This is a genomic window from Pseudomonas sp. KNUC1026 (assembly GCF_021650705.1).
Classification (GTDB): domain Bacteria; phylum Pseudomonadota; class Gammaproteobacteria; order Pseudomonadales; family Pseudomonadaceae; genus Aquipseudomonas.
Window position 1 is genome coordinate 2,400,740 of sequence record NZ_CP087138.1, and the last position, 461,373, is coordinate 2,862,112.

364 protein-coding genes, 4 tRNA genes and 92 pseudogenes (2 of these 460 only partly in view) are annotated in these 461,373 nt (G+C 64.7%); 189 read left to right on the forward strand and 271 right to left on the reverse strand.

All coding sequences use genetic code 11. The annotated features are described in order from the left end of the window. The 3 genes in view from hepT to LN139_RS11055 are tightly spaced (at most 60 nt apart) and all read right to left on the reverse strand, a layout consistent with a single transcriptional unit that may run on beyond the window. A protein-coding gene (gene hepT, locus LN139_RS11045) for a type VII toxin-antitoxin system HepT family RNase toxin (protein WP_236359909.1) crosses the window boundary here: on the reverse strand, positions 1-160 show its 5' portion. 257 nt of this gene lie to the left of the window's left edge; the window shows 160 of its 417 coding nt (coding positions 1-160); its start codon is at positions 158-160; its stop codon lies beyond the left edge, outside the window. Continuing rightward, entirely contained in the window at positions 153-548 is a 396-nt protein-coding gene (gene mntA, locus LN139_RS11050) for a type VII toxin-antitoxin system MntA family adenylyltransferase antitoxin (RefSeq protein WP_236359910.1), read from the reverse strand. The genes hepT and mntA overlap by 8 nt, the downstream gene beginning before the upstream one ends. A 60-nt stretch (positions 549-608) precedes the next feature. Continuing rightward, the gene (locus tag LN139_RS11055) at positions 609-1,355 is read right to left on the reverse strand and encodes an IclR family transcriptional regulator (protein WP_236359911.1); all 747 of its coding nucleotides are present in this window, start codon (positions 1,353-1,355) and stop codon (positions 609-611) included. A gap of 70 nt (positions 1,356-1,425) precedes the next feature. On the opposite strand from LN139_RS11055, the pseudogene LN139_RS25655 reads away from it, so the two are divergent. From LN139_RS25655 to LN139_RS11080, 5 genes and pseudogenes are all read left to right on the forward strand, one after another. Beyond that, positions 1,426-2,939: pseudogene (locus LN139_RS25655) on the forward strand (MFS transporter). A gap of 87 nt (positions 2,940-3,026) precedes the next feature. Further along, positions 3,027-3,965 carry an HlyD family secretion protein gene (locus LN139_RS11065; protein ID WP_236359912.1) on the forward strand — a complete coding sequence of 313 codons (939 nt, stop codon included), beginning with the start codon at positions 3,027-3,029 and terminating at the stop codon, positions 3,963-3,965. Between the two features lie 3 nt (positions 3,966-3,968). Next, positions 3,969-5,372, forward strand: coding sequence for an efflux transporter outer membrane subunit (locus LN139_RS11070; protein ID WP_236359913.1), 1,404 nt, complete (start codon positions 3,969-3,971; stop codon positions 5,370-5,372). A gap of 76 nt (positions 5,373-5,448) precedes the next feature. Continuing rightward, positions 5,449-5,751, forward strand: coding sequence for a hypothetical protein (locus LN139_RS11075; protein WP_236359914.1), 303 nt, complete (start codon positions 5,449-5,451; stop codon positions 5,749-5,751). A gap of 187 nt (positions 5,752-5,938) precedes the next feature. Further along, positions 5,939-6,802: a LysR family transcriptional regulator gene (locus tag LN139_RS11080; protein WP_236359915.1), complete on the forward strand. Its 864-nt coding sequence runs from the start codon at positions 5,939-5,941 to the stop codon at positions 6,800-6,802. A 7-nt stretch (positions 6,803-6,809) separates the two neighbouring features. Here the strand turns inward: LN139_RS11080 and LN139_RS11085 are convergent, their stop codons facing one another. Together LN139_RS11085 and LN139_RS11095 are read right to left on the reverse strand one after the other, a co-directional pair. Beyond that, complete coding sequence (locus tag LN139_RS11085; protein ID WP_236359916.1) at positions 6,810-7,040, reverse strand: hypothetical protein; 231 nt, start codon at positions 7,038-7,040, stop codon at positions 6,810-6,812. Between the two features lie 105 nt (positions 7,041-7,145). After that, positions 7,146-8,174, reverse strand: coding sequence for an antibiotic biosynthesis monooxygenase (locus LN139_RS11095; RefSeq protein ID WP_329611037.1), 1,029 nt, complete (start codon positions 8,172-8,174; stop codon positions 7,146-7,148). An 84-nt stretch (positions 8,175-8,258) separates the two neighbouring features. On the opposite strand from LN139_RS11095, the gene LN139_RS11100 reads away from it, so the two are divergent. Next, on the forward strand, positions 8,259-9,125 hold the full coding sequence (locus LN139_RS11100) for a LysR family transcriptional regulator (protein ID WP_236359917.1): 867 nt from the start codon (positions 8,259-8,261) through the stop codon (positions 9,123-9,125). Here the strand turns inward: LN139_RS11100 and LN139_RS11105 are convergent. Continuing rightward, complete coding sequence (locus LN139_RS11105; RefSeq protein WP_236359918.1) at positions 9,119-9,742, reverse strand: nucleoside/nucleotide kinase family protein; 624 nt, start codon at positions 9,740-9,742, stop codon at positions 9,119-9,121. The two genes, LN139_RS11100 and LN139_RS11105, sit on opposite strands and share 7 nt — an antisense overlap. Positions 9,743-9,868: 126 nt before the next feature. On the opposite strand from LN139_RS11105, the gene LN139_RS11110 reads away from it, so the two are divergent. After that, positions 9,869-11,278, forward strand: a complete 1,410-nt coding sequence (locus LN139_RS11110) for a sugar porter family MFS transporter (protein WP_236359919.1) — start codon at positions 9,869-9,871, stop codon at positions 11,276-11,278. Here the strand turns inward: LN139_RS11110 and LN139_RS11115 are convergent. Then, positions 11,272-11,547, reverse strand: a complete 276-nt coding sequence (locus tag LN139_RS11115; protein ID WP_236359920.1) for a hypothetical protein — start codon at positions 11,545-11,547, stop codon at positions 11,272-11,274. The two genes, LN139_RS11110 and LN139_RS11115, sit on opposite strands and share 7 nt — an antisense overlap. A 240-nt stretch (positions 11,548-11,787) precedes the next feature. On the opposite strand from LN139_RS11115, the gene LN139_RS11120 reads away from it, so the two are divergent. After that, positions 11,788-13,164: an MFS transporter gene (locus tag LN139_RS11120; protein WP_236359921.1), complete on the forward strand. Its 1,377-nt coding sequence runs from the start codon at positions 11,788-11,790 to the stop codon at positions 13,162-13,164. A 147-nt stretch (positions 13,165-13,311) separates the two neighbouring features. Here the strand turns inward: LN139_RS11120 and LN139_RS11125 are convergent, their stop codons facing one another. The 5 genes and pseudogenes from LN139_RS11125 to LN139_RS11145 form a co-directional block, all read right to left on the reverse strand. Beyond that, on the reverse strand, positions 13,312-14,058 hold the full coding sequence (locus LN139_RS11125) for an SDR family oxidoreductase (RefSeq protein WP_236359922.1): 747 nt from the start codon (positions 14,056-14,058) through the stop codon (positions 13,312-13,314). A 112-nt stretch (positions 14,059-14,170) separates the two neighbouring features. Next, complete coding sequence (locus tag LN139_RS11130) at positions 14,171-14,485, reverse strand: hypothetical protein (protein WP_236359923.1); 315 nt, start codon at positions 14,483-14,485, stop codon at positions 14,171-14,173. A 58-nt stretch (positions 14,486-14,543) separates the two neighbouring features. Continuing rightward, positions 14,544-16,924, reverse strand: a pseudogene (locus LN139_RS11135) (response regulator). A 30-nt stretch (positions 16,925-16,954) separates the two neighbouring features. After that, positions 16,955-17,416 carry a response regulator gene (locus LN139_RS11140; RefSeq protein ID WP_236359924.1) on the reverse strand — a complete coding sequence of 154 codons (462 nt, stop codon included), beginning with the start codon at positions 17,414-17,416 and terminating at the stop codon, positions 16,955-16,957. Positions 17,417-17,449: 33 nt separating this feature from the next. After that, positions 17,450-19,690, reverse strand: coding sequence for an ATP-binding protein (locus LN139_RS11145; RefSeq protein WP_236359925.1), 2,241 nt, complete (start codon positions 19,688-19,690; stop codon positions 17,450-17,452). Positions 19,691-19,907: 217 nt separating this feature from the next. Here LN139_RS11145 and LN139_RS11150 point away from each other — a divergent pair, with 217 nt between their 5' ends. The 7 genes from LN139_RS11150 (at position 19,908) to LN139_RS11180 (ending at position 25,351) form a co-directional block, all read left to right on the forward strand. Beyond that, the gene (locus LN139_RS11150) at positions 19,908-20,141 is read left to right on the forward strand and encodes a DUF6555 family protein (protein WP_329611038.1); all 234 of its coding nucleotides are present in this window, start codon (positions 19,908-19,910) and stop codon (positions 20,139-20,141) included. 100 nt (positions 20,142-20,241) lie between these two features. After that, entirely contained in the window at positions 20,242-20,475 is a 234-nt protein-coding gene (locus LN139_RS11155) for a hypothetical protein (RefSeq protein ID WP_236359927.1), read from the forward strand. A 153-nt stretch (positions 20,476-20,628) separates the two neighbouring features. Next, a complete protein-coding gene (locus tag LN139_RS11160) occupies positions 20,629-20,805 on the forward strand; it encodes a general stress protein (RefSeq protein WP_236359928.1) in 177 nt (58 codons plus the stop codon). Positions 20,806-20,950: 145 nt separating this feature from the next. Beyond that, positions 20,951-21,208 carry a hypothetical protein gene (locus LN139_RS11165; RefSeq protein ID WP_236359929.1) on the forward strand — a complete coding sequence of 86 codons (258 nt, stop codon included), beginning with the start codon at positions 20,951-20,953 and terminating at the stop codon, positions 21,206-21,208. A gap of 101 nt (positions 21,209-21,309) precedes the next feature. Further along, on the forward strand, positions 21,310-22,524 hold the full coding sequence (locus tag LN139_RS11170) for an HD-GYP domain-containing protein (RefSeq protein ID WP_236359930.1): 1,215 nt from the start codon (positions 21,310-21,312) through the stop codon (positions 22,522-22,524). 320 nt (positions 22,525-22,844) lie between these two features. Next, positions 22,845-24,902 carry a transketolase gene (gene tkt / locus LN139_RS11175; protein ID WP_236359931.1) on the forward strand — a complete coding sequence of 686 codons (2,058 nt, stop codon included), beginning with the start codon at positions 22,845-22,847 and terminating at the stop codon, positions 24,900-24,902. A 152-nt stretch (positions 24,903-25,054) separates the two neighbouring features. After that, entirely contained in the window at positions 25,055-25,351 is a 297-nt protein-coding gene (locus tag LN139_RS11180) for a VOC family protein (RefSeq protein ID WP_329611039.1), read from the forward strand. A gap of 98 nt (positions 25,352-25,449) precedes the next feature. Here LN139_RS11180 and LN139_RS11185 read toward each other — a convergent pair. From LN139_RS11185 to LN139_RS11195, 3 genes and pseudogenes are all read right to left on the reverse strand, one after another. Next, positions 25,450-26,029: pseudogene (locus LN139_RS11185) on the reverse strand (class I SAM-dependent methyltransferase). Further along, complete coding sequence (locus tag LN139_RS11190) at positions 26,026-26,775, reverse strand: PIG-L deacetylase family protein (RefSeq protein ID WP_236359932.1); 750 nt, start codon at positions 26,773-26,775, stop codon at positions 26,026-26,028. The pseudogene LN139_RS11185 and the gene LN139_RS11190 overlap by 4 nt, the downstream one beginning before the upstream one ends. Positions 26,776-26,792: 17 nt before the next feature. Further along, positions 26,793-27,820 (reverse strand): annotated as a pseudogene (locus LN139_RS11195) (acyl-CoA dehydrogenase). A gap of 172 nt (positions 27,821-27,992) precedes the next feature. Between LN139_RS11195 and LN139_RS11200 the strand changes: the two are divergent. Next, a complete protein-coding gene (locus LN139_RS11200) occupies positions 27,993-29,273 on the forward strand; it encodes a sensor histidine kinase (RefSeq protein ID WP_236359933.1) in 1,281 nt (426 codons plus the stop codon). 213 nt (positions 29,274-29,486) lie between these two features. Here the strand turns inward: LN139_RS11200 and LN139_RS11205 are convergent, their stop codons facing one another. Next, positions 29,487-30,395, reverse strand: coding sequence for a LysR family transcriptional regulator (locus LN139_RS11205; protein WP_236359934.1), 909 nt, complete (start codon positions 30,393-30,395; stop codon positions 29,487-29,489). 115 nt (positions 30,396-30,510) lie between these two features. Between LN139_RS11205 and LN139_RS11210 the strand changes: the two genes are divergently transcribed. Both LN139_RS11210 and LN139_RS11215 read left to right on the forward strand, forming a co-directional pair. Beyond that, positions 30,511-31,506 (forward strand): aldo/keto reductase, encoded by a 996-nt coding sequence (locus LN139_RS11210; RefSeq protein ID WP_236359935.1) that lies wholly within the window; start codon positions 30,511-30,513, stop codon positions 31,504-31,506. Positions 31,507-31,577: 71 nt separating this feature from the next. Continuing rightward, positions 31,578-31,877: a hypothetical protein gene (locus LN139_RS11215; protein WP_236359936.1), complete on the forward strand. Its 300-nt coding sequence runs from the start codon at positions 31,578-31,580 to the stop codon at positions 31,875-31,877. 53 nt (positions 31,878-31,930) lie between these two features. Here the strand turns inward: LN139_RS11215 and LN139_RS11220 are convergent. Further along, a tRNA-Val gene (locus tag LN139_RS11220) sits at positions 31,931-32,007 on the reverse strand. A gap of 184 nt (positions 32,008-32,191) precedes the next feature. Between LN139_RS11220 and LN139_RS11225 the strand changes: the two are divergent. Next, a pseudogene (locus LN139_RS11225) lies at positions 32,192-33,476 on the forward strand (NAD(P)/FAD-dependent oxidoreductase). On the opposite strand, the gene LN139_RS11230 reads toward LN139_RS11225, so the two are convergent. After that, positions 33,473-34,165 carry a peptidase C39 family protein gene (locus tag LN139_RS11230; RefSeq protein WP_236359937.1) on the reverse strand — a complete coding sequence of 231 codons (693 nt, stop codon included), beginning with the start codon at positions 34,163-34,165 and terminating at the stop codon, positions 33,473-33,475. The pseudogene LN139_RS11225 and the gene LN139_RS11230 sit on opposite strands and share 4 nt — an antisense overlap. A 344-nt stretch (positions 34,166-34,509) precedes the next feature. Continuing rightward, a complete protein-coding gene (locus LN139_RS11235; protein WP_236359938.1) occupies positions 34,510-35,259 on the reverse strand; it encodes a TerC family protein in 750 nt (249 codons plus the stop codon). A gap of 110 nt (positions 35,260-35,369) precedes the next feature. Here LN139_RS11235 and nhaR point away from each other — a divergent pair, with 110 nt between their 5' ends. The 9 genes and pseudogenes from nhaR (at position 35,370) to LN139_RS11280 (ending at position 44,253) form a co-directional block, all read left to right on the forward strand. Then, the gene (nhaR, locus tag LN139_RS11240; protein ID WP_236359939.1) at positions 35,370-36,275 is read left to right on the forward strand and encodes a transcriptional activator NhaR; all 906 of its coding nucleotides are present in this window, start codon (positions 35,370-35,372) and stop codon (positions 36,273-36,275) included. A 66-nt stretch (positions 36,276-36,341) separates the two neighbouring features. Then, on the forward strand, positions 36,342-36,962 hold the full coding sequence (locus LN139_RS11245; protein ID WP_236359940.1) for a YceH family protein: 621 nt from the start codon (positions 36,342-36,344) through the stop codon (positions 36,960-36,962). Positions 36,963-37,106: 144 nt separating this feature from the next. Beyond that, positions 37,107-37,640 carry a retropepsin-like aspartic peptidase RloA gene (gene rloA, locus LN139_RS11250; RefSeq protein ID WP_236359941.1) on the forward strand — a complete coding sequence of 178 codons (534 nt, stop codon included), beginning with the start codon at positions 37,107-37,109 and terminating at the stop codon, positions 37,638-37,640. Positions 37,641-37,643: 3 nt separating this feature from the next. After that, positions 37,644-39,185: an osmotic stress tolerance membrane protein RloB gene (rloB, locus tag LN139_RS11255; protein WP_236359942.1), complete on the forward strand. Its 1,542-nt coding sequence runs from the start codon at positions 37,644-37,646 to the stop codon at positions 39,183-39,185. Then, positions 39,185-40,161 (forward strand): annotated as a pseudogene (locus LN139_RS11260) (alpha-L-glutamate ligase-like protein). The gene rloB and the pseudogene LN139_RS11260 overlap by 1 nt, the downstream one beginning before the upstream one ends. 8 nt (positions 40,162-40,169) lie before the next feature. Continuing rightward, positions 40,170-41,501 carry an aminodeoxychorismate synthase component I gene (pabB, locus tag LN139_RS11265; RefSeq protein ID WP_236359943.1) on the forward strand — a complete coding sequence of 444 codons (1,332 nt, stop codon included), beginning with the start codon at positions 40,170-40,172 and terminating at the stop codon, positions 41,499-41,501. A 64-nt stretch (positions 41,502-41,565) separates the two neighbouring features. Further along, positions 41,566-42,300: a phosphoadenylyl-sulfate reductase gene (locus LN139_RS11270; protein ID WP_236359945.1), complete on the forward strand. Its 735-nt coding sequence runs from the start codon at positions 41,566-41,568 to the stop codon at positions 42,298-42,300. A 122-nt stretch (positions 42,301-42,422) separates the two neighbouring features. Next, positions 42,423-43,175, forward strand: coding sequence for a response regulator (locus LN139_RS11275; RefSeq protein WP_236359947.1), 753 nt, complete (start codon positions 42,423-42,425; stop codon positions 43,173-43,175). Then, positions 43,175-44,253 (forward strand): annotated as a pseudogene (locus tag LN139_RS11280) (ATP-binding protein). The gene LN139_RS11275 and the pseudogene LN139_RS11280 overlap by 1 nt, the downstream one beginning before the upstream one ends. Positions 44,254-44,259: 6 nt before the next feature. On the opposite strand, the gene LN139_RS11285 reads toward LN139_RS11280, so the two are convergent. The 8 genes and pseudogenes from LN139_RS11285 to LN139_RS11320 all read right to left on the reverse strand — a co-directional run bounded on the left by LN139_RS11285 (position 44,260) and on the right by LN139_RS11320 (position 50,228). Further along, positions 44,260-45,309 (reverse strand): AI-2E family transporter, encoded by a 1,050-nt coding sequence (locus LN139_RS11285; protein WP_236359949.1) that lies wholly within the window; start codon positions 45,307-45,309, stop codon positions 44,260-44,262. A 10-nt stretch (positions 45,310-45,319) separates the two neighbouring features. Further along, on the reverse strand, positions 45,320-46,144 hold the full coding sequence (locus tag LN139_RS11290; RefSeq protein ID WP_236359951.1) for a DUF4892 domain-containing protein: 825 nt from the start codon (positions 46,142-46,144) through the stop codon (positions 45,320-45,322). 51 nt (positions 46,145-46,195) lie between these two features. Beyond that, the gene (locus tag LN139_RS11295; protein ID WP_236359953.1) at positions 46,196-47,047 is read right to left on the reverse strand and encodes an alpha/beta fold hydrolase; all 852 of its coding nucleotides are present in this window, start codon (positions 47,045-47,047) and stop codon (positions 46,196-46,198) included. Then, entirely contained in the window at positions 47,044-47,838 is a 795-nt protein-coding gene (locus tag LN139_RS11300; protein WP_236360368.1) for an alpha/beta fold hydrolase, read from the reverse strand. The genes LN139_RS11295 and LN139_RS11300 overlap by 4 nt, the downstream gene beginning before the upstream one ends. A gap of 103 nt (positions 47,839-47,941) precedes the next feature. Continuing rightward, positions 47,942-48,385 carry a hotdog fold thioesterase gene (locus LN139_RS11305; RefSeq protein WP_236359955.1) on the reverse strand — a complete coding sequence of 148 codons (444 nt, stop codon included), beginning with the start codon at positions 48,383-48,385 and terminating at the stop codon, positions 47,942-47,944. Between the two features lie 17 nt (positions 48,386-48,402). Next, a pseudogene (gene sixA / locus LN139_RS11310) lies at positions 48,403-48,868 on the reverse strand (phosphohistidine phosphatase SixA). Next, positions 48,865-49,191, reverse strand: coding sequence for a DUF4389 domain-containing protein (locus tag LN139_RS11315; RefSeq protein ID WP_236359958.1), 327 nt, complete (start codon positions 49,189-49,191; stop codon positions 48,865-48,867). Before LN139_RS11315 ends, sixA begins: the two are co-directional and overlap by 4 nt. A gap of 11 nt (positions 49,192-49,202) precedes the next feature. Further along, positions 49,203-50,228 carry an NAD(P)H-dependent glycerol-3-phosphate dehydrogenase gene (locus LN139_RS11320; protein ID WP_236359960.1) on the reverse strand — a complete coding sequence of 342 codons (1,026 nt, stop codon included), beginning with the start codon at positions 50,226-50,228 and terminating at the stop codon, positions 49,203-49,205. Positions 50,229-50,403: 175 nt separating this feature from the next. Between LN139_RS11320 and LN139_RS11325 the strand changes: the two are divergent. The 3 genes and pseudogenes from LN139_RS11325 to fabB all read left to right on the forward strand — a co-directional run bounded on the left by LN139_RS11325 (position 50,404) and on the right by fabB (position 54,288). Further along, positions 50,404-52,310: pseudogene (locus LN139_RS11325) on the forward strand (response regulator). Between the two features lie 231 nt (positions 52,311-52,541). Further along, a complete protein-coding gene (fabA, locus tag LN139_RS11330; protein WP_236359962.1) occupies positions 52,542-53,057 on the forward strand; it encodes a 3-hydroxyacyl-[acyl-carrier-protein] dehydratase FabA in 516 nt (171 codons plus the stop codon). Positions 53,058-53,068: 11 nt separating this feature from the next. Continuing rightward, positions 53,069-54,288 (forward strand): annotated as a pseudogene (gene fabB / locus LN139_RS11335) (beta-ketoacyl-ACP synthase I). 62 nt (positions 54,289-54,350) lie between these two features. On the opposite strand, the gene LN139_RS11340 reads toward fabB, so the two are convergent. Next, positions 54,351-55,085, reverse strand: a complete 735-nt coding sequence (locus LN139_RS11340) for a dienelactone hydrolase family protein (protein WP_236359964.1) — start codon at positions 55,083-55,085, stop codon at positions 54,351-54,353. A 76-nt stretch (positions 55,086-55,161) separates the two neighbouring features. After that, positions 55,162-57,073: pseudogene (gene htpG / locus LN139_RS11345) on the reverse strand (molecular chaperone HtpG). A gap of 199 nt (positions 57,074-57,272) precedes the next feature. Between htpG and LN139_RS11350 the strand changes: the two are divergent. After that, a complete protein-coding gene (locus tag LN139_RS11350) occupies positions 57,273-57,554 on the forward strand; it encodes a hypothetical protein (protein WP_236359966.1) in 282 nt (93 codons plus the stop codon). A 37-nt stretch (positions 57,555-57,591) separates the two neighbouring features. Here the strand turns inward: LN139_RS11350 and brnQ are convergent, their stop codons facing one another. Further along, a complete protein-coding gene (gene brnQ / locus LN139_RS11355) occupies positions 57,592-58,902 on the reverse strand; it encodes a branched-chain amino acid transport system II carrier protein (RefSeq protein WP_236359968.1) in 1,311 nt (436 codons plus the stop codon). Between the two features lie 332 nt (positions 58,903-59,234). Between brnQ and LN139_RS11360 the strand changes: the two genes are divergently transcribed. After that, positions 59,235-59,453 carry a hypothetical protein gene (locus tag LN139_RS11360; RefSeq protein ID WP_236359971.1) on the forward strand — a complete coding sequence of 73 codons (219 nt, stop codon included), beginning with the start codon at positions 59,235-59,237 and terminating at the stop codon, positions 59,451-59,453. A gap of 63 nt (positions 59,454-59,516) precedes the next feature. Continuing rightward, positions 59,517-60,410: a LysR family transcriptional regulator gene (locus tag LN139_RS11365; protein ID WP_236359973.1), complete on the forward strand. Its 894-nt coding sequence runs from the start codon at positions 59,517-59,519 to the stop codon at positions 60,408-60,410. 4 nt (positions 60,411-60,414) lie between these two features. On the opposite strand, the gene LN139_RS11370 is transcribed toward LN139_RS11365, so the two are convergent. The 7 genes from LN139_RS11370 to LN139_RS11400 are packed head-to-tail and all read right to left on the reverse strand — an operon-like array spanning position 60,415 to position 68,219. Beyond that, on the reverse strand, positions 60,415-60,963 hold the full coding sequence (locus LN139_RS11370) for a GNAT family N-acetyltransferase (protein ID WP_236359975.1): 549 nt from the start codon (positions 60,961-60,963) through the stop codon (positions 60,415-60,417). Further along, complete coding sequence (gene dnaQ, locus LN139_RS11375; protein ID WP_236359977.1) at positions 60,960-61,718, reverse strand: DNA polymerase III subunit epsilon; 759 nt, start codon at positions 61,716-61,718, stop codon at positions 60,960-60,962. Before dnaQ ends, LN139_RS11370 begins: the two co-directional genes overlap by 4 nt. A 52-nt stretch (positions 61,719-61,770) precedes the next feature. Beyond that, positions 61,771-62,715: a hydroxymethylglutaryl-CoA lyase gene (locus tag LN139_RS11380; RefSeq protein WP_236359980.1), complete on the reverse strand. Its 945-nt coding sequence runs from the start codon at positions 62,713-62,715 to the stop codon at positions 61,771-61,773. Further along, a complete protein-coding gene (locus LN139_RS11385; RefSeq protein ID WP_236359982.1) occupies positions 62,712-64,637 on the reverse strand; it encodes an acetyl/propionyl/methylcrotonyl-CoA carboxylase subunit alpha in 1,926 nt (641 codons plus the stop codon). Before LN139_RS11385 ends, LN139_RS11380 begins: the two co-directional genes overlap by 4 nt. Further along, a complete protein-coding gene (locus LN139_RS11390; RefSeq protein ID WP_236359985.1) occupies positions 64,634-65,434 on the reverse strand; it encodes an enoyl-CoA hydratase-related protein in 801 nt (266 codons plus the stop codon). Before LN139_RS11390 ends, LN139_RS11385 begins: the two co-directional genes overlap by 4 nt. Positions 65,435-65,436: 2 nt before the next feature. Then, positions 65,437-67,044: a carboxyl transferase domain-containing protein gene (locus LN139_RS11395; RefSeq protein WP_236359987.1), complete on the reverse strand. Its 1,608-nt coding sequence runs from the start codon at positions 67,042-67,044 to the stop codon at positions 65,437-65,439. An 11-nt stretch (positions 67,045-67,055) separates the two neighbouring features. Beyond that, a complete protein-coding gene (locus tag LN139_RS11400; protein ID WP_236359989.1) occupies positions 67,056-68,219 on the reverse strand; it encodes an isovaleryl-CoA dehydrogenase in 1,164 nt (387 codons plus the stop codon). Between the two features lie 157 nt (positions 68,220-68,376). On the opposite strand from LN139_RS11400, the gene LN139_RS11405 reads away from it, so the two are divergent. From LN139_RS11405 to LN139_RS11415, 3 genes and pseudogenes are all read left to right on the forward strand, one after another. After that, positions 68,377-68,817, forward strand: coding sequence for a DUF2946 domain-containing protein (locus tag LN139_RS11405; protein ID WP_236359991.1), 441 nt, complete (start codon positions 68,377-68,379; stop codon positions 68,815-68,817). Between the two features lie 136 nt (positions 68,818-68,953). Continuing rightward, positions 68,954-71,015, forward strand: a pseudogene (locus tag LN139_RS11410) (TonB-dependent copper receptor); the annotation flags it as partial. A 134-nt stretch (positions 71,016-71,149) separates the two neighbouring features. After that, positions 71,150-73,124 (forward strand): annotated as a pseudogene (locus LN139_RS11415) (TonB-dependent receptor). Between the two features lie 165 nt (positions 73,125-73,289). On the opposite strand, the gene LN139_RS11420 reads toward LN139_RS11415, so the two are convergent. Then, entirely contained in the window at positions 73,290-74,222 is a 933-nt protein-coding gene (locus LN139_RS11420; protein WP_236359993.1) for a LysR family transcriptional regulator, read from the reverse strand. 100 nt (positions 74,223-74,322) lie between these two features. Between LN139_RS11420 and LN139_RS11425 the strand changes: the two are divergent. Continuing rightward, a pseudogene (locus LN139_RS11425) lies at positions 74,323-74,738 on the forward strand (RidA family protein). Between the two features lie 201 nt (positions 74,739-74,939). Here LN139_RS11425 and LN139_RS11430 read toward each other — a convergent pair. Genes LN139_RS11430 through LN139_RS11440 form a run of 3 tightly spaced genes read right to left on the reverse strand, consistent with a single transcriptional unit; the run spans position 74,940 to position 78,119 of the window. Further along, positions 74,940-75,746, reverse strand: a complete 807-nt coding sequence (locus LN139_RS11430; protein WP_236359995.1) for a formylglycine-generating enzyme family protein — start codon at positions 75,744-75,746, stop codon at positions 74,940-74,942. Between the two features lie 7 nt (positions 75,747-75,753). Next, entirely contained in the window at positions 75,754-77,631 is a 1,878-nt protein-coding gene (locus LN139_RS11435; RefSeq protein ID WP_236359997.1) for a hypothetical protein, read from the reverse strand. Then, positions 77,514-78,119: a hypothetical protein gene (locus tag LN139_RS11440; protein ID WP_236359999.1), complete on the reverse strand. Its 606-nt coding sequence runs from the start codon at positions 78,117-78,119 to the stop codon at positions 77,514-77,516. The genes LN139_RS11435 and LN139_RS11440 overlap by 118 nt, the downstream gene beginning before the upstream one ends. 161 nt (positions 78,120-78,280) lie before the next feature. Here LN139_RS11440 and LN139_RS11445 point away from each other — a divergent pair, with 161 nt between their 5' ends. The 16 genes and pseudogenes from LN139_RS11445 to LN139_RS11525 all read left to right on the forward strand — a co-directional run bounded on the left by LN139_RS11445 (position 78,281) and on the right by LN139_RS11525 (position 95,940). Beyond that, entirely contained in the window at positions 78,281-79,852 is a 1,572-nt protein-coding gene (locus LN139_RS11445; RefSeq protein WP_236360001.1) for a sensor domain-containing diguanylate cyclase, read from the forward strand. 159 nt (positions 79,853-80,011) lie between these two features. Continuing rightward, positions 80,012-80,164, forward strand: coding sequence for a BapA/Bap/LapF family prefix-like domain-containing protein (locus LN139_RS11450; protein WP_236360004.1), 153 nt, complete (start codon positions 80,012-80,014; stop codon positions 80,162-80,164). Further along, the gene (locus tag LN139_RS11455) at positions 80,158-80,541 is read left to right on the forward strand and encodes a BapA/Bap/LapF family prefix-like domain-containing protein (protein ID WP_236360006.1); all 384 of its coding nucleotides are present in this window, start codon (positions 80,158-80,160) and stop codon (positions 80,539-80,541) included. Before LN139_RS11450 ends, LN139_RS11455 begins: the two co-directional genes overlap by 7 nt. Positions 80,542-80,543: 2 nt before the next feature. Further along, a pseudogene (locus LN139_RS11460) lies at positions 80,544-82,958 on the forward strand (Ig-like domain-containing protein); the annotation flags it as partial. A 106-nt stretch (positions 82,959-83,064) separates the two neighbouring features. Beyond that, positions 83,065-84,159 (forward strand): Ig-like domain-containing protein, encoded by a 1,095-nt coding sequence (locus LN139_RS11465; RefSeq protein WP_236360008.1) that lies wholly within the window; start codon positions 83,065-83,067, stop codon positions 84,157-84,159. Next, on the forward strand, positions 84,096-85,202 hold the full coding sequence (locus LN139_RS11470; RefSeq protein ID WP_236360010.1) for an Ig-like domain-containing protein: 1,107 nt from the start codon (positions 84,096-84,098) through the stop codon (positions 85,200-85,202). Before LN139_RS11465 ends, LN139_RS11470 begins: the two co-directional genes overlap by 64 nt. Next, on the forward strand, positions 85,114-85,617 hold the full coding sequence (locus LN139_RS11475; RefSeq protein ID WP_236360370.1) for an Ig-like domain-containing protein: 504 nt from the start codon (positions 85,114-85,116) through the stop codon (positions 85,615-85,617). Before LN139_RS11470 ends, LN139_RS11475 begins: the two co-directional genes overlap by 89 nt. An 11-nt stretch (positions 85,618-85,628) precedes the next feature. Beyond that, positions 85,629-86,923, forward strand: a pseudogene (locus tag LN139_RS11480) (Ig-like domain-containing protein); the annotation flags it as partial. Positions 86,924-87,005: 82 nt separating this feature from the next. Then, on the forward strand, positions 87,006-87,494 hold the full coding sequence (locus LN139_RS11490; RefSeq protein WP_268944856.1) for an Ig-like domain-containing protein: 489 nt from the start codon (positions 87,006-87,008) through the stop codon (positions 87,492-87,494). Next, positions 87,473-88,435 carry an Ig-like domain-containing protein gene (locus LN139_RS11495; protein ID WP_236360012.1) on the forward strand — a complete coding sequence of 321 codons (963 nt, stop codon included), beginning with the start codon at positions 87,473-87,475 and terminating at the stop codon, positions 88,433-88,435. The genes LN139_RS11490 and LN139_RS11495 overlap by 22 nt, the downstream gene beginning before the upstream one ends. Beyond that, complete coding sequence (locus LN139_RS11500; RefSeq protein WP_236360015.1) at positions 88,405-88,851, forward strand: Ig-like domain-containing protein; 447 nt, start codon at positions 88,405-88,407, stop codon at positions 88,849-88,851. Before LN139_RS11495 ends, LN139_RS11500 begins: the two co-directional genes overlap by 31 nt. Beyond that, the gene (locus LN139_RS11505) at positions 88,739-90,148 is read left to right on the forward strand and encodes a BapA/Bap/LapF family large adhesin (RefSeq protein WP_236360017.1); all 1,410 of its coding nucleotides are present in this window, start codon (positions 88,739-88,741) and stop codon (positions 90,146-90,148) included. The genes LN139_RS11500 and LN139_RS11505 overlap by 113 nt, the downstream gene beginning before the upstream one ends. Continuing rightward, entirely contained in the window at positions 90,102-90,974 is an 873-nt protein-coding gene (locus tag LN139_RS11510; RefSeq protein ID WP_236360019.1) for a calcium-binding protein, read from the forward strand. The genes LN139_RS11505 and LN139_RS11510 overlap by 47 nt, the downstream gene beginning before the upstream one ends. A gap of 202 nt (positions 90,975-91,176) precedes the next feature. Beyond that, the gene (locus LN139_RS11515; protein WP_442964430.1) at positions 91,177-92,580 is read left to right on the forward strand and encodes a TolC family outer membrane protein; all 1,404 of its coding nucleotides are present in this window, start codon (positions 91,177-91,179) and stop codon (positions 92,578-92,580) included. After that, positions 92,577-94,709: pseudogene (locus LN139_RS11520) on the forward strand (type I secretion system permease/ATPase); the annotation flags it as partial. The gene LN139_RS11515 and the pseudogene LN139_RS11520, both read left to right, overlap by 4 nt. Positions 94,710-94,722: 13 nt before the next feature. After that, positions 94,723-95,940 (forward strand): annotated as a pseudogene (locus tag LN139_RS11525) (HlyD family type I secretion periplasmic adaptor subunit). Here LN139_RS11525 and LN139_RS11530 read toward each other — a convergent pair. The 5 genes and pseudogenes from LN139_RS11530 to LN139_RS11545 form a co-directional block, all read right to left on the reverse strand. After that, positions 95,941-96,538, reverse strand: a pseudogene (locus LN139_RS11530) (serine protease). It abuts the pseudogene before it with no gap. Between the two features lie 296 nt (positions 96,539-96,834). Then, positions 96,835-97,851 carry a hypothetical protein gene (locus LN139_RS11535; RefSeq protein WP_236360026.1) on the reverse strand — a complete coding sequence of 339 codons (1,017 nt, stop codon included), beginning with the start codon at positions 97,849-97,851 and terminating at the stop codon, positions 96,835-96,837. Positions 97,852-98,011: 160 nt separating this feature from the next. Continuing rightward, positions 98,012-98,174 (reverse strand): annotated as a pseudogene (locus tag LN139_RS25185) (DnaJ domain-containing protein); the annotation flags it as partial. A 5-nt stretch (positions 98,175-98,179) separates the two neighbouring features. After that, positions 98,180-99,871 (reverse strand): annotated as a pseudogene (locus LN139_RS11540) (Hsp70 family protein). Between the two features lie 108 nt (positions 99,872-99,979). Next, positions 99,980-100,279: a DUF2288 domain-containing protein gene (locus tag LN139_RS11545; RefSeq protein ID WP_236360029.1), complete on the reverse strand. Its 300-nt coding sequence runs from the start codon at positions 100,277-100,279 to the stop codon at positions 99,980-99,982. A 326-nt stretch (positions 100,280-100,605) separates the two neighbouring features. Here LN139_RS11545 and LN139_RS11550 point away from each other — a divergent pair. The 5 genes and pseudogenes from LN139_RS11550 to LN139_RS11570 all read left to right on the forward strand — a co-directional run bounded on the left by LN139_RS11550 (position 100,606) and on the right by LN139_RS11570 (position 105,572). Continuing rightward, positions 100,606-101,725: pseudogene (locus LN139_RS11550) on the forward strand (branched-chain amino acid ABC transporter substrate-binding protein). Between the two features lie 204 nt (positions 101,726-101,929). Beyond that, positions 101,930-102,866: pseudogene (gene livH / locus LN139_RS11555) on the forward strand (high-affinity branched-chain amino acid ABC transporter permease LivH). Next, a pseudogene (locus LN139_RS11560) lies at positions 102,850-104,102 on the forward strand (high-affinity branched-chain amino acid ABC transporter permease LivM). The pseudogenes livH and LN139_RS11560 overlap by 17 nt, the downstream one beginning before the upstream one ends. Continuing rightward, a complete protein-coding gene (gene livG / locus LN139_RS11565) occupies positions 104,099-104,869 on the forward strand; it encodes a high-affinity branched-chain amino acid ABC transporter ATP-binding protein LivG (RefSeq protein WP_236360031.1) in 771 nt (256 codons plus the stop codon). Before LN139_RS11560 ends, livG begins: the two are co-directional and overlap by 4 nt. A 1-nt stretch (position 104,870) precedes the next feature. Then, positions 104,871-105,572: an ABC transporter ATP-binding protein gene (locus LN139_RS11570; RefSeq protein ID WP_236360033.1), complete on the forward strand. Its 702-nt coding sequence runs from the start codon at positions 104,871-104,873 to the stop codon at positions 105,570-105,572. A gap of 211 nt (positions 105,573-105,783) precedes the next feature. Here LN139_RS11570 and LN139_RS11575 read toward each other — a convergent pair whose 3' ends face one another. From LN139_RS11575 to ppsA, 8 genes and pseudogenes are all read right to left on the reverse strand, one after another. Next, positions 105,784-106,839 carry an OmpA family protein gene (locus tag LN139_RS11575; RefSeq protein WP_236360035.1) on the reverse strand — a complete coding sequence of 352 codons (1,056 nt, stop codon included), beginning with the start codon at positions 106,837-106,839 and terminating at the stop codon, positions 105,784-105,786. Between the two features lie 114 nt (positions 106,840-106,953). Beyond that, complete coding sequence (gene sigX, locus LN139_RS11580) at positions 106,954-107,520, reverse strand: RNA polymerase sigma factor SigX (RefSeq protein WP_097085265.1); 567 nt, start codon at positions 107,518-107,520, stop codon at positions 106,954-106,956. Between the two features lie 111 nt (positions 107,521-107,631). Next, positions 107,632-108,456, reverse strand: a complete 825-nt coding sequence (locus tag LN139_RS11585) for a mechanosensitive ion channel family protein (protein WP_236360037.1) — start codon at positions 108,454-108,456, stop codon at positions 107,632-107,634. Positions 108,457-108,458: 2 nt separating this feature from the next. Next, positions 108,459-108,704, reverse strand: a complete 246-nt coding sequence (locus tag LN139_RS11590) for a CrfX protein (RefSeq protein WP_236360039.1) — start codon at positions 108,702-108,704, stop codon at positions 108,459-108,461. A gap of 77 nt (positions 108,705-108,781) precedes the next feature. Further along, complete coding sequence (locus LN139_RS11595) at positions 108,782-109,777, reverse strand: zinc transporter ZntB (RefSeq protein ID WP_236360041.1); 996 nt, start codon at positions 109,775-109,777, stop codon at positions 108,782-108,784. A 16-nt stretch (positions 109,778-109,793) separates the two neighbouring features. After that, positions 109,794-110,282, reverse strand: a complete 489-nt coding sequence (rraA, locus tag LN139_RS11600; protein ID WP_236360044.1) for a ribonuclease E activity regulator RraA — start codon at positions 110,280-110,282, stop codon at positions 109,794-109,796. A gap of 60 nt (positions 110,283-110,342) precedes the next feature. Next, positions 110,343-111,332, reverse strand: coding sequence for an alpha/beta fold hydrolase (locus LN139_RS11605; RefSeq protein ID WP_236360047.1), 990 nt, complete (start codon positions 111,330-111,332; stop codon positions 110,343-110,345). A gap of 73 nt (positions 111,333-111,405) precedes the next feature. Continuing rightward, positions 111,406-113,775, reverse strand: a pseudogene (gene ppsA / locus LN139_RS11610) (phosphoenolpyruvate synthase). Here ppsA and LN139_RS11615 point away from each other — a divergent pair. Both LN139_RS11615 and ppsR read left to right on the forward strand, forming a co-directional pair. Further along, positions 113,722-113,937, forward strand: coding sequence for a hypothetical protein (locus LN139_RS11615; protein WP_236360049.1), 216 nt, complete (start codon positions 113,722-113,724; stop codon positions 113,935-113,937). The pseudogene ppsA and the gene LN139_RS11615 overlap by 54 nt on opposite strands. A gap of 4 nt (positions 113,938-113,941) precedes the next feature. After that, positions 113,942-114,760 carry a posphoenolpyruvate synthetase regulatory kinase/phosphorylase PpsR gene (ppsR, locus tag LN139_RS11620; RefSeq protein WP_236360051.1) on the forward strand — a complete coding sequence of 273 codons (819 nt, stop codon included), beginning with the start codon at positions 113,942-113,944 and terminating at the stop codon, positions 114,758-114,760. A gap of 105 nt (positions 114,761-114,865) precedes the next feature. Here ppsR and LN139_RS11625 read toward each other — a convergent pair whose 3' ends face one another. From LN139_RS11625 to LN139_RS11630, 3 genes and pseudogenes are all read right to left on the reverse strand, one after another. Then, positions 114,866-115,831, reverse strand: a complete 966-nt coding sequence (locus tag LN139_RS11625; RefSeq protein ID WP_329611040.1) for a 2-hydroxycarboxylate transporter family protein — start codon at positions 115,829-115,831, stop codon at positions 114,866-114,868. Between the two features lie 70 nt (positions 115,832-115,901). After that, a pseudogene (locus LN139_RS25660) lies at positions 115,902-116,219 on the reverse strand (2-hydroxycarboxylate transporter family protein); the annotation flags it as partial. A gap of 27 nt (positions 116,220-116,246) precedes the next feature. After that, entirely contained in the window at positions 116,247-117,092 is an 846-nt protein-coding gene (locus LN139_RS11630; RefSeq protein WP_236360054.1) for an HpcH/HpaI aldolase/citrate lyase family protein, read from the reverse strand. A 99-nt stretch (positions 117,093-117,191) separates the two neighbouring features. On the opposite strand from LN139_RS11630, the gene LN139_RS11635 reads away from it, so the two are divergent. The 4 genes and pseudogenes from LN139_RS11635 (at position 117,192) to LN139_RS11650 (ending at position 121,587) form a co-directional block, all read left to right on the forward strand. Beyond that, the gene (locus tag LN139_RS11635; protein WP_236360056.1) at positions 117,192-118,085 is read left to right on the forward strand and encodes a LysR family transcriptional regulator; all 894 of its coding nucleotides are present in this window, start codon (positions 117,192-117,194) and stop codon (positions 118,083-118,085) included. Between the two features lie 96 nt (positions 118,086-118,181). After that, a pseudogene (locus tag LN139_RS11640) lies at positions 118,182-119,365 on the forward strand (CaiB/BaiF CoA transferase family protein). 47 nt (positions 119,366-119,412) lie between these two features. Next, positions 119,413-120,777 (forward strand): TIGR00366 family protein, encoded by a 1,365-nt coding sequence (locus LN139_RS11645; protein ID WP_236360058.1) that lies wholly within the window; start codon positions 119,413-119,415, stop codon positions 120,775-120,777. 1 nt (position 120,778) lies between these two features. Further along, positions 120,779-121,587: pseudogene (locus LN139_RS11650) on the forward strand (amidohydrolase family protein). On the opposite strand, the gene LN139_RS11655 reads toward LN139_RS11650, so the two are convergent. Further along, on the reverse strand, positions 121,569-121,943 hold the full coding sequence (locus LN139_RS11655) for a winged helix-turn-helix transcriptional regulator (protein ID WP_236360061.1): 375 nt from the start codon (positions 121,941-121,943) through the stop codon (positions 121,569-121,571). The pseudogene LN139_RS11650 and the gene LN139_RS11655 sit on opposite strands and share 19 nt — an antisense overlap. A 147-nt stretch (positions 121,944-122,090) precedes the next feature. Between LN139_RS11655 and LN139_RS11660 the strand changes: the two genes are divergently transcribed. Further along, entirely contained in the window at positions 122,091-122,699 is a 609-nt protein-coding gene (locus LN139_RS11660) for an NAD(P)-dependent oxidoreductase (protein WP_236360063.1), read from the forward strand. On the opposite strand, the pseudogene LN139_RS11665 reads toward LN139_RS11660, so the two are convergent. Both LN139_RS11665 and LN139_RS11670 read right to left on the reverse strand, forming a co-directional pair. Then, positions 122,693-124,760, reverse strand: a pseudogene (locus tag LN139_RS11665) (PAS domain-containing protein). The gene LN139_RS11660 and the pseudogene LN139_RS11665 overlap by 7 nt on opposite strands. A gap of 59 nt (positions 124,761-124,819) precedes the next feature. Beyond that, a complete protein-coding gene (locus LN139_RS11670; RefSeq protein ID WP_329611041.1) occupies positions 124,820-126,559 on the reverse strand; it encodes a PAS domain-containing hybrid sensor histidine kinase/response regulator in 1,740 nt (579 codons plus the stop codon). Between the two features lie 413 nt (positions 126,560-126,972). Between LN139_RS11670 and folE2 the strand changes: the two genes are divergently transcribed. The 4 genes and pseudogenes from folE2 (at position 126,973) to yghX (ending at position 129,898) form a co-directional block, all read left to right on the forward strand. Further along, a complete protein-coding gene (folE2, locus tag LN139_RS11675) occupies positions 126,973-127,947 on the forward strand; it encodes a GTP cyclohydrolase FolE2 (protein WP_236360066.1) in 975 nt (324 codons plus the stop codon). Continuing rightward, positions 127,868-128,464, forward strand: a complete 597-nt coding sequence (locus tag LN139_RS11680; protein ID WP_236360068.1) for a DUF1826 domain-containing protein — start codon at positions 127,868-127,870, stop codon at positions 128,462-128,464. The genes folE2 and LN139_RS11680 overlap by 80 nt, the downstream gene beginning before the upstream one ends. A 57-nt stretch (positions 128,465-128,521) precedes the next feature. After that, entirely contained in the window at positions 128,522-128,992 is a 471-nt protein-coding gene (locus tag LN139_RS11685; RefSeq protein WP_236360070.1) for a nuclear transport factor 2 family protein, read from the forward strand. A 16-nt stretch (positions 128,993-129,008) separates the two neighbouring features. After that, positions 129,009-129,898: pseudogene (gene yghX / locus LN139_RS11690) on the forward strand (YghX family hydrolase). A gap of 57 nt (positions 129,899-129,955) precedes the next feature. Here the strand turns inward: yghX and LN139_RS11695 are convergent. The 5 genes and pseudogenes from LN139_RS11695 to LN139_RS11715 all read right to left on the reverse strand — a co-directional run bounded on the left by LN139_RS11695 (position 129,956) and on the right by LN139_RS11715 (position 140,337). Next, complete coding sequence (locus tag LN139_RS11695; RefSeq protein WP_236360072.1) at positions 129,956-130,180, reverse strand: hypothetical protein; 225 nt, start codon at positions 130,178-130,180, stop codon at positions 129,956-129,958. A 96-nt stretch (positions 130,181-130,276) separates the two neighbouring features. Continuing rightward, positions 130,277-134,443 (reverse strand): RHS repeat-associated core domain-containing protein, encoded by a 4,167-nt coding sequence (locus LN139_RS11700; RefSeq protein WP_236360074.1) that lies wholly within the window; start codon positions 134,441-134,443, stop codon positions 130,277-130,279. A gap of 7 nt (positions 134,444-134,450) precedes the next feature. Next, complete coding sequence (locus LN139_RS11705) at positions 134,451-138,185, reverse strand: hypothetical protein (protein ID WP_236360076.1); 3,735 nt, start codon at positions 138,183-138,185, stop codon at positions 134,451-134,453. A gap of 129 nt (positions 138,186-138,314) precedes the next feature. Then, positions 138,315-139,663: pseudogene (locus tag LN139_RS11710) on the reverse strand (ATP-binding protein). Further along, positions 139,660-140,337 (reverse strand): response regulator, encoded by a 678-nt coding sequence (locus LN139_RS11715; RefSeq protein WP_236360078.1) that lies wholly within the window; start codon positions 140,335-140,337, stop codon positions 139,660-139,662. The pseudogene LN139_RS11710 and the gene LN139_RS11715 overlap by 4 nt, the downstream one beginning before the upstream one ends. Positions 140,338-140,475: 138 nt before the next feature. Between LN139_RS11715 and LN139_RS11720 the strand changes: the two genes are divergently transcribed. After that, positions 140,476-141,288 (forward strand): TlpA family protein disulfide reductase, encoded by an 813-nt coding sequence (locus tag LN139_RS11720; RefSeq protein WP_236360080.1) that lies wholly within the window; start codon positions 140,476-140,478, stop codon positions 141,286-141,288. Here the strand turns inward: LN139_RS11720 and LN139_RS11725 are convergent. From LN139_RS11725 to LN139_RS11750, 6 genes and pseudogenes are all read right to left on the reverse strand, one after another. Continuing rightward, the gene (locus tag LN139_RS11725) at positions 141,277-142,806 is read right to left on the reverse strand and encodes a DHA2 family efflux MFS transporter permease subunit (RefSeq protein ID WP_236360083.1); all 1,530 of its coding nucleotides are present in this window, start codon (positions 142,804-142,806) and stop codon (positions 141,277-141,279) included. The genes LN139_RS11720 and LN139_RS11725 overlap by 12 nt on opposite strands. A 43-nt stretch (positions 142,807-142,849) precedes the next feature. Then, positions 142,850-144,034, reverse strand: a complete 1,185-nt coding sequence (locus tag LN139_RS11730) for an efflux RND transporter periplasmic adaptor subunit (protein ID WP_236360085.1) — start codon at positions 144,032-144,034, stop codon at positions 142,850-142,852. Position 144,035: 1 nt separating this feature from the next. After that, positions 144,036-145,492: pseudogene (locus LN139_RS11735) on the reverse strand (efflux transporter outer membrane subunit). Next, positions 145,489-145,968: a MarR family winged helix-turn-helix transcriptional regulator gene (locus LN139_RS11740; RefSeq protein ID WP_236360087.1), complete on the reverse strand. Its 480-nt coding sequence runs from the start codon at positions 145,966-145,968 to the stop codon at positions 145,489-145,491. The pseudogene LN139_RS11735 and the gene LN139_RS11740 overlap by 4 nt, the downstream one beginning before the upstream one ends. Before the next feature lie 96 nt (positions 145,969-146,064). Continuing rightward, a pseudogene (locus tag LN139_RS11745) lies at positions 146,065-147,440 on the reverse strand (HAMP domain-containing sensor histidine kinase). Then, positions 147,437-148,197 (reverse strand): annotated as a pseudogene (locus LN139_RS11750) (response regulator transcription factor). The pseudogenes LN139_RS11745 and LN139_RS11750 overlap by 4 nt, the downstream one beginning before the upstream one ends. A gap of 135 nt (positions 148,198-148,332) precedes the next feature. Here LN139_RS11750 and LN139_RS11755 point away from each other — a divergent pair. Continuing rightward, positions 148,333-150,557 (forward strand): annotated as a pseudogene (locus LN139_RS11755) (TonB-dependent siderophore receptor). 630 nt (positions 150,558-151,187) lie between these two features. Here the strand turns inward: LN139_RS11755 and LN139_RS11760 are convergent. The 10 genes and pseudogenes from LN139_RS11760 to ccmA all read right to left on the reverse strand — a co-directional run bounded on the left by LN139_RS11760 (position 151,188) and on the right by ccmA (position 158,393). Next, positions 151,188-151,619, reverse strand: coding sequence for a hypothetical protein (locus LN139_RS11760; protein ID WP_236360089.1), 432 nt, complete (start codon positions 151,617-151,619; stop codon positions 151,188-151,190). Continuing rightward, positions 151,616-152,774, reverse strand: a pseudogene (ccmI, locus tag LN139_RS11765) (c-type cytochrome biogenesis protein CcmI). The gene LN139_RS11760 and the pseudogene ccmI overlap by 4 nt, the downstream one beginning before the upstream one ends. Further along, positions 152,771-153,239, reverse strand: a pseudogene (locus LN139_RS11770) (cytochrome c-type biogenesis protein). Before LN139_RS11770 ends, ccmI begins: the two co-directional pseudogenes overlap by 4 nt. Continuing rightward, on the reverse strand, positions 153,236-153,769 hold the full coding sequence (locus LN139_RS11775) for a DsbE family thiol:disulfide interchange protein (protein WP_236360091.1): 534 nt from the start codon (positions 153,767-153,769) through the stop codon (positions 153,236-153,238). The pseudogene LN139_RS11770 and the gene LN139_RS11775 overlap by 4 nt, the downstream one beginning before the upstream one ends. Further along, positions 153,766-155,733: a heme lyase CcmF/NrfE family subunit gene (locus LN139_RS11780; protein WP_236360094.1), complete on the reverse strand. Its 1,968-nt coding sequence runs from the start codon at positions 155,731-155,733 to the stop codon at positions 153,766-153,768. The genes LN139_RS11775 and LN139_RS11780 overlap by 4 nt, the downstream gene beginning before the upstream one ends. Then, positions 155,730-156,173, reverse strand: coding sequence for a cytochrome c maturation protein CcmE (gene ccmE / locus LN139_RS11785; protein ID WP_236360096.1), 444 nt, complete (start codon positions 156,171-156,173; stop codon positions 155,730-155,732). The genes LN139_RS11780 and ccmE overlap by 4 nt, the downstream gene beginning before the upstream one ends. Next, positions 156,170-156,346, reverse strand: coding sequence for a heme exporter protein CcmD (ccmD, locus tag LN139_RS11790; RefSeq protein ID WP_236360098.1), 177 nt, complete (start codon positions 156,344-156,346; stop codon positions 156,170-156,172). The genes ccmE and ccmD overlap by 4 nt, the downstream gene beginning before the upstream one ends. Then, entirely contained in the window at positions 156,343-157,113 is a 771-nt protein-coding gene (locus LN139_RS11795) for a heme ABC transporter permease (protein WP_236360100.1), read from the reverse strand. Before LN139_RS11795 ends, ccmD begins: the two co-directional genes overlap by 4 nt. 24 nt (positions 157,114-157,137) lie before the next feature. After that, positions 157,138-157,806, reverse strand: coding sequence for a heme exporter protein CcmB (gene ccmB, locus LN139_RS11800; RefSeq protein ID WP_236360102.1), 669 nt, complete (start codon positions 157,804-157,806; stop codon positions 157,138-157,140). Then, positions 157,803-158,393 carry a cytochrome c biogenesis heme-transporting ATPase CcmA gene (gene ccmA / locus LN139_RS11805; RefSeq protein ID WP_236360104.1) on the reverse strand — a complete coding sequence of 197 codons (591 nt, stop codon included), beginning with the start codon at positions 158,391-158,393 and terminating at the stop codon, positions 157,803-157,805. Before ccmA ends, ccmB begins: the two co-directional genes overlap by 4 nt. Before the next feature lie 133 nt (positions 158,394-158,526). Here ccmA and fliK point away from each other — a divergent pair. The 3 genes and pseudogenes from fliK to LN139_RS11820 all read left to right on the forward strand — a co-directional run bounded on the left by fliK (position 158,527) and on the right by LN139_RS11820 (position 161,061). After that, a pseudogene (fliK, locus tag LN139_RS11810) lies at positions 158,527-160,112 on the forward strand (flagellar hook-length control protein FliK). After that, a complete protein-coding gene (locus tag LN139_RS11815; RefSeq protein WP_236360107.1) occupies positions 160,109-160,453 on the forward strand; it encodes an EscU/YscU/HrcU family type III secretion system export apparatus switch protein in 345 nt (114 codons plus the stop codon). The pseudogene fliK and the gene LN139_RS11815 overlap by 4 nt, the downstream one beginning before the upstream one ends. A 47-nt stretch (positions 160,454-160,500) precedes the next feature. Then, positions 160,501-161,061 carry a GNAT family N-acetyltransferase gene (locus LN139_RS11820; protein ID WP_236360109.1) on the forward strand — a complete coding sequence of 187 codons (561 nt, stop codon included), beginning with the start codon at positions 160,501-160,503 and terminating at the stop codon, positions 161,059-161,061. Positions 161,062-161,064: 3 nt separating this feature from the next. Here the strand turns inward: LN139_RS11820 and LN139_RS11825 are convergent, their stop codons facing one another. After that, positions 161,065-161,949: a DMT family transporter gene (locus LN139_RS11825; RefSeq protein WP_236360374.1), complete on the reverse strand. Its 885-nt coding sequence runs from the start codon at positions 161,947-161,949 to the stop codon at positions 161,065-161,067. A gap of 197 nt (positions 161,950-162,146) precedes the next feature. On the opposite strand from LN139_RS11825, the pseudogene LN139_RS11830 reads away from it, so the two are divergent. After that, positions 162,147-164,124 (forward strand): annotated as a pseudogene (locus LN139_RS11830) (DNA topoisomerase III). Positions 164,125-164,133: 9 nt separating this feature from the next. Here LN139_RS11830 and pepN read toward each other — a convergent pair. The 5 genes and pseudogenes from pepN to LN139_RS11855 all read right to left on the reverse strand — a co-directional run. Next, positions 164,134-166,791: an aminopeptidase N gene (pepN, locus tag LN139_RS11835; protein ID WP_236360112.1), complete on the reverse strand. Its 2,658-nt coding sequence runs from the start codon at positions 166,789-166,791 to the stop codon at positions 164,134-164,136. A gap of 10 nt (positions 166,792-166,801) precedes the next feature. Further along, complete coding sequence (locus LN139_RS11840; RefSeq protein ID WP_236360115.1) at positions 166,802-167,632, reverse strand: DUF2797 domain-containing protein; 831 nt, start codon at positions 167,630-167,632, stop codon at positions 166,802-166,804. Beyond that, positions 167,629-167,889: a YeaC family protein gene (locus LN139_RS11845; RefSeq protein WP_236360117.1), complete on the reverse strand. Its 261-nt coding sequence runs from the start codon at positions 167,887-167,889 to the stop codon at positions 167,629-167,631. Before LN139_RS11845 ends, LN139_RS11840 begins: the two co-directional genes overlap by 4 nt. Before the next feature lie 95 nt (positions 167,890-167,984). After that, a pseudogene (locus LN139_RS11850) lies at positions 167,985-168,955 on the reverse strand (metallophosphoesterase). A gap of 7 nt (positions 168,956-168,962) precedes the next feature. Beyond that, positions 168,963-169,846, reverse strand: a pseudogene (locus LN139_RS11855) (NAD(+) kinase); the annotation flags it as partial. 95 nt (positions 169,847-169,941) lie between these two features. Here LN139_RS11855 and LN139_RS11860 point away from each other — a divergent pair. Continuing rightward, complete coding sequence (locus LN139_RS11860) at positions 169,942-170,874, forward strand: DUF1853 family protein (RefSeq protein ID WP_236360119.1); 933 nt, start codon at positions 169,942-169,944, stop codon at positions 170,872-170,874. 151 nt (positions 170,875-171,025) lie between these two features. Here LN139_RS11860 and LN139_RS11865 read toward each other — a convergent pair whose 3' ends face one another. Both LN139_RS11865 and LN139_RS11870 read right to left on the reverse strand, forming a co-directional pair. Beyond that, on the reverse strand, positions 171,026-171,184 hold the full coding sequence (locus LN139_RS11865; RefSeq protein WP_236360121.1) for a hypothetical protein: 159 nt from the start codon (positions 171,182-171,184) through the stop codon (positions 171,026-171,028). Between the two features lie 59 nt (positions 171,185-171,243). Continuing rightward, positions 171,244-171,542, reverse strand: a pseudogene (locus LN139_RS11870) (aspartate-semialdehyde dehydrogenase). Between the two features lie 163 nt (positions 171,543-171,705). On the opposite strand from LN139_RS11870, the pseudogene rapA reads away from it, so the two are divergent. After that, positions 171,706-174,525, forward strand: a pseudogene (gene rapA / locus LN139_RS11875) (RNA polymerase-associated protein RapA); the annotation flags it as partial. Positions 174,526-174,812: 287 nt separating this feature from the next. Here the strand turns inward: rapA and LN139_RS11880 are convergent. Both LN139_RS11880 and LN139_RS11885 read right to left on the reverse strand, forming a co-directional pair. Beyond that, positions 174,813-175,499 (reverse strand): dihydrofolate reductase family protein, encoded by a 687-nt coding sequence (locus tag LN139_RS11880; protein ID WP_236360124.1) that lies wholly within the window; start codon positions 175,497-175,499, stop codon positions 174,813-174,815. A gap of 28 nt (positions 175,500-175,527) precedes the next feature. Next, a complete protein-coding gene (locus LN139_RS11885; protein ID WP_236360126.1) occupies positions 175,528-175,695 on the reverse strand; it encodes a DUF2256 domain-containing protein in 168 nt (55 codons plus the stop codon). Between the two features lie 67 nt (positions 175,696-175,762). Here LN139_RS11885 and LN139_RS11890 point away from each other — a divergent pair. After that, positions 175,763-177,029 (forward strand): annotated as a pseudogene (locus tag LN139_RS11890) (leucine-rich repeat-containing protein kinase family protein). Here LN139_RS11890 and LN139_RS11895 read toward each other — a convergent pair. Genes LN139_RS11895 through LN139_RS11910 form a run of 4 tightly spaced genes read right to left on the reverse strand, consistent with a single transcriptional unit; the run spans position 177,014 to position 179,069 of the window. Then, positions 177,014-178,000 (reverse strand): hypothetical protein, encoded by a 987-nt coding sequence (locus LN139_RS11895; protein ID WP_236360128.1) that lies wholly within the window; start codon positions 177,998-178,000, stop codon positions 177,014-177,016. The pseudogene LN139_RS11890 and the gene LN139_RS11895 sit on opposite strands and share 16 nt — an antisense overlap. 35 nt (positions 178,001-178,035) lie before the next feature. Next, positions 178,036-178,443 carry a glycosyltransferase gene (locus LN139_RS11900; RefSeq protein WP_236360130.1) on the reverse strand — a complete coding sequence of 136 codons (408 nt, stop codon included), beginning with the start codon at positions 178,441-178,443 and terminating at the stop codon, positions 178,036-178,038. Next, a complete protein-coding gene (locus tag LN139_RS11905; protein WP_236360632.1) occupies positions 178,391-178,723 on the reverse strand; it encodes a hypothetical protein in 333 nt (110 codons plus the stop codon). Before LN139_RS11905 ends, LN139_RS11900 begins: the two co-directional genes overlap by 53 nt. Further along, positions 178,626-179,069 carry a glycosyltransferase gene (locus tag LN139_RS11910; protein WP_236360133.1) on the reverse strand — a complete coding sequence of 148 codons (444 nt, stop codon included), beginning with the start codon at positions 179,067-179,069 and terminating at the stop codon, positions 178,626-178,628. Before LN139_RS11910 ends, LN139_RS11905 begins: the two co-directional genes overlap by 98 nt. A gap of 231 nt (positions 179,070-179,300) precedes the next feature. On the opposite strand from LN139_RS11910, the gene LN139_RS11915 reads away from it, so the two are divergent. The 7 genes and pseudogenes from LN139_RS11915 (at position 179,301) to LN139_RS11935 (ending at position 185,148) form a co-directional block, all read left to right on the forward strand. Further along, positions 179,301-179,582, forward strand: a complete 282-nt coding sequence (locus LN139_RS11915) for a peptidylprolyl isomerase (RefSeq protein ID WP_236360135.1) — start codon at positions 179,301-179,303, stop codon at positions 179,580-179,582. A gap of 58 nt (positions 179,583-179,640) precedes the next feature. Beyond that, complete coding sequence (locus LN139_RS24840) at positions 179,641-180,756, forward strand: extracellular solute-binding protein (protein ID WP_268944860.1); 1,116 nt, start codon at positions 179,641-179,643, stop codon at positions 180,754-180,756. Between the two features lie 38 nt (positions 180,757-180,794). Further along, on the forward strand, positions 180,795-181,130 hold the full coding sequence (locus tag LN139_RS24845) for an ABC transporter substrate-binding protein (RefSeq protein WP_268944861.1): 336 nt from the start codon (positions 180,795-180,797) through the stop codon (positions 181,128-181,130). After that, positions 181,069-181,476 (forward strand): hypothetical protein, encoded by a 408-nt coding sequence (locus LN139_RS24850; protein WP_268944862.1) that lies wholly within the window; start codon positions 181,069-181,071, stop codon positions 181,474-181,476. The genes LN139_RS24845 and LN139_RS24850 overlap by 62 nt, the downstream gene beginning before the upstream one ends. After that, a complete protein-coding gene (locus LN139_RS11925; protein ID WP_236360137.1) occupies positions 181,476-182,540 on the forward strand; it encodes an ABC transporter permease subunit in 1,065 nt (354 codons plus the stop codon). Before LN139_RS24850 ends, LN139_RS11925 begins: the two co-directional genes overlap by 1 nt. Further along, positions 182,537-183,560: pseudogene (locus LN139_RS11930) on the forward strand (ABC transporter permease). Before LN139_RS11925 ends, LN139_RS11930 begins: the two are co-directional and overlap by 4 nt. Before the next feature lie 12 nt (positions 183,561-183,572). Continuing rightward, positions 183,573-185,148, forward strand: a pseudogene (locus LN139_RS11935) (ABC transporter ATP-binding protein). 38 nt (positions 185,149-185,186) lie between these two features. Here LN139_RS11935 and LN139_RS11940 read toward each other — a convergent pair. Continuing rightward, positions 185,187-185,624, reverse strand: coding sequence for an Lrp/AsnC family transcriptional regulator (locus LN139_RS11940; RefSeq protein ID WP_236360139.1), 438 nt, complete (start codon positions 185,622-185,624; stop codon positions 185,187-185,189). 204 nt (positions 185,625-185,828) lie between these two features. Between LN139_RS11940 and LN139_RS24855 the strand changes: the two are divergent. The 4 genes and pseudogenes from LN139_RS24855 to LN139_RS11955 form a co-directional block, all read left to right on the forward strand. Continuing rightward, positions 185,829-186,095 (forward strand): annotated as a pseudogene (locus LN139_RS24855) (arginase family protein); the annotation flags it as partial. 110 nt (positions 186,096-186,205) lie between these two features. Next, positions 186,206-186,715 (forward strand): arginase family protein, encoded by a 510-nt coding sequence (locus tag LN139_RS24860; protein ID WP_268944863.1) that lies wholly within the window; start codon positions 186,206-186,208, stop codon positions 186,713-186,715. Positions 186,716-186,816: 101 nt separating this feature from the next. Beyond that, positions 186,817-188,280 (forward strand): annotated as a pseudogene (locus LN139_RS11950) (amino acid permease). A gap of 68 nt (positions 188,281-188,348) precedes the next feature. After that, positions 188,349-189,395: an ornithine cyclodeaminase gene (locus tag LN139_RS11955; protein ID WP_236360142.1), complete on the forward strand. Its 1,047-nt coding sequence runs from the start codon at positions 188,349-188,351 to the stop codon at positions 189,393-189,395. Positions 189,396-189,812: 417 nt separating this feature from the next. Here LN139_RS11955 and LN139_RS11960 read toward each other — a convergent pair. Then, a pseudogene (locus LN139_RS11960) lies at positions 189,813-190,453 on the reverse strand (CoA transferase subunit B); the annotation flags it as partial. Positions 190,454-190,463: 10 nt separating this feature from the next. Continuing rightward, complete coding sequence (locus LN139_RS11965; protein WP_236360144.1) at positions 190,464-191,162, reverse strand: CoA transferase subunit A; 699 nt, start codon at positions 191,160-191,162, stop codon at positions 190,464-190,466. Between the two features lie 110 nt (positions 191,163-191,272). On the opposite strand from LN139_RS11965, the gene LN139_RS11970 reads away from it, so the two are divergent. The 3 genes and pseudogenes from LN139_RS11970 to LN139_RS11980 all read left to right on the forward strand — a co-directional run bounded on the left by LN139_RS11970 (position 191,273) and on the right by LN139_RS11980 (position 193,802). Then, the gene (locus LN139_RS11970; protein WP_236360146.1) at positions 191,273-192,199 is read left to right on the forward strand and encodes a LysR family transcriptional regulator; all 927 of its coding nucleotides are present in this window, start codon (positions 191,273-191,275) and stop codon (positions 192,197-192,199) included. Continuing rightward, positions 192,186-193,004 carry an aldo/keto reductase gene (locus LN139_RS11975; RefSeq protein ID WP_236360149.1) on the forward strand — a complete coding sequence of 273 codons (819 nt, stop codon included), beginning with the start codon at positions 192,186-192,188 and terminating at the stop codon, positions 193,002-193,004. Before LN139_RS11970 ends, LN139_RS11975 begins: the two co-directional genes overlap by 14 nt. Positions 193,005-193,032: 28 nt before the next feature. Beyond that, a pseudogene (locus LN139_RS11980) lies at positions 193,033-193,802 on the forward strand (3-hydroxybutyrate dehydrogenase). Between the two features lie 27 nt (positions 193,803-193,829). On the opposite strand, the pseudogene LN139_RS11985 reads toward LN139_RS11980, so the two are convergent. Then, positions 193,830-194,970: pseudogene (locus tag LN139_RS11985) on the reverse strand (PilT/PilU family type 4a pilus ATPase); the annotation flags it as partial. 134 nt (positions 194,971-195,104) lie between these two features. On the opposite strand from LN139_RS11985, the pseudogene LN139_RS11990 reads away from it, so the two are divergent. The 4 genes and pseudogenes from LN139_RS11990 to LN139_RS25665 form a co-directional block, all read left to right on the forward strand. After that, a pseudogene (locus LN139_RS11990) lies at positions 195,105-196,724 on the forward strand (ATP-binding protein); the annotation flags it as partial. A 447-nt stretch (positions 196,725-197,171) separates the two neighbouring features. Continuing rightward, positions 197,172-198,431 (forward strand): IS256 family transposase, encoded by a 1,260-nt coding sequence (locus LN139_RS11995; protein WP_236360151.1) that lies wholly within the window; start codon positions 197,172-197,174, stop codon positions 198,429-198,431. 418 nt (positions 198,432-198,849) lie between these two features. Continuing rightward, complete coding sequence (locus tag LN139_RS12000; RefSeq protein ID WP_236360154.1) at positions 198,850-200,094, forward strand: AAA family ATPase; 1,245 nt, start codon at positions 198,850-198,852, stop codon at positions 200,092-200,094. Between the two features lie 104 nt (positions 200,095-200,198). Continuing rightward, positions 200,199-200,345 (forward strand): HNH endonuclease, encoded by a 147-nt coding sequence (locus tag LN139_RS25665; protein ID WP_442964403.1) that lies wholly within the window; start codon positions 200,199-200,201, stop codon positions 200,343-200,345. Between the two features lie 597 nt (positions 200,346-200,942). Here LN139_RS25665 and LN139_RS12005 read toward each other — a convergent pair. From LN139_RS12005 to LN139_RS12035, 7 genes and pseudogenes are all read right to left on the reverse strand, one after another. Further along, entirely contained in the window at positions 200,943-203,372 is a 2,430-nt protein-coding gene (locus LN139_RS12005) for a TonB-dependent siderophore receptor (RefSeq protein ID WP_236360157.1), read from the reverse strand. Between the two features lie 112 nt (positions 203,373-203,484). Further along, the gene (locus tag LN139_RS12010) at positions 203,485-204,423 is read right to left on the reverse strand and encodes a FecR domain-containing protein (protein ID WP_236360159.1); all 939 of its coding nucleotides are present in this window, start codon (positions 204,421-204,423) and stop codon (positions 203,485-203,487) included. A 3-nt stretch (positions 204,424-204,426) separates the two neighbouring features. Beyond that, on the reverse strand, positions 204,427-204,936 hold the full coding sequence (locus LN139_RS12015) for a sigma-70 family RNA polymerase sigma factor (RefSeq protein WP_236360162.1): 510 nt from the start codon (positions 204,934-204,936) through the stop codon (positions 204,427-204,429). Between the two features lie 144 nt (positions 204,937-205,080). Then, positions 205,081-205,841 (reverse strand): annotated as a pseudogene (gene phnE, locus LN139_RS12020) (phosphonate ABC transporter, permease protein PhnE). Continuing rightward, entirely contained in the window at positions 205,838-206,662 is an 825-nt protein-coding gene (phnE, locus tag LN139_RS12025) for a phosphonate ABC transporter, permease protein PhnE (RefSeq protein ID WP_236360164.1), read from the reverse strand. The pseudogene phnE (LN139_RS12020) and the gene phnE (LN139_RS12025) overlap by 4 nt, the downstream one beginning before the upstream one ends. Next, on the reverse strand, positions 206,656-207,453 hold the full coding sequence (locus tag LN139_RS12030; RefSeq protein WP_236360166.1) for a phosphonate ABC transporter ATP-binding protein: 798 nt from the start codon (positions 207,451-207,453) through the stop codon (positions 206,656-206,658). The genes phnE (LN139_RS12025) and LN139_RS12030 overlap by 7 nt, the downstream gene beginning before the upstream one ends. Next, the gene (locus tag LN139_RS12035) at positions 207,450-208,301 is read right to left on the reverse strand and encodes a putative selenate ABC transporter substrate-binding protein (protein ID WP_236360169.1); all 852 of its coding nucleotides are present in this window, start codon (positions 208,299-208,301) and stop codon (positions 207,450-207,452) included. The genes LN139_RS12030 and LN139_RS12035 overlap by 4 nt, the downstream gene beginning before the upstream one ends. 147 nt (positions 208,302-208,448) lie before the next feature. On the opposite strand from LN139_RS12035, the gene selD reads away from it, so the two are divergent. From selD to LN139_RS12070, 8 genes are all read left to right on the forward strand, one after another. Further along, positions 208,449-209,483, forward strand: coding sequence for a selenide, water dikinase SelD (selD, locus tag LN139_RS12040; RefSeq protein WP_236360171.1), 1,035 nt, complete (start codon positions 208,449-208,451; stop codon positions 209,481-209,483). Next, positions 209,483-210,388 carry a tRNA 2-selenouridine(34) synthase MnmH gene (mnmH, locus tag LN139_RS12045; protein WP_236360173.1) on the forward strand — a complete coding sequence of 302 codons (906 nt, stop codon included), beginning with the start codon at positions 209,483-209,485 and terminating at the stop codon, positions 210,386-210,388. The genes selD and mnmH overlap by 1 nt, the downstream gene beginning before the upstream one ends. Beyond that, positions 210,388-210,576 (forward strand): hypothetical protein, encoded by a 189-nt coding sequence (locus LN139_RS12050; protein WP_236353440.1) that lies wholly within the window; start codon positions 210,388-210,390, stop codon positions 210,574-210,576. The genes mnmH and LN139_RS12050 overlap by 1 nt, the downstream gene beginning before the upstream one ends. Positions 210,577-211,124: 548 nt before the next feature. Then, positions 211,125-212,090: a tetratricopeptide repeat protein gene (locus LN139_RS12055; RefSeq protein ID WP_236353454.1), complete on the forward strand. Its 966-nt coding sequence runs from the start codon at positions 211,125-211,127 to the stop codon at positions 212,088-212,090. Between the two features lie 180 nt (positions 212,091-212,270). Beyond that, positions 212,271-212,402: a hypothetical protein gene (locus LN139_RS24865; protein ID WP_268944729.1), complete on the forward strand. Its 132-nt coding sequence runs from the start codon at positions 212,271-212,273 to the stop codon at positions 212,400-212,402. A gap of 251 nt (positions 212,403-212,653) precedes the next feature. After that, positions 212,654-213,157, forward strand: a complete 504-nt coding sequence (locus tag LN139_RS12060; RefSeq protein ID WP_236353456.1) for a DinB family protein — start codon at positions 212,654-212,656, stop codon at positions 213,155-213,157. 218 nt (positions 213,158-213,375) lie between these two features. Beyond that, positions 213,376-215,790 carry a glycosyl hydrolase family 28-related protein gene (locus LN139_RS12065; RefSeq protein ID WP_236353458.1) on the forward strand — a complete coding sequence of 805 codons (2,415 nt, stop codon included), beginning with the start codon at positions 213,376-213,378 and terminating at the stop codon, positions 215,788-215,790. A 52-nt stretch (positions 215,791-215,842) separates the two neighbouring features. Continuing rightward, a complete protein-coding gene (locus LN139_RS12070) occupies positions 215,843-216,073 on the forward strand; it encodes a hypothetical protein (RefSeq protein ID WP_236353477.1) in 231 nt (76 codons plus the stop codon). Between the two features lie 55 nt (positions 216,074-216,128). On the opposite strand, the gene LN139_RS12075 is transcribed toward LN139_RS12070, so the two are convergent. The 5 genes from LN139_RS12075 to LN139_RS12095 all read right to left on the reverse strand — a co-directional run bounded on the left by LN139_RS12075 (position 216,129) and on the right by LN139_RS12095 (position 221,098). Continuing rightward, on the reverse strand, positions 216,129-216,599 hold the full coding sequence (locus LN139_RS12075; RefSeq protein WP_236353479.1) for a hypothetical protein: 471 nt from the start codon (positions 216,597-216,599) through the stop codon (positions 216,129-216,131). A gap of 217 nt (positions 216,600-216,816) precedes the next feature. Next, positions 216,817-217,368: a hypothetical protein gene (locus tag LN139_RS12080; RefSeq protein WP_236353481.1), complete on the reverse strand. Its 552-nt coding sequence runs from the start codon at positions 217,366-217,368 to the stop codon at positions 216,817-216,819. Further along, positions 217,287-218,708 (reverse strand): hybrid sensor histidine kinase/response regulator, encoded by a 1,422-nt coding sequence (locus LN139_RS12085; protein ID WP_236353502.1) that lies wholly within the window; start codon positions 218,706-218,708, stop codon positions 217,287-217,289. Before LN139_RS12085 ends, LN139_RS12080 begins: the two co-directional genes overlap by 82 nt. After that, positions 218,608-220,485, reverse strand: coding sequence for a transporter substrate-binding domain-containing protein (locus LN139_RS12090; RefSeq protein WP_236353509.1), 1,878 nt, complete (start codon positions 220,483-220,485; stop codon positions 218,608-218,610). Before LN139_RS12090 ends, LN139_RS12085 begins: the two co-directional genes overlap by 101 nt. Next, positions 220,472-221,098 carry a response regulator transcription factor gene (locus LN139_RS12095; RefSeq protein WP_236353511.1) on the reverse strand — a complete coding sequence of 209 codons (627 nt, stop codon included), beginning with the start codon at positions 221,096-221,098 and terminating at the stop codon, positions 220,472-220,474. Before LN139_RS12095 ends, LN139_RS12090 begins: the two co-directional genes overlap by 14 nt. A 205-nt stretch (positions 221,099-221,303) precedes the next feature. Here LN139_RS12095 and LN139_RS12100 point away from each other — a divergent pair. Continuing rightward, positions 221,304-222,328: pseudogene (locus LN139_RS12100) on the forward strand (DNA topoisomerase IB). Here the strand turns inward: LN139_RS12100 and LN139_RS12105 are convergent. Continuing rightward, the gene (locus tag LN139_RS12105) at positions 222,319-222,456 is read right to left on the reverse strand and encodes a hypothetical protein (RefSeq protein WP_236353514.1); all 138 of its coding nucleotides are present in this window, start codon (positions 222,454-222,456) and stop codon (positions 222,319-222,321) included. The pseudogene LN139_RS12100 and the gene LN139_RS12105 overlap by 10 nt on opposite strands. 123 nt (positions 222,457-222,579) lie before the next feature. Here LN139_RS12105 and LN139_RS12110 point away from each other — a divergent pair. From LN139_RS12110 to LN139_RS12125, 4 genes and pseudogenes are all read left to right on the forward strand, one after another. Continuing rightward, a pseudogene (locus tag LN139_RS12110) lies at positions 222,580-223,381 on the forward strand (SDR family oxidoreductase). Then, the gene (locus tag LN139_RS12115; RefSeq protein ID WP_236353517.1) at positions 223,374-225,182 is read left to right on the forward strand and encodes a glycoside hydrolase family 15 protein; all 1,809 of its coding nucleotides are present in this window, start codon (positions 223,374-223,376) and stop codon (positions 225,180-225,182) included. Before LN139_RS12110 ends, LN139_RS12115 begins: the two are co-directional and overlap by 8 nt. A 215-nt stretch (positions 225,183-225,397) precedes the next feature. After that, positions 225,398-225,586 carry a carbon storage regulator CsrA gene (gene csrA / locus LN139_RS12120; RefSeq protein WP_097085035.1) on the forward strand — a complete coding sequence of 63 codons (189 nt, stop codon included), beginning with the start codon at positions 225,398-225,400 and terminating at the stop codon, positions 225,584-225,586. Between the two features lie 90 nt (positions 225,587-225,676). Then, positions 225,677-226,156, forward strand: a complete 480-nt coding sequence (locus LN139_RS12125) for an FAD/FMN-containing dehydrogenase (RefSeq protein WP_236353520.1) — start codon at positions 225,677-225,679, stop codon at positions 226,154-226,156. Positions 226,157-226,188: 32 nt separating this feature from the next. On the opposite strand, the gene LN139_RS12130 is transcribed toward LN139_RS12125, so the two are convergent. The 3 genes and pseudogenes from LN139_RS12130 to rlmKL all read right to left on the reverse strand — a co-directional run bounded on the left by LN139_RS12130 (position 226,189) and on the right by rlmKL (position 233,534). After that, positions 226,189-228,678, reverse strand: coding sequence for an excinuclease ABC subunit A (locus LN139_RS12130; RefSeq protein ID WP_442964306.1), 2,490 nt, complete (start codon positions 228,676-228,678; stop codon positions 226,189-226,191). Positions 228,679-228,880: 202 nt separating this feature from the next. Continuing rightward, a pseudogene (locus LN139_RS12135) lies at positions 228,881-231,269 on the reverse strand (sensor domain-containing diguanylate cyclase). Between the two features lie 82 nt (positions 231,270-231,351). Beyond that, positions 231,352-233,534, reverse strand: a pseudogene (gene rlmKL / locus LN139_RS12140) (bifunctional 23S rRNA (guanine(2069)-N(7))-methyltransferase RlmK/23S rRNA (guanine(2445)-N(2))-methyltransferase RlmL). Positions 233,535-234,011: 477 nt separating this feature from the next. On the opposite strand from rlmKL, the gene rmf reads away from it, so the two are divergent. After that, complete coding sequence (rmf, locus tag LN139_RS12145; RefSeq protein WP_097085030.1) at positions 234,012-234,227, forward strand: ribosome modulation factor; 216 nt, start codon at positions 234,012-234,014, stop codon at positions 234,225-234,227. Between the two features lie 126 nt (positions 234,228-234,353). Here rmf and LN139_RS12150 read toward each other — a convergent pair. From LN139_RS12150 to LN139_RS12410, 53 genes and pseudogenes are all read right to left on the reverse strand, one after another. Beyond that, positions 234,354-235,373 (reverse strand): annotated as a pseudogene (locus LN139_RS12150) (quinone-dependent dihydroorotate dehydrogenase). Positions 235,374-235,443: 70 nt separating this feature from the next. Next, positions 235,444-236,136 carry a response regulator gene (locus LN139_RS12155; protein ID WP_236353533.1) on the reverse strand — a complete coding sequence of 231 codons (693 nt, stop codon included), beginning with the start codon at positions 236,134-236,136 and terminating at the stop codon, positions 235,444-235,446. 117 nt (positions 236,137-236,253) lie between these two features. Then, entirely contained in the window at positions 236,254-236,544 is a 291-nt protein-coding gene (locus LN139_RS12160; protein ID WP_236353536.1) for a DUF2845 domain-containing protein, read from the reverse strand. Positions 236,545-236,572: 28 nt separating this feature from the next. After that, the gene (locus LN139_RS12165; protein WP_236353539.1) at positions 236,573-238,006 is read right to left on the reverse strand and encodes a flagellar hook-length control protein FliK; all 1,434 of its coding nucleotides are present in this window, start codon (positions 238,004-238,006) and stop codon (positions 236,573-236,575) included. A 66-nt stretch (positions 238,007-238,072) separates the two neighbouring features. After that, positions 238,073-238,366, reverse strand: a complete 294-nt coding sequence (locus tag LN139_RS12170) for an Hpt domain-containing protein (protein ID WP_442964431.1) — start codon at positions 238,364-238,366, stop codon at positions 238,073-238,075. A 75-nt stretch (positions 238,367-238,441) separates the two neighbouring features. Continuing rightward, positions 238,442-240,139 (reverse strand): ATP-binding SpoIIE family protein phosphatase, encoded by a 1,698-nt coding sequence (locus LN139_RS12175; protein WP_236353558.1) that lies wholly within the window; start codon positions 240,137-240,139, stop codon positions 238,442-238,444. After that, positions 240,139-240,450 (reverse strand): STAS domain-containing protein, encoded by a 312-nt coding sequence (locus tag LN139_RS12180; RefSeq protein WP_236353570.1) that lies wholly within the window; start codon positions 240,448-240,450, stop codon positions 240,139-240,141. Before LN139_RS12180 ends, LN139_RS12175 begins: the two co-directional genes overlap by 1 nt. Positions 240,451-240,539: 89 nt before the next feature. Further along, the gene (gene fliJ / locus LN139_RS12185) at positions 240,540-240,989 is read right to left on the reverse strand and encodes a flagellar export protein FliJ (RefSeq protein ID WP_236353572.1); all 450 of its coding nucleotides are present in this window, start codon (positions 240,987-240,989) and stop codon (positions 240,540-240,542) included. 6 nt (positions 240,990-240,995) lie between these two features. After that, positions 240,996-242,357 carry a flagellar protein export ATPase FliI gene (fliI, locus tag LN139_RS12190; RefSeq protein ID WP_236353574.1) on the reverse strand — a complete coding sequence of 454 codons (1,362 nt, stop codon included), beginning with the start codon at positions 242,355-242,357 and terminating at the stop codon, positions 240,996-240,998. Beyond that, positions 242,347-243,108: a flagellar assembly protein FliH gene (gene fliH, locus LN139_RS12195; RefSeq protein ID WP_236353586.1), complete on the reverse strand. Its 762-nt coding sequence runs from the start codon at positions 243,106-243,108 to the stop codon at positions 242,347-242,349. The genes fliI and fliH overlap by 11 nt, the downstream gene beginning before the upstream one ends. Before the next feature lie 81 nt (positions 243,109-243,189). Further along, positions 243,190-244,212 carry a flagellar motor switch protein FliG gene (fliG, locus tag LN139_RS12200; protein WP_236353590.1) on the reverse strand — a complete coding sequence of 341 codons (1,023 nt, stop codon included), beginning with the start codon at positions 244,210-244,212 and terminating at the stop codon, positions 243,190-243,192. Next, a complete protein-coding gene (gene fliF, locus LN139_RS12205) occupies positions 244,205-246,025 on the reverse strand; it encodes a flagellar basal-body MS-ring/collar protein FliF (protein WP_236353594.1) in 1,821 nt (606 codons plus the stop codon). Before fliF ends, fliG begins: the two co-directional genes overlap by 8 nt. Positions 246,026-246,039: 14 nt before the next feature. Further along, the gene (gene fliE, locus LN139_RS12210) at positions 246,040-246,375 is read right to left on the reverse strand and encodes a flagellar hook-basal body complex protein FliE (RefSeq protein WP_236353605.1); all 336 of its coding nucleotides are present in this window, start codon (positions 246,373-246,375) and stop codon (positions 246,040-246,042) included. A 102-nt stretch (positions 246,376-246,477) separates the two neighbouring features. After that, entirely contained in the window at positions 246,478-247,887 is a 1,410-nt protein-coding gene (locus LN139_RS12215) for a sigma-54-dependent transcriptional regulator (protein WP_236353609.1), read from the reverse strand. Between the two features lie 2 nt (positions 247,888-247,889). Beyond that, positions 247,890-249,070: pseudogene (locus tag LN139_RS12220) on the reverse strand (sensor histidine kinase). Between the two features lie 167 nt (positions 249,071-249,237). After that, a pseudogene (locus LN139_RS12225) lies at positions 249,238-250,717 on the reverse strand (sigma-54 dependent transcriptional regulator). 166 nt (positions 250,718-250,883) lie between these two features. After that, positions 250,884-251,210 carry a flagellar protein FliT gene (gene fliT / locus LN139_RS12230; protein WP_236353623.1) on the reverse strand — a complete coding sequence of 109 codons (327 nt, stop codon included), beginning with the start codon at positions 251,208-251,210 and terminating at the stop codon, positions 250,884-250,886. A 10-nt stretch (positions 251,211-251,220) separates the two neighbouring features. Continuing rightward, complete coding sequence (gene fliS, locus LN139_RS12235; RefSeq protein ID WP_236353642.1) at positions 251,221-251,625, reverse strand: flagellar export chaperone FliS; 405 nt, start codon at positions 251,623-251,625, stop codon at positions 251,221-251,223. 130 nt (positions 251,626-251,755) lie between these two features. After that, a complete protein-coding gene (gene fliD / locus LN139_RS12240; protein ID WP_236353666.1) occupies positions 251,756-253,189 on the reverse strand; it encodes a flagellar filament capping protein FliD in 1,434 nt (477 codons plus the stop codon). 83 nt (positions 253,190-253,272) lie between these two features. Beyond that, on the reverse strand, positions 253,273-253,572 hold the full coding sequence (locus LN139_RS12245; protein ID WP_236353673.1) for a flagellar protein FlaG: 300 nt from the start codon (positions 253,570-253,572) through the stop codon (positions 253,273-253,275). Positions 253,573-253,702: 130 nt separating this feature from the next. Then, positions 253,703-254,554 carry a flagellin domain-containing protein gene (locus LN139_RS12250; RefSeq protein ID WP_236353676.1) on the reverse strand — a complete coding sequence of 284 codons (852 nt, stop codon included), beginning with the start codon at positions 254,552-254,554 and terminating at the stop codon, positions 253,703-253,705. Positions 254,555-254,845: 291 nt separating this feature from the next. After that, complete coding sequence (locus LN139_RS12255; RefSeq protein WP_236353679.1) at positions 254,846-255,106, reverse strand: hypothetical protein; 261 nt, start codon at positions 255,104-255,106, stop codon at positions 254,846-254,848. Continuing rightward, a complete protein-coding gene (locus LN139_RS12260) occupies positions 255,099-256,388 on the reverse strand; it encodes a motility associated factor glycosyltransferase family protein (RefSeq protein WP_236353682.1) in 1,290 nt (429 codons plus the stop codon). Before LN139_RS12260 ends, LN139_RS12255 begins: the two co-directional genes overlap by 8 nt. 18 nt (positions 256,389-256,406) lie before the next feature. Then, entirely contained in the window at positions 256,407-257,336 is a 930-nt protein-coding gene (locus LN139_RS12265) for a ketoacyl-ACP synthase III (protein WP_236353700.1), read from the reverse strand. Positions 257,337-257,481: 145 nt separating this feature from the next. Then, a complete protein-coding gene (gene pseI / locus LN139_RS12270; protein ID WP_236353707.1) occupies positions 257,482-258,543 on the reverse strand; it encodes a pseudaminic acid synthase in 1,062 nt (353 codons plus the stop codon). Continuing rightward, positions 258,540-259,565: a UDP-2,4-diacetamido-2,4,6-trideoxy-beta-L-altropyranose hydrolase gene (gene pseG, locus LN139_RS12275; protein WP_236353714.1), complete on the reverse strand. Its 1,026-nt coding sequence runs from the start codon at positions 259,563-259,565 to the stop codon at positions 258,540-258,542. The genes pseI and pseG overlap by 4 nt, the downstream gene beginning before the upstream one ends. Next, on the reverse strand, positions 259,562-260,260 hold the full coding sequence (gene pseF / locus LN139_RS12280; RefSeq protein WP_236353731.1) for a pseudaminic acid cytidylyltransferase: 699 nt from the start codon (positions 260,258-260,260) through the stop codon (positions 259,562-259,564). The genes pseG and pseF overlap by 4 nt, the downstream gene beginning before the upstream one ends. Further along, positions 260,257-261,411 carry a UDP-4-amino-4,6-dideoxy-N-acetyl-beta-L-altrosamine transaminase gene (gene pseC, locus LN139_RS12285; RefSeq protein ID WP_236353739.1) on the reverse strand — a complete coding sequence of 385 codons (1,155 nt, stop codon included), beginning with the start codon at positions 261,409-261,411 and terminating at the stop codon, positions 260,257-260,259. The genes pseF and pseC overlap by 4 nt, the downstream gene beginning before the upstream one ends. After that, entirely contained in the window at positions 261,408-262,406 is a 999-nt protein-coding gene (pseB, locus tag LN139_RS12290; RefSeq protein WP_236353752.1) for a UDP-N-acetylglucosamine 4,6-dehydratase (inverting), read from the reverse strand. The genes pseC and pseB overlap by 4 nt, the downstream gene beginning before the upstream one ends. Before the next feature lie 82 nt (positions 262,407-262,488). Continuing rightward, a complete protein-coding gene (locus LN139_RS12295; RefSeq protein ID WP_236353754.1) occupies positions 262,489-265,377 on the reverse strand; it encodes a glycosyltransferase family 2 protein in 2,889 nt (962 codons plus the stop codon). 44 nt (positions 265,378-265,421) lie between these two features. Further along, entirely contained in the window at positions 265,422-266,156 is a 735-nt protein-coding gene (locus LN139_RS12300) for a cephalosporin hydroxylase family protein (RefSeq protein WP_236353757.1), read from the reverse strand. A 7-nt stretch (positions 266,157-266,163) separates the two neighbouring features. Then, positions 266,164-267,234 carry a class I SAM-dependent methyltransferase gene (locus LN139_RS12305; RefSeq protein ID WP_236353759.1) on the reverse strand — a complete coding sequence of 357 codons (1,071 nt, stop codon included), beginning with the start codon at positions 267,232-267,234 and terminating at the stop codon, positions 266,164-266,166. Beyond that, positions 267,227-268,084, reverse strand: a complete 858-nt coding sequence (locus LN139_RS12310; RefSeq protein WP_236353760.1) for an NAD-dependent epimerase/dehydratase family protein — start codon at positions 268,082-268,084, stop codon at positions 267,227-267,229. The genes LN139_RS12305 and LN139_RS12310 overlap by 8 nt, the downstream gene beginning before the upstream one ends. Beyond that, positions 268,081-268,641 (reverse strand): dTDP-4-dehydrorhamnose 3,5-epimerase family protein, encoded by a 561-nt coding sequence (locus LN139_RS12315; protein ID WP_236353763.1) that lies wholly within the window; start codon positions 268,639-268,641, stop codon positions 268,081-268,083. Before LN139_RS12315 ends, LN139_RS12310 begins: the two co-directional genes overlap by 4 nt. Continuing rightward, positions 268,638-269,722: pseudogene (rfbG, locus tag LN139_RS12320) on the reverse strand (CDP-glucose 4,6-dehydratase). The gene LN139_RS12315 and the pseudogene rfbG overlap by 4 nt, the downstream one beginning before the upstream one ends. Further along, positions 269,704-270,476 (reverse strand): annotated as a pseudogene (rfbF, locus tag LN139_RS12325) (glucose-1-phosphate cytidylyltransferase). Before rfbF ends, rfbG begins: the two co-directional pseudogenes overlap by 19 nt. A gap of 78 nt (positions 270,477-270,554) precedes the next feature. Beyond that, a pseudogene (locus LN139_RS25670) lies at positions 270,555-274,103 on the reverse strand (glycosyltransferase). Positions 274,104-274,207: 104 nt separating this feature from the next. Then, positions 274,208-275,762: pseudogene (locus tag LN139_RS12335) on the reverse strand (flagellar hook-associated protein 3). Positions 275,763-275,778: 16 nt separating this feature from the next. Further along, positions 275,779-277,823: pseudogene (gene flgK / locus LN139_RS12340) on the reverse strand (flagellar hook-associated protein FlgK). 14 nt (positions 277,824-277,837) lie between these two features. Then, positions 277,838-279,148 carry a flagellar assembly peptidoglycan hydrolase FlgJ gene (gene flgJ / locus LN139_RS12345; RefSeq protein ID WP_236353770.1) on the reverse strand — a complete coding sequence of 437 codons (1,311 nt, stop codon included), beginning with the start codon at positions 279,146-279,148 and terminating at the stop codon, positions 277,838-277,840. 11 nt (positions 279,149-279,159) lie between these two features. Beyond that, complete coding sequence (locus LN139_RS12350) at positions 279,160-280,272, reverse strand: flagellar basal body P-ring protein FlgI (RefSeq protein ID WP_236353772.1); 1,113 nt, start codon at positions 280,270-280,272, stop codon at positions 279,160-279,162. Between the two features lie 12 nt (positions 280,273-280,284). Then, positions 280,285-280,980, reverse strand: a complete 696-nt coding sequence (flgH, locus tag LN139_RS12355; protein WP_236353773.1) for a flagellar basal body L-ring protein FlgH — start codon at positions 280,978-280,980, stop codon at positions 280,285-280,287. Positions 280,981-281,032: 52 nt separating this feature from the next. After that, positions 281,033-281,818 carry a flagellar basal-body rod protein FlgG gene (gene flgG, locus LN139_RS12360; protein WP_236353782.1) on the reverse strand — a complete coding sequence of 262 codons (786 nt, stop codon included), beginning with the start codon at positions 281,816-281,818 and terminating at the stop codon, positions 281,033-281,035. 55 nt (positions 281,819-281,873) lie between these two features. Beyond that, the gene (locus LN139_RS12365; protein ID WP_236353783.1) at positions 281,874-282,614 is read right to left on the reverse strand and encodes a flagellar basal body rod protein FlgF; all 741 of its coding nucleotides are present in this window, start codon (positions 282,612-282,614) and stop codon (positions 281,874-281,876) included. 281 nt (positions 282,615-282,895) lie between these two features. Continuing rightward, complete coding sequence (locus LN139_RS12370; RefSeq protein ID WP_236353784.1) at positions 282,896-283,075, reverse strand: hypothetical protein; 180 nt, start codon at positions 283,073-283,075, stop codon at positions 282,896-282,898. Positions 283,076-283,135: 60 nt separating this feature from the next. Next, positions 283,136-284,452 carry a flagellar hook protein FlgE gene (gene flgE / locus LN139_RS12375; protein WP_236353785.1) on the reverse strand — a complete coding sequence of 439 codons (1,317 nt, stop codon included), beginning with the start codon at positions 284,450-284,452 and terminating at the stop codon, positions 283,136-283,138. 28 nt (positions 284,453-284,480) lie between these two features. Further along, positions 284,481-285,197, reverse strand: a complete 717-nt coding sequence (locus LN139_RS12380; protein WP_236353786.1) for a flagellar hook assembly protein FlgD — start codon at positions 285,195-285,197, stop codon at positions 284,481-284,483. Positions 285,198-285,212: 15 nt separating this feature from the next. Beyond that, positions 285,213-285,659: a flagellar basal body rod protein FlgC gene (gene flgC, locus LN139_RS12385; RefSeq protein WP_236353787.1), complete on the reverse strand. Its 447-nt coding sequence runs from the start codon at positions 285,657-285,659 to the stop codon at positions 285,213-285,215. A gap of 3 nt (positions 285,660-285,662) precedes the next feature. Next, positions 285,663-286,073, reverse strand: a complete 411-nt coding sequence (gene flgB / locus LN139_RS12390; RefSeq protein ID WP_236353789.1) for a flagellar basal body rod protein FlgB — start codon at positions 286,071-286,073, stop codon at positions 285,663-285,665. A 264-nt stretch (positions 286,074-286,337) separates the two neighbouring features. Beyond that, positions 286,338-287,264 carry an AEC family transporter gene (locus tag LN139_RS12395; protein ID WP_236353791.1) on the reverse strand — a complete coding sequence of 309 codons (927 nt, stop codon included), beginning with the start codon at positions 287,262-287,264 and terminating at the stop codon, positions 286,338-286,340. Between the two features lie 57 nt (positions 287,265-287,321). Next, positions 287,322-288,148: pseudogene (gene cheR / locus LN139_RS12400) on the reverse strand (protein-glutamate O-methyltransferase CheR). A 62-nt stretch (positions 288,149-288,210) separates the two neighbouring features. Beyond that, positions 288,211-289,136 (reverse strand): annotated as a pseudogene (locus LN139_RS12405) (chemotaxis protein CheV). Between the two features lie 114 nt (positions 289,137-289,250). Further along, entirely contained in the window at positions 289,251-289,415 is a 165-nt protein-coding gene (locus LN139_RS12410) for a hypothetical protein (protein ID WP_236360605.1), read from the reverse strand. On the opposite strand from LN139_RS12410, the gene flgA reads away from it, so the two are divergent. From flgA to LN139_RS12430, 4 genes are all read left to right on the forward strand, one after another. Beyond that, positions 289,341-289,982: a flagellar basal body P-ring formation chaperone FlgA gene (gene flgA, locus LN139_RS12415; RefSeq protein WP_236360377.1), complete on the forward strand. Its 642-nt coding sequence runs from the start codon at positions 289,341-289,343 to the stop codon at positions 289,980-289,982. The genes LN139_RS12410 and flgA overlap by 75 nt on opposite strands. A gap of 149 nt (positions 289,983-290,131) precedes the next feature. After that, complete coding sequence (flgM, locus tag LN139_RS12420; RefSeq protein ID WP_236353806.1) at positions 290,132-290,443, forward strand: flagellar biosynthesis anti-sigma factor FlgM; 312 nt, start codon at positions 290,132-290,134, stop codon at positions 290,441-290,443. A gap of 45 nt (positions 290,444-290,488) precedes the next feature. Then, on the forward strand, positions 290,489-290,956 hold the full coding sequence (locus LN139_RS12425; RefSeq protein ID WP_236353812.1) for a flagella synthesis protein FlgN: 468 nt from the start codon (positions 290,489-290,491) through the stop codon (positions 290,954-290,956). Between the two features lie 75 nt (positions 290,957-291,031). Further along, complete coding sequence (locus tag LN139_RS12430) at positions 291,032-291,775, forward strand: flagellar brake protein (RefSeq protein WP_236353827.1); 744 nt, start codon at positions 291,032-291,034, stop codon at positions 291,773-291,775. A gap of 50 nt (positions 291,776-291,825) precedes the next feature. On the opposite strand, the gene LN139_RS12435 is transcribed toward LN139_RS12430, so the two are convergent. The 3 genes from LN139_RS12435 to LN139_RS12445 form a co-directional block, all read right to left on the reverse strand. Beyond that, positions 291,826-293,109, reverse strand: a complete 1,284-nt coding sequence (locus LN139_RS12435; RefSeq protein ID WP_442964307.1) for an MFS transporter — start codon at positions 293,107-293,109, stop codon at positions 291,826-291,828. Positions 293,110-293,314: 205 nt separating this feature from the next. Then, on the reverse strand, positions 293,315-294,310 hold the full coding sequence (locus tag LN139_RS12440; protein ID WP_236353829.1) for a sensor domain-containing diguanylate cyclase: 996 nt from the start codon (positions 294,308-294,310) through the stop codon (positions 293,315-293,317). Between the two features lie 176 nt (positions 294,311-294,486). After that, positions 294,487-294,561, reverse strand: a tRNA-Arg gene (locus LN139_RS12445). 329 nt (positions 294,562-294,890) lie between these two features. Here LN139_RS12445 and LN139_RS12450 point away from each other — a divergent pair. Both LN139_RS12450 and LN139_RS12455 read left to right on the forward strand, forming a co-directional pair. Further along, the gene (locus LN139_RS12450) at positions 294,891-295,151 is read left to right on the forward strand and encodes a hypothetical protein (protein WP_236353830.1); all 261 of its coding nucleotides are present in this window, start codon (positions 294,891-294,893) and stop codon (positions 295,149-295,151) included. A 14-nt stretch (positions 295,152-295,165) separates the two neighbouring features. Further along, positions 295,166-295,351, forward strand: coding sequence for a PA3371 family protein (locus tag LN139_RS12455; RefSeq protein WP_236353832.1), 186 nt, complete (start codon positions 295,166-295,168; stop codon positions 295,349-295,351). Here the strand turns inward: LN139_RS12455 and phnN are convergent. Beyond that, a complete protein-coding gene (phnN, locus tag LN139_RS12460; RefSeq protein WP_268944731.1) occupies positions 295,339-295,917 on the reverse strand; it encodes a phosphonate metabolism protein/1,5-bisphosphokinase (PRPP-forming) PhnN in 579 nt (192 codons plus the stop codon). The two genes, LN139_RS12455 and phnN, sit on opposite strands and share 13 nt — an antisense overlap. Positions 295,918-296,302: 385 nt before the next feature. On the opposite strand from phnN, the gene LN139_RS12465 reads away from it, so the two are divergent. Then, positions 296,303-296,626 (forward strand): Arc family DNA-binding protein, encoded by a 324-nt coding sequence (locus tag LN139_RS12465; RefSeq protein WP_236353842.1) that lies wholly within the window; start codon positions 296,303-296,305, stop codon positions 296,624-296,626. 72 nt (positions 296,627-296,698) lie between these two features. Here LN139_RS12465 and mgtE read toward each other — a convergent pair whose 3' ends face one another. Continuing rightward, a complete protein-coding gene (gene mgtE / locus LN139_RS12470; RefSeq protein WP_236353849.1) occupies positions 296,699-298,141 on the reverse strand; it encodes a magnesium transporter in 1,443 nt (480 codons plus the stop codon). A 324-nt stretch (positions 298,142-298,465) separates the two neighbouring features. Between mgtE and LN139_RS12475 the strand changes: the two genes are divergently transcribed. Next, entirely contained in the window at positions 298,466-298,798 is a 333-nt protein-coding gene (locus LN139_RS12475) for a hypothetical protein (protein ID WP_236353851.1), read from the forward strand. On the opposite strand, the gene LN139_RS12480 is transcribed toward LN139_RS12475, so the two are convergent. From LN139_RS12480 to LN139_RS12490, 3 genes are all read right to left on the reverse strand, one after another. Beyond that, entirely contained in the window at positions 298,792-299,718 is a 927-nt protein-coding gene (locus LN139_RS12480; RefSeq protein ID WP_236353853.1) for a YihY/virulence factor BrkB family protein, read from the reverse strand. The two genes, LN139_RS12475 and LN139_RS12480, sit on opposite strands and share 7 nt — an antisense overlap. 92 nt (positions 299,719-299,810) lie before the next feature. Continuing rightward, entirely contained in the window at positions 299,811-299,993 is a 183-nt protein-coding gene (locus LN139_RS12485) for a CsbD family protein (protein ID WP_236353855.1), read from the reverse strand. A gap of 121 nt (positions 299,994-300,114) precedes the next feature. Continuing rightward, positions 300,115-300,951: a CvfB family protein gene (locus LN139_RS12490; RefSeq protein WP_236353874.1), complete on the reverse strand. Its 837-nt coding sequence runs from the start codon at positions 300,949-300,951 to the stop codon at positions 300,115-300,117. 217 nt (positions 300,952-301,168) lie between these two features. On the opposite strand from LN139_RS12490, the gene LN139_RS12495 reads away from it, so the two are divergent. From LN139_RS12495 to LN139_RS12510, 5 genes and pseudogenes are all read left to right on the forward strand, one after another. After that, a complete protein-coding gene (locus tag LN139_RS12495) occupies positions 301,169-301,897 on the forward strand; it encodes a TorF family putative porin (RefSeq protein WP_236353880.1) in 729 nt (242 codons plus the stop codon). A 62-nt stretch (positions 301,898-301,959) separates the two neighbouring features. Further along, positions 301,960-302,838 (forward strand): DUF6279 family lipoprotein, encoded by an 879-nt coding sequence (locus LN139_RS12500; RefSeq protein WP_236353881.1) that lies wholly within the window; start codon positions 301,960-301,962, stop codon positions 302,836-302,838. A 133-nt stretch (positions 302,839-302,971) separates the two neighbouring features. After that, positions 302,972-303,727: pseudogene (locus LN139_RS25675) on the forward strand (MCP four helix bundle domain-containing protein); the annotation flags it as partial. A 78-nt stretch (positions 303,728-303,805) separates the two neighbouring features. Continuing rightward, complete coding sequence (locus LN139_RS25680; protein ID WP_442964432.1) at positions 303,806-304,582, forward strand: methyl-accepting chemotaxis protein; 777 nt, start codon at positions 303,806-303,808, stop codon at positions 304,580-304,582. A gap of 76 nt (positions 304,583-304,658) precedes the next feature. Next, the gene (locus tag LN139_RS12510; protein WP_236353886.1) at positions 304,659-305,780 is read left to right on the forward strand and encodes a nitrate- and nitrite sensing domain-containing protein; all 1,122 of its coding nucleotides are present in this window, start codon (positions 304,659-304,661) and stop codon (positions 305,778-305,780) included. A 7-nt stretch (positions 305,781-305,787) separates the two neighbouring features. Here the strand turns inward: LN139_RS12510 and LN139_RS12515 are convergent, their stop codons facing one another. After that, positions 305,788-306,291: a GNAT family N-acetyltransferase gene (locus tag LN139_RS12515; RefSeq protein WP_236353888.1), complete on the reverse strand. Its 504-nt coding sequence runs from the start codon at positions 306,289-306,291 to the stop codon at positions 305,788-305,790. A 293-nt stretch (positions 306,292-306,584) separates the two neighbouring features. Between LN139_RS12515 and glcD the strand changes: the two genes are divergently transcribed. The 5 genes and pseudogenes from glcD to LN139_RS12540 all read left to right on the forward strand — a co-directional run bounded on the left by glcD (position 306,585) and on the right by LN139_RS12540 (position 312,714). After that, a complete protein-coding gene (gene glcD / locus LN139_RS12520; RefSeq protein WP_236353890.1) occupies positions 306,585-308,084 on the forward strand; it encodes a glycolate oxidase subunit GlcD in 1,500 nt (499 codons plus the stop codon). Continuing rightward, positions 308,084-309,138 (forward strand): annotated as a pseudogene (gene glcE, locus LN139_RS12525) (glycolate oxidase subunit GlcE). The gene glcD and the pseudogene glcE overlap by 1 nt, the downstream one beginning before the upstream one ends. Positions 309,139-309,140: 2 nt before the next feature. Then, positions 309,141-310,379 carry a glycolate oxidase subunit GlcF gene (gene glcF, locus LN139_RS12530; RefSeq protein ID WP_236353892.1) on the forward strand — a complete coding sequence of 413 codons (1,239 nt, stop codon included), beginning with the start codon at positions 309,141-309,143 and terminating at the stop codon, positions 310,377-310,379. After that, complete coding sequence (locus LN139_RS12535; RefSeq protein ID WP_236353894.1) at positions 310,380-310,781, forward strand: heme-binding protein; 402 nt, start codon at positions 310,380-310,382, stop codon at positions 310,779-310,781. It abuts the gene before it with no gap. 111 nt (positions 310,782-310,892) lie between these two features. Further along, positions 310,893-312,714, forward strand: a pseudogene (locus LN139_RS12540) (putative bifunctional diguanylate cyclase/phosphodiesterase). On the opposite strand, the gene LN139_RS12545 reads toward LN139_RS12540, so the two are convergent. Beyond that, on the reverse strand, positions 312,699-313,088 hold the full coding sequence (locus tag LN139_RS12545) for a response regulator (RefSeq protein ID WP_236353897.1): 390 nt from the start codon (positions 313,086-313,088) through the stop codon (positions 312,699-312,701). The pseudogene LN139_RS12540 and the gene LN139_RS12545 overlap by 16 nt on opposite strands. Positions 313,089-313,275: 187 nt before the next feature. On the opposite strand from LN139_RS12545, the gene LN139_RS12550 reads away from it, so the two are divergent. After that, positions 313,276-313,545 carry a DUF6555 family protein gene (locus LN139_RS12550; protein WP_236353899.1) on the forward strand — a complete coding sequence of 90 codons (270 nt, stop codon included), beginning with the start codon at positions 313,276-313,278 and terminating at the stop codon, positions 313,543-313,545. 75 nt (positions 313,546-313,620) lie between these two features. After that, the gene (gene fabV, locus LN139_RS12555) at positions 313,621-314,862 is read left to right on the forward strand and encodes an enoyl-ACP reductase FabV (RefSeq protein WP_329610945.1); all 1,242 of its coding nucleotides are present in this window, start codon (positions 313,621-313,623) and stop codon (positions 314,860-314,862) included. 66 nt (positions 314,863-314,928) lie between these two features. Here fabV and LN139_RS12560 read toward each other — a convergent pair whose 3' ends face one another. Further along, entirely contained in the window at positions 314,929-315,378 is a 450-nt protein-coding gene (locus LN139_RS12560) for a PACE efflux transporter (RefSeq protein ID WP_236353907.1), read from the reverse strand. 96 nt (positions 315,379-315,474) lie between these two features. On the opposite strand from LN139_RS12560, the gene LN139_RS12565 reads away from it, so the two are divergent. After that, positions 315,475-316,383 carry a LysR family transcriptional regulator gene (locus LN139_RS12565; RefSeq protein WP_236353909.1) on the forward strand — a complete coding sequence of 303 codons (909 nt, stop codon included), beginning with the start codon at positions 315,475-315,477 and terminating at the stop codon, positions 316,381-316,383. Here LN139_RS12565 and LN139_RS12570 read toward each other — a convergent pair. Both LN139_RS12570 and LN139_RS24870 read right to left on the reverse strand, forming a co-directional pair. After that, a complete protein-coding gene (locus LN139_RS12570; RefSeq protein WP_236353911.1) occupies positions 316,354-317,079 on the reverse strand; it encodes a hypothetical protein in 726 nt (241 codons plus the stop codon). The two genes, LN139_RS12565 and LN139_RS12570, sit on opposite strands and share 30 nt — an antisense overlap. A 101-nt stretch (positions 317,080-317,180) precedes the next feature. Continuing rightward, positions 317,181-317,309 (reverse strand): PA1414 family protein, encoded by a 129-nt coding sequence (locus tag LN139_RS24870; RefSeq protein ID WP_268944732.1) that lies wholly within the window; start codon positions 317,307-317,309, stop codon positions 317,181-317,183. 338 nt (positions 317,310-317,647) lie between these two features. Between LN139_RS24870 and hemN the strand changes: the two are divergent. From hemN to LN139_RS12585, 3 genes and pseudogenes are all read left to right on the forward strand, one after another. Continuing rightward, a pseudogene (gene hemN / locus LN139_RS12575) lies at positions 317,648-319,029 on the forward strand (oxygen-independent coproporphyrinogen III oxidase). 86 nt (positions 319,030-319,115) lie between these two features. Continuing rightward, a complete protein-coding gene (gene fnr / locus LN139_RS12580; protein WP_236353919.1) occupies positions 319,116-319,847 on the forward strand; it encodes a fumarate/nitrate reduction transcriptional regulator Fnr in 732 nt (243 codons plus the stop codon). Between the two features lie 41 nt (positions 319,848-319,888). Then, positions 319,889-320,437, forward strand: coding sequence for an adenine phosphoribosyltransferase (locus LN139_RS12585; protein WP_236353920.1), 549 nt, complete (start codon positions 319,889-319,891; stop codon positions 320,435-320,437). Here the strand turns inward: LN139_RS12585 and LN139_RS12590 are convergent, their stop codons facing one another. After that, a complete protein-coding gene (locus LN139_RS12590; RefSeq protein WP_236353926.1) occupies positions 320,438-320,794 on the reverse strand; it encodes a hypothetical protein in 357 nt (118 codons plus the stop codon). Next, a complete protein-coding gene (ttcA, locus tag LN139_RS12595; protein ID WP_236353930.1) occupies positions 320,791-321,615 on the reverse strand; it encodes a tRNA 2-thiocytidine(32) synthetase TtcA in 825 nt (274 codons plus the stop codon). The genes LN139_RS12590 and ttcA overlap by 4 nt, the downstream gene beginning before the upstream one ends. Positions 321,616-321,763: 148 nt before the next feature. Between ttcA and LN139_RS12600 the strand changes: the two genes are divergently transcribed. Beyond that, positions 321,764-322,258 (forward strand): SprT family zinc-dependent metalloprotease, encoded by a 495-nt coding sequence (locus tag LN139_RS12600; protein ID WP_236353937.1) that lies wholly within the window; start codon positions 321,764-321,766, stop codon positions 322,256-322,258. A gap of 14 nt (positions 322,259-322,272) precedes the next feature. Here the strand turns inward: LN139_RS12600 and LN139_RS12605 are convergent, their stop codons facing one another. Together LN139_RS12605 and LN139_RS12610 are read right to left on the reverse strand one after the other, a co-directional pair. Beyond that, positions 322,273-322,971, reverse strand: coding sequence for an SRPBCC family protein (locus tag LN139_RS12605; RefSeq protein WP_236353942.1), 699 nt, complete (start codon positions 322,969-322,971; stop codon positions 322,273-322,275). 81 nt (positions 322,972-323,052) lie between these two features. Further along, positions 323,053-323,826, reverse strand: a complete 774-nt coding sequence (locus LN139_RS12610; protein ID WP_236353953.1) for an ABC transporter ATP-binding protein — start codon at positions 323,824-323,826, stop codon at positions 323,053-323,055. Between the two features lie 226 nt (positions 323,827-324,052). On the opposite strand from LN139_RS12610, the gene LN139_RS12615 reads away from it, so the two are divergent. From LN139_RS12615 to LN139_RS12625, 3 genes are all read left to right on the forward strand, one after another. Beyond that, complete coding sequence (locus tag LN139_RS12615; protein WP_236353954.1) at positions 324,053-324,274, forward strand: CbtB domain-containing protein; 222 nt, start codon at positions 324,053-324,055, stop codon at positions 324,272-324,274. Positions 324,275-324,289: 15 nt separating this feature from the next. Next, the gene (locus tag LN139_RS12620; protein ID WP_268944733.1) at positions 324,290-325,012 is read left to right on the forward strand and encodes a CbtA family protein; all 723 of its coding nucleotides are present in this window, start codon (positions 324,290-324,292) and stop codon (positions 325,010-325,012) included. A 70-nt stretch (positions 325,013-325,082) separates the two neighbouring features. Further along, a complete protein-coding gene (locus tag LN139_RS12625; protein WP_236353955.1) occupies positions 325,083-325,748 on the forward strand; it encodes an RHS repeat-associated core domain-containing protein in 666 nt (221 codons plus the stop codon). 67 nt (positions 325,749-325,815) lie between these two features. Here LN139_RS12625 and LN139_RS12630 read toward each other — a convergent pair whose 3' ends face one another. The 16 genes and pseudogenes from LN139_RS12630 to LN139_RS12705 all read right to left on the reverse strand — a co-directional run bounded on the left by LN139_RS12630 (position 325,816) and on the right by LN139_RS12705 (position 340,700). Then, the gene (locus tag LN139_RS12630) at positions 325,816-326,208 is read right to left on the reverse strand and encodes a DUF2802 domain-containing protein (protein WP_236353957.1); all 393 of its coding nucleotides are present in this window, start codon (positions 326,206-326,208) and stop codon (positions 325,816-325,818) included. 1 nt (position 326,209) lies between these two features. Further along, the gene (locus LN139_RS12635) at positions 326,210-326,689 is read right to left on the reverse strand and encodes a chemotaxis protein CheW (protein ID WP_097084943.1); all 480 of its coding nucleotides are present in this window, start codon (positions 326,687-326,689) and stop codon (positions 326,210-326,212) included. A 66-nt stretch (positions 326,690-326,755) separates the two neighbouring features. Next, a complete protein-coding gene (locus LN139_RS12640; protein WP_236353961.1) occupies positions 326,756-327,784 on the reverse strand; it encodes a CheW domain-containing protein in 1,029 nt (342 codons plus the stop codon). 1 nt (position 327,785) lies between these two features. Continuing rightward, positions 327,786-328,574, reverse strand: a complete 789-nt coding sequence (locus tag LN139_RS12645; protein ID WP_236353962.1) for a ParA family protein — start codon at positions 328,572-328,574, stop codon at positions 327,786-327,788. Positions 328,575-328,589: 15 nt separating this feature from the next. After that, positions 328,590-329,477 carry a flagellar motor protein MotD gene (gene motD, locus LN139_RS12650; RefSeq protein ID WP_236360383.1) on the reverse strand — a complete coding sequence of 296 codons (888 nt, stop codon included), beginning with the start codon at positions 329,475-329,477 and terminating at the stop codon, positions 328,590-328,592. A 1-nt stretch (position 329,478) separates the two neighbouring features. Then, entirely contained in the window at positions 329,479-330,219 is a 741-nt protein-coding gene (locus LN139_RS12655; protein ID WP_236353964.1) for a flagellar motor protein, read from the reverse strand. Then, positions 330,219-331,352, reverse strand: a complete 1,134-nt coding sequence (locus tag LN139_RS12660; RefSeq protein WP_236353966.1) for a protein-glutamate methylesterase/protein-glutamine glutaminase — start codon at positions 331,350-331,352, stop codon at positions 330,219-330,221. The genes LN139_RS12655 and LN139_RS12660 overlap by 1 nt, the downstream gene beginning before the upstream one ends. Positions 331,353-331,399: 47 nt before the next feature. After that, positions 331,400-333,662: pseudogene (locus LN139_RS12665) on the reverse strand (chemotaxis protein CheA). A gap of 88 nt (positions 333,663-333,750) precedes the next feature. Then, positions 333,751-334,537: pseudogene (locus LN139_RS12670) on the reverse strand (protein phosphatase CheZ). 19 nt (positions 334,538-334,556) lie between these two features. Further along, entirely contained in the window at positions 334,557-334,931 is a 375-nt protein-coding gene (locus tag LN139_RS12675; protein ID WP_236353967.1) for a chemotaxis response regulator CheY, read from the reverse strand. A 165-nt stretch (positions 334,932-335,096) separates the two neighbouring features. Next, the gene (fliA, locus tag LN139_RS12680; RefSeq protein ID WP_236360385.1) at positions 335,097-335,840 is read right to left on the reverse strand and encodes an RNA polymerase sigma factor FliA; all 744 of its coding nucleotides are present in this window, start codon (positions 335,838-335,840) and stop codon (positions 335,097-335,099) included. Next, a pseudogene (fleN, locus tag LN139_RS12685) lies at positions 335,834-336,666 on the reverse strand (flagellar synthesis regulator FleN). Before fleN ends, fliA begins: the two are co-directional and overlap by 7 nt. 92 nt (positions 336,667-336,758) lie before the next feature. Further along, positions 336,759-338,102 (reverse strand): flagellar biosynthesis protein FlhF, encoded by a 1,344-nt coding sequence (gene flhF, locus LN139_RS12690; RefSeq protein ID WP_236353968.1) that lies wholly within the window; start codon positions 338,100-338,102, stop codon positions 336,759-336,761. 11 nt (positions 338,103-338,113) lie between these two features. Continuing rightward, a pseudogene (flhA, locus tag LN139_RS12695) lies at positions 338,114-340,229 on the reverse strand (flagellar biosynthesis protein FlhA). 297 nt (positions 340,230-340,526) lie between these two features. Next, positions 340,527-340,603, reverse strand: a tRNA-Asp gene (locus tag LN139_RS12700). Between the two features lie 21 nt (positions 340,604-340,624). Beyond that, a tRNA-Val gene (locus tag LN139_RS12705) sits at positions 340,625-340,700 on the reverse strand. Between the two features lie 162 nt (positions 340,701-340,862). Here LN139_RS12705 and rdgC point away from each other — a divergent pair. The 4 genes from rdgC to LN139_RS12725 all read left to right on the forward strand — a co-directional run bounded on the left by rdgC (position 340,863) and on the right by LN139_RS12725 (position 345,485). After that, positions 340,863-341,783 (forward strand): recombination-associated protein RdgC, encoded by a 921-nt coding sequence (gene rdgC, locus LN139_RS12710; RefSeq protein WP_236353971.1) that lies wholly within the window; start codon positions 340,863-340,865, stop codon positions 341,781-341,783. Positions 341,784-341,814: 31 nt separating this feature from the next. Continuing rightward, positions 341,815-342,738: a bile acid:sodium symporter family protein gene (locus tag LN139_RS12715; protein ID WP_236353973.1), complete on the forward strand. Its 924-nt coding sequence runs from the start codon at positions 341,815-341,817 to the stop codon at positions 342,736-342,738. A gap of 220 nt (positions 342,739-342,958) precedes the next feature. Further along, complete coding sequence (locus tag LN139_RS12720) at positions 342,959-344,308, forward strand: MFS transporter (protein WP_236353974.1); 1,350 nt, start codon at positions 342,959-342,961, stop codon at positions 344,306-344,308. Positions 344,309-344,333: 25 nt separating this feature from the next. Next, positions 344,334-345,485, forward strand: coding sequence for an L-talarate/galactarate dehydratase (locus tag LN139_RS12725; protein ID WP_236353976.1), 1,152 nt, complete (start codon positions 344,334-344,336; stop codon positions 345,483-345,485). Positions 345,486-345,501: 16 nt separating this feature from the next. On the opposite strand, the pseudogene LN139_RS12730 reads toward LN139_RS12725, so the two are convergent. After that, positions 345,502-346,055 (reverse strand): annotated as a pseudogene (locus LN139_RS12730) (SPOR domain-containing protein). A gap of 106 nt (positions 346,056-346,161) precedes the next feature. Between LN139_RS12730 and LN139_RS12735 the strand changes: the two are divergent. Further along, positions 346,162-346,452 carry a DUF6388 family protein gene (locus tag LN139_RS12735; RefSeq protein WP_236353978.1) on the forward strand — a complete coding sequence of 97 codons (291 nt, stop codon included), beginning with the start codon at positions 346,162-346,164 and terminating at the stop codon, positions 346,450-346,452. Between the two features lie 199 nt (positions 346,453-346,651). Here the strand turns inward: LN139_RS12735 and LN139_RS12740 are convergent, their stop codons facing one another. Then, positions 346,652-347,473, reverse strand: a complete 822-nt coding sequence (locus tag LN139_RS12740; RefSeq protein ID WP_236353982.1) for a shikimate 5-dehydrogenase — start codon at positions 347,471-347,473, stop codon at positions 346,652-346,654. Between the two features lie 158 nt (positions 347,474-347,631). On the opposite strand from LN139_RS12740, the gene LN139_RS12745 reads away from it, so the two are divergent. Further along, on the forward strand, positions 347,632-347,949 hold the full coding sequence (locus LN139_RS12745; protein ID WP_236353984.1) for a hypothetical protein: 318 nt from the start codon (positions 347,632-347,634) through the stop codon (positions 347,947-347,949). Between the two features lie 195 nt (positions 347,950-348,144). Continuing rightward, on the forward strand, positions 348,145-349,050 hold the full coding sequence (gene pbpG, locus LN139_RS12750; protein WP_236353986.1) for a D-alanyl-D-alanine endopeptidase: 906 nt from the start codon (positions 348,145-348,147) through the stop codon (positions 349,048-349,050). A 7-nt stretch (positions 349,051-349,057) separates the two neighbouring features. Here pbpG and LN139_RS12755 read toward each other — a convergent pair whose 3' ends face one another. Both LN139_RS12755 and LN139_RS12760 read right to left on the reverse strand, forming a co-directional pair. Continuing rightward, positions 349,058-350,017, reverse strand: coding sequence for a GGDEF domain-containing protein (locus LN139_RS12755; RefSeq protein ID WP_236353988.1), 960 nt, complete (start codon positions 350,015-350,017; stop codon positions 349,058-349,060). 95 nt (positions 350,018-350,112) lie between these two features. Next, complete coding sequence (locus LN139_RS12760) at positions 350,113-350,547, reverse strand: hypothetical protein (protein WP_236353990.1); 435 nt, start codon at positions 350,545-350,547, stop codon at positions 350,113-350,115. A 219-nt stretch (positions 350,548-350,766) separates the two neighbouring features. On the opposite strand from LN139_RS12760, the gene LN139_RS12765 reads away from it, so the two are divergent. The 5 genes from LN139_RS12765 to LN139_RS12785 all read left to right on the forward strand — a co-directional run bounded on the left by LN139_RS12765 (position 350,767) and on the right by LN139_RS12785 (position 354,583). Beyond that, positions 350,767-351,450: a response regulator transcription factor gene (locus LN139_RS12765; protein WP_236353992.1), complete on the forward strand. Its 684-nt coding sequence runs from the start codon at positions 350,767-350,769 to the stop codon at positions 351,448-351,450. Then, complete coding sequence (locus tag LN139_RS12770) at positions 351,428-352,825, forward strand: sensor histidine kinase (protein WP_236354004.1); 1,398 nt, start codon at positions 351,428-351,430, stop codon at positions 352,823-352,825. Before LN139_RS12765 ends, LN139_RS12770 begins: the two co-directional genes overlap by 23 nt. Further along, entirely contained in the window at positions 352,822-353,481 is a 660-nt protein-coding gene (locus LN139_RS12775) for a response regulator transcription factor (RefSeq protein ID WP_236354006.1), read from the forward strand. The genes LN139_RS12770 and LN139_RS12775 overlap by 4 nt, the downstream gene beginning before the upstream one ends. Before the next feature lie 150 nt (positions 353,482-353,631). After that, on the forward strand, positions 353,632-353,865 hold the full coding sequence (locus LN139_RS12780) for a DUF1654 domain-containing protein (RefSeq protein ID WP_097084916.1): 234 nt from the start codon (positions 353,632-353,634) through the stop codon (positions 353,863-353,865). Positions 353,866-353,920: 55 nt separating this feature from the next. Then, entirely contained in the window at positions 353,921-354,583 is a 663-nt protein-coding gene (locus LN139_RS12785; RefSeq protein ID WP_236360387.1) for an endonuclease, read from the forward strand. A gap of 22 nt (positions 354,584-354,605) precedes the next feature. On the opposite strand, the gene LN139_RS12790 is transcribed toward LN139_RS12785, so the two are convergent. The 3 genes from LN139_RS12790 to LN139_RS12800 are packed head-to-tail and all read right to left on the reverse strand — an operon-like array spanning position 354,606 to position 356,405. Next, positions 354,606-355,127: a DUF2937 family protein gene (locus LN139_RS12790; protein ID WP_236354008.1), complete on the reverse strand. Its 522-nt coding sequence runs from the start codon at positions 355,125-355,127 to the stop codon at positions 354,606-354,608. A gap of 9 nt (positions 355,128-355,136) precedes the next feature. Beyond that, the gene (locus LN139_RS12795; protein ID WP_236354009.1) at positions 355,137-355,913 is read right to left on the reverse strand and encodes a class II glutamine amidotransferase; all 777 of its coding nucleotides are present in this window, start codon (positions 355,911-355,913) and stop codon (positions 355,137-355,139) included. Positions 355,914-355,922: 9 nt separating this feature from the next. Beyond that, a complete protein-coding gene (locus tag LN139_RS12800; RefSeq protein ID WP_236354011.1) occupies positions 355,923-356,405 on the reverse strand; it encodes an MFS transporter in 483 nt (160 codons plus the stop codon). Between LN139_RS12800 and LN139_RS12805 the strand changes: the two are divergent. The 5 genes and pseudogenes from LN139_RS12805 (at position 356,404) to LN139_RS12825 (ending at position 361,543) form a co-directional block, all read left to right on the forward strand. Next, positions 356,404-358,506: pseudogene (locus LN139_RS12805) on the forward strand (S9 family peptidase). The gene LN139_RS12800 and the pseudogene LN139_RS12805 overlap by 2 nt on opposite strands. A gap of 6 nt (positions 358,507-358,512) precedes the next feature. Next, the gene (locus tag LN139_RS12810; protein WP_268944736.1) at positions 358,513-359,832 is read left to right on the forward strand and encodes a hypothetical protein; all 1,320 of its coding nucleotides are present in this window, start codon (positions 358,513-358,515) and stop codon (positions 359,830-359,832) included. Further along, positions 359,781-360,644 carry a prolyl oligopeptidase family serine peptidase gene (locus tag LN139_RS12815; protein ID WP_236354014.1) on the forward strand — a complete coding sequence of 288 codons (864 nt, stop codon included), beginning with the start codon at positions 359,781-359,783 and terminating at the stop codon, positions 360,642-360,644. The genes LN139_RS12810 and LN139_RS12815 overlap by 52 nt, the downstream gene beginning before the upstream one ends. A gap of 8 nt (positions 360,645-360,652) precedes the next feature. Beyond that, positions 360,653-361,116 (forward strand): annotated as a pseudogene (locus tag LN139_RS12820) (Crp/Fnr family transcriptional regulator). A 67-nt stretch (positions 361,117-361,183) separates the two neighbouring features. Continuing rightward, positions 361,184-361,543 (forward strand): YgaP family membrane protein, encoded by a 360-nt coding sequence (locus LN139_RS12825; RefSeq protein WP_236354016.1) that lies wholly within the window; start codon positions 361,184-361,186, stop codon positions 361,541-361,543. On the opposite strand, the gene LN139_RS12830 is transcribed toward LN139_RS12825, so the two are convergent. Further along, the gene (locus tag LN139_RS12830) at positions 361,544-361,993 is read right to left on the reverse strand and encodes a YcgN family cysteine cluster protein (protein ID WP_236354018.1); all 450 of its coding nucleotides are present in this window, start codon (positions 361,991-361,993) and stop codon (positions 361,544-361,546) included. It lies immediately after the preceding gene. Between the two features lie 109 nt (positions 361,994-362,102). On the opposite strand from LN139_RS12830, the gene LN139_RS12835 reads away from it, so the two are divergent. Then, complete coding sequence (locus LN139_RS12835) at positions 362,103-362,696, forward strand: nitroreductase family protein (protein ID WP_236354019.1); 594 nt, start codon at positions 362,103-362,105, stop codon at positions 362,694-362,696. A 37-nt stretch (positions 362,697-362,733) separates the two neighbouring features. On the opposite strand, the gene LN139_RS12840 is transcribed toward LN139_RS12835, so the two are convergent. Next, complete coding sequence (locus LN139_RS12840; RefSeq protein ID WP_236354023.1) at positions 362,734-363,075, reverse strand: I78 family peptidase inhibitor; 342 nt, start codon at positions 363,073-363,075, stop codon at positions 362,734-362,736. 216 nt (positions 363,076-363,291) lie between these two features. Here LN139_RS12840 and LN139_RS12845 point away from each other — a divergent pair, with 216 nt between their 5' ends. Beyond that, on the forward strand, positions 363,292-363,543 hold the full coding sequence (locus LN139_RS12845; protein WP_236354025.1) for a hypothetical protein: 252 nt from the start codon (positions 363,292-363,294) through the stop codon (positions 363,541-363,543). Between the two features lie 52 nt (positions 363,544-363,595). Here the strand turns inward: LN139_RS12845 and LN139_RS12850 are convergent, their stop codons facing one another. The 6 genes and pseudogenes from LN139_RS12850 to LN139_RS12870 form a co-directional block, all read right to left on the reverse strand. After that, positions 363,596-368,416 (reverse strand): dermonecrotic toxin domain-containing protein, encoded by a 4,821-nt coding sequence (locus LN139_RS12850; protein ID WP_236354027.1) that lies wholly within the window; start codon positions 368,414-368,416, stop codon positions 363,596-363,598. Between the two features lie 259 nt (positions 368,417-368,675). Then, a pseudogene (locus tag LN139_RS25685) lies at positions 368,676-368,989 on the reverse strand (lactonase family protein). Next, a complete protein-coding gene (locus LN139_RS12855; protein ID WP_442964308.1) occupies positions 368,973-369,854 on the reverse strand; it encodes a lactonase family protein in 882 nt (293 codons plus the stop codon). Before LN139_RS12855 ends, LN139_RS25685 begins: the two are co-directional and overlap by 17 nt. 49 nt (positions 369,855-369,903) lie before the next feature. Next, positions 369,904-370,170, reverse strand: a complete 267-nt coding sequence (locus LN139_RS12860) for a DUF5629 family protein (RefSeq protein WP_236354028.1) — start codon at positions 370,168-370,170, stop codon at positions 369,904-369,906. An 8-nt stretch (positions 370,171-370,178) separates the two neighbouring features. Next, positions 370,179-371,153, reverse strand: coding sequence for an HTH-type transcriptional regulator CysB (cysB, locus tag LN139_RS12865; protein ID WP_236354029.1), 975 nt, complete (start codon positions 371,151-371,153; stop codon positions 370,179-370,181). 124 nt (positions 371,154-371,277) lie between these two features. After that, positions 371,278-371,772 carry a universal stress protein gene (locus LN139_RS12870; RefSeq protein WP_236354031.1) on the reverse strand — a complete coding sequence of 165 codons (495 nt, stop codon included), beginning with the start codon at positions 371,770-371,772 and terminating at the stop codon, positions 371,278-371,280. Positions 371,773-372,043: 271 nt separating this feature from the next. Between LN139_RS12870 and LN139_RS12875 the strand changes: the two genes are divergently transcribed. Beyond that, positions 372,044-373,120, forward strand: coding sequence for a 3-deoxy-7-phosphoheptulonate synthase (locus LN139_RS12875; protein ID WP_236354035.1), 1,077 nt, complete (start codon positions 372,044-372,046; stop codon positions 373,118-373,120). 48 nt (positions 373,121-373,168) lie between these two features. Here the strand turns inward: LN139_RS12875 and LN139_RS12880 are convergent, their stop codons facing one another. Then, entirely contained in the window at positions 373,169-373,453 is a 285-nt protein-coding gene (locus LN139_RS12880; protein ID WP_236354037.1) for a GNAT family N-acetyltransferase, read from the reverse strand. Positions 373,454-373,825: 372 nt separating this feature from the next. Here LN139_RS12880 and oprI point away from each other — a divergent pair, with 372 nt between their 5' ends. After that, positions 373,826-374,077 carry an outer membrane lipoprotei OprI gene (oprI, locus tag LN139_RS12885; RefSeq protein WP_097084901.1) on the forward strand — a complete coding sequence of 84 codons (252 nt, stop codon included), beginning with the start codon at positions 373,826-373,828 and terminating at the stop codon, positions 374,075-374,077. Positions 374,078-374,169: 92 nt separating this feature from the next. Here oprI and LN139_RS12890 read toward each other — a convergent pair. From LN139_RS12890 to LN139_RS12900, 3 genes and pseudogenes are all read right to left on the reverse strand, one after another. Further along, positions 374,170-375,124, reverse strand: a pseudogene (locus tag LN139_RS12890) (L,D-transpeptidase family protein). 99 nt (positions 375,125-375,223) lie between these two features. Continuing rightward, positions 375,224-375,514, reverse strand: a complete 291-nt coding sequence (locus LN139_RS12895) for a hypothetical protein (RefSeq protein WP_236354039.1) — start codon at positions 375,512-375,514, stop codon at positions 375,224-375,226. Between the two features lie 55 nt (positions 375,515-375,569). Beyond that, the gene (locus tag LN139_RS12900) at positions 375,570-376,175 is read right to left on the reverse strand and encodes an arylesterase (protein WP_236354042.1); all 606 of its coding nucleotides are present in this window, start codon (positions 376,173-376,175) and stop codon (positions 375,570-375,572) included. 10 nt (positions 376,176-376,185) lie between these two features. On the opposite strand from LN139_RS12900, the gene LN139_RS12905 reads away from it, so the two are divergent. Both LN139_RS12905 and LN139_RS12910 read left to right on the forward strand, forming a co-directional pair. Continuing rightward, positions 376,186-376,869, forward strand: a complete 684-nt coding sequence (locus LN139_RS12905) for an ABC transporter ATP-binding protein (RefSeq protein ID WP_236354043.1) — start codon at positions 376,186-376,188, stop codon at positions 376,867-376,869. Beyond that, positions 376,869-379,373, forward strand: coding sequence for an ABC transporter permease (locus tag LN139_RS12910; RefSeq protein WP_236354044.1), 2,505 nt, complete (start codon positions 376,869-376,871; stop codon positions 379,371-379,373). The genes LN139_RS12905 and LN139_RS12910 overlap by 1 nt, the downstream gene beginning before the upstream one ends. Before the next feature lie 5 nt (positions 379,374-379,378). Here the strand turns inward: LN139_RS12910 and LN139_RS12915 are convergent, their stop codons facing one another. Then, entirely contained in the window at positions 379,379-380,194 is an 816-nt protein-coding gene (locus LN139_RS12915) for a substrate-binding periplasmic protein (RefSeq protein ID WP_442964309.1), read from the reverse strand. A 177-nt stretch (positions 380,195-380,371) separates the two neighbouring features. Between LN139_RS12915 and LN139_RS12920 the strand changes: the two are divergent. Both LN139_RS12920 and ppnP read left to right on the forward strand, forming a co-directional pair. Further along, a pseudogene (locus LN139_RS12920) lies at positions 380,372-380,928 on the forward strand (exonuclease domain-containing protein). Positions 380,929-380,991: 63 nt separating this feature from the next. Then, positions 380,992-381,273, forward strand: a complete 282-nt coding sequence (gene ppnP / locus LN139_RS12925) for a pyrimidine/purine nucleoside phosphorylase (protein WP_236354045.1) — start codon at positions 380,992-380,994, stop codon at positions 381,271-381,273. On the opposite strand, the pseudogene LN139_RS12930 reads toward ppnP, so the two are convergent. Beyond that, positions 381,270-383,023 (reverse strand): annotated as a pseudogene (locus LN139_RS12930) (ABC transporter transmembrane domain-containing protein). The gene ppnP and the pseudogene LN139_RS12930 sit on opposite strands and share 4 nt — an antisense overlap. Before the next feature lie 92 nt (positions 383,024-383,115). Here LN139_RS12930 and LN139_RS12935 point away from each other — a divergent pair. From LN139_RS12935 to LN139_RS12955, 6 genes and pseudogenes are all read left to right on the forward strand, one after another. Then, positions 383,116-383,658: a dermonecrotic toxin domain-containing protein gene (locus LN139_RS12935; protein WP_236354047.1), complete on the forward strand. Its 543-nt coding sequence runs from the start codon at positions 383,116-383,118 to the stop codon at positions 383,656-383,658. Beyond that, positions 383,601-383,942, forward strand: a pseudogene (locus LN139_RS25690) (dermonecrotic toxin domain-containing protein); the annotation flags it as partial. The gene LN139_RS12935 and the pseudogene LN139_RS25690, both read left to right, overlap by 58 nt. A 66-nt stretch (positions 383,943-384,008) precedes the next feature. Continuing rightward, complete coding sequence (locus LN139_RS12940; RefSeq protein WP_236354049.1) at positions 384,009-385,397, forward strand: glycosyltransferase; 1,389 nt, start codon at positions 384,009-384,011, stop codon at positions 385,395-385,397. Continuing rightward, entirely contained in the window at positions 385,358-385,840 is a 483-nt protein-coding gene (locus LN139_RS12945; RefSeq protein ID WP_236354052.1) for a hypothetical protein, read from the forward strand. Before LN139_RS12940 ends, LN139_RS12945 begins: the two co-directional genes overlap by 40 nt. A 162-nt stretch (positions 385,841-386,002) precedes the next feature. After that, a complete protein-coding gene (locus tag LN139_RS12950; RefSeq protein WP_236354055.1) occupies positions 386,003-387,151 on the forward strand; it encodes a DUF4153 domain-containing protein in 1,149 nt (382 codons plus the stop codon). 41 nt (positions 387,152-387,192) lie between these two features. Continuing rightward, on the forward strand, positions 387,193-387,570 hold the full coding sequence (locus LN139_RS12955; protein ID WP_236354059.1) for a hypothetical protein: 378 nt from the start codon (positions 387,193-387,195) through the stop codon (positions 387,568-387,570). Here the strand turns inward: LN139_RS12955 and LN139_RS12960 are convergent, their stop codons facing one another. The 4 genes and pseudogenes from LN139_RS12960 to LN139_RS12975 all read right to left on the reverse strand — a co-directional run bounded on the left by LN139_RS12960 (position 387,571) and on the right by LN139_RS12975 (position 391,409). Continuing rightward, the gene (locus LN139_RS12960; RefSeq protein WP_236354063.1) at positions 387,571-388,347 is read right to left on the reverse strand and encodes an enoyl-CoA hydratase; all 777 of its coding nucleotides are present in this window, start codon (positions 388,345-388,347) and stop codon (positions 387,571-387,573) included. It lies immediately after the preceding gene. A gap of 13 nt (positions 388,348-388,360) precedes the next feature. Next, positions 388,361-389,557, reverse strand: coding sequence for an acetyl-CoA C-acyltransferase (locus LN139_RS12965; RefSeq protein WP_236354064.1), 1,197 nt, complete (start codon positions 389,555-389,557; stop codon positions 388,361-388,363). Between the two features lie 16 nt (positions 389,558-389,573). Continuing rightward, positions 389,574-390,322: pseudogene (locus tag LN139_RS12970) on the reverse strand (SDR family NAD(P)-dependent oxidoreductase). Between the two features lie 73 nt (positions 390,323-390,395). Next, a complete protein-coding gene (locus tag LN139_RS12975; protein WP_236354067.1) occupies positions 390,396-391,409 on the reverse strand; it encodes an AraC family transcriptional regulator in 1,014 nt (337 codons plus the stop codon). A 110-nt stretch (positions 391,410-391,519) separates the two neighbouring features. Between LN139_RS12975 and LN139_RS12980 the strand changes: the two genes are divergently transcribed. Further along, on the forward strand, positions 391,520-392,527 hold the full coding sequence (locus LN139_RS12980; RefSeq protein WP_236354068.1) for an alpha/beta fold hydrolase: 1,008 nt from the start codon (positions 391,520-391,522) through the stop codon (positions 392,525-392,527). Between the two features lie 19 nt (positions 392,528-392,546). Further along, entirely contained in the window at positions 392,547-393,500 is a 954-nt protein-coding gene (locus tag LN139_RS12985) for a D-2-hydroxyacid dehydrogenase family protein (protein WP_236354069.1), read from the forward strand. Between the two features lie 51 nt (positions 393,501-393,551). On the opposite strand, the pseudogene metC reads toward LN139_RS12985, so the two are convergent. From metC to LN139_RS13035, 10 genes and pseudogenes are all read right to left on the reverse strand, one after another. Next, positions 393,552-396,220 (reverse strand): annotated as a pseudogene (gene metC / locus LN139_RS12990) (cystathionine beta-lyase). A 2-nt stretch (positions 396,221-396,222) separates the two neighbouring features. Beyond that, positions 396,223-396,855: a glutathione S-transferase family protein gene (locus tag LN139_RS12995; protein WP_236354072.1), complete on the reverse strand. Its 633-nt coding sequence runs from the start codon at positions 396,853-396,855 to the stop codon at positions 396,223-396,225. Then, on the reverse strand, positions 396,852-397,448 hold the full coding sequence (locus LN139_RS13000) for a cysteine dioxygenase family protein (RefSeq protein ID WP_236354077.1): 597 nt from the start codon (positions 397,446-397,448) through the stop codon (positions 396,852-396,854). Before LN139_RS13000 ends, LN139_RS12995 begins: the two co-directional genes overlap by 4 nt. 13 nt (positions 397,449-397,461) lie before the next feature. Further along, positions 397,462-398,278 (reverse strand): annotated as a pseudogene (locus LN139_RS13005) (amino acid ABC transporter ATP-binding protein). Further along, positions 398,265-398,939: an amino acid ABC transporter permease gene (locus LN139_RS13010; RefSeq protein ID WP_236354078.1), complete on the reverse strand. Its 675-nt coding sequence runs from the start codon at positions 398,937-398,939 to the stop codon at positions 398,265-398,267. Before LN139_RS13010 ends, LN139_RS13005 begins: the two are co-directional and overlap by 14 nt. Further along, complete coding sequence (locus LN139_RS13015; RefSeq protein WP_236354081.1) at positions 398,929-399,660, reverse strand: amino acid ABC transporter permease; 732 nt, start codon at positions 399,658-399,660, stop codon at positions 398,929-398,931. The genes LN139_RS13010 and LN139_RS13015 overlap by 11 nt, the downstream gene beginning before the upstream one ends. Beyond that, the gene (locus LN139_RS13020) at positions 399,657-400,871 is read right to left on the reverse strand and encodes an aminotransferase class I/II-fold pyridoxal phosphate-dependent enzyme (RefSeq protein WP_236354084.1); all 1,215 of its coding nucleotides are present in this window, start codon (positions 400,869-400,871) and stop codon (positions 399,657-399,659) included. The genes LN139_RS13015 and LN139_RS13020 overlap by 4 nt, the downstream gene beginning before the upstream one ends. Then, positions 400,868-402,294, reverse strand: a pseudogene (locus LN139_RS13025) (FAD-binding oxidoreductase). The gene LN139_RS13020 and the pseudogene LN139_RS13025 overlap by 4 nt, the downstream one beginning before the upstream one ends. Next, a complete protein-coding gene (locus tag LN139_RS13030; protein ID WP_236354087.1) occupies positions 402,291-403,118 on the reverse strand; it encodes a transporter substrate-binding domain-containing protein in 828 nt (275 codons plus the stop codon). The pseudogene LN139_RS13025 and the gene LN139_RS13030 overlap by 4 nt, the downstream one beginning before the upstream one ends. A gap of 11 nt (positions 403,119-403,129) precedes the next feature. Next, the gene (locus LN139_RS13035; protein ID WP_236354091.1) at positions 403,130-403,927 is read right to left on the reverse strand and encodes a transporter substrate-binding domain-containing protein; all 798 of its coding nucleotides are present in this window, start codon (positions 403,925-403,927) and stop codon (positions 403,130-403,132) included. A 198-nt stretch (positions 403,928-404,125) separates the two neighbouring features. On the opposite strand from LN139_RS13035, the gene LN139_RS13040 reads away from it, so the two are divergent. The 4 genes from LN139_RS13040 to LN139_RS13055 all read left to right on the forward strand — a co-directional run bounded on the left by LN139_RS13040 (position 404,126) and on the right by LN139_RS13055 (position 408,607). Beyond that, a complete protein-coding gene (locus LN139_RS13040; protein WP_236354094.1) occupies positions 404,126-404,983 on the forward strand; it encodes a LysR substrate-binding domain-containing protein in 858 nt (285 codons plus the stop codon). 291 nt (positions 404,984-405,274) lie between these two features. Next, positions 405,275-406,573: an AAA family ATPase gene (locus LN139_RS13045; RefSeq protein ID WP_236354096.1), complete on the forward strand. Its 1,299-nt coding sequence runs from the start codon at positions 405,275-405,277 to the stop codon at positions 406,571-406,573. Next, on the forward strand, positions 406,570-407,412 hold the full coding sequence (locus LN139_RS13050) for a retron system putative HNH endonuclease (protein WP_236354103.1): 843 nt from the start codon (positions 406,570-406,572) through the stop codon (positions 407,410-407,412). Before LN139_RS13045 ends, LN139_RS13050 begins: the two co-directional genes overlap by 4 nt. A 157-nt stretch (positions 407,413-407,569) precedes the next feature. Then, on the forward strand, positions 407,570-408,607 hold the full coding sequence (locus LN139_RS13055) for a LacI family DNA-binding transcriptional regulator (protein WP_236354106.1): 1,038 nt from the start codon (positions 407,570-407,572) through the stop codon (positions 408,605-408,607). Here the strand turns inward: LN139_RS13055 and LN139_RS13060 are convergent. Together LN139_RS13060 and LN139_RS13065 are read right to left on the reverse strand one after the other, a co-directional pair. Continuing rightward, positions 408,604-410,472 carry an MFS transporter gene (locus LN139_RS13060; protein WP_236354108.1) on the reverse strand — a complete coding sequence of 623 codons (1,869 nt, stop codon included), beginning with the start codon at positions 410,470-410,472 and terminating at the stop codon, positions 408,604-408,606. The two genes, LN139_RS13055 and LN139_RS13060, sit on opposite strands and share 4 nt — an antisense overlap. An 11-nt stretch (positions 410,473-410,483) precedes the next feature. Continuing rightward, complete coding sequence (locus LN139_RS13065) at positions 410,484-411,638, reverse strand: MFS transporter (protein ID WP_236360391.1); 1,155 nt, start codon at positions 411,636-411,638, stop codon at positions 410,484-410,486. Positions 411,639-411,745: 107 nt separating this feature from the next. Between LN139_RS13065 and LN139_RS13070 the strand changes: the two genes are divergently transcribed. Beyond that, positions 411,746-412,294: a TetR/AcrR family transcriptional regulator gene (locus tag LN139_RS13070; RefSeq protein ID WP_236354110.1), complete on the forward strand. Its 549-nt coding sequence runs from the start codon at positions 411,746-411,748 to the stop codon at positions 412,292-412,294. A 94-nt stretch (positions 412,295-412,388) separates the two neighbouring features. Here LN139_RS13070 and LN139_RS13075 read toward each other — a convergent pair whose 3' ends face one another. Beyond that, a complete protein-coding gene (locus LN139_RS13075; protein WP_236354111.1) occupies positions 412,389-413,249 on the reverse strand; it encodes a glycine betaine ABC transporter substrate-binding protein in 861 nt (286 codons plus the stop codon). A gap of 434 nt (positions 413,250-413,683) precedes the next feature. On the opposite strand from LN139_RS13075, the gene LN139_RS13080 reads away from it, so the two are divergent. From LN139_RS13080 to LN139_RS13090, 3 genes are all read left to right on the forward strand, one after another. Beyond that, entirely contained in the window at positions 413,684-414,982 is a 1,299-nt protein-coding gene (locus LN139_RS13080) for a serine/threonine protein kinase (RefSeq protein ID WP_236354116.1), read from the forward strand. After that, positions 414,975-415,763, forward strand: coding sequence for an MlaA family lipoprotein (locus tag LN139_RS13085; protein WP_236354120.1), 789 nt, complete (start codon positions 414,975-414,977; stop codon positions 415,761-415,763). The genes LN139_RS13080 and LN139_RS13085 overlap by 8 nt, the downstream gene beginning before the upstream one ends. A 107-nt stretch (positions 415,764-415,870) precedes the next feature. Next, positions 415,871-416,722 carry a pirin family protein gene (locus LN139_RS13090; protein WP_236354122.1) on the forward strand — a complete coding sequence of 284 codons (852 nt, stop codon included), beginning with the start codon at positions 415,871-415,873 and terminating at the stop codon, positions 416,720-416,722. A 170-nt stretch (positions 416,723-416,892) separates the two neighbouring features. On the opposite strand, the pseudogene flhB reads toward LN139_RS13090, so the two are convergent. From flhB to LN139_RS13175, 17 genes and pseudogenes are all read right to left on the reverse strand, one after another. Then, positions 416,893-418,054: pseudogene (flhB, locus tag LN139_RS13095) on the reverse strand (flagellar biosynthesis protein FlhB). 4 nt (positions 418,055-418,058) lie between these two features. Beyond that, positions 418,059-418,835: a flagellar biosynthetic protein FliR gene (fliR, locus tag LN139_RS13100; protein WP_268944743.1), complete on the reverse strand. Its 777-nt coding sequence runs from the start codon at positions 418,833-418,835 to the stop codon at positions 418,059-418,061. Between the two features lies 1 nt (position 418,836). Beyond that, complete coding sequence (fliQ, locus tag LN139_RS13105; RefSeq protein WP_236354123.1) at positions 418,837-419,106, reverse strand: flagellar biosynthesis protein FliQ; 270 nt, start codon at positions 419,104-419,106, stop codon at positions 418,837-418,839. Between the two features lie 12 nt (positions 419,107-419,118). Next, positions 419,119-419,871 carry a flagellar type III secretion system pore protein FliP gene (fliP, locus tag LN139_RS13110; protein WP_236354126.1) on the reverse strand — a complete coding sequence of 251 codons (753 nt, stop codon included), beginning with the start codon at positions 419,869-419,871 and terminating at the stop codon, positions 419,119-419,121. Then, positions 419,871-420,320, reverse strand: a complete 450-nt coding sequence (gene fliO / locus LN139_RS13115) for a flagellar biosynthetic protein FliO (RefSeq protein ID WP_236354128.1) — start codon at positions 420,318-420,320, stop codon at positions 419,871-419,873. Before fliO ends, fliP begins: the two co-directional genes overlap by 1 nt. After that, positions 420,320-420,778 (reverse strand): flagellar motor switch protein FliN, encoded by a 459-nt coding sequence (fliN, locus tag LN139_RS13120; RefSeq protein WP_236354129.1) that lies wholly within the window; start codon positions 420,776-420,778, stop codon positions 420,320-420,322. The genes fliO and fliN overlap by 1 nt, the downstream gene beginning before the upstream one ends. A gap of 42 nt (positions 420,779-420,820) precedes the next feature. Further along, complete coding sequence (gene fliM / locus LN139_RS13125; protein ID WP_236354130.1) at positions 420,821-421,789, reverse strand: flagellar motor switch protein FliM; 969 nt, start codon at positions 421,787-421,789, stop codon at positions 420,821-420,823. Between the two features lie 9 nt (positions 421,790-421,798). Continuing rightward, a complete protein-coding gene (gene fliL, locus LN139_RS13130; protein WP_236354131.1) occupies positions 421,799-422,317 on the reverse strand; it encodes a flagellar basal body-associated protein FliL in 519 nt (172 codons plus the stop codon). A 125-nt stretch (positions 422,318-422,442) separates the two neighbouring features. Continuing rightward, complete coding sequence (locus LN139_RS13135) at positions 422,443-422,745, reverse strand: ComEA family DNA-binding protein (RefSeq protein ID WP_236354135.1); 303 nt, start codon at positions 422,743-422,745, stop codon at positions 422,443-422,445. A gap of 101 nt (positions 422,746-422,846) precedes the next feature. Continuing rightward, on the reverse strand, positions 422,847-423,782 hold the full coding sequence (locus tag LN139_RS13140) for a diguanylate cyclase domain-containing protein (protein ID WP_236354138.1): 936 nt from the start codon (positions 423,780-423,782) through the stop codon (positions 422,847-422,849). Beyond that, positions 423,779-427,885: a CHASE domain-containing hybrid sensor histidine kinase/response regulator gene (locus tag LN139_RS13145; protein ID WP_236354140.1), complete on the reverse strand. Its 4,107-nt coding sequence runs from the start codon at positions 427,883-427,885 to the stop codon at positions 423,779-423,781. Before LN139_RS13145 ends, LN139_RS13140 begins: the two co-directional genes overlap by 4 nt. Before the next feature lie 81 nt (positions 427,886-427,966). Then, positions 427,967-428,185 carry a hypothetical protein gene (locus LN139_RS13150; RefSeq protein ID WP_236354141.1) on the reverse strand — a complete coding sequence of 73 codons (219 nt, stop codon included), beginning with the start codon at positions 428,183-428,185 and terminating at the stop codon, positions 427,967-427,969. Positions 428,186-428,251: 66 nt separating this feature from the next. Then, positions 428,252-429,375: pseudogene (locus LN139_RS13155) on the reverse strand (lactonase family protein). 44 nt (positions 429,376-429,419) lie between these two features. Beyond that, positions 429,420-430,475, reverse strand: coding sequence for an NAD(P)H-dependent flavin oxidoreductase (locus LN139_RS13160; RefSeq protein WP_236354144.1), 1,056 nt, complete (start codon positions 430,473-430,475; stop codon positions 429,420-429,422). Continuing rightward, positions 430,465-431,625 (reverse strand): YbfB/YjiJ family MFS transporter, encoded by a 1,161-nt coding sequence (locus LN139_RS13165; RefSeq protein WP_236354145.1) that lies wholly within the window; start codon positions 431,623-431,625, stop codon positions 430,465-430,467. The genes LN139_RS13160 and LN139_RS13165 overlap by 11 nt, the downstream gene beginning before the upstream one ends. Next, positions 431,622-432,476: a LysR substrate-binding domain-containing protein gene (locus tag LN139_RS13170; RefSeq protein WP_236354146.1), complete on the reverse strand. Its 855-nt coding sequence runs from the start codon at positions 432,474-432,476 to the stop codon at positions 431,622-431,624. Before LN139_RS13170 ends, LN139_RS13165 begins: the two co-directional genes overlap by 4 nt. Positions 432,477-432,534: 58 nt before the next feature. After that, entirely contained in the window at positions 432,535-432,774 is a 240-nt protein-coding gene (locus LN139_RS13175; protein WP_236354147.1) for a DUF2798 domain-containing protein, read from the reverse strand. 114 nt (positions 432,775-432,888) lie between these two features. Between LN139_RS13175 and LN139_RS13180 the strand changes: the two genes are divergently transcribed. Further along, entirely contained in the window at positions 432,889-433,791 is a 903-nt protein-coding gene (locus LN139_RS13180; RefSeq protein WP_236354148.1) for a LysR family transcriptional regulator, read from the forward strand. Positions 433,792-433,814: 23 nt separating this feature from the next. Here LN139_RS13180 and LN139_RS13185 read toward each other — a convergent pair whose 3' ends face one another. From LN139_RS13185 to LN139_RS13195, 3 genes are all read right to left on the reverse strand, one after another. Next, on the reverse strand, positions 433,815-435,095 hold the full coding sequence (locus LN139_RS13185) for an ABC transporter ATP-binding protein (RefSeq protein ID WP_236354149.1): 1,281 nt from the start codon (positions 435,093-435,095) through the stop codon (positions 433,815-433,817). An 11-nt stretch (positions 435,096-435,106) separates the two neighbouring features. After that, positions 435,107-436,828, reverse strand: a complete 1,722-nt coding sequence (locus LN139_RS13190) for an ABC transporter permease (RefSeq protein ID WP_236354151.1) — start codon at positions 436,826-436,828, stop codon at positions 435,107-435,109. A 287-nt stretch (positions 436,829-437,115) separates the two neighbouring features. Next, positions 437,116-437,961, reverse strand: a complete 846-nt coding sequence (locus LN139_RS13195; protein WP_236354152.1) for a LysR substrate-binding domain-containing protein — start codon at positions 437,959-437,961, stop codon at positions 437,116-437,118. A gap of 96 nt (positions 437,962-438,057) precedes the next feature. Between LN139_RS13195 and LN139_RS13200 the strand changes: the two are divergent. Further along, positions 438,058-439,016 (forward strand): annotated as a pseudogene (locus tag LN139_RS13200) (DMT family transporter). On the opposite strand, the gene LN139_RS13205 reads toward LN139_RS13200, so the two are convergent. Continuing rightward, positions 438,916-439,311, reverse strand: a complete 396-nt coding sequence (locus LN139_RS13205) for an ester cyclase (protein WP_236354156.1) — start codon at positions 439,309-439,311, stop codon at positions 438,916-438,918. The pseudogene LN139_RS13200 and the gene LN139_RS13205 sit on opposite strands and share 101 nt — an antisense overlap. 152 nt (positions 439,312-439,463) lie before the next feature. Here LN139_RS13205 and LN139_RS13210 point away from each other — a divergent pair, with 152 nt between their 5' ends. Further along, a complete protein-coding gene (locus LN139_RS13210; protein ID WP_236354160.1) occupies positions 439,464-441,659 on the forward strand; it encodes an OsmC domain/YcaO domain-containing protein in 2,196 nt (731 codons plus the stop codon). 121 nt (positions 441,660-441,780) lie between these two features. On the opposite strand, the gene LN139_RS13215 is transcribed toward LN139_RS13210, so the two are convergent. Continuing rightward, positions 441,781-442,656: a LysR substrate-binding domain-containing protein gene (locus LN139_RS13215; RefSeq protein WP_236354162.1), complete on the reverse strand. Its 876-nt coding sequence runs from the start codon at positions 442,654-442,656 to the stop codon at positions 441,781-441,783. Positions 442,657-442,760: 104 nt separating this feature from the next. Between LN139_RS13215 and LN139_RS13220 the strand changes: the two genes are divergently transcribed. Further along, the gene (locus tag LN139_RS13220) at positions 442,761-443,378 is read left to right on the forward strand and encodes a LysE family translocator (RefSeq protein ID WP_236354164.1); all 618 of its coding nucleotides are present in this window, start codon (positions 442,761-442,763) and stop codon (positions 443,376-443,378) included. A gap of 28 nt (positions 443,379-443,406) precedes the next feature. Here LN139_RS13220 and LN139_RS13225 read toward each other — a convergent pair whose 3' ends face one another. From LN139_RS13225 to kdpF, 6 genes and pseudogenes are all read right to left on the reverse strand, one after another. After that, positions 443,407-444,639: an MFS transporter gene (locus LN139_RS13225; protein ID WP_236354167.1), complete on the reverse strand. Its 1,233-nt coding sequence runs from the start codon at positions 444,637-444,639 to the stop codon at positions 443,407-443,409. A gap of 155 nt (positions 444,640-444,794) precedes the next feature. Then, positions 444,795-447,413: a sensor histidine kinase gene (locus LN139_RS13230; protein ID WP_236354171.1), complete on the reverse strand. Its 2,619-nt coding sequence runs from the start codon at positions 447,411-447,413 to the stop codon at positions 444,795-444,797. A gap of 23 nt (positions 447,414-447,436) precedes the next feature. After that, the gene (kdpC, locus tag LN139_RS13235) at positions 447,437-447,994 is read right to left on the reverse strand and encodes a potassium-transporting ATPase subunit KdpC (RefSeq protein WP_236354173.1); all 558 of its coding nucleotides are present in this window, start codon (positions 447,992-447,994) and stop codon (positions 447,437-447,439) included. 10 nt (positions 447,995-448,004) lie between these two features. Beyond that, a pseudogene (gene kdpB / locus LN139_RS13240) lies at positions 448,005-450,063 on the reverse strand (potassium-transporting ATPase subunit KdpB). A 9-nt stretch (positions 450,064-450,072) separates the two neighbouring features. Then, positions 450,073-451,764, reverse strand: a complete 1,692-nt coding sequence (gene kdpA, locus LN139_RS13245; RefSeq protein WP_236354177.1) for a potassium-transporting ATPase subunit KdpA — start codon at positions 451,762-451,764, stop codon at positions 450,073-450,075. An 8-nt stretch (positions 451,765-451,772) separates the two neighbouring features. Next, on the reverse strand, positions 451,773-451,862 hold the full coding sequence (kdpF, locus tag LN139_RS13250; RefSeq protein WP_097083548.1) for a K(+)-transporting ATPase subunit F: 90 nt from the start codon (positions 451,860-451,862) through the stop codon (positions 451,773-451,775). Between the two features lie 561 nt (positions 451,863-452,423). Between kdpF and LN139_RS13255 the strand changes: the two genes are divergently transcribed. The 4 genes and pseudogenes from LN139_RS13255 (at position 452,424) to LN139_RS13270 (ending at position 457,288) form a co-directional block, all read left to right on the forward strand. Then, positions 452,424-453,266, forward strand: coding sequence for a hypothetical protein (locus tag LN139_RS13255; protein WP_236354178.1), 843 nt, complete (start codon positions 452,424-452,426; stop codon positions 453,264-453,266). Between the two features lie 21 nt (positions 453,267-453,287). Beyond that, on the forward strand, positions 453,288-454,100 hold the full coding sequence (locus LN139_RS13260; RefSeq protein WP_236354179.1) for a TSUP family transporter: 813 nt from the start codon (positions 453,288-453,290) through the stop codon (positions 454,098-454,100). A 116-nt stretch (positions 454,101-454,216) separates the two neighbouring features. Further along, positions 454,217-456,507: pseudogene (gene metE / locus LN139_RS13265) on the forward strand (5-methyltetrahydropteroyltriglutamate--homocysteine S-methyltransferase). Positions 456,508-456,580: 73 nt separating this feature from the next. Continuing rightward, entirely contained in the window at positions 456,581-457,288 is a 708-nt protein-coding gene (locus tag LN139_RS13270) for an IclR family transcriptional regulator (protein ID WP_236354180.1), read from the forward strand. Here the strand turns inward: LN139_RS13270 and LN139_RS24885 are convergent. The 4 genes from LN139_RS24885 to LN139_RS13285 form a co-directional block, all read right to left on the reverse strand. Further along, the gene (locus LN139_RS24885; protein ID WP_268944744.1) at positions 457,276-457,467 is read right to left on the reverse strand and encodes an amidohydrolase family protein; all 192 of its coding nucleotides are present in this window, start codon (positions 457,465-457,467) and stop codon (positions 457,276-457,278) included. The genes LN139_RS13270 and LN139_RS24885 overlap by 13 nt on opposite strands. Further along, positions 457,449-458,105, reverse strand: coding sequence for an amidohydrolase family protein (locus tag LN139_RS13275; RefSeq protein ID WP_268944745.1), 657 nt, complete (start codon positions 458,103-458,105; stop codon positions 457,449-457,451). Before LN139_RS13275 ends, LN139_RS24885 begins: the two co-directional genes overlap by 19 nt. 160 nt (positions 458,106-458,265) lie before the next feature. After that, on the reverse strand, positions 458,266-459,591 hold the full coding sequence (locus LN139_RS13280) for an MFS transporter (protein WP_236354181.1): 1,326 nt from the start codon (positions 459,589-459,591) through the stop codon (positions 458,266-458,268). A gap of 72 nt (positions 459,592-459,663) precedes the next feature. Next, positions 459,664-460,641, reverse strand: a complete 978-nt coding sequence (locus tag LN139_RS13285; protein WP_236354183.1) for a hydroxyacid dehydrogenase — start codon at positions 460,639-460,641, stop codon at positions 459,664-459,666. Positions 460,642-460,856: 215 nt separating this feature from the next. Here LN139_RS13285 and LN139_RS13290 point away from each other — a divergent pair, with 215 nt between their 5' ends. Next, on the forward strand, positions 460,857-461,373 hold the 5' portion of the coding sequence (locus LN139_RS13290; RefSeq protein WP_236354186.1) for an RraA family protein. 161 nt of this gene lie beyond the right edge of the window; 517 of the gene's 678 nt are visible here — the first part of the coding sequence; it begins with the start codon at positions 460,857-460,859; its stop codon lies beyond the right edge, outside the window.

Sequence of the window (461,373 nt, forward strand, 5' to 3'; positions counted from 1 at the left end):
CCAATGACGCTTGGCACGCTCGCTGCAGGTTGAGAATGGCTGCATCCTGGCGAGTGAAGTCAGTGGCGAATGTATCGGGGTTCTTTGCGTATTCTTCTCGAGCGCGGGCGACGCAGCGTTCCACCGTCGCAGCTTTGTTGATCAGTACATCGTCATCCATAAACACTCCCATTTTCCCGGATATCTTTTAATTGCCTGGCTCGCAGGGCATCCAGTTCAAACTTTTGCTGAACCACCTTCGCTTCGAAATCTCCCGTGAGTGGCTGACGGGCCTTCAGGCGTTCGCCGTGCACCACAATTTGCCACTGCAGTACTGTGGAGGCTGACTTGAGGTCGATCAAATCAACATCACAGCGAGCAACTTCTGCCACTATCTGGGCGATTTCCCACATTCGGACCGGATCAAGAGGAGGACCATCACAAAGCACAGCAAGATCCAGGTCGCTGTCGGGCCGATCTGTTCCATGAGCATGGCTACCGAACAGATAAAAAGCCTGCCAATTTGGCAAATGTCGTTCGAGAGTTCCAAGAATCAGCGGCAGGTCCATGTCGAGGCCTTCTTAGGTGAGGCGGCTATCATAGGCGCAACTTGGCGACCGCAAAAGCGGTCAGTTGCCTGTAATTCCACCCCCAATCTTGCGCACACACCCCTCCAACAACGCCCGCAACCGCACTCGCCCGCCGTCGATCCGCCCCGCAGGCCCGACGATGCTCAGCGCATACGTCCCCTGCGCGGTGTCCAGCCCCACCGACATGGCGCCGACGCCGGGCAGGTGCTCTTCCATGTCGCACGAGAAATTTTCCGAACGAATGCCCGCCAGCTCCGGCAGCAGTTGCTCCAGCGTGCGGGTGTTGGCGGTCAGGCGCTGCATCTTGCCTTCCAGTAGCGTGGTCACCGCTGCATCGCTCATGCGCGAGAGCAGCACCTTGCCCGCCGAGGTGGCGTAGATCGACAGGTAGCTGCCATCGCCCGGTGCCACGCGCAGCGTCTGGCGCGACACCACCGATTGCAGGATGAGGATTTCCAGGCCTGCTGCTTGCACCAGCACCACGGTTTCACCGCTGTCCTGGGCCAGCGCCTCCAGATGTGGGCGGGTGAGGCTGAGGATATCGACGTGGCTGTGGCTGGCCAGCCGCATCAACGCCGGCCCCAGCCGCACGCCAGCGGCGCCCTGCACGTCCAGCAGTTGCTCGAGCGCAAGGGCATCGACCAGCCGTTGCACGGTCGAGCGCGGCAGGTCGATGCGCTTGGCGATCGCCCCCAGGCTCAGGCCATCAGGTTCATCCTGCAGGCTGCGCAGAATCGCGGCAGCGCGGGAAATGACCTGAATGCCGCCCTTTTCTTGTTCTGTCATGGACTTGCTCACCTGTATCATCTGGCAATACACTGTACCGAATAGTAGTTTTTGTTGCTAAGCATTTCAAATGAAACCAACCCCTCCCCCCGCCCCTGCTCCATTCACCCCGCGCTTGATGCTGGGCCTGGTGGGCGTGCTGATTGCCGCACTGGCTTCTGGCATCAACGACCGTGTGACCGACATCGCGCTGGCCGACCTGCTGGGCAATTTCGGCCTGGGGCGTGACGAAGGCAGCTGGATCAGCTCTGCCTACGCGGCCGCCGAGGTCTCGGCGATGCTCATCGCGCCGTGGCTGGCGGTGACCTTTTCGCTGCGCCGCTTCGCCCTGGTGGCCACTTTCGCGTTCGCGCTGTTCGGCGTGCTCAGCCCGCTGGCGCCGAACTATGCCAGCCTCTTGCTGCTGCGGGTACTCCAGGGCCTGGCCGGTGGTTTTTTGCCGCCGCTGCTGATGACCGTAGCGCTGCGCTTTCTGCCCTGGCATTACAAGCTCTATGGGCTCTCCGCCTACGCCATGACAGCCACCTTCGGCCCGAACCTGGCGCTGCCGCTGGCAGCGGTGTGGAGCGAGGGTGGCGATTGGCGGCTGCTGTTCTGGCAGGTGGTGCCGGCCTGCGGGCTGGGCGGCGCATTGATCGCCTACGGCTTGCCGCAGGACCCATTGCGCCTGGAGCGCTTCGCCCAGCTGGACTGGCGCGGCGCCTTGCTGGGTGTCGGAGGGCTGGCATTGCTGGTGGTGGGCCTGACCCAAGGTGAACGGCTGGACTGGCTGGCCTCACCGCTGGTGGTGCTGTGCCTGCTCGGTGCTGCGGTGTGCCTGCCGCTGTTCCTGCTCAACGAATGGTTTCACCCGCTGCCGCTTTTCGCGTGCAGCTGCTGGCGCGGCGCAACTTCAGCTACGGCATCCTGCAATTGATGCTGTTCGTATTCATCGCCCTGGCCGGCAGCGCCCTGCCGGCAGCGTACCTGGGCCATGTGCAGGGCTATCGCCCGATCCAGACCATGCCGCTGGCGCTGACCATGGCCCTGCCGCAGCTGTTGATCGCGCCGCTGGTGGCCTGGGTGGTCAACCGCAACAGCGTGGATGCGCGCTACGTGATCGCGCTCGGCCTGGGGCTGATCGCCATCGCCTGCCTGGGCAACGCGCAGCTCACCAGTGGCTGGGTGCGCGACGACTTCTACCTGTGGCAGGTATTGCAGATGGTGGGCCAGCCGATGGTGGTGGTGCCGCTGCTGATGGCTGCCACCGGCGTGATTGCGCCGCAGGAAGGGCCATTCGCCTCGGCGATGGTCAACAGCCTGCGCGGCCTGGGTGCCACCCTGGCGGGTGTGGCGCTGGAAAACTTCACCACCTGGCGCGAGCACCTGCACAGCAACCACCTGCTCGACCAAGCGATGAACAGCCGCGTCGCGCTGCCCGCCGAGGCCAGCCTGAACCTTGCGGCCCGCGTGCGCGAGCAGGCGTTCGTGCTCACCTACGCCGACGCCTACCTGGCGTTGCTGGCGGTCATCGGCCTGGCCCTGCTGGTGCTGCTGACCGTGCCCACACGCCCCTATCCACCGCAACCCCCGGTGCCCTCATGAAACACAGAAGCGCAATTTCCCTGCTGTGCCTGGCCCTGGTGGCCTGCGCCGGCTATACCGGCTGGCGCCTGCTGGCCAGCGACGGCCATGAAAGCACCGACGATGCCTACATCCGCGCCGACTCGGTGCTGGTCGCGCCCGCGCGTGGCCGGCCAGATCGCCGAAGTCGCCGTCGACGACAACCAGCGCGTGCGCCGTGGCGACGTGCTGGCGCGGCTGGACGACGCAGACTTTCAGGCAGCACTGGCCGCAGCCAAGGCCAATGTGGCCGGCGCACAGGCCGAGCTTGCCAACCTGCAGGCCAGCATCGGCCGCCAGGGTGCGCTGATCCGCCAGGCCGGCGCGACCGTGCGCGCCACCGAAGCCAACCTCACCTTCGCCCAGGCCAATGCCCAGCGCTACCGCAACCTCTCCAACACCGGCGCCGGCACCCAGCAAGACCGCCAGCGTTCGGAAGCCGAGCTGCTGGCCGCCCAGGCGGCGCGCGAGCGCGACGCTGCCGCGCAAGTGGCTGCCGACCGCGCACTGGACGTGCTCAACGCCCAGCGCCAGGTGGCACAGGCTACGCTTGCCCGCTACCAGGCCGCCGAGCACCAGGCCGAGCTGAACCTGAGCTACACGCGCATTACCGCCCCTTTCGACGGCATGATCGGCCAGCGCGGCGCCCGCGTCGGGGCCTGGGTGCAGCCGGGCGCGCCGCTGATGGCAGTGGTACCGCTGGATGATCTGTATGTGATCGCCAACTTCCGTGAAACCCAACTGGCCCACATGCAGGCCCGCCAAAGCGTAGAACTGCGCGTGGACAGCCACCCGGACCAGGTTTTCCACGGCCACCTTGAAAGCCTGGCACCGGCCACGGGCTTGAGCTTTTCAGCTATCGGGGCCGACAACGCCACCGGCAACTTCACCAAGATCGTTCAGCGCATTCCGGTCAAGGTCCGCTTCGACGACGCAGCCGACGCCCTCAGGGCGTTGCGGGTAGGCATGTCGGTGGTGGTGGATGTGAACGTGGCACAGGAGCACTGAGTGATGCGCAAGCTTGCAATGCTCCTGGCGACTTCGTCCCTGGCCATCGCCGGCTGCAGCGTCGGCCCGGATTTCAGGCCGCCGGCGGCCGAGCTACCGAACCGATGGGCTGCCGAGACGACGCAGCACCCGCTGGACAGCCACTGGTGGCAGAGCCTGGGCGACGAACAATTGAGCGCGCTGGTGGAGCGCACGGTGCAGGCCAACCTGGACATGGCCAGCGCCAGCAACCGCCTGGAGCAGAGCCGAAGCCTGCTGCGCGTGAGCGGCTCGCAGCGTTTGCCGGGGCTGGCCAGCCATGGCGGCTACCAACGCCAGCGCAACAGCGGCGAAGGCCTGAACGACCCTTCTGGCGAGAACGGCCAGGCGCCGTTCGAGTTATGGACCGCCAGCCTGGACGCCAGCTGGGAGCTGGACCTCTGGGGCCGCGTGCGCCGCTCGCTGGAGGCCTCGCAGGCCCAGGTGCAGATCAGCCAGGCCGACCGCGACGCCCTGGCGCTGTCGTTGGCCGCGCAGGCGGCAGCCGATTACCTGCGCCTGCGCGGGGTTCAGGCGCAGCTGGAGGTGAACTGGCAGAACCTGAGCATCGCCCAGCAAAGCCTGGCACTGACGCGCACCCGCTTCGACAACGGCGTGACCACCCACCTGGACGTGGCCAACGCTGCCGCGCAAGTCGCCACGGTCGAGGCGCGAGTGGCGCCACTGGAGGCCGAGCAGAGTCGGCTGATCAACGCCCTGAGTTATCTGCAAGGCCAGCCACCGGGCGCCTTGCAGCCGGCGCTGGGTATGCCGAAACCTCTGATAGCCCCGGCTGCAGAAGTACCTCTTGGGCTGCCCTCACAACTGGCGCGCCGGCGCCCCGACATCCGCCGCGCTGAAGCCGCGCTGCATCAGGCTATCGCGCAGGTGGGCATGGCCAAGGCCGACTTCTATCCGCGAGTCACGCTTGGCGCCAGCTTCGGTGGGCAAAGCCTGGAAGGCTCGAACCTGAGCGACTGGGCGGCACGTGACTGGAGCTACGGCCCAGCCCTTTACCTGCCGCTGTTTCAAGGCGGGCGGCTGACCGGCACCCTGGCGCTGCGTGAACAGCAGGCCCAGGCGGCGGCGATCGACTACCGGCGCACCGTGCTTGCGGCCTGGCATGAAGTGGCCGATGCGTTGAGCGACTACCAGGCCGAACAACGCCATTATCAGGCACTCGACGAAGCGGTGGTGCAGAACCGCGAGGCATTGGAGGCTGCCAACCAGCGCTACCGCGAAGGGGCTATCGACTTTTTGAATGTGCTCAACGTGCAGCGCGCGCTGCTCGACACCCAAAGTGCGCAGGTCGCCAGCAAGACCGCCGTGGCCCTGGACCGCGTCCGCCTCTACAAGGCCCTGGCCGGTGGCTGGCCCGGGCAGGCATGACCGTTCGTCGCCATCAGGGCACCAAGCCGCCCTGATGGCGCCCAAGCGATAACTATCCCTGCCAAGGAAAAGACCGATGAAAAAGCCACTTGCCAGCCTCGCCCTTGCCGCGCTGTTCTCTGCGGCTTCGCTCACCGCTCTGGCGGCGCAACCCCAGGCCGGCGCCTCCAATGAGCCGATGCACAACACCGGCAACCCCAGCACCCAGGCCAACCCCAGCTCCGCCACCGATGGCGGCAATGGTGGCGCGTCCATTCCAGACCCGCAGCGCACTCCGCAAGGCCACAGCAAGCAGAGCCATGACACTCATGGCACGCAAAAGGGCAGCGGCGCAGTGGGTGGCAAAAGCCAGCCCAAAGGCGAAACCAAGCAGCAGTAAGCCGCTGGTTGCCTGGCGCAACGCCGCCAGGTTTGCCGCATGAGCGGGCAGTTTCTGCCCGCTTTCCTGTTTTTGCGCTACGCGCTCGGCCACTGCGAATTTGGTAATGGCTTGTCGCACCGCCTCCCCGCCCGCTCACTTCTCGCCGTAGAATGGCCCGCTCATGCCACTCAAGGAAGAAGCCCCCATGATGAACCTGCACCACTGGCGCCTGCTGCTGGCCGTGGCCGACACCGGCAGCTTCAGCCAGGCTGCGCGCCAATGCGGCGTTACCACCTCCGCCGCCAGCCAGGCGGTCAGCCAGTTGGAGCAGGCGCTGGGGTCGACTCTGTTGAATCGAGACCCACGTCCGGCACATGCCACCGCCTTTGGTGAGGATGTGATTGCCGGCGCCAGGCGCATGCTCGAAGCCTTCGACGGCATCCGCGAACAGGTTGCCCAGCGCCTGGGCAATCACCACGGCGTCGTGCACCTGGCGTGCGTGCCCTGTGCCAGTGCCCAGACATTGGCCGAGCCCTTGCAGGCATTCATCACCGCGCATCCGCAGGTAGAGGTGGTGCAATCGTCGGGCACCACGGTCGAGGTCGAGCGCTGGCTGGAACAGGGCGCCGCCGACATCGCTCTGTTGCCGGACGCGGCGCTGCAGCGACAGGCGCTTGCGTTGGGCAAGGAAGAATGGCTGGCCTGGGTGCCCGCCAGCCACGCCTTTGCCCGCCGCGATCGTGGCACGCGCCTGAGCCTGGGCGACCTGGCGGGGCAGCCGTTCGTGCTTGCGCATGGCGAGCAGGTGAACCCGCTGTTCGAGCGTGCGGGGCTCAGGCTTGCGGATGTGCGCGCTACAGCAGAGAGCTGGGGCGCTGCCGCTGCTCAGGTGCAGCGGGGCGAAGGGGTCACGCTGTTGCCGGCCAGCGAAGCGCCAGCCGGCGCGGCCGGGGTGCTGCAGTTCGGCCTGGCGCCGGCCTTGCAGCGGCGCGCGGCACTGGTGGTGCGTGAGGGTGCGCATTCGGCGGTGGAAACGCTGGTTGCATTCTTGCGAACGCGCCAGGCCTAGGCCTGGCTTACAGCTCCCGAAGAATCCACGCCAGCGCCCGCCACGGGTACTGATCGCCCAGCCCGGCGCCACGGCAGCCGGGATCATGGACGAACGAGCGGTCGGCGTGGGTGGCGGTTTGAACACTGTGGCAGAACGGGCAGCGAATCATGTCGGTTTCCAGCGTCCACTGCCGACCCCACTCTGCCATCTGTTCGCCCATCTTGACGCGTCGCGCGCGGCTGTCGTCGTGTTTCACTGAGCGCGCCTCCTGCGTCGGCACAGCACATGGCTAAAGAGCGCGAGCCTACAGCAAGGCCACACTTTTACCTAGTACGAGACGGCGAGCGGCAGGTGAATCCGATCACAGTGGGGTTGCGGGCCCGTATTCGCGCTCGGCGCGCAGGACCCGAACCCGGTAATCGCTGTACCAGCACGCTTTGCCAAGCCGCTGCGCATCGAGATGTTCAGCCTGCCGCTGCCAGGCAGCCGCGGCGGCAGCGTCTTGCCAGTAAGAGACGGTCAGGCCCAGCCCATCCTCCCCTCGCGCGCTTTCCACGCCGATAAAACCGGGCTGGTCGCGCGCCAGAGCGAGCATCTGCTCGGCACAGGCGCTGTAACCCGCCTCACACGGTGCGCGCCGCGAGCTGAACACCACAGCGGTATAAGGAGGGGACGGTGTTACGGCCAGGTGTATCCCGCGTGCCTGACGATGGACATGCGCAGCTGCCAGCAACGCCAATACCGCCGCAGGCACCTGCCCTTTCAGGGCCGCGCGCTCCGGCTGGAATAACGTCAGGCAGAAAAACGGGTGGCCCGCCAGCTCAAGGCCCAGCACCTGGCCATCTTCGGCCCAGGCAACCGGGCGCAGGTCGCTGGCCTGCAAGGCTTCGGTGAGTTCAGGTGCCAGGCCATAGCTGCAGTGAAACCCGGCCTGCAAACGCAGGCTGGCATAGGCCTGGGCAAGCCGGGACCCGGGCTGCAACCGTACCTGCTGGCTTATTTCTACCCACGCGCACGCCAACGGGGCGATTACCACACGGCCCTGTTGGCCTGGCCACTCGGCATGCACTGCGTCAGCCATGCCCAAGGCGTGCCTGGCGAATTCCAGCACCGCGTGCTGAAACCCTGCACACGTCCCGAGCAATGGCAGGCCGGTTCGCCTGGCGTGCTCGATAGCCGACACCACCGCCTCGCCATCGCGGTAAGGGCCGGCCGGCACCACCCACACGCCGTCGTAATCGGCCCAATCGACCTGCGCCAGGCTGTCGCTGGCCAGCCAGTGCGTGGTGATCGAGTGGCCCAGTACTTCGGCCGCGCAGCTCAACGCTTTGGGGATCGCCTGGTGAGCCAGGACTTGAGGGTTGTAGTCGCCTATCAGGCCAATGTTCATGAGGCTGTTCCTGCCGCTGGTTGAGTGTCCGGGGATCAGCGTAAGCTTGCGTAGCCGCAATGAACATCAGCAGAGTGGAAAACAATGATTGCGTCAGCGCACTATCGATTGGAGCATGCCGACCTGCAACTGGTGCTGGCACTGATGCGAGGCGGCAGCCTGGCGCGGGCAGCCGGCTTGCTGGGCCAGGACGTCTCGACCGTGTTCCGCGCCATTCACCGGCTGGAAAAGGCCATGGGCGCTCAACTGTTCGAAAAACCACGCAGCGGTTACCGCCCCACTCCCCTGGCCGAACGCCTGGCGCGCCAGGCAGAGATGACCGAGCAGGCTCTCGAACAAGCGCGCAACGAAGCCCTGGATGGTAAGGAAACCATCAGCGGGACGGTGCGCCTGACCTGCAGTGAAGCGGTTCTACAGGCGCTGGTGGCACCGGCATTGGGCCGCTTCATGGGCCAATGGCCCGGCATCGAGCTGTTGCTCGACAGCACCCGGCACTTTGCCAACCTCAGCCGCCATGAGGCAGACCTCGCCATTCGGATCACCGACCAACCACCGGCGCATTTGATCGGCCAGCGCTTGGCCAGCGTTCGCTATCAGCTATGTGGCCACCCTCGCCTGCTCGCCCAGGGGGCGCTTGAGACGTTGCCATGGCTGGCGCTGCGCGACGAAGGCGGCGAACACGCCACCACTACCTGGCGGCGGGCGCGGTATCCGGGTGCACGCCCGGCCTGCCAGGCGCACGGGCTGCATGCGCTGGCGCAACTGGCCGAGGCGGGGTTGGGGCTGGCGCTGCTACCGCACTGGCTGGTGGGCGAGCATTTGCACGCCGTGGAGGCCGACACGCGCGCCTGCGACAGCGCGCTGTGGCTGTTGATGCGGCCCGACTGCCGAACGCTGCCTTCAGTCAGCCGCGTGTTCGATGCGTTGCGCCAGCATTGGCCGGCTCACTGATCCCAGGGTACCTGCAATGCGGCCCGCTGCCGGTGGGCCTCGATGCGTAACGCATTGGGTTCATCGGTGTCGCGCACCCAGGCCTGGGCCTGCTCCAGGGTGCGGCCGTATCGGCAATGTCGCTCCACCAGGCGCTGGCGGCGCAACTCCCCGGGGACTGCGACATACCAGCATTCATCGAACAGCTCAGCGACCGGCGCCCAGCCCTCCTCGGGCAGCAGCAGGTAATTGCCTTCGCTGATCACGAGTTGGGTACTTGCAGGCACTGCGATAGCGCCAGCGATGCCCTCCTCCAGCGCACGGTCGAAAAACGGTGCGTAGATCACCTCCCCCTCCTGCGGCGTACGTAACCGCTCCAGCAGGGCGCGATAGCCTGCGGCATCGAAAGTGTCGGGCGCCCCCTTGCGTTCGGCACGGCCGAGCCTTGCCAGTTCCTGATTGGCGAGATGGAAGCCATCCATGGGCACGATGACCGCGCTGGGGCCGATGGCCTCGGCCAGCAACTGAGCGACGGTGGATTTGCCTGCGCCGGGGGCACCAGCGATGCCAAGCAGCACGCGGGGTGAACGCGCCATCAGCGCACGCGCGCGCTCGATGAGTGAGGCAGGAAGCTGCATTGCGGATTTTCCTATGGCTGAATCGTTTCGAATAGACAAATTTTCTAACAAGTTTGCGGCACCAAACTTCAATTAAGGCGTCAGTACCCCAAGCGCCCAGGCCGGGCGCCGTACAAGGAGACGTGCATGACACTTAACAACAATACACAGGCCAACCCGCGGCTGGTCATCCTGATCGCCGTCATTGCCGCCCTGGGCGGGCTGCTGTTCGGCTACGACACCGGCGTGATCGGCGTTGCCCTGCTGGGGCTGGGCCGGGAATTCGCGCTCGACGACACTCTCAAGCAACTGGTCACCGGCGGGATCATCTTCGGTGCGCTGTTCGGCTGCCTGGGCACAGGCCCGGTGTCGGACCGCTTTGGCCGGCGCCGGGCGATCATGCTGGTAGGTGTGGTGTTCGCCATCGGCTCGCTGCTGTCGGCGATGGCGGGCAATGTGACCCTGCTGATCCTGTCGCGGATTCTGCTGGGCCTGTCTGCCGGCAGCTCGACGCAGATCATCCCGGTGTACATCGCCGAGGTAGCGCCGCCGGAGCATCGCGGCAAACTGGTGGTGCTGTTTCAGTTCATGGTGGTGTTCGGCATCAGCGTGGCCTATTTCACCGGCTTTGCCCTGGGTGAGCATTGGCGCTGGATGTTCGGCCTGGGCGTGGTGCCGGCGCTGATTCTGCTGGCCGGCATGGCCGTGCTGCCGGAGAGCCCGCGCTGGTTGCTGATGAAAGAACGTGAGGCAGAAGCCGAGCAGGTCCTCAATCGCGTCCGTGGTAACGCCGCGCAAGCGCGCGCCGAGATCGAAGAGATTCGCGAGGTCGCTTTCAAGCAGCCTGAGGGCACGTGGCGCGACCTGTTCAACCCGTGGGTACGCCCGGCCTTGATCGTGGGCGCGAGCATCTCGATGTTTTCGCAGATCACCGGCAACAACGCGCTGATCTACTACGCACCCACCATCCTCACCAAGGCCGGTTTCAGCGATGAGATGGCGGTGCTCGCGACTGGCGCCAGTACCTTGCTGGTGGTCGTGATGACGGTGATTGGCAGCTGGCTGGTGGACAAGGTAGGCCGCAGGCGCTACCTGCTGTGGATGATCCCGGGTTCGATCGTTGCCCTTGCACTGATGGGTTACCTGTTCCAGGGTGCCGGCCCCTCGACCGACGCACAGCGATACCTGGCGGTAGCCTGCCTGGCTGCCTACCTGATGCTCAACTGTGGTGGGTTCGGTGTGTGCATCTGGCTGATCAATGCCGAGGTCTACCCGCTGTTCGTACGCGGCAAGGGCGCCAGCGTCGGTGCGTTCAGCCATTGGTTCTTCGACCTGCTGGTGACCTTGAGCACACTGAGCCTGGTGACCTGGCTAGGGATTGCCCACACCTTCTGGCTCTACACCGGTATTTCTATCATCTCGCTGGTGTTCATCTACCGCTGCGTGCCGGAGACCCGTGGCCGCAGCCTGGAATCGATCGAGCACGCGCTGCGTGAATCGCGCTTCTATCCGTATCAGGAAAAGCACCCTGCCGAGCACAAGCCGGTCGCTCAATAACGGCCGCGCATGAGGGCGCGCACATCGATGCGTGCGCCCTCTCGCAATGCGCCTTGCAACGGTGGCGCCTCCCAGGCATCTGCCGCTTCGGTGATCTCGGCGTGCAGTTGCTCCCACTCGGCAAAGCCTTCGAGCAAACCCTGGTAATACAGCGCGTTCAACCACCCCAGCGCGATGCCGGTGCTCAACACCAGGGCATGTTCATCATCGGAGTAGGCCAGCTCAGAGACCAGCTCCCGAAACTTGCTTATCAGTTGTGTTTTGTCCACGGGCGCCGCTCCATCACAGGCTTATTGGCATCTCGACCCAGGCGCTGGAGCATTTGTTTCTTTTTATGTTTAAAGTATGCGACTGTCCGTTAATCGAACGCTATCAGATGGCCAGCCAGGCCGAACATTGACACCTATCAAGCTCGACGGTATCTATGTACCACCCAGTTAGTTTCGCCTCCTCCAGGCGGCGTAATACCAACGGTCATTTGCTCGATAATAAAAACAACGGAGATCGCCATGGCTAGCCATGACACCCACGGTTCCAATCAAGCTAAAAAAGCGACCGCCAGCGGATGGGTAGGCTCGGCCCTCGAGTACTACGACTTCTTCATCTATGCCCAGGCGGCAGCGCTGATCTTCCCGCAAATCTTCTTCCCTGCCACTGACCCCAAGATCGCGATCGTCGCATCGCTTGCCACCTACGGCGTGGGTTACGTCGCACGCCCCATCGGCGCGTTCGTGCTCGGCCACCTGGGTGATACCCGCGGGCGCAAGAATGTGCTGCTGCTGTGCATGTTCCTGATGGGCCTGGCTACCATGGCCGTTGGCTTGCTGCCGACGTACCACCAGGTAGGCATGCTGGCGCCCACGCTGCTGGTCATCCTGCGCCTGATCCAGGGCTTTGCCGTGGCCGGCGAGATTTCCGGGGCAAGCTCCATGATTCTCGAACACGCGCCGTTCGGGCGCAGGGGCTATTACGCAAGCTACACCTTGCAGGGTGTGCAGGCAGGGCAGATTTTCGCAGCAGCGATCTTCCTGCCGCTGGCCTACTTCATGCCGGACGATGCGTTCAATAGCTGGGGCTGGCGGATTCCGTTCCTGCTCAGCGCTATCGTGCTGATCGCAGGCCTGGTCATCCGTAAGGAAGTTCACGAAACCCCCGTGTTCACCCAGGAAGATGCAGCTTCCAAAACCCCGAAATCGCCCATCACCGAGGCCTTCCGCTACAACTGGAAGAACATGGGCCTGGTGATGTGCATGGCGCTGATGAACGTGATTCCGGTGGTAGCGACCATCTTCGGTGCTGCCTACGCGGTGCAGCCGGCCTATGGCATCGGTTTCGAGAAGAGCGTTTACCTGTGGATCCCGGTGGTGGGCAATATCGTTGCGGTGCTGGTGATCCCGTTCGTGGGCAACTGGTCCGACAAGGTCGGCCGCCGCCCGATGATCATCGGTGGCGCACTGGGCTCGGGCCTGCTCTCGTTCGCCTACCTGTACGCGATCAGCATCCACAACGTGCCGCTGGCCTTCGGCATGTCGCTGCTGATGTGGGGCGTGGTGTACCAGGGCTACAACGCCGTGTTCCCAAGCTTCTACCCTGAGTTGTTCCAGGCGCGCTACCGCGTGACGGCCATGGCCATTTCGCAGAACGTCGGCACCATGTTCACTGCCCTGCTCCCGGCTCTGTTCGCGGCATTGGCTCCGCCCGGCTCGCAGAACGTACCGGCCACCGTCGGTGCAGTCGCCTTCGGCATCACCGTGATCTGCGCCCTGGCGGCCTGGAAAGCGCGTGAAACCTACCGCATCCCGATGCAGGAACTGGGGATGCCGGACGCCAAGCCACTGGACAAGAACCAGTACGACGCGCAACGGATGGCAGCGGCGCAAAGCTGAGGAGTTCCAAGCTCCAAGCTCCAAGCTCCAAGCTCCAAGCTCCAAGTATGAGCCTGAAATGCAAAAGCCCTCGGTCGATGACCGGGGGCTTTTTGTTGACGTGCTATAGCTGCCGGGCCGTGGTGTACGGGCTACATCGGGTTGTGGTTATCTGCCGCCGCCCAGGTCGATGAAGGTGCCCGTGACGTAGCTGGCAAGGTCGGAGGCTAGCCACAGGATGGCCTCGGCTACTTCTTCGGGCTGGCCGCCGCGGCCCACCGGTAAGGTACCTTCCAGTTTCGTCACGCGTTGCGGGTCGCCGGACAGTGCGTGGAACTCAGTATGGATATAGCCGGGCCGCACGGCATTCACGCGAATCTTTTCGCCTGCCAGTTCTTTGGAAAGGCCCAACGTGAAGGTGTCGATGGCACCTTTGCTGCTGGCGTAATCCACATACTCGTTGGGCGACCCGAGCCTTGCAGCCACCGACGACACGTTGACGATGCTGCCGCCCACACCGCCATGGTGCGCAGACATGCGCGCGATGGCGTGCTTGGCGCAGAGCATCGGGCCGACGACGTTGGTCTTCATGAGCTTGAGCAGGCGAAACTCGGACATCTCTTCCAGCCGGCTCTGCGGGGCGATGGTCGCGGCATTGTTGACCAACACCGACACAGGGCCGAGTTCGTTATCGACCCTGTTGAACATCTGGATCACTTCGTCTTCGTTGCTGGCATCGCCCTTGAATGCGATGGCTCGAGCACCGAGCGCGGTAAGCTGCTCCAGCGTTTGCCGGGCCTGCAGATCATCTGTCTGGTAGCCAATGCAGATTCGGTAGCCCTCGCGCGCGGCGAGGCGCGCAGTGGCAGCACCGATGCCGCGGCTGCCGCCAGTGATGACCATGACCTTTGCCATTGAATGAGCCGCTCCTTGGGTGGACCGCGAGTGGGTGCCAAGGCTACCCCAAGGGACTGGCTTCCTGCCAGCACCCGCCTGCGGGTGAGCATTACTCACCGCAGGCCAAACATCAGTCAGATGGGTGTTTCTGGTCGTGATCATTCATCGGTGCGCCGCGGTGCCCCCCGGCATGGCGCTTGGCCTGATCGATGCCCCACTTGAGCAGCTCGGCCGTCGGGCCCGGGTCGTCTTCCTTCTTGGAGACCTGCTCATGAAGCAGGTTGCCATTGGCGTCATTAACGCGCATTTCGACCCGGTACTGCTGATCACCGACCTGGCGGGCGGTAACGTGAATGTGGGCGCCATTGCCCAGCGTTTCTTCGTGGACCTTGGTCAGGTGGTCATTGCCCACCCAGTCCTCGTGGCCGTGTCCGTGCTCTGTCATGCTCAGTCCTCTTGTGCGGTGGTCCTTACAATGACAGACCGGCCGCCAGGCCCAAGGTTCAGGCCTGCGAAAGGGGCTGCGCCATCGCCTTGTTCAGGGCGGTAGCCAGGTCCTCTTCGCGATAGGGCTTTTGCACGATCACTTGCTGGGCCGGGTCCAGGCCGCCGACCTCGGCATAGCCGGTAATGAACACCACCGGCAAGCCAGGTTGGCGCTTCAGCGCCTCTTCGGCCAGTTCGGCACCGTTCATGCCGGGCATCGCGTAGTCAGTGACCAGCACGTCGACGCTTTCGTGCAAACGCAACAGTGCCTGGTCGGCGCCGTCCGCTTCCAGCACGGTGTAACCAAGGCTTTCGAGCAACAGTGCAGTGACCCCCCTGACATCCGGGTCGTCATCGACCAGCAGAATCCTGTGCTGCTGCTCGGGTGCTTCGGCGATCACCCGATCAGCCGGCTCTTCACGCATCTGCGGCCCCGGCACACCTGGCAGGAACACCTTGACCGTGGTGCCCTCGCCCACAGCTGTGGTAATAGCCACCCCACCGCCAGACTGCTTGGCAAAGCCGAACACCTGCGCAAGCCCCAGCCCCGAGCCCTTGCCCACCTCTTTGGTGGTGAAGAACGGCTCGAACGCCTTGGCCACGACGGCTTCGCTCATGCCACAGCCCGAGTCCTGGATCGCCAGCACCACATAGTCACCGGGCTCAGGGTCCTCGGACCGCCTGGCGGGGCGCTGCACGGTTTCGTTGTAGGTGCTCACTCGCAAGGCACCGCCACCGGGCATGGCATCGCGGGCATTGATCGCCAGGTTGAGGATGATCATTTCTGTCTGGGTGGCATCGACCAACGCGTTCCACAGCTCGGGCGCTGTGTCGGTCTCGATCCAGATGCTGCCGCCGAGGGTGCGTTGCAGCAGATCGAGCATGCCGCGCACGGTGTCATTGAGGTTTACCGCTGCAGGTTGCAGGCGCTGCCGGCGCGAGAAGGCCAGCAACTGCCCGGTCAGGCGCGCGCCGCGCTCACCGGCTTCGAGAATGTTCTGCAAGCGGCTGGCGAACCGCTCGGTCTGGCCGCGGCCCAGGTCGCGGATGAGAAAGTGCGTGCTGCCGAGGATAACCGTGAGCAGGTTATTGAAGTCGTGGGCCACGCCCGCCGTGAGCTGGCCAACGGCTTCCAGGCGCTGCATCTGCTGCAGCGCCGCCTCTACCCGCTCACGTTCGTCGATCTGTTCGCGCAGGCGTTCGTTGGTTGCGGCCAGGGTGTCGAGCACCTGGCGTTCGCTGGTGATGTCACGCACTGCTGCGTAAAGCATTTCGCCGTCCGGCACGATGGTCCAGGACATCCAGCGGTAGTCACCGTTGGCGTGGCGCAAGCGGTTGACGAAACGGCTGGAGACATTACCCAGCGCCAGGCGGCCCAGCTCGCGCGAAGTGGCAGCCTGGTCGGCGGGGTGTGTGAGGTCGGCCAGGCGCATGCCCGCCAGTTGCGTGCGGGTCAGCCCCAGGGTCGCTTCCCACGCCGGGTTCAGCGCCTCCGGAGTGGTGTCGGCGCGCATCACCGCCAGCAACTCACGAGACAGCTCCCAGGTGCGGTCACGTTCGCGCGTGCGCTTCTGCACGCGGTCGCTAAGCAGGTCGTTGAGCCGCTCCAGCGCTTCGGTAGCCTGTTTCTGGTCGGTGATGTCCTGCACCACGCCGGTAAACCGCACACACTGGCCGTTTTCGAACGTGGAACGGCCGCTGGTCTTGAACCAGCGCTCTGAGCCACTGGGCAGGCGCACGCGATAGTCGACCTGGTAGGTCCTGGCACTGGCCAGGGATTCTTCCACGCCTTTTCAGCCCGCTCGCGGTCGTGCGGGTGCAGCCGCTCGAAGAACAGCGCCATGCTCACCGGGGCCTGCTCGTCGAGCTCGTACATTTCGCGGCAACGTGCATCCCAGATCAGCACGGAGGTTCTCGGGTCGAAGTCCCAGGTACCCATGCGTGCGGCTTCGATGGCGATGCGTGCGCGCGACTCGGCATCATGCAGGTTGCGCTCGGCGCGCTGGCGCTGGCGGCGTTCGTCGACTTCGGCCAGGGCGCGCTTCACCGCACTGGGCAGCAAGGGCAGGCTCTGCTTGAGCACGTAGTCGGTGGCACCGGCGCGCATCATCTTGACCGCATGCTCTTCGCCGAACACACCGGAAATCACGATGAAGGGCGTCAAGGGCGCCAGCTCACAAGCGACGGTAAGCGCCTGCTCTCCCGATGAGCCGGGCAGCAATATATCGCTGAGGATCAGGTCGAAAGGCTGGGCCCGCAACGCTTCGGCTGCTGCCTCGTGGTGATATACGGTGGTGGCCTGTATGTCGAGGCCTGCCCTCTCCAATGTGAACAATGTCAATTCCGCATCGCGGACGCTGTCTTCGATCAGCAACAGTTGCAAAGGAGGCGCGGGCATGTTCACCAGGGGGTCGGCACAGAAAGGGAGTCAGGGTTGTACGCGGCGCTGCAGGCGCAGAGAGCCGGGTGGCGGCTCGTTCAACACCGCCCAGAAGATGCCCAGGTCGGAGATGGCTGAAACGAACTCCTTGAATTCGACCGGCTTGACCACGTAAGCGTTCACACCCAGTTCATAGGCGCGTTGCAGATCGGGTTCTTCTTTGGAAGAGGTCAGCATCACGATGGGAATGCTGCGCAGCTCTTCGGCACTGCGCACGGCCTTGAGCACTTCCAGGCCATCGACCTTGGGCAGCTTCAGATCCAGCAGCATGACTGCAGGGTTGCCTTCGTCGCGTGTGGCGTGCTCGCCACGGCGGTACAGGTAATCGAGCGCCTCGGCGCCATCGCGCATCACGATCACCTCGTTGGCCAACTGGCTGCGCTCGAGCGCCACCAGTGTCAATTCCAGGTCGCGCGGGTTGTCTTCGACCAGCAGAATGGGTTTGAGCATGTTTGCCTCGTGAAAAGACCGGCGCGCGTCGCCTCAGGCGCGGCGCGGCAATGCAAAATAGAAAGTGGCACCCTGCCCCGGTTGGCCATCGGCCCACACCCGGCCCTCATGGCGTTCGATGATTCGCCGCACGCTGGCGAGCCCGATCCCCGTACCCTCGAATTCTTCCATGCGGTGCAAGCGCTGGAACACCCCGAACAATTTGCCAGCATAGGCCATATCGAAGCCCACACCATTGTCACGCACATGCACAACGATCTCATCGCCCTCCTCGGCGGCACCGACCTCGATTACCGCAGGGTCGCGGCCGCGAGTGTACTTGATGGCATTGGACAGCAGGTTGCGCAGTGCCAGGTGGATGAACGCCGCATCGGCGATCACCTTGGGCAACGGCTGTATCTGCCATTGCACGTTACGGCCTTGCAGGTCGGGTTCCATTTCGCGGCGTGTGGCCTCTACCAGCGCACTCAGGTCGACGTCCGAGAGCCTGAGCGCAGAGCGGCCCATCTGGGAAAAACTCAGCAGGTTGTCGACCAGCGTGCCGGCGAACCGCGCCGACTCGCCGATGTGTTCCAGAAAGCGCAGGCCACGCTCGGACAGCTTGCTGCCCTCGAAGTCGCTCAGCAATTCGGCGTAGCCCGCGATGTGCCGCAGCGGCGCGCGCAGGTCATGGGAAACGCTGTAGGAAAACGCTTCGAGTTCCTTGTTGGACTTCTTCAGCTCGCCTGCAAGCTGTGCGAGTTCTTCGGCCTTGCGCAACACGATGCCGAGCACTGCGGTGCGCAGCTCCACGACACCTTCGACGACCATGGCGTCCCAACCCCGGCTATGGCCTTTGACCGTCTCTTCCCACTGCTCGAAACTCGCCCGCGGGTTGAGGCGGCCGTTGCCGTCGATGGGTTTTTCCGGGCGCCCGGCCCAGTTCACGGTGCGCCGCTGCTCCGGCTGGAACCAGATCAGGTAGTGGTTGTGCAACTCGGAGATCGCGACCGCCAGCACACCGGCGGCATGCTCGGCGAGCTCGGCCAGTTGCGGCACGTCGCGGCCGAGGTTGTCGGTAACGAACACCTCGCCGGCCAGCTCACGCTGGCTCAGCCATTTCACCAGGGCATCGACCTGCTGCTGCGGCGGCGTCTGGCCGAACAGGTCGCAGTGGCTGTCGGAGATCACTGCCGCACCCTGGGCGCCGGCGAAATCGAGAAAGGTCTCAGGCTGCGCCAGCAGCCCTTCACGAACGCTGTCGCGGTCGGCCATCGACGCCAGCAGGCTCACGATGCGCTGGCGCAGGCCGAGCAGGTGCTCGGTATCGGCCTGGGCTTCGCGCGCCTCGATCTGCAGAGACAGCACGCTGCCGAGCAACTCGCAGGCCATGCGAACCTGGAAACCCACTGGCCGCGGGTTGCTGTCGTGGCAAGAGACCAGCCCCCAGAGGCGCCCGCGCACCACGATGGAAATCGACATGGATGCCTGGGTGCCCATGTTGCGCATGTAGCGAAGGTGGACGGGCGAAACGCTGCGCAGCGCCGCATGGCTCATGTCCAGTGCGGCCCCGGTGCGCGGGTTGTTCGCCGGCACCAGCGGCGAAGCGTCGTAGTCGGCGTCTTCGATCACACGAATGCGGCTGGCGACGTACAGCGCACGGGCCTGGCTCGGAATATCGGACGCCGGAAAGCACAGCCCCAGGTAGCTGGGATAGCCGTCATCGGCGACCTCGGCCAGCACCAGGCCATTACCTTGTTCATCGAAGCGGTAGGCCTTGACCCTGCCAAAGCCGGTGATGCGTTTGAGCTCGTAGGCCACCAGCCGGCACAGCGCGTGGATGTCCTGGACTTCCTGCATCTGCCCGACGAAGGCGCGCACCAGCGGGTAAAGATGGCCATAGGCTGCGGCCACATCGCGGGCAGGCTCGAATTCGGCGATCAGCACCTGGTCCCAGGCGTGGGCAAGCATGGCGAAGCGCGACTGGGCGCGCCCCTTGAACATCAGGTCGCCCAGATGCACCGGGTGATGCTCGTCACGCGGCAGCGCGCCGAGCTTTCGCACCACGTCCTCACCAAGCTCCAGGCACTGCTCCAGCGATTGGCCCAGCAACTGCGCAGGCTCCAGCCCCAGCCAGTCGCGCACGTTATCGCTAGCCTGCAATACCTCGAACGTCAGCGGGTCGAGCACCAGCATGAAACCCTGAGGCTGGATGCTGCCTGGCACGTGGATCGGCTCCCGCGCGCACTGCTCGATAGCAACAGCCTGGGCGGCGGCCGAATCGGTCGAGTTCAAGGTAAAACTCCTTAAATAGGAATGCCCGGGCGAGCTCGGCCGGCCAAATGCGTACACCTTACCAGAGGTGTCCTTACAGAGTGAGAGCATTTCCCTGTACGGCAGCTATCGAGCGCGCCACTCGTCCTGGCACGCTGGTCGCATGAAAAGGAATGGTCTTGGAACCAATCAAAGTGCCATCAGTCAAATCCCCCGTTCAGGGAAGGATCACAAGACGATGGCAAGGCTCAGGCATTTCCTCATTCAATACCGTTACAAGGGCGAATCCAGAAGCTTTGCGCAAAAGGACAGCCGCATGTCGGCGACCGATGCGTGGTACTACGCCTCGCTGCATTCCGGCGCCAACCGGCTGTACGGCATCTCGCTCAACCAGCACTCGCCCCAGGCGATGCGCATGCAGGCGCAGCAGTGCGGCGTCACCGAAGTAGGCTTTCACGAATTGCCCAGCTGAAAACCTTGCTGTCACAGGCAGCCGAACGGCGCAATTCGCTTCATGGGTGCAACCCGTTTGTAATAGAGTCTGGGCGGTGATCTTCTAAAGGATGCCGACGATGGTTGCCCATCTGCGTGTTGTACCCAACGACCGGACGCTCGATAGCTGGAAGTTGCACTGGATTCACGATGAAACCGCCATTCACTGCCGTCGCTGCCTGGCGGGGCAGTCGGTGTTCGATGCGAGCAAGCCGTTCGTGCATAACCCCGGTTGCGGCCGCGGCGATGAATTCGCTCACTACCCTTGGCAAGACCTCGCGGCCATTCTCAAAGCCCAGCTGCAGCAGGCCTGAGTTTCGTAACAGCGGCGCTGGCCGGCTCGTTAGCGCCCCGGTAGCCACGACCACCTATCGCACCGGCCCCAAGCCCGCAAAACTTCCTCCCGCACAGCCTCTCACACTCAGTATCCGCCCGAGCGGATCCACCAGTGACAGGAGGAAGTGAACATGTCCACGACATCCAGCAAAAACCCTGGCAACTTCGCAAACGACCGTGCTCGCGCATCCGCCGCGGGCAAGAAAGGCGGCCACAACTCCGGCGGCAACTTTGCCCGTGACACCGCGCGCGCCTCCGAAGCCGGGCGCAAAGGTGGCATGAACAGCCGCAATCGCGACAAGTCCTGAAGCCTCGGGCCAGGCGCGCAGCTCCGACCGCTGCACCTGGCCTGCCCTCCCCACATTCGCGCTAAACAACCCCGCCCCCTTGCCGATATCTCCAGTTAGCGAGCACGCCCATGCGCGGTGCCCGTATCGAATGCTGGAGAGCGCCGTGGAAGATATCTTTTTGTTGGTCGAGCACAGCCGTGACCGCGGCGAAGTGCATGTACTGGGCTGGTTCTCAACCGAAACCGAGGCCCGTGAAGCGGCGCAGGCGCTGGAATGGCAAGCCTATCGCACTGCCCTGAAGATAAAGGGCGTAAGCCATGGCGCCGTGCCGCCGGGCGAAGCCACCTATCGCCGCTACTGGGTCAAGGGCATCTCGCGCTATCACGCCAACACGCTGACCGCCTCTGGCACGCTTCATTGAACGATCGTACCCGGAATATCCCTGGCAGTAATATCACTTTGATGGTATCGCTATAGCCTGTAGTTCGAACGCAGCCGACAGGGCGCTCGAGGAGAATCATCGTGCTGAGGCACATCCGTATCGATCAGCTCCAGGTGGGGATGTTCATTCACGAGCTGGATGGCAACTGGCTTGATCATCCGTTCTGGAAAACACGCTTTCTGCTGACGCGTTCCCAGGATCTGGACAAACTGCTCGCCGCAGGCATCCAGACGCTGCGCATCGACGTGAGCAAGGGCCTGGACGTCCCATCGGCAAGCGAACCGGCAGAGTGCGTGCCCATCGCCGAGCCCGCGCCTGCCGACCCCGTACCCCGGCCCGAACGCCTGGAGTTGCGCGCCGAACTGCCCCAGGCCTTGCGCCTGCTGGCAGGTTCCAAAGCTGCGGTGACAGCGATGTTCAACGATGCCCGCCTGGGCAAGGCAGTCGACGCCGCGCGGGTCAATGAAGTGGTCTCGCAGATTTCCGCCTCGGTGTTGCGCAACCCCAGCGCAATGATCAGCCTGGCCCGCCTGAAGCGGGCCGATGACTACACCTACATGCACTCGGTCGCCGTCTGCGCGCTGATGATCGCATTGGGCCGCTCGCTGAAGCTGCCCGAGGACCAGGTCACCCAGGCCGGCACCGCCGGGCTGCTGCACGATATCGGCAAACTTGCGATCCCCGACGAAATCCTCAACAAGCCTGGGCGCCTCACCGACGAAGAGTTCCGCACCATCAAGCAGCACCCGCAGGAGGGCTGCCGCATCCTTCAGCAAACCTGCGATGTAGGCAGCGTGGCCCTGGATGTGTGCATGCACCACCACGAAAAAGTGGATGGCAGCGGTTACCCCTATGGCCTTGCCGGCGAGCAGATCAGCCTGTTCGCGCGCATGGGCGCGGTGTGCGATGTGTATGACGCCATTACCTCACAGCGCTCCTATAAATCCAGCTGGGACCCGGCCGTGTCGATCAGCCGTATGGCCGAATGGCGCGGGCATTTCGACAACGATGTGCTGCATGCCTTCGTGCGCTGCGTGGGCATCTACCCGGTCGGTGCGCTCGTGCGCCTGCAAAGCGGGCGCCTGGGTGTGGTGGTGGAGCAGCACGAGCAGTCTCTGCTGACACCCAAGGTGAATGTGTTCTTTTCCACGCGCTCCAACCTGCCACTGCCTCGGCAGGTCATCGACCTCAGCCAGCCCGGCTGCAACGACCGTATCGTTGGCCGCGAGAACTCGGAAAACTGGGGCTTCCGCCAACTGGACGACCTGTGGGCAGGCCCCTATCTGCCGGCTTGAGGCTGCCCGCGCTATCAAGAGCGGCCAATTTAAATCGCAATCCGACACAACCTTCATTCGGCTTTCACGCCTTCTTCACACCCACTGAGCGATCCTGAGCTCCCCATGTGTGATTCAAAGCGTTTATTGCCCGCTTCGGCGGGCTTTCTTTTGCCCGCAATTTGAGTTCCCCCTCTCCCGGCGTTCTTCTCAAAGCTCCCTTGGCCAAACCGCTGAGTCGATCCAGGCAACTTCGGCATCCACGGCAAGGTCCCCTGAGCATTCCCCAAGGCTGTGGCGCCCTGCCACAGGCCGTACGATTGTTCACAGGAGCAGCTTCGATGCCTGATACCTCCCACTCCGACCTGGATCGCCTGTGCACCGACACCATCCGTACCTTGAGCATGGACGCGGTGCAAAAGGCCAACTCCGGCCACCCGGGCACGCCCATGGCGCTGGCGCCGGTGGGCTATACCCTCTGGAAAGGCTTCTTGCGCTATCACCCCGACCAACCCGACTGGCCGAACCGCGACCGTTTCGTGCTGTCCGCCGGGCACGCCTCGATGCTGCTGTATTCGCTGTTGCACCTGGCTGGCGTGGTGGAAGTGGATACCGAAGGCAAACGCACCGGCTCGCCGGCAGTGAGCCTCGATGATATCCGCCAGTTCCGCCAGATGAGCTCGAAAACCCCCGGCCACCCCGAATACCGCATGACCACCGGCGTTGAGACCACCACGGGCCCGCTTGGCCAGGGTTGCGCCAACAGCGTGGGCATGGCCATGGCCTCGCATTGGCTGGGTGAGCACTTCAACCAGCCGCAGGCGACGTTGTTCGATTACGACACCTATGTGATCTGCGGCGATGGCGACATGATGGAAGGTATCAGCGGTGAGGCAGCCTCGCTTGCCGGGCACCTGAAGCTTGCGAACCTGTGCTGGATCTACGACAACAACACCATCAGCATCGAAGGCCACACCGAGCTTGCCTTCAGCGAGAACGTCATCACCCGTTTCGCCGGCTACGGCTGGAACACCCTGCACGTCAAGGACGCCAACGACACCGAGGCGCTGGCGCAGGCCTTGCACACCTTCAAGGCGCACACCGATGCCCCGACGCTGATCGTGGTCGACAGCGTCATCGGCTATGGCTCTCCCAACAAGCACAACACCGCTGCGGCGCATGGCGAGGCTCTGGGTGAAGAAGAAGTGCGCCTGACCAAGCAGGCCTACGGCTGGAAGCACGACGAGCCCTTCTATGTACCGGATGCTGCGCGCATCCACCTGCGCGATGCGCTGCGCGAGCGCAACCAGGAAGCCTACGACGACTGGAAACAAGCGCGCGACCACTTGCAACAGGCGCAGCCCGCGCTGGCCGAGCAACTGCAGCGGTTGCTGGCAGGCCAGCTGCCCAAAGGCTGGGACAGTGCGCCGCTCGCCTTCGACACAGACGAAAAAGGCATCGCCAGCCGACAGGCCGGCGGCCAGGTGCTCAATGCCTTTGCTGAACGTATCGACTGGTTGCTCGGCGGCTCGGCTGACCTCTCGCCCTCGACCAAGACCAACCTCACTTTCGACGGTGCCGGTAGCTTCCAGGCTGGCCATTACGATGGCCGCAACCTGCATTTCGGCGTGCGCGAGCACTCGATGGGCGCCATCGCCAACGGCCTTGCACTGAGTTACCTGCGCCCCTACACCTCGACCTTCCTGGTGTTCAGCGACTACATGAAGCCGCCGATCCGCCTGGCAGCGATCATGGAGCTGCCGGTGGTGTTCGTCTTCACCCACGACTCCATCGGGGTGGGCGAGGACGGCCCCACGCACCAGCCCATCGAGCAAATGGCGCAACTGCGGGCCACTCCTGGCTTGCTGACCCTGCGCCCAGGCGACGCCAACGAGGTAACACAGGTCTGGAAGCTGGCCCTGGCGCAAACCCATCGCCCCAGCGCCATCGTGCTGTCGCGCCAGCCCCTTCCGACTCTGGACCGCAACCTCTATGCCAGCGCCGATGGCGTTAGCGAAGGCGCCTACGTGCTGGCCGAGGCCGAAGGCGGCGACGCTCAGGTGATTCTGTTGGCGACCGGCAGCGAGCTGTCGTTGGCCGTGCAGGCGCGTACTCAACTGCAGGCCGATGGGGTCCGCACGCGGGTGGTGTCGATGCCCAGCTGGGAGCTGTTCGAGGAACAGCCCCAGGCGTACAAGGATCAGGTGCTGCCACCGGCAATCACCGCGCGCGTGGCGGTCGAACAGGCAGGCCCGATCGGCTGGGACCGTTATGTGGGCCACCAGGGTGAAAAGGTGGTGATGAACAGCTTCGGCGCCTCGGCGCCAATCGCCAAGCTCCAGGCCCAGTTCGGCTTCACCGTGGAGAACCTGGTCAAGGTGGCCAAGCAAGTGTTGTGACCAAGCGGCGGCAGTGCCGGGGATCGCACAACTGCAATGCGCCCTCGCTACACTGCCGTCGCTACCGCAGCCATCGTGCAAGGAGCCATACATGTACAGCCATATCATTCTGGGCGCGCGACCTGCACGCACTCATCGATTTCTACACTCCAGTGCTGCATGCCCTGGGCCTGGTGCGGCTTGACGATGAGAACGACAGCGGCCCGCAGGGCGCGGGCTGGCACCTGCCGGGCCAGCCCTGGCCACAGTTCTACCTGCAAAAACCGTGGAACGGCCAACCTGCCGGTGCTGGCAACGGCACTCAGGTGAGCTTTCGTGCGCGCAGCCGTGCGCAGGTGGACGCGGCCTGGGCGGCCGCGACACTCGGCGGCGGCCAGGACGAAGGCCCGCCAGGGCTGCGCCCGCACTATGGCCCTGATTATTCACGGGGCCTATTGCCGGGACCCTGAAGGGCACAAGTTGTGTTTCGTTTATGTAGAGGCGTTCGCCTAGGGGCGGTGCGGGCTGTATCAGGGCGAAGCGTGCCCAGGTGCAGGCCGTTGGCCGGTCAATCCAGGCCCTGCGCCGCGCCCCACACTTCCAGCCAGAAATCCTGCTCGCGGTGGCTGGCCAGCTTCTCCAGGCCCAGCCCCTGCTCCAGCGCCCAATGCACCTGCTCACCCTGCTGCGGTGCCCCCTCGATCAGGGTGCAGCCAGTGACAGGCCAGCACATGCCCGCCCTCAGCCAGGCTGGCCGCAGCGCGCTCGACGACCTGAACCCAGGCCTGAGGGTCCAGGTAGTAACCCATCTCGCTCAATACGATCAGGTCGAAATGGCCAGCTGGCCATGCCTGCGGCAGGCCGCCCTGGCAGACTTCGACGTGCTCGAAAGGCGCCAGCCGCGCCGTCGCAAGTTCAACTGCGCGCGGCGTGAGGTCCATGGCCAGCAAGCTGTCGCAACGCTGCGCCAAGGCCTGGCTGAGCACCCCGTTGGCGCACCCGGGCTCGAAGGCTCGGGCGTAGTACTGGCGTGGCAGGCAGGCCAGGGTCAGGTCACGCTTGCGCTGTTCGTACCAGCGGCGGTCGAAGGCCCAAGGGTCATCGCTGTGTTCGAACAGTTCGCGGAAATAGTCGGCAGGCGTGCTCATAGGAATACCAGCTCAAAGGGTTGGAGCAGGCGCTCCAGCGTTGTTGAGTTCAACACCGGAGGGGCGCCGGTGCTGGTGTCGCCTGCCAGTTGCGTGGCGTGTTCGCCAATCGCCCAGTGTTTGCGTTCAAGGGCCTGGGTACCAAGCCACAACTTGCGGGCACGGCTCCAGGGCAGGCGCGGGTCTTCGGGATGCGCCCAGTGCCAGGCCCAGACCGGCGCTTCGACCAACACCGCGCCACGCACTTGCGCAACCTCGGCAGCCACCTCGCCGAGCGCCTCGTGGTCGCAATGCCCATCACCGCGCCAAGTGGCCAGCAGCCGGTCACCCTCGCGCACTTCATGCAGCAAGTGCTCGCGCAACGCCTGAGCGTGGTCGCGCACTTTACCGTCGGGCAATGCCAGGTGCCGCCAGGCCAACCGGCGAGTATCGAAGCCCAGCCGCGTCAACGCGCGGGTGCTCTCGCGCCGGCGCTCGTCGCGCAAACGTGCCGGCGGCCATTGTGCCGAGCCTGGGTGGCTGCCATCGCCATCAGTGACTGATATTAATGTGATATCTGCCACGCGCGATGCGAGGCTCGCCAGCAGCCCGCCACAGGCAAGCACCTCATCGTCCGGGTGCGGCGCTGCCACCACCAGGCGCGCACCTGCCGGCAACAATTGCTCGACGCTGATGCCGGGGACCTGGCTCAGCGCATGGCTGCCCTGCCAGGCTTTCAATGACGTGCCCGGGACCCCGAAGGGCATATCCGTAGCCGCTGCGGTCACAGCGCCCACCGCAGGGATGGCAGGTCGGTGATGCTCGCGCCCAGTGCGGCGAGGTCGCGTTCAGCGTGGCTCTGGCGCATGAACACGGGCAGGTCGGCGAACAGCCGTGCGAACCGCGCATCACGGCAAAAAGGGCTGGCGCCCACCGCGCGGCCTACATGCTCGAGCACGGCCTCAGCAGCCTCTTCAACCACCGCACGGGCACGCCGAGTGACACGCTCGGCATCCGCCGCCGGGTGCGCGTCGATCCAGGCGGCCGTTTCACGCAGCACCGCTGCCGCTGCGCTCGAATGAGCGTCCACGGCGCCCAGATGCGCCAGCCGATGCGGCTCCTCGCTGCGCTGAGCGTACTCGCGCAAGTAATCGCCTGCGCACACCGCAGCGCCATACCAGCAGGCGGCGATACCGGCCCCTCCCTGCCAGAAGCCCGGGCGCGAGAGGTACTCCCCGGGCCTCCAACGGCTTGCGCATGCGCGCCTTCCATGTCCACTTCGATACTGGCGCTGGCGGCCATACCCATCGCTTGCCACCCTTGTTCGGTGGGGCGAATTGCAGGGTCGGCCATGCTGATGGCCACCAGCTGCGGCCGGCCTTGTTCATCCCAGGCGGTGGCAAGCGCATGGTCCACCTGCAACGCACCCGAGCACCACGCCTTGCGCCCTGCCAGCCTCAGGCGGCTGCCCTGGCGTTCGGCAATCTGCAAGCGTGCCCCGGGCGCCTCGGCCGCCCAGACAGCCCACAAGCCGCCGTTGTCCAGATGCGTTGCGCCGAGTTCGGCGAGGATGGCCCGGGCATCGGTGTGGCCTTCGAACAGCTTTACCAATGCAAGGTCGAAGCCGGCGACCTGCGCCAGCGCCTGCCAGCGCGCCAGGGTACGGCCACTGCCGGGTAGCGGCAGTTCGTCCAGTTGTGCCTGCTGGCACTGGCGCAGCACCTGCGCAAGCCGCTCTTCTACCCGCAGCGGGTTCGCCCGTTCGGCGAAGGTCTGCAACAGCAGGGCGTAAGGGTGATGAGGCGCGGCCATCCAAGGCACTCCAAGTGAGCCATTTCAGGTTTGAATGCTCAGGCCACCCAAGGGTTCCACCCGCTTACACGCCTGAATGCTTTTCACACTTTTTTCACATTCTCATCACCGGCGCCTCACGCCCAGAGCGCCACGCTTCGCGGCTTTTAAGCAGCCCCCAGCCCGCGTGCCAATGGACTTCAAATACACCCTCAGCAAACGCATCGTTATTGCCTTCGCCGCCATGAGCGCATTCGTTGCCGGCACCTTTGCGGTGGGGATCGTGGCCAGCGAGCGCGTGATGGAGGGCCGGCTCACGGAGCTGAGCCTGGCCGGCAACCTGCGAAGGTTGTTGATGCAGGAAAGCCAGGAAATGTGGATGCACCGCCCGGAGAAAGACGAGCTCTTCTACATCCAGGGCGGCCGTGACGACTTCGCCTTGCCAGCCAACCTGGAAGCGTTGTCGCGTGGCTTCCACGAAATCGGCGAAGGAGACGACGCCTATTACGCTGCGGTAGAGATCGTCCAGGGGCGCAAGTACGTGCTGCTGCGCAACCAGCAAAGCCTCATGCAGCGCCAACGCATCCTTTACTCCGTGGCCGTGGCCGGCTTCAGCCTTAGCGTCGCCTTGGCGGTGCTGCTGGGCTGGCTGATCGCACGGCGGGTGATCGCGCCAGTGACGCGCCTGGCCACCCAAGTGCGTGGCACCAGTGCCCTGCCAGTGGGCATGGTACCGGCCAACACCACCACCTGGGCGGAGGACGAAGTCGGCGAATTGGCCGCCTCCTACAACCAGACCCAAGGGCGCCTGGCCGACGCACTGCGCCGCGAGCAGCAATTCACCAGCGATGTGAGCCACGAGCTGCAGCTGCCTATCCATATTCTCGACGACGCCTGCCAGTCGCTGGCACAGGCCAACGAAGGCGAGCCGCGAATGCAACGCCAGGTATTGCGCATCGGCCGGGCAATCGAACAGATGGAGGGGCTGGTGAGCACCTTCCTGCTGCTGGCCCGTGATTACGACGACCCCTCGTTGCGCGCCGAAGTCACGACCCTCGCTGCGGCGGCAGACCAGTCGATCGACACCTGGGCGCAATCGATTCGCGAAAAGGGCCTGGCCTTCGAACACGTGCTGGAGGGCGACCTCAGCGAAACCTGGAATTCCACTTTGCTGCTCTCGGTGATGGGCAACCTGCTGCGCAACGCCTGGCACTACACCGAGGAAGGTTTCATCCGCCTGACGGTGCGCCCCGGGGAATTCAAGGTCGAAGACAGTGGCATCGGCATCCCTGAAGAAAAACGCCACGCAATGTTCCAGCCTTTCGTACGCGGCGATGAAAAGCGCGGTGAAGGTTTGGGGTTGGGGTTGTCCCTGGTGCAGCGGATCTGCCAGGACCAGAGCTGGACTGTAAAACTCACCGGGCGGGAACCCCAAGGCTGCTGCTTCACCGTGACACTGCGGCCACAGCGATAAAGCGCGAGCCAACGGGCGCTGGCATCTGCTGAAAGTCACTTGTTGCCGTCAATAGGGTGTGTCTACCTTGACATCACGGCCGCTTCGAAATGACCGCACCGCTTCGATGACCCAGGTTGGCGACAATGGCAAGGCCAGCGTGAAGCAGCAATGAGAGTTGTATCGGCAGGCGTTGCTGCTGCAGGCACTGAATGAGCCCTGTGGGTTCGAGCGCTAGAGCGCAATCAACAACCCTGTATCCGCCGCCTGCTCACGCAGGCACTGCGTGGCCCAATCGATGAACGCACGCAGCCGGGGCGACCCCTGCCGGTGAGGCGGGTACACCAGCGCCAGCGGCCAGTCCGGCGCCGGGTATCGCTCCAGCACTGGCACCAGGCTCCCATCGGCCAGCGCCGCACCTGCGTTGTAACGCGGCACCTGAATCAGCCCGAAGCCCGCCTGCGCGGCTTTTACGTAGGCATCGGCGCTGTCGACGCTGAGCAGGCCCGGCAGCCTGACCGGCTGCTCGACACCCTCGAACTCCAAGGGGAAATCACGCCCGTCGCTCGCGGCGAAACGCACCATCTGGTGGCCGCCATTCAAGTCAGCCGGCGAGCCGGGCACTCCATGGCGCGCAAGGTAGGCCGGGCTGGCACAGGTGACCTGGCGCACTTTTACAAGCGGCTTGGCCGCCAGCATCGGGTCCTTCACCTCTCCGGCGCGCAATGCGCAGTCGACACCGTCGCGCTGCAGGTGCACCTGGCGGTCGTTGAAGCCCAGCTCAAGGCGCAAGTGCGGGTAGCGCCGGTAGAAATCGGGCAGCTTCGGGATGATCCAGTAGCAGCCGAAGGCGCTGGGCATGTCTACTCGTAATGTACCCCGCGGGCCGCTGCCCAGGCGGTTTTCCAGGTCGTCGAGGTCGGCCAGCAGTTGCCGGCAGCGCTGATAATACTGCGCGCCGTCTTCGGTCACCCTCACCCGCCGGGTGGTGCGCTGCAACAGCTGAACCTTCAGGTGCGCCTCGAGTTGCTGAATAGCCAGGCTGACGCTGGCGCGAGGCAGTTGCAGGTCGTCGGCGGCCTTGCCGAAGCCGCCGCATTCGACAATGCGGCAGAACACCTGCATCGCATGCAGCCGGTCCATATCTAGCCCCTCATTATTCAGAAAAGGCGAACAGTTAAACCATAAAGGCCAGGTTTATCCAGCAGCGCATCAAGATCAGACTGAACTCACTTCCACTCTCTCTGAGGATCTTTGAATGCACACTCGCACACTCGGCCATAACGGCCCCCGCGTTTCCGCATTGGGCCTGGGCTGCATGGGCATGTCGGACTTCTACAGCCGTAGCGGTGACGACAACAGCGCCGTGGCCACCCTGGACCGCGCACTGGAGCTGGGCGTCACCTTGTTCGACACCGCCGACATGTACGGCCCCTACAGCAACGAGCAATTGCTCGGCCGCTGGCTCAAGGGCCGCCGCGAGCAGGTGTTCATCGCCAGCAAGTTCGGCATCGTACGCACCGAAGACCCGCACGCCCGCGGTGTGAACGGGCGCCCCGACTACGTGCGGCAGTCGCTCGAAGGCAGCTTGCAACGCCTGGGCGTGGAACGCATCGACCTGTATTACCAGCACCGCGTAGACCCCAACGTCCCGGTCGAGGAAACCTTCGGCGCGCTGGCCGAGCTGGTGCGTGAAGGCAAGCTGGGCCACCTGGGCATCTGCGAAGCGCGCGCCAGCACGATCGAGCGCGCTCACGCCACGCATCCGCTGGCAGCGGTGCAAAGCGAGTACTCGCTGTGGTCGCGCGAGCCTGAGCAGGATGGCGTGCTGGCCACGTGCAGACGCTTGGGTATCGCCTTCGTGCCCTACAGCCCATTGGGCCGAGGCTTTTTGAGCGGGCGCTTCCACAGCCCCGAGGACTTCGCGGCCGACGACTACCGCCGCCACAGCCCGCGCTTCCAGGGCGAGAACTTCACGCGCAACCTGGCGCTGGTGGAGCAAGTGGAGGCATTGGCCGCTGCGCGCGGTGTGAGTGCTGCACAACTGGCGCTGGCCTGGGTGCTGGGCCAGGGCGACGACATCGTCCCGATCCCCGGCACCACTCGTGTGGAAAACCTCGAAGCGAACCTCGGCGCGCTGGCGATCCAGTTGAGTGCTGCCGAGCGCGGCCAGCTGGATGCGATCTTCCCGGTAACCGGCGCCGCCGCAGGCGAACGCTACGGCGTCGAGGCCATGCGTACCCTCGACCGTTAGTCAGCGCCTGCGCACTGCGCAGTCAAGGCAAGGCCTAAACCTCAAGCAACCCAGCCCAAGAGGTGTAAGCCATGACCATGACGTTGATTGCCACTGCCCGTGGCGCGGCGCTGGCCACCTTGCTGCTGTTGCCGGCCAGCCCCGCGCTGGCCGACACCGCGCCGGTGAGCCCGGAGCCCCCAGCGCTGCCCAGCGAGCCGGCCTTGCCGGGTAGCGGCAGCGAGCCCGCGACAACCCCACCCAGGGCCCAGGAGCGGCCCGGCGACGCAGGTGGTGCGCTTGACCTCAAACCGCTGGAACAGGGCACGGAGCCCAGGCCGCCCGCACCCCCGCCGGCTGCGCCGGACGATACCCGCCCGGCCAAACCCTGAATGCTGCGCAAACGAAAAAGGCGACCCTTGCGGATCGCCTCTTTCGTCGTGTCTGGTAGGCACAATTGGACTCGAACCAACGACCCCCACCATGTCAAGGTGGTGCTCTAACCAACTGAGCTATGTGCCTGCTGTGGGTCGGCATTCTACGGATCGGCGCTGCAGTGTCAACGTTTTTTTCCCTAAGTAACTGAAATGGCGGTTTATTTGCACCGCTTCTGGCCTGGCGCGCCACGCTGGCGGGGGCTGGCAGTGTTTCAGAAACTCAGGTAGGATCCGCGCAATCGTCAATAATATTAAACAGAGGTCGCAGGATGGCGAACATCGCTTACCCACCTTCGTATTACGCCGCGTCCGCCAACCCCGCGCCGGCACGCCCTGCGCTGCGTGAGGATATCCAGGCCGATGTATGTGTGATCGGCGCAGGCTATACCGGCCTTTCCAGCGCGCTGTTCCTGCTCGAACAAGGCTTTTCGGTGGTGGTGCTGGAAGCTGCCCGGGTGGGCTTCGGCGCCTCGGGCCGCAACGGCGGCCAGATCGTCAACAGCTACAGCCGCGACATCGACGTGATAGAACGCAGCGTCGGCCAGCGTGAGGCCCGCCTGTTCGGCGAAATGGCCTTTGAAGGCGGCCGCATCATCCGCGAGCGCGTCGAGCGCTACAACATTGCCTGCGATCTCAAGGATGGTGGCGTGTTCGCCGCGCTGAGTGCCAAGCAGATGGGCCACCTGGAGGCGCAAAAACGCTTGTGGGAACGCTACGGCAACCAGCAGCTGGAACTGCTCGACCAGCGCCGTATCCGCGAAGTGGCCGGCACCGACCAGTACGTAGGCGGGCTGCTCGACATGAGCGGCGGCCACATCCACCCGCTGAACCTGGCGCTGGGCGAGGCTGCTGCGGTCGAATCCCTGGGCGGGCGCATATTCGAACAAAGCGGGGCCACGCGTATCGACCGTGGTGCCAACCCAGTGGTGCACACCGCCGAGGGCAAGGTGAGGGCCAAGTTCGTGATCGTGGCGGGCAATGCCTATCTGGGCAATCCTGATACCGGAGCTTGCCGCCAAGTCGATGCCTTGCGGCACCCAGGTGATCGCTACCGAACCGCTGAGCGATGAGCTCGCCGCCAGCCTGCTACCGCAAGACTACTGCGTCGAGGACTGCAATTACCTGCTCGACTACTACCGGCTTTCCGCCGACAAGCGGCTGATCTTCGGTGGCGGCGTGGTCTACGGCGCACGTGACCCGGCCAACATCGAATCGATCATCCGCCCCAAGCTGCTCAAGGTATTTCCGCAGCTCAAACAGGTGAAGATCGACTACGCCTGGACCGGCAACTTCCTGCTAACGCTGTCGCGCCTGCCGCAGGTCGGCCGCCTGGGCGATACGGTGTATTACTCCCAGGGCTGCAGCGGCCACGGCGTCACCTACACCCACCTTGCGGGCAAGATCATCGCCGAAGCCCTGCGCGGCCAGGCTGAGCGCTTCGACGCCTTCGCCAACCTCCCCCACTACCCGTTCCCGGGCGGCCGTGCGCTGGGCGCCCCGCTTACCGCACTGGGCGCCTGGTATTACAGCCTGCGCGACAAGCTCGGCGTTTAACGCTGTTTCAATGCCTCAAGGGCCTTGGCCGCGGCTTGTTCCTGCCCGGCCTGGCCCAGTTGCGCGGCGGCATCACGCCAGCGCTGTACATCTACTCTGGCCGGCAACTGGGAAGGTTTCTGCAGCAACACCGCCCAGTTTCCCTCGCGGCCCCAGGCCGAGTTGAAGTCGCTCATGTCCAGGCGTAGCCGCCGTTGCTGCCCTGCCCGCAACACCACTTCCTTGTGAAAACGGTCGAAGCCGACCAGCAGCGCATAGCGCGCCTCGCCCATAAGCATCGGGCCTGGCCGATAGGCCACCAGCACCGGGTAGCCGGCGGCCACCTGAAACATCAGCGCCTCGAGCCTGGGCTCGAGCGGATAGACCAGCAGCCCGTACTGGCGCGCAGCGTTGGCCATGGCGTCGTTCATCCGTGCCGGGCTGGCTGGGTGGCCCAGCGCAGGCTCGACCATGCCTGGGGTCACGGCGATGTTCTGCTGGCGCAGGGCAGCGGCGAGCGCTTCCTCGGCGCCCGGCGGTTGCACACTGCGAAAGAACGGCACCCCGCCCAGCTCGACCTTGTCTGGCAGGCCCGCAATGGGCGCCGGCGGTATCAGGCGTGGGGGCTTGCTGCTGCAGGCAGTCAGCGAAAGCGCCAGGCCCAGGGCCAGGCAGGTGCGGGGGAAGCGGCGAACGAGGTTCAACGGCATTACGGATCTCGTGTGCTGGGCGGGCATCAGTGCCCGTGTCGCCGACGATGATAGGCAGGCCAGGCGCCGAAATACAGGCCGCGTGAAACGCACCGCCCGTCAAGCGCGTGAAACAATTGGAGGGCTATGCTGTTCAGTATCACAAACGCCTGCGTTTGTTGAGGAGGTTAGAGATGAACCTTACAGTGGCGATTGCTTTGATGGTTGGCGGCTGGTTCCTGGTTGCGGCGGCCATGTTGTGGGGCGTGCTGCGCATCGCCCGACGCCACCACCGCCCTGCGGCACCGCGCGTTGCGGCGGCGCACAAGGCGAGAGCCCCGGCCAGGGCGGCCGGGGCACATTGATCAGCCTGCTTTCGCCTCACGCTTGAGGCGCGCCTTGCGGGACCAGATGTTGAGGCACTCGATCGCGGCCGAGAATGCCATGGCCGTGTAGATGTAGCCCTTGGGCACATGAGCACCGAAGCCTTCGGCGATCAGTGTCATGCCGATCATGATCAGAAAACCCAGCGCGAGCATTACGACCGTCGGGTTATCGTTGATGAACCTGGCCAGCGGCTCGGAGGCCAGCAGCATCACCAGCACGGCAACGATGACCGCAATGATCATGATCGGCAGGTGCTGTGTCATGCCAACCGCCGTGACGATACTGTCGATCGAGAACACCAGGTCAAGCAGCAGGATCTGGCCTATAGCCGCAGCGAAACCGATGGCCACTTTGTTGCTGACGCTCTGCTCTTCCTTTTCGGCCGGGTCGACGCTGTGGTGAATCTCGGTGGTGGCCTTCCACACCAGGAAGAGGCCACCGGCGATCAGGATCATGTCTTTCCAGGAGAACGCCTGCCCCATCACCTCGAACACCGGCTCAGTGAGCGTCACGATGAACGCGACCGTGCTCAACAAGCCAAGGCGCAGGATCAACGCCATGCTGATGCCGATACGGCGCGCCTTGGTGCGGAACTGCACCGGCAGCTTGTTGGTGAGGATCGAGATGAAGATCAGGTTATCGATGCCCAGCACTACTTCCATTGCGATGAGCGTGGCCAACGCAGCCCAGGCGGCGGGGCTGGCAGCGAGTTCCAACAGGTATTCCATGGTGTGACCCTGATATTGAGGTGATGGCAAGGGATTCTAGGCAAGCTTATACTTCTCGAAAATTCGTATTTTCATGCTGAACACTTCGTTAATCCCGAACAATCGACATCATGCTCAATTACCGCCAACTGCACTATTTCTGGAGCGTGGCCCGCACTGGCAGCATCGCCCGCGCGAGCGAACAGCTCAACCTCACTCCACAGACCATCAGCGGGCAATTGAGTTTGCTGGAGGCACACCTGGGCGTAGCACTTTTTCGCAAGGCCGGCCGGCAACTGGAGCTGACTGAAGCCGGACGGCGGGCCCTGCCCTACGCGGAGCGGATTTTCCAGACTGGGGCAGAGCTTGAAGCCCTGCTGCGCCATCAGCCGGCGGAGCAACCGGTGCTATTTCGGGTCGGAGTGGCCGATGTGGTGCCCAAGTCCATCGTCTACCGCCTCCTCGAGCCCACCATGGCGCTGGCCGAGCCGCTGCGCATCACCTGCCGCGAAGACAAGCTCGAACGCCTGCTGGCGGACCTGGCGATCCAGCGCCTGGACCTGGTGATTTCCGACAGCCCCATGCCGTCGCACCTCGACATCAAAGGCATCAGCCACAAGCTTGGAGAGTGCGGCATCGGCTTTTTCGCAGCGCCCGCATTGGCGGCAGCCCTGGAGGGGCCGTTTCCGGCCTGCCTGACAGGCCAGCCCGTGCTGATTCCCGGCGCTGACAGCGTGGTGCACAAGCGCTTGCTGCGCTGGTTCGACGAACAGCAGGTACAGCCACGCGTCGTCGGCGAATTCGACGACAGCGCCTTGATGCAGGCTTTCGGCCAATCGGGTGCGGGCGTGTTCGTTGCGCCCAGCGCCATCGCCGAGGAGGTGAGCCGGCAATATGGCGTGCAATGCATTGGCCAGACGGATGCGGTCAGCGAGTCGTTCCATGCCATTTCAGTGGAGCGGCGTACCCACCACCCGGCGATTGTCGCGCTGAGCGAAGGCGCCCGGCGCGACCTGTTCCATCACACCGCACCGTGAGCGCGCTTCCCAGTCGGCAGCGGGCCGCCTAAGCTATCGCCACCTCGACCTGCCGGTAGCCCGCCCATGACCGAAACCGCCCCCCGCCTGAGCACCACCGAACTGCGCGTGCTCGGCTCGCTGATCGAAAAACAGGCCACCAGCGCCGAAACCTACCCACTGACGCTCAACGCGCTGGTGCTGGCGTGCAATCAGAAGACCAGCCGCGAGCCTGTCACCCAACTGTCCCCGGGAGAAGTCGGCCACAGCCTGCGCCAGCTGGAACACCAAGGCATGGCGCACCTGGTGATGGGCAGCCGCGCGGACCGCTGGGAGCACCGGCTGGATAAAGCCCTGGAGCTGACACCCCCGCAGTTGACGCTGCTGGGCCTGTTGTTCCTGCGAGGCCCGCAAACGCCGAACGAACTGCTTACCCGCAGCCTGCGCCTGCACCCGTTCGATGACAGCGAGCAGGTGGTCCATCAACTGGAGCGCCTGATCGGGCGCGAATTGGCCGTCTTGATCGAGCGCCGCCCTGGCCAGCGCGAAGATCGCTACACCCATGCGCTGGGCGACCTGGCCGACGCTGAAGCGATCATGGCCGCACGCGGCAGCGAACGCCCCGCTGGCGCCGATGGCGACCGGCTGGAAGCACTGGAAGCCCGCGTGGCGGCGCTCGAAGCAAGGCTCGCGGCGCTCGAGGGCTGATACCCCAAGTGGGGCGCCTGGTTTGCTTGCTTTGATACATCCGGAAACCGCCCTCACGGGCGGTTCACTGGCGCCCCGAGACCTTCGTGCTAGAATCCCGCGCCATTGGGGCCACTGCCCACGCCACTGCCAAGTCAAGGATTCATGACACACGCCAAGCTTTGCGCCGTACTCGGCCTGCTCCTGCTGCCGCAACTGGCCAGCGCCGAGGGCAAGACGGTCTACGGCCTCAACGAATACGCCCGCCTCGACATCGACCTCGAAGTCGCCGCCAAACTCGACACCGGCGCCGTCACCGCCTCACTCAGTGCCCGTGACATCAAGCGCTTCAAGCGTGATGGCCAGCCCTGGGTTCGCTTCTACCTGGCGATCGATAACGCCCACGATCACCCCATCGAACGCCCGCTCGCACGGGTCAGCCGCATCAAGCGCCGCGCCGGCGACTACGACGCCGGTGCAGGCGATGCCTACACCGCGCGCCCGGTGGTCGAGCTGAATGTGTGCCTGGGCACCACCTTGCGCACCCTGGAAGTGAACCTCACCGACCGCAGCGCATTCCAATACCCTCTGTTGATCGGCTCCGAGGCGCTGAAACGCTTCAACGCCGTGGTCGACCCCAGCCTGAAATACAGCGCCGGCAAGCCTGCCTGCGCCAACCTGCCTGCCCGAGCCGAGTGACCCATGCGTTCGTCGAACCTGCATTTGAAGATCCTGATCACGCTGCTGGTGCTGCTGGGCGCGGGCATCACCGGCTATCAGATCTTCGGCCTGGGCATCCCGGTCACCGAAGATGAAACCGACGATCTGTGGAACATCGACGCCAAGGTCGAGTTCGTCGCCAGCCCGAAAACCCCGGTGAAGGTGCAGATGTTCGTGCCGCCCCTGACCCGCGACTACGTGAGTCTCAACGAGAGCTTCATCTCCAACAACTACGGGGTGAACGTCAACCGGGTAGACGGCAACCGCAAGGTCACCTGGTCGTCGCGGCGCGCCTCGGGCAACCAGACGCTTTACTACCGCCTGGTGCTGACCAAGCGCTACAGCAGCGACAAGGCCACGGTCAAAGGCCCGATCTTCCGTGACAGCGCACCGCTCGAAGGCCCCGAGAAGATCGCCGCCGACGCGCTGCTCGCACCGATCCGGCAGCATTCGGCCGATGTCGAGACGTTCATCAGCGAGACCATCAAGCGCGTCAACAACCTCAAGGACGACAACGTCAAGCTGCTGCTGGCCGGTGATACTTCGCCGGTGCACAAGGCACGTGTGATCGACCTGCTGCTGTCGGTGGCGCACGTGCCGGTCGAGCGGGTGCACACCCTGCGCCTGGTGGCCGATACCCCGCAGATGCCCGAACTGTGGCTGCGCAGTTTCAATGGCAGCGACTGGCTGTACTTCAACCCCGAAACCGGCGAACAGGGCCTGCCCAGCGACCGGCTGATCTGGTGGAGCGGCGACGACAACCTGATCACCGTCGACGGCGGCAAGAAGCTTCAGGTGACCTTCACCCTCAACAACAGCGAAATGAACGCGATTCGGCTGGCCAAGCTCACCGACGAAAACACCGACGCTGACTTCCTCGAGTACTCGCTCTACAGCCTGCCGCTGCAAACGCAGCAAACCTTCATGATCATGGTGATGATCCCCATCGGTGTGCTGGTGATCCTCATCCTGCGCAACCTGATCGGGCTGCAAACCCTCGGCACCTTCACGCCGGTGCTGATCGCCCTTGCCTTTCGCGAAACCCAGCTGGGGTACGGCATCGTGCTGTTCAGCCTGATCACGGCACTGGGCCTGTCGCTGCGTTCCTACCTCGAACACCTGAAGCTGCAGATGCTCCCGCGCCTGTCGGTGGTACTGACCTTCGTGGTGGTGATGATCGCTGCCATCAGCCTGCTCAGCCACAAGCTGGGCCTGGACCGGGGCCTGTCGGTGGCCTTGTTCCCCATGGTGATCCTGACCATGACCATCGAGCGCCTGTCCATCACCTGGGAAGAGCGCGGCGGCGGGCATGCGATGAAGGTGGCCGTGGGCACGCTGTTCGCCGCGTCGCTGGCGCACATCCTGATGAACATCCAGCAGATGATCTACTTCGTCTTCACCTTCCCTGCCGTGCTGCTGATCCTGGTCGGCTTCATGCTGGCGATGGGGCGCTACCGTGGCTATCGCCTCAGCGAGCTGATCCGCTTCAAGGCTTTCCTGGCGCGCCGTGAGGATGGGCTCTGATGCTCGGCTTCCTGAAAACCTGGAAGGCCCTCAAGGCGCGCGGGATCATGGGCATCAACCAGCGCAACGCGGATTATGTGCTCAAGTACAACCCGCGCCGGCTCTACCCGCTGGTGGACGACAAGATCCTCACCAAGCAACGCGCGCTGGCTGCCGGCATTCATGTGCCCGACCTCTACGGCATCATCAGCACCGAGCGCCAGATCCGTGACCTGGACGAGATCATCGGCGGCCACGACGATTTCGTCATCAAGCCTGCGCAAGGCGCAGGTGGCGACGGCATCCTGGTGATCGCCGACCGTTTCGAAGGCCAGTACCGCACCGTGTCCGGCAGGCTGATCAGCCGCGCCGACATCGAGCACCAGATCTCCAGCATTCTCACCGGCCTCTACTCGCTGGGCGGGCACCGCGACCGCGCGCTGATCGAGTATCGGGTCAAGCCCGACCCGATCTTTCGCAGCATCAGCTACGAGGGCGTGCCGGACATCCGCATCATCGTGCTCAAGGGGTATCCGGTGATGGCCATGCTGCGCCTGCCCACGCGCCAGTCCGGCGGCAAGGCCAACCTGCACCAGGGGGCCATCGGGGTGGGGTAGACCTCGCCACCGGCGTCACCCTGCAAGGCACGTGGCTGAACAACATCATCCACAAGCACCCCGACACCACCCATGCGGTGGACAACGTCCAGCTGCCCTATTGGGATGGTTTCATGCACCTGGCAGCGCGCTGCTATGAATTGTGCGAGCTGGGCTACATCGGCGTGGACATGGTGCTTGACCAGGACAAAGGCCCGCTGATCCTGGAGCTTAACGCCCGGCCCGGGCTGAACATCCAGATTGCCAACGACTGCGGGTTGAGCCACCGCACCGAGGCCATCGAGCGGCACCTGGCGCAAATGGAGGCAAACGGCCAAAGCGAAAGCCCCGAAGAACGGGTAGCATTCGTCCAGTCCCTGTTTGGCCACGTCGACACATAAAGCTCATCATGCCCGCCTGCTCTGTTTACGCCCTGCCCTACCAGGCCGACCCGGCCAGCTATTTCGCACGCATCCGCCATGCCCCTGGCGCGGTGTTGCTCGACAGCGCCCACCCGCTGGCCAGCCGAGGCCGCTTCGACCTGCTCAGTGCCTGGCCCGATGCCTGCCTGCAACCCCTGGAAGGCGAGCCGGGCCTGAGTTTCCTGGCACGCTTGCGCACGGCACTGCAGGCGTTGGGGCCAGCCGATCTCGAGGGTGAGTGGCCCTTCGCTGGCGGCCTGATCGGCTACCTGGCCTACGATTTCGGCCGGCGCCTGGAACGCTTGCCTGAGCCCAACCTCGACGACCTCGGCCTGCCCGATGCCAGCCTGGGCCTGTACGCCTGGGCCTTGGCCAGCGATCACCAGTTACGCCAGAGCACGTTGATCTTTCACCCCAGCCTGCCCATGAACGAGCGGGCGCGGCTGATCGCGCTGTTCGAAGCCGCTGCGCCGCAAAGCGCCGAAGCATTCAGCCTAAGCGCGCCGTTCGAAAGCGACATCAGTGCCGAGCAGTACCGCCAGGCATTCGAGGCCGTGCAGGCCTATATCCACGCCGGCGACTGCTACCAGGTGAACCTCACCCGCCGCTTCAGTGCGCGCTGCCAGGGCGATGCCTGGGCGGCTTACCTGCGCCTGCGCTCGGCCTGCCCGGTGCCGTTTTCCGCTTTCATGCAACTGCCCGGCGGTTTCAGCCTGCTCAGCCACTCGCCGGAGCGCTTCATCGAGCTGCACGAAGGCGAGGTGGAAACCCGCCCGATCAAGGGCACTCGTCCGCGCGGCACCACGCCCGAGCAGGATGCTGCACACGCCGCCGAGCTGCTGGCGAGCCCCAAGGACCGAGCGGAAAACCTGATGATCGTCGACCTGCTGCGCAACGATCTGGGCCGCAGCTGCGAGATCGGCACCGTGTGCGTGCCGGAGCTGTTCGAGCTGGAAACCTACCCCAACGTGCACCACATGGTCAGTTGCATCACTGGCACCCTGGCGGCCGGCCGCGATGCGCTCGACCTGCTGGCGGGCAGCTTTCCGGGGGGGTCGATAACAGGCGCCCCGAAAATCCGTGCGATGCAGGTGATCGACGAGGTCGAGCCCACCCACCGCAGCCTTTATTGCGGCTCGCTGTTGTACCTGGATGTACGCGGCGAGATGGACAGCTCCATCGCCATTCGCAGCCTGCTGATCAAAGGTGAGGCGATTCATTGCTGGGGCGGTGGCGCAGTGGTGGCCGACTCAGCCTGGGAGGCGGAATACGAGGAGTCGTACTACAAGGTGCGGGTGCTGCTGGAGGCCCTGGGGTGAGGCTTTTTTGTTACCATCGGTTGCATTCGAGCGCCAAAGCGCCAAGCAGACAGGAAACCGCCTGATGAGCCACCCTTTCGACGTCGCTGAAACCGCAGCGGCCTACGCCAGCAAATCCCCGCAGGACATCCTCAAGCTCGCTTTCGAGCATTTCGGCGATGAACTGTGGCTCTCCTTCAGCGGCGCCGAGGATGTGGTGCTGGTGGACATGGCCTTGAAACTGAACAAACAGGTCAAGGTGTTCAGCCTCGACACCGGCCGCCTGCACCCGGAAACCTACCGTTTCATCGAGCAGGTGCGCGAGCATTACGGCATCGCCATCGAGGTGTTGTCACCGGAGCCCGAGCCTCTGCAGGCGATGGTCAGGGAAAAGGGCCTGTTCAGCTTCTACAAGGACGGCCATGGCGAATGCTGCGGCATCCGCAAGATCGCCCCGCTGCGCAAAAAGCTCGCAACTGTGCGTGCCTGGGCTACCGGCCAGCGTCGTGACCAGAGCCCCGGCACCCGCAGCCACGTGGCAGCAGTGGAAATCGACGGCGCCTTCTCCACGCCCGAGCGCCCCTTGTACAAATTCAACCCGCTGGCGCAGATGAGCAGCGAAGAGGTGTGGATGTACATCCGCATGCTCGAACTGCCCTACAACGCGCTGCACGAACGCGGCTTCATCAGCATCGGCTGCGAACCCTGCACTCGCCCGGTGCTGCCACGCCAGCACGAGCGCGAGGGCCGTTGGTGGTGGGAAGAGGCCACGCAGAAGGAATGCGGGCTGCACGCGGGCAATGTCATCGCCAAAGCCTGAAACTGCGGCCCAGTTTGTATCGTGGCCGATACAGTGTCGAAATCGCCCCAACACGTCGGTTCTCTAGCCTATGCTTTTTCCATCCGCCTGCAGCGCCCGCTGCGGGCCCGAGAACCGATTGCATGCTCATGACCGCGCCGTTCGACACGCCTAACGCTCCCGATGAAGACAAACGCTGGAACACCCGTGCACTGATCGTGGACGACGACGTACCGATCCGCGAGCTGCTGATCGACTATCTCGCCCGCTTCGGCATTCACGGCCAGGGCGTCAGCGATGGCAGCGGCATGCGCGAAGCCATGCAGCAGGCCACTTTCGATGTGGTGATTCTGGACCTGATGCTGCCCGGCGAAGATGGCCTGGCCCTGTGCCGCCAACTGCGTGCGGAGTCCGACATTCCAATCCTGATGCTGACCGCTCGCTGCGAGCCCACCGACCGTATCATCGGCCTGGAGCTCGGCGCGGACGACTACATGGCCAAGCCGTTCGAACCCCGCGAGCTGGTGGCGCGCATTCAGACAATCCTGCGCCGAGTGCGTGATGACCGAAGCGAAACCCGTGGCAACCTGCGTTTCGACAACTGGCGGCTGAACAGCGTGCTGCGCCAATTGGTATCGGCCGAGGGCCTGGTGGTGCCCTTGTCGAACGCAGAGTTTCGCCTGCTGTGGGTATTCCTCGAACGGCCGCGCCGGGTACTGAGCCGTGAGCAGTTGCTCGATGCCGCCCGCGGGCGGTCGATCGAGGCCTTCGACCGCAGCATCGACCTGCTGGTCTCGCGCCTGCGGCAGAAGCTCGGCGACGACCCCAAATCTCCTGCCCTCATCAAAACCGTGCGCGGCGAAGGCTACCTGTTCGACGCACGGGACATCGGCTGATGCGTGCCGCCGACACCCTCTTCGCTCGGCTGTTCGGGGTGTCCCTGGCGGCGATCGTGCTGGCCCATGTGCTGGCCTTCTTCTGGTTCCAGCACTACGGCTTCGGGCCTCCGCCGCCGCCACCTCCCCTGCAGCACAATGGCGTCGATCAGGCTCCTCCTCCGGGGTTCGGCCCACCGCTGGATGCTGAAGGCAGGCCGATGCCGCCGTCAGGTCGCGAGCCCCATTCGCCGCTGCGTGGGCCGCTGGTACCGTTTTTGTTCCAGCTGGTGACGCTGGTGATCGCTGCCTGGTATGGCGCACGTTTCCTGTCGCGGCCCATCCAGCGTTTCAGCGACGCCGCCGAGCGGCTTTCGGAAAACCTCGACAGCGCGCCGATGGAAGAACACCTCGGCCCACGCGAAGCCCGCCGGGCAGCGCAGACGTTCAACCGCATGCAACAGCGCATTCGCCAGCAAGTACAACAGCGCGCGCGAATGCTCGGAGCGGTCTCCCATGACCTGCGCACACCGTTGTCGCGCCTGAAGCTGCGCCTGGAACAGATGCCCGATGGCAAGCTGCAACACCAGATGCGCCAGGACCTGGACGACATGATCGGCATGCTCGACGCAACCCTGACCTACCTGCACGAGCAGCGCACCCAGGAAGCCCAGCAACGGTATGACGTTCAGGCGTTGGTGGAGTCGTTATGCGAAAACGCTCAGGACAACGGCAGCCCGGCTCAGGCCCAAGGGCATTGCGCCCCGCTCTACACGCAGCCCATGGCATTGCGGTCGTGTATCTCTAACCTGCTGGACAATGCCCTGCGTTACGGCGGCGCTACCACCATCACCCTGAGCGACAGCAGCGAGCACCTGACAATCCGGGTCATCGATCATGGCCCCGGCATCCGCGCAGACCTGCGCGAGACCGTTTTGAGCCGTTCTATCGACTGGAGGGCTCGCGCAACCGTAATTCCGGCGGGGTCGGCCTGGGCATGACCATCGCCCGCGAAGCTGCCCAGCGCCTGGGCGGCAGCCTGGTGTTGGAGGAGACGCCCGGCGGCGGCCTCACCGCCGTGGTGCATTTGCCACGCTGAAGCGGTTCAAGGCACCTTGCGGGCGGCATTTCCTCTGGCCCAGTCAGTCAGCAGGTTGTAGGCAATCGCCAGCAGTGTCGGGCCGATGAACAGCCCGATGAAACCGAATGCCAGCAGGCCACCGAATACGCCAAGCAGCACGATCACCAGCGGCAGGTCACCGCCACGGCTGATCAGGTAAGGCTTGAGGATGTTGTCGACGCCGCTGATCACGAAGGTGCCCCAGATCGCCAGGAATATGCCCATGCCCCAGTGGCCCTGCCAGAACAGCCAGCCTGTGGCGGGAATCCACGCCAACGGTGGCCCCATTGGGATCAGGCTGAGCAGGAAGGTAAAGATGCCCAATACCAGCGCGCCAGGCACCCCTGCGATCAGAAAGCCGATCAGCGCCAATACGGCCTGGGCCGCAGCAGTGCCGATCACACCATTGACCACCCGCTGAACGGTGCCCGCAACCAGCGCAAGATAGTGCTGGGCGCGGTCGCCGATCAATCTTTGCAGCAGGCTCAGCACGAAGGCTTCGACACGCGGGCCATCGCGGTAGAAGAAGAACACGAACACAAGGCTCAGCGTCAGCTCCAGCAGGCCGCTGCCCAGCTGGGCACTGCGCGCCAGCAACCAGTTGCCCACCTGGCCCATGTAGGGCTTGAGTGATTGCAGCATTGCCGCGCCTTGCTGGTCGAGGGTGTTCCAGCCGGTGACCAGGCGCTCGCCCACCCAGGGCACCTGGCCCAACCATGCCGGCGCGTCCGGCAAGCCCTCGACCTGCACATCCCGCACGAACACCGTGGCGTCCCGAACATGGTCGACGACATTCAAGCCCAACCACACCAGCGGCAGCAGCACCAGCAGCAGCCAGCCGGTGGTGAGCACTCCGGCGGCCAGCGTGGCGCGGCCACCCAGCAAGCGCGTGAGCAGCCGCATCAGCGGCCAGCTGGCGTAGGCCAGGATCGCGCCCCAGAGCAGCGCCGACGTGAAGGGCAACAACACCCACACACACGCACCCAGCAACACCAGCAGCAGCAACTGCACCAACAGGCGGTCATTGTTGATCATTCACGAGCCCTTAGCGTAACCGTTCAAGCGACAGCGCCTGGCCCTGATCACAGAGGCTCAGCCGGCCCTGGCGCACACCTTGCGAATATAACGCCTGTTGCCAGGCCTGGGCATGCGTGCCGCAGACTCCGACACGCAGGGTGCTGTCCAGGTTCAGGCCACGCGCAATCAACGCGACCCATTCGGGCTGCGGCGCATCGATCAGGTCTGCGAACTCCAGGCGGCCGCTGCTGCGCAATTCCCTGAGCAGGGTCGAAGGCGTCGGCAACAACACACCCAAGGGCTTGTCGGCCACCAACCGTTCCACGTGCAAGGCGACCCGGCGATTGCCGCGTGTCACACCGTAAAGCGCCACCAGGGTTCGAGCATCCTGGCGTTGCAACATGAACGCCTGCTGATCGTCGGCACCGAACAGGCGCGCATTGCCGAACACTTCGTTGGCCCATAGGCTGCTTTCGCCGCAGTCGCGCCCCTGGCACCAGAACACCACCTGGCTGCCAGGCTCATGCAGCGCGCCACGCGCTTGCTCGAACAGCGCAACCAGGGTTCGCTCGGCCGGGTATTCCTGAGTCAGGGACTCCAGCTCGCCGTGTGCGTCAAGCCGCCCTTCCATACGCAGTTGCCCGCTGATCTTGCGCAGCGGGGCCAGGGGATAGAAGCGGTCCTGTGGCTGGGCCGGGCGCTGGTCGACCACACGGGCATCGGTATCGGGAAGCCAGGAAGCCATATCGCCCGCCTGCGCAGCCGCCGCGTTCAGGCCCAGCGCGAGCGCGAACCACGGGGCCGGTGACTTCAGTACACGTACCGCATGGTGGGCCAGGGTAACGACAGGCATGGCTTTCTCCTTGAAAACGGCCGCCAAGCCTCAGCAGTTCGCCCCAGCAAGTCAAGAATCCTTGAAAAAGCGATTGATACAACCTGCTACAAGAATGGCGCCCGCTTCGTCATCCAGGTGCAGATGATGCCCGCCGGGCAAAATGGCCTGCTCGAAGGGTAGCTCAGCGATCAGCGGCCGTTGCGCCTCGAGCAGGCCGCCTTCGGCGAGAATGAGCAATGCCGGGCAGCTCACTGCACGGGCATAGGCCAGTGCCTGTTCCGGCTGCAGCCGCTGCGCCGAGGCGAGCATCAACCGAGGGTCGGTGCGCCAGGTAAAGCCGCCCGGGACCGCCATCAGCCCACGTTCGGCCAGCAGCCGCGCCCCCTCTTCGCTCAGCGGCAAGCGCCCACGCTGGCGGGCCAGCAACGCGCGCTCGGCCTCTGCATACACCGGCTTGCGCTTACTCCCCAACGCCAGCCGCTCGGCCAGGGCCTGGCCAAGCCGCGCCGGGCCCTCGGAAGCCGCCTCGGTCGGTGGCAACAGGCCGTCGATCAATGCCAGCCGCTCGATACGCTCCGGGCAGGCAGCGGCCAGCTGCACCGATACGATCGCGCCCAGGCTGTGGCCGATCAGGCTGAAACGCTGCCAGCCCAGCGCCGCAGCAACATGCAACACGTCTTCGGCATAGGCCCACAACGGATAATCGGCACCTGCAGCGCGATGGCCGGACAACCCATGCCCGGCCATGTCCAGCGCCAGCAGCCGCAAGCTGGCAAGTCTGGGCGTGAGCCGGGCAAAGCTGCCGGCGTTGTCGAGCCAGCCATGCAAGGCGATGCAAGGCATGCCATCGGCGGGGCCGCTGAGTTGCCCTGCCAGCTCGACATGCGGCAACGTGAAATTGACCTGTTGCTGAGCCGTCATCGCCCATTGCCCTCCCATCGTTTGAGAATGCTGCTCACCAGCTCGGCCGTTGCCAGGGGATGCTCGAAAGGAAACATATGCCCTCCCGGCATACGATGAAATTCACCCAAGGCCAGGCTGCGGGCGTGCCAACGATGGTGCGGCAACACCACACGGCTGAGCTTGCCCTGAACCAGCGCGAGCGGTACACGCAGGCTGGCCATCGGCGCCGGCAGGCGGTGTGGCACGCTACGGTAGATGGCGATTTCGGTGGCAGCGTCGAAGCGCAGCCGCAGGCCGCCGCCCTCCTCGCGCAAACCGTGGAGGAGGTAGGCCTCCAGGCAATCGAGGTCGAATCGGCTGAACAGCGCCTTGCCGGAAAAGTACGCGCGCGCCGCCGGCAGGTCTTCGAAACACTCACGCCGCCCCAGCGTACGGCCAGCCGGGGTGATGCGGTCGATCAACCCAAGGCGCTTGGCTACACCTACCAACCAGCGATCCAGGGTGGTCAACAACGGCGAGTCGAGCAGCACCAGGCCACGGTACAGCTCGGGATGGCGCAGCGCTGCGTGCAAGTGCAAGCCACCGCCCAGCGAGTGCCCAACCCCCCACACCGGCCCCGGCTGGCGGCGCAGGTGTTCGATCAGCTCATCGACCAGCGCTGGCCAGTTATCGCTTACCGGATAGCGGAGATCGTGGCCGTGCATGCCCAGGTGCGCGACGTGGTAAGCAGGCGCCCAGGCATCGAACAATTTGCCATAGACCTCGCTGGGAAAGCCGTTGGCGTGGGCAAAGAACAACGGCTCGGCCATGGTGACGATGCTCGGGGTGCAGGATCGCGCCATTCTCGACAAGCCGCCTGGCGGCGACAACCTGCGGATCAGCCTAAACAGCGGCCGATCGAGCCGCGCCCCATCAACGCCCAGCCGGGGTTTCGCCCAGTGGGACCACCGCAACGGTCAGGCGGCAGATACACGAAGCCCGGCCGTTTTCGTCGGCCAGGCGAATGTCCCAGACGTGGGTGCTGCGCCCGATGTGCACGGCACGGGCGGTGGCACTGACGCGCCCGCTGCGAACCGCGCGCAGGTGGTTGGCATTCACCTCCAGCCCTACGCAATAGAACTTGGCGGTGTCGATGCACTGGTAGCTGGCGCTGGAACCAACGGTTTCGGCCAACACCACGGAGGCCCCGCCATGCAGAATGCCCTGAGGTTGGTGGGTTCGCGCGTCCACTGCCATGCTCGCGGTGAGGGACTGATCGTCAAAGGATTCGAAGCGGATATCCAGCGCTTCGCCGATGGTATTGCGTTGCCGGGCGTTGAGCTGGTCCAGATCAGGTAGAGTCTTCCATAAGGCCATCGCGGCGGCTCCTGCAGTCATTGTGGTGAGGGATGCAACGCGCGCAACGTCATCAGGCCGGCCCAGGCGCCATCGCCTTCGAGCTCGGCCAACGCCGCGGTGCCCATGGGCCAGGGGCTGGCCAGCTCCCCGCGCTCCAGCAGGCCCAATAGCGTGCCGACCAACGGTTGATGGCTCACCAGTAACCAGTCGCCCTGGCAGTGATGGCGGTCAAGCTCTGCCAACGCATGCTCGGCCTCGCTGTCGGGCGTCAACCAGGGCAACGTGTGCAACGCAGGCGTACCACCGAGCGCCTGCTGCACCAGTTGAGCAGTTTGCTGGGCGCGCAGGTCAGGGGCTGGCGAGAATACCGGCCAAAGGCCGGCCCAACAGGTGCGCGGCGTTATGCAGCACTTGTCGGCGGCCATGGTCGGTCAAGGGGCGCAGGGCATCGGTGGCAGCCTGGGCCGCCGCCTCACCGTGGCGCATCACCCACAGCTTCATGGGCGAGGCTCCTGGCCCGGCGCCGGCTGCTGAGGCTGGCCCTCTGCCGGGCGGGGTGCAGGCCAGTCGGCGAAGGGCCAGGGTTTCTGCTCAGTGTGAAAGCTGCCGAAACGGCCGATCTGCGCCATGAACTGGCTCAGGCTGTCGCCGAAGTTCATCAGCCCCAGCTGGGGCGCGCCGTAGACCAGCCGATACACCAGCTGAACCAGCACCAGCAGGCCCAGCACGAACTGGCCGACCTGCCAGCCGAGCAGGTAGAGCAGCATCCATAGCACACGCAGCAGCAGTGACTCGTGTTCCGATTGCAGGGGAGAGTGAGCCATGGGGCGTCCTTTCAGGTGAAATCTTCAGTGGAGATGAAGTCGATGTCGGTCTTGGGTTCTGCGCGCATCAGTGCCTCGATGACCTGATCGAGCGTACGCCCCTCGAACAGGATCGCGTGCAGCCCCGCGACCAGAGGCATGTAGACGCCGAGCTGATCGGCGCGGGCCTTGAGCGCACGCAGCGTGTTGACGCCTTCGGCAACCTCGCCCAGGCGCTCAACGGCATCTTCGAGGCTCAGGCCCTGGCCCAGCGCCTGGCCGATCTGGTAGTTGCGGCTTTTGGGCGAGGAACAGGTAACGATAAGGTCGCCTACCCCGGCAAGCCCGAGGAAGGTCATGGGCTTGGCGCCCTGGCTGACTGCGAAACGAGTCATTTCAGCGAGCGCGCGGGTGATCAGCATGCTCTTGGTGTTCTCACCCATGCCCAGGGCGGCGGTGAGGCCTGCGATGATGGCATAGACGTTCTTCAGTGCGCCGCCCAGCTCGACACCGAACCGGTCGGCGCTGGCATAAACGCGGAAAGTTCGGCCGTGCAACGCGGCCTGGACCCGCCGGCACAGCTCCTCGTCTTCACTGGCCACCACCGTGGCGGTGAGCGCATGTTCGGCAATCTCGCGGGCAAGGTTTGGCCCGGAAAGCACTCCCAAGCGCGCTTCGGGCGCGATTTCGGCGAGGATCTCGCTCATCAGCATGAAGGTATCGGCTTCTATGCCCTTGGTCAGGCTTACCAGCATGCGCCCTGCCAGCGTCGCGGCATGCGGTGCGAGCACGGCGCGCAAAGCGCTGGAGGGCAACGCCACGAAAATCAGCGAGGCGCACTGCAGCGTGGCGGCCAGATCGGTGGTGGGCTCCACCGCCGGGTGCAGGGCGATGCCCTTGAGATAACGGGGGTTTTCACGGTTCTCGCGCATGGCCTGGGCCTGCACCGGGTCGCGCATCCATTGGCGAACGGCATGGCCGTTCTCGCCCAACAGGTTGGCTACGGCGGTGCCGAAGCTACCGCCACCCAGTACTGCGATAGGTTGTCGCTCAGTCATAATCAATCCAGAAGAACGCTCCAACGAAGCGACGCGGCCATTATACGACCCCAGACCGGCACGGCCAGCCCAGCTGCGCAGCCCTGCCCGTCCGCCGGCATTGGCCGCGCCGCGGCCAGCCGGGTAAGATAGCGCCCCGCCCTGCTCTCGACCGCGCCTTCGGAGAATCGTTTCCATGAGTTTCAGGTGGCGCGGCGACATTCACGCCCGCACTCATATCATCAGCCTGGGCCCGGCCCTGCTGCTGACACTGCTGCTTATCTTCTTCTTTACCTTCGTGCGTATTCAGGACCTGCGCCAGGAAATGAACCATACCGGCCAGCTCATCGCCACTCAGTTGGCGCCGGCGGCAGAATACGGCGTGGTCACTGCCAGCCAGCCAGTGCTCGACAGCCTGCTGCTGGGCACCCTGAACATCGCGCACGTGCGTTTTCTGGAAGTCCAGGACCCCGCCGGCAAGGTATTGGCGCACGTCGAACAGCCGGGTGAGGCGCCGCCTGCGCCCAGAATGGAGGTGTTTCAGGCGCCCATTCGCGTTCAGCGCTTTGTACAGGCCGATGCCGACCCGGAGCGCGCAGGTTCCCAGCCTCTGCATGCCGACGATTATCTGGGCCGGGTGCTGGTAGGCATGTCCGATGACGCGTTCAATCAGCGCCAGCAGGAAATCCTGCTCAAGGCCGGGGTGCTGGCTCTGTTTACCCTGCTGATGACCTTTCTGCTGGCCCGCCGCCTGGCGCGCAGCCTTTCACAGCCGATCAGTGACATGAGCGAGGCCGTCACGGCGATTCGCCGCGGCGAGTTCCGCACCACTCTGCCCGAGGAGCGCGACAGCGAGCTGGGCGAACTGGCCCGGCACATCAACGATCTGGCCCTGGGGCTGGAGCAGGCCAGCCGCGAGCAGCGCGAGGCCATGGCGCAGTTGATACAGACCCGTGAGGAAGCCGAGCGAGCCAACAATGCCAAAAGCGAGTTCCTGGCCATGATGAGCCATGAATTGCGCACGCCGATGAACGGCGTGCTGGGCATGCTGCAGTTGCTGGAGACCACGCCTCTGACCGAAGAACAGGGTGAGTACGCAACGCTCGCGACCCAGTCCACCGAACACCTGCTCAAGGTCATCAACGACATCCTCGACTTCTCCCGCATCGAGCGCGCCAATCTGGAGCTGGAGCACATTCCGTTCAACCTGGCCGAGCTGATTCGGGGCAGCGTCGGCGCCTTCGCTCATACCGCTCAGCAGCAGGGGCTGGCACTGCAGCTTGAGCTGGGCGAAGCCAGCCAGGGCTGGGAGGTCAATGGCGACCCCACACGCATCCGCCAGGTGTTGGTCAACCTGATCGGCAATGCGCTCAAATTCACCGAGCACGGCGCCGTGCGCGTCCAGGCAAGCTGCCAGCGTCTGGATGACCAGTTGGCCTGGCTGACCTGCTCGGTGAGCGACACCGGCATCGGTATCGGCGCGCCGGTGCTCGAAAGCATGTTCGTTGCCTTTCGACAGGCCGACAGCTCGATCTCGCGCCGCTACGGCGGCACCGGGCTGGGCCTGCCGATCGCGCGAACACTGGCCGAACGCATGGGCGGCACCTTGCGCGCGCGCAGCGAGGAAGGCCACGGGTCGGTATTCACCCTGGAAATTCCGTTGGCACTGCATGCAGCCCCCGTAACACCGTCGCCCCCTGAGGAGCCGGCAGCGTTTTGCGAGCCGCCCCGGCCCCTGCCACCGCGCGGATCCTGCTGGTCGAAGACAACCCGGTCAACCAGACCGTCATCGAAGCGATGCTGCGCAGCCTGGGGCATAGCGTCACAGTGGTTGGCGACGGTGCCACCGCCCTCGAGCAGGTCAGGCAGCACCATTGGGATGCCGTGCTGATGGACTGCCGCCTGCCGGTGCTCGACGGCTACGAAAGCACCCGGCGCATCCGCAGGCTGCAGGGCCGCCAGCAACTGCCAGTGATTGCACTGACCGCCAACGCGCTGCTTGGCGACCGCGAAGCGTGCCTGGCTGCTGGCATGAACGATTACCTGGCCAAGCCCTTCAAGCGCGCCGACCTCCAGCAATTGCTCGGCCGCTGGCTGGGTTGAGCAACACACGCCGTTCGCCATGGTCGAAACCTGCGCGCAACGATGATAAAGTGCCGCGTGCCATTTGCCGGGTGCAGGTTTTCAGTGAACAGTTGTTCATTCTGTTTCCGCCCGGCTGTGACTTTACTTTCAACGCAATAGTCTATGACTGTGCAAACCGGCCGGGTTCATGACACCGGAGGGCCGGCCGGGAAGATCGCCCTGCCCAGCAGGGACTATTGAGGAGCTCGCATGACCACACAACACGCCTTTACTCGGGAAGAGCTGCTGCGCTGCAGTCGCGGTGAGCTGTTCGGCCCAGGTAACGCGCAATTGCCCGCCCCCAACATGCTGATGGTCGATCGCATCACCGACATCCGCACTGAAGGCGGCAAGTACGGCAAGGGTGAACTGGTCGCCGAGCTCGATATCAGCCCCGACCTGTGGTTCTTCGGCTGCCACTTCGAAGGCGACCCGGTAATGCCCGGCTGCCTCGGCCTGGACGCCATGTGGCAGCTGGTAGGCTTTTTCCTCGGCTGGCAAGGCCTGCCGGGCCGTGGCCGCGCACTGGGCTCGGGCGAAGTGAAATTCTTCGGCCAGGTACTGCCCACCGCCAAAAAGGTCACCTACAACATCCACATCAAGCGCGTGCTCAAAGGCAAGCTGAACATGGCCATCGCCGATGGCTCGGTCAGTGTCGACGGCCGCGAGATCTACACCGCCGAAGGCCTGCGCGTCGGCGTGTTCACGTCCACTGAAAATTTCTAAGGGTTATTCGCATGCGTCGCGTCGTAATCACCGGTCTTGGCATCGTATCGTGCCTGGGCAATGACAAAGAGACCGTCTCCGAAAACCTGCGTAAAAGCCGCCCAGGCATCCGCTACAACCCTGAATACAAGAAATGGGCCTGCGCAGCCAGGTCTCAGGCTCCATCGACCTGAACCTCGAGGAACTGATCGACCGCAAGGTCTATCGTTTCGTCGGCCACGCCGCTGCCTACGCCTACCTGGCAATGGACCAGGCGATCAAGGACTCCGGGCTGTCGGAAGACCAGGTGTCCAACCCGCGTACCGGCCTGATCGCAGGTTCCGGCGGCGCTTCCACCCTCAACCAGATGGAAGCCCTCGACATCCTGCGCGAGAAAGGCGTCAAGCGCGTCGGCCCGTACCGCGTTACCCGCACCATGAGCAGCACCGTTTCGGCCTGCCTGGCCACCCCTTTCAAGATCAAGGGCCTGAACTACTCCATCGCCTCGGCCTGCGCCACCAGCGCGCACTGCATCGGCACTGCCATGGAGCAGATCCAGCTGGGCAAACAGGATGTCGTGTTCGCCGGCGGCGGTGAAGAAGAACGCTGGAGCCAGTCGTTCCTGTTCGACGCCATGGGTGCGCTTTCCACCCAGTACAACGAAACCCCGGAAAAGGCCTCGCGCGCCTACGATTCCAAGCGTGACGGTTTCGTCATCGCGGGCGGTGGCGGCATGGTGGTGGTCGAGGAACTCGAACACGCGCTGGCACGCGGTGCCAAGATCTACGCCGAAATCGTCGGCTATGGCGCCACCTCCGATGGCTACGACATGGTAGCCCCGAGCGGTGAAGGCGCAGTTCGCTGCATGCAGCAAGCGCTGGCCACCGTCGACACCCCGATCGACTACCTCAACACCCACGGCACCTCCACGCCGGTGGGCGATGTGGCCGAGATCGAGGGTGTGCGTGAAGTGTTCGGTGACAAGGCACCAGCGATCAGCTCCACCAAAAGCCTGTCGGGCCACTCTCTGGGCGCTGCCGGTGTGCACGAAGCCATCTACTGCATGCTGATGATGGAAGGCAACTTCATCGCAGGTTCGGCCAACATCGATGAGTTGGATGAGGCTGTCGCCGACCTGCCGATCCAGCGTGAAACACGCGAGAACGTGCAGCTCAACACCGTGATGAGCAATAGCTTCGGTTTTGGTGGCACCAACGCCACCCTGGTGCTCAAGCGCTGGGAAGGCAAGTGATCACTGCGTGATCACCTATGAAAACGGCGCCCTCGGGCGCCGTTTTTCGTTGTAGGCCGGTGTCAGTGCTGAGGCTGGAACACTTCGGCGAACAAGTTGTACATGGCCTGGAACGCGCGATCCGAGACCTTCTTGTTGTACTCCTGCTTGCCCGGGTTATTGGCTTCAGGATCTGTGAAAGAGTGGTAGGCGCCGCCATAACTCACCAGCTGCCAATCCACCCCCGCCCCGTTCATTTCATCGATGAACGCAGGCAGTTGCTCATTAGGCACCAGCGGGTCGGCATCCCCGTGCAGCACCAGCACTGCACCGCTGATGTTCTTGGCATCGGCCGGGTTCGGTGCATCCAGCGTGCCGTGGAACGACACGGTGGCCTTGAGCGGCGCGCCCGTGCGGGCCAGGTCCAGCGCGCAAGCACCACCCAGGCAAAAGCCGAATGCGCCCAGGTTGGCTTTGTCGACAGTGGCCAGGCCTTGCCCGGACAATTGCTCCAGGGCTGCGTTCATGCGCTTGCGCAACAGGCCACGGTCGTTCTTGAGCGGCATCATCGCTGCCAACGCCTCATCGGCATTGGTCGGGCGCACACTCTGGCCGTACAGGTCCGCCAGCAGGACCACAAACCCCTGGGACGCAACGGCTGTGGCGATACGTTCAGCACCTTCGGAGATGCCCATCCAGTTCGGCGCCATCACCAGGCCCGGGCGCGGAGATTTGATATCGCTGTCGAACACCAGGCGGCTTTCGAAGGTGGTGCCATCGACCTGGTACACCAGCGATTCATGGGTAATCGTGCTCATGGAAGGCTCCTTGGATAACCCCGATACAAACAAAATGAAAAAAGCCCGCCATTGGCGGGCTTTCTGGCAAACGACCTTACGCTGACAACTCAACCAGCAGCTTGTTCAGCCGCCGCACGTAGTCGGCCGGGTCTTTGAGGCTGTCGCCCGCGGCCAGCGCGGCCTGATCGAACAGAATGTGCGTCAGGTCCTTGAAGCGATCTTCATCAGGCTCGGCGTCGAGTTTTTCGATCAACGGGTCGAGCCGGGTTGAATTCGAAAATCGGCTTGGAGTCCGGCACCTTCTGCCCACTGGCTTCGAGGATCTGGCGCATCTGCAGGCCCAGGTCCTGCTCGCCGATGGCCAGGATAGCCGGGGAATCGGTCAGGCGGTGCGACACGCGAACCTCGCTGACGGCATCGGCCAGCGCACCTTTCAAGCGCTCGACCAGGCCTTCCTTGCTCTTGGCGACTTCTTCCTGGGCCTTCTTGTCTTCCTCGCTGTCGAGGTTGCCGAGGTCGAGGTCGCCACGGGCCACGTCGACGAAACCTTTGCCATCGAAGTCGGTGAGGTAGCTCATCAGCCACTCATCGATGCGGTCGGTCAGCAGCAGCACTTCAATGCCTTTCTTGCGGAAGACTTCGAGGTGCGGGCTGTTCTTGACCTGCGCGTAGGATTCGCCGGTCAGATAGTAGATCTTGTCCTGGCCTTCCTTCGCGCGCTCCAGGTAGGCCTTCAGGCCCACGTCCTGCTCGGCGCTGTCTTCATGGGTGGAAGCGAAGCGCAGCAGACCTGCGATCTTTTCCTTGTTGGCGAAATCTTCGGCGGGGCCTTCCTTGAGTACCTGGCCGAAGTTTTCCAGAACCCCTTGTACTGGTCAGGCTCGTTCTGCGCCAGCTTCTCCAGCATATCCAGCACACGCTTGGTCAGCGCGCCTTTCATCGAATCGATGATCGGGTCTTTCTGCAGGATCTCGCGGGAAACGTTCAGCGACAGGTCATTGGAATCGACCACACCCTTGATGAAGCGCAGGTACAGCGGCAGGAACGACTCGGCCTGGTCCATGATGAACACGCGCTGCACGTACAGCTTCAGGCCCTTGGGCGCTTCGCGGTGGTACAGGTCGAACGGTGCGCGGGCCGGTACGTAAAGCAGCGAGTTGTATTCAAGCTTGCCCTCGACCTTGTTGTGGCTCCAGCTCAGCGGGTTCTCGTAGTCGTGGCCGATGTGCTTGTAGAACTCCTGGTATTCCTCGTCCTTGATTTCAGCTCGGGGGCGGGTCCACAGGGCGCTGGCACGGTTGATGGTTTCCCATTCCTGCTCGGCGGGAGCTTCTTCGCCTTCGGCGGCCGGGGCTTGTTCCTTTTCCAGCTCGATCGGCAGGGCGATGTGATCGGAGTACTTCTTGATGACGTTGCGCAGGCGCCAGCCATCGGCGAATTCGGCTTCGTCTGCCTTCAGGTGCAGCACGATGCGGGTGCCGCGGTCGGGCTTGTCGATGGTTGCGACCTGGAACTCACCCTCGCCCTTGGACGACCAGTGCACGCCTTCGGGCAGCTGGCAAGCCGGCGCGGCGGCTGTACACGTCAACCTGGTCGGCGACGATGAACGCCGAATAGAAGCCCACGCCGAACTGGCCGATCAGGTGCGAGTCTTTCTTCTGATCGCCGGTGAGGTTCTTCATGAAGTCGGCAGTGCCGGACTTGGCGATGGTACCCAGATGCGCGATCACATCCTCACGGCTCATGCCGATACCGTTGTCGTCGAGGGTGACGGTGCGGGCGTCCTTGTCGAAGGTAACGCGAATGCGCAGCGCGGCGCCGTCTTCGAGCAGCTCAGGCTTGGCCAGGCCTTCGAAGCGCAGCTTGTCGGCGGCGTCAGAGGCGTTGGAAATCAATTCCCGCAGGAAGATTTCCTTGTTCGAGTACAGCGAATGAATCATCAGGTGCAGCAGTTGCTTGACTTCGGTTTGAAAGCCCAGGGTCTGCGCTTGAGTGTCCGCGCTCATGTCTTGTCACTCCGTTTTGATTGCCAAGGCCGGGGCGTGCCGGCCGATGACAAGCAAATGGGGCCGGCTCAATCGATTTCAAGCCTGCATCCCCAACGAAAATTTCCTTACGGATCCACGCTTTATATTGATCAATGAACGGAACCTCCCGAAGCGGGCAAGTTCGAACACTGCACAAACCAAAAGGAGTGACTCCCACATGAAAACTACTTTCGCTACTGCCCTGATCCTCGCCGCCTCGCTGGGCCTGGCTGCCTGTGACAACGCCTCCGACAAAGCCAAGGATGCCCAGGAGCACAAGGAAGCCGCCCAACAGCAGATGGATAAAGCGCAAGAGCACGTGAACGAGGCGGCGAAGGAAAACGCCCAAGGCAACAAGGACGCTGCAGAAGCGCAGCAGAAAGCCCAGCAGGAAAGCACGCCGAGCGGTGCGGCCCCTGCACCGGCAGACGCCACTACCCCGGCGCCAAGCAAGAACTGATTCGAAGGGTGCCGGTGATCCCGGCACCCTTGTTCCATCAGGCGCGCTGAAGACGCGGCAGCAGGAAACGGTCGGCGATCACGGCCAGCAACAGTGTTGCCACAGAAGGCAGCAACCACGCCATCCCCTGCTCTGCCAATGGCAGATGCGCCAGCACCGAAGGCATCGAGCCTTCCAGCCCCGCGCCCTTGAGCGCATCGATGATCCCGAACACCAATGCCACCAGCATCACCGGCGCCACTACGGCCGCTGGCGAACGCCACAGGCTGTGCGCGAAGCTCAAGGCCACCAGCACGATGCACGGCGGGTAGATGGCCGTGAGTACCGGGATAGAGAACTGGATCAACTGGGTCAGGCCCAGGTTCGACACCAGCAGCGAAAACCCTGCCAGCACCACCACCAGCACCTTGTACGGGTAACCCAGCAACTTGCCGAAGAATTCGGCGCAGGCGCAGGTCAGGCCGACGGCTGTGACCATACAGGCCAGCGCGATCAGAACTGCCAGGAAACCGCTGCCCAGCGAGCCGAAAGTCGCCTGAACGTAAGCGTGCAGCACCTGCGCGCCATTGGTGGCATTTGCGGCAATGGTGTGGCTGCCCGCACCGAGGCGGAACAGGCTGACATACACCAGCACCAGGCCCAGCCCGGCGATCAGGCCGGCGATGATCGCGTAGCGGGTGATCAGCTGCGCATCTTCCACACCGCGCGAACGGATGGCGTTGACGATGACGATGCCGAACACCAGCGCACCCAGGGTATCCATGGTCAGGTAACCATTGACGAACCCTTGGGAGAACGGCGCAGCTACGTATGCGGGGGTGGCCTCCCCCACGCTGCCGGCCGGCGCCATGAAGGCGGCGGCTCCAAGCACCACCAGCGCCACGATCTTCAACGGCGCCAGAAAACGCCCTACCGTGTCGAGCAAGCGCCCCGGGTACAACGACACCAGCAGCACGAGCGCGAAATACACAGCGCTATAGATCAGCAGCGGCAACGGCCCCTCGCCGGTCAACGGCGCCACGCCCACTTCGAACGACACCGTGGCCGTGCGTGGGGTGGCGAACAGCGGCCCCACCGACAGGTAGCACACCACCGCCAGCAGCGTCCCGGCACTGCGGCCGATCGGCGTGCTCAACGCGTCCATCGCGCCGCCGACCTTGGCCAGCGCGATCACGGTGATCACCGGCAGGCCGACGGCCGTGATGAGAAAGCCCAGCGCTGCGACCCACACCGAAGGCCCGGCCTGCAAGCCCACGATGGGCGGGAAGATGATATTGCCCGCACCCACGAACAGGGCGAAGGTCATGAAACCCAATGCCAGGACATCCTGGCCTTTCAACACTTTCATTGCTTGAGAACCACACTGAGGAAGGTACGACGGAGAGGAGGCTTACCTTTTGGGTGATCGACAGGAGCGCCTGGATCAGGCGCACCGTTCACCGCCCTTTGTGAGGGTGGCGAACGCGGCGCGAAGGTTACCGGAAAAGCCCTCGAGGCGCACCTTGATGGCGCGCTGAATCGACTAACGCGCTACATTGGCTCGCTTTTAGGATAAATCCTGCAAAACTGCCTGAAGGCACTGGCAACGGTTTTTTTCGCCTGCTGTAAAACTTGTCCTAAAAACAAGGGTCTACCGCTGCATCGGCAGGCCTGCCGAGTGGCTTTCGAGGTTGGAGCATCATGACAGCAGTATTGGTTGGGCAATTCCATGCACGCGACGCCGAAGGGCGCATCTACCCAGTGCATGAATACCATGAAGCCGTCGACTCGCCCGATGGCGCAACGGGCAGTGCACCGCTGACCACCTACCGCCTGGCCATCGGTGACCGTGTGGCCCACCTGGGTGATGACCGCTTCCAACTGGTGCAGAGTGGCGTGGAGATTGTCCGCGTTCCCTGAGCCCGCAGACGCCAGGCATAGCCTTGTGCCAGAATCGGCGCACTTAGCCAGGATGCTTCCCTGATGCACTTGCGCCATCTCGAAGTGATCGATGCCCTGCTGCGCACCGGCAGCTTCAATGCCGCAGGTGATTGGCTGGGCCTGCCCGCCTCTGCTGTCGAATCCTTGCTCGATGAATGCGAACGCGAAAACCGCCTGTTGCTGTTCTCGCGTGTGCGTGGCCGGTTGCAGGCCACCGCTGAGGCCACGCAACTGCAGGGCGCTGGCCAGCGGCTGTTCGAGGAGCTGGAACAACTTCGGCGGCTTACCGGCGAATTGCGCGACCATCACGCCCCGCCGTTGCGGCTGATGGCCTGCGAAGCCTTGATTGGCCACGTGCTGCCACACAGTGTGGCCGCCCTGCGCCGGCGCTTCCCCGACACACCCTGCCAACTGGCCTGCGCCAACCTCGCTCAGATGCAGCTGGCCCTGCTGATGCGCCAGTGCGACCTGGCGTTGAGCCTGGAACCTGCCACCCACCCGGACTTGCAAAGCACCGTGCTGCACAGCGGCAAAGTACACCTGATCGCACCGCGCGGCTGGCTTGGCAGCCGGCAGCGTCATGCCAACCTCACACTGCTTGCCGGCGAAGGGGTGGTCGCGCTGGAGCAGCCCGACCAGTTGGGCCTGGCGCTGGAGCAACGGCTGCGCAAGCTGGCACCGCCGCCCAGGCTGCACTTGCGCGTTCAAAGCCTGGCGCTGTTGCGGGCGATGATCGAGGCCGGCGAAGGCGTGGCATTGGTCGACCCCTTCACCGCTCACAGCGCGCGCCTGGCCGGGCTCGACCAATGCCCGGTGTCGCCTGCGATCGAGGTCAAGCTCTACGCGCTGCAGCGTACAGGTGCCGAGCCGGGGGCAGCGCTGCGCGCCCTGGGTGAGATCGTCAGTGAAAAGGCCAATGAGGCACTGGCTGGCTGAACGCTCAGCCCAGCCAATACCAGAACAGCGCAATCTCCCGGGCCTGCGGGTCCAGGCCGCGATAACGCAGGCTGTCGATCCCGCCCAGCACGAAGCCTGCACGCTCGTAGAGCCGGCACGCCGGCAGGTTATCGTTCTGGGCTTCCAGCATCACCCCCGGCAATGACCCGGCGCGCGCCCATGCCTGGGCCACCCTGAGCAACGCCTCGGCCACTCCTTTGCGACGGGCGGGTGCGTCGACGGCCAGCTCGTCGACATAGGCCAGGTTGTTCCAGTTGCGGCTGACCACGCAATGGCCAACGGGGCGCTCGCCGAGCCAGGCGACGAACACTTCACTGCCGGGCTGGCCGGCGTAATGTACGTACTCTTCGGGGTCGATGTCGTGATGCTTGCGGTAAGGCACCACCTGCTCCGCCGGCCAGAGGGCCACGGGCTGGCCCAACTGCGGCTGCAGGTAGGCTTGGACGATGAAACTGAAATCGGCGCCCAGCACATAGGCGGCGTAGCCGCTGCCGGCGACTTCGACCCGTACCTGCTCAGGCGCAGCGGTCAACTGGCTGCGGGCTCTGCCAACTGGGCCCAGAGCGAAGGGCCGCCCGCAGCCTTGGCGATGACTTCGAGCCGCGCTGCATGCTCGGCCAGCTCCGCTTCGCTGGCGCGCAGTACCGCCGCCCGCGGGCGGCTGGCGGGCAGGCGGCGAATGGGGCTGCCCTGCTGCTCGCCGCCCTCGCCGTCTGCGCCCTGGCCGGCCAGCGACAGGCTGGTCTGGCCGCCGGTCATGGTCAGGTACACATCGGCCAGCAACTCGGAGTCGAGCAAGGCGCCGTGCAACGTCCGCTCGGAGAGGTCGACGCCGTAACGTTTGCACAACGCATCCAGGCTGTTGCGCTGGCCCGGGTGGCGGGCGCGGGCGACGGCCAGCGAGTCGATGATGGTGCAGTACTGGCTGATGTCGGAGCGGTCGGCCTGGCCGAGCAAGGCGAATTCGTTGTTGAGGAAGCCGATGTCGAACGTGGCGTTGTGAATGATCAGCGTGGCGCCGCGAATGTATTCGTAGAACTCGTCGGCGATGTCGGCGAAGCGCGGCTTGCCCTTGAGGAACTCGCTGGTGATGCCGTGCACGCCGATCGCGCCTTCGTCGCTTTCGCGGTCGGCTTGCAGGTAGACGTGGAAGTTGCGCTGGGTCAGGCGCCGGCGCACCACCTCCACGCAGCCGATCTCAAGCACCCGGTGGCCGTCGGTGACGGGCATGCCGGTGGTTTCGGTGTCGAGAACGATCCAGCGATCGCCAGAGGTTTGCTGTGCCATGGGGGTGCTCCTGATTGCTGGCGCGGAGGATAGCATGGGCGAGCGGCGGACATCACTGGCCCAGCCCGTCGGCCGAAGGTGCCTGCAATGCACCCGGTGCACTGGCCAGCGCCTGCCCCACCTTCGACCCGTTCTGCCGGCCCAGCACACTGCTGATCCACGCTCCCGCCTGCGCCACACGCTCCAGCGACACGCCGGTGTCGATACCCAGCCCCTGAAGCAGGTACAGCAAGTCCTCGGTCGCCAGATTTCCTGTCGCACCCTGAGCATAAGGGCAGCCGCCCAGCCCTGCGACAGAACTGTCGAACACGCAGATACCTTCAAGCAGGCTGGCATAGACGTTGGCCAGGGCTTGCCCGTAAGTGTCATGAAAGTGCCCGGCCAGTCGCTCACGCGGCACGCGCTGGCCGACCACTTCCCACAACTGGCGCGTTCGGCCCGGCGTGCCACGCCCGATGGTGTCGCCCAGCGAGATCTCGTAGCAGCCCATGGCAAGCAACTCGGCGGCGACCACCGCGACCTGCTCCGGGGCGACCTCGCCCTGATAAGGGCAGCCCAGCACGCACGACACGTAGCCGCGCACTTGCACCCCATGCAAGCGTGCAGCCTCCAGCACCGGGGCAAAGCGCTCCAGGCTCTGGGCGATGGAACAGTTGATGTTCTTCTGCGAAAACGCCTCCGACGCCGCAGCGAACACCGCCACCTCTTCGGCCCCTGCCGCGCTGGCAGCCTCGAACCCGGCCATATTGGGCACCAGCACCGGGTAGCGCGTGCCGGCGCTGCGCCGGATACCGCCAAGCACTTCGGCGGTGCCGGCCATCTGCGGCACCCATTTGGGAGAGACGAAACTACCGGCCTCGATGGCCGGCAACCGGGCATCGCTCAAGGCATCGCACAAGGCGATGCGCTGCGCCACGCTGACCGCCGCCTTCTCGTTCTGCAGCCCATCGCGAGGGCCGACCTCTACCACCCGCACCCGCGCCGGCAGGCCGCTCATGGTGAAGGCTCCAGGCTGACCAACACGTGGCCTTCGGCAACCAGGTCACCTTCGCGGCAATGGACTTGCGACACGGTGCCGGCGTGGGGCGCGCGGATCGGGTGCTCCATCTTCATCGCCTCCAGCACCAGCAGGGTCGCACCGGCTTGCACAGCGTCCCCGGCGCTTGCCAGCACGGCAGCGACACTGGCGTTCATGGGTGCCGCCAGGCCGCCGGCGGCCGCCTGATGACCGCCCTCCTCCGGCGGCGCCTGGCGCAGCTCATGAAAATCCCCATTCCACTCCAGAAACAATGACGCGCCACGCACAAACACTCGGCACGGCTGGCGGGCCTCATCCTTGCGCCAGCACATACGCTCGCCTTGCAGCACCGCCCGTGGCGGCCCGCTCAGGCGCACTTGCCGAGTATGTTCGCCACTGCGCAACGCCAGGGTGCGCTGGGCAGGGCCGTTGAGGCGCCAACCGTTGTGCTCGGCCCACGGATTACAGGTGGCCGCCACCATCGCCTGGCTGAACCAGGCCTCAGCTGCCAGCGCCCAGAAGTCGTCGGGCAGGGCCTGGCCGCCTGCCAGCAACTGCGGCTCGTGCCGGGCAATGAAGCCGGTATCCACTTGCGCGGCAGCGAAGGCAGGGTGCGCGAGTACGCGGCGCAAAAAACCCAGGTTGCTGGCGAAGCCGCCCACGGCCATCTCGCCCAGCATGGCCAACAGGCGCAAGCGCGCTTGTTCGCGGTCCTCGCCCCAGGCGATGACCTTGGCCAGCATCGGGTCATAGAACGGCGACACCTCATCGCCCTCGCGCACGCCGCTGTCCACCCGGCGCCCGTCGCCGGCTACGGGCTCGCGGTACAGCCGCAGTGTGCCGGACGCCGGCAGAAAGCCGCGCTCGGTATCCTCGGCGTACAGCCGCACCTCGATGGCATGGCCGTTCAAGGGCACTTCAGCCTGGGTGATGGGCAGCGGCTCGCCCTGGGCGACTCGCAGTTGCCAGGCCACCAGGTCGAGCCCGGTGATGGCCTCGGTGACCGGGTGCTCGACCTGCAAGCGGGTGTTCATTTCCATGAAGAAGAATTCGCCGCGCTCATCGAGCAGAAATTCCACCGTACCCGCACCTGCGTAGCCGATCGCCTGCGCCGCTTTCACTGCGGCCTCACCCATGGCCTGGCGCAGGCCAGGCGAAAGCCCTGGCGCGGGTGCCTCCTCCACGACCTTCTGATGGCGACGCTGGATCGAACAGTCGCGCTCATGCAGGTAGAGGCAGTGGCCGTGCTGGTCGGCGAAGACCTGAATCTCCACGTGCCGCGGCCCCAGCAGATATTTCTCCACCAGCATGCGCGCGTCACCGAAGGCGGCCTGTGCCTCGCGCTGCGCCGACGCCAGCGCCTCGGCCAACTGGCCCGAGTGCTCCACCACCTTCATGCCTTTGCCACCGCCACCGGCAGCGGCTTTGAGCAGCACTGGGTAGCCGATGCGTTCGGCAGCCTCGGCGAACGCCTCCAGTCGCTGATCCTCGCCGTGATAGCCCGGCACTAGAGGCACCTGGGCTTTTTCCATCAGCGCCTTGGCCGCCGACTTGCTGCCCATCGCATCGATGGCGCTGGCCGGCGGGCCTATGAACAACAGGCCGGCAGCCTCCACTGCGCGGGCGAACGCCGCGTTCTCGGAAAGAAACCCGTAACCGGGGTGCACCGCCTGGGCGCCGCTGGCGTGAGCGGCGGCCAACACCTTGTCGGCTGAGAGATAACTGCCCTCAGGCCGCGAGCCACCGAGGCTGATGGCACGGTCAGCGAGCTCTACGTGCAAGGCATCGGCGTCGATGTCGCTGTACACCGCCACGCTGTCGATGCCCATCGCGCGGGCGCTGCGGATGATGCGGCAGGCGATCTCGCCGCGGTTGGCCACCAGCAAGGTCTGGATCTTCATGGGTTAGGCTCCTGCCAGGCGGGCCGGCGTTTTTCCAGAAAGGCACGCAGGCCCTCCTGGCCTTCGTCGCTCACGCGGATGCGGGCAATGGCGGTTTCGGTGTATTGGCGCACTTGTTCGCCCGAGCGCTCGCTCACAACGGTGGCCAGCAACTGCTTGCAGGCCCGCAGCGCTTGCGGGCTGCCGAGCAGCAAGTGGTTTACCCAACGGGCCAACACTGCCTCCAGCTCGGCCAGCGGCGCAGCTTCATGGAGCAGCCCTAGCCGGGCGGCCTGTTCACCGCTGAAAGGCTCGGCGGTGAGCATGTAGCGCCGCGCCTGGCGCTCGCCCATGGCCTTGACCACGAACGGGCTGATCACCGCAGGGATGAGGCCGATGCGCACCTCCGACAGGCAAAAGCGCGCATCGGCTGCACCGATGGCCAGGTCGCAGGCACTCACCAGCCCCAAAGCGCCGCCGTAGGCCGCACCGTGCACCAGCGCCAGAGTGGGCATCGGCAAGTTATGCAAAGCGTGCATCAGGGCTGCCAGCGCCTGCGCATCGGCCAGGTTCGCCGCCAAATCCAGCGCGGCGCTTGCCTGCATCCAGGCAAGGTCTGCGCCGGCGCTGAAATGCTTGCCGCGCCCGCGCAGCACCAGCAGGCGAATGCGCGGGTTTTCGCGCACCTGCTCAAGCGCCCCGGTCAGCTCGGTGATCATCTGCGCATCGAAGGCGTTGTGTTTGTCCGGGCGGTTCAGCCAGAGGGTGGCCAGGCCCTGGTGGTCGATGCAGAGTTCAAGGGTTTGGTAGTCAGCCATGGTCACATCCTCAACACGCCGAAGGTGGTCGGCTGCGCCGGGGCGTTCTGGCTGGCGGCCAGGGCCAGGGCCAGCACCTCGCGGGTCTGGGCCGGGTCGATGACGCCGTCGTCCCAGAGCCGGGCGCTGGAATAGAAGGCATGGGCCTGCTGCTCGTACTGGGCCACGATCGGCTGCTTGATGCGCTCGGCCTGGGCGTCGTCGAACGGCTGCCCGGCGCGGGCGGCCTGCTCGCGCTTGACCTGCACCAGCACGCCCGCTGCCTGCTCGGCGCCCATCACGCCGATCCGCGCATTGGGCCACATCCACAGGAACCGCGGGTCGTAGGCCCGCCCGCACATGCCGTAGTTGCCGGCCCCGTAGCTGCCGCCGATGATCACGGTGAATTTCGGCACCCGCGCGCAGGCCACTGCCGCTACGAGCTTGGCACCGTGCTTGGCGATGCCGCCCTCTTCGTACTTCTTGCCGACCATGAAGCCTGTGATGTTCTGCAGGAACAGCAACGGGATGCCACGCTGGCAGGCCAGCTCGATGAAGTGCGCACCCTTTTGCGCAGCTTCCGCGAAGAGAATCCCGTTGTTGGCCAGGATGCCCACCGGGTGGCCGTGCAGGTGGGCAAAGCCGCACACCAGCGTGGTGCCGAACAACGCCTTGAATTCGTCCAGCTCGCTGCCATCGACCAACCGTGCGATCACCTCGCGCACCTCGAAGGCCTGGCGCGGGTCACTGGGCACGATGCCGTGCAGCTCGCTGGCCGGGTACAAAGGCAGGCGTGGCGGCTTGAGCACCAGGCTGCCCAGCGGGCGGAAGTTGAGGTTGGCGATGCAGCGCCGCGCCAATGCCAAAGCGTGAGCGTCGTCCTCGGCGTAATGATCGGCCACGCCCGAAATACGGCAATGCACGTCCGCGCCACCGAGGGCCTCGGCCGTCACCTCCTCGCCGGTGGCAGCCTTGACCAAGGGCGGGCCTGCGAGAAAGATCGTCGCCTGCTCGCGCACCATGATGGTTTCGTCGCTCATGGCCGGCACATAGGCACCGCCCGCAGTGCAGGAGCCCATCACCACGGCGATCTGGGCGATGCCTTGGGCACTCAGGTTGGCCTGGTTGAAGAAGATCCGCCCGAAATGCTCACGGTCAGGGAACACCTCTTCCTGGCGTGGCAGGTTGGCGCCGCCGGAGTCCACCAGATAAATGCAGGGCAAGCGGTTCTGCTCGGCGATGGCTTGCGCGCGCAGGTGTTTTTTCACGGTCAGCGGGTAATAGGTGCCGCCTTTGACCGTAGCGTCGTTGGCCAGGATCATGCACTGCACTCCCTCCACCTGGCCGATGCCGGCGATGAGGCCGGCGGCGGGCACGGCCTCGTCGTACACCTCCCAGGCGGCCAGCGCGCCGATCTCGAGAAAAGACGAACCAGGATCGAGCAAGCGGTCGATGCGCTCGCGCGGCAGCAGCTTGCCCTTGCCCTGGTGGCGTGCCTGGGCGGCTTCGCCACCGCCCATTGCAATCGCGCGGGTGAGTTCGCCGAGCTGCGCCAGGTGCTCGGCCATGGCCTGGGCATTGCGCGCGAACGCGTCGCCCCGGGTGTCCAGTTGGGTCGTCAAGGTTGCCATGGGCGCGCTCCTCAGCGGGTTTCGTTGAACAGCTCGCGGCCGATGAGCATGCGGCGGATTTCGCTGGTGCCCGCGCCGATCTCGTAGAGCTTGGCGTCGCGCAGCAGGCGCCCGGTGGGGAATTCGTTGATGTAGCCGTTGCCGCCGAGGATCTGGATCGCCTCCAGGGCCATCTGCGTGGCGCGTTCGGCGGTGTAGAGAATCACCCCGGCGGCGTCCTTGCGCGTCGCCTCGCCACGGTCACAGGCCTGGGCCACGGCGTAGAGGTAGGCCCGGCTGGCATTGAGCTGGGTGTAGAGGTCGGCCACCTTGCCCTGGATGAACTGGAACTCGCCGATCGGCTGGCCGAACTGCTGGCGCTGGTGGACGTAGGGCAGCACCACGTCCAGGCAGGCTTGCATGATCCCCACCGGGCCGCCGGAGAGCACCACCCGTTCGTAGTCCAGGCCGCTCATCAGCACCTTCACCCCGCCGTGCTCGGCGCCCAGGATGTTCTCCTCAGGCACCTCGACGTCGTCGAAAAACAGCTCGCAGGTGTTGGAACCGCGCATGCCGAGCTTGTCGAACTTGCTGCCCTGGCTGAAGCCCTTGAAGCCCCGCTCGACGATGAACGCCGTAATGCCGTGGGCGCCGCGCGCCGGGTCGGTCTTGGCGTAGATCACATAGGTGTTGGCGTCGGGGCCGTTGGTGATCCAGGTCTTGCTGCCGTTGAGCACGAAGCGGTCGCCCTTGCGTTCGGCGCGCAGGCGCATCGACACCACGTCGGAGCCCGCATTGGGCTCGCTCATGGCCAGCGCGCCGACGTGCTCGCCGCTCACCAGCGGCGGCAGATAGCGGGCCTTCTGCGCCGCAGTGCCATTGCGGTGGATCTGGTTCACGCAGAGGTTGGAGTGGGCGCCATAGGACAACGCCACCGAGGCAGAGCCGCGGCTGATTTCTTCCATGGCCACCACGTGGGCCAGGTAGCCCAGCGAGGCGCCGCCATATTCCTCGGCCGCGGTGATGCCCAGCAGGCCCATTTCGCCCAGCTTGAGCCAGAGGTCGGCAGGGAAGGCATTGCTCTGGTCGATGTCGGCGGCGCGCGGGGCGATGTGGGTGGCGACGAAGGTTTGCAGGTGTTCGCGAAGCATGTCGAGGGTTTCGCCGAGGGCGAAATTCAAACCGTGGCAGGTCATGGGGCACCTATGGTCAGCCAATTCTTATTGTCGTGGCCCGGCAGCGGAGTTGCCGGCATGCCCTTGAGCATAGAAGGCAATCGTTGCCACGAAGGCGCCAAACGCGCCAATTTGTCGCACTGGCCCGCACCTTGGCGCAGTGGTAAATTCCGCGCCCATGAACGCGACCCGCTCTCATCTTTCATCCTGGGCCTGTGCCTTGCTGCTGCTCGTGCTGCTCAACGGGCTGGCGTGCGGCATCGGCCACGGGCAGATGATGAGTGCGATGTTCATGCCGTTGCCGGCCACCCAAAGCGAACACGCCGGCATGTCCATGGACATGAACATGAACATGAACATGCACGCCGGCAGCAACGCCAAGATGCCCATGGCTGGCCACGGCCAGCCCTCGAACAGCGACCACAGCGCACCGATGCCGGGCATGCACTCGCTGTTCAGCGACTGTTTTTTCGCAGGCTCCCTGCCCCTGGCACTGCTGCTGTTCACCGTGCTCGGCTGGCTGCTGCGCCACCGCAGCCGCCGCTTGCCCCTGCCGTTGCAGCTTTGCCTGCCCTGCCCCCGCTTCGCCCTGCCGGGCCTGAACCCGCGCGCGCCCTGACTCGTTCCCGCTCCTGCCCACACTGCCCACGCCCGTGACCCGCGGCGCGCGCCCTTGCGCGTGCCGGCGTCACTGCGTGCGGCCGCCCCTAGAGCGTCTGGCCGCCTGCGCGGCCCTCGAACAGATAACGGACATCATGCGCATCTACTGCAACCCCTATCGCCTGGCCCCACTGGCCATCGCCCTCGCCGCCACCACTTGCGTTCAGGCTGAGGAAAACCCCAATGACAGCCTGCTGCTGTCGCCCACCGTGATCACCGCAGTGCAGCAACAGTCGCCACTGACCATCGTCACCAACCCCAAGGACGCCCGCCAGCCGGTGCCGGCCAGCGACGGCACCGACTACCTCAAGACCATCCCCGGCTTTGCCGCCATCCGCAACGGCGGCACCAACGGCGATGCGGTGCTGCGCGGGATGTTCGGCTCGCGGCTGAACCTGCGCACCAACGGCGGCCTGATGCTCGGCGCCTGCCCCTATCGCATGGACAACCCCAGCTCGTACATCGCCCCGGAGACCTTCGACAAACTCACCGTGATCAAAGGCCCGCAGACCGTGCAATGGGGCCCGGGCGCCTCGGCCGGTACGGTGCTGTTCGAGCGCGAGCCGGAGCACTTCGAGCAGCTTGGCGGGCGCCTGAATGCCAGCGCACTGGCCGGCTCCAACGGCCGTTTCGACCGCGTGCTGGACGGTGCCATCGGCGGGCCGCAGGGCTACCTGCGGCTGGTGGGCAACAGCAGCCAGGCCGACGACTACCAGGACGGCGGCGGCCACACCGTGCCCTCGCGCTGGAACAAGTGGAACGGCGACCTGGCCGTGGGCTGGACGCCCGATGCCGACACCCTGCTCGAACTCAGCGCCGGCACCGGCAACGGCGAGGCCCGCTACGGCGGGCGCAGCATGGACGGCTCGCAGTTCGAGCGGCAAAGCCTTGGCCTGCGTTTCGAAAAGCGCAACCTGGGCGGCGCGCTGGAAAAGCTCGAAGCCAACCTCTACTACAACTATGCCGACCACATCATGGACAACTTCCGCCTGCGCGCACCCGACCCGAGCGGCATGATGCCGATGCCCATGGCCTCGCAGGTCGACCGCCGCACCCTGGGCGGGCGCCTGGCCGCGAGCTGGCGCCTGGGTGACTGGGAACTGGTCAGCGGCGTGGACGCCCTGCGCAGTGAGCACCGCGCGCGCAACTCCCGCTACGACATGATGACCCAGGCCTACACCGACACCGACGCCTTCCCCTGGCAAAAGGACGCGGTGATGCACAACTACGGCGCTTTCGGCGAGGCCACCTGGCACGCCAGCGAGCAGAGCCGTGTGGTCACCGGCGCGCGGCTGGACCGCAGCGACGCCGTCGACAGCCGCGCCACCTTGAGCAGCATGGGCATGAGCCGGCCCAACCCCAGCGCTGGCGAGCGCCGCGCCGAGACGTTACCCAGCGGCTTCGCCCGCTATGAGCACGACCTGGCCGATTCCCCCACCACGCTCTATGCCGGCATAGGCCACGTTCAGCGCTTCCCGGACTACTGGGAGCTGTTCTCCGCCGGCAACGGCCCAGCGGGCTCAGCCAACGCCTTCGAAGGCATCACGCCTGAGAAAACCACCCAGCTCGACTTCGGTGCGCAATACAACGGCGACCGCCTGCAAGCCTGGGCCTCGGGCTACGCGGGGTGGTGCGCGATTTCATCCTGTTCGACTACAGCACCCGCATGGGCATGAGCCGTTCGCAGGCGCGCAATGTCGATGCGCGCATCGCCGGCGGCGAGCTGGGCGCCAGCTACCGCCTCAGCGACCAGTGGAAAACAGACGCGACCCTGGCCTACGCCTGGGGCGAAACACCAGCGACCACCGGGCGTTGGCGCAGATGCCGCCGCTGGAGGCGCGCCTGGGCCTGACCTGGGCACGGCAGAACTACAGTGCCGGCGCGCTCTGGCGCGTGGTTGCGGCGCAGAACCGCGTGGCGGTGGGCAACGGCAACGTGGTCGGCCAGGATTTCGGCAGCACGCCGGGTTTCGGTGTGTTCTCGCTCAATGGGGCCTACCGGCTGAACGCGCATTTCAAGCTCAGCGCGGGTGTCGACAACCTGCTGGGTAAAACCTACACCGAGCACCTGAACCTGGCCGGCGATGCGGGCTTCGGCTTCCCTGGCGACCGCGCATTGCCCGAGCCTGGCCGCACCTTCTGGACCAAGGTGGACGTCGAGCTACTGAGCCACGTGCGCTGCATCGCTTATTTGCACCGCCAGCGCAGCGCCGCTGGCGGCCTATCGCCCTGCCCGGATTTTTTCAGATGCGCACTACATTGCCTTTTACCTGCCTGCCGCTGTGCCTGTTGATGGCCCACGCCCAGGCCGGCGACCAGAACTCGGTATTCACCCTGGGAACGGTCGACATTCAGGCCGCCCAGAGCGGCCCGCTCGATGCCCGCGACGTGTACAGCTCGGTGGACGTGATCGGTGCCGACCTGCTGGAGCGCCAACCCGCTGCCTACAGCTGGGAACTGTTCAACCGCGCCCCTGGCGTGCTGCTGACCGAGTTCAACCAAGGCACCACCTCCGGCAAGATTTCCTTTCGCGGCTTCAACGGCGAAGGTGAAGTCAACGCCGTGAAGCTGTTGATCGACGGCATCCCCAGCAACAGCAACGACGGCAACATGCCGTTCATGGACATGGTGTTCCCGCTGGAGCTCGAGCGCCTGGAGGTGGTGCGCGGCACCAGCGACCCACGCTATGGGCTGAACAACATCGCCGGCAACGTCAACATGGTCACCCGCAACGGCGGCAACTACAGCACCGCGCGGGTGCGCTACGGCAGCTTCGGCACCCGTGAAACCCAGTACGTACAAGGCGTCGAAACGGCCAACTGGACGCAGAACTACCTGCTGGCCTGGCAGAACAGCGACGGCTACCGCAGCCACGCCCAGGCCGACCGTTATTCGCTGGCCGGCAAGTGGTTCTACAGCCCGGACAACGGCGCCTGGAAAGCCGGCCTGATCGCTCGCCATTACGAGGCGCAGGCCGACGAGCCCGGCTACCTCGCCCGAGCCACCGCCGACGCCCACCCCGCAGGCACCAACCCCTGGAACGACAGCGACCAGGGCACCCGGCGCATGAACCAGCTCAGCCTGCACCTGAACGCCAACCTCGCCGATGAGCTGTCGTGGGCCTCGAAGGCCTACATCAACACCTTCGACGACCAGCGCTGGACGCGTTACTGGGTCGCCAGCACGCAACAGGAACGCGACGCTGCCGAGCGCCAGAGCGGCGCGGTGAGCAGCCTGACCTGGCGGCCCGAGGTGCAGCCGCTGCACAGCTTCGCCCTGGAAGGCGGCGCCGACTACCAACACCAGGCCAACCACAGCGACCGCTATCGCACGGTTGAACGCCAGCGCCTGGCGCAAACCCGCGGCCAGCAGTTCAGCTTCGACACCTATGGCGCCTATGTGCAGGCGGTGATCGAGCCGGTCGAATCGCTCAAGCTGGTGCCGGCCTACCGGGTCGACCGCATCGGCGGCGATTTCACCAATCAGCTCACCGGTACAAGAGCCGATATCAACGACTACGGCACAATCCGCCAGCCCAAGTTCAGCGTGGTCTACAGCCCCTGGCGCCAGGCGAGCCTTTACGCAAACTGGGGCCGCACCTTTCAGGTGGGCACCGGCGCGGCAGCGTACAAGGTGCCGCCGCGCTCGGCCGACCTTGCGCCCTCGATCAACGAAGGTTGGGAAACCGGGTGAAGTTCACCCCGCCCGCTGGCTCGACGGCCGCGTCGCAATGTGGCGCCAGGACGCCAGCGGCGAGGTGAGCCGGCGCCTGAACGACCCCAGCGGGGATTCGGACAACGTCGGGCAGACCCGCCGCTGGGGCTACGACCTGCAACTCAACGCACACCCCGATGAGCGCTGGGACCTGTGGCTGGCCTACACCTGGCAGTATTCGAAGATCCTCGAACCCAGCAACACGCTGCCGGCCAGCAAGGGCCAGGAGATCGACCATGTGCCGCACCACCTGTACAACGCAGGCGCCGGTTACCAGCTCACCCCGAGCCTGGCGCTCAATGGCTGGCTCAACGGGCAGACAGCCTATTACCTGGAGCGCGAAAACACCCAGGGGCAATACGGAGGCTATGTGCTGTTGAACATGAGTGCGGTGTGGCAGGCCAGCAAAGCGCTCAGCCTGGACCTTACACTGAAGAACCTCGCCAACCGTCAATACGCCTACGTGTGGTTCGATCCGGACGGGGCACGGGCGCCGCTGTTTTCACCGGGTGATGGGCGGGCGGTGTACCTGGGGGCGACGCTGGAGCTGTGAAGTCGCGCGGCAAGCCGCCCTCCCACCGTGTGATCGCCGCTGCTGGAACCCGGTGGGAGGCCGGCTAGCCGAGCGACCTGGGGGTGACCTTGGAGCTGTGAAGTCGCGCGGCAAGCCGCCCTCCCACCGGGTGATCGCCGCTGCTGGGACCCGGTGGGAGGCCGGCTAGCCGGGCGACGCGCTGTCCTGCGAGGCAGGCTGAATAGCCTGGATTACCTGCTCTACCCACTCGATGAACACCCGCAATCGCGCACTCGGGTGCCGATTCGGGCGCCAGGCCATGTGCAGGGGCATCGGCGTGATGCTCCAACCTTCGAACAGGGGCACAAGTGTCCCCTGTTCGACGGCCTCGCGCACCATGTAGCACGGCAGCACGATCACCCCGGCCCCCGCCAACCCGGCCGCCAGGCACGCAGTGCCGTCGTCGAGCGTGAGCCGAACCCGCCCTTGCCAGCTCACGCTGTGCTCGCCCTGATGCAGCGTCACCGGCAGCGCGCGGCCCTGGCGTGCTCCGCGAAACCCCACCCGCCAATGCGGCGGCTGATCGAGCTCCGAGGGATGCTGCGGATGCCCATAGCGGTCCAGATAGCCAGGCGCCGCCCATACGCCCATGGCAAGTGCAGGCAACGGCCGCGCCACCAGCCCAAGGTCGCTCAAAACGCCCCCGCGGATCACGCAATCGACACTTTCATCGATCAGGTCCACATGCCGGTCGCTGACGCCCATGTCCAGCTCAATGCCAGGGTAACGTGCCAGAAACGCCGGCAGCGCCGGCAACAGCACCTGCCGCGCCAGCGGGCCGGGCACGTCCACCCGCAGCCGCCCGGCCGGCCGCTGTGCATCACTGGACAGATCAGCCTCGACCGCCTGCAGGTCGCCGAGCAGGCGCACCACCTGCTCGTAATAGCGCGCGCCCTCGGCGGTGAGGTTCACCTTGCGCGTGGTGCGGTTGAGCAGGCGCACCCGCAACCGCGCCTCCAGCTGCTGCACTAGCTGAGTGACGGTGGTTTTGCTCAGGTGAAGAGTGTTGGCAGCCTGGGTGAAGCTGCCGGTTTCCACCACACGGGCGAAGGCCTGCATTGCGTCGAAACGGTCCATGATCGTTTGGCTCTGGCAAACAGTGCTGGCCAGTGTTTCCCATTTATCGGCGAAACGCAGCCCCCTAGAGTGGTGCTACCGCCATCAGAGGAGTTGAACCATGCCCGCACGTGATGTGGTGTTTCCCGCCGGCCGCCAGGCCCTGTACGAACGTAATCGCTATTCACCTGCCGTGCGCAGCGGTGGCCTGCTGTTCGTCTCCGGCCAGGTCGGCAGCCGCGAAGACGGCTGGCCGGAGCCGGAGCTCGAGGCCCAGGTGCACCGCGCCTTCGAGAACCTCAACGCGGTGTTGGCCGCAGCGGGCTGCACGTTCGATGACGTACTGGATGTGACCGTGTTCATCGTCGATCCCGAGCGGCACTTCGAACGTATCTGGGCGCTGGTGCCGCAGTATTGGGGCAGGCGCCTTATCCCACGCTGACGGGCGTGGGGGTTACGTGGCTGTATGGGTTTGTGTTCGAGATCAAGGTGATTGCGCGGGTGCCGGAGGGGCCAGCCCAGAGACAGGAGGAATGAAGATCTGTTTGTGCTTTTTCAGGCAGAGGGATCGACATTGAGTACGCAGCGGGCCGTCTTGCCCGTTACAAGTTTCAATTTTCCCCTGCGATCTCCAAGGGCAACGTCGTACTTGGGGGCGCATAACTGCGGTAGACCGTCCAGGCTTTGAGGATCGGGTACTGAGGTATGTAAAGACCTCGGTGGACTTTCGCGTACTCGTCATTGGTGTCTGGGCTTTTGTAAACAGGGCCGGCCGGCCCGGTGGGGTTGGCCACCGGGGAGTACTCGGTAATAGTCCGGGTCGTACCAATCGTTGACCCATTCAGTGCCACCATCGGTCATATCGTAGAGGCCCAAAGGGTTGGGAGGGAAAGAGGCCACGGGCATACCTGCCTCAGCGTTGGGAATGCCCGCCTCGCGTGTGAACTCAAGCCTGTTTCTGTAGAACGCCACATTGAGCCCTATGACGTCATCGTGGAGGTCTCCACCATTTTCGAACCTCCAACTGCCATTATCCGTGGCGACGGGAACAGGGCCACCCAGGTTTCTGGCTGCATATTCCCATTGCGCTTCCGTCGGCAATCCATAAGGTTGCCCGGACACATTGGCCAGCCAGGCGCAAAAATCGTGAGCTTGATACCAGTCCAGATAGGCCGGCATTTGTGCAAGACGCCCCTGATTGGCGGGCAACCCCTCGGATTCACTCGACTCTCTGTTAGATAGAAAGAAGTCGAACTCTGCCATCGTCACTTTATGAGGTGACATCCAGAATCCATCCAGCGCTACCTTGTGAACAGGAAGGTTTACGTTTCTTCCGTGTTTATGCCAGAGACTGCCGTTGAACTCCCCATCGTAATCCCCCATTGAAAAACTGCCGGCGGGAATGGCGACAAGCTGCTGTTTGAACCGGCCAGCGAATTCGGCTATAGGGTCTCTACCCTCGTGACGTTCTGCAAACCCTTTCATACCAAACAGCAACCCTACCAAACTCATCAAGCAAAAAAGAATCTTCTGATATCGGCTCATGACAAGATCACTCCCCGCCATCAAATTCTTCGAATGTTGATATCGCAGGGTAAGCGCTATTTACGCCCTGGCAGATTTTGTAGTAATAAGTATCATTGAAACATATAGCAAACCCCGGGCTTTCTCTTTTCTTCAACCGACTTTCAAACGCCATCATTTCTTCATTGGCCTTCTGTTTGGCTCGTTCAACAACCTCCTCTCCATGCTTGCTCACAAGCTCACTTTCAAGCTCATGGATATGCTGGTGCTGATCGAGACCGATTTTCAGAAACGCCACCAGCGTGCCCCTGTTTTCTTGTACAACCGACTCTCGCACTGCGGCAGGAGCAGCACCAGATGGGCCAAATCGGTAAAGAATGCATTTCCACTCCGCAAGCGTCTGCACGCTTCTGAGCACTTCGAGCACTGCTTTTTTACGTATAGCGTATTTGTCGAAGACTTTGCCTTTGACCACATCCATCGCATGTCCGAATCGATCCCAGGCTGTATTTCGAGTCAAGAGATAGAGCAATATTGATTTTGCCTCAGGGGTCATGCACAGCAATTGCTCGCTTCTCGATATCGTGTTGGCAGCAAGCTCATTTCTTTCTCGGACCGACTGAACATTTCCCTTAACCGTATCAACCAACTGAGTTATTTTTTGCGAGAAAAACTCACTCACCGCTCCCTTGTTGCCGGCCTCGAGCGAAAACACATTCAGTGCTGGCTCCGGCCCAATCAGAATGTGCAGCAGGCTGTACTTCGTAAAAAAATCAAACGTACCATCATCCAAAAAACTCAACCGCCGATAGTTCACCAAGTACAACTGATACACCAACCAGACCGCAAACTCCCCCATATTCTTCGCACTCACTTCCGCCTCGAACGCCCCCTTCGCCCCCACCCCGCCACACACACTCGCCGACACGTGAAAACAGAACTTCCCGTTCACGAACTTGCAGAAGAACTTCGCCCCGGCGCCCTTTCCCAGCAACCCGCTGATCTGCTGGCTGATCGAGCAGAAGTCCACGTACTCGGCCGCCTTGTCCGTGGCCAGGTCCTGCGCCGGCCGGCGGTCGTGCGGGCCGATGGGTTTGAGCCATTGCACGCTGCCCTTGATTCCCAGCTGCGCGCGCACGCCAGCGAACACTTCGGCCGACACGCTCAGGCCTTCATCCTCGTCGTTCATCTGCTGGTGAAATGCCCTGCCCGTGCTGCGCTGCTCGCGAAAGCGCGGCAGCCGGCCGCCGGGCTGGCCGGTGATCGCCTGGCCGTCCCGATTGGGGGTGGTGATGACCTGCAACTGCGCCTCCAGTTGCAGGGATGCGCCTACAAAACCGCTGGCCTGGCACTCAAGAACAATGCGCAACAGCCCCAGGTCGACGATGCCATCGGCGAGCTTGAACGCCACGTGCGCGCCAAGGCGATTGGGCAGGTAGCGGGTGACCGAGGCGTGCCCCGAAGCGACGACCAGGCTGGCCGCTGCCTCAGCCTTGAGGGCAACGTTGCCTTTGCCGGGGTCGTATTCGGCGCTGGCCCCGACATTGCTGGCGTAGCGCATGAATTGCGCGGCAGCGCTGGTATCGATGTCGTTGTCGTGTTCCTTGTGGTGGACCAGGCTTTCGTTCCAGCTCTTGGCCCAGCCAAACAGCGTTTCACCAAAAATATCTGCCAGGTCACCGTTCTGATTGAGCGTTTCAAGCACCGGCGCCATGCCGGGAATGTCCTTGAGATCAGCCTTGATCACCGGGGCCCTGGCCTTGAGTTGCCTGCCCAGCCTGTCGAGGTCTACACGGCGCCTGCCGCGGTTGTCGGCCCGGTAAATGCTGTCATCACCCGTTCGGGTATCGGCGGCTCTGAGCGATACCGTGCGCAGGCGCCTGCCTTCACTGAACGCGTCATACACCCCCTTTTCGCGTAGATCAGGCGCCTGCCCAAGGCACCGGCACCGTTACGTCGCTCGCCAGCAGGCGGCCCTCGCACCACCGGCAACAGCTCGACCACATCGTCATAGCGCATGCCCTGGGTAGAGAACTCGCCCAGCTTCTCTTGCAAGCGCTTGCGCTGCGCCTCCATGGTTTGCTCGGCTACGTCGATATCGGCGCGGCCGGCCTCCAGGCGCTGGGGCAAGGTGCCCGGGGTGGTGTACTGCTGGCCATAACGCTGCAGCGCCGAGGAGTAATCGGCCTGCGCCTGATGCAGCGTGTTCATGTCGCGCAGCATGCCCTGCCAATGCACCTCGAACGCACCGGCGGCATTGGCGTCGAGGAACACCAGCTCTTCAGTATCGGGCCGGAAATACAGCTGCCCGGAGGTGTGCCTGGCCTGCACCAGGGCGCCCTCCTGAGTGGGGATCAGCGTTGCCAGGGGCGCAGGGTCGGCGGCAGGTTTCATCACATCATTCCGAACGGGTAAAGGGCGGCCGGCAGCTTCAGGCCAGCGCCACCCCGGCACAATCGGACGGCTCCGAAACTCGCCCCCGGTGCCCACGCCTCAAGGCCTGCAGGCCGCTGCCGATAGCCTTATCGCCCCTCTTCTCGCATAGGCCCCGCACCGTGCCGCTGTTTCGCACCCGAGCCACCGCCCGGCCCATCGCCGGCATCGACAGTGCGCACCGCCCGGACACCCTGCGCCTGGCGCTGGCGTTCGTGCTGCTGGTGGTGGCGGTGATCCTGTCGCTGGAGGGCTGGCGGCTGTGGCGCGACTACCACCGCACCTACGAGCTGGCACAGGTTACGGTCAGCAACCTCACCCGTGCCACCAGCCAGCACGCCGAAGACGCCATCCGCGAGGTCGACGGCCTGACCGCCGGGATCTCCGAGCGGTTGCTGGGCGACGGCCTGGCCAACATGAACGTGCCGCGCTTGCAGGCATTGCTCAAACAGCAGGTCGGCATCATGCCGCAGTTGTCGGGGCTGTTCGTGTTCGGTGCCGATGGGCGCTTGCTGGTGAGCAGCCTGGACCACCCCCGCGCGGACGCCAATAACGCCGACCGCGAGTATTTCATCTACCACCGTGACCACCCGGGCCTGAACTTGCATGTCGGCCCGGTAATCACCGGCCGCCAGAGCGGCCAGTTGGTGATTCCGATCTCGCGGCGCATGAACAACCCGGATGGCTCTTTTGCCGGGGTGTTTCTCGGCACCTTGAGCGTGAGCTACTTCCTCAACTACTACGACGGCTTCAAGGTCGATGAGCACAGCGTGTTCGCCCTGGCCCTGAGCGACGGCACGTTGCTGGCGCGGCGCCCCTTCGACATGAGCCTGGTGGGCAAGAGCCTGGCCGGCAGCGCTCTGTTTCGCCAGTACCTGCCGCTGGCGCCGGAAGGGCTGGCCGAAGCGCGCTCGGTGATCGACGGCACCGAGCGGCTCTACAGCTACCGGACCCTCACCGGCTACCCGCTGGTGGTCGACGCCGGCCTTGCCCGCGATAGCGTTTTGCGGCCCTGGTACCGTGACCTGGCGCGCACGTTGATCGTGCTCGGCGGCCTGTTACTGGGGCTGGCGCTGTTGGCGCGGGTGCTGTTGCGCCAGTTGCGAGCGCGCCAGTTGATTGAAGACCAGTTGCGCGACGCCCATCACGCGTTGCAGGAAATGGCCCTGCAAGACAGCCTCACCGGCCTGGGCAACCGCCGCCGGCTCGATCAGCGGCTGCCGGAAGAAATTGCCCGTGCCCAACGCACGGGCGAGGCCCTGGCGCTGGTGATGCTCGACATCGACCACTTCAAGCGCTTCAACGACTGCTATGGCCACCCGGCCGGCGACGCTTGCCTGCGCCAGGTGGCCGAAGCCATCAAAGGCGTGCTCAAGCGCCCAAGCGACCTCGCCGTGCGCTACGGCGGCGAGGAAATCACCGTGTTGCTGCCCGGCACCGACGCCGCCGGCGCCTGCCAGATGGCTGAAGACATTCTCCAGGCCATCCGCGACCTGCGCATCGAGCACCGCGAGCACCCGGAGGGCTACGTGACCGCGAGCGCTGGCGTACATGCCTGCGTACCTGCCCAGGCACCCTGCAGTGCCGCCTCACTGCTCAAAGCGGCTGACGCCGCACTCTACCTGGCCAAGCACAGCGGGCGTGACCGCTGGCGCATGGCCGGGATCGACGGGCTGTTCAGCCCCGCCCGCTAAGCCGCGACACCAGCGCTTAGCACGCAAACCGTTTGTTTTCTGAGCAACTGGTCAAGTTGCGGCACTTTGCTATACCTGCCTATGGATCCACATTTCTCGCAGGAAGCGGCCGAAACTCTATCAGGCGCACTTCTGCGGGCAGGTCAGGCAGGAGTCGTAATGGATAACATCGTCGTCGCCGACAAGGCCAGTGAACAGATCAGCGAAAGCGCGTGGGGCAATGTCAACCTCAACACCCCTGGCGTAGTCAAGGTTCCCGCATCCCGCAACAGGTTGCCAGTGTCAGCCGCAGCGGGCAGAACCTGGTGGTGACCCTCAAGAGCGGTGAGCAGACCACCCTCGGCAATTTCTTCGCCACCAACCCTCAGGGCGTGGGCAGCGACATCGTTTTCGAAGGCGAAGACGGTGCGCTCTGGCAAGGCGCCTACGACGCCGAAGCGTTCAATGGCCTGACCTTCACGCAAATCAGTTCCATCGACGAGTTGATCGCCGGGGCCGGCGTGGTGGGAGTGCCACCCCCACCTGGGCCATCGCCGGGCTCGGCGCACTGGGTGCCGGCGGCACGGCGGCGGCGGCCAGCGGCCTTGCCAGCGGCGGTGGTGGCAACAATGCTGCCGGCGTCGGCGTTGGGGGGGACCAGCAGGCACCGGCAGCCCCCACTGACCTGGCCCTCTCGGGAGACGGGTTGACCTTGAGCGGCCGCGGCGAGATCGGCGCCACGGTCAATGTGCGCGACGCGTTCGGCAACCTGCTCGGCACTGCGGTGGTGGGCAGCGACGGCCGCTTCCAGGTCACGTTGAGCACGCCCCAGTTCGGCGGCCAGGCCTTGCAGGTCGACCTCACCGACAGCGCCGGCAACGTCTCTGCAGGGGTGCAGATCACAGCGCCCGGCAGCGGTGGCAACCTGGTCGAAGCAGCGACCGACCTCGCTATCAGCAACGACGGCGGCCTGCTCAGCGGCCATGGCCAGGCCGGCGCACGAGTGCGGGTATACGCGGCCAATGGCCTGCTGGTGGGTGAAGGCGTGGTGGGGGCCGACGGCCTGTTCACGCTGCGCCTGCAGCCGCCGCAGCTCGACGGCCTGGCCTTGCAGGTCACCCTGGCCGATGCCAATGGCAACCTGTCGGCCAATGCGCAGATCAATGCACCGGACCTCACCACCCCGGCCAGCCCCGGCGGCCTGGCCCTGAGTGCCGACGGCCTGCACGTGACCGGCACCAGCTTCCCCGGCTTTCGCATCCTGATCCGCAATGTGGCCGGGCGTGTGATCGGCCAAGGCCGTGCAGGCACCGATGGGCGCTTCGACGTCACCCTGGACAGCCCGCAGCTCAATGGTGAATACCTCAGCATCAGCGTCAGCAACGAGGCCGGGAACAGCTCGGCGCCCATCACCCTGCAAGCGGCCGACAGCACCAGCCCCGGGCCGGTCAGCGACCTGGTGATCGCCCCCGATGGCGGCAGCGTCTCCGGCCAGGGCGAGGCTGGCGCCACGGTGACCATCACCGATGGCAGCGGCAACGTGATCGGCACCGGCACGGTGCAGCCCAATGGCACCTTCAATGTGCCGGTGACGACACCGGTGAGCCCCGGCCAGGCGGTCAATGTCAGCCAGCAAGACCCCAGCGGCAATGCCTCCGGCACAGTGACCTCACCACCGGCCTCCGTGACCACCCCGGCGGCGCCCACCGACGTTGCCAGCAGCGCCGACGGCACGCGGGTCACCGGCAGCGCGCCGGCGGGCGCCACGGTGCAGGTGATCGACGCGGCCGGCAATGTGATCGGCACCGGCACCGCCGGCAGCGATGGCCGCTTCGACATCCAGCTGACCACTGCGCAAACCGCCGGCAATACGGTCGACGTAGTGGTGGTCGGCAGCGGTAACCAGACCTCACCTTCGGTGCCCATCGCCACCCCCGACCTCACTGCACCCGACGCACCCGCCGATGTGCTGGTGAGCGCCAACGGCGCGCTGGTGACCGGCCATGGTGAAGTGGGCGCGACGGTAACCGTGAGCGATGCCAACGGTGCCGTGCTCGGCACCGCAGCGGTAGACCTGGCAGGCGGCTTTGCCGTCACGCTGAACCCTGCACAGACCAACGGCCAGGCCTTGACCGTGACGCAGGCCGATGTGGCCGGCAACACCTCGCTGCCCGCCGCTGCCACGGCGCCAGACCTCAATGGCACGCTGACCCTGGCAGACCTGGCGCTCGATGCCGCCGGGCTGGCGCTGACCGGCGTGACCCAGCCCGGCGCCCAGGTGCAAGTGACCGCCAGCGACGGCACCGTGCTGGGCACCGCCACGGCAGCGGCCGACGGGCGCTTCAGCGTCACCCTCAGCAGCGCCCAGCTCAACGGCCAGCTGTTGCAGGTCAGCGCCAGCGACATCACCGGTGCCAGCGTGCAGGGCAGCCTCGTCGCTGCCGATGTTCAGGCACCCGACTCACCCCGCGAACTGTTGGTCAGCGCTGACGGCCTGCTGGTGACCGGGCGCGGTGAACCGGGCACCACCGCCTTGGTGCGCGCTGCCGACAACACTCTGCTGGGCACCGCACAAGTGGCCAACGACGGCACCTTCAGCGTGGTGCTCAACAGCCCACGGGTGACCGGCGAACGGCTGAGCGTGACCCATGCCGACGCCGCAGCGAACGAGTCGCTGCCTGCCACCGTGCTGACCCCGGACCTTACGCCGCCGCCTCTGCCCACCGCACTGGCCTTCAACAACGGCGCGCTCACCGGCATCGGCGAGCCGGGCGCTATCGTCACCGTGTTGGACGCAACCGGCCAAGTGCTGGGCAGCGGCCAGGTCAATCCCGATGGCAGCTTCAGCGTCAGCCTCAGCCCGGTACTGGCCAACGGCGAGCTGGTCGCGGTGAGCCTGGCCGATGCCGCCGGCAACAGCTCGGCGCCGGTTAGCCTCAATGCTCCCGACACCACCGCGCCGCTGGCGCCGCAAGCGAGCATCAGCGCCGATGGCAGCCTGGTCACCGGCACGGGTGAGCCCGGCACCACTGTCAACGTCAGCCTGGGCGGGCAAAACCTGGGCAGCATGGTGGTCGCCAGCAACGGCACCTTCAGCCTCAATCTCGCCAGCGCCCAGATCGCAGGCCAGGCGTTGCAGGTCACCCTCACCGACGCTGCGGGCAATGTCTCCCTACCGGCCGCTCTCGACGGCGCCGGACCTGTCCGGGCCGCAGGCGCCTTCGAACCTGCTGGTGATCGACGCCGGCGCCACGGTCACCGGCGTGGCCAATGCAGGCGCGCGGGTGGAGGTCCGCGATGCCGCCGGCAACCTGATCGGCTCGGCCACCGCCGGCCCACAGGGCCTGTTCAGCGTCACCTTGAACAGCCCGTTCACCAACGGCGAGGCGCTGGAAGTGCGCGCCACGCTCAATAGCCAGAGCGCCAGCGCCGGAGTGTTGGCCCCGGACACCACGGCCCCGAGCATCCCCTCGGCACTGGGGATCAGTGCCGATGGCCTGAGCCTGAGCGGCCTGGCCGAGCCGGGCAGCACTGTACAAGTCCGCGCCGTCCCCGGCGGCCCGGTGCTCGCCACCGCCGTGGCAGCGCCTGACGGCACCTTCCTTGTCATCCTGCCCAGCGCACCGGCGATTGGCGACACCCTGCTGGCCAGCGCCCAGGACGCCGCCGGCAACCTCAGCGCCGATGCCAGCGCGGTCTACAGCGGCAATGTCGCCGCTGCGCCGACCGGGCTGGCACTGTCGGCCGACGGTTTCACCGTGAGCGGGCTGGCTGCCGCCGGCAGCACCCTCACCGTCTATGGCAACGATGGCAGCGCGCTGGGCAGCGCCACCGCTGGGCCCGACGGGCGCTTCAGCGTGCTGTTGCGCACCGCCCAATCGAACGGCGAGCGCCTGCACGTCAGCGCCAGCGACGGCAGTGGTGCCACCTCGCCGGCCGCCTTGCTGCTGGCCGCCGACATCACGCCGCCGCTGGCGCCCACCGCACTCAGCCTCAATGCCGGCGGTACCCAATTGGTCGGTCACGGCGAAGCCGGCACCACGGTGACGGTGCTCGATGCCGGCGGCAATAGCCTGGGCAGCGCGCTGGTGGGGGCCAACGGGTTGTTCAGCGTCAGCCTCGCCAGCGCTCAGCTGAACGGCCAGGCCCTGCGCGCGGTGCTCACCGACGCGGCCGGCAACATCTCGCCGGCCAGCCTGCTCACCGCAGCCGACCTGACCCCTCCCCCGCACCCGCCAACCTGGCCTTCAACAGCACCGGCAGTGTGCTCAGTGGCACCGGCGAGCCTGGCGCAACGGTCACCGTCAGCAACGGCAATGGCGTGGTAGTCGCACAGGGCAGTGTCGATGCCAGCGGCAACTTCCAGGTCACCCTGCAGAACGGCCAGCTCACCGGCGCACCGGTGACGGTCACACTGACCGACGCGGCCGGCAACACGTCCGGCGCAAGCCTGATCGACACGCTGGACCGCACCGCTCCGGACGCCCTCACCCAGGTGGCGCTCAATGCAACCGGCACCGCCCTGAGCGGCCTGGGTGAGCCGGGTGCCACCGTCACCCTGCGCGACGCGGCGGGCAATGTGCTGGGCACCGCAACGGTCGGCAGCGACGCGCGTTTCACGCTCACCCTCACCGCTGCCCAGGCCAATGGCCAGGCGCTGACGGCCAGCCAGACGGACGCTGCCGGCAATACCTCGGCCCCTGTCGACCTGACCGCGCCGGACATCACCGCGCCCGCAGCCTTGACCAACCTCACGCTCAACAGCGACGGCCTGCTATTCAGCGGCTATGGCGAGCCAGGGGCCACGGTCACGGTGCGCAGCGCCGACGGCCTGACGGTGCTGGGCACTGGCACCGTACAGAACGACGGCAGCTTCAGCCTCACCCTCAATGCCGCCCAGCTCAACGGCCAGGTGCTGCGGGCAAGCCAGGCCGATGCTGCCGGCAATCTGTCGCCGAGCATCAACCTCACTGCCCCGGACTTCACACCGCCCGCCGTGCCCAGCGCCACGCTGGCGCCCAACGGGTTGACCGTGACCGGCCAGGCCGAACCCGGCAGCACGGTGCAAGTGCGCAGCGCCAGTGGTGCCGTGCTCGGCAGTGCGGTGGCCGCCAGCGACGGCAGCTACCAGGTGGCGCTGGGCAGCGCCCAGCTCAATGGTGGAGCGCCTGAGCGTCACCGCCACCGATGCGGCCGGCAACATCTCGCCTTCGCTGGCCCTGGCCGCAGCCGACACCACCCCGCCTGCACCCGTCACCCAACTGGCGCTCAGTGCCGACGGGCTGACCCTCACCGGCCTGGGCGAACCCGGTGCGACGATCAGCGTAAGCACTGCCGCCGGCACACTGCTGGGCAGCGCCGTGGCAGGTAGCGATGGGCAGTTCATCGTCACGTTCGGCAGCCCGCCCGCCGCCAGCAGCCAACTGAGCGTGATCGCCACCGACGCTGCAGGCAACGCGTCCACTGCCACCAACCTGGCAGTGCCCGACCCCGGCCAGCAGGTGCCCGCCACGCCGACCGCGCTGGTGTTGAGCGCCGACGGCCTGACCTTGACCGGCCGCGCTGACGCCGGCACTACCGTAACCGTGCGCGGCCCCGGCGGCGTGGTGCTGGGCCAGGCAGAGGTCGCCGTCGATGGCACGTTCAGCGCCAGCCTCAACAGTGCCCAGCTCAATGGCCAGGCACTGAGCGTGAGCGCCAGCGACAGCGCGGGGTCAACTCGCCCTCGGCAAGCCTCAGTGCGCCGGACGTCACCCCTCCTGCGCCGCTCACCGACCTGGCGCTGAGCTACGATGGGCTGACGCTCACCGGGCGTGGCGAGCCGGGTGCTCGCGTGACCATCACAGGGGTGGGCGGGCATACCCTGGCGGTGGCGACGGTCGCGGCGGACGGCACCTTCAGCGCCACCCTGGACAGCGCGCAGCTCAATGGCCAGGTGCTGAGCCTGCAACAGGCCGATGCGGCCAACAACGAGTCGGTGAGCGTCAACCTCACCGCGCCCGACCGCACCCCGCCGGACGCCCCGACCCAGTTGGCGGTGAGCCGGGACGGCCTGGTGCTCACCGGCAACGGTGAGCCCGGCACCACCGCAACGGTGCACGACAGCGCCGGCAACACCTTGGGCACCGGCGTGGTGCGGGTGGATGGCGGCTTCGAAGTCAACCTCAGCAGCGCCCAGGCCAATGGCCAGACCCTCTCGGTGACCCTTACCGATGCCGCCGGCAACGTCTCTCTGGCGCAGTCGGTGCAGGCCAGCGACACCACCGCGCCTCAAGCAGTGACCGATGTCGCGATAAGCGCCGACGGCCTGACCGTGACCGGCCGCGGTGAGGCGGGTGCGACCGTGACGGTGCGCGACGCTTCCGGCAACAGCCTGGGCACCGCGACCGTCGCGGGCAACGGCACCTTCAGCGCGCCGCTCAACAGCGCCCAGGTGAACGGCGAGGCGCTCACCCTGGTGCAGGCCGATGCCGCCGGCAACGTGTCGGTGCCCACGGCCTTTACCGCACCCGACACTTCGCCGCCCGCAGCCCTCGCGCAAGTGGCCATCAGCGCCAATGGCGCATTGGTGACAGGCCTCGGCGAGGCCGGCGCCACCGTGACCGTCAAGAGCGCTGCGGGGTGCTGCTGGGCACCGGCGTGGTGATGGCCAACGGCACGTTCAGCGTGGCCCTGGTGCCTGCGCAGATCAACCAGCAGGTATTGACCGTGCAGCAGGCCGACCCGCCCGGCAATGTAAGTGTGCCGACCCAGGTCACCGCACCCGACCTGACGCCGCCGGCGGCCGCGCTGAACCTGCAACTGAGCGCCGGCACCACCCTCACCGGCAGCGGCGAGGCCGGCACGGCGGTCAAGGTCACCTCCGCCAGCGGCACGCTGCTGGGCAGCGGCACAGTCGCAGCCAACGGCACCTTCAGCATTGCCCTGAGCAGCCCGCAAGCCAACGGCCAGAGCCTGCTGGTGACGCTCACCGACGCCAGCAACAACGTGTCCCCGGTCGCCACCCTGGTGGCCGCCGACACCACGCCACCGGCAGTGGCCACCAACCTGAGCCTGGCCGCGAGCGGCCTGCTGCTCAGCGGCGAGGGCGAGGCTGGCGCGCGGGTGACGGTCACCAGCGCCAGCGGCGTGGTGCTGGGCACGGGCACCGTGGCAGGCCGACGGCAGCTTCAACGTGGCGCTCGGCAGCGCGCAGCTCAATGGCCAGCGCCTGACCGTGACCTTGCAGGACGCTGCCGGCAACCCCTCACAGGCGGCCGCCATTGTGGCGGCGGACGTGACCGCACCGCTGGCGCCCACGGCCCTGGCAGTGATCAACAACGGCGCTACGCTGACCGGCAGCGGCGAAGCCGGCGCCACGGTCACGGTACGCAACGCCAGTGGCACAGTGCTGGGTTCGGCGGTGGTGAACGCCGATGGCAGCTTCAGCGCCGGCCTGAACCCGGCCCAGGCCAATGGGCAGGTGCTCACGCTGACCCAGGCGGACGCCGCCGGGAACGTCTCATTACCCGCCAGCGTCACTGCCTCGGACACCACCGCCCCCACCGTAGCCACGCAGTTGAGCCTCACCTCCGACCTGCTCAGGCTGGCCGGCACCGGTGAGGCCGGCGCTGACGGTTACCGCTGCGTTCCGGTGCCACCGTGCTGGGCACCGGCACGGTAGACGCCAATGGCAATTTCCTGATCACCCTGCAACGCGTGGCGGTGGGCAACGAGCAACTGGACGTGCGTTTGGCCGACGCGGCCGGCAATGTGTCGCTGGCTGCCACGCTGACCGTACCAGTGGTGGCCCCGCCGGCTTCGCCCAGCGGCATCACTTTGAGCGCAAGCGGCCTGGTGCTGGCCGGCAGCGCCAGCGAAGGCACCACCGTGCGCGTCTACAGCGCCGACGACACGCTGCTGGGCACGGCGCTGGCAGGCGCTGGCAATGTTTTCAGCATCACGCTCTCCAGCGCCCAGCTCAACGGCCAGGCGCTGCATGTGGTCGCCAGCCTCAACGGCGCCAACTCCGCACCGGGGCTGTTCACTGCTGCCGACGTCACCCCGCCGGCCGTGCTCACCCAGTTGGTGATCAACGCCACCGGCACCCAGGTCACCGGCCGCGGCGAAGCGGGCGCGACCGTGACCCTGCGCTCGGCCAGCAATGCGGTGCTCGGCACGGCCACGGTCGGCGCCGACGGCAACTTCACCGCCAGCCTCAGCCCTGCGCAAGCCAACGGGCAGCTGATCAGTGCCGTGCAACAGGACGCCGCCGGCAATGCATCGGCCGGCGTAAACCTCACTGCACCGGACATCACCCCGCCGGCCCTGGCCACCGGGCTTGCACTCAACGTGGCCGGCACCACGTTGACCGGCAGCGGCGAAGTGGGCGCCACGGTAAGGGTCTACAGCGCGGCCGGCACGTTGCTCGGCAGCGCCGTAGTGGCTGCCGGCGGCCAGTTCAGCGTGGCGCTGAACGCCGCGCAAACCAACGGCCAGGTGCTGGCGGTGCGGCTCACCGATGCCGCCGGCAACACCTCGGCGAATGCCAGCTTCGGCGCCCCTGACATCACCCGCCCGCCGCGGCAGCGGCGGTGCAGATCAGCGCCAGCGGCACCCAGGTGAGCGGCACGGGCGAGGTGGGTGCGCGCGTGAGCGTGCGCAACGCGGCCGGCACGCTGCTCGGCAGCGGCACGGTGGCGGCCGACGGCACCTTCTCGGTGGCGCTGAACACCGCGCAAGTGAACGTGCAGGTGTTGAGCGTGACCCTCACCGACGCGGCCAACAACGTCTCGGTCGCAACCTCGGTCACCGCCCCTGACCTCACCCCGCCGGCCATCGCGGCGGGGCTGGCCGTGAGCAGCAGCGGCCTGGTGCTCACCGGCAGCGGCGAGGTGGGCGCCACGGTCACGGTCAAGTCCCACTGGCGTGGTGCTGGGCACCGCCACGGTCGCCAGCAACGGCAGCTTCAGCGTCAACCTCAACGCCGCGCAGCTCAAGGGCCAGGCGCTGAGCGTGACGCTCACCGACAGCGCCGGTAACGTCTCGGCGGGTGCTGCGGTGGTGGCGCCCAACCCCAATGCCAGCCTGCCGGTGATCGCTACCGACAACCTGGCACAGGCCGAAGTCGCCCTGGCTCCGGTGGTCGCCCGGCAGAGCTACAGCGATTCGTTCAGCGCCGCGCTCAACACCAGCTTCACGCAGTACTACACCTTCAACATCGCCAGCGGCACCACCGCCCACCCGGTGCTGACCTTGACCAGTGCCAATGCGGTGGGGCTGCTCAATGGCGCCACCGTCAGCCTGCAAGTGAAAAACGCTGCAGGCGCCTGGGTGACCCTCGCCAGTGGCAACAGCAGCAGCCTGCTGCAAGTGTCGCTGCTTACCGGCGGTGCGGCCGTGCAGGCGAACCTGGCCACCTTGCAGGCCGGCGACTACCGCATCGCGCTCAACAGCACCGGGCTCAACCTGGCAACGTCAGTCGCCAGCCAACTGCAGCTGGACGTGACCAGCCTGACCCAGTTCACCGGCACCCCGACCGCAGTCAGCGGCAACCTGGTCACCGACCTGGGCGTGAACGGCCAGGCCGACAGCCTCGGCCCGGACCAGAGCGCGACGGTGAGCATCCTCAAGGGCAGCAGCTACGTAGCCGCCGGTAGCGGCACCACGGTGCAGGGCCTGTACGGCACGCTGACCATCGACGGCGCCGGCAACTACACCTACACCCCCACCGGCACCGCCAGCAGCGTGGGCAAGGTCGACACCTTCACCTACGAGCTGGTGCACAGCAACGGGCTGGTCAGCACGGCGCGGCTGTACGTGCGCATCGACAGCCCGCAGGCTACCGAAACCTGGAGCAACACCAACCTGGGGGCCAACGCCACGGTGGTGGACGCCACCAACGATGTTGCCAGCAGCGCACTGACCCTGGTGCCGCGTGAAGTGGTGACCACCAGCACACTGGGCACGCAGAGCGTGCTGGTCGGAGGCAGCTCGGCCACCTACACCACCAGCGTCGCGGCCGGCACCACGGGCGACCTGACCATCAGCCTGAGCTCGGCCAACCTGCTCAGCCTGTTGGGCAGTGTGCAGGTGCAGCTGTACCAGCAGATCAACGGAAGCTACCAACTGGTGCGCACCATCAGCGGCAGCAGCCTGGTGGCAATCGGCGGCGGTGCCTACGGCGTCACGGTGCAGGGCCAGGTGGCAGGCAACTACCAGATCAAGGTCACCAGCGGCGGCCTGGGGGTGGCCACCAGCCTGACCACGACCCTCGACCAACACCGCAACCGTGCTTGGCCAGTTCGTGGTCGGCAGCGCAACGGTGGCCAGCGGTAACCTGCTCACTGACACCGCTGGCGACGGGCCGGACGTGACCGGCTCGCCGTTCACTACCTTGAGCGTGCTCAGCGCCGGCAACTTCGTACTGCCCGGCTACAACGGCGTGTCGGTGGCCGGCAGCTACGGCACCTTGCTGGTGCAGGCCGACGGCAGCTACACCTACACACTCAACCCCGGCCAGGCGAGCAGCGTGATCGGCCGCGCCGACACCTTCACCTACGAGCTCACCCACCCCAACGGCACTACCGACACCGCCACCCTGACGGTGAACCTTACTCAGGCCGGCGCGCGCAGCTTCTCCGCACTGGCGGTGGCCGACGACAGCGCCAGCCACACCGATGCCGCGCTCGCTGCTGGCCTGGTGCTGCAAGGCACTGCCGGCAACGACACCCTCGACCCCGGCCACGGCGGTGCGGTGACTCTGCAAGGCGGCGCGGGCAACGACACCCTGGTGGTGCACGACCAGCAGTTCGCGCAGGTCGACGGCGGCAGCGGAACCGACACCCTGCTCTGGGCCGGCGGTGACGCGACCATCAACCTCGGCAACCTGGCCGACCGTATTCACAACATCGAGATCATCGACTTGAACGACAGCAGCCGGGTGGACCTCACCCTGAGCCTCAGCGACCTGATCAAGGTGACCGACAACGACAACAGCACCTTGCTGATCAAGGGTGGCAGCCTGGACAGCGTGCACATGACCGGCATCTGGAGCAGCGACAACGGCACGCACCTGGCCGACGGTATCAGCTACACCCAGTACACCCCGCAGGACGACCCCACGCATCACCTGTGGGTGCAGAACGGAGTGCAAGTGGTTTGATGGCCGTTGCCCGTTGCGCGTCGCCCGTTACACGTCGTCCGGCAAGCCGGCCTCCCACCCAACCCGGTGCCTCGAGCAGGACTCGTGGGAGGCCGGCTTGCCGGGCGACGGGCGACGGGCGAAGAACGACACGACGGCCTCACAACCCACAGCGCAACAGTAAGGGAACTCAGTGAAGCCACCCCGCATACGCTGTAAAACGCTGCACCTGGCGCTGGCAGCCCTCAGCACCCTGTTACCCCTCCTGGCCCATGCCCAGGACGACATCGACCCAGCCCTGCGCCGAGTCAGCCCGACGCAGCTGCTCACCCGCCCGGCAGACGTGCCGGCGCGCCCGCAGGCTGCTGCCGACGACCAGGCCCAAGGCCGCATCGACCTGCCCGAAGCGGTCGCCCAGGCCGTGCGCTGGCACCCCAGCATCGCCCAGGCCATCGGCGTGCTCTACCAACAAGGCGAAGGTATCAACGTGGCCGAAGCCGGCTACTACCCGCAAGTGAGTGGTGGCATCAAGGCCGGCACCCAGAGCGGTTACAACGGCCAGCAAGGCAGCCAGGCGTTGTCGCTCTCGCTCAAGCAGATGCTCTACGACTTCGGCAAGGTGCGCGGCGCGGTAGACGCCGCCAAAGCCCGGGCGGCGCTGGCGCAGGCGGGCATCCTGCTGGCGGTGGACCAGGTGGCCCGTGACACCGCCTACGCCTTCATCGAAACCGAGCGCTACGACCGCCTGGTGGACATCGCGCGGGAACAGGTCAGCGGCGTGGGGGCGATCGTCGAGCTGGCCCGCCAGCGTGCCGAGCTGGGCGCCAGCACCCGCTCGGACGTGGTGCAGGCGCAGTCGCGGGTCGACGGCGCCCGCGCCAGCCTGCAGGAGTACAAGGCCCAGGCCGCGCGCTGGCGATCGACCTTGGCCAACCTGCTGGGCCGCAGCTACAGCCCGGCGCTGTCGGACGCACGCAACCGCCTGCTCGAAGGCGCTTGCAACGCACCAGCCGGCGCCGGCGACACCCAGCCCGGCGTGCTGCAGGCCCTCGCCCAACGCACACAGGCCCGCGCCGAGCTGAGCCAGGCCAGGGCGCAGGCGTTTCCGACGCTGTCGCTGGAGCCGTCGATCAACCACTATCTGGATAACGACTACAACCGCAACAACCCCGCCGTCGAGCGCACCCAGACCGGCCTTTACCTGAACCTGGAAGTGCCGATCTACCAGGGTGGCGCCACCAGCGCACGCAGCCGCGCGGCGGGCCATGCGCTGGTGGCGGCCGACTCTGCCGAGGATGCCGCGCGCCTGCAAGCGCGCCAGGGCCTGACCGAGGCACAAGCGCAAACCGCAGGGCTGGGCCTGCGCCTGCAAGCGCTGACCGCGCGCCAGGCAAGCATCCGCGAAGCCCGCGAGCTCTACGAGCGCCAGTACATAGACCTGGGCACCCGCCCGCTGCTGGACCTGCTCAACGCCGAGCAGGAAATTCACCAGGCCCACTTCGACCTGGCCAGCACCCTGGCCGACCAGCAACGCCTGGCGGTCGATTGCCTCTACAACAGCGGTGCCCTGCGCCGCGCCATGGGCCTTGAGGGCCTGGCCGTGCAAGGGGTGGAGATCCAGCCATGAGCGACGCCGTACACGTGCCACCTCACCCTGGCAGTACCGGGCCGGGCGACCTGGCGCCCTGGCTTGAGGCCATTCTTCGGGTCGCCGGGCATTACCGCCTGGACGTCTCGCCACAGAGCATCAAGCTTGCTGCACAGGACGGCGGGCCCGGTGAAGACGAAGCCATTCGGCGCATGGCGCGCCAGGCCGGCTTGAGCGTGCGCTTCACTCATCTCAAGCCCGAAGCGCTCAGCCCCTGGCGCGTGCCGATGGTGGTGCAGTGCGACGACGGCCAGATCGGCGTGCTCGAAAGCATCGGCGCGGACGGTGGCCTGGGCGTGGCCTTCAGCGGCGACCAGGGCCTGCAAAGCCGCCTTGAGCCGGAGCACCTGCTGGCGCGCACCCTGCGCGTGGCGTTGCTGCGCCCTGCCCGGCCGCTGCGCGATGTGCGCACCGACGACTACGTCGCCCCGTTCGACGAGCACTGGTTCCGCCGCATCGTGCTGCGCGACTTGCGCCCTTACAGCCTGGTGATGCTCGCCTCGCTGGTGGCCAACCTGCTGGGCATGGCCGGCGTGCTGTTCTCCATGCAGGTGTACGACCGGGTGGTGCCGGCCGAATCGCTGCCCACGCTGTACGTGTTGTTCGGCGGGGTGGCGCTGGCGCTGCTGTTCGACCTGCTGATGCGCCTGCTGCGCCTGCACATCACCGACCTGATGGGCAAGCGCGCCGACCTGCGCGTCTCCGACCTGGTGTTCGGCCACGCCTTGCGCCTGCGCAATTCGGCGCGGCCCAAGTCCACCGGCTCGTTCATCTCGCAGCTGCGCGAGCTTGAGCAGATCCGTGACCTGATCACCTCCAGCACCGCCACGGCACTGGCGGACCTGCCGTTCTTTTTGCTGTTCCTGTTGGTGTTCTGGCTGATCGGCGGGGCGCTGGTGGCGGTGCCGGTGGTTGCGTTGCTGTTCATGCTGCTGCCGGGGCTGCTGGCGCAGCGCAAGCTGGCGCGGCTGGCCAATGCCTCGATGCGCGAATCGGCCCTGCGCAATGCGCTGCTGGTGGAAGCTGTGCAAGGGATGGACGACATCAAGGCGTTACAGGCCGAGGCGCGCTTTCAGCAGCAGTGGAATCACTACAACGCCACCTGCGCCCAGAGCAGCCTGCAGCTGCGCAGCCTCACCAACGGCCTCGTAACCTGGACCCAGAACGTGCAAAGCGCGGTGTACGCGGTGGTGATCGTGATCGGCGCGCCGATGGTGATCGCCGGCGACATCACCACCGGCAGCCTGGTGGCGGCCTCGATCCTGTCGTCACGAATGATGGCGCCGATGGCGCAGCTGACTACCGTGCTCACGCGCTGGCAGCAGGCCAAGGTGGCGCTGCAAGGGCTGAACAAGCTGATGCAGGCCCCGGTCGACCACCCCGAAGGCCAACCGCGTGTGCATGTGCCAGCGCTGCGTGGCCAGTACCGGCTGCGCCAGGCCGAGTTCCGCTACACCGAAGAAGGCCCGCCTGCCCTGCACGTGCAAACGCTGGACATCCAGCCCGGTGAGCGCATCGCGGTGCTGGGGCGCAACGGCGCGGGCAAGTCGACCTTGCTGCAAGCCCTGGGCGGCGCCATGGACCTGGCCAAGGGCGACATCAGCCTGGACGGCATCGCCCTCACCCACCTGGACCCGGCCGACCTGCGCCGTGACGTCGGCCTGCTGCAACAACACGCGCGGCTGTTCCACGGCACCCTGCGCGACAACATCACCCTCGGCGCTGGCCAGGCCAGCGACCAGGAAATCCTCGCCGCGCTCAACGCCACCGGTGCGCTGGACTTCATTCGCACGCTGCCCAAGGGCCTGGACCACCTGATTCTCGAAGGCGGCCTGGGCCTTTCCGGCGGCCAGCGCCAAAGCCTGCTGATGGCACGCCTGCTGCTGCGCCAGCCGCAGGTGCTGCTGCTCGATGAACCCACGGCGGCCCTGGATGACGTGATCGAAAAACGCCTGCTCGACAACCTCTCGGTGTGGTGCCAGGGCCGCACGCTGATCGTGGCCACGCATCGTCTTAGCGTGCTGCAACGGGTCGACCGGGTGCTGGTCCTCGATGGCGGCCAGGTCGTGATAGACGACGCCCGCGATGCAGCGCTGGCGCGGCTGCGCCAGGGGGTGCGGCATGAGCCCGCCGCCACGCTCGCCCGGCAACCCGGTGCTGCGCGCCCCGGGTGGGGCCTCCTACCTGGACGGTGAAGACGACCGCGCGGTGCTGCGTGCCGGCCGGCGTGATCGGCCTTTGCGCGCTGATGCTCGGCGCATTTCTGGCCTGGGCGGCGTGGTTCGAGGTGGCCGAGGTGTCGAGCGGTTCGGGCAAGGTCATCCCCAGCGCCCGCGAGCAAGTGATCCAGTCGCTCGAGGGCGGCATCGTTGCCAAGCTCAATGTGAGTGAAGGCGACCTGGTGGAGCGCGGCCAGGTACTGGCGCAACTGGACCCCACCCGTGGCGAATCGAACGTCGGTGAAAGCGAGGCGCGTTACCGTGCCGCCCTGGCCAGCCAGGCACGGCTACGGGCCGAAGTGAGCGGGCAAGCCTTGGCGTTCCCTCCCGAACTCAGTGCCTGGCCACAACTCATCAAGGCCGAAACCGAGCTCTACGCCACTCGCAAGCGCGGCCTGCAGGACACCCTCGCCGGTATTCAGGACTCGCTCAAGCTGGTCAACGACGAATTGCAGATCACCGAAAACCTTGCACGCATCGGCGCCTCCAGCCGGGTCGAGGTGCTGCGCCTGACCCGGCAGAAGTCGGAGCTGGCGCTCAAGGCCACCGAAGCGCGCTCGGACTACATGGTGCGCGCCCGTGAAGAGCTGGCCAAAGCCAGCGCCGAAGCCGATACGCAGTCGGCCATCGTGCGTGGCCGCGCCGATTCGCTGCAGCGCCTGACCCTGCGCTCGCCGGTGCGCGGCGTGGTCAAGGGCATCGAGGTCAACACCCTTGGCGGGGTGATCCCGCCCAACGGCCAGGTGATGCAGATCGTGCCGATGGATGAACAACTGCTGATCGAGACCCGCATCCAGCCGCGCGACATCGCCTTCATCCACCCCGGCCAGGAGGCCAAGGTGAAGATCAGTGCCTACGACTATTCGATCTACGGCAGCCTGGCCGGCAAGGTGGTGACCATCTCCCCAGACACCCTGCAGGATGAGGTCAAGCGCGACGTCTACTACTACCGGGTGTACATCCGCACTGACGACAACGCCCTGCACAACAAGGCCGGCAAGGCATTTGCCATCGTGCCGGGCATGGTCGCCACGGTCGACATCCGCACGGGGAGAAAACCGTGCTCGATTACCTGGTCAAACCGCTTAACCGCGCCCGTGAAGCGCTGCGCGAGCGCTGATCAGCGCTGCGCCAGGGTCTTGGCCTGGGCGGCCTGGAAGCGCCGCCATTCCTTGGCGATCTCGCCGTAGGGCATGAAGATGCTCACCCGTGGCTGGCTGGCGAGGTCGGCCCGGTGCAGTTGCGACAGGTCGCTCTCGGTGAGGTAGGCCACAGTGATGCCCACCACATCGCCGTCGCCGCCCGAACACCGGGCCGCCGCTCATGCCCTTGGCGGTAGGGCCGTTGTGGGTGGCGTAGAACACGCCATCGCGGGCGTCCAGGCGCACCACGGCAGGCAGCGTCTGGCCCTGGCCCATGACCGGCATGTACAGCGAATTGAAGCCCACTGCCGTGACGGTTTCGCCAGGGGTGTACTGGCGCCACATCGGCACGTGCGCCTTGTGGCGGAAGAACTGCACATCGCCTTTGCCCTGGTATTCGCTGCCCGCAACGTACGGCAGGTGCTTCACGGTCACGGCGTAATCGGCGTTCCACTGGATCGCCGTGGCCATCAGCATCATCGGCAGCGGGCCGCCGGAGTGGATGACGAAAGCCTGGTCGTAAACGGGGTCCTTGACGTAAGCGGTGGGCATTCCATTGCACCCGCCGAGCAGCATCAGGGCTGCCAACAGATACAGTGTGCGAAGCATGATGGGCACTTCTTGAGGAGGTAGGTGCGGCGAATATGTCAGAGTGCCATTACCCAGACAACTGCTCGAAAGCGCCGCTTGCCCTTTAATTATTGGCGCGCAAGGTAATTGAGTTTCGATTCTGCGTGTAAGACATTCGCCATACCCGTTGTAAGCCAAGCGGCACAAGGGTTTGAACGCGTGTCAAGTTGCCGTCGCTTTTGTGCGGTGAGCCAGAGCCGTATCGGCCAGCACCGAGGCTGGCCGACGAACGGTAGCAGAGGTCAGCGGCCGAAGCGCGCGCGCAACTGGCTCAACCGCTGCACCCAGGCTTCGGGCAGGCTCAACCGCCGCTCCAGCGACAGCCACAACAACACGCTGCCCACCATGAACAGCACCACCGCGCTGGCTGCATTCGGCCACGGCATATGCTTGAAGGGCGCGCTGATCAGTACGCTGCCCACCGCCAGCGGCAGCAGATGCCGCAGCGCCAGCAGCCCGCTGCCCCGGCGGTAGAGGCGGGCCGGAATCAGCAGCCGGCTCAGGGAATCTCGACCATCACCAGCGGCCTGGCTGCGCGGGCCCAGATGTGATAGATCGCGGTGCTGAACCAGAGCGTCAGCGGGGCACTGACCACCGCGCACACCGCCGCGTTGGTCCAGCCGTAAGTCGAGCCCTGGTGTTCCAGCACCGAGTTGGCACTTAGCAGCAGCGACAGAACAAGCCAGAAACCAGCCAACAGCCCTTTGTCGCGCTGGCGAGGCAGCCGAATGGCGCCAGAGGCTGAAATAGCTCAGCCCCAGCCGCTCGCAGGCGTCGGGGTACTGGTACTCCAGCGCTCCGGCCAGCTCCATGCAGGCCTGCCAGTCCTCCACCGAGAAGGTGTCTGCGGCGCGGCGGCGCTCCATTTCGCTCAAAGGCTGCAGCAGAAAGCGCGCCGCGCGGCCGTTGGGCGTGGCGTGCCGAGTGTCGCTGGCCAGCGTCCGTTGCAAGGCCTCCAGCCAGGCCTGTTCATGGCAGCGCTCCATCAACCGCGCCCAGCGCCATCCCTCGCACGGCAGGTGGCCAAGGTCATCGTCCCAACCCATCAGGCCGCTCAGGGCGTCGAAGAAGGCCGGCGACCAGTGCGCCTGCTCCACCATGGCCAGCACCTGCTGCTCGAAGTCCGCACGCCGGTCGAACGACAGCAGCCAGTCACTGGCCAGCCAGGTCCCGATGGCATCCAGCACGGCCCGGTCCCGGCCTTGTTCGAGCCAGGTGTACATCTGCTGCAGCGAAATGCCCGGCGGCTGAGCCGCCACCGGTGCCTGCAAAGGCTCGGCAGCCGCCGGCTGCAGCGGCTCGACGGGTTCCGCCCGGGGCTGGCGAATGCGGCCGGCTCAACCAGCGCCACGTCCGGTTCGCCGGCCGGCTCGCTCCAGGTGTGCCACGCCTCGCCCTGCTCCTCGTCATCCTCTTCAGGCAGGCGCGCAAGCTCCAGCGCCCGATCATAGGCCTCGCGCAGGCGCTGGAACGCCGCAGCATCCTCGTCGGGGCGATGCACCTTGAGCAGCCGTGCATAGGCGCGCTTCACGCTGCGCTCGTCGGCGCCGGGTTCGAGCCCCAGCACACTCCAGCAATTCATGGCATTCATCCTTGGCCATCCAGTTCACTGACCTTCGCCGCGATCTCGGCACGCGCCTGGCGGATGAGGTGTTCATCCTGGCCATCGAGCAATTGCTGAAACCGCTGCGCCAGGCGCGCAACGTACTCGCGCTCCTCGCCCAGGCACTCCTGATACATCCGGTCCAGCCGCGCCATGAGCAAGGTATTGGCCTGCTGGTCGCGTGGGTGAACCTTCAGCGCTGCCAGGGCCTGCAGGCGCTCGGCGATCTGTTCGGGGTAAGCACGCCAGGGTTGTTCTCGATCACCAGGCTGCGCTGTTCACCGGTTTTGGGATGTGCACCTGGGCTTCGAGCAGGCCGTTGATGTCGTAGGTGAAGCGGACCTCTACCCCCACCTGGCCGGCCGGCATCGGCGGCACTGGCACCTCCAGCTCGCCAAGGAAGATGTTGTTCTTCACCAGGCGGCTTTCGCCCTGGTAGATGCTCAGCTGCACCACCTTCTGGTTGTCGTGCATCGCGTAGACCGTTTCCTGGCGGCTGACCGGCACTACGCTGTTGCGCTCGATGATCGGCAGGTAATGCCCACTCTGGTGGTCGTGCCCCTGGCGCACGCTGGTTTCGATGCCCAGGGTGTAGGGGCACACGTCGGTGAGCACCACTTCTTCGAGCGAGGCATGCCGTGCCTTGAGCGCTGCCTGGATCGCGGCGCCCTGCGCGACGACCTCATCAGGGTTCAGGTGCATCGCCGGGATGCGCCCGAACAGGGCCGCCACCAGCTTGCGCACCAGTGGCATGCGGGTGGTGCCGCCGACCAGCAGCACCTGGTCCAGGTCGCTGGCGCGGATGCGCGCATCCCGCAGCGCCCGCTCGATGGGCGCGCGCAGGCGATCCAGCAGCGGTTGGGAGACGCTGTGCAACTGCGCCTGGGTGACGTCCAGCGCCCACTCCTGCTGAGCTTCGCGCAGCACGAAGCGGGCCTGCGCGTCGGTCCCCAGCGCATGCCGCACGCGCTGGGCTTCACGGCGCAGCCGTTGGGCGATCGACGGCTGGGTGGTGCTCGGGCAGCGCCTGGGGGCCAATCTGCGCAACGAACCAGTCCACCAGGCGGTCATCGAAATCTTCGCCGCCGAGGAAGTTGTCGCCCGCACTGGCGCGCACTTCCATTACCCCTTCGAACAGTTCCAGCACCGACACGTCGAAGGTCCCGCCGCCGAGGTCGAATACCAGGAAAGTGGCTTCATCGCGCTGGTGGATGCCGTAGGCCAGGGCGGCAGCGGTGGGTTCGTTGATGAGCTTCTCGACTTTCAGCCCCGCCAGCTCGCCGGCGATGCGCGTGGCCTTGCGCTGGGCATCGCTGAAATAGGCCGGCACGCTGATCACAGCTTCCGTGACCGGCTCGCCCAGCGCACGCTCGGCGTCCTCCTTGAGGCTGCGCAGCAGCATCGCGGAAAGTTCTTCCGGGCCATAAGGGCGATCACCCAGCCAGGTCTGCTGGGCGCTGCCCATGTGCCGTTTGAACAGCGCAGCCGTGAGCTGCGGGTGGGTTTGCAGGCGCTCGCGGGCGATGTCGCCTGCCACAAGCTGGCCGGTGATCATCCAGGCCAACGACACTGGGGGTAAGCAACTTGCCCAGAGCGTTGGGCAACAGCCGCGCCTGTTCGCCATCCCAGGCGGCGACGAGGCTGTTGGTGGTGCCCAGGTCGATGCCGATCATCATGATTACGCTTCCTTGCGCAGTGCGGCGGGTGAACCGTAGCCGCCCAGGTAATGACAGTAGTGGCGCTCGCCATACGGACAAGCACCAGAAAAGTGCAGACGCGAGGACTTACGCCCTTTCCTGGATCACTACCCAGGGTGAAACCACCACCGCCCACAGCTCGGGTGTGCCCTCGGCATAGCCCACAGCGCGCGTGGCAGAGAGCTTCTCGACCTCACCGGCGTCGAGCCAGGCTGCCACGCTGGCACGATCGTCCTCGGCCACTGCCTGCGCAACGGCGATCAGATCAAGACTCGGTGCGACCCACAAAAGTGCACCCCGAGCGAAGAAGGGCTCGAGCGCAGGCCACTCGATTCGCGCCGTCTCGCCGAGCAGCTTGGCATAAAGGGTGCTTGCGTCTTCACTCATGGCCGTACCGGTTCCGCCTGAAAGCGCAGATGATAGCGCCGGCAATACCGGGTAGCAAAAATCTGGCGACAGCGCGGGCCTTTGACCCACGGGCCTCAGGCGCTCAGACGCCGCTGTAAGATGGCGGTAATATATACAATCTTTTTCATCCAGGCGACACCACCTGCACCGCTGGCCCTTGGCCTGCTTTCAACCACCCCGCCCGCACTCTACACTGCGCCCTGGCTCCAATGAGCTGGCCAGCGGGCCTGGTATCGATGCCAGGGCGAACGGCCTGGCGGCTACAGCCGCCGGACTATAAAGACAAAACCCCGATGGAGCACTCCATGCATAACGCAACCAAATTCACCCGTTTGTTCGCCGCCATGGTCCTGGCCGGTGCCGCGAGCCATGCGTTCGCTGCCGACACCATCAAGATCGGCATCGCCGGCCCGAAACCGGCCCGGTCGCCGAATACGGCAAGATGCAATTCATCGGCGCACACATGGCGATCGACCAGATCAACGCCAAGGGTGGCGTGGATGGCAAGAAGCTCGAAGCGGTCGAATACGATGATGCGTGCGATCCCAAGCAGGCCGTGGCCGTTGCCAACAAGGTCGTCAACGACGGCGTCAAATACGTTGGTCGGCCACTCGCGCTCCAGCTCCGCCCAGCCTGCCCAGGACGTCTACGAAGACGAAGGCGTGCTGATGGTCACCCCGGCAGCCACCAGCCCCACCATCACCGATCGCGGCCACAAGCTGGTGTTCCGCACCATCGGCCTTGACAGCGCCCAGGGCCCGGTCGCCGGCAACTGGATCGCTGACCACGTCAAGCCCAAGACCATTGCGGTGATCGACGACAAGCAGCAGTACGGCCAGGGCATCGCCGATGCCGTTGCCAAAACCCTGCAAGGCAAGGGCATGAAGGTTGCGGTGCGCGAAAGCATCAACGCCGGCGACAAGGATTTCTCCTCCCTGATCGCCAAGCTCAAGCAAGCCAACGTCGACTTCGTCTACTACGGCGGCTACCACCCCGAGCTCGGCCAGATCCTGCGCCAGGCCAAGGAAAAAGGCCTGAACGCCAAGTTCATGGGCCCTGAGGGCGTGGGTAACGACTCGCTGTCGCAGATCGCCGGCGATGCCGCCGAAGGCCTGCTGGTGACCCTGCCCAAGTCGTTCGACTCCGACCCGGCCAACCAGGCGCTGACCAAAGCGTTCCAGGACAAGAAAGAGGACCCGAGCGGCCCGTTCGTGTTCCCATCCTGACGCTGCGGTCGAAGTCATCGCCGACAGCATCGAGGCCGCCAAGAGCGAGGACACCGACAAGGTCGCCGCCGCCATCCACGCCGGCAGCTTCGATACCCCCATCGGCAAGCTTTCCTACGATGACAAGGGCGACCTGAAGGACTTCCAGTTCGTCGTGTACGAGTGGCACTACGGCAAGCCCAAGACCGAGGCCAAGTGATGCACGGTGGGCGCGCCGATGGCGCGCCCACCCTCGCCTGCCCCACCCGATTCATGGCCTGTGCGGTGCGATCCGCCGAACGGGCCGCCTGAAAATCTATAAAACCGTTACCCGCGGTTCACTGTGAACGTCCGAGCCTGGCATCGCGCCATTTCGGTGTGCGTTGCAGCGAAATGCAGCCCAGGTTTTTAGGAGCGCGGCAACATGCCCGACTTTTTCCATTATCTCCAGCAGTTGGTGAACGGCCTTACGGTCGGCAGCACCTACGCGCTGATCGCCATCGGCTACACGATGGTCTACGGCATCATTGGCATGATCAACTTCGCCCACGGCGAGGTGTACATGATCGGCTCCTATGTCGCCTTCATCGCCCTTGCAGGCCTCGCCATGCTTGGCATCCACAGCCTCCCGGTGCTGATGATCGCGGGCTTTGCCTGCGCCATCGTCGTCTGCAGCGCCTATGGCTACAGCATCGAGCGAGTCGCCTACCGGCCGCTGCGCGGCAGCAACCGGCTGATCCCGCTCGATCTCGGCCATCGGCATGTCGATCTTCCTGCAGAACGCCGTGCAGCTGTCGCAAGGCTCCAGCAACTGGGCAATCCCGAACATGCTGCCCGGCAACCTGAGCTTCGGCCCCGGCGGTAATCAGCAGGTGCTGATTTCCTACATGCAGGTGGTAGTGTTCATCGTGACCCTGCTGGCGATGATCGGCCTGACCCTGTTCATCTCCCTCTCACGCATGGGCCGTGCCTGCCGCGCATGTGCCGAGGACATGAAAATGGCCGGGCTGCTGGGCATCAACACCAACACCATCATCGCCCTGACCTTCGTGATCGGCGCAGCGCTGGCGGCGGTGGCGGCCATGCTGCTGTCGATGCAGTACGGCGTGATCAACCCCTACGCGGGCTTTTCGGTGGGCCTGAAGGCCTTTACCTCGGCCGTGCTCGGCGGCATCGGCAGCATTCCCGGCGCGATGCTTGGCGGCCTGGTGCTGGGTGTGGCCGAAGCCTTTGGCGCCGACGTGTTCGGCGACCAGTACAAAGATGTGGTGGCCTTCGGCCTGTTGGTGCTGGTGCTGTTGTTCCGCCCCACCGGCATCCTGGGCCGCCCCGAGGTTGAAAAGTATGAGCCGTTCCATTAAACAGGCGCTGTTCAGCGCCGCGCTGGTGTGGGCCGTGGCCTACCCGATCTTCGGCCTGAAACTGATGTTCTCCGGGGTGACGCTGCAGGTGCAGGGCGCCGACACGAGCACACTCTGGCTGATCGCCGGCTGCTCGCTGCTGCTGTTCGTGCGCGTGCTGTTCGCCGCGCAGATCGCCGCGCTGCGTGGTACCGAGCGCAAGCCGCTGGTACCGGCAGGCCTGAGCAACGATCTGACCCTGCCCAGCACTCAACGCTGGGGCATGGCGGCGTTGATCGTGCTGGCGTTCATCTGGCCGTTCTATGGTTCGCGGGGGCGGTCGACATCGCCACCGTGATCCTGATCTACGCGATGCTCGGCCTTGGCCTGAACATCGTGGTGGGCCTGGCCGGCCTGCTCGACCTGGGCTACGTGGGCTTTTACGCAGTGGGTGCCTACAGCTACGCGCTGCTCTCCCACTATCTGGGCCTGAGCTTCTGGGAATGCCTGCCCATCGCCGGCCTGCTGGCAGCGGCATTCGGCTTTTTGCTGGGCTTTCCGGTGTTGCGCCTGCGGGGTGACTACCTGGCCATCGTGACCCTGGGCTTCGGCGAAATCATCCGCATCTTCCTGCGCAACCTGTCGAGCATCACCGGCGGGCCGAACGGCATCAGCGGCATCGACAAGCCCACCTTCTTCGGGCTTACGCTGGAACGCAACGCCCCTGCCGGCGGCCAGACCTTCCACCAGTTCTTCGGCCTGAGCTACAACTCTGCCGACAAGGTGATCTTCCTTTACCTGATCGCCCTGCTGCTGACCCTGGCCGTGCTGTTCGTGATCAATCGCCTGCTGCGCATGCCCATCGGCCGCGCCTGGGAAGCGTTGCGCGAAGACGAGATCGCCTGCCGCGCCCTGGGCCTGAACCCGACGCTCATCAAGCTTTCGGCCTTCACCCTGGGCGCAGCGTTCGCAGGTTTCGCCGGCAGCTTCTTCGCAGCGCGCCAAGGGTTGATTACTCCGGAATCGTTCACTTTCATCGAGTCGGCCACCATTCTGGCCATCGTGGTATTGGGCGGCATGGGCTCGCAGCTTGGCGTCGTGCTGGCGGCGATCGTGATGATCCTGGTGCCGGAGCTGATGCGTGAATTCAGCGATTACCGGATGTTGATGTTCGGCGCCATGATGGTGCTGATGATGATCTGGCGCCCGCAGGGCTTCTTGCCGATGCAGCGCCCTCACCTGGAGCTGCGCCGATGAGCCAGAAGAATCTGCTGGAAGTCTCTGGCCTGTCGATGCGCTTCGGTGGCCTGCTGGCGGTGAACGGTGTGGGCATGACGGTCAAGGAAAAACAGGTGGTCTCGGTGATCGGCCCCAACGGCGCCGGCAAGACCACCGTCTTCAACTGCCTGACCGGCTTCTACCGCCCAAGCTCCGGGAGCATCCTGCTCGACGGCGAGCCCATCCACGGCTTGCCAGGGCATGTAATCGCTCGCAAGGGCGTGGTGCGCACCTTCCAGAACGTGCGCCTGTTCAAGGAAATGACCGCCGTCGAAAACCTGCTGGTGGCGCAACATCGCCACCTGAACACGGGCTTTCTCGCCGGCCTTTTGAAAACCCCGGGGTTTCGCCGCAGCGAGCGTGAAGCGATGGAGTACGCCGAGCACTGGCTGGAACAGGTGAACCTCAAGGACGTGGCCAACCGCCCTGCCGGCACTCTGGCCTACGGCCAGCAACGCCGCCTGGAAATCGCCCGTTGCATGATGACGCGCCCGCGCATCCTGATGCTCGACGAACCGGCGGCCGGCCTGAACCCTCGCGAAACCGACGATCTCAAGGCACTGATCGGGGTGCTGCGTGAGCAGTACAACGCCACGGTGCTGCTCATCGAGCACGACATGAAGCTGGTGATGACCATCTCCGACCACATCGTGGTGATCAACCAGGGCATGCCCCTGGCCGATGGCACGCCCGAACAGGTGCGCGACAATCCCGACGTGATCAAAGCCTACCTGGGGGAAGCGTAAGATGCTGGTGTTCGAAAACGTTTCCACGTTCTACGGCAAGATCCAGGCCCTGCACGGGGTGAACGTGGAAATCAACCAGGGTGAGATCGTCACCCTGATCGGTGCCAACGGCGCTGGTAAATCCACCCTGCTGATGACCTTGTGCGGCAGCCCTCGCGCCCAGTCGGGCAGCATCCGCTACCAGGGCGAGGAGCTGACGGTGCTGGAGCCTGCGCAGATCATGCGTAAAAGCATCGCTGTGGTGCCTGAAGGCCGCCGCGTGTTTGCGCGGCTTACCGTGGAGGAGAACCTGGCCATGGGCGGGTTCTTCACCGCCAAGGGCGACTATCAGGCGCAGCTCGAAAAGGTGCTCGAACTGTTCCCGCGCCTGAAGGAACGCTTTCATCAGCGTGGCGGGACCATGTCCGGCGGCGAGCAGCAAATGCTGGCCATCGGCCGCGCCCTGATGAGCCAGCCCAAGCTGCTGTTGCTCGACGAGCCTTCGCTGGGCCTGGCGCCAATCATCATCCAGCAGATCTTCGACATCATCGAACAATTGCGCCGCGACGGGGTAACGGTGTTCCTGGTAGAGCAGAACGCCAACCAGGCGCTGAAGGTCGCTGATCGCGCGTATGTGCTGGAGAATGGTCGGGTGGTGATGCAGGGTACCGGTGAGGCACTGCTGACTGATCCAAAGGTCAGGGACGCTTATCTGGGGGGTTGAAGCTCATAGCTTCAAGCCGCTAGCTTCAAGCTGGTCTGAGCAAGTATCGGTGGGAGGCCGGCTTTGCCGGGCGACGGGTTGGTCAGCACTCTTGGTAGAGCCCGTCGCGCGGCTAGCCGCCCTCCTGGTTCATGAGCTGCACACATATTAGCAAGAACCCAAAACGAAAAAACCCGGCCAGTGGCCGGGTTTTTTCTTAAGCGCTTACCAATTACTTGGCTTGAGCTTCTACGTTCGCTTCTACGCGACGGTTAACAGCGCGGCCAGCTTCGGTAGCGTTGTCAGCAACCGGGCGGGACTCACCGTAACCAACCGAGTTCACGCGGCTGCCTTGAACGCCGTACTGGTTGACCAGCACGTTACGAACGGCGGCGGCACGTTTTTCGGACAGCTTCTGGTTGTAAGCGTCGGTACCCACGGAGTCAGTGTGACCTTCCACGGTGGTGGAGGTTTGTGGGTACTGCTTCATGAAGTCAGCCAGGTTTTTGATGTCAGCGTAGCTGTTAGGCTTGACGACAGCTTTGTTGAAGTCGAACTTCACATCCAGCTCAACGCGTACGGTTTGAGCGGTGGCTGGGCAGCCATCAGCGTCAACCGGAGTGTTGGCAGGAGTGTTCGGGCACTTGTCAACGTTGTCGCAAACGCCGTCCTGGTCGGAGTCGGTGCAAACGTCGGCAACAGGAGCCGGGGCCGGAGCCGGGGCTGCTTTCTTGGTGCCGCCACCGAAGTTCACGCCAACACCAACGCTCGGAGCCCACTCGGTCTCGCCGCGGTCGATGTTGTACATGGCTTCTACGCCAGCACGTGCGTAGACGTTTTCGGTGAAGTAGTACTTGGCACCGGCGCCAGCGTTGAAGAAGGTGGAGCTGTCACGGCCGCTGTGGCCGTTGGCTTGCACGTTGCTGATGCTCTGATGCGAGAAACCAGCCGACACGTACGGACGCAGGCCTACACCTGGGGTACCGAAGTGGTACAGAGCGTCCAGAGCAGCGTCGCCACCGTGGATTTTCTGGTTGCCGGTATCGTTCTTCGAACGCATGTTGTGGATGCCGTCGTAGCCCAGGCGCAGTTCGACGTCGTCGGTCAGGAAGTAGCCAACCGAGCCACCGTACAGGTTGCCGTTTTCCAGGTCACGGGAGCTGTCGGTGTAGTATTTTTTGGTGAACAGCTCACCCTCGACAGCGCCTTGGCCCTGAGCCAGTGCGCCGAAAGAGGTTGCGGCTACCAGAGAGCCGATGGCCAGGCCCAAGGTGTTTTTCAGTTTCATCCGTTAAATCCCCATATGGTGATTGTAAAGCGGCCCCCACTTCTGAATGTATCGGGGGCAACTCGGCGCCAAGTCTAGCAGAACTCGACGCACGTTAGAGACAAGCGCTGCTGATTAAGTTTCCGTCATGTCCGCGAATTTATCGCGGAGCTTATCCAGGGCACGCTTGTAACGCATCTTGGTCGCGCTCAAACCCATGTGCATGATATCGGCGATTTCCTGAAATTCCAGTTCTGCGACAAAACGCAGCACCAGAATCTCGCGGTCGATCGGGTTCACATGCACAAGCCAGCGGTCGAGACCTCCTCGCTCTTCGGGCTTGGGCGTCTTGTCTTCGGTTGCTTCCTCGATCGGGTCGAGGCTCAAGGCATCCATCAACCGACGCTTGCGCCGTTCCTTCCTGTACTGCGTGATGCATTCGTTATAGGTGATGCTGTAAAGCCAGGTCTTGAACTTCGATTTGCCCTCGAAGTTCTTCAGGCCGTACAGCACCTTCAGCATCACCTCCTGACAGACATCGTCGGCGTCGCGGTCGTTCCCCAGGTAACGCGCGCACACGTTGAAAAGCGTGCGTTGATAACGGCGCATCAGCTCTTCATAGGCTCGCGTCACGTGGAACAGTTCCTCGTGGGCACGCTCGACCAACTCTTCGTCGGTCAGCGCTCGCGGGTCGTATCGCAAGGGGGGCACAGGCACAGTCGTTCGGTCAGTCAGGGCAGATGTGGGGTGTACGCCACGCAGGCCCGGCATCACCGGGCATTTCGGGGCGGCATAGTACCAGCATTTACCGGGTCAACGGCTAGTGACCTTGTGCTCGAGCAGGCGTTTGTTCGCCAGCGAGACCAGGTCGCCTTCTTCATTGACCAGCGTTGTCTTGACCGTTCCGATCTCCTCGATGTGCCCTGCGGTGCCATCAACCTCGACCCACTGCCCCACCTGGAACAGCTCACGCACGTAGATGCCTGCCAGAATCTGCCCGGCCAGCTCACGGCTGCCCAGGCCCATCGCCAACGCCACAGCCAGACCAATGGTCACCAGCACGATCACGATCACATGGTTGAGCAGGTCGGTCTTGATCTCGAGCTGGCTGATGGCGACCGAAATACTGATCACGATCACCAGCCACTGGGCGATGCGCCCAAGGCCGGCGGAGTAATCCAGCCCCACGCCCTCGGCCGCGCCGCGCACGATGCCATTGACCAGTTGCGCCAGCAGCACACCCACCAGCAGCACCAGGGCGCCGCCGAAAACCTTGGGCAAGTAGAGCGCCAGCACGTCGAGCGTGGCCGATACCCGCTGCAAGCCCAGCGATTCGGCGGCTGACACCAGGAACACCAGCAGCACGAACCAGTAGACGATCTTGCCCACCAGGGCCGAGATAGGCACGCGGATACCGGCTCGGGTCATCAATTTGGTAAGGCCGGTGCCGCCCATGATGCGATCCAGGCCCAGCTTGGCCAGCACCCGCGAAAGCAGGGCATCGAGCAGCTTGGCCACCACGAAGCCCAGCAACACCACCACCAGCGCTCCGAAGAGGTTGGGGATGAAACCTGCGACTTTGCTCCACAGTGCCGTCATCGCGGTCACCAGGCTTTGCGTCCAGAGGTCGAGTTCCATGTTCAATCTGCCTTATCCGCGCCTTCTGCGCGGCGGGTACGACGGGAAACGGGCGATACGTGGGCCGAGCCGTTGTTCAGGGCGATCATGCACGCCGTGAGGCAGCGGCCCATCAGGCCGAACAGGTCGGTGGCGCCTACCTGGCGATTGGCGGTCTTGAGCACACGGCCGAGGCGCGTGGCGTCATCGCGCGCGCCCTCGGGCGCATTGAGCAAATCACGTAGCGATTGTTCGAACGGATCGTGCATGGGGGCACTCCTCGTTTAAAGGTGAACGAGAGACGAGCCCCATGCAGGCAGGTCACATTCGCCTGCCTTACTTTCACTTACAACCAGCGCAGGCGCCTGAAAATCAGCCACTGCCCTGCTGCCAGTGCCAGCAGCAACAGGCAGGTGGCTGTGAACCCGTAAGGGCTGCCCGAGCCCGGGATGCCGCCCACGTTGATCCCCAGCAGGCCGGTGAGGAAGGTCATCGGCAGAAAGATGCCGGTGATGACCCCGAAACGGTACATGGTGCGGTTCATCCGCTCGCTGAGCCGGCGGTCTTCGGACTCCAGCAACAGCGCCACGCGCTCGCGGGTCAGCTCGAGCTCCTCGAGGTAGCGGGTCAGGCTGTTGTTCAGCTCGCTCCAGTAATCGCCATCGTCTTCCACGAACCAGGGCAACTTGACCCGCGCCAGTTGGCCATAGATGTCGCGCTGCGGCGCCAGGAATCGCCGAAGCGCAGCAGCCCGACGGCGTACCTGAAGCAAACCGGAGTGATCGGGCTGATACCGGTCGTCGGCGTCGATCCGGTCTTCTTCGCCGTCGACATGGTCGGTGAGGGTATCGACCAGCGTCTGGATACGCTCGGTCAGATGCTGAGCCATATAAAGGATGAGTTCAGATGCCGTGCGCGGCCCCTTGCCCATGCGCAGCTGCGCGATCAGCTCGTCGGTGGCCCGCAGCGGCCGCAACCGCAAGGAGATGACCCGCTGCGCCTCGGCGAAGATGCGCAGCGAGACCATGTCCTCAGGCTGCGCGCCGGGGTTGAGATTGACCCCGCGCAGGAACAGAAGCACCTGCTCGTCCGGCAAGGTCACCAGGCGAGGCCGGGTGTTTTCTTCCAGCAGCAGGTCGCAGACGAACTCGCTCAGCCCGCTGCGCTCTCGCAACCACCCCTGCGCCTCGGGGTGGCTGCGATCCCAGTGCAGCCAGAGGCTTTCCTGCGGGCCAAGCTCCAGGCCGGGAAGTTGTTCGTAGCTGAGCGGCCTTGCGCCGCCCTGCCCGTCCAGAACCAGGGCCTGGACCAGCCCTCTTGTGGTGTTTTGATCGTCGTACATCCGTGGGCTGCAGTCCTTATTCAGGCATGTTCAGGGGCGTGGGCGATACGATAACGCCATTGTTGTCGGCGTAGATGAATTCGCCCGGGCGGAAGGTCACGCCGGCAAAGGTGACCGGCACGTCGATGTCGCCGATGCCCCGCTTGTCGGTTTTCAGCGGATGCGGCGCCAGCGCCTGCACACCGAGGTCGATCTGAGCCAGAACGTCGACATCCCGCACACAGCCATAGACCACAATGCCTTCCCAACCGTTTTGCGCGGCTTTTTGCGCCAGCATGTCACCCAGCAGCGCCCGGCGCAGCGAGCCGCCGCCGTCGACCACCATGACTTTGCCCTGGCCGGGCTGCTCGACCAGCTCCTTGACCCTGGAGTTGTCTTCGAAACATTTGACCGTGACGATCTGGCCGCCGAACGAGTCGTGGCCGCCAAAGCTGCTGAACATCGGGTCGAGTACCTGGACCTGGTCTGGATAGGCGTCGCACAGGTCGGGGGTAATGTAGTGCATGGTCGGCTCCTCGGATGGATTTGGGCAGTACAGGCTCAAGAGCTTAGCTGCTGGCGGCCATCACGCGGCATGCGACTTGTGGCTTACGCCCTGCGCCTGAGCCTCTTGCAGCCACCGCAGCAGCAATGGCCACACTTCGCGCTCGGCCGCCTCGCCCACCAGCATCTCGACGTGGCCGAAGTCGCGGCTGTAGCCGGCCTCACAGCCTAGCTCGACGAAGCGCCGCAGCTCCCCGCCCGCCTGCTCGAACAATGCACGGCAGGCCCAGGCTGGGTCTTGCTCATCCCCTGCCCCGGCGACCGCCAGCAACGGCACCTGGTTGCTGGCGAGCCCTGCCCACCAACTGCCGGGCCGGCGCTGCCAGCGCAGCCACTCGACGGCAACGCCCATGGGTTCGTCTTCCGGCCCGCGCTTGAAGCGCCGGCCGCTGATGTGATCGAAGCGCCGCAACAGCACGCGCACCAGCCAGTTCAGCGGTGGCAGGCGCAACGCACCGTAACGGCGGCTGACCTGGCTGCCGAACAGCGCGGCGCTGGCAATGTGCTGCTCAGTCAGGCTGCCCAACCCCAGCGCTACCGCCAGGGTGGTGCCGCCCAGGGAGTGGCCCACCCAGTGCGGGCGCTGGCCGTTCATTTCGGTGACGAAAGCATTGATCGCGGGTACGTCGTAACGGGCGTAGTCATCGACCTGATTGCTGGCGTAGCCCTGGTTTCGCGGTGAAAGGCCATGCCCGCGCATTTCGGCGATCCATACATCGAACCCGGCACGAACCAGTGCAGGCCCCAGCCCCAGACCTTTGGGCGAGTACCAGAAGCGCCGGTTGGCAAAAGCGCCGTGCAACAACACGACGGCCGGGCCGCGATCGGCCGGGCCGCGATCGGCCGGGCCGCGTTCGGCGCGGGTGTCGCATAGGCCCAGGCGCGTAACCGCCAGTTCAGTGGTGAAATCCAGGCTGTTGTTGGCCTTGATCAGATAGACGTCTTCGCTCAGGTCGCCCCGGCGCTCAGCGCTGACCAGGGCCACAGGAAACAGATTACTGCTGCTTTGCATGGTGCTCTTGAATAAAAAAGGGCGGGTTGGCGCCCGCCCTGTTGTGAACCGCGCGCCCTCGAGGGCGCGCCTATCAGGCTTGCTCGTCGGCGAGGAAGAACCAGGTTTCCAGTACCGAGTCGGGGTTCAGCGACACGCTGGCGATGCCCTGCTCCATCAGCCATTTGGCGAGGTCAGGGTGGTCCGAAGGGCCCTGGCCGCAGATGCCGATGTACTTGCCGGCCTTGTTGCAGGCGGCGATGGCACTGGCCAGCAGTTTCTTGACCGCCGGGTTCCGCTCGTCGAACAGGTGGGCAATGATACCCGAATCGCGGTCCAGGCCCAGCGTGAGCTGAGTGAGGTCGTTGGAGCCGATGGAGAAACCGTCGAAGTACTCCAGGAACTCGTCGGCCAGCAGGGCATTGGACGGCAGTTCGCACATCATGATGACCTTCAGGCCGTTTTCGCCGCGCTTGAGGCCGTTACTGGCCAGCAGGTCGACCACCTGGCTCGCCTCGCCCAGGGTGCGCACGGAACGGCACCATGATCTCGACGTTGCTCAGGCCCATGGTTTCGCGCACGCGCTTGAGCGCACGGCACTCCAGCTCAAAGCAGTCGCGGAACGACTCGCTGATGTAACGCGAGGCGCCGCGGAAGCCCAGCATCGGGTTCTCTTCCTCAGGCTCGAACAGCTTGCCGCCGATCAGGTTGGCATATTCGTTGGACTTGAAGTCCGACAGGCGCACGATGACCTTTTTCGGCCAGAACGCCGCCGCCAGGGTGCTGATGCCTTCGACCAGCTTCTCGACATAGAAGCCGACCGGGTCGTCGTAACCGGCGATGCGCTTGTCGACGCTGTCCTTGATTTCCGGCGGCAGGTCCGCGTAGCCCAGCAGCGCCTTGGGGTGCACGCCGATCATGCGGTTGATGATGAATTCGAGCCGCGCCAGGCCGACGCCTTCGTTGGGCAACTGGGCGAAATCGAAGGCGCGGTCGGGGTTGCCGACGTTCATCATGATCTTGAAGGGCAGCTCCGGCATGGCATCGACCGAGTTCTGCTTGATGTCGAAACCCAGCTGGCCTTCGAAGATGAAGCCGGTGTCGCCCTCGGCGCAGGAGACGGTCACGCCCAGGCCGTCGGTGAGCAATTGGGTGGCGTTGCCGCAACCGACCACGGCCGGAATGCCCAGTTCGCGGGCGATGATCGCCGCGTGGCAGGTGCGCCCGCCACGGTTGGTGACGATTGCGCTGGCGCGCTTCATCACCGGCTCCCAGTCCGGGTCGGTCATGTCCGAGACCAGCACGTCGCCGGGCTGTACCTTGTCCATTTCCGAAACGTCGTGGATCACCCGCACCTTGCCGGCGCCGATGCGCTGGCCGATGGCGCGGCCTTCGACCAGCACCTTGCCTTTTTCCTTGAGCAGGTAGCGCTCCATCACGTTGGCATTGGCGCGGCTTTTGACGGTTTCAGGGCGGGCCTGAACGATGTAGAGCTGGTGGTCATCACCATCCTTGGCCCACTCGATGTCCATCGGGCGGCCGTAATGTTTCTCGATGATCATCGCCTGCTTGGCCAGCTCGCTGACTTCGGCGTCGGTGAGGCTGAAACGCGCGCGCTCGGCCTTGTCGACGTCGACGGTCTTGACCGAACGGCCGGCCTTGGCTTCGTCGCCGTAGATCATCTTGATCGCCTTGCTGCCCAGGTTGCGGCGCAGCACGGCGGGGCGGCCAGCTTCGAGCGTGGCCTTGTGGACGTAGAATTCGTCGGGATTGACGGCGCCCTGCACCACGGTCTCACCCAGGCCGTAGGACGAGGTGACGAACACCACGTCGCGGAAGCCCGATTCGGTGTCGAGGGTGAACATCACGCCCGCCGCGCCGGTTTCCGAGCGCACCATGCGCTGAACGCCCGCCGACAACGCCACCAGCTTGTGGTCGAAGCCCTGGTGTACGCGGTAGGCGATGGCCCGGTCGTTGAACAGGGAGGCGAACACTTCCTTGGCAGCGCGGATCACGTTTTCTACGCCACGGATATTGAGGAAGGTTTCCTGCTGGCCAGCGAACGAGGCGTCCGGGAGGTCTTCTGCGGTGGCCGATGAGCGCACGGCGACGGCGATGTCCGGGTTGCCCTTGGACAGCTCGGCGAAGTACTCGCGGATCTCCTGGTTCAGGCGCTCGGGGAACTCGGCGTCCATCACCCATTGGCGGATCTGCGCGCCGGTCTTGGCCAATGCGACAACGTCGTCGACGTCGAGTGCATCGAGCGCGGCATGGATGCGGTCGTTCAGGCCGCTTTGCTCAAGGAAGTCACGGTAGGCCTGAGCCGTGGTGGCGAAACCTCCGGGCACCGACACCCGGCACCGGCCAGGTTGCTGATCATCTCGCCCAGGGATGCGTTTTTGCCTCCCACATGCTCCACATCATGGACGCCGAGCTTATCGAGGGAAACTACGTACTCTACCAAGGTGATCTCTCCACAAAAGGGTTGAAACAACACTTGGCCAGGTGGGCATCAGCCTTCCCTGGCGACGATGGCCCACTCCGGAAAAGCCCGGCGGCCAGGCACTACGACCAGCAAAACGCGCGTATCATAGCCAAGATCGACCGGCAGCCTAAAGGCCCTTGAACAGATGAAACGTTCCGCCTTCTTCATTTCCGACGGTACCGGCATCACAGCCGAGACTTTGGGCCAGAGCCTGCTGGCACAATTCGAAAACATTACCTTCAACAAGTTCACCCGCCCCTACATCGACACCGTCGACAAAGCGCGGGCGATGGTGGCCCAGATCAATGCTGCCGCTGAACGCGAAGGCGCCCGGCCGATCATCTTCGACACCATCGTCAACCAGGACATCCGCGACATCCTGGCTACCTCCAACGGCTTCATGATCGACATCTTTTCCACCTTCCTGGCCCCACTGGAGCTGGAGCTTGGCGATCACTCGTCGTATTCGGTGGGCAAATCCCACTCCATTGCGCGCAACTCCAACTACATGGAACGCATCGAGGCGGTGAACTTCGCCCTCGACAACGACGATGGCGCGCGGACGCATTATTACGACAAAGCGGACTTGATATTGGTGGGCGTGTCGCGTTGTGGCAAAACACCGACGTGCCTGTACATGGCGATGCAGTTCGGCATCCGGGCAGCCAACTACCCGTTGACCGAGGACGACATGGAGCGGCTGCAGTTGCCCAAGGCGCTCAGTGCCTACCGGCACAAGCTGTTCGGCCTGACCATCGACCCCGACCGGCTGACCGCCATCCGCCATGAGCGCAAGCCCAACAGCCGTTATTCGAGCTTTGCCCAGTGCGAGTTCGAGGTGCGTGAGGTCGAGGGGTTGTTCCGCCGGGAGAACATCCCGCATATCGACTCCACGCACTTTTCGGTGGAGGAGATTTCAACGCGGATCCTGGCGGAGATGGGGGTGGAGCGGCGGTTCAAATAGCCTTGTATTGGCCTTGTCGCGCGGCGAGCCGCCCTCCCACCCTATGATGATCTGGATAGCTGCCAAGTGGGAGGGCGGATTGCCGCGCGACGAAGCCCTTGAACGTCACACCCCAAGATTGGCCAACACCACCAACGCCATCATCACCGTGATCGCCCCGCCGATCCGGGTGGAGATCTGCGCGAACGGCAGCAACTGCATGCGATTGGCCGCTGTGAGAATAGCGATGTCGCCCGTGCCGCCCAGCCCACTGTGGCAACCATTGACGATCGCCGCCTCCACCGGGTACATCCCCAACCGCCGTGCTACGACAAAGCCCGTTCCCACCAGCACCAATACCGTAGTGACGATGGTCAGCACGTTGCCCAGATGAAAGGCCGCCGCCAGTTCGCTCCAATGCGTCACCGCAATGGAGTTGGCGAACAGCAGCGGGTAGGTCACGCAAGTGGTGAAAAACTGGAAAAGCACCCGCGCACCCTGCTCCAGGCGCGGCGGGATGGCTTTGAGCAGCTTCAGCAGCACCGCCAGCAACAGCATGCACACCGGGCCTGGCAGGCTGAACAGCGCATGCAGCAGCACCCCTGCCAGGTACAGGCCGATAGCGCACATGCCCGCAGCGATCACGTTCATCACGATCTGGCTGTCGAAGGTGGCCTCAGCGGCCGCGCCTGCTGGTTCGCCTGCTGCCTGCTCATTGACCTGCAGGCGGCCGTTGCCGGTCAGCGCGGGAAAGCGCCGGCCCAGCAGGTCCAAGGCGCCGCAAGCAGTGATTGCCACCAGGTTGCCCAAGAGGATGATCGGCAGCAGCTGCGCGAGGATCTTGCCTGAGTCCACCCCGAGAATTTCCCCATAACCCACCGACAGCGGAATGGCACCCTCGCCCAGCCCGCCACCCATCACCGGCACGATCACGAAAAACAGCACCTGGCGCAGCGGCATGCCGCAGGCCACACCCACCGCCGCACCCGCAATCAGCGCCAGCACCGACCCCAACGCCAGCGGCAGGAATATTTTGGCAAAGCCTTTGATGATCAGGTTGCGGTCCATGGTGAAAATGCTGCCAACCACCACCGCCGAGACGGAACAGGTAAATGAAGTTGCTCTGCTTGGTAAAGCTGGTGACCGGCGCAATCAGCCCGGCCGGCACCCAACCCAGGCTCACCAGGTACGACGGCAGGAATGCCGAGACGATGGCCGCGCCGCCGATCTTGCCCAGCAACGGCAGGCCTTTGCCGATCGCTGCACAGGTGGCCCCGCCCAGGCCGATCACCGCCACCATGATCGGCAGATCCGGCTTGAGCTGGTCCATCGCCAGCAGCCCGGCCACCAACACCAGCAGTGCCAGGTAAATGGGCAAGGGAATGAAACTGACGCGAATGTCCATCAGCCGCCACAGCAGGGCCGGGCGCTGCACTGGCACGGGCGCCAGAGTGGTTTCACTGTGCATGGGGAACCTCATCTTATTGTTGTAGAGGACTACGAAGGGTCACGCAGGCAGCAGGCCAGCATTTCGGGCCTGCTCGAGCACAGCACGGGCACTGGCGACGAAGGGCGCATCGATCATCTGGCCATCGACCTGATAGGCACCCACGCCTTCGCGCTCGGCCTGCTCGGCCGCTGCCAGCACCCGCTGGGCACGCTCGACCTGCACGGCGCTGGGCAGGAATGCAAGGTTCGCCGCAGCGGCCTGGCTTGGGTGAATGCAGGACTTGCCGGTGAACCCCAGCCGCCGCGCCTGCTCGGCCTCCTGGCGAAAGCCATCGGTATCCCGGATCGCCGCCCAGGCAGCGTCATAAGCATCGATGCCCGCCTCGGCAGCGGCCAGCCGCACGGCCAACTGCACCGGTTGCACTACCGCAGGTTGGTAACGCTCGATGCCGAGCGGCTCGAACAGGTCGGCAAACCCCAGTTGCAAGCCCATCAGCAGCGGGTGGGCACAGGCGATGCTGGCCGCCAGGCGCAGGCCCTTGGGCGACTCGATGGTGGCTAGGATCTTCACCGGCCGCGGCCAGTGTTGCAGTTGCTCGGCGAGCTCACGCACCTGATCGGGGTGCTCCACCTTGGGCAGGTTGATGATGTCCAGGGGCGTACCGGCCAGCGCTTGCAGGTCAGCCTGGTGATGCTCGCTGCCTTGGCCGTTGACCCGCACTACCACGACCTTGCCCGGGGCCGCGAGGCTTGCAAGGAAAGTACTGAGCACCTGGCGCGCCTCGCCTTTGGCGGAGGGCGCCACGGCGTCTTCAAGGTCGAAGCTCACGCCGTCGGCAGCCGAGGCCAGCGCCTTGGAAAACAGCGCCGGCCGGGACGCGGGCACGAAAAGTTTGCTGCGCATGGCGGATCTCGTTGTTGTGGTGTGAGGGCCATAGTGCAAGCGAGGCAAAACCAACTAAAGTGCGTATTTCTAGCTTCACAATCCAGTTTTGGTTCACTTATGGACACCCGCTATCTCGCCAGCTTTCTCGAAGTCGCCCAATTGGGCTCCACCGCCGCCGCTGCGCGGCGCCTGAACCTCACCCCCACCGCCGTGGCCCAGCGCATCAAGGCGCTGGAGCTTGAAATCGGCGCAGCGTTACTCAGCCGGGCCGGCCGCAGCATGCAACTGACCGCTGCCGGCGCCGCGCTGGTGGGCCCAGCCCGCGAGCTGTTGCAGCGTACCCGAGACTTGAAGGCCATCGCCGCCCAGGACAGCGTGGCCGGCGACCTGCGCATCGGCTGCATCAGCTCGGCGCTGGGCTATCTGGTACCCAGCGTGCTGGCCACGCTGATAGACAGCTTCGAGCATCTGCGGCCGCACCTGGAGCCGGCCTTCTCCCATGAGCTGTACCGCAAAGTGCTGGCCGATGAAATCGACGTGGCGCTGATGGTGCGCCCCGCCTTCGAGCTGCCGAAAGAGTTCACTTGGCGGCCGCTGCGCGACGAGCCTTTCGTGGTGCTGGCTCACGCCCGCCTCGAAGGCCGCCAGGCATTGCGAGTGCTGCGCGAGGAACCCTTCATCCGCTACCACCGCCGCTCCTACGGCGGCCTGCTGGCCGACCGCTGGTTGCTTGAGGCCGGCGTGGTGCCCAACGAGCGTTTCGAGATCGATGCGCTGGACGCCATCGCTGCGCTGGTGCGTGGTGATCTGGGCGTGTCGCTGGTGCCGCAATGGCAACCCCTGCATGCGCATAGGGGCCTGGTGCAACTGGCGTTGCCAGGCGAAGGTTTGCAGCGGCCGATCGGCTTGCTGTGGCGGCGCAACAGCGCCCGCCAGCGGTTGATCGAGGTGTTCAGCGAGGTGCTGTTCAAACAGCTCGCCGCATCACAATCCAGTTTTTATGGAGTGTGAAGCCACTAAAAAGACATTTTATTCAAGGTGCCCCGTTCCCAGAATGGCGCCAATGCCGCGCACTACGGCGGCAACGACAAGAACGGGAGACACGCGATGCACACCACCGGCGCCGGCCCTCTGGCCGGCATTACGGTACTGGACCTCAGTGCCTACATCGCAGGCCCCTACGGCTGCTCGCTGCTGGCTGATCAGGGCGCGCGGGTGATCAAGATCGAACCCCCAGCGGCGACAACCTGCGCAAGTACCCCTCGACCCTCGCCAGTGAAAGCCGCGCCTTTCTTGGCGTGAACCGCAGCAAACAGGGCGTGGCCCTGGACCTGAAAGCCCCCGGCGGCCTTGAAGCTCTGCTCGCCCTGGTGCGCCAGGCCGATGTGCTGGTGCACAACTTCCGCCCCAGCGTGCCGGCCCGATTGGGCATTGCCTGGGCACAGTTGCAGGCAGTGAACCCTCGGCTGATCTACTGCAGCGTCACAGGTTACGGCGAACAGGGCCCGCTCAAGGACAAGGCCGGCTACGACCAGGTGCTGCAGACCATGACCGGCATGTGCAGCGCCCAGGCCAAGCCCGGCGGCGCGCCGGAAATCCTTTACGGCTCGGTGGTGGACTACTACGCCGCCGCCATGGTCGCCAGCGGCGTCACTGCTGCACTCTACGAGCGCGAGCGTACCGGGCTCGGCCAGCAAGTCGGTGTATCGCTGCTGCGCAGTGCGCTGGCCATGCAATCGGCGCGGCTGGTGTGGGCCGAGCAAGAGCCGCGCGAGCTGGACCGCGACATGCGCTCCGGCGGCATCACCGGCCTGCACCCTACTGGCGACGGCTACCTGTACCTCTCGGCCAACACCCCGCACTTCTGGCAGGCATTGTGTGAAATGACCGGCCTGGCTCACCTGGCCAGCGACGAGCGCTTCGACAGCGTGCGCAAGCGCGCGCAGAACAAGGACCTGCTGATTCCGCAGTTGCACGAAGCCCTGCGCCAGCACAGCGCACTGGAGTGGGAACAGCGTTTCGGTGAAGCGGTGCCCTGCGCCGCCGCCCGCCCGCTCGAAGCGATGTTCGACTTCGAGCAATGCCAGGCCGAGGGGCTGATCAGCGACTTCGAGCACCCGGTGGTGGGCCGTTACCGCGGCTTCACCCGCGCAGTCACCTTCGGCCGCACGCCCGGCCCTGCGCCGTTTGCCGCCCCGGTGTTCGGCGCCGACAGCGACCAGGTGCTGGCCGATCACGGCTTCACCGCCGCCCAACTGGCCGCCCTGCGCGCCAAGGGCGCACTTTTGTAAGCCGCCAACGCTTTCGTTTCCATAATCACAACAATCAGGAAACCTTCATGCCCACCTCCCTCACCGCGCCGCGCAGCCTGCGCACGCGTTTTACCGAAGGCACCATCGGCCTGTTCGAGCGCACCATCCCGGACCCTTTCGTGCTGGCGGTGTTCATCACCCTGCTGGTGGCCGTCGCTTCCTGGCTGATCGCCCCGCAGGCCTCGCTCGATGCGTTGTTCGGCGGTTGGTACAGAGGCTTTGGCAACATCTTCGGCTTCGCATTGCAGATCACCCTGGTGCTGGTGCTCGGCCATGCGCTGGCGCATGCGCCGCTGGTGCAGCGTGGCTTTACCCGGATCATCAGCCTGGCGCGCACGCCCAATCAGGCGGCAGCGCTGATCTTTCTCTGCGTGGCCATCACCTCGTTTTTCAACTGGGGCTTTGGCCTGGTGCTCTCGGCCTTGCTGGCGCGCGAGATCGCCAAGCGCATGCGGGTGGATTTCGCCTGGATCGTGGCGGCGGGTTTCTCGGGCTGGGTGGTGTGGGCCGGCGGGCTGTCCAGCTCCATCGTGCTGGCGCAAACCACGCCCGGCAGCCCGATGAATGTTGTGCAGAAGATCACCGGGCAAGTGCTGGGCATGGCCGACATGGTGTTCACCCCGTTCAACCTGGTACCGACGCTGTTCATGCTGGTGGTGATGCCCTTCGTGCTGGCAGCGCTGCGCCCGCGTGAGCAGGACATCATCGCGCTGGACCTGGAGCGCCACCCCGACCCCGAGCCACGGCCACGCCCCCAAGGCCGGCTGAGCTTCGCCCAGTCGCTGGAGCATTCGCCCGTCGGCAGCCTGGCGATGGGCGCACTGGGCATCGGCGTGATGCTCTACGCCGCCGCAGGCCACCTGTCGCTGTCGGGCGTCAACGGTGTGATCGTGGTGATGTTCACCGCCGGCATCCTGCTGCACGGCAGCCCGCTGGCCTATGCCGACGCGGTCAAGGCGGCGGCACGACAGAGCGGCTCGATGATGCTGCAGTACCCGCTGTACGGCGGCATCATGGGGATCATGGAGGCCAGTGGGCTGCCGGGCGTGATCGCTCAAGGATTCGTGGCGATTTCCACGGCTCATACTTTGCCGTTCTGGAGTTACATCTGCTCGCTGCTGGTGACCTTCCTGATCCCCAGCGGCGGCGGGCACTGGGCGGTGCAGGGGCCGTTCGCGATCCCGGCGGCCGTCACTCTGCATGCCTCGCTGCCAGCCACTACCATGGCGGTTGCCATGGGCGAGCAGGTATCGAACATGCTGCAACCCTTCTGGGCGGCGCCGGTGGTGGCCATGGCCGGCGTCGGCGTGCAGCGGGTGCTGGGCTTTACCTTCGTGACTTTTCTGGTGGCCGCCTTCGCCTATGGCGCTGCCCTGCTCTGGCTGGTGTGACATGAACGAAGCCTGCGACGCCCATATCCACGTGATCGACCCACGCTTTGCCCAGGCCGATGGCAACCTGCCTGCACCGGGCCGCACCCTCGCCGAATGGCAGCGCATGGCCGGCCCCTTGGGCCTGGCTCGCGCGGTGGTGGTGCAAGCCAAGGTCTACGGCACCGACCATCGCTGCCTGCTCGACGCCCTGGCCCAACTCAAAGGCCAGGGGCGCGGTATCGCGGTGCTAGGCCCCTCGGCCAGCGATGCCGACCTGCAACGCCTGGATGCCGCCGGAGTCCGCGGCCTGCGCTTCAGCCTGTGGAACCCGGCCGATGCGGTGGTGAACCTGGCGATGCTTGAGCCCATGGCCCAGCGTATCGCCGCCTTGGGCTGGCACGTGCAGTTGCACCTGAGCGCCGAGCAGATCATGGCGGCTCAAGGCCTGATCCGCCGCCTGCCAGTGCCGGTGGTGTTCGACCACCTGGGCCGTTTGCCCCGGGCGAGGGCATCGCGCACCCGGCGTTCGGTTTCATCGCCGAGCGCCTGAAGGCTGGCCAAGCCTGGGTCAAGCTCAGCGGCGCCTACCTCAACACCCAGGTGGGCGCCCCGGATTACCCCGACGCCAGCGCGGTGGCGCGAGCCTACCTGAGCATCGCCCCCGAGCGGCTGGTATGGGGCAGCGACTGGCCACACGTTACCGAGCAGAACCACCCGCCCAGCGACAGCGCCCTGCGCGCCCTGCTCGACCAATGGACGCAGAGCGCAGTACATACCCAGCAGGTGCTGGTGACCAACCCCGCCCGGCTCTATGGCTGGGCGTTGTAGGCCCGGCGCGCCCGGCAGATCGCTGCATGGTGGGTGTCGGCCCAGCCGATCAGCTGGCGCATCGGCACCAGAAACGACTCGCCCAGCGGCGTAAGCCAGTACTCGACCCGTGGCGGCACCTCCGGATACACCTTGCGTGCCACGAACCCGTCCTGCTCGAGCCTGCGTAAAGTGCGCGACAGCATCTGCCGAGAGATGTCGGCAATCTCCCGGCCCAGTTCGTTGAAGCGCACCACGCGCCCGTTCAATGCCTCCAGCACCAGCAGGCTCCACTGATCGCCGATACGGTCGAGCACATCGCGGATCGGGCAGGGTTGGTCGAATTCGATGGCGAGGTCTGCCGGCTCATTACTCATGTTGGAACTCCCAAGGTAGTCACTGCGCGCTGACCTTGTCTCGTCAGGTTGACTTCTTGTGCGGGGCGTGGCGGCAACGTACCTTTATTCGCCACAAAGGTCTACTTTTCATACCCGATCCAGAAACTGCACCCAAGGAGTTCACTCATGTCTCGTATCGCCCTGATCGGCGCCTCCGGCCAGGCCGGCTCACGTATCCTCGCCGAGCTCTCTCGGCGCGGCCACAGCGTGACCGCCATCGCCCGCCACCCGGAAAAGATCGAACACCTGCCGGGCGTCACCGCCGTGGCCGGTGATGCCAATGACAGCGCGCAATTGCAGCCGTTGATCGCCGGGCATGACCTGGTGATCAGCTCTGTCCACTTCACTGCCAGCAAGCCGGCACAACTGCTGGCTGACGTGCGCGCCAGCGGTGTGCCGCGTTACCTGGTGGTAGGCGGTGCGGGCAGCCTGCTCGCCGGCGGCAAGCCGCTGATCGAATCGCCGCAGTTCCCGGCCGAGTACCTGGCCGAGGCAACGGCCGGGGCTCGGTTTCTCGAGCTGCTGCGCCAGGAAAAACAACTGGACTGGACCTTCCTCTCGCCGTCGGCGGAGTTCTTCGCCGGTGAGCGCACCGGGCAGTTCCGCCTGGGCCAGGACGAACTGCTGGCAGGGCCTGAGGGCAGCCGGATCTCGTTCGAGGACTACGCCGTCGCACTGGCCGACGAGATCGAGCGCCCAGCCCACTCGCGCCAGCGCTTCACTGTCGGCTACTGATCCTGCCCGGCCAGCATGCGCTCCACTCGCTGGGCCAGTGCCTCGAGGGTAAAGGGCTTGGTGAGGATGCGCATGCCGGGGTCGAGGTGGCCATGGCCGATCACCGAATTCTCCGCGTAACCGGTGATGAACAACACCCCAAGCCCGGGCCGCACCTGGCGTGCGGCCTCGGCCATCTCCCGGCCGTTCATGCCGCCGGGCAAACCCACATCGCTGATCAGCAGATCGATGGGCTCGCTGGAGCGCAACACCTTGAGCCCGGCCGCGCCATCGGCAGCTTCGATCACGTGGTAGCCCAGGTCGCCCAGCACTTCGGCCACCAGCATGCGCACCGACGGCTCGTCATCCACCACCAGCACGCTCTGGCCGGTACCCGCAGGCACGAGCGACCCCTCGGCCTGGTCCAGCGCCTCTTCCTCCGGGCTTGCGTAATGCCGAGGCAGGTACAGGCACATGGTGGTGCCCAGGCCCACCTCCGAATAAATGCGCACCTGGCCACCCGACTGGCGCACGAAGCCATAGACCATCGACAAGCCAAGGCCGGTACCCTCGCCCAGCGCCTTGGTGGTGAAGAACGGTTCGAAGGCCCGCGCAACCACGTCGGCGGCCATGCCGCAACCGGCATCGCTCACGCTCAGGGAAATGTACTGCCCTGACGCCAGGTCACGCTGGCTGGCCAGGCGTTCGTCGACCCAGCGGTTGGCCGTTTCGATAGCTGATGCGCCCGCCGCCAGGCATTGCATCGCGTGCATTCAGGCACAGGTTCAGCAGTGCGTTTTCCAGCTGCGGCGGGTCGACGAAAGTGGTCCACAAGCCAGCGGCGGTGACCACCTCCAGCTCGATGCTCGGGCCGACACTGCGGCGAATCAGCTCCTCCATCTGCACCACCAGACGGTTGGTGTCCACAGCACGTGGCTCCAGCGTCTGCCGGCGCGAGAATGCCAGCAGCCGATGGGTGAGCGATGCCGCACGGCGGGCCGCAGAATGAGCCGAGCCGACAAAGCGTTCCAACTCCTGATAGCGGCCCTGGGCAAGGCGGGTGAGCAGCAGTTCCAGCGAGCCGGAAATGGCGGTAAGCAGATTGTTGAAGTCGTGGGCGATGCCGCCGGTCAACTGGCCGACCGCTTCCATCCGCTGAGCCTGGCGCAATGCCTCTTCCGCCAGGCGCAGGCGGGCCTGCTCGCGCACACGTTCGGTGACATCGAACATCAACAGGTAGGCGCCAATCTGGCGTGGCTGGGCGTCGAACAGCGGATTGAATTCCAGCTCGTAGTGGCGAATGCCCGACTCCAGCACGATGTCCAGCACCTGGCTGAACACCTCGCCGCGCAGTGCACGCGCCCACAGGCCTTGCCACAACGCAACACGCTCCGGATCGCTGCCCAGTGCGTGTGGCAGGTTTTCGCCGCGCTCGGGGCGCACGCCGAACAGGCGCTCGAACTCCCGCGCGGCCGAGCCATTGATCGCCAGCCAGCGGTAATCGTGGTCGAACACGTGAATCATGGCGCTGGCGCCGTCCACCACATCGGCCAGCACCCGTTGCTCGGCCTTGGCTTCGCGCACGCGCTGTTCGAGGGTTTCGTTGAGCTCCTTCAAGGCGCGCTCGGCGCGCTTGCGCGGTGTCACGTCCTGGAACAGCACCGCCACCTGGTGGCGGCTGGCCGGCTCCATGCGAAAGGCCGTCACGTCCAGGTAGCGGCCGGTGGCGACCAGCTCCTGCTCGAAACGGATCGGCTCACCGCTGTGCAGCACATGGCCATAACGCGCGAGCCAGGCGTCGGCCTCGGCCGGCACCATCTGCCGCAGGCGCTGGCCGACCACGTTGTCGATGCCGGCATGCTTGGCGTAGGCCGGGTTGGCCAGCACGTGCACGTAGTCGCTGAGCGGGCCGTGCTCGCTGTCGATGAACTCGATCACGCAAAAGCCTTCGTCCATGGTGTCGAACAGAAAGCGATAGCGCTCCTGGGTTTCGGCCGGCAGCGCCTGCGCGCGCAGGCGAGCGTTCTCGGCCTCGAGCTCGCGAATTCGCGCTTGCATGGACTGGATCTGGTCGGCGTTCACCGAAACCCTCTTTTTGAGCGAAAAATGCCGATGATACGCTCATCGGGCCGCCGCACGCCTCACAAGCCTTCAACCATCTGTCGCGCGCGTTCGGCCAATTGATGCAACTCGAACGGTTTGGTCATCAACGCCATGCCCTCTTCCAGGCCACCGGCGGCCATCACGGCCTGCTCGGCGTAGCCGGTGATGAACAATGTGCGCAGGCCGGGGCGCAGCACGCGCCCGGCATCGGCCAACTGGCGGCCGTTCATGCCGCCGGGCAAACCGACGTCGGTGATCAGCAGGTCCAGCGGTAACGGGCTTTGCAGCACGGCCAGGCCAGCAGCGCCGTCACCGGCCTGCGCCACCGAAAAGCCGGCATCGGCCAGGCTCTCGGCAAGCACCGCACGCACCGCGGGCTCATCGTCCACCAGCAGCACCCGGCACAGCCCCTCGATAGGTGGCGCCGCCAGGCTGCACAGGGCGCCAGTGCCGGCGTCGACGGCCCCGGCATGGCGCGGCAGGTACAAGGTCATGGTGGTGCCCTGCCCGACTTGCGACTGGATGCGTACCTGGCCGCCGGACTGGCGCACGAAGCCGTAGACCATCGACAAACCCAACCCGGTGCCTTGGCCCATGGGTTTGGTGGTGTAGAACGGGTCGAAGGCCCGGCACACCACCTCTGGTGGCATGCCGGTGCCGGTGTCGGCCACGCTCAGGGCCAGGTAATGGCCGGGGGCAACGCCGATGTCCAGCGCCGGGCCCGCCTCCAGCGACAGGTTACTGCCCGTGATGCGCAAGGTACCGCCGCCAGGCATGGCGTCACGGGCGTTGATGCACAGGTTCAGCAGCGCGGTTTCGAGCTGGTTGGGGTCGACCAGCGCTGGCCATAGCCCGGCTTCGGGCTGGTAGGCCACTTCGATCTGCGGGCCGACGCTGCGGTTGATCAGCTCTTCAAGCCCCTGCACCAGGCGGTTGACGTCAGTGGGCTTGGGGTCGAGGGTTTGCCGGCGAGAAAACGCCAACAGCCGGTGGGTCAGCGAAGCCGCACGGCGCGTGGCGTCCTGCGCGGTGTCGATGTAGCGCGGCAGCTCATCCACCCGGCCCTGGCGCAAGCGTATCCGCAACAGCTCGAGCGAGCCGCTGATACCGGCCAGCAGGTTGTTGAAGTCATGCGCCAGGCCGCCCGTCAACTGCCCGACCGCTTCCATCTTTTGCGCCTGGCGCAGGTCCGCCTCAACCTGCTCGCGCTCGGCGATCGCCTCACTCACGCGCTGCTCCAGGCTGTCGGTGAGGGCCCGTAGCATGGCCGTGGCGCGGTCGCGCTCGGCCTCGATGGCGCGGCGGTGCCCGATATCGAGCAGCACACCTGGAAAGCGCCAGGGTTTGCCATGCTCGTCCAATTCCACCCGGCCATTGGCTTCGATCCAGTGGTAATGGCCGTCGGCACGCCGCACCCGGTACTGGTAGGCGTAGGCGCCGCCGCGGGCGATGGCGGCGTTGATCGCCTCGATCAGGCCGGGGCGGTCGTCGGGGTGCACGGTTTCGATCACCTGCTGCAGCGGCAGGCCGTGGCGCGGGCCCTGCGGCGGCATGCCGAAGGACACGGCGAACTGTTCATCGATGGTGAAGCAGTCGCTGGGCAGGTGCCAGAACCACGTGCCGATGATCGCGCCGGCGGCGAGAGCCAGTTGCACGCGCTCGGCGTCGGAGCCGATGCCGTCCAGGTAGCCGTCCAGGTAGCCGTTCGGGTACCCATCCGGTTGGCCGGTCTGGATATTCTGCGAAGCTGGGGCTGTAGGGGTAAGAGGAGAGCTCATCGAATGCGTACTGAGAGGGCAGGCCGTTCCTGCGGTGATGTTATACCGCCACTGTGCGTTTCAGGCCAGAGGCAACGTTTGGCTGGTCCCAGCTTTTATCTGCGAGCGCCTTGCAGTGGTCCGTCACCACACCGGCTCAAGCCCATTGCCCAACCCCCAAAAAGTCGGCGCAACACGTTGCGCCAGAGCCTGCGCGGGTCAATGCTCGAGGTGACCGACCCTCTGGAGCCTGCCCGATGCCCTTCACCGGAACCCTGCGCAATGCGCGCGCCGAAGATGTTTCCGCGATCGAAGCGATCTACGCCCCTGCCTGAGGACTGAGCGAGGATGTAGGTCGAGGGGTTTGAAAATTGTTACTGTATAACATATAAGTTCATTCCCCCTTCGCCACCGGCTTTGCCTTCGAGCTATTCATGACCCTGCCACTCCCCGACGTCGCCCGCCACGAGCGCCCCGTGCCCCTTGCTACGCTGGACGCTGTGGGCATGCAGGGCATCGACCTGCCGCTGTGGCTGGCTGAGCCTGCCGCTGAACACCCCGTGCACGCCCGCGCCGACCTGTTCGTCGACCTGCCCGACCCGTTGGTCAAAGGCATTCACATGTCGCGCCTGTACCGCTTGCTGGCACCACTGAGCGAAGGCCGCCGCCTGAGCCCGGCCGTGCTGAGCGAGTTGCCCGGTGAAATGCTCGATAGCCATGCCGACTGCCAGGCCAGCGTTGCCCGCGCGGTATTTCGCTTCGACTGGTTGCGCCAGCGCCCGGCGCTGGTTACCCCAGGCCTGGCGGGCTGGGCGGCTTACCCCATCGAGCTGAGCGTCACACGCCACGGCGATTCGCTGGCCATGAGCCTGGAAGCCAGCGTGACCTACTCCTCCACCTGTCCCTGCTCTGCGGCCCTGGCCCGGCAAGTGATCGAGCAGCGCTTCCTGGCTGATTTTGCCGGGCAGAGCCAGCTGCCTGCCGAGTTCGTCGCCAACTGGCTGCGCGCCCACGCCAGCGCCGCCACCCCGCACAGCCAGCGCAGCGTTGCGCGTATCCGAGTGGCGCTGCCTGCCGATGCTCAGTCCCTGGGGCTGGAAACCCTGATCGAGCGTGCCGAGCACGCCTTGGGCACGCCGGTGCAAACGGCCGTCAAACGCGCCGACGAACAAGCCTTCGCCCAGCGCAACGGCGAGCACCTGATGTACGTCGAAGACGCCAGCCGCAAGCTGCTCGACGCGCTGCGCCCGCACTATGCAGGGTTGCAGGTGCACGTCTGCCATCAGGAGAGCCTGCACCCGCACAACGCGGTTGCCTGGGGGCTGCGGCATGCTGACGTCTGTCGCGCCGAGCGTGCGCATGCAGCAGGTCGCCGGGGGCACCCTGACCACCCTCACCCGCATTTTTGAAGACGACGTGAACCTGGCCGCCTGGCAGCGCGACCTGAGCGAACCGGTCACAGGTTTTGCCCAGGCACTGGTGGCCGGCTCCCCAGGCTGGGGCGACAGCTTGAGCCTGGAGGCACCTGCCGAGGGCGCCAGTTGCGACCTCAGCCCGCTGCTGCGCCACGCCGAGCACTTGCCCGGGCATTCGGCCTTTCTCAACGACATGCAATGGATCGCCGATGCCTTCTGCTGCCTGCTCGGCGTGCAGCGCCTGGGTGTGCGCCTGCGCGTGCTGGACAAAGCCATGTGCCCCCGCTGGCACGTCGACCACGTGCCGGTGCGGCTGATCACCACCTACACCGGCAGCGCCACCGAGTGGCTCGGCACCGACGGGCTGGAACACCAACTGGCCGCAGGCGACCTCGCCCTGCTCAAGGGCGAGAAATGGATCGGCAACGAAGGCCGCGGCGTGCAGCATCGCTCGCCAGCGTTGGAGGGTGCGCAGCGGCGGCTGATCCTGACGCTCGACTGGCTCGCTTGAGAAGATGCGCCGCAGGTGCTTAGATCAACAGCTGCCCACCCCTTGATCGGAGCGCTCATGAGCCGCCCACCGCTGCCCCCTTTCACCACCCTGGAGCAAGCCGCGCAAAAGGCGCGCATGGCCGAAGACGCCTGGAACAGCCGCGACCCGGCCCGCGTGGCGCTGGCCTATACCGAGGACAGCCGCTGGCGCAACCGCGACCGTTTCATTCAGGGCCGTACCCAGATCGAAGCCTTCCTGCGCGCCAAGTGGGTGCGCGAGCAGCAGTACCGGCTGATCAAGGAAGTCTGGGCGTACTGCGACAACCGCATCGCCGTGCGCTTCGCCTATGAATGGCACGATCACCAGGGCCGCTGGTGGCGCAGCTACGGCAATGAAAACTGGGAGTTCGACGAGCACGGGCTGATGAGCGCACGCCACGCCAGCATCAACGACCTGGCGCTGACCGGCGAACATCAGCGGCTGTTTCTCTGGGAACAAGGGCCGCGCCCGGCCGACCACCCTTCCCTCTCCGAACTGGGCCTCTGAGCCAAGGAGCAGCACCATGCCGACCCGCCTGAGCGCCAAAGACCTGTCCCCCGAGTTGCTGGAGATCTACGACGGCTACGTGCACGGGCGCGTCAGCCGCCGGCAGTTTCTCGACGGCGCTGCCGCCTTTACCGTCGCCGGCTTGACCGGCCCGGCTCTGGTAGCGGCGCTGGCACCCAATTACGCGCAAGCCGAACAGGTGGCCTTCACCGACCCGGCCATCATCGCCGACTACGTGAACTACCCCTCGCCCCAAGGCCACGGCCAGGTGCGCGGTTACCTGGTGCGGCCCGCCCAGGCCAAAAGCAAGGTGCCGGCAGTGGTGGTGGTGCACGAGAACCGTGGGCTCAATCCCTATATCGAAGACGTCGCCCGGCGCCTGGCCAAGGCGGGCTACCTGGCACTGGCTCCGGACGGGTTGAGTTCAGTCGGCGGCTACCCCGGCAACGACGACAAGGGCCGCGAACTGCAGGCCAAGGTCGACCCGCAGAAACTGATGAACGACTTTTTGCCGCCATCGACTGGCTGCGGGTGCATGACAGCAGCAGCGGCAAGGTCGGCATCACCGGCTTTCGTTACGGCGGCGGCGTCTCCAACGCCGCGGCCGTCGCGCACCCGGAGCTGGCAGCGGCAGTGCCGTATTACGGCCGCCAGCCCAAAGCCGAGGATGTCGTGCGGATCAAGGCGCCACTGCTGCTGCACTATGCCGAGCTGGACAAGCCCATCACCGATGGCTGGCCGGCATACGAACACGCGCTGAAGGCTGATGGCAAGGTGTATGAGGCGTATGTCTACCCGGGGGTGAACCACGGGTTTCACAACGATTCGACGCCGCGCTACGACAAGGCTGCGGCGGAGCTTTCGTGGCAGCGGACGCTGGCGTGGTTTGGGCGGTACCTTGCCTGAATGGCCCCATGCCAGTGCCGGTCGACGGCACGGCGCGGGGCTTTGGCAGGCCTGGCCTCAAGCTTTCTTCACATTCTTCGCTTGATAGCCGATGCCGCCCTTCTCAAGGGAATAGCTCACGCGGTCGCCTACCTGGATTTTGTCGTAGGCGTCACTCACTAGAAAATACAAATCCTCATCGACATCGAAATCTTTTGGATACGACCCTTCTGGAGCGGGCCCGATATTGCCCTTGCCCAGTTTAGTGTCGACGGAAACGACTTTGCCTGTGTATTCGCTCATCTTTGCTTTCCTCGGATGGTGCTGTGGTGGTGAACACGGGAGCGGCGACCTCGGCACCTGGCGTGATGCCGCCGATCGCTCGCCACTCTTAGCCGGTCAGGAGGCCGCAGGCCGGTAGGTGTGCCGTACCGCCCTACGACTACCGGAACGCCAACCGCCCGTTGTGGAAGCGCCGGCATCGCCTGCATCCTCCGACGGCAGCACTGCCTGCAGTGTCGAGCGGTAGATATTCATCTCGATCAGGGACGTGGCGACATCACCAGCGGCGCTGAGCCGGGGGTACTGAGTGGCGTTGGTATACAGCCTGGCCTGCCAACCTTTCAGGGCATGGTATTTGTCGGTGCTGAAAATGCGCAGCAACCAGTCTTTTTCCACAAAAACGGTGTCATCCACCCACGCCTCGCCCCACTCATCACCCATTTTTATGTGGTGAGTAGCGTTGATCGAGGCTGCCGTACCTGGCGCTGCGGCCTTTCGGCCCGTGCGCCAGGTGCCCTGGGCGGCGCGCAAGCCGTAGCGCCGTGCAGTGACGAATACCTGTTCGACCAGGCGCAGGCCGCTTCTGGCGCTGCGGGCTATGCGCTGGGCCAGGCGCGCAGCGCCTTTAAGCAGCTTCCAGGCATTCTTGAACAGGCCGGCGAAATTGCCGATCGACAAGATCCCTGTCGCCATGGAGGCGATATTCAGCGCCTTGGCCAATTCCGGGTTGGAGTCCTCCACGAATACCGCTGCGATCTCCAGGCCCAGTGATGCCAGGCTCAGCGCCGTCAACCCGGCAAACACCCACATCGCGGCCGTGCCACCGGTGACGATCGAAGCGCCGACACCCAGTACCGCCAGGGTCACCGACAGGGCGATCCCACGCCAGCGCCCACCCACGGGCCAGGGCGTGGCCTTGCTTTCGCGCAGCTCTTTCTCCAGCTCGGCGAGCTGGTGGTCTTCGCCCCAGCGGCTGACCATGATCGCGCCACTGGGGTCGTGCTGGTTGATGGGGTCGGCGCCGAACGCATAGTCGTTGATGCCACCTTCGCCGAAGGGGCTGAGCCAGTCGGGCTGGGCGTAGCGACACAGAGCGGGCACGTAGGTACGGTAGCCGTTGCCGGCATGATAGTGCCCGGTAACCGGGTCACGGCGCATGCCGTTATGGCCGCACCCTGTACCGGCGCCTGCCCCTTGCTCACCGAACGGCAGCAGAGGCTCGAGTGCAAGCGCGCCTTGTTGCACGTGCCCGGTAATGCCGGCCTGCGGATCATCGAGCAGCCAGCGCACCTGCCCGCCTTCGTACTCCGCCAGGCCCGGGGACAGGCTGGCTTGCCGGCTGAGAGCACCGTCGCTGCCAAACCAGGCCTCCCCGATCAGCTCATCGCCGTCATAGCGCAGTTCGCAGGCCTGGCCGCTGCTTTGCACCTGTTGCGCGGCCAGCCGCTGCCGGCCGTCGTAGGCATAGCGGGCGAGAACCTTGCCATCCTTGTCGCAGACCTTTTCCAGCTGCCCGGCCGGGCTATAGCTCAGCGCACGCCCTTGATCGTCCGTATCCAGATAACCATTGGTGTTCCACTTCAGCGCGGTGGTCGCCTTCCCTTGCACGACCGAGGTCAGGCGGGTGGGATTCGCAGCGTCTGCATAGGCAAAGGCCCGGGTATGCTGGGTACCGTCGAAAGCGGTGGCCACGCACTGGCTCAGGTTATCCAGGCTATCCCAGGTGAAACGTTGCTCCTTCACGCGGTTGCCCTGCCCATCGGCGGGGCACTGCCCAGCTTCGGTGGCATCGCAGTGGTACTCGGCCAGCCGGTCGAGGTCGTCATAGGCAAAGCGTTCGGTGCGGATCAACTTGCCTTGTTCGTGGCTCTGCTTGCTCAGCAAACGGCCATCGGCGCGCCAGGCCATGCGCTGCTGGAACACCGGCGCGCCGTTGCCCAGCCAGGTGCGCAAGGTTTCCCGGCCCAGGCCGTCGTGCTCGCTGCGCACTTGCCAGCATTGTGCGGCCTTGAGCGCATGCACCCGGCGCGCCTGCAGGCGCCCCAGGGCGTCGTAGGCAAGGTGTGTGTCTTCGTGATCCTGGCAAGTGCGCAACAAACGGCCTTCGACATCATCGAACACCCGCCGCCAATGGCCGTCGGCGCGCAACGACGCCACCAATTGCCCACGCAGCGTTCGCCAATGGCACTCACGAGCCTGCCGACGGGGCGTGCGTTCGCTCACCCGTTCGCAGCCAGGCAACGAGGCGCTGGCCCATTGGTGCTCCCAGCCATGGCGGTGGAACGCATCGGTTTCGCCCGGTACCGGCCCGGCCGTCACGGTGGCGGTCTGTGCATGGCCTTGGCGCGCAAGCGCCAGGCTGGCCAGAGTTCGCTGCCCGCTGGCATAGCTCACGCTGTCGCCTTGGGCCTGGGTCTGCAATTGGGTGTTGCCGTCGGGCAACGTGACGTCATCGTCGCTGAAGCTGTAGGCACGGCCGCCGACCTTACGGGAGGCGAGCCGGGAGGGGCTGGTGATCTTCTGGCTGGCCACCACGGTGCCGCCCACTTTAAGCTCTGTGACCTGGTTGCTCAGCTGGTGGTAGGTGCGTTCCAGGGTGGTGCCATCGGGCCGGGTCAGCTTGGTCACGCGGCCCAGAGCGTCGCGTTCCAGGGTATAGGTGCAGGTGTGGCTGCCCAGGGTTCGGGCCAGGGTGATGAGGCGGCCGTCATTGTCGAACTGGCGGGTGATGCGTACCGGGTCGTTGCTATTGCCTGCCTTCAGGGTTTCCTGGTGCTCCAGTTGGCCAGTGGCACCGGGTGTCCAGAGCGTGGTTCGCTGCGATAGTACGCGATCGCCAACGCCGGAGACTTCTGTGAGCGATGTCGGCCTACTCTCTTCGGCTATCAATTCAACAGGCGTAAATTTCGTGTCGAAAAAGACGTACTTTGGTGGTATTTCTGAATAAATACGATAGAGACGGACAGCATCTTCGAGTTGCGGAATCAGCAAGTCATAAATTTGTTTTTCTGCAGGACCGGCAGATTTGGCGGCCAACTGAAACTCACCGACAGTCAACTTCCCGGATTTTTCCAATAAGTACATCATTTTTTCATTGTTAACAACCGATTCATAAGAAGTTTCAGACTCACTGCCAGGCTCATCTTCTGACTCACTGCCAGGTTCATCTTCTGACTCACTGCGAGATACATCAGCAGGAGTTTTTTCAAACGTGTCATCCATATTAGAAAGTACTATCCATCTGAGCTTGGAAACTTTAATGCTGCTTTTCTCTTCATTCGGGTTCAAAAAGTAAGCTTCACGATCCCCTTGATTATCGGAGACACGCTCGCTCCAAAGTACGTTCCCTGTTCGCAACTCCGTGGACCAACCACTAATCCTCGCCTCACCACCCGGCAAATAGTCCCATGACCAGTCCGACGGTTGATCCGTAGATCCGGGCGTTGCGAAATGGTGATCGTCCAGGGGCCGTTCATGTGCAATCGAGGAAGCTGGCTGTGTGACTCGCACCACTCGTTGCAAGCCATCCCGCGCGCGGCGCAAGCGCACCCCGTCCTTGCGCGTTTCAATGGAGAAGTTGCCCTCGGAGTCATATTCGATCGCGGCCTGCTCGTCAGGCTCGGCCTTGGCCGCCTCACGCCACTGCCCTGAAGCCAGGGTGAAGTGTTGAAGCACCGTGACACGTCCCAGCGCATCGCGAGTCATCCTTTCCAGGTGCCCTGGCTCGGCTCTTTCCACACACCGCCGGCCAAGGCGCGAACGTACTTCCTTGCTGATGACCTGCCGATCCGGTTTTCCAGCCGTCTGGCCGGTTGTTTCAATCTCTATGCCTTGCTTGTTCGCGGGGTTGTCGCGGAAGATCATTTTGTTGATTATTTCCACTTCATCGCCCTGCCGCCCTGCAGTAAACCTATCGACCACTTCCCAGGTTCGCACCTTGTCCGACGCACTGGTCGCGACTTTAGAGGTTTCGGATTGGCGCTTGTGCCAGACCAATGAGTTTTCATCACCGGCAGGCTTCCACTTTGTAAAAGCGTCCAGCACGGAATACTCACTGATCGGGCTGGCCTCCAGTACAGGCAGTTGGAAGTTCTCGGCTTTACTCACAATAACAGGCCAGCGCGAGTCAGGAACTTCGAGGGTCAACTTCCGCAAGCTAATACTGTAGCTGTAGGATAACGCTGCACCGCCTGCATAGATTCGAACGTTCTCACCGTTTTTGAGACTGACCACCACAGTCTGCCCGCACTTTCCGGCCAATGACGAAAAATCCCAATTTTTCATGCCGTTGTTAGTGCCACTGGACGCTTGCGCGCCAGTTTCGTAAAAGCCAACTGAATCCAGATCGATGCTCTCGAAAAAAAGAGCTACCGCGCTGGCGGAGCCTGGCTCGGCTTGCGCTCACTGGCCGCACCCCTTCGACCATCAACGTCGCCGCCGGCTCGAAGATCGCTCGCCCACTGCGCTCGACCGCTCGATACCCGTGAAGCGTCAACCCCAGCGAACGCCCTTGTTCGTCACATTGATACTCGGCCATCAGCGGCCATTCACCCACGTACGCAGGTAGCGCCGGGCAGCGAAGGTCCGCCTTGCTTTTGAGCGATGCCGGCACCAGTGGGTTTTCGCAGGCCGAGCGGTAGTAGCAGAAGTACTTCCAGCCATGCTGATCGCCCGTCACCGCCACCCGGCCATCGGCATCCCTGAGCGTAAGTTTGCGTTCCGTGCTACCGATGCCCTCCCCGCGCTCCGTTTCCGGCACCGCTGCCAGAACGGCCTGAACGCTGCGCAGTAGCCGGCGGCAGTCACTGCGAGAGTAGTCTTTCAAGGCCTGATTGCCCGACTGCCCCGATGACTCGAAGCGCTCGATGAACGCCTTGCCGAACTCCCGGTAGCAGTAGCTCACTTCCCCATGGCCAAAAGCCCCGAAGATCTCGACGTGATACTCGCCCGCCTGCTGCTGCCCCTGCATGAGCAACTGCCGGTCCCGGCCCAGCACCTGGCACGCCAACGCACGCGAAGCATGAGGGCCGCTTTCGGTGTGGGTAATCATCAGCGAGTAATACGGCTCGGCGTAATGGCCGTGGCGGGCATAGCGGCTGATTGAGTTTTCCTGCGCCGCGCCAGGGATCAGGCCGTGCAGCTCGACCTGCGGCAGGCTGGGAGTGCCGTCCTGGAACAGAGCACGCTTTGCGCCGTACCGCACCCATTCCACCGAGCCGTCGAGCTCTTGGGCGCGGCAAAGGATGCGGTCCAGAGTCGGATCTTGCTCATAGTCGTAACCGACGCCCTGCAGGACTTCTCCATCCTGGGTGCGCGTGACCTTGCGCAGCAGGTAGTTCTCAAGGCGCAGGCTCACCGTGTTGCTTTCATCGGTATCGGGCCAGATCTTGAGCGTCACGGCCTGGTCGGTGTAGCTGGCCTTGAACAGGTCCTGCTTGCCACTGGTGACCTTCATCAGCAAAAACTGCCCTTGCTTGCGCTGCCACTGCAGCTCAAGAGTGTTGCCGAACGGCGAGACGATCTTCGAAGGCATCAGCTGTACGAACGGGCGCTCGTACTTTCTGATTCGCAGGTTGAGCTCATCAGGATGGTTCTCCCAGGCTTTCACTGCTTCGGCGTAGTCGATTGCTGCGGCGGAGTAGTAGCCTACCGGCCACAGCACCGCCAGTGTCCACTGCGTCCAGTGCTCCGGCTTGGCCGGAAATTGAGACCTGCTCTTTTCCCGGATCGCCTTGAGCGCCTTGATCAGTTGCTGGCGGAAATCGTCATTGGGCTCAACGGTGTCTCCGCCCGGTGCCGAAGGCGCGGTCAGCACCTCCTGCCGGCCACTGAGCAGTGTGAGGGTGAACTCGCTGTAATCGGCATTGCTCTGCACCAGGCAGGCTTTTTTGTGCAGTGCTGTGCCTTTGCCCAACTGCTCCCACTCGCTGTCGGTGAACCCGATCTCCGATCCGTTCGCCAGCGTGAGCCGGCGCTCGCGTAGGTCCAGGCTGGAAAACTGCCATGCCCAGCCGTCCCCCAGGCCGGCCTCGTTGCCACGCAACGCCGAGTAGTGCAGCGTCAGGTCGCACACCGGGCCCTGGCTTTCCAGCCCCTGCAAGGTCGCGACCGGGTAGTGGGCATGGAACATTCCAGTGCGTTCATCCACACCGTTTTCCTGATAGCCCTCGGTGTCGAATACTTCCGAGCGGCTGGTCTGGCCGTAGTCTTCGCACAGCCGGCTGCTGGCTTCGTAGGGTTCGAGCGCCTTCGCGGGCTTGAACTTGACGGCCTTTGGCGCTTGCCAGCAGGCTGTATCACTCAGCGCAGCGACATGCCCGAGCACAACGGAGCCACTGCCGCGCAGGGCATCGGGACAGTCCACCACCAGTTCGTAGGCCTGGCTTTTGATCGGCCCACGCCAGACGATGCTGCGGTCACTCACCTCGATCGGCCAGGTGCGTTGGTCCGATGCGGTCGCAAGGCTCGGCAGGCAGGCGGCGAGTCGATAACCCTTTTCGTGCATCTGCGGGTCGAGCCGGAACACCAGCTCACCGCCTGGCAAATCGACCTCAAGTGTGAGCCTGCTGGTCGCCTCATCGAATACGGAACTGACCTTGGCAGGCTCCGCCACAGGCGCGGCAGGCACGGCGTCCTCGAGCAGGTACCTGGCAAAATGCTCTGGCTTCCACTGCTTGCCATCACCCACATTCTGCAGCTCCAGCGACAGCTCGCTGAACCGCGCCACCGCCAGCACTTGCGCGCCATTCAGGGGCATCACCTTGAGCTCGGGCACGCCCTGCGCGGTGGCCCACGTTTCAAGTGCAACCAGCCAGGCAGCCTCGTCCTTGGGCTCTTTCCTGTCTTTGCCGTTTTCACCGTTGAACACCGCCTTGGCCAGCAACTTCTTGCTGTGAGGGTGGCGTACCGTCAACAGTACCGCGTCGCAAGTGTTGCCGTTCCAGGCATCGCGCGCCTTGGCAGCCTCTATCCAGTTGCCGGCGTCCGGCAGGTTGGTGAACACCCGCAGGGCATCACCCCGATGCCAAAGGTTTACCTTGGTGGCAGCATCTGCAAGGCTGCCCCGGCCCTTGTTATCGCCTGCTTGAACATACTGGGACAGAGGCGAAGCATTGAGCGCCTTCGCCCAGGCCTCCAGCCATTGACCAGCCTTGGCCTGTGCCGGCGTGGGTACCCATTCGAAGTCGGCGAGCAGCCGGTGAGAAAACGCGTCGTACACCCAGGCCTTGATCGGCTGCCTGGCCTCGATAGCCAACTGCCCGTCGACTTCACGCGCCTGCCACCAGTCGACCTCCGTGAGCGTCACCGCCAACTCGGAACATTGAGGCACCCAGAAGGCATTGCCGGTGGCTGCCGGCTTCGCCTCAGTACCGTTGAGCTGACCTGCAAGCAACAGGCGGCTGTCGCGGTTGATCTGCTCGCACAGCGGCAAGGCCCAGGCATCGCCCGACTGGCCCTTTTCAGGTTCGAACACATGATGTTCGTACAGGTGCTGCGTATTCAGGTCACGCACCTGAAGGCACAGCGCCTGGCCTTCGGGCAGGGTGAATTGATCATTGCAGGCCAGTGCCTGCACTCGATTGTTGGCAAAGGGCGCAGTGCTGAAAGCCCTGTAGCGCGCCGGGGCCCAGAGGCGCAAATGCTCGCTCGCACTGCTGAACGTGTTATCGGCATTCCAGCCGCCGGCAGCGAGTGCCACGCCGGCTTTGCCGATGTGTTCGGCGAAGGCTTGTGGCCAGAGTTTCGTATCGAGCTTGCCCTTTTCGGCGGTGTAGTGAACCCACGTCGCGTCACCGTCGAGCCGATCGACCAGCGCTGCGGTCAGCACCTCCCCTTCGCGCAGGGCGCGGCTGGCCTCGATCGGGCAAACGCCGTACCAGCCGCCTTCGACACTGCCCACCCTCTCCAGAGAGAACCCCTGCATATCCGGGAGGTAGCCGTCGGGCTGGGTGGTGATCACATAAGGAACGGCAAACACCGGCACTTCGGTGAGTCTGGTTTCGGCTTTGGTCGCAGCACTGCCCATCTTCCTGCCCTCGCGCAGAAATGAAAGCCGAGGGGCAGAGAAGAGTCTTTGCCATCCATGAAGCGCCCGGCCGGATAGGCAAATTGAACGTGCGTTGGCGCTGGGCGCCAACTGGTAGATCTACTGGGTTCAGGCCTGCGAAAGAAGTTTTTCAGAAGGCGCGCCGCTGAGCAGCGGCAACACCAACACCACCCGCAACCCGTCCACCTCCCGCTGAAACCGCAGCGCACCCTTGCAACGCTGCACGATCGCCTGCACGATCGCCAGGCCCAATCCGCAGCCGCTGCTGGTGCTGGAACGCCAGAAGCGCTCGGTCAGGTGTTGCAGGTCTTCGTCGCTGATGCCTGGCCCGAAATCCCGCACTTCGAACAACGCTCTCGCACCATCGGTGCGCAGCGCCAGTTGCACGGGGGTGTCGGCAGGGCTGTGGCGCAAGGCGTTGTCGAGCAGGTTGCGCAGCGCGGCAATGGCCAGCACCGAAGGCAGGCCCAGCGGCGTATCGGCCAGGCTCCCCGGCAGCACCAGTCGGATGCGTTCGCGGTCGCCGGCGCAGGCATCGTGAATGGCCGTGCGCGCCACTTGCTCGGTGCTGAGCAGAACGCCGTCATCGAACGACAAACTGCCCTCCACACGCGCCAGCAGCAGCAACTGCTCCAGCGTGCTGTGCAGGCGGTCGGTGGCGAGTTCCGCGTGCTCCAGGGCCTGATCGCGCACCTGGGCGTCGGTCATGCGCGCCACCTGCAGGTGGGTCTTGATCGCGGTGAGCGGGCTGCGCAGCTCGTGGGCGGCGTCGCCGGTGAGGCGGCGTTCGCGCTCCAGTGTGCGGCCGATACGCAGGAACAACTGGTTCTGGCTGTCCAGCAATGGCCGCAGCTCGCTGGGCAGGTGGCTGATGGCAAGCGGCTCGAGGGCATCGGGCTGCGTTTGAGCAAGGCATCGCGAATGCGGTTGAGCGAGGCCAGGCCGCGGCCCAGGCCCATCCACAGCATGCCCAGGCTGCCCAGCAGCGCCACCAGCACAGGCGCGGAGGCCGCCAGCAGAATCGAGCTGTTCAGCGCCTCGCGTTCCTGGTTGCGGTCGGCGGTGGTGATGCGCACATCGCCTCGGTCAAGGGTGTAGGTGCGCCAGGCTTCGCCTTCGATGGTCTGGTCGTGGAAACCGCTGTGGGAGGCAAGGTCTGGCTCGGCGCCGGTGTGGCTGCGGGCGAGAATCTCCCCGCGCAACGAACTGACCTTGCAGGCCATGCCGTCGGGGATGGTCAAGGCGCCTGCGGAGAAGCGCGTGGTGGCGCTGCCCTCGGGCTTGGGCGGCAACTGGTCGACCAGCCCTGCCACCATGCGCGCCGAAGCCACCAGCCGCTGGTCGAGGGAAAACATCATCTGGTTGCGCAGGTCGCGGAACATCCAGGCCGAGGCCAGCACCCAGATCAGGATGAAGCCGCCGCCCAGAATCAGCGAAAGCCGCAGGCGCAGGCTCATGGCTGCTCGCCCTTGCCGGCAGGCCCCAGGCGATAGCCAAGGCCACGCACGGTTTCGACGATGCCGTTACCCAGCTTGCGCCGCAGGTGGTGGATGTGAACGTTCAGCGCGTTGCTTTCGACATCGTCGTCGAAGCCGTACACGCAGTCCTTGAGCTGGTCGGTGGAAAGCACCCGGCCCGGCGCCTGCAGCAGCGCATGCAGGATCGCCTGTTCGCGCCGCGACAGGTCGATGGCAACCTCGCAGAGCCAGGTTTCACGAGTGCTCGGGTCGTAGCACAGCGGGCCGTGCTCGATGCGGTTCTGCGCACGGCCGGTGGTGCGCCGCACCAGCGTGTGCAGGCGTGCGGCGAGTTCGCGCAGGTCGAAGGGCTTGAGCAGGTAGTCGTCGGCGCCAGCCTCCAGGCCTGCCACGCGATCAGTAACCGCATCACGCGCGGTGAGCACCAGCACCGGCAGCAGGTTGCCGGCCTGGCGCTGGCGGCGCAGCAGTTTGAGGCCGTCTTCGTCGGGCAGGCCCAGGTCGAGGATCATCACGTCGAAATGCCCGGCCTTGAGCAACGCCTCGGCGGCACTGGCGGTGGCCACGCGGTCGACCACCGCGCCCTGGGCAGTGAGGCCTGCAGCGATGCCGCTGGCGATCAGGTCGTTGTCTTCGCAAAGCAGTACGTGCATGGGGCTCTCGGCGCGGGCCATCAGGGAACAGGCATCCTCTGCCTGGGAAATTAACGCCGTATTATGCGCTTTCGCCCGATTAATGGCCGCTTAACCCGGCCTACCGATGATCGCCGCACTTTCCATGAGGACACCGGCATGCTGAGCCTGGCCCTTGGCCCCTTCACGTTTTCGATGCAGCACCTGGCGTTGCTGCTGGCACTGGGCGCCGCGCTGCTGCTGGCCTCACGGTTCGGCCCTCGCGGGCCGGGCGATGCCCAGGCCTGGGTATGGCGGCTGTTCCTGCTGGCGCTGGTGGCAGCGCGGGCGGTGTTCGTGGCGCGCTACTGGCCGCAATACAGCAGCCACGGCTGGCAGGTGATCGACCTGCGCGACGGCGGCTTCAGCCCGCTCGGCGGCCTGGCGGTCGCCATCGCCGCGGGCGCCGTGCTGCTCTGGCGGCGGCCCACCCTGCGCCGTGGCGTGCTGGCCGGCAGTGGCCTGGGGCTGGGCCTGTGGCTGGCAGCGAGCCTGGCGCTTCCACTCTGGCAACAGGGCTCGGCGCTGCCGGCAAGCCACCTTCAACAGGCCGATGGCCGCACCACGAGCCTGGCGGCCTATCAGGGCCGGCCGCTGGTGGTGAACCTCTGGGCCACCTGGTGCCCGCCGTGCCGGCGGGAAATGCCGGTGTTGGTAGCGGCGCAGCAGGCTCACCCGGGGGTAAGGTTCGTGTTCGTCAACCAGCGCGAAAGCGTGGGCGTGGTGGCCAACTTCAGCGCCACCACCGGCCTTGCGCTGAGCCAGGTGCTGTTCGACCCGCCCGGCGCGCTGGCCGCAGAAGTGGGCGCCTACGCCCTGCCCACCACGCTGTTCTACAGCGCTGAGGGCAAGCTGTTGGGCAGCCACCTGGGCGAGCTGTCCGAGGCCTCGCTCGCCCATGCCCTCAAGATGCTCGAACCCTCAGTGCCCTGACGACGAAGGCCCGGCCTTGGCGGTGAACGGCGGCTTGGCGAAGAACACCAGGATGATCAGCCCGGCAAAGATCCAGCCCAGCATCGTGAAGTAGTCCACGGTCGAGAACATGTACGCCTGGCTGTTCACCATCTGCTCGAGCTGCGCGTAGCTGCGGCTGCCCGCGCCACCCAATTGCGACAGCGCCTGCTGCGTGTGCGGGTCATACACGCTGACATTCTCGGACAGGTACGCATGGTGCATGTCCGCCCGGCGAATCCAGATCCAGGTGGTCAGCGAGGCGGCGAAGCTGCCGCCCAGCGTGCGCAGGAAGGTTGCCAGGCCCGAGCCATCGGCGATCATCTGCGGCGGCAGGTTGGAGAGCAGAATGCTCAGCGTCGGCATGAAGAACAGCGCCACACCGATGCCCATGAACAGCTGCACCAGCGCCACGTGAGTCACGTCCACCTCGGTGGTGAAGGTGGCGCGCATGAAGCACGACAGGCCGATGGCGGTGAACGACAGCCCCGCCAGGATGCGCAGGTCGAACTTGTGCGCATAGCGGCCCACGAACGGCGACATCACCACCGGCAGCAGGCCGATGGGCGCCACCGCCAGGCCCGCCCAGGTGGCGGTGTAGCCCATCTGCGTCTGCAGCCACTGCGGCAGCAGCAGGTTGATGCCGAAGAACCCCGCGTAGCCGAACACCAGCACCAGCGTGCCCACCGCGAAGTTGCGGTTGGCGAACAACCGCAGGTTGACCACCGGGTGCTCGTCGGTCAGCTCCCAGATCACGAACACCGCCAGCGCCACTGCCGAGATGGCGGTGCCGACGACGATGAAGGTCGACTCGAACCAGTCCAGGTCGTTGCCCTTGTCGAGCACCACTTGCAAGGCGCCCACGCCGATCATCAGGCTGATCAGCCCCACGTAGTCCATCGGCTGGCGGGTGATGGTCACCGGCCGTGCCGCCAGTTGCTGGCGCACCACGGCGGCCGCGAACAGGCCCACCGGGATGTTGATGAAGAAGATCCACGGCCAGCTGTAGCTGTCGGTGATCCAGCCGCCGAGGATGGGGCCGGCAATGGGCGCCACCACCGTGACCATCGCCAACAGCGCCAGCGCCATGCCGCGCTTGGCAGGCGGATACACCGCCAGCAGCAGGGTCTGGGTCATCGGGTACAGCGGGCCGGCCACCGCGCCTTGCAGCACGCGAAAGCCCACCAGTTCCGGCATCGAGGTGGAGATGCCGCACAGAAACGAGGCGATCACGAACAGCAAGGTGGCCCAGATGAACAGCTTCACCTCGCCCACTCGCCGGCTCATCCAGCCGGTCAGCGGCAAAGCGATGGCGTTGGCCACGGCGAAGGAGGTAATCACCCAGGTGCCCTGCTCCGAACTCACCGCCAGGTTGCCGGAAATGGTCGGCAGCGCCACGTTGGCGATGGTGGTGTCCAGCACCTGCATGAAGGTGGCCAGCGACAGCCCGATGGTGCTGAGCACCAGGCTGGGCGGCTTGAAGTAACCGTTATTGCTCATGTTCGATACCTGCGCGGGCCCCGCGGGCGGGGCCATGGGCGGCTCAACGCTGGGCGGCTTTGCCCATCGCGCTGTTGTCGTGGATCAGCCGCGCGATCAGGTCGTCGGCCTCGCCCAGCTGCTTGTCATACACCTGGGTGCTGAACGACGCCTGCTGCGGCGGTTGCTGCGCCAGCATCGCGCCGTTGGTGTCGTGCAGGTCCACGTCGACCACGGTCGACAGGCCGATGCGCAGCGGGTGGTCACGCAGGTGGTCCGGCTCAAGCTTGATGCGCACCGGCACCCGCTGAACGATCTTGATCCAGTTTCCGGTGGCGTTCTGCGCCGGCAGCAGCGCAAACGCACTGCCGGTGCCGGCGCCCAGGCTTTCGACGGTGCCTTTGTATTCCACGTCATCGCCGTAGATGTCGGCGGTAATGGTCACCGGCTGGCCGATGCGCATCTGGCGTAATTGGGTTTCCTTGAAGTTGGCGTCGATCCATACCTCATCCAGCGGGATGACCGCCATGGTGGTGGCACCCGGCTGCAAACGCTGGCCCAGTTGCACGGTGCGCTTGGCGACATAACCGGTCACCGGTGCAACGATGGTGGTGCGCGCCTGGGCGAGGTACGCGTCGCGCACCTGCGCTGCGGCGGCCTGCACTTCCGGGTGCGAGGCGATCTGGGTGTCGTCCACCAGCGCCTGGGTAGTCGCCAATCGCCGCTGAGCATTGTTCAAGGCGTTCTGCGCGCTGGTCAGGTCATCGCGGGCGTGGGCCAGCTCTTCCTGGGAGATCGCCCCGCCGGCGGCGAGGTTCTTGCGCCGGTTGAAGTTCTCCTGGGCGCGCTGCACGTCAGCCTTGCGGGTGCCGACCTGGGCCTTCTGCGCATCGACGTTGGTGTACAGGCCGCGCACCTGGCGAACCGTGCGGGCGAGGTTGGCCTGGGCGCTTTGCAGGGCGATGCGCGCATCGGCCGGGTCAAGCACGATCAAGGTTTGCCCGGCATGCACCAGGTCGCCGTCATCGGCGCCGATGCTGGTGACGGTGCCACCGGTGAGCGGGGTGATCGACACCACGTTGCCGTTGACGTAGGCATCGTCGGTGCTTTCGTACCATTTGCCGTACAGGCTGTGCCACAGCCAGACGCCGACGGCGGCAAGCACCACCACCAGCACCAGAATGATCAGGAACAGCTTGCGCTTGCGCGGGTTGCTCTTGGGTTGCACGGAGGCATTGTCGTCGGCCATGTTAGTTACCTTGGGTGTCGTTGGCGGCCAGCCCCTGGGCGGAGAAACCGCCCCCGAGCGCCTGCATCAGTTGAATCGAGGTGTCGATGCGCTGCGCATCCAGGCTCGCCAGCTGGCGTTGGGCCTGCAGCAGCTGCTGCTCGACGGTCAGCACGTCGAGGTAGTTGCCGATCCCGGAGGAGTAGCGCTGGGTGGCAGTGTCGAAAGAACGCTGGGCCACCTCGGCGGCATGGGCCTGAGCGATGACCTGCTGGCCAATGCCGTCGAGCTGGTTGATCGCATCGCTCACATCACCCAGCGCCTGGTTGAGCACCTTGTTGTACTGGGCCACGGCCAGGTCGTAATCGGCGTCGCGGGCATCGAGGTTGGCGCGCAGGCGGCCGCCGTCGAAGATCGGCAGCGACAGTGCCGGGCCGATGTTCCAGAACTTGCTGGCGCTGCCGAACAGCGCATCGCCCAGAACCGCCTGGGTGCCGGCAGCGGCGCTCAGGTTAAGGTTGGGGTAGAAGCGCGTTTCGCGGCCTTGATGTCCTTGCTCGCCGCCTCGACCCGCCAGCGCGCAGCGGTCAGGTCAGGGCGGCGGCCGAGCAGGTCGGCCGGCAGGCTGGACGGCAACTGCACCGCAGCGGGCACCAGCACCTTGGGCCGAACGATTTCGGCCGTGCGGTCGGGGCCTTTGCCCAGCAGCACCGCCAGGGCGATGCGCGCACTGCGCAGCTGGCGTGCGGTTTCCAGCGCCTGCGCCTGAGACGTGGCTTGCAGGCTCTCGGTCTGCTGCAACTGGTACTGGCTGTCGATGCCCGAGGCCAGGCGGCGCTGGCCCAGCTCCAGCAACTGCCCGGTGCGCTTCAAGTCTTCCTGCGCCAGGTCGTCGAGCACGTAGGCCTGGGCCAGGTTGCTGTAGGCGCGTGCGACGTCGGCGGCCAACGTCAGGCGCGCAGCCTGGCGGTCGACCTCGGCGGCGCGGGCCTGGCCCAGTGCGGCTTCCCAGGCGGCGCGCTGGCCACCCCAGAGGTCGAAGCTGTAGCTGAAGGTGAGCTCGGCGCTGCGCAGGGTGCCGAGGTTGCCGCCCTCGCCTCGCGGGTCCTGGTAACGCGACACGCGCGAGCGGGTCACACCGGCATCGGCGTTCACTTGCGGCATGCGGTCAGCGTCGGCAGCGTAGGCAGCGGCCATGGCCTGGTGAGCGCGGGCGCTGGCGGCTTGCATGTCAGGGTTGTCGCGCAGGGCTTCGTCGATCAGGCCATTGAGCTGGGAGTCACCGAGCGCTGCCCACCAGTTGGGCTGCGGCCAGGCCGCCGGGCTCAGGGCGACGCCGGAAAGCGTTTTGCCAGCGGCCAGGTCGGCGGGCTGGTTGACCTTCGAATCGGTGTGCAGGCCATGGGTGCTGGCGCAGCCGGCCAGGGCGATGGCCAGGCACAGCGGTGCGAAAGTGTGCAGCGAGGCAGGCAATTTCATGGTCGTTCGTTACCTGGGAAACTGCAGGCGACCGAATCGCCGGCATGGATGAGAATCTTGCGCAGGATGCGCTGCAGCTCGGTGAACTCCGCCGGTTCCAGCGTTGATACCAGCTCGTTGAGCGCCGCCGCGCCGATTTCCGGCAGGCGGTCGGCCAAGGCCTGGCCACCGGCGGTCAGGGCCAGGTGCACCTGGCGCCGGTCGGCGGCGCTGCGGGTGCGTTCGATCAGTTGTTTCTGTTCCAGGCGGTCGAGCATGCGCGTCATCGAGCCGCTGTCCAGCGCCAGGTAGCGGCACAGCTCAGCCGGAGTGTCGACATAGCCGCGGGCCACGATGATCAGCACCTTGAACTGCGCGCTAGTGATCTCGTAGGGCTCAAGGTGGCGGTCCAGGGTGCGGTCCTTGAGGATGGCCGTACGGCCGATCAGCATCGGCAGCTGGCAGTCGCCAAAGGTTTCAGGGGTGAAATGCAGCATAGGTGTATGGGCAGTAACTGCCATGGCAGCGAATAATGTAACGTGATGTTACTGCCTAGGCAGGGAATGTCAACACGCGGCACATGAAGATGACGACTAACGGCGAGATTGCGCCGGGCCTGGAAGGCAGAGCACGGCGGCCAGGCCGCCACCCTCGCGGTTTTGCAGCCGCAGATAACCGCCGTGGGTCGCCGCGATGCGTGAGGCGATGCTCAGGCCCAGGCCGTAGCCACCCTGGGCGGGGTTGCGTGAGGCGTCACCACGGACAAAGGGCTCCTCGATGCGAGGCAGTTGCGCCGCCGGGATGCCTGGCCCGCGGTCGAGTACGGCAATGCCCAGCTCAGCGCTTTCGCGGCGCAGTTCGATGCGCACCTCCCGGCCGTAGCGCAACGCGTTCACCAGCAGGTTCTGCACCGCGCGTTGCAGCAGCACCTCGTTGCCCAATACCTGCACGTCGCTGCCCTGGACCGGCAATGGCTCAGCACTGCTCGCCAGCTCCGCGCACACGCGCTCCAGCAGCGGGCGCACGGCCAAAGGCTGCAGCACAGGCGGTTCGGCGCTGTGCAGGTAGTCCAGCACCTGGCCGATCATCCGGTCCATGTCCCGCACATTGCGCCCCAAATGCTGGCGCTGCTGGCTGTCGGTGACCTTTTCGATACGCAGGCGCAAGCGCGTGAGCGGGGTACGCAGGTCATGGGAAACGGCGGCGAGAAAATGCCCCTGCTCACGCACCATCGCCTGCAAGCGCTGCTGCATGCTGTTGAAGGCACGCGACGCCTCACGCACCTCGCGCGGGCCCTCCTCGGCCAGCGGCGGCTGTTCGAGGTCGCCGCCCAACGCCTTGGCGGCGCTGGCCAGGCGCCGCAGCGGGCGCAGGCACAAACGCGCAGCGATCAGGCAGATGCCCAGGACCGCCAGCAGCCGCAGCGCGTACACCCGCACCAGGTAGTCGGCCAGCAGCACCCAGGTCGACTCGCCGTTCCAGCCCTGCATCTCTTCGCCGTCGATTTCCAGCCAGCGGCCATCGGCCACTTGCACGGCAAGCACACATGCGCCCAGGCACTGCGCGGGGCGAACAGGCTGCGCCACACCACCGGTTGGCCCGCGGCATCGGTGAGGCTGGCATCCACCAGGCGTACCGGCCGGGTTTCGCCCAGCTCGTAGGCCAATGCTTCTTGCAGCAAGCGGTCGATGCGCCGGTGACCGGGGCGTGCGTCCGGGTCTGCCTTGGGAGGCTCGGTGCTGCAACGGCGCGTGTAATGGGCGGGCATCGCCACCGGCTGGTCACAGCCGGCGCGGATCACCGCCACGCTGCGGGCGGCCATCAGGCGCACCGGGGCTTCGAGGATCTGGGCGAAGCGCACGTCGAACCAGATGCTGCTGGAGAGCAACTGGATCGCCAGCGTGCCACCGACCATGATCAGCGCCAGTTGCCCGAGCAAGGTGTCGGGCCATAGCCTGCGCCAGCTCAACGCGCGCTGCCGGCCAGGCTCAGCAGGTAACCTTCGTTGCGCACGGTGACGATCTCGACGCCTGGCACATCGCCGCGCCGCAGGTGCTGGCGCAGGCGGCTGACGCACATGTCCACCGAACGGTCTTCAGGCAAAGCTCCCGGCCCAGGGCGCTGCGGCTGAGCAGGTCACGGCTGAGCACCTGCCCCGGGCGGGCCAGCAAATCGCGCAGCACGCGGTAATCGGAGCGCGGCAGCACCACGCTGGCGCCGCCGGGTGCGGTGAGCTGGCGGCGTGCGCGCTGTAGCTCGAAGCCGCAAAAGCGCTCACCGGTGGGTGGCGGCGCGATGGCGGGCGGCGCCACCGGCACTTGCGCCCGGCGCAGCACCGCCTTGACCCGCGCCAACAGTTCGCGCGGCTCGAAGGGTTTGCACACGTAGTCGTCTGCGCCTACCTCCAGGCCGACGATACGATCAACCGCCGAACCGCGCGCCGACAGCATGATCACCCCAAGGCCAGGCCAGCGCTGCAATTGCCGGCACAGGCTCAGGCCGTCCTCGCCGGGCAGCATCAGGTCGAGCACCACCAGTTGCGGCAAACCCTGGCGCAGGTGCGCCCACATCTGGGTGCCGTCGGCGGCTTCGAGCACGTGATAACCGGCCTCGCTCAGGTAGTCGGCCAGCAGCTCGCGGATCTCGTCGTCATCGTCGACCACCAGCACGGTGCTGCGGGTGAAGGCAGGCGCCGAGCCAAGGCTCGGCATTTCGTTACATTCCATTACGTGCCCATACAAATGCGCAGTACAGCGGCGGGGAAAAATCCGAAAATGGTATCAAGAATCATACTCAAATACGATACCAACACCATGACCCCGACCTTCCCCTTCCCCCGTTGCCCCCGCCACGGTGCGTTGATGCTTGCCCTCACCCTCGCTGCCAGTGGCGCGGCCCATGCCGACGACGACGCGTTGAGCCTCGCGCCCATCGATGTCGGCGGCACCGCATTGCAGAACACGCCCGCCGACGAGCAATTGGGCTACACCGTCAAACGCACCGCCAGCTCCACCGGCCTGAACCTGACGCCCCGGCAAACGCCGCAAACGGTCAGCACCATCACTCGGCAGCAGATGACCGACCGCCAGATCGGCACCCTTGAGCAAGCCCTGGAAACCACGCCGGGCGTGAGCGCCAACAAGTCCGAAGTGGGCGGGCGCACCGACTACCGCGCCCGCGGCTATTCGATCACCAACTGGAAGGTCGACGGCTTGCAGTACCAGGGCGCGACCGGCTTCTCCGGCGGCGGCGCGGCGATGAACATGGACCTCTACGAGCGCATCGACATCGTGCGCGGCGCCAACGGCCTGCTCGGCGGCACGGGAGACCCGTCTGCCACCGTCAACCTGATCCGCAAGCGCCCCACCCGCGAATTCGGCGGCAGCGCCTGGGCCACCTATGGCAGTTGGGACAAACAGCGCGTAGGCGCCGACCTGAACCTGCCGCTGTCGGCCGATGGCCGCCTGCGCTCGCGCCTGGTGATGACCGAGCAAGAGGCCAATTCCTTCCGCGACCAGCAATCGGACCGCTCCCGCGCAGCGCTGGCCAACTTCGAGTTCGACCTCACCGACGCCACCACGCTAGGCGCCGGTTTCCAGTACGAGTACTACAAGATCGTCGGTGGCGGCTGGGCGCGAACATCCCGATCTGGTACCGCAACGGGCAGAAGACCGACCTGCCGCGCAGCACCAACGTGGCGCCCAGCTGGAGCTTCGGCGAGTACACCACGCGCACCGCGTTCGCCTCGCTGGCGCACCGCTTCGACAACGACTGGTCGCTGAACCTGCACGCCGCGCAAAGCGAAAGCGACGTCCTCAACCACCGTGGCGTGGCCAAGGTGAACTCCGCCGGTGCCGGCCGCTACGGTGGCTACTGGAATCCGGACGGCACCGGTGCGGTGCTAAACGCCCTGCACAGCTCCATCGATAGCACGCAGCAGTCGGCCCAGCTTGACATTTCCGGCCCCTTCCAGGCCCTGGGCCGCGAGCATCAGGCGATGTTCGGCTACAGCGACAGCCGCACCGTCGACTGGACACCGCAATACAACTGCCGGATGTTCAACGCCACCCGCAGCAGCGCCGTGTCGGCCAACTGCCAGTTCCGCGCCAATAACGGCTTTGCCATCAGCGACTGGGGCAACGGCGTGGACGACGACATCCAGCTCGATGCCTGGAAAACCGGGCTGCACAGCAAGACCGTCACCCGCCTCAGCGGCCTTTATGCGGCCACCCGCCTGAGTGTGACCGACCCGCTGTCGGTGATCCTGGGCGCGCGCGTCAGCGATTACAGCGCCACCACCTTCGCCACCAACGGCAGCCGCGCCACCGGGCATGAAAGCGGCATCGTCACGCCCTACCTCGGCGCGGTGTACGACCTGAACGAGCATTACTCGCTGTACGCCAGCTACACCGACATCTTCACCCCGCAGAGCCAACAGACCACCGGCGGCAGCCCGGTGGAGCCGATTCGCGGCAAAAGCTATGAAACCGGGATCAAGGGCGAGTGGTTCGACGGCGGGCTGAATGCGCAGGTGGCGTACTTCCGCACTCAGCAGGAAAACAAGGCCGTGATGGACGGCGCCAACACCACGCCCGCCGGCGCCCAGGCCTACGTGGCCGGCAGCGGTGTGGAAACCGACGGCATCGACCTGGAAATGTCCGGAGCGATCACACCGGCCTGGAACGTCTACGCCGGCTACACCTGGCTGCACTTCCGGCGTGTGGACAGCGACGGGCGCAGCGACCCTTCGCACCTGTTCAAGCTCTCCACCACCTACCGCCTGCCCGGTGTGCTCGACCGCGTGACCCTCGGCGCCGGGGTGAACGCCCAGAGCAACATCCGCGCACTCTCAAGCCCGGCCGGGCAGCCGGTCAATGGCGTGAGTTCGGGGACGAGCGAGGTGAACTGGTCCGGCTATGCGATCTGGAACGCCATGGCGCGCTATGACGTGACCGACAACACCAGCGTGACGCTCAATGCCAACAACCTGTTCGACAAGCACTACTACAGCCAGTACGGGTTCTATGCCGGGGCGATCTACGGCGACCCGCGCAACCTGCAGGTGACGGTGCGCACTCGCTTCTGACTTGCAGCTCAAGCACTCGGCAGCCCTGCTGACCCCGTGGGAGGGCGGCTCGCCGCGCGACGAGCCGATCTGCCGGCAACCCTGAAGGTCGCCCGTTGCACATCGCCCGGCAAGCCGGCCTCCCACCCAAGCTCACTGTCCCACTTCACAAACTCATCAGCGCATTTCACCCGGTAGGAGAGCGGCTCGCCGCGCGACGCGCCGATCTGCCAGCAACCCTGAAGGTTGCCCGTTGCACATCGCCCGGCAAGCCGGCCTCCCACCCAAGCTCACTGTCCCACTTCACAAACTCACCAGCGCATTTCACCCGGTAGGAGAGCGGCTCGCCGCGCGACGCGCCAATCTGCCGGCAACCCTGAAGGTCGCCCGTTGCACATCTCCCGGCAAGCCGGCCTCCCACCCACGCTCACTGTCCCACTTCACAAACTCACCAGCGCATTTCACCCGGTAGGAGAGCGGCTCGCCGCGCGACGCGCCGATCTGCCAGCAACCCTGAAGGTCGCCCGTTGCACATCGCCCGGCAAGCCGGCCTCCCACCCACGCTCACTGTCCCACTTCACAAACTCACCAGCGCATTTCACCCGGTAGGAGAGCGGCTCGCCGCGCGACGCGCCGATCTGCCGGCAACCCTCAGGGATGCATCCGCCCCAGGCCCGGTGGCACGCCGCTGCTGTCGGTGTCCTGCCACGGCCCGTTCGGGCTGGTCGCCCAGGCCCAGCCGTTGTCGAACCGGTAATAGGTGCGCTGGCGGTAATACAACCCTTCAGTGCCCTCCAGCACATACACCCCCAGGCTTGCATCCCAATGGCTCGGCCCGCTCGGCGGCGGCGCGAAGCTGGCCGAGGTGCGTGGTGCAGGCTTGGCCGGCGCCGAGGTGGCAGGGGTTGCCGGCGCGCCGGGAGTCGCGGGTGTACTGGGCAGGCTGCCCGGATTCGGCGGAATGCTGGGCACCGGCGGTGCCGGCTGCTCCATGGGTTTGTGGACGCTACAGGCCGACAGGCCCATGGCCAGGCAGATCAGCGCGGCACGGGCGTAACGGTCAAACGGCAAGGCTAGGGTCATGGGTCTGGGCTGTCGATGATCAGGGATTGAAGCGCCTCCTCGCGAGGGGCGACCGTTGCGCCGCGCCCGAGCCATTCACCTTTGGTGGGCTGGCCCTGGCGGCTGATGCGCGCACCGAGTTGGACTTGCGCAGCGCCCGACAGTTTCAGCGCAGGCTGCATGGCGTCGGCATCGGTGAGGGCGAGCGTGGCCGGCAAATGGGCGACCGTCAGGCGCTTGACCGCCAGTGGCAGCGGCGGCCCGCCCACAGCCCGGGCGAAGACGAACACCGTATCCGACGGCAGCACGGCCTTGGCCACTTCTGGCGCCAGGCTCGACTCGCACCCGCAAGCCCGCCAGGCCTGCGCGCTCACGGGCCCGGTCAATGCCGCCCTGCAACGCCTGCCGCGCCGGGTCGGCCGGCGCCATCTGTGCCTGCAACCGCTCCCACCAACCGGCGGCGTCGGCGTAGCGCTGGCTTTCGAATGCGGCAATGCCGAGCACCCCGAGGGTGGTGGCTTCGTTGGGGTCGGCGCGCAGGGCTTCATCGGCCAGCGCCTGAAGCGCTGGCGACCACTGCTTGTTGGCGGCAAAGTAGCGCGCTTGCGCCCATTGGCCGAGCAGCTCGGGGCTGCGCCCGCTCAAGGCAATAGCCCGCTCGAACAACGGCGCGGCATCGGCCGGGCGGTTGTCGGCCATGTAGGCGCGGGCCAGGTAATAGAGCCCTTCAACCGCATCGGGTTGCGCCTTGACCACTGCCTCCAGGCGCTCGCGCATGTCGGCCGCCGAAGTGGGCGGTGCCACCAGCCGCTCGCTCAGCGCCACCTTGCCGCTGGCGCCCACAAGGGCATAGAGGGCCACAGCGACCATCGGCATCAGCAGTGCCAGCAGCAACGGCAGGCGCCGGTCGGCGCGGCCAGTATTCGTTTCAACTGCCGGGCTGTCCGCCAGCAACGCCCGCGCAGCCTCCACCTTCGCCGCCTCCAGCGCCTGCGGGCTGAGCCGGCCCTGGGCCGCCTCGGCCTGCCACTGCGCCAATTGCTCGCGGTACAGCGCGACATTCTGTGCCTGGCGCCCTGCCCCCGTCACCTTGCGCGGTGCCTGCAACAGCGGCAGCAGCACGAACCCCATGGCCAGCAAAGCCATCGCCGCCAGGGCGATCCATAACAGCATCATGGCCGGTGCTCATCCAGCAGGCACGCCAGGCGCCGCTGTTCATCGAGGGTCAATTGCGCCGCCTGAGCGGCAATACGGCGCCGGCGCACGATCAGGGCGATCCCCGCCGCCCCCACTGAGCAACGCCACCAGTGGCCCGAACCAGAGCAGCCCGGTGCGTGCTTCCAGCGCGGGGCGATAGCGAATGAACTCGCCATAACGCGCCACCAGGTAGTCGATGATCTGCGCATCGCTCTTGCCCTCGGCCATCAGCCGCTGGATCTGCTTGCGCAGGTCGGCAGCGATCGGCGCATTGGAGTCGGCCAGGTCCTGGTTCTGGCATTTGGGGCAGCGCAGCTCGCGAGTCAGCTCGGCAAAACGCTCACGCTGCGCATCGCTCTGGAACGGCGCAGCATCGATGGCCGCTTGCGCCCATGGCAGGCTCATGGCCAATGCGGCCGCCAGCGCCCAGTGCCGAAGGCTCATTGGCCAGCCTCCAGCAGCGCCTGGTAACGGCTGGCCAGCTCGTCACGCCACACTTGCTCGGTAATCACGCCCACGTGTTTGTAGCGAATGATGCCCTGCGCGTCGATCAGGTAGGTTTCGGGAGCGCCGTAGACACCCAGGTCCAGCCCCAGGCTGCCGCTCGCATCGTCGGCGTTGAGCGCGTAAGGGTCGTGGAATTCTGCCAGCCAGCGGCGTGCGGCGGCGTTGTCGTCCTTGTAGTCGATGCCGTGGATGAGCACCCCTTGGGCCTTGAGCGCATTGAGCACCGGGTGCTCCTCGCGGCAGGCCACGCACCAGGTGCCCCACACGTTGACCAGCGCCGGCTTGCCCAACAGCGCCTGGCGATTCACTGGCGCCCCGCCCTGCACCGCCGGCAGCTCGAAAGCCGGCAGCGGCTTGCCGATCAAGGCCGAAGGCAGCACTTCGGGCTGGCTGTACAAGCCGCGGTAGAGAAACGCCGCCAGCAGCAGGAACAGCGCCAGCGGCAGCAGCAGGATCACGCGCTTCATGCCACATCCTCCACAGGTCGAGCGCCACGCCGCCCGCGCAGGCGCTGGCGATAACGGCCGTCGGCCGCCGCCAGCAGCCCGCCGAGTGCGGTGAACAACCCGCCCAGCCAGATCCAGCGCACGAACGGCTTCACGTGCAGGCGCACCGCCCAGGCGCCGCCATCCAGCGGCTCGCCCAGGGCCACGTACAGGTCGCGCCACAGGCCCGGGTCGATGCCGGCTTCGGTCATCACCGAGCCTTGGGCGTCGTAGCGGCGCTTTTCCGGGGCCAGCAGCGCGACCTGGCGGCCGCCTTGGGTCACGCGGATCAAGGCGCGGTCAGCCATCCAGTTGGGCCCACGCACCTGCTGCGAGCCTTCGAAGCTGAAGCGGTAGCCCCCCAGCTCAACCGCCTCGCCGGGTGCCATGCGCACATCGCGCTCGGCGTTGTGCTGGCTGCTCAGCACCACCCCCAGCGCGCACAGCGCCAGGCCCAGGTGCGCCAGGTGCATGCCCCAATAGCTGCGGCGCAACCCGCGCAGGCCGACGTTGCGGCGTTTTGCAGCGATGTCGCGCAGGCCCGCGCCGATCACCCAGAACGCCAGGGCGAATACGCAGAGCACCGGCCAGTCGAAGCCGCCCACCAGCCAACCGGCCAACAGCGACAACGGCACCGCCGCGCCCAGCACGGGCATCAACAGCCCGGCGAGCCAGCGCCCCGGGGTGTGCTTCCAGCGCACCAGCACACCCACCGCCAGCAGCACCATCAACAGCCCCATCAGCGGCAGAAACAGCAGGTTGAAATAAGGCGGCCCGACCGACAGCCGCGCCCCAGTCAGCGCTTCGAGCAGCAGTGGGTAGAGCGTGCCCAGCAAAATGGTGGCCGCCGCCACCACCAGCAACAGGTTGTTGCCCAGCAGCAAGGTCTCGCGTGACCACAGGCCGAATTGTGCAGGGCTGCGCACCACCGGCGCACGCAGCGCGAACAAGCCCAGCGAGCCACCCACCACCAGCAGCAGAAAGGCCAGGATGAACACCCCGCGCGTCGGGTCGGCAGCAAAGGCATGCACCGACGTGAGCACGCCGGAGCGCACCAGGAACGTGCCCATCAGGCTCAAGGAGAAAGCTGCGATGGCCAGCAGCACGGTCCAGCTTTTGAACACCCCGCGCTTTTCAGTCGCGGCCAGCGAGTGGATCAGCGCCGTGCCGACGAGCCAAGGCATGAACGAGGCGTTTTCCACCGGGTCCCAGAACCACCAGCCGCCCCAGCCCAGCTCGTAGTAAGCCCACCAGGAGCCCAGGCTGATGCCGATGCCCAGAAAGCTCCACGCCACCAGCGTCCACGGCCGCGACCAGCGTGCCCAGGCTGCGTCCAGCCGGCCGCCCAACAGCGCCGCGATGGCGAAGGCGAAGGCCACCGAAAAGCCCACGTAGCCCATGTAGAGCATCGGCGGGTGCACGATCAGGCCGAAATCCTGCAGCAGCGGGTTGAGGTCACGGCCCTGCCGCGGCACCTGCGGCAGGATGCGCGCGAAAGGATTGGAGGTGAACACCACGAACAGCAGAAACCCCGTGCTGATCAGGCCCATCACCCCCAGCACCCGCGCCAGCATGTCGCGCGGCAACTGCGCAGAGAACAGCGCCACGGCGAAGGTCCAGCCGGCCAGGATCAACGCCCACAGCAGCAGCGAACCTTCGTGAGCGCCCCACACCGCGCTGAAGCGGTAGTACCAGGGCAAAGCGGTGTTGGAGTTGGCCGCCACGTAGGCGACGGAAAAGTCATTGGCCATGAAGGCATGCGCCAGGCATACGAACGCCGCCAATACGAAAGCGAACTGCCCCGCCGCCAACGGCTGCGCCAACGGCTGCGCCAGCGCCATCCAGTGCACCTGGCCGCGCCAGGCCCCCAGCAGCGGCAACGTGCCGAGCACCGCAGCCAGGCACAGCGCCAGGATCAATGCCCATTGGCCCAGTTCCGGAATCATCGCTGCACCTGCGCGGCCTTGGCGTCCTCGAGGGCTTTGTTCACCTCGGGCGGCATGTACTTTTCATCGTGCTTGGCCAGCACTTCGTCGGCCTCTACCACGCCGCTGGCGTTCACCTGGCCAAGGGCGACGATCCCCTGCCCTTCACGGAACAGGTCCGGCAGGATGCCGCGATAGGTGACCGTCACCGAACGGTTGAAATCGGTGACCACGAAACGTACGGCCAGTGAGTCCTCCGAACGCACTAGCGAGCCACGCTCGACCATGCCGCCGGCGCGAATGCGTGCGCCGGCCGGTACCTCGCCATTGGCGATCTGCGTGGGGGTGTAGAACAGGTTGATGTTCTGCTGCAGTGCGCTCAAGGCCAGCGCCAGTGCAACGCCCAGCCCGGCCAGCAGGCCGAGCACCAGCAACAGCCGCTGCTTGCGTTGGCGGTTCATGCCTGGCGCTCCCGGCGCGCATTGCGAGCCTGCTGTTGAAGATAACGGCGCCGCGCGCGCCAGGGGCTGGCGATGTTCCAGGCCAGCACCAGCGCGAACAGGCCATAGGCCGGCCACACATACGCGCCGTGATGGCCCATGGCAAAGAACTCGCCCACCGATGCGAAACTCATCCTCGCCCCTCCAGCGCCTGGCGCACCACCGCTTGCGCCCAACCACTGCGCGCCTCCCGCCGCAGCACCTCCAGGCGCATGCGCGCCAACAGCAAGGCGCCGAACAGGCAGTAGAAGCCGAAAACGGTGAACAGCAGCGGCAGCCACATCTGCGCCGGCATCGCAGGCTTTTCAGTCAGGGTGAAGGTCGCGCCCTGGTGCAGGGTGCTCCACCACTGCACCGAATACTTGATGATCGGGATGTTCACCACGCCGACGATGGCAAGCACTGCGCAGGCCTTGCCGGCGCTGTCGCGGTTGCCGATGGCATTGCCCAGGGCGATCACCCCGGCATAGAGAAACAGCAGAATCAGCATGCTGGTCAGCCGTGCATCCCACACCCACCAGGCGCCCCAGGTCGGCTTGCCCCAGATCGAACCGGTGAGCAGCGCCAGCGCCGTCATCGAGGCGCCGATGGGGGCCGCGCAGCGCAGGGCCACGTCGGCCAGCTTGATCTTCCACACCAGCGTCACCACCCCGGCGGCTGCCATCAGCACATAGCAGCTCTGCGCCAACATCGCGCTGGGCACATGAATATAGATGATGCGAAACGCATTGCCCTGCTGGTAATCAGGTGGCGCGAAGGCCAGGCCCCAGACCACGCCCACCGCCAGCAACAGCGCAGCGGCCAGCGCCAGCCAGGGCTGCAGGCGGCCGGCCAGGGAGTAGAACCATTTGGGCGAGCTCCAGCGGTGGAACCAGGCCCAGGCGGTGTTCGGGGTACTCATCGGGGGTTCTCGATCATCGTTCGGTCACTCGGCCACGCTGATGCGCAGGCCGGCCGCGATCGCCAGCGGCGCCAAGGTTATCGACAGCACAGCCAGGCACGCCAGCCATAAAAGGTAACCGGCCACCGGCAGGCCTTGCAGCGCAGCGCGCAGCGTGGCGCTGCCGAGGATCAGCACCGGGATGTACAACGGCAGTATCAACAACGCGAGCAACAAGCCGCCGCGTTTGAGGCCTACGGTCAAGGCCGCGCCCACCGCGCCGAGCAGGCTCAGCGAAGGCGTCCCGAGCAACAGGGAGGCCGCCAGCGCCGGCAGGCAAGCGGGCGGCAAACCGAGCATCACGGCCAGCACCGGCGCCACAAGCACCAGCGCCAGCCCGCTCAGCAGCCAGTGCGCGAGCACCCGCACCAGCACCAGCAACGCCAACGGCTGCGGCGCCAGCACCAGTTGCTCCAGCGAGCCGTTGTCGAAGTCGGCACGGAACAGCCCGTCGAGCGACAGCATCACCGCCAGCAGCGCCGCCACCCAGATCAAACCGGGTGCGATCTCGCGCAGCAACGCAGGCTCGGCGCCCACGCCCAACGGGAACAACGTGATTACCAGGGCAAAGAACACCAGCGGGTTGAGCCAGTCGCCAGGCCGCCGGCACAGCAGGTGCAGCTCGCGCCGCAAGGTATGCCCCAGCACGCTCATGCTGCCAGCTCCAGTTCGCTGTACCGGGCCGGGCGCAAGGCCAGGGCATGGTGGGTGGTCAACACCACCGCGCCGCCGCCCTCGCAATGGGCCACCAGGTGCGCCTCCAGTGCGCCAACCGCCTGAGCGTCGAGCGCGGTGAAAGGCTCGTCGAGCAACCACAGCGGTGCGCTCGGCAGGTGCAGGCGAGCGAGGGCTACGCGGCGCTTCTGCCCGGCCGACAGCGTGTGGCACGGCACGTCTTCGTAGCCGGCCAGCCCAACGGCCGCCAACGCCTGCCACAGTGCTGCGCGGCTCGGTGCGTTGCCCGGCAGGGCGCTCAGCCAGGCGAGGTTTTCCTCGGCGCTCAGGTGCTCGTTGATGCCTGCGGCATGGCCCAGCCACAGCCAGGGGGCACTTCGCTCGACCTCACCCTGAGCGGGCGCCATCAAGCCCGCGAGCACACGCAGCAAAGTGCTCTTGCCGGAGCCGTTCGGGCCGCACACGCGCAGCATCGCGCCCGGGGCCAGCGCCAGGTTCAGGGCATCGAACGGCAGGCGACCGTCGCGCTCGCACGCCAGGTCACGGGCTTGAAGATAAAGGGTCACGAAATGGCCTTTGGATCAGGGCGGGCGGCTCAAGGCTTGGGCACACGCGCCGATACAGGTGCATCATGCGTAGCGGGCGGCAATGATACCCCAGCCGCCCCCCACAGGGTGAACTCCACACCCAGGTAAGCCGATGACTTCTGAAATCAGCAGCGTAGCCGCCTCCTCCGCCGCCCTGGCCTCCGCCCAGCGCGGTGCAGCGCTCACCGGGCAGCTTCTGAACCTGCTGCAACCGGCCGCCGGTGCCCTGGCACCCGGGCAGACTGCGCGCGCCGATGTGCTGCAGGTGCGCCAGGGTGCGCAGGATTTCCAGGTACTGCTGGCCCTCACGCTGGACAACGGCAAGACCCTCAACCTGCAGGTGAGCACCAGCCAGCCGCTGGCTCAGGGCACGCAATTGCTGGTGCAGAAGCTGTTCAGCAACCAGCTGGCGGTGACCAACCCCGGCGCCGGCAGCCTCACCGAGCTCGACACCCGCCAGGTGCCGCCGGGCACCCTGCTGCAAGGCAAGGTCATCACCAGCGTGGCGCTGCCTGCCGACCTCGCTGGCGGGCCGGCACAGTACCGCGCAACGGTCGCCTTGCTCGGCAGCGCTCTGGCCGGGCAGAGCCTGACCCTGGACAGCGCCCAGCCGCTGCGCCTGGGCAGCCTGCTCAGCGCCGTGGTGCAAGGGCCGCAAGCGCTGCGGTTCGTGCAGGTGGGCCAGCAGCTCGACCAATTGGCGCTGAGCCAGCAACTCAACACCCAGCAAAGCCGCCAGGCCTCATTGCCCAGCCTGCTCGGCCTGCTGCAGAACAGCCAGGCGAACGGCGGCTTGCCGCCAGCGGTGGCCAGCCAGGCGCGGGCGCTGCTGGCCAGCTTGCCCAGCCCCGCCGACCTCACCGACCCCAAGGCAGTGGCGCAGGCGTTCCAGGCCAGCGGCCTGTTCATGGAAAGCCGCTTGCTCGCAGGGAGCCTCGCCGCCGAGCAACCGGCGCCGGACCTCAAAAGCGCGTTGCTGCGTTTGGTGGCCCAGTTGTTGCCGAACGTGCCCGATGGCGCGTCGATCAACCCCGCCACCCTGGCGGTGATCGCGCAGAACCTCGCCCGCGCGCAGCAATCGAACCGGCTGCGTAACGCCCTGGGCTTGCTCGGGCAGGTCAGCGCCAAGCCTGAGGCCGGCAGCGATTTCCCCCTTCCGGCCCGCAATGCCGAAGGCCAGGAAGGCGAGAACGACCTGCACGCCCTGCTGCGCCTGGCCTCGGCGGCTATCTCCCGGCTGCAGACACACCAGCTCACCAGCCTGGAACACAGCGGCGTGCAGGCCGATGGCAAGGTCCTCAACACCTGGCAGCTGGAAATCCCCATGCGCTACCTGGACGGGCTGATTCCCTTCAGGTGCGCGTGCAAAGCGAAGCACGCGAAGGCGAAGAGGACGAAACCGACGCCGAGGGCCGCCCACGGCCCAAACGCAAGCTCTGGCGCCTGGAGCTGGCCTTCGACCTTGACCCGCTGGGCCCGCTGCAAGTGCAGGTGGAGCTTCTGGAAAACCAGCTCACCAGCCAGCTTTGGGCAGAAAACCCGCGCACCGCAGCCATGATCGAGCAGCAACTGGGCTATTTGCGCCAGCGCCTGAGCGACGCCGGGCTTGAAGTGGGCGAACTCAACTGCCACACCGGCAAACCCGTGCGCGGGCCGCGCACGCAGCTGGACCAACGCTGGGTGGATGAAACCGCATGAGCACTACTCTTTCTCGCCAGGCCATCGCGCTGACCTACGACGGCGAAAGCGCCCCCAACCTGTCGGCCAAGGGCGACGACGAGCTGGCCGAAGCGATCCTGGCCCTGGCCAAACAGCATGAAATCCCGATCTACGAGAACGCGGAGCTGGTAAAACTGCTGGCGCGCCTGGAGCTGGGCGAGCAGATCCCCGAGGCGCTGTACCTGACCATCGCCGAGATCATCTCCTTTGCCTGGTACCTGCAAGGCAAGCGCCCGCCGGGTTTCCAGATGCCGGGGCAAAAGCCCGAACGCGACGTGACGCCCCATCTGCCGCGCCTCGGCGGCCCCGCCGAAGCCTGAAGCTCAGGTATGCTGGCGGCCATTCACGACACCGAGGCCCTTTTCGCATGATTCACCTGCGCCCGATGCTGGCAGCCGACTTCGACCGTTTCTGGCCCACCTTCCAGGCCGTTGTGCAGGGCCAGGCCACCTATGCCTATGACCCGGCCACCACGCGCGAACAGGCCGAGCACCTTCGGCTGGGCCTGCCGTTGCAAACCTGGCTGGCCGAGGCCGACGACGGCACGCTGCTGGGCAGCTACTACCTCAAGGCCAACGCCGCCGGGCCTGGCAATCATGTGAGCAATTGCGGCTACATGGTCAGCGAAGCCGCACGCGGCAAGGGCGTGGCCCGGCTGATGTGCGAGCACTCCCAGGCGCAGGCCCGTGCAGCGGGCTTTCTGGCGATGCAGTTCAACTCGGTGGTGAGCACCAATGAAGTGGCCGTGGCGCTGTGGCGCAAGCTGGGGTTCGAAGAGGTCGGCCGGCTGCCCAGGGCCTACCGCCATGCCACCGCAGGGCTGGTCGACTGCCTGGTGATGTACAAATGGCTCGAAGAACCTGCGCCGGTGCGCTTGATCGGGCGAAAGAACATCGAATCGGTGGTGTCGCGCCCGCGCCGCGCCTGAAGCTCAAACCTGCGGCGCGGCCCTGAGCGGGCGGCGCAACGCCTGGCCCAGCCACACCCCCAGCAGCGCCAGCGCGCCACCCACAGCGTGGTACGGCGCCAGGCGCTCGCCGAGCCAACCCACCGCCACCAGCGCGACGATCAACGGAATCAGGTTGAGGAACAGGCTGGCCCGGCTCGGCCCCACGGCCTGCACGCCGTTGATCCACAGCCAGGGCGCCAGGATCGACGCCAGCAGCCCGGCATAGAGCACCAGCGGCAGGCTTTGCGCGGTGATGCCGGAGCGCTCGCCGAGCAAGTACCAGGGCAGCAGGCACACCAGCGCGCAGCCCACCTGCACCGTCAATTGCAGCCAGGTGCTGAGCGGCAACTGCCAGCGCCGCAACAACACCCCATAGAGCGCGTTAGCCAGTACCGCGATCAGCATCAGCCCGTCGCCCGCGTTCAATTGCAGGTGCGCGACATTGCCCGGCTCGCCCCGAGCGATAAGGCACAGCACCCCGGCAAACGACACCAACCCGCCCAGCAGCGCACCCCAGGTCAGTGGCTCGCGCGCCAGCACGCTGCTGAGCAGCGCCGACATCAGCGGTGACAGCGCGATCAGGATGCCCATGTTGGTGGCACTGGTGCTGTGCGCAGCGCTGTAGGCCAGGCCCTGGTAGATGACCATGCCCAGCAGCCCCAGCGCGGCCAGTTGCGGCAGGTGCCGGCGCACGCGCTCACGCTCGCGCCAGAGCCCGGCGGCAGTGAACGGCAGCAGCAGCAAAAACGCCAGTGCCCATCGGTAAAAGGTGATCGAAGCCGGCGCGATGAGCCCGGCCGAGAGCTTGGTGACCAGCGTATTGCCCGCCCACAGCACAACGGTGAACAGCGGGAACAATGCATGCAGGCCGGGGTTCGGGCCAGGAGAGTGCGGGGTGGCCATGGGAAGGTCCATCAAGCGCCAGGGGCCGCCGATTTAGCCAGAGATAGCCGCACAGGGAAACCCCGCCGCAACAAAATACTGTATATCCATCCAAACTTTTGCTTGCTCCACCTGCCGGCCTGCCGCATCCTTGGGCAACGTTTCCCTGCCGGCCCGCCCTCATGCGCCTGTTTCTCTGTGAAAAACCTTCCCAAGCCAAGGACATCGCCCAGGTGCTGGGCGCGCGCCGGCGTGGCGAAGGCTGCTGGCAGGGCAATGGCCTGAGCGTCACCTGGTGCATCGGCCACCTGCTCGAAACCGCACCGCCCGACGCCTACGATACCCGCTACAAGAAGTGGGCGCTGGCCGACCTGCCCATCGTGCCCGGCCAGTGGAAGATGCAGGTCAAACGCAAAACCGCAGCGCAGTTCAAGGCCGTCAAGCGGCTGCTGGGCGAGGCCTCGGAGCTGGTGATCGCCACCGACGCCGACCGCGAGGGCGAGATGATCGCCCGCGAGCTGGTCGAGCATTGCCGTTACCGCGGCCCGGTGCAGCGGCTGTGGCTCTCGGCACTGGACGACGCTTCCATCCGCAAGGCGCTGGCCAGCCTCAAGCCGGGGGCTGCCACCTTCAACCTCTATCAGTCGGCATTGGGCCGGTCCCGCGCCGACTGGCTGATCGGCATGAACATGAGCCGGCTGTTCACCCTGCTCGGCCGCCAGGGCGGCTACGACGGTGTGCTCAGCGTCGGCCGCGTGCAAACGCCCACGCTGCGTCTGGTGGTCGACCGCGACCGCGCCATCGCCGATTTCGTGCCGGTGCCTTTCTGGGCCATCGAGGTGCCGATGAGCACGCCCGAGGGCAGCTTCACCGCGCAGTGGCAGGCATCCGAGGCTCACTGCGACGAGCAGGGCCGCTGCCTCAAGCAAGCGGTCGCCGAAGCGGCGGCGCTTGCGATCGAAAACGCCGGCCAGGCAGAGGTCAGCGAGGTCAAGGTCGAGCGGGTCAAGGAGTCGGCCCCCTGCCCTTCGACCTCGGCACCTTGCAGCAACTGTGCTCGAAAAGCTCGGCCTGGGCGCCCAGGAAACCCTCGACATCGCCCAGGCACTATACGAAACCCACAAGCTGGTGACCTACCCGCGCAGCGATTGCGGTTACCTGCCCAACAGCCAGCACGCAGAAGCCCCGGCCATCCTCAAGGCGCTGGCCGCTGCCGACCCGGCCCTGGCGGCCCTCACGCCGCACCTGCAACCGTCGCGCCGTTCACGTGCCTGGAACGACAGCAAGGTCACCGCCCACCACGGCATCATCCCTACCGCCGCCGCGCACGGCCTGAGCAACCTGAGCGGCAAGCACCGCGCGGTGTACAGCCTGATCCGCGCCCGTTACCTGGCGCAGTTTCTGCCCGACCACGAATACGACCGCACCCGCGCACGCTTCGATTGCGCCGGCGAGCTGCTGCTGGCCACCGGCAAGGTGGTGGCAGAGCCGGGCTGGAAGCGCGCACTGCCCGAGGCCCTGGCGCCCACCGGCAACCAGCCGCCGGTGCAGGTGCTGCCGCCGCTCAAGCGCGGCCAGCCGTGCGATGTGGGCCAACCCAAGCTCAAGGCTTTGTTCACCCAACCGCCAAAACCCTTCACCGAAGGCGACCTGATCAGCGCCATGAAAAACGTCGCCAGGCTGGTCAGCGACCCCTTGCTCAAGCAAAAGCTGAAGGAAACCACCGGCATCGGCACCGAGGCCACGCGCGCAAGCATCATCCAGGGGCTGCTCGAGCGGGGTTATCTGGTGAAGAACGGCAAGGCACTGGCTGCAACGCCTGCAGCCTTCAGCCTGATCGACGCGGTGCCCAAGCCGATTGCCGACCCCGGCACCACCGCTATCTGGGAGCAGGCGCTGGACATGGTGCAGAGTGGCGAAATGGCACTGGAAGAATTCGTTGCCCGCCAGTCGGCGTGGATGGGCAAGCTGGTGGAGCGCTGCAAGGGCCTGCAATTCAAGGTCAGCGGGCCGGCGCCCGCCTCGGTGAAAAGCCCTGGCAAAAGAAACGCGCTCCCGCAAGGCGCAAGCTCCCCGGCGCCGCAAAAGCGCCGAGGCGCAGGCCTGAACCTGACCGCCGGGGTTGGCTGTTTCTTGCAGCTACAAGCTACAAGCTTATAGCTGCCTTCCTCAGGCCAGGCTCTTGCTCACCACCTCGAACACATCGCTGCTCAGCTCGCCAGAATCGCGCACGCGCTCCAGCTCCGCCTTCATCAGCGCCTGGCGGGCGCTGCCGTACTTGCGCCAGCGAGTCAGCGGCGCCAGCAGGCGCGACGCGATCTGCGGGTTGGTAGTGTTCAGCTCCAGGATGATGTCAGCCAGGAACCGATAGCCACTGCCGTCGGCCGCATGGAAGTTGACCAGGTTCTGCCCAGCGAAGGCGCCGATCAGCGCACGCACCTTGTTGGGGTTGCGCAGGGTGAACGCCGGGTGCTGCATCAACGCCTTGACCCGCGCCAGGCCGCCGGGCAGCGTGCTGGCCGCCTGCACGCTGAACCACTGGTCCATTACCAGCGCGTTGCTGGCGAATTCGCTGGCGAAGCGTTCGAGCACCGCGTCGCGCTCCTGCTCGAACGGCGAGTTCACCAGCACGGCCAGCGCGGTGAGGCGCTCGGTCATGTTGTCGGCCTGCTCGAACTGCTCCTGAGCGGCAGCCACCATCTCGGGCTCTTCCAGCAGCATCAGGTAAGCGAGCGCGATGTTCTGCAGGGCGCGGCGGGCAAAGTGCTCGGCGCTGGCTGCATAAGGTGTGGCGCGCGATTGCTCGCGGGCGGCATGGTAACGGCGCAGCAGCGGCTCGCGCAGGGCCTTGGCCAGTTGCAGGCGAGCGGCGTCGCGGGCAGCGTGGATGGCATCCACATCGGCCACGTCGCTGATCTCGGTGAGGTAGGCCTCGCCCGGCAGCGAGAGCATCTCGGCGACCATGGCAGGGTCCAGGCTTTCGTCGGCAAGCAAGGTGGCGAACGCCTGCACCAGGCGCTCATCGGCCACCAGCGGCTGGCTGGCCTGGTGCTGGCCGATCATTTCCTGAAGCACCTGCACGGCCAGTTGCTGGCCGGCTTCCCAGCGGTTGAAACCGTCGCTGTCGTGCTGCATCAGGAACATCAGCTGGTCACGGCTGTAGGGGAAGCTCAGCTTCACCGGGGCGCTGAAACCGCGCAGCAACGAGGGCAACGGTTGTTGCGTGACGCCTTCGAAGGTGAAGGTCTGCTCGGCCTCGGTCACCTGCAGCACACGCTGGGTGCCCTGGGCGCTGGCTTCGCCTTGCAGGCGCAGCGGCAGGTCCTGGCCATCGGCGCCCAGCAGGCCCAGCTCGACAGGGATCACGAACGGCAGCTTGTGGTCGCTTTCCGGGGTGGCCGGGCAGCTCTGGCTGAAGGTCAGGCTGTAGCGGCCGGCCGCGGCATCGTAGTGTTCGCTGGCGGCCAGGCGCGGCGTGCCGGCCTGGCTGTACCAGCGCTTGAACTGGCCCAGGTCGACACCGTTGGCATCTTCCATGGCGCTGATGAAGTCGTCGCAGGTGACCGCTTGCCCATCATGGCGCTCGAAGTACAGGTCGCTGCCCTTGCGAAAGCCCTCCGCGCCCAGCAGAGTGCGGATCATGCGCACCACTTCGGAGCCTTTTTCATACACGGTCAGGGTGTAGAAGTTGGAGATCTCGATGAAGCTCGCAGGCCGCACCGGGTGGGCCATGGGGCCGGCATCTTCGGCGAACTGGTGGGTGCGCAGGTATGCCACGTCTTCCACACGCTTGACCGTGCTGGAGTTCATGTCGGCAGAGAATTCGGCATCGCGGAACACCGTGAAGCCTTCCTTGAGCGACAGCTGGAACCAGTCGCGGCAGGTGACACGGTTGCCCGACCAGTTATGGAAATACTCGTGCGCCACCACCGCCTCGACCCGCTGGTGCGCAGCGTCGGTGGCGGTTTCGGCGCGGGCCAGCACACAGCTGGAGTTGAAGATGTTCAGGCCCTTGTTTTCCATGGCGCCCATGTTGAAGTCGTTGACCGCCACGATCATGAAGATGTCCAGGTCGTATTCGCGGCCATAGACTTCCTCGTCCCAGCGCATCGACTTCTTCAGGCTGTCCATTGCGTGCTGGCACTTGTCGATGTTTTCCGGCTCCACGTAGATGCGCAGGGCCACGTCTCGGCCGCTGGCACGGGTGAAGCTGTCTTCGACACACCAGAGGTCACCGGCCACCAGTGCGAACAGGTAGGCCGGCTTCTTGAACGGGTCTTCCCAGGTCGCCCAGTGGCGGCCGTCTTCGCTCTCGCCGCTGGCAATCGGATTGCCGTTGGAGAGCAGCACCGGGTACTGCTGCTTGTCAGCCGAAAGCGAGGTGGTGAAGCTGCTCATCACGTCCGGGCGGTCGAGGTACCAGGTGATCTTGCGAAACCCTTCGGCCTCGCACTGGGTGCAGAACATCCCGCCGGACTTGTACAGGCCTTCGAGCGCGGTGTTGGTCTCGGGATGGATGCGCACGGTGCTGTCGAGGGTGAACTCGGCGGTGGCCGGCTGCAGGGTGAGGTGGCTGTCGCCGAGCTGGTAATCGCCGGCCTCGAGCGCCTGGTCGTTCAGTGCCAGGCTCAGCAGCTCGAGTTGCTGGCCGTCCAGCACCAGTGGCGGCAGGCCGTCGCCGGCCGCGGGGTTGCGGCGCATCACCAGTTGTGCGTGCACGAGGGTGTGGTCGTCGTGCAGCTCGAAGCTCAGGTGCGTTTCGTCGATCAGGTAATCGGGCGCGGTGTAGTTCTTCAGGTAAATGGTGCGGGGCTGCTCGGTTCGCATGGCGATGTCCTTACTGATGCACGGCCAGTTGATAGGCGGTGTACTTGCGAATGTTGATCACGCCGGTGTCGAAGATCAGGTACTGGCCCTTGATGCCCATCAGGGTGCCTTCGGCCACGGGCTGCTTGTCGAGGTTGAAGCTGGCGACCTTGGTCGGATAGGCGCGCACGGGGTAGTTCATCTGCGCCAGCGGCGCGTCGGGCAGCAGCTGGATCGCCTGCAGGCCGAAGCTCGCCTGCAAGGCTGCCAGGCCTTCGGCGCAGCGGTCGAAGAGCATCTCGCGCACCGCCGGCAGGTCGACATCCGCCGCGGGCCCCTTGAGCAATGCACGCCAGTTGGTACGGTCCGGCACATGGGCGCGCAGCAGGTCTTCGACCAGCCCGGATTGCTGCCGCGTCGCCACCCGCAGGATCGGCAAGCCCTGGCTGGCACCCTGGTCGAGCCAGCGTGTCGGCAATTGCGTGGCACGGGTGATGCCGACTTTCACGCCCGAGGAGTTGGCCAGGTAGACGATGTGGTCGCTCATGCAGAACTGCTCGCCCCAGCCGGGCTCGCGGCAGGTGCCGTGTTCGTAATGGCACTTTTCCGGGGCCATGATGCACACGTCGCACGCGGCCAGCGCCTGCATGCAAGGGTAGCAATAGCCCTGGCTGAAGCTGGTGCGGGTGCGGCGGCCGCAGTTCACGCAGTGGATCTGCCCGAGGTATTCGAGTTTCAGGTGTTGCCCGATCAGCGGGTTGAGCTCGATGGCCTGCTCGCCCAGGCGCAGGCTGTAGCGCACTTCAGGCGCCTCCAGGCGCACGGCCATCTTGTGTACGGCACCGCGAAGCTGTTCGATCAATGGATGGCATCCGACTTGAACAGGATGTTGGGCACCGGCGTGCTCTTGCTGCTGCACTCCTGCGGGCCCATGTAGCCGGTGCGCTCTTCTTCGGGCAGGTTCTGCATTTCCCAGGCGATCACCGCCTGCAGCGACAGCTCCTTCTGCTCCTGAGTGAGCTTGCGCCCGTCAGACCATTTGCCGATCTCGATGGCGGTTTTCAGGCTCTGGTAGATGTCGGGAGTGATGTTCTCGATCAACTTGGAAAAGGGGGTCATCGGAGCGTCCGCGCGTTCATGAAGGGGAAACAGTTACCGTAGTTTACGCCACACCGGCGTGCCGCCCAACAGGGCGGTGGCGCAACCGGTCGGGCTCAGGGCGCCAGCTCCGGGCGTTGCACGTCGACCCACACGAACTTGCGCGGGTCGATGGCGGTTTCGTCGTCGAGCCGGTAGGCCACCAGCTTGCCGTAGAGCACCGCGCTGTAGTCCAGGCAGGCCAGGTTTGGCCGCAACGGTGCCGGGTGCCCGTCGCGCCAGTAGTGGCCGACGAACAGCAGCGGCTGGTCGGCGCCGTAGCACAGCAGCGCTTGCTTCTGCGTACGCGTGAGCCGCTGGCTGGCAACCTCCTCGGGCAGCGCGTCTGGCTGGAACACCACGTCTCCGTAGGTTTGCGGGTCCTCTTCCCAGAACTTGGTGCGAAAGAACGCGCGGGTCAGGCCGTCGCCACCGGTGAGGGTCAACCCGCCGGGCAGGCGCATGTCGGTGCCGCGCAGCAGGCGGTCGAAGGCTTTGCAGGCGAAGCTACCCGGCACACAGGATTCCTGGATGAAGGCTTCATCGACGCAGCCACCGCCGAAGCGCTGGGCCAAGGGGTGATGTACTGCTCGTCCCAGCAGGCATGTACCAGGCGAAAACGCCCGGCATCGATGAACAAGGGCAGTTCATAGAACCAGCCCAGAAAGGCTTGCCAATCGGCCGGATGCTGCTCGAACTGCTCAAGCGTCGCGCCCAGCAGGCGATGGTGGCGCGGGGTGTGTTCGCGTACCCAGGTCTGCCCGCTGCCCACTGGCGCCGGAGTGTTCCAGCCGATGGCGTTGTATTCGTGGTTGCCCATGATGCAGTGGGCCTGGCCGGCCTCGACCATGCCATGCACGATGTGCAGGGCCTCGCGGATGCGCGGGCCGCGGTCGATGATGTCGCCCAGAAACAGCGCCTGGCGCCGCGGGTGGCGCCACACGCCGCCCTGCTGGCGATACCCGAGCACTCCCAGCAGGTGCTCCAGGGTCTGGGCGCATCCATGCACATCGCCGATCAGGTCGTAACCGCGCGCCGGGTCGAGCATCAGTCGCCTCCCCGCCGCCCAGGCGGCTGCCCCAGCCGAGCTTGGTGCGGCACACCTCGTAGTAGTTGTGGTCCAGCGGGTGGATCAGGCGCAGCTTCTGCGGCTTTTTCTTCACCGTGATGGTGTCGCCCGGGCGCAGGTGAAGTGGTTCTGGCCGTCGCAGCTCACCTGCGGGTAGATGGTCATGTCCTTGGCCACCACGATCTTCAGTTCACTGTTGCCGTCGACCACGATGGGCCGGCCGGACAGCGTGTGCGGGTACATCGGCACGATGACGATGGCATCGAGCTTGGGGTGCATGATCGGGCCGCCGGCCGACAGCGCATAGGCCGTGGAACCGGTGGGGGTGGCGACGATCAGGCCGTCGGCCTTCTGGCTGCAGACGAACTGGCCATCGATCCAGATTTCGAATTCGATCATGCGTGTGGACTTGCCCGGGTGCAACACCACGTCGTTCAGGGCGTCGCCCTGGCCGATGGCCTCGCCATGGCGGCGCACCTCGGCTTCGAGCAGGAAGCGATTTTCCACCAGGTAATGGCCGTCGAGCACTTCGCCGACCTTCAGCTCCAGCTCATCGGGGCGGATGTCGGTGAGAAAGCCCAGGCTGCCGCGGTTGATCCCCAGCACCGGCGTGTGGTGCCGCGCCAGCGCGCGGGCGGCGCCGAGCAGGCTGCCATCGCCGCCAACCACGATCACCAGGTCGCACACCTCGCCCAGCAACTTGCGCGCGCTGATCTGCAGGCCGTGGCCCGGAACGACTTCGGCGATGCTTTCGTCGAGGATCACGTGCAGATGGCGGCCAAGCAGAAAGCGCTTGAGGCGGCGGATGGTGTCCACCACCTGGGTGCTGCCCAGGCGGCCGATGATACCGATATTGCGAAATTGCTCCATGGGGCTTCCGGGCTACAGGCTGGCGTTGCCGGCGATTATGGAGCAAAGCGGGCAACATCGACAAAAAATGCGTGGCACGCGGGTATCATCGCGGCATGAACCCTTTCAGTGACCTGGCCCATCTGCCCCGCGAAATGCGCGTGCCCAGCGTGCGCGACCTCGCCTGGGCGCTCACCAGCCCGCCCCTGCTGGCCCAGGCGCCAGCGCCGCAACGCCACCCGCTGGCGGGCAGCGAGTGGGCGGCGCAGCCGGGCCGGCTGGCAGCCTGGCTTGAACAGCAAAACGCTCAGCCCCAAGCGCTCGAGGCGTTCCTGGCCGAGGGCCCGGTGCGCCGGCTAGGCATGTACTACGAGCGGCTCTGGCGTTACGCGCTCGAAGCTGCGCCCGGCGTCACGGTGTTGGCCGCCGGCCTGCCGGTGCGCGAGGCCGGCCGTACCCTGGGCGAGTTCGACCTGCTGCTGGCTGATGCCGGCGGCATCCATCACCTGGAACTGGCGGTGAAGTTCTATCTCGGCCCGCCAAGCGGTGGCGGCGAGCGCCCCGACCAATGGCTCGGCCCGGGCTGCCACGACCGGCTCGACAAGAAGCTGGCACACCTGGCCGATCACCAGTTGCAGCTGGGCCAGGCCCCGGCAGGCCAGGCGGCGCTGACAAAGGCTGGCGCAGAGCACGCCCAGCCTGCGCTGTGGCTGGGCGGCTGCCTGTTCGAGCCCTGGCCGCAAGGCTGCCAGCCACCTCACCAGGCTCACCCGCAGCACTTGCGTGGCCAGTGGTTGCCGGCCAGTGCATGGCCAGCGCTGGCCGCCAGCCGGCCCGCCGCACGCTGGAGCCTGCTGCCACGTGCACGCTGGCTCGCACCGGCTCAAGGGCTTGAGCAGCTCGATGCAAAGGAAGTGGCGCAATGGCTGTACGGCGAGGCGCAGATGATGCAAGCGAAGATGCTGGCGCAGGTGGATGAGCGTGGCGAAGAGGCCAAACGCCTGATGGTGGTGCCCGATGCCTGGCCGGAGTTGCCGAAACGCTATTGAGAGGAGAACGCCCGGCGGCCTGGCTGGCACGTGGCAAAAAATGGCGGCCGAAGCCGCCTCAAGTGCCTTGCGTGCCCGAGGACAGCCAGCGACGTGGCCGTCTCGATGGGTGTACTCTGACCGCCGCCGTACTCAGGCACCTTGATGCAAATCAACGCTTCTTGGGTTTCTTCTTCGGCTTCTTGCGCCCCGCCAGCGGCATGGCCTGCTCGAAGGCCTGGCGCATGTCGTTCAAGCGCTTGTCGTTGAGGTCGTGAACGCGCTTGGCGCGTTCCTGGGAAAAGTCGATGAGGTTGTCGTCCTGGCTCATGGGCGCACGCTGTTTCGCTTCGATAGGCGCATCATGCCAGCCTCAGATCTTCAGGTCGATCAGCCGGCCGGGCGCGGCTCGCCGTCGATCAGCGGCACCGCTGGCACGGTGTTGTCGGCATTGAGCTCCTCGCCAGGCACCACCAGGGGTTCGTCAGGGGCGCGCCGGCGGCCCTGGCGGCGGCGCTGTTCGTCGCGCAGGCGCGCCTCGGCCTCCTGCTCGCGCTGGCGCAGGTCGACGGTGCTTTCATTGCTGCTCGACTGCGGCGGCACCACCGGAGTGATCTGCGGGTGGGCTCGACCGGGTCTAGCTGGGGGTTTACCGGCACGTGGGCGGCGGGTGTGATCGGTGACAGCATGGGCGGTTCTCCTCTTGCCGGGGCATCGGCCGGCACCTGCCGAACTTGAGGCGTTTTGTCGCAGAAGGCTTTCTATAATAAAAGCTCTGGCACAGGCACACGAGGTTTGGGCAACGCCGCGCGTTCCTGTAGAATCCACGGCTTTTCGCGAGCGGAGCAAGGCATGGCGCAGCAGTATCAACCGGGGCAACGCTGGATCAGCGACAGCGAAGCTGAATTGGGGCTCGGCACCGTGCTCACCCAGGACGGCCGCCTGCTGACCGTGCTCTATCCCGCCACCGGCGAAACCCGCCAGTACTCGCTGCGCAACGCCCCCCTGACCCGCGTGCGTTTTTCGCCGGGCGATGTGATCACTCATTTCGAAGGCTGGAAGATGACCGTGCGCGAGGTCGACGATGTCGACGGCCTGCTGGTCTACCACGGCCTGGACGGCAAGAACACGCCGGTCACCCTGCCTGAAACCCAGCTGTCTAACTTCATTCAGTTCCGCCTGGCCAGCGACCGCCTGTTCGCCGGCCAGATCGACCCGCTGAACTGGTTCTCGCTGCGTTACAACACCCTGCGCCATAACAGCAACAGCCTGCAATCGTCGCTGTGGGGCCTGGGCGGCGTGCGCGCCCAGCCCATCCCGCATCAACTGCACATCGCCCGTGAAGTGGCCGACCGCATCGCACCGCGGGTGTTGCTGGCCGACGAAGTGGGCCTGGGCAAAACCATCGAAGCCGGCATGATCATCCATCGCCAGCTGCTCAACGGCCGCGCCAGCCGCGTGCTGATCCTGGTGCCGGAGAACCTGCAGCACCAGTGGTTGGTGGAAATGCGCCGGCGCTTCAACCTGCAGGTCGCGCTGTACGATTCGGAGCGCTTCGCCGAAAGCGATGCCAGCAATCCCTTCGAAGACACGCAGCTCGCGCTGGTGTCGCTCGACTGGCTCAAGCACGACGACAAGGCCCAGGACGCGCTGTTCGCCGCCGGCTGGGACCTGCTGGTGGTCGACGAAGCCCACCACCTGGTGTGGCACGAAGACAAAGCCAGCGCCGAGTATTCGCTGGTCGAGCAACTGGCCGAGGTGATCCCCGGCGCGCCGCCGCTGACCGCAACCCCCGAGCAACTGGGCAGGACAGCCACTTCGCGCGCCTGCGCCTGCTCGACCCCAACCGTTTCCACGACCTGGCCGCCTTCCGCGCCGAAAGCGAGCACTACCGCCCGGTGGCCGAGGCGGTGCAGGCACTGCTCGATGAAGGCAGCCTGCCCGCCAGCGCTCAAGCCACCATCGAGAACTTCCTCGGCAGCGAGGCCAAGCCATTGCTGGCCGCGCTGCAGGCCGGCGATGAGCAGGCCAAGGCGCGCCTTGTGCGCGAGCTGCTCGACCGTCACGGCACCGGCCGTGTGCTGTTCCGCAACACTCGCCAGGCCGTGCAGGGGTTCCCCGAACGCCAGCTGCATCCCTACCCGCTGCCCTTGCCCGAGCAATACGTGGGCAGTGAGGACCTTTACCCGGACCTCGCCTGGCAGGCCGGACAGCGACGCCGAGGAAGACCGCTGGTGGCGCTTCGACCCTCGGGTGGAGTGGCTGATCGACACCCTGAAGATGCTCAAGAAAACCAAGGTGCTGGTGATCTGCGCCCACGCAGAAACGGCGATGGACCTGGAAGACGCGCTGCGCGTGCGTTCCGGCATTCCGGCCACCACCTTCCACGAAGGTTTGAGCATCCTGGAGCGCGACCGCGCGGCGGCGTATTTCGCCGATGAAGAATTCGGTGCACAGGTGCTGATCTGCTCGGAGATCGGCTTCGAAGGCCGCAACTTCCAGTTCGCCCACCATCTGGTGCTGTTCGACCTGCCGTCGCACCCCGACCTGCTCGAACAGCGCATCGGCCGCCTCGACCGCATCGGCCAGAAGCACACCATCCAGCTGCATGCGCCGTACCTGCAGAACACCCCGCAGGCGCGGCTGTTCCAGTGGTACCACGAGGCGCTCAACGCCTTTCTGGCGACGTGCCCGACCGGCAACGCCCTGCAACACCAGTTCGGCAGCCAGTTGCTGAGCCTGCTGGGCAGCGACGACGACGACGCCTTCGAGGCGCTGGTCGCCGAAGCACGTACCGAGCGCCAGCGCCTCGAAGCCGAGCTGCACAGCGGCCGTGACCGCCTGCTGGAGCTCAACTCCGGTGGTGGCAGCGAAGGCAAGGCGCTGGCGGAGGCCATCGAGGAGCAGGACGACCAGTTCGCCCTGCCGATCTACATGGAAACCCTGTTCGACGCCTTCGGCATCGACAGCGAAGACCACTCGGAAAACGCCCTGATCCTGCGCCCCAGCGAAATGCTCGACGCCAGCTTCCCGCTCGGTGACGACGAAGGCGTGACCATCACCTACGACCGCCATCAGGCACTCTCGCGCGAGGACATGCAGTTCCTCACCTGGGAACACCGAATGGTGCAAGGCGGCATGGACCTGGTGCTGGCCGGTTCCATGGGCAACACGGCCGTTGCGCTGATCAAGAACAAGGCGCTCAAGCCCGGCACCGTGCTACTGGAGCTGCTCTACGTGAGCGAAGTGGTCGCGCCGCGCCATTTGCAACTGGCGCGCTACCTGCCGCCGATCGCCCTGCGCTGCCTGCTCGATGCCAATGGCAACGATCTGTCGGCACGGGTAAGCTTCGACACCCTCAACGACCAGCTCGAAAGCGTGCCGCGGGCCAGTGCCAACAAGTTCATCCAGGCCCAGCGCGACGCCCTCTCGCCGCGCATCGCCGGTGGCGAGGCGAAGGTGGCCGAGCAGCACCAGGTACGCGTGGATGACGCCCGCAAACGCCTGGTCGCGGAGCTGGACGAAGAACTGGCGCGGATGGTCGCGTTGCAGGCCATCAACCCCAGCGTGCGCGACAGCGAGATCCAGGCGCTGCGCGAACAGCGTGACGAGGGCCTGGCGATGCTGGAGAAGGCCGCGCTGCGGCTTGAGGCGATTCGGGTGCTGGTGGCGGCTGAGCGGCCTGTCGCGCGGCAAGCCGCCCTCCCACCAGAAATTGAGCTGCACGGCAAAATCCCAGTGGGAGGGCGGCTCGCCGCGCGACACCCCAAACAGAAATTGAGCTGCACGGCAAAATTCCGGTGGCAGGGCGGCTCACCGCGCGACACCCTCACCAGAAATTGAGCTGCACGGCAAAATTCCGGGTGGGAGGGCGGCTCACCGGCGACACCCCCACCAGAAATTGAGCTGCACGACAAAATTCCGGTGGGAGGGCGGCTCGCCGCGCGACGCCTTACCCTTCAGCCCCGCTTGTAGCGCAGCCACACCGCCCCACTCTCCTGCGGCGTGGCCGACTCAAGCTTGAGATAGGTCGGCTGCTGCCACGTCTGCTGGTCCATTTCGAACGACGCCGGGTGCTCGCCTCGCCCATCCACCAGCGGCAGAATCAGCACACTCACCTCATCCACCAGCCCGGCCTGCACGAACGCGCCACTCACATGCGGGCCGCCCTCGACGATCAACCGTTTGCAGCCCAGCACCGACCCCAGCGTTTCGACCACCTGCGCAAGGTCCAGGCTTTCGCGCCCGGCAAAGAAGTACGACACGCCCACCGATTGCAGGTACGCCAGGTAATCATCCTCGACGGCCTCGGTGAGCACCTCCACCACATGCGCGCCGAGTGCCTCATCGCTCTGCCAGCCCACCTTGCCGTGGGGGTCGATGGAGATCGCGTAGCTCTCGGCGTCGGTGCGAACGAAATGGGGCTCGCGCGGAATCGGCTGCTTGGCCAGGCCCTTGGGGTAGCCCTCGTCATGGGCAATTTCCTGCATGGTCACCCGGCCGCAGATCCACGCATCGAAGCCGAAGCGTTCAGCCTGTTTTTCATAGAGCTCGCCGGCCTGGCGCTTGAAGTCGCGATCCCAACCGTCGGTCAGGGCGTGGCCGTCGAGGGACGACATCATGTGGCAAATGACATAGGGCTTCATGGGGGCACCTCGTGCAAGGGTCGATAGATCAACGACCCGCACCGCCTGCACCCGGTTCAGCCGGAGTGACGGGCCGCCCGCTACGCGCGGCGCGGCGGCAGCGCTCGGAACAGTAGCGCACCTCGTCCCAGCAGCGCGCCCACTTCTTGCGCCAGCTGAACGGCAACCCGCACACCGCGCACACCTTGCGTGGCAACTCGCTTTTTTCAAACCGTGCTTTCCCCTATCATTGGCGCCCTTTCGGCAACGGCGCGGCCTCCACCATGCATACCCTTCAAGCCCTCGAGGCTGGCGAGCTGGCCGGCATCACCCGGCTCGACCTCGCCTGCGGCCTGCGCGAATTTCCCGAGGCGATCTACGGGCTGGCCGACAGCCTGGAAGTGCTGAACCTGTCGGGCAACGCACTCACCGCCCTGCCCCACGACCTGCACCGCCTGAAGAAACTGCGCGTGCTGTTCTGCTCCGACAACCCATTCGAGCAATTGCCTCCGTGCCTGGGCGACTGCGAGCAACTGAGCATGGTCGGTTTCAAGGCCAACCGCATCGAGCAGGTGCCTGCCGAGGCGCTGCCGGCCCAGCTGCGCTGGCTGATCCTCACCGACAACCGCATCGAGCATCTGCCCCAGGCCCTGGGCGAACGCCCTGCCCTGCAAAAGCTCATGCTGGCCGGCAACCGCCTGGCGCCCTGCCGGGCAGCCTGGCGGGCGCAGCCAACCTCGAACTGCTGCGCATCGCCAGCAACCGGCTCGGCGAGCTGCCCGGCTGGCTGGCCGAGCTGCCGTCGCTGGCGTGGCTGGCCTACTCGGGCAACCCGCTGCCCAGCGCCTGGCGCCGGCCCGAGCAGGCGGCCGGCACGCACTCGGTGCCGTGGGCCAGCCTTGTGCTGGAACAGCGCCTCGGTGAGGGCGCCAGCGGGCTGATCCTGCAGGCGCAGCTTGCCGGGCAAGCAGTGGCGGTGAAGCTCTACAAGGGCGAGATCACCAGCGACGGTTCGCCCCTGGATGAAATGGCCGCGTGCCTTGCGGCTGGGCAGCACCCGGCGCTGATCCCGGTGCGCGGGCCGGTCAGCGGCCACCCCGATGGCGCACAAGGCTTGGTGATGGACCTGATAGACCCGGCCTTCACCCCGATGGCCGGGCCACCAAGCCTGGCCAGTTGCACCCGCGACTGCTACCCGGCCGGCGTGCAGTTCGACGCCGCCGCACTGCGCAGCATGGCCGCGCAATTGGCTTCGCTCTGCGCGCAGCTGCATGGCCGTGGGCTGATGCATGGCGATCTCTACGCACACAACCTGCTGTGGCGCGCTGGCGGCGAGTGCCTGCTGGGGATTTCGGTGCGGCGTCGTTCTATGCCAAAGGCGAGTTCGCGATGCAGCGCCTGGAGGTACGCGCCTTCGGCATCTTGCTCGGTGAATGGCTGGCGCGGTGCGCGCAGCCACTTCAGGACCTGCAAGCACTGCAGCGCGCCTGCATCGGCCCGGTACAGCAACGCCCGCTGTTCGCGGACCTGGCGGCTCAACTCGGCGGCTGAACCTGCGCCAGTTGCGCCTGCAGCCACCGCGCTGCGCGGCGTGCGGCTTCAGGGGGCGCCCCTTGCTGCCAGGCAAGGCCATCCAGCGCGCGTGCCTGCTCCAGCAATGCCGGCCAGCGCTCGGCCGCAGGCCACCCCTCTTCCAGGCCCAATGCTGCACCCCAGGCATCGAGGCGCCGAGCCTGGTCGCTCTGCTCGTCGAACGGCCGCTGCTCGCCCACCGCCACATAGCGGCAACCCAGCGCAGCCGCTTCGCTGACCAGGCTGTCGCTGGCACTGCCCACCACTATTTCGGCGCGCTGCATTTCATCGGCGGGGTCGGCCAGCACGCCCAGCCACTGCAGGTTGGCACTGCCCTCGCCCATCGATGTGGGCCCGGCAACGCGCACCTGCCACGCCGGGCACTGCCGAGCCACGGCTCGGGCATAGCCGGCCGATAACCCACTTCCGCCATGCCCGCTGATCAACAGCACAGTGCCCGGCTCCGCCTCCCGCACCACGCGGCCGTTGTAGCGCGACAACCAGCCACTGTGAAACGTCTTGCCGGCCCACGGGTCGCCCGCCGCCGCCATCGCCTGCGGATACGGGGCCAGCAGGCCCTGGGCGGTGTCATAGGCCAGCCGGTGTGCGCTGTCGCTGCGCTCGCCGTGCTGGCGCAGGTAGATGGTGGGCACCGAGCACAGGCGCGCCAGCAGCGCCACCTCCACCGAGACGTCCACCACCAGCAGGCAGGGCCAATGCTGCTCGAACCACTGCGCGAGGGTTGCCGATGCGCTGGTTGAGGCCGCGTACGCCCGACAGGGGCGTAGTGCAGGCTGTCGAAGGCCGGGCTCGGATACCCCTTCGACGTAATCCAAGGGCAGCTCGACCCAACGCACATTCGAAGGCAACACGCCGTCAGGCTTGCGGCTGCCGAACAAGGTCACAGGCACCTCCAGCGCGCGGGCGATGGCCGACGGCCCGTGCGCCATGCCCGGCGCCGTGGTGGTGAACGTAATAGCCCAGCTCAGCCATGGGCCACCGTCGTCAGCAGTTTTTCGTAACGTTCGAGCATGCGCGGCAGGCCCCACAGGGCCTCGGCGCGCTCACGGCAGGCCGCCCGCGAGCAGCGGCGCGCCACCGTCAACGCCTCGGCCAGCGCTGCTACATCGCCGCTGGGCGCCAGCGCGCCGGTGCTGGCGTCGATCAGTTCCGGCATCGCCCCGCGGGCGAAGGCTGCCACCGGCGTACCGCAGGCCATGGCTTCGGCCACCACCAGGCCGAAGGGTTCTTCCGAGCACGGCGTGATCAGCGCAACCGCCGCTTGCCCAAGTTGGGCGCGTATCTGTTCATGGCCCAGATGGCCGAGGTACTCGACGCCTTCACCCAGGCGGGGCGCAACCTGTTCGTTGAAGTAGCTCCTGGTCTGCCACATGCCCGGCCAGGCGCAACGGCACCCCTGCCCGCCGCGCCGCATCGATGGCCAGATGCGCGCCTTTGTCGGGCACCAGCCGGCCGAACCAGAATGCATGCTCGCCCGGCGTGCCCTCGGGGCGCCAGGCGCTGAGGTCGATGCCGTTGGGCACCACCTCGCAATCGTTTACCCAAGGCTGCCAGCTACGGGCGTTGGCGGCGGAAATAGTGGCGAAACGGCCGTGGCCAGCGCGCGCGGCAAGCGCGGTGGTCATCTCGAAGAACGGCGGGGTGTGCAGCACCGGTGAGCATGGGCGTGCGCAGCACCGAGGCCATGGTCACCGGCACGTAGTGCAGGCTGTTGTTGAAGATCACATCGAAACCGTGGTCGTCCAGAGTTGCCATCACTTTGAAGTAGGCATGGTGCTCGGCCACGTAGTTGCTCGACAGGCTCGGGTGCCGGCAACGGTCTGGCGCCTGCATGGGCACCAGGTTGAGCGCCGGGTCGCTGTCTTCATGGGCGAACAGCGTCACCTCGTGGCCGCGCTGGGCCAGGCCTTGCACCACCGCGTGGGTGAAGGCCTCCAGGCCACCGGCGAAGGGTGCGCGAACGGGGAACTTGATATGGGTGAGTACGCCGATGCGCATGTGGGGCAGGTCCTTGCTCGTGGGGCCTCGTCGCCCGGCTAGCCGGCCTCCCACTCCCCACTGTTGTTGAGCACAACCTATGTGGGAGGCCGGCTAGCCGGGCGACGCGCAACTTTCATCTCACTGATGGAGGCCCGCCCTCCTCCATTGGTTCAACTGGCCTGCCCCCTGCCCAGCGCAGTAACTGATCAGTTACGCTTACAAGCTCATACACCTGACAGGAGCCTTCTCATGGCCCGTGCCACCGCTCGCCACATCCTGGTATCCACCGAAGCCAAGTGCAACGAACTGAAAAGCCAGATCGAAGGCGGCGCCGATTTCGCTGAACTCGCCAAAGCCAACTCCTCATGCCCCTCCAGCCGCCAGGGCGGCGACCTGGGCAGCTTCGGCCCCGGCCAGATGGTCAAGGAGTTCGACCAGGTGGTGTTCAGCGCCCCGGTCAACACCGTGCAAGGCCCGGTCAAGACCCAGTTCGGCTATCACCTGCTGGAAGTGACCAGCCGCCAGGACTAGCACCCCGTGGCGCGCCCTGTGCGCGCCACCTTTTCTGCACGATGGGCGCCCTGACTCGATGACCCGACTGTTGCTTGCGCTGTGCCTGCTGCCCTTGACCTGCCTGGCAGCCCCGCAAACCGCCTTGACCGTCTACGGCGAGGCCCCCAAGTACGGCCCCCAATTCCAGCACTTCGACTACGTAAACCCCGACGCCCCCAAAGGCGGCAGCGTGCGCCGCTCGGCACTCGAAATCGGCGGGTTCGACCACCTGATGCCCTTCATCGACAACGGCACCGGCGTCAGCCAGATCGAGGGCCTGGTGTATTCGCCGCTCGCGGTGCGCAGTTATGACGAGCCCTATACCGTCTATGGCCTGATCGCCGAAAAGATCGAGCGCGACCCGCAGGAGCGCTTCGTGCGCTTTTACCTGAACCCCAAAGCGCGTTTCGCCGACGGCACCCCGGTGACCGCCGAGGACGTGCGCTACACCTACGACCTGCTGATGCACAAAGGCAGCCTGCAATACCGCACCCGTTTCGCCGATGTCGGCGCGGTCACGGTCGAGGGCGAGCGGCAGGTGCGCTTCGAACTGGCCGAGGGCGCCAGCCACAGCCTGGCGCTGGACCTGGCCAGCCTGCCGGTGTTCCCCGAGCACTGGTGGAAAGATCGCGACTTCGAAAACGGCGGCGGCTTCGAAGCGCCGCTGGGCAATGGCCCGTACCGTGTGGCCAAGATCGACAACGGCCGCAGCATCACCTTCGAACGCAACCCCGACTGGTGGGGCAAGGACCTGCCCGTGGCGCGCGGGATGTACAACTTCGACAAGGTGACGGTGGAGTACTTCGGCGACACCGAAGTGGCCCGCCAGGTGCTGCGCGGCGGCGGCTTCGACTACAACCGCGAGTTCTCCGCCACCGCCTACACCATCGGCTACGAAAGCCCGGCGCTGGCCGACGGCCGCCTGCAACGCGGCCACCTGGCGCCGAAGGCGGTGCAGCCGGCGCAAGGCTACCTGTTCAACCTGCAGCGGCCGGTGTTCAAGGACCGCCGCGTACGCCAGGCGCTGGCGATGCTCTGGGACTTCGAGTGGAGCAACCGGCAGATGATCGCGCGGCATGTACATCCGCCAGCGCAGCTACTTCTCCAACAGCCGAACTGGCCGCCACCGCGCCGCCCACGCCTGAAGAGCTGAAGATCCTCGAACCGCTGCGCGGCCAGGTGCCGGACGAGGTGTTCGGGCCGGCCTTCGCGCCGCTGAAAACCGACGGCAGCGGCAACCTGCGCCCCCAGCAGTTGCAGGCCCTGGCCCTGCTCGAACAGGCCGGCTGGCACGCCGACGGCGACCGCCTGGTGAATGCCCAGGGCGAGCCGCTGGCGTTCACCTTCCTCAACGCCCAGAACGGCGTGGAGCGCTTGCTGCTGCCGTGGAAGCGCACGCTCAAACAGATCGGCATCGACCTGCAGATCCGCCGCATCGACCCCTCGCAGTACGTGGAATCGGCTGATGGCGCGCGACTACGACATGATCGTCAGCGGCTACCAGATGAGCGAGTCACCGGGCCTTGAGCTGTACAACTACTTCGGCTCGCGCTCGGCCAGCGACAGCGGGTCGAGCAATTACCTGGTGCTCAAGGACCCGGCCGTGGACCACCTGATCGACGGCCTGACCCGCGCCCGCACCCATGATGAGATGGTCACCTGGGCACACGCCCTGGACCGTGTCCTGCAGTGGGGCTACTACTGGGTGCCGAATTACTACCCGCCTGGCAGCTCGACGGTGTGGTGGAACCGCTTCGGCATCCCCGAGCACCCAGCCCGCAGAACGAAGCCCTGGACACCTGGCTGGGAACTGAGCCCCACCGCCCTGACCAACGACCAGATGCGCGCGCTCAAGGCGCAGGAGGGGCACTGATGCTCGCTTATACCTTGCGCCGGCTGGTGCTGATCGTGCCGACGCTGCTGATCATTCTGATCGTCAACTTCGTGATCGTGCAGGCCGCTCCCGGCGGCCCGGTAGAGCAGGCCATCGCCCACCTGCAAGGCATCGGCGGCGCCCCCGGCGCGACCGGCAGTGCTGGCGATGCCGGTGGCACCAGCTCGCGCGCCAGCCGTGGGCTGGACCCAAAACTCATCGAAAGCATCAAGCAGCACTATGGCTTCGACAAATCGGCACCCGAGCGCCTGTGGCTGATGCTCAAGCAGTACGCCGTGCTGGATTTCGGCAACAGCTTCTTTCGGTGGTGCCAAGGTCACCGACCTGATCCTGCGAAAGCTGCCGGTCACTCTCCACTGGGGCTGTGGGCCACGCTGATCACCTACCTGGTGTCGATCCCGCTGGGCGTTCGAAAGGCGGTGCGCCATGGCAGCCATTTCGATGTGTGGAGCAGCACCGCCATCGTGGTGGGCTATGCGATGCCGCCGTTTCTGCTGGCGATCTTTCTGATCGTACTGTTCTGCGGCGGCACGGGGCTGAACTGGTTCCCGGTGCGCGGGCTGACCTCCGACAACTTCGAGCAACTCGAGCGTGGTGGGCAAGCTGGCCGACTACTTCTGGCACCTGGTGCTGCCGGTGCTCTCGCTGGTGCTGGGGGCTTTGCCACGCTCACGGTGCTGGTCAAGAACGCCTTCCTCACCGAGGTCACCCGCCAATACGTGGTGACCGCGCGGGCCAAGGGGCTGACCGAGCGACGCGTGCTCTACGGGCATATCTTCCGCAACGCCATGCTGCTGGTGGTGGCGGGCCTGCCGCAGGCGCTGATCACGGTGTTCTTCGCCGGCTCCCTGCTGATCGAGGTGGTGTTCTCCCTCGACGGGCTTGGCCGGCTCAGCTACGAAGCGGCGGTGGCACGGGATTACCCGGTGGTGTTCGGCACACTGTTCATCTTCACCCTGGCGGGCCTGGTGATCAAATTGCTCGGCGACCTGTGCTATCTGCTGGTCGACCCGCGCATCGACTTTTCCGCGAGGAGCGCCTGATGCCGCTATCCCCTCCGGCACGCCGGCGCCTGGCGCGCTTTCGTGGCAACCGCCGTGGCTGGTGGTCGCTGTGGCTGTTCATGGTGCTGCTGTGCGCAAGCCTGGGCGCCGAGTTGCTGGCCAACGACAAGCCGCTGCTGCTCAAGGCCGACGGGCAGTATCACTTTCCGGCGTTCAAGCGCTACACCGAGCAGCAACTGGGCGGCGTGCTGCCGTTCCAGCCCGATTACCGCAGCGACTACGTGCGCCAGCTCATCCAGAGCAAAGGTGGCTGGATGCCGTTCCCGCCGATCCCTTCAGCGCCGACACGCCCGACCACCACCTGGGCCGGCCAGCGCCCAGCCCGCCCAGCGCGGTGAACTGGCTCGGCACGCGGACAACCAGGCGCGCGACGTCGCCGCGCGCGTGCCGTACGGCACGCGGGTGTCGGTGCTGTTCGCCCTGGCGCTGACGCTGGTCAGCACCCTGATCGGCGTGGCTGCCGGGGCCTTGCAGGGGTTCTACGGGGGCTGGGTCGACCTGATCGGCCAGCGCCTGCTGGAGGTATGGTCGGGCCTGCCGGTGCTGTACCTGCTGATCATCTCCTCCGGGTTCGTGGAGCCCAACTTCTGGTGGCTGCTGGGGATCATGGCGCTGTTCAACTGGCTGGCGCTGGTGGATGTGGTGCGCGCCGAGTTCCTGCGCGGGCGCAAGCTGGAGTACGTCAAGGCCGCGCGGGCGCTGGGCCTGCTGACCCGGCGAGCGATCTTGCGGCACATTCTGCCCAATGCCATGACCGCGACCCTGAGCTACCTGCCATTCATCCTCACCGGGGCGATCTCCACCTTGAGTGCGCTGGAGCTTCTCGGCTTCGGCATGCCGGCCGGCAGCGCCTCATTGGGCGAGCTGGTCGCCCAGGGCAAGGAAAACCTCACCGCGCCCTGGCTGGGGTTGACGGCGTTCTTCACCCTGGCGGTGCTGCTGAGCCTGCTGGTGTTCATCGGCGAGGCGCTGCGCGATGCCTTCGACCCGCGCCACTGACGGAGAACAGCCATGAGCGAACCGCTGATCCAGATCCGCGACCTTAACGTGAGCTTCCAGGGCCAGCCGGCGCTGGCCGGGGTGAGCCTGGACATTGAACAAGGCGAATGCCTGGCGCTGGTGGGCGAGTCCGGCTCGGGCAAGTCGGTGACGGCGCACTCGATCCTGCAGTTGCTCAGCCCCGAGGCGTGTACCTGCACCGGCAGCATCCGCTACCGCGGCCAGGAGATGCTCGGCGCCAGCGCCGAGGTGCTGCGGCACATCCGCGGCAACCGGGTGGCGATGATCTTCCAGGAGCCGATGACTTCGCTGAACCCTTTGCACACCGTGCAACGGCAGATCGGCGAAACCCTTCTGGTGCACAAGGACCTGAGCTGGCAAGGCCGCGCTGTTGCGCAGCCTGGAACTGCTGGAACTGGTGGGCATCAGCGCGCCACGCCAGCGCCTGAAGCAATACCCTCACCAGCTCTCCGGCCGGGCAGCGCCAGCGGGTGATGATCGCCATGGCGCTGGCCTGCGAGCCCGACCTGCTGATCGCCGACGAACCCACCACGGCGCTGGATGTGACCGTGCAACAGAAGATCCTCGAACTGCTGCGCGAGCTGCAGCAGCGGCTGGGGATGTCGCTGCTGTTGATCAGCCACGACCTCAACCTGGTGCGGCGCATCGCCCAACGGGTGTGCGTGATGAAGCAAGGCAAAATCGTCGAGCAGGCGCCCTGCGAGCAACTGTTCACGCAGCCCCAGCACCCCTACAGCCGGCTGCTGCTGGACGCGGAACCGGCCGGCTGTGCGGTGCCGGCAGCCGAGGCGCCGGTGGCGCTGGAGGTCAAAGACCTGAAGGTCTGGTACAGCCTGGGCGGCGGCTTTTTGCGTGGCCCGGCGCAGGTGATCAAGGCCGTCAACAACGTGAGCCTGCACGTGCGCCGCGGGCAGACGCTGGGCATCGTCGGCGAGTCGGGTTCGGGCAAGTCGACCCTTGGCCAGGCCATCCTGCGCCTGCTGCCGGCACAGGGCAGATCCGCTTCGACGGCCAGGCGCTGCAGCACTTGAGCGAAAACAGCTGAGGCCCTGGCGCAAGCGCATGCAGGTGGTGTTCCAGGACCCCTACGGCAGCCTCAGCCCACGCCTGAGCGTGGCGCAGATCGTCAGCGAAGGCCTCGAAGCCCACGCCCGGTTAAGCGCCAGCGAGCGTGAGCAGCGGCGTGATCCAGGCGCTGGAGGAAGTGGGCCTGGACCCGGCCAGCCGCCACCGCTACCCCCATGAATTCTCTGGCGGCCAGCGCCAGCGGGTGGCCATTGCCCGGGCGTTGGTACTCAAGCCCGAGCTGATCCTGCTGAGACGAACCCACCTCGGCGCTGGACCGCACCGTGCAAAAACAGGTGCTGGCGCTGCTGCGCGACCTGCAAGCGCGCCACGGCCTGACCTACCTGTTCATCAGCCATGACCTGGCGGTAGTGCGCGCACTGGCCCACGAAGTGATCGTGATCAAGGACGGCCAGATCATCGAGCAAGGCCCCACGGCTCAGGTGCTGCACGCCCCCGCGCCCCCTACACCCAGGCGTTGCTACACGCAGCTCAACTTTGAGCTTCGAGCCTCGAGCCTCGAGCTTCGAGCTTGCAGCTTCAAGAAGCCGCCCGCACCGTCTCCAGGTGGATGCTGGTCTCCGACTGGCTGATGCCCTTGATCAGGCGGATGCGCTCCAGCGCCCGTGCCAGCTCCGGAAGCGTGGCCACTTGCAGCTCGGCGAGCAGGTCCCAGCGCCCGTTGGTGGCGTGCAGTGCCAGCACGCTGGGCTCGCCCAACGATGACGCCGTCACCCGCCGGGCGTCGTTGCCCTCGATGGCGATGCTCATCCAGGCCTGCAACCCGCCGGTCTCGGCTTCGGGGCGCAGGCGCACGGTGTAGCCGACGATCACCCCGGCATCTTCAAGCCGATGCAGGCGGTTGTTCACGGTGCCGCGTGAGACGCCCAGGCGCGTGGCCAAGGTGGCGATGCTTTCGCGGGCGTTGTGGCGCAGCAGGGAAATGAGTTTCTGATCGATCTGGTCGAGATTGTACATATCGCTATCTTTACCCAGCAAAGTGCCAAAAATTATGCTGTTTTAGCGCAAAGTTGCCGATTTGGATTGCCGCTGCGGCGTGAGAGCCTTCGCATCACACAAGCAGGAGGCAGCATGCCCATAATCACAAGAACCCACTCCCCTGTTCACGCCGCCCTGATCGGCGTGCCCACCGACGTCGGCGCTGGCTGCCTCGGTGCGGCCATGGGCCCCGCCGCGCTGCGCGTGGCGCAGCTGGTGCCGGCCCTGGCGCAGTTCAATGTGCAAGTGCTCGACACCGGCGACCTCACAGGCCCTGCCAACCCCCGCAGCGGCCGCGAGCCGGCCCACGAAGGCCTGCGCAACCTGGCTGAATGCGTGGCCTGGAACCAGGCGACCCATGACGCGGTGTATGCACAACTGGGCCAGGGCCGCGTGCCGATCATGGTCGGCGGCGACCACACCCTGGCCACCGGTTCCATCAGCGCCGTGGCGCGCCACTGCCGCGAAGCAGGCGAGCGCCTGCGGGTGATCTGGCTCGACGCTCACTCCGACTGCGACACCCCCGACATCTCCCCAGCGGCAACGTGCACGGCATTCCGGTGGCCAGCCTCTGCGGCCTCGGCCCGCAGGCCCTGGCGAACATGGCCGGGCACTTGCCGGCGCTGGATGCCCGCGATATCCGCCAGGTCGGCCAGCGCAGCGTCGACGACGCGGAGAAGCGGATGATCCAGCAGTTGGGCCTTGAGGTGTACGACATGCGCGCGGTGGACGAACTGGGCATGCGCGAGGTGATGCAGCGCGCCCTGGCCGACCTCACCGATGACTACCACCTGCACGTGAGCTTCGATGTCGACTTTCTCGACCCGGATATCGCCCCCGGCACCGGCACCACCGTGCGCGGCGGGCCGAACTACCGCGAAGCGCAGCTGTGCATGGAGATGATCGCCGACACCGGGCTTTTGGCCTCGCTGGACATCGTCGAGCTCAACCCGGCGCTGGACATCCGCAACCAGACCGCCGAGCTGATGGTGGACCTGATCCAGAGCCTGTTCGGCAAGAGCACGCTGGCCCGGCGCGGAGCGCGCAGCCACTCAGCTCCTAGCTCCTAGCTCCTAGCTCCTAGCTAGCAACTAGCAACTAGCGGCTAGCCGCTCTTCGAAGCCCCACAACCAACAAGAGCCCGAACATGGCCCATAGCATCGATCAGAGCATTACTTCGGTACCCGAAGCCGAAGCCCCGCACCTGCAACGCACCCTCAAGGCGCGCCACCTCACCATGATCGCCCTGGGCGGCGCCATCGGCACCGGGCTGTTCGTCGCCTCCGGCGCCACCATCGCCCAGGCCGGGCCCGGCGGCGCGCTGCTGGCCTATGTGGTGATCGGGGTGATGGTCTACTTCATCATGACCAGCCTTGGCGAGCTGGCCGCCTTCATGCCGGTCTCCGGCTCGTTCGCCACCTACGGCGCCCGCTACGTGGACGAAGGCTTCGGCTTCGCACTGGGCTGGAACTTCTGGTACTCCTGGGCCATTACCGTGGCGGTCGACCTGGTGGCCGTGCAACTGGTGATGGCCTACTGGTCCCGGCGTGCCGGGGGTGGCCTGGAGCGCGTTGTTCCTGGCGGTGATGTTTGGCCTGAACGCCGTGTCGGTCAGAGGCTTCGGCGAGAGCGAATACTGGTTTTCGCTGATCAAGGTGGTGGCAGTGGTGGCGTTCATCGTCACCGGCATCGCCATGCTGCTGGGCATCATCCAGGGCGGTGAGCACGCAGGCCTTGCGAACTGGACCATCGGTGACGCGCCGTTCACCGGCAACTTCGCGACCCTGCTGGGGGTGGCGATGATCGTGGCGTTTTCCTTCCAGGGCACCGAGTTCGTCGGCATCGCCGCCGGCGAGCTCGGAGAACCCGCGGGTGAACGTGCCCAAGGCGGTGAACCAGGTGTTCTGGCGCATCCTGTTGTTCTACGTGCTGGCGATCGTGGTGATCGGCCTGCTGATCCCCTACACCGACCCGCAGTTGCTGCGCAATGACGTCGGCGACATCGCCGTGAGCCCCTTCACCCCGGTGTTCCAGCATGCCGGGCTGCTCAGCGCGGCGGCGGTGATGAACGCCGTGATCCTCACCTCGGTGCTCTCGGCCGGCAACTCGGGCCTCTACGCCGCCACCCGGATGCTCTACAACCTCGCCCGCGAGGGCAAGCGCCGAAGGCGCTGGCCCGCCTGACCCACAACGGCGTGCCGCTCAACGCCCTGCTGGCCACCGTGGCGCTGGCGGCGCTGTGCTTCGTCAGCACCGTGGCCAGCCCGCAGGAGGTGTACATGCTGGCTGCTCAACACCGCCGGCATGACTGAATTCATCGATCTGGCTGAGTATCGCGGTGAGCCACTACCGCTTCCGCAAAGGCTACATGCTGCAAGGCCGTGACCTCTCGCAGCTGCCCGACCGCGCCGGGCTGTTCCCGTTCGGGCCGATCTTCGCCTTCGTGCTGTGCCTGCTGATCACCCTGGGGCAGAACTACCAGGCCTTCCTGCAGGACCGCATCGACTGGTACGGCGCCGCCGCCACCTACCTGGGCATTCCGCTGTTCCTGCTGATCTGGCTGGGCTACCGGCTCGAGCGCAAGAGCCGGCTGGTCCCGTACCGGCAGATGGATTTCAGCGAAACCAACGACTGACGTGAGGTGCGGCGCAGCCGCCGCCCTGCCCGCTTACCTGAAACTCGACGATAAAAAAGGACCGCACCATGACTCATTACCTGGACGTCACCGACCTCGCTCGCCTGGTCAACCGCAAAGGCCTGCCGGCCATGCTCGAAGAAATGGCCGAGTACATCCGCCAGGACTACCTGCGCTGGCACGACTTCGAAAAATGCGCGCGCCTGGCCAACCATTCGCCCGATGGCGTGATCGAGCTGATGCCGGCCTCCGATGCCAACCTGTATGCCTTCAAATACGTCAACGGCCACCCCAAGAACACTCACCAGGGCATGCTTACGGTCATGGCCTTCGGCGCCTTGCGGGATGTGGACACCGGCGAGCCGCTGCTGCTGAGTGAAATGACCCTCACCACCGCCATCCGGACCGCCGCTACCTCGGCGCTGGCCGCTCGCCACCTGGCGCGGCCGAACAGCCGGCGCATGGCGCTGATCGGCAACGGCGCGCAGAGCGAATTCCAGGCGATCGCCTTCCACGCGCTGCTGGGCATCGAGGAAATCCGCCTGTTCGACATCGACCCGCAGGCCACCGCCAAGCTGGCTGCCAATCTTGCGGCCTACCCCGGCCTGCGCCTGGTGCGCGCCGCCTCGGTGGCAGAGGCCGTGCGCGGTGCCGACATCGTCACCACCGTGACCGCCGACAAGGCCTACGCCACCATCCTCACGCCTGAGATGATCGAGCCGGGCATGCACCTGAACGCGGTGGGCGGCGACTGCCCGGGCAAAACCGAGCTGCACCGGGAGATCGTCGAGCGGGCGCGGGTGATCGTTGAGTATGAGCCGCAGAGCCGCATCGAAGGCGAGATCCAGCAGATGCCGGCCGATTCGCCGGTGACCGAGTTCTGGGAAGTGGTGAACGGCGCCCAACCAGGCCGGCAGAGCGACGAGCAGGTGACGCTGTTCGACTCGGTCGGGTTCGCCATCGAAGACTACTCGGCGTTGCGTTATGTGCTGGATGCGGCGAAGGCGCTGGGGATCGGCCGGGGGATCGCGCTGGTACCGGCGCTGGCTGATCCGAAGGATCTCTATGCGCTGCTGCAACCGGCAGTGGCGCAGATGGAGAAGAAGCGCGCCTGAGGCGGCTCAGGCTTACCCCTACCACGTCGCCCGGCAAGCCGGCCTCCCACGGTCTGACCCAGTGGGAGGGCGGCTTGCCGCGCGACGCGCTGGTGCAACCGGCAGTGGCGCAGGTGCAGAAGAAGCGCGCCTGAGGCGGCTCAGGCCTACCCCTACCACGTCGCCCGTTACACGGCGTCCGGCAAGCCGGCCTCCCACGGTTCGACCCAGAGGGAGGGCGGCTTGCCGCACGACGCGCTGGTGCAACCGGCAGTGGCGCAGGTGCAGAAGAAGCGCGCCTGAGGCGGCTCAGGCTTACCCCTACCACGTCGCCCGTTACACGGCGTCCGGCAAGCCGGCCTCCCACGGTTTGACCCAGTGGGAGGGCGGCTTGCCGCGCGACAGGCAGCCGCGAATCCTCAGGCAAAGGTCATCTCGAGGAATCTCGCCTTCAACCACCAGCCTCCCCGCAGTCCTGGCCTTGATCTCCTCCACACTCACCCCCGGCGCCCGCTCGCGCAGCACGAAGGCGCCGTCGATGATCTCCAGCCAGGCCAGGTCGGTCAGCACCTTGCGAATGCAGCCGGCCCCTGTCAGCGGCAAGGTGCACTGGGGCAACAGTTTGGACTCGCCATCCTTGGACGCATGGGTCATCACCACGATGATGTTCTCCGCCCCCGCCACCAGGTCCATCGCCCCGCCCATGCCCTTGACCAGCTTGCCGGGATCATCCATGAAGCGATGTTGCCGTGCACGTCCACCTCGAAGGCGCCGAGCACGGTGAGGTCCACATGCCCGCCACGAATCATCGCGAACGAGGTGGCCGAGTCGAAGATCGACGCCCCGGCGCGGGCGGTGACGGTCTGTTTGCCGGCGTTGATCATGTCGGCGTCCAGCGTGGCTTCGGTCGGGAACTCGCCCATGCCGAGCAGGCCATTCTCCGACTGCAGCATCACGTCCATGCCCTCGGGCACGTAGTTGGCCACCAGGGTCGGGATGCCGATACCCAGGTTCACGTAGTAACCGTCCTGAAGTTCGCGCGCCACGCGCTGGGCCATTTGTTCGCGGGTCAGTGCCATGGTCTTGTCCTCACGCCTTCAAGGTGCGTTTTTCGATGCGCTTTTCGAAAGCGGCCTGGATCACCCGGTCGACGAAGATCGCCGGGGTGTGGATGTGCGCCGGGTCCAGCTCGCCGGGGGCGACGATCTCCTCCACCTCCACCACCGTGATGCGCCCGGCGCTGGCCACCAGCGGGTTGAAGTTCTGCGCCGTGTGGCGGTAGACCACATTGCCGAAGTGGTCGGCCTTCCAGCCCTTGACGATGGCGAAGTCACCGGTGATCGCGCGCTCCATCAGGTACTGGCGGCCATCGAACTCGCGCACCTCCTTGCCCTCGGCCACCGGCGTGCCCACACCGGTGGCGGTGAAGAACGCAGGGATCCCGGCGCCGCCGGCGCGCAGCTTCTCGGCCAGGGTGCCTTGCGGGGTGAGCTCCACTTCCAGCTCGCCGCTGAGCAGTTGCTGCTCGAACAGCGCGTTTTCGCCCACGTAGGAGGCGATCATCTTGCGGATCTGCCGGTCCTCGAGCAGCACGCCCAGGCCAAAGCCGTCGACACCACAGTTGTTGGAGACCACCGTAAGGTCGCGCACACCCAGCGCACGAATGCGTGCGATGAGGTTTTCCGGGATCCCGCACAAGCCAAAGCCACCGGCCAGCACGGTCATGCCACTGGCCAGGCCCTCAAGGGCCTCCTCATAGGAATACACACGTTTGTCGAGCCCAGCCATGCTGCCCACCCCTTGTTGTTATCGCGTTGGCGTTATCCCAGTATTGGCTGCTTTGCATCCATTTGTTAATTTTGATTTCGTCATGGATTGTTCTGGAAAACAAATAAAAGATGAACATCAAGCACCTGCGGGCGTTCGTGGCCGTAGCCGAGCACCTGAGCTTCGCCCAGGCCGGCGAGCGCCTGCATTTGTCGCAACCTGCGCTCAGCCTGACCATCAAGGCCCTGGAGCAGCACCTGGGCGGCGCCCTGCTGACGCGCTCGACCCGCCACGTGGCGCTCACCCCTGAAGGCGAAACTCTGCTGCCGCTGGCGCGGCGCCTGTTGGCCGACTGGGACAACACCGAAGAGCTGCTGCGCCAGCACTTCACCCTGCAAACCGGCCGGGTCTCCATCGCCGCCATGCCCTCCTTTGCCGGTAACCTGCTGCCCCAGGCGCTCAAGCACTTCCGCGACCGCCACCCGCGAGTGAACGTGGCGGTGCACGACGTGATCAACGAGCAGGTGCTGGACATGCTGCGCCAGCACCGCGTCGAGCTGGGCGTTGCCTTCGAGCCGCAGAGCCTGCAGGGCTTGCACTTCACGCCGCTGTACACCGACCGTTTCGTCGCCGTGGTGCCCAGGGATTCACCACTGGCCGAGCACGCGACGCTCACTTGGGCGCAACTGCGCCAGGCCGATTTCATCACCCTGCAGCGCCCCTCGGCGGTGCGTTTGCTGCTGGAGGAAGAAACCCTGGCGGCCCACGGCAAGCTGCCGGTGGCTTTCGAGTGCCATCAGCTGAGCACCGTGGGCCGCATGGTCGCCAGCGGCCTGGGCGTGAGCGCGGTGCCGTCGCTGTGCATCGGCCAGATGCATGAGCTGGGCGCCTTGTGCAAGCCGCTTGCGGAACCGCACGTGCAACGCAGGATCGGATTGATGCACCTGGGTGAACATGAATTGTCGACGGCGGCGCTGGCATTGCAGGACGCGCTGATCAGCGCGGCGCTGGCGCCGGCGCCGCTTCACGTGAAGGAGAACGCAGATGAACCGCATTGAAATCGCAGGCCGCAGCGTGCCCTGCATCGGCCAGGGCACCTGGCGCATGGGCGAGGACGCACGCCAGCGCGACGCCGAGATCGCCGCACTGCGGCTGGGCATCGAGCTGGGGCTGACTCTGATCGACACCGCCGAGATGTACGGCGAAGGCGGCGCCGAGGAAGTGGTGGGCGCCGCCATCGCTGGCCTGCGCGAGCAGATCTACCTGGTCAGCAACGTCTACCCGCACAACGCCAGCCGCCAAGGGGTGGTGCAGGCCTGCGAGCGCAGCCTCAAGCGTTTGGGCACCGAGCGTATCGACCTGTATCTGCTGCACTGGCCGGGCTCGCACCCGCTGGAGGAAGCCGTCGAAGGCTTCGAGCAGCTGCGCGCTCAGGGCAAGATTGGCCAGTGGGGCGTTTCGAACTTCGACGTGGGCGAGCTGCTTGAACTGCCGCCGGGCTGCGCCACCAACCAGGTGCTGTACAACCCCGAGGCACGCGGCGTGGAATACGACCTGCTGCCCTGGTGCCGGGAGCAGCAGATGCCGGTCATGGCGTACTGCCCGATCGGCCAGGGCGGCCACTTCCTCGGCCACCCGACACTCAATGCGCTGGCCGCCAAACACCACGTGAGCCCGGCCGAAATCCGCCTGGCCTGGGCCACCCGCGACGGCAACACCCTGGCGATCCCCAAGGCGGTCGACCCGGTGCATGTGCGCCTGAACGTGCGCGCCGCGCAACTGACCCTCGACGCCGAAGACCTGGCAGCGCTGGACAGCGCCTTTGCCGCGCCGACCCGCAAGCAGCGGCTGCGTATGGTCTGAGAGCCATTTTGCAATTGAAGGAGGCGCCATGAGCCTTACCGGTAAAACCGCTTTGATCACCGGCTCCACCAGTGGCATCGGCCTGGGCATCGCCGACGTGCTCGCCCGCGCGGGCGCAAGCGTGGTGCTCAACGGCTTCGGCGACAGCCAGGAGGCGGTTCGCCACGTGCAACGCCACGGTGGCCGCGTGGGTTTCCACGGCGCAGACCTCACCGACCCGGCGCAGGTCGAGCAGATGTTCGATTACGCCCGGCGTGATGTCGGCCGGGTCGACATCCTGGTCAATAACGCGGGCATCCAGCACGTCGCCAACGTCGAAGCCTTCGCGCCACAGCGCTGGGACGCGGTGATCGCCCTGAACCTCTCGGCGGTGTTTCATTGCACGCGCCTGGCATTGCCCTCGATGCAGGAGCGCAACTGGGGCGCATCATCAACGTGGCCTCGGTGCACGGGCAGCGTAGGCTCGGTGGGCAAGGTGGCCTACGTGGCGGCCAAGCACGGCGTGCTGGGCCTTACCAAAGTGGTGGCGCTGGGAAACGCCCGCAGCGGCGTGACCTGCAACGCCATTTGCCCCGGCCTGGGTGCTCACCCCATTGGTGCAACAGCAGATCGATGCGGGTGGCCGCCGGCGAAAGCCCTGAAGACGCGCGCCAGGCGTTGCTGGCCGAGAAGCAGCCGTCACAGGCGTTCGTGACGCCTGAGCAGTTGGGTGAGCTGGCGCTGTTCTTGTGCAGCGACGCCGCCGAGCAAGTGCGTGGCGCCGCGTGGAACGTCGACGGCGGTTGGCTGGCCCAGTGAGCGGCTCGAGGCCTGGTCGTTCGGCTCGTCCCCCACCAGGCCCCAGTCCCCGGAGCCCGGCGCGTTGCTGCCGCGCGGCGCTGCCGGCGCGCTGGTGTAGTCGCCAGGGTTGCCGCCGAAGCTTCAGGCGCAGGCGCAGGTTGTTCACCGAGTCGGCGTTTTTCAGCGCTTCTTCCTCGCTGATCGCGCCCTCGGCCACCAGCTCGTAGAGCGCCTGGTCGAAGGTCTGCATGCCCAGGTTGGTGGACTTTTCCATGATGCCCTTGAGCTCACCGAATTCTCCGCGGTGGATCAGGTCGCGGATGGTCGCGGCGCCCAGCATCACCTCCACGGCTGCGCGGCGTTTGTCGTCGGTGGTTTTCACCAGCCGCTGCGACACGAACGCCTGCAGGTTGTTGCCCAGGTCCTGCAGCAGCTGCGGGCGGCGGTCTTCGGGGAAGAAGTTGATGATGCGGTCCAGCGCCTGGTTGGCATTGTTGGCGTGCAGCGTGGAGATGGCCAGGTGGCCGGTGTCGGCGAAGGCCAGGGCGTGCTCCATAGTCTCGCGGTCGCGGATCTCGCCGATCAGGATCACGTCCGGCGCCTGGCGCAGCGTGTTCTTGAGCGCCGCGTGAAAGCTGCGGGTATCCACCGCCACTTCGCGCTGGTTGATGATGCATTTCTTGTGGCGGTGAATGTACTCCACCGGGTCTTCGATGGTGATGATGTGGCCGCTGCTGGTGCGGTTGCGGTGGTCGATCAACGCGGCAAGCGACGTGGACTTGCCCGAGCCGGTGGCGCCGACGAACAGCACCAGGCCATGCTTGCGCAGCACCACGTCGAGCAGGACCGGCGGCAGCTTCAGGTCTTCGAAACGCGGGATATCCAGTTTGATGTTGCGCGCAACGATGGAAACTTCACTACGCTGCTTGAAGATGTTCACCCGGAAACGCCCCACCCCACTGAGCGACAGCGCCAGGTTCATCTCAAGGTGCTTTTCGAAGTCGTGCCGCTGCTCTTCGTCCATGATGGCGTTGGCGATCTGCGCCACTTCGCCGGGCTTGAGCGGGTCGGTGCCAAGCGGCCGCAACACGCCATTGAACTTTGCACAGGGCGGCGCGCCGGTGGAAAGGTAGAGGTCCGATCCGTCCTGGGTGGCGAGTATTTTAAGCAGGGCCTGAAGGTCCATAGCGTGGGTGGCTCACGGGCAGTCATGGAAGAAGTCGGTATAGCTTGGCGGGTTTTGCCCCCGCCAGGCAACTTGGGGTGCAAAGAATGAACGATCCACAGGCGGCCACCGCCTTGCAAGCTTGCCTCGCCGCGTTGGCGCAGGTGTCCGGGGATGCCTTGGGCACCTGGGACTGGGACATCCGCGACGACGTGTTCAACGCCGACGCGCCCTTCGCCCAGATGCACCATGTGGCCGGCACCGGGCGGCCGATCGGCGATTACGTGAACGCCGTACACCCCGACGACCGCGGCCGGGTGGCGCAGCGCATCAAGGCCTGCCTGCACGGCGACGGGCTGTTCGCCGAGCAGTACCGGCTGCGCGCCGGCACCGGCTGGCGCTGGATCTACGCCTGCGGCCGCGGCCTGCGCGACAGCCATGGCCGCCCGGCGCGGTTCATCGGCGCCTCGCTGGATATCACCGAGCGGCGCCGCCAGGAGCAAGCCTTGCAGGCGCTCACCGAAACCCTCGAACAGCGCGTGGCCGAGCGCACCCAGGCGCTGGCCGAGGCCCACGAACGCCTGCTGGTGGAAACCCAGGCCCGCGCGCAAAGCGAAGAAGCCCTGCGCCACGCACAGAAAATGGAAGCCGTCGGCCAACTGACCGGCGGCATCGCCCATGACTTCAACAACATGCTCACCGGGGTGATCGGCAGCCTGGAACTGCTAAAGCGCTACCTGGCCGCCGGGCGCACCAGCGACACCGCGCGGCTGCTCGACGCCGCCACCACCTCCGCCCAGCGCGCCGCCGAGCTGACCCATCGGCTGCTGGCCTTTTCCGCCGCCAGCCTTTGAACAGCACCAGCGTCGACGTGGCGGCCCGAGTGGACCTCATTGCGCGACCTGATCAGCCGCACCACCGGTGAGCGCATCCGCGTTCACCTGGCCATCGCCGATGGCACCTGGCCGGTGGAAACCGATGCCAGCCAGCTGGAAAGCGCCCTGCTCAACCTGGTGATCAACGCCCGCGACGCCATGCCCGAGGGCGGCGAGCTGACCCTGGGCTGCGAAAACCTGACTCTGGAACGCCCGCGCGCCAATTTGCCCATGGAGATGATCGGGCCGGGCGATTACGTGGTGCTCAGCGTGACCGACACCGGGTCGGGCATGACCGAAGCGGTACGGAGCAAGGCCTTCGACCCGTTTTTCACCACCAAACCCACCGGGCAAGGCACCGGGCTAGGGCTTTCGATGATCTATGGCTTCGCTCAGCAGAGCGGCGGCCACGTGGCCCTGCAGAGCACGCCTGGCCAAGGCACCTGCGTCAGCCTGTACCTGCCGCGCCACCATGCGCCCATCGAGGCCGCTGAAGCGATTGAACCCCTGGCGGCGCCGTTGGCCGTGGCGGGGGAAACGGTGCTGGTGGTCGAGGATGACCCTGCGGTTCGGGTGCTGATCCTCAATCTGCTCGATGAGCTGGGCTACCAGAGCCAGGCCACCGCCGATGCGGAAAGCGCCCTACCCTTGCTGGCGTCGAAGTTGCGGATTGACTTGCTGATTACTGATGTGGGGCTGCCGGGGACCAATGGGCGGCAACTGGCGGAGATTGCGCGGCAGCAGCGGCCGGGGTTGAAGGTGTTGTTCATGACGGGGTATGCGGAGAAGGCGGCGCAGCGTGAGGAGATTCGGGCGCAGGGGATGGATATTGTGGGGAAGCCGTTTACGTTGGATGAGTTGGCGGTGAGGGTGAGGGGGATGTTGGGGGATAGGGCCTGACATTGAATGGCTCAGTTGGGGAGAAGGCACTGCATGTTGAGTGAAACCGTCATCTATCTTGTGGGCCCGGGTGAGCGACCGCCTTTTGGCAGAGTTGCCGATATGCTCTGGGGGCCGGATGCCGATATCGACTCGGACGGGGACAGTCGTACGGCCGGCGACACAGAGTGGACAGAGCTTTACCTCGCCCTCAGAGATGGCACTGCCAGGGCGCAGATTCACATCGAGCGGGTTTCGGACTTTCCGCTTGTTCTTGGGATCAGGTCGGTTGATGTGAGGTTGGTAGAGCGAACGGTGGGGTTTTTGAGCGCTTATACGAATGGGAAGATTGCGTTGAGATGGCCGGACTTGAGGCGTTGAAAGTTCGCTCTGTCCACGAAACTGGCGGTTGCGAGGGACTGTCAGTAATTTTGTGTTCGGGCATCACATGCGTTTAAGGTGCATGAGATGCCAAGCAAAAAGACACCGGCCGGCAAGGCCAGAAAAGACCTCCCAGAGATCCCCAAAGACCTGGTCGAACAGTTCGTCAAAGGCCCGATGACAGCCGAGGCGATTCAGGACATCTCGATGGCCTTCAAGAAGGCGTTGGTCGAGCGCGCACTCGGTGCGGAGCTTGGCCATCACTTGGGCTATGCGTCCGGTGGGGAGCGACCGGAAGGCACCGAGAACCAGCGCAACGGCACCAGCGGCAAGACAGTGCTGACTGACGATGGCCCGCTCAAACTGGACATCCCACGCGATCGCGACGGCAGTTTCGCGCCCATCCTGATTCCCAAGCATGAGCGCCGCTTCACTAGTTTCGATGACAAGATCATCGCCATGTATGCCCGAGGCATGACGGTACGCGAGATTCGTGCGTTCCTGCTGGAGCAGTACGGCACGGACGTCTCTCATGACTTCATCAGTTCTGTTACTGACGCCGTGATGGAAGAAGTAGGTGCATGGCAACAGCGACCTCTGGAGCCGATGTATCCGGTCATTTTCTTCGATGCCTTGCGGGTGAAGATCCGCGATGAGGGCGTGGTCCGCAACAAGGCAATCTACCTGGCGCTGGGCGTTTTGCCGGACGGCACCCGTGACATTGTGGGTATCTGGATCGAGAACACCGAGGGCGCGAAGTTCTGGCTGAAAGTGTTCAACGACTTGCGCAACCGGGGTGTCGAGGATGTGCTGATTGCAGTCACTGACGGGCTCAAAGGTATGCCGGAAGCACTGGCGGCTGTTTACCCTGAAACAACCCTGCAAACTTGCATCGTGCACCTGATCCGCAACAGTCTGGAATACGCCTCCTGGGACAAACGCAAAGGGCTGGCCAAAGCTCTGAAGCCGATTTATCAGGCACTCAATGCCGAGGCCGCCGAGCAGGCATTGAACGACTTCGAGGCTGGGCCCTGGGGCAAGCAGTATCCGACGGTTGTTGCCGCGTGGCGGCGGGCCTGGGATCGCGTGATCCCGTTCTTCGTGTTCCCGCAGGCAATACGCAAGGTGGTCTACACCACCAACGCCATCGAGAGCATCAACGCCCAGTTGCGCAAGATCATCAAGACGCGCGGGCACTTCCCGAATGACGAAGCGGCGACCAAGCTGATCTGGCTCGGGCTGCGAAACATCACTGCCAACTGGGGCAAGGCTGCGCATGACTGGAAGAGTGCGATGAATCAATTTGCGATCCTGTATGAAGATCGCTTTACCAGGCCAACCTGGTGATTTCATTGTCCGTCAGGTGACGGGCGTTAACCGCCCGCACACAAAAATCTGACAGTCCCCTCCCTCCACGAAATTGCCGGTTGCTACGGCGGCTTCCGACCCAAAGCTGCCCTTTGTCGAAAGTAAAGCTCGGCCCGAAGCAGAACGTCGGATGACCAGTCATTTGGGTCGATTAGTCGCCGTCTCACTGAACCGCCTGGGCCGGCCAGCACCAGCGGAAGTCGGCCAATGATGATCCCTCAATTTGTGTACATAAGCCGGTGGGCTATTCAGGACGGCTGAATGGGACCTTCTTTTGAGGAGCTAAACAACAAAACGGAAATAAAGCGGCTGTCCAGATTTTGGTCTAAGATGAACACCACCTGAATGCCCCCACTCATACGAAAATAATTCAATCAACCAGCGAGGAAAAAAGGAAATGGATTTCGCGAGATTAGTCCTAACCGATTGGCAGCAGTTTGCCGATGTAGACATTAGCTTTCATCCTCGCGCAACTATTATTACCGGCGCAAATGGCTGCGGCAAAACAACCATCCTCTCACTTTTGGCTAAACATTTAGGGTGGTCACAAATATCCCTCGCCACACCCAAAACAGATCTAACAACTAAAGGTTTAAAGTATTTCTCCCTATTTCGCAACTTTGGGAAAGTAGCTAATACCAACAGAGAAATTGGAAGAATCACCTACACGAATAGCTCAGTTGCGAGATTGTTAGTGCCAGAGGCTGCCAGCCCTCAATATAATATTGAGATTCACGACCAGCAGCTTGCTCGCTTCTTCTACATTCCGTCTCATCGTCAGATCTTCTCCTACAGACGAGTTCACCAGATCGGTACTTTTCGCAAAGAGCGAGAGGCGGCATTTAAAGAAATTCAGAACAATCAACTGCAAAGGCACGCGGGCGGCGCACCCGACCCTTCGAGTTATGTCATGAAAACCACTTTGTTAGGGTGGATGGTAAACGGTTACGGGGTACGCAGCGCTACAAAAACAATCATGCCCTCAGATCCGCAACAAATTAAAAATTTTGAAGGTTTTCGTGACGTACTAAGACTTATACTTCCACAAACCTTGGGCTTTGAAGATCTTGAAGTCAGAGACTATGAAATTGTGTTTTGCTGCAACGGTGGGGCGGACGAGTTTCTATTGGAAACTGCTTCCGGGGGGATATCTGCACTTATTGATATCGCTTGGCAGATTTATATGTTCGACACAGACAAAAAAGAACCATTCGCGGTAGTAATTGACGAAGTCGAAAATCACCTTCATCCCAGTATGCAAAGAACACTTTTACCAAGCCTCCTAAAAGCTTTTCCACACGCGAAATTTATTGTCAGCACCCACAGCCCCTTAATTGTTACCTCTGTAGAGGATTCTTATGTCTACGCACTTAAATATAATGAATCAAAGAAAATAAACTCGTTTCTTCTGAATTTCAAGACAGAGGTCAAGAATGCCGTCGATGTACTCGACGAAGTACTCGGTGTTTCCACTACTTTGCCGGCATGGGCTGTAGGGAAGCTCGCCGCGATTCTACAAAAACATACCAACTCTGATCCCACTATGGAATCTCTGGCGGAGCTACGTTCGGAGTTGGATGATGCTGGTCTCGGGCGCTTGTTTCCTCAAGCGATAGGGGAAATTGCAGAGGCCAGGAAATGATACGTCTAAATCGGCCGCAATGCCCGAATGCTGTAGCGCTCCGAACGAATTACAAACACCCCGAAAATAAGGAAGCTTTGCAAAACGCATCACACGGTAAGTGTATGTATTGTGAAAGTCAAGTATCTCATGTATATTTTGGAGATGTGGAACATATACGTCCTAAGGCTCAGGATAAGTTTCCGGAGCTAAAATTTGAGTGGAGCAACCTAGGATATTGTTGTGCGCGCTGTAATAATTCAAAAAGATGAGTTCGATGATGCTTGTCCGCTAATAGACCCCTATTCTGAAGAGCCTAACGAACATCTGCTGGCATTTGGACCTCTGTTACGTCATAAGGCCGGAAGCGAAAGAGGGGCCCTAACGATTATCACCGTCGATCTTAACCGGCCCGAGCTTGTAGAGAGGCGTGGTATTCGGATAAATGAGCTACAAAATGCTATAGACGCTTGTTACCGCACCGCCAGCGATACCGTGCGCCGAGTACTTCTAGCAGCACTGGATCAAGAAGCTAGTGACAGTAAAGAGTTTTCTATGTTCGCTGCTACTCTAATTGCTGCAAACCGATAAAATGCCAAAAAAATTAAACTCGAAGCTAACCGGCCACGCTGATTGAGGGGGGGACCTCTCGTCCCCGATCTTCGCTATGGTGTTTGGTAGTTAGTCACGGAATTTTTCTGAACGATCGGGTAGGCCCGCTTCTGACCGAGCGCTGCCCGTCACAAGCGACTGTTTTGCACCCGTGAGCGCTGTTGGCTCAGCATCCCGGTCTATTCACAGGGTATACCTTCAGTTCCGCCAACCGCCCTCGCCGCCTCAAGCATCCCTGCTTTTTCAGTAAGCCCCACTCACCAAGAATACTTGACACTAGTCAACAAAGTACGCCGCATCCCCGGATAACACTCATACGAATCATCACAAGACGCCACATACTCCGTATCCAACAAATTCTGTGCATTCACCGACACAGTCACGCTCTTGTTGATCGGATAGCTAACACCCGCATCAAACAACGTATAGTTATCAATGTGATAGGTGTTAGCGTTATCCCCATACAGCACACCGGTATACCGCGCCCCGGCACCCAGGCTCAGCCCATCAAGCGCACTGTCATGGAACGTGTAGTTCAGCCAAGCCGAGGCCATATGTTTAGGCACGTTGGCCGGGCGATTGCCTTCGTCACCGTTGTTGCTCTTGGTGATCTGGGCGTGGGTGTAGGTGTAGGACGCCAGCAGGTCCCAGTTGCGATCCAGCCGTGCCTTGATTTCCGCTTCGATGCCGCGCGATTGCTGTTCGCCGGAGGCCACCGAGAAGCCGGTTGCCACCCCGCCGACGGTCTGGCTGGTCAGCACGTTGGTTTTGGTCAGGTCGAAGGCGGCGAGGGTCATCAGCAGGTCGTCGGTGGGCTGGTACTTCACGCCCACTTCCCACTGGTGAGCCTTGCTCGGCTCGAAGGCGCTGCCGGTGCGGTCTGTGCCGGTGTTGGGCACGAACGACTCGGCGTAGCTGACGTAAGGCGCCAGGCCGAAGTCGGTGAGGTAGGTCAGGCCTAGCCTGCCGGTGAAGGCGTTGTCTTTCTGGTTGGTGGATGTGCCTATATGGTTGTCGAGGTCGTTGCGCACGTAGTCGTAGCGGCCGCCTGCGGTGAGAATCCAGTGGTCGTCGAACTTGATCTGGTCTTGAAGATAGCCGCCGACCTGCTCGATGGTCTGGTCGTAATCGATCGAAGTCAGGCCGTTGGCCGCCGACGGCCGCGCGACGCTCTGGCCGTATTGGGGGTTGTAGATGTTCAGCGTTGGGCCGAGTGTGCGCCAACGGCTGACGTCGGCGTTCTGCCAGGTGTAATCCACGCCCATCAGCAGCTTGTGGGTGAGAGGGCCGGTGGCGAAGTCAGCCTGCAACTGGTTGTCGAGGTTGAAGGTGTCCATGTGCTGGTCGAAGCGGTCGGCAATGCGTGTGACGTCGCCGGTGCCCAGGTTGACCGCCGCCGGGAGCAGGTTCTGGAAGATCAGGTCGACCTGGCCGTAGCGGGCGTTCTGGCGGAACTGCCAGGTGTCGTTGAGGCGATGGCGGAATTCGTAGCCCAGGGTGTATTGGTCCTGGTCGAAATGGTTGAAGCTGTGATCGCCCATCAGCACGTTGGTGGTGTGGCCCCTGGGCGTGCTGAAGGCGAACAGCGAGCCGCCGTTATGGTCGCGCAAGAAATCGGTGAGGATCGTGAGGCTGGTGTCTTCGTCGGGAGCCCAGATGAACGACGGCGCGATGTACAGGCGGTTGTCTTCGAGTTCGTGGCCGTCGGCGTAGTCCACCTGAGTGTTCGCATCGCGCGCAAGGCCGACGACGCGGTACAGCAAGCGCTGGTCGTCACTCAAGGCGCCGCCGACGTCGAACTGGCCTTGCAGCCGATCGTGGTTGCCGCCGGTGAGCTGCACTTCATTGGTGTGATCGGCTTCCGGCTTTTTGCTGACGCGGTTGACGATGCCGCCGGCATCCCCTTGGCCGAACAGGCTCGACGACGGGCCGCGCGCCACGTCGATGCGGCTGTAGGCATAGGGCTCGCTGCGGAAAAACGCGTAGCTGTTGTTCTGCTGGCGCAGGCCGTTGAGATAGTCGCTGCTGGCCTGGCCGTTGAAGCCGCGCAGGTAGAGCCAGTCGAAGCCTTTAGGGTCCAGGCCATAGGCTTCGACTTTCACGCCGGGCACGTAGCGCAATGCGTCGGTGACGGTCTGCGCGCCCTGGGCCTGCATCTGCTGGCGAGTGATGACGGAGATCGACTGAGGCGTTTCGATGATCGGCGTGTCAGTTTTGCTGGCGGTGCTGGTTCGCGTGGCGACATAGCCCTCGCTCGGCCCGGCAGCAGGCTCCGAAGCAGTACCGGATATCACCGTAGGGCTCAGTTGCACGGCGGCGTCGGCCAGCGGCACCAGCGAATAGCTGCCGTTGCCCAGCCGCACCGCCTGCAGCCCCGTGCCCGCCAGCAATTGCCGCAGGCCTGTATCCACCTCGTAACGGCCGTGAAGCCCCGGCGAGCGCTGGCCTTGTGCGGCCTGCGGGCCGTAGGAGATGTTGACCCCCGTTGCGGTGGAGAACTGCTCCAGCGCCGCACTGGCCGAACCTGCTGGAATGTCGAAGCGCAGCTCACTCGCGGCCTGCGCCCACGCGCCGGGGATAGCCATGAACGTCGCCACCGGCGCACTCAGGGCGATGCTCATGAGGCCTCGGCGAATGGCGCGTTTGAGTGGGTCGGGCCGGTGGAGCGCGGGTGTGGGTGCAGACATGCGAATGCTCTTAGTTCGAGGTGGAAGTGATAGCGCTGATCGCGCCTTTACTACCAAGTCGAACGAGAATCCAGATCGACAACACCCCCGCGATCTTTTTTGCCAACAGGCATCAGGCGGGCTCCACACGAGCCCAGTAAGGCGTGAACGCGCGGATGCGCACCGGCAGTGTCGAGGCCAGGTTTTCCAGCACGGCGCCGATGTCTTCAAGGTGGAAGGCCCCGGAAATCCGCAGGTTGGCGACCTTCTGATTGCAACCCAGGTAACCGGAGCGGTAACGCTGCAACTCGCTGATCACCTCTTCCAGCCGCCAGTTATTGACCACCAGCATGCCTCGGGTCCAGGCGTCTGCTTGCGGGGTAGCGGTTTGTACGGCGCCCGAGGTGTCTTGGCTGAACAGCAGTTGTTGGCCAGCCTCCACGCGCACGGGCGACAAGAGGCTCGCGGGGCGTATTTCGACGGCGTGCTGCAACACGCAGACGCGGGCCTGGGCGCCTTCACTGCGCACCAGAAAACGCGTGCCGAGCGCGCGGATGCTGCCTTGTGGCGTGTGCACGATAAAAGGCCGGCCCAGCGTGTCGTGGGCGGTCTCGACCAGGATTTCACCGCGCACCACCTGTACTTCGCGCAGGGTGGCGCTGTAGTGAACATCGATCGCGGTGGCCGTGTTCAATTGCAATTGGGAGCCATCTTCCAGTTGCAGGCGCTTGTGTTCGCCCGTGGCGGTGTGCACGTCCGCCATCAGCGAGGGCAAGGGTGTCAGGCGCCAGGTTGCAGTGCCGGCGGTGCCTGCCGCGATCAACAGCGACAGCACTTTCATCACCTCCCGGCGCTTGAGGCGAGCGCTGCTCAACGTGGCGCTGGCGATCCCCGGTTCGACCTGCTCGAAGCGAGCCTGTAACCGCCCCAAGCGTTCCCATGCCAGGCGATGGCCAGGGTCGGCGTCGAGCCAGCGCTGATGCGCCTCGTGCAGGGCTTGGTCATGGGCATCGCAGCGCAGGTCGACGTACCAGCGCGCGGCGGCCTCGAGCACAGCGTGATTCAGCGCCATGGGTCAGTCCTCGGCCGCCAGAAGGCAATGGGTCAGGGCGCGCACGGCATGTTTCTTCACCGTATTTACAGACACGCTCAAACGGCGGGCGATCTCCACATAGCTCAGCCCATCGAGCTGGGCCATCAGGAAAATCTCTCGCGTGCGCGCGCCCAGGCCGTCCAGCAAGCGGTCGATTTCAAGCAGGGTTTCGATGATCAGCAAACGGGTTTCCGGCGAGACCTCCAGCGCCTCGGGTCGGGCGGCCAGGGTTTCGAGATACGCCTGCTCCAGCGCCCGCCGCCGAAAGCCATCGATCATCAGGCTGCGCGCCACGCTGCTCAGGTACGCCCGGGGTTCGCGCAGTTCAAAGGCCTTGCGCTGAAGCAATACCCTGACGAACGTGTCTTGTGCCAGGTCTGTGGCGTGCTCCAGGCAGCCCAGCCGCTTGCGCAACCAGGCGCACAGCCAGGGGTGATGTTCGGCGTAGAGGGATTCGATGGCCTGATGCTGCGCGGGATCAACGGAGGGCATTGCTCATACCTGAGACGGAACCACATGAAAATGAATCTCATTTTCTTCAGTGTTTCAGGGTTTTGCAAGATGTCAGGAGCAAGGTGCGCTGGTACTCTCCACAGAAGTTGATCAGGCTTTGAAGCTCCGAGACCGATGATCGGTTCACGCCCACCGCTGCCGCAGCCAGCCACTGGAAGCATCCACCGCCAATACCAGCAGCAACATCGCAAGTATCACCGTACTGGCCTGCGCTTCCTGAAACAGGCTGAGGCTGGTGTAGAGCATCTGCCCCAGCCCCCTGCCCCGACGAAGCCCATCACCGTGGCCATGCGGATGTTGTTTTCCCAGCGGTAGAGTGTGTACGCCAGGAGCTGCGGCCACAGATTGGGCAAGGTGCCGTAGCAGAACGCCAGCCAGGCATTGCCGCCTTGCAGACGAATGGCGGCGGCAGGTGGCTCCGGGGTGTTTTCCAGGGCCTCTGCAAACAGGCGGCCCAGCACGCCCGCCGTGTGCAGCGCCAGCGCCAGTGTGCCCGCGTTGGGCCCCAGGCCTGCAGCCAGCACCATCAACACGGCCCAGACCAGTTCCGGGATCGCCCGCAGGGCGTTGAGCAGCAAACGCGTGAGGCTCTGCAGCGGCCAGCCCATTCGCCCGGCAGCAGGCAGGGCCAGGGCCAGGCCTGCCACGGCGGCGAGCAAGGTGCCCATGGCCGACATCGCGAGGGTTTCCAGCGTTGCCCCCCCGATGGCCCGCAAGTGCCCGGCGGTGAAATCGGGGCTCATGAAGCGAGCGGCATAGCCCGCCATCTGACTCACGCTCGCCGATGTCGCAAGCCCGCTTAGGTCAAGATCCAGATACACGAACGAGCCAATGACCGAGGCCAGAATGGCCGCGATGATCAGTGCATGGCCAAGGCGCCTCATGCCAGCCTCTTGCGCAGCAGGCGGCTGAGCTGGTCGGCAAGCAGTACCAGAACCAGGAAGGTCAGCAGCATGCTCGCGACCTCGGCGCCGGCGAACATGCGCATCGACAGGTCGATCTGCTGCCCCAGCCCACCGGCACCCACGAAGCCCATCACCACCGAGGCGCGTACGGCACATTCCCAGCGGTAGACGGTGTAAGACGTCAACTCAGCGATTGCGCCGGGCAGCACCCCGTAGAAAAACGCAGCCAGTCGGCCAGCGCCGGCCTGCATGAGCGCCTGCCTTGGGCGTTGATCCACCGACTCGAAGATTTCCGCATAGACCTTGCCGAGCATGCCGGCGTAGGTGATGGCGATGGCCAGCACACCGGCGGTGGGGCCCAGGCCGACGGCGCGGACGAACAACAGCGCCCAGACGATCTCCGGCACGCTGCGCAACAGGATCAGCAGCATCCGCGCGGGCCAGCGCAAACACTGGCCCAACGCGCCCAGGCGGCCTCGGTCGACCATCGAAAAGGACAGTGCCCGGCTCGCCAGCAGGCTCGCCGGCACGGCCAGCAGCAATGCCAGCGACATGCCCGCCGTGGCGATGGCCAGGGTCTGCAACGTGGCCTTGAGCAGCAGGCTGAGGAAGTCGCTATCACGTGCCGGTGGCCAGAAACTTTGAACAAAGGTGCCCATCGACTGCGTGCTGTCTGGGTGGACTAGCACGCTCAGGTCCAGCTCGGCCAGCCGTATGCCGGGCCAGAGCAGCAAAACGGCCAGCACGCCGATCAGCAGGCGTGGGCCGGCCGCCGGGTCGCGTGTGTCGATGCCTAGCATCGAGCCGCCCAGGCAGGCCGAGGGTCGCTGCCTTGGGGTTGCGTTTGCAGTTGCTCATTGGCGTACAGCGCATCGAGCCGTGCCGGATCGACTTCGGTGCTGGGCAGATCAAAGGCGATCGAGCCGGCACGGATGCCAATCACGCGGGGGAAATGCCGCAGTGCCAGCTCGACCGTGTGCAGGCTGGCGATCAGAGTGATGCCCCTCGCCTCGGCATCCTGGCATAGCAATGCCAGCGTATGCTCGGCCAGGCGCGGGTCCATCGCCGACACCGGCTCGTCCGCCAACAGCAATTGCGGCGCCTGATACAGGGCGCGGGCGATGCCCACCCGTTGCAGCTGGCCACCGGAGAGCTGGCCGCAGCGCACGAACAGCTTGTCGGCCATGTCCAGTTTGCTCAGCTCGGCACGGGCACCCGGGATGTCCACCGGGTGCAGCAGGTTGAGCAGGCTTTTGCCCAATCCCCATTGGCCCAGCCGGCCGGCGAGCACGGCGGTAACCACGCGTTGGCGGGGCGGGAGCGGCGGTGCCTGGTGAATCAGCCCGACCTGCGCGCGCAACCGCTGGCGCGCCCGGCCAGGCAGCCGCCAGGGCTGCTGGCCGAGCACCTCCAGCTCACCGGAGCTGGGCGGCACTGAGGTGGCCAGCAGATTGAGCAAACTCGATTTACCGGCGCCGGATGGGCCGATGATCGCCACCCGCTCGCCTGCCGCGACGGTCAGGTCCAGACCCTGCAGCGCCGCCACGCCGTTGTTATGGCGCAGGCCGACACCGACCAGGCGCAGCGTCATTTCAGCAGGTCGGCGGCGCGCGCAGCCTCTTCGATACCGTCGTAGTTTTCAGGTTTGGTTTCGATGAAGCGGCTCGCCGCCTGCAGGTCCAGTATCGCCTTTTGCTCAGGCTTGGCAGGGTCCAGGGCAAGGAAGGCCTGTTTGATCTTCTGCGCCAAAGCCGGGTCGAGGTCGCCACGCACCGTCCAGTTGTAGTCGAAGTAGGTCGGCGTGGTGGCGAAGACTTTCACTTTGCTGGTGTCGACCTTGCCGGTGCTGACCAGCTTGTCCCACACGCTGGCATTGAGCACGCCGGCATCGACCTTGCCCGCCTGCACCCAGGCAGCGGTGGCGTCGTGGGCTCCGGAATAGGCGATACGGCTGAAGAAGGTTTCCGGCTTGATGCCGTCCTTGAGCATGAAGTAACGCGGCATCAGGCTGCCGGAGGTCGAGGAGATCGAGCCGAAGGCGAAGGTCTTGCCCTTGAGGTCGGCCAGGGATTTCACGTCGCTCCTGGTGGTGATGAATTTGCTGGTGAACTGAGCGTCTTGCTCACGCTGCACCAAAGGCACTGCGTTTCCGGTTTTCAGCTTTACCTGAACGTAGGTGAAGCCGCCCAACCACGCCATGTCCAGGCGGTCAGAGGCCAGGGCTTCGACCACTGCAGGGTAGTCCGCCACCGGTACGAACTGCACTTTCATGCCCAATTGCTGTTCCAGATACTCGCCCAGCGGTTTGAACTTGCGCAGCAGTTCGGTGGGCGCCTCATCGGGAATCGCCGATACCCGCAAGGTTTCGGCGGCATGGCTCGCCAGGGCGGAAACGGACAGGGCAAGGCCTGCGACCAACGACAGGGTGCGCTTGAGCATGGTGAGTTCTCCGGTTCAATGGCGGAAAAAACGAAAAGGCGCCTCTGGCGGTGCCGGGAAAGAGCGCCGCGATTATAAGAGGCAGGGCGAAAAAGGCCAGCTTTGCTAGAATCCGCGGCCTGTTTTCGAATTACAGAGGAAATCGCCATGAGTGAGCCGATCCGCCTGACCCAGTACAGCCACGGCGCCGGTTGCGGCTGCAAGATTTCCCCGAAGGTTCTGGATGTGATCCTGGCCGGCAGTGGCGCGCAGAACCTCGATCCCCATCTTTGGGTTGGCAATGCCTCACGTGACGACGCCGCCGTGTACGCGCTGGACGAAGAACGTGGCGTTGTCTCGACCACCGACTTCTTCATGCCCATCGTCGACGACCCCTTCGATTTCGGACGTATCGCTGCCACCAACGCGATCAGCGATATCTACGCGATGGGCGGCAAGCCCCTGATGGCCATCGCCATCCTCGGTTGGCCGGTGAACCTGTTGCCGGCGGAGGTGGCACGTGAGGTCATTCGCGGGGGCCGGGCCGTCTGCGATGCCGCCGGCATCCCTCTGGCGGGCGGCCATTCCATCGATGCCCCGGAGCCGATCTTCGGGCTGGCGGTGACCGGCGTGGTCGACAAGCAGCACCTCAAGCGCAATGACACGGCCAAGGCGGGTAACCGCTTGTACCTGACCAAACCTCTGGGCATCGGCATCCTCACCACCGCCGAAAAGAAGTCAAAGCTGCGCCCTGAGGACGTTGGCCTTGCCCGTGACTGGATGTGCACCTTGAACACGCCGGGCAGCCATTTCGGCAAGCTCGAAAGCGTTACGGCGATGACCGATGTCACCGGCTTCGGCTTGCTGGGCCATCTGGTGGAAATGGCCGACGGTGCTGGCCTGACTGCGCGCCTGCACGATGCCGCCGTGCCGCGCCTGCCAGGTGTCGAACACTATCTGGCAGAAGGCTGCGTGCCGGGCGGCACGCTGCGCAATTTCAACAGCTATGGCGAGCGCGTCGTGGCCATCACCGATGCTCAGCGCGACCTGCTCTGCGATCCGCAGACCAGTGGCGGCCTGCTGGTGGCAGTGAGCGAAGAAGGTGAAGAAGCGTTTCTGGCCACAGCCGCTCAGTTGGGCCTGAACCTGGCCCCTATCGGCGTACTGGTGGAGCGACAGCCTCACGCTGTCGAAGTGCTCTGATGCGCGAGGACGTCCGCGACTTTCACCAGCTGTTTCTCAATGACACACCGATGATGGATACCCGTGCACCGGTGGAGTTCGTCAAAGGGGCCTTTCCAGGCACGATCAACCTGCCGTTGATGACTGATGTCGAGCGCCAGAAGGTCGGTACCTGCTACAAGCAGCAGGGGCAGGATGCGGCCATTCGGCTGGGTCATCAGTTGGTCTGTGGCGAGGTCAAGGCGCAGCGGGTCGCGGCCTGGGCGCAATTCGCCCGAAACCCACCCGCACGGCTACCTGTACTGCTTTCGTGGCGGCCTGCGCTCGCAGATCGTCCAGCAGTGGCTGCGCGAAGCGGGAGTCGACTACCCCGTGTGACGGGTGGTTACAAGGCAATGCGCACCTTCCTGGTCGAAACGCTGGAGCAAGCCGTCGCGCAGTGCGATTTCGTGGTGCTGGGCGGCATGACCGGCACCGGCAAGACCGAGGTGCTGGCGACGCAGCCCAACGCCCTGGATCTGGAAGGCCACGCCAACCATCGCGGGTCGAGCTTCGGAAAGCGTGCGACCGGCCAGCCGTCGCAGATCGATTTCGAGAACCGCCTGGCCATCGATATCCTCAAGAAGCGCCATACTGGCATTGATCGTTTCGTGCTTGAGGACGAGGCACGCATCGTGGGTAGCTGCAACGTCCCTATCGAGCTCTATCAGGGGATGCAGCGTTATCCGGTGATATGGCTTGAGGACAGCTTCCAGAACCGTGTCGAACGCATCCTGCGTGATTACGTGACGGACCTGAGTACGGAGTTCGTGAGCGTGCATGGCCAAGAGCACGGCTTCGAGCGTTTCGCCGAGCGCCTGCTGCAGAGCCTGGACAACATCCACAAGCGCCTTGGGGCGAACGCCACCAGCGTTTGCGTGCATTGATGTCAGCGGCGCTGGACGAGCAGCGTGGCTCGGGTTCTGTAGACCTGCATCACGCCTGGATCGAAGGCCTTTTGCGCGAGTACTACGACCCGATGTACGCGCATCAGCGTCTGGCCAAAGGCGAGCGCGTAGAGTTCGTGGGGGATATGAACGCGGTTGAGCAATACCTGGCTCAACGGGCTGGATAGCGGTCGTTTGAACTGCTGCACCACATCGCTCAGTAGCGTCGAGGAGCTGTATTTCTCAGGAAGGGCAACTTCTCGCCGAGAGCTGTCATCCGTGAAAGGAAGCCTTCGACGGCATCTTAGCTAGGGCGATAGACAGTTATCGAGGCAGCCTCTGTCGAGTTGCATCGACTTATCGAATACCTGCCGAGGATGCTCAGCGTATGAATGAAATGATAGTTCGGTCTGTTGCCCTGCCGCGCCTGCATGTCAGCACAGGTACCTTGGAGGCATTGTAGTTGCTTGTCCTCGTACTGATGATTGGCGATCTGCACGCGAGCTAACTGGTAGAGTGGAGTGGCGCGCGTCGCTGGCGCTCTTTTCATCCACCCGCGATGCTGCTGCCTCCGCCGCGCAGCCACACCGCTGATGCTCAGGGCACGCGCCAGTGCTTCGTGTCGCTGCTACCCGGGTGTGGCCAGTACGGCTCGAACCTGCCCAGCAGAGCCATTGCCTTGTTGGCTTCCATACACGCCTTTAGAATGGCCGGCCCCCGCAAGGCAGGAAATCCCATGTGGTTCATGAACAAAAAAACGCTCAGTGACGAGCAAGCGACTGCGCTCCATGAGCAGGCCTGGGCGGCGTTTCGCCACCAGGATCTGGACACCGCGCAGGAGTGCTTCCAGATCCTTGCCAAGGCGTGTCCCGCCGACGCACGCTGGATGAATGGCGTTGGCGCGGTGAGCCTGGCACGTGACGATCGCGCCAATGCTCATCGACACTTCCAGATGGCCGCCGATCGTGATTATCCCGGCAGCCACTACAACCTCGGCATCATGGCCTATCAGGACGGTGATCACGACGTCGCCCGCCGACACTTCCAGAGGGCTGCCGAGCACAATTATCCGGGCAGCCACTACAACCTCGGCAGCATGGCCTTCCAGGAAGGTGATCACGACAGCGCCCGCCAATACTTCCAGGAAGCCGCCGAGTACGATTGTCCCCGCAGCCACTTCTACCTTGGCAGCATGGCCCACCAGGATGGCGATCACGATGCCGCCGTCGAGCACCTCAACAACGCCGTGCGCCATGATCATCCGGAGGCGCTGAATCTGCTCGGCGACGTCCATCTGCATGCCGAGCGCTATCCGCAGGCTGAGCAGGCCTACCGGCGCGCGGCCGAGTTGGGCAATGTCGACGGCTATAACAATCTTGGCCTTCTGTACTTGCAGCTCGAAGACTATCAGCAGGCCAAGCAGGCGTTGTTGCAGGCCTTACAATCCGACCACGTCTACGCCCAGCACAACCTGGCTGTGGCCCATCACCGCCTGGGCGAGCTCGAGGAGGCCGAGCGCTGGTACCTGATCTCCTTCTCTCTGCAGGGCAACCTGCAGTCGCTGGAGAATCTTGGGCATGTATATGGCGACAGTGGGCGTGAGGTCGAGGGCCAGGCGTTGATCGCGGCCTCCGACAAGCTCTACGAGGATCAGCCTCTCAACGATTACGAGCAGGCGTTGATCGACCGGTTGCTGGCCTGAGCCACGATGACCTTGCGGGAATCCTCAACGACTCTTGAGAGAGGCGCTGGGGTACTGCAGCCATATAGGGTGACCTGAGCCTGCCGCCCGATCAGCAGATCAGCAGATCAGCAGATCAGCAGATCAGCGAGATTGCCGTGCTGACACAACGATCTGTCGACACATCCGGCGAAGTACGCGATGCGCCACCGTATCCCGTACACCAGCATCGCCATCGGCGCGGTGATGGATGACCGGGACCTGAGCGGGCCGAAAAGCCAGAGCGACATCGACGACTTTGCGACCTTCTGGTCGCTCGCTACTAGCCCTTAACTTTTTGTTTGTCCTTGGATGCTGCAGACGGCGTGATGCATTTGGTGATAGATGCTCGACGTATCCGCCCTTCCTTACGGCCATAGGCCGACCGTGAACTCAGACGATGGCTTGGCAAATGCTCCACCGATCTACGCACCGGGAAAATTAGACGGATTGCGCTGGGAGGGTCTGCTTTGGGTCGAAAGCTGCCACTCACACGGCCGTGCTACCCTTTCACCGCACTCGAATCAACGCATCAGGAAGCGAAAATGTTGAAGGATGCGTACCGTTACAAGGTCTGGGCCGATGAACGCACCTTGGCTGCCTTGGCGGACTTTGAACGCAAGTACCCGACCTCGCCAGCGTTCGAATTCATGCGCCAACAGCTCAACCATATGGTCATCGTCGAGGAGCTGTTCAAAGCACGCCTGCTGGGCGAGGTAGCGCCACATCCTGCAACCAATACGGAGGTCGTGCCCGATCTCCAGGTTCTTGTACAGCGCCTTGCTGCGAACAATGCGTGGGCCACCGATTACCTGGCGCGCCTTGCCCCGGTGGAGCTTTGCAGCACCGTCAGTTTTGTGTTCGCAGACGGGCAGCACGGGGCGATGACACGCCAGGAAATCCTCTTCCACCTGATCAACCACGGCACCTACCACCGGGGCGCGATCGGCCATGCCCTGGATATGGGCGGCGGCAAACGCCCGGCCGACACCTACAGCGTGTTCATTCACAGCGCCGAGCCACAGCGGCGCCAGCGGGCCGGTGGATAGTCACGCCCAGCATTGCGCAATGTTGGTGAGTTTTACGCCTCTATAGCGCCGATGCATCCCCCCGCCCGCCCAGCGCACCCGAGCACCACCGTTATCACGCTCATCGGCTAACCCCTCCCCCACCCCACCCTGAACTACCGTTGTATCGCCCCCACCCACCAGGCCAGGAGAGCAGTAAATGGGCACTCCCGCACCGGCCTGCGACCTTTGGAGCTCCAATGACAACTCTCCACTACAACGTTCGTGACTACGGCGCAGTCGGCGATGGCGTGACTGACGATACCGCTGCGATCCAGGCCACCATCGATGCCGCCCGGGCAGCGATCGATTCTGCCGACGAGATTGTCGACGCCCAGGTGTACTTGCCTGAAGGCACCTACATCGTCAGCGGTGACCCCGACCTGAACGCCAGCAGTTGCCTGCAGCTGTACAGCCGCGTGACCTTGGGCGGTGATGGAGCCGGCTCGACCGCCATCAAGCTTGCCGACGGCTGGGGCAAGGCGGTTACCGGGATCGTCCGAACCGCCGGCGAAACGCAGCACGCCGGCGCCCATGACCTGACGCTCGATGGCAACAGCGCCCACACCAGCGGCAGGGTGGATGGTTTCACTACCGGCGGGGAGAACCTGCGCGACAACCCGGACACCAATGTCACCCTCAGTGGCGTGGCCTTGGTCAACTGCAGCGGCAACGGGCTCAATGCCCAGGAGAACACCTACGGCCTGAGCGTCACTGACAGCGTGGCCAGCGGCAATGGCCTCGACGGCTTCTATGCGCACCTGGTGGGGGTGTTCAATCCGTACGTAGATGCGGGGGGCTTTCAGGACAATCGCAGCGAGAACAACGGCCGCAACGGCTTCACGCTGCTGCTGGACAACTACCGGACCACGCTGGCCGACAACGATGCCGCGCACAACGGCGGGCGCGGAATGCTCGTGCAGGGCCCGCTGGGCGAAGACCCCAACGACCGGGTGCAGATCACCGGTGGTGAGGTGTATGGCAATGGGGAAGAAGGTTTGCTGCTCAAGCAGACCGACTTCAGCCGAGTGAGCGGCGTCACGGTGCACGACAACGGAGGCGCTGCCATCGGCCTGTTCGGGAGCTCCGCCAATACCATCGCCGGCAACACCCTCTACAACAACGCCTTGGACCATGGCAACACGGAAGTGGCCTTGCAGGCATCGGACGATACCGACGTAGCGTCGATAGACTCCGCCACCGGCAACGCGGTGTACAACAACATCATCAGCGGTGGCCACGCCAGCTACGCCGTCAGCGAGCGCAACGAAGACCTCGTGGGCTTCAACACGGTGTTCGACAACTACTTCAGCCGCCTGGGCGATCCCGCCACGGTGTTTTATGGCACCGACAGCAGCGCCTTCAGCAACCACGCCGGGGTGGTGATCACCGGCACGGCCACCAGCGACACACTCAACGCGGCCGATGTAGCCGATACCCTCCTCTACGGCGGTGCCGGCAATGATCGCCTGACCGGCGGCGCCTACGATGACCTGCTCTACGGCGGCAGCGGCAGTGACCGCCTTACAGGGGGGGCCGGCGCGGACACCTTCCGTTACACCCATGCCAGTGACAGCGTGCGCGGCGCCAGCGACCTGATCACAGACTTCAAGCCCGGCGAAGACCAGCTCGACCTGGCCAGCCTGGGCTATTCGGGGCTGGGCGATGGCCACGACGGCACCCTGCGGATGATCTACAACGCAAGCCTGGACCGCACCTACCTGCGCAGCCTGGACGCCGATGCCAGTGGCCAGTATTTCCAGCTGGCACTGGCCGGCAATTACCTGGGCCTGCTGCACGCCGCTGACTTCGAAACGCTGCTCCAGGGTACAAGCGGCCGAGACACCCTGAACGGCACCGATGCCGATGAAACGCTGGCGGGCCTGGCCGGGCGCGACACCCTGAACGCCGGCGGTGGCAACGACTACCTGATTGGCGGCGCCGGTGCCGACCGGCTCACCGGTGGTGCCGGCGCAGACACCTTCGTGATCAATGTGCTGCACGACAGCTACGCCAACGACACCCGCGGGGTGGACTTCAGCGACACCCTCACCGACTTCGACTATCGCCAGGACGTGCTGGACCTGTCCGGGCTGGGCTTCACCGCACTGGGCAGCGGGCACGGCAGCACGCTCCAGGCCCTGCAGGTTGGCGGCACCGGCAACATGCTGCTGCGGTCACTGGACGCGGACGCCAATGGCAACTACTTCAAGCTGCTGCTGGAGAACGTCAATTACATCAACAATGCGGCTATCCGCTTCGGCGACCCGATCGCCACGCATTTCAACCAGCAACCTGCCAGTTACGACGACTACTACATCGACGCGCCGACTTCAGGGAACGATGTCATCGCCGGGTATTTCAGCGACGACCGCATCAATGGCCTGGCCGGCAACGACACCCTCCGTGGCCAGGCGGGGAACGACACCCTGGCGGGTAACGCAGGCGACGACATCCTCGAAGGCGGCAGTGGCAACGATACCTTGGCGGGCGGCAGCGGCAACGACCTGCTCAGCGGCGGCGCCGGGGACGATACGCTGGCAGGCGGAGCAGGGGCGGACCAGCTCAGCGCAGGCTCGGGCGCCGATACCTTCCGTTTCGCCCAGCCGGACTGACAGCCTGAGCGGCGCCAGTGACCTGATCACCGACTTTTCCGCAGGCCGCGATGTGATCGATGTGGCTGCCCTGGGCTACACCGGCCTTGGAGACGGCTACGGTGGCACCTTGAAGGTCAGCTACAACGCCGAAGCGGGCCGTACCTATGTTCAGGATTTCACCTCGACCCAGAGCGGCCAACACTTCGAGATCGCCTTGGCCGGAGACCACAGCCACGACCTGGGCGCAGGCCAGTTCGTGTTCGCCGGGGCGGGGCCCGAGTTGACGTTGCTGGGGGTGTAGGGCCTGGTTGATCTTCTCAGGGCCGCCGCATGGCTATCGAAGCGCAGCGGCCCTGTCAGAGATCGTCACATCGAATATCTGCTCGATCACCTGACGGGGGCCCTGGTTGAGGCTCCATGCGAGAGATGACGAGCAAACCCAACAAGAGCACGAAGATAATGGAAGCCACTACACCTTGTGAGACCCCCAACCAGTAGTTCGGTTTGTAAGCCTGCATTTCTGATTTGAGTTTGCTTTGGTAATGGTCTTCCAGTTGCTCTGCTCGGCCCTCAAGCGTGATCGTAAGAAAGCTCTGTGCGATGTTGTCCGCCTGAGTACGATAAGCCTGAAGCTGAAAAGCAGAATTACTGACCTCATGAAACTGGGTGAGATCGGCACTGCAAGCTGGCCGGCCATTTCGTTTGCAGAACGCCTCGATGTACTCAATTTTTTGGCGCTTGTAAAGTGAATAAGCAATGATGCCTAGAATATCGTCTTCACTTTCTACCAACCTTTCGTAAATGAAATTTTGCGACCCGCCCCCCATATACTGCTACGCCTTCCTTAATTGCCGAGAAGCCGCCTCGAAAGCCGACTTGATATCCTCTGTGCTGTGTCGGCTCCCATAGATGATGGCATCCACTTCCGGCGAAAAAGCCCTTTCATATCAAGCCGTTTTTTGGAGATTCTATGGCTGATTTCGGAGATAAACTCACTCGAAAACAGGACTTTGATATCCATGAGCGATGCACCTTAAGTACGTTTTAATCGCAGCAAATTAACACGCCCAAGTATGGAAGATTAGATAAAAAACATGTCGACACAAGTGCATAGAGGCGATAACCCTCGTCGCCCCTCACTCCACCACCTGCACCTCTCTCCCGCCCTTCCAGGCCCACCACCAACCCCTCCATCGCCTCCAGCAACTCCGGCAACCGATCCGCCCCGCGCCGCACCGCTTCGCACAACTCGATCACCGCCTTTGCCCGTACGATCCGTGCGCCACCCAGCACCCGGTGCAGCACTTCACGGTCCGCGCCATCGCGCGCCAGCAAGGCGTGGTCCTTGCGCAAGGCATCGATCAAGGTCTGCGCCAGGTTGGCCAGGGTGGCCGGGTCCGAGCCCGCCAGGTTGCGCAGCACATTGGCGTCATAGGGCAAGGCGGCACCTGCTTCGACACGCACCGGCTCACCCAACAGCGCCTCGGCCAGCGCCCTCAACCCGAGCGGCTTGATCAGGCAGTCATCCATGCCGGCACGCAGGCAGCGCTGGCGCTGGGCGCTGCCAGGCTCTGCGGTGTAGCCCAGCAAGCGCACCGGCGTGCGCCCTGGCGTTGTTCCGCCAGGCGAATGGCGCGGGCGAGCTGGTAGCCGTCCATGCCGGGCATGTGGCAGTCGCAGATCACTCGGTCGAACGGCTCGGCCAGCCAGGCACGCAGCCCGGCCTTGCCGTCGTTGGCCAAGGTCACCCGGTGTCCCAGGTGGCGCAGTTGCTGGTCCAGCAGCAGGCGGCTGGGCGTGTAGTCCTCCACCACCAGAATGTGCAGAGGCGCCTGGGCCGGCGGCTCGCCAGCAACCGGTGGGGGCTGGCTGGCCGGCAACTGGGCCAGCGGCAGCAACAGGCGCAGCTCCACGCGCGTGCCCTTGCCCAGCTGGCTGCTCAGGCGCAATTCGCCGCCCATCAAGCGCGCCAGGTGATGGCAGATGTTCAGGCCAAGGCCGGAGCCGGAGAGGTTGCCCTGTTGATGGTTGGTGGCTTGCGACCAGGGCTGGCCGAGGCGCGCCAGGTCACCGGCCGGGATGCCGATGCCGTTGTCGATCACCACCAGGCGCACCTGCAAGTGCTCGCCTTGGGCCGCCGCCAGCAGGCGCACGCGCACCTCCCCCTTCGGGGTGAACTTGATGGCGTTGCCCAGCAGATTGCCCAACAGCTGGCGCAGGCGCAGCGGGTCGGCTTGCACAGCCCACGGCCCGCCGCGCTGGGCTAGCTGAAGATGCACGCCGCGGTGCCGCGCCTGGCCATGAAACAGCCGTACGCAGGCTTCGATCACGTCATTGAGGGCTATCGGTTGAGGGTGCAGGCTCAGTTGGCCGGCTTCGATGCGGCTGATGTCCAGCACATCGTCGAGCAGCGCCAGCAGGCCGCTGGCGGCCTCGCTGGCCACCTCGAGCGCCACCTCGTTGACCTGGCCCTGCTCGGCGTGCCGGCGGGCCAGTTCGAGCATGCCCAGCACCGCATTCATCGGCGTACGGATTTCATGGCTGGCGGTCGCCAGAAAGCGCGTCTTGGCTCGGTTGGCAGCGTCGGCGTTATCGCGGGCCTGGCGCACCGCTTCATACAGGCCCTGGCGCTCGGTGACATCCAGCCAGCCACAGATCAGCCCCGCCACTGCACCGTCGCTGCCGCGGTACGGCAGGGTCCAGTGGTAGAGCGTGAGCACGCGACCGTCGTCGAGGTTCACGCAGTGGTCGCCGATGATGGGTTGGCCAGTGGCGACGGCCTGTTGGTACACCTGCTCGAACGCTTCACGCTGCGCCCGCGCCAGCGGCAGGCTGTCAGTGGCGCGCCGGCCCAGCAGCGACTCGCGGCTGACCCCGAAGGGTATCGAGGTAACTGGCGTTGCAATTGAGCAAGCGGCCGCGGCGGTCGCGCACATACAGCGGGTGCGGCGTGCCATCGATCAACACCCGCATGAACTCCAGCTGGTCGGTGAGCGCCGCTTCAGCGGCCTTGCGCCACTGCACTTGCCGGCGCAGGTGGCCGGCCCAGGCCAGCGCCAGCAGGCACAGCAACACGGCGGCCACCAACCCTGCGATGATCGCCAGGCCGTAACGCGGCCAGCTCGACTCCCCCACCGCCACGTGGCCACGCCAGCGCCGGCTGATGTCTTCAAGCTCGGTGGGCGCCAGGTAATCCAGGGCCTGGTCGATGACCCGCCGCAACTGCTCGTCGTCGGCGCCCAGGGCGAAGCGAAAGCGCAGCGGCGGCAATGGCAGCACCGCACTGATGCGCAGCTCGCCAGGTGCATCGCGAGCAATCAGCGCGCGGGCGCTCACCAGGCTCACCAGCGCTGCGTCGGCGCGGCCCCGTGCAACCTGCGCCAGGGCCTGCTCGCTGCCTAGTGCCGGCAGGCGGCGCACCGACGGCGCCAGGGCCTGCACGGTCTGCCAGCCGGGGCTGCCTTGAGGAATGGCCAGCGTGCGCCCGACCATGTCGCCCAACGTGACCGGTGCCTTGGCGTGTTTGCGGCTGACCAGCACCATGCTGCTGGCAAGCCAGGCACGGGAAAACAGCATGTGCTGGCGGCGCTGGGCGGTCGCCGGCACGCTGGAGGCCATGCGCGCGCGGCCGCTGTCCACCGCTTCGATGAGTTCCGGCAGGTTGGCCACCGGCACCGCTTCGAAGCGCAGGCCGGTGAGCTGGCTGATGCGGCTGAGCACGTCGCCCGCGATGCCACTGAGCATGCCTTGGTCGTTTAGGTAAGCCACCGGCACGAAGCGCCCGTTCACTGCCACGGTAATGGTCGGCTGCGCGGCCACCCAGTCGCGGTCGGCCTTGCTCAGGTTGAGGCGGCCCTCAGGCATCGGCACCAACGGATTGACCGCCCAGGTGCGCAACAGGTGGCTGGGCAGTTCGCTGCCCATGGCCTCGATGGCACGGTCGACCAGCCCGCGCAGGCGGGCGTCGCGCGGGTTGAGAGCAAACCCCAGCCCTGCGGGGGTTTCGCTGGGCAGCCGGGCCAGGCCCAGGTTGTTCAACTGGCTGCGGTCAAGCTGCCGGCGCAGCGCCACCGCGTTGCCCAGCACCACATCGGCCTGGCCGAACGACACCGCTGCCAGCGCTGCCAGCAGCGAGGGGTAGGTGGTCACCACGGCGTGCGGGCACAGGCTCACCACCCGAGCCAACGGCATGTAGCCTGCGACCACCGCAGCGCGCGGGCCGCAGTCGGCTGCCAGTGTCGGCGTGTCGACCCGCCGGGCAAGGCTCGGGTGCTCGGTTGCATAGGGTGCGCTCAGTGCGGCGTGGTGCAGCACCGTGTCGAACGCCCCGGCACCGCCTACAAGGTCGACCTCCCCTTTACGCAAGGCGGTGAATGCCGCATCGCGGTCGATGAACCGGCGCACCTGCACTGGCACCCCCAGCAGTTGCCCGAGCAGCCCGGCCATGTCGGCGTTGATGCCCTCATAGGCGCTGCCGTCACCGGTCATGTCGAAAGGCGGATAGTCGAGCCGGCCCACGCCAATGCGCAGCGCACCGTGCGCATCGAGCCACTGGCGGTCTTCGGTGCTCAACGCCAGCCGGCTGTGCCAGCCGGGTGAGGCTTGCACCCTGGCGCGCAGTGGCGGCTGGTCATGCCCGGCACAGGCCGAGGCCCAGGTCACCAACCACAGCGCCAGCCAGTGCCAGGCGCTGCCGCGCTCAGCACAGCGCATGGCGGCGGGCAACGTCGGCCAGCGAAACCAGCGAGCTGCAGTGCAGCTTCTGCATCAGCCGCAGCTTGTAGCTGCTCACCGTTTTCACGCTAAGGGCCATGTTGGCGGCGGTCTCCTTGTTGCTGAAGCCGCGCGAAAGGTGATGCAACACCATCATTTCGCGGTCGCTCAGCGAGGCCAGCGCACGCGCTTCGGACCCACCGCTGTCGGTGCTGCGCACGCTGCTCATGGCCACGGCCGGGAAGTAACTGTAACCATGCGCCACCGCCTGCACGGCGTTGCGCAACTCGCCCAAGTCGTCGCCCTTGGAGATGAACGCCATGGCCCCAGCCCGGCGGCAGCGCAAGGCGTAGAACTCCGCTGGCTGGGAAGTCAGCACCAGGATCCGGATCGGCAAACACATCGCACGCAGCCGGGCGATCACTGCCAGGCCGTCGAGCAGCGGCATCGCCAGGTCGATGATGGCCAGGTCCGGCACCAGCTCGCGGGCCAGTTGCAGCGCCAGGCGCCCGTTGTCGGCCTCCCCTACCGTGCGCACGCCGTCCTGGCCCAGCAGCAGTGCAACGCTCGCACGAATGAAAGGGTGATCGTCAACGATCAGGGCTCTGTACACGGGCGCTCCTTGGCACGGGGATGCAATGCTTGCGGAGCGCCATTATGCGAAGGCAAGGGCTGAGTCTTCTGTAGGAACTTTCAGCAATGACCGTCGGAAAAGCGGAAATTTACGCCGAATCCGACAGCCATCGTCGCGTTGTTTTGTAGGACTTTTCCCAAACTCTCCGTGTCAATCCTACAGAGCCTCACACGGACGACCTGCCATGCCCGAACCGATCCTGCCCCCCAGCCTGCATTACGTCGACGACAGCCAGCCCGGCTGGCAGCGCCGCACAGTCCGCGGCAAATTCGCCTATTTCGACCTTGATGGCGAGCGCATCCGCGACAAGGCTACGGTCGAACGCCTGAACAAACTGGCGATCCCGCCAGCCTACACCGATGTATGGATCTGCCCCGACCCCGCTGGCCACCTCCAGGCCACCGGCCGCGATGCACGCAAGCGCAAGCAGTACCGTTATCACCCGCTGTGGCGAGAGCTGCGTGATGCCGACAAGTACACACGCATGATCGCTTTCGGCAAAGGCCTGCCCAAGGTGCGCAAGCAGCTCGAAGCACACCTGGCAACGCCCGGGCTGTCACGTGACACGGTGATGGCGCTGGTGGTGAGCCTGCTGGATCAGACGCTGATCCGCATCGGCAACACCCAGTACGCCCGCGACAACCGCTCCTACGGGCTGACGACCCTGCGCAACCGCCACGCCGAAGTGCAAGGCGCTGCGGTGAAGTTTCACTTTCGCGGCAAAAGCGGCGTCGACCACGCGGTCGAACTCAACGACAAGCGCCTAGCGCGCATCATCCGCAGGTGCCAGGAGCTGCCGGGGCAGCAGCTGTTCCAGTACCTGGACGAAGATGGCAATCGCCACAACGTCAGCTCTCACGACGTGAACGAGTACCTGAAAACCCTGCACGGCGAGGACTTCACCGCCAAGGACTACCGTACCTGGGCCGGCTCCGCCCTGGCGCTGTCGATGCTGCGTGAGTTGCCCTGGCAGCCGGATGCCGAGGCCAAGCGGCACATCGTCGACCAGGTCAAGGCGGTGGCCAAGGCGCTGGGCAACACGCCGGCGGTGTGCAAGCGCTGCTACATTCACCCCGCTGTGCTGGAGCGCTTCGCCATGGGTGAGCTGGAAAACTGCCCAAGCCACGCAAGCGAGTAGGGCTACGCGAGGAGGAAGTGGTGCTGGCGGCCTTTCTCGACAAACTCGAGCAAGTCGCGCATCAACTCTGACGCGGGTCGGGATTGGCGGGCGCACGCTTGTGCTCGCCCTTCTCGTTCAGGCGCTTGTTCTGCTCACCCACTTTGCCGGCGTTCTCGGGCTTGTGGTCGAGGTCTTCGCGTTTGGATGGGCCAGTCATGAGCGGTCTCCAATTTGAGTGATCACTCAACTGAGACTGCGCGCGGCCCCCGATGATTCAGCCTGGAACTCTGCCAGCGGCCCGCCGGTCAGCTGACAGACGCTTACCGCACAGGCTACCGACATGAATATTTCGCTGAGCAAACAAGTTGCGCTGGTGACCGGCGCCAGCTCCGGGCTGGGCTACGCCTGCGCCGAAACCCTGGCTGCGGCCGGGGCCTGGGTTGCGATCAACTACCACAGCCATGCCGAGCCTGCCGAGGAACTGGCCGCGCGCATTCGCGAACAAGGCGGCCAGGCCATTGCGCTGGGCGGTGATGTGTCGCGCGAGGACGACGTGCAGCGGCTGATTGCGCAAACCGTCGAGGCGTTCGGTGCGCTGGACATTCTGGTCGCCAACTCCGGCCTGCAAAAAGATGCGCCGATCGCAGACATGACCCTGGAAGACTGGAACACGGTGATTTCCACCAACCTCACCGGCCAGTTCCTCTGCGCCCGCGAGGCGCTGCGCCAGTTCCGCCGCCAGGGGCCGCGCCCGTGGCTGTCGCGGGCACACGGCAAGATCATCCACATGAGCTCGGTGCACCAGCGCATCCCATGGGCCGGCCATGCCAACTACGCCGCGTCCAAGGGCGGCATCGACCTGCTCGATGCAAACCCTGGCGCAGGAGCTGGGCAGCGAACGCATCCGCATCAATGCCATCGCCCCCGGCGCGATCGCCACCGCCATCAACGCAGAGAATACCCAGGGCGACGCCGCCAAGCGGCTGCTGGAACTGATTCCCTATGGCCGAATCGGCGAACCGCAGGATGTGGCCAATGCGGTGCTGTGGCTGGCCTCGGACCTGTCGGACTACGTGCATGGCACCACGCTGTTCATCGATGGCGGGATGAGCCTGTACCCGGAGTTTCGCAACAATGGATGAAGCCTGGCGCCCGCTGCCCATCGCCGACCACGGCATCATCGGCAACATGCGCAGTGCCGCATTGGTTGCCTGCGACGGCAGCATCGACTTCTGCTGCTGGCCTGACTTCGACAGCCCGACGCTGTTCTGCGCTTTGCTCGACACGCCCAAGGCAGGCCTGTTCAGCCTTGCCCCGTTGATGCCCGATGCGCGCCGCATGCAGATCTACCTGCCGGGCAGTAACGTACTGCGCACCCGCTGGATCAGCGGCGAGACCATGGTCGAAGTCACCGACCTGATGCCCATCACCACAGCCGCCGATGCGCCGCCGCGGATCGTACGGCGCGTTCAGGTTGCCCACGGGCAGGCGCGCATCGAGCTGCACTGCCGCGTAGCCCATGACTACGCGCGCGCCGAGACGCAGGCGAAGGCTGAGGGCGACGCCGTGCACTTCAGCGCGCCCGGCCAGCCGAGCCTGCGGCTGGTCGGCAGCCAACCGCTTGAGGTGCATGAGCACACGGCGCGGGCGCAATTCGACCTCAAGCAAGGCGAGTGCGCCGAATTCATCCTCGGCGCGGTGGACGACCCCCTGGTCGCCGCCGGGCATGCCGAGCGCTGCCTGAACGACACGCTGGCCTTCTGGCGCGGCTGGCTCGCCAAGTCGCGTTACCGCGGCCGTTGGCGCGAGGCGGTCGAACGCTCCGCGCTGGCGCTCAAGCTGCTGACTTCACGCCAGCACGGCGCAATCCTCGCCGCGCCTACATTCGGCCTGCCGGAAACGCCAGGTGGCGAGCGCAACTGGGACTATCGCTACACCTGGATCCGTGACGCCTCATTCACCGTGTATGCGTTCATGCGGCTGGGCTTCAGCGAGGAGGCCAATGCCTACGTGCACTGGGTGCGCGAACGGGTCAGCGATTGCTGCGGCGAGCAACGGCCGCTGCGCCTGATGTACGGCCAGGACGGCCGCGAAGAGCTGCCCGAAAGCACCCTCGACCACCTGCGCGGCCACGGTGGCGCCCGGCCGGTACGCATCGGCAACCAGGCCTATGAACAGAAGCAGCTGGATATCTATGGCGAGCTGATGGACGCGGTGTACCTGGCCAACAAATACGGCGAGGCGATGACGCATCAGGGCTGGCGCAATTGCCAGGCGCTGGTTGATCACGTCTGCGCGCACTGGCAGGAAGAGGACGTCGGGATCTGGGAAAAACGTGATGCGCCGCAGCACTTTCTGCATTCCCGGCTGATGTGCTGGGTGGCGGTGGACCGTGCTATTCGCCTGGCTCAGAAGCGCTCGCTGCCCGCCCCGTTCGCCGAGTGGGAACAGGCGCGCCAAGCCATCCACAACGACATCTGGGACAACTTCTGGAACGCGGAGCTGGGGCATTTCGTGCAGGCTCTCGGCAGCACCCGCCTGGACGGCGCGATGCTGCTGATGCCGTTGGTGCGATTCGTCGGGGCGACAGATCCGCAGTGGATCGCTACCCTGCGCGCCATTGAGCGCGAGCTGGTGCGTGACGGGATGGTCTATCGCTATCGCCAGGATGACGGCTTACCTAGCCAGGAAGGCGCCTTCACGGCGTGCTCGTTCTGGTATGTCGAGTGCCTGGCACGCGCTGGCGAGGTAGACCGGGCACATCTTGAATTCGAACAGTTGCTGCGGTATGCCGGCCCCACCGGGCTGTATGCCGAAGAGTTCGATGAGCGCGCCCATCCACTGGGCAACGCGCCACAAGCCCTCAGCCACCTGGCTCTGATCAGCGCCGCGACTTATCTGAATCGACTGCTCGACGGTGAAGCAATCCAATGGCAACCCTGAGGCAGGCAATGGTGGCAATTGAAACAATTCATCCACCCGTGCTAGGCGGCGGTGCGTGTTCAAGCGATACTTGTGTACGCCATCGCGGTTTATTCCGTAAGCATTTTCTTATGTGACTACACTGTTTTGGAATTAATCGTTCATCCCAGCGTCTCTTGGTCAACGACATTACGTCACCCAGAGCGGTACCCCCAGCAAGGATCAAGGAGCCTTACATGCTGATTCTCACGCGCAAAGTCGGCGAAAGCATTGTTGTCAACGACGATATCAAGATCACTATTCTCGGCGTGAAGGGCATGCAGGTGCGCATCGGCATCGACGCACCCAAAGATGTTCAGGTTCACCGTGAAGAAATCTACAAACGCATCCAGGCCGGCACACCTGCCCCTGAAAAAGCCGAATAACCCTTTTTCCTTTCCTCGGCCTGCCGGCCTCCCAAGCCTTCATCGATTGCCGGGCGCTCTGCCCGGCAGGCCCCTGCGAGACCTTCCCCAATGACGCTTCGACACGCGCTTGCCGCCTGCCTGTTGTGTTTGCCGCTGCTTGCCCAGGCCGCCGAGCCGGGCGACCCGGTACCTGCCTTTACCCTGCTCGACCAGTTCGACGCGCCCTTTACATTGGGCCCGGACACCCAGCTGATTCTGGTTGCCCGCAGCATGGGCGCGGCCAAGCTGATGGACGCAGCACTCAAGGACCAGCCCAGCGGCTACCTGGAGGCACGCCATGCGGTTTACGTGGCCGATATCGAGCGCATGCCGGCGGTGGCCAAACTGTTCGCCATCCCATCGATGCGCTCGGCCAAATACCGCATCCTGCTCGACCAGGAAGCGCGGGTTGCCGCCCCACTGGACGGCGACCGCGACACCGTACAATGGCTGGCGGTAAAGAGCGGCAAAGTGGCTGAAGTGAAGAAGTTCGCTGACGCCCAGCAGCTTCGCGCAGCGCTGGAAAGCGCGGCCAAAACGGCAGGCTGAAAGACACCGGCGGCCACCGCCGCCGGTGTCTTCTACAGATAGGCAGCGGTTCGGCTCAGCTCACACTGTCCGATATCCGCCGGCACTCCGGCAAACACGATCTGCCCACCCTCCTCGCCCGCGCCCGGGCCGATGTCGAGCAACCAGTCCGCCTGGGCGACCACGCGCATGTTGTGCTCCACCAGCACCACCGTGCTGCCATCGTCTACCAGCCTGTGCAGCTGCGCCATCAAACGGTCGACGTCACTGGCATGCAGGCCGGTGGTGGGTTCGTCGAGCACGTACAGCGTGCCGCCGCGTTGCGCGCGCTGCAGCTCGGTGGCGAGCTTTATGCGCTGCGCCTCGCCGCCGGAGAGCTCGGTGGCCGGCTGGCCGAGGCGCAGGTAACCCAGGCCGATATCGCGCAGCACCGCCAGCGGGCGCGCCACTGCCGGCTGCTCGGCGAACACCTCGCACGCATCGTCGACGGTGAGATCCAGCACCTGGGCGATGGTGAGCCCTTCCCAGGTCACTTCAAGCGTCGGCGGCGCATAGCGCGCACCCTCGCACACCGGGCACGGCGCATACACCGATGGCATGAACAGCAGCTCGACGCTGACGAAGCCCTCACCCTCGCAGCGTGAGCAGCGGCCCTTGGCAACGTTGAAAGAAAACTGCCCGGCATCGAAGCCACGCGCCTTGGCCGCAGGCGTTGCAGCAAACAGCTTGCGCACCGCATCGAACAAGCCGGTGTAGGTGGCCAGGTTCGAACGCGGCGTGCGGCCGATCGGCTTCTGGTCGACCCACACCAGCCGGCGCAGGCGATCCAGCCCTTCCACCACCGCGCCCTGGGTGCGCTCCAGCGACAGGTCTTCAAGTTCCGCATCGGCTTCTGGCGCCGGCGGCACCTTGCCCAGGCCTTGCTCGACCAGCTCCAGCAGTGCCTGGCTGATCAGGCTGGACTTGCCCGAACCTGACACCCCGGTCACCGCCGTCAGGCAGCCCAATGGAAAGGCGGCGTCCAGTTCACGCAAGTTGTTGCGCGTCACCCCGGCCAGGCGCAGCCAGCCTTGCGCCCCGCGTACCGCTCGCTCGACCGCGGGCACCTGGCCGAACAGATAGCGCGCGGTGTGGGAGGCCGACACCTCGGCAAGCCCTGCCAACGGCCCGCTGTAGAGCACCTGGCCACCCTGCTCTCCTGCGGCCGGGCCCACGTCGACGATCCAGTCGGCGCGGCGCAAGGTGCGCAAATCATGCTCGACCACGAACAGCGAGTTGCCGGCGCGCTTGAGCCCTTCCAACGCCTCCAGCAGGGCATCGCCATCGGCCGGGTGCAGGCCTGCAGAAGGCTCGTCGAGCACATAGACCACACCGAACAGCTGCGAGGTGAGTTGCGTGGCCAGGCGCAGGCGCTGCAGCTCGCCGGACGACAACGTCGTGGTGCCGCGTTCGAGGGTCAGATAACCCAGGCCCAGCTCGGTGAGCGTGGCGATGCGCGTCAGCAACCCTGCCGCCATGTGCCGCGCGGCCAAGGCCTTCTCGGCACTCGAACCCTCGGCCGAATCCCCCTGTGCAACCTGCTCCAGCAAGGCTGCCAGCCGTGTGAGCGGCAAGCGCTGCAGCTCGCCGATGTCGAGCCCGGCAAAGCGCACCGCCAGCGCCTCGGCCTTCAGCCGTTTGCCGTGGCAGGCCGGGCACAGGCTGCCGACCATGAACTGGCTCACGCGTTTTTTCATCTGCGCGCTTTGGGAATGGCTGAAAGTGTGCAGCACGTAACGGCGTGCGCCGCTGAACGTGCCCATGTAGCTGGGCTCAAGCTTCTGCTTGAGCGCACGTTGGGTTTGCTCGGGGCTCAGGCCGGCATGCACCGGCACGGTGGGCGTTTCATCGGTGAACAGAATCCAGTCGCGCTGCGCCTGGGGCAGCTCGCGCCAGGGGCGGTCGACGTCGTAGCCCAGCGTGACAAGAATGTCGCGGTAGTTCTGGCCCTGCCAGGCCGTAGGCCAGGCCGCCACGGCGCGCTCGCGGATCGTCAGTGAGTCGTCCGGCACCATCGAGCGCTCGGTGACCTCATACACACGGCCCAGGCCATGGCAGGTGGGGCAAGCGCCCTGCGGCGTGTTGGCGGAGAAATCCTCGGCATACAGCATCGCCGCGCCCTCGGGAAAGTGGCCCGCCCGCGAATAGAGCATGCGCACCAGGCTGCCCAGCCCGGTGACGCTGGCAAGGCTTGAGCGTGTGCTGGGCGTGCCGCGCTGTTGCTGAAGCGCTACCGCCGGTGGCAGGCCGTCGATGCTGTCGACGTCCGGCACACCGACCTGATCGATCAGCCGCCGCGCATACGGCGCAACAGATTCGAAATAACGCCGCTGGGCCTCGGCGTACAGCGTCCCGAAGGCCAAAGAGGATTTGCCGGAACCCGACACGCCACTGAACACCACCAGCGCATCGCGGGGGATGTCGACGTCGACGTTCTTGAGGTTGTGCTCGCGGGCACCACGGACGCGGACGAAACCGTTTGAAGCGGGCATAGGCAGATGCATCCTTTGAAGTACAAGGTTGCCTGTGCGCTATCGATACACGGCCTGCTGTTCGAACGGTTCGCGGTGTGCAAGCGCCTCAGGCCGGGCGTTTGATAAAGATTTTGCAAAGCAAGTTCAGACCCGTAGAGCTACCGGAAGAATGCTTTGCATTGGGGAGGCATGATGCTGTTGGCCGCTGCTTCAACGTATGGCTGCAAATCTGTCAGTTCTGCGCCTCGACCCGGTTACGCCCCTTCTGCTTGGCCGCATAGACACCGGCATCGGCGCGTAACAACAGTGCATCGGCGCCCTCACCGGCTTGCCAACCGGCTACGCCGAAGCTGCCGGTGACGATGCCCACACCGTCGACTGGCGCCTGTTCCAGCGACTGGCGAAGGTTCTCAGCAAGGGCCTGCGCCTGAGCCTGGTCGGTGGCCGGGCAAAGAATCATGAATTCCTCCCCGCCCAGACGGCAGAACACATCGCTGCGCCGCAAACGTGCGCCGATCCGACGGCACAGGGCCTGCAATACGCTGTCGCCCAAGGCATGGCCGAAGCGGTCGTTGACCGATTTGAAGTGGTCGACATCGAGCATGATCAGTGCGAGCGGCGCGCCATCACGGCGAGCACGCTCAAGCTCGGCCTGCAAGCGTTCCTGGAAGTAGCGGCGGTTGTAGATGCCGGTGAGCGCGTCGGTGACCGACAGCGCGCGCAACTCTTCCTCGACGCGCTTGAGGTCAGTGATATCGAACAGCGACCCGTGCCAGATCACTGCGCCGTCGGCCATCGCTTCAGGCGTTGCCTCGCCGCGCACCCAGCGCAACCCCTGGCGCGGCAGACACACGCGGTACTCCTGGCGCCAGCGGGTGAGGTTCCTGGCCGAGACCCGGATCGACTCACGCACGGCCTCGACGTCAGCCGGGTGCATGCGCTCGAAACCGGCGCGCCGTCCGCATAAAGCAGCTCCGGCGCCACCTCGTAAATGTCCTGCATGCCTCGGCTCAGGTAGGTGAAGCAGTTGCTGCCATCGGCGCTCAGGCGGAACTGGAAGATCCCACCGGGCACCTCGGCACTGAGTTTTTCCAGCAGGCGGTCACGCGCGGCAAGGGCTTGCAGGCTGCGCTGGCTGTCGGTGACGTCCTGGCACACCGCCAGATGGCCGACGGCCTGCTGATGTTCGTCGCGCACGGCCGTGACCTGCATGCTCACGGTGACCTGGGCGCCGTTGCGCCGCACCAGCCGCCAGTGCTGCGCCGCGGGCGCCTGATCGTGCAGGCTGGCTTCAAGCATCGCACGCGCCGGCGAACAGGGCTGGCCGCCGGCGTCGAAGCAGCCACGCACTCGCTCGCGCAGCTCCTGATGAACGTGCAGGTCGGCCAGTGACAGCTTGCCCACCGCCTGGTCGACGCGATAGCCGAGCATGCGTTCGGCGCCTGCGTTGAAGGTGGTGATGCGCCCGTTCAGATCGGTGGCGATGATCGCGACCTCGGTGGCAGCGTCCAGCACGTTCTGCAACTGCCGGTGGGTGCGGCGCAGGCGCGTTTCGCTCTCGGACAACTGCGCGGTACGCCGGGCCACCAGCGTCAATGCACGCTGGCGCTGGCTGACCAGGCTGAACAACAGGCCTGCCACCAGCACACTCAACAGGCCGCCGAACAGCAGCGCGACCTGAGCCGTGGAGGTGCGATTGGCGTTGGCGAACACCTCGCTGGGCACCGCTTGCAATTCGAAAACCCGACCGCCCATCTGCAACGTGCGTGTCTGCTGCAACGGGATGCTGGCAGCTCCTGCGCCGGCATCGTAGAGCGGCAGTGGCGTGGCCGGGTAAGTGGTGTCACGCACAGTCACGCGCAGGTTGTCCTCTGCAGGCTTGGGCAGGCCTTCGGTCATCAGTTGGCGAATGCTCACCGCTGCCGTCACGAAGCCCATCGGTGGGCCGGCCCCGGCGGGCGTGCCGGCCTGGTAGACCGGAGCGACCAGCAGCAACCCCCGCGCCTGCGCAGGATCAGTACCCAAAAGGTCCAGCGGCTCACCGGCGGCCGGTGCCGTGGTGGCGATGGCCTGGCTGAAAGCTTGCGCGCGCGCCGGCTCACTGCGCGGGTCCAGGCCCACGGGCAGTTGCAGGCGGTTGACGCTGCGGATGTAGAACACCGGATAGTAATCGGCGCGGCGTGCCGCCGGGCTGGGGCGCCCGTCGGCCCAGTCGAGGATGGCGAACCCGGGCACCCCTTCGGCCCTGGCGCGGCGCTCGAAGGCGTCGCGCTGGGCGTCGGTGATTCGCGGCAGCCAGGCGTAGGTCTGGGTCAGTTGCAGCAGCGGCCCGGCGTAGCCGTTGAATTCGCTGCGGCTTACTTCTTCGGAGAAGGTGAAAAACCGCTGCAGGCTGGCAAGGCGCTGCTGTTGATCGATGAAGCGCTCCTGCAGCCGGCTGAAACGCTCCTCGGCCAGCAGTTCGAACCGTTGCTGCAGTTGCTCGCGCGCCAGGTGATCGAGCCCTGAGGCAATCATCGCGCTGACCAGCCCACCCCCAGCAGCCCTGCGCACGCTACCAACCACGCAGAAGCACCTTCGCTGATGAAACCGAGAATTCTGGGGCGAGCGGTCAGCGACATCGGCTTTACTCACAAACGCTTGAGACGGTTATAGCGATTCGCCATCCAAATGGGTAGCCCCGGCGACAACCGGGGCCTTTGCTCAGGCGGTAGTGATGCGCCACGCCCTGTGGATCTTGTCGTTGCGGGCAAAGTCCGGTGCGCGGGTGCTGGCACTGATTTCCTCGACGCGATAACGCTGTTGCACCCCTTCATCGAGCACGAACTTGCGGAAGTTGTTGGAGAAGTACAGCACCCCGCCCGGCGCCAGGCGCGCCACGGCCAGGTCGATCAGGCGCACATGATCGCGCTGCACGTCGAACACCCCTTCCATGCGCTTGGAGTTGGAGAAGGTCGGTGGGTCGATGAAGATCAGCTCGTATGCCTCGCGGTGGGCCTCCAGCCAATCCATCACATCGGCCTGCTCCAGGCGGTGCTTGTCGGAGAAACCGTTGAGCGACAGGTTGCGCCGCGCCCAATCCAGATAAGTGCGCGACAGGTCGACGCTGATGCTGCTGCGCGCGCCACCCTTGGCGGCATGCACGGTGGCGGTGCCGGTGTAGCAGAACAGGTTGAGGAAACGCTTGCCTGCGGCTTCCTGCTGGATACGCAGGCGCATCGGCCGATGGTCGAGGAACAGCCCGGTGTCCAGGTAGTCGGTGAGGTTCACCAGCAGGCGCGCGCCGCCTTCGTTCACTTCCATGAAGCGGCCTTCAGTGCCCTGGCGCTCGTACTGGCGGCTGCCTGCCTGGCGCTCGCGGCGCTTGACCACCACCTGGCGCGGATCCACGCCCAGTGCGGGCGGGATCGCGGCCAGTGCATCGAGCAGGCGTGCCTGCGCCTTTTCAGGCGCAATGGTTTTGGGCGCCGCGTATTCCTGCACATGCACCCAGTCGCGGTAGAGGTCGACCGCCACGGCATACTCAGGCATATCGGCGTCATACACCCGGTAGCACTCGACCTGTTCGCGGCGCGCCCACTTGCCAAGCTGGCGCAGGTTTTTCTGAAGGCGGTTGGCGAACATCTGCCCGCCCTCGGACAACCGCGCCGGCGCATTGGCCGGGGACGGCGCGGGGCGTCTTCGCACTGGGGCCGCTCGCCCCGCTCGGTCACGAATTGCGCAGGCACCACGTCGATCAGCAGCAGCTTGCACGGCAAGGCGCCGTTCCAGAAGGCGTACTGCTTGTGGCTGCGCAGGCCCATGCGCTTGCCCAGGTCAGGGGCGGCAGTGAACACCGCTGCCTGCCAGTTCAGGCACGCCTGGCGCAGGCGCTCGCCCAGGTTCTGGTAGAGGTAGAGCAGGCTCGCCTCGTCGCCCAGGCGCTCACCGTAGGGCGGGTTGCACACCACCAGGCCTTTTTGATGCTGATCGGGGCGCGGCTCGAAGGTGGCCACTTCGCCCTGGTAGATTTTGATCCAGTCGCTCAGCCCGGCGCGCTCGACGTTGTTGCGCCCCGGCTGGATCAGCCGTGGGTCGGCCTCATAGCCACGAATCCACAGCGGCGGCTTTGCAAGGCCGGCCTCGGCACGCGCCTGCGCCTCGTCGTGCAGCTTGCGCCACAACGCCGGCACGTGGCTTTGCCAGGCAGTGAAGCCCCAGCGTTCGCGCTTGAGGTTCGGTGCGATGTCCGCGGCCATCATTGCGGCCTCGACCAGGAAGGTGCCGACGCCGCACATCGGGTCGGCCAGGGCGCCCCCTTCGGCGGCGATGCGCGGCCAGCCGGCGCGAACCAGGATCGCGGCGGCGAGGTTTTCCTTCAGCGGCGCGGCGCCTTGCTGCAGGCGGTAACCGCGCTGGTGCAGGCTGTGACCGGAGAGGTCCAGCGAGAGGATTGCCTGGCCCTTGTCCAGGCGCAGGTGAATGCGCACGTCCGGGTTGAGCTTGTCGACCGAAGGGCGCTCACCTGCGGCGTTGCGCAGGCGGTCGACGATGGCGTCCTTGACCTTCAAGGCGCCGAAGTGGGTGTTGTCGATGCCCGAACCGTGGCCGCTGAATTCCACCGCCAGGCTGCCATCGGCGGCCAGGTGCTCGTGCCAGTCGAGATCGTGGACGCCGTGGTAGAGATCTTCGGCGTTGGCCATCTGAAAGCGCGACAGCACCAGCAGCACGCGGTTGGCCAGCCGTGACCACAGGCACAGGCGGTAGGCGGTTTCCAGAGTGCCCTGGCCGCGAATGGCGGAGGTCGCCTGGCGTACCTCCTCAAGGCCGAGCGTGGCGGCTTCGTCAGCCAGCAGGCCTTCAAGCCCCTTGGGGCAGGTCAGGAACAACTCATGCATTTCAGACATCGATCTTCTACCTCGGCAAGGTTCGCCGCGCACGGCGAACCGGGTTACTGGCGCTGTTCCCGCAGCGCCACGGCAATGCCACATGGCATCAGGCCACCTGCTATTGGCAGGCAGTTTGAGTGGCCAGAGCAAAAAAAGCCCTGACCCTTCGTCCAAATTCTATCGAGTTCTCTCCACCGCCGCCCGTAATAGCCAACTGATTGCAACTGCCACAGGGCGCCCGTGTTGAGAGCCTTTCACAAATAGCAACCGCGAAATTATCCGGTTACTTATGGTCCTTAATGCTAAACATGACGTGGTTATGACAAAACGATCATTCACATGCCCGCCTTATTTGAATTAGAAATCACCTCAGGCGGTTTACATGCACCGCCTTAGACGCCCGCGACGCCGGCAGCGGGCACAACATCACCGGCAGAACGATTCTGCCCGGCCTCCCGGAGGCCGATGCGACGTCAACAACGAGGGCCTAACCCTATGAGAAGACTCAAGCGTGATCCGTTGGAACGAGCATTCAGCAAAGGCTACCAATATGGTGTGAGCGGCAAGTCCCGCGAGCTTTGCCCTTTTACTCTACCTACCGTTCGCCAAGCCTGGATCAACGGCTGGCGCGAGGGCCGCAGCGATCAATGGGACGGCATGACCGGCACCGCAGGCATTCATCGCCTCAACCAACTTCACGCGGTCGGCTGAGCCGCCGACACCTCTCTGACGCAATACCTTGATCGACAGCCCGCCTGAACCGGGCGGCGGGTGAGTGGTTCGGCTGGAATGCCTGCCACGCGACCCTGGGGCCTCCTTCGAGGCCCCTTTCGCTTTTCAGCGCATCGCCGCGATCGCATCGACCGATTCGCGAATCAGTGCCGGCCCTCGATAGATGAACCCCGAATACACCTGCACCAGGCTCGCCCCGGCGGCGATCTTCTCGGCTGCGTGCGCGCCCTCGGTGATGCCGCCAGCGGCGATGATGGGCATGCGCCCTGCCAGTTCACCGGCCAGCACACGCACTGTGTTCGTACTCTCTCGCGTACCGGGCCGCCCGACAGCCCGCCCGCCTCGTCGGCATGCGCCAAGCCCTCGACGCCTTCGCGGCTAAGGGTGGTGTTGGTGGCGATCACCGCATCCATCCCCGAGGCCAGCAGCGCCTGCGCGACCAGCGCGGTTTCTTCGTCGGTCATGTCCGGGGCGATCTTGATGGCCAGAGGCACTCGCTTGCGCTGCTCTGTCGCCAGCACTTCCCGGCGTTCGGCCAGGGCGTCGAGCAACTGCTTGAGCGAATCACCGAACTGCAGGCTGCGCAGGCCTGGGGTGTTCGGGGAACTGACATTCACGGTGATGTAACTGGCGTGGGCGTAGACCTTGTTCAGGCCGATCAGGTAATCACTTACCGCGTTCTCGACCGGGGTGTCGAAGTTCTTGCCGATGTTGATGCCCAGCACCCCGTTGAAGCGCGCGGCGCGCACGTGTTCCAGCAAGTGGTCGACCCCCAGGTTGTTGAAGCCCATGCGGTTGATGATCGCCTGCGCCTGCGGCAGCCGGAAGATCCGTGGCTTGGGGTTGCCTGGCTGCGGGCGCGGCGTGACGGTGCCGACCTCGACGAAGCCGAAACCCAGCTGAGCGAAGCCGTCGATGGCCGCGCCGTTCTTGTCGAGCCCGGCGGCCAACCCTGACCGGGTTGGGGAACTGCAGCCCCATCACCGTGACCGGGTGGCTCGCCGGTGCCTTGGCCAGCAGGCCATTGACGCCGAGCCGGCCACCGGCACCGATCAGGTCCAGGGACAGGTCATGGGAGGTTTCGGGTGACAATTCGAACAGCAGCTGGCGGGCCAGGTTGTACATGGGCGGAGCACGCTCGCAGGTGGGGATCGGGGGGCGCCGATTATAGCCACAACCGCCGCCGGCTTTAAGCTCAAAGCGCGCCAAACCGATAGCCGACGCCTGTTTCTGTGGTGATGTAGCGTGGCGCGGCCGGGTCATCACCGAGTTTTTGCCGCAAATGGCCAACCACGATGCGCAGGTAATGGCTGTCCTCGGCGTGGCTCGGGCCCCAGATGTCGATGAGCAGCTGGCGCTGGGTGATGACCCGGCCAGGGCGGCGTGCCAGCTGAGCGAGCACAGCGTATTCCTTGCGCGTCAGTGACAGCGGCTCACCGGCCAGGGTCACACGGCGCGCCGCCAGGTCCAGGCACAAGGCGCCCATTTCCACCTGGGCGGCTGGCTCGGCAGTTTGGCCATGCCCTTGGCGCAGCAGCCTGCGGACCCGCGCCAGAAACTCCTGAATCCCGAAAGGCTTGGTCACGTAGTCATTGGCACCTGCGTCCAGAGCGCGCACCTTCTGCTCTTCACTGGCGCGCACAGACAGCACCAGCACCGGAACCCGGGACCACTCGCGCAGTTCGCTCAACACCTGCTGCCCATCCCGATCAGGCAAGCCGAGGTCAAGCACGATCAGGTCGGGCTGGCCCAGCGCAGCTTCGGCCAGCCCGGCTTGCGCCGTCGCGGCCTCGAGCACGCGATAGCCTTGCGCAGCCAGGCTGATGCGCAGGAACTTGCGGATCTGGGCTTCGTCATCGATGACCAGGATGGTGCTGGCTGTCGTCATGGAAAGTGTCGGGGCTCAGGATTCGAAGGCGCCAAGCATAGGCGGGTCGGCGCAGACATACCACTGGGCCAGCACGTCGCGCACTGCCGATACGCTCGATGAAGTGGAGCCTGCACGCTAGAGAGGCGGCTTGCGCTCGGTGCGCTGCTCCACCAGCTTGTCTTCGATGAATCGCAGATACTGCCAGGCACCGCCGTTGGGCCCGTACACCCAGATGCTGACACGCACCGCGCCATAAACGGGTGCGGGCTCCTCGACATACTTGTAGCGCGGAGGGCCGCATTTTTGCAGCACTTCGCCCATCCTCGCCTCAGCGCTGACGATGGAAGTGCCGCAACGGAACGTGGCATGAGCGCTGGTTGCCAGGCCAAGAATGGCCAGGCCCAGCCAGAGGGCTTTGGTTTTCATGCCCTCAAGCCTAGCTCAAGCGAAACGATCAAGCGTAGTAGTCCACCAGGCTGCTGCCGACGACGGTTTGCGCCGCAGGTGCCTCGATGGCATCCACTGTGCCCTCCTCGCCATCGGCGCCACGCCCACCGTTGCCGCGGCCACTGCCCGCCTGGCCACGCTGGCTTGCCTGAGCCTGCTGCTGTTGTTGCTGCTGCTGTTGCTGGCGTGATTGATCAGCCACGTTCACGTCTACGTTGTTCAGGCCCTGCTGCGCCAGCATGTCGCGCAGGCGCCCCTGCTGGCTTTCGAGCGCTTCACGCACCGCTACATGGGCGCTGCTGAAGGTGACCTGGGTTTGCTGGTCGGGGGTGACGTCCACGCGAATGTCCAGGCGGCCAAGCTCCAGAGGGTTGAGCTTGATGTCGGCGGACTTCAGGTTCTGGCTCGACAGGTACATCACCCGGTTCACCAGGCCCTCGGTCCAACCGCTCTGCTGCATCTGCAACGGTTGAGCTGCGGCGCTGGCCTGGGCCTTGGCGGTATCACTGACAGCCGGGGTAGCCAGGCTCTGCAAGCGGTTGGCGAAATCTTCCAGGCGCGGGCTGCGTTCGCTACCGGCCGCTCCCGGGTGCTTCTCGTCGAGCGCTGCGCCCAATTCGCTGGCGTCGCCTTGGGTGGCGCCCTGCTCGGCACCTTTGCCCTGGGCCAGGTTGCCGACCACTTCACTGAACGATTGGCCGCTGGTAGCGCTGCTGCCTTGAGTTTTCGAGTCGTCCTGCAGGGCATGGGTGGAGGTAGTGCCATTGGCCTTTGCATTGTGCTCAAGCGCCATGCGCACCATGGGCAGGTCAGCCAGTGCGTCGCCAGGAGGCCCGCCGTCGCTGGCATCATCGCTCGACGCAGTGGCCTGTACGGCCGGTTGCGGCTGCACCGATGGCGCAGGCACCACAGCCTGCGGCTGCGGCTCTGGCGGAGCAGGCACTGCAGGCTGTGGCTGAGTGGTATCAGGCAGCGCAGCCACTACGGCCTTCACCTCATCGCTGCTGGCGACGTCTTCATCATCGCTGGCAGCATCGCTGTCATCCGCACCGTTGGCCTTGCCTTTGGAAGACGTCTTGGCAGTGGCATCGGTTTTCGACGGTGGGCCGGCCTTGTCGTTGCTGTTGGCTTTGTCGCTGGCCCTGGCCGGCAAATCCTTGCCGCCGGAGGCAACCTGCCCCTTGCCGCCTGCTGCGTTGTCAGCCGCCGACGGTTTATTGTCGGGAGCGTCAAATGCATGACCGCTCGATTTAGACGACATGTCTGGCCGCTTTAACGCCATGGCCGGCCGCTGGCTGGCGTAGACCTGGGAGAAGCTCTGGCCAGCATCGTTGGTGAAGCTGGCGGGCTTGGCGGGGGAATTGCCTGCAAGCGCATTGGCGCCGGTGGCAGAGGCCAGACCGGAGCCATTTTGCAGCAGTGGATTGGAAGCGACAGCCATGTAAAACACCCCATAGCGCTGATTAGGTGGCACAGTGCATAGGGTTTAGCAATTTACGGGCCAGGCTCAGGTCGCGCAGCGCTGCCGTTCGTCTTCAAACAGCAGGCGCACCGTGCCGAATTCATCATCGATACGATTGACCAGGTCTTCGATGCCCTGGAACGGGCCGCGGGTGGCGCGCTCTTCCAACTCACGGCACAGCTCGGCGAGGTGGACAGCACCCATGTTGCTGCTGCTGCCCTTGAAGCTGTGAGCCGCCTGGCCAAGCACTTTGGCATCGCGCACCTGGTGCAGGTGGTCGACGCGAACCGCCGAGTCGCTCAGAAAGGTTTCGAGCAACAAGGGGTATTCATCTTCCATCACTTCCTTGAGTGCAGTGAGCACTGAATAGTCGAGGTGTTCGGTAACCACGGTGTCCTCCTTGAGCGCGCGCAATTATGCCTCAGTACCCCAGGCAAATTCCACGCGTGCGCAGCGCCCGTCGTCGGACCAATCAGCGTTGCGCGCCAGTTCCCTTATCAATTTCATGCCACGGCCCGAGTAATTCTGCGAGCCAAGTGGTGCGCGGGCATCGAACCCAGGGCCGCTGTCGCGCACGCTGATGGCCAGCTCGCCTCCGCCGCCCTGGCGCGGGCGCACCTCCAGATCGACCTTGACGTACCCTTCCTGCAACGCCTCCAGACGCGCCTGGCGCTGGGCATAATACTCGGCAAAGCCCTTGGCATCGGCCTTCAGGCTTGACGCCAGGCCCAGCACACCGTGCTCCAGTGCGTTTGAGTATAGTTCGGTCAACACTGTGTACAGCGCGCCGCTCTGGTCACGCAGGCCCTGAACCTCCAGCAGCAGCTGCAGCAAAAAAGGCAACGGGTTGTAGCGGCGCAGGGTCTGGGCTCGGAACTCGAACCCGACCGACCAGTCCTGCGGTGTCAACTGGCCGCTGTCGACCGACGCAAGCACCGCCTGGCTGGCCTCACCCGGCGCCCAGCCGCGAATCTGTACCATGCTGACATCGTCACGGGACTCTCCACGAAATTGCGCGAGGGCTTCACGAATATCTTCGAACAATCGATCCGGGTCCTGATTATGGTCGAACACCCGGTGCAGCCGATCCAGGCCGAACAACTCGTCCTGCTCATTGGTGGTGTCGATCACCCCGTCCGACATCAGAAATACCCGATCGCCCGGGCGGAACGGCACGGTTTCGAACGTGCTGTCGAAGCTCTGCGAATTGAGAATGCCAAGCGGCAGGTGGCGTGACACCAGCGGGATGCGTGGGCCACCGGTCGCCTGCAGGTAGCCATCGGGCATGCCGCCGTTCCATACCTCCAGCACCTGGCGCTGCGGGCTGATGTTCAGCAGCGTGGCGCAGCAGAACATGTCCACCGGCAGGATGCGCTTGAGTTTGGCATTCATCTCCCGCAAGGTCTCGGCCAGGCCGTAGCCTTTGGCGGCCATGCCATAGAAGGCCTCGGCCAATGGCATGGCACCGACCGCCGCCGGCAGGCCGTGGCCTGTGAAGTCACCCAACATGACGTGCATATCGCCGCGCGGTGTGTAGGCCGCCAGCAGCAGGTCGCCATTGAACAGGGCGTAGGGAGACTGGAGATAGCGGATGTTGCCGGTATTCAGGCAACCAGAGTGCGCGACCTGATCGAACACCGCCTTGGCCACGCGCTGCTCGTTGAGCAGGTGGTTATGGTGGTACGCAAGCAGGTCACGTTGCTCGAGCACCGTGGCCTGCAACCTGCGCATGCGCTCCATGGCCTTGATCTTGGCCCCGAGCACCACCTGATTGTAGGGTTTGGCGAGAAAATCATCCCCTCCCGCCTCCACGCACTGCACCAGCGCCTGCTCCTCGGTCAATGAGGTCAGGAAGATGATCGGAACCAGCTCGTCGCCCGCGCGGGCCTTGATCTGCCGCGCGGCCTCGAAACCGTCCATCACGGGCATCATGGCGTCGAGCAGCACCAGTTGAGGACGCACCTGCTCGAACATCCTCACCGCTTCCTCGCCATTGCCCGCCTGAAGCACATGATGCCCCTGGCGGCGCACGATGCCCGACAACAGCATGCGGTCGGTCATGTTGTCATCGGCGATCAGAATCGTGAGCGCCGGTGCATCGCCTGCGCTCATCAATGGGCCTGGATATCGAAGAGCTTGTCAAAATTGGAAATGGCGAGAATCTTGCGTACATCAGGGCTGGCATGCACCAGCCGCACGCAGGCGGCTTCGCCACCGCCATGGTCGCGCAGCAGCAACAGCATGCCCAGGGCAGAGCTGTCCAGGTAAGTGGCATTGCCCAGGTCTACTTCATAAACCTTGGCGCTTTTGCCGAATTTTTCGTAGGCGTTGCGAAAGTCCTGATGCGCGCCGAAATCGAAACGACCGCTGATGGTGATGGTCACTACGGTCCCGTCCTGGGAAAGATCGGATGTTACAGCCATGAGGGCATCCTTTTTCTAGGTGGCGTCTGCTTGAAATGTTTAGCACCGGGATGAGCCCGCCACAATCGGCAGGGCAGGTTTTTTCATCCTCAGTAGCTATCAGACCGCGGCAGGCGCTGGGAAAGTTCATCGAGCAAGCGCTGTTCTCGCTTGTCTTCCGCTGCGCGGGCCTCGGCAATGTAGCGTTCGACCAGTTTGCGCAAGCCTTCGACTCGCGCGTAGGCGTCTTGCCAGGTTTTGCGTGCGTTGTTGAGGTTGTTCTGGTGCCAGGCAAGGCTGCGGTGCTGCTGGCCGACGGCAGTCTCCAATTGGCTCAGAAAGCGCTGGTAGTTCATCAGCCACATGCCCGACACCCCTTGAGTGCCGTTGCGAATCCACTGCTCCTGATAGTTGGCGCGAAACTGCTCCAGCTCTTGAAGTTTGGCCTGGGCAAGGCGCACCTGCCCTTGAAAGTGGCCCAGGCGCTGGGCAGCGGTGCGCTCGACCTTCTCGGCCATTTCCACCACGGGTGCCAGGCGAGCGGCTCGGCTGATTGCCATGGGCGCTTACCCCGGGGCCACGGCAGGTTTGAAGATCATCGCAAGGCGATCAGCGCTTTCCTGCATGTTGTCGGTTTCGGTAAGGCCCTGGCGGAGGAAATGCACAAGCTTTGGATGCAGCGCGATGGCAAGGTCCGTCTCACGGTCACCGCCAGGCACATAGGCACCGACGCTGATCAGGTCGCGGCTCTGCTGATAGCGCGACCACAGCTGTTTGAACTGCTGCGCCTGGCTCAGGTGCTGAGGGCTGACCACCGCCGGCATCACCCGGCTGATCGAAGCTTCGATGTCGATGGCCGGGTAATGCCCCTCCTCCGCCAACCGGCGCGACAGCACCAGATGGCCATCGAGCACGCCGCGAGCGGAGTCGGCAATCGGGTCCTGTTGGTCATCGCCTTCGGACAGCACCGTGTAGAACGCTGTGATCGAACCCCCGCCCGCTTCGCCGTTACCGGCGCGCTCTACCAGCTTGGGCAATTTGGCGAAGACCGAAGGCGGATAGCCCTTGGTGGCCGGCGGCTCGCCAATGGCCAGAGCAATCTCGCGCTGCGCCTGGGCGTAGCGGGTAAGCGAATCCATCAGCAGCAAGACATTCTTGCCCTTGTCGCGAAAGTATTCGGCGATCCGGGTGCAGTACATGGCCGCGCGCAGGCGCATCAGCGGCGCGTCATCGGCCGGTGAGGCGACCACCACCGAACGCTTGAGCCCTTCTGCGCCGAGAATGTGCTCGATGAATTCCTTCACCTCGCGGCCACGCTCGCCGATCAGGCCCACCACGATGATCTCGGCTTCGGTGAAGCGCGTCATCATCCCCAGCAGCACACTCTTGCCCACGCCGGTACCGGCGAACAGGCCCAGGCGCTGGCCGCGGCCTACGGTGAGCAGGCCGTTGATGCAGCGAATGCCCACGTCCAGCGGCTTGCTGATCGGGTCACGGTTGAGCGGGTTGATGGTCGGGCCGTCCAGCGGCACCCAGTCCTCTGCCTTCATGCCGCCCTTGCCGTCCAGCGCGCGTCCGGCGCCATCGAGGATGCGCCCCAGCATGCTCATGCCCATCGGCAGCCGGCCAGTGTCCGGCAGCGGCACAACGCGGGCACCGGGGGCGATACCGGCGAGGCTGCCCACCGGCATCAGGAACACCTTGCTGCCGGAGAACCCCATCACCTCGGCTTCCACCTGGGAGGGGTCGTAGCTGTCGTCGTTGATCACCAGGCAGCGGGTGCCCATTGCAGCGCGCAGGCCTTCGGCCTCAAGCGTCAGCCCGACCATGCGCAACAGGCGCCCTTCCACGACCGGCTGGCGCGGCAGGTCGATCGCCGGCACATAGGTGCCCAGGCGTTTGCCGAAACTGGTGCGTTCAAGAAGCATCGCTGGCTTCCAGGGCGACCTGCAGGTCGGGGGCGGCAGGGTTCAGGCCCTGCTCGTGCAGCTGGTCGAACAGCTGCGCCAGCGCTTGCTTGATACGGGTTTCCATGGTCGCGTCGATGCGGCTGTGTTCGGTTTCGACACGGCAACCACCGGGCAGCAGCGCCGGGTCTTCGAGAATGCGCCACTGCTCTTCGTGCCGCTCGCGCAGGGCCTTGATCTGTTCGAAATCCTTGGGGTTGACGAAGATGCGGATGTTGTTGGCCCCCATCGGCAGCAGCTTGAGCGCTTCATGCAGCACGCGCTCGATCTGGGCGGACTCCATCTTCAGCTCGCGCTGCACCACTTCGCGGGCGATATGCCCGACCAGTTCGATCAGCGACCGCTCGATCTGGGTGTCCTGCTCGGCAATCGGCGCCATGAGGTGCTCCAGCACCTGCTCCAGTGTCTCCAGTCGCACCGCCAGCGCGGCGTCGGACTCCGCCTTGCCCTTGACCAGCGCACTGTGGAAACCATCTCGCTCACCTTGAGCGAAGCCTTCGTTGTAGGCCTCCTGGCGAATCGCCTCCAGCTCTTCGAGTGTGAGCGGCTGCACTTCTTCCAGCGGCACTTCTTCGATTTCAGGCTCCTGCACCGGCTCCGGTTCAGGCGCCGGGCGCTCGGGGTCGAAGCTGGGCAGGCGCCACAGGTCCACGGCGCGCGCAGCGCTGCCGCGAATCAGGTCACTGGGCGGGTCATTGCTCGCTTGGCTCATCGGTTATTCCATCTTACCTGGGCGTGAACCGCGCAAAGGGCCGCGCGGCTCATTCAAACATTAGGACAAGCATAGCCCCGGTTAGATCATCTCTTCGCCGCCCTTGCCGCCGAGCACGATTTCGCCGGCTTCGGCCATGCGCCGGGCGATGGTAAGGATTTCCTTCTGCGCGGTTTCCACTTCACTGACCCGTACTGGCCCTTTGGCCTCCAGGTCGTCGCGCAGCAGTTCGGAAGCACGCTTGGACATGTTCTTGAAGATCTTCTCGCGCACGCCGTCGTCGGCGCCCTTGAGCGCAACCACCAGCACGTCCGAGGACACCTCGCGCAGCAGCGCCTGGATGCCGCGGTCGTCCACGTCCTTGAGGTTGTTGAAAACGAACATGAGGTCTTCGATCTGGCCCGAGAGGTCCTGGTCTATGTCGCGGATCGAGTCCATGAGCTGGCCTTCGACGGAGCTGTCGAGGAAGTTCATGATGTCGGCGGCACGCTTGATGCCGCCCAGGCTGGTGCGGGCGGTGGTCGAGTTGCCGGCGAACTGTTTCTCGAGAATGGTGTTGAGTTCCTTCAATGCCGCCGGTTGCACGGTATTGAGCGAGGAAACCCGCAGGATGATGTCCAGCCGAACCTTGTGGTCGAAGTGGCCCAGCACTTCACCGGCCTGGTCAGGGTCCAGGTACGCCACCACGATGGCCTGGATCTGCGGGTGCTCGTAGCGAATCACGTCCGCCACGGCGCGCGGCTCCATCCATTTCAGGCTGTCCAGGCCGCTGGTGTTGCCGCCCAGCAGGATGCGGTCGATCAGGCCGTTGGCTTTATCTTCGCCGAGGGCGGAGGTGAGCATCTTGCGGATGTAACCGTCCGAACCCACGCCCAGGCTGGTCTGGTCGCCAACGCTGACGACGAACTCGTTCATCACCTGCTCGACCTGCTCGCGGTGCACGTTGCGCATCTGCGCCATGGCCACGCCCACCCGCTGCACTTCCTTCGGGCCCATGTGGCGCAGCACCTGCGCGGCATCGGTTTCACCGAGAGAGAGCAACAGGATGGCGGCTTTGTCGACTTTGGTCAGCTTGGGTGCGGCGAGCGCTTGATTGTCACTCATCGGCGTTGATCCACTCTTTCACGACCTGGGCCACACGGCCTGGGTCTTCGGCCACCAGACTCTTGATTGCGTTCAGCTGCGCGTCATAGCCATCGCTTGGGCTGGGCAGCAGGATGCTTTGCGGGCCGCCAAGGCTGACGCGATCGTCAGCGACGCCACCTTCGAACCCTGCGCCACCCATGCCGCCGGCCATGCCACCGCTCATCCCGCCACCCATGCCGCCGGCGCCGCCTTCGGCCAACGCCAGCTGCTTGCCTTTGCCGCCGCCGGTGATGTTGTTGAGCACCGGGCGCAGCACACCGAACACCAGTACCAGGATGAACAGCACACCCAGCACCTGTTTGATCACGTCCCAGAACCAGGGCTGCTGGTAGAACGACGGCTCGGAAATCACCTCGCCCTTGTCGGCACTGAACGCAGCATTGATCACGGTCACGCTGTCGCCCCGGCTGGCGTCGTAGCCTACGGCGTCTTGAACCAGGCGAGTGAAGCGCGCCAGTTCGTCGGCACTCCAGGGTTGATGGGTCACCTGGCCATTGGCCGGGTCGAGCTTGGCCTGGTCATCGACCACAACAGCCACCGACAGGCGCGTCAGGCGGCCCTGTTGCTGGCGGGTGTGGCTGATGGAGCGGTCAAGCTCGAAATTCTTGGTCGACTGCTGGCGCTTGTCGGCCGGGAACGGCGCGAGCATGGGTTGGCCGGTGGCCGGGTCCATGATCTGCTGGCCGTTGGCGTCAAGCAGTGGCTGCCCGGGCGGAATCGCCTGCGGCTGATTGGCGCCTGCGCCACCGCCGGTACGTTGCGGTGCCGAAGCCGGGGCCGGTGGCTGGTTGCTGAGCGCACCCGGCACGCCGCCGTTGGAGCTGCCACTGGAGCGTTGCTCGCTGGTGGATTGCTCACTGCGCAGCGCAGGCTGGTCAGGGTTGAATTGCTCGGAGGTGGACTCGACCGCTGTGAAATCCACATCGGCCGACACCTGCGCCTTGAAGCGGTCGTTGCCGATGACCGGCTGCAGGATATTCTGCACGCGCTGGGTCAGCATGCTTTCCATGCGGCGGGTGTAATCGAACTGCTTGCCAGCCACCGACAACGCCGAGTTGTCGCCCAGGTCCGACAGCAGGTTGCCCTTCTGATCGACCACGGTCACACCGGACTTGTCCATTTCAGGGACGCTGGTCGCTACCAGGTTGATGATCGCCATCACCTGGCCAGGGTCCAGCGTGCGGCCGCCGTACATTTCGACCAGCACCGAGGCAGTGGGCTTGCGGTCATCGCGCACGAATACCGAGCTTTTCGGAATGGCCAGGTGGACGCGGGCCGCCTTGACGCCATTGACGGCAGCGATCGTACGGCTCAGCTCGCCTTCAAGGCCACGGCGGTAGCGGGTGGCTTCCATGAACTGGCTGGTGCCCAGGCCCTGGTCCTTGTCGAGAATCTCGTAACCGACGTTGCCATCACCCTGCGCGATACCGGCCTGGGCCATTTGCAGGCGTGCGCGGCCAATGTCATCGGCCTTGACCAGCAAGGCACCGGAGTTGGGTTCGACGGTGTAGGGAATGTTCGCAGCATTGAGCGTATCGGTGACCTGCTTGGCGTCCATCCCGGCAAGGCTGGTCATCAACGGGCGATAGTCAGGTTGCTGAGACCACAACACTACCGCGAAACCGATCGCCACGCTGGCAGCCAGGCCCACCAACAGCCCTACCTGCCGCAGCACCGGCATTTTCGACAGGTTTTCCAGGGAGGACATGCCAGGCAGTGACCTGCCGGGTGCAGCGCCCTTCGCCGGAACGTTATCGGTTGCTTCAGCCATGACCTAATCTGCCCTCAAACCGGCATCTGCATGATGTCCTGGTACGCTTGCACCAGCTTGTTGCGTACCTGTGTCAGCGCCTGAAACGACACGCTGGCTTTCTGTGAGGCGATCATCACGTCCGTCAGGTCAACGCCCTGATTACCGATCTCGAAGGCGTTGGACAGTTGCTCGCTGGCCTTTTGGGTGTCAGCGACCTTGTTCACCGCACCGCTGAGCAGGTCGGCGAAGCTGCTGCCGGCAACCGGTGCCACAGCGTTCTGCGCAGCGGCCTTGGAGCTACCCATCGCTTCCATTTGCATGGAGCGCATGTCCATCAGCAAACGATTGAATTCGATACCCGTGGTCATGCTCGATCTCCCGGCCTTGCAGAAATATTGACGCTGAAACAGCTTGTTATAGGGGAAGTAGCAAGAGCGATGCCAACGGCAGCCGGCACACCGCTTTTGCCTTCAACTGGCATACAGCCAAGCGTCCACATCCAGCCCCGCGTCGCGCATTTGTGCAAGCTTGTAGCGCAAGGTACGCGGGCTGATACCCAACCGCTCGGCAGCTTCCTTGCGGCGCCCGCGCTCGCTGCGCAGGGTCTGGATGATCACCTCGAACTCGCGGCGGCGCAGATCATCGTCCAATGCGCCTGCGGCTTCATTAGGGATGACCGCTACAGGCGGTGACGGATTCGCCAGATCCGACGGCTGGCCCGTCAATAATTCCACGCGAAGCGGCGGCTGCGGCACGCCAGCCAGGCAGAAGTCCTCGGCATTGATCACCCCACCCTGTTGCAATATCAGCGCCCGCTGGATGGCGTTGTCCAGCTCCCGCACATTGCCCGGCCAGGCATGCGCCAGCAGGCATTGCTGCGCCGAAGGCGACAGGCTGACCCGGGCGTGCTGCATCTTGCCTGCGTGGCGAGCAAGAAGCCGTTCGGCCAGCGGCAGAATATCGGCGCGCCGCTCGCGCAGCGGTGCCCAGGCCAACGGAAAAACCGACAGCCGGTAATACAGGTCTTCACGAAACCGCCCTGCCGCAACCTCACCGGCCAGGTCCCGGTTGGTGGTGGCGAGCACACGAATGTCCAGGCTGATCGGCCGCCGGCCACCAACGCGCTCGACTTCACGCTCCTGCAACACGCGCAGGAGTTTGGCCTGCAGCCCCAGCGGCATTTCGGAAATCTCGTCGAGCAACAAGGTACCGCCGTTGGCTTGCTCGAACTTGCCCGGCTGGGAGGCGATAGCACCGGTGAAAGAGCCCTTTTCGTGGCCGAACAGCGTGGCTTCGAGCATGTTGTCCGGGATCGCGGCGCAGTTGATTGCAATGAAGGGCTGCTCGGCACGGGCAGACTGCTGATGAATGTAGCGCGCCAGCACTTCCTTGCCGGTGCCGGACTCGCCAGAGATCAGCACTGTCGATTCGCTGCGCGCCACCCGCGCCGCCAGCTCCAGCAAACGCAGGCTGGCCGGCTCGCGGGCGATCGGCCCATCGCCGGCGGCAGCCACTGGCAAATGGCCCAGTGCGTGGCGCGCGACCAACGCAAGCAGCGCGGCGGGCTCGAAGGGCTTGACCAAGTAGTCCACCGCACCCTGGCGCATGGCATCTACCGCCCGCTCCACCGCGCCATGGGCCGTCATCAACAACACCGGCAACTGGGGATGGCTGGCGCGCAGGCGCGCAAGCAACTGGTGGCCGTCCATCCCGGGCATGTTCACGTCGCTGACCACCAGGCTGAACGGCTCATCGGCCACGGCGCGCAGCGCCAGCTCGGCACTGCCCACCGCTTCGAAATCATGCCCGGCCAGAGTCAGGGTGTCGGCCAGCGCCTCGCGCAACGCGCGGTCGTCTTCAACCAGCAGAATCTTCATCATGTTCAACCCTCCTCGGCCTGCAAAGGCAGGGTCAGCACAGCACAGGTGCCTCGGCCTACGCGCGAACGCAATTGCAGCTCACCACCATGAGCACGGGCAACAGCACCCACCACCGCCACACCCAAACCGGTGCCGGTAGGTTTGGTGGTGAAGAAGGGCTCGCCCAAGCGCGCCAGGGTGTCGGCATCGATCCCCGTGCCATGGTCGCTGACGGCAAGGCGCAAGGTGCGCTCACGCACATACAGGTGCACCTTCAGCCGCGCCGCCGGCCCGCTGGCCTGAAGCGCGTTCTCGATCAGGTTGAGCACCACCCCCACCAGGGTGTCGCGGTTGCACAACAGCCGCTCGCCGCGCACATCGCACTGCCAGCGCACTGCCACACCCTCGGTCAAGGGGGCGGCGGCGCGGCGCAGCGCCATGAACAGGTCTGCGGGGTGAGTTGGTCGTGCATCGGCAGCTCGCCACGGGCGAACACCAGCATGTCGCGCACCTGGTGCTCAAGCTCGTGCAACCGCTCCTTGAGGCGGCCAGCGAAGCGCTGCTGGGTTTCCACCGGCAATGATTGTTCCTGGAGATGGCCGGCATACAGCATTGCGGCCGAGAGCGGCGTGCGGATCTGATGCGCCAGCGATGCCACCATCCGCCCCAGTGACGACAAACGCTCATGCCGCGCGAGCTCGTCTTGCAAGCGACGGGTTTCCGTCAGGTCGTTGAGCACCACCAACTGGCCCGGCTCACCGTTCAGCGAGCGGGTAGCGATCGACAGGCGACGCCCGTCACGCAGCGAGATCTCATGGCCGTCGTCATGGCGAGGCGCAAAGCAGCGGTTGATGACCTGCCGCCAGGGCTCGCCCTTGAGCGGCTCACCCAGCAATGCAAACGCAGCCGGGTTGGCCTCGGCAATCACGCCCTGCGCATCGAGCAGCACCACGCCACCGGGCATCACATCCAGCACCGTCTGCAGTCGGCTGGCGAGGCGCTCTTTTTCGGCAAGCTCTTCAAGCCTTCGCTCACCGGCATCGGCCAGTTGGTCCTTGAGCTCGCCTACCCGGTTCTCCAGCAACTGGTAGGAATCACTCAACTGCGCCGACACCTGACTGAACAGGGCGAACGCCTGCTCAAGGTTCGGGCGATCAAGGCCTTCGGCAGGCCCGGCAAGTTCGGGAATGGCGACCTGGGACATCGTGCTCTCTCGGTGGCTGACCGTCAGTAAACGGTGTTGACGAGAGAGGGTTTGCAATTGACGTGCCGACAGGGGCCGAGGCACAAGCTGCAAGCTGAAAGCTAAAAAGTGGGAGGCCGGCAAGCCGGCCTCCCACTGGGTTGGTGCACCGGCAGGGGTGGGTTTGTTCAGTCGTCGATGGCTTCTTCGCCTTCGCCGCCCTGGCGGCTCATGCCGTATTTGCGCATTTTCTCGACCAGGGTAGTACGGCGGATGCGCAGGCGTTCGGCGGCGCGGGCCACGACGCCATTGGCGTCATCCAGTGCTTGCTGGATCAGGCCCTGCTCCAGGCCGCCCAGGTAGTCTTTCAGATCCAGGCCTTCAGGCGGCAGCATGGCGCTGGAGGCGAAGTCCGGCGTGTGGCCGTTGATCGCTACGCGCTCTTCCAGGTCGGAGCGCAGGCTGTCGACCAGTTGCTCGTCTTCGTCATCAACGTAGCGGAATTTCTTCGGCAGCTCGGCCACGCCGATCACCCCGTAAGGGTGCATGATCGCCATGCGCTCGACCAGGTTGGCCAGCTCCCGCACGTTGCCAGGCCAGCCGTGGCGGCACAGCGACATGATGGCAGCGGAATTGAAACGGATCGAACCGCGCTTCTCGTGCTCCATGCGCGAGATCAGTTCGTTCATCAGCAACGGGATGTCCTCCACGCGCTCGCGCAGAGGGGCCATCTCGATGGGGAATACGTTGAGGCGGTAGTACAGGTCTTCGCGGAACGCGCCGGTCTCGATCATGCTTTCGAGGTTCTTGTGCGTTGCAGCGATGATGCGCACATCGATGCTCTGGGTCTTGTTGCTGCCCACGCGCTCGAAGGTACGCTCCTGCAACACGCGCAGCAGTTTGACCTGCATCGGCAGTGGCATGTCGCCGATCTCGTCGAGAAGAGTGTGCCGCCATTGGCCAGCTCGAAGCGGCCCGCCCGGCTGGTGATGGCGCCGGTGAAAGCGCCTTTCTCGTGGCCGAACAGCTCGCTTTCGAGCAGCTCGGCCGGGATCGCGCCACAGTTGACCGGCACGAACGGCGCTTCGCGGCGCTTGGAATGATAGTGGAGGTTGCGCGCGACGACTTCCTTGCCGGTACCCGACTCACCGAGAATCAGCACGCTGGCATCGGTGTCGGCGACCTGCTGCATCATCTGGCGCACGTGCTGGATGGCGCGGCTGGTGCCTACCAGGCTGCGAAACAGGTTCGGTTCGCGCTGGCGGCCGCGCTCGCGGGCCTGGTCATACATCTCGCGGTAGACCTGAGCACGGTGCAGCGAGTCGAGCAGCTTGGAATAGCTCGGCGGCATCTCCAGGCTCGACAGCACACGGCGGCGGACGTCGTCGGCAAGCTCGGGCACATTGCCCTCGCCCAGCAGCAGCACGGGCAGGAATTCATCCCATGCAGCAATGGTCTTGAGCAGGCCGGGCAGCAAGCCGGGGTGTGGACTTCGCCGATCAGCACGCACAACACCTCGCGGCTGGAGGCCAGGCCATTGACCACGGACTGCCAGTCGCCACTGGCACAAGGCAGGTTGTCTTCGCCGAGGAAATTAAGAATGACCGCAAGGTCACGGCGCCGAACGCTGTCGTCATCGATCAGCAGAATCTTGGTTTCACGCCACATGCAATAGCAACTTCCCTAGTCAACCAGATGCCCCGACGGGCGCACCGAAGTGGAGTGCATTGTATAGCCACGCCACCCCAGAATGTGAAATTCGTCACTAGTAAAGTCAAAAAAAACGCCATAGTCAAATTTATGGCGCAAAAATATCCACTGCTACGTCACTGGATCAACGAAACAGATTGTAGACCTTGGAGGCGTTGCTGCCCTGGCGCATCTGCGTGATCTCCTCGACCACGTCCTGGCGTGCCTGGCGCGAGGCATCGAGCAGGTGCCGATACACGCCCAGAAGTGCTTCAAGGCTCTGGCGAACTTCGGGCTGCTCGCCGGGGCCCGCCGACAGCACCAGCTCCAGGTGCGCACGGCATTCGATATCCAGCGTGCTGATGGCTTGCCAATCCTGCACGGCCAGCGCATCCACCAAGGCCAGGCGAGTGGCATCGATCTTCTGAACGGCGCTCATGCTGCTTACCTCATTCTTGTACGCGGCACTCATGGTGCTCACCTCACTGGGCGGCGCTGGTCGCTGCCGCAGGGGCAATGGCGTCCCAACCAGCCTTGACCGTCTGCAGAAGGCCAGACACCTCTTCGAGCATGGCAACGCTGGTCTTCACGTTGGCTTCGGCCAGGCGCTTCATCATGTAACCGTACAGGCTGTCCAGGCGCGCCAGCTCGGCACCGCGGTTTTCCAGGTCGAGGCCCTCGCGCAGGCCGCCGACGATGTCGATCGCCTTGCCGATAGCGATGCCCTTGGCACCGACATCCTGGCGCTCGATAGCGCCCTTGGCCTGGGCAATTCGGTCCAGGCCACCTTCCATCAGCATCTGCACCAGCCGATGAGGGCTGGCCTCGGACGTCTGGGCGACACTGTTGACTTTCTGGTACTGGCGCAGCGCGCGCATCGGATTCATATGGCCTCCTCGAGGTGCAGGGTCTATCGCTTGAAACCTGTATCGGCCCTGCGTCAAAAACCTTTAGCTGTTGAAGCCAAAAGCCCGGGCCGAAGGCTTCGGCGCCGGGCTTTTGGCAGTCCAACCAGAATCAACTGTTCTGCTTGTTCATCGCGTCGAACATGGAAACGATGCTACTCGCCGTGGCCTTGAGCTGGCCGACGACGCTGTCCATGTCGTTGTATTTCTTGGTCAGGGTGGCAGTCAGGGTCTCGACCCGTCGATCCAGGGCTGCCTGCTGATTGTCCAGGTCAGTCTTGGCCTTGTTCAGCGAGGAAGTCCGGGTATCCAGAATGCCCCCCGCCTGCGTGTACGGCAGCATCGCCGAGCTCATGCGCGATAGCAGGCCATTGTTGCCGCTGAAGAAGTTCTGCACTTCACCGGCCAACCCCTGAGTACCCACGGCCTTGGTGAAGGTATCGCTGTTGAACTCCAGCGTGCCATCGCTCTGGGTAGTCTTGATCCCCAGTTGCGACAAGGCCGTGAGCTGGTCGCCGGCACCGCTGGACACCAGCACGTTACGCACGGTCGAAATCAGCGACCGGGCCGTGGCGTCGTTGGTCAAGGCGGCCTTGACGGTGTAGTTGCCGTCACTGTCCTGGCCTACGGCAGCGCTCAGCGTATTCACCGTACTGATCAGCGTGTTGTAGGCACTGACGAAACTCTGGATGCTGGTTTTCAGGCCATCGGTGTTGGTGGCCACGCCCACCGTCGCCGGTGTGCTGACCGAAGCACCTGCTGCAGTGGTCACCGCATTGAAGGTAAAGCTCAGGCCACTGATGGCGGTGTCGACCTTGTTGCTGCTGCTGGTCATCGCCAGCCCATCGATCGTGTACTTGGCGTCGACCGCCTGGGCACTGATGTAGCCTGCGCCGGAGCTGCTGGTCTTCATGCTCTGGGTACCGTCGATCGTCAGATCGGCAATGCCCGAAACGTTCAGGTCTGTGCCTGCACCGGTCGTGGTCGAGCTGAGCACAAGGCGTGCAGCGCCACTGGAGTCGGTAATGATGTTGGCACTGAGGCCTTTGCTGGTCAGGTTGGTGTTGATCGAGTCACGCACATCCTGAAGCGTCGCGTTGGCGGCCACATCGACGGTGTAGCTGTTGCTGCCCTGGCCGATGGTCAGCTGGCTGGCTGACGAACCACCTACAACGGCAGTAGCGCCGCCGGCGATCGACTTGCTCGCCACCTTGGAACCGGTCGCCAACTGCGTGACATCGATGGCATAGCTGCCCGCTACCGCCGAGTTACTGCTCGTGGCGGTGATGGCAGTGCTCGATGAAGTCGCGGCATAGCCGGTGAAGGCAGGCTTGTCCTTGTCTCCAAGGGTCTTGATCGCCGTCTGGAATGAGGTCAACGCGCTCTTGAGCTGCGCGATCCCTGAAATCGTGGTGGTGGTCTGCTTGGTCTGATTGGTGATCTGCGTCTGCTTGGCGGATTTGTCGGAATTGACCAACGCCTCCACGATGCTTGCAATCTGCAGACCCGAGCCAATACCCGTGGTCGAGGTGATTGGACTTGCCATGAGTGAGATACCTCTCTAAAAACCGCCGGCCCTTTGGCACTTTTCAGCGCCGCAAGGGCCAGAAACAAGTTTCATGCCAACGTTCAGGCCTTGGAATCGAGCAGGTTCAGCTTCGATTCCTTCAGGCTTTCGGCCAACTTGAGTGCCTCTTCCGAGGGCAACTGGCGGATGACTTCGCCGGTGGAGCTGGCAATGACTTTCACCACCACATCACCGGTCCCTTCGTCGATCGAAAAGTCCAGGTTGCGCCGGTTGGCGTTCACGAACTTGTCGATCTGCTTCACAGCGTCGCTGACCTCCTCCTTGCTGGCAGGCTTGGCTGGCGGCTGCTTGGCCGAGTTGGCAGCATCGGTGGGGACATCTTTTCCTGCCGGCCTTTCCACGGACGGATTCGCCGCGCGAACCGGAGGAAGGGACAGGGTATTCGTCGCACTTATGTCCATATCCGTAACCTCTCAACGCCAAAAGGAGAAGCACGCCATGGCGTACCTCTCCCCTTGGTGCCGGTTGCTATTACTGCAGGAGTTTCAGGACGGCGTTCGGCAGTTGGTTGGCCTGGGCCAATACTGCGGTCGAGGCCTGTTGCAGAGTTTGCTGCTTGGTCAGCTCAGCGGTCTCGGCAGCGAAGTCGGTGTCCTGTACGCGGCCCAGTGCAGCGGAGGCGTTCTGGTTGACGTTCTGCAGGTTCGAGATGGTCGAGCTGAAGCGGTTTTGTGCAGCACCCAGGTCCGCACGGGTGGAGTTGATGGTCTTCAGTGCAGCGTCGATGGCGGTGATGGCCGAGTCGACGTTGGTGTGCGCGGCGCTGTTCGAGGTACCGGAGATCGAAACGCTGCCGCTGGCAACGCTCAGGCTGGTGGCGTCGAAACCGCCGGTCAGCGAGAGGCTGATGTGGTCAGCAGAAGTGGTGTTCGAGCCAACCTGGAACTGCATGGTGCCGGCGGTGCCGTCGAGCAGGTTCTTGCCGTTGAGGTTGGTGCTCTTCGAGATACGGGTCAGTTCGTCCGACATCTGGCCGAATTCGGCGTTCAGAGCGGTACGGTCAGCGGTGCCGTTGGAGTCGTTGCGGGACTGAACAGCCAGTTCACGCATACGTTGCAGGATGTTGGTCGACTCTTGCAGCGCACCTTCAGCGGTCTGAGCGATCGAGATACCGTCGTTGGCGTTTTTGATCGCCATGGTCTGGCCTTTGATCTGGCTGGTCATGCGGGTAGCGATCTGCAGGCCAGCGGCGTCGTCTTTGGCGCTGTTGATTTTCAGGCCCGAAGACAGGCGAGTCATCGAAGTGGCCAGAGCGTCAGACGATTTGCTCAGGTTTTTCTGAATTGCCAGGGAGGCGGTGTTGGTGTTTACGGTCAAAGCCATGACGAAATTCCTCGTAGATGGGGATGCTGCTTCACTTTGGCTTCCGGCCCTGGCATGTCGCGCCGGGTGTGGCCTAGAGAACCTTCGTAATAGTTATCGTCGTATCCGGTGGTTGCTTGAGGGCTTTTGGCAATTTTTTTTACCGACCCTTATTTGCTTTCGAATCAACCACTTGGCAACGAACGACAGCATCCCGGAAAAGCCCTTCTGGCCATTTTGTGAACCAGTTCCGCTTTTACCTGGCCGCCTGCCGGCTGCCCCACGACGCGAGAAGGAAGAAGGCCCTGGGCTTCAGGAGAATGCCCGGAAAATTTCAACCAGCTCGTACTGAAGGTCATCGGCCACTGCCAGCCAATCCTGAGCCTGTTGATGTGAAAAGATCGCCGAGAGGACGAACGGCCATTGTTCGGCCACTACGGGAGGGGCGCCGGCGAGCAGGGGCGCGGCGCGGTCCAGCAAATCCACCATCAGCAGCGCTGCCTCGATTTCCCGGGCCAGGCGAAACAGCCCGGCGCAGCGCACCAGCTCATCGACAAGGGTGGGCTCAGGCATCGAAGGGCTCCGGCAGGATCTCGCAACCGGCGATGGCAGCGCCGTCGCGGCTGGTGTTGATGAAGCGCACCTGGGGATGGCGCTCTATATAGCGCTCAAGTTCGCAAAGGTAGCTGCGGAAGTTGAGCTGGGTGCGCACGCGCTGGCCATGACCATCGAGCACCCAGTGGCGAGCGTCGCTCATGGTTGGGCCGAGCTCGCCGTCCAGCCAGCCGGCGTGGGTGCGGTCGCCGGGGAAAGCGAAGTCGGCGCCGAACAGCGCGACCTGCGCCGCCCCCATGCGCACCGCCAGGTCCACTGCCGGGTGGATCACGCTGCCGGCCGAGTGCAACACGGCCATGGGCTGGCGCTTTCTCAGTTGCTCATAGACCGGGCTGGTCGAACAGGCCACGTAGCGCGGGCCGCGCCAGCTCTGAATCATCTCCGGGGCCAACAGCGGCAGGTACACCAGCGTGACGGCTTCATTGTTCTCCGCGGGCAGGTGCCGGTGATTGATGCGCTGATCGAGGGTGACCACGATGTCCGGGACGATGCCCCGATTGATCAATGGCCGGTAGGCAGTGTCGACCGAAATCAGCAATGGCCGCCCCGGCTGCTGCAAAAGCTTGTGCAGGTACTCGAAGTGCTGCTCCAGCGTCGGCCCGGTGGCAAGCACGCAGGCACTGACGCCAGGGCGGCTGTCGAACAGCTCGGCAACACTTGAGTCTTGCGCCAGAAACGGCGCATTGGCCGCCAGCCGTTCGACGATCTCCGGCGCATCGGCATGAAAAGGCTGGTTGTTGAAGGCCAGGTGCAGCTCACTGACCAGGCGATCCCGCACCTTGGCATTGGCGTCGTCGGCCAACACCAGTTCCGGAGGTGGGGCAAAGAACGGCAGGCGCAGCTCGCCACCTTCGAAGGCCTGCGCCAGGTGCAGGCGCGGGTCGGCGAGCCAGTCGCTCTGATCCAGCAGCTCGAGCACCAGGCGAAACAGCGCCAGGTTGAGCAGGTAAACCTCCAGCCGCTGCACCGGCCGTTGCAACAAGGCGCGCGGCAGATCGCCAAGGCCCGGGCCGTAGAGATGAAGGCAGGGAGCGTCGGGGTAGCTCGCCGCCTGCAGGTTCGCCTCGGCGAGGCGATCGTGGCGGCTGCTGAGTTGAACGCCCTCCACCGAAAGGGTGGAGCCGAGCCCTTCTACAAGCTCTGCATTCAACGTATCTGCCGGGGCCTGCTCAAGCGCCTCTGCAAGCGCAGGCCAACGCGCCGCCAGCACGGCCATGTTCGCCGCCAAACACTCGCTCATCGAAGGCTCCAGCCAGGGTCAGCGGTAGAGGATAGCCGAACCCCAGGACAAGCCCACACCGAAGCCGCTGATGGCAACGCGGTGCCAGCTGGAATTGAACAGGTGACGTTCCAGCACCAGTGCGACGCTCGAAGAAACGGTGTTGCCGGTTTCGAGCATGTCCTTGACGAACTTGTCAGGCCCCTGCTCTTCGTCGAACCGCCGAGCCACCGCGTCGACGATGGCGGCGCTGCCCTGGTGGATGCAGAACGCGTCGATGTCGGCCGAGGCCAGGCCTTCGGCATCGAGCAGCTCGTTGAGGTGTGCCGGTACCTTGACCAGTGCAAAATTGAACACCTGGCGGCCGTTCATGTCGAACTGGCCGTCGGTGACCTTCAAATGCTCAGCGCCGCTGCCGTCGGTGCCGAACCGCGCACCGCCCAACTTCCAGGCCGGGTCCAGGCCCATCCAGGTGGCGGTGGCCGCATCGCCGAAGAGCATCGCGGTGTTGCGGTCTTCGGGGTTGACGATCTTGGAGTAAGGGTCGGCGGTTACCAGCAGGCCGTTTTTCAGGCCGGTGGCTTCCATGAACCCCTTGAGCGCGTAGATGCCGTAGACATAACCGGAGCAGCCCAGGGAAATATCGAAGGCGGCCACATGCGTGGGCAGGCCCAACTTGTGCTGAACGATGGCGGCAGTGTGCGGCAAGCCTTCTTCATCGCCGTTCTGGGTGACGACGATCAGGGCGTCGATACTGTCGAGGTTCAGGCTAGGGTTGCTGGCCTGCAGGTTGCGCACTGCGGCCACGCACAGGTCGGAGGTTTCCTGGCCCGGTTCCTTGCGCGGCAGGAAGGCCGAGCCGATCTTGCCGAGTATGAAGGTTTCATCCTTGCCGAATTTGGCGCCCTGGGCGTAGTTATCGACGCCGGCGCTGGGGATGTAGCTCGCAATGCTTTTGATGCCAATCATCGTGGCTTCCTGAATCTTTCAACGTCCAGCGGTGCTCGGTGGCGGAGGCTGGTTGGAGTGACGGCGCCAAAGCCCCGGCGCGGCCTTATTTATCATGACATGACAGTAAAGATGCACGCCATGACTGGCAGGTCACTCCGTGGCGTCATTTTTCTGCAACCGCAGGGTCGAGCAACGCCCAGGTGAGCGGCGTGCCGCGCGCGATGGGGCCACGGGCGCGGCTGCCCAGCACCGCATCCAGGTGCCTCGGCGCCAGCCCCAGGCCCGGGCGAATGGCCCGCACGCAGGTGGCGTCGAGCACCTCGCCTGCTGCGACGTCCCTGACCACATAAAGCGAGCGCCGATACACCAGCGACTTGCGCTCGGCCTCGGTGGGCCCGTAATGCACCCGCCCGAGCGCCTGCCAGGCGCGCTCGGTTTCAGTGACCAGGCTGGCAAGCTCGGCCGGCTCCAGTGAAAAGCTGGCGTCCACGCCACCGGCGGCGCGGCTGAGAGTGAAGTGTTTTTCCACCACGCTTGCGCCCAGTGCCACCGCTGCCACAGCCGCACCGGTCCCTGCGGTGTGGTCAGACAGCCCGACTTCGCAGCCGAACAGCTCGCGCAAGTGCGGGAGGGTGCGCAAATGGGTGTTGTGCGGGCTGGCCGGATAGGTGCTGGTGCACTTGAGCAGTATCAGGTCCTGGCAACCGGCGGCGCGCGCCGTGGCCACGCTCAGTTCAAGCTCTGCCAGGCTCGCCATGCCGGTGGAGATGATCAGCGGCTTGCCAGTGGCGGCCGCGCGGCGGATCAGCGGCAGGTCGGTATTTTCGAAGCTGGCGATCTTGTAGGCCGGCACGTCCAGGCTTTCGAGAAAATCCACTGCGCTTTCATCGAACGGGGACGAGAACGCCAGCAGCCCGTGCTTGCGCGCGCGCTCGAAGATCGCCGGGTGCCAGTCCCAGGGCGTGTGCGCTTGCTGGTAGAGCGCATACAGCGAGGTGTCGGCCCAGAGGCTGTCAGGGTCGCTGATGTGAAACTCGCCGTGGTTCAGGTCCAGGGTCATGGTGTCAGCGGTGTAGGTTTGCAGTTTCAGCGCGTGGGCGCCGGCGGCGGCGGCGGCATCGACGATCGCCAGGGCGGTGTCGAGCGACTGGTTGTGGTTGCCGCTCATTTCTGCGATCACCAGCGGCGCTTGGCCGGGGCCGACATCTCGATGGCCGATTTTCATGCGTGTTCCTTCGAAGAAGTGGTAAAGGCCGCCAGGGCCTGTAGAACCCGGGCGGTGCCCTGCCCGTCCGCCAGCGCCCGCCCACGGGCGGCCATGGCCTGGGCGGCGTGCGGATCAGCCAGAAGTGTTCGGACAGCGTCGCCAACAGCCGCTCCGCTGAACTGTTCGGCATCGCCCAGGTAGCGATGCGCACCGGCAGCGTGCAGGCACTCGGCGTTTTCCCGCTGGTTGTCGGCAACGCTCAGGCACAGGGTGGGCACGCCAAGGGCCGCGCGCTCCCAACTGCTGCTGCCGCCTGCGCCCACGCACAGCCCAGCCTCGCGCAACAGCCTGGGCATCTGCTGGGTGAAGCCATACAGGCGCCAGCCTGGCTGGCTATCGACCAGCGTTTGCAACGCGGCCTGGTCGGGGTTGCCGGCACCGGCCACCAGCGTTGCCTGCACGCCTGGCACTTGCACCAGCGCGCGGGCGATCTTCAGTGTCAGCCCGCGCGGGTCGAAACCGCCCACGCTCACCAGCACGCGCTCAAGCGGCGGTGGCGGGCCTGGCGGGTGCGCGTAGTCAGGAGCAAGCAACGCGTAGGCCGGGCCCAACAGGCGTTGGCAACCGACGGGTAGCCAAGGCAGATAGCGCTCGGCGCTTGCGGTGAGGTTCTGATCGAGCAACAGGTCGCAGGCGTGCGGGCGGTCTGCCAGGTCGTCGATCACCATGATTCGCTGAGCCAATGCCCTGGCGCCCTCCTCCCACGGTCGTGCCAGCCCGTAGTGATCGACGATCAACCAATCGGCCACCCCGCCCAATCGTTCGCGCCAGTTGCCCCAGCCCGGCGCTTCGTCGCCGGGCCAGGGCAGCCAATGCGCGCCAACGGCCTCGATCTGCTCTGGCTCGAAGCCGGGCAATGGCTTGCACAGAAAGGTCACGCGAGCGCCCCCGGCGATCATAGCTTGTGCCAGCACCAGGCAGCGGGCCAGATGGCCGCGGCCCAGGGTGGTGCTGGCATCGCAGCGCACCAGCACCTTCATCGTTTCAACTCGCCGCTGTGCCAGAGCACTTGTTGCATCAGCTCGGCACGGTGCCAGTCTTCTGCGGTGTCGATGTCCTGCACACGATGGCGCGGCAGGACCACCGGCAGGCTGGCGCCGGAAAACACCGGCGTGCCGGCCAACCAGGCCTGGCGCCGGCCCCAGTAGAACTGCCCGGCGTCCTGATAGGCCGCGGGCAGGTCCTGCGAGCGCGTGCCGGCGTACTCCGGATACAGCGGCGCCACGCCGCCCTCGGCCATCACCAGTGCGCGCTGCACCGGAAAACCGAAGGCGCACACGGAAAACGCAAAGTCATGCGACGGGCTGGCCTGCAACCGCTCCATTCCCTCACGCAGCGCTTCGGGCGACAGCGACGGTGCGGTGGCGTACAGGCAACAAACCAGTTCGTGCCCCGGCAACCGGCGCGCTGCGTCGGCGACGACCGCCGAGGTACCGGTGTAATCGTCGGCAAGCTCGGCAGCGCGCATGAACGGCACCTCTGCGCCTTCGGCACGCGCCACCTCGGCAATCGCCTCATCGTCGGTGCTCACCACGATGCGCTCAAAGCAATCGGACGCCTGCGCTGCACGGATGCTCCAGGCGATCATCGGCACGCCATTGAACAGGCGAACGTTCTTGCCGGGGATCCGCTTGCTGCCACCGCGTGCCGGGATCACCGCCAGCGGGCCGTTCATGCCGCGTGCTCCAGCGCACCGAGCAATGCGGCGACCACTTGATCCTGGGCAGCATCGGTCAGGTCGGCGTACAGCGGCAGGCTGATCGAGCGCTGGTAGCACGCCTCGGCCTGGGGGAAATCGCCTTCGGCGAACCCGAGGCGGCGATACCAGGGCTGCAGATGCACCGGGTGATAGTGCACGTTCACGCCGATGCCGGCCGCGCGCAAAGCGTCGAAAATCGCCCGCCGCCGCGGCGCCGGCACCTGCACCACGTAGAGGTGCCAGGCCGATTCGGCCAGTGCCTGAGGCTGCGGCAAACCGATGCCGGCCTCGGCCAGCAAGCAGGAGTAACGCTCGGCGAGCTGGCGCCGGCGCTCAACGAAGCCTTCGAGCTTGGCCAGTTGCGACAGCCCCAGCGCAGCCTGCAGGTCCGTGGCACGGTAGTTGAAACCCAGCTCGATCTGCTGGTAGTACCAGCCGCCCTCGCTGGGGCCCTGCATGGCGGCCGGGTCACGGGTGATGCCGTGGCTGCGCAGCCGGCGCAGGTGTTCGGCGGTGGCGGCGTCGCGCACCAGCACCATGCCACCTTCGCCGGTGGTGATGATCTTGACCGGGTGGAAGCTGAACACGGTCATGTCGGCGAACGCGTTGCTGCCGACCGGCTCGCCCGCATAGCGCGCGCCGATGGCGTGGGAGGCATCTTCGATCAGAGTGAAGCCGTATTCATCGGCCAGCGCGCGCATGCCGCGCAGGTCGCAGCTTTGCCCGGCGAAGGCCACCGGCACCACCACCTTCGGCAAGGCACCCTGCCGCTGCGCGCGTTCGAGCTTTTCCCGCAGCGCCGGCAGGCTCATGTTGAGGGTGCCGGGGTCGATGTCGACGAAATCCACATCGGCGCCGCAATACAGCGCGCAATTGGCCGACGCAACGAAAGTGTTGGCCGAAGTCCACAGCCGGTCGCCGGGCCCCAGCCCGGCGGCCAGGCAGGCGATGTGCAGCGCGGCCGTTGCGTTGCAGACGAATACCGCATCCGCCACACCGCAACGCTGCGCCACCGCGCGCTCGAAGCGTTCGATGGCCGGGCCTTGGGTCAGCCAGTCGGAGCGCAGCGTGTCGACCACCGCCTGGATGTCCGCCTCATCAATGTGCTGGCGGCCGTACGGGATCATGCCAGGTGCTCGTGCAGTGCACGAATGGCCGGCACATCGAGAAACTGCGGGTTGGTGTCGGAGCGGTATTCGAAGTCCTCGGCCACCGGTACGCCAGCCTGGCCAGTGGCGTCGAGTGCAAAATCCACTTCCACCTGGGTAAAGCGCACCGCCGGCTGGATGGTGTAGTGCTCGGCGAATTCAAGGGTCATGCGCGAATCGTCCACAGGTACCATCAGCTCATGCATCTTTTCACCTGGGCGAATGCCCACGGTGCGGTGCGGCATACCCGGCGCCAGGGCCGACGCCAGGTCAGTGATGCGGATCGAAGGCAGCTTGGGCACGAAGATCTCGCCGCCGTGCATGCGCGCAAAGCTGTCCATGACGAACTGCACGCCGTGGTCGAGCGTTATCCAGAAACGGGTCATGCGCTCATCGGTAATGGGCAGGTGCTCGGCACCTTCGGCCAGCAGGCGGCGAAAATAAGGCACGACCGAGCCACGAGAACCGGCGACATTGCCGTAGCGCACCACGGCGAACCGGGTGGCGTCACGGCCTGCAATGTTGTTGGCAGCCACGAACAGCTTGTCGGAGAGCAACTTGGTGGCGCCATACAGGTTCACCGGGCTTGCCGCCTTGTCGGTCGACAGCGCCACCACCTTTTGCACCCCATTCTCGATCGCCGCTGCGATCACGTTTTCAGCACCGTTAACGTTGGTGCGGATGCACTCGCCCGGGTTGTATTCAGCCGCTGGCACATGCTTGAGCGCGGCAGCATGCACGACGAAATCGATGCCGCGCAACGCAGCCCTCAGGCGATCGCCATCACGCACATCGCCCAGGAAGTAGCGCATGCACGGCGCGTCGAAGTACTGCTGCATTTCGTACTGCTTGAGCTCATCGCGCGAGAACACCACCACCCGCCGGGGCTTGTACTGCTCAAGCAGGCGGCGGATGAAGCGTTGGCCGAACGAGCCGGTGCCGCCTGTGATGAGAATGGATTTTCCGTCGAACATGTGGCTGCCCTGCTCCGGTGACAGATCTTTGACCCTCGTGGGGCCCATCCGGCTTCCGGAGCAAGATACAGGCCAGCGTGCCCTATCGCAGCAAGCCCTCCCACGCGTTGCTCGCCATGGGGTCCAACTGCCACGGCGTGCCGTGCTGACGGTACTGGCGGCTGTAGGCCGGGTCCTGGGCAAAACTGTGCGGCCATTGCTGATGAAGCTGCGCGAGCGCTTCGGTGTCCTGCTCCACCGGGCGGGCCCTGCGCACCTGAGCCTGGGGCGTGGCCACCAGCAAGAAGCCGTGGCCCTCCAGGCGCAGGCTCAGGTCGATGTCGCCGCCCTGCTCAAGGCCCACCTGCCAGCCGCCCATCTGCTGCAACAGGCTCTGGCGGATCAGCAGGCAGCAGCCATTGAGAGCCGAATATTGATGCTCGGCCTGCAAGCGCCGCAGCGGGGTGTCGGCGTCCAGCGCCAGGCCATTGAAGGCCGGTACCGGTGGCTGATCGGGCAGCAACAGCCAGCCGGCGCCTTGGACTGTGTCATCGCCACTGATCACCACGCCGCCGGCGGCACCCACTTCGGGGCGTTGGGCCTGGTTGAGCAAGGCATCCAGCCAGTTGGGCGTCATCACCTCGCACGCGGCGTCGAGGAACACCACGAACTCACCGCTTGCCAGAGTCGCCAGATGGTTGGCCTGGGTGGCAGCGCCCTGCCCGGCCAGCCCGTCGATGCAGTGCAGGCGGCGGTTGATCGCAGCCTCCGTGCGCAGCCATTCGTTGGCGCCGGTCAGGGCATTGCTGACCAGCACTTCGTAGCGCTGGTAGCGGGTACGCTGAAAGACGCTGCCCAGGGTGCGCTGCAACTGCTCGGCATCGGCGTCGCCGGTGAGCACCACGCTGACCAGCGGGGCATCGCCATGGCGGTACTCGATGCTGAGCACGCCCGCCTCGCTGCGGTGCACCAGCGGCGAATAGCCCAGTGCCGCCAGGTGCGCACGCAGGGCACGCGCATCGCCGTCGGTACCGGCGCTGGCCGGTTTGGCGGTGATGCACAGCGGCGTGTCCAGGTGTGCAAGGCCCGCCAGCCCCTGGCGCTCGATCAGCCGCAGCAGCAGGTCGAACTCTGCCGATTCGCGATGCTCGGCGCGATAACCGCCGGCCTCCAGGAACACTTCGCGGTTGATGAGCCAATGGCTGGCCATCATCTGCGGCACGCTTTTGAGCAGGTCAAGGTTCAGCGACGGCCGTACCAGCGCCGTCAGCGCGCCATCTTCGTTGCGCTGCACCAGGTCCAGCGCCACGGCGCGGCAGCCTTCGGCACCTTGCAGTTCCAGCGCGGCCTGCAACAGTGCACCGGGCAGCAACTGATCGCCGGCGCGCAGCACCAGCGTCCACTGCCACTGGCCCTGGCGAATCACCTCGTTCATGCGCTCGGCCTGGTCCAGCGCGCTGGTGCGGATGAAATGCAGGCGGTCATAGGCGCTGGTGCGCACTGGCACCGTGCCGCCGGTCAGCACCACGATGCGCAGGTCCGGCCATTCGGAGGCGGCGAGGCTGTCGAAGGTGGTTTGCAGGCGGCTCATCTCGCTGTCCGGGTCCAGCACCAGGATGCCGAACACCGGTGCGGCGGGTGTGCCACGCAGTTGCGCCAGGGCCTGGTCGCGTTGCGCCGGGCTTGGCGCGGCCTGGGCGATCCACTCCAGCACAGCGCCAGAGGGCCGCGCGGCGAGCAGTTCGGTGGCCGGGGTCGGGATCGCCTGGTTCAGGCGCATCTGCCAGGCGGCCAGGCGCTGGGCCAGCTCGCCCTCGCCCTGCTCGGCCAACAGCGCCAGCGCACGGCTGGCCACCTCCGGGTTGAAGGCATTGCGCTCCAGCGCATCGAGCAGCCGCGCCAGTTCCGATTCGGCGGTGTCGTTGGGGTAACGGCGCAGCAGGTCGCGCTGGGTGACCAGCACACCTTCTAGCTGGTCCAGCTGCAGGCGCGAGGCCGGCATGCTGTGCAGCAGAAATTCGATGCGCTCCAGCTCATCGAAGAAGGCCGTGGTGTAGAACGGCAGCTCAAGATGCTGGTGCGGACGGAACAGCCGCTGCGGCCCTTCGATGGACTTCCAGGGCGATACCAGCATGCTTTCGACCACCAGCGAGCGGCGCGCCTGCAGGCAGTGCAGCAGGTCCTGGAAGATCTCCAGCGCCGCCTCCTGGCCCTCGCTGCTGTCCATGCCAGGGGTGTTCTGCGCCAGGTGCTGAGCATAGGCCTCGCGCTCGGCCACCGATTGCGCATCGGGGTAGCCCAGCACCGTCATGATGTTGGTGTCGTGCTCGGAGGCGCCCAGGTTCACCTCCCGTACCACATAAGGCTGCGGCAGCATCCGCGCGCAGCTGTTGGCCAGCAGGTGCCAGGTGTGGGTGATTTCCATCCACTCGAAGCGGGTGTCCGGGGTTTGCGTCGCCGCCCAGTCGCCCAGCAGCGCGGTGCGGGTCACGGCATAGAACGGCGGAATGTACTGGCTGAAGAACGACTGCAACCGCGCCGCAGGCTCGGCATCGTCGTAGTCCTCACGCACCTTGCGGTCGCGCTGGAAGTACTCGACCACGTTGGCGCCGGCGGCGTACATCAGGCAGTAGCCATGGCACAGGCCGTAATCGGGGTGGGCCTGCAGGAACGCGACCGAATCAACCAGGGCGTCGTGCAGCAGGAAGTCATCGTCGGCGGCAAACGCCATCAACGGGGTCTGGACCTCGCCGATACCGAACTGCAGCTTGCCGACGATGCCGGTGTAGCTGAATTGCGGCAGGTGCCGGTAATCGACATTGGCCGGCAGCACGCCTTCCTGTGCCTGGGTGCTGGAATCGAGCACCAGCACCCGGCAGGGCAGCGTCTTGTAGAACTCCAGCGCCCTGAGCAGGTGCCGCGGGCGGTTGTGGGTCAGCAGTACAAGGGTGAACTGCTCGTCGAGCGAAAGCGTGTCGATGCTGGCTGGCATGGGGTCCCCGCGGTGTTCGTTTGGGCGCATGGAGGCGCTGCGGCTCAGCCGCGGCGCTTGAGGTAGCCGTCGGGCGCGACGGTGATCAGCAGCTTGTTCTGCATGGCGTAGTCGATGTCGAAATCGGCGCTTTCCTTGAGCCAGGCATGCACGGCGGTCTTGGGGTTGTCGCCATGGCCCCACGGGCGATCGGGGAAGGCGTCGGCCGGCATGTCCTCGACGATGGTGTCGAGCACCACGCAGTAGCTACCCGGCGACACCAACGGCCCATAGGCGCGCAGCTCACCCAGCACGTGCTCGTGGGTGTGGTTCGAGTCGAGCACCACCAGCACTTTCTTGCCCTGGGCGCGCTGCGCCACCTGGGCGACGACGGCGGCGTCGACGCTGGAGCCTTCGATCAGGGTGACGCGCTTGAACATCGGGTGCGCTTCGATGGCCTCACGGTTGTGCGCGCGGATATCGATGTCGATACCGATCACCTCACCGTGGCCGATCAGCTCGAGCAAGGAGGCGTAATAGAGGATCGACCCGCCATGGGCCACGCCACACTCGATCACCAGGTCCGGCTTGACCGACCAGATGATCTCCTGGAGCGCCAGCATGTCCTGCGGCAACTGGATGATCGGCCGGCCCATCCAGCTGAAGTGGTAGCTGTACTTGTGGCGGGCCGAGGCGTTGAAGAAATCCAGTGCCAGCTGCTTGAGCGGGGCGTCTTCGCCTTGCGCGCGAACTTCGGCGTCGCACTGGGCGGCAAACTGCTGTTGAGGGCTATCGGTCATGGCGGGCTCACTCATGGTCAAGAAATTCAGGGCGGTCCACGGCCTGGCAGGCAAAACGCCCCTGGGTCATGGCGCGGATTTCATCAAGGTAGTTGGAATTCATCACCAGCATGGGCGAACCGGCGGGCAGCTCGGCTATTGCCTGTTCGGGCGAAATCACCGGCGCGGCGCTGACCGGCAGATAGCGGCCCTGCTTGGCACGGTTGATGTCGACCACCGCCCGCACGCGCACACCGGCGCGCTGGAGGAACAGGCTGAAGATCACGCCCTTGGACGAGCCGCCCCACAGGGCGATCTCGCCGCCATTGGCCTGCGCCAGCGCCACCGCGCGGGAAAGGCTGGCGGTGAATTCAGGGCCGGGCGGTGCGAGCCGTGCAAGGCCGGTGGGCTCGCGCAAGGTGGCGAGGTCGGCGATCACGTACAGGTACTGCTCGCCGAATACCCGCCCGCTGGCGACCACGCGGCCGAACAGCGCACGCAGGTCATCGAGGCGGAAGTAGTTCACGTGTTCGTAGAACAGGTCGAACCAGGCGTTGTGCGCCAGGATCCAGTCCAGGCACGGCACTTCGATGTAGATCAGCCCACCGCCATTGGCATCGGCGATCGAGCGCAGGAAAGCCAGCGGCTCGCTCATGTGCTCCAGCACATGGCGCAGGATGACGCCCTCGCCGCGCACGCCCAGGGCGGCGTCGAACGGCGCCTTGATCACGTCGGGGCTGTCGCCTTCGTAGGCCGGGTCTACACCCACCGCGTGGTAGCCGCGGCTTTTCAGCAGTTCGATGAAATGCCCCTTGCCGCATCCCACTTCCAGCAGGCTCGTGCGGCCGATGTGCTGGCCGATCAGGCCCTCCACCTGATCCAGGTGCGCCTTGAACGCCGCCGAGAGGCCCTGCTCGTTCTGGTAGTCGGCGTCGTAGGTCAGCAGCGAGGGGTCGAACGCAGCGTTGCGCACCAGGCCGCTGTGTTCGTCCTGTACCAGGCGCAGGCGCCCGACAGGCGAGGCTTTGGCCGCCTCGGCGCTGGCATAGGTGCGGTTCTGCAGCACCGGCAACTGTTCGGCATGGTAGAGCTCAGCCATCCACAGGCTCCTTGAGCAAGGCTCGCAAACGGGTGGGGTTGCCCCAGAACGCCAGGGGTTCATGGGCAGCGTAGGGATAATGGCCCAGCACCAGTTCGAGGCTGGCCTGGCGCTCGCGCAGGCGCTGCTCGACCAGCGCCCGCAGTGAAATGGGCTTGCCGCTGCAGCAGTTGATCACGCCGTGGTTGCCCGGCACCGCCAGCAGCCGCGCAAGATAGTCGGCCGACTCGGCCACCGGCAGGTAGTCGCGCAACTGGTCGCCCGGCGACATGCGGAACTGCCGCTCGCCGGCGTCGATGGCGCGGTCCAGGCTTGCCAGCAAACTGTTGGGGTTCTGCCCTTGGCCGTGCAGGTAGAACAGCCGCCACCACTGCAAGGCAAATGGCCGCTCACGTTGCAGCGCCTGCAAGAAGCCCAGCAGGCTGTGCTTGGCCAGGCCGTAGGCCGTCACCGGCTGCGCAGGCGTCGACTCGCTCAGGGCGCCTTCGTGCAAACCGTATTCGAAGCAAGTGCCCGCTACGGCTATCCGCCCGACACCGGCCTGCACCACCGTCTTGATGAAGCGGTAGTGGGCGAACAGGTTGTGTTCGAAATGAAAGGCTGCCTGGTAATTGGGCAGGTTCTGCCAGGCCAGGTGCACGAGCTGCTCGACGCCATTTACCAAAGGTGAAATGTCCAGCGACGGGTCGTCGAGGTCGCCCTGCACCCACTCGGCCTCGGCAAGGCCGGGCAGCGCGCGGGCGCGGGCCGGGTCGCGGGCCAATGCGCGAACCGTATGGCCGGCCGCCAGCAACGCGCAGATCAGGTGCTGGCCGATGAACCCGGTGCCGCCGGTGACCAGCAGCCTCACAGCGCCACCCCGGTAAAGGCTGGCGTCAGCAGCGCATGCTGCTGGTCGCGCTCGGACAGGTTGGCCACCGGCAGCGGCCATGCCAGGTTCAGCATAGGGTCGTCGTGGCGCAGGCCGCCTTCATGGCCGGGGGCGTAGTCGGCGTCGGTGAAATAGAGCACCTGCACCTGTTCGGTCAGCGCCTGAAAACCGTGGGCGAAGCCCTTGGGGATCAGCAGGCTGTGGCCGTCGCCCGCCTCCAGCCGCTCGGCATGCCATTGCAAAAAGGTCGGCGAGCCTTGGCGGATGTCTACCACGATGTCCAGGATCGCCCCTTCCAGGCAGGTGATCAGCTTGCTTTCGGCGTGGCCGGGCAACTGATAGTGCAGGCCGCGCACGCTGCCAATGCCCTGAGTGGTGGAATGGTTGATCTGGCGGATGTCGAACGGCCGGCCTTGCAGCGTCAGGCGCCCTTGGCAGAACAACCGGGCGAAGCGGCCGCGCGCGTCGTTGAACACGCGCTGATGGATGCGCGCCAGGCCTTCCAGCGCGAGGGGTTCGAGGGTGTAGTCGCTCATGGTTGCAGTCCGTAGTCATCCAGCTGAGCAAGGGTCAGTTCACGCAGGTCATCGCCGTTGCGCCAGGCGCGGTGCCAGGCCAGTGTCTGCTCCAGGCACTGCGCAAGCGACCAGCGCGGCGCCCACCCCAGCCGGCTGCGGGCCAGGCTGCTGTCCAGGCGCAACTGGCCGGCTTCGTGAGCTTGCTCGCCGGTGGCACGCACCACCTGCACCGGCTCCGGCCATGCCCGTTCGAGGGTGTCGATCACATCGCTGACCGGGCTCATGTCGACATCGCGCGGCCCGAAATTGAACGCCCCGGCGAATGCCGGGCCTTGCTCGGCCAGGCGCTGGGCCAGCAGCAGGTAGCCGCTCAGCGGCTCCAGCACGTGCTGCCAGGGGCGTACTGCTTGGGGGTAGCGCACCTGCAGCGGCTGGCCGGCATCCCAGGCACGGAAAATATCCGGCAGCAGCCGATTGGCGGCGAAATCGCCCCCGCCCAGCACATTGCCCGCGCGTGCAGTGGCCAGCGCCACGCCGTGCTCGGCGTGGCGGGAGGCCGGGAAAACGAAGCGGCCCAGGATTGCGCGAGCAACTCGCAGCAGGCCTTGGAACTGCTGTAAGGGTCGTGGCCACCCAGCGGCTCATGCTCGCGGTAGCCCCACGCCCATTCCTGGTTGGCGTAGACCTTGTCGGTGGTGACCACCACACAGGCCTGCACGCCCGGCACCTGGCGCACCGCTTCAAGCAGGTGGAGCGTGCCCATCACGTTGCTGGCGTAGGTGCCGGCCGGGTCGCTGTAGCCTTCGCTGACCAGCGGCTGGGCCGCCAGGTGCAGCACGATCTGCGGCTGCGCCTCACGCACCGCTTTGAGCAGCGCGTCGGCGTCACGTACATCGCCGCGCAGGTCGGTCACATCCTGCGCCACGCCGGCCAGCTCGAACAGGCTCGGCGTGGTCGGCGGCGCCAGCGCGAAGCCGGTGACTTCGGCGCCCAGCCGCCGCAGCCAGAGCGCAAGCCAGCTGCCTTTGAAACCCGTGTGGCCGGTGACCAGCACTCGCTTGCCCGCCCAGAACGCTGCACTCATGGCCATTGCTTCCAGGGTGCCTGGCCGCTGGCCCAGAGCTGTTCCAGGTGCGTGCGGTCACGCAGGGTGTCCATCGGCTGCCAGAAACCATCGTGCTGGTACGAGTTGAGCTGCCCATCGGCCGCCAACTGCATCAACGGCTCGGCTTCCCATGAGGTCTCGTCGCCTTCGATGTAAGGGATGACCTTGGGCGAGAGCACGAAGAAGCCGCCGTTGATCCAGCCGCCCTCCCCACGCGGTTTTCGGTGAAGCCCAGCACCTGGTCGCCGTCACGCTCCAGTGCGCCATAGCGCCCCGGCGGCTGCACGGCTGTAACAGTGGCGAGCTTGCCGTGGGCGTTGTGGTACTGGATCAATTGGGCGATGTCGACGTCCGAAACGCCGTCACCGTAGGTGAAGCAGAAGGCGCTTTCGTCTTCGACATAGCGCGCCACGCGGCGCAGGCGCCCGCCGGTCAGGGTGCTTTCGCCGGTATCCACCAGCGTCACGCGCCATGGCTCGCTGTAGTTCTGATGAACATCCATGCGGTTGTTCACCATGTCGAAGGTCACGTCGGAGGTGTGCAGGAAGTAGTTGGCGAAGAAATCCTTGATGGCGTAGCCGCGGTAGCCCAGGCAGATGATGAAGTCGTTCACGCCGTGGGCGGAATACAGCTTCATGATGTGCCAAAGAATTGGCTTGCCACCGATCTCGATCATCGGCTTGGGCTTGAGGTGGGACTCCTCGCTGATCCGTGTACCGAGCCCGCCCGCCAGAATCACTGCTTTCATGCCGCACCCTGTCCGTTTTATCGACACGGACAGGGGCTATTCAGAAACCATGCCAGTTCGGCGGGCAGGCCCTTCAGGTCAGTCGGCGAACCAGCCGTTGAACCAGTGCCGCAGGTTTTCGCCGCGCAGCACGTAGTCGCGCATCACCACGTCATGCAGCGCATCACCGCGCGCCTGGTTGAAGGCTGGGTCGTCCAGGTGCTTGCGGATCGCCGCCATCCACTCCTCGGTGCTGTCGGTTTCCACCCGTGTGGCGGGAAGGTAGCCACGGTAAGCCTTGGTGTCGGAGCAGATCACCGGGAAGCCGCAGGCGCCGTATTCGAGCAGGCGCAGGTTGCTCTTGCAGTCGTTGAACTCGTGCAGCTCCAGCGGCGCCAGGGCAAGGTCCAGGTTCAGGCTCGAGAGCTTGGAGGGTACAGGTTCAGCGGCACCACCGGGTGGAACTCGCGCACGTAGGGGCGCAGCGCCTCCGGGCACATGCCGAAGAACACCCAGTCGACTTCATCGGCCAGCAAGCGCACCACGTCGGCGATCAGCTCCAGGTCGCCACGGTGGCTGGTGCCGCCGCCCCAGCCCACGCGCGGTTTGCGCGAGGTGTTGCGCTGAGCGCGCTGGGCTGACCGCAGATGCGGCGCGAGCATGTTGGGTACCACGCGGATGTCGTTGTGCATGTGCGCCAGTTTTTCGGCCAGCGGCTGGGTAGAGACCACCACCCGGTCGCACAGGCCGATGCCGCGGCGCACGATGGCTTCCATGTCGCTCGGCATGTTACGTCCGTGGGCGTTCTTGGACGGCACGTTGACCACGTAGTCGTCCAGCTCGTACACCCGCTTGGCATGGGAATACTTGCTCAACTGCTCCATCTGCTCAACGGTGCCCTTCGAGTAACGGCACTGCAGCACGATCACCTGCGGATCGAGGCGCTCCAGCCCGACCATGCTCGGCATGCCGTCGATCAGCCGGCCCTGCACCCAGCCGGCTTTCTCCAGCTCGGTGAAGGGCTGCACCACCCGGTAATGGCCTACCGCCGAGCGGTCCACCGGCAGGGCAACCACGGTCGGCAGCACGGGCTCGACGAAGGGGTCCCAGCCGGTGATTTCACCCGGCTCCATGCTGAAGGCCACGTTGAACACAGCAAGGTTGGGGTTGTAGGCCGGGTCGCGGGCGATGGCAGGCAGCCAGCGCCGATACAGCTGTTCTTCGTCCTGTTCACGAGTAGCCATGCCGGGCAGCAGGTCCAGCCCCAAACGCGCCTCCGGCGTCCATACCACCAGATAACCGGCACGGCCCAGGCGCAGGCACAGGTCGGTTTCGCTGAAATTCTCGCCGAAATGCTGCTCATCGAAGCCGCCGACTTCCTGGAACGCCTGGCGGTCGACCATCAGGCTCTCGAGCGCCACTGCGCTCCAGTTCTGCGTGGCCTGGAGACGCTGCATGTAGCCTTTGGCATTGAAGGTCTCATTGGTGAACGGCGAGTTGGCCGGGCCGTTGAGGCCCAGCACCTGGCCTGCGCGCGACACCCGCCCATCGGGGCGCATCATCTTGGCGCCGACTGCAGCCACCTCCGGGCGTTGGCCGTGGTTGGCCATCGCCGCCAGCCAGCCAGGCTCGAACACCAGGGCGCGTCGGTCGAGAACAGCAGCAACTCACCCCGCGCGGCACCGGCTGCAAGGTTGCGTGCGCTGGGCGCATGGCCGGCCGTGGTGCGGGCGTCGATCACCCGCAGGCGGTCGCTGCCCAGCCCTTCGATGCCGCTGAGCCAGCGCACCGTCGACTCGCCGGGCTGGTCCGCCACCAGCAGTACCTCGAACGCCGGCCAATCGGTCTTGGCGAACAGGTTGTCCACGCAGCGCTGCACCACCTCAGGCTCGCTGCCGCAGAGAATGACGATGCTCACCCCGGCCTGCTGCGCATGGCCGTAGCGCACCCGGCACAGCGCCTGTTCAGCGTCGCGCTCGACCTCGCCCACCACGCCCAGCCGGCCCAGGTGCGCCTGCAGCAACCCCACGCTGCCCTCGGCCACGGCCGGCTCGCCCAGCCATTGGGCAAAGCTGTAGCGCGATTCCACCAGCAACTCGGCCACATGGCCGATAGCGCCGGGGCCGCGCTGCTCGACCAGGCGCCAGAGCGCGTCGTGCGGCGCCAGCTCGCCCAGTTCCGCAGCCAGGCCGCCCACCCCTCGCAGGGCTGCCAGGTCGAACGCGAGCAAACGCCCCACATAGGGATAGGCGCGCATCAGGTCGAGGTTGAAGTCGGGGCGGAACACCGGCTCCTGAGAAATGCCGCCGCGCACCACGCCTTCATCGCCATACAGGCAGGCCAGCGCAGGGCGCACGGCGATGCGTTCGGCGAGGATCAGCAGGGTGTCGTCGAGCAGGCGGTCACCGTCACGCAGCAGGTAAACCCAGTCGGCCTCCAGCGTCTCGACCAGCGCCCGGGCCTGCGCCAGGGGTCGACTTGCATGGGCAGGTAGCGCACGCCGTCGATGGCGCGGTGGTCAGCCTGCTGGCGCGCAGACAGCACCACCACTTCACTGGCCTGGTAGCTCTGCCCTGCAAGGCTGGCCAGGGTGACGTCCAGCGCGTACTGGCCGTGGTCGAACAGCACCACCGCCAGGCGCGGCTGGCGCGGCCACGATGCCAGCCGCCGCGGGATCAGCGCCTTGGCCGCCGGCGTCAAGGTGCGGCACTGCAACCATTGGGCGAGCACTTCCTCGAAGCTGCTGGAAAAACTCCCCACACGCCCAAGCAAATGGGTTTGCTGGGCCATGAGGATGCGCATCATGGCGTGCTCGCCCCACTCGATCGGCACCTGCAAAGGCCCATCGGTCAGCGGCCGAATGCGTACCCAGCCATCGGCCGGGGGCTGCTCGCCGCCGCGCTGGCGCAGCATGTCGTCGAGCCAGCGCACTTCATCGTCGCGCGCGGCGATAACCGGCGCAGCCTCGCTGAAACGCCCTTCGTGCAGTCGCTCGAAACACAGCACATGGTTGATGGTGGCCAATTGGCCGCGGCGGAACAGGCAGCAATACAGCGCCAGGTCCAGCAGCCCGCCAAAGCCGTTGTCGCAGAGCACCGGCAGCAATGCCTGAGCCTGCGCGGTGCGCATGAGGGTGGAGGAGAAGCCGCCATACACGTTGATCGGCGAGCGCTCGATGATCGAGAGAATGTCCACGCCCATCAGCACCGAACCCTTGGGCGTGATCACGCAGTTGCTCAGGCGGGCCGGCAGCAGGTGGTCGTTGGCATCGCAGTACTGCCGCTGGCAGGTGACCAGCTCCACGTCCGGGTTGAGCGCCATGGCCTTGACCTGCATGACGATGCAGTCCGGCAGCAGGCGGTCGTCGTCACACAGCACCTTGACGTATTCGCCCCGGGCCTGGGCCACTGCCTCGCGCACGTTGCCGGCAAAACCCAGCCGCGTACGGTTACGCAGGTAGCGCACCGGCCGGCCCATCTGCTGCTCGATGGCCTGCACACTGTGCTGGATGCTATCGCCTTCACTGTCGTCGCACACCACCACTTCAAGCGCTTCATAGCTCTGCGCCAGTGCCGTGCGCAGCGCTGCATCGAAATAGCGGGGGTTGTAGGCGGGGATGACGATGCTGACCAGGGCGGGGGAAGTCACGGTTCACGATTCTCCTGAAGCATCAGGTGCGCCCGTGCCGCTGCTCACCCGAGCAAAAATGAAAAAAGGCCGGCCCGGCTTGCGCCAGCACCGGCCTATGAAACTTAGAGGCGGCTGAACAGGGTCAGTTGCGAGACCTTGCTGAACGTCAATTGCGCTGCTTGCAGCATGGTCTGCTGCAGCGTCATGCGCGAAACACTTCGGCATAGTCGCTGTTGCGGATCGACGAGGTCGTATTGGTGTTGGCCAACGTCAATGACTGGTTGGTGGCAGTCTGGATATCCAGGGCATTGCCACGCGCACCGATGGAGCTGACCGCATTACCCAGGGTTTCGGCACCGCTGGTGAGGTTGGAAAGGCCAGCATTCAACTGCGCCTGGAAGTTCTGCTTGGCGGTGGTGTTGCCGTCGATCGGCGTGGTCAGCGCCTGGCGCAGTTGCGTCAGGGTGTCGAGGATGTTCTGGGTCTGGTGATTGTCCACCGCGACCTGGAACTGATCGCCGGCCTGTGCCGCGCCGCTGAGCTGGAAGGTCACGCCACCGACGCTCACCGAGGTGCCGGGAGCGGCCACGGCGGCGGTTGCCACCGGTTTGCTGTCGGCAGTCACGGGAGCCGAATACAGCGCAACGTTGTTTGCGTCGGTGTACTTCACCACCGCCGCGCCTTGCGGGAAGGTGCTGTTGTAGTGCCCGCATTGCTCACGCTGGCACCGGTGACCACCGCAGTCGAGGCGTTGCCCGGGTTGCGATTGGTGGTGAAGGTGTCAGGCGTGGACTGCAAGGTGAAAGTGCGGCCGGTCAGGGTGGTGGTAGCATCGTCACCCTTGGCCAGGTTCACGTCCAGGTTCAGGCTCAGGCCGCGGAAACCGATGCTCTGGCCGGTGGTGCTGGTCACCTGGCCGTTCTGCGACAGCTCGCCGGTCAGGTCATTGCCACTGGCGTCGGTGATCTTCAGCTGGGTCGCGCTGGTGAAGGTGAGCGTGTAGGGCTCGCCCTTGCGGAAGTCGGCATTGAAGGTTGGGCTGCTCTGCACCAGGCCATTGGAGATCACAGCCTTGCCGTCGGCATTGCCAGCGGTCACGGTAGTGCGAGCGGTGTTCACCGCCTGCTGGAACACCGAGTAGCCGGTTTCGTTGATGCCCACGGCCAGCTCATCGCCCACCTGCAAGGTCTGGACGGTCTGGTCGCCGTTGTAGCTGTAGGTGCCGTCGGCATTCTTGCTGAACGGTGCCACGTCGCTCTTGGAGCCGGAGAACAGGTACTGGCCGTTCTCATCCTTGCTGTTCATCAACGTTTGCAACTGGTCCTGGATCTGGCCCAGTTCCGAGGCGATCGAGCCGCGATCTGCGTCGGTCATCGCGCCGTTGCCTGCGCTCATGGTCAGTTCGCGGGCATGTTGCAACACCTGGGTCACGCTGGTCAGCACCGCTTCGGACTGGCCCAGTTTGTTGGCTACCGTGGTGGTGTTGCTGCTGTATTGCTTGAGCATCGAGCTCTGCTGGTCGAGCTGAAGCAAGCGCGCGGCGCCCACCGGATCGTCTGCGCCGGTTTTCACGCGCACCTGGGTGGTAGCTTCCTCGCTGCTGGCGATCAGGTTGTTGTAGTTGCGCGCATAGTTGGCCGCGCTGCTTTCGAAATACTGGGCGGTAGAGATACGCATCATGCTGGGCAACTCCTCAAAGCGCGTTGATCAGCGTGTCGAAGATCGACTGCGCTGTCTTGATGATTTGCGAAGAAGCGGTGTAGTACTGCTGGTACTTCACCAACGATGAAGCTTCTTCATCCAGGCTCACCCCGAGACCGAGTCGCGGTTGTTCTTGGCCGTGTCGACCAGAGTGCCGGTGAGGCTTACGTCCGTTTTGGCCTGCGCAGCCTTAGCGCCGACGTTCTCCACCAGGGAGGCGTTGGCGTTGGTCAGGCTCATGCCGGTGTTGCCGTCGCGCACGCCGATGGTGGCTTTGGTCTGCAGCGCCAGCAGCTGCTGGGCGTTGCGGTTGTCGGTCTTGCCTGCCGAGTTGAACGCCACACTGAAACTGTCGGAGGTCGCGGGCGAGCCATTGAGGGTCATCTGCGCGCTGAAGGTCTTCTGCGCACCGCTGCCATCGAGGATCGGGTTGCCGCTGGCGTCGACCATCGGAATCGACAGGCTCAGGGTGTTGGCCTGGCCGGGCACGATGCTGCCGGTGCCGATCGAGGTGCCCTGGGCGTTGTACATGGTGTAGTTCTGGCTGCCGCCGCTGGCGGCGCTGAACACCAGTTTGACCGGGGTGGAGTTCTTCACCGCGTTCTGCATTTCGCTGAGCGCAACCGGGTCGCTGGTATCGAGCTGGGTAGTCAGCGTCGGTTGGGTGATGCTGCCGGTGCCGGTGTTGCTGCTGCCCGACGTGCCTACCAGGGGCGCTGCGAAAGCCAGCTTGCTGGGGTCGGTCAGGATGGTGCCCACGCTGTTGGTGCCCGAGCGGGTCGGCTGCACCTTGAAGCTGTCGCCGGCGCTGAGCGCGCTGCCGTTGAGCGAAAGCTGGAAGCCATCGATGGTCGGCGCAGGCGAATCGCTGAGCTTGAAGCTGCCCATCGAGGTGCCGTCGGAACGGGTCACGCTGTAATTGTCGGCGTCGCTGAACTTCACCTGGTAGTCGTAGGTGGTCAGCTGGCTGGTATCGGTAATTTTGACGTTCAGGTTGCCGGAGCCTGCGCTGTTGGTGATCGCACCAACGCTGCGCTGGGTGATGGCAATGCTGTTGTTGATGTTGCTGAACAGCGAGCTGCCGAACTGGCCGTTGGCATCCAGGCCCTGGCCCAGCTGCTTGTTGACCGAATCGCTGACGGTAAGCGCGATGCGCCCCAGCGAGTTGATGCTGGGGTTGAGCACGTCGTTGCGATAGCGCAGCAGGCCGCCGATGCTGCCACCGGTGGCCACCGAGGTGACGTCGGTGCTGAAGTTGGGCATCTGCAGGGTCAGCGAGAACTGGCCGCTGTCGGTGTTGCTCGGGCCGGCGCTGAGCTTGTTCGAATTGACCCCGCTCACCAGCGGTTGGCCGGTGCCCAGGTACACGTCGTAGTCGCCGCCGCGCTCCTGCACGGTCACGCCCACCAGTTCGTTGAGCGAGCGCACGGCTTCATTGCGCGCATCGAGCAAGGAGTTGGGCTGGGTGCCGGCAGCCGACAGCGCCGAAATCTGCTTGTTGAGCGAGGCGACCTGGCTACTCAGGTTATTCACCTGGTCCGAGAGCGCCGCGAGCTGGGAGTTGATCCCGTCGTTCTGCTGGCTCAGCTGGCTGGCAATCGATTGGAAACGGTTCGACAGGCCTTGAGCCTGGGTCAGCAGCAGTTGCCGTGCGGAGCTGTCATTGGGGCTCGACGCAGCGGTTTGCAGCGAGGTGAAAAAGCTGGTCAGGGCCGAGGCAACGCCGGTGCTGCTGTCGGACAGCAGCGAATCTGCAGCATTGACCTGGGTCTGGTAAGCCGTGGCGTCAGCGCTCAGCGACGTGGTGGTCTGCAGCTGCCGGTCCATGTAGCCGTTGTAGATCCGGCGCACGTCGGAAATGGTCGCACCGGTGCCCAGGTAACCCACGCCGATGTTCTGCACGGCGCTGGCGGTCGTCGACACCGACTGGCGGGAGTAGCCCTTGGTGTCGGCGTTGGCGATGTTGTTGCCAATGACGTTCATCGCCGCCTGGCTGGCCGACAGGCCGCTAACACCGATATTGATCAGATTCGCCATGGTTCAAACCTTACTTACAAAGCCTTAGTGGTGGCGCTGCTGGCCGCGTAGTTCTCGTAACTCTGAAGCTGCCTGGCGATCGCGGTGATCTTGCTCGCGTAATTCGGGTCGGTGGCATACCCGGCCTTTTGCAGCTCTTTCACGAATTGTTCCGGGTTATCGGCAGCCTTGAGCACACCTTGATAGCGATCGTTGTTCTGCAGCAGGTTCACCAGGTCATGGAAGCTGTCGGCGTAAGAGCCGTAGGCGCGGAACTGCGCGGTTTCCTTGACCACCTGGCCGTTCTCGTACTCGCTGGTGACAGCGCGGGCCGAGTCGCCCTTCCAACTGCCGGTAGCCTTGATGTTGAACAGGTTGAAACTGCTGCTGCCGTCGTCCTGGCGCAGGATCGACTTGCCCCAGCCGGTTTCCAGCGCGGCCTGGGCCACCAGCACGGTGGGGTCTACACCGATGCGCGCGGCGGCATCCTGGGCCATCGGCAGCATGGTGGCGATGAATTCGTCGGGCGATTTGAACGCCGCCTTGTTCGGCGCCAGCGGCACCTGCGAGTAGCTGCGGGTGCCCGCAGCGGCGGCAGTGGCGCTGGCGATGTTCTGGGTCCAGTCGCCATAGCTGCCATCGCCCTGCCCTGCCTTGGCGGCGCTGGCAGCATTGGCTGCATTGGCACCAGCCACCGCCTGGGCGATGGTCGAAGGCGCACTGCCCGGCACCCGGATGGCGTTGGCCTTTTCCGGGTGCAACAGCGTGAATTTGGCGGTGGTGTCGCCATCGCGCACCAGTTTGCTGGCGTCGCCGGACGGCACGATGCCGGCCAGCAGGCGGTCAGCCGTTTTGCTGGGCAGTTGCAGGCGGCGCTCGTTGAGCTTGGCCATGTCGCTGCGTACCGAGGCGTTGCGGCCCTCGGCGGCAGCGTCACGCTGAGCACCGAGCATGTGCTGGCTGTTGTCCAGTGTACGGTTGAACGGGTTGCGGCCGTCGCCCACGCTGTGGCCGGCGGTTTTGGAGAGCTGGCGCATCAGCACGTTCTGCAGGCCGATGCCGTTGCCCTGGTGCGACATGCTCACGGCCAGCTGCTGGTCGTACATGTCCTGGTACTGCTTGACCGTAGAGCTGTTCATCGGGTTGTCTTCGGCGAACACGTTGTTGGCCGAGCGCATGGACTTGAGCATCTCGCCGACGAACACCGACTCGAACTCCTGGGCCACCTTGCGCAGGTTGGCCTCGCTGTCGCGGTCACCGTACTTGAGCGAACTCAGGCGGTTCAGGTCGGTATAGGCACCGCTGTCGGCTGCGCCGGTCGAAGTGCCGCCCTTGGGCATGTCCATGAGCTCGGTCCTCAGATCACGATCAGGTCGGCTTGCAACGCGCCGGCCTGCTTCAAGGCTTCGAGAATCGCCATCAGGTCACTCGGGGCAGCGCCCACCTGGTTGACCGCACGCACGATCTCGTCAAGCGTAGTGCCGGGGCCGAACTTGAACATCGGCTTGGCTTCCTGCTCGGCATTGACCTTCGAGCGCGGCACCACGGCGGTCTGGCCGTTGGACAGCGGGCCTGGCTGGCTGACGATCGGGTCTTCGGTGATGGTCACGGTCAGGCTGCCGTGAGTCACGGCCGCCGGCGATACCTTGACGTTCTGGCCGATCACGATGGTGCCGGTACGCGAGTTGATGATGACCTTGGCCATGGCCTGGCCCGGATCGACTTCCAGGTTTTCCAGGATCGACAGGTAATCGACGCGCTGGTTGGGGTCCAGTGGCGCGGTGACGCGCACCGAGCCGCCGTCCACTGCGGTGGCGACGCCTGGGCCGAGCAGCTCGTTGACCTTGTCGACGATGTGCTTGGCGGTGGTGAAGTCGGGGCGGTTCAGGTTCAGGGTCAGGTAGTTGCCCTGATCGAAACCACTGGGTACCGAACGCTCCACGCTGGCACCGCCAGGGATGCGGCCGGCCGACGGTACGTTGACGGTGATCTTGGAGCCGTCGCGGCCTTCGGCATCGAAGCCGCCGACCACCAGGTTGCCCTGGGCGATGGCGTAGACGTTGCCGTCGATACCCTTGAGCGGGGTCATCAGCAGGCTGCCGCCGCGCAGGCTCTTGGAGTTACCGATCGACGACACGGTGATGTCGATGGTCTGGCCAGGCTTGGCGAAGGGCGGCAGGTCGGCATGGATCGACACCGCTGCAACGTTCTTGAGCTGAGTGGTGCTGGTGCCGGCGGGCACCTTGATGCCGAACTCGGCGAGCATGTTGTTGAAGGTCTGCAGGGTGAACGGGGTCTGGGTGGTCTGGTCACCCGTGCCGTCCAGGCCCACGACCAGGCCGTAGCCGATCAACTGGTTGCTGCGCACGCCTTGTACGCTGGCGATATCCTTGAGCCGTTCAGCCTGGGCAACTCCGCCCAGGCCCAGAAACAGGAAAGCAGCCACCAGCACAGCGTTGAGTTTGGTCATGTTCGTGCGCACTCAGAAAGGGTAGTACGGGCTGCCGAAAAACCGGTCCAGCCAACCAGGCTGGCTCGCTTCCGCGAAGGAGCCGGTGCCCGAATAGGTGATGCGGGCGTCGGCGACACGGGTGGACGACACGGTATTGTCGGTTGCAATGTCATCTGCACGAATCAGGCCAGCTATGCGCACAAGCTCTTCACCGGTGTTGAGCGTCAGCCATTTCTCGCCGCGCACCGAGATGATCCCGTTGGGCAGCACATCGGCCACGGTCACGGTGATCGATCCCGTCAAGGTATTGGCTTGCGCAGACTTGGCGTCGCCGTCGGTGGAGCGGGCGCCGCTGTAGCCGACGCCGAGGTTGGCATTGCCGCCGGTGAGCGGGTTGGTGCCGCTCACCCCACCGCCGAACAGCGAGGTCAGGCCCAGCTTGTTGCTGCTGTCCTTGCTCACCTTGGAATTGGCGCTCTTGGACGCCGACATCTTCTCGTTCAGGGTGATGGTGATGATGTCACCGATGCGGAACGCCTTGCGGTCGGTGTACAGGTTCTGGTCGAAACCGGCCTGGTAGATCGAACCGTTATTGGCAGCCGCAGGCAGCGGTGTGCGCGGCAGCACCGGTGCGTAGTACGGATCGTTGGGCTTGGGCGGCGGCGACATGCAGCCACCCAGTACGGTGGAACCGATCAGCAACACAGCGACAGGCAGACGTTTCATTTGAGCTTCGACCTCACGGGAGTTACTGATCCTTCAGCCGGTTAACGGGCAATTACAGGTTCTGAGTCAGGGCGCCCAGCATCTGGTTGGCGGTGGAGATGACTTTGGAGTTCATCTCGTAAGCGCGCTGGGTGGTGATCATGTTCACCAGCTCCTCGACGGTGCTGACGTTGGAGTTCTCCAGGGTGTTCTGCAGCACGGTGCCGAAGCCGTTCAGGCCCGGGGTGCCGACGTTGGGCGCACCACTGGAGGCGGTTTCCAGGAAGAGGTTGCCGCCGATGGCTTGCAGGCCGGCCGGGTTGACGAAGTCAGCCGTCTGGATGTTGCCGATCACCTGCGAGGCAGCGTTGCCGGCTGTGGTGATCGACACGGTGCCGTCGGTGCCTACGGTGAAGCTCTGCGCCTGAGCCGGGACGATGATCGCAGGCTGCAGCGGCGTGCCGTTGGAGGTCACGATCTGGCCGTCGGAGTTCAGGTGGAAGGTACCGTCGCGGGTGTAGGCGATGGTGCCGTCGGCCTGGGTGATCTGGAAGAAACCGTGGCCGTTGATGGCCATGTCCAGCGGCTGGTCGGTAGTCTGCAGGCTGCCTTCGGTGAAGTTCTTCTGGGTGCCGACGATGCGCACACCGGTACCGACCTGCAGGCCCGAAGGCAGCTGGCTGTCCTGGGTCGACTGGGCACCGGGCTGGCGCTTGATCTGGTAGAGCAGGTCCTGGAACTCGGCACGGTCTTTCTTGAAGCCGGTGGTCGAGACGTTGGCCAGGTTGTTCGAAATGGTGGCCAGGTTGGTGTCCTGGGCCGCCAGGCCGGTTTTACTGACCCAAAGAGCTGGAAGCATGCTGTTCTCCTGTACGCCGCCGGGCGGCCGGTACTGTCAATAAAGGTGTGGGTTATCAGGACATCTGCAGGACGCGTGCCATCGCCTCGTCATCTTCCTTGGCGGTGGTCATCATCTTGATGTGCATCTCGAATTGGCGGGAAAGCGACATCACCTGGGTCATCTCTTCGACCGCATTGACGTTGCTGCCCTGCAGGAAACCCGAAGACACCTGAACGTTCGCATCAAGCGCCGCTGGTTGGCCGCTGGTGGTACGGATCAGCCCGTCGGTGCCTTTGGTCAGTTCGCTGTCCTTGGCGTTGACCAGCTTGAGCCGGTCGACCACCGCCATCACCGATGGGCTCTGGCCCAGCGAGCGAATGCTGATGGTGCCGTCCTGGCCGATCTCGATCTTGTCGTCCGGCGGCACGGCGATAGTGCCGCCATTGCCCAGGACCGGCAGGCCGGTGCTGGTGCGCAACACGCCGAGCGCATCGATGTTCAGGCTGGCGCTTTTGGTGTAGGCCTCCTTGCCATCGGCACCCTGCACCGCGATCCAGCCTTCGCCACCGATGGCGATGTCCAGGTCACGGCCGGTCTCGATCATCGGGCCGCCGCTCATGTCGGTGGCCGGGCGCTCGGTCATGGCGTAGGCGCGCGAAGGCTGGGTATCGCCGAACACCGGCATGGAGCGTGCCTGTTCGAGGTCCTTCTGAAAACCGTTGGTGGAAACGTTGGCGAGGTTGTTGGCATGCACCTTCTGCGCGAGCGCGTTCTGGCTGGCACCGGTCATGGCAACGTAAAGCATCTTGTCCATCGAGCATCTCCCTCGGCGCGCTTGCCACCGAAAACTGTGAGTTGCCATGGCTATAGCAAAGGGCGGGCCAACTTTGAGGATATTTCTGTAAGCCGCGTGATACGGGGCTTGAAGCGAAGCGGAGGTTTTTTTGACGGGATGGAGGCGCCGAAAAAACGTCGAGCTTTTGCCGCTTGGCGGCAAAGCTGCAAGCTGCAAGCTGCAAGCTGCAAGCTGCAAGCTGCAAGCAAGGGAGTCTGGCGCTTCGGGGTTTGTCACTGGCTGCCAGGGGCAGCCGGTGCTCAGGGGCGGCAACCCGCGTTCTGGTAGGGGCCAGCGAAACGCTGGAATTGCGGGCCGGGGTCGATCTGCACGCAGACGACCTGGCCGCCTTCCATCGCGCGGTATTTGTACCAGGGGGCGGGGCCGGCATTGGCACTGCCGGCGAGCAGTGCCAGCAAGGTGAATGAGCGTAGAACCATCTTCGAGACTCCAGTGGACAAGAGCCGGAAAACCGGCGGCATCCTTGCCGCCCTCACCCATCAGGTCATCTGGATGATGGTCTGCATGATGGTGCTTTGCGTAGAGATGGTCTTGGCGTTGGCCTGGTAGTTGCTCTGCGCCTTGATCAGGTTCACCAGCTCTGCGGTCAGGTCGACGTTGGACTCTTCCAGCGCACCTGCGTTGAGGGTGCCCATGGTACCGCTCTGCGGGGCGCCGACCACGGGCACGCCCGAGGACGCCGATTCGCGCCAGCCGGTGTTGCCGTTAGGCGTCAGGCCTTGCACGTTGGCGAAGTTGGCCAACACCACCTGGCCGATGGTCTTGGACTTGCCGTTGCTGTAAGTGCCGAACATGTTGCCTTCGCCGTCGATGCTCAGGGTCGTCAGGCTGCCGGTGGCATAGCCGTTCTGATCCTTGGCGGTGACCGCGGAGCTGGTGTTGTACGAGGTGGTTGCGGTCATGTTCATGACCAGCCCGCCGTCAGCCGGCGCGGAGCCGTTGGCAGCCATCACGCCTGCGGCGTTCTTGGCGGCCGGCACCCAGTCGGTCAGGGTGAACTTGCCGTTGGCGGCCTGGGTGAAGCCTGCGCCTACGGTCGGCGTGCCGACACTGGTGGTGCCGAGCACGCCAGCGGAAGAGAAATTCAGCGTCGCGGTGTAAGGCACGGTGCTGGTCGGGTCATGCGGGTTCACACCGTCGACAGTGGCGTACATGGTCCACTGGTTGGTGTTGTCCTTGACGAAGTACTGGCTCAGGCTGTGCGAGTTGCCCTGGCTGTCGTAGATGTCGGTGCTGAAGCTGTAGTTGTAGGTGTTGGTGTCCTTGGCATCGAACGGCGTAACGCTGGGCGCTACGGCGCTGGAGTTCAGGTTCATGGTCTCGGACAGGCTGTCGCTGGGCTTGGGCGCCAGCGCCGAGGTGTCGACCTTCAGCGGAATCAGCACGCCCTGGACGACCTTGCCGTCGGTGTCCACGCCATAGCCCATCAGCTGGTTGTTGTTGGCGTCGACGATGTTGCCCGACTTGTCGGTACCGAACGCACCGGCCCGGGTGTACACACGGGCGCCGTTGTCGCTGGTCATGAAGAAGCCGTTGCCATTGATGGCCATGTCCAGGCTGGCACCGGTGTTGGTGATGGTGCCCTGGTTGAACTGCTGGGAAATCTGCTCGGTGGTAACGCCGGAGCCCACACCGTTCTTGGCACTGCCCAGGAACAGCGAGTTGGCGTACACATCACCGAATTCGGCGCGCGACGATTTGAAACCGGTGGTCGCCGAGTTGGCGATGTTGTTGCCGGTGACGTTGAGCGCGGTGTTGGCTGCGTTGAGGCCGCTGAGGCCGACATTGAAAGACATTGCTTAATCTCCTGGCCGATGTAACGGCTTACAATCCAACGGTTTTGACTTGCGACAGCGCGATGCTCGAGCCATCGGCCAGTTTCAGGGTCATATCCCCAGCGGTGCTGCCCACGGTCACACTGACGACCGTCGAAGGCAGGTAGGTATCCATCGCAACGCCCTTGCCATCCTGCGTGGCACTGGCGCTGAACTTGTAGGTGCCCGGCGCCAGCTTGTTGCCTTCGTTGTCGGTGCCGTCCCAGTTGAAGCCGATGCTGCCTGCGCTCTGCTGGCCCAGGTCGATGTTCTTCACCACATTGCCGCTGGCGTCATAGATGTTGACGGTGAGGTCAGTGGTGCCACCGGTCAGGGCTACCTGCCCGCTCATGCCGTTGGCGGTGTTGACCACGGTGGAGCTGGCCTTGCTGATGACCGAATGGCCAACCAGCGACGAGGCTTGCAGCGCCTGCGAAGAGGTGTAGTTGCTGGCAAGGCCCGAAACCGTCTGGTTCAGGTTGCTCAGGCTTTCGACGCTGCTGAACTGCGCCAGCTGCGCCACGAACTCGGAGTTGTTTTGCGGGTCGAGCGGGTTCTGGTTCTTCATCTGCGTGACGAGCAGCTTGAGGAACGCATCCTTGCCCAGCGCGTTCTTGCTGGTGCTGGCGTCGGTCGAGCTCGCTGTACTGGAGGTACTGGCCTTGCTCGACGACAGCGCGTAGTCCGAAAGGATCGACGAGCTGGTGCTATCGGTGGTGGTGGTCATGGTCGGTCCCCTGGCTTACTGGCCCAGCGTCAGCACTTTCTGCATCATGGTTTTGGCGGTGTTCATGATGTCGGCGTTGGTCTGGAACGACCGGCTCGCGGAGATCATGTCGGCCATTTCCTCGACGACGTTCACGTTGGGGTAGTACACGTACCCGTCCTTGTTCGCCGCCGGATTGTTGGGCTCGAAACGGGCGTCGAGATTGCTCTGGTCTTCGACGATGCCCGAGACCTGCACACCCTGCGAACCTGCACCGGAATCATCGAACAGCGAGCCGCTGCCGGCGCCGCCCTGCTGGCCAGCCAGCACCGTGGCGAACACCGGGTGGCGCGCACGGTAGGTCTGGTCCAGGCTCGACGACACGGTTTCGGCGTTGGCGATGTTGCTGGCCACGGTGTTCAGGCGGGTGGTCTGCGCGCTCATGCCGGTGCCGGCGATATTGAAAACACTGGAAAGAGACATCGATTACTCCCCACGAAGGGCGGAGACCAGCCCTTTGAATTTGCTGTTGAGCAGCGTAAAGCTGGCCTGGAAGTCCACTGCGTTCTGCGCGTAGGTCGAAGACTCCATCTGCGCATCGACGGTGTTCTGATCCAGCGACGGAGCGCTGGGCACACGGTATTTCAGCGTCGAATCGGCGCCGCTGTCGAAGCCTTCGGCAGCGATGTGCTGGGCATTGGTGCGCTCCAGGGCGAACTGGCTACCGCCGCTCTTCTGCGCCTGTGCCGCCAGCACGGAGGAGAAGTCCATGTCCCGTGCCTTGTAGTTGGGGGTGTCGGCATTGGCGATGTTGTTGGCCAGCACTTCGGCACGCTTGGCCCGGAAGTTCAGCGCCTGCTCGTGAATCCCCAGCGCCTGGTCGAAACTGATGCCCATGGTCGCAAACCTCTAACGAAAAATCGGTGATGACGAAGAACGTATAGCAACCGCTGTGCCAACTTCTGCAAAGCCTTGTTCCTCAAGGCTTTCAGGCTTTTCCTGGAATGAAGCTGCCAGAAAAGCGGCAACCCGGTTCCGGTAAACGGCGGCAAAAGCGGCAAACCGGCGGCATGCCGATTGCCGCTTTTATGGCGGCGGCAAATCGTCGTATGGAGTGTGCTTTAGCAAAGGCCGGGCCAGTTTCCTGGCCCTTGAGGGAGGTCAGATCAGCGGCAAGAGCGAGGCAACTGCCAACGGCAGGGCCAAGGCCGCCAGCAAGGTCTGGCAGGCGATGATGCCGGCCATCAGCGGCGCGTCGCCGCCCAGCTGGCGGGCCATGATGTAAGAGGAAGACGCCGTGGGCAGCGCCTGGAATACCAGCACTGCAACCGCAGCCGCGCCGTCCAGGCCGCACACATGGCACGCCAGCAACGCCGCCAGCGGCATCAGCAGGAATTTGGCGAACGATGAGAATGCCAGGGGCCGCAGCCATTGCCGCGCAGCACCCAACTCCAGTGCAGCCCCCACGCAGAGCAGGCCCAATGGCAGCGAAGCCTGCCCAAGCGCACGCAAGGCAGGCTCCACCATCGCCGGCAAACCGATGCCCAACCCATGCAGCGACATCCCGGCAAAACACGCCAGCACCAATGGATTGAGCGCAACCTGCCGGGCCACCTTGCCCGGCGGCATTGTGCCGCTGCTGCCATAACGGGCGAACACCAGCACGCAGAGGATGTTCACCGTCGGCACGATCGCGGCATTGGCCACTGCTGCCAGTGCTACGCCTTGGGCGCCGAACAGGCCGACCATGGCCGAGACACCGACGTAATTGTTGAACCGCACTCCACCTTGAAACACCGAGGTGAAGGCCGGATCTTCACCGCCGACCCAGGCTCTGGCACTGAACAGCAGCGCCGCGACCAGCACGGTCGAACCCACCAACGCCAGGATCATGCCCTGCACCGGTACGCCTTCGAGCCGGGCAGTGGCCATGCCGTGCAGGAACAGCGAAGGCAGCAGCACGTAGTAGCCCAGGCGCTCCGCCTGAGGCCAGAAACCGTCCGCCAGAAAACCGCTGCGCTTGAGCCAGGCGCCCAAGGCGATCAGCAGCGCGATGGGCACCAGCGCAATCAACAAGGCAAGGGTCATGGGTTTCCTGCAGAACCAGGCGTGGCGCGGCCGATGGCCGGCGCGCCACGGCCGTGATCATTTGGCCTGGTAGATGATGCCTGGGCTGCACTGAACCATCTGGTAGTGATCAGGCAGGCCGTTGAGGGCTTCGGAGGCGCCAAGGAACAGGTAGCCGCCTGGCTTGAGGACGCCATGGATGCGTTTGAGGATGTCTTTCTTCACTTCAGCGGAGAAGTAGATCAGCACGTTGCGGCAGAACACCACGTCGAACTTGCCGAGCACCGAGTAGCTGTCGAGCAGGTTGATCGGACGGAACTCGACGCGCGATCGAATCGGCATCTTCACCGCCCAACGGCCGCCAGGCTTGCTGTCGAAAAACCGCTGCAACCGCTCGGGCGAGAGGCCTCGGCCGATGGCCAGGCTGTCGTACTCGCCACTTTTACAGTTGGCCAGCATCGACGGTGACAGGTCGGTGGCAACGATCTGCGCACCCATTTTCATGGCGCCCGGGTTGCTGCGCTCGAACTCATCGAACGTCATCGACAGGGAGTAAGGCTCCTGCCCCGAGGAGCAGGCCGCCGACCACACCCGCAGGCGCTGGCCGGGGGAGGCCTTGAGCATCTCCGGGATCACCTTGTTCTTCATTACCTCGAAGGGGTAGGTATCGCGAAACCACAGGGTTTCGTTGGTGGTCATGGCATCGACCACCTGCTCGCGCAAGCCGCCGCGCGGCTGGCTCTGGATGCGCTGCACCAGCTCACCGAGGGTCTTGATGCCCTGCTGCTCCATCAACTTGTTGAGCCGGCTGGAGACCAGATACTGCTTGTTCTCCCCAGCAGGATGCCACAGGCTTTTTCCAGGAAATTCCTGAACTGTTCGAAATCGAGATTGGCCGTTGACAAGCTGCCGCCCCTACTCAAGAAAAGATCACCAGGGGCCGAGCCCCTGGCCTGTTGAACTGCATTCAGCTGCGCGCGTTTATACGCTCGACCACACGCGAAGCAAGGTCATCCGGGCGGAACTTGGCCAGGAAGTCGTCGGCGCCGACCTTCTTGACCATCGCCTGGTTGAAGACCCCCGACAGCGATGTGTGCAGAATGATATGCAACTTCTGCATGCGCGGGTCGTTGCGGATCTCCGCCGTCAAGGTATAGCCGTCCATTTCCGGCATTTCGATGTCGGAGATCAACATCAGAAACTCCTGGGCCGGGTCCTTGCCCTCGGCCACCATGTTCTTAAGATAGTCCAGCGCCTGGCGGCCGTCATTGAGCGCGGTAACTTCCACACCGATCGTTTCCAGGCAACGGGTAACTTGCTTGCGTGCAACCGACGAATCGTCGACGGTCAGCACGCGCAAGGCGGTGGCTTTTTGCTGTACCTCTTCGGTGATCACTCCACTGGACACGCTTTCGGACATCGGCGCCACTTCCGAGAGGATCTTCTCGACGTCGATGATCTCCACCAACTGGTTGTCTACCCGCGTCACCGCCGTCAGGTAGTGATCACGGCCAGTGCCCTTGGGTGGCGGATGGATCGCCTCCCAGTTCATGTTCACGATGCGCTCGACCGAGTGCACCAGAAAACCCTGAATCTTGGTGTTGTACTCGGTGATGATCACGAAGGCATCGCCCATTTCTCGAGGCTGCGGCCACCGGTGGCCAGCGCCAGGTCGAGAATGGGGATGGTTGCGCCACGAATGTTCGCCACGCCGCGCACCACAGGGTTGGCCTTGGGCAGCAGGGTCAGCTTGGGGCACTGCAGCACCTCGCGGACCTTGAACACGTTGATCCCATACAGTTGCTGGCCGTTCAGACGGAACAACAGCAGCTCAAGGCGGTTCTGCCCTACCAATTGTGTGCGCTGGTTCACTGAATCCATTACACCAGCCATGTTTGAAGCCTCCGCATTGAACTGTGGGGCGCGCTGTGATGCCGCGCCCGGCCTGTTGGAGCAAGTTGGCATGGGCCTTGCTCGAGCCCGGTCATGAACACGAAAACGCCATTTTCACGACGACTGATTCAAGGCCTGTTCGGCCTGGCCACCCTGATAGGGCTCATCGGCACTGGACGCTGCCTCGCCGATGACGATGTCACCTTGCCCGAACAGCTTATCGGTGTCACGCAGGGGTTTCTTGAGTTCACAGTGGAAGATTATTTGGCGAAAGCTCAAATCGAGGGCCGGCCGGAGATCGAAGTCAACAATCTGGACCCGCGCCTGAACATGCCAGGCTGCGATCGGCAACTGGCGGCATCGCTGCAAAGCCCGGCAACACCCATCGGCCGAGTGGTCGTGAAGATTCGCTGTGAAGGTACGACGCCCTGGACCGTGTACGTACCGGCACAAGTGCATCTGCTGCGCCAGGTGGTCACCTTGACCCGGCCGATGAAGCGGGACGATGTGCTCGGCGCGGGCGATGTTGTGATGCGCGAGCGGGACGTGGGGCCGCTCACCCAGGGCTACCTCACTGCGCTGGAGCAGGTGGTGGGCCTCAAGCTGGTACGCCCCGGCGCGATGGATCAGGTGCTCACCCCCATGCAGGTCGAGCGCCCGGAGGTGGTAAGAAAAGGCGACCAGGTGGTGATCATCGCCTCCAGCGGTGCGATCGCCGTGCGCATGCCGGGAGAAGCACTGGCAGATGGCGGTGCCGGTGAACAGATCCGCGTACGCAACCTGCGCTCCAATCGCGTGGTCAAAGCTCGGGTAACGGGGCCCGGGCAGGTAGAAGTCTCGATGTAAGCCTGGTAGATGCTGGCATCCAGAGTGGGTTTTTCCTACACTCAGGCCCTGTTCGAAGGTACTGCAGCGGTGCGCGAATTTTTTTCTAAAGTTATTCGCCACTGCGCCGAAAACAAGGCAAGCGTCCAGAATCCCCGAGGTTTTACATCATGGTTATCGACTTCAACCGCGTGAACGGTGGCACTGCACCGGTTACCGGCACCACTCGCACCAGCGGCGTTCGCAGCAGCGAAGCGGCCAGCGCCACCAGCGCCGTCGAGAAGACCACCGCTGCGGCAGACACCGTCAAGCTGTCTGACAACGCCCAGTTCATGCAGAAGGTCACCGGCGACCTGCAGAATCAGCCGGTGGTCAACAGCGCCAAGGTCGCTGAACTCAAAGAGAAGATCGCCAACGGCAGCTACAACGTCGACCCGTTGAAAACTGCCGGCAACATGCTGAAATTCGAAGCCGATCGCTGAGTTCGGTCGGCTTCGCATGCCTACACCACTTGAGCACGAGCCGCCATGCAAGACACAACGTTGCTGCAACTGATCGAAAGTGACCTCGAGCCTGCCGGGCAACTGCTCGAGCTGCTCCAGGCCGAAGCCGTGGCCCTGTGTGGCCGTGACATGGTGCTGCTGGAGAATATCCTGGCACGCAAGCAGTCCTTGATCATCCAGTTGCAGCAACATGGCCTTCAGCGCAGCCAGGCGCTGAGCATGCTCGGCATGAGCCCGGACCACGAAGGGCTCGAGAACCTGGCGAAGATCTCCGGCATCGGCGATGAACTGCTGAGCAAGAGCGAGTTGCTCAACGGCTTGCTCAACCAGTGCAAGGCGGTCAATGAAGAAAACGGCCGCGCCATCACCCAGCAACAGCACGCCACAGCCAACCAGTTGCGCATCCTCAACGGTGGCGAGCCGCCTACGCTGTACACGGCCAATGGTTCGAAGTCCAAATTGGGCACTTATCACGCGTTCAGCCAGGCGTGATGCACGGGTTCCACCGCAGCTTTAAAGGTGGCACAATGCCATGGCCGTTACCTTCCGCCTGGAGAGTTACCCATCGTGTTCAATAGCTCGGCCGACGATGCCCCGCAGCCACCCAAGGTGCTGACCACTGCGCTGGAAATCCTGGCGAACCTGCGCTCGTTGCAAGACAGCCACGATCCACTGATCGTTACCTTTCCCGAGCGGCAGCAGCGCTTCCAGAGCTATGTGATCGACGTCGACAAGGACGCAGGCACATTGATGCTCGACGAGCTGATCCCGCGCGATGGCGAGCGTTTCATGCTCGCGGGGGAGCCCTTCAAGGTCGAAGGCTTCCATGACGGCGTGCGTATCGCCTGGGACGCCAATGGGCCGTCGGCGCTGGTCGACAACGAACATGGCCGAGGTTACCGGGGCAGCGTGCCCGCCGAGCTTATCTATCACCAACGTCGCAATGCTTTCCGTGCGGCGCTGAAGCTGTCTTCACTGGTCGATGTGGAAATTGCCGGCGATAAACTTCCTGAAAAGCTGCGCGGCAAATTGTTGGATATTTCAGCCACTGGCTGCAAGTTGCGCTTCGAAGGTGATGTAGGCCGCCGTCTGCAGTTGGGCCAGGTTTACGAGCGCTATGCCGCCGCCCTGCCCTTCGGCCCGATCACCACGCCGGTGGAGCTGCGCTACCTGCACTTCGAGGAGCGCCTGGACACGACCTTCGCCGGCGTGCGCTTTCATAACATGTCAGGGCTGGTAAGCCGCAACGTGGAGCGGTTCGTGTACCAACTGCAACGTGAAGCGCGGCGCTTCGACAAAGACGACTTCTGAGGGTCGCCACATGAAAAAGCCCGGTTCATCGCCGGGCTTTTTCATTTCCGTCACTGCGCAGGCGGCGGCTCGGTTTCCTGCATCTGCTCTTGCACCACATGTTCATCCACGCGTGGGTCCAGCGCGGCGACCAAAGGCGAAGCCGTCATGTTGTCCGGGGTCGGTACGTGATGCAGCGGGGCATCCTCTACCTGGTGAAGCCCGGTGACGGCCTTGGGCCGGATCAGCACCACCAGCAGCAGCGCGCAGAGGCTGACGAAGGCGTAAAGCATCTGGTGGCCGAACAGCTTCATCAGCACGCCTGCCACCAGCGGCCCGATACTGGCGCCCAGGCCGTAGGTCACCAGCAACATTGCCGTGAGCGAAACACGCCGCTCGGCCTCGACGTGGTCATTGGCAAACGCTACCGCCAGCGGGTACAGGCTGAACTGCAGCAAAGACGCAGCAAAGCCTGTGATGAACAGTGCCTCGAGCGGTAACTGCGCAAAGACGGCAAGTGGAATAGCGGCCAGGCACAGCAGCCCCGCAATGATTCGAATCAAGCGCGAACGGTCATAACGGTCCGACAACCACCCCAACGGCCACTGCACGACCAGCCCTGCGAACACGCAAAAGCCCATGAACAAACCGACTCGCTCGGTCGCCAACCCCTGCCCGGCTGCGTAGAGAGGCGCCAGGCCGTAGAAGGAGCCAATCAGCAAGCCGGCCCCCATGACCGTGGTCAGCGATTGCGGCACGCGCCGAAGGAAGAACTCGGGTTCCATCGGAACCGGATGCAACGCTGCAGGGTGAATACGCTTGGTGACCGCCACCGGCACCAAGCAGAGCGCAAAGCACAACGCCACGATCATCAGCAGGTCAGGGCCCAACTGAGGGTGGGCCACCAGCAACAGTTGGCCCAGCACCAGGCCCAGGTAGGAGGCAACCATGTACCCGCTGAACACCAGCCCGCGCTGGCGCGCCTCCGCCTGCTCGTTGAGCCAGCTTTCGATGACCATGTATTGCGACATCATGCCCATGCCCACCAGCAGGCGCAGGCCCAACCACACCGGCAGGTAGCCGATGATGCCATGGCCAAGCACGGCGGCAGTCACTACCCCTGCACACGCGGTATAGGCACGGATATGTCCGACCCGGGCGATCAGCCGGTGGCCGAGCTTGCCGCCCAGCACGAGGCCGAAGTAATACGCTGCCGTGAGCGCACCCACCCACAGCTCGTCGACGTTGTCGGCGGCCAGGCGCAGGCTGAGATAAGTGGTCAACAGGCCGGAGCCGATCAACATCATCAGCGCCGCGAAATACAACGCACGAAAGTTTTTCCAGACTTGACGCATCGGGCTGCCCAGCGGGCTCCTTGGTTCAGATGAAGATACAGACACGCTCAGCCATGAGCAGGCGTGCCGACACCGCGCATGGCCTTCGATGGGCACCGCGATCAACAGTTCAACGCAAGCTCAGACGCTTATACCGCGCGCCCAGCCACACCCATCGCAAAGCAATTGCGCGGCGATCGGACGCTGGCATCGACCCTTTGAAAATTCAAGCCTGATAACTGGAAATGGCGTTCTTGCCGGCGCTCTTGGAACAGTAGAGTGCGCGATCGGCGCGCTGCAGGAAGTGCTCCTGCGGCTCGCCCGCTGCCATCTGTGCAACGCCGAAGCTCATGGCCACAGTAAAGCCGCCCACCGGCGGCAGGGCGAGGAGTTGGTCACGAATGCGAGCGGCCAAGGCCAAGGCGTCCTGCTCATGCGCGCCGGGCATCACCAGCATGAACTCATCGCCGCCCCAACGCGCCAGCGTATCGACATCGCGTATGCAATGGCGAACCGCTTGCGTCACGGTCACCAGGGCAAGGTCTCCGCACGAGTGGCCATGCATGTCGTTGATGCGCTTGAGGTCGTCCATGTCCATCGCGATGAGCGACAACGGCTCGCGAAAGCGCAAGGCTCGCTCGCATTCGTGGCGCAATACGTATTCGAGGCGATGCCGATTGGCGGCACCGGTCAGATTGTCGGTCTCTGCCAGCCGGCGGTTTTCTTCGAGCTGGCGGCGCAGCGCAGCGTTGACCTCAGTGAGCTCGCGGGTGCGCTCGGCCACTCGCTGTTCCAACGCTTCGATATGGGGGTTGCGAGCGTGGAGCACACGGTGCGCTCCCACCATCCGCGCCACTGAGCCATCCGGGTTGCGAGCGATGACCTTGGCGCGGTCCTCGATCCACAGATGGGTGCCGTCCTGGCACAGGCAACGATACTCGACGCGGTAATGGCTTGAGCGCTCATGAATGTAATCGTCGAAGTGGCGCATCACCATGGCCAGGTCATCGGGGTGAATGACGCTTTCCCAGGTGCCGACGGTATTGCGCAGGCTGTGCGCACCGTAACCCAGCATGTTGTACCAACCTGGGCTGCGATAGACGTATCCGGTGTTGGCGTTCCAGTCCCAGAGCCCATCGCTGATGATATCGAGAATGCTGTGCAGTACATTCTCGTTCACGTCCGCCAGCCTGACGTGAGCCGCTGTCGGTATTTCGGCCATGCCCCGTTCCTTGATCGCCCCGCCTAGCCAAGGCCTTGATGTGCCAGTCTAATCGACTGCTCAAATGCCTTGCTGAAAAAATATTTTCGGCAAAAGCCGGCAGTTGGGGAACAGAGTTTTCGAGCGGTGGGGCTGGTGCAGGAAGGCAAGCCAGGCTTTTGGGAAGGGGCTGAAAATGGCGTCCCCGGCAGGAATCGAACCTGCACCAAGGCCTTAGGAGGGCCCCGTTCTATCCATTAAACTACGAGGACGCTGGCGCAAACGCATGCCCGCCACTGAAGACAGGCCGGCGAAAGCGCGGCAATTCTGGCAGCTTTACCCTTCCCCTTCAAGCACTTGGCAGGCGAGCAGGATTTCTCAGGCATGAGGTTATCACTTACAAGCCAACTGCCACCTTTGGATCATGCATTTTGCATTGGCCAATCAGGTGCATCATGCAGTTTGCACGTCACAAGGGGTGCATAATCGGATTAAGTTATTGATTTTAAAGATAAAAATAAGATCATGCGAATGGCACGACTTCTGCTCTTTATCAGTCATCGAGGCAAATGCCTTCATCTGACCAAGACGGACCCAGCCCATGAACGCAGCTCTCTACGCGCTAAACGCAGCGGCGCTCGCCACACTGGCAATCATGCACTTCCATACTGACCGCGCTGACTCGGCACTCGTTCAAGTGGATACCCAGCATTGGGTCAATCGCCCCGTGGCGCAACGCGCTGTCATCGATACACAACACATTCGCGCCAGCATGGTTCGAGAGCCTTCGGCTCAAGCCCAGGGTGAACTGGATGCAATGGAGATGATGCAGCCAGCCCCCGTGGAACGTTACGTATTCTGACCCAGGAGCCTGCCATGTCTCGTTCAGCCGCTGTTTTTCTGATTGCTACCTGCCTCAGCATTCTGGGCGCGTTGATTGCCAATGCCGAAGGAGCAGGCGATGGTAAGGTCCTGATATTTGCCGCAGCCTGTTTCGCCGGGCTCAGCCTGCTGGCGCTGATCCGCGGGAAACGGGTGCGTTTCGATCCTCAGCTTCGCTGAACGGCGCTGCTTATCAAGGTCAGTAGTGCCTCTACCGTGTTGGCCAGCTCGCCCGAGTTATCCAGGCGATGAATGAGGACACCCTCCCCCTGCCATTGGCTGCTTTGCTCAAGTAATGCCCCGTTACGATCCAGCCGCGCCTCAATTGAAGCCAACGGCTCACGCCCCCTTTTCAGCAGCCGCGCCCTCAGTACCTCAGGGCGAACCTCCAGCATTATCGCCAACAAGCCAGGATAGCGGGCCAATGCCTGGGGCAAGTGCGCCCGTGACCCATTGACCAGAACCCCCTCGCCATCTGCCATACAGGCATCGATCGTAGCAGGGATGCCATACCAGAGGCCGTTGGCGGACCAGCACAGCGCAAATGCGCCCTCTTGCCGCATCTGGGCGAATGCCTCAGGCGTCGCGCCCAGCGCGCGTTCCCCCAGACTCTCCGGGGAGCGCGTGATGACTCGCTGGACGACCTCCACCCCCAGCGCCGCAAGCCTTTCCCTCGCGGCGTCGATCACACTGTCCTTGCCAGCGCCCGATGGTCCCATCAGATACACCAGTAATCCCGAATGCACAGCCTGTGGCCCTCTGCCATTGAACTTGAGTGGGTTTTGATTGCCTCTAGCTCAGACCCCGAAGATAGCGGCGTCTTGCTATGATAGTGGCTTATAGCCAGAACGACTCACCCGAGCGTTCAAACACAGGTGAAGCGTGTCAATGCCATGCGATCAATCCTATTTTTCCAACCAGTACTCATTTTCGACGATAGGTACTGGCATTAAGCCGGTACCCGGGTCAGAATTTGTCACAGAATTGGCGCCAAGCTTATGACACATTCGTGCATCATATCGCCAGCTGCAGACAATTCGGGTGGAACGATTGGCAAATTGTATTGTCGAACCGGCATTCTGCGGCCAAACCTTCCGAGAACCGCTTTCCCTGAACTCAATCGGTAATCCTATGCGCCCAATGAAACAGGCAGTTTATTCCAGCCGCACCGCGGACAAATTTGTGGTGCGCTTACCCGACGGCATGCGCGAGCGTATCGCTGAGGTCGCGCGCAACCATCACCGTAGCATGAACTCGGAAATCATCGCCCGCCTCGAGCAGAGCCTCATTCAGGAAGGCGCGCTGGGCGAAGAGCTGAGCATGCGCCTGGACAGCCCCGAGCTTTCGCTGCACGAGCGTGAGCTGCTGCAACGGTTCCGCCAGTTGTCGCATCGCCAGCAGAACGCTTTGGTGGCACTGATCGACAGCACCGAAGTCAGCACAGACGACAACTGATTGAGCAAGCACCGCATGCAATATGAAAAAACCGGCCTTTGAGCCGGTTTTTCGTTAGCGCCGCCCCTGGGCTTACATCAGAAACACGGTGGCAAGGCCCAGGAAGATGAAGAAGCCACCGCTGTCGGTTACAGCGGTAATCATCACGCTGGAGCCCATCGCAGGATCGCGGCCCACACGCGTGAGGCTCATGGGAATCACCACGCCCATGAGCGCGGCCAACATCAGGTTCAGGGTCATGGCCGATGTCATCACCACGCCCAGTGACCAGCTACCGTACAGGAGCCAGGCCACAACACCGATCACCCCACCCCAGATAAGCCCGTTGAATACGGCAACCGCCAGCTCTTTTTTCAGCAGGCGCTTGGTATTGCGTGGGCTGACCTGATCGAGTGCCATGGCGCGCACGATCATGGTGATGGTCTGGTTACCCGAGTTGCCACCGATACCCGCCACGATCGGCATCAGCGCAGCCAGCGCTACCAGGTGGGCAATGGACTCCTCGAACAGGCCAATGACTCGGGAAGCGATGAAGGCCGTCACAAGGTTCACTGCAAGCCAGGACCACCGGTTGCGAATCGAGCGCCACACCGAGGCGAAGATGTCTTCTTCTTCGCGCAGGCCCGCCATGTTCAGGACTTCGGTTTCGCTTTCTTCGCGAATCAGGTCGACCATTTCGTCAATGGTCAGCCGGCCGATCAAACGGCTGTTCTTGTCGACTACAGGTGCCGAGACGAGGTCGTAGCGCTCAAAGGCCTGTGCAGCCTCGTAGGCATCGGCATCGGGATGGAAGGTGACCGGATCGCTGGCCATGACATCGGCGACCTGCTTGTCAGGGTCGTTCACCAGCAAGCGCTTGATCGGCAGCACGCCCTTGAGCACGCCGTGATCGTCGATGACGAATACCTTGTCGGTATGGCCGGGCAGCTCGCGCAGGCGCCGCAGATAGCGCAGCACCACCTCGAGAGTGACGTCTTCGCGGATGGTGACCATCTCGAAGTCCATCAAGGCACCGACCTGATCCTCCTCGTAGCTCAGCGCCGAGCGCACTCGCTCACGCTGCTGCGCATCGAGGCTTTCCATGAGCTCGTGCACCACGTCACGCGGCAGCTCCGGCGCAAGGTCGGCAAGCTCATCGGCGTCCATTTCACGGGCGGCGGCGATGATCTCGTGGTCGTCCATGTCGGCGATGAGCGTTTCACGCACCGAATCGGAGACTTCAAGGAGGATATCGCCGTCGCGCTCGGCCTTGACCAGCTGCCATACGGCCAAGCGATCTTCCAGCGGAAGGGCTTCGAGGATGTAGGCGACGTCGGCGGAGTGCAGGTCGTCGAGCCGGCGCTGCAGCTCCACCTGGTTCTGGCGGTGCACGAGGCTGTCGACGCGGGCCTGGTTCTGGCCCTCCTGGCGATGAGTGAGGTCTTCGACCACACGCTGGCGATGCAGCAACTCGGTAACTTGCGCAAGGCGGTCCTGCAGGCTGTCCTGCAGTTTTTTGACTTCAACTTCGGTCATAGGCGTACTCCACTCCCAGCAGTGGACCACGCCGGGAGATCATTGGATCAATGCTGTAAAGGCGAAACGCTTGTTAAGGCTTCTACTGGGTGTGTCCATGGAAGGGGTTCCAGAGCCCCGGCGGGGCTGACGGCGGCAATCATACCTGCTCGGCAACCTGATGGCGAAAGAAAATTGGCGCAAAACAACTGCTTGCGTGCCGGTTCGAGTACGCGACGTGCGCAGGGCAGAATCATTGGGAAACCATCGATGGCAGGCCATGTCCGCAACGGGCGCTAGGCTGTGCAGCGCAACGATAGATCACCACATCAAGGAGGATGTGCCATGTTCTGGATGGTTTTTTTCGCAGCGCTGGTGCTACCGGGCCTGGCGAATGCACAAATCGTTCAACGCTGTGTGGCAACTGATGGGCAGGCGCTGTATACCTTCGGCGCTTGCCCCGATGGCTCGGCGGGCATCTCTGTGCGAGCGTTCAATCCACCGCCCGGGAGTTCGGTACCCCGCGCGAGGCCCGTATCGCCCCGCCAACCGGTGCCGCTGACCATCGTCGGGCAGCCACCCCCTGCCAAGGCGAGCAAACCGACCCCGGAGCGTAGCGACAAGGCCACCAAAAAGCAGAAACGAGCGCGCTACCAGCCGCCCGCCCTGGCTCAATGACGAGTACCCAAAGGCCCATGAGCGTCCGGGTCAGGCAGCTCGGCACCCTCACCTTCAGCTTTCTCGCCTTTGTCCTTGCCCTCGTCCGACATGTGCTCGATCACTGCATTCATCTCGGCTCCCAGCAGCAAGACGGCGGCAGAAATGTAGAAATACAGCAGCAACACGATGATCGCCCCGATGCTGCCGTACATCGCGTTGTAGTTCGAAAAGCTTTTTACATAGATACCAAAGCCCACCGAGGCGATGATCCAGACAACCACCGCCAGAACCGAACCTGGGGTAATGAAGCGAAATTGCTGTTTGACGTCGGGCATCACATAGTAGATGAGCGCCACGGCCATCATCATCAGAACGATGATCAGCGGCCAGCGCGCCAAGGTCCACAGGGTCACGATGAACTCTTCGATGCCAAGGCGCCCGGCAATCCAGGTCATCACCTGCGGCCCTACCACCATCAACGCTGCGGCGCTCAGCAACATGCCTGCCAGCCCCACGGTGTACAACACCGACAGCGGTATGCGCTTCCAGGCCGGGCGCTGCTCGGGCACGTCGTAGGCTGCGTTCATGGCACTCATCAACAGCCGCACGCCAGCCGACGCGGTCCACAGGGCAATGAGGATACCGACCGAAAGCAATCCGCCCTGGGATTGCTGCAACTGGTCGATCACCGGGTTGACCTGGTCAAGTGCCTGAGGCGGCAGCACCAGTGATGACTGCATGCGCAGCCAGCCGAAAAAGTCCGGCAGGTGCAGGAAGCCGATCAGAGCGATCAGAAATAGCAGGAAAGGAAATAATGAAAACAGCATCTGGTAGGCCAGTGCCGATGCATAGGTCGGCATTTCGTCGTCGACGAATTCCTTGACGGTGCGTACCAAAACCTTGCCCAAGGGCATCTGTTTCATATCGGGAAATATCATCCTGCCTTCCTCTTGCATTCCGGGTTCACACCTTTCTCACAGCACAACGGCCATCCCGGGATGGCCGCTGCTGTTACATCAAGGTCAGGAAATCACTTGGGTTTGCTGACAGCGTCCTTGACCTTGCCTTTGACCTGTTGAGCTTCGCCCTTGACTTCCTGAGCCTTGCCCTTGGCCTGCATCTCGGTGTTGTCAGTGGCTTTGCCTACGCCCTGCTTCACCTTGCCTGCTGCTTCGTTTGCCATGCCTTTGACTTTATCTTTGGTGCCACTCATGAGCGAAACTCCTTGGTGGGGATTGAATAATTTCAATCGACATAAAGTGGACACAGCGCAGCGCTGGCAAGTTTCAACGGATTGTTGGCGCGTTTATCGGGCCGACGAAGGGTCGGCCCATTCAGCGCTTCTCGATGCGGTCTTCCAGAATCACCAGATGGCCCTCTTTATAGAGCGAGCCGATGGCCTTCTTGAAGTTGCCTTTGCTGACCCCGAACAGGTCGGCAATCAACTGCGGGTCGCTCTTGTCGCATACCATCAGTGTGCCGCCGGCCTCGGCCAGCCGCTCGAGAATGCGCTGGTGAAGGCCGCTGCTGCTGGCGGCGCCCGGGGGCTGCAGGCTCAGAGAGATCTTGCCGTCACCGCGCACCTCGCGAATGTACCCTTGCTCGCGCGAGCCCTTGCGCAGAAATTTGAACGCTTCGTTCTTGTGGATCAGGCCCCAGTGGCGATGCTCGACGATCGCGTTGAAGCCCAGGTCGGACGTACCGGTGACCAGCAGGTCGACGGCCTGGCCGGGGGTGTAGTTGGCCGGAGCCTTGTCCAGGTAGCGGTCGATGCGCGCACTGGCAGTGATGCGACGGGTGCGCTGGTCGAGAAAGACGTACACCACCACATAATCACCGACCACTGCCGGGTGTTTCTCCTCGGAGAACGGCAGCAGCAGGTCCTTGGGCAGGCCCCAGTCGAGGAACACCCCGATCGCATTCACTTGCACGACCTTCAGGCTGGCGAACTGGCCCACCTGCGCCTTTGGTTTGATGGTGGTGGCCAGCAACCGGTCTTCGCTGTCCAGGTACACGAACACGTTGAGCCAGTCGTCGATTTCGACCGGCGTGCCCTTGGGCACGTACTTGTTGGGCAGAAGGATTTCTCCGTCTGCGCCGCCGTCCAGGTACAGGCCGAACTCGACGGCCTTGATCACTTGCAAACTGTTGAAACGCCCCACCAATGCCATGACTTGGCTACCTCATAAACGATGCCGCGCATTCTACCTGCATATCCGCAGGCGTGCCCGCGAGACCGGAAAACACCGGCCTCGTGCGCGCCGATGGTCAGCCAAAGACAAGGAATCGACGAACGGTAGCCTGCTACTGAATTTCATCGGTATCCTGCAACCCGTCTATTTCGGGCCTGCCAACCGGTTTTTCAGGCGCAACAGCAGGAGCGAATGCATGCACAGCCCATTCAAACATTGGCCTTGGCTCGTTTTGAGCCTGGCAACACCGGGCCTGGCCCAGGCCCAGTTGCTGCAGCGGCAACTGGGTGATTTCGACCTCACGCTGGGTACGACGCCCTCACGCACTATGGCTCAGGGGCTAGTCAGCCCCAGCACTGGGACTGCCGTGCATGGCGGCATGGACCTGGCGCATGACAGCGGCTTCTACGTAGGCCAGTGGGCGCCAAGCCTGGGCCTGACTGATGGCAGTACGCTGGAGCTGGATTCCTACGCCGGCTACAAACGCAGTCTCAGCCCCTCTCTGGGCTATGAAGTCGGCATGATGAACTACGCCCGCCCTCAGCTGGACAACGCCAGCAGCCATCAACTGTTCGCCGGGCTGCGCGTGCTGGGTACGCGCATCGGTGCAGCCCTTAGCGCGGCCAGTGAAACCCGTGCCAGCACGCTGTACGCCGACTTCGGCGCCCTGCCCCTGTGGGGCATCGGCCTGAGCATGAAAGTTTCTCACTACCAACTGGCAACCCCCTACTCACTCGATGGCGGCGGCCAGGTGACCGCTTACAGTGACTGGTCGATGCAACTGTCGCGGCCTTGGCGCGGTACCGACCTCAACGTCAGCTGGAGCAACTCCGACCTCAATGGCCTGGGCTGCGCAGCCTACGCCGGGCACAACCCTGAGTGCGGCGGCACGCTCACCTTCCGAGCTGCCCGCTCGTTCTTCTGAGGGAACCCACGCGGATCCAAACGCCTCTATCGCGGTGAACCTGCCGCCCGTGAGGCCCCGCTATGCTGTACGCGCTGTGCCGGACCCTGATCTGCCTGGCTGCCCTGCTGGCACTTGCCAGCTGCACCCGCCTTGACCTTGCCTACCGCAACCTCGACGTACTGATCCCCTGGTCGCTCAGCGATTACCTGGACATGAACCGCCAGCAGAAGCGCTGGCTCAACGACCAACTCAAGGACCAGTTGCAGTGGCACTGCACCACGCAGTTGCCTGGCTACCTGCCTTGGCTTGACCGCTTGCAGGCGTTGGCGAAGGAGGGCTCGGCGAGCGACGCGCAACTGCAGGCCCTCACCCGCGATGCCGAGCAAGCCGTTCACCAGGTGGCCCAGCAGATCACGCCCTCTGCCGTGCAGCTTTTGGCAGGTTTGAGCGATGACCAGGTGGCGGCCTTGCGCCAGGCGTTCAGCGATGATCTGGCCAAACGTCGCAAGACGCTGGTCGAACCACCGCTGGCCAGGCAGATCGACGACCGCGCCGAGCGCATGCAGGACCGGCTCAAGCCCTGGATCGGGCGGCTCAATAGCGCCCAGCAGGCCCAGATACGGGAGTGGTCGGTACAGCTCGGTGAACAGAACCGCGCGTGGATGGACAACCGCGAACACTGGCAAAGCCTGCTGCTAGAGGCTCTGGCCGAACGCCACAACGCGGATTTCCCTGTCCGCGTCGCGAAATTGCTTCAGGAGCGCCGGGCCCTGTGGACAGAAGACTACCGAAACGCCTGGGCCAACACCGAGCGAGCGACACGCCAGCTGATCATCGGGCTGCTGGCCGCGAGCACCCCTGACCAGCGCGCGCAACTCATTGGTCGCCTGGAAAAACTTAGAAACGATTTCTCAGCGCTGGAATGCTTCAGATCCAGCCGCGAGGCCGATCCAGTGTGAACGCCCTCGCAGGCTGGCCTTCGAATATGACCGGCCGGTCAACACCCCTTAACAACGTGATGGCACTTTGATAATCCGACTGATCCTGCACTTGGCAGACACGGAATGCAGTAACCACTCAAGGAGCGTCACCATGTTACAAAATCTGAAGATCGGCCAACGGGCCACGCTTGGCTTTGCCATCCTCGCAACGCTGATGGCGGTGCTGGGGCTTTTCAGCCTCCATCAGATGGCCCAGTTGCGTGCCAGCGCCGCGGACCTGGAAGGCCACTGGATGCCCGCCATCGATGACGTCAACGAAAGCACTGCCAACGTTGCGACCATTCGCCTTGAAGCTCTGCGCCAGACCACGACCAGAGCGCCGGAAGTGGCCGCACGCAGCAAAGCGATCGTCGATGAACAGGCGCAGGCACTCAAAGCGCGCCTGGCAGCGCACATCCCGAGCGCCGATGAACGCGCTGTCTTCGAAGCCGCCCAGCGCGCCAGCAGCCTTTACCTGGATCAGGTCGAGCAATTGCAGCGGATGGTGCGTGACAACGACCCCAACCTTGAACGCTATCTCAATGAGACCATTGCACCCTCCGGCCGCGCACTCAATGCAGCCTTCGCAGCGCTGATGCAATACAACCAGGACGGGGCAGACGCTGCGACCCAGGCCGCCGACCTCCGCTACCAGCAAAGCCAATGGGTGGTGGGTTTTGCGCTCGCCACGGCGCTCGCGCTGACGGTATTGCTCGCCTGGGCACTGACCCGCAGCCTCACCGGGCCGATCGGCCAGGCCCTGCGTGCCGCCCAGCGCATTGCCGAAGGCGACCTGACCGCCACCATCGAGCACCCCGGCCGCGACGAGGCCGCTCACCTGCTCAAGGCACTGGCCGGGATGCAGATGAACCTGCGTGCCACATTGGGCAGCATCAGCGTATCCGCCCAGCAGTTGGCCTCCTCCGCCGAGGAAATGAGCACGGTGATGGAGCAGAGCACCCGCAGCCTGCAGGCGCAGAACGACGAAATCGACCAGGCTGCGACCGCTGTCAACCAGATGACCAGTGCGGTGGATGAGGTGGCGAGCAATGCGGTCTCGACCGCCGAGGTGTCGCGCAACTCCGACGACCAGACGCGCCAGGGCCAGAGTGAGGTAGAGCAGACCGTCGCGGCCATCGAATCGCTGGTAGGCGATGTACTCAGCGCCAGCTCCCAGGCCCAAGGCCTGGCGGGCCAGGCGCAGGATATCGGCAAGGTGCTGGAAGTGATTCGCGGCATTGCGGCGCAAACCAACCTGCTGGCACTCAATGCTGCCATCGAGGCCGCCCGCGCGGGCGAGGCCGGCCGAGGCTTCGCCGTGGTCGCCGACGAGGTGCGCTCGCTGGCCCAACGCACCCAGGACTCCACCCAGGAAATCGAGCAGATGATCGGCAGTATCCGAAGCGGTACCGATGGCACCGTCAGCGCCCTGCAGCAGAGCGCCGAACAGGCTGGGAGCACCTTGCAAAGGGCGAGTTCGGCCGGGCAATCGCTGGTACGCATCACCGACGCCATCGGCCAGATCAAGCAGCGCAACGAGGTGATCGCCAGCGCTGCCGAAGAGCAGGCCCAGGTTGCCCGGACGGTCGATCGCAGCCTGGTGAGCATCCGAGACCTGTCCAACCAGACCGCCGCCGGTGCCACGCAAACCGCGGCAGCCAGCCAGGAACTGTCGCGCCTGGCGATAGACCTCAATACCCTGGTGACCCGCTTTACGCTCTGACGCGCCACTGTACGAGCCGTGCGGCATTAGGCACACTGGCCGCGCGGCTTTAACACCACTGGCCTGCGGAGCCCTCATGCCTGATCGACACATGCCCCCTGCTCTGGTTTTCATGCTCGCTGCCCGGCGCATGGAACTGGGCAGCCTGGAGGGCCTGGCCCTGACCTGCGAGCTGGCAACCCGCATTTGCCAACTGGTGCATGCCCTGCAGCGCGAACGGGGCTATTCGAACCTCTATCTGGGCAAGCCAGACCACGTTCATCTCAATCAATTGCAGCGCCTGAGCGAAGATGCCCAGCTCATCGAGCAGGCCGTTTGTGCCCGTTTCGAGGCCATGGTGCTGGACACCACCGGCGCTGTAGACCGCGTCCGCCTTTACAACCGCATTGCCTATGTGCTGCTTTGCTTGCAGGAATTGCCCGGGCTGCGCCGGCGCATCCGCGAGCGTGCGCTGACGCCGCAGGACGCGGTAGCCGGGTTGGTGCGGCTGATCGAAGGCCTGCTGGCGGTGGTGTTCGAGGCTGCCGGCAGTGCCAGCGACCCGGCGATCACCCGCCAGTTGGTGGCGCTTTACAATTTCATGCAGGGCAAGGAGCTCGCTAGCCAGGAGCGGGCTGTGGGCGTTGCCGGGTTCATCGCCGGCTGGTTCGATGAGCCCCTGCACGCGCGCATGGAACAGCTCGGCCATGCACAGAGCAAGTGTTTCGACACGTTCGCCCAATTCGCCCCCGAGCGTGGCGTCGAACTCTGGCAAGCGCAGGAAACCGGTGAAGCCACCGAACAGTTCCAGGCCCTGCGCGGCCTGGCGCTCAAATCCACGGAGCAGTCACAGGTGGATGCCGGCCTTTCGGAGTTATGGTTCGACCTCTGCACACAGCGGCTCGACACACTTCACGGTATTGAACAGTGGCTCACCCAAGCGCTGTTGAACCTGTGCCAGCGCAGCATCGCCGCGGCCCGCAGCGACCTTGAGAACCACCGCCTGCTGCTCAGCCGGCTGGCGGCCCTCGACAGCGCCGAGCCACTGGCGGCCAGCCTTCCCTCTTCGCCACCGGGCAGTTCGCTCAGCGACGCGCTGACACCGGGGCGTTCGGTGCTCGACCTGCTGCACGCCCAGGCACTTCGCCTGGCGAAGGTCGACGATGAGCTTGAAAAGGCCCGCGACGCGCTCGACGTGCCGCGCCAGGCACGCAGCTGAAAAGGGCTCAACGCACTCGCCACACCGCCGGTCGCAAGGCCGGGCGGTGGTATTGCCCGGTGTTGAGGGTCAGGCACCAGGCCTGAGCCTGGGCAGGAAGGTCCAGCCCGCAGGGCCGGCCAATCGGTGCAAAGCCCAATGCCGTGTGCAACGGCTGATCGTGTTCCTGGCCGTGAGGCAGAGTCACGTACAACGCCAGGTAGCCGGCGTCGGCCAATGCCTGAATCAACGCTTTGTAAAGAGCCGCCGCGTGCTTTTGCTGGGCGGGCCCGGGCAGCACATGCACGTGCACATCCACCGACCACCGCAGCCCAAGCCCGGCATGGTGCGCGCTGGCCCAGGCAAGGCCTGCCAGACCGCCGTCGGCCTCTGCCAACAGAAACGGATAGCGGCCCACCGTCGCTTCGATCAGAGCGCCGGTGCCGATTTCGCTGTGAGGGGTCTCAAGCGCCAGCGCTATTTCGCTGCCAGGGTAGCCCAGCACTTGCCAGGCCGCCGCACTGTCGGCCACGCACGCCGGCCGTATCGCACAAAAAGTCATACCGAGAACTCCGCCTTGAAGCATGGCGCGGGCCGTCCTGGGCATGCCGCTGAATGCTGGTGAATCGAGTGTGATACCAGGTTCGAGGGTGGAACAACCCTGAGCGGATGTTCGGCACTGACCTGGATCAAAAGTGCGGCAGCGGCTTCCACTGAGCAATGGCAATGTGATGGCCGTCACATCATCAGTGGACAAGTGCCCGTACCGCGACCATCTTCAAACGCATAACGACAAAAACCCTGAAGCATCCAAGGCAGGTTTCGATGAACATCCTGCACGACCCCGCACTTGACGGCCCCTTGCCCAAGGTCGACCGCCCTCGCTTGCTCCGGGCGCTGCGCCAGGCATGCCCCGGCATGGCGATGCTCACCGAGCCCGAGGAGCTTGCGCCCTACGAGTGCGACGGGCTGCCGGCCTACCGCACCATCCCGCTGCTGGCAGCCCTGCCCGACCAGATCGGGCAGGTCCAGGCCTTGTTGCGCACCTGCCATGCTCAAGGCGTTCCGGTAGTTGCACGGGGCGCTGGCACCGGGTTGTCGGGCGGGGCTCTGCCCTTGGCTGAAGGCGTGCTGCTGGTGATGGCGCGCTTCAACCACATTCTTGAACTGAACCCCGCCAGCCGCCGCGCCCGGGTACAGCCTGGGGTACGCAACGCTGCCATTTCCCAGGCGGCGGCGCCTTACGGGCTGTACTACGCGCCCGACCCATCGTCGCAGATCGCCTGCTCGATCGGCGGCAACGTGGCCGAGAACGCGGGCGGCGTGCACTGCCTCAAATATGGGCTCACCGTGCACAACGTCACGCAGGTGCGGATGCTGACCATGGCCGGCGAGCCGCTGACCCTGGGCAGCGAGGCACTCGATGCGCCGGGCCTGGACCTGCTGGCGCTGTTCACCGGCTCCGAAGGCCTGCTCGGCGTGATCACTGAAGTGACCGTCAAGCTGCTGCCCAGGCCGCCGCTGGCGCGGGTATTGCTCGCCAGTTTCGAAACGGTCGAGCAGGCTGCCGAGGCTGTAGGCGCGATCATCGGCGCCGGGATTATCCCGGCAGGGCTTGAGATGATGGACAACCTGGCGATCCGCGCTGCTGAGGACTTCATCCAGGCCGGTTACCCGGTGCAGGCCCAGGCGATTCTGCTGTGCGAGCTCGACGGCGTGCCCAGCGACGTCGACGAAGATTGCGCACAGGTTGCCCAGTTGCTGCGCGAAGCCGGCGCGCAGCAGGTGCGCCAGGCCCGCGACGAAGCCGAGCGCCTGAAGTTCTGGGCCGGGCGCAAGAACGCCTTCCCCGCCGTGGGCCGGCTGGCACCTGATTACTACTGCATGGACGGCACCATCCCCCGCCGCGCGCTTGCTCAGGTGCTGCGAGGCATTGCGCAACTGGCCGACGAACACCAACTACAAGTGGCCAATGTGTTCCATGCAGGGGACGGCAACATGCATCCATTGATCCTGTTCGACGCCGACGAGCCGGGGGAGCTGCAGCGCGCCGAAGCCTTGGGCGGCAAGATCCTCGAGCTGTGCGTGGCCGTCGGCGGGACCATCACCGGCGAACATGGCGTGGGCCGCGAGAAGATCAACCAGATGTGCGCGCAATTCAACGCGGCGGAGATTGCATTGATGCACCGGGTCAAGGCCGCGTTCGACCCCGAAGGGCTGCTCAACCCCGGTAAAAACGTGCCTACGTTGCAGCGCTGCGCGGAATTCGGCGCTCAGCATGTGCACCATGGGCAGTTGCCCTTCCCTGACCTGGAGCGCTTCTGATGATCGGCCAGAACGCCAGCGCACAGTGGTGCGAGCAGGTGCGAGCTGCCCGCGCCGACGCCAGCACCCTGCTGATCCAGGGCAGTGGCAGCAAGCGCTTCCTGGGCCCAGGCCCCACACCGCCAGGGCATGTGCTGGATACGCGCAGCCATCACGGCATCGTGCACTACGACCCGACCGAATTGGTGCTCACCGCCCGCGCGGGTACACCACTGCGAGTGATCGAGGCGGCGCTTGCCGAGCATCGCCAAATGCTCGCGTTCGAGCCGCCACACCTGGGGCCGGAGGCGACGCTGGGGGTGCGGTCGCCAGCGGCCTGGCCGGCCCGCGCAGGCCCTGGGCCGGCTCGGTGCGTGATTTCGTGTTGGGGTGCCGGCTGGTCAGCGCCGAGGCTGAGCTGCTGCGCTTCGGTGGCCAGGTGATGAAGAACGTTGCCGGCTACGACCTCTCGCGGCTGATGGCTGGCAGCTTCGGTTGCCTTGCGGTGATAGCCGAGGTGTCGCTCAAAGTGCTGCCGGTACCGCGCGCGCAGCGCAGCCTGAGCTTGGCCTTTGATGCCGGCCAGGCCCTGCGTCAGCTCGCGGAGTGGGGCCAGCAGCCGTTGCCGATCAGCGCTGCCTGCCATGACGGCGAGCAGTTGCACCTGCGCCTGGAGGGTGGTGAAGCCTCGGTGGCTGAGGCTGCCCGCCGCTTGGGCGGCCAACCGCTGAACGATGACTACTGGCTGGAACTCAACGAACAGCGCCACGCTTTCTTCAAGAGCGGGCCCGTGTGGCGGCTATCGTTGCCGCCAGGCAGCCCGGCGCTCGACCTGCCGGGGAAACAATGGCTGGACTGGGGCGGTTGCCAACGCTGGTTGCGCAGCGACGCGCCGGCGCGAAGCATTGTGCAAGCGGCGCTCGATGCCGGCGGGCATGCCCGGCCCTGGCGCACGGTCGATTGCGCGGTGCTGCCCATGCTGCCGCCCGCCCTGCTGCCGCTGCATCAGCGCCTCAAGGCGGCATTCGACCCGCACGGGCTGTTCAATCCCGGCTGGCTGCACCCGGAGCTCTGACCATGCAAACCCGACTCAGCGAACAGGCACGCCAGGCGCCCAGAGCCCAGGAGGCCGAAAGCATCTTGCGCACCTGCGTGCATTGCGGCTTCTGCAATGCCACCTGCCCCACTTACCAACTGCTGGGTGACGAGCTCGACGGGCCGCGCGGGCGCATCTACCAGATCAAGCAACTGCTCGAAGGCCACCCCGCCAGCGCCATCACCCAACAGCATCTGGACCGCTGCCTGGGCTGCCGCAATTGCGAAACGACCTGCCCCTCCGGCGTGCAGTATCACCACCTGCTGGACATCGGCCGAGCGGCGCTCGAGCAGGCGCTGCCCAGGCCCGCCCAAGGGCGCTGGCTGCGCTGGGGCCTGCGCCAGCTGGCTGAGCATCCACACCTGTTTCGCCTGGCCCTTGGCATCGCAAGAGCGCTCGAAAAACTGCTGCCCGGCCGGTTGGGCGCCAGGCTGCCCGCTCCCGTGCCCGCCCCCGGTACACGCCCTCCCCGTCAGCACTCAAGGCACGTGCTCATGCTCGAAGGTTGCGTGCAGCCGGGGCTCTCACCCAATACCAACGCGGCAGCGGCGAGGGTGCTCGACCGCCTGGGTATCAGCGTCGAGCCTGCGCCCGGTGCGCGCTGTTGTGGAGCCTTGGCCTATCACCTCGATGCGCAGGCCCGAGGCCTGGAGCAGGCGCGGGCCAACATCGATGCCTGGTGGCCAGCGCTTGAAAGCGGCGCCGAAGCCATCGTGCAGACGGCCAGCGGTTGTGGTGCCTTCATCAAGGACTACGCACACCTGCTGGCAGGCGACGCGGCCTATGCAGCCAAGGCCCGCGTGGTCAGCGAACGGGCGCTGGACCTGGCCGAGATACTGGCGCGCGAGCCTCTCGAAAGCACCCTGCCCCCATTGCCCGCCACCCGCCTTGCGTTTCACTGCCCCTGTACGCTGCAGCATGGTCAGGCGCTGGGAGGCGTTACTGAAACCCTGCTGCGCCGGCTGGGTTTCACGCTCACCGACGTTGCGGATGCGCACCTTTGCTGCGGTTCGGCCGGTACCTATTCGATCACCCAGCCCGCCCTGGCCAGAGCGCTGCGCGATCGTAAGCTCGATGCGCTGGAAAGCGGGCAGCCATCAGTGATCGCCACCGCCAACATAGGCTGCCAGAATCACCTCGCTGGCGCCGGGCGCACACCGGTGCGGCATTGGGTTGAATTATTGGACCTAGCCCTGTCCTCGCCTATCAAGGAGCATTGAATGCAGACCAAGCACATCCTCGGCCACGCCGAAGCCACACGCATCCTCGCCGCCGCCCGGGCCCATGCCCAGGCGCACCAGTGGGCAGTGAGCATCGCGGTGGTCGATGACGGCGGGCACCTGCTGGCACTGGAGCGCCTGGACGGCGCTGCCGCCAGCACGGCCTACCTGTGCACCGAAAAAGCCCGCTCCACAGCGCTTACACGTCGCGAATCCGGTGATCTGGAAAACATCGTCAAGAACGGGCGCGTTTCATTTCTTTGCGCCCCGCTGCTCACGCCCCTCGAAGGGGCCGTGCCGGTGGTTCATGAGGGCCAGGTGATCGGCGCTGTAGGCGTTTCCGGCGTGAGGTCCAGCGACGACGCCGAGATCGCACGTGCCGGCGTGGCCGCCTTGGGCTGAACGAGGTGGCCGGCGGTCGGGCCGACGAGCGAGTACGCGCAGAACTAGTGGCATCATGATACTGTCTGAGTTGATATCATTTAGACATCACTTGTGACAAAGGTAATCACCATGGCTTCAGGCGCTCCCATTCCCCTGAACGAAACGTTGCGCCTGAGCCGTGTCAACACCCTCTGCCTGCTGGAGCCTGAGCCCGACGCAGATTCTCGACCAGCTCGTACGCACCCTGGCCTTGCAATTTCAGGTGCCCATTTCGCTGGTGTCGATCATCGACGAACGCCGCCAGTGGTTCCGTGCACGCATTGGCCTTGCCGCCGAGCACACTGCGCGCGATCAGTCGTTCTGTGCCTACGCGATTCTGGAAAAAGGCGTGTTCCAGGTGCCGGATACTCATCTGGACCCCCGCTTTGCCGACAACCCGCTGGTGACCGGCGAGCCAGGCATTCGCTTTTATGCCGCCGCCCCCTTGATCACCGAAGACGGCCTGGGCCTGGGTGGGCTGTGCATCATCGACACGGTCCCGCGGCCAGCCCTGACTGTTGAGCAGGCTGCGGTGCTCGAGCACTTTGCGCAACTGGCCATGCTGCGCCTGAGCACTCTGCGCAGTGCCAGTTACCTGGATGCGCCGACTGGCCTGTTCAACCGCTTTCGGCTTGAACAGGACATCGACCACGCCCTGACTTTCGGCGGCCACAGCCTGGTCGTGATCGACCTGGTGACCCCGGATTTTCTCAACGATCTGGTCAGGGCACTGGGCTACAACTTTTCCCAGGAGTTGGTCAGCGTCCTGCATAACGCCTTGCGCGAGCAATTGCCCGACGGCCAGGCGCTGTACAAGATCACCCCGACTCGCTTCGGCTTTCTGGTGGCCAGCGGCAAGCAGGTTGCCGAGCGTGCCTTCAAGCAGCTGTTGAGTGCATTCGAGGCGCCGCTCGCCTGTGGCAACATCCCGATCCAGACCCAGCCCGGGATCGGTGCAATCGCCCTGGAACTGGACAGCAGCGATACCGACCGCGACTGGCTGCGCCTGGCCGTCAGCGCCGCTGACGATGCTCGCGACCGTGGCACCGGGTGGTGTTGGTACGAACCCCACCTGGACCTGGCACAGCAACGGGCCTTTTTGCTGCTGACGTCGCTGGCCGAAGCTGTACGCAGCGAAGATCAGTTTCACCTGGTCTACCAGCCCCGGCTCGAAGTGACCGGCGGCCAGGTGACCACAGTGGAGGCATTGCTGCGCTGGCAGCACCCGGTGCTTGGCCCGGTAAGCCCGGGCGAATTCGTGCCTCTGGCCGAGAAAACCGCGCTGATGCGGCCACTTAGCCTGTGGGTGCTCAAGCACGTAGTCGAGCAGGCTGCCCGCTGGCAGCGCCAGGGTTTACGCTTTCGCGTGGCCATCAATGTCAGCGCGCCAGACCTCGCCAGCCCGCTGTTCACTGACCGGTTGATGGAGCTGGTTGCGCAGCATGCACTGGACCCGCAGGCGCTGGAGGTCGAGTTTACCGAGAGTGCGCTCTCGCAGAATCTGGACATGGTCTGCGACCAGCTATTGCGCCTGCGCGCGCTGGGCATGGAAGTGTCGATCGACGATTTCGGCAGCGGCTACAGCAACTGGACCTACCTCAGCCAACTGCCCGCCACGACCCTGAAGCTGGACCGCTCGCTGATCAAGAACATCACCGAGCAGGAAAAGGACTACCGGCTGGTCGAAGCCATGATCGAGCTGGCACGCCGCGTCGGCTACCGCACTGTGGCAGAGGGTATCGAGACGTTACAGCAGTATCAGTTGGTCAGTGCGCTGGGCTGCCAGCAGGTGCAGGGCTATCTCATTGCCCGCCCCATGCCAGCGGGCGCCCTCGAAAGCTGGATGACAACCCAGCGCCGGCAGCTCGCAAACCAGTTGCGCGAAGCCGAGCCGGTTCAGTCTCTCCACTGAGTGCCCAGCGCCAACAAGCGGTTGGCGTTGAACATCAACGACTCGATGGCAAAGGGCTTGGCCAGAAACGGCCCTACCGGCCGCCTGCGCGCATCGCCGGTATAGCCGGAGACCGTCAGCACCGGCACCGTTGGCCACAACTCGGCAACGAAATACCCCAGTTCCAGCCCGTCCAGCTCACCCGGCATGCGCACATCGGTCACCAGCAGGTCGACCTTGCCGCAACAGGCCTGCAGCAGCTGCAATGCCTCGTCGGCATCGTTGACACCTGTCACCGCGAACCCCTCTTCGCGAAAGGCCTCGCACAGAACCGTGTTGAGCAGAATCTCGTCTTCAACCACCAACACATGAGGGGATTGCGGGGTTTCAACCATGGCGGCCTCTCGATCATTCCGTCCTTGCCTATTATCTGAGCACGGCCCGGCGCTGAAAATTTCGCGCCGGTCGTCTGCTGCCTGCGATGACCATTCGCCAGCCGAAGGGCAAATCCGATGGAATTTGTCTGGATAGGCACGTTCCCTTATTGCGTGAACGTTAATACAGCTATCGAGAACGCTGCGAATGCCAAACCCGACTCTCTACATCATCGACTACTACCTGCACGGGGCACCGAAGAGCTTCGTGCTGCGCCACGACCGCATGGACAATGCCGAAGCCTGGCATTGGGCGAGCTGCGACGCCGGCATCGGCCATATCGCACGTAACCGCCACGACAAGATCCGCAAGACCTCAAAGCCTATGGCAGAGAAGTACGGCATCACCCAGGTGACCTGGCGGCAGGCGGGTGCAACCGGCGCCAGCCAACAGGGGGCCATGGCCAACGGTACGTGACCTCGTGGCCGCTGGCGTCATCGAACTTCGCACAGCCGGCATCGGTGCTTCACCCTTGAAGGGTTAGCCATTAAGATGCCGCATGCGTTTTCGCTGACGAGGAAATACAAGTTGATCATCCATCCCAAGGTTCGCGGTTTCATTTGCACCACCACCCATCCCACTGGCTGCGAGCGCAATGTGCTCGAGCAGATCGAAGCCACCCGCGCCCAGGGCGTACGCACCGATGGCCCCAAGAAGGTCCTGGTGATCGGCGCTTCCAGTGGCTATGGCCTGGCGGCGCGTGTGACCGCAGCCTTCGGTTTCAAGGCCGACACCCTGGGTGTGTTCTTCGAAAAGCCCGGCACCGAGAGCAAAGCCGGCACCGCGGGCTGGTACAACTCCGCTGCCTTCGACAAATTCGCCAAGGCCGATGGCCTGTACAGCAAGTCGATCAACGGTGATGCGTTCTCCGACGAGGCGCGGGCCAAGGTCATCGAGCTGATCAAGAACGAAATGGGCGGCCAGGTCGACCTGGTGATCTACTCGCTCGCCTCCCCGGTGCGCAAGCTGCCAGGCTCGGGTGAAGTCAAGCGCTCGGTGCTCAAGCCGATCGGCCAGACCTACACCTCCACCGCCATCGACACCAACAAGGACACCATCGTCCAGGCGTCGATCGAGCCGGCCAACGAGCAGGAAATCGAAGACACCATCACCGTGATGGGCGGCCAGGACTGGCAGCTGTGGGTCGACGCGCTGAGCACTGCCGGCGTGCTGGCTCAGGGCGCTCGTACCGTTGCCTTCAGCTATATCGGCACCGAAATCACCTGGCCGATCTACTGGCATGGCGCACTGGGCAAGGCCAAGGCCGACCTGGACACCACCGCCCAGCGCCTGAACACCCAGTTGCAGGGCCAGGGCGGTGGCGCAGCCGTTGCCGTGCTCAAATCGGTAGTCACCCAGGCCAGCGCGGCCATTCCGGTGATGCCGCTGTACATCTCGATGGTCTACAAGGTGATGAAGGAGCACAAGCTCCACGAAGGCACCATCGACCAGCTCAACCGCCTGTTCCGCGACCGCCTGTACCGTGAAGACGGCGTGGCCGGCGAACAGGACAGCGAAGGCCGCCTGCGCCTGGATGACTGGGAACTGCGCGATGACGTGCAAGGCGCCTGCAAGGCCCTGTGGCCGCAAGTCACCTCCGACAACCTGTTCGAACTGACCGACTATGCCGGCTACAAGTACGAGTTCCTGAAGCTGTTCGGCTTCGAGCGCAAGGATGTCGACTACGACGCGGATGTGGCTACCGACGTGAAGTTCGACTGCATCGAGCTGTGAAGAAATGGGGGAGCGCAATTGCGCTCCCCCACACGTTACCGCCCTCGAGAATGGCTCATGCTGCCTTCAACCAGAGGCTTTCAGCTCGCTGCTGCTATCGGGCTGCGCCGACAGCGGCAGGCCGAATATCGCGTCGAACGCCCAGTTGAACACGTAGGTGTACACGAGAAAGAAGACCAGCAAGCCAAGATCCAGCACGAACGCCTCCCACCAGCTGATCCCGAGCCAAGCCGCGAACAGCGGCACCAGAATCACCACCAGCCCGCCCTCGAACCCCACCGCATGGATAACACGCCGCCACACCGTGCGAGTGCGATCACGCCGGCGCTTCTCCCACGCCTCGAATGCTCCGTTCCAGGCCAGGTTCCAGAGGATCGCCACGACCGACGCCCCTACTGCCGCGCCACCTGCATGCCCCGCATCATGTCCCAGCAGCGAGAGCACGAATGAATTGAAGGCGATGGCGATACCTTCATAAAGCGTGACATAGACGATCCTACGCTTGACGCCTTGCATGAGACTGATCCCTTCCTGAATGGCTTGGCGGGGATACTGCTATGCATCCGCTGAATGATAAAGTCAGGTTCTTTCAGAAAAACTGACAGGCCGGCCATGGCACTCAACAGTGAAACCCTTAGATTGATACTCGCAGTGATTGACCACGGGTCGTTCTCCGCTGCCGCTCGCGCCCTGAATCGTGTGCCCTCGGCCGTGAGCATGATGATCGGGCAACTGGAGGCTGAACTTGATCTGCCATTGTTCGAGCGCAGTGGCCGCGAGGCCCGCCCCACCCCTGCTGCACGGGCGCTGGAGGTGCAGGCCCGGCAAATCACCCATCAACTGGCGCAGCTCAACGCCCACGCCTTGCAACTGCACCAGGGGCTCGAAAGCAGGCTCACACTGGCGGTCGCCCCCGAGCTGCTGTCAGCGGCCTGGAGTGCGCCATTGGCCGAGCTGGCTCAGGCTTACCCGAACCTTGAGGTGGAAATTCGCAGCGCGCCGCAGGCCGACGCGCTGGCCATGCTGCATGCAGGGCAGGCGCAACTGGCCATTGTGTTCGAACGGCCGACGATGGATGAACGCGAAGACTTCGACGAGTTGGCTAGTGAAACCCTGGTTGCGGTGATTTCCCCTGCCCATTCGATCCTGAAGCAGTGCAACGGCCGCCTGTGCGCCGATGACCTGGCCTTGCTGCGGCAGATCCTGGTCGCAAGCCACAGCGCCGACAGCGCAGCGCCTCGGGTGCTGCTGTCACGCCAGTACTGGCTGACCGACAGCCACCTGGCGACATTGAGCCTCGTGCAGGCCGGGTTGGGCTGGGCTTATCTGCCACAGAGCCTGGTACGCCCGCTGGTGGCCAGTGGTGCGTTGGAAGTGATCTGCTTCGAGCACATGAGCAATCAGCTCAGGCTGTGGGTAGATGTGGTGTGGTCACGCGAGCGGCCACTGGGGCTGGGAGCGCAGCGCTATCTGGAGCTGTTGCGTCAAAGCTCACTGCACTGGCAGGAAATTGAGAAATAGCAGGCTTTGCGCGTAGTTCAGGCCGATGCGCCGGTAACGCTCATCGAGCAGCTGCGCAAGCAGGTCGAGCCGAGCAACGATTTTGCCGAACTCGGTGGCAAAACTCAGGTTGCTGCCCTCTTCGGAAATTTCGTTGGAAAACAGCAGCGGCTGGCCGTTCCTGCCTTGGCGCTGGCTGAGCATCCAGGTGGCTTTCTCGATGTTGCGGGCGGCGTTGTTGACGAATTTGGGGTCGATCACATCGGTCATGTAGAACACCGTGCGATGCCCATGGGCGGTCACGATCATGCTGCCGATGGCATAAATGAAAGCACCGACGCGATCACCCAGAAACTCCGGACCCAGCGCGTAATTCAAGGCGGCCAGGTCGCGGCGCTGGCCGAGCTGAGGCATGGGCTGCTGCTGTTCGATAGCGTTGCGTACCTGCCGGGATGCGGTAATCACATCCAGGTAACCCGACTTCTTCAGCTCCAGCGGATTGCGCAGATAGAGCTTGCGCATCAGCAGGAAGAGGCTTTCCATGTTGTCGCGCATGGCGAGGGTGGCCATGCGGTCTACGCTGGTCTGGAAAAACTCCTGAGGACGGGTTTCACCGAACTGACGAGTGATGTCGCGGCCCTGCTGTCGGGTGCACCCCACAACGGCCAAGGGCGCCAGGGCGAGGCTGGAAAGCAGGGTTCGACGGGTAATCGGCATCAACGGTCGCTTGAAGGGCCGCCAGCCCAATTGCTGGCAGTTCGCCAATCATCGACCGCAGGTGATGCCGAAAGTGCCCGACGAGCGGTGGCCGTGGCTTGTCAGCGCCGAGGGCGGCGACCGTTGCGCTCATTGTCGGCCGGGATCGGCACCGGTTGCAGCGGTGGTGGAATCAGGCCCAGCGCGCGGGCGAGGTCTTGAAGCCAGTTGAACAGGTTGGTGCTCTTCATATTTGCCCCCTTGGGGTCGACTACGCGGCAGCAAACGCGGCTGCTACACCCGGATCATAGCGCCGCCTCACGGGAAACACATCCCTTGTGATGCGGCGGTTCAGCGCACATTCAATCAAGCTGCAGCCCGGCACGACCAGCGGCAGCCCACGCCCAGCCTGGGCTTGCGGCAAATTGCCGCCTCGGTTGCTGAAACATCCAGCAATAAGGCTATCGGCCGGTACGCCTGTCGCTTGAGCGGTCGGAGGCCCAATCGAAAATTGATCCAGATCAAAGGTGGCCCGAGGGCCGCGCTCTAAACTGCCGCCATTCCCGCCCCCGTGCCTTCAGGTACCGCCATGTTCGATACCCCCAGTTGGGCCCCCGAGCTGATCCGCCGCTACGATCAGGCCGGCCCGCGTTACACCTCCTACCCTACCGCCCTGCAGTTCAACCCGGGGGTCGGCACGTTCGACCTGCTGCACGCCCTGCGCGAGAGCCGCCGTGCAGAGCGGCCGCTGTCGTTGTACGTTCACCTGCCGTTCTGCCCGCACATCTGCTACTACTGCGCGTGCAACAAGGTCATCACCAAAGACCGCAGCCGCTCAGCGCCCTACTTGCAGCGCCTGGAGCAGGAAATCCGGCTGATCGCCTGCCACCTCTCCCCCGACCAGCGCGTGGAGCAACTGCACCTGGGTGGCGGCACGCCAACCTTCCTCAACCACAGCGAACTGCGCCAGTTGATGGGCACACTGCGCGAGCATTTCAACCTGCTCGATGACGGCAGCGGCGACTACAGCATCGAGATCGACCCTCGCGAAGCCGACTGGTCGACCATGGGCCTGCTGCGCGAGCTGGGTTTCAACCGCATCAGCCTGGGCGTGCAGGACCTCGACCCCGACGTGCAACGGGCAGTCAATCGCCTGCAAACACTCGATGAGACGCTGGCGATCATCGAAGCGGCGCGTACCCTGCAATACCGCTCGATCAACCTCGACCTGATCTACGGCCTGCCGCGGCAAACACCGGAAACCTTCGCCCGCACCCTCAACGAGGTGCTGGCGCTGCAACCCGATCGCCTGTCGGTGTTCAACTACGCGCACTTGCCTGACCGGTTTGCGCCGCAGCGGCGCATCAACACCGCCGAATTGCCCAGCCCTGCACAAAAGCTGCGCATGCTGGAGGAAACCGTCGAGCGGCTCACTGCCGCAGGCTACCGCTACATCGGCATGGACCATTTCGCCATGCCCGACGACGAGCTGGCGATCGCTCAGGAAGAGCACACCTTGCAGCGCAATTTCCAGGGCTACACCACCCACGGCCACTGCGACCTGATCGGCCTGGGCGTTTCGGCCATCAGCCAGGTGGGCGAACTGTTGTGCCAGAACGACAGCGACCTCAACGGTTACCAGGCGAGCCTGGCCGGCCTGCAACTGGCCACCCGCCGCGGCTATGTGTGCGATGAAGACGATCGCCTGCGCCGGGCGGTGATACAGCAGTTGATCTGCCACTTCGCGCTGGATTTCGCCGACATCGAACGGCGCTTTGCGGTGGACTTCCCCGCTACTTCGCCAATGCCTGGCCGCAGCTGCAGCGCATGGCCAGTGACGGCCTGCTGGCGCTGGATGCCCGGGGGATTCGTATCCTGCCCGCTGGGCGCCTGCTGGTGCGGGCTGTGTGCATGCTGTTCGACGCCTATCTGGGCGAGCAGGCCATGCCCCGGTATTCGCGCGTGATCTGATAGCTATGCTTAAACCCGATGGGCAGCGGACCGTCCATCGATTACCCTTCCCATTCGTATGTGTATTGAAAACAAAGGAACTTGTCATGTCCGAACCTCTCAAGCGCAGCCAGCACCAGGCACACTGCAAGGATTGCAGCCTGGCGCCACTGTGTTTGCCGCTTTCGCTGAACCTTGAGGACATGGACGCTCTCGACGACATCGTAAAACGCGGCCGCCCGCTGAAAAAAGGCGAATTCCTGTTCCGCCAGGGTGATCGTTTCGGCTCGGTCTATGCGGTGCGCTCAGGCGCCCTCAAGACTTTCAGCCTGAGCGACGCAGGCCAGGAACAGATCACCGGCTTTCACCTGCCCAGCGAGCTGGTGGGCCTGTCAGGCATGGACACCGAGGCCTATCCGGTCTCGGCGCAGGCGCAGGAAACCACTTCGGTCTGCGAAATCCCCTTCGAACACCTCGACGAGTTGGCGGTGCAACTGCCGCAACTGCGCCGGCAACTGATGCGCGTGATGAGCCGGGAGATCCGTGACGACCAGCAGATGATGCTGCTGCTGTCGAAAAAAACCGCCGACGAGCGCATCGCCACTTTTCTGGTGAACCTGTCGGCGCGCTTCAGGGCGCGGGGCTTTTCGGCCAATCAGTTCCGCCTGAGCATGTCGCGCAACGAGATCGGCAATTACCTGGGCCTGGCGGTCGAAACCGTGTCCCGGGTGTTCACCCGCTTTCAGCAAGGCGGGCTGATCGAGGCAGTCGGCAAGGAGGTGCGCATCCTCGACCCGATCGAGCTGTGTGCATTGGCCGGCGGCGCGATGCAGGGCTGACGGTTATACTGGCTGGCCAAACGCTAGCCTGAGATGCACCCATGCCTTTTGACGCCGATTCCTGCAAAGCCCTGATCCGCCCGGTGGAGGACTTCCCGAAGCCGGGCGTGGTGTTTCGCGACATCACCCCGCTGTTTCAATCCCCCCGCGCCATGCGCAGCGTGATCGATGCCTTCGTCGAGCGTTATGTCGAAAGCCCGATCACCCATGTCGGCGTAATGGACGCGCGGGGCTTTTTGATCGGCTCTGTAGTGGCCCACGAGCTGAACCTGCCGCTTATTCTGTTCCGCAAACAGGGCAAGCTGCCGGCCGATGTGCTCAGCGAGGGCTACCAGACCGAATACGGCGAGGCCTTTCTGGAGGTGCACAGCGACAGCCTGTGCGAAGGCGACTCACTGGTGCTGTTCGATGACCTGATCGCTACCGGCGGCACCCTGCTGGCTGCCACCAACCTGGCCCGGCGCATGGGCGCTCACGTTCAGGAAGCGGCGGCAATCATCGACCTGCCGGAACTCGGCGGCGCCGACCGGCTGCGCCAGGCCGGTGTGCCGGTGTTCGCGCTCACCGCCTTCGGCCTTACCGAACGCTGATCAACCGCGGCAGTAGCCCTCTTCGCCCGGTTTGACCACCAGGCGATCATGCTTGCCGGCCAGCCATTTCATGCCGGTACCATCACCGTCCGTGGCACGCAGCACCTGCTCGCCATCCGGGCGGCTGAAGCCGATGCCGCCTGCCCGGGCTACGCCGTCGAAGGTACCGCGGTCGTCGAGGGTGTATTGCATGCTCAGGCGGTAGTGGCCCGGTTGCGCGCCGTCAGGGCGGGTGATTTCCAGGGCCAGGCCCTCGGGCCCGACCCAACGGCCAACCCAGGCATCGGTGGTCGAGGTGTCCACGCTCGGTTTGCACGCGGCCAGCGCCACGCACATCAGCCATGCATACTTTTTCACAGGTTCATCAACTCCACGAAACGCGGCGCTGCGCTGGTGTCGATGCGCAGGTCGGCGAAATTGAACAGGTCGCGGTCGGCCAGTTGCGAAGGCACCACGTTCTGGAGGCCACGGAAGATGTTCTCTGTGCGGCCAGGGTGCTTGCGCTCCCACTCCACGAGCATGTCCTTGACCACCTGGCGCTGCAGGTTCTCCTGCGAGCCGCACAGGTTGCACGGGATGATCGGGAACCCCTTGAGGTCGGAATAGGCCTGAATGTCTTTCTCGGCGCAGTAGGCCAGCGGGCGGATCACCACGTTGCGGCCGTCGTCGGCCAGCAGTTTTGGCGGCATGGCCTTGAGCGAACCGTTGAAGAACATGTTGAGGAAGAAGGTCTCGACGATGTCGTCGCGGTGATGCCCCAACGCCATTTTGGTCGCACCGATCTGATCGGCGTAGGTGTAGAGTGTGCCGCGGCGCAGGCGCGAGCACAGCGAGCAGGTGGTCTTGCCCTCGGGAATCAGCTCCTTGACCACCGAGTAGGTGTCCTTCTCGATCACGTGATAGGCCACACCCAGCTGTTCGAGGTACGCCGGCAGCACGTGCTCGGGAAAGCCGGGCTGCTTCTGGTCCATGTTCACCGCCACGATCTCGAAGCGGATCGGGGCCACCTTCTGCAGGTGCAGCAGCACGTCGAGCATCGTGTAGCTGTCCTTGCCGCCGGAGAGGCGCACCATCACCTTGTCGCCGTCCTCGATCATGTTAAAGTCGGCGATGGCTTCGCCGGCCAGGCGGCGCAGGCGTTTCTGGAGTTTGTTCTGGTTGACCGAAAGGGTGCCCATGGCGTGTAAAAGACCCGCAAGCGTGACATGAAGCGGCGCATTCTACCTGCATCGGCTTCAGCCCGCAGCATGCGCAGCACCGCGAGGACCGGCGGCGCAGCGGTGCGCTCGGCGAACGGGCATAATGGCGGCCTACGGAGCCCGAATCATGTCTGATCCCCTTTTCGAACGGGTCGAGCATTGCTTTACCCAGGCCGAAGCCTTTTTCAAGCGCCCCTTCCGCCGCCCGGTTGTCAGCCTTGCACTGCGAGGGCAAAAAGCGGGTGTGGCACACCTTCACGAGAACAAGCTGCGCTTCAACGCTCAGCTGTACCGGGAAAACAGCGAAGACTTTTTGCGCCAGACCGTTGCCCATGAGGTCGCGCACCTGGTAGCCCACCAGCTGTTCGGTGAACGCATCGCGCCGCATGGCGCGGAATGGCAGCTGATCATGCGTGGGGTTTACGAGCTGCCACCGCAGCGCTGCCACAGCTACGAGATCAAGCGCCGCCAGGTGATGCGTTACATCTACCGCTGCCCATGCGAAGGCAGCGATTTTGCCTTCACCGCCCAACGCCATGCGATGGTCCGGCAGGGCCGGCGCTATCTGTGCCGTACGTGCCGGCAAGTGCTGGTGTTCAGCGGCGAGACTCGGCACGAATAAAGGGTAGCGCCTGCCTACTGGCTGACAGGGTGTACGAAGAGAAAATCGTGCGCATCGGCGTCTTCGAGCCTGGCCTCACCGGTTTCCAGGCGTTGGCGAATGTGTTGCAGCAGTTGCAGCAGCGCCTGATCAGCGAACCGCCCCAGCCGCTGGCCGAGCGCCTGCCCGGCCGGCCCGCTCAGGCCCTGGGCGCTGAGCAGCACCTTGATCTGGGTGCCATGGCGCACGGGAGTGAAGCGTGCGCTGATGTCCATCGGCCATGGGCTGGCCGCTGGCGTGCGCCAGTTCAACACGTGGCCCGGTTCGGGCTCGTATTGCTCCACACGCCAGTGCAAGGTGCGCTCGCCGGGCCCGCGCACAGCCCACCGATAAGTCGCCGGGCCGACTTCCTCGATGGTGTCCACCCACGACAACAATTCACCGATATTGGCCGGGTTGCGGCAAAAACCGATCACCTCTTCCAGAGGTTTGTTCAGGGTGATGCTCCGTGCCACCACCGGGCTTGCCAGCACCTCCCTGACTGGCGATTCGCCGCTTCGGTAACCATGCCAGCCTGCCCAGGCGCCGGCCGCCGCTTGCAACAGCCCACTGGCGCCGCCCTGGCGCAGGCCATGGCCAACCAATGCAGCGCTAGCCGCCAGCCATAACCAGCGTTTGGGAGGCGGCTGGGGATGCAGGCGTTTGACGGGGGTCAGGCGAGGCTGGTGGTGCATCGGAGATTCCTCTTGTCCAGGTATCCTTTTGTGAACCGCCAAGCGCCCGAAAATTTCACTGCCAAACCGGTTTTTTGCCCTTCAGGCATGCCAGCAGCGATACCAGCCACCTTGCTCGGTGATACGCAGCGGTGTGTGGTAAAGCCTGGAAAGGTTCTCGCTGGTAATCACTTCGGCCTTGGGACCGTCGGCGACCAGCTTGCCTTGCGCAATCAGCACCACTCGGTCGATCTCCGGGATGATCTCGTCGATATGGTGGGTGGTGACGATCATGCCCCTGCCCTGCCCGCAGAATTTACGCATCAACGCCAGCATGCCCAGGCTTGCGCCCATGTCCAGGCCGTTGGCCGGCTCATCGAGGATCAACGCGCGCGGTTCGTGCACCAGCGCACGGGCCAGCAGCAGGCGGCGCTTCTGCCCGGTGGAGAGCCGCTGGAACATGCGTTCGGCGTAATCGGCCATTTCGACAACCTCGAGCATCGCATGAGCCTTGGCGATCTGCTCCGAAGTGGGCTGCAAGTGCCCGTGCGCGCCGATCGCGCCGAAGAAGCCTGACAGCACCACCTCAAGCCCAGTGGTGTAAGGCGTGTAGTCTTCCTGCAAATCCTGCGACACGAACCCGAGCTTGGCGCGCAGGGCCCAGAGATTCACCGTTTCATCACCGAACAGCTTCAAGTGGCTGCCGTCGCGTACCACCGGGTAGATCTCACGGGTCACCAGCTTGAGCAGCGTGCTCTTGCCCGCGCCATTGGGCCCCAGAATCGCCACTCGCTCCTGCTCGCCGATGTGCAGGGAGAAGCCATCGAACACCTGATGCTGTTGCTGGAATGCGGTGACGTTCTTGAATTCGATCATGAAAAGCGCGCCTGGCAGGGTCTGAGCCGCCCAGTGTCGGGCAGCCACGGCTTGCTCGCAACCACTTACACCTTGGAGCTTGCCGGCCAACGTTGTATCGTGCAGGCGCTGTACAGGAAGCCGGTGAAACCCCGGCGCGGTCGCGCCACTGTAATCGCCCAGCGAGAGCCAGACCCTGTGCTGCCTACCTTCCACTCACGGGACGCGTTTCTCCCAGGAGCTACCTATGCCGATTCAAGCCGCTTTTTCCCCGGCGCGCGACGACCTGTCGCTGCCTGCCCTCCCCCTCAGCCAGATTTTGCCCTGGGCCGTGTTCGCTGGCCTGCTGCTGATGCTGGCGCTGTACTTCGTCGGTGCCGAGCAAGGCGCCACGGCGATTTTCTCCGGTACTGCAGTGCATGAGTTCGTGCACGATGGCCGCCACCTGCTGGGCTTTCCCTGCCACTGACCGGAGCATCACCACATGATGGGTAATCTGTTGCTGCGCGGGCTGATCGCAGGCCTGCTCGCAGGCCTGTTGGCATTCGCCTTTGCCAAGGTGTTCGGTGAGCCGCAAGTGGAGCGAGCGATTGCGTTCGAAGCCAGCGCCGGGCATGAGCACAGCCATGGCGATGCCGGCGCGGAAGAAGAAGAGGAAGTGTTCAGCCGTGATGTACAAGCGGGCGCGGGGTTGTTCACGGGGGTGATGGTCTACAGCCTGTCGATGGGCGGGCTGTTCGCCCTGGTATTCGCCTATGCCATGGGCCGGCTGCGCGCCTTTGGCCTGGGCCCGCGCGGGCTGGCGCTGCTGCTGGCGGTGCTGGCGTTCGTGGCCGTCTACCTGGTGCCTGGGCTCAAGTACCCGGCCAACCCGCCAGCGGTGGGCGACCCGGACACCATCGGGGCGCGCACGCGATTGTTCTTTCTGATGATCCTGGTGTCGGTTGCAGCGATGGTACTGGCGGTCAATACAGCGCGGGCTTTTTTTCCGCGCTGGGGCGGTTGGAATGCCTCACTGGCAGCCGTGGCGTTGTACGGCGTGGTCGTGATGGTTGCGGCCGCGCTATTTCCATCGGTGAACGAAGTACCGGAACATTTTTCGGCGAATCTGCTGTGGCAGTTCCGAAGTGTCGCGATGGGGATTCAGGTACTGCTGTGGGGTACGACTGCGCTGGTGTTTGGTTGGCTGATGCAGCGTCATAGCTGATAACTCTTACAGTTACCTCGGCTCTTCAACTGTATTTAAATGCAGGTCATCGCATCGCTTGGTGACCCTCATGAACAGCGTTAGTGCAACTCATCGTTCACCTGCCAATCGGACTCTCAGCCGGTTACTACTGGGCTGCGACACAGCTGGCAGCGTGCTTGCCTCCAACGGCGGCCGAAGCCGGCTGACTCCTTTCGGCTTCGGTTGTGCTCCTGCCAATTCACATTGTGCCTTGCATGGCCAATGGCTTGAAAACCCTGAGCAAGCCTATCTGCTGGGTCAGGGTTATCGGCGCTACTTGCCAGGCCTCATGCTTTGGAGCCGCTCGGATTCAGACAGTCCGTTTGGCGTCGGCGGGCTCAACAGTTACAGATATTGCAAGCAGGATCCGGTCAATTACCGGGATCTTGATGGGCATAGTGGCTTTTTTGCCCTGGCTTTTCTGATTGCGGGGGCAGTCCTCGCGGGCATTGGGGCCATTCAGAAGGCCACTGGGAAGGAGAGCCAAGGGTTGTTCATAGCGGCAGGCATTGTCGGATCCATTGGGCTCGTCGGAGGCTTCTTCAGTTTGCTCGGCCAGGCTGGAAGGAGGGGCGGTCGATACCTCCCTACGCCACAGAGACCGCGCGTTGAGCGTCAGATTCCAATAGATGACCTGAGGTTCAGTGCCCCGGAGCAGAACCTGCGGAACAGCGACATAAGGGCCGCAGCGCAGAACCGTAGACCGACGGGCTGAATGGGTAGCTAACGCTCCCGAACCGATCTTTGAACGACGAAGTAAACGAGCCGTTGCCAAGGAGAGATCAATGGCCGTGCAACTTCCTCATCAACTCCGCCTCAGCCTGTGTCAACCCACAGGCCTGAGTCAGCTCGTCAACACTGGCCCCCATGTTCACCAACTTGGCGGCCTGGGCAAACGAGAGCGTCTCAGGATCGCGCTGCTCCAGCTGCAGCAGCTTGTCCGGAATCGGCGACACCACCGCGCGCAGTTCGTGAATGGCTTCACCCATGCGCACGGTGCCGTTCTGATAATCGTCCAGGCGCTTGTGCAGGTCGCGGATGCGCTGGTCGCGCAAGGCGTCACCGGCGGCCTGTTCGGCCGCCAGGCGCTGCTGGCCCCGGGTGTATTGCAGGAACAGCGCGATCGTGCCAACCCAGAGGACGGCCAGCACGACCACCGCAGCTTCGAAAACCACGTTAGAGGTTCTCCAGGTCCGACCACTCTTCTTCGCTCATCATCTTGTCGAGCTCGACCAGGATCAGCAGCTCGCCGTTCTTGTTGCACACACCCTGAATGAACTTGGCCGATTCTTCGTTACCCACGTTCGGCGCGGTTTCGACTTCCGACTGGCGCAGGTAGACCACTTCGGCAACGCTGTCGACCAGGATGCCGACAACCTGCTTATCGGCCTCGATGATCACGATGCGGGTGTTGTCGGTCACATCCGACGAGGCCAGGCCAAAGCGCTGGCGGGTGTCGATCACCGTGACCACGTTACCGCGCAGGTTGATGATGCCCAGCACGTAGGCGGGTGCCCCCGGTACCGGTGCGATCTCGGTGTAGCGCAGCACTTCCTGCACCTGCATCACGTTGATGCCATAGGTTTCGTTATCCAGGCGGAAGGTGACCCATTGCAGGATCGGATCTTCGGAACCCTGAGCGGACGACTTCTTCATAACCCTTAACCCCTCGCTGCCTGTGTGGCGTTTTGTCGTTCAGTGTAAGCCGCGCGGCTGCGCGAGCTATCGTTTTCTGGTTTTGGCTTGCTGCGCCTTGGCACGAGCTTCGGCGGCAGCCTTGTCCTTGGCTTCCTGCATCTGGCGCTTGATCGCACCGCTGGCGATCAGTTCGGCGAGCGCAGCCACATCCAGCAGCGCGCACATGTGCTCGACCACCGTGCCAGCCAGCCATGGCCGCTGCCCGCGTTGGTCGCGCCACTTCACCTGCCCCGGCTCCAGCCGGACCGAGCGGCTGACCTGGTGTACGGCCAGCCCCCATTCGTACCCCTGCACGGAAATCACATACTGCAGGCCTTGCTGGAAATCGTCGCGATAGCGGTCGGGCATCACCCAACGCGCAGTGTCGAGCACTTTGAGGTTGCCCGCCTGGCAAGTGAGGATGCCTGGAAACCACTCAGGCTGGCCGAACAGCGGCGTCAGCTCCTGGCCAGCCAGCGGATAGATCGAACCCAGGCATACCAGCGGCACAGCCAGCGTCAGGCCAGCGACATCGAACAGCAGGCACTCGAACGGCTCGGCTGCCCAATCGGGGCGGCCATCGAAAGTCGGTGTGGCAGGCCCGCCGTGATTCAGCGCAGGAGCGGCCGCTGGCACGGCCGAGATCGGCTCGCTCGCCACAGGCCTGGGAGCGCTGACTGGGGTGGGTACTGGCGCAATGATCGGCTGAGGCTCTGCTACAGGCAACGTAGTGGGCAACAGTAGAGCCTGGGCCAGTACTGGAGAGCTGGCCTCAGGCGCCGGCGCCCAGGGCAAGGGTTCGTCAGGCCGAATCAACGCAGGCTGCGGGGCCGCTTCGAGAGGCCCGCGGCGTGCGTCGCGCACCTGTTCCTCGAGCACCGCTGCGCGAAATTCATCCAGCGTCAGGTCAGTGGCCGGTTCGCTGGCCGCAGCCACCGCCAATGAGACCGGCGCGGCCTGCGGCACAGGTTCAGCCGGCCATTCGAACTCCTCGGTGGCTTCCTGCAACAGGCCATCGAGGTAGCTCTGCAGCGCCTGCTGCGGGCGCTTGGCGATATCCACGGGGCGATTCATCTCAGGCCACCTGCGTGGTGAGCTGCTGCCCAAGCAGGTGCTTGAGCAACGCGCGGTAGGCCGTCACGCCACGGCTTTTGGGGTCGAACTGCGACGGCGTTACGCCAGCACGGCTGGCGTCGCGCAAGCGCGTGTCGACCGGGATATAACCCTCCCACACGTTCTGCGGGAAGCTCTCGCGCAGCACCTTGAGGGTGCTCAGCGACGCCTGGGTGCGGCGGTCGAACAGGGTCGGGATGATGCTGAACGGCAAAGGCTGTTTGCGTGAACGGTTGATCATCGCCAGCGTGTTGACCATGCGCTGCAAACCGTTGACCGCCAGATGTTCGGTCTGGCAAGGCACCACCAGCTGCTGGCTGGCCGCCAGTGCGTTGACCATCAGCACGCCCAGCAGGGGCGGGCTGTCGATCAGTGCGTAGTCGAAATCCTGCCACAGCTGCGCCAACGCCTTGGCCACCACCAGCCCGAGGCCGCTCTGCCCGGGCGACTGGCGCTCCAGCGTCGCCAGCGCGGTACTCGAAGGCAGCAGCGAGATAGAGGGGTGAGTGGTGGGCTGCAGCAATTGCCCGGCAAGGCCATCGGGCACACCGCCCTTGTGCTGGAACAGGTCGAAATTGCTGTGTTCCAGCGCGTCGGGGTCAAGCCCGAAATAGCTGGTAAGCGAGCCATGCGGGTCCAGGTCGACCACCACCACGCGCTTGCCGGCGTCAGCCAGCAAGCCCGCCAGGGCGATGGTGGTGGTGGTCTTGCCGACCCCACCTTTCTGATTGGCGATTGCCCACACTCTCATGCACTTGACTCTGAATTACGGGTTGGCAGAAGGCGCCGGGGTTTTGACACCCTGCCCGGAACCCTGCTGGGATGCGCCATCCGGTGCACTTTGTGTGCCAGCTCTGCGCATGGCCGCATCCGGCTGCGCATTGGCGGTACCGGTGGCGGTCAGGCTGCGGCGTACTTCGAGGTTGCGCGAGACCACCAGCACCACGCGGCGGTTGCGCGAGCGCCCATCAGCGCTCTCGTTGCTGGCCACTGGCTGGAACTCCCCATAACCCACGGCCGCCAGGCGGCGCGGGTCGATACCGTCCATGGCCATCATCCGTACGATGCTGGAAGCCCGAGCAGTGGAAAGCTCCCAGTTGGTCGGGTACTGCGCCGTACGGATCGGCTGGTTGTCGGTGAAGCCTTCCACGTGAACGGGGTTGGCGAACGGTGCCAGCACCTTCGCTACCTTCTCGATGATCTGGAAACCCTGGTCGCTGGGGATCGCATCGCCACTGGGGAACAGCAAACCGGACTTGAGCTCGATCTCGATCCACAGCTCGTTGCCACGCACGTTCATCTGGTCGCTGGCGATCAGGTCACCAAAGGCGGTGCGCACCTGGTCGGCAATCATCTTCAATGGCTCAGCCTGGCCGATGGCCGAGTCGGTGTTATCACCCTGGGCATCCAGCGGGTCGGCTACCTGAGTGGAAAGCGGCTTCTCTTCACCGACCGGAATAGGCTTGGTGCTGCGCTCCTGATCGTTGAACACGCCCACCAGCGTTTGCGAAAGCACCTTGTACTTGCCTTCGTTGATCGAGGAGATCGAATACATCACCACGAAGAAAGCGAACAGCAAGGTGATGAAGTCGGCGTAGGACACCAACCATCGCTCGTGATTTTCATGTTCTTCGGCGGGCCTGCGGCGCATCAGTTCACCCCATGAAGCCTTGCAGCTTCAGTTCGATCGACCGTGGGTTCTCGCCTTCGGCGATCGACAACAGCCCTTCCAGAAGCATCTCGCGATAGCGCGCCTGGCGGGCGGCGATGGCTTTGAGCTTGTTGGCTACTGGCAGCAGAATCAGGTTGGCGGAGGCAACGCCGTAGATGGTGGCCACGAAAGCCACCGCGATGCCGCTGCCCAGCTGCGAGGGATCGGCCAGGTTGCCCATCACGTGGATCAACCCCATCACCGCGCCGATAATGCCGATGGTGGGCGCATAGCCCCCCATGCACTCGTAGACTTTAGCGGCTGCCAGGTCGCGGGCTTCCTGTGTCAGAAAGTCGACTTCGAGCACGCCCCGCAGGGATTCGGGCTCAGCGCCATCGACCAGCAACTGCAGGCCTTTGCGCGCATAAAGATCCGGCTCGCTGTCGGCGACGCCCTCAAGGCCCAACAAGCCTTCCTTGCGCGCCACAAGGCTCCAGCCGACCACCCGGTCGATGCCACTGGCAAGGTCGATGCGTGGCGGCACGAACACCCAGGGCAGGATCCCCACTGCGCGCTTGAACGCACCCATCGGCGTTTGCAGCAACGCCGCAGCCAGGGTGCCGCCCAGCACGATCAGTGCCGCCGGCCCATTGGCCAGCGACGGCAGGTGCCCGCCTTCGAGAAAGTTGCCGCCGATGATGGCCACGAACGCGAGGATGACGCCAATCAGGCTCAGAACATCCATCAGTGGCACGCCTCCACCAGGTGGCGGCCGATGTCATCAAGGCTGTAGACCGCATCGGCAAGGCCCGCTTTGGCGATGGCCATGGGCATGCCGTAGATCACGCAGCTGGCTTCATCCTGCGACCATACCTGGCTGCCGCCTTGCTTGAGCAGGCGTGCACCTTCACGGCCGTCGGCGCCCATACCGGTCAGCACCACCGCCAGCACCTTGTCGCCAAACGACTTGGCCGCCGACCCGAAGGTGATGTCGACGCAGGGCTTGTAATTCAGACGCTCGTCGCCCGGCAGGATTTTCACCGTGCCGCGCGCATCGACCATCATCTGCTTGCCCCCAGGGGCCAGCAGCGCGAGGCCAGGTCGCAGGTGGTCGCCATCTTCTGCTTCCTTGACGCTGATGTTGCAGAGTTTGTCGAGGCGTTCGGCGAATGCCTTGGTGAACGCGGCAGGCATGTGCTGGATCAGCACCAGCGGTGCCGGGAAGTTCGCCGGCAGTTGTGTGAGTACGCGTTGCAGCGCCACTGGCCCACCGGTGGAGGTGCCGATCGCCACCAGCTTGTAGGCCTTGCGCTTGGGGGGTGGGCTGGGTGCTGCCGCAGCAGGCTGCGGCGCACGGCTGGCTGGCGCCGCAGGCAACGGCCGATGTGCAGGCGTGGTGCTGGTGCTGCGAGCCGTGACCGGCGGCGGCGCAGCGGCAGCCGGCGCCGCCACAGGCGTCGAAAACGCGCTGAAGCGCCGATTGCTGCGGGCAATGGTGTGGATCTTCTCGCACAGCAACTGCTTGACGCGGTCGGGGTTGCGCGAGATGTCTTCGAAATTCTTGGGAAGGTAGTCGACGGCACCGGCATCCAGCGCGTCGAGCGTTACACGGGCACCCTCATGGGTGAGCGAGGAGAACATCAGCACCGGGGTCGGGCAGCGCTGCATGATGTGCCGCACCGCAGTGATGCCGTCCATCATGGGCATCTCGTAGTCCATGGTGATGACATCGGGCTTGAGCGCCAGGGCCTGGTCGATGGCTTCACGGCCGTTGGTCGCGGTGCCGACCACCTGCAAGGTGCTGTCCGACGCGAGGATCTCCGAGACGCGACGCCGGAAGAAACCCGAGTCGTCCACCACCAGGACTTTCACTGCCATTGTTCACTCCATTACCCAAGGCCGGCGGCGAGCCGGCCCCGAGGATTTCAGATGCGCCGAGAGGCGTAGCGCTTGAGCATGCTGGGCACGTCAAGAATCAGCGCGATGCGGCCATCGCCAGTGATGGTGGCCCCGGACATGCCCGGTGTGCCTTGCAGCATCTTGCCCAGTGGCTTGATTACCACTTCTTCCTGGCCGACCAGTTGATCGACCACAAAGCCGATGCGTTGGGTGCCGACCGAGAGGATCACGACATGGCCTTCGCGCTGTTCGTCGTCAGCCACACCGTCGTGCACCAGCCAGCGCTTGAGGTAGAACAGCGGCAATGCCTTGTCGCGCACGATCACCACTTCCTGGCCGTCGACCACGTTGGTGCGCGACAGATCCAGGTGGAAGATCTCGTTGACGCTCACCAGCGGGAAGGCGAAGGCCTGGTCGCCCAGCATCACCATCAGCGTCGGCATGATCGCCAGCGTCAGCGGTACCTTGATGATGATCTTCGAGCCCTGGCCTTTGGCCGAGTGAATGTTGATCGAGCCATTGAGCTGGGCGATCTTGGTTTTCACCACGTCCATGCCCACGCCACGGCCGGACACGTCGGAGATTTCGGTCTTGGTCGAGAAGCCCGGGGCGAAGATCAGGTTGTAGCAGTCCGATTCGCTCAGGCGGTCGGCTGCGTCCTTGTCCATCAGGCCCTTTTCCACCGCTTTGGCGCGCAAGACGTTCGGGTCCATGCCCTTGCCGTCGTCGGAGATCGACAGCAGGATGTGATCGCCTTCCTGCTCGGCGGAGAGCACCACGCGGCCGCTGCGCACCTTGCCGGACTCTTCGCGCTCCTCGGTGTTTCCACGCCGTGGTCGCACGCGTTGCGCACCAAGTGAACCAACGGGTCGGCCAATGCTTCGACCAGGTTTTTGTCGAGGTCGGTTTCTTCGCCCACCAGCTCGAGGTTGATTTCTTCTTGAGCTGGCGCGCCAGGTCACGGACCAGGCGCGGGAAGCGGCCGAAGACTTTCTTGATCGGCTGCATGCGGGTTTTCATCACCGCGGTCTGCAGGTCGGCAGTCACCACGTCCAGGTTCGATACCGCCTTGGCCATGGCCTCGTCGCCACTGTTGGCACCCGACCGCACCAGGCGGTTACGTACCAGCACCAGCTCGCCGACCATGTTCATGATCTCGTCGAGGCGCGCAGTGTCGACCCGCACAGTGGTTTCCGCTTCGCTTGCGGCAGGCTTGTCACCCGCCGGCGCAGCGGCACGCGCTGCAGGCGCCGGAGCGGCAGCAGGTGCCGCTGCCGGTGCTGGCCTGGCAGCCGGCGCGGCGGCTGGAGCGGGCTTGGCGGCTGCGGGCGGTGGTGGTGGTGGTGGCGCTACGGCAGCGGCGGGCGCTGCGGGCGCCACGAACTTGCCCTTGCCGTGCAGCTCATCGAGCAGGTTTTCGAATTCGGAGTCAGTGATCAGGTCGCCGCTCGGCGCAGCCGTGGCGCTGGAGGCCTCAGCGGCGGCCGGCGCAGCAGCCGGCAGCTTGTCTGCGGCGAAGCTGCCTTTGCCATGCAACTGGTCGAGCAAGGCTTCGAATTCGGTGTCGGTGATTTCGTCGCTCGCAGGCGCCGCCTGCCCCGCAGGGGCAGCGGCGGCACCCGGAATCTTTTCAGCGGCGAACTGGCCTTTGCCATGCAACTGATCGAGCAGGGCTTCGAATTCGGAATCGGTGATTTCGTCGGCCGGCACATCGCCGCTGGCGGCAACCGGCGCGGGAGCGGCGGCGGCAGGCGCTGCATGTTCGCTGTCGAGCGAGTGCAGCAACGCTTCGAATTCGGCGTCGGAAATATTCTCCGAACCTGCAGGCTGAACAGGCTCTGGAGCCGAGGCCGGGGCCGAGACCGGAACCGGCTCAGGGGCAGCAGCAGGCGCAGCACCTGCCGGCTCGGCCAGGCGCGAAAGGGCTTGCAGCAGCTCGCGGCTGGCCGGAGTGATCTGGGTGCGCTCGCGCACCTGGCCGAACATGCTGTTGACCGTATCCAGCGCCTCCAGCACCACGTCCATCAATTCGGCGTCGACGCGGCGTTCACCCTTGCGCAGGATGTCGAACACGTTTTCGGCGATGTGACGGCGTTCAACCAGCTCATTGAGCTGCAGGAAGCCCGCACCGCCCTTGACGGTGTGGAAGCCGCGGAAAATAGCGTTGAGCAGGTCCGCATCGTCAGGCCGGCTTTCGAGCTCGACCAACTGTTCGGACAACTGCTCGAGGATCTCGCCGGCCTCTACCAGGAAGTCCTGGAGGATTTCTTCATCGGCGCCGAAGCTCATGTAGGTGCTCCCTGGAATTCATTATGTGCGGCCCGGCTGTGGTCTCTAATGAACCCGCCCTGCCCAGAACACCGTCAAAACCCTGGGCTCAGAAGCCCAGGCTCGACAGCAGGTCGTCAACGTCGTCCTGGCCGGATACCACGTCTTCACGCTTATCGGCATGAATCTGCGGACCTTCACCCCTTTCGGGATATTTTTCCTTGTTTTTCGCGTTCCAGTTCGTCGCGGTCATGGCGGATGCCCGCGAAGCGATCCACAGAGCCGGCCATGAGCACCAGCTTGAGCAGATTGCTTTCGACTTCAGTGACAAGGCCGGTCACACGCTTGATGACCTGGCCGGTCAGATCCTGGAAGTCCTGTGCCAGCAGGATGTCGTTGAGCTTGCTCGACAGCCCCGTGGCTTCGGTTTCGCTGTGCGCCAGGAAACCGTCCACGCGCTTGACCAGCTCGCGGAATTCCTCGGCACCCATCTCTTTGTGCATGAACCGTTGCCAGTCACTGCGCAGGGCCTTGGCCGAGTCGCCAAGATCATGGGCAATCGGCAGGCTTTGCTCGACCAGGTCCATGGTCCGGTTGGCGGCCTGTTCGGTCAGGCGAACCACGTAGTCAAGGCGCTCGGTCGCGTCGGTGATCTGCGAGGCATCGGCCGAATCCGGCAGGCGCGGGTCGATCTGGAAACTGACGATGGCGCTGTGAAGCTCCCGAGTCAGCTTGCCGACCTCTTGATACAAGCCGCGGTCGCGGGCCTGGTTCAGCTCATGGATCAGCTCGACGGCATCGGCAAACTTCCCTTGTTCCAACCGGTCGACCAACTCATGGGCGTGTTTTTTCAGGGTGGACTCGAAGTCACCCAGCGACGAATTCTTAGGCTCCATGGTGCCCCCGTGGCGGAGTTCAGCTGTTTACACGCTCGAAGATCTTTTCGATCTTTTCTTTCAGCACCTGAGCGGTGAAAGGCTTGACCACATAGCCGTTGACGCCGGCCTGGGCCGCTTCGATGATCTGCTCACGTTTCGCTTCGGCGGTCACCATCAGCACCGGCAGGTGCTTGAGGCGGTCGTCGGCGCGTACCTGGCGCAGCAGATCGATGCCGGTCATCCCGGGCATGTTCCAGTCGGTCACCAGGAAATCGAAACTACCGCTTTGCAGCATCGGCAATGCAGTAATCCCGTCGTCGGCTTCCGAGGTATTGGTGAACCCCAAGTCACGCAACAGGTTCTTGATGATCCGCCGCATCGTCGAAAAGTCATCGACGATGAGGATTTTCATGTTCTTGTCCAAGTAGACCTCCAAGCAGTCCTAAACGCGCCCAACCCCTCGGGGCGCGAGTCAATCGATCCGATACAACACACGCAACTGCCTGAGCAGGCGTGGCGGGCGTGATATCACACAGCCAGCGCCTTGATCCAGCAAATCATTCAAACTTTGCTTTCTTCAGCGGGCCCGCCACTCACCCAACCGGCTGCGCAAACGCGCTGCGCACTGGCTGTGCAACTGGCTCACACGGGACTCGCTGACACCGAGCACTTCACCGATCTCCTTGAGGTTGAGCTCCTCGTCGTAATACAGCGACAACACCAGGCGCTCGCGCTCCGGCAGGTTGGCGATGGCATCGGCGAGGGCTTTCTGGAAGCGTTCATCCTCCAGCCCGCGCGATGGCTCACCACTGACCGCCCCCTCATCATGGGCCCCTTCGTGTTCGCCTTCCTGCAACAGGTCGTCGAAACTGAACAGCCGGCTACCCAGGGTATCGTTGAGAATCCCGTAGTATTCGTCCAGGCTCATCTTGAGTTCGGCAGCAACCTCGTGATCTTTAGCGTCGCGGCCAGTTCTTGCTTCAACTGCGCGAATCGCGTCACTGACCATGCGGGTATTGCGGTGCACCGAACGTGGTGCCCAGTCACCCTTGCGTACTTCGTCGAGCATCGCGCCACGAATGCGAATGCCGGCGTAGGTCTCGAAGCTTGCGCCTTTGGTGGAGTCGTACTTGGTCGAAACTTCGAGCAGGCCGATCATGCCGGCCTGAATCAGATCCTCGACCTGCACGCTGGCCGGCAGGCGCGCCAGCAAGTGGTAGGCAATGCGCTTGACCAAGGGCGCGTAGCGCTCGATCAGCTCATATTGCTGCGATTCGCGTGACGCTTTGTTGTACATCCGGTATCCGCTGGCACTCATGATACGGGCCCCGCACTGGTTTGCTGTACCAATCGTTCCACGAAGAACTCCAGATGCCCGCGAGGGTTGGCCGGCAGCGGCCAGCTGTCGACCTTCTGCGCGATGGCCTTGAAGGCCAGCGCGCACTTGGAGCGTGGGAACGCCTCATAGACCGCCCGCTGCTTCTGCACGGCTTTGCGCACGGTTTCGTCGTAGGGCACCGCGCCAACGTACTGCAGCGCGACGTCCAGAAAGCGGTCGGTCACCTTGGTCAGCTTAGCGAACAGGTTCCGACCTTCCTGGGGGCTCTGGGCCATGTTGGCCAGCACCCGGAAACGATTCATGCCGTAGTCGCGATTGAGCAGCTTGATCAGCGCGTAGGCATCGGTGATGGAGGTGGGCTCGTCGCACACCACCAGCAGCACCTCTTGAGCTGCGCGCACGAAGCTTACGACCGAATCGCCAATCCCGGCTGCCGTGTCGATCATCAACACGTCGAGGTTGTCGCCGATTTCGCTGAACGCCTGGATCAACCCGGCATGCTGGGCCGGGGTCAGGTGAACCATGCTCTGGGTACCGGAGGCGGCCGGCACGATTCGGATGCCGCCAGGCCCCTGCAGGATCACGTCGCGCAGGTCGCAGCGGCCTTCGATCACATCGGCCAGGGTGCGTTTGGGGTCAGCCCGAGCAGCACATCGACGTTGGCCAGTCCCAGGTCGGCGTCCAGCAGCATGACCCTTCGGCCAAGCTCTGCCAGCGCCAGCGAGAGGTTCACTGACACGTTCGTTTTGCCGACGCCACCCTTGCCGCCGGTCACCGCGATCACCTGTACGGGATGCATGCTGCCCATTCGTTCCTTACCTTGTCACTTCAGACCGAGGCCACGCGATGCTGCCTTGAGGCAGCGCGACGCGCAGGTAGATTGCAAAACGTTCATTACCTTCACCCTGCCCGCTTGCCAGGGCTGTGATACAGGTCCGCGAACATGTCGGCCATGGCCTCTTCGCTGGGTTCGTCCTGGATCTGAGCACTGACGGCACGGCTGACCAGTTGATGGCGCCGCGGCAGGTGAAGGTCGTCAGGAATGCGCGGGCCATCGGTCAGGTACGCCACGGGCAATTCTTGACTGATCGCCAGGCTCAGGACTTCGCCGAGGCTGGCGGTTTCATCGAGCTTGGTCAGGATGCAGCCGGCCAGGCCACAGCGCTTGTAGCTGTGGTAAGCCGCCTGCAGCACTTGTTTCTGGCTGGTAGTGGCCAGCACCAGGTAGTTGCGCGAGCGAATGCCGCGGCCGGCGAGGCTCTCCAGCTGCAGCTTGAGGGCCGGGTCGCTGGCTTGCAGGCCGGCGGTATCGATCAGCACAACGCGCTTGCGCAGCAATGGCTCCAGCGCCTGGGCCAGCGATTGGCCTGGGTCGACATGGGTTACAGGCACGTTGAGGATGCGCCCCAGCGTCTTGAGTTGCTCCTGTGCCCCGATGCGGAAACTGTCCATGCTCACCAATGCGATATTTTGCGCGCCGTATTTAAGCACATATCGCGCGGCGAGCTTGGCCAGAGTGGTGGTCTTGCCCATGCCGGCAGGGCCGACCATGGCAATCACACCGCCCTCTTCCAGCGGCTCTGCCTCGGGCGTCTGGATCATCCGCGCCAGGTGCGCCAGCAGCATGCGCCAGGCCTGGCGAGGCTCGCTGTAGTCATTGACTTGCGCCAACAGGTCACGCGCCAGTGGGCCAGACAAGCCGATACGCTGAAGCCGGCGCCACAGGTTGGCTTGCTCCGGGCGGCTGCCCTGCAATTGGCTCCAGGCTAGCGAACCCAGTTGCACTTCGAGCAATTCGCGAAGGCCGTTGAGCTCCTGACGCATCGAGTCGAACAGCCGCGGGTCAACGCTCGGCGCTGCCGGTGCAGCCGCCGCCGCGGGCGCAGGTTTGCTGCCGCCACGCAGTTGGTCTTCGATATTGGGTTCGATGAGCGGCTCGACAGCCGTCAGCGGCAGGCCGGCGAACAATTGACGGTTGTTGGTGCCGTCGCTGTCCTGGCCACGCGTGGTGAGTTCAGCCTGAGCCGAAACGATGCGCGACTGAGTCTTGCGCAATTCGTTTTCCAGTTCCAGGTTGGGCTCTCGCGGTGCGAGTGCGGAGAGTTTGTAATCGAGCGCGGCAGTGAGCTCTACACCGCCGGCAATACGGCGGTTGCCAATGATCGCGGCGTCCGAACCCAGCTCGTCACGAACCAGCTTCATCGCTTGACGCATGTCGGCGGCAAAAAAGCGCTTCACTTGCATACCCTGCTACCTCAGCCGTTCGGCCCTACTGTCGCCACGATCGTCACTTGTTTGTTGTCAGGGATTTCCTGATACGCCAGCACATGCAGATTGGGTACCGCCAACCGACCAAAGCGCGAGAGCATCGCCCGGACCGGCCCTGCGACCAGAAGGATCGCAGGTTGGCCAAGCATTTCCTGACGCTGCGACGCTTCGATCAAGGAGCGCTGCAACCGCTCAGCCATGCCAGGCTCCAGCAAAACGCCTTCTTCCTGACCCTGACCGGCCTTCTGCAAACTATTGAGCAATATCTGTTCCAACTTTGGTTCAAGTGTGATCACTGGCAGCTCAGACTCAGTGCCCACAATGCTTTGCACGATTGCGCGGGACAATGCGGCGCGTACGTGCTGCACCAGCGCGGCGGTATCTTGACTCCGGCTGGCATTGTTGGCGATCGCCTCGGCGATGGTGCGGATGTCGCGTACCGGCACCTGTTCGGCCAGCAAGGCCTGCAATACCTTGAGCAGCGCCGACAGCGAAAGCACGCCCGGGACGAGTTCCTCGGCCAGCTTGGGAGACGCCTTGGCCAGAACCTGCAGCAGTTGCTGCACTTCTTCGTGCCCCAATAGCTCATGGGAGTGTTTTTGCAGAATCTGGTTCAAGTGGGTTGCCACTACAGTGCTAGCATCCACTACCGTATAGCCCAGGGACTGGGCCTGCGCGCGGTTGCTGATCTCGATCCACACCGCCTCCAGGCCGAAGGCCGGATCACGCGCCTGGATGCCGTTGAGGTTGCCGAACACCTGGCCGGGGTTGATCGCAAGCTCCCGGTCAGGATAGATCTCGGCCTCTGCCAGGATCACGCCCATCAGCGTGAGGCGGTAGGCACTGGGGCAAGGTCCAGGTTGTCGCGAATGTGCACGGTGGGCATCAGGAAGCCCAGATCCTGTGACAGCTTCTTGCGCACCCCTTTAATACGCGCCAGTAATTCGCCACCTTGGTTGCGATCCACCAACGGGATCAGGCGATAACCGACTTCCAGCCCGATCATGTCGATAGGCGATACGTCGTCCCAGCCCAGCTCCTTGGTCTCGGCACTGCGCTGCGGCGAGGGCAAGGCCTCTTGCTGGCGTTGCACCTCCGCGGCAGCAATCACCTTGGCCTCGTTCTGCTTTTTCCAGATCAGGTAGGCACCGCCGCCGGCCATCAGCGCCAGGCTCAGGAAGGCAATGTGCGGCATGCCCGGCACGATGCCCATGATCAGCATCAAGGCAGCAGACACCGCCAGCGCCTTGGGCGAATCGAACATCTGCCGGGTGATCTGCTTGCCCATGTCTTCCGAACCGCTGGCCCGGGTCACCATCACGGCAGCGGAGGTCGACAGCAGCAGCGACGGCAATTGCGCCACCAGGCCGTCACCGATGGTCAGCAGTGCGTAGGTTTTGCCGGCATCGGCGAAGCTCAGCCCGTGCTGGAGGATACCGATGGCCATGCCGCCAATCAGGTTGATGAACAGAATCAGCAGGCCGGCGACGGCATCACCGCGCACGAACTTGCTGGCGCCGTCCATGGAGCCGTAGAACTCAGCCTCGGCGGCGACTTCAGAGCGGCGGTGCTTCGCGCCCGCCTGGTCGATCAGGCCAGCGTTGAGGTCGGCGTCGATCGCCATCTGTTTGCCGGGCATGGCATCGAGGGTGAAGCGCGCGCTTACCTCGGAGATGCGCCCTGCGCCCTTGGTGACCACCACGAAGTTGATGATCATCAGGATGGCGAACACCACCGCACCGACCACGTAGTTGCCGCCAATCACCACTTCACCGAACGCCTGGATCACCTTGCCCGCGGCTTGGTGCCCCTCATGGCCGTGCAGCATGACCACCCGCGTCGACGCCACGTTCAGCGCCAGGCGCAGCAACGTCGCCACCAGCAGGATGGTGGGAACACCGCGAAATCCAGGGGCCGCAGCGCGTAGACGCTGACCAGCAGCACCACGATCGAGAGGGCGATGTTAAAGGTAAAGAAGACGTCGAGCAGAAACGGCGGTATCGGCAGCGTCATCATCGCCAGCATGATGAGCAGCAGCAGCGGCACCCCCAGGTTACCGCGGGCCAGGCCCCGAGCGTTATTCAGAAGTTGCGTGCGATCCACCGCCATGACGTTCATTCCCCAGCAAACTTTTGACGCGTTCAGCGTGCGTGCGTGCTGCTTTGCAAGAAGCCTTCCACTTTCGGATGGCTGCTTGCATATGGGTGCGACCGCGTGGATGCCTGGAAATGCTCAGGGAGGCGACGGGCGTCAAGCACCTGCGAACCATGAAGGGCGCAAGCCGATCAAAGCGAGAGCTGAACGCCGATCAAAAAGGAGAACAACGAAAAAAGGCAGCCATAAATGGCTGCCTTTTCAAGGACGCTCCGGAATGTTCAGTGGGTTCCAAAGCTTCTGATATGGCGCAGCGGACGGGACTCGAACCCGCGACCCCCGGCGTGACAGGCCGGTATTCTAACCGACTGAACTACCGCTGCGCGATACACCTCGTGAGCGAGTGGTGGGTGATGACGGGATCGAACCGCCGACCCTCTGCTTGTAAGGCAGATGCTCTCCCGGCTGAGCTAATCACCCTTCGTCTCTCGGTGTGGCGCGCATTCTACGGAGGCACTTCCACCATGGCAAGCGTTTTTTCAAAATAATTTTTCAGTGCTTTCAATAACCTAGCCCGAGGTTGGCGAACCGCCCCACAGGGAGAATAATGCGCCCCCTATGCCTTAAGGAGACGCACGCCCAATGTGGTTCAAGAACCTGCTTGTCTATCGCCTGACCCAGGACATCCCCTTCGACCCGCAAGCACTGGAAGACGCCCTGGCGAGCAAACCCGCACGCCCCTGCGCCAGCCAGGAACTGGCCACCTACGGTTTCGTGGCGCCGTTCGGCAAGGGCCCGGATGCGCCACTGGCGCACGTGAGCGGGGACTTTCTTCTGGTGGCCGCCCGCAAGGAGGAGCGCATCCTGCCAGGCAGCGTTGTGCGTGACGCGGTCAAGGAAAAGGTCGAGGAGATCGAGGCCGAGCAGATGCGCAAGGTCTATAAAAAGGAACGCGAGCAGATCAAGGACGAGATCATCCAGGCCTTCCTGCCGCGCGCCTTCATCCGCCGCTCCAGCACCTTCGCCGCCATCGCCCCCAAGCAAGGGCTGATTCTGGTCAACTCCGCCAGCGCCAAGCGTGCCGAAGACCTGCTGTCTACCCTGCGCGAAGTGCTTGGCACGCTGCCGGTACGCCCGCTGACCGTGAAGATCGCCCCGACCGCCACCCTCACCGACTGGGTCAAGACGCAAAAAGCGGCTGCCGACTTCTTCGTGCTCGACGAGTGCGAACTGCGCGACTCCGGTGAAGACGGCGGCATCGTGCGCTGCAAGCGCCAGGACCTCACCAGCGACGAGATTCAGCTGCACCTGAACACCGGCAAGCTGGTCACTCAACTGTCGCTGGCCTGGCAGGACAAACTGTCTTTCGTTTTGGACGACAAGATGATCATCAAGCGCCTGCGCTTCGAAGAGCTGCTGCAAGAGCAGGCTGAACAGGATGGCGGCGACGACGACCTGGGCCAGCAGGACGCAAGCTTCACCCTGATGATGCTGACCTTCGGCGAATTCCTGCCGGCGCTGTTCGAGGCGCTGGGCGGTGAAGACACGCCCCAGGGCCTCTGACGCTTACACATTCCTATAAGAGAGAAGCCCCATGCGTGCCCTCGCCGCCCTCAGCCGCTTCGTCGGCAATACCTTCGCCTGGTGGGTGCTGCTGTTCGCCATCCTGGCGTTTCTGCAACCCGGCTGGTTCATCGCACTGAAGGTGGCCATCGTGCCGTTGCTGGGGCTGGTGATGTTCGGCATGGGCCTGACCCTCAAGCTCGACGACTTCGCCGCCGTATTCCGCCAACCCTGGCGAGTGGGCCTGGGTTGCGTGGCGCATTTTGTGATCATGCCGGGCGTGGCCTGGCTGCTGTGCCAGGCGTTCCACCTGCCGCCGGAGATTGCGGTGGGTGTGATCCTGGTGGGTTGCTGCCCGAGCGGCACCTCGTCGAATGTGATGACCTGGCTGGCCAAGGGTGACCTGGCGCTGTCTGTGGCCATCGCCGCCGTCACCACGCTGATTGCACCGCTGGCAACGCCTGCGCTGATCTGGCTGCTGGCCTCGGCCTGGATGCCGGTATCGTTCTGGGAGATGTTCATTTCCATCCTGCAGTTCGTGATGCTGCCGATCGTGTTGGGCGTGCTGGCGCAGCGCCTGCTGGGCGAGAAGGTACAACTGGCGGTGGACGTGCTGCCGCTGGTGTCAGTGGTGAGCATCGTGATGATCGTCTGCGCGGTGGTGGCGGCGAGCCAGGCGAAAATCGCCGAGTCCGGCCTGCTGATCATGCTGGTGGTGATCCTGCACAACAGCTTCGGCTATGCGCTGGGCTACGGCACCGCGCGGCTGTTCGGCCTGCCGTTGGCGCAGCGCAAGTCGCTGGCGCTGGAGGTGGGCATGCAGAACTCCGGGCTCGGCGCGGCGCTGGCTGCTGCGCATATTTCACCGCTGGCTGCAGTGCCGAGCGCGCTGTTCAGCGTGTGGCACAACATCAGCGGCGCGCTGCTTTCGACTTACTTCCGCCGGCTGAAGTAAACGCCGGCAGGGGCTTGCCGACCGCGCAAGCCCCCTACCCTATCTGCCCTTGCTGAACAACGCTCGCTCGGAAGACGCCGGCACTTGCCTGATTGCGCAATCAATGTATTATCCGGAAACAGCAGCCTGGCCAAAAATGCCCCGGCTGCTTCTTCTGAAATCGATATGATTGCGCAGTCATCGATTATCAGAATCCAAGCGGCCAACAAGGACAATAACCATGAGCCAGCTCCAAACCAGCGCCAAACCCACGCGGGTGCGCTACCTGATCCTGGCGATGATCTTCATCGTCACCGTGTTCAACTACGTCGACCGCGCCACCCTTTCCGTGGCCGCGCCTGCGATGCGCCATGACCTGGGCTTCGACGCAGTCATGATGGGCATCGCGTTTTCCGCCTTCGGCTGGGCCTACACCAGCATGCAGCTACCCGGCGGCATCATCCTCGACCGCTACGGCTCGCGCCTTGTGCTGGGCCTGAGCCTGGTGCTGTGGTCGGCGCTCACCTTCGTGCAGGGCTTCGTCGACCTGTTCAGCTCTGCTTTCCTGGCGCTGTTCGTGCTGCGCTTTCTGATGGGCGTGGCCGAGTCGCCGGCCTTCCCGGCCAACAACCGCCTGACCGTGATGTGGTTCCCGCGCCAGGAGCGGGGCCTTGCCACGGCGGTGTTTCAGTCGGCGCAGTACTTCGCCCTGGCGGTGTTCACACCATTGATGGTCTGGCTGCTGGGCGCTTTCGGCTGGCAGCACGTGTTCTTCTGGACCGGCGCTGCCGGCATCCTGCTGGGGTTCGTGTGGTTCGCCCTGGTGCGCGAGCCGCGCAAGGACCATCGCGTCAACCAGGCTGAAATCGACCACATCGAAGCGGGCGGCGGCCTGCCGAATCTGGGCGATGCGCCCACGCCCTTCAGCTGGGCGCGGGTCAAGGCCATTGGTGGCAACCGCATGATGCTGGGCGTTTACCTGGGCCAGTTCTGCCTCACCACCATCACCTGGTTCTTCCTGACCTGGTTCCCCACCTACCTGATCGAAGCCAAGGGCATGAGCATGCTCAAGGTCGGCCTGGTGGCGGCAATCCCTCCGGTGGCCGGCTGCCTGGGCGGGGTGATTGGCGGGGTGTGGTCCGACTGGCTGCTGCGCCGCGGCCATAGCCTGACCTTCGCGCGCAAGCTGCCGATCATCACCGGCCTGCTGCTGTCGAGCTCCATCGTTATCGCCAACTACACCCAGTCGGTGGCGGTGGTCACACTGGTGATGTCGATCGCCTTCTTCGCCAAGGGCGTCGGCAACCTGGGCTGGTGCATCGTCGGTGACGTCTCGCCCAAGCGCGCCATGGGCGTGAGCGGGGCGATGTTCAACTTCTGCGGCAACATCGCCAGCATCATCACGCCCATTGCCATCGGCGTGCTGATCAACGAGCTGGGCTCGTTCGACGCCGCGCTGATGTATGTCGCGGCCATGGGCCTGCTCGGCGCGTTCGCCTACCTGGTCATCGTCGGCCCGCTCAAGCGCCTGGAGCTCGATGATGAGCCTGGCCAGCCGCTGCCCGAAGCCGTGGCCGAACCTGCTCACTGAATCTGCATTGCACAAGGAAAGCCTCATGAATTCGCACACCCCTTCCGGCGACAACGACACCATCTGCTGGGTCCGCCTGGCGTCGGTCTACCTGCCGCTGGCCAACCCCATCAGCGATGCCAAGGTGCTCACCGGCCGGCAAAAGCCGATGACCGAAATCGCCATCCTGTTCGCCGAGATCGAAACCCGCGACGGCCACTGCGGGCTGGGCCTGAGCTACTCCAAGCGCGCCGGCGGCCCCGGCCAGTTCGCCCACGCTCAGGAAATCGCGCCGGCGCTGCTGGGCGAGAACCCCAGCGACATCGCCAAACTGTGGACCAAGCTGTGCTGGGCCGGCGCCTCGGTCGGCCGCAGCGGCCTGGCGACACAGGCCATCGGCGCCTTCGATGTTGCGCTGTGGGATCTGAAAGCCAAGCGCGCAAACCTTTCGCTGGCGCGCCTGCTCGGTGCCCAGCGCGATTCGGTTCGCTGCTACAACACCTCTGGCGGCTTCCTGCACACACCGCTGGATCAACTGCTGAAGAACACTGAAATCTCCCGTGAAAAAGGCATCGGCGGTATCAAGCTGAAAGTCGGCCAACCCGACTGCGCCAAGGACATCGAACGCGTCAGCGCGGTACGCCGCCACCTGGGCCAGGATTTCCCGCTGATGGTCGACGCCAACCAGCAGTGGGACCGCCCCACCGCACAGCGCATGTGCCGGCGCTTCGAGGAGTTCAACCTGGTGTGGATCGAGGAGCCGCTGGACTGCTACGACGCCGAAGGCCATGCCGACCTCGCCCGCCAGTTCGATACGCCGATCGCCACAGGTGAAATGCTCACCAGCGTTGCCGAGCACCTGGAGTTCATCCGCCTGCGCGGCGCCGATTACCTGATGCCCGACGCCCCGCGCGTGGGCGGCATCACGCCGTTTCTCAAGGTGGCAGCGCTGGCAGAGAGCACGGGGCTGATGCTGGCGCCGCACTTTGCCATGGAGCTGCACGTCCACCTGGCCGCCACTTACCCCACCGAGCCGTGGGTAGAGCACTTCGAATGGCTGGAGCCGCTGTTCAACGAGCGGCTGGAAACCCGCGACGGGCGCATGCTGGTGCCCACCCGCCCGGGCCTGGGCTTGACGCTGTCGGAACAGGTGGCAGGTTGGACGGCGCAGGAGGCGACGTTCGGCCAGCGCGCCTGACGCGCCGCAAGTGCCGCTACCTGGCGTCAGCCGGGTGCGGCACCACGAATGCCTCGATGCCCTGGCTGGCCATCAGCTCAGCCTTCTTGGCCTGGGCTTCGGCCTGGGTGGCGAACGGGCCCAGGTACGCTTCGGTCTTGCCGCCACGGGTGGCGACATTGGCCACGAAACCTTTCTCGATCAGCCGCGAGGTCATGTCGCTGAGCGCACCCATGGCGTTGTCGGCGATCCGCACCTCCAGCCATTGGCCGCGTCGGCTTGAGACTGCTCCGGTGCAGGCGAGCCGCAGATTGTCCGCACTGCCTCGTTGTTGCCCTGCGGGTCAAGGATGGCGTGGTAGCCGTCTTCGGCCTTGATCGCAACGTAGCTCACATAGGCGGTGTAATTGCCTGCCGCGTCCTTGCCGCGCACCTGCCCGCACACATTGCCCTGCGCCAGCGGGCGCACGTTGGCGAACTTGGCCGTGGACGGATTTTGCAGCTGGGCGGCCACCGCTTTGTGGGCCTGGGTGACATCGTTGTCGCAACCGGCCAGGGCCAGCAGCGCGGCCGCTACCATCAACTTGCGCACGGGAATTCCTCTCTTCCAAGCGTCGGGGCCGGCGATTCTAGCACCAAGGGCAAATGCGCGATGTGGCATGATGCCGCCCTGCCCTACCGCTTTAGAGATTGCCCCGATGATCGCCAAACAAGACCGCCAGCAAGCCGCACTCGACGCCTACCTCTCCAGGCATCCACAACTGGCCGAAGAAATCGCCGCACTGAGCGACGCCGAGCAGCGCCAACAGATCCTGTGGGCTTTCGAGGATGCCGCTGACGACCGCGGCCTGCAGCCTTGGGAGTATGCCCTGGAGCTGATCGCCGAAAGCCCCGAACAGCTGCGCGAGATGCGCCTTGAAACGCATCGGGAAGTGGCTGAGGCGTTGGGCATGAGCTGGGAGGAGTATTGCCAGTTCAATGAGTTGTAGGGAATGCCGGCCCGCACACCCGGCTAGTGAAGTGAGAGTGGAAGGCAGACTTGCCGGACGCCGTGTAACGGGCGCCGTGTAACGAATGCCGTGTAACGGGCGACGAGGGAGCCTGAGGCCCCATGTCGCGCGGCGAGCCGCCCTCCCACCGAACCGCAGAATCACCAGGCCCCGGGCCCTTGAGGCTTGGTAGTTCAGCTCAGCCTTGCGCGGCGAACGTCACAGCCTCCTCGACCAACTCTGGCGCCGGCCGCACGCCGGTGTACAGCACGAACTGCTCCAGCGCCTGTAAAGCCACCACCTCCAGGCCGGTGATCACAGGCTTGCCAAGGCTTTCTGCCAATTCGATCAACGGCGTACGCGGCGGCAGGGCCACCACATCGAACACTGCCTCTGCCGCCGCCACCATAGGCCCAGGGAACGCCAAAGCCTGAGCCTCAGGGCCCCCGGCCATGCCCAGCGGGGTCACGTTGACCAGCAATTGCGCCTGTACACCTTCAGGCTCGGCCTGCCAGCTGAAACCACAGGCCTCGGCCAGTGCCGGGCCGGCCTCTGCGTTACGAGCGATGAGCGTGACATTGCCAAAGCCTGCGTCACGAAACGCGCAGGCGACCGCTTTGCCCATGCCGCCGCTGCCACGAAGCGCCACTCGCAGCCCAGGGTCGAGCCGGTGGTGGCGGATCAGATGGCCGATGGCAAGGTAGTCGGTGTTGTAGGCCGTCAGCCGGCCATTGTCGTTGACCAGCGTATTGACCGAGGCGATGGCCGCTGCAGAGGGGTCCATGGCATCGACCAGCTCGATGCAGGCTTCCTTGAACGGCATGGACACAGCACAACCGCGGATACCCAAGGCCCGCACCCCACCGATCGCCGCAGGCAGGTCGGTGGTGGTGAAAGCTTTGTAGAGGAAGTTCAGGCCCAGCCGGTCATAGAGATAGTTGTGAAACCGCGTACCGAAGTTGCCGGGGCGCGCGGCGAGGGACATGCACAACCGGGTGTCTTTGTTCGGGACTTTGAGCACGGGCAGCCTTCTTCAAGTGGTTGATTTGTCTCTAGGACCTTACACAAAATTTACCGTTCGCCGTTGCAGCTTCTTACAATTTCGCTGTCATAGTGTGTACGGCAGTCCATGATCCCGAGGCGGGGTCATCGCGCCACGTCGTTTACGAGGAAACATCCATGATTCGTCATATCTCCAAGGTGGCTCTGCTGGCAGGCGCGCTGGCCGCTGGTATGGCTGGCCCGGCCTCGGCACACGGCCCAGGCACGGGCGCTGTAGTCGGTGCATTGATTGGTGGCACAGTGCTCGGCGCTGTCGTGGCAAGCCGCCCCGCACCGGTCTACGTCGAACGGCCGGTCTATGCCGCGCCGCCTCCACCGGTGTACTACGCGCCACCACCGCCGGTTTATTACCAACCTGCCCCGGTGTACTACGCCCCTCCACCACCGCCTCCGCCGCCAGGTTATTACTACGGCCCGGGCTACGGCCGCTGGTAATACTGGCGTTTTGCCCAGTATTCGCTCAAAGCCCCGCATCTGCGGGGCTTTCGTTTATCCGGTGATTCTGTGTGAATGAATAAATATTCACCTTCCAGGGCAATCGACAGCCAGCCCTGCCGCCTCCTAGAATGTGTCAGATTTTTTCATCTCTTCATCTGTGTGCATCTTTCATTTTGCCGGGTACCCCTTTCCGTGAAAAAAACCCTTTCTTTGCTCAGCCTCGTCGTCGCCCTGGCCAGCACCGCACTTCCCCCTGCCGCCATTGCCGCCGAAGCTGCGCTGGCACGTGACCCGTCGCAACTGCATCTGGCCTCGGGCAGCGCGCTGCTGACCGACTTGCAGACCGGCAAGGTGCTGTATGAAAGCAAGCCGGACAAAGTCGTCCCGATCGCCTCGGTCACCAAGTTGATGACGGCCATGGTCGTGCTCGACGCCAAGCAGTCGATGACCGAAGAAATCGATATCGACATCAGCCACACCAAAGAAATGAAAGGCGTGTTTTCCCGAGTCAAGCTGGGTAGCACCCTGGACCGTCGCAACATGCTGCTGATCGCGCTGATGTCTTCGGAAAACCGCGCCGCCGCCAGCCTTGCCCATCACTACCCGGGCGGCTACAACGCCTTCATCACTGCGATGAACGCCAAGGCCCGCTCGCTGGGCATGAGCCACACCCGTTACGTGGAGCCTACCGGGCTGTCGGAGCACAACGTCTCGTCCGCGCGCGACCTGACCAAGCTGCTGATGGCCGCCCGCCAATACCCGATGCTGCGCGAGCTTTCCACCACCCGTGAAAAGACCGTTGCCTTCAAGCACCCCAACTACACCCTGGGCTTTCGCAACACCGACCACCTGCTCAACAGCAATTGGGATATCCAGCTGACCAAGACCGGTTTCACCAACCAGGCCGGCCACTGCCTGGTGCTGGTCACCCGCATGGCCGACCGCCCGGTGGCGATGGTAGTGCTCGATGCCTATGGCAAGTTCACCCACTTCGCCGACGCGTCCCGGCTGCGCCAGTGGATGGAAACCGGCCGCAGCAACAAGCCCGCCTCGCTGGCGATGCAGTACCGGGCCGACAAGAACCGCATGGCAGACTGAGCCCGCCTCAATCCCTGCGCTGCTTGTGCCGCTGCATATCCGCAGCGGCCTGGGCGATCAGCGCAGCAAGCGTGGAATGGCGCGCCATCTCGTATTCGCAGGCCACTACGCTGTAACGCAGCTCGAAGCCCTTTGCAGCGCGGTGGTTGGCGGCCTGCAAGGCCCGGTCGAACCGCGCCAGCGCCACCCGGCTCTCCGACAGATTGGCGCCCATCAGCAGCACCACGAACTGGTCGCCTCCCAGGCGGCCGATATTGTCCATTTCCCTGAGCACCGTACGCAGTAGCTGAGCGAACGCTTTCAACGCCTGGTCGCCCTCGACGTAACCGAAACGCTCGTTGATGCCTTTGAATCCTTCCAGATCGAACAACAGCAAGGTCGCCTGTGTGCCCACGCGCCGGCACAGGCTCAAGGCATAGTTGGCCATGTGCTCGAACCCCTGGCGGTTGGCGATCTGAGTGAGGGGGTCGACGGTCGCCGACTGCAGCGCTTCGATCTCCTGCTCAGCCAATACAGCCAGGTCATTGAGCTGAGCTCGCTGTTCATCGCTCAGCCGCCTGGGCTGATGGTCGATCAGGCAGAGTGTTCCCACCGCGCTGCCATTACGCGCCTTCAACGGGCGCCCGGCGTAGTAACGGACATGCGGCTCGCCGGTCACCAGCGGGTTGTCACTGAAGCGTGCGTCGAGCGTGGCATCGGGAATCTCGAACACACCGTCCTGCAAGATGGCATGGCCACAGAACGATACGTCGCGAGAAGTCTGGCGCGCTGCCAGGCCATCGCAAGACTTGAACCACTGGCGGTCAACGTCCACCAGGCTCACCACCGCGACCGGCATGCCGAACAGCGCCCTGGCCAGGCGCGTGAGGCGGTCGAAGCGCTCTTCGGCGGGGGTGTCGAGAAGGTTCAAGGAGCGCAACGTGTGAATGCGCAGCGATTCGTCGTGGGCTTTGCCGGGCACCTGCATCGAAATGCTCCTTGAGACGGGTGGCGAGAGGCCGCCGCTCGGCCGATCATGCCGCTAAGCTTAGCCGCCCGCCACCCTCTGGCGACGCGCTGCGGTCAGGCGCTGGTGCTGACCATCGAACCGCTGGTGCTGCCGCCACTCTCGGTGAGCGCCTGGGTGAGTTGCGCCGTGAGCCGCTGCATCTGCCCGGACAGCGATGTGACTTGAGTCTGCGCAGCCGCCACCTGGGCTTGCCTGGCCTGATCATCCTGTACCTGCTGGGCACGAGCCAGGGCCTGCTGGGCCTGGTTCAGTTGCTTTTGCACCTCGGCAATCTGCTGCTTGATCTCTTTGACCGAGTCCGATTCGGTGGAGCTTGAATCGCTGGCACCGCCAGCACCCTTGGCCCCACCGGCCGAGCCGCTCTTGCTGCTGGCCAGCGCGCTGAGGTCGACGCTTGCACTGCTGGTATCGGTGTCGCTGGCTTTTGAGGCCGAGGTGCTCGAGGAAAGCGTGGCGATGTTGACGCCTGTGACGCCGCTGATGCTCATGGTTTGGCTCCTGTTATCGAGACGGATGAATCGCATGCAGGGCATCGACCCGACTTGAGCAACCTTTAGAAACAACTTGGTACCCTGTTGCTTACATTTTGCTACTTTTCCGTGCAATCCGCCTGATCCCAGCCAACATGAAATAATCTTCAGTCCTTCATTGGGCGAACCTTGGCACAATGCCAGTCGTCTGAAGCCGACATCCGGGTAATTGATAACATGACTCGCGTATTGACCATCGAAGACGATGCAGTCACCGCCAGGGAAATCGTCGCCGAGCTGACCAACCACGGGCTCGAAGTGGACTGGGTCGATAACGGCCGCGAAGGGCTGGTCAAAGCCGTCAGCGGCGATTACGACGTAATCACCCTCGACCGCATGCTGCCTGAGCTGGACGGCCTGGCGATCGTGACCACCCTGCGCACCATCGGCGTCAGCACCCCCGTGTTGATGATCAGCGCGCTGTCGGATGTCGATGAGCGCGTGCGCGGCCTGCGTGCCGGCGGTGACGACTACCTGACCAAACCTTTCGCCTCCGACGAAATGGCTGCCAGGGTCGAGGTGCTGCTGCGCCGCAAACAGGCTGCTACCACCCAGGACAACATCCTGCGCGTGGCCGACCTCGAGCTTGACCTGATCACCCGCGAAGCGCGTCGTGGCGAGCAGCAGCTGAGCCTGCTGCCCACCGAGTTCAAGCTGCTGGAATTTCTCATGCGCAATGCCGGGCAGATCCTCACCCGCATGATGATTTTCGAGGAAGTCTGGGGCTATCACTTCGACCCCGGCACCAACCTGATCGACGTACACATCGGGCGCCTGCGCAAGAAGATCGACCCTGCCGGCCAACCGCCACTGATCAAGACTGTACGGGGCTCTGGCTATGTCATTGCCGAACCCCTCTAAGGGTTGGCGCTCCTCCAGCAGCCGGCTGCTGGCGCTCTACAGTTTCCTCTTCGTGGCCTGGAGCAGCATCCTGCTCGGGGTGCTGTATTTCGAGGTGTCGGACTACCTCAACAGCCTCGCCCGGCATTCGCTGATGCAGCGCCAGCACCTGTTCTCGCGCTTCGTCGGGCAAGACCTGGAAGACGCCCTGGCCGCCAGCGAGGCGTTCGACAACCGTGCCTACGATGCCTGGGGCCTGTTCGACGACGAGCTCGACCCGTTGGCCGGCGAACTCAAGCGCATCCCGCGTGGGCTGGCGCTGGACGGCAGCATCTACGAGCTGGACGACTGCACCCAATCGAACGACCCCAAACTGCCTCAGGACAGCTGCGCTGCGGTTGCGATGCCCACCCGCGACGGCCGTTGGCTGGTGCTGGTGCGTGACAACGGCTCACTGTTCCAGGTCACTCACATCATCCTGCGCGCGCTGCTCTGGGGTGTGTCGCTGACCATCCTGCCCGGCGCTGCCGGCTGGCACCTGCTGCGCCGCCGCCCGTTGCGGCGCATTCGGCAGATCCAGGCCAGCGCCGAGTCGATCATCGCCGGTGACCTGGCGCAGCGCCTGCCGCTGTCGAACCGGCGCGACGAGCTGGACATGCTGGCGGCGATCGTCAACGCCATGCTCGACCGCATCGAGCGGCTGATGCTGGAAGTCGAAGGGGTGTGCGACAACATCGCCCACGACCTGCGCACGCCGCTGACGCGCTTGCGGGCGCAGCTGTATCGGATCAAACAGCAGGCTGAAGCCGATTCGGCACACGCGCTGCAGCTGGACCAGGTGATCGACGAAACCGACACACTGATGGCGCGCTTTCGTGGGCTGCTGCGCATTTCGGAGCTCGAAGACCATCAGCGCCGCTCGGGTTTCGTGATGCTCGACCTGCTGCCATTGCTGCACGAGCTGTACGACTTCTACCTGCCCCTGGCCGAGGAAGGCGAGTTGCAGCTGGCGCTCGACGTGCCGGCCAGCCTGCCGAGCGTAAATTGCGACAGGGCGTTGATGTTCGAGGCGATCGGCAACCTGCTGAGCAACTCGATCAAGTTCACCCCGCCGGGCGGCAAGGTCACCCTGCACGCACGCGTTGAACAGGGCGCACCACTGATCGAAGTCGAGGACTCCGGCCCCGGCATTCCTGAAAGCGAGCGCGAAGCGATCTTCCAGCGTTTCTACCGCCTCGACGAAAGCGGTGGCCAGGGCGGCTTCGGCCTGGGCCTGTCGATCGTCGCGGCCATCGTCAACCTGCATGGCTTCAGCCTGCGCGTCGGTAGTGCGCGGCTGGGCGGAGCCAGCCTGAGCCTGCATTGCCGCAGCAGCACCCCTTTGGTGGCGACATGAACCTACTCTACCTTGCCCAGGAAACCGACCCGAGCCTGATCGATGCGCTCCAGCACGCCGGCCATACGCTGCGCTGCGCTGCGACCGAGCAGTACGACCATGCGCTGCGGGGCGACTACAGCTTCATCGTCCTTGACCTGCCCCGGGCCTCTCCGCGGCTACTGCAACGCTGCCTGCAACGCCGCGGCCACGCCTCCGTGCTGGTGCTGCTGGGCGACAGCGACCACCAGGCGCGCATCGAAGCGCTCAAGGCCGGGGCCGACGTGTGCCTGTCACGGCCGGTGAGCGCTGAGGAGCTGCAAGCGCGCATGCAGGCCCTGACCCGCCAGGCGCCAGCTCCGGCCAATGACTCCGGAGCTGGCTTGTGGCTTTCGAACAATCGCCTGTTGCTGGGCCGCGGTGCACGCCAGCAGAGCGTGACCGTCACCGAACAACGCTTGCTGGCACTGCTCGCGGTGCAAGCCAGCCCGATCAGCCGCCAGGCCATCGAGCAGCACCTGTGGGGCGATGAAGCTGCCAGCCGCGGGCCGTTGATCGAGCGGCACATCTGCAACCTGCGGCGCAAGCTGGCGGACCTGGGTGCGCCTTATGCGCTGCAGACCCTGCGTGGCTATGGCTACTGCCTCAACGATGGGCTGCGGGTGAGAACCGACTGAGGCATGCGCCCGGCACCTTCGGATTTTTTTTCAGGATTGCGCAGCAAATCAGTGATTTAGCGGTCTGAGCGAAAGTTTTCTGACAACCCGTTGCGAAAAGGGCTACAACCCAATACTGTACGCCCATACAGCAACATGAGGAAAAACTTCGTGAACACCTCTGCACTCGGCAGCTACGAGCAATTGGGGCTGCGCATCCAGAAGATCATCAACTCCACGCGCGCGCAGAGCAGCCGCAGCGCGCTGCTGTTTCGCCAGGCCGGGGAGAACCCCGACGACTGGGAGCGCATGCTTCAGGAAATCGCCGAAAACGATAACGTCACCCTCGCCTGGCGCGATGACGGTGGCATCCAGTTGTTCTGGACGGTGCCCGGTAATGATTGACTCTTTGCGCAACACGTTGCACGCACGTTTGCTGGCTACCGCCGGTTTGCTGTTGATGGCCTGTGCAGCCCAGGCCGATGCCCCTGCGACCTTCAGCCAGGCCAAGAAAGTCGCCTGGGGCCTGTACGCACCGCAATCCACAGAGTTCTACTGCGGGTGCAAGTACACCGGCAACCGGGTAGACCTCGCCAGCTGCGGCTACATCCCCCGCAAGAACGCCAACCGCGCCAAGCGCGTGGAGTGGGAACACATCGTTCCAGCCTGGCAGATCGGCCACTTGCGCCAGTGCTGGCAGAAAGGTGGGCGCAGCAACTGCACACGCCATGACAAGACCTACCAGCGCGCCGAAGCTGACCTGTTCAACCTGGTGCCCAGCATCGGCGAGGTGAATGGCGACCGTAACAACTTCAGTTTCGGCTGGCTGCCCGAACAGCGCGGCCAGTACGGTGCCTGCCTGACCCAGGTGGACTTCAAGGCCAAGAAGGTGATGCCGCGCCCGAGCATCCGCGGCATGATCGCCCGCACTTACTTCTACATGAGCAAGCGCTACGGCCTGCGGCTGTCCAAACAGGACACCCAATTGTTCCAGGCCTGGAACAAGACCTACCCTGTGCAAGGCTGGGAACGCGCCCGCAACCAGCAAGTGGCGTGCGTGATGGGCCACGGCAACGAGTTCGTCGGGCCCGTGAACCTCAAGCGCTGCGCCAAGGGCGCCTGAGAAGGCAGGAAATCGCTGGCGCCTAGCGCCAGCTTTCGGGGATCGGCTTGTGCCGGCGGATGCCGAAGGTGTAGCCGATGCCGATCATCAGCCATTCGAACGCAAGCGCCAGCGCAACGGCCAGGCCCACGCCCCAGCCGATGGCTTCAGGCGAGAGCGGCACCTGGTAGTTGTAGCCTTGCAAGGTCTCGTCGCGGATCTGCGCATCGGCCTGGGTCAGCACGTGCCAACTGCGTTCGTACCACCGGCCTTGCAACGCCGACCATTCCAGGCTCAGGGTTTGCTCGCGGGCTACCAGCGTGGCCACGCTCTGGGCATCACTGCGAAACACCGGGTCATCACTGCTCTGGTAATGCTGCACCAACGCCTGAAGGTCACCGCCGAAGAACTTGCCGGCGGTGTCGCTGAAGCCTTGCAGGCTGGCCCGGGCTTCGTTCAGGTGTGCCTGCACCCGGGTGGTGTAGTCGTTGAGCAGGCCGGGCCATTGCACCCCCAGCAGCAGGCAGGCGGCGAAAACGATCAAACGCATGTAGCTGCGCAGCATGTGCAGTCCTTATTCGGATGAGCCCTGTGCCAGGCACTCGCCCTGGCGCCACAGCGCCCATTGGCCAGGCAGGTAGGGGTGCCAGGTTTCGTTGTCGGTCAGGGCCTCGGTGGCGATCACCGTGACCACATCGTTGGGGGTGGTTTCGGCCTGGAAGTCGACGACCATTTCCAGGTCCTTCAACCGAGCCGGGCCGAAGGGCGCGCGGCGGGTGATGTGCACCAGTTTGGTCGAGCAATAGCAGAACAACCAGTCGCCGTTGGAGACCAGCATGTTGAACACCCCAAGCGCGCGGTAACCCTGGCATGCCTCCACCAGTACCGGCAGGCATTGCTCAGGCTCCACCGGCTCGGGAAAGGCTGCACGCAAGCGGTTGAGCAGGTCGCAGAAGGCCGCTTCGCTGTCGGTATCGCCCACCGGGCGGTAGAACCCGGCCGGCGGGCTGAAGCCGGCCAGTTGGCCGTTGTGGGCGAAGCACCAGTTGCGGCCCCAAAGCTCGCGCACGAAGGGGTGGGTGTTGGCCAGGCGCACGCGGCCGACGTTGGCCTGGCGGATGTGCCCGATGACCACTTCGCTCTTGATCGGGTAGCGCTGCACCAGTTGCGCCACTTCGGATTCGCTGCTGGCGGCCGGATCCTGGAACAGGCGCAGGCCACGGCCTTCGTAGAAACCGATGCCCCAGCCATCACGATGCGGCCCGGTGCGGCCACCGCGCTGCATCAGCCCGCTGAAGCTGAAGACGATGTCGGTGGGGACGTTGGCGCTCATGCCCAGCAGTTCGCACATGGCAAGTTCCTAGAGACGAGGTTCGATACGCCCGCGCGCAGATGGACGGGGCGCCTCGGCAACCGGTTCCGGGGCGGCAGGTACCACGGCCGGGGCTTCATCGGCCTGTGCCTTGGCCAGCGCCTGCTCGCGCGCCTCGCGCTCGGCGCGCCGGGCTCGTGCAGCGCGCTCGAACGGCCAGCGGATCAGCGCGAATACCACGTAAACGATCATTGCGATGACCGCGTACATGGCAAGCTCGGATGCCGCCTGCCAGATGTGCGAGGTGTCCTTGAAAAGCACGTCCAGCGCGACCACCGCCAACGCCGGGGCCAGCTTGGCCGAGGATGAGTCGACCGCCGTAGGCGTGCACACCGCCACCGCAGCCAGCAGCCGCAACGGCTCGCGCAACCAGCGCCACAGCCAGCCGGTCAGGCGAAACCACACCAGCAGGCAGCCCAGCGCCGCGACTGCGTAGATACACCAGGCAATGAAGTAATCGTGTTCTGTCATGGAATTTGGAAGGACGCCCAACGCAAGGGCACCTATCATAGCGGCTTTTGCCAGAGGACGCTGCCATGACGAACACCGCCCCCGGGCCCGCGCAGGTGACGGCGCCGACCCGTATGCCTGGCTGCAGGAGCGCGATGCGCCCGAAGTGCTCGACTACCTCAACGCCGAAAACGCCTGGCTGGAACAGCAGTTGGCGCCGCAGCAACCGTTGCGCGACGCCCTGTTCGAGGAAATCCGCGGGCGCATCCAGGAAACCGACCTTTCGCTGCCCTCCCCTGGGGCCCGTGGCTGTACTACACCCGCACCACCGCCGGTGATGAATACCCACGCTATTACCGTCACCCTCGCCCGGCCGACGGCAGCCTGGTGGTAGGCGCCTCAGCGGAGCAGCTGCTGCTGGACCCCAACGAACTGGCCGGTGGCGGCTTCCTTTCGATCGGCACCTTTGCAGCGAGCCCAGACCAGCGCCAGCTTGCCTACAGCCTCGACACCGAAGGCGACGAAATCTACCGGCTGTTCGTCAAGGACCTTGCCAGCGGCGCGGTCACCGAACTGCCTTTCGAGGATTGCGATGGCAGCATCACCTGGGCCAACGACAACCAGACGCTGTTCTTCGCCACCCTTGACGACACCCACCGGCCCTTCCGCCTGTGGCGGCATCGGCTGGGCAAGGAAGGCGCCGAGTGTGTGTTCGAAGAGCCGGATGGGCGCTTCTTCCTGCACTGCTATCGCACCAGCTCGGAGCAGCACCTGGTGCTGCAGTTGGGCAGCAAGACCACCAGCGAAAGCTGGGTGCTGGATGCGGCCACGCCCGAGCAGCCTTTCACCCAGGTGGCCGCCCGTACCGAAGGCCATGAATACGACCTCGACCACGGCTGCCTGCAAGGCCAGTCGCAGTGGTTCATCCGCACCAACGCAGACGGTATCAACTTCGCCGTCTACCACAGCGAAGGCGCAGTTCCATCGCGCGAGCTGTGGCAATGCCTGGTACCCCACAATCCGGAGGTGATGATCGAAGGCATCACCCTCAACCGCAGCGCCCACGCCTTGAGCCTGCGTGAAAACGGCCTGCCGGTGATCGAGGTATGCCCCGGGGATGCCGCAGCCTACCGAGTGCAATTGCCCGATGCTGCCTACAGCCTCTACGTACAGGACAGCCTCGAGTTCGACGGCCCGCATATCCGCCTGCGCTATGAAGCCCTGAACCGCCCCGCCCAGGTTCGCCAACTGGCGCTGGCCAGCGGCGAACAGCAAGTGCTCAAGCAAACCCCGGTGCTGGGCGGCTTCGACGCCGATGCCTATGTCAGCCAGCGCCTTTGGGCAACTGCCAGCGACGGCACCCAGGTGCCGATCAGCCTGGTGGTGCGCCGCGACCTGCAAGGCCAGGCGGTGCCGCTCTACCTTTACGGCTATGGCGCCTACGGCACTACGCTCGACCCGTGGTTCTCCCACGCGCGGCTGAGCCTGCTCGACCGCGGCTTCGCTTTCGCCATCGCCCATGTGCGCGGCGGCGGCGAGATGGGCGAGGCCTGGTACCGGGCCGGCAAGCTCGAACACAAGCCCACTACCTTCAGCGACTTCATCGCCTGCGCCGAGCACCTGGTCAGCCAGGGCCTGACCACTCCTGCGCAGTTGGCTATCAGTGGCGGCAGCGCCGGTGGGCTGCTGATCGGCGCGGTGCTCAACCAGCGCCCCGACCTGTTCGGTGCGGCGATCGCCGAGGTGCCCTTCGTCGACACCCTCAACACCATGCTCGACCCGGACTTGCCGCTCACCGTCACCGAATATGACGAATGGGGCAATCCGCAGGAGCCGGAGGCTTATGCGCGCATCAAGGCCTACGCCCCCTGACGAGAACGTGAGTGCCCGGGCGTACCCCGCCATGTTGGTGGTGGCCGGCTACAACGACAGCCGCGTGCAGTATTGGGAAGCCGCCAAATGGGTCGCACGCCTGCGCGCGGCCAAAACCGACAGCAACCTGCTGCTGCTCAAGACCGAGATGGAGGCTGGCCATGGCGGCATGAGCGGCCGCTATCAGGGGCTGCGTGATGCGGCGCTGGAATACGCCTTCCTGCTGCGGGTGCTGGGGTTGGCGGTTTAACTATCGATGGCGGGCCGCAACGGCCCGCCACGCAGACTGCGGCGCTCTGAACACAGGAGCCCCGACATGCAAGCCACTCCCGACCCACTTGCCTGGCTACAAGACGCAACCTCTCCCCGCACGCTGCAATGGCTCGCGGACGAAAATGCTCGCACCGATCATTTCCTTCGGCAGACCGAAGCGCTGCGAGAGCAGCTCTACGAAGAAATTCACGGCCGTTACCAAGCCGCCGACCTTTCGGTGCCCACGCCTTCTGGCCCATGGCTGTACTACTTTCAAAAGCAGCTCGGCCAGGCCTTCAGCAACTACTACCGGTGCCCCCTGCCGGCCGATGGCTCTCTGAACATCGACCCGCTGCAACAGCAGTTGCTTCTTGCACCCGATGCCCTGGCACACCAGGGTCAGATAGCATTCGGCACCGTCAGCGCCAGCCCCGACCACCGTTACCTGGCCTACAGCGTGTTGATCGGCCAACAACCCGGGCTTTACGTGCAGAACCTCGAAGTGCCACAGACGCCGGCGCTCCGCCTTCCTGTGGAAGGCTTCGATGGCAGCCTGACCTGGGCCAGTGACAGCCAGACGTTGCTGTGCGCCCAGGCCAACGCGCGGCATAGCCATCGCCTGCTGCGCTACCGGCTGGGTGATGCCGAGGCCAGCGCTGTATTCGAGGAAACCGACGACCGCTTCGACCTCAGTTGCACCCGCAGCCGCTCGGGCCAATGGCTGCTGTTGCACAGCATAGGCCCGGGGGCCAGCGAGGTATGGGTAGCGGCCGCCAATGATGCTCAAGGCCAGTTCAGTTGCCTGATAAGCCGCACCCAACAACGCCGCGCCCGGCTCGACCATGGTCACTGGGGAAACGAGCCGCACTGGTTCTGCCTCAGCGCGCAGGCTGGAGGGCCTGCACAGTTAATGCGCATGCCATCGTCACCGAAATCTACAGCGCCGACCTGGCAGGTCATCGCGGCCGCCGAGCCCCTGCAAGCGATCGAGCGCATGGTCCCCTTCGCAAGCGGGCTGCTGGTTCTGATGCGCGACAGCGGCCAACTCAAGCTGCGTATTTTCCGCGCGCACACGCTGGTTACCAGCGTCGAGTTTCCCGACTCGCTGCACAGCATCGCGCTCGGTGCGCTGCCTGACTACGAGAGCACCGGCATGCTGCTGACCTACGAATCCTTCACTCATCCCGGCAAGTGCGCTGGCTCGACCTGGGCAATGGCGCCCAGCGCGGTGGCGCCCAGCGCGGTGGCGCCCAGCACAATGGCGCCCAGCGCGTGCTCAAGGCTTATCCGGTACAGGGTAATTTCGACAGCACCCGGTACCTGAGCAAAAGGCTGTGGGCCACCAGTGCCGACGGCACCCGTATACCGATCAGCATCACATTGCGCGCCGACCACCAGCACCGAGGCGCCTTACGCCTGGTGCTCAGCGGCTATGGTGCATATGGCGTCACCCAGGAGCCTGAGTTTTCCTACTCGGCGCTGAGCCTGCTGGACAGAGGCTTTGCATTGGCCACGGCTCATGTGCGCGGCGGTGGCATGCTCGGTCAAGCCTGGCACGCTGCAGGCCAAGGCCTGAACAAACAGCGCTCATTCGATGACTTCATCGCATGCGCCGAGTACCTGATCGAAGAAGGCTGGACGACCGCAGAGGCATTGGTTATCCACGGCGCCAGTGCAGGAGGCCTGCTGGTGGGCGCGGTACTCGATCGACGCCCCGAGCTGTTCCGAGCAGCTATTGCTCGCCAGCCCTTCGTGGATGTGCTCACGGCGATGTCGGACCCGGATCTGGCACTGACTACTCAGGAGTATCAGGAATGGGGCGATCCGCGCCAGGCTGAGCAGAACGCCGAGATACGCCGCTGGTCACCTTATGAAAACGTCTCGAACCAGGCCTATCCGGCGTTGCTGGTCAGCGCGGGCTTGCTGGACCGCCAGGTGCCATACTGGCAACCAGCCAAATGGGTGGCGCGGCTGCGCGAGCGCAAGGTTGATGACCACCTGCTGTTACTGATGACGGATCTGCAAGGCGTACACGGAGCCCCGTTCGCCCGCAACGACCGGATCCGCCGCGATGCGGTAGAGTATGCGTTCATGTTCAAGGCCCTGGGCCTGGCTGAACACGCACCGGGAGACTGATTGCCACCATGGCCAACAGCAGCGCGCTCAACAACGAAATCCGCATCATCCTGATGGACTGTGGGCTGTTCAACCAGCTACTGCCGGAGGACTGCGCCACCGCCGCCGGGTTTTTCAGCCTCGTCAAGATGGAGCAAGGTGAAGTCATCTTCAAGGAAGGCGACGCCGGCAACTTCATGTGCATCCTCCAGTACGGTAACGTGTCGGTGCAGCGTGTCGACCTTGAAGGTAACGAAGTAGAGGTTGCGCTGCTGCGCAAGGGCCGCTCCTTCGGCGAAATGGCCGTGATCGACGGTGAGCGGCGCTCGGCCACCTGCGTAGCGGCGACCGAAGTGCAGTTCGTGAGCCTGGGCAAGGACTCGCTCGACAAGATGATGGCCGAGGCGCCCGGGTCGCGGCCAAGATCATCCGCGCCATTGCCGTGGCGCTGTCACGCCGCCTGCGCATGGCCGATGGGCAGAAGCTCTCCTGATAATCGCGGGAACGCGTACACGGGCAGGCAGGTCAGTTAGCTATCAGCCATCGTTCAGGAGCACACCATGCGCCGCAGCCTGCAGGAAATCATCGACACGCCCAGCGAGCAAGACCATAACGTCAGAGGGTGGGAGCGTGCCGGCTCGCTCGCTGCCGGTATCGTGCTGGTTGGCAAGGGCGTAGCAAGAGGTGGCGTGATCGGCCTGTTGCAGGTCGCTCTCGGCGGCGCAGCCCTGGTGCGCGGTTATACCGGCCACAGCAAAGCTCGCGAACTGCTCGAACGCGGCCGCCGCGACGCCGACCAGATCCGCGCGCACCTGGCTGAGGCGGGCGCCGAACTCAAGGCCTTGAAAGACAGCGCCATCGCCGCGACAGAGACTGCGACCGTGACCGGTGAAGACCCGAAGGCACCGCCCCTGTCGTGATCAGCCGGCCCGGAAGATCAAATGATCTTCCCAGTCGTCTTCATCGATTGCAGTTTCACTGAACATACGCCCCGCCTGGGAAACACGCTGCACATGAACCTGATCGCGATCGCCGCATACGAGGTAATGCCAGTCGGGTAAATCCTGGCCGTTAGCGACCAGCCGATAGGCGCAGCTGGGCGGCAGCCAATTGAACTGGTCGGCTTGCTCGACCGTCAGCTCGATGCAATCGGGCACATGCTGTTTGCGGTTGGGGTAGTCGGTGCAGCGGCAACTGCTGAGGTCGAGCATCTTGCAGGCCACACGGGTGTAGTACACCGCGCCGTCTTCCTCGTCCTCAAGCTTTTGAAGGCAGCAAAGGCCACACCCGTCGCACAACGATTCCCATTCGGCTGAGCCGAGTTGGGCAAGGGTCTTGCGCTTCCAGAATGCGGTGGCTTGGCTGCTCATTAACGTGGCCTTGAAAAGGGGCGCCAGTCTAAGGCGGCCGATACGGCTTGTCATCGACCGGGCATCGAAGTAGCGTTGCGTTTTCATGCCAGACGACAAGGACCGATCCATGAGCGACACGCCACGCGTTGCCGATTACGCCATTCACGAGCAGTTCACCAACCGCTGGTCACCGCGCGCGTTCGATGGTTCGACCATCGACGAAAACACATTGCTGGGCTTCTTCGAGGCTGCCCGCTGGGCACCTTCGGCCTACAACTCTCAGCCCTGGCGTTTTCTGTACGCACGCCGCGACACACCGAACTGGGAGCGTTTTCTCGGCCTGCTCAACGAATTCAATCGCAACTGGGCGCAGCACGCCTCCGCCCTGGTGATCGTGATATCCAAGACCACCTTCGTTGCGCCCGGCGCGACGGAGGAGAGCCCCGCGCTCTGGCATACCTTCGATACCGGCTCTGCCTGGGGCTACTTTGCCCTGCAGGCCAGCATCGATGGCTGGCACACCCATGGCATGGCGGGTTTCGATCAGGACCTGACTCGCAAAGAGTTGAGCATTCCTGAGGGCTACGCACTGCATGCTGCCGTGGCTATCGGCAAGTTGGGCGACAAGGCCAGCCTGCCGGAATACCTGCAAGCCCGCGAAACGCCCAGCCCGCGTAAGCCAGTGGGCGAAATTGCCGCAGAGGGCGATTTCTCGCTTTAGTGGACGCGGGGCAGCTTGCGCTGCTCCGCCTTGGCACTCAACCGCAGTTGGCGCGCAACACCTTGCCCGAATCGTCGACATACAGCGTCAGCCGGTCCGAACGGTAGTCCATGGTGATCATGTCACGCGGGCCCAGCACTCGGGCCACTTGCGAACCCGAGCGCACCCGCGCCTGGTCCAGCAATGCCTGGCTCGAAAGCTGGCCGACGACATATTGAGCGCCGGGGGCAGTGCAACGGCCGTCGCCGACGTTGCTGCTCGGCGAAGAAGGCGCAGGGCTTGCTGCCTGGCCAGCGGTGTCGGTATTGCTGCCACCGGCACATCCAGTGAGCAGGGCGAGGCTGGCAAGAGCCAGCAGGGTGAAACGGGTGCAGGGCATGTCGCTTCCTCTCGAACGGGTTTTTCCTTCTGCATCAACGTGCTTGGGACCGTTGATCGGCGCAGAGGTTGCAAGGTGCAGCAGTTTGCCAAACCGGAAGTGCTGTAAAACCGAATTCTTGTGACCAATTATTACGAGCAGCCTCCATAGCCCTCGGGCATATCGTGCGCGCCCGTGCTTTACTGCTCCATACCCCCTACGCGAGCGACCACCGCCATGAGCACCGTGCAACTGCAAGCTGCGATAAAGGCCCGCTGGCTGGATGGGCAATGCTCGCGTAGCCCAGGCTCCACCGAGGAACTGGCCATTCTGGCGGTCGATTTGCTGGTCCGGGAGCTGGGGCCGGCTGCGGCGCGCGGTTTCATGGAGCAGGCGTTGGAGCATTTCACCCAGGCGCACTGGCCACTGCCAGCTGCACCGAGCAGCACGCTCCAGGCGGGCATCGCCAGCGCTGCCCCTGCACCCTGATCACCGGGAGGCAGGCTGGCTCTGTGCTACCAACCTGAGCAATTCCTGGACGCTACACCAGCAGCGGAATGTCCCTGCCCAGACGAATGATCAATAAAGTCAGGGAATCCGCGTTGGCCAGTATCACATCGGTCCGCACACTGCGTCGGTTCTGGAACGCCAACCGCGCAGCAGCCAGATCGTGCGTATTGCTGAGCTGATAAAGCCGCTGGAAACCCAGGCTCTCCGCAACCAGATGCGGTGTTTTCTGCTGGATGTACTCAAGGTGAGCGAACAGGTTCAAGCTGGGCGTGGCATCGGTCATCAAGGCCTGGTTGCCGATCAGTTCATTGAGCCGGCCCGCTGTTATCCCTGAGCCAAGCATGTCGGTGAAGGCCCCGCTCGCTTCTACATAGTCGATATCGACCGTATCAAGTACTAGATGGGTCACTTCGTGGAGAATGTGGGCGGCGACGAAGTGGCAGCGGGCATCGAAACCCAGCTCCCCAGCACGAGGATTGATAGGGTCGAGCCAGGCCGGGTTGAACAGTTGGTTGGTCAGGAAGATTCGCTGGCGTTCATCTGGGCTGATCACGAAGGCCAAGGCATCCGGATGCTGAGGATGGTTGTGGCCGTAGATCCAACGCTCGCCTCGCCCGGTCCGCAAGCGTATCAGTTCACTGTGAAGTTGCTCGATCATCCCCTTGAGCCTCTGGGCCAGGTCGCTCTCCCATTTCTGAAAGTCTTCTGTGGTTTCAGACGCGCGAATGGGGCCGAACACGCTGGTGAAGCACTGCACCACCTGGATCTCGATAACCCCTGAAGGGCTCAAACGTTGCCAGGCGCGTGTAAGCCAGCGTGCAATCTGTGTAAGGGCTCTGTGCAGCAAGTCGGCATAAGCGGGATACTTGGCCCACAGAGCGCTTAGGCTGGCGGCCTGAATATTGAAATGTGTACCCACCTCAGCCAGCACCACATCCGTGGCACGCCCACAGGAACCAATGCATCCACCGCCTCGAAGGCCCAACCCCGCCAAGCGCCATTGCGCATCGGACACACGTTCGACCTGCGGCCCTTGAGGCTGCCCGGCCTTTACGATCCTCCACTCCTCTCCAGACCGTTCTACCTGAAATACCTTGCCACCCAGCACTATGTAGATGCTGGCTTGCATGTGGTAGGCGCCATCTGGTTGCAAGCTGGAGGCATCCAACGTCACCACCCGCGCCTCATAGGGCAACAGCCGCTGCCGCAGCTCAGCGTCCAGCCCAGTCACACGCCAGGAAAAATCGGGTGTTGCCACTACCTGGGGGACACTTGATTGAGAGCTCCCCGCCGAGCCGGAACTGGAACTGGAACTGGAACTGGAACTGGAACTGGAACTGGAACTGGAACTGGAACTGGAACTGGAACTGGAACTGGAACCAGATGCTGGCCCGGGAACGCCCGCTGTCGCTGCGGCAGTCGCTAAAAAATCCTCGAACACTTCGTTCCAACGCCGCTGGGATACTGCCTTGTAGAGCTTTTCGACATGCTTGATGACTTTCCATCCCCCGAACAAGCGGCGCAATGGCTGAGGCAACAACAGTGCGCCATGCTCGACAATTTTCTCGACCAGATCTCTGAACCTTTCCCAGCGGCTGCCGTTTCCATCGAACTGGCTGGAGGCCAGGCCTTGAATGATGTCGCGGATGTCCGCCAACAGGGTCGTAAGCGCGTTGCCTTCCAGCCAGTCGATGACGACATCGCCTATCAATGAGCGCTTTCTGACGCCGTGTTCTTGCTCCTCGTCAAGGCCATATTGCCGCAACAGGTTTTGCAACATGCTGGCATCGGCAAGAGTGGATTCGAAATCCTTCCGATCGGAGAACTCTTGAAAGGCGTCTTCAGGGTGATACAGACATAGCAGCACCATCGGCCCGCCCGCAGGCGAGTCGATCATCATGCAACCAGATATGACCTGCTGACCCACGCGGACCCGGCCCATTCTTACCGGGTCGGCTGGCAGTGTCGCACGGGCGATGGCATCGGGCGCGAGCACGATCCGCTCGACCAACTGCAACGCACGGTGGCTCAACGTGCCTTGCAGGTGCTGGACATGCGCCGCCAGGGACATCTGCCAGCTCAGCGCTTGAATGAGTTCACGCCCATCACTGAATACCTGCAGGTTCATCTGGGCATACAGCCAACGTGCCAGCGTCTTACCCCAGTCAATGTCGCGAACCAGATCATTGACGTCCAGTTGCGAAACCAGGATGGGCAAAGGCGTTCCGTCGATAGCGCGCAACTGGGCACCGGATGCGCCCTTCGGGCAATGCTTCATGGCGTAATCGATGAAAGAAGGTCCCGTCGTCCCTGGCAGCGCGTTGGCATCCACGACCATCAAACGCTCCGCCGCAGGGACTTGCCGTTCCCCTAACGCTGCCAGGTGGTGAGCCAGGCGTTCAGAGATGATCTGCCTGGGGCTGGGCATGCCTGAGAGAAAATCTCGATCCTGGCCCGGGGCGGCCAGTATTCTCCTCAAATGCCGCTGGAACACCTGCTTGTCATGATTGGAAGCATTGGGCCATTGCCCTACAACCAGTTGCTCCAGTTCCAACTGCCCCCACGCTTGCAGCAGGCGCGATATCGCCGGCTGCAAGGCATCGTGACGCATCGATGCGGTCAACATCGTACCGAATACATCGCCTGGCATCTTGAGCTGCCGCGCTTTTTGTACAAGCGGCTCTATCTCTTCGACACGGGCATTGGCCTCAAGTACCGTAAGCGCCCCACATACTCCCGTACGCAGCGGCTCGGGAAGCTCCAGGCGGGTGGGCTCGATGCTTTCACGGTGCAGCGGCTCGAGGACCAACGTGACTCCTGCAGGTAAGTGGTCTCTCCACACCTGAGGTTGCCCTCCTCCCAACAACTGATCGCGCAAAGTCCTGTCGGCCAGGGCAGCCAGCCAGTGGGCGAACAAGCCAGCCTGGCTGGCTGATTGCTCGAGGCCATTGACAGCCGACCAGCAGATCCAACTCTCCGCCAGCGTGTTTTCGGGTTGTAAAACCAATACCTCCCTGAGGCGCGCGCGTGAATGCCCGTCAGGGTCGACTGCGGTAAGGGTTCGAATGCTGCCCGACTGCCACAGCGCTTGTTCGAAAGCACTTAGTTGAGGGCCACCGATGCTCTGTTTTCTTCGGGCCAATTCAATGTCGAGGTCCATCAGCCTTTGCCGTGTCTGCTGCATCAGCAAGGCGTAGGGCCACCACCTACCGCCCTGACGGAAGCCGCTCCAGAGCAGCTTGCTCAACGACGCAGCCCATCGACTGAGCACCAAGGGTGCCGCGCGCCTCAGGGCTTCCTCGACCCATTCAAGCGGCGGAGCGGCCACCCGACCGTTCGTATTGCGCAATATGACCTTGGTGTGTTTTGGAAGTGGGCCGGGAGTTAACCCGGTAACGCGCTCCAGTAACGCGGCATGCAAGCTCAGTTGAAGAGCAGGTTTGCCTTGCACGGGCAGTTGCAGAAAAACCTGTGCGGCATCGAGCCCAGTGCCGAATATGACCAGCGATGGCTGCAGCAGCAACTCCACCAACTTGGAAACAGAAGTCCCGGCAAGGCTTTGCTCTTGGCGCCAGCTTCTGCAATTGGCGAGCAACGCGCGAATGTCAGCTTCACTGCTGGCCGGTTTGACATCGATGTCCACAGCCATCTGCTGCTCAGGGTCCGCGTCAAGCCACCGCCCGGCAATGTCGAATTCCGCCAGATAAGGGTCTATCAGATGACGAACATCGAGCACATTGTCGAACACCGCGTTGACGGCTGAATGCTCGGAACCCCTGGTGATCTCCAACGCAGTGATCAGATCACTGCGTTGTACATTGATCACAGACCGCAAGGCTGAACGTACAGGATCGGAAGTGATGGGCTGCAGTTTGAGTTCTCGGTCATCCGGCGTGTCGAGAAATTCCCGTACTGCCATTGCCAGGGTTTCGCGAGCCTGGGCGTCCACTGCGAGGGCTTGCAGCAATTGCGCACGATCAGAGTAGTACGTAAGCCCTCGGTCGGGCAGGTAAAGGATGCTCCCCAGCTCCGGATCGGAAAACGCCAGAACGCCTGCGAAGTTGTAGTCGATTTCCAGTTCCTGCGGCCCTTTGACTCGCATGATGGGGCAAGATATCTCCAACTGCAGCAGCGGTCGTTCCAGCAAGGCCTGGCCAGCTGCAGGCCAGCTGACGGAGGCTCGTCGCTCAAGCCAACACTCAAGGAACGCATCCCGGTAAACCCGCTCGAACGCAACGTACGCAGGGCCGTTGAGCATCCAGAACAGATCGATCAGGGACAGAATAACGTCTACTCCACCGTCGCTTTCCACCGAAGGCATCCTGCCAAGGCAATCAACCGCAACCTCGATTCCCTGGCTTCTCCAACGTAGCCAGGAGAGCTTCTGGTTGGCGAATACATCACCCACCAGAGGCTCAAGGGTGGCCTGTACAAGCGGCGCATCGGGCTCCTGCGCAGGGACGCCGGCGATCGCAGTCACACCCGTGGGTAACGTGATCTTCAAGCAGGTGGTCTCGATACCCAGGCCATTGAGATAGTCCAGCAGCGATCTGCCGTGTGAAAACCTTTTGACCCCGCTTCCCAATGTATAGAGGTAGCACTTATGGACACCGGCGCCCTCAGCCCCATCAATTACCAGAGCGCCAGCCAGAGAAGGTGCACCTGACAGGATTTCACTGAATTTCAGAACATAAATGTGCCCATTGAAACTGGGCAGCCTCAAAACAGCTGCCGTCAGGTCACTCTGTTCTGTCGAGCTTAGCTGCTGGGCATTCACAGCTTGCTGAAGCGTTGCAAGGAATGCCGAACGCAAGTGTGTGGGTTCGAAGAATCTTGTGTTGAGATCAGGCATATTCAGGCTCTTTATAGAAGGAGCCTGAAATCATCCGGGCCTGCCATCACTCAACGGCACTACTTGTTTAGGCTCTGTATGAAATGTATTCCAGCGAAGGCCAGGCAAGGCGAAAACAGGGGAGGAAGCGGAGTTTACTGGTTGTAAATGAGCATTCCGACCGGGCTCGCGATCGAGCCTGTTTTCAACGCGGCATGGGCGAGCTGGGATGCATTTCGTACAGAGCCTAGGGCTTTCAGGTGAGAAGCTCGCCCTTGGGTCACCCTGCTGGCCGAGCGCTCAGGAACTTGAGATCCGAAGGTGCGTCCTGGGCGAATTTCTGCACAGTGTGGCCGAGCAGCCCGGTCCTGGGGTCGCGTTGCATGACTACTATCGAGTTGCTTTTCTGGTTGGCAACCAGCAGATAAGCACCACTGGGGTCAAGCGCAAACTCCCGGGGTGATCCCCATCGACAGCACGGCGCTGCACCATTTTGAGCGTGCCGTCTTCAAGGTTCACCGCGTACACCACGATCTGGTTGACCTTCCCGCGATTGCTTACATAAAGAAAATGACCGTCAGCCGAAAGATGCACAGCTCCCCCGGCCCCCTGTACCGGGCCGCTGCCTTCGGCCAGGTCCAGCAATTGTTTGGCGAATCAGGTTGCCCGCACGATAGTCGAACACTGCGACCTGAGCGCTCATTTCCAGCACAAGGTAGGCCTGCTTGCCGCTTTTGCTGAACAGCAGATGCCGCGGGCCGCTGCCGGGTGGGAGAATCACAGAGCTCGGTGCGGCGGGGTTGAGCGGGTAGTGGGCATTGGAGGGTGTGAACTGGTAGATGAAGATGCGATCAGCGCCCAGGTCGCTGGCGTAGACATAGTGGCTTCTGTTGGGCGACGACACCACCGAATGCACATGGCTGCTGGCCTGGCGCTCAGGATCGACGTGGCTGGCGTTGTGCTTGAACTGCTGCTCGACCTTACCCAGTTGCCCATTGTCGTCAACGGCGAGCACGGCCAGGCTGGCGTTGCCTTCCGGATGCACCGCATAGTTGGAAACGAAAACGAAATCGCCGTCGGTACTCAAGCTGACATGGGTAGGCTCATCGCCTTCGGTAGGCTGTTGGCTGATCAACGTGATCGTGTTGTCGGGCCCTATGCCATAGCTACTGACCTTGCCGACAGCATCTTTTTGCCCAGGCCCGTTCTCATTGGCTACGAACAGGCGGGTCTGTTTCTTGTTGATCGCAAGCCAGGAAGGGTTCTCGGCCGGCACCACCTGCACAGGCCGCGCGCTGATCTGCCCCGTGGCGCTGTCGAAGCGGTAGCGGTAGATCCCTTCGCTTGAACCTGCGGTGTAGCTGCCTACGAGCAGGTCGTAGCTGGGGGCTGCCTGGGCACTGGTGCCGGCAAGGCCGATACCGGCGGCCAGCAGTGAACTGACGATGGCTCTGAACATGACGAACGTCCCCGATCCTGAGAAAGTTACGCCACGGGCAGAGCCTGTTTCAGTCGGGGTCTTCGTCCGTGGCAGTGAAGGCATCAAGGCACGTCAAACGATGGACCCCGTCAGGACCGTCGATCAGCCAATGTCCCGCCTCGGGTTCGAACCGAGCGGCAGCAATCGACTCTGGGACAAAGTGCCAACGCCTGAGTTCACGGCCGTCCATGCATTCGATAATCAAACCTGATTTATCCAGAGTGAATTCGAACGCATGCAGATCATCGATCAACAGCATGTCTGCACTTGAAAGTGCGTCTTGCAAACCACCCATGAACACCTTCAGTGAAACGGTAATTCGACGCCCTCGAACAACTGCTCGAGTTCTTGCTTGTTGTGGCACGCGATTGCCTTGGCCATGACCTCGCGAGTCAGGTGCGGGGCAAAACGCTCGATGAAGTCGCACATGAAGCCGCGCAGGAAGGTGCCGCGGCGGAAGGCAATGCGGGTGATACTTGGCTCGAACAGGTGGTCGGCGTCCAATACCACAAGGTCAGGGTCGAGCTTGTCGTCCACCGCCATGCGCGCGACGATGCCGACGCCAAGCCCGAGGCGTACGTAAGTCTTGATCACGTCGGCGTCAGCGGCAGTGAACACCACTTTCGGCGTCAGGCCCTTTTCCTGAAACGCTTCGTCGAGCTTCGAGCGCCCGGTGAAGCCGAAGACATAGGTGACGATCGGGTGTTCAGCCAGCAGCTCAAGGCTCAACTTCCCGGCCTTGGTCAGCGGGTGGCCCTGGGGCACCACCACGCAGCGGTTCCAGCGGTAGCACGGCATCATGATCAGGTCGCCGAACAGCTCCAGCGCTTCGGTGGCGATGGCAAAATCGACTGTACCGTCAGCGGCCATTTCTGCGATCTGCATGGGCGAGCCCTGGTGCATGTGCAGGGCCACTTCAGGGTACTGCTTGATGAACGCGCTGATGACCGGCGGCAACGCATAGCGCGCCTGGGTGTGGGTGGTGGCTATGGAGAGCGTGCCCTTTTTCTCGTTGGAGAATTCCTGGGCGATCTGCTTGATGCTCTCGACCTTGCGCAGGATCTCGCCGGCGGTAGTGATGATCCGTTCCCCAGCTGGCGTTACACGGGTCAAGTGCTTGCCGCTGCGCGCGAATACCTCGACGCCCAGTTCGTCCTCGAGCAGACGGATCTGCTTGCTGATACCGGGTTGGGAAGTGTAAAGGCTCTGCGCGGTGGCCGAGACGTTGAGGTCGTGATGGGCGACCTCCCAGATGTAGCGCAATTGCTGAAGCTTCATGAGGTTCCCTCGGCTCGGAAGCACGCGGGCCATCCACGGCCCGTGGCGAGGCCATAGTGGCCAGGAATTTTTATAACTATATTTGATAGTCCGAGCAAGAATCTAGAACTATTTGGCGACTGGTTCAATGCTCGCTTGCCGTGCCAGGTTCAGGCACAAGGTAGACGGGAGTGGTAGATAACTGCAGCACCCGATGCGCAGTGCGGCCAATGGAGTGGGCAGCCCCTTGATTGCCTGAGCGGCTGCCGACCACGAGCAGGTCCACGCCCAGCTGGTTGACCTGATCGAGGATCACCTGAGCAGGGTCGCCCTGGCGAACCCTTACTGCGCGAATCAGTGCAAGGTCCTGGCCAGTATCACAGAGGTCTTCCCGAAAACTCTGCAGCACTCGCCGCTCGATATTGGCCATCACCTGAGTGACCCCGCCATCGTTGAACGCCCTGAACGCTGGCGCATCCAGATAGCTCTGCAACACCGACTCGGCGAAACGGCCCATGGGTTCCACAGCGTGGATCACGTACAAGTCAGCCTTGAAACTGCGCGCAAGAGCGAGCGCATGCTGCAGAACATAAGGCGCATATACCCCAAGATCGGTCGCGTACAGCATCGAGCGGATCATAGGACCTCCACCCAGATTCAAAGGCCGCCCAGCCGGGCGGTACAGCCTGAAGCTTAGCAGCGCTTGAGGAGCTTGCAGCAGTCGCAAAGATGGCTCGCTCAGACCGGGGCCGGCATACCGAGTTCAACCCATCTGCAGCCAACCCGCTCAAATGCGCCACCAAACAGCGGCCAGCCATTGCCGCTGGCTCACCGAACGCGCTAAGGTGCCCCACCCGCCAGCTTGTTGCCGCCACCTGAGCCGTGGCCGCCTGAATCCGAAGAGTACGCCGATGGCCGATTTACCAATCAACGACTTGAACGTCGCCTCCAACGAAACCCTCATTACGCCGGATCAGCTGAAGCAGGACATCCCCCTGTCCGAGGCAGCACTGCGTACCGTGACCGTGGGCCGCGAAACCGTTCGCAATATCCTCGACGGCAAGGATCATCGCCTGTTCGTGGTGATCGGCCCGTGCTCCATCCACGACATCAAGGCTGCGCATGAGTACGCGCAGCGCCTCAAGGCACTGGCGGCAGAGGTTTCCGACACACTCTACCTGGTGATGCGGGTGTACTTCGAAAAGCCCCGCACCACCGTCGGTTGGAAGGGCCTGATCAACGACCCTTACCTGGACGACTCCTTCAAGATCCAGGACGGCTTGCACATCGGCCGCCAGCTGCTACTGGAACTGGCCGAGATGGGCCTGCCCACCGCCACCGAGGCGCTGGACCCGATCTCCCCGCAGTACCTGCAAGATCTGATCAGCTGGTCGGCCATCGGCGCACGCACCACCGAATCGCAGACTCACCGTGAAATGGCCTCGGGGCTGTCTTCTTCGGTGGGCTTCAAGAATGGCACCGACGGCGGGCTGGCGGTGGCGATCAACGCGCTGCAGTCAGTGTCCAAACCGCACCGCTTTCTGGGGATCAACCAGCAGGGCGGCGTCTCTATCGTGACCACCAAGGGCAACGCCTACGGCCATGTGGTGCTGCGCGGCGGCAACGGCAAGCCGAACTACGATTCGGTGAGCGTGGCGTTGTGCGAACAGGACCTGGCCAAGGCCAAGGTCAAGCCCAACATCATGATCGATTGCAGCCACGCCAACTCCAACAAGGACCCGGCCCTGCAACCGCTGGTGATGGAGAACGTGGCCAACCAGATCCTCGAAGGCAACCGCTCGATCATCGGCCTGATGGTTGAAAGCCACCTGAACTGGGGCTGCCAGGCGATTCCGAAAAACCTTGAAGAGCTGCAGTACGGCGTCTCGGTCACCGATGCCTGCATCGACTGGAGCGCCACCGAGCAAAGCATCCGCTCGATGCATGCCAAGCTCAGGGATGTATTGCCCAAGCGCGACCGCGCCTGAGAGGCAGCACAATGAAAAACGCCGGGCTCGATGCCCGGCGTTTTTCATTCAATCGTGTTCAGCGCTGCCGATGCCCTGCCGCTCCATGTAGCGCTCGACGTATGAACACGAAGGTATCACCGTGTAGCCCATGTTTTTGGCGTAAGCGAGCGCCGTTTCTGCCAGCGCTGCGGCAATGCCCCGCCCGCGCAGAGCGTTGGGTACGAAAGTGCGATAGATGTCCAGCGTCTGCTGCCCCAGATCCATGTAGGTCAGGTAGGCGCGATGGCCGTCCACATTCACTTCGAATTGATGACCGGCCTGGTCGTGGTGGATAGCAAACGCCTCGCTCATTGCAACTCCTCGCGGGTCTTGTCGTTTAGACCGTTACCATACCGCTGTTTGCCAGTATGGGAAACCTCCCGCATGCCGCTGGCAAAGCCGCGATGCCCAACATGAGCATCAGACGCCGGCGGCGCCCGCAAGTCACCGCGCCCTCGCCAAGTTGCCGACAAAGGGCTGCAGGACAGGTATCAGGAGCCTGCGCGAGGTGAGCTGAACAGCGGCTGAACCCCAGCGCGCAAAGGTTCGAGGCGCGCAAAATTTTACGGCTTCTTGCACTGGCTCAGTTTACTTACTACAAGTAATGGGTAGTATGTGTGCCGGCCACTTTCTCACTTGTCAGAGGTGGCTACTTAAAATAGAAAGTTCTTGAAGGGGAACCCGATGAACAACGTTCTGAAATTTTCTGCTCTGGCCCTGGCAGCCGTTCTGGCTACCGGTTGCAGCAGCGCTTCCAAAGAAACCGAAGCTCGCCTGACCGCTACCGAAGACGCTTCCGCTCGCGCTCAGGCCCGTGCCGACGAAGCCTACCGCAAGGCTGACGAAGCACTGGCTGCTGCCCAGAAAGCTCAGCAAACTGCTGACGAAGCCAACGAGCGCGCCCTGCGCATGCTCGAGAAAGCTTCTCGCAAGTAATCCTTCGGGGTTCTTGAAACGCGAAGGCCGGCCCATTTCGATGAGCCGGCCTTCGTCATTTCAGGCGCCTGAGTTCGGTGGGTTCTACAGGCTCAAGGATTGCCCGCCTGCACCGGGCCACCTTCAGGTACACCGATTTCCACCGGCAAACCATCCTCGCCCCCGATCACGTCGCGCACGGTGTCCCAGTTCACCGTTACATGGCCGGACAGGTCCTTGCGATTGATCAGCGCGTTCACCACCGCCGCATGCTTGTCACCACTGGCCGGGTCGCCCTCGGCATCCAGCGGCGTGTGCGCTTCCAGGTAGAGCTTGCCACCGGCAACGCCAAACTTGTAAGGCTCATCGATGATACGCACCGGGGTGCCCACGGGCAGCACTTCGGAGAGTTCGAGCACGTCGTCGTTGTACATGCGGAAGCAGCCGTGGCTGGTGCGCGTGCCGATGCCGAACTTCATGTTCGAGCCGTGGATCAGGTAGCCAGGCAGGCCCAGGGTGAACTTGAAAGGGCCCAGCGGGTTGTCCGGGCCGGCCGGTACCACTGCTGGCAGGATCTCCCCTTCCTTGGCGTGCTCGGCGCGTACCGAAGCCGGCGGCGTCCAGGTAGGGCGAGGCGTCTTGGCGATGATCTTGGTATTGGCCACCGGCGAGCCCCAGCCCTCACGGCCGATGCCCAGCGGATAGGTGCGCACGGTACCGGTACCCTTGGGGTAATGAGTCGAGGCGGTATTCGGCCAGGTTGATCACCACACCTTCGCGCGGGCCGGGCGGCAGGATGAAGCGCGTGGGCAGCACGATCTCGGTGCCAGCCTTGGGCAACCAGGCGTCAACGCCCGGGTTGGCCGCGACCATCTCCAGATAGCCCAGGTCGAACTGGGTACCCAGGTCGGCGAAGGTGTCTTCGTACTTGGCCTTGATGGTCTGGACCTGGCCGACGATGTCCTCGCCAGGGGGCGGCAGGGGCAACTCCAGGGCAGCCACGGGCCCGGCGGCGACCAGCGCGAGCAGGGACAGGCAACGGCTAACGGCGGGAAAGCGCGGCAACATCCGAAACATCCTTTGCAGCATTGACAGGAAACGAACGGCAGATTGTACACCGCGCGCTGCGGTTTCAGGAGAGCCACGCTCGGCGGCCGAACCAACCGCTCACTGGGTTTCCAGGCCCGGCCACACCGGCCGCGTGCCTTTGCGCTGGGCCATCAGGATCGCACGGCACAGTGGGCACAGGCGGGTGTCGCGGTAAATCGCCTTTTGCACGCCGAACCAGCGCGGGCGCGAGGGCAGCAGCCCGCCACACAAGGTACGGTCGGCCGAGCCCTCCAGCTCCAGCTGGCGAGCGACCAGGTGCACGCGCACTTCCTGGCAGGCGAACAGGTCGAGCTGCTCGTCTGGCTCGATCAGATGGTATTGGTGCAGGGACCAGGCGGGTCGTGGCATGGGGCGCTCCGGAAGGGGGCGCAACCTTAGCCGAAAGCCCGCCGGGAGAAAAGCCTTACAGCAAGGGTTCGAGCGCCGGCCAGACGTTGTCGAGCAAGCGCTGCTGCGCTGCCTGGTTGGGGTGGATACCATCAGCCTGCATCAAGGCTGGCACGCCGCCCACGCCCTCGAGCATGAAGGGCACTGTGGGCACCTTCTTGTCATCGGCAACCTGGGTGAACACCTGAGCAAAGGCCTGGGTGTAACGCGGCCCGTAGTTCGGCGGCAGGCGCATGCCCAGCAGCAGTACCTTGGCGCCACTGGCACGAGCGCTGTCGATCATCTGCGAAAGGTTTTGTTGCAATTGGGCTGGCGGCTGCCCGCGCAGGCCGTCGTTGCCTCCCAGTTCCAGCACCACCAATTGCGGCGAATGCTGCGCCAGCAGTGCTGGCAGGCGGGCCAGGGCGTTGGCACTGGTGTCGCCGGTGATGGACGCGTTGACCACCGAGCTTTGCGGTTTGCGCGCGTGCAGGCGCTGTTCGAGCAGCGCAACCCAGCCGCGCGAGGTATCCAGCCCGAAACCAGCGCTGATACTATCCCCCACGATCAATACCGTACCCGCCGCCGCACCTTGGGCCAGAGCCATCAGCCCGAGCACGGCCAGCCACCTCCACATACGCATCGGACTCTCCATGAGCGCAAGCATTCTGACAGCGCGCCACCTTAGCAAAGTGGTACCCGGCGCGGAAGGCGCCCTCACCATCCTTCATCCGCTGGCGCTGGACCTGGCCGCAGGCGACAGCCTGGCCATCGTCGGTGCGTCCGGTTCGGGCAAGTCCACATTGCTGGGCCTGCTGGCGGGGCTGGATACCCCCAGCAGCGGCGAGGTCACGCTGGCTGGCAACAACCTCACCGAGCTGGATGAAGACCAACGCGCGCGCGTGCGCGCCGAGCAGGTGGGTTTCGTGTTCCAGGCATTCCAGTTGATCGACAGCCTTACCGCACTGGAGAACGTGATGCTGCCGATGGAGCTCGAAGGCAAGCCTGACGCGGCCGGCAAGGCACACGCCCTGCTCGAGCGGGTCGGCCTGGGCCACCGGCTCAGGCACTGGCCGCGCCAGCTCTCCGGTGGCGAACAGCAGCGGGTGGCAATCGCCCGGGCATTTGCCAGCGAACCGGCGGTGCTGTTCGCCGACGAGCCCACCGGCAACCTTGACAGCCATACCGGCCAGCACATCAGTGACCTGCTGTTCGAGCTCAACCGTGAACGCGGCACCACGCTGGTACTGGTCACCCACGATGAACGCCTGGCCAGCCGCTGCCAGCGCCATATCCGCCTCGACGCCGGCCGCCTCGTCGCCGCCACGGAGGCCTGATGCTGCGCCTGCCCCTCTCACGCCTGCTGAGCCTGGCCGTGCGCCAGCTGCGCCGTGATGCCCGCGCCGGTGAACTGCGGGTACTGTTCTTCGCGTTGTTGGTGGCGGTGGCTGCCAGCACCGCCATCGGCTATTTCGGTGCCCGCCTCAACGCTGCCATGACCCTGCGCGCCAGCGAATTCCTCGCTGCCGACCTGGTGCTGCAAGGTAGCGCCGAGCCCGCCCCGGCGCAGGTTGAAGCCGGCGAGGCGGCCGGGCTCGAGCACGCCCGCACGGTCGAATTCACCAGCGTCGTGGCCACCGACAATGGCATTCAGCTCTCCAGCGTCAAGGCTGTGCAAGCGCCCTACCCGCTTCGCGGAACGCTCAAAAGCAGCGCGCAGGCGTATGGCTCCGAACAGGCCGGCGGCCTGCCGGGCGCGGGTGAAGTGTGGGTAGAGCCGCGCCTGCTGGCAGCGCTGTCGTTGAAAGTGGGCGACAGTGTGGACGTCGGCGCCGCGACGCTACGCATCGCCCGCGTGCTCACTTACGAGCCCGACCGTGCCGGCAACTTCTACAGCCTGACCCCCAGGGTGATCATGAACCTGGCTGACCTGCCGGCCACTGCGGTTTTGCAGCCCGGCAGCCGCGTTACCCTGCGCGACCTCTGGCGTGGCACGCCTGAGGCGATCGAGAAATACCGCGAACAACTCAAAGCCGGCCTCGCACCGAATCAGCAGGTGCTCGACGCCCGCGACAGCAACCGGCAGATCGGCGGCGCGCTGGGCAAGGCCGAAAGCTACCTTAACCTGGCGAGCCTGGTCGCCGTGCTGCTCGCCGGGGTTGCCGTTGCGCTCTCGGCCAATCGCTATGCGCAGCGGCGCTTCGACCTGAGCGCACTGCTGCGCTGCCTGGGGCTGGCCCGGCGGGAGGCGCTGGTGCTGTTCGCCGTGCAACTGGCATTGCTCGGTGTGCTGGCCAGCGTCGCCGGAGCACTTCTTGGATGGGGCGGGCAGCAGGTGCTGTTCAGCCTGCTGGCCGGCTTGCTGCCGCCGGACATCCCCAGTGGCGGCCTCGCGCCAGCGCTGAGTGGCATTGCCACCGGGCTGGTGGCATTGGCCGGTTTCGCCCTGCCCCCGCTGGCTGCCCTGGGCCGGGTGCCGCCTTTGCGCGTACTGCGCCGTGACCTCGCACCGCGCGCCCCGGCCAACTGGCTGGTGCAAGGCGCAGCATTGCTGGCGCTGGGGCTGATCATGTGGCGGCTGTCGTTGAACCTGCCGTTGACGCTCGCCCTGCTCGGCGGTGGCGCGCTGGCGGCACTGGTGTTGGGCGCCGCACTGGTGGCCAGCCTGCGCCTGCTGCGCCGCTGGCTGGCCCGCGCCCCGCTCGCCTGGCGCCTGGGCCTTGGGCAATTGCTGCGCCACCCTACCGCCGCCGCCGGCCAGGCCCTGGCCTTCGGCCTGATCCTGTTCGCCATGGCGCTGGTGGCGTTGCTGCGCATCGAGCTGCTCGACACCTGGCAAAAACAATTGCCCCAGGATGCACCGAATTATTTCGCCTTGAATATCCTGCCCGCCGAGCAGCAAGGCTTCGCCGATCACCTGAAAACCCTCGGCGCCGTCGCCGCACCCATGTACCCGGTGATCCCGGGCCGCCTGGTGCAGATCGACGGCAAACCGGTCGAGCAGGTGGTGCAGGCCGACTCCCGTGGCGAGCGCGCCACCCAGCGCGATCTCAGCCTGACCTGGGCCGCAGAGTTACCACCAGGCAACCGCATCAGCCAGGGCCAGTGGTGGCAGGCCGGCCAAACGGACGCACTGCCTGGGGTGTCGGTGGAAGCCGAACTTGCCAGCAGCCTCAACCTGCGGCTGGGAAGCGTGCTGATCTTCAATGTCGGTGGCAGCCAGCGCGAGGTGCGCGTCACCAGCCTGCGGGAGGTGAACTGGGACAACTTCCAGCCCAACTTCTTCATGATTTTCCAACCCGGCACCCTGCAGGGCCTGCCGGCGACCTACCTGACCAGCTTCTACCTGCGCCCCGGCCAGGATGCGGCGATCGTCGGGCTGGCACGGGCCTTCCCGGCCACCACGCTGCTGCAGGTCGAGGCCATTCTGGGGCAGCTGCGTGGCATCCTGGCCCAGGTCACGCTGGCGGTTCAGTTCGTGTTGCTGTTCGTGTTGGCGGCAGGGGTCACTGTACTGTTCTCGGGCCTGCAGGCCACACTGGATGAGCGCTTGCATCAAGGCGCACTGCTGCGCGCACTGGGCGCCCGGAGAACACTGCTTCAGCGCGCACGGCGCATCGAGTTCGCGCTGCTGGGCGCGGCAAGCGGCGTGGTCGCTGCGGTGGCATGTGAAGCCGCGAGCTGGGCGCTGTACCGCTTTGCGTTCCGCCTGGAATGGGCGCCGCATCCCTGGTTGCTGGTGCTGCCGGTGCTGGGCGCGGCACTGATCGGCGTGGCCGGTTTGCTTGGCACCCGCCGCGCGCTCAATGCAAGCCCGCTGGTGGTGCTGCGCGAGGCGTGAACGGCTCAGGGCGCGGGGTGCATGACCACCTGCGCGCCCACCGGGTAACCCAGCACGGCGATGCGATAGGGGTCGAAGATGCGCGCCAGTTCGCCACTGTCGGCCAGTTGCTTGAGCAATTGGCCAAACTGCTTGCCATCGATGGGCGCGCCGGGGCGGATCAACGCGAAGTGATGGTAGATCTGGTCGATGCGTTGCGACACCAGAAACTCACCGGCAACGTCAGAGTTGCGTTTCAGGAAATCGCTCAGGTAAGAGCGCGTCACCAGGGCGACATCGGCACGGTTGCGCAGCACCATCATCAGGTTGCTGTCGTGGGAATAGGTCAGCGTGGCCTGGTATTGGGTGGCAAGAAATTCCGGGTCGGCATCGAAGTTGGCGAACGCATAGTGATAGCCGCTGAACAACGCGAGCCGCTTGCCGGTGAGGTCTGCGAAGTAGCTTTCATCACGACCTGGGGCCGTGCGGGCCACGAACACCTCGGCGTCCTCCAGGCCCATGTCGACGCTGCTGTAGCCCAGGCCTTGCCACCCCCAGTCGGGGTTTTCGAAGATGGCCATGTCGGTACGGCCCTGGCGAAAGTCCTGGAACCTGCGCGGTATGGAGGTGGGCACCAGCACGAAACGGTACTGCTGTTGCACCTTGTTCAACGCCTGTACCAGCTCCGGCAACAGGCCGGTGTCTTCGCCTTTTTCAGGGCGAATGGTGTAGGGCGGGAAGTGCGCGGCGCCGATGTGGATGTCTTGCTGAGCGAGTGCCGCGTTTGCCAGGCCCAACAGGGCCGCACCCAGCAGCAGAGCGCGAAATGGCTTGAATGTCACAGCGAAGGCACCCGCCTGCTTAGGTCGTTGAAAGTCGGCATTCACAAAGGTCTGACAATATCACAATGCAACCAATGCGCACCGTCCATCTCGTCACGGTACCAGCAGGTGTCGGAACCTTTGCCGCTTGGCTAGGCTCTAGCAAAGGAACCTCACCCACAAGGACGCCCATCGATGATCCCGCGCTGGCTGGTGATCGACCTGGAGGCCACCACCGACGAAGGTGGCTGGCCGGTCGCGGAAATGGAAATCATCGAGATCGGAGCCTGCCTGGTCGACGACAATGGGCGTGAAGTCGCGCACTTTCAGCGCTTCGTTCAGCCCCAGCGGCGCCCCTTGCTCACCAGTTTTTGCCGGCACCTGACCCATATCACCCAGGCCGATATCGACACGGCCGCCTCGCTGCATACCGTGTGGCCACAATTCGAGCGCTGGCTCTGGCCGCTGCGCCAGGGCCTGGCGGGCTGGGCCAGCTGGGTGACTACGACCGCCAGCAACTGTTGCTGGCCTGGGACGAATATCAGCTCGACAGCACGCTGGCGCAGCTGCCCCATATGAACCTGAAGCAGCGTTTCGCAAAGGCTCGCCACCTGCCCCGCCCCACCGGCCTCAACGGTGCCCTGCAACTGGCCGGCATGGTGTTTTCCGGGACACAGCACCGGGCGCTGAGCGATGCTCGCAGTACTGCGCGCCTGCTGCCGCTGGCGCTGCCTACGGCGCGCGAAAGCGGGTGACTGCCATTACCCCCTTGGGCATACTGGGCGTCGTTTTGCCACTCTCAAGCCAAGGAAAAGCCCATGTTCAAAGTGAATGAATACTTCGACGGCACCGTCAAGTCGATCGCCTTCGGCACCGCTGAAGGCCCCGCCACCATCGGCGTCATGGCCCCGGGCGAATACGAGTTCGGCACTTCGCAGAAGGAGATCATGCACGTGGTCAGCGGTGAGCTTCTGGTCAAGCTGCCCGACAGCACCGGCTGGGAAACCTTCGCCGCCGGCAGCCAGTTCAACGTACCGGCCAACGCCAAGTTCCAGCTCAAGGTATCAGTCGATACCGCCTACCTCTGCGAATACCGCTAAGCCGTCAATTGCAGGCTGGCCAGGCGCGCATACAGCGGGCTCTGCGCAAGCAGCTGCGCATGCGTACCTTGCGCAACCAGCCTGCCCTGGTCGATGACCGCGATGCTGTCGGCATGCTGTACCGTCGCCAGGCGGTGCGCGATCACCAAGGTCGTGCGGCCGGCCATCAAGGTGGGCAGCGCCTGCTGAATCAGATGCTCACTTTCGGCGTCCAGGGCGCTGGTCGCCTCGTCCAGCAACAGGATCGGCGCATTGCGCAGCAGCGCCCGGGCGATGGCGATGCGTTGGCGCTGGCCACCTGAAAGCCCTACACCCCCTCACCCAGCACCGTTGCATAGCCCTGCGGCAGCCGCTCGATGAATTCATGGGCGTGCGCGGCCCGCGCGGCCGCCTGCATCTGCTGCGCCTCGGCGCCCTCGAGGCCATAACGGATGTTCTCTTCCACACTGCCTTGAAACAGCGCCGGCGCCTGGGCCACCACGGCGAATGGCTGGCGAGCCTCGTGCACCGCCAGTTCCGCCAACGGCACGCCGTCAAGCAGGATGCGCCCGCCCTGTGGGTCGTAGAAGCGCAGCAGCAGGTCGAACAAGGTCGACTTGCCCGCGCCCGAAGGCCCTACCAGCGCGAGGGTCTGGCCGGGAGTTACCTTGAGCGTCAAGCCGTCGATGGCCAGCACGCCCGGCCGGGCTGGATAGGAGAAACGAATATCTTCAAGGCTCAGCGCACCCCGCACGGGGTGTGGCAGCAGGCGGGGCTGCGCAGGCGCCAGGATCTCGTTCCTGGCAGCGAGCAGTTCACCGATCCGCTCGGCCGCCCCCGCCGCCCGCTGCAACTCGCCCATCACCTCGCTCAGCGTGCCGAACGCGCTGCCCACCACCAGGCTGTAGAACACGAACGCTGCCAGCTCACCGGCGCTGATACGCCCGGCCATTACATCATTGCCGCCCACCCACAGCATCACCCCAACTGCGCCCAGCACCAGCACGATCACAGCGGTGATCAGCCCAGCCCGCTGGCGGATGCGCAGGCGTGCAGTGTCGAAGGCCTGTTCTGTGACGGCGGCGAAGCGCTGGCGGTCGTGAGGTTGATGGTTGTAGGCCTGCACCGTCTTGATCTGGGTGAGGGTCTCGGACACATAGCTGCCCACATCGGCAATCCGATCCTGGCTCTGCCGCGACAATGCCCGCACCCTCCGGCCGAACAGCAGGATCGGCGCCAGCACCAGCGGCAGCGCGAGGATCACGATGCCGGTGAGCTTGGCATTGGTGACGAACAACAGCGCCACCCCGCCAATCACCATCAGGCCGTTGCGCAAAAACAGCGACAGCGACGAGCCGATCACCGACTGCAGCAGCGCGGTATCGGTGGTCAGGCGCGATTGCACCTCGGAGCTGCGGGTGTGCTCGAAAAACCCCGGATGCAGGTCGATCAGGTGATCGAACACTCGCCGCCGCAGGTCAGCCACCACTCGTTCCCCAAGCCAGGACACCAGGTAGAACCGCGTGTAGGTGCCAGCCGCCAATGCCAGCACCAAGGCCATGAACAGCACCATCACCTGCTCCAGTGCCTGGGGCGAACCGGTCATGAAGCCGCGGTCGACCAGCAACCGAATGCCCTGCCCCATCGACAGTGCAATGCCGGCGGTAACCACCAGCGCCAGCAACGCTGCCAACGCTCGGCCCCGGTAAGGGGCTATCAAGCCAAACGCCAGGCGCAGTGCGCGCCGCTGGCGGCCATCGAACAAAGCCATCGAACCTCCCTGGGTGCCAAATAACCACATCATGCATCGCCCGGCCGTGGGCCACCTTGCCCGCCCGTTCAACAGCCGAACCAAGGTGCAACATGCCCACCAACACCCACACCAACTCGCTTGCCCGGCGCTTTACCTCGACACTGCTTGCCAGGCTCCCCCGCCCCGACACCAGCGCCACCGAGGCGATACGCCAATGGGCACTTGCCCAGGGCCACAGACTGGACCCTGCACAGGTTGACGCCGTCACCCTGCACTACCAGTTCTGGGAGGGCCAATGGTACGGCCAGGTCGTCGAACGCATGCCGTTGCCAGAGGCGGTGATACGCAACTGGCAAGGCGAGTCGGACAATAACCTGCTGGGTGCGCTGTTTCACAGCCCTTGGGGCGGCCACCTGCCGACCGAGCCGCTGACGATCGTCGACCGCCTGCCACACGTGCATGATCCCCTGAGCCTTGAGAACACCGGCAACTACCACGTGTTCAACGGCCTTTATCGGCGGGCCGCCGGCGGCACATACGGCCCAGCGCAGCGTGTCGGGTTTCGGCCGAGGCCTTTCAGGCCTTTATCCAGGCGCTGGACTTTCACACGCCCTACACCCGCGCGCTCAAGGCATTCTGGGCCGAACACCTGAATGATTATGCGCTGGCCGCCAAGGGCTCGTTCATCGCAGCCTGCAACAAGCAGGTCGCCGAAGGCAGCCTCGGTGCCGCCGGCCAGCAGCTGGCCTGGCGCGCAGCAGGGCTGGCGGGCGCCGACCAGCCGCCGCCTCAGGCAATCGCGCTGAACATCTACGGCTATTCGGCCACCGATATCCTCTGCATTCGTGACGCTGGCGAAAAGCGGCTGCTGCTGTATATCCCAGGCAATGCGAGCCCGCTGCATGAATTCCCAGACGCCGCGAGCCTGAAGGCCTGGGTCGCCCAGCAGTGCCGCGATGCAGGCACACGCCAGGCGCTGCAACAGCACTTCCCGCTTTCCAGCGTGCCGGACGGGCTCAGCTACAGCGGCCTGGAAACCGTGCTCCAGGGGCTGGGCATGTTCCCCGAGGCCCATCATTTCCCCACCGACCACTCAGGCTTTGCTACCAGCGGCTTCTGGGATCCGCAAACCTATGTGAACTACAAACGCAGCGAATACAGCCCACTGCTCATGGGCGATCTGTTCAACAATCTGGCGCAGCGCCAGCGCGCCCGCAGCCTGGCCGACGCCGACTGGGAGATCACCACCGACACCCAGGTGCGCAAGGCGCGCTGGGCCGCTTACCTGAACGATGCGCTCAACGCACTCGGCCCGCTGACGCTGCTGCTGCCGGAGGCCTCGTTGTTGCTGGCCGCAGGCGGCATTGCCGAGCTGGGCCTGGGTATCGATCGCCTGGTGCACGCCCATAACCTCGCCGAAGAGGCTCAAAGCCTGGGCCAGGCCAGCTTCGGCCTGCTCAATGCCACGCCGCTTGCCGAGGCTGCGCTGAGTGCCGGCGCCAAAGTCTTCACCTTCAAGAGCGGTGAATTCATCTGGCCTGAAAACATCAACGGCCAGTGGGGCTATCCTCTGAGCCCTGTCGACCCGCCGCGCTTGCCCCCGTTGCGGGCCCATGACTTCTTCTGCGCCACCGACACCCTCGCGCCGCTGGCAGAGGCCGACGCCGGCGTGAGCCAGGCCGTGGTGCGCATCACCCAGCCGCGCGGTGCGCCCGATGAACTGCACAGTTTGATCGGCAATGACGTCACCCGGTTGCGTTATGACCTTGAGTTCAACGCCTTCGTGTCGGAACTGGACCTGAACGAAATCAACCACCCGTGGTATGTGAGTGCAGGCCCGGGCAGCCACGCGCTGGCCGTCCAGGCCTCGGAGCCGGTGGCAACCGATGCCCAGCGCCTGGCCACGCTGCGGGCCTTGGGCAACGACCTCGCGCTGCCGGTGGACTACCCGGCGCTGCTGCCTTCCCAGGCAACGCCCATCCCACGGCAGGTCTGGGGTATCTGGGTCGGCGAGCACCTGATCGGCGACGACCTGCTGGACACCATCGCCGCCAACGCCACAACCCTGGAGAAGATCGGCTACCGCAATCGGCTGCTGCTGACCCGGGCCAACCCGCAGCGCTACCAGCAGAACCTCGAAGCACTGGCGCTCAAGGCGCCGGGCCTGGAAGTGCTGCCACTGGAGGAGCAGCCGTTCTACGAGGCCTTCCGCCAAGGGCCGATGTTCGAGCAATACCAGGCCGCCATCGACGGCAACGGCGGGGTGGCGACCAACTATGCCTCGGCCTCTGACATATTGCGGTACCCGCTGCTGCACAGCGAAGGCGGCATCTACAAAGACCTGGACGACCTGTGGTTCGACTCGCCGGAATTCCCGAAGGGCCAACGCTGAACGCCAGTACCGATGGCCTGATCCTGCACCTGCCGGTGTCGAACGAGCTGCTCGGGATGCATAACCAGTACAACACCAGCATCATCGGCAGCCACGCTGGCAACCCGACGCTTGAGGCGGTTTCCCAGGAGATGCAGGCACGCTGGCAGCAGGCGCGTGACTTCTACCACAGCCGGCCCTCACAGGAGGCCGACCCTGAGGCGTTCAGCCAGTACGCGGCGCGGCTCAATCGCCTGACCGGTCCCGGCGTATTCAACGACGTCATAGACCAGCGGCTACCGGCGCTCTATCAATTGCGCCAGTATTTCAACCTGATCGCGATGCTGCCGCTCAATGTGCGCGGCGTGCTGGATATCGACAAAATCAGCGAAGCCATGGCGCAGCACATGACGTTCATGTTCTTCACCGAGCCAGGCGCTTTACATAGCTGGACTCACACTTGAGCACGCTCAGCCGCCTGAAGCCGCTATGATCCGGCGGTTTTCTGCCTGAGCCCTCAACCCCATGAAACTTCCTCATTCCACCGCCCTTCGCAGGCCGCTGATCGCGGGCCTGCTGGGCGGTCTTGTTATGCCGCCCTCGACACCTGGCACGAAGCCGGTAGCTTGTTTGCCGCCCTGTGTGCGCTGGCACTGTTGCTGGGAGTGCTGAAACGCCACGATTGGCGCATCACGCTTGGGGCGTTCGCCCTGTTGCTCGGCGTGGCCGCCTGGCAACAGAACGCAGCGCTGCGCCACGGGCAGGACTGGCTGGTGACGAGCACGATGCTGGTCGTGCTGCTGGCGCTGCCACTGCTGCAGGCCTGGGCCCAAAGGCGCGAAGCGCCCCCGCCCGAACCTTTGGCCGAACGAGCGCTGGGCCACGCATGGCACCTGCTGTTCACTCTGCTGATGACGCTATTGCTGCTGATGGCCTGCTGGCTGCTGCTTGCCTTGTGGGCAAAGATGTTTTCGCTATTGCACATCCGCTGGTTCGAAAGGCTGTTCTTCAGCACCACCGTGTTCCCGCCGGTCGCCTGCGGGCTGATCATCGGCAGCAGCGTTGCACTCTGCCAGAACGCCACCCAGGCCAGTGGCTGGCTGCGCAACCTGCTCGGCCAGTTCGCCTGGCTCCTGGCACCTTTGCAGGGGCTGGCGTTGCTGGCATTCGCGCTGGCGGCCCTGGGCCTTGGGTTGCGGCCTTTGCCCGACTGGGCGCCAGGCGCCCTGCCGCTCTCGGCACTGGCGCTGACCATGCTGCTGCTCGACGCCATGGCCCACAGCCGTGAACACACACCGTTACCACGCCCCGTGCGGGTGGTCACCGCTGCCGCGCTGGCGATCACCCCGTTGCTCGCACTGCTGGCGGAACTGGCCATCGCAACACGGGTGAGCCAATACGGCTGGACCCCCACGCGCGTCCTGGCAGCAGTAGCCGCCGCCTTCGCCCTGTGCTGGGGCCTTGGCTGGCTGGCCGCTCATATCCGCCGCAGGCAAGGCCGGCCATGGTCGCCTGCGACACCGAGCATGGCCGCGCTTGGGCTGGGCTGGCTGCTGGTGGTTGCCCTGCTGAGCCCGCTGCTGGACCCGCAACGCATTGCGGTGAACAGCCAGATGGCGCGCCTGGAAAACGGCGGGGCCCGCGCCGATGACAGCGTACTGTGGCTGTTATACAAGGCAGGCGCGCCTGGCAAAGCTGCGCTAGCAAAGCTGCGCGAAATCCCCAGTGGCTCGAGAACCCCGTTCTGCAGGCCACAACGCTGGCCGGGCTGCTAGGCAGCCCCGGAGCCAGCACTCCATCGCTGGTCACACCGGACATGCTGCGCCGCTATCTGCACCCACGTGAAAACAGCGCGGCACCGCCTGAAAGCTGGTGGCAGGGGATGGGCAAGCGAGAGATGTACACCGTTGCCAATTGCCTGGGCGCCGTCGGGCAATGCACGGTCTGGAGCATGCCCATGACCCTGGAAGGCGAAGTCGCAGTGCTGCTGTTCGACCCCAAGGCGGGCAAGCTTTACCTGTTCGCGCAACGGCAAGGGCGTTGGGCAATCGCTGGCGCCGGTTATCTGAGCGAGAGCAATTTCGAGAAGGTCGGCAAGCTGCTGCTGGGCCAGCTGGGCACCCGGCCCAAGCGCTGGCTCGACCTCACCGTGGACGGCCAGCGCGTTCCGATCAATTACGACACCCAACCCTGATCAGCGGTGGCGAAACGCAGGAGGGCGTTTGTCGACGAACGCGGCCATGCCCTCCTTCTGATCTTCACTGGCGAATGTGGCATGGAACACCCGCCGCTCGAAGCGCACGCCTTCGCTCAGGCTCACTTCGAACGCACGGTTGACGCTCTCCTTGACCATCATCGCCACCGGCAACGACTTCTCCGCGATGACCGCAGCGACCTTCAGCGCCTCCTCGATCAAGGTTTCGCGCGGGACCACTCGCGCCACCAGGCCGGCGCGCTCAGCCTCTTCGGCATCCATCAGGCGCCCGGTCAGGCACAGCTCCATCGCTTTGGCCTTGCCCACTGCGCGGGTCAGGCGCTGGGTGCCGCCCATGCCGGGCAATACACCCAGGTTGATTTCCGGCTGGCCGAAGCGGGCGTTGTCGCCGGCCAGGATGAAGTCGCACATCATCGCCAGCTCGCAGCCGCCCCCCAGGGCGTAGCCGGCAACGGCGGCGATCAGCGGCTTGCGACGTGCGGCCACGCGGTCGGCTTCGTGGAACAGGTCGTCCATGTAGATGCCCGGGTAGCTCAGGCCGGCCATTTCCTTGATGTCGGCGCCGGCCGCAAAGGCCTTTTCGGAACCGGTGATGACCACACAGCCGATGCCGGCATCACGCTCGAAGGCGTCGAGGGCCTGGTTGGTCTCCGCGACCAGCTGGGCGTTGATGGCATTGAGCGCCTGCGGGCGGTTCAGGGTGATCAGGCCGACGCGGCCATGGGTTTCGACAAGAATGCTCTGGTATTGGGACATGCTGGGCTCCGTGTCAGTCAGGGATTTCCAGGGCCATGGCGGTGGCTTCGCCGCCGCCGATGCAGATGGCCGCCACGCCGCGGCGCAGCGAACGCTGGCGCAGGGCGTGGATCAGGGTCACAAGGATACGCGCACCCGAGGCGCCGATGGGATGGCCCAGGGCGCAGGCACCGCCGTTGACGTTGACGCGTGCAGGGTCGAGCTGCAACCGCTGGATCGCCGCGAGCGCTACCACCGCGAAGGCTTCGTTGATTTCGAACAGGTCCACGTCACCCTGCGCCCAGCCCACTTTGGGCAGAAGCCGCTGGATTGCCCCGACCGGCGCCAGCGGGAACAACCCGGGCGCATCGGCATGCACCGCATGCCCGCGAATGACTGCCAGCACCGGCGCGCCCAAGGTTTGAGCCTGGCTCTGGCGCATCATCAACAGAGCAGCAGCGCCATCGGAAATGGAGCTGCTGTTGGCGGCGGTCACGGTGCCACCCTCGCAAAACGCAGGCCGCAGCTCGGGGATTTTTTCCGGGCGGGCCTTGGGCGGCTGCTCATCGTGCCTGACCTTCACCGCCTGCTTGCCCACATGAGTGTCAAGGCCCACGACTTCAGCGTTGAAGGCTCCGCTCTCGATGGCCTCGCGCGCTCGTTGCAGCGAACTCAGCGCCCATTGGTCCTGCGCCTGGCGGCCGATACCCTCGGCACTGGCGCAGTCTTCGGCAAAGGTGCCCATGAGCCGGCCCTTGTCGTAGGCATCCTCCAGGCCATCGAGAAACATGTGGTCCAGCACCTGGCCGTGGCCCATGCGATAGCCCGCCCGCGCCTTGGGCAGCAGGTAAGGCGCGTTGCTCATGCTTTCCATGCCGCCGGCGAGCACCACCTCGGCGCTGCCGGCCAGCAGTTGGTCATGGGCGAAGATGGCGGCCTGCATACCTGAGCCACACATCTTGTTCAAAGTGGTGCAGGCCACACCCAGCGGCAAACCGGCACCCAATGCCGCCTGGCGCGCCGGCGCCTGGCCAAGCCCGGCGGGCAGCACACAACCCATCAGCACCTGTTGCACTGCCTCGGCAGCCACGTGCCCGCGTGCCAGCGCCGCCGCCAGCACCGCGCTGCCCAACTGCGGCGCGCTGAGGCTGGCAAGGCTGCCTTGCAAGGCGCCCATCGGGGTGCGTACAGCGGCGGCGATCACCACCGGGTCTTGTTCGATCGTAGCCATGTAACCTCCTCTGAGCTCAGCGCGCGCCCATGCGCAGCGCGCCATCCAGGCGAATGACCTCACCGTTGAGCATGTCGTTCTCGATGATGTGCGCGGCGAGCGCGGCGTACTCTTCCGGCCGGCCCAGGCGCGGCGGGAACGGCACATCGGCGCACAGGCCCGCACGTACCTCTTCGCTCATGCCGGCCATCATCGGGGTTTCGAACACACCCGGTGCGATGGTGACCACGCGAATGCCATGGCGCGCCAGCTCGCGGGCCGCCGGCAAGGTGAGGCTGGCGACCGCGCCTTTCGACGCTGCATAGGCCAGTTGCCCCACCTGGCCCTCGAACGCCGCAACCGAAGCGGTGTTGATGATCACGCCCGGCGGCCCTGGTCGTCGGCCGGCGTGCTGGCAATGGCCTCGGCGGCCAGGCGCATCAGGTTGAAGGTGCCGAGCAGGTTCACCTGCAGCACGCGGTTGAAACTCTCCAGCGCGTGCACGCCCTGGCGCCCGAGCAGCTTTTCGCCATGCACGATCCCGGCGCAGTTGATCACCCCGTGCAAAGGGCCGGCACCGGCCAGGGCGGCGCGCACCTGCGCCTCGTCAGTGACGTCGGCCACCGCACAGGCCTGGCCGAGCGCCTCGGCCTGCTGGCGCAGGGTGGTTTCATCGCGGTCGAGCATCAGCACGCGGGCATCGCGCGCCACCAGCCATCTGGCGGTGGCCAGGCCCAGCCCGGAGGCAGCGCCGCTGATGGCGAACAGGTGATCGGCAATGTGCATCGGCAAGCTCCTTGGTGACCGTTGGCTGGCCCATGCTTGCCTGGCTTGCCGCGTGCAGCAATGGCAAGGCCGTTCAGGCTGGCTGAGCACTCTGGCCAGTGCCCTGCATCAGTTGCCGGTAATGCCCGGGGTTGCAGCCGTACCACTTCAGAAACGCTCGGTAGAACGAACGGCCATCGGCGAACCCCAGCCGCTCGGCCACCGCTTCGATGCTCAACCCATCGCGGGCGAGCCAGGCCAGAGCCAGCTCCTGGCGAACACTGTCCTTCAACGCCTGGAAACGCTCGCCCTGCTCCGCCAGGCGCCGGCGCAGCGTGGCCGGCGACATGCCCAGCGACGCCGCCAGCTGCGCCGCCTCCGGCCAGTCGGCCGGGGCCAGCGCCGCCAGTTGGCTACGCACCTGCCGGGCCAGGCTGGAGGGGTCGCGGTATTTGACCAGCAGGTTGCCCGGGGCCTGGGCCATGAACGCTGCCCACTGCGCATGATCGCGGCGAACCGGCAGCTGCAGGCACTGCGCCGGGAACACCAGGCGGTTGCTGGCCTGGCCGAAGGCCAATTGCTCGCCGAAAAACCGCCGGTAGTCATCCAGATAACCGGGGGCAGGTGCGCGCAGCGACACCGCCAGTATCGGCACCCGCTGCCCGGCCAGCCAGCACAGCACGCCATGCAGGATCATCCACAGGGTGAAACAGGCAAAGGGCCGTGCCGGTGTGGCCTCAGCCTGCTCCAGTGTGACCGTCGCCAGGCTGCCGTGCACGGCCAGCTGCGGCCGCAGGCCCGCCAGCATCAACCCGGCAAATTCGCAGGCCTGCTCCAGCCCGGGTTGCACGCGAGGCTGGGCCATGGCGGCCTTGAGCATGAAAGCCAGGCTGCCGGTGCGCAGTGGGCCTTGGGCCATGCCGAAGAATTCGTCGCCGGTGCGCAGTGCCACGGCACGCCACAATGCCCCGTAGGCCGCCGCCGGCACGCGCTCGCAGCCTTCATCGATGCCGACCCCGGCCAGGCAGTCGGCATGTTCCGGAGCGGGCAGCGCCTGAGCGAGGGCTTCGCGCACCAGGTGCATGGAAATGGTGTCCTTGTCGGCCATGGCCTGTGTCGTCGTCCTGAGGGCAATTCTGGCAATCATAGAGCCGCGCTGGCGCTGAACCAATGCCTCGCTGCGCCAGTCTCTGGCCTTACTCCCCAAAGGACCCAGCCATGAAACGCACCTGCGCCCTGCTGCTGGCCACGCTGCTGAGCAGCGCCGTGCTGGCTACCGAAAAGCCCCTGAGCTACGGCCCGCAACTGGAAGGTTTCGATTACCCCTACACCCTGCACCACTACAGCTTCGACTCCCAGGGCCAAACCCTGCAGATGGGCTACATGGACGTGGCCGCCAACACCAAGGCCAACGGCCAGACCGTAGTGCTGCTGCACGGCAAGAACTTCTGCGCCGCTACCTGGGAAAGCACCATCAAGGCCCTGAGCGATGCCGGCTACCGGGTGATCGCCCCTGACCAGGTCGGCTTCTGCAGCGCCAGCAAGCCCGAGCACTACCAGTACAGCTTCCAGCAACTGGCGCAGAACACCCATGCGCTGCTGGCAGACCTGGACGTGAAGGACCCCATCCTGCTCGGCCACTCCACCGGCGGCATGCTCGCCACCCGTTACAGCCTGATGTACCCCAACGAGGTGCAGCGCCTGGCGATGGTCAACCCCATCGGCCTGGAAGACTGGAAAGCCCTCGGGGTGCCCTGGCGCTCGGTGGACGACTGGCTGGAACGCGAGAGCAAGGTCGATGCGCAGAGCATCAAGGCGTATGAACAGCGCACCTATTCACGGCGGCCAGTGGAAGCCCGAATACGACCGCTGGGTGAACATGCTCGCCGGGCTCAACCAGGGCCCGGGCCACAACCTGGTGGCGTGGAACTCGGCGCTGGTCTACGACATGATCTTCACCCAGCCGGTGGTGTACGAATTCGGCAGCGTTCGCCAGCCCACCCTGCTGCTGATCGGCACTGCCGACACCACGGCCATCGGCAGCGACATCGCGCCGCCGGAGGTCGAAGCGCGGCTGGGGCATTACGACCAGCTCGGCCAGCAGGCGGCCAAGGCGTTCCCCACGCGACACTGGTGGAATTCCCCGGCATGGGCCACGCCCCGCAAATGGAAGACCCGGCACGCTTTCACCAGGCGCTGCTCAAATCGGCTGAACACCCTCAATAACCCGACATGGGAGCGGGCAATGTCCGAACTTCGCATCGCAGTGATCGACGACTGGCAAGACGTGGCGCAAGACATCGTGGACTGGTCCGCCTTGCAGCGCGTCGGGCAGGTCGAGTTTCTCCATGACTACCCGGCCGATACCGCCACCCTCGCCCAGCGCCTGGCGCCCTACGCGGTGGTCTGCGTGATGCGCGAGCGTACCCGCTTCGACGCCGAACTGCTCAAGGCCCTGCCCAACCTCAAGCTGCTGATGACCGGCGGCATGCGCAACGCTGCGCTGGATATCGATGCCGCCAAGGCCTTGGGCATTACCGTGTGCGGCACCGACAGCTATCGCCACGCCGCGCCCGAGCTGACCTGGACGCTGCTGATGGCGCTGAACCGCCGCCTGCTGGCCGAGGTGCTGTCGCTGCAAAGCGGCGGCTGGCAGATCGGCATTGGCGGCGACCTGCACGGGCGCACCCTGGGCCTGCTGGGCCTGGGCCAGATCGGCGCACGAGTGGCAGGCTTCGCCAAAGCGTTCGGGATGCGCGTGATCGCCTGGAGCCAGAACCTCACCGAAGAACGGGCCGCCGAGGTGGGTGTGGAGCGGGTCGATAAACAAGCGCTGTTCGAGCAGGCCGACATTCTCTCGGTGCACCTGGTGCTCAGCGAGCGCACCCGCCACCTGGTCGATGCCCAGGCACTGGCCTCGATGAAACGCGGCGCACTGCTGGTGAACACCTCGCGCGGGCCGATCGTCGATGAACAGGCGCTGATCGAGGCGTTGATCGAAGGCCGGCTGGGTGGCGCGGGGCTGGATGTGTTCGAGCAGGAACCGCTGCCGGCAAACCACCCGTTCAGGACCCTGCCCAATGTACTGGCCACCCCGCACATCGGTTACGTCAGCGAAAACAACTACCGGGTGTTCTATGGCCAGATGATCGAGGGCATTCTCGCCTGGGCGAACAACGCCCCGATCAGGCCGCTCTGAGCGCGGGTGCAGCGCGGGTGCAGCGCGGGCGCAGCGCGGGCGCAGCGCGACTCAACCGGCCACAGCGATCCCCTGCGCCAGGTCCGCCAGCAGCGACTCCACCGCTTCAAGGCCGATGTGCAACCGCACGATCAGCCCTTGCGGCGTGTAGCTGCCCTGGCGGTCCTCCTCCACCAGCGTGGCCAGGCTCTCGAAGCCACCCACGAGGCCCCTATGCCGAACAGGGCCAGCGCATCGACGAAGCGCTCCGCATCGAACCCGGCCACGAACTCCACCGACAGCAAACCGTTGCTGCCCGAAAAATCCCGCCGCCATAGCGCGTGCCCCGGATGCTCCGGCAAGGCGGGGTGGAACACCCGCAGCACCTGCGGCTGGGCCTGGAGCCAACGCGCCACCTCCAACGCACTGCGCTCGTGCTGGGCCAGCCGCGCCGGCAGGCTGCGCGCACCGCGCAGCACTAGGTAGGCGTCGTCCGGGCTGACCGTGTGGCCGAAGGTATCGGTGCTGCGCGACAACGCCGGGAACGCGGCCTGGGTGGTGGTCACGCTGCCCATCATCACGTCGCTGTGGCCGCCGATGTACTTGGTCAACGCCTGGATGCTGATGTCGGCGCCCAAGGCCAACGGGCGATACAGGTAGCCGGCACCCAGGTGTTATCCACCGCCAGCAGTGCATTGCGTGACCGGCACAGCGCGGCCAGTGCAGGTAAATCGAGCAAGTCGTACAAGGACGAGCCAGGGACTTCGGCGTACACCAGGCGCGTGTTGCCGCGCAGCAAGGCCTGCACGTCGCTGCCATCAGCGGCGTAGTAGTCGTACTCAATGCCGTAGGGCTTGAGAAACTCCTCGGCCAGGCGCCGCACCGGGGCATACACCGCCGAGGTGATAAGCACGTGATCCCCCGGGCGCAAGTACGCCAGCAGCACCTGCGCGGTGGCGGCCAGGCCGGTGGCGAACAGCCGGGTGCGGTAGCCGCCCTCGAGCTCGGTGACCAGGTCTTCGAGCGCATGGGCCGTGGGGTTGCCACGGGCGCCGTAGCTGAGCACTCGCTCCTGCTCGCGGCGCACCCGGGCCTGGCGCAGTTGCGCGGTGGTATCGAACAGCACCGTGCTCAGGCGTGCCACCGGCGGGTTGACCCCATGCGGCCCGGCAGGCTCCGGGCCTCGGCCGCCGTGCACCAGGCGCGTGGCGACAGGTTCGGCCTTGCCCAGTGGCCGGAAGCTCGCCCGCTCCCGCGCGGTCATCTGCGCCAGCAGCCCGGTTTCCCAGGCCAGGTACTGCCGAGCCGCCTGCTTGTTGCCCGCGTGGCGGTCGTGGGTGAAGAACAGAAAGTCGATGCGCTGGGCATCGGCCAGCGGGGCCCCGCCCTGCTCCAGCGCCAGGCCTTCCAGGCTCGGCAACCAGCGGGCCTGCGCCCGTTGAGATCAGGCAGCTCGGCAGCCGCCAGCGCCGCGACAGCCGGCTCAGGCGTGAGCAGCCAGAGCGGGCCGTCGATGCCCACGACATCAGCGCCAAGCCGGCTGCGGATGCTCCAGCGCGAACCCTCGATCCGCTGCTGAATGAATGCGGCACTGGCGCGCAGATCCACCACCGTGGCCGGGCCCTGCTCGGCACGCGGCAATGGCGTGATCGACGGCTGCCGGGAGGCCAGCTCAAGGCCAGTGGCCAAGCCGCCTTGCAGCACATACGCCTCATGCCCCAGTTGCCTGAGCCAACTGGCGACGATTGGCGCACGCACGCCATCGTCGTCCACCAGCACCACCCGCGCGCCGCGCACGCCGATGTACAGGTCGGTGCCTTGAATCAGTTGCCCGCCGGGCGCGTGCTGGGCACCGGGCAGCGAGCCCTGGGCGAACTCTTCCGGGGTGCGCACGTCGCACAGGAACAGGCTGCGGGAGGCATCGCTCGCCCACTCGATTACCTTCGCTGCGCCCACTGTCACAACCCCTGCCCGGCGCGCCAACTGCTCGGCCGCAGCGTGCAATGCAGCCGTTTCAACCGGTGCATCCGGGTAGTGGCGGTGTTGCCCATGTTCGAGCGGCAGATCGGCCAGGAACCAGCCTTGGGTGCCGTTTTCCAGCGCATAGACGGGATTGGGGATGCCCAGGTTGAGCAACGTCTGCGCCCCGATGATGCTGCGCGTGCGGCCCGCGCAATTGATCACGATCGGCGTGCTGGCATCGCCAACCATGGCCTGGGCACGCAGGCCCAGCTCGCCGTTGGGGCGGCGCACGCCGCCGGGGATGTTCATCTTGGCGAACTCCTCGCGCGGGCGGCCGTCGAGAATCGCCAGGGGCCGGCCATCGGCCTGCCACGCCGCGAGTTCCGTGGCACCGACGCTGGGCGTGTGGCAGGCATGCTCGATCAGCTCGCCAAAGGCCTTGGACGGCAAGTGCACACCGGCGAACAGCTCACGCCCACTGTGCTTCCAGCCCTGGGCACCGCCGTGCAACGCGCGCAGGTTTTGATACCCGCCGCGCGCAGGCGCGCCAGGGCGCGCACGGCCAACTCGCCGCCGGCCTCGTCGTACACCACCAGGCGCACGGCCGGGTTGGGCGCCAGCCGTGGCGCTTCGATTTCCAGCCGGCTGTACGGCAGGTTCACGCCGAAGAACAGGTGCGCCTCGCCGTACTGGCCGTGCTCGCGCACATCGAACAGCGCGATCTCTGCCCCATCGAACAGCCACTGTTCCAGCGTGTCGCTGGTGATCCACTCGCTCATGTTCACTCCAGCACCAATGATTTTTCCTGCGCGGCCACCTCGCGGCCGCGGGCATAGGCACGCTGCACCGCCGGGCGCGCCTTGATCCGCTCGCGCCAGGCGGCCACCGCCGGATAGCGCGCCAGCTCGATGCCCTGGCGGGCCGGCTGAATCCACGGAAAGATCGCGATGTCCGCCACCGAATGGTGGCCGGCCGCGTACTCGTGGGCCTGCAGCGCGCCCTCAAGCACGACGTACAACCGCTCGGCCTCGCGTTGCAGCATCTCCAGAGCAAACGGAATCGGCTCGGGGGCCCTTTCGCGGAACACCTGCAACTGGCTCAGGTAAGGCGTCACATGCCCCACTTGCCAGAACAGCCATTGCTGCACCTGCCAGTATTCGGCCGTGCCAACATCGGGCACCAAGGCGCCGCCCAGGTAATTGAGGACAGCACCGGACTCGAACAGCGACAGCCCACGCGCCTGATCGACGATCGCCGGAATGCGCCCGTTGGCACTGATGCGCTGGAACGCCTCAGCCTGCTGCGCGCCCTCGCGGATGTTCACCGGCACCAGCCGGTGCTCGATGCCCAGCTCTTCGACCAGGATGCCCACCTTCAGGCCATTGGCGGTGGGCCGGTAGTAAAGGTCGATCATGCGCCGTAGGCCTCGATGGACGGTTCCATCTGCGATTTGTTGTAGCCCACCACCCGGCCGCCTTCGAGCACGCCGTAGCGGCCCTCGAGCGATTCGAGCGGGCGGCCGTAGAGGTGAAAGTGCAGGGTCGGCGTGCTGCCACCCACCGCAATGCTGTGCAGGTCGTCGCCCAGGAACTGGATCGACTGCCCAGGCCTGACCACCACCTCGCGCTCAAGGCCCAGGCGGGCGAACGCCGGGTCGTTGCCGTCGTCTTCGCGCTGGTAGACCTTGTTCAGCTCTTCGCCATCGACCGCCACGATCACCGCCCAGGTTTCGTGGTTGTGCGGCGGCGTGCTTTTGCCCGGCAGCAGCGAGTTGAGGTAGAGCGTCGGAGTTTCGCCGTCGTCGTTGAGGCGGTAGCGGAAGGCGGTCTTGCCGTCGCCCGCCACCGGCGCAGGAAACTCATCGAAATTGAACAGGTCGCGGCGCTGCGCCAGCGCGTCGAGCAGGCCGGCAATGCGGGTGAGCTCGGCACGGCCCACGCCTTGGGCGTGGATGGCGCGCACCTGGTCGAGAAACGCCTGGATCACGGCAACACGGGGATGGCTCATGGTTTTGTCCTCATCAAACGCTCAGGTGATACGGGTTCAGGTTGCGCACGGTGTAGGGCTGCGGCGCACGCCGCGCAGGCTCGCCAAGTGCGTGCTGCAAAAGGCGCGGGTACGGGCCTGTTGCGGGTGGTTGAACAGTTGCTCGGCGCTGCCGTGCTCGGCGATCACGCCGTTTTCGGTGAAGAACACCTGGTCACTGATGTCTTCGGCAAAGCGCATTTCGTGGGTCACCAGCACACAGGTCATGCCCTCCTCGGTGAGTTCGCCGATCACCTTGAGCACCTCGCCGACCATTTCCGGGTCCAGCGCCGAGGTCACTTCATCGAACAACATCAGCTGCGGGCGCATGGCCAGGGCCCGGGCAATCGCCACGCGCTGCTGCTGGCCACCGGAGAGCTCGCCGGGAAACGCTGCGGCCTTGTGCTGCATGCGCACCTTTTCGAGCAGCGCCATCGCCTGCTCGCGCGCCTCGGCCTTGCCCAGGCCGAGCACCTTGCGCGGCGCCAGGGTGAGGTTGTCGAGCACGCTCAGGTGCGGGAAGAGGTTGTACTGCTGGAACACGAAGCCCACGCGCTGGCGCAATTGCCGCACCTCGGCCTCGCCGCGCAGGCGGTGCACGGCAGTGCCGGCCACCTCGATCTCGCCGCGCTGGGCGTGAGCAGGCCGGTAAGGCAACGCAGGATGGTGCTCTTGCCCGAGCCGGACGGCCCGATGATCGACACCGCCTGGCCACGCTGCACGTGCAGGTCGATGCCCTTGAGCACCTGGGCCTGGCCGAAGCTCAGGTGTACGTCGCGCACGCTCACCAAGGGCGTTTCAGTAGAAGGCATAGCGGCGCTCCAGGCGTTGGGTGAGTCGGGAAATGGGAAAGCACCAGGCGAAGAACAGCGCCAGCAGGCTGAAGTACATCAGCACCGTGAAGGGGATACGGTTGACCGTGTTGCTGGCGATCTGCGCCACGTCGATCACATCGTGCACGCCCACCAGCGAGGCGAGCGAGGTGCCCATGGTGATGATCGCGTAAAGGTTCATCCAAGGCGGCAACATGCGCTTGAAGCACTGCGGCAGGATCACCTGGCTGAACACCTGGGCGCGGGTCAGGGCCAGCGAATGCGCGGCCTCCCATTGGGTAGCCGGGATCGACCCGACCGCCCCGCGCAGGATTTCCGCCACGTTGGCACTGGCCGGCAAGGCCAGGCCCAGCGTCACTTTCAGCCAGTCGGGAAAGCTCAGGTAATGCCCGAACAGCTTCACCTCGAAGGGGAACACGTATGTGGTGAAGTAGATCAACACCAGCCACGGCGCATTGCGAAACAGCTGCACCCAGGCGCGCGCCAATGGCCGCAGCGGCGAGAAATTCAGGGCGCCGATCAACAGGCCTGCCACGCTGCCCAGCGCCATGGCGCTGAGGCTGATCAGCACGTTCTGGCCAAGGCCAGTGAGCAGCGCCGGCGCCCACTCCACCAGGGCGCCGAAAACATCATTGGCCATAACCGGGCATCCTCAGGCGGGTTTCGAGCCAGCGGCCCAGTGCATTGACGCAGAACCCCAGCGCCCCGTAGAAGGCCAGCAGCACGATCATCAGCTCGATCACGTTGTCGCTCTGGGTCCAGATCATGATCGAGGCGTAGGTGATGTCGTTGACGGCAATGGCCGAGGCCACGGCGGTCATCTTCACCAGGTCGATCAGGTTGTTGGTCAACGAAGGCAGCGCGAATCGCAAGGCCAGTGGCAGTTGCACATAGGCCAGCCGTTGCAGCGGGCTGAGCGCAAGTGACCCTGCCGCCTCCAGCGTGGTCGGCGGCACAGCCTGCAGGCCGGCACGCAGGGCCTCAGCGTGGAAGGCGCCCTTGTGCAAGGAAATCACGATCACCACCCAGGCGAACGGCGTGAACGGGTTGCCGGTGCCCACGGCCTGGGTAAGCAACATGTTCAGCACCAGAAACGCGCAATACAGCTGCACCAGCGTCGGCGTGTTGCGGGTGACCTCGACAAAGGCCCGCGCACCCCACGCCAGCCCCTTGCGCGGGCTCACCAGCGCCACCGCCAGCGCCAGGCCCACCAGCAGGCTGCCCAGGGCGCTGAGCACGCACAGCAACAGGGTGGTCAGCAGCCCGTCGAGCAGGTTGGCGCGGCTGAAGGCATCGAGCAGGAACTGAAAGTTCAGCCCCAGCCTGGCCAGCGCCGCTACCAGGCTTTGCAGCGTGCTCATGGCGCGGCCTCGCGCAGCTCGGCGCAGGCCCGCGCCACGCGCACGCCGGCCTCGGCCACGGCTTCAAGGCCGGTGGCGATGGAAAAGCGCACCCAGGGCGAAAGCCCGTAGGCGCTGCCGGCGATGGCCGCCACGCCGTGCTCCAGCAGCCAGACGGCAAGGTCGTCGTCGCTGCCGATGCACAGGCCATCGGGGCGGTAGCGGCCGATCACGCCGGCGCAGCGCACGAACACGAAAAAGCCGCCGTCGGGCACCAGCACTTCAAGGCCCGGCGCCTCAGCCAAGGCCGCTATCAAGGCATCCCGGCGTGCCTGATAGGCCGCCACCTGCGGTGGCAGAAACCCGAGCCCGCCGTCGAACGCCGCCAGCGCAGCGGCCTGGCTGACCGAGCTGGCCCCGGAGGCCGCCTGCGATTGCACCACAGTCATGGCCTTGATCAAAACGGCGGGCGCGGCGCCGAAGCCGATACGCCAGCCGGTCATGGCGTAGGTTTTCGACACCCCGCCCACCAGCAGGCTGCGCTCGCGCAATTCCGGGGCGAGGTTGAGCAGGTTGCTCGGCGTGCCGCCGTCGAAGCGGATGTGCTCGTACAGCTCGTCGAGCAGCACCCATACCTGCCGGTGGCGGCGCAGCACGGCGGCCAGCGCCAGCAGCTCGGCCTGGCTGTACAGCGCGCCGCTGGGGTTGCCCGGGTTGTTCAGCACCAGCCAGCGGGTGCGCGGGGTGATGGCTGCCTCCAGTTGCTCAGGCAGCAGCTTGCAACTCTGCGCCAGCTCACAGGCCAGCAGCACCGGAGTGCCGCCATTGAAGCGCACCGCATCGGGAAAGGTCGGCCAGTACGGCGTGGGGACGATCACTTCGCCGCCCTCGTCCGGGGTCGCGGCGAAGGCGTTGAAGATGACCTGCTTGGCGCCGTTGCCGATGAACACCTCCGGCAGCGAGTAGGCCAGGCGGTTCTCCCGTTCGAGCTTGGCCAGCACCGCCTCGCGCAGCGCCTGGGTGCCAGGGGTAGCGGTGTACTTGGTGGCGCCCGCCTGGATCGCCGCCCAGGCGGCTGCCTTGATGTGCTCGGGGGTGTCGAAGTCCGGCTCGCCGGTGGTGAGGTCGAGGATGTCGCGGCCGGCGGCACGCAGCTCGGTGGCGCGGGCCTTGGCGGCGGCATTGGGTGACAGGTCGACGCGCTGCACGCGCCGGGACAGCTTCAGGGTCATGGGTACACCTGCGGGGCGATGACTTTGCCCGGGTTGAGGCGGTTGTGCGGGTCCAGCGCCTGCTTGAGGCGGCGCATCAGGTTCAGCTCCACCATGCTCTTGTAGCGCGGCAACACATCGCGCTTGCGCAGGCCGATACCGTGCTCGGCGCTGATCGAGCCGCCGTGGGCGTGCACGGTGTCGTGCACCACCTCGCTGAGCGCTTCGTAGCGGGCCATGTGCGCGTCCACACTCATGCCCTGCGGGGCGGCGATGTTGTAGTGCAGGTTACCGTCGCCCAGGTGGCCGAAGGTGTAGTGGCGCACACCGGGAAAGGCAGCCGCCAGGCGCTCGGCGCTGGCGGCGAGAAAGCCTCCATGCGCGAGAGCGGCAGCGAGATGTCGTGCTTCATGTTGCGCCCCTCGCGGGCCTGGGCCTCGCTCATGTGCTCGCGCAACAGCCACATCGCCTGGCGCTGGGCCAGGCTCTGGGCAACGCTGGCATCAAGGATCACTTCGCGCTCCAGGGCCTGTTCGAGCAAAGCTTCCAGGCGCGCGTTTGCTGCCTCCGGCGCGCCGTGGTCGGAGAGGTCGAGCAAGGCGTACCAAGGGGCCTGCAAGGTGTCGAAGGGCAAGCGGCTGCCGGGCATCTCCCGCGCTACCAGCGCAAGGCATTCGGCACCCATCAGTTCGAAGCCGGTGAGCGCAGCGCTCAAAACCTGGCGGGCCAGGCCCAGCAGCTCGATGGCCGCGCCCAGGCTCGGCAGCGCCACATAGGCGGCAGCGTGAGCGCTGGGCAAGGGATACAGCTTGAGCGTTGCAGCGGTAATGATCCCCAGCGTGCCCTCGCTGCCGATGTAGAGGTCGCGCAGGTCGTAGCCGGTATTGTCCTTGCGCAGGCCGCGCAGGCCATGCCATACCTCGCCTTCGGCAGTGACCACCTCCAGCCCCAGGCACAACTCGCGGGCGTTGCCGTAGCGCAGCACGGCAGTGCCGCCGGCGTTGGTGCCCAGGTTGCCGCCGATCGTGCAACTGCCCTCGGCGCCCAGGCTCAGCGGAAACAACCGCCCTGCCCGCTCGGCCGCCAGTTGCACCTCGCGCAGGATGCAGCCGGCTTCCACCGTCAGGGTGTCGTTGGCCGCATCCACCTCGCGCACCGCGTTCATCCGCTCCAGGCTCATCAGCACCGCGCGGCCGCTGGCATCGGGCGTGGCGGCGGCCATCAGCCCGGTGTTGCCGCCCTGCACCACCACGCAGGCATCGAAATCGGCGCACAGGCGCACCACCGCCGCGACTTGCTCGGTGCTGGCCGGGCGCACGAAGGCACGGGCGCTGCCGTGATAGCGGCGGTGCTTGTCGCTCAAGCGGCTGCCGGCAGCTTCACCGGGTTGGGCATAGCGCTCGCCGAGCAGGCTCTGCAAGGCGGTGAGCAAGGTATCGCTCATTGCAGAGCCTGCGCGTCTTTGTATTTCTCATGCAGCGCGTAGAGCGCCGCCGAGGGCTCCATGCCGGTGCGTTTGCCCAGCTCGATCAGCCAGCCGCTGCGATGCCAGTCGCGGATGATCGCGTCGAGCCGGGCCTGGAAGTCGTGCTCGCCCTTGCGCACCCACATCACCGAATCCGAGGGGATCAGCTCGCTGGGCAGCGGGGTTTCGAAATCCGCCCACTCGGCCTGCTCGAGCAGGTCACGCATGGTCGGGGCCACGTGTACCGCTGCCACACAGCCATTACCGCGCAGGGTCAGCAGCGATTCGCTCTGGCTGCGGAAGGCCTTGATCACCGCGCCGTACTGCTCCTGCAACGGGGCGATGAAGTTGCTGCCCTGGGACACGCACACCGGTTTGCCCTTGAGGTCAGCCCATTGATGGATGCCCGCGCCCTTGCGGATCACCGCCGCGCCACCGACCTGCTCGTAGGGCGTTGGCGGGTAGTCGAGGATCTGCGCGCGCTCCTCGGTGTATTGCATGTTGGCGATCAGCACATCGACCTTGCCCTGTTGCAAGAACTGCACGCGGTTGGGTGGCAGCACCGCCACGGTCTGCACTGGCACGCCCAGGCGCTTGCCCAGTTCGTTGGCCAGTTCCACGTTGTAGCCCACTGGCTGCTGAGTCTTGGGGTCGAGGGTGCCGAACGGCAGGCCGGTGAGCATCACGCCCACGCTCAGGCTGTGGCGCTCGTTGATCTTGTCCAGCGTGGCGCCAGCGTGGGCGGCGGCGCAGGCCAGCGCAAGCAAGGGCGCCAACAGGTGGCGAAAGGTTTTGAGGGTCATGGCAAGGTCCCTTACAGGCCGAACTGGTCAGCGGCCATTGGCTCGATCTGATGTTGTTTCTCGGCCTGCACCAGCCAGCCGCTGGTGTGCCATTGCTTGACCACCGGGTCGAGCCTGGCCTGGGTGTCGGCCTCGCCCAGGCGGGTCCAGATCACCGACGGCGCCGGGTTCAGTTGTGGCTCCAGCGCGGTGTAGCCCTTCCAGTCCGGGTTGCTCGCCAGCAGTGGCTTGACCAGCGTGGCGTCGTGCACGGCCGCCACGCAGTTACCGCCGTGCAGCGCCAGCAGCGAGTCGGCCGAGCCTTTGAAGGCTTTGATGTCGGCGCCGTATTCGGTCAACGCCTTGATATAGCTGCTGCCCTGTGAAGTGCACACCGGCTGGCCCTTGAGGTCGGCCCAGGCCTTGATCGGGCTGCCCGGTGGCAACGCGGCGGTGCCGCCCACCTTGTAGAACGGCGTGGGCACATGGCCCAGGAGTTGGTCACGCTCGGGGTTCCACTCCATGTTCGCGATCAGCAGGTCGACCTTGCCCTGTTGCAGAAACTGCACGCGGTTGGCCGGCAGCACCGAGACCAGCTCCACCTTCACCCCCAGTGCCTTGCCCAGGGCATTGGCCATGTCGACATTCAGCCCCACCGGCTGCTGGGTGTTGGGGTCGAGCGCGCCGAAGGGGCCACCGGAGAGCATCACGCCCACATTGAGTTGCTGGCGCGCCTGGATGCGCTCCAGCGTAGCGTCGGCCTGCGCCGTGGCAGCGGCCAGCCCGAGGGCCAGGCAGAGGGAAAGCGGAAGAAAACGAACGGCGCCCATGCAAAGCTCCTGGTCAAGCGGCCATTGGAAAGTGGCGCGATGCTAGGAGCCGAGCGGCGATTCGGGGAAATGAAAAGATTGCCTATTCTTATAACTCAAAAAAGAGGCGCTGCCAGTTGCCCCGGTTTTGTTGGCCTGCTAGAACATGCAGCCACCAAATTCATAAACACCCTTTATGTTTTATTCCGCGAGCGTGATATGACCGCCACCCTTGACCTGGACCTGCTACGCACTTTCGTAACCGTCGCCCAGGCCGCCAGCTTTGCAGAAGCCGGCCGCACCCTGGGCCGCACTCAGGCATCGGTCACCCAGCACATGCAGCGCCTGGAGCAGCAAGTGGGCGCCACCCTGCTGCGCAAGGAAGGCCGCAACAAGCACCTCACCGATGCCGGCCGGCAATTGCTCAACCACGCCCGGCAGATGCTCGCCCTCAATGACGAAGCGCTGGCCTCGCTCAATCAGGGCGGCCCGAGCGGCGTGCTGCGCATCGGCTCCCCGCACGACATCGCCGACACCATCCTGCCGCCGCTGCTCACGCGCATTGCCCGCGCGGCACCCAACCTGCGCCTGGAGATCGACGTCGGCCGCAGCCCGTTCCTGATGGAAGACCTGCACCGCGGCAAGATCGACATGGCCATCTCCACCCGCTTCGACGACCGCCTGCAAGGCGTTGCGCTGCGCACCTCGCCGGTGTGGTGGATCTGCGCGGCCAACTACCGCCACAGCCCCGGCCAACCCCTGCCGCTGGTGCTGGTGGACGAACCCAGCATCTACCGCCGCTACGCCCTCGAAGCACTGGAGCGCGAAGGCATCGCCTGGCGCCAGGCCTACGCGGCGTCGAACCTGATCGGCATCAAGGCCGCTGTGCGTGCAGGGCTGGGCATCACCCCGCGCAGCATGGAGCTGCTCGGGCCTGATATGCGTGTGCTGGGGGAGCATGAGGGGCTGCCGCGCTTGCCGGAGGTGACGTATTACCTGTGGGTGAGGCGGCATGTGGCGAGCGGGTTGGTGCGGCGGGTGTTCGAATTGGTGAGTGATGGGTTTGGGGGAAGTTGAGAATCACAGCGCGAGACACCTTTGCGGTGTATGGGTCGGATGATTCTGCCCGTTCAATTCGCCGCTGAGCATCCATGAGCTCAGACGCCGTACGCTTGGGTGTGGTGGGCCTGCTTCGTATGCTCAGGAATGAGAGTAGGCATTACCTGACCTGTACGGGTTTTATTTGGCCGGATAGCGCCGGTGCTCAGTGGAGTGAGTACGGTTCAAGTTCGCTCAATGCCCCGCAAACCCAAGGTTTTTTATTCGACCAGGGGGTAAGATAAGCGCCATGAGTTTAGGGAAACCTTCATGAAAATAAAGCAGTTAACGCTCACTCACTACCGCCGGTTTCGAAGTTTTCGAATTGATTTCGACGAGCAGGTGACGGTATTGGTAGCGCGCAATGGGGCGGGCAAATCCAGCATCCTGGATGCTCTGGCCACAGCGTTGGGGCTCTACCTCACTCGGCTGCCCGGGGTTTCCGGCATCAGCCCTCGGGAAACCGATTTTCAGGTAGATCCCGACGGCAGCAAACCAGCCTACATGCGCATCGAGTGCGAAAGCTTCAGTGGTGTGAAATGGGACAGAACCGAGAAGCGTGACAAAAGCGCCAAAACCGAAAAACAGATCCCCCCTGCGATGGGCCACAAGGCGCTCATGAACACCGTAGACGCTGTGGTCGATGCCCATAATGAAGGCCGTGATTATTCGCTGCCGATTTTTGCGCACTACGGTACCAACCGCGCCGTGTTCGATATTCCGCAGCGCAAACGCGCGTTCAAGAACGCCTTCAGCCGCTTCGATGCATTCGACGGCGCTTTGCAAGGCCGAGCCAACTTCAAGCGTTTGATCGAGTACTTCTACTTCCTTGAAGACTGTGAGAACCGAGAGCACAAAGCCCGAGCAAGCTTCGCTTACGAACATCCCGAGTTGCGCGCCATCCGCCAGGCTATCAGCCGGCTCATGCCTGCCTTCACTCAACCGCGCAGTGTTTACCCTGCTGGGTTGATGGTGAACTGGACAGTGGATAATACGGTCAAGCAGCTGAGAATCGAACAACTCAGCGACGGCTACCGCACCACCTTGGCAATGGTGATGGACATTGCCGCCAGAATGGCTGAAGCCAATCCCGCCAGCGAGGAACCGCTGAACACTGAAGGGGTGATCCTTATTGATGAAGTGGATCTGCATCTTCACCCTGGCTGGCAACAGCAGATACTTCCCGACCTGATGAAAACGTTCCCTAACGTCCAATTCATTGTGACCACCCATAGCCCCCAGGTCGTAAGCTCGGTCAAGCCTGAATCGCTCAGAGTCATTGACTGGCAAGGCGAAGAAGCCCGGCTCATCCCGGTCAATTTTTCGTTTGGCGCAGAGTCTCAGCAAATGCTGACACAAGTATTGGGTGTTGAACCACGCAGCCCGGTCAAAATCGTGCAGCAGTTATATGAGTATCAACAGTTGGTTGCAGAGAACCAGTGGGATTCGGACCGAGGCCTTGAGCTACGTCGGATATTGGATGATTGGGGCGCGGAATACGAACCCGAGTTACTGCGTCTGGAGATGGATATACGGCTCAAGGCGCTTGATCGGGATCAACTCCCATGAAGAACGTTGCAAAAGGTGTGTCGCCCCTTGCGCTAAGTAACTATGTTGCAGTTATGCCATCCAATAGCTGGGAGCAGTTCAAGAAATCAAAAGCCCGTCGCCTTGCATTGCAAGCGAGGTTGTTACTTGATCAGGGCGGGCTGTGCGCCTATTGCGAGATTGACTTGAAACCTGCGTGCCCGCTTGGGGAGGCAGACCTGCGAGTCGAACATTTTCACCCCAAGTCAGATGGCGCCACTGGACACAACTGGCATCTCGACTGGCAGAACTTGCTTGCGACTTGCCACGGGGGATCCAGGCCGGATGTGGTAGATGCCGCGCAACGGCATACATCACCTGACCATACCTGTGATGTGCCCAAAGGCGATCACAATTGGGACAACGTCATCCTGAACCCACTCGGGCTTCCTCATACACCTGGCCTTTTCAGCTATGAGCGCAGCAGTGGTTCGATGAAGGTCGATTCTGGTAAATGCAGAACGGCGGCAGTGGATGCGGTAAGGGCGCAAGAAACCATAAACAGGCTGGCGCTCGACAGCCCTCGCCTGCGCGGCTTTCGCAAAGCGGCACTGGATCGCATCAACCAACAACTGATCACCATGGTTCAAGCCGGCCAGCCTCTTGAAGCTGCTCGCCAGGATCTCGCCCGCGTGCTTTTGGCCAAAAATGCAAACCATCACTGGCCACCTTTTTCTCGGCTATTCGCAATTATCTGGGCGCAGCAGCAGAGCAGCAGTTGGCCGCAACAGGCTACGTTGGCTAGGCTCTGTATGAAATGTATTCCAGCGAAGGCCAGGCAAGGCGAAAGCAGGGGAGGAAGCGGAGTTTACTGGTTGTAAATGAGCATTCCGACCGGGCTCGCGATCGAGCCTGTTTTCAACGCGGCATGGGCGAGCTGGGATGCATTTCGTACAGAGCCTAAGAGCCCCTAACCCCACCTATCCCCCTTACCCCACTTTTGCTAGGCTGCGCGCTCCCCCGCCGCAGCCCGCCTCCATGTCCAGAAAGCCCCGCACCCCCTCCTCTCCCAGGCCGGCCAACGCCGCCCCGACCTTGATCGACGTCGCCAAGGTCGCCGGTGTCTCCCCTATCACGGTTTCGCGTGCCCTGCACCGGCCGGAGATCGTGAGCGAGGCCGCGCGGCAGAAGGTGCTGGCGGCGGTGGCGCAGACCGGCTACGTGCCCAACGCGCTGGCCGGCAGCCTGGCCAGCAACCGCAGCCGGCTGGTGGCGATCTTTTTGCCGACCATCGCCAACTCGATCTTCGCCGACACCGTGCAGGCCTTGATGGACCGCCTGACCCTGGCAGGCTACCAGACCCTGCTGGGCCTGACCGGCTACTCGGCCGAGCGCGAAGAGAAGCTGCTCGAAGCAGTATTGGCACGCCGGCCCGACGGCATCGTGCTGACGGGCACGCTACACACCGAAGCAAGCCGCCAGCGCCTGGCGCGGGCCGGGGTGCCACTGGTGGAGGCCTGGGACTTGTCGGAGGCGCCGCTGGACATGCTGGTGGGGTTTTCCCACGAGGCGGTGGGCCAGGCGATTGCCCGGCACTTGCTGGATAAAGGCTACAGCCGCTTCGGCGTGATCAGCGTGGCCGACCCGCGCGGCCTGCGCCGTTGCCAGGCCATGCTGGATGCCCTGCAGGCTGCCGGTGTCGAGGGCACGCCTCTGGAAGTGATCACGCCGCCCGCCACTCTGGAAGTCGGGCGCGAGGGTTTGCGCCGGCTGCTGGCGCGGGCGCAGCCGCCGAAGGTGGTGGTGTGCAGCTCCGACACCATCGCCCAAGGCGTGCTCGCCGAAGCGGCCAGCCGTGGCCTGCGCGTGCCGCAGGATCTGGCCGTGATGGGTTTTGGCGACCTCTCGAGCGCCGCTCAGGTGTACCCGCCGCTCTCGACCGTGCGGGTCGACGGCAGCCGCATCGGCGAGGAAGTGGCCAGGGCGCTGCTGGCGCGTTTCGACGGCAAGGATGCCGGCCGGCCGCCGGTGCGGCTGGACACCGGCTTTACCCTGATCGACCGCGCCAGCACCTAGCGCAGGTCGCCGCGCAGCGCCATCACCCGCTCGCGCATCACCCGTGGCACCGCCTCTTCGCTGGAGAGCGGCGCACCGGCGACCACCCCGACCCTCGACCAGAAGCGCTTGAACAGCCCCTTGCCCGGCGCTCGGCTGAAGAAACTGCCCCACAAGCCCTGCAACGCCAGCGGTATCACAGGGACCGGGTTGGCCTTGAGAATGGTGTTCACGCCGCCCTTGAAGGCATCCACTTCACCATCCCCGCTGAGCTTGCCCTCGGGGAAGATGCACACCAGCTCACCGGCTGCCAGATACGCAGAGATCCGTGCGAACGCCGCTTCGTACACCGCCAGGTCTTCACTGCGCCCGGCGATAGGCACCGCGCCCACCGTGCGGAATACGAAGTTCAGCACTGGCAGGTTGTAGATCCGGTAATACATCACGAAGCGGATCGGCCGGCGGATGGCACCGGCCAGCAGCAGTGCGTCGACGAAGGAGACGTGGTTGCACACCAGCAGCGCCGCGCCTTCGTCAGGAATGTTCTCAAGCCCCCGGTGGCTGACGCGATACATCGAATGGCTGAGCAGCCAGATGAGAAAGCGCGCGGTGAACTCCGGCACGATGCTGAAGATGTACAGGTTGATGGCGATGTTGAGCAGCGACACCACCAGGAACAGGTGCGGGATCGACAGCTTGAGCACCGACAGCAGCACGATCGCCACGATCGCCGACACCACCATGAACAGCGCGTTGAGGATGTTGTTGGCGGCGATCACCCGCGCCCGCTCATGCTCGGCCGAGCGGGACTGGATCAGCGCGTACAGCGGCACGATGTAGAAACCGCCGAACACCCCGAGCCCGAGAATGCTCGCCAGCACCCACCAGGCCGAACCATGGGCCAGCACCTGCAGCCAGCTGTAGGGCGTTGCTGGCTCAGGCACGTGGCCGGAAGCGAGCCACCAGGCCAGGCCGAACAGGGTGACGCCAAACGAGCCGAAGGGCACCAGGCCGATCTCAACCTTGCTCCCGGAAAGCCGCTCGCACAGCAGTGAGCCAAGCGCGATGCCGACCGAGAACACGGTGAGAATCAGCGTGACCACGGTTTCATCGCCGTGCAGCCAGTCTTTGGCGTAGCCCGGGATCTGCGTAAGGTAGATGGCACCGACGAACCAGAACCAGGAGTTGCCCAGGATCGAGCGTGACACGGCTTCGGTCTGGTGGAAGCCAAGCTTGAGGGTGAGCCAGGTTTGCCGAGGAATGTTCCAGTCCAGTACCAGCTCAGGCGAGCTTGCCGGCGCGGGCGGGATAAAGCGGCTGGCGGCGTAACCGGCCACCGCTACCCCGACGATGCCGGCCGACACCGCCCAGGCGTAATGCTCGCCGCTGACCAGCACGCCGGCGCCGATGGTGCCGGCCAGGATCGCCAGGAACGTGCCCATCTCCACCAGGCCGTTGCCACCGATCAACTCACTGGGGCGCAGGGCCTGCGGCAGGATCGAATACTTCACCGGGCCGAACACCGCCGAGTGCATGCCCATGGCGAACAGCGCCACCAGCATCAGGCTGAGGTGGCCCAGCACGAAGCCGCAGGCACCGGTGGCCATGATGGCGATTTCGGCCAGCTTGATGGCGTGGATCAGCCGGTGCTTGGCGAACTTTTCACCTATCTGGCCCGCCAGTGCCGAGAACAGAAAGAACGGCAGAATGAACAGCATGGCGCAGAGGTTGACCCACACCGTGCGGTCACCCTCCAGCGCCAGCTTGTAGAGGATCGCCAGGATCAGCGACTGCTTGAACAGGTTGTCGTTGAATGCGCCCAACGACTGGGTCACGAAAAAGGGCAAGAACCTGCGCGTGCGCAGCAGGCCGGTTTGTGCACTCATGTAGGGGCCTTCTAAGCGTTAGTGCGTGCGTCCTGCGGCACTCGCCACATCGCAAGCCCGGAGAGGATACACAGCAACAGCAAAGTTGTGGCATACGCGTCGGCCGTCGCCACCAGCCCGAGCGCTTTTACCAGCAGCCCGGCCACCAGGGCGGGGACGCAAAAGGCCAGGTAACTGAGCACATAGAACGCTGCCATCAAGGCTGCCCGCTCATGCGCATGGGCCAGGGGCATCACACTGCGCACCGCGCCGAGGAACCCCGAGCCGAAGCCTGCGCCGGCCACCAGGGTGGCAAGAAAAAACAACCCGGCCACGCCGCTGTGCACCGCCAGCAGCAACAGCACCAGGCCACCGGCAAGCAAGCCGGTGCCCAGGCGCAGCACTTTGGTTGCGGGCTGGCCGCGCAGGCTATAGATAGCCGCCGCGCCAGCAAGGGTGAGCGTGGCGACCAAAGCGCCCGGTAACAAAGGGCTGCTCAGCCCCGTAGTGCTGCGCACCAGCAGCGGCGCGAGCGACAGGAAAAACCCACCCAGCGCCCAACACGCCACGTCCACCGGCAGGGCTCGCCATAACGCAGCGCGCGCCTGAACGGGCACCTGAATCGCCGGTTTCAGTGAGGCCCAGGCGCCCGCTGCGCGGCTGACGCTTTCAGGCAGCCAGGTCAGCAACAGCACCTGTGCCAGAAACGCCGCAGCCAATACCCCATACACCAGCCGCAGCGGCCAGGGGCCGTACTCCACCAGCAGGCTGCAGCCCAACGCACCGGCGGCCATGCCGAACATGGGCGTCAGGCTGTTGAGCAGCGGCCCGGCAACGCTGTCACGATCGATCAGCGCCGCGCCCAGCACGCTGGTAGCCATGCCGGTGGCAAAACCCTGCAGCACGCGCGCGGTCATCAACCAGAGCACATTCGGCGCCTCGATGAACACCGCCATGGCCACCAGCTCCAACGACAAGGCGATTGCGATCACCAGGCGCCGGCCCAGGTGGTCCGACAGCTTGCCGACCGTGAGCAATGCCAGCAGCAAGCTGAAGGCATACACCGCGAACACCAGCGTCAGCACGGCGGGTGAAAAGCCCCAGGCTTGCTGGTAAAGCGGGTACAGCGGCGTGGGCGCACTGGACGCCGCCAGAAAGCACAACAACACAGCACTCAGATAGGCCATGGACAGGCGAGAAGACACCGCGCACCTCCGTTAAAGCAATTAATTAGCCTTAAGGAGTGTGCGCGCCTTGCCCGCTTAACGCAATTTTTTTGTGTTAAGGTATTTCCATGGCTATTCGAGAACCTATCCGCAGTGGCGGTCGCAGCGCCCGGGTGCAGCAATCTGTGCACTCGGCGGTGCGTGAGCTGCTCACCGAACACTCCCGTGAGGCCCTGACGTTGCCGATGATCGCCGCGCGCGCGGGCGTAACCCCGTCCACGCTCTATCGGCGCTGGGGCGATTTGCCCAGCCTGTTGGCCGATGCCAGCCTCGAACGGCTGCGCCCGGACGCGCCACCTGCCGACACCGGCAGCCTGCGTGGCGACCTGCTGGCGTGGGTGGAGCAATACGTGGATGAGTTGGGGTCCGAGCCCGGGCGGGCAATGATTCGAGATTTTGTCGCAAGCGGCACGGCCTGCCAGTGCTCCGGTGTGTTGCGCGGGCAGTTTCAGCAGATCGTGGAACGCGCCGAGGCACGTGGGGAGGTATCACCCTGTGCCGACACCTTGCTCGATCGCCTGGCGGCGCCGACGGTGTACCGGGTGATGTTCAGCGAGGTGATGCCCGATGCAGCGCGGCAAGCCCAGTGGGTCGAGCACGCGCTGCTTTTTGGCTGAACGCCGGGCAGTGGTTGAGACCTGCGCGTCGCGCGGCGCAGCCGCGCTCCTGCCGATAGGCTACTCATAGGAGCGCGGCTTGCCGATCTTCAACTCACTTGCCAGCCCACTCGCTCACGCGATCAGGGTTGGCGGCCACCCACTTCTTGGCCGCTTCTTCAGGCTTGGCACCGTTCTGGATTTCCAGCATCACCGAGCCGATTTCGTTGGCATCTTTCCACTGGAATTTTTTCAGGAAAGCCGCTACGTCAGGTGCTTTTTTCTCCAGGTCCTTGCTGCCGATGCTGTCGACGTGCTCGGCACCGCCGTAGACGTTTTTCGGGTCATCCAGGAAGCGCAGTTTGTTCTCGCCGGTGTACTTGGCGAACATCCAGTGCGGCACCCAGCCGGTCACGGCGATTTCCTGCTTGCGCGACACCGCGCGGTCCAGTTGCGAGGTCATGCCGGCGCCGGAGCTGGCAACCAGGGTGAAGCCCTTGAGGTCGTAGTCCTTGATGGCCTGTTCGGTCTTGGTCATTACGCCGGCGCCTGCATCGATGCCGGTGATCTTGGTGCCGAAGTCCTTGTCGGTCTTGAGGTCGTCGATGGTCTTGGCCTTGACGTAGTCAGGCACGATCAGGCCGATCTTGGCGTCGTTGAAGTTGGCGCCGTAGTCCACCACATCATCGCCGTACTTCTTGATGTACTCGCCGTGAGTACCTGGCAGCCAGGCCGAGAGCATCATGTCGAGCTTGCCGGTAGCGACCCCTTGCCACATGATCCCGGCGCCCAGGGCGGTGGGTTTGACGTCATAGCCGAGCTTCTGCTTGATGATTTCGGCGGCGACGAAGGTGGTGGCCACGCTGTCGGACCAGCCGTCGACGTAGCCGATGCTGAGCGTGTCCTTGGCCTGTGCGAGCGAGGCGCTCATGGCCACGACCAAGGCGCTTGCACCCAGAATGCGTTTCAACTTCATGCTTGACTCCCCGAAAAGGCTTGCCCGGCCGAGGCCGAGTGAATGGTTATGTTTTCTTGGTTGTCCTCGGGTCAGCGTGGCTGACGTGAAAATGATCAGCTCATGGGGCCGGTTGCCCTGCTCCATGGGCGACCCCCAGGCACCCCGTGGCGACATGGCAAGCCCTTCTCGCGACACCTCTGTGCGCCGAAAACGACGCTCGCACCGCAGCGGCGCATGCCAGGGCAGGTTCCAGAGCGCCGCGCACCGTTTCGAGACACTCCGGTCGTCCGTTGGGCTGCAAAAGCCAAACGTGGCGCTACTTGCCCGGGTTCGATTCGGTGTATCGTTCGTGCCGCAACCCACGGCGCGCGTAAAAATTTCGTCAAGGGAGTGGGCAACTTGCCACTAGAGGCGTTGTCTAGTCAGCTGCATTGGCCTCAGGAACTTCATTCATGCTTCGATCCTTGCGCTTGGCCGCCCTTCTGGGTGGGCTTTTTGTGAGTGCGTTCGCCCAGGCCCGGGACATCGACCCGGGCACTTACGGCTTTCCGCTGACCAACCCCTTCGAGGCGACCATCGCCACCACCCCACCGGACTTGCGCCCCAAGCTGCCGCTGGACGAAGACATCAACCAGGCCGACTACACGCTGACGATGCGCCCCGAGCGCGAGTTCATTCTGCCGGACAACTTCTGGGCGGTTAAAAAGCTGCACTATCGCCTGGCCGAGCAGAAGCACGCCGCGCCCCTGGTGTTCCTGATCGCAGGTACTGGCGCCGCCTACAACAGCGCCATCAACGAGTACCTGAAAAAACTGTTCTGGCAGGCTGGCTACCACGTGGTGCAGCTGTCCTCGCCCACCAGCTTCGACTTCATCAGTGCCGCCTCGCGCTTCGCCACTCCGGGCGTCACCAGCGAAGACGCCGAAGACCTTTACCGGGTGATGCAGGCCGTGCGCGCGCAGCATCCGAAGCTCCCGGTCACCGACTTCTACCTTTCCGGCTACAGCCTCGGCGCGCTCGATGCTGCTTTCGTCAGCAAGCTCGACGAGACCCGCCGCAGCTTCAACTTCAAGAAGGTGCTGCTGCTCAACCCGCCGGTGAACCTCTATACCTCGATCAACAACCTCGACAAGCTGGTGCAAACCCAGGTCAAGGGCATCAACAACTCCACCACGTTCTATGAACTGGTGCTGAGCAAGCTCACCCGCTACTTCCAGCAGCGCGGTTACATCGACCTGAACGAGGCGCTGCTGTACGACTTCCAGCAGTCCAAGCAGCATCTGTCCAACGAGCAGATGGCCATGCTGATCGGTGTGTCGTTCCGCTTCTCGGCAGCCGACATCGCCTTCACCTCCGACCTGATCAACCGCCGTGGCCTGATCACCCCGATCGACTACCCGATCCGTGAAGGCACCAGCCTCACGCCGTTCATGCGCCGGGCGATGCAGTGCGATTTCGACTGCTACATGACCGAGCAGGTGATCCCGATGTGGCGCGCCCGCACCGACGGTGGCAGCGTGCTGCAACTGATCGACCAAGCCAGCCTCTATGCGCTCAAGGATTACCTGCACAGCTCCAGCAAGATTGCTGTGATGCACAACGCCGACGACGTGATCCTCGGCCCTGGCGACCTGGGCTTCCTGCGCAAGACCTTCGGCGATCGCCTGACTGTTTACCCCTACGGTGGCCATTGCGGCAACCTCAATTACCGCGTCAACGCCGACGCCATGCTGGAGTGGTTCCGTGGCTAAGAAATTCCTCCTGCTCGCCAGCCTGCTGTTCGCCGGCGCGGTCCAGGCCGCGCAACCTGCACCCGCACCTGCCACCGCGCCGGATGCGGACGGTTTCAAGGAACCGCTCAAGCAACTGACCTTCAACCCGGGGCTCGACCAGCGCGAATTCGAGCGCTCGACCCTGAGCGCCCTTGAAGTCTATGACCCGCTGGAGTCGTGGAACCGCCGGGTGTACCACTTCAACTACCGCTTCGATGAGTGGGTGTTCCTGCCGGTGGTGCACGGTTACGAGTTCATCACTCCGCGCTTCGTGCGCAGCGGGGTGAGCAACTTCTTCGGCAACCTGGGCGACATCAGCAACCTGTTCAACTCGGCGCTGCAGTTCAAAGGCAAGCGTTCGTTGCAGGTGGCTGGCCGCCTGGCGCTGAATACCACCGTGGGCATCGCCGGCCTCTGGGACCCTGCGACCAAGCTGGGCCTGCCCAAGCAGACCGAAGACTTCGGCCAGACCCTGGGCTTCTACGGCGTGCACTCCGGGCCTTACCTGGTACTGCCCTTCCTCGGCCCATCGAACCTGCGTGACACCACGGGCCTTGTGGCTGACTTCAGTGTCGAGTCTGCGGTCAACTTCCTCAACGTGAGCCAGGAAAGCAGCCGCCATCCGGAAATCTACGCGCTGCGGGTAGTCGACAAGCGCTACGTCAACAGCTTCCGTTATGGCCAGCTGAACTCACCGTTCGAGTACGAAAAAGTGCGCTACGTCTACACCGAGTCGCGCAAACTCCAGATCGCCGAGTAACCGCGTACCCATCGAGCCATTCGATGGGTGCCTGGCGAATTACTCACCCATCCGGGCAAAACTCCGGTTTAGCATGGCGCCATTGCCTTGTTGACCGGAGTTTTTTCATGCCCATGCGCCGTGTTCTGGACGTCCACACTGGCCACGCCACCTCTGACGGTGCCGGCGTGCGCCTCACCCGCGTGATCGGCGGCCCTGGCCCCGAGCGTTTCGACCCCTTCCTGATGCTCGATGAGTTCGGTTCGGAAAACCCCGACGAATACATCGCCGGCTTCCCGCCCCACCCGCACCGGGGTTTCGAAACCGTGACCTACATGCTCGAAGGCCGCATGCGCCATGAAGACCACATGGGCAACGTTGGCCTGCTGGCCAGCGGCGGCGTGCAGTGGATGACCGCCGCACGCGGGGTGATTCACAGCGAGATGCCCGAGCAGGAAGAAGGCTTGATGCGTGGCTTTCAGCTGTGGCTGAACCTGCCGGGCAAGGCCAAGCTGGGGCCTGCGGGGTACCGGGACATCCCACCGGCAGAGATTCCCCGCGTGCAATTGCCCGGCGGTGTAGAAGCAGTGGTGATCGCAGGTACGCTCAAGGCCGCCGGGCAGTCGGTAGACGGCGCCGTGCAGCGGCCCGATACCGAGCCGCAGTATTACGACCTGCACCTGCCGGCTGGGGGCCAGGCTGCACCTGAAGTGGCTGATGGGCACCGGGTGTTGCTGTATGTGTACGAGGGTGAGCTGCTGCTCGAAGGCTTTGGCGATGCGGTGCACAAAGGCCAGTTGCTGCGGTTGAGCGAGGCCGGTGAGGTGCGTTTGAGCAGTACCGCCGGCGCCAGGGTGTTGCTGATCGCGGGCAAGCCGTTGAACGAGCCGATCGTGCAGTACGGGCCGTTCGTGATGAACAGCGCTGCCGAGATCGAGCAGGCGGTGAGTGATTTTCGGGCTGGGGTGCTGACTGATTGAAATATCGCCGTTGCACGTCGCCGTTGCACGTCGCGCGGCAAGCCGCCCTCCCACTTCTTGATCTGCGCCACTCAACTTCTGAACTGCCCCACAAACCACAGTGGGAGGCCGGCTTGCCGGGCGATGTGCAACGGCGATGTGCAACGGCGACGTGCAACGCACCAGCTCAGCTACTCACCACCCTCGGGCTTGCCCGCCTCGTCCCGCTTCAGATCATCCGGCACCGGCACACTTTTCGGGCGGCTCCGGCCGTTTGCCCTGCCCCGCGCGGTACTGGCGGATCTGATAGACGTACGCCAATACCTGCGCCACCGCCAGGTACAAGCCCGCCGGAATCTGCTGATCGGCCTCGGTGGAGTAGTAGATCGCCCGCGCCAGCTCCGGCGACTCCATCACCTGGATGCGATGCTCGTTGGCGATCTCGCGAATCTTCAGCGCGCTCATGTCCGTGCCCTTGGCCAGCAGCACCGGCGCACTGCCCTGCTCGGCGTCGTACTTGAGCGCCACGGCGAAGTGGGTCGGGTTGGTGATCACGACATCGGCATTGGGCACGTTGGCCATCATTCGCCGCTGCGCCACTTCACGCTGCATCTGCCGAATGCGGCCCTTCACCTCGGGCTTGCCTTCGGTGGCCTTGTACTCGTCCTTGATCTCCTGCTTGCTCATCATCAGCTTCTTGCGGCCCTGGTAGATCTGCAAGGGCACGTCCACCGCCACGATGATCAGCAACCCCAGCGTCATGTAGAACGCGCTCCAGCCGATCACCTGAATGCTGTGCAGCATCGCCCGCTCCAGCGGCTCATGAGCGATGGCCAGCAGATCGTTACGATCTTTCTGCAACACATGCAGCGCCACCGCCAGCGTCACGCCGAACTTGGCCAGGGATTTGACCAGTTCGATGGTGGAGTTGATGGTGAACATCCGCTTCAGGCCCGACAACGGGTTCATCCGGCTGAACTTGGGCGCCATGGATTTGGTGGAGAACAGCCAACCGCCCAGGCCGATCGGGCCGATAAGCGCCGCCAACAACAGAATGACCATCAATGGCCCCGTGGCCTTCACGGCATCACGCGCCGCGCTGAGGGCGTAGATACCCATCTGGCTGGTGTCCATGATGGCCTCGCGCGGCAGGCTCAGGCTGTGCTTCATCACATCCATCATCATGCTCGCGACCCCTCCGCCGAACATCAGCAGCGCACACACACCCGCCATCATGACGATGAAGGTGTTCAGGTCCTTGGAGCGCGGAATCTGGCCCTGTTCTCGGGCCTCTCGCTTGTGCTTCTCCGTGGGGTCTTCTGTCTTGTCCTCGTCACTCTCGCCTTCGGACATGCCGTTACCTCGCGCGGATCAGATCGCGCAGCCACTGCAGAGCGTCAGTGGCCAGCACCTGATACTGGTTGAGCAGATCAGCCATGCTGATCCAGAGAATGACCATGCCCGCCACGATGGTGATGGGCATCCCGACCGAAAAGATATTGAGCTGCGGTGCCGCGCGCGTCATCACGCCCAGCGCAATGTTCACCACCAGCAGCGACGTGATGGCCGGCAACACCAGCAACACGGCGGACCCCAACACCCAGCTCAGGCGGTTGGCCAGGTCCCAGAATTGCCCGGTCATCAACCCGTCGCCCACCGGCAAGGTGGTGAAGCTTTCCACCAGCACTTCGAACACCACCAGATGGCCGTTCATGGACAGGAACAGCAGCGCCACCAGCATGTTGAAGAACTGGCTGAGGGTTGCCACGTTCACCCCGTTGACCGGGTCGATCATCGAGGCGAACGACATGCCCATTTGCGTGGCTACCATCTGCCCGGCGATCACGAACACCTGGAACAGCATATGGATGGCCAGCCCCATCAGCGCGCCGATCACGATCTGCTCGGCGCACAGCAGCAACGCATGCAGGTCCAGCGCGTTGACCGCAGGCATCGGCGGCAGCGCCGGGGCGATCACAACGGTGACGGCAAAGGAGAAATACAGGCGAATACGCCGCGGGATCATGGTGCTGCCGAACAGCGGCATGGCCGTGAGCAAGGCGGCTACCCGGAACATCGGCAGCACGAAACTGGCCACCCACGAGCCGATCTGAACGTCGGTGAGTTCCAGCACGTCAGCCGATCAACTGCGGAATGCTGTGGTAGAGCTCCAGGATGTAGTCCATGAACTCCCGAACCATCCACGGCCCCATCACGATCAGGGTCACCAGCATCACGATCATGCGCGGCAGAAAGCTCAGCGTCTGCTCGTTGATCTGCGTGGCGGCCTGGAAGATCGCCACGGTCAGGCCCACCAGCAGCGACGGCAGCACCATGATCGCCACCATCAGCGTGGTCAGCCACAGGGCGCTGCGAAAGATGTCGGTTGCCACTTCAGGTGTCATGGGCTTACTCCGCTAAACGCCGCCGAAGCTGCTGGCCAGGGTACCGATGATCAGCGCCCAGCCATCGACCAGCACGAACAGCATGATCTTGAACGGCAATGAAATGATCTGCGGCGAGAGCATCATCATGCCCATGGCCTGCAGCACGCTGGCGATCACCAGGTCGATGATCAAAAACGGAATGAAGATCATGAAGCCGATCTGCAGGGCCGTCTTCAGCTCCGACGTGACGTAGGCCGGCACCACGGTGAGCAGCGGTGTCTGGTCGGCGCTGGGGATGTCGGTGCGCTTGGACAGGCGCACGAACAGGTCCAGGTCGCTCTGGCGGGTCTGGGTGAGCATGAAGGTCTTGACCGGCACCTCGGCCTTGGCCAGCGCTTCGGTCGAACTCAGCTGGTTGGCCAGGTAAGGCTGCAGCGCCTCGGTGTTAACGCGGTCGAAGACTGGGGCCATGATGAACATGGTCAGGAACAGCGCCATGCCGGTGAGCAACTGGTTCGACGGCGTCTGCTGCAGGCCCAGGGCCTGGCGGACGATGGAGAACACGATGATGATGCGGGTGAAGCAGGTCATCAGCAGCACGAACGCCGGAATGAAGCTCAGCGCCGTCATGATCATCAGGATCTGCAGGCTGACCGAATACTCCTGCTGGCCGTTGGCCCCAGTGGTCATGGTGATCGCCGGCAACTGCAGCGGGTCGGCCGCCATCGCCAGCGGCGCGGCCATCGCCAGCGCCAGAAACAACGCAATGCGCAGCGCGCCCATCAGTGCTTGTCCTTTTGATCCTTGCCGAGCAGTTCCATCAGCCGCTGGGCGAACTCGGGCGTTGCCGCCTCACCTTTTTCGGGCAGCGCCACCGGTTGCTTGAGCACGTGCAGCGGCGTGATGCGCCCCGGGGTCAGGCCCAGCAGAATCTGCTCCTGCCCCACCTGTACCAGCAGCAGCCGCTCACGCGGGCCGAGCGCGCGCGAACCCACCAGCTCGATGACCTGCTGACGCCCGCCGCGCACGTGGGTGCCCTGGGAACGGCGTAACAGCCAGGTCAGGCCGAAGATCACCGCCATCACCACCAGCAGGCCCAGCACCGTCTGCGCCAACTGGCCACCTGCGCCCCCCAGCAGCGAGGGCGCGGCGGCCGCCGCCGGCGCAGCAGCAGGTTCGGCCGCCAGCGCGGTCAGCGGCAGCGCGAGCAGCGCCATCAGCAGGCGAGCCATCAGCGCAGCTTCTTGATGCGTTCGGTGGGGCTGATCACGTCGGTGAGGCGGATGCCGAACTTTTCGTTCACCACCACCACTTCACCGTGGGCCACCAGCGTGCCGTTGACCAATACATCCAGCGGCTCGCCGGCCAGGCGGTCGAGCTCGATCACCGAACCCTGGTTGAGCTGCAACAGGTTGCGGATGTTGATCTCGGTGCTGCCCACTTCCATGGAGATCATCACCGGGATGTCCAGAATCACATCGAGATTCGGGCCCTCGAGCCCGGCGATGTCCATGGGCTTGGCCGGGGTGCCGAACTCTTCCATCGGAAGGCGCGTGCCCTTGGGCTCGTCAGCGGCCAGCAGTGCATCGATATCGCTCTGCCCGCCCTCGCCTGCCTCGTTGAGCGCTGCGGCCCACTCGTCGGCCAGTGCCTGGTCGTCGGCAGATACGTTGTCTTTTTCGTCAGCCATCTGAAACCCTCGAAAATCCGGTTGTCGATTGCGTCGGCGCCGTCAGCGGCGCTCGATCGGAGAAGTGATCTGCAAGGCCAGGTTGCCTTTGTGCGAACCGAGCCGAGCCTTGAACGAGGGCACGCCGTTGGCGCGCATCACCAGCTCTTCTGGCAGCTCGACCGGGATCACATCGCCCGGCTGCATGTGCAGGATGTCGCGCAGCTTGAGCGTGCGCCGCGCCACGGTCGCCGACAGCGGCACCGAGACATCCAGCACGTCCTCGCGCAGCGCCTTGACCCAGCGCTCGTCCTGATCGTCCAGGTCGGACTGGAAGCCGGCATCGAGCATCTCGCGCACCGGCTCGACCATCGAATACGGCATGGTCACGTGAAAATCGCCACCGCCGCCATCGAGTTCGATGTGGAAGGTCGAGACCACGATCGCCTCGCTCGGCCCGACGATGTTGGCCATGGCCGGGTTCACTTCAGAGCTGATGTACTCGAAATTCACCTCCATGATCGCCTGCCAGGCTTCCTTGAGGTCGATGAACGCCTGGTCGATCACCATGCGCACCACCCGCAGTTCGGTCGGGGTGAACTCGCGGCCTTCGATCTTGGCGTGGCGGCCATCGCCGCCGAAGAAGTTGTCGACCAGCTTGAACACAAGCTTGGCGTCGAGAATGAACAGCGCCGTGCCACGCAACGGCTTGAACTTGACCAGGTTGAGGCTGGTGGGCACGTACAGCGAGTGGATGTACTCACCGAACTTCATCACCTGCACGCCGCCCACGGCCACATCGGCGGAACGGCGCAGCAGGTTGAACATGCTCACGCGGGTATAACGGGCGAAACGCTCGTTGATCATTTCCAGGGTGGGCATGCGCCCCCGCACGATGCGGTCCTGGCTGGTCAGGTCATAGGATTTGACGCTACCGGGCTCTACGGGGCTCTCGGTCTGCACCAGGCCATCGTCGACCCCGTGCAGCAACGCATCGATTTCGTCCTGGGAGAGCAGGTCCTGAACGGCCATGGTGCTTTCCTATTGCAATACGAAATTGGTGAACAGCAACTGGTCGACCACCAGCTTGCCGAGCTCTTTCTGGGTCACTTCCTGCACGCTGGCGGTGGCTTTCTGGCGCAGCATCTCTTCACCCACCGGCGTTGCCAACTGGTTGAAATCCTGGCCCGAGAGCAACAGCACCAGGTTGTTGCGGATCACTGGCATGTGTTCCTTGAGTGCGGCCATGCCGGCGGCATCATGGCTCATCAAGGTGATGCTGACCTGCAGGTAACGCTGGCGACCGTTCTGATTGAGGTTGACCACGAAGGCAGGCAACAGTGCCTCGTAAATGGCAGCCGGTTTGGCGTTGGCTGCAGCGGCGGCCTCTTGCGCCGGTTTTTCGTCTTTGCTCTGGCCCTTGTGCAGGAAGAACCAGGTCGCGCCTACCGAGCCGCCAATGGCGATGAGCAGCACCAGCACGATCAGGATGATGAACTTGAGCTTGCCTTTCTTGGCGGGAGCGGCTGCGTCCGCTGCCGGTGCTTCTTTCTTTGCCATGCCAATATTCCGTCGCTGTTCGAGGGGTGAACCCTTGGATGCGAGGGAGAGAGCAAAGCTTGTGCCAGTTTTGAATCAGCCCCGGCTGGGCGGCTGCCCTGAAGCCCGGGGCCGGCAACCGCGCCTCAGTTGACGGCGAGCCGCTCGCGGTTGCGCTCCAGCAATGCCTTGCCGATGCCCTTGACCTCAAGCAGCTCATCCACAGAGTTGAAAGCGCCATTAGCCTCGCGGTGGGCGATGATCGCCTCGGCCTTGGCCTGGCCGATACCGGCCAGCCCCTGGCGCAGCGCGTCGGCATCGGCAGTGTTGAGGTTGAGCGCGGCAGCCTGGGCGGCCTGGGCCATCGCCGGAGGCGTATTGGCCCAGGCCAACGGTGCTGTGGCCCCCAGCGCGAGGGCGAGGACGGGGGCAAGGAGGAATTTGCGCATGGGTGACATCCTGTTCAAGTTGGCTCAACGGCCCATCCGTTAGCCGTGCCTGAACCCTAGCGCAACCGGGAAACCCTGCCAGTGCAGGTTGTAAGCAGCGATTACACCGCTAGGCAGTACCGCGCCCGCCCTTCGAGCTTTGCGCGGTACAGCAACGTATCGGCCTCCTCGATCAGTTGCCTGGGCTCGTCATCAGCCACTGGCACGCGCACCGCGACTCCTTGTGAAACCGTGATCAAAGGCGACAGCGGGGAGGCCTCGTGAGGCAGCGCCAGCGCCTCGATCAGCCGTTGCAACTGCTCGGCGACATGCCGCGCGCCGTTGGCGGACGTGCTGGGCAGCAGGCAGGCGAACTCCTCGCCGCCATAGCGCGCCGCCAGGTCGTAGGGCCGCTGCATGCCCTGCCCCAGCGCCTGCGCCACGGCGCGCAGGCAAGCGTCCCCGGCCAGGTGGCCGTAGTGGTCGTTGTAGCGTTTGAAATGGTCGACATCGACCAGGATCAACGCCAGCGGCGCCTGGTCGCGCTGGCATTGGCGCCAGTGCAACTGCAATTGCTCGTCGAAATGGCGGCGGTTGGCGAGCCCTGTGAGCCCGTCGGTGAGGGCGGCGCGGCGCAGCAGGTCACCTTGCAGCTTGAGCTTGAGGTGGGTTTCGACACGGGCGCGCACGATCACCGGGTTGACCGGCTTGCTGATGAAGTCCACGGCGCCAAGCTGGAAACCGCGCACCTCGTCGGCCTCGCTACGGTGCGAGGTGAGGAAGATGATCGGAATGTCCTCGGTCAGCGCCGAAGCCTTGAGCCGCTGGCACACTTCATAGCCGTCCATGCGGTCCATCATCACATCCAGCAGGATCAGATCAGGCCGGTGCTGGTCGGCCTGGCGCAAGGCCTGCTCGCCGTCGGTGGCCATGAACACCTCGCACTCGGCCCGAAACAGCTGGTTGAGCGCCAGGATGTTCGCCGGTTGGTCATCGACCAGCAACAAACGCGGCGGCCGGCCGATGTGCAGCGCCCAGTGCTCCATGAAGCCGATCATGGGTTCAGCTCCTGCAAGGTATTGACGGTGGCCAGCGCGGCATTGAAATCCAGGGCGTTGACCTGGCCCACCAGGCGCGGCCACCAAGGGCTTGCGACCGGCGGGGCGGCATAGCTCAGGCGCTGCACCATCTCCAGCGCCTGCAGGTTGCCGCTGCGCAGGCTGGCCTCCAGCGCTGCAAGCCCTTCTACCCAGTTCGGTACCGCAGGCGGCGCAGGGTCAGCCGCTGCCGGTGCGCCCAGGCGCTCATGCAGGGCGGCCGCGCTGGCCTGCAGCAACTCGTCCAGCGCCTGAATGCCGGTGCCGGCCATCAACTCCACCATGGCATCGGGGTCATCCCGGTTCATGCCCTGCTCAAGCGCCCCGGCGCGCTCGGAGAGTGCCCGCGCGCCCATGGTCGCGGCGCTGCCCTTGATGGCGTGAAACAGGGCTCGCGCCGCTTGCGGGTCAGGTTCGGCCATCAGCCCGCGCAGGCGCTGGAGCAACTCGCCGCAATCGCTGACGAACACTGCCAGCACCTCGCGCAGCAGCGCCTGGTCACCATCGAAGCGCGCCAGGATGGCTCCCCAGGGTTCGAGCAGGCTGTCGGCCGGGGCCTGTTTGCCTGGCTGGGCACTGGCAGGCAATTCGTCGCGGCCGGTCCAATGGCGCACCACATCCACCAGCCGGCCCAGGTCGATGGGTTTGCCCAGGTGGTCGTTCATCCCGGCCTGCAGGCAGGCGGCGCGGTCTTCGGCGCCAGCATTGGCGGTCATGGCGATGATCGGCAGGCGGGCAAAACGGCCGTCGGCACGAATCAGCCGAGTCGCCTGCAAGCCATCCAGCTCGGGCATCTGCACGTCCATCAGCACCGCGTCGAAGGGCTCGGCGCTGCCTTGCACCGCTTCGATACCCTCTTTGCCGTTTTCAGCCAGGTGTACGCGTGCGCCTTCGGCGTGCAGCAGGCCGCTGGCGACCTGGCGGTTGAGCGCGTTGTCTTCCACCACCAGCACATACAGCCCCGCCAGCCGGCGCTGGCGCTCGGCGGGGGCCGGTACCACCGTCACCGGCGCCCCGCCCATGGCGTCGTACACCGCGTTGCGCAGCTGCAACGGGGTCACCGGTTTGGTCATCATCGCCGTGAAGGCTTCACGCAGCGCCTGGGCTGCGGCGCTGTGGAGTTCATCGGAATAGGCGGTCACCATGATCAACCGCGGCGCGGTATCGCCCAGCCTTCGGCGGATCTGCTCGGCAGCGCCGAGGCCGTCGAGGTCGGCCATGCGCCAGTCCATCAGCACCAGGTCGAAGGCCTCGGCCTGGGCATGCGCCTGGCAGGCACGCGCCACCGCTGCCTGGCCGCCGGTGACACTCTCGGCGTACCAGCCCTGCGAGCGCACCATGCGCACCAGCACATCGGCGCTGGTGCCGTTGTCGTCTGCCACCAGCAGGCGCAGGCCGGGCCGGGCCATCTCGGGCGCCTGCGCGGCCACGGTGGCGCGGTCGGCCTCCAGCACCACGTCGAACCAGAAGCGGCTGCCCTTGCCCGGTTCGCTCTCCAGGCACAAGGTGCCCCCCATCAGCTCCACCAGGCGATTGCTGATCACAAGGCCCAGGCCGGTGCCGCCAAAGCGGCGGGTGGTGGAGGCTTCGGCCTGGCTGAAACCCTGGAAGATGCGCTCGCGTTGCTCGGGGGTGATGCCGATGCCGGTATCCTGCACCGCCACCCGCACGCCCACGCCTCGGCCCAGCCGGTGCAGCATGCTCAGGCGCACCACCACTTCGCCCTCTGCAGTGAACTTCAGGGCGTTGCCGGCGAGGTTCACCAGGATCTGCTTGAGCCGCAAGGCGTCGCCCACCAGCCACGACGGCAGGCGCGGGTCGATGTCGAACACCGCTTCGACCTCCTTGTTGCCCTGGTTGCCGGCCATGATCACCGCCAGCTCCTGCAGCAGTGTTTCGAGCTCGAAGGGGTGTGGGTCCAGTACCAGCTTGCCCGCTTCGATCTTGGAGTAATCCAGCACGTCGTTGAGCAGGTCGAGCAGCGAGGTGGCCGCCTGCCGTGCCTTGGACAGGTAGTCCATCTGCTGGCTGTCGAGGCTGGTGCGCTGCACCAGTTGCAGCATGCCCAGCACAGCGTTCATCGGCGTGCGGATTTCGTGGCTCATGTTGGCCAGGAATGCAGACTTGGCGGCACTGCCCTCGTCGGCCTGGGCCTTGGCCTGTCGCAGGCGGGTTTCAAGCTCGCGGGAGGCAGTCACGTCAAGGTTGATGCCGGTCACCCGCAGCGCCTTGCCGTTGGGCGCGCGCTCGACACGGCCGCCAGACTGCACGTAGCGCAGTTGGCCGTCCGGCAGCATCACCCGAAACACCAGCTCAAAAGGTGTGTCGTGTTCAACCAGGGCCTGCAACGCCGCCTCGGTGCCGGGCCGGTCGGCCGGGTGCAGCCGCCATAGCCATTGCTGGAAGATCTTCTCGCCGCTTTCCAGGTTGTTGGGCAGCCCGTAGATTTCGTACATGCGCGGGTTCCACTGGATGTCACCGCTGATCACGTCCCAGGCCCAGATTCCCAACTGCGCGGCTTCTGCCGCCAGCAGCAGCTGATCGCGGGCCGCCATCAGCTCGCTGCGCTGGCGGCGCTGCTGGGTGATGTCGCTCACTACGCAAACGAACACACGCTCGCCAGTGCCTGCCTTGAAGCCTACCGACACCCGCGCCGGGAAGATCGAGCCGTCCTGGCGCTGGCCGCTGATTTCCAGGCGCCGCTGCTGGCCGCCCACCTGGCGCTGGCGGCTGCCGCGGGCGATCAGCCGGTCGATCAGGCGCCAGTAGCCGCGCGGGATGAGCTTTTCGACGTTCTGCCCGATCAGGTTGTCGGGCGTATAGCCAAACACCCGTGTGCCTGCCGGGTTGAAGGACTGCACGGTGCCGTGGGCATCGACGGTGAGCACCGGGTCGATCATCGCCTCGAGAATGGCGCGGTTGGTCGCCATGCTGTCGTTGACCTGCGCGCGCAGCCTGGCATTGAGCTCCAGGATGCGGGCAGCCTGGGCCTTTTGCAGGGAGATGTCGCGCACTGTCACCGAGGCCGCCGCGACCTTGCCACTGGCGTCGAACACCGGTGACGGGCTCAACGACACGTCGATCGCCTCGCCCTGAGCATTGAGCCGCTGCGTATCGAAATGCCCCACCACCTCGCCTGCGGCAATGCGCTCAAGCATTTGCCGCTCCTCCTCGTGGCGGCTTTCGGGCAGCATCAGCTCGGCGGTGCCACGCCCGATCGCCTGCTCGGCGCTGTAGCCGAACAACAGCTCGGCACCATGGTTCCAACTGGTGACCTGGCCCTTGAGCGTCGTGCCGATGATTGCGTCGGAGGCGCTTTCGACGATTGCACCCAGTTCCATGCGCGCATCGGCGATCTGCCGGCGCTGGCGCGCACCGGTAGCCAGCGCGCCGGCCAGGCACGCCAGCAGCAGGCTGGCCAGGGCACCGGCGAGCAGCACCAGGCCAGGCGACGGCAGGTGCAGCGCCTTGACGAACGCGCTGCCGACGCTGAAGTCCAGCTGCCAACGCCGGCCCAGCAGGTCGAGGGTCAGATGTTGCGGATAAAGCTCCTCGCCGGTGAGCGCGGGGCTGCTGTAGAAGGGCTTGGGCTGGTCCGGCTGGGTGATGTCGACCAGGTCGACCTGCTGGGTGCCGGTGTCGATCTTCAGTTCCGCCAGCACATCGCGCATCAGCAGCGGCGCAAAGGTCAGGCCCACCGCCTGGGCTTCACGTTCGGCTACCCGGGTTGGCGTGGTGATGGTGCGGTACACCGGCATGAGGATCAGAAACGACTGCGCGGCCTGGCCGGTGGCCTGCACCAGGGTGATCGGCCCGGTCAGGCGCGGTTCACCGCTGCGGATAGCGTCGAGCGCCGCGGTGCGGCGGGTCACTTCCGAAGCGATGTCCAGGCCGATGGCGGCCTCATTGCCCTGCTCGGGTTCAAGGTATTGCACCACCAGGCGGTCGCCGGACTGCGGTGCCAATTGGCGCACGTCGAAGTCGGGCGCCCCGTCGGCGCGGGCCTGGGCAATGAAGGCCGGCTGCTGCGCCGGGCTGAGCGCGGCGCACGAAGCCGTAGCCACGGGCGCCGGGGAATTCGGTGGAGAGGTCGCGGGTCAGGGCATAGCGGTGAAACAGCGCGCGGCTGATGTGGTCGTCGCCCATCACCGTGACCGCGCCGCGAGCCCCCGCAAGCCATACTGGTAGAGCTGGATGCGCCGGTAGACCGCCTCGCCCGTATTTTGAGCGGCATCGGCTGCGGCTGCCTGCGCACGCTCGTCGTTGCCGCGCATCACCCAGAGGCTGCCCAGCACCGCCACCGTGAGGCCAAGCGCGAAGGTCACGGCGGCCGTGGGTAAAAACGCCGAGGCTGTCCTGATCATCGCGGTCCTTAATTACCAAAACGGCTACAGGGTATGACAACGCGATGCCCAGGACAGTTCAGCCGCTCAAGGTTTCGTTTGCCACACCTCGATCCACAGTGCGCCTTTGCCGGAAGCAGCCTCGCCAACCCGTTGCAGCGCCCCTTGCGCACCCACCGAATAGCTGCCGACGGTCGCGCTTTTTCGCCGGTCACCAGCAGCCAGCGGCCGTTGGGGGAAAAGGCGATGTTGCGCGGCTGTTTTTCCTGGACCGGGTAGTTCCCGGCGAAGGCCGGCTTGCCGGTGCTGTCGAGTGTGAACGCCGATACGCTGCTGGAGGTTCGCTCGGTCATGTATAGCAGCTTTCCGTCAGGAGACAGACGCAAGTCGGCGGCCCAGATGCGCGGCGTGGGGTCGCCTTCGAGGTTGTTGTTGCTGGCATCGCGCGCCTCGCCGCGTACCAGCTTGAGGCTGGCCGGTACGCCATCGGCGCTGCCGACCTCCTTGAGTGCGCCGCTCTGGGGGTCGATGGCGTAGCCGGTGACCGTGCCGCTCATCTCCCCGACCACATAGACGAAACGCCCATCGGCAGAAAACGCGATATGCCGCGGGCCGGTTTTGGGCGGCAGAGTGACGTAGCCACTGCCCACCGGTGCCAGCGTGCCGGTGGCGGCGTCGAAGCGGTACTGCAGCAGGTGATCGTTGCCCAGGTTGCCGGCATAGGCGAACCGGTTGGAAGGATCGGTGCGCACCGAGTGGGCGTGGGGCCCGGTCTTGAAGGTTTGCCAGGTGCTGGCGGGGTGGTAACCCTCACCGATGGCCTGGGTGGTCAGCAAATCAGCACCGTAGGAGGCTCCCAGCAGCCAATGCCCGCTGCGGTCGGTCGCAAGGTACGCCAGGCTCTCGGCCAGCGGCGCCTGGCCATTTTCCTGCAAATGGCCGCTGGCGGGGTCGATGCGATAGCTCTTGACGGTGTAGGGCTTGGTCCGCAGGGCGGCATAGAGCGCTTTGCCGTCCGGGCTCAGGGCCATCGGGTTGACCTGCTCACCGGCGTGAGTCTGTTTCACCAGTTTCAGGGCACCGGTGTCATCGTCCAGGTGATATTGCGAGATCAAACCGTCCAGGGGGCTGGAGATATAGGCATAGGTCATGGCGTGGGCCTGAAGGCTGAAAAAGGTGACGGCGGCGGCAAGCAAGAGCGGAGTGCGCATGGCGGGGTCCTTTGTTCTTGTTGTGGTCGGTCATCCTATAAGCTTCAAGCTTCAAGCGGCAAGAGAGCGGTCCATTGTTGGATGAGGGTGCTGGCGGGTAGCGCTTGCGCCAATGGGGCACCTTGGCCGGCCCATTGGGCGGCGTAGGCGGTGCTGGGGGTGGCCAGGGTGTTGAGTTGTTTGGAGAGGTCGTAGGCCAGGGGGAATTCGGCGGGTTGTGGATAGGGGCTGGAGTGTTGCTCCAAGTAAAGCGCGTTGGGCAGGCCGCGGGCTGGGCGGCCGGAGACGCAGGTGGTGACGCGTGTGTGGCGAGCCTGTGCGCTGCTGAGCGCGGCGCGGTGCGCGGCAGTGGTGGAAGCTTCCGGGCAGAGCAGGAAGGCGGTGCCCATTTGCACGGCGCTGGCACCTGCGGCGAGGGCGGCCTGGATGCCGGCGGCGTCCATGATCCCGCCGGCGGCGATCACCGGCACCCGAACCTGCCCGGCCAACTGGGGCAGCAGCGCGTGCAGGCCCAGTTGGTCATCCTGGCTGGGGTCGAACACGCCACGGTGCCCGCCCGCTTCGAAGCCCTGCGCCACCACCGCGTCGATACCGCCCTGCTCCACCGCCTGGGCCTCTGCCAGCGTGGTGGCGCAGCCCAGCGTCACGATGCCTCGGGCCTTCAGCGCCTTGATCCAGTCGGCAGGTGGCACGCCAAAATGAAAGCTCACCACCGCTGGCCGTTCGGCCAGCAACAGCTCCAGCATCGGCTCGTTGGCTAGAAAGCTCTGGTACGGCGGCTTGAGCTCAGTGGGCACCGGCGCGCCCAGCCGTTCGAAATGCGGTGCCCAATGGGCGATCCAGGCGGCGCTTCGGGCCGGGTCGTGGCCGCTGGGCGCGTGGCAGAACAGGTTGAGGTTGAACGGCCGCGCAGTGATCGCGCGAGTGTGCGCGATCAACTCGCGCGCCTGTGCCACGCTGCTGCCGCCAAGCCCCAGTGAGCCCAAGGCGCCGGCCTCGCTGACAGCGGCAGCCAGTGCCGGGGTGGACACCCCGACCATCGGCGCCTGCACGATCGGGTAACGAATGCCTAGCAGGCGGGTTGCACGGTCAATGCTCATCAGCGTGTTCTCCTATAGGTTCAGAAGGGTTGCGAAACGGCTCGGCCAGCAACGCACCAAGCCACAAGGCCAGCGCTGCCAGCACCAACGAAGATGCGAATGAATGGCTGCGGGCGTAGAGCCAGCCGGCCACCAGCGGGCCGGCGATCTGGCCGACGCCATAGGCGGCCGTCATCACCGCCATCATGTTGAGTTTCGAATCGCCTGCCGCCAGGCGCGCAGCGGGCAAGGCGATGGTGACAGTGCCCATGAAGGTCGCGCCCACCAGCAGGGCACTGGCCAGGTAAACCAGCGGCGCCTGGCTCAGGGCCGGCAGCACCACACCCACCCCTTGCACGGCAAGGTTCAGCGCCAGCGCGCGGCGCGTGCCCAGCCGCTCGTGCAACCGGTGCCACAGCAGGCAGGAAGGCGCAGCTCCCAGGCCGAAGACCGTCCAGGCATGCACCGGGTTGGCAGCACCCAGCGCGCCCTCGATCAACAGCGGCAGGTAGGTGGCAGTGACGATATAGCCCAGCCCTGCCAGCCCATACAGGCCGATCAACCGCCAGGCCACCAGCGGCGCCTGCGCGCTCTGCGTGGCATGAACGGCGGCAGGCTCGATGGCCGAGGCATCCAGCCAGGGCAGGCTCGCCAGGCTCAGCAGCAACGCCACCCCGGCCAGCAGGCCCCACAAGGCGAACGCGCCCAGCCCCGCCCATTCGCCCAGCGCCAGCAACTCCGCCGACAGCGCGATGCCCAGGCCAACGCCGGCATACAACAGCGGCGCACCCCGCGCATGGCCACGGTGCTGCAGCAGCCACAGGGAGGCGGCGATCATCGCCAGCGCGCTGAATGCGCCGGCAAGGCCGCGCACGCAGACGATCAACCAGGGCGCACCCGCCACCGCCAACGCCGCCAAACCCAGCACCGTTGCTACCAGCCCGGCCAACACCCAGCTGTGAGCGCGCGCGGCACTCAGCCTGGCGGCACCCAATGCGCCCAGCAGGTAACCCAGGTAATTGGCCGAAGCGGCCAGGCTGCCATCACTGACGGAGATCACCCCATCGCGCACCATCACCGGGTACAAGCCGGTGAAGGCGAAGCGGCCAAAGCCCATGGCGACCGCCATCACCAAGGCTGCGGCGATGGCCGAGCGCAGGTCGCGGCTCATGCCGTGAACGCCTGGCGCAGCGCACCAAGGCCGGCAGTGGCATAGCCGGTGCGCCAGGCGAGCCAGGTATGCACCGTGCCCAGCGACGCTTGCACCCGCACGGGAAGATCAACCTGCAGCGCCAGCAGGCTGCGTGGCACAACGCAAGCGCTGTGCCCGGCGGCAACGCAGGCCAGCATGTTGTGATAAGAGCCGACCTCCTGAACCCGCACACTGCCGTCGCGCTCCAGCCAACGCTGGCCCAGGCCGCGATAGGTGCAGCCCTGGGCAAAGCCGGCCAGGCGCAGGCCCTGTGTGCTTTGGCTGCCATGGCTCGCGGGCACCAGCAAGAGCATCTCCTCGGCGATCAGCGCTTCGCCCTGCAAACCCAGTTCGGCCAGTTGCTCCTGCGGCGCCTGGCCTTGGTCGTCAACCAGCGCGACCAGGGCGCAATCCAGCTCGCCGCCTGCCAATTGCCGCAGCAGGCCCTGGGAGGTGCCGGTGGTGAGGTTCAGTTCCAGCTCAGGCCAGGTGCCGTGCAACCGCGCCAGAACGTTGGGCAGGCGCGCCGCTGCGGTGCTTTCCATGCTGCCCAGGCGCAGCGTGCCTGCTGGTACATCAGGGTGCAGCGCTTGCCGCGCTTCGTCTGCCAAAGCGCGCAGGCGCCGGCTGTAACCCAGAAAGGTGGCGCCCTGCTCGGTGAGCGACAGGCGCTTGCCTTCGCGCAGGAACAGGCTGGCGCCCAGCTGCTGTTCCAGCGCTTGCAGGCGCGTGGTGACATTTGATTGGGCGCGGCCGAGCACGTGGGCCGCGCGCGTGACGCTCAGTTCGGCGGCAACGGCCTCGAAAATATCGAGCGAGGTAAGGTCCATTTGAATCTCATAAAAAGATCTATAAAAACAAAATAATCTTTTTTGAGATTAATCGAGCCTACCCACTGTGTACGGTCCAAGCCACCAACCGCGCCACCATCGGCCGTACCACCAGCACGCAGCAGAAGGCCGCCGGCATGGCGATACGGTAGGCATTCAATACATTCTGCAAATAGTCTTGAGTCAATCCAAACTCAGCCCAAGTGATGACCAGGCACATCAGAAAAGCCATGATGCAGGCCATGTACAGCGCAAAAACGTAAGGTGTGGTGCGGGGATGCAGCTTCAACCGGGGCATTTCGATCTCCTTCAGGCGTCGTCGTGGCGATACGCTAAAGGCATTTCACCCATGCCGGTAGGCAGCGGCTGCTTGTTTCACACCTAAGTAAAACTGACGAATCCCGAGGTGAGCATGGACATGCTGAACCTGATCAACACGTTCATCCGCGTGGTAGAGGCCGGCAGCATTGCCGCCGCGGCGCGAGCGCAGGGGGTGAGCCCCGCAGCCGTGAGCCAGAGCCTGGCCAAGCTTGAAGCACACCTGGGCGTGCGGCTGCTTTCACGTACCACGCGGCACATGGCGTTGACCGAAAGCGGCGCACGCTACTACGACCAGGCGCAGCACATTCCCAACGCGGTTGCCTTGGCCGCCCAGGCCGCCGGCGCCCAGAGCCTGCCCCAGGGCCGCCTGTGCGTAGCCAGCACGGCAGCCTTCGGCCGCCATGTACTGGCACCGTTGATGCCTGCTTTTGCCGAACGTTATCCGGGCATCGCAGTTGAACTGATCGGCACCGATCGCCGCGTCGACCATCGGCTCGAAGGCGTCGACCTGAGCCTGCGCATCGGCGCGCAACTGAGCGAACAGCTCATCGCCCTGCCGCTTGCGACCCGGCCATTCGTGTTCTGCGCCGCACCGGCCTACCTGGCGCGGGCCGGCACCCCCGTCACCCTCGTCGACCTTCAGCAGCATGCCTGCCTCGCGTTCCGCTACCCTACCGACGGGCGTTTCCTGCCTTGGGGTTTCATGCAAAACGGCAAGCGCGTCGAGGCGAGGATCAACCCTGCGTTCATCTGCGACGACGTGGACATGATCGCGCAGATCGCCGCCAACGGCGGCGGCATCGCCCGGCTGGCCAGTTTCGTCGCCGAACCCGACCTGCGCCGGGGTGAGCTGGTGACGCTGTTCGACGGCACCGAACAACCTGAACCCATGCAGATCTATGCGTGCGTCAGCGACCGCAGCGCACTCAATGCGCGGGTGCGGGCGCTGATAGGCTTTCTGCAAGAGCGGCTGGGCGTGGACCAGCCCACGTAATACGCGATTTCTCCGGGTGCCCGCTATTCCCGGTTCAGGCGCAACTGCCGCGTATGGAAATCGTACTCGTACAGCTCGGCATAGCGCCCCCACTCGATCGCCACCTTCAACACACGCGCCGCTTCTTCGCTGTCCATCAGCTCTTCCAGCCGGGCCAGCACGGCGGCTTCGGGCACCGCGCCGTCGGCGGCCACGTGCAGGGCGTCGAGGATGTAGTTGATCACCGGCACCCGGCCGCGGCACTGGCGGGCGAAAAGGTCCTGCCGGCGCGCCTGGCGGGCATGCACGTAATGCTGGCCCTGGCGATCCAGACGCAACTCGCCGTCCACCAGGTGCGCCAGGCCCAGAATGCCCAGCGCCTCGCAGATCGGCAGGAAGGCTTCGTCGGCCAGCTCGGTTTCCTCGGCCAGTTGCGCCAGGCGTGCCTTGCCGTTGAACGGCGCAACCGCCAGCAGGTCGAGCACCGCTTCCATGCGTTCGACGTCGGCATCGGGCAGCCGATAGGCCGGCGCCGGTGCCGCCAGCGGCGCGGCGCCGGCGGGCTGGGTCATCATCGCGTACACCTGGGCCACCAGTGCGCGCACCTCTTCGGAATCGGCATTGCGCGGGCGCGGCAGGTCGATGCGCAACTGCGCCCTCACCCGTCCGGGGTCGCTGGACAGGATCACGATGCGGTCGGCCATCATCACCGTCTCTTCGATGTTGTGCGACACCACCAGGATGCTGCGGGTGTCGATGCGCTGCTCATCCCAGAGCTCGAGCATGTCGTCGCGCAGGGTCTGGCCGGTGAGCACGTCCAGCGCCGAGAAGGCTTCGTCCATCAGCAGCACTTCGGGGTTGGTCACCAGCGCCCGGGCGATGCCGACCCGCTGGCGCATGCCGCCGGAGAGCTCGCGCGGCAGCGCACCGCCAAAGCCCGACAGGCCGATCAGCTCCAGCGCCTCACCCGCCTTGCGCGCACGCTCGGCCGCTGGCACCCCTTGCGCCTCCAGGCCCAGCTCGACGTTCTGCTGCACCGTTAGCCACGGGAACAAGGCAAACGACTGGAACACCATCGCCACCCCGGCCACCGGCCCGTGCACAGGCCGGCCCCGATAGTTGACAGCGCCCTTATCGGCAGCCACCAGGCCTGCAATGATGCGCAGCAACGTCGATTTGCCCGAGCCGGAGCGGCCCAGCAAGGCAACGATCTCGCGGTCGTGCAGGCGCAGCTCGACCTGCTCCAGCACCGTGCGGGAAGTACCGTCGCTGGCCTTGAAGCCTTTGTCGACGGCGCTCAATTCGATCAGTGTTTCTACAGCCATGGCAGCACCCCTTAACGGCGGGATTCGGCGCGCAGGTACAGCCGGCGCCAGAAAAAGCGATTGAGCAGCATCACGTAGATGCACATCACCCCGATGCCCAGGGCGATGCGGTGAAAGTCACCGGCGTCGGTCATTTGCTTGATGTAACTGCCAAGGCCGGTGGCCTGCAGCGTGGTGTCGCCCCAGGTGACGTACTCGGCCACGATGCTGGCGTTCCAGGAACCCCCGCTTGCGGTGATGGCGCCGGTGACGAAACTGGGAAACACCGCCGGCAGGTACACGCGCTTCCATTTGAGCCAGCCGCGCAGGCCGAGGTTGTCGGCCGCCAGGCGCAGCTCGAAGGGGATGGTGGCGGCGCCGGCAACCACGTTGAAGAGGATGTACCACTGGGTGCCGAACACCATCAGCGGGCTCAGCCACAGGTTCGGCGACAGGTCGAAATGCACCAGCGCCACCACCACCAGCGGGAACAGCAGGTTCACCGGGAAGGCAGCCAGAAATTGCGCCAGTGCCTGGACCTTTTGCGAGTAGCGCGGGCGCAGGCCGATCCAGATCGACAGCGGCACCCACACTATCGAGGCCAGCGCGATCAGCACCATCACCCGCACCAGCGTCACCAGGCCCAGCCCCATCACGTGCAGCGCCTCGCCCCAGCCGACGGTCTGATGAATGAACAGCCCCAGCTCGACGAAGATCGCCAGGCACAGCATCAGCAGCACACCATCCCAGGCGCGCGGCCACCACTGCGGCAATTGCCACTGCCGGCGCGGCACGTGCAGGCCGTCGTGGCGCTGCGGAAACGCGCCCATGGCGCGCTGCGCGCCGGCCGACAGCCAGGCGATGCCAGCGCTCAGCCAGCGGCTGCGGCGGCCCCACTCCAGCAGCCAGGAACGCTGGGCGGTTTCGCCCTGGGCGTCTTCGAAGCGGAAACGGTCGGCCCAGGCCAGCAGCGGGCGGAAGAACAACTGGTCGTAGATCACGATGCCGGCCAGCATCGCGGCAATGGCCCAGCCAATCGCCCCCAGCGCTCGCTGGTCGATGGCCACGGCGATGTAGGAGCCGATGCCGGGCAGCTTGATGTCCTGCCCGGCCACGCTGATAGCCTCGGCCGCTACCAGGAAGAACCAGCCGCCGGACATCGACATCATCATGTTCCACAACAGCCCTGGCATCGCGAAGGGCAGCTCAAGGCGCCAGAAGCGTTGCCAGCCGGAAAGCCTGAACACCTGCGCCGCCTCCGAAAGCTCCGCCGGCACGGTGCGAAACGACTGATACAGGCTCAGCGCCATGTTCCAGGCCTGGGAGGTGAAGATGGCGAACACCGCCGCGCATTCGACGCCCAGCAGGTTGCCCGGGAACAAGGCAATGAACGGCGCAATGGCGATGGCCTGAAAGCCCAGGATCGGCACCGACTGCAGCACGTCCAGCAGCGGGATCAGGGCTTTTTCCGCAGCCCGGTACTTGGCCGCCAGCGCGGCGAAGGCAAAGGCGAACAGCAGCGAAACGCCGAGTGCGGTGAACATCCGCAGCATGGTGCGCAGCAGGTAGTACGGCAGCTCCCAGGGGTCGAGCGAAATCGGCAGCGGCTCGCCGACCACGAACGGCCGGCTCATCTGCGCCGCGCCATAGGCGGCAAGCACCAGCAGGCCCAGCACCAGAGGCAGCAGGAACCAGTCCCAGCGGTTGGGGGCGGTGCCACGGGGGCGTTGTGAAAAGCTGAAAAACGGTGCCATGCGGCGCTACCTCGGCCCGGTGAACCGGAACGGCGAGCGCCGGCCAGGCATCAACCCGGCATACGGTGCGGCCGACCGGCCCGTGTTGGGCGCTGTCGTTCGTGGCTGTCGTTCCGGCAACCCGCCTCAAGCGAAGCGAGTTGCCGGCTACCGGGAATACTGTCCATGGCGCTCGTCGTAAGAATAGGTGTGCCTCGCGAAGAGGCGAGCGCTTTATACGCCGGGCCCTGAGGCCGGTCAATCGGTGCTGACTGGCAAAAAATTCAGAAAATAAAAGCACAGTGCTATTACAGCCTGAAGTATTGCGACAACGCCTGTTCCAGTTGCGCGACAGGCGCCCGACGCTGGCTCGCCAGCAACACGATCTCGTGGTCAGGCACCGCCGGCAGGCCACTGAGAATGCGCATCCGAGCGCTCGCCCGGGCACGGTCCAGCAAGGTCACCGCCAGGCCCGACTCGACGCAGGCTTTGACCACCTGGCTGGAGGCGCTTTCGAGCACCACGCGCCAGCGCTGGCCGCTGTGCTCCAGCGCGTCGAACATCGCCTGGCGGTACGGGCAATGGCGGCCGTAGAGCGCCAGCGGCAGCGGGTCGGCCCAGGCGTCGGGGCCGTTGAGCGCACTGACCCACACCGGCGTGGTGCTCGCCAGCAAGCCTTGGTGCCTGCTGCTGGCGCCCTTGGCCTGAGCCACCACGGCAAGGTCCAGCGCGCCGCGCTCCAGCCGCTCGCGCAGGGCGAGGCTCGGCGCGGTCTGCACCTCGAGCACCAGGTTCGGGCGCTGCGCGGTGAAGCTGGGGAGAATGTCGCGGATCACGTGCTCGGCGTATTCATCGGGCACGCCCAGGCGCAGGTGGCCTGCGAGGTCGCCGCCGTGAAGGTCGGCCAGCACCCGGTCGTGGTTGCGCAGCAGGTCGGTGGTCGCTGCCAGCAAGCGGGTGCCCAGCGGGGTAAGGGCCACGCTCTGGTTGCTGCGTTCGAGCAGCCGCCCTCCAGCCACTGCCTCCAGGCGCTGCACGTGCACGCTGATGGCGGCCGGGCTCTTGTGCAATTGTTCGGCAGCCGCCTTGAAGCGGCCACTTTGGGCAATGGTGTGGAAAGTGCGCAGCAGGTCGATGTCGAGGATGGCGCTCATTGTTCAATGATCCGGAATCAGTGCTGTTGGTAATTTTGATTTTTAAGACTAGCCGGGGTTCGTAGGCTGAGGGTCTCTTCCCGACGAGTTCACGCCATGAACCTGCGCAACCTTCCCCTGCCTTTGCTTGAAACGGGCCTGATCGTGGTCTGGAGTTCAGGCTTCATCGGCGCGCGGTTCTCGCTCGACCAGGCCCCACCGATGCTGGTGGTGTTCTGGCGCTGCCTGCTGGTGATGCTGGTGTCGCTGCCCTGGGCCTGGCGGCCGTTGTTGCGCGCCTCGCCGCGTACCTGGCTGCACACCGCCGGCAGCGGCTTGCTGGCCATGGGTGGCTACCTTGCGGGCGTGGTCCAGGGCATCGCCCTGGGGTGCCTGCGGGGCTGGCGGCGCTGCTGGCTGATCTGTTGCCGTTGGGCGTGGCGCTGTTGTCGGCCGGCGTGCTGGGCCAGCGGCTGGGTTGGCGCGCCTGGGCCGGGCTGCTGCTGGGGCTGGCGGGCGTGCTCGCAGTTACCGCCAATGCCCTGCGCCTGGGCAGCGCACCGGTGTATGCCTATGCCTTGCCGTTGCTCGGCATGCTCTCGCTGGCAGTCGCCACGCTCTGGCAGAAACACTCGTCGGCGGCCTCGGCCATGCCCTTGGTGCCGACATTGTGGCTGCACTGCGCCGCCTCAAGCCTGGCCTTTGCGGTGCTGGCCAGTTTCGAAGGTGGCCTTGCGCCGATACCCTCGGCAGGCTTTGCCGCCAGCGTGCTGTGGACCGCGCTGCTGTCGAGTTTGGGTGGTTACGGGCTCTACTGGCTGTGCCTGCGCCGCAGTTCACCGACGCGGGTGGCCAGCGTCTTGTACCTGAGCCCGGCGGTGACACTGGTCTGGGCCTGGGCCATGTTCGGTGACCCACTGTCGTGGCCTATCGCGCTGGGGAGCGGGCTGTGCCTGGTGGGGGTGCTGGTGGTGGTCAAGGCGGAGCGATTGCGCGGCGCACCGCTGCCTCGTCTATCAACGACTGCACCTGCACGATCCTGCCTTGCTCGAAGCGATAGAACACATGCTCGCTGAAGGTGATGCGCCTGCCGTGGGTTTCAAGCCCCAGAAACGCGCCGCGGGGCGAGCAGTCGAACGCCAGCCGGCAGGCAATCCAGGGCGGGTCGGCGAGCAGCAGGTCACTCACGAAGCGCAAGTCGGGAATGGTCAGGTAATCGCGCTCGAGCATCGAGCGGTAGCCTGCCAAACCAATGCCTTCACCGTTGTACACCACCTCTTGGGCCACGAATTCACCCAGCCGATCCCAGGCCTGGGCATTGAGGCAATCGAGGTACTGTCGATAACGCGCCTTGAGTGAAGTGTCGGCCATGGCAAGCTCCTGCACGGGAAGCGCACAGTGTAGCCAACGCAGCCCAAGGTGCATGCCGGGCACTGCGCCCACCGGCCCGAAAGCACGAGACTTCCCCCCAAAAACCCGGATAATGGCCGCCCTTCACCGTGCCAGCTCTTGGGTAATGCCTTATGGAAATCAAAGTCAATTTTCTCGACAACCTGCGCCTCGAGGCCAAGTTCGACGACTTCACCGTAGTGGCCGACCAACCTATCCGCTACAAGGGCGACGGTTCGGCACCTGGCCCGTTCGACTATTTCCTGGCCTCCTCGGCGCTGTGCGCGGCGTATTTCGTCAAGCTCTACTGCCAGACCCGCGACATCCCCACCGACAACATCCGCCTGTCGCAGAACAACATCGTCGACCCGGAAAACCGCTACCAGCAGATCTTCAAGATCCAGGTCGAGCTGCCCGCCGACATTTCCGAGAAAGACCGCCAGGGCATCCTGCGCTCGATCGACCGCTGCACGGTGAAGAAGGTCGTGCAGGCCGGCCCGGAGTTCATCATCGAAGAGGTCGAGAACCTCGACGCCGATGCCCAGGCCTTGCTGATGCCGAGCACCAGTACGGGCGAAGCCACCCGCATCCTGGGCAAGGACCTGCCGCTGGAGCAGACCATCGCCAACATGTCCGGCATCCTCGCCGGGCTGGGCATGAAGATCGAGATCGCCTCCTGGCGTAACATCGTGCCCAACGTCTGGTCGCTGCACATTCGCGACGCGCAGTCGCCGATGTGCTTCACCAACGGCAAGGGCGCCACCAAGGAGAGCGCGCTGGCCTCGGCGCTGGGCGAGTTCATCGAGCGGCTGAACTGCAACTTCTTCTACAACGACCAGTTCTGGGGCCAGGAGCTGGCCAATGCCGAGTTCGTGCATTACCCCAACGAGCGCTGGTTCCAGCCAGGGCCCAACGATGAGCTGCCGGGCGAGATTCTGGATGAGCACTGCCTGGCCATCTACAACCCCGACGGCGACCTGCGCGGCTCGCACCTGTTCGACACCAACTCCGGTAACGAGGCGCGTGGCATCTGCTCGCTGCCCTATGTGCGCCAGAGTGATGGCGAGGTGGTGTACTTCCCCTCGAACCTGATCGAGAACCTGTTCCTGAGCAACGGCATGAGCGCCGGCAACACCTTGGCTGAAGCCCAGGTGCAGTGCCTGTCGGAGATTTTCGAGCGGGCGGTGAAGCGCGAGATCATCGAAGGCGAAATTGCCCTGCCCGATGTGCCGCAGGAAGTGCTCGCCAAGTACCCCGGCATCGTTGCCGGCATCGAGGGGCTGGAAGCGCAAGGCTTCCCGGTGCTGGTCAAGGACGCCTCCCTGGGCGGCCAGTTCCCGGTGATGTGCGTAACCCTGATGAACCCGCGCACCGGCGGGGTGTTCGCCTCCTTCGGCGCCCACCCGCGGCTGGAAGTGGCGCTGGAGCGCAGCCTCACCGAGCTGCTCCAGGGCCGCAGCTTCGAGGGTTTGAACGACCTGCCGCAGCCGACCTTCGACTACCACGCCGTCACCGAGCCGAACAACTTCGTCGAGCACTTCATCGATTCGAGCGGAGTGGTGTCGTGGCGTTTCTTCAGCGCCAAGGCCGATCACGATTTCGTGGAATGGGATTTCTCCAGCGACGGCGACAATGCAAGCATCAAAGAAGCCACCACCCTGTTCGGCCTGCTCGAACGCCTCGGCAAAGAGGTGTACGTGGCCACCTACGACCAGCTCGGCGCCCACGCCTGCCGCATCCTGGTACCGGGCTATTCGGAGATCTACCCGGTCGAGGACCTGATCTGGGACAACACCAACAAGGCACTGTTTTTCCGCGAAGACATCCTCAACCTGCACCGCTTGAGCGACAAGGAACTGGCCGCGCTGGGCAAGCGCCTGGAAGAGAGCGAGCTGGACGAATACACCGACATTTCAACGCTGATCGGCATCGAGTTCGACGACAACACCGTGTGGGGCCAACTGACCATTCTGGAGCTGAAGCTGCTCATCAACCTGGCGCTGCGCAAATATGACGACGCCAAGGAGCAGGTGGAGATGTTCCTGCAGTTCAACGACAACACGGTCGAGCGCGGGCTGTTCTACCAGGCGGTGAATGTGGTGCTGGAGGTGCAGCTGGACAGCGACCTGGAGCTTGCTGATTACGAGAAAAACTTCGGCCGGATGTTCGGCCAGGCGCGAATGGAGGCGGCGATCGGTTCGGTGCGTGGAGAGGTGCGGTTCTTTGGCCTTGCGCCCACGAGCATGAACCTCGAAGGGCTGGAGCGGCATCAGCGGCTTGTGGAGAGCTACAAGAAGCTGCATCAGGCGCGGGCGCAGGCGGTTCGCTGAAAAAGGCTGATCGGCTGTTGCACGTCGCCCGTTACACGGCGTCCGGCAAGCCGGCCTCCCACAAAGTCAAACCGTGGGACGCCGTGTAACGGGCGACATAGCGCCACAGCCCCAACAATGCCTAAAGCAACTGCCCCTGCAACCAGCTCGCGAACAACGCGCACTTGCCTCCGCTTTCGATAGGCCTGGGCGCCAGCAGGCAGTAGCGCGAACCATCAGGCACAAAACCCTGCGGCGCAGCCAGTTGCCCACTGCGCAGTTCCTCTTGCACCATCAGCCGCGAGGCCATGGCGACGCCCAGGCCTGCGCAGGCGGCCTGGATGCACAGGTAAAAGTGTTCGTAATCGGCCGTGCTCGTGTCTGCGAGCGCAGCAGCTGCCAGTTGCTGCCATTGCCGCCACGCTTGCGGGCGGGTCTTGCTGCGCAGCAGCCGCATGCCTGCGAACCCCTCTGGCAGTGGCAGCAAGCCGGGCACGCACACCGGCCCGATCACTTCCTGGCACAAGGTGAGGCTGTGCACCGTGCTTCCCCAGTGAAAATCATCTCGGCGAATCGCCAGGTCGGCGCCTGACCGTGCGAAATCGATAGGGCCGCCGGCGGCAAGCAATTGCACTTGCAGGTGCGGGTGCATCTGGTGGAAATCCCCAAGCCGGGGTATCAGCCATTTCATGGCGATGGTGGGCTCGCAAGACACCACGACCACCTCATCACGCACTTCATGCTGAAGCTGATCGACGACCGCCTCCAGCTGTTCGAACAATGGCGCAGTCACCGCCAGCAACCGCCGCCCGGCCGCGTTGAGGAAAACAGCGCGATTGCGTCGCTCGAACAGCTCCATGCCCATGGCGTCTTCCAATGCACGAACCTGGCGGCTCACCGCGCCATGGGTGACATGCAAGGTTTGCGCAGCCTTGATGAAGCTTTGTGATTGGGCGGCAGCGTTGAAAAAACGGAATGCAGCGAGGGAGGAAGGGCCATATAGTCGATGAAAACTCACGGATTTCGAGCACTATAAATCGTTTTCGGAGCCTGCACTAAGCGCTGAGAATGCATGAAGGCAGCCTTCATGGCTTGAATGGATTCACAGATTGGAGTGTTCGAATGAACGAACTGATCGCGGTCGCCGCCATCACTGTATTGGCGGTCATCAGCCCAGGCCCGGATTTCGCCATGGTTACGCGCAACAGCTATGCCTTCGGCCGGCGCAGTGGCCTGTTGGCAGCGCTGGGCATCGCCTGCGGCGTGCAGGTCCACGTTTTCTACACCGTGTTCGGCGTGGCGGTGCTGATCACCCACTCGCCCATGCTGTTGATGGCGATGAAGCTGCTGGGCGCAGGTTACCTCGTGTACCTGGGCATCAAGTCGATCACCAACACCGCGACGCTGGCGATAGGCCAGGCTTCGGGCACACCGCCGTCGACCTGGCAGGCCTTCAGAACCGGCTTCTTCACCAATGCACTGAACCCCAAGACCATGCTCTTCGTGGTAGCCACCTACAGCCAGGTGGTGCAGCCGGGCAGCAGCCTGGCGCTGAACTTCGCATTGGGGGCCTTCATGTCGTTTTCCCACTGGGCCTGGTTCAGCTTCGTCGCCCTGTTCTTTTCTGCCGAGGCGCTGCGCAAGCGGATTCTCCAGCAGCAGCACATCGTGGACAAGATCATCGGAACTGCGCTGATTGGTCTGGGGGCCTGCCTGGTAGTGCCCGGCCTGGGCCGGTAGGCGCAACCATCGTTCGGGGCGGCCTGCGTCAACCAGCGTGCGCCGGGCCGGTCTCCGGCATCCGCCAGGCGTACAACAGCCCACCCATCACCGCTACAGCCGCCAGCGCCAGAAAGGCGGCTTCGTACCCCACCCCGACGATGATGAAGCCCGCCAATGTCGCGCTGAGTGCGGCGCCCAGGCCCTGGGCGGTGGCGATGGCGCCTTGGCTTACGTTGAAGCGGCCGCTGCCGTGGGTCAGGTCGGCGATCACCACCGGCATCAGCGCGCCATAAATGCCCGCCCCCACACCGTCCAGGCATTGCACGGCGACCAGGTACCAGGGGTTGGGCGACAGCGTATAAAGGCCGCCGCGCAAGGCCAGGATGGCGAACGCCAGCAGAAAGATCGGCTTGCGCCCGATGCGATCGGCGCAGCGCCCCACGGCGATGGCCACCGGCACCATCACGCACTGCGCCGCGACGATGCACAGGGCGATCAGCGAAGTTGCGCTGGATTTGCCGACGATGTGCGTCAATTGCTGGCCGACCGAAGTGAGCATCGCGGCGTTGGCCAGGTGGAACAACGCCGCAAGCACCGCCAGCAGCATCAGCTTGCGGTTCGAGAGCAGGGCCTGCCAGGCCGATACCGGCGCTTTGTCGTGCTGTTCGGCGGCCATGCCACGGGCCAGGTCGTCATCGATCTCGTCCGCCGGCAAACGCCAGATCGCCATCAACGATGCTGCGGCCAGCGCCGCCATCAGCCAGAACACCACCAAAGGGCCGAAGACATACGCCAGCCCCGCCGCGAGTGCGGCAGAGAACGCGTTGCCGGCGTGGTTGAAGCCTTCGTTACGGCCGATATGCCGAGTGAAGTGCCTGGCCCCGACGATGCCCAAGGTGATCGCTGCCAGCGCGGGCGCGAACACAGCGCCCGCGATCTGGGCCAACGATTGGGTGGCAGCCACGACCCAGAAATTGCTGACCCATGGCAACGTCACGCAGCACAGCGTAATCACCAGCGTCGCTGCCAGCAGCAGCCCACGCTTGCCGCGCGTGCGGTCGATCAGCGCACCGGCCGGGGTCTGTGCCACAAGCCCGGCAATGCCGGCCAGTGTCATCACCAGCCCGGCGGTGGCTTCGTTCCAGCCCTCTTGAGGGCCGCGCACAGCAATCAGGTAGATCGCAAGATACGGCCCCAGGCCGTCACGCACATCGGCAAGGGTGAAGTTCAAGGCATCCAGCGCATGGCGCGCGCGTGCAGAAGGCGTGTGGGCAGGCATGGGCGTGTCCGTCGTCGGGGGCCGCCAGCGGCGGGCTGCCGGGCGGTGGAGCTTGGACCGGCAGCGCACGGCACGGTGCCGTTGCGCTTGTGGGTTTTGCCGGTTTTTCTACAAGATACTACGTGGCACCCTACGGCAACATGACAGCGCCACGCCTAGCCAGGCACCTGCGGCTGGGGATGCAGCGGCAGATGCAGCGTGATGCAGGTGCCCGTGCCCCCCTCACATTCAGCCACGCTGACCCGCCCACCGTGCGCCCCCACCATCGCCTGGCAGATCGACAACCCCAGCCCGGTGCCCTGCCCGCCTCGGTCGCCACGGGCCGCGGTGTAGAACATGTCGAAGATCTTGTCCCGTTCGTCCGCGGGAATGCCGGGGCCTTCGTCATTCACCGCCAGGCACAGCTTGCCCTCCCCCTCAAAAGCCGATACCCGGATGCAGCCCCCTGGCGGCGAAAACCGAGCGGCGTTTTCCAGCACGTTCACCAGCGCCTGTTCGATCAGCGCCGGGTGAGCCCAGAGCAACGGCAGGCGGTCGCCCGCGTCGACCTGCACGCGCAAGCCGGCCAGCACGCCACGCAGGCGCTGCACTGCCGAGCCGACGATGTCGACGGGCGCGACCCAGTCACGCGCCAGGCTCAAGGTGCCGTGGCCCATGCGGGTCATGTCGAGCAGGTTCTGGATGTAGCGGTCCAGGCGCTCGCACTCCAGGCGCGTGCCTTCGAGCAGCTCGGCCTGGTCTTCGGCACTGAGGGCGTCACCCAGCGCTTGCAGGCTTTCGATGCTGCCGCGCATGGCCGTGAGCGGCGTGCGCAGGTCATGAGACACCGAGGCCAGCAAGGCGCTGCGCAGCTCTTCGGTTTCCCCGCGCAGGCGCACCGCCTCCAGCTCCCGCGCCAGCCGCGCGCGTGCCAGCGCCTGGCTCAGCGGTTGCGCCAAGGCCATGACCAGGCGCCGGCGCGCGGCCAGAGTCGGTGCCTCGACGGCGGGCCACAGGGCAACCAGCCCCAGCGTGCCTTGCTCACCGGCCAGCGGCCACCACCAGGCCTGGCTGGCCGGCAGCGTGCCGGTGCCCACCCCTGCCGCGTGACCGTGCTGCCAGGCCCATTCGGCTGCAGCGCGTTCCGTTTCTCCCGCGCCGGCCGGGAGTTGCAGGCGGCCCTCGGCATCGCGCTCGTGAACGGTGACCGGCATGTCGCCCCAGTGTTCGAAGTGTTTGCGAGCAGCCTCAAGCACCGCTTCGTGGTCACTGGCGGCGGCCAGGCGCTGAGGAAGCCCCAGCAGCTCGGCGGTCTGCGCCTGAGTGTCGCGCAGCGCATGCAGGTGGCGCCGTTGCGCAGTGGCAAGGTTGCCGGTCAGCACCGCCATGAACAGGAAGAACAGCAGGGTGAGCAGGTCTTCGCGCAGGTCGATGCTCAAGGAAAAGATCGGCTCGATGAAGAGAAAGTCGTAGAGCAAAAACGACAGCGCCGCGCTCACCAGCGCAGGGCCGAGCCCACCGCGCACCGCCACCACCAGCACACCGGCCAGCAGCACCAGCGAGATGTTCGGCAGCACCAGCCAGTACGATACGCCCCAGGAGAGCGCCGCCATCAGCGCCGGCACGCCCAGCGCCAGCAGGTAATGCCGCGGCCGGCTGGGCAGGCGCAAGCGCCGCCTCGCGGTGTCGCCTGCGCTGTCACGGGCCAGCACCGACACTTCCACCCCCGGCAGCTTGCCGAGCAAGCGCTGGGCGACACCCGGCCGCCAGCGCCGCGCACGGCTCGCTGCCAGCAGCAGCGCACTGGCCCGGCGTTGCGCGGCATGCCAGCGCAAGGTGCCGGGCACATCCGTTGAGCGCAGCACCACTACCTCGCCGCCCAGGCGTTCCGCCAGTTGTTGGGCGGCCTGCAAGCGTTGCCGGCTGAGGTCGTCCAACACGGCGCCGGTGTCAACGTGCACCAGTGACCAAGGCAAGTGGCGCCGTTCGGCCACCCGGCAGCCGTGGCGCACCAGGCGCTCGGCCTGGCCGTCGCCCTGCACCGCCACCAGCAGGCGGCCGCGCAAGGCGGGCATCGCCAGGCCTTGCTCGCGGTAGTCCTGGGCAAGGTCACCTTCCACCTGCGCGGCGGCGGTCTGCATCGCCAGCTCGCGCAGCGCCGCCAGGTGTGTGGGCACGAAGAACGCTTCGATCGCCGCGCGCGCCTGCTCGGGCATGTACACCTTGCCCTCGCGCAGGCGCTCCAGCAGCTCACGCGGTGGCAGGTCGATCAGCACCAGTTCGTGAGCTTCCAGCACCACCCAGTCCGGCACGGTTTCGCGCACGCGCACACCGGTGATGCCGTGCACCTGGTCGTTGAGGCTTTCGAGGTGCTGCACGTTGACGGTGGTGTGCACGTCGATGCCGGCGGCCAGTAGCTCCTGCACATCCTGCCAGCGCTTGGCGTGGCGGCTTCCCGGTGCGTTGCTGTGGGCCAGTTCGTCGACCAGCGCCAGCGCCGGGCGCGCCGCCAGCACTGCATCCAGGTCCATGGCTTCGAGCACCTGGCCGCGATAGGCCAGGCGTGCCAGCGGCTGGCGCGGCAGGCCGACCAGCAAGGCTTCGGTCTCGGCGCGCCCATGGGTGTGCACCACGGCCGCCAGCAGGTTCACACCCTGGCGTTGCAGGGCCTGCGCGCCGCGCAGCATGGCGCAGGTCTTGCCGACGCCGGCGCAGGCGCCCAGGTACACCTTCAACCGCCCGCGCCCGTCAGGCAGGGCGGCCAGCAGGGCATCGGCGCGGGCGGCATCACTCATGGATCATCCTCTGGGCGCACCGGCTAGGGCGCTGATTGCAGTTGTTCCAGGCCCTGGTTCAAGGCCAGCACGTTGACGGTGGGCGGGCCGATCAGCGGGGCATGCACCTGGCTTTGTATCAGGTCGCTGAGCCGCGCAGGGTCGAGCCCGCGCGCGGCGGCGATGCGCTTAACCTGCCACAGCGCGGCCTCCGGTGGTAGGTCCGGGTCCAGGCCGCTGGCGGAGGTGGTCAGCAAGGCCAGCGGCACCGGGCCATCGCCCTGCCCGGCCAGCCTTGCCGCATCGGCGTCGACGCGCTTGGCCAGCGCCGGGTTGGTGGGCGCCAGGTTGCTGGCCGAGCTGGCCACGGTGGCGAACGCGCCGGCCGACGGGCGCGGCTGGAACCAGCGGTCGCCGTCGAAGGCCTGGGCAATCAGCGCCGAGCCTTGAACCTGGCCGCTGCCATCGAGCACCAGGCTGCCGCCGGCCTGCGCCGGGAAGGCCACCTTGGCCACAGCGGTCACGGCCAGCGGATAGGCGACGCCGGTGATCAGGGTGAGCGCAGCCAGCAAGGTGACTGCGGGGCGGAGAATCGTATTCATGGGCAGTTCCTCAAACCAGGTGCAGGGCGGTGAGCAGCAGGTCGATGGCCTTGATGCCGATGAACGGCACCACCACCCCACCCAGCCCGTAGATCAGCAGGTTGCGCCGCAACAGGCTGGCGGCATCGCGGGCTTGCGCACGCACGCCGCGCAGCGCCAACGGGATCAGCGCGATGATGATCAGCGCGTTGAAGACGATGGCCGAGAGGATCGCGCTCTGCGGGCTTTGCAGGTGCATGATGTTCAGCAGGCCCAGTTGCGGGTAGATGCTGGCGAACAGCGCCGGCAGGATGGCGAAGTACTTGGCCACATCGTTGGCCACCGAAAAGGTGGTGAGCGCGCCACGGGTCACCAGCAGTTCCTTGCCGATGCGCACTACATCCAGCAGCTTGGTCGGGTCGCTGTCGAGGTCGACCATGTTGGCTGCCTCGCGCGCCGCCTGGGTGCCTTCGTTCATCGCCACGCCCACGTCGGCCTGGGCCAGCGCCGGCGCGTCGTTGGCGCCGTCGCCACACATGGCCACCAGCCGCCCTTGCGCCTGCTCTTCGCGGATGCGTTCGAGCTTCTTTTGCGGCGTGGCTTCGGCGATCACGTCATCCACCCCGGCCTGAGCGGCGATGGCAGCGGCGGTCAGCGGGTTGTCGCCGGTGACCATCACCGTACGAATGCCCATCTTGCGCAATTCGTCGAAGCGCTCGCGGATGCCCGGCTTGACCACATCGGTGAGCTCGATGGCGCCGATCAGGCGCTCGTCGCAGGCGACCAGCAATGGCGTGCCACCGGCCTGGGCAATGCGTTCGAGTTCACGGGCAAGCGTCGGCGGCAGGTCGGCACGGCTGCGGCCGATGAACCCAAGCAAGGCGTCCACGGCGCCCTTGCGGTAGCGCTTGCCCTGGTAGTCGAGCCCGGAGAGGCGGGTTTCGGCGCTGAAGGGCACCGCCTGGGCATCGCCCAGCGCCGGCTGGCTGAACCGCGCCCAGGCGCTGCACGTAGTCGACCACCGATTTGCCTTCGGCGGTGTCATCGGCCAGCGATGCCAGCAGCGCGGCGTCGGCGGTTTCGGCCTTGGTCACGCCAGGGGCGGCCAGCAGCGCGGTGCAGCGGCGGTTGCCGAAGGTGATGGTGCCGGTCTTGTCCAGCAACAGCACGTGCACGTCGCCCGCAGCCTCCACCGCGCGGCCTGACTTGGCGATCACGTTCAGCCGCACCAGGCGGTCCATGCCGGCGATGCCGATGGCCGAGAGCAACCCGCCAATGGTGGTCGGGATCAGCGTGACCAGCAGCGCCACCAGGAACACCACCGGCAGGTTGCCGCCTGCGAAGGCTGCGAAAGGCTGAAGGGTCACGACCACCAGCAGGAAGATCAGGGTCATGCCGATCAGCAGGATGTCGAGCGCGATCTCGTTGGGGGTTTTCTGCCGGCGCGCACCTTCGACCAAGGCGATCATGCGGTCCAGCGTCGACTCGCCGGGGTTGGCGCTGATGCGCACCAGCAGCCAGTCCGACACCAGGCGGGTGTTGCCGGCGACCGCCGAGCGGTCGCCACCGGATTCGCGGATCACCGGCGCCGACTCGCCGGTGATGGCGGCCTCATCGACCGCCGCGATGCCTTCGAGCACCTCGCCGTCGCCGGGGATCATCTCGCCGGCTTCCACGCGCACCACATCACCCAGGCGCAGGCTGCTGGCCGGCACGTTCTGGAAGCTGCCATTGGCCTCGCGGCGGCGGGCCATGAGGTCGACGCTGCCGGCGCGCAGGCTGTCGGCGCGGGCCTTGCCACGGCCCTCGGCCAAGGCTTCGGCGAAGTTGGCGAAGAGCACGGTGAACCATAGCCACAGGGCGATCTGCAGGCCGATGCCCAGCGGCACCTCGGCATTGGGCAGCAGGCACAGCACGGTGGTGAGCACGGCGGTGAGCGCCACCACCAGCATCACCGGCGAGCGCTTGAGCTGGCGCGGGTCGAGCTTGACGAAGGCTTGCACAAGCGCCGGGCGCCACAGCGCCAGCAGGCCGGTGGAGGCAGTAGCGGCGTGGGCCACTGCCGGGGACTCATTGACAGGCATGTTCATGATCGGTCCTCAGAACCCGCTGCTCAGTTGATCGGCGATCGGGCCCAGCGCGAGGGTGGGCAGGAAAGTCAGGCCGCCCACCACCAGCACAGTGGCGGTCAGCAGCACGACGAACAGCAGGCCATGGGTGGGGAAGCTGTTGGGGCCGGTCGGCAGGGCTTTTTTCGCCGCCATGCTGCCGGCCAGCGCCAGCACCGGCAGGATGTAGCCGAAGCGGCCCAGCAGCATGCCCAGGCCCAGCATGATGTTGTGGAAATCGGTGTTGGCGCTGAAGCCACCGAAGGCCGAGCCGTTGTTGGCGCTGGCCGAGGTATAGGCATACAGCAGCTCGCTGAAGCCGTGCGCCCCGGGGTTGCCCAGCGCGGAGGCAGTGCTCGGCAGGCAGGCGGCGATGGCGCCCAGCACCAGCACGCCCACCGGCATCACCAGCAAGGTGGCCACCAGCAGCTTGACGTCATGGGCCACCAGCTTCTTGCCCAGGTATTCCGGGGTGCGGCCGATCATCAGGCCGGCCAGGAACACCGCGATCAGCACGAACAGCAACATGCCGTACAGGCCCGAACCGACACCGCCGAAGATCACCTCACCGAGCATCATGTTCACCAGCGCGACCATGCCGGTGATGGGGTTGAGGCTGTCGTGCATGCCGTTGACCGAGCCGTTGGAGGCGGCGGTGGTGACCACCGCCCAAAGCGTGGTGGCGGTGGTGCCGAAGCGGGTTTCCTTGCCTTCCAGCGGCGCGGCCTGTGCCAGGGCGCCGTGCAGGCTGGCCATGGGCTGATATTCGGCCCACAGCGCAAGCGCACCGCCGAACAGCAGCACCACCAGCATCGAGGCGAAGATCGCCCGGCTTTGGCGCAGGTCTTTCACGTAATGGCCATAGGTGAACACCAGGGCCGCCGGGATGCTGAGGATGGCCACCAGCTCCAACAGGTTGCTCCAGGCCGTTGGGTTCTCGAACGGGTGCGCCGAGTTCACGCCGAAGAAGCCGCCGCCGTTGGTGCCCAGCTGCTTGATCGCCACCTGGCTGGCCACCGGCCCTAAAGGCAGGCTCTGGTTGGCGCCTTGCAGCGTGTGTGCATCAACGTAGGCGGCGAAGGTTTGCGGCACCCCTTGCCACACCAGCACCAGAGCCAACACCAGGCACAGCGGCAACAGACCATAAAGGGTGGCACGGGTGAGGTCGGCCCAGAAGTTGCCGACGGTGCTGGCCGAGCGCCGCGCAATACCGCGGCTCAGGGCCACCAGCACGGCGATGCCGGTGGCGGCGCTGACGAAGTTCTGCACGGTCAGGCCGACCATCTGGCTGAAGTAACTCAGCGAGGCCTCGCCGCTGTAGGCCTGCCAGTTGGTGTTGGTGACGAAACTCACTGCCGTGTTGAACGCCAGCGACGCGTTGAGCCCCGGCAGGCCCTGTGGGTTGAGCGGCAAGGCGCCCTGCCCCATGAGGATGGCGAACAGCAGCACAAAACCTGCGAAGTTGAAGGCCAGCAGCGCCAGCGCGTAATGCTTCCAACCCTGCTCCTGACGCGGGTCGACCCCGGCCAGGCGATAGCAGCCGCGCTCGACGCCGCCCAGCAGCGGGTGCAGCCAGGTGCGCTCGCCTTCCATCACGCGGTAGTAAAAACGGCCCAGCAGCGGCGCAGGGAGCACCACCAGGGCCAGAAACAGCAGGATCAGCCAAACGTCATAACTGTGCATGGCCGCTCCTAACCGCGATCGGCGCGCAGCAGCGCCACCAGCAGGTAAGCGAACAGGCCCACAGCCAATAGCAGTGAAACCCCTTGGGTGATGCTCATTGCGATGACTCCTCGGTACCGGAAGGGTATGAGGCAATCATCAGGCGGGGGCGCGTAAAGGTTCGAGGGCAAGAAAGGCTGTGGCCGTAAAGTTTGCGTAAAAAAATGCGAGGAGCAGGGCCGTCCAAGATGAAGCGGGACAGGCCAGCGCCAATGACGGCGTTTGTGCAGGCGAGAGCAAGGTGCCGAAAAACAGCGGTTTAGAGCATTTGCACTACCCCGGGAAACAAGATGAAAATCAATGGTTTAACCGATTTTACCTCACTGTGTTTACTTCCCTGACAGGCAGCCGGATCCTCTGCGCCACAACAAAAACAAGCAAGGAATATCCCTGATGCACGCCCCAGATCGCGAAGGCCAGCCCGCTGGCCTTGAATTCGCGCAGTTGCGGTTCACCCCGAACAAGCCTGCCTCCTGCAACAGCATGCACTCGCCATCGCAGCCGCCGGCGGCCCCGACAACCCCGGCGCGCACGCTCAGGCAGAGGCGGCGGCCAAGCATCTTGGCCTACGCCTTACACCTAGCCAGCAGCAACTGATCGATCGTTACAGCAATGGCCAGATGGCTGCGCTGGAGTGCTGTGACCTGAACTGGCTCGAAGACACCGCCTTGCCGCCCCAGCTCCCATCGCTGGCGCAACTGCAGCGAGCCCCCGGCTGCCAGCGCCTGGCGGCGCGCAACCAGATATTGCTGAGCCTGGTTGCCCACAGGGCTTTCGCCTTCGACCTCGATAACCAAGGCCTGGTCGTTCGTGTGGTCGCCAACTTCCAGGGAGGGGGTGCTGTTGCACGCCCGGAAGAGGTCATCGGCGAACCTGTGGGGCGCAGCTCTCATGCGGGCATTGCCTTGGGCCCGCACACCGAGTCCCCCTACCATTGTGCGGTCAACGCCAGTGCCGGGCAGTCCCCGGCGCCCTCATCCCTTGCGTTGAGCGCACTGTGGAACCCCGCCGCTGAACCTACGCGCGTGATTCCCCTGGCAGGGATCCTCGACAGCCTGCCCGCCACGGACCTGCTCGCGCTCACCGCCCCCGCCTTCGACTACACCCGCAGCGATTGCTTCACCGCCGGCAAAGGAGCGAACGGCTACGGCGTGTCGTTGCTGCAGTTCGACCCGAACGGGGGCTTCGCATTTCGCTACAACAGCTATCGCCATACGGCCTCGGCGCACGCCCCTGCGGTAGTCCGCAGCGCGCTGGCGCGGCTGCAATCGGCTATCGCCAGCACCGAGCCTTTGATGTGCACGCTGCGCCAGGACCGCGCCCTGCTGATCAACAACTACCGGGCCTTGCATTGCCGCGAGGTGGTCCGGGACAACCGGCGCGTCCTGGTTCGGCTGTTCGGCTATTCGCGCTTCGCCAGGCCCGTGGTCGTTCAGCACGACCCCCTCATCGTCAAAGGCTGACTCACCGTCAAGGACTTGCCCGTGGAACTGGAATTCTCTCTGATCATCCTGCTGGCAGGCGTTGCCCTGGCCGCAGGTTTTTTCGACGCCATCGCCGGCGGTGGCGGGTTGGTAACCCTGCCCGCGCTGCTGCTGGCCGGCATCGACCCCGTCTCGGCGCTGGCCACCAACAAGTTTCAGGCAGCGTCGGCCTCCGTTTCGGCCACGGCCACTTTTGCCCGCAAGGGCATGATCGAGTGGCGCCGCGGCTTGCCCATGGCAGCGGTAGCGATGTTGGGAGGTGCCGGCGGCGCACTCAGCGCCAACTACATTCCGGCCACTGTATTTCAGGCGGTGGTACCGGTGCTGTTGGTCGCCGTGGCGGCCTATTTCGCTTTCAGCCCCAAGCTCGATGAGCAGGCCCGCCGGGCGCGGCTGAGCGCGGCCGCCTTCTGCCTCACGCTGGTGCCGATGATCGGCTTCTACGATGGCCTGTTCGGCCCGGGCGTGGGCTCGTTCTACATGCTGGCGTTCGTGTTGCTGCTGGGCCAGGGCGTGATGAGGGCGGTGTGCAACAGCAAGCTGCTCAACGCCGCCTGCAACCTGGGCGCGCTGCTGGTGTTCGGCCTGTTGGGCAATATCCTGTGGCCGCTGGCACTGGCGATGGGCGCTGCGGCGTTCATCGGGGCACAGCTGGGTGCGCGCTGCGCGGTGCATTTCGGGCCGACGCTGATCAAGCCCATGTTGATCACGGTGTGCTGCCTGATGGCGGGCAAGCTGCTGATGACACCGGGTAACCCGTGGCAGCAATGGATCACGACGTGCGCCGACGCTGTAAAAGGTGCGCTGGCCTGAGGCCAAACCCTGATCATGAGTAAATCTATTGATCAATCCAAATTAAATGAATTTGTTTCAACATGCCCATTCTCTGACAATCACTCCTACGCAATTGAGCTTCGGAGAGATTTCAAATGGCACTGGCACACACCTTGGGCTTCCCGCGCATCGGCGGCGACCGTGAACTGAAAAAAGCCCAGGAAGCATTCTGGAAGGGCACGTTGGACGAAGCCGGCCTGCGCGCGGTGGGCCGTGAGCTGCGCGCCGCCCACTGGCAGGTGCAGAAGGCCGCCGGCATCGAGCTGCTACCGGTGGGCGATTTTGCCTGGTACGACCAGGTGCTCACCCATTCGCTGATGTTTGGCGCGGTCCCTGAGCGCTTTGCCCCGCAAGGTGGCACCAAGCCCACCCTGAATACGCTGTTCACAATGGCGCGGGGTGTCGGCGAGGGCTGCTGTGGCGGTGCTCACGCCCAGGAAATGACCAAGTGGTTCGATACCAACTACCACTACCTGGTCCCGGAATTCAGCCACGACCAACCGTTCGCCCTCAGTTGGGATCAATTGTTCGAAGAGGTCGACGAAGCCAAGGCGCTGGGCCATGCGGTCAAGCCGGTGATCATCGGCCCGCTGACCTACCTGTGGCTGGGCAAGGCAAAGGGGTCGAGTTCGACAAGCTGTCGCTGGTCGACCGCCTGCTGCCGCTGTATGACCAGATCTTCAACCGCCTGGCCGGCCAGGGTGTGGAATGGGTACAGATCGACGAACCGATCCTGGCGCTGGACCTGCCACAGGCGTGGAAGAACGCCTACGAGCGCGTTTACAACATCCTCCAGCGCTCGCCACTGAAAAAACTGGTGGCCACTTACTTCGGCGGGCTGGAAGACAACCTTGGCCTGGCCGCCGGCCTGCCGGTAGAAGGCCTGCACATCGACCTGGTGCGCGCCCCGGAGCAGTACCCGACCATCCTCGACCGGCTGCCGGCCTACAAGGTGCTGTCGCTGGGCGTGGTGAACGGGCGCAATGTGTGGCGCTGTGACCTGGACAAGGCCCTGGAAGTGCTGCGCCACGCGGCCGAGCGCCTGGGCGACCGGCTGTGGGTGGCGCCCAGCTGCTCGCTGCTGCACAGCCCGGTAGACCTGGCCCGCGAAGACCAGCTCGACCCCGAACTCAAAAGCTGGCTGGCCTTCGCCGTGCAAAAGTGCGAGGAAGTGGCCGTGCTCACCCAGGCACTGCGCGACCCCGAGGCGCCTCAGGTGCACGCAGCCCTGGCCGAAAGCCGCGCCGTGCAGGCCAGCCGCGCCGCCTCGCCGCGCATCCACAAACCCGCCGTGCAACAACGCCTGAACAGCATCGTGCCTGCCGACAGCCAGCGTGCGTCGAGTTTCGAGCAGCGCATCGCCGTGCAACGCGCAAGGCTTGCCCTGCCTGCCTACCCCACCACCACCATCGGCTCGTTCCCGCAGACCTCGGCCATCCGCGCGGCGCGCCAGGCCTTCAAGCAAGGCACGCTGAGCCAGGCCGGCTACACCCAGGCCATGCAGCGCGAGATCGAGCATGCCGTGCGCATCCAGGAAAACCTCGGCCTGGACGTGCTGGTGCACGGCGAGGCCGAGCGCAACGACATGGTCGAGTACTTCGCCGAGCAGCTCGATGGCTACCTGTTCACCCGCTTCGGCTGGGTGCAGAGCTACGGCTCGCGCTGCGTGAAGCCGGCGGTGATCTACGGCGACCTCAGCCGGCCGAAGGCGATGACGGTGGAGTGGATCACCTACGCGCAAAGCCTGACCCGCAAGGTGATGAAGGGCATGCTCACAGGCCCGGTGACCATGCTGATGTGGTCGTTCCCGCGCGAGGACATCGACCGCGAGACGCAAGGGCGGCAGTTGGCGCTGGCCATTCGCGATGAGGTGGCGGACCTGGAGCAGGCCGGCATCAGGATCGTGCAGATCGACGAGGCCGCGTTCCGCGAAGGCCTGCCACTGCGCCAGAGCGCCTGGCCGCGCTACCTGGAGTGGGCGACCGAAGCCTTCCGCCTGTGCGCCTCGGGCGTGCGCGACGAAACGCAGATCCACACCCACATGTGCTACAGCGAGTTCAATGACGTGATCGAGTCCATCGCGGCGATGGATGCCGATGTCATCACCATCGAAACCTCGCGCTCGGACATGGAGCTGCTGGAGGCATTCGAGCGCTTCGACTATCCCAACGAAATCGGCCCGGGCGTTTACGACATCCACTCCCCGCGGGTGCCCAGCACCGAGGAAATGGCCAACCTGATGCGCAAGGCAGCCCGGCGCATCCCGGCCGAGCGGCTGTGGGTGAACCCGGACTGTGGGCTCAAGACCCGCGCCTGGCCCGAAACCGAGGCTGCGCTGGTGAACATGGTGGCGGCGGCCAAGCAGTTGCGCCACGCTGGCGCCTGAGCACCACGCTGGCAGATAATGCTCCGAATTTTCCGGCCGCAGGCACTGGCCTGCGCGCCCTGAGGAGCGATGGATGGTAAAGATAAAACCCCGCCCCGCCGTGAGCGGGGTGGCCTCCGCCGACCGTGTGCTGACCGTGCTCAGCGCCTTTCGCATCGGCGACACGGCCCTGAGCCTGGTCGACCTCACCGAACGCACCGGCCTGATCAAGAGCACGATCATGCGCCTGGTGGTCTCGCTTGAAACCTACGGTTTCGTCAATCGCCTGGCCGACGGCCGCTATATGCTGGCCAGCGAAGTCATGCGCCTGAACGCGGTGTACCAGGAGTCGCTGGACCTGGAGCGGCACGTGCTGCCGCTGCTGCATCGGCTGACCGACGAAACCGGTGAAACCGCCTCTTTCTATGTGCGCCACGGCGCTTATCGCCTGTGCCAGTACCGGGTCAACTCACCGCACCGCCTGCGCCTGCACCTGCAGCCCGGTGACATCCGCCCGATGGACGGCGCCGCCAGCGCCCAGGCGCTGCGCTGCACTTACGAGCGTGCCCTTGAACACCCGGCGCCGTTCTATTCCTGCGGCGCCACCGACCCGCACTCGGCGTCGATGTCGTTGCCGATCTTCGGCGCACTCAACGAGCTGGTCGGCGCGTTGGTGGTGTCCGGGCCGGCGGGGCGCCTCACCGAGGAGCGTGCCCGCTCCTTCGACGAGTTGTTCATGCAGATCGCCCAGGACCTTGCCCGCAGCCTGGGCGGCAAGGCCGAGGCTGGTCAGAACCCGTAAAGGCTGGCTGGGTTGTCGCGCAGGATGGCGATGCGATCTTTCTCGTTAGGCGCCCATTGCGAGAACAGGTCGAGGATGTGCGCGTCATCGGGCTTGCTCTCAAGGGCCACGGTGGGGTGTGGCCAGTCACTGCCCCAGAGCAGGCGATCAGGCCGCGCCTTCACCAGTGCCTTGGCCACCGAACCCACGTCCGGGTAATCCGGCGCGCCCACTTCGAGCGGATGTACGGCCCGGAGAGCTTGACCCAAGTGCGGTCGCCGGCCAGCAGCCGGTTGATCGTGGCGAACGCCGCGGCATCGATGCCCTCCGGCTGCGGCACGTGGCCCATGTGGTCGATCACCAGCCGCGCCGGCAGCTCGGCCAGCCGAGGCTCCAGGTCCAGCAGTTGCGTGCCCGGGGCCACCACCTGCACGTGCCAGCCCAGTTCATTGACTCGGTGCGCCAGCGGTTCCAGATCATCCAGGCTCGCCCCGCCATAGCTGAGGTTGAAGCGAATCCCGCGCACCCCCGCCTTGTTCATCTGTTCAAGCTCGGCATCGCTGATATCAGCCGCGATGACCGCCACACCGCGGGCGTTGCCGTTGCTCTCGCGCAGGCCGTCGAGCAGGCAGCGGTTGTCGGTGCCATAGGTGGACGGCGTCACGATCACGAAGCGCTGCAGGTGCAGGCGCTGCTGCACCTGCGCGTAGTCGGCAAGCGTGGCATTCGGCGGCAGCAGCGTGGCGCCGGGGGCCGCCGGGTAGCGGTCGTTGTACAGGTGCATGTGGCAGTCGACGCTGCCTGCCGGCGGGATGAACCGTGCCGGCTTCGTCTCCACTGGAGTAACGCGCAGCGGCCAGGGCCGGGAATGACGCCAGCGCTCCGGCGGCGGCGGTAGCTTGCAGAAACAGGCGACGAGTAAAGTCCATGGGCTGATCTCTTGTTGTTGTATGGCACTGCGCCGCCCGAAGGCGGCGCAGTGATGCAGCGGTGGGGGTTCAGCGTGCGTTGGCGACGCTGGCCGCGTGTTCGTTTTCACGCATGCGCTTGCGGCCCATGATCAACACCATCGAACCGGCAGCGATGTTCAGCACCGCCAGCGGCAGCAAGGCCAGGGCGTAGCTGCCGGTGGCGTCGTGCACGGCGCCGTAGATGTTGACCATCATGCCGCCGCCGAACAGGTTGGCCCAGGCGCCGATGGCCGCCAGCCCCGCTGCGGCGGTGCTCGAAGACATCCAGCCGGAGGCCAGTGCCCAGAACGGGCCTTTCATCGAGTAGGCACCGATCAGCACCATCGACAGCAGCACCACGGTGCCCACCAGGGAACCGGTCACCAGCGTCAGCAACAGGCCTGCGGCGATCAGGTACAGGGTGGTTGCGGTGTGCCAGCGGCGCTCGTTGCGTTTGTCGGAGCTGCGGCCCCAGGCGATCATCACGATCGAGGCCAGGCCGTAAGGGATGGCGTTGACCAGGCCGATCTGCAACGGGTCGAGGTGGAAGGTCTTGAGCAGTTGCGGCGCCCAGACGCTCATGGTGCTGCCGGCGGCCGAGGCGCCGGTGTAGATCAGGATCATCGCCCAGATGTCCTTGTGCTTGAGCAGGCTCCACAGCGAAATGTGGCCGATCTGGGTTTTCTGCTGGCGCTCGTCGGCCAGGCGCTGGGTGAGCCAGTTGCGCTGCTCGTCGGTCAGCCATTTGGCTTGCTCGGGCTTGTCGGTGAGCACGAACAGGCACGCGATGCCCAGCAGCACCGCTGGGATGCCTTCGAGGATGAACAGCCAATGCCAGCCGCGCATGCCCAGCATGCCGTCGAGCGTGAGCAGGTAACCGGAGAGCGGCGAGCCGAGGAAGTTGGCGCCGGGAATGGCGACCATGAAGATCGCGACCATCCGCGCGCGGTAGGCCGAGGGCAGCCAGTAGGTGAGGTACAGCAGCACGCCGGGGAAGAACCCGGCTTCGGCCGCACCCAGCAGAAAGCGCATCACATAAAGCGAATTGGAGCCCTGCACAAAGGCGGTGCCGGCGGAGATAAGGCCCCAGGTGATCATGATGCGGGCGATCCACATGCGCGCGCCGAACTTCTGCAACGCCAGGTTGCTCGGCACTTCCACCAGGAAGTAGGCGACGAAGAACAGGCTGCTGGCAAAGCCGAAGATCGCCGGGGACAGCCCCAGGTCCTGGTTCATCTGCAGCGATGCCATGCCGATGTTGCCGCGGTCGATGATCGCGATCAGGTAACACAAAATCAGAAACGGCAGCAGTCGCCAGGCGACGCGGTGCATGGTGGCGCGTTCGAGCTCGCTGATGTTGGAGGCGGAAACCATGATGCTCCCCTGTACTTTATTGTTGTGGAATCAGGCTATCGGAAGAAGGCGCCGCCAAGCGGCGGCGCGCACTCAACTGCCGAGCAACTGGCGGTTGGCGATGCAGCGCGGGTCGAGCGCCTTGCCGGCCCACACATCCAGGATCTGCTGGACGGCCACCATGCCCACGCGGTCACGCGACTCGGTGGTGTTGGCGCCCACGTGCGGGGTGCCGACCAGGTTGGGCAGGCTCCACAACGGGCTATCGGCTGGTGGCGGCTCGGGGTTGAAGGTGTCGAGCCCGGCACCGCCGATCTGGCCGCTCTTGAGCGCCTCGACCAGCGCCGGGGTGTCGATCAGCTCGCCACGCGCGGTGTTGATCAGCAGGCTGCCAGGGCGCATGCGCTTGAACTGTTCGGTGCTGAACAGGTGGCGGTTGGCGTCGGTCAGCGGGCAATGCAGGCTGATGATGTCGCAGGTTTCCAGCAGGCGGTCGAAGTCGGTTTCGCGGGAAACGTTATCGCGCTGCGGCAGTTCCTTGAGATAGGGGTCGTAGACCTTCACGGCCATGCGCAGCGGCGCGACCAGGTCCATCAGGATGCCGCCGATGGCGCCCAGCCCCACCAGGCCCAGGGTTTTGCCGAACAGCTCGGTGCCGTTGGCCGTGGCTTTGTCCCAGTGGCCTGCGCGTACGCGGGCGTCGAGCCAGGCGGTCTGGCGCGCCACGCTGAACATCAGCGCAAAGGCATGCTCGGCCACTGACTGGGCATTGGCGCCCACTGCGATGGTGACGGGAATACCGCGCTCGGCGGCGGCCTTGATGTCGATGGTGTCGAAGCCCACGCCGTGCTTGGCGATGACCTTGAGGTTCGCCGAGGCTTCGATCATCTCGCGGGTGAGCTTGCCGGTGCGCACGACGATCGCGTCGGGCTGTTCGGCCTTGATCAAGGCGGCCATTTCATCGGCGGGCATGTAGGGGGTGGTCGGCATGACCTCTACGCCCTGGGAGGCGGCATGGGCCATGGCTTCAGGGGCCAGCGCCAGGCCCGTGAGGAGGATTTTGCGTTTCATCTGCACACCTTGTTCTTATCGTTAAGGCCTGTTCAGGCTTTGCTCAACCCTATCATAACGAAATGGCGTTGCAACATAGATTTCAGTAACGCCGAATCATCTCGAAAAATTGCGTCATCGCACGGATTGAATTGCAATTCACGAAATGACATTCTGAAAACATAGCCGGCTCGGCAACCGGCGACTTCCCCCATAATTTCGAGGAGAACGCCAAAATGACGATCGGATTCAGAGTGTTGAAGGCAGCTCGCAAAGTCAGCCCGGAGTGGGTCGAGCGCTATCGCCATGTGCCTGTGGCCAACGTCAGCGATTCGATGAACCGCATGACCGCAGGCGGCTCGCGCCTTCGCCCGATGCACCGCGAAGGCGTGCTGGCCGGCCCGGCACTGACCGTCAAGGCGCGCCCGGGCGACAATCTGATGCTCCATTACGCGATCGACATCGCCCAGCCCGGCGACGTGATCGTGGTGGACGCCGGCGGCGACCTGACCAACGCCCTGATCGGCGAGATGATGGTGGCCTACGCCGTGAAACGCGGCGTGGCCGGCATCGTCATCCATGGCGCGATCCGCGATGCCGCCAGCATCGGCGCCGGTGATTTCCCGCTGTTCGCTGCCGGCGTTTCGCACCGTGGCCCGTACAAGGACGGCCCGGGCGAGATCAACGTGCCGATCGCCATCGACGGCATGGTCATCGAGGCGGGCGACCTGGTGATCGGCGACGACGACGGCC

Bases quoted from the DNA above. Each gene is read 5' to 3' on its own strand.
- mntA (WP_236359910.1), bottom strand. From the start codon at position 548: ATGGACCTGCCGCTGATTCTTGGAACTCTCGAACGACATTTGCCAAAT.
- LN139_RS11055 (WP_236359911.1), bottom strand. From the start codon at position 1,355: ATGACAGAACAAGAAAAGGGCGGCATTCAGGTCATTTCCCGCGCTGCC.
- LN139_RS11065 (WP_236359912.1), top strand. From the start codon at position 3,027: ATGAAAGCACCGACGATGCCTACATCCGCGCCGACTCGGTGCTGGTCG.
- LN139_RS11070 (WP_236359913.1), top strand. From the start codon at position 3,969: ATGCGCAAGCTTGCAATGCTCCTGGCGACTTCGTCCCTGGCCATCGCC.
- LN139_RS11075 (WP_236359914.1), top strand. From the start codon at position 5,449: ATGAAAAAGCCACTTGCCAGCCTCGCCCTTGCCGCGCTGTTCTCTGCG.
- LN139_RS11080 (WP_236359915.1), top strand. From the start codon at position 5,939: ATGATGAACCTGCACCACTGGCGCCTGCTGCTGGCCGTGGCCGACACC.
- LN139_RS11095 (WP_329611037.1), bottom strand. From the start codon at position 8,174: ATGAACATTGGCCTGATAGGCGACTACAACCCTCAAGTCCTGGCTCAC.
- LN139_RS11100 (WP_236359917.1), top strand. From the start codon at position 8,259: ATGATTGCGTCAGCGCACTATCGATTGGAGCATGCCGACCTGCAACTG.
- LN139_RS11105 (WP_236359918.1), bottom strand. From the start codon at position 9,742: ATGCAGCTTCCTGCCTCACTCATCGAGCGCGCGCGTGCGCTGATGGCG.
- LN139_RS11110 (WP_236359919.1), top strand. From the start codon at position 9,869: ATGACACTTAACAACAATACACAGGCCAACCCGCGGCTGGTCATCCTG.
- LN139_RS11120 (WP_236359921.1), top strand. From the start codon at position 11,788: ATGGCTAGCCATGACACCCACGGTTCCAATCAAGCTAAAAAAGCGACC.
- LN139_RS11125 (WP_236359922.1), bottom strand. From the start codon at position 14,058: ATGGCAAAGGTCATGGTCATCACTGGCGGCAGCCGCGGCATCGGTGCT.
- LN139_RS11130 (WP_236359923.1), bottom strand. From the start codon at position 14,485: ATGACAGAGCACGGACACGGCCACGAGGACTGGGTGGGCAATGACCAC.
- LN139_RS11140 (WP_236359924.1), bottom strand. From the start codon at position 17,416: ATGCTCAAACCCATTCTGCTGGTCGAAGACAACCCGCGCGACCTGGAA.
- LN139_RS11150 (WP_329611038.1), top strand. From the start codon at position 19,908: ATGGCAAGGCTCAGGCATTTCCTCATTCAATACCGTTACAAGGGCGAA.
- LN139_RS11155 (WP_236359927.1), top strand. From the start codon at position 20,242: ATGGTTGCCCATCTGCGTGTTGTACCCAACGACCGGACGCTCGATAGC.
- LN139_RS11160 (WP_236359928.1), top strand. From the start codon at position 20,629: ATGTCCACGACATCCAGCAAAAACCCTGGCAACTTCGCAAACGACCGT.
- tkt (WP_236359931.1), top strand. From the start codon at position 22,845: ATGCCTGATACCTCCCACTCCGACCTGGATCGCCTGTGCACCGACACC.
- LN139_RS11190 (WP_236359932.1), bottom strand. From the start codon at position 26,775: ATGCCCTTCGGGGTCCCGGGCACGTCATTGAAAGCCTGGCAGGGCAGC.
- LN139_RS11200 (WP_236359933.1), top strand. From the start codon at position 27,993: ATGGACTTCAAATACACCCTCAGCAAACGCATCGTTATTGCCTTCGCC.
- LN139_RS11205 (WP_236359934.1), bottom strand. From the start codon at position 30,395: ATGGACCGGCTGCATGCGATGCAGGTGTTCTGCCGCATTGTCGAATGC.
- LN139_RS11210 (WP_236359935.1), top strand. From the start codon at position 30,511: ATGCACACTCGCACACTCGGCCATAACGGCCCCCGCGTTTCCGCATTG.
- LN139_RS11215 (WP_236359936.1), top strand. From the start codon at position 31,578: ATGACCATGACGTTGATTGCCACTGCCCGTGGCGCGGCGCTGGCCACC.
- LN139_RS11230 (WP_236359937.1), bottom strand. From the start codon at position 34,165: ATGCCGTTGAACCTCGTTCGCCGCTTCCCCCGCACCTGCCTGGCCCTG.
- LN139_RS11235 (WP_236359938.1), bottom strand. From the start codon at position 35,259: ATGGAATACCTGTTGGAACTCGCTGCCAGCCCCGCCGCCTGGGCTGCG.
- nhaR (WP_236359939.1), top strand. From the start codon at position 35,370: ATGCTCAATTACCGCCAACTGCACTATTTCTGGAGCGTGGCCCGCACT.
- LN139_RS11245 (WP_236359940.1), top strand. From the start codon at position 36,342: ATGACCGAAACCGCCCCCCGCCTGAGCACCACCGAACTGCGCGTGCTC.
- rloA (WP_236359941.1), top strand. From the start codon at position 37,107: ATGACACACGCCAAGCTTTGCGCCGTACTCGGCCTGCTCCTGCTGCCG.
- rloB (WP_236359942.1), top strand. From the start codon at position 37,644: ATGCGTTCGTCGAACCTGCATTTGAAGATCCTGATCACGCTGCTGGTG.
- pabB (WP_236359943.1), top strand. From the start codon at position 40,170: ATGCCCGCCTGCTCTGTTTACGCCCTGCCCTACCAGGCCGACCCGGCC.
- LN139_RS11270 (WP_236359945.1), top strand. From the start codon at position 41,566: ATGAGCCACCCTTTCGACGTCGCTGAAACCGCAGCGGCCTACGCCAGC.
- LN139_RS11275 (WP_236359947.1), top strand. From the start codon at position 42,423: ATGCTCATGACCGCGCCGTTCGACACGCCTAACGCTCCCGATGAAGAC.
- LN139_RS11285 (WP_236359949.1), bottom strand. From the start codon at position 45,309: ATGATCAACAATGACCGCCTGTTGGTGCAGTTGCTGCTGCTGGTGTTG.
- LN139_RS11290 (WP_236359951.1), bottom strand. From the start codon at position 46,144: ATGCCTGTCGTTACCCTGGCCCACCATGCGGTACGTGTACTGAAGTCA.
- LN139_RS11295 (WP_236359953.1), bottom strand. From the start codon at position 47,047: ATGACGGCTCAGCAACAGGTCAATTTCACGTTGCCGCATGTCGAGCTG.
- LN139_RS11300 (WP_236360368.1), bottom strand. From the start codon at position 47,838: ATGGCCGAGCCGTTGTTCTTTGCCCACGCCAACGGCTTTCCCAGCGAG.
- LN139_RS11305 (WP_236359955.1), bottom strand. From the start codon at position 48,385: ATGGCCTTATGGAAGACTCTACCTGATCTGGACCAGCTCAACGCCCGG.
- LN139_RS11315 (WP_236359958.1), bottom strand. From the start codon at position 49,191: ATGGCTCACTCTCCCCTGCAATCGGAACACGAGTCACTGCTGCTGCGT.
- LN139_RS11320 (WP_236359960.1), bottom strand. From the start codon at position 50,228: ATGACTGAGCGACAACCTATCGCAGTACTGGGTGGCGGTAGCTTCGGC.
- fabA (WP_236359962.1), top strand. From the start codon at position 52,542: ATGACCACACAACACGCCTTTACTCGGGAAGAGCTGCTGCGCTGCAGT.
- LN139_RS11340 (WP_236359964.1), bottom strand. From the start codon at position 55,085: ATGAGCACGATTACCCATGAATCGCTGGTGTACCAGGTCGATGGCACC.
- LN139_RS11350 (WP_236359966.1), top strand. From the start codon at position 57,273: ATGAAAACTACTTTCGCTACTGCCCTGATCCTCGCCGCCTCGCTGGGC.
- brnQ (WP_236359968.1), bottom strand. From the start codon at position 58,902: ATGAAAGTGTTGAAAGGCCAGGATGTCCTGGCATTGGGTTTCATGACC.
- LN139_RS11360 (WP_236359971.1), top strand. From the start codon at position 59,235: ATGACAGCAGTATTGGTTGGGCAATTCCATGCACGCGACGCCGAAGGG.
- LN139_RS11365 (WP_236359973.1), top strand. From the start codon at position 59,517: ATGCACTTGCGCCATCTCGAAGTGATCGATGCCCTGCTGCGCACCGGC.
- dnaQ (WP_236359977.1), bottom strand. From the start codon at position 61,718: ATGGCACAGCAAACCTCTGGCGATCGCTGGATCGTTCTCGACACCGAA.
- LN139_RS11380 (WP_236359980.1), bottom strand. From the start codon at position 62,715: ATGAGCGGCCTGCCGGCGCGGGTGCGGGTGGTAGAGGTCGGCCCTCGC.
- LN139_RS11385 (WP_236359982.1), bottom strand. From the start codon at position 64,637: ATGAAGATCCAGACCTTGCTGGTGGCCAACCGCGGCGAGATCGCCTGC.
- LN139_RS11390 (WP_236359985.1), bottom strand. From the start codon at position 65,434: ATGGCTGACTACCAAACCCTTGAACTCTGCATCGACCACCAGGGCCTG.
- LN139_RS11395 (WP_236359987.1), bottom strand. From the start codon at position 67,044: ATGGCAACCTTGACGACCCAACTGGACACCCGGGGCGACGCGTTCGCG.
- LN139_RS11400 (WP_236359989.1), bottom strand. From the start codon at position 68,219: ATGACCTGCCACGGTTTGAATTTCGCCCTCGGCGAAACCCTCGACATG.
- LN139_RS11405 (WP_236359991.1), top strand. From the start codon at position 68,377: ATGAACGCGACCCGCTCTCATCTTTCATCCTGGGCCTGTGCCTTGCTG.
- LN139_RS11420 (WP_236359993.1), bottom strand. From the start codon at position 74,222: ATGGACCGTTTCGACGCAATGCAGGCCTTCGCCCGTGTGGTGGAAACC.
- LN139_RS11430 (WP_236359995.1), bottom strand. From the start codon at position 75,746: ATGAGCCGATATCAGAAGATTCTTTTTTGCTTGATGAGTTTGGTAGGG.
- LN139_RS11440 (WP_236359999.1), bottom strand. From the start codon at position 78,119: ATGAAACCTGCCGCCGACCCTGCGCCCCTGGCAACGCTGATCCCCACT.
- LN139_RS11450 (WP_236360004.1), top strand. From the start codon at position 80,012: ATGGATAACATCGTCGTCGCCGACAAGGCCAGTGAACAGATCAGCGAA.
- LN139_RS11545 (WP_236360029.1), bottom strand. From the start codon at position 100,279: ATGAGTGAAGACGCAAGCACCCTTTATGCCAAGCTGCTCGGCGAGACG.
- livG (WP_236360031.1), top strand. From the start codon at position 104,099: ATGAGCCAGAAGAATCTGCTGGAAGTCTCTGGCCTGTCGATGCGCTTC.
- LN139_RS11570 (WP_236360033.1), top strand. From the start codon at position 104,871: ATGCTGGTGTTCGAAAACGTTTCCACGTTCTACGGCAAGATCCAGGCC.
- LN139_RS11575 (WP_236360035.1), bottom strand. From the start codon at position 106,839: ATGAAACTGAAAAACACCTTGGGCCTGGCCATCGGCTCTCTGGTAGCC.
- LN139_RS11585 (WP_236360037.1), bottom strand. From the start codon at position 108,456: ATGGAACTCGACCTCTGGACGCAAAGCCTGGTGACCGCGATGACGGCA.
- LN139_RS11590 (WP_236360039.1), bottom strand. From the start codon at position 108,704: ATGCACGATCCGTTCGAACAATCGCTACGTGATTTGCTCAATGCGCCC.
- LN139_RS11595 (WP_236360041.1), bottom strand. From the start codon at position 109,777: ATGTACGACGATCAAAACACCACAAGAGGGCTGGTCCAGGCCCTGGTT.
- rraA (WP_236360044.1), bottom strand. From the start codon at position 110,282: ATGCACTACATTACCCCCGACCTGTGCGACGCCTATCCAGACCAGGTC.
- LN139_RS11605 (WP_236360047.1), bottom strand. From the start codon at position 111,332: ATGCAAAGCAGCAGTAATCTGTTTCCTGTGGCCCTGGTCAGCGCTGAG.
- LN139_RS11615 (WP_236360049.1), top strand. From the start codon at position 113,722: ATGCTCCACATCATGGACGCCGAGCTTATCGAGGGAAACTACGTACTC.
- ppsR (WP_236360051.1), top strand. From the start codon at position 113,942: ATGAAACGTTCCGCCTTCTTCATTTCCGACGGTACCGGCATCACAGCC.
- LN139_RS11630 (WP_236360054.1), bottom strand. From the start codon at position 117,092: ATGCGCAGCAAACTTTTCGTGCCCGCGTCCCGGCCGGCGCTGTTTTCC.
- LN139_RS11635 (WP_236360056.1), top strand. From the start codon at position 117,192: ATGGACACCCGCTATCTCGCCAGCTTTCTCGAAGTCGCCCAATTGGGC.
- LN139_RS11645 (WP_236360058.1), top strand. From the start codon at position 119,413: ATGCCCACCTCCCTCACCGCGCCGCGCAGCCTGCGCACGCGTTTTACC.
- LN139_RS11655 (WP_236360061.1), bottom strand. From the start codon at position 121,943: ATGAGTAATGAGCCGGCAGACCTCGCCATCGAATTCGACCAACCCTGC.
- LN139_RS11660 (WP_236360063.1), top strand. From the start codon at position 122,091: ATGTCTCGTATCGCCCTGATCGGCGCCTCCGGCCAGGCCGGCTCACGT.
- LN139_RS11670 (WP_329611041.1), bottom strand. From the start codon at position 126,559: ATGAGCTCTCCTCTTACCCCTACAGCCCCAGCTTCGCAGAATATCCAG.
- folE2 (WP_236360066.1), top strand. From the start codon at position 126,973: ATGACCCTGCCACTCCCCGACGTCGCCCGCCACGAGCGCCCCGTGCCC.
- LN139_RS11680 (WP_236360068.1), top strand. From the start codon at position 127,868: ATGCTGACGTCTGTCGCGCCGAGCGTGCGCATGCAGCAGGTCGCCGGG.
- LN139_RS11685 (WP_236360070.1), top strand. From the start codon at position 128,522: ATGAGCCGCCCACCGCTGCCCCCTTTCACCACCCTGGAGCAAGCCGCG.
- LN139_RS11695 (WP_236360072.1), bottom strand. From the start codon at position 130,180: ATGAGCGAATACACAGGCAAAGTCGTTTCCGTCGACACTAAACTGGGC.
- LN139_RS11700 (WP_236360074.1), bottom strand. From the start codon at position 134,443: ATGAAAAATTGGGATTTTTCGTCATTGGCCGGAAAGTGCGGGCAGACT.
- LN139_RS11705 (WP_236360076.1), bottom strand. From the start codon at position 138,185: ATGGGCAGTGCTGCGACCAAAGCCGAAACCAGACTCACCGAAGTGCCG.
- LN139_RS11715 (WP_236360078.1), bottom strand. From the start codon at position 140,337: ATGCACGTACTGCTTTGCGAAGACAACGACCTGATCGCCAGCGGCATC.
- LN139_RS11720 (WP_236360080.1), top strand. From the start codon at position 140,476: ATGCTGAGCCTGGCCCTTGGCCCCTTCACGTTTTCGATGCAGCACCTG.
- LN139_RS11725 (WP_236360083.1), bottom strand. From the start codon at position 142,806: ATGAGCAATAACGGTTACTTCAAGCCGCCCAGCCTGGTGCTCAGCACC.
- LN139_RS11730 (WP_236360085.1), bottom strand. From the start codon at position 144,034: ATGGCCGACGACAATGCCTCCGTGCAACCCAAGAGCAACCCGCGCAAG.
- LN139_RS11740 (WP_236360087.1), bottom strand. From the start codon at position 145,968: ATGCTGCATTTCACCCCTGAAACCTTTGGCGACTGCCAGCTGCCGATG.
- LN139_RS11760 (WP_236360089.1), bottom strand. From the start codon at position 151,619: ATGACCCTAGCCTTGCCGTTTGACCGTTACGCCCGTGCCGCGCTGATC.
- LN139_RS11775 (WP_236360091.1), bottom strand. From the start codon at position 153,769: ATGAAGCGCGTGATCCTGCTGCTGCCGCTGGCGCTGTTCCTGCTGCTG.
- LN139_RS11780 (WP_236360094.1), bottom strand. From the start codon at position 155,733: ATGATTCCGGAACTGGGCCAATGGGCATTGATCCTGGCGCTGTGCCTG.
- ccmE (WP_236360096.1), bottom strand. From the start codon at position 156,173: ATGAACCGCCAACGCAAGCAGCGGCTGTTGCTGGTGCTCGGCCTGCTG.
- ccmD (WP_236360098.1), bottom strand. From the start codon at position 156,346: ATGAGTTTCGCATCGGTGGGCGAGTTCTTTGCCATGGGCCATCACGGC.
- LN139_RS11795 (WP_236360100.1), bottom strand. From the start codon at position 157,113: ATGAGTACCCCGAACACCGCCTGGGCCTGGTTCCACCGCTGGAGCTCG.
- ccmB (WP_236360102.1), bottom strand. From the start codon at position 157,806: ATGAGCGTGCTGGGGCATACCTTGCGGCGCGAGCTGCACCTGCTGTGC.
- LN139_RS11815 (WP_236360107.1), top strand. From the start codon at position 160,109: ATGAGCACTACTCTTTCTCGCCAGGCCATCGCGCTGACCTACGACGGC.
- LN139_RS11820 (WP_236360109.1), top strand. From the start codon at position 160,501: ATGATTCACCTGCGCCCGATGCTGGCAGCCGACTTCGACCGTTTCTGG.
- pepN (WP_236360112.1), bottom strand. From the start codon at position 166,791: ATGCGAACCGAGCAGCCCCGCACCATTTACCTGAAGAACTACACCGCG.
- LN139_RS11845 (WP_236360117.1), bottom strand. From the start codon at position 167,889: ATGACCCCCTTTTCCAAGTTGATCGAGAACATCACTCCCGACATCTAC.
- LN139_RS11860 (WP_236360119.1), top strand. From the start codon at position 169,942: ATGAACCCTTTCAGTGACCTGGCCCATCTGCCCCGCGAAATGCGCGTG.
- LN139_RS11865 (WP_236360121.1), bottom strand. From the start codon at position 171,184: ATGAGCCAGGACGACAACCTCATCGACTTTTCCCAGGAACGCGCCAAG.
- LN139_RS11880 (WP_236360124.1), bottom strand. From the start codon at position 175,499: ATGAAGCCCTATGTCATTTGCCACATGATGTCGTCCCTCGACGGCCAC.
- LN139_RS11895 (WP_236360128.1), bottom strand. From the start codon at position 178,000: ATGGCGCACGGGCCGTCGGCCATCGCCCGCGCGCTGGAGGTGCCTGTG.
- LN139_RS11900 (WP_236360130.1), bottom strand. From the start codon at position 178,443: ATGTGGCAGACCAGGAGCTACTTCAACGAACAGGTTGCGCCCCGCCTG.
- LN139_RS11910 (WP_236360133.1), bottom strand. From the start codon at position 179,069: ATGCGCATCGGCGTACTCACCCATATCAAGTTCCCCGTTCGCGCACCC.
- LN139_RS11915 (WP_236360135.1), top strand. From the start codon at position 179,301: ATGGCCCGTGCCACCGCTCGCCACATCCTGGTATCCACCGAAGCCAAG.
- LN139_RS24840 (WP_268944860.1), top strand. From the start codon at position 179,641: ATGACCCGACTGTTGCTTGCGCTGTGCCTGCTGCCCTTGACCTGCCTG.
- LN139_RS24850 (WP_268944862.1), top strand. From the start codon at position 181,069: ATGGCGCGCGACTACGACATGATCGTCAGCGGCTACCAGATGAGCGAG.
- LN139_RS11925 (WP_236360137.1), top strand. From the start codon at position 181,476: ATGCTCGCTTATACCTTGCGCCGGCTGGTGCTGATCGTGCCGACGCTG.
- LN139_RS11940 (WP_236360139.1), bottom strand. From the start codon at position 185,624: ATGTACAATCTCGACCAGATCGATCAGAAACTCATTTCCCTGCTGCGC.
- LN139_RS11955 (WP_236360142.1), top strand. From the start codon at position 188,349: ATGACTCATTACCTGGACGTCACCGACCTCGCTCGCCTGGTCAACCGC.
- LN139_RS11965 (WP_236360144.1), bottom strand. From the start codon at position 191,162: ATGGCTGGGCTCGACAAACGTGTGTATTCCTATGAGGAGGCCCTTGAG.
- LN139_RS11970 (WP_236360146.1), top strand. From the start codon at position 191,273: ATGAACATCAAGCACCTGCGGGCGTTCGTGGCCGTAGCCGAGCACCTG.
- LN139_RS11975 (WP_236360149.1), top strand. From the start codon at position 192,186: ATGAACCGCATTGAAATCGCAGGCCGCAGCGTGCCCTGCATCGGCCAG.
- LN139_RS11995 (WP_236360151.1), top strand. From the start codon at position 197,172: ATGCCAAGCAAAAAGACACCGGCCGGCAAGGCCAGAAAAGACCTCCCA.
- LN139_RS12000 (WP_236360154.1), top strand. From the start codon at position 198,850: ATGGATTTCGCGAGATTAGTCCTAACCGATTGGCAGCAGTTTGCCGAT.
- LN139_RS25665 (WP_442964403.1), top strand. From the start codon at position 200,199: ATGTATTGTGAAAGTCAAGTATCTCATGTATATTTTGGAGATGTGGAA.
- LN139_RS12005 (WP_236360157.1), bottom strand. From the start codon at position 203,372: ATGTCTGCACCCACACCCGCGCTCCACCGGCCCGACCCACTCAAACGC.
- LN139_RS12010 (WP_236360159.1), bottom strand. From the start codon at position 204,423: ATGGCGCTGAATCACGCTGTGCTCGAGGCCGCCGCGCGCTGGTACGTC.
- LN139_RS12015 (WP_236360162.1), bottom strand. From the start codon at position 204,936: ATGCCCTCCGTTGATCCCGCGCAGCATCAGGCCATCGAATCCCTCTAC.
- phnE (WP_236360164.1), bottom strand. From the start codon at position 206,662: ATGCTAGGCATCGACACACGCGACCCGGCGGCCGGCCCACGCCTGCTG.
- LN139_RS12030 (WP_236360166.1), bottom strand. From the start codon at position 207,453: ATGACGCTGCGCCTGGTCGGTGTCGGCCTGCGCCATAACAACGGCGTG.
- LN139_RS12035 (WP_236360169.1), bottom strand. From the start codon at position 208,301: ATGCTCAAGCGCACCCTGTCGTTGGTCGCAGGCCTTGCCCTGTCCGTT.
- selD (WP_236360171.1), top strand. From the start codon at position 208,449: ATGAGTGAGCCGATCCGCCTGACCCAGTACAGCCACGGCGCCGGTTGC.
- mnmH (WP_236360173.1), top strand. From the start codon at position 209,483: ATGCGCGAGGACGTCCGCGACTTTCACCAGCTGTTTCTCAATGACACA.
- LN139_RS12050 (WP_236353440.1), top strand. From the start codon at position 210,388: ATGTCAGCGGCGCTGGACGAGCAGCGTGGCTCGGGTTCTGTAGACCTG.
- LN139_RS12055 (WP_236353454.1), top strand. From the start codon at position 211,125: ATGTGGTTCATGAACAAAAAAACGCTCAGTGACGAGCAAGCGACTGCG.
- LN139_RS24865 (WP_268944729.1), top strand. From the start codon at position 212,271: ATGCGCCACCGTATCCCGTACACCAGCATCGCCATCGGCGCGGTGATG.
- LN139_RS12060 (WP_236353456.1), top strand. From the start codon at position 212,654: ATGTTGAAGGATGCGTACCGTTACAAGGTCTGGGCCGATGAACGCACC.
- LN139_RS12065 (WP_236353458.1), top strand. From the start codon at position 213,376: ATGACAACTCTCCACTACAACGTTCGTGACTACGGCGCAGTCGGCGAT.
- LN139_RS12075 (WP_236353479.1), bottom strand. From the start codon at position 216,599: ATGGGGGGCGGGTCGCAAAATTTCATTTACGAAAGGTTGGTAGAAAGT.
- LN139_RS12085 (WP_236353502.1), bottom strand. From the start codon at position 218,708: ATGTGCGCGACCGCCGCGGCCGCTTGCTCAATTGCAACGCCAGTTACC.
- LN139_RS12090 (WP_236353509.1), bottom strand. From the start codon at position 220,485: ATGCGCTGTGCTGAGCGCGGCAGCGCCTGGCACTGGCTGGCGCTGTGG.
- LN139_RS12105 (WP_236353514.1), bottom strand. From the start codon at position 222,456: ATGACTGGCCCATCCAAACGCGAAGACCTCGACCACAAGCCCGAGAAC.
- LN139_RS12115 (WP_236353517.1), top strand. From the start codon at position 223,374: ATGGATGAAGCCTGGCGCCCGCTGCCCATCGCCGACCACGGCATCATC.
- csrA (WP_097085035.1), top strand. From the start codon at position 225,398: ATGCTGATTCTCACGCGCAAAGTCGGCGAAAGCATTGTTGTCAACGAC.
- LN139_RS12125 (WP_236353520.1), top strand. From the start codon at position 225,677: ATGACGCTTCGACACGCGCTTGCCGCCTGCCTGTTGTGTTTGCCGCTG.
- LN139_RS12130 (WP_442964306.1), bottom strand. From the start codon at position 228,678: ATGCATCTGCCTATGCCCGCTTCAAACGGTTTCGTCCGCGTCCGTGGT.
- rmf (WP_097085030.1), top strand. From the start codon at position 234,012: ATGAGAAGACTCAAGCGTGATCCGTTGGAACGAGCATTCAGCAAAGGC.
- LN139_RS12155 (WP_236353533.1), bottom strand. From the start codon at position 236,136: ATGACGACAGCCAGCACCATCCTGGTCATCGATGACGAAGCCCAGATC.
- LN139_RS12160 (WP_236353536.1), bottom strand. From the start codon at position 236,544: ATGAAAACCAAAGCCCTCTGGCTGGGCCTGGCCATTCTTGGCCTGGCA.
- LN139_RS12165 (WP_236353539.1), bottom strand. From the start codon at position 238,006: ATGGCTGTCGCTTCCAATCCACTGCTGCAAAATGGCTCCGGTCTGGCC.
- LN139_RS12170 (WP_442964431.1), bottom strand. From the start codon at position 238,366: ATGGAAGATGAATACCCCTTGTTGCTCGAAACCTTTCTGAGCGACTCG.
- LN139_RS12175 (WP_236353558.1), bottom strand. From the start codon at position 240,139: ATGAGCGCAGGCGATGCACCGGCGCTCACGATTCTGATCGCCGATGAC.
- LN139_RS12180 (WP_236353570.1), bottom strand. From the start codon at position 240,450: ATGGCTGTAACATCCGATCTTTCCCAGGACGGGACCGTAGTGACCATC.
- fliJ (WP_236353572.1), bottom strand. From the start codon at position 240,989: ATGGCAATCAGCCGAGCCGCTCGCCTGGCACCCGTGGTGGAAATGGCC.
- fliI (WP_236353574.1), bottom strand. From the start codon at position 242,357: ATGCTTCTTGAACGCACCAGTTTCGGCAAACGCCTGGGCACCTATGTG.
- fliH (WP_236353586.1), bottom strand. From the start codon at position 243,108: ATGAGCCAAGCGAGCAATGACCCGCCCAGTGACCTGATTCGCGGCAGC.
- fliG (WP_236353590.1), bottom strand. From the start codon at position 244,212: ATGAGTGACAATCAAGCGCTCGCCGCACCCAAGCTGACCAAAGTCGAC.
- fliF (WP_236353594.1), bottom strand. From the start codon at position 246,025: ATGGCTGAAGCAACCGATAACGTTCCGGCGAAGGGCGCTGCACCCGGC.
- fliE (WP_236353605.1), bottom strand. From the start codon at position 246,375: ATGACCACGGGTATCGAATTCAATCGTTTGCTGATGGACATGCGCTCC.
- LN139_RS12215 (WP_236353609.1), bottom strand. From the start codon at position 247,887: ATGATGAAGATTCTGCTGGTTGAAGACGACCGCGCGTTGCGCGAGGCG.
- fliT (WP_236353623.1), bottom strand. From the start codon at position 251,210: ATGAGTGCCGCGTACAAGAATGAGGTAAGCAGCATGAGCGCCGTTCAG.
- fliS (WP_236353642.1), bottom strand. From the start codon at position 251,625: ATGAATCCGATGCGCGCGCTGCGCCAGTACCAGAAAGTCAACAGTGTC.
- fliD (WP_236353666.1), bottom strand. From the start codon at position 253,189: ATGGCAAGTCCAATCACCTCGACCACGGGTATTGGCTCGGGTCTGCAG.
- LN139_RS12250 (WP_236353676.1), bottom strand. From the start codon at position 254,554: ATGGCTTTGACCGTAAACACCAACACCGCCTCCCTGGCAATTCAGAAA.
- LN139_RS12255 (WP_236353679.1), bottom strand. From the start codon at position 255,106: ATGCCTGAGCCCACCCTTGTCGATGAGCTGGTGCGCTGCGCCGGGCTG.
- LN139_RS12260 (WP_236353682.1), bottom strand. From the start codon at position 256,388: ATGAGCGAGTGTTTGGCGGCGAACATGGCCGTGCTGGCGGCGCGTTGG.
- LN139_RS12265 (WP_236353700.1), bottom strand. From the start codon at position 257,336: ATGATTGGCATCAAAAGCATTGCGAGCTACATCCCCAGCGCCGGCGTC.
- pseI (WP_236353707.1), bottom strand. From the start codon at position 258,543: ATGAAAATCGGCCATCGAGATGTCGGCCCCGGCCAAGCGCCGCTGGTG.
- pseG (WP_236353714.1), bottom strand. From the start codon at position 259,565: ATGAAGGTGCTGGTGCGCTGCGATGCCAGCACCACCCTGGGCCGCGGC.
- pseF (WP_236353731.1), bottom strand. From the start codon at position 260,260: ATGAACGGCCCGCTGGCGGTGATCCCGGCACGCGGTGGCAGCAAGCGG.
- pseC (WP_236353739.1), bottom strand. From the start codon at position 261,411: ATGATCCCGTACGGCCGCCAGCACATTGATGAGGCGGACATCCAGGCG.
- pseB (WP_236353752.1), bottom strand. From the start codon at position 262,406: ATGTTCGACGGAAAATCCATTCTCATCACAGGCGGCACCGGCTCGTTC.
- LN139_RS12295 (WP_236353754.1), bottom strand. From the start codon at position 265,377: ATGCCAGCCAGCATCGACACGCTTTCGCTCGACGAGCAGTTCACCCTT.
- LN139_RS12300 (WP_236353757.1), bottom strand. From the start codon at position 266,156: ATGACCGATAGCCCTCAACAGCAGTTTGCCGCCCAGTGCGACGCCGAA.
- LN139_RS12305 (WP_236353759.1), bottom strand. From the start codon at position 267,234: ATGGCTGAGCTCTACCATGCCGAACAGTTGCCGGTGCTGCAGAACCGC.
- LN139_RS12315 (WP_236353763.1), bottom strand. From the start codon at position 268,641: ATGAGCGACTACACCCTCGAACCCCTCGCGCTGGAAGGCCTGGCGCGC.
- flgJ (WP_236353770.1), bottom strand. From the start codon at position 279,148: ATGGACATGCCCAAGGGCGGCACTTCGACCGGCGCAGCCGACAGCGGT.
- LN139_RS12350 (WP_236353772.1), bottom strand. From the start codon at position 280,272: ATGACCAAACTCAACGCTGTGCTGGTGGCTGCTTTCCTGTTTCTGGGC.
- flgH (WP_236353773.1), bottom strand. From the start codon at position 280,980: ATGAAACGTCTGCCTGTCGCTGTGTTGCTGATCGGTTCCACCGTACTG.
- flgG (WP_236353782.1), bottom strand. From the start codon at position 281,818: ATGCTTCCAGCTCTTTGGGTCAGTAAAACCGGCCTGGCGGCCCAGGAC.
- LN139_RS12365 (WP_236353783.1), bottom strand. From the start codon at position 282,614: ATGGACAAGATGCTTTACGTTGCCATGACCGGTGCCAGCCAGAACGCG.
- LN139_RS12370 (WP_236353784.1), bottom strand. From the start codon at position 283,075: ATGGTTCTACGCTCATTCACCTTGCTGGCACTGCTCGCCGGCAGTGCC.
- flgE (WP_236353785.1), bottom strand. From the start codon at position 284,452: ATGTCTTTCAATGTCGGCCTCAGCGGCCTCAACGCAGCCAACACCGCG.
- LN139_RS12380 (WP_236353786.1), bottom strand. From the start codon at position 285,197: ATGACCACCACCACCGATAGCACCAGCTCGTCGATCCTTTCGGACTAC.
- flgC (WP_236353787.1), bottom strand. From the start codon at position 285,659: ATGTCTCTTTCCAGTGTTTTCAATATCGCCGGCACCGGCATGAGCGCG.
- flgB (WP_236353789.1), bottom strand. From the start codon at position 286,073: ATGGGCATCAGTTTCGACCAGGCGCTGGGGATTCACGAGCAGGCGCTG.
- LN139_RS12395 (WP_236353791.1), bottom strand. From the start codon at position 287,264: ATGACCCTTGCCTTGTTGATTGCGCTGGTGCCCATCGCGCTGCTGATC.
- flgM (WP_236353806.1), top strand. From the start codon at position 290,132: ATGGTTATCGACTTCAACCGCGTGAACGGTGGCACTGCACCGGTTACC.
- LN139_RS12425 (WP_236353812.1), top strand. From the start codon at position 290,489: ATGCAAGACACAACGTTGCTGCAACTGATCGAAAGTGACCTCGAGCCT.
- LN139_RS12435 (WP_442964307.1), bottom strand. From the start codon at position 293,109: ATGCGTCAAGTCTGGAAAAACTTTCGTGCGTTGTATTTCGCGGCGCTG.
- LN139_RS12440 (WP_236353829.1), bottom strand. From the start codon at position 294,310: ATGGCCGAAATACCGACAGCGGCTCACGTCAGGCTGGCGGACGTGAAC.
- LN139_RS12450 (WP_236353830.1), top strand. From the start codon at position 294,891: ATGAACGCAGCTCTCTACGCGCTAAACGCAGCGGCGCTCGCCACACTG.
- LN139_RS12455 (WP_236353832.1), top strand. From the start codon at position 295,166: ATGTCTCGTTCAGCCGCTGTTTTTCTGATTGCTACCTGCCTCAGCATT.
- LN139_RS12465 (WP_236353842.1), top strand. From the start codon at position 296,303: ATGCGCCCAATGAAACAGGCAGTTTATTCCAGCCGCACCGCGGACAAA.
- mgtE (WP_236353849.1), bottom strand. From the start codon at position 298,141: ATGACCGAAGTTGAAGTCAAAAAACTGCAGGACAGCCTGCAGGACCGC.
- LN139_RS12475 (WP_236353851.1), top strand. From the start codon at position 298,466: ATGTTCTGGATGGTTTTTTTCGCAGCGCTGGTGCTACCGGGCCTGGCG.
- LN139_RS12480 (WP_236353853.1), bottom strand. From the start codon at position 299,718: ATGATATTTCCCGATATGAAACAGATGCCCTTGGGCAAGGTTTTGGTA.
- LN139_RS12485 (WP_236353855.1), bottom strand. From the start codon at position 299,993: ATGAGTGGCACCAAAGATAAAGTCAAAGGCATGGCAAACGAAGCAGCA.
- LN139_RS12490 (WP_236353874.1), bottom strand. From the start codon at position 300,951: ATGGCATTGGTGGGGCGTTTCAACAGTTTGCAAGTGATCAAGGCCGTC.
- LN139_RS12495 (WP_236353880.1), top strand. From the start codon at position 301,169: ATGCACAGCCCATTCAAACATTGGCCTTGGCTCGTTTTGAGCCTGGCA.
- LN139_RS12500 (WP_236353881.1), top strand. From the start codon at position 301,960: ATGCTGTACGCGCTGTGCCGGACCCTGATCTGCCTGGCTGCCCTGCTG.
- LN139_RS25680 (WP_442964432.1), top strand. From the start codon at position 303,806: ATGGAGCAGAGCACCCGCAGCCTGCAGGCGCAGAACGACGAAATCGAC.
- LN139_RS12510 (WP_236353886.1), top strand. From the start codon at position 304,659: ATGCCTGATCGACACATGCCCCCTGCTCTGGTTTTCATGCTCGCTGCC.
- glcD (WP_236353890.1), top strand. From the start codon at position 306,585: ATGAACATCCTGCACGACCCCGCACTTGACGGCCCCTTGCCCAAGGTC.
- glcF (WP_236353892.1), top strand. From the start codon at position 309,141: ATGCAAACCCGACTCAGCGAACAGGCACGCCAGGCGCCCAGAGCCCAG.
- LN139_RS12535 (WP_236353894.1), top strand. From the start codon at position 310,380: ATGCAGACCAAGCACATCCTCGGCCACGCCGAAGCCACACGCATCCTC.
- LN139_RS12545 (WP_236353897.1), bottom strand. From the start codon at position 313,088: ATGGTTGAAACCCCGCAATCCCCTCATGTGTTGGTGGTTGAAGACGAG.
- LN139_RS12550 (WP_236353899.1), top strand. From the start codon at position 313,276: ATGCCAAACCCGACTCTCTACATCATCGACTACTACCTGCACGGGGCA.
- fabV (WP_329610945.1), top strand. From the start codon at position 313,621: ATGCCGCATGCGTTTTCGCTGACGAGGAAATACAAGTTGATCATCCAT.
- LN139_RS12560 (WP_236353907.1), bottom strand. From the start codon at position 315,378: ATGCAAGGCGTCAAGCGTAGGATCGTCTATGTCACGCTTTATGAAGGT.
- LN139_RS12565 (WP_236353909.1), top strand. From the start codon at position 315,475: ATGGCACTCAACAGTGAAACCCTTAGATTGATACTCGCAGTGATTGAC.
- LN139_RS12570 (WP_236353911.1), bottom strand. From the start codon at position 317,079: ATGCCGATTACCCGTCGAACCCTGCTTTCCAGCCTCGCCCTGGCGCCC.
- LN139_RS24870 (WP_268944732.1), bottom strand. From the start codon at position 317,309: ATGAAGAGCACCAACCTGTTCAACTGGCTTCAAGACCTCGCCCGCGCG.
- fnr (WP_236353919.1), top strand. From the start codon at position 319,116: ATGTCCGAACCTCTCAAGCGCAGCCAGCACCAGGCACACTGCAAGGAT.
- LN139_RS12585 (WP_236353920.1), top strand. From the start codon at position 319,889: ATGCCTTTTGACGCCGATTCCTGCAAAGCCCTGATCCGCCCGGTGGAG.
- ttcA (WP_236353930.1), bottom strand. From the start codon at position 321,615: ATGGGCACCCTTTCGGTCAACCAGAACAAACTCCAGAAACGCCTGCGC.
- LN139_RS12600 (WP_236353937.1), top strand. From the start codon at position 321,764: ATGTCTGATCCCCTTTTCGAACGGGTCGAGCATTGCTTTACCCAGGCC.
- LN139_RS12605 (WP_236353942.1), bottom strand. From the start codon at position 322,971: ATGCACCACCAGCCTCGCCTGACCCCCGTCAAACGCCTGCATCCCCAG.
- LN139_RS12610 (WP_236353953.1), bottom strand. From the start codon at position 323,826: ATGATCGAATTCAAGAACGTCACCGCATTCCAGCAACAGCATCAGGTG.
- LN139_RS12615 (WP_236353954.1), top strand. From the start codon at position 324,053: ATGCCGATTCAAGCCGCTTTTTCCCCGGCGCGCGACGACCTGTCGCTG.
- LN139_RS12620 (WP_268944733.1), top strand. From the start codon at position 324,290: ATGATGGGTAATCTGTTGCTGCGCGGGCTGATCGCAGGCCTGCTCGCA.
- LN139_RS12625 (WP_236353955.1), top strand. From the start codon at position 325,083: ATGAACAGCGTTAGTGCAACTCATCGTTCACCTGCCAATCGGACTCTC.
- LN139_RS12635 (WP_097084943.1), bottom strand. From the start codon at position 326,689: ATGAAGAAGTCGTCCGCTCAGGGTTCCGAAGATCCGATCCTGCAATGG.
- LN139_RS12640 (WP_236353961.1), bottom strand. From the start codon at position 327,784: ATGAATCGCCCCGTGGATATCGCCAAGCGCCCGCAGCAGGCGCTGCAG.
- LN139_RS12645 (WP_236353962.1), bottom strand. From the start codon at position 328,574: ATGAGAGTGTGGGCAATCGCCAATCAGAAAGGTGGGGTCGGCAAGACC.
- LN139_RS12655 (WP_236353964.1), bottom strand. From the start codon at position 330,219: ATGGATGTTCTGAGCCTGATTGGCGTCATCCTCGCGTTCGTGGCCATC.
- LN139_RS12660 (WP_236353966.1), bottom strand. From the start codon at position 331,352: ATGGCAGTGAAAGTCCTGGTGGTGGACGACTCGGGTTTCTTCCGGCGT.
- LN139_RS12675 (WP_236353967.1), bottom strand. From the start codon at position 334,931: ATGAAAATCCTCATCGTCGATGACTTTTCGACGATGCGGCGGATCATC.
- flhF (WP_236353968.1), bottom strand. From the start codon at position 338,102: ATGCAAGTGAAGCGCTTTTTTGCCGCCGACATGCGTCAAGCGATGAAG.
- rdgC (WP_236353971.1), top strand. From the start codon at position 340,863: ATGTGGTTCAAGAACCTGCTTGTCTATCGCCTGACCCAGGACATCCCC.
- LN139_RS12715 (WP_236353973.1), top strand. From the start codon at position 341,815: ATGCGTGCCCTCGCCGCCCTCAGCCGCTTCGTCGGCAATACCTTCGCC.
- LN139_RS12720 (WP_236353974.1), top strand. From the start codon at position 342,959: ATGAGCCAGCTCCAAACCAGCGCCAAACCCACGCGGGTGCGCTACCTG.
- LN139_RS12725 (WP_236353976.1), top strand. From the start codon at position 344,334: ATGAATTCGCACACCCCTTCCGGCGACAACGACACCATCTGCTGGGTC.
- LN139_RS12735 (WP_236353978.1), top strand. From the start codon at position 346,162: ATGATCGCCAAACAAGACCGCCAGCAAGCCGCACTCGACGCCTACCTC.
- LN139_RS12745 (WP_236353984.1), top strand. From the start codon at position 347,632: ATGATTCGTCATATCTCCAAGGTGGCTCTGCTGGCAGGCGCGCTGGCC.
- LN139_RS12755 (WP_236353988.1), bottom strand. From the start codon at position 350,017: ATGCAGGTGCCCGGCAAAGCCCACGACGAATCGCTGCGCATTCACACG.
- LN139_RS12760 (WP_236353990.1), bottom strand. From the start codon at position 350,547: ATGAGCATCAGCGGCGTCACAGGCGTCAACATCGCCACGCTTTCCTCG.
- LN139_RS12765 (WP_236353992.1), top strand. From the start codon at position 350,767: ATGACTCGCGTATTGACCATCGAAGACGATGCAGTCACCGCCAGGGAA.
- LN139_RS12770 (WP_236354004.1), top strand. From the start codon at position 351,428: ATGTCATTGCCGAACCCCTCTAAGGGTTGGCGCTCCTCCAGCAGCCGG.
- LN139_RS12775 (WP_236354006.1), top strand. From the start codon at position 352,822: ATGAACCTACTCTACCTTGCCCAGGAAACCGACCCGAGCCTGATCGAT.
- LN139_RS12785 (WP_236360387.1), top strand. From the start codon at position 353,921: ATGGCCTGTGCAGCCCAGGCCGATGCCCCTGCGACCTTCAGCCAGGCC.
- LN139_RS12790 (WP_236354008.1), bottom strand. From the start codon at position 355,127: ATGCTGCGCAGCTACATGCGTTTGATCGTTTTCGCCGCCTGCCTGCTG.
- LN139_RS12795 (WP_236354009.1), bottom strand. From the start codon at position 355,913: ATGTGCGAACTGCTGGGCATGAGCGCCAACGTCCCCACCGACATCGTC.
- LN139_RS12800 (WP_236354011.1), bottom strand. From the start codon at position 356,405: ATGACAGAACACGATTACTTCATTGCCTGGTGTATCTACGCAGTCGCG.
- LN139_RS12810 (WP_268944736.1), top strand. From the start codon at position 358,513: ATGGCGGGCCGCAACGGCCCGCCACGCAGACTGCGGCGCTCTGAACAC.
- LN139_RS12825 (WP_236354016.1), top strand. From the start codon at position 361,184: ATGCGCCGCAGCCTGCAGGAAATCATCGACACGCCCAGCGAGCAAGAC.
- LN139_RS12830 (WP_236354018.1), bottom strand. From the start codon at position 361,993: ATGAGCAGCCAAGCCACCGCATTCTGGAAGCGCAAGACCCTTGCCCAA.
- LN139_RS12835 (WP_236354019.1), top strand. From the start codon at position 362,103: ATGAGCGACACGCCACGCGTTGCCGATTACGCCATTCACGAGCAGTTC.
- LN139_RS12840 (WP_236354023.1), bottom strand. From the start codon at position 363,075: ATGCCCTGCACCCGTTTCACCCTGCTGGCTCTTGCCAGCCTCGCCCTG.
- LN139_RS12845 (WP_236354025.1), top strand. From the start codon at position 363,292: ATGAGCACCGTGCAACTGCAAGCTGCGATAAAGGCCCGCTGGCTGGAT.
- LN139_RS12850 (WP_236354027.1), bottom strand. From the start codon at position 368,416: ATGCCTGATCTCAACACAAGATTCTTCGAACCCACACACTTGCGTTCG.
- LN139_RS12855 (WP_442964308.1), bottom strand. From the start codon at position 369,854: ATGTTCAGAGCCATCGTCAGTTCACTGCTGGCCGCCGGTATCGGCCTT.
- LN139_RS12860 (WP_236354028.1), bottom strand. From the start codon at position 370,170: ATGGGTGGTTTGCAAGACGCACTTTCAAGTGCAGACATGCTGTTGATC.
- cysB (WP_236354029.1), bottom strand. From the start codon at position 371,153: ATGAAGCTTCAGCAATTGCGCTACATCTGGGAGGTCGCCCATCACGAC.
- LN139_RS12870 (WP_236354031.1), bottom strand. From the start codon at position 371,772: ATGATCCGCTCGATGCTGTACGCGACCGATCTTGGGGTATATGCGCCT.
- LN139_RS12875 (WP_236354035.1), top strand. From the start codon at position 372,044: ATGGCCGATTTACCAATCAACGACTTGAACGTCGCCTCCAACGAAACC.
- LN139_RS12880 (WP_236354037.1), bottom strand. From the start codon at position 373,453: ATGAGCGAGGCGTTTGCTATCCACCACGACCAGGCCGGTCATCAATTC.
- oprI (WP_097084901.1), top strand. From the start codon at position 373,826: ATGAACAACGTTCTGAAATTTTCTGCTCTGGCCCTGGCAGCCGTTCTG.
- LN139_RS12895 (WP_236354039.1), bottom strand. From the start codon at position 375,514: ATGCCACGACCCGCCTGGTCCCTGCACCAATACCATCTGATCGAGCCA.
- LN139_RS12900 (WP_236354042.1), bottom strand. From the start codon at position 376,175: ATGCGTATGTGGAGGTGGCTGGCCGTGCTCGGGCTGATGGCTCTGGCC.
- LN139_RS12905 (WP_236354043.1), top strand. From the start codon at position 376,186: ATGAGCGCAAGCATTCTGACAGCGCGCCACCTTAGCAAAGTGGTACCC.
- LN139_RS12910 (WP_236354044.1), top strand. From the start codon at position 376,869: ATGCTGCGCCTGCCCCTCTCACGCCTGCTGAGCCTGGCCGTGCGCCAG.
- ppnP (WP_236354045.1), top strand. From the start codon at position 380,992: ATGTTCAAAGTGAATGAATACTTCGACGGCACCGTCAAGTCGATCGCC.
- LN139_RS12935 (WP_236354047.1), top strand. From the start codon at position 383,116: ATGCCCACCAACACCCACACCAACTCGCTTGCCCGGCGCTTTACCTCG.
- LN139_RS12955 (WP_236354059.1), top strand. From the start codon at position 387,193: ATGCTGCGCCGCTATCTGCACCCACGTGAAAACAGCGCGGCACCGCCT.
- LN139_RS12960 (WP_236354063.1), bottom strand. From the start codon at position 388,347: ATGTCCCAATACCAGAGCATTCTTGTCGAAACCCATGGCCGCGTCGGC.
- LN139_RS12965 (WP_236354064.1), bottom strand. From the start codon at position 389,557: ATGGCTACGATCGAACAAGACCCGGTGGTGATCGCCGCCGCTGTACGC.
- LN139_RS12975 (WP_236354067.1), bottom strand. From the start codon at position 391,409: ATGGCCGACAAGGACACCATTTCCATGCACCTGGTGCGCGAAGCCCTC.
- LN139_RS12980 (WP_236354068.1), top strand. From the start codon at position 391,520: ATGAAACGCACCTGCGCCCTGCTGCTGGCCACGCTGCTGAGCAGCGCC.
- LN139_RS12985 (WP_236354069.1), top strand. From the start codon at position 392,547: ATGTCCGAACTTCGCATCGCAGTGATCGACGACTGGCAAGACGTGGCG.
- LN139_RS12995 (WP_236354072.1), bottom strand. From the start codon at position 396,855: ATGATCGACCTTTACTACCGGCCCACCGCCAATGGCCTGAAGGTGGGC.
- LN139_RS13000 (WP_236354077.1), bottom strand. From the start codon at position 397,448: ATGAGCCATCCCCGTGTTGCCGTGATCCAGGCGTTTCTCGACCAGGTG.
- LN139_RS13010 (WP_236354078.1), bottom strand. From the start codon at position 398,939: ATGGCCAATGATGTTTTCGGCGCCCTGGTGGAGTGGGCGCCGGCGCTG.
- LN139_RS13015 (WP_236354081.1), bottom strand. From the start codon at position 399,660: ATGAGCACGCTGCAAAGCCTGGTAGCGGCGCTGGCCAGGCTGGGGCTG.
- LN139_RS13020 (WP_236354084.1), bottom strand. From the start codon at position 400,871: ATGACCCTGAAGCTGTCCCGGCGCGTGCAGCGCGTCGACCTGTCACCC.
- LN139_RS13030 (WP_236354087.1), bottom strand. From the start codon at position 403,118: ATGACCCTCAAAACCTTTCGCCACCTGTTGGCGCCCTTGCTTGCGCTG.
- LN139_RS13035 (WP_236354091.1), bottom strand. From the start codon at position 403,927: ATGGGCGCCGTTCGTTTTCTTCCGCTTTCCCTCTGCCTGGCCCTCGGG.
- LN139_RS13040 (WP_236354094.1), top strand. From the start codon at position 404,126: ATGACCGCCACCCTTGACCTGGACCTGCTACGCACTTTCGTAACCGTC.
- LN139_RS13045 (WP_236354096.1), top strand. From the start codon at position 405,275: ATGAAAATAAAGCAGTTAACGCTCACTCACTACCGCCGGTTTCGAAGT.
- LN139_RS13050 (WP_236354103.1), top strand. From the start codon at position 406,570: ATGAAGAACGTTGCAAAAGGTGTGTCGCCCCTTGCGCTAAGTAACTAT.
- LN139_RS13055 (WP_236354106.1), top strand. From the start codon at position 407,570: ATGTCCAGAAAGCCCCGCACCCCCTCCTCTCCCAGGCCGGCCAACGCC.
- LN139_RS13060 (WP_236354108.1), bottom strand. From the start codon at position 410,472: ATGAGTGCACAAACCGGCCTGCTGCGCACGCGCAGGTTCTTGCCCTTT.
- LN139_RS13065 (WP_236360391.1), bottom strand. From the start codon at position 411,638: ATGGCCTATCTGAGTGCTGTGTTGTTGTGCTTTCTGGCGGCGTCCAGT.
- LN139_RS13070 (WP_236354110.1), top strand. From the start codon at position 411,746: ATGGCTATTCGAGAACCTATCCGCAGTGGCGGTCGCAGCGCCCGGGTG.
- LN139_RS13075 (WP_236354111.1), bottom strand. From the start codon at position 413,249: ATGAAGTTGAAACGCATTCTGGGTGCAAGCGCCTTGGTCGTGGCCATG.
- LN139_RS13080 (WP_236354116.1), top strand. From the start codon at position 413,684: ATGCTTCGATCCTTGCGCTTGGCCGCCCTTCTGGGTGGGCTTTTTGTG.
- LN139_RS13090 (WP_236354122.1), top strand. From the start codon at position 415,871: ATGCCCATGCGCCGTGTTCTGGACGTCCACACTGGCCACGCCACCTCT.
- fliQ (WP_236354123.1), bottom strand. From the start codon at position 419,106: ATGACACCTGAAGTGGCAACCGACATCTTTCGCAGCGCCCTGTGGCTG.
- fliP (WP_236354126.1), bottom strand. From the start codon at position 419,871: ATGGGCGCGCTGCGCATTGCGTTGTTTCTGGCGCTGGCGATGGCCGCG.
- fliO (WP_236354128.1), bottom strand. From the start codon at position 420,320: ATGGCTCGCCTGCTGATGGCGCTGCTCGCGCTGCCGCTGACCGCGCTG.
- fliN (WP_236354129.1), bottom strand. From the start codon at position 420,778: ATGGCTGACGAAAAAGACAACGTATCTGCCGACGACCAGGCACTGGCC.
- fliM (WP_236354130.1), bottom strand. From the start codon at position 421,789: ATGGCCGTTCAGGACCTGCTCTCCCAGGACGAAATCGATGCGTTGCTG.
- fliL (WP_236354131.1), bottom strand. From the start codon at position 422,317: ATGGCAAAGAAAGAAGCACCGGCAGCGGACGCAGCCGCTCCCGCCAAG.
- LN139_RS13135 (WP_236354135.1), bottom strand. From the start codon at position 422,745: ATGCGCAAATTCCTCCTTGCCCCCGTCCTCGCCCTCGCGCTGGGGGCC.
- LN139_RS13140 (WP_236354138.1), bottom strand. From the start codon at position 423,782: ATGATCGGCTTCATGGAGCACTGGGCGCTGCACATCGGCCGGCCGCCG.
- LN139_RS13150 (WP_236354141.1), bottom strand. From the start codon at position 428,185: ATGATCAGGACAGCCTCGGCGTTTTTACCCACGGCCGCCGTGACCTTC.
- LN139_RS13160 (WP_236354144.1), bottom strand. From the start codon at position 430,475: ATGAGCATTGACCGTGCAACCCGCCTGCTAGGCATTCGTTACCCGATC.
- LN139_RS13165 (WP_236354145.1), bottom strand. From the start codon at position 431,625: ATGAGCCGCGACCTGCGCTCGGCCATCGCCGCAGCCTTGGTGATGGCG.
- LN139_RS13170 (WP_236354146.1), bottom strand. From the start codon at position 432,476: ATGGACCTTACCTCGCTCGATATTTTCGAGGCCGTTGCCGCCGAACTG.
- LN139_RS13175 (WP_236354147.1), bottom strand. From the start codon at position 432,774: ATGCCCCGGTTGAAGCTGCATCCCCGCACCACACCTTACGTTTTTGCG.
- LN139_RS13180 (WP_236354148.1), top strand. From the start codon at position 432,889: ATGGACATGCTGAACCTGATCAACACGTTCATCCGCGTGGTAGAGGCC.
- LN139_RS13185 (WP_236354149.1), bottom strand. From the start codon at position 435,095: ATGGCTGTAGAAACACTGATCGAATTGAGCGCCGTCGACAAAGGCTTC.
- LN139_RS13190 (WP_236354151.1), bottom strand. From the start codon at position 436,828: ATGGCACCGTTTTTCAGCTTTTCACAACGCCCCCGTGGCACCGCCCCC.
- LN139_RS13195 (WP_236354152.1), bottom strand. From the start codon at position 437,961: ATGAGCGCCATCCTCGACATCGACCTGCTGCGCACTTTCCACACCATT.
- LN139_RS13205 (WP_236354156.1), bottom strand. From the start codon at position 439,311: ATGGCCGACACTTCACTCAAGGCGCGTTATCGACAGTACCTCGATTGC.
- LN139_RS13210 (WP_236354160.1), top strand. From the start codon at position 439,464: ATGGAAATCAAAGTCAATTTTCTCGACAACCTGCGCCTCGAGGCCAAG.
- LN139_RS13220 (WP_236354164.1), top strand. From the start codon at position 442,761: ATGAACGAACTGATCGCGGTCGCCGCCATCACTGTATTGGCGGTCATC.
- LN139_RS13225 (WP_236354167.1), bottom strand. From the start codon at position 444,639: ATGCCTGCCCACACGCCTTCTGCACGCGCGCGCCATGCGCTGGATGCC.
- LN139_RS13230 (WP_236354171.1), bottom strand. From the start codon at position 447,413: ATGAGTGATGCCGCCCGCGCCGATGCCCTGCTGGCCGCCCTGCCTGAC.
- kdpC (WP_236354173.1), bottom strand. From the start codon at position 447,994: ATGAATACGATTCTCCGCCCCGCAGTCACCTTGCTGGCTGCGCTCACC.
- kdpA (WP_236354177.1), bottom strand. From the start codon at position 451,764: ATGCACAGTTATGACGTTTGGCTGATCCTGCTGTTTCTGGCCCTGGTG.
- kdpF (WP_097083548.1), bottom strand. From the start codon at position 451,862: ATGAGCATCACCCAAGGGGTTTCACTGCTATTGGCTGTGGGCCTGTTC.
- LN139_RS13255 (WP_236354178.1), top strand. From the start codon at position 452,424: ATGGCTGCGCTGGAGTGCTGTGACCTGAACTGGCTCGAAGACACCGCC.
- LN139_RS13270 (WP_236354180.1), top strand. From the start codon at position 456,581: ATGGTAAAGATAAAACCCCGCCCCGCCGTGAGCGGGGTGGCCTCCGCC.
- LN139_RS13280 (WP_236354181.1), bottom strand. From the start codon at position 459,591: ATGGTTTCCGCCTCCAACATCAGCGAGCTCGAACGCGCCACCATGCAC.
- LN139_RS13285 (WP_236354183.1), bottom strand. From the start codon at position 460,641: ATGAAACGCAAAATCCTCCTCACGGGCCTGGCGCTGGCCCCTGAAGCC.